Source organism: Brevibacillus sp. AG162 (assembly GCF_006715575.1).
In the GTDB taxonomy this organism is placed as follows: Bacteria; Bacillota; Bacilli; order Brevibacillales; family Brevibacillaceae; genus Brevibacillus; species Brevibacillus brevis.
In genome coordinates, this window is sequence record NZ_VFNO01000002.1 from 173,015 (window position 1) to 634,387 (window position 461,373).

Sequence of the window (461,373 nt, forward strand, 5' to 3'; positions counted from 1 at the left end):
CGTCCGGATCAGAACCACGAATGGATTTAATAAAAGCAGAGATCGTGTCGTAATGGTTGTCCCCACTCTTATCGTAGCGTACAGCCCTGCGCTGAATGGATTCTACGGCGACGTCCAACGTCACGGTAATTCGTCCATCCGCTCCTGGTTGTGTCGTTGTCACCGCCAGTTCCAATGCGTTCAGCAAACGTCTGGCATCCCCTTCCGCGTATTGAATCAAATGCTCTGCCGCTTCCGGTTCTACAGTGACAAATAGCTCCGCCAATCCGTTTTCTTCATCAGTAAGTGCCCGATCCATGACCTGCTTCAATTCCTCATGAGAAAGCGATTGAAGGGAAAATACTTGTGAACGCGACAAAAGCGCCGGGTTCACCTCGAAAAAAGGATTCTCCGTCGTAGCGCCGATCAAAATGATCGTGCCTTCCTCCACATAAGGAAGAAGGGCGTCCTGTTGGGATTTATTGAAGCGGTGAATCTCGTCTACGAACAATGTTGTCCGCTGACTGTCCATGACGAGCCGCTCCTTTGCCGCATCTACCACTTTGCGGATGTCAGCGACACCAGCCGTAACGGCATTTAACTCGGAGAAATGCGTGCGTGTGGTTCGGGCAATGACTTTTGCCAGCGTTGTTTTCCCTGTACCTGGAGGTCCGTAAAAAATGACAGAGGACACTTGATCTGCTTCAATCGCGCGTCGGAGCAGCTTTCCAGGAGCCAAAATATGCGATTGTCCGATCACATCTTGAATCGATTGCGGCCGCATCCGCGCAGCCAATGGCTTCTGTTTGCCCCCACTCTGCTGGTCGTAGGCAAACGTGAATAAATCATCCATGTTCCACTATCCTTTTACAGGCTGCCACTCCAAAATATCTCTTGCCACTACACTGGCCAAAATTAAACCAGCTACAGAAGGCACGAAAGCATTGCTTGCTGGAGGCATCCGCACTTTGCTAATCGGTGAATTCGGGTTAGAAACGATTTGTTCGCGTACATCTACACGTACGGTTACGGGAATCTCACGGGAATAGACAACTTTTACCCCTTTGTAGATACCGCTTTTCCGCAGCTCACGTCGAATGACCTTTGCAATCGGATCATAACTCGTTTGGGAAATATCGGCAACCTCAAAACGGGTTGGGTCCATTTTGTTGGCCGCACCCATGCTAGAAATAATAGGGATATTGCGACGCTTCGCTTCCTTAATCACATGGAGCTTCGCGGACATGGTATCCATGGCATCTACGATGTAATCCAATTCATGCTCAAACAGCGCATTCGCTGTTTCTTCATTGTAGAACATATGAAGTGTTACGACCTCGCACTCTGGATTGATCGTCGCGATACGCTCCTTCATGAGCTCAGCCTTTTTTTGACCCACTGTGTTCAGCGTCGCATGGATTTGGCGGTTGATGTTCGTAATGTCTACTACATCCTTATCCACCAAAACGAGCTTGCCTACACCTGTACGCGCCAGTGCTTCTACTGTAAAGGAACCGACTCCGCCAATTCCTAAAACAGCAACGCGGCTATTTTTCATTTTTTCCAAACCTTCGGGACCGAAGGCCAATTCACAACGAGAAAATTGATGAAGCATATTTCGTGTCACCTTTCATTCGCAAGCGAGATTATTGTGGTTGTTCAACACGGACTTATAGTCAATCGGAAAAGTAGGATTGAAGTAGAAAAAAGGAGCCCCATTATGCCGTGTTGCTCCTTAGTTTTGAACCTGCACATCGCAGGTGGGTGTCTTGCCGAACTGTTACAGACGTCCACTCTAAGGAGGCATGCCTTTACAATCACGGACGAAAAACTCCCTAAACAAACTTTGTGGCTCAAAACTATCGGATGTCACGAGCATCGCAGGGCTTTCATCATAGTATTACCAATGTATCAAAGAGCAATGCAGTTACGCAAGTCGATTACGCTTCTCCCTTTTCTTCTTCTGTGACAACTGTTGCAATGGACAGCTCTTTCAATTGCTTTCCGTCTACTACATCTGGAGCGTTTACCATCAGGTCGCTCGCACTTGCTGTTTTCGGGAATGCGATGACTTCACGCAGGTTGGTGCGGCCAGCCAAGAGCATAATCAGGCGGTCCAAGCCGAGAGCGATTCCACCGTGTGGAGGTGTACCGTACTCGAATGCATCCATGAGGAAGCCGAATTGTTTCCGCGCCTCTTCTTGTGTAAAGCCAAGCGTGGTAAACATTTTTTCTTGCACCTCGCGCTTGAAGATCCGCATGGAACCTCCGCCGAGCTCATATCCGTTGAGAACCATGTCGTACGCTTGTGCGCGCATTTGACCTGGATCGGTGTCGAACAGGTGCAGATCTTCGTCTTTTGGACGTGTGAACGGATGGTGCAGGGCAACGTAGCGTTTTGCATCCTCATCCCACTCAACCAGCGGGAAGTCTACTACCCAGAGGAATGCGAACTGGCTTTGGTCAATCAGACCAAGTTCAGCACCCAGCTTGGAACGAAGAGCACCCAGTGCATCTGCTACTACTTTTGGTTTGTCTGCAACGAACAGGAGCAAGTCGCCTTCTTCTACCGCCAAGCGTGCTTTCATCTCGTTCAGTTCTTCTTCTTTAAAGAACTTCGCAATTGGCCCTTTGACTTCGCCGTCTTTGAAGCCGATCCAAGCCAAGCCTTTCGCGCCATAACGGGAAGCGAATTTGCCCAGGTCGTCTGCTTCTTTACGGGAGTAGTGTCCGCAACCTTTTGCGTTGATCGCTTTTACTTGTCCGCCGCCAGCTACTGCTGCTGCAAACACTTTGAAGTCACTTGTCGCAACCAGATCAGATACGTCTGTCAGCTCCATGCCGAAGCGTACGTCTGGTTTGTCAGAACCGTAACGCGCCATTGCATCCGCATACGTGAGACGAGGGAATGGAGTCGGTACGTCTACGCCAACTGTTTGCTTGAATACGTGAGCGACCATCTTTTCCATCATTGGCAGGATTTCTTCCATAGACAGGAACGAGGTTTCAATGTCCACTTGGGTAAATTCAGGCTGACGGTCAGCACGCAGGTCTTCGTCACGGAAGCAACGAGCGATTTGGTAATAGCGCTCCAAACCGGATACCATCAAAAGCTGTTTGAACAGCTGTGGCGATTGCGGCAGTGCGTAGAACTCGCCTGGATGCACACGGGAAGGCACGAGATAGTCACGTGCGCCCTCAGGAGTGCTCTTCTGGAGAATTGGAGTTTCTACTTCCACGAAGTTGTTCTCATCCAGGTAGTCACGGAATGCTTTCGCTGCTTTGCTGCGCAAAATCAGGGAGCGCTGCATTTCTGGACGGCGCAAGTCCAGGTAGCGGTATTTCAGACGAACTTGTTCATCTACATCGATCTCGTCTTCAATCAGGAACGGAGGCGTTTTTGCATCGTTCAGGATTTCGATTTCAGAGATGTGCACTTCTACTTCGCCGGTTTTGAGCTTCGGATTGACTGCTTCTGGTGCACGGTTCACAACTTTCCCTTTTACAACCAGAACGTATTCGCTGCGTACCTTGTCAGCCGCTTCCCAAGCTTCTTTGTTGTACTCTGGGTTGAATACGATTTGGACGATACCCGTGCGGTCACGGAAGTCGATGAAGATAACGCCTCCGAGGTCGCGACGCTTTTGTACCCATCCGTTCAGTACGACTTCCTGCCCAACGTGTGCTGTTGTTACTTCTCCACCATGTACGGTGCGATATTGCCAAGACATGATCATTTCCCCTAACGATTTGTTTTATTGATTTGCTTTTGCAGCGAGTACCGAGACGAGTTCCTCGCGTTTCACTTCTTGTTGCTCGCCTGTTGCCATTTCTTTTAGAACAACCGTGCCATTCGCTAATTCAGACTCACCGATGATCGCCGTGAAGCGAGCCTGTAGACGATCTGCTTGCTTTAGCTGTGCTTTCATTTTTCGATCCAGATAATCCAGCTCAGCTGCAACCCCTGCTTGGCGCAATTGGTCAACGAGTACGAACGCTGTTGTTTTTGCTTCTGGTGTCTGAACTACTACGAAGCAGTCAATGCCACCCGAGATCGGCAATTGAACACCTTGCTTTTCCAGAGCCAACAGTAGACGCTCGATACTGAGTGCGAAGCCGATGCCTGGCATATCGTCGCCGCCCAGCTCTGCAACCAGTCCGTTGTAGCGCCCACCGCCGCAAAGCGTTTCTACCGCACCGATCTCCGCCATTTTGATTTCAAATGCGGTCAGTGTGTAGTAGTCCAAGCCGCGAACCAGACGCGGATTTACATGAAACGGAATATCCAGTGCGGTCAAGTAGTCTTGCACTGCTTTAAAGTGAGCTGCGGACTCTTCACTCAAGTAGTCCAAAATGGACGGAGCATCCATTGTCAGCGATTTGCACTTTTCATTTTTGCAATCGAGCACACGCAACGGGTTGCGGTCAATACGAGATTGACAATCCTCACACAGCTCGGTGCGAACGCCGTTCAAATGTGCGAGCAAATGCTCACGGTGACGCGCCCGGTCTTCTCCTGTACCTACGCTGTTCAATTCCACAGAAAGTCCTGTCAATCCGAGCTCCTGATACAGACGAATCGCAAGGCCAATGACTTCTGCATCGATCGCTGGATCGCTTGAACCGATCGCTTCTGCACCGAATTGGACGAATTGGCGATAGCGGCCTGCTTGCGGACGCTCGTGACGGAACATCGGTCCCAGGTAGTACAGCTTGGTAGGCTGATTAGGCACACCGTACAGTTTGTTTTCCACGTAGGAGCGAACAACGCCCGCGGTCCCTTCTGGACGCAACGTGAGAGCATCCGTACTGCGCGGATTGGCTACACTGTACATTTCTTTTTCCACGATGTCAGTCGTCTCGCCTACACCCCGTTGGAACAACTCTGTGCTCTCAAACAGCGGCGTGCGAATTTCCGCGTAATTGGAGCGGCGACACAGATCGCGGGCCTTGGCCTCCACGTAGTGCCACAGCTCTACAGTACCAGGCATGATATCCTGCGTACCGCGTGGGATCTGGATTCTTGTCATTCCTCTCGAACCTCCATGTCTTTTCAAAAACTCGGGCTAAAGCCAAACCTCCAGGATCAAGGAACTTATTTATCGTCAAATAAAAAAGCCCCTCGCCTCCTGACATTTAGCAATTCGCCGCATGTCAGGGACGAGAGACTGGTTATACTCCCGTGGTGCCACCCTGTTTGAATAGCCCTACATCACAAAAGGCTATCCCACTTATTAGCCGTTAACGCCGGCACACGCCTGCCAGTTACTGGGGAAAGAGATTTCTTTCAGCCGTTCACTGCGGTCTTCAGGGATGTCATTCACCAAGCCGTTATACGAAAGCACTCTCAGCCACGGCGCTTTCTCTCTGGGCATCCGGTTCCTGGATACTTGTTCCCGTCATCAGATCATTGTCTATTCAATAAAAAAGCTTAATGTGAATCATAGCAAACCCGCCAACAGCCGTCAACAGGCGCTTGAATAAAACTTTTTTTATTAACTACAAGTATATCCATCACTTACTTGTCAGATACCTGTCCAGCTATTCTCGCACCCGAATAAATCTCATTCAAATCACGGAGCTTGTTTTCGACTAGAACCTTGTACGTGTCATTGTACGTTTTCGGGTCCTTTGGATTCGGAAAGCGCGTCAGCTTGCCGCTTCCTGGAGCCATCAGCTTGGATACCGCACCACAGCCGAGACCGAGGATGGTTTGTACCTCTTCCATGATCATGATGTTGTAGATGCTCTCCTGCCCTGGCTTGGCATACCCGACATTCTCCAGATTTCCCAAAATGTTTTTCTGACGATACAAATAATACGGGGCATAGCCGTTCGCCGTTGTCCACTCGGAGGCCATCTCCATCATCTTGCTGATCTCGTCGCGACTGGCTACCTTGTAGCGGTCTTTGTTCTGCGTCATCTCAGATGCTCTCTTGAAAGACAGTGTATGAACCGTCAGAGAGGCAGGCATCAGCTTTTCTACCTCTTGGAGGCTGTGCGCCAGCTCGGCTACGCCTTCGTTTGGCAGCCCGATGATCAGGTCCATATTAATATTAGTCAAGCCCATCTCCATAGCCAGATGGTATTTCTCAATCGTCTCTTCGACAGTGTGATGACGTCCGATTGCCTGGAGCGTCTCCTGCGTGAACGACTGTGGATTAATGCTGATCCGATCCACTTCCCACTGCTTCATGACATCGAGCTTTTCGCGTGTGATCGTGTCGGGTCTTCCCGCCTCAACGGTCAACTCACGCACATCTCCCATGTGTGGGAAGGAACGATGTATCGTCTCAAACAGCTGGTTCATGTCATCTGCGGTAATACTTGTAGGGGTTCCGCCGCCGAAATAAATGGACGTGATCCGTTGGTCATTCGCGTGAAGCCACTCCCCCATCCGCTCTATCTCGTAATGGAGACCTTCGAGAAACGGATTAACCGAAGCCGTATGACTGCGAATCGCGTAAGCAGGAAACGTACAGTACGCACACTTCGTCGGACAAAATGGGATGCCGATATATACCGATAGCTCGCGGTCAATCTGATACAAATCAGGCACGACGTAGAGCTGCTTGTCTACGATTTCTTGCAAAAGCTTTAGCTTGTATGGACGCAAAATCACATCCTGCTGCAATCTCTTGTGCGCTTCCTGTCTGTCTACACCAGCGGCGTTCAACTGATGCAGCAGTTTTGTCGGGCGTATCCCGGTCAAAATGCCCCAGCCTTGCTCCATACCCGTGTATTCTTCCAGCATCAATAACAGCGCATAGCAAAGAGCCTGCTTGGCCGTCTTTTTCATCGCTTTTTCATCACGTGCTACGTAGTCTCGCTCCACCTGATGAGAGATGCTTCGTTTGCCATCGTATAACTCACCCGAAGCTACGACTCCATTTTCATGCACGGTCAATGCCAGCTTGATTTTTAAATCAGCCTCACCTGTCCACACGGGCACAAAAGCGAGCGCTGGATCTTCATAAAATAATGCGAGAATTAAGGAGAGTTCCCGCTCGAATGCGTGTCCCTCACATATGATCTGTATCATGGAGTTCACCTGCTTTTTCAAAAATGCCACTCCTCATCATAGCCGACGAGAATTACTCGGGTCAACTAGACAAGTTGTGGCATCGTGTGCAAGGTTACTTTCGTTTTTGCCGAGGATGTTGGATATCCCGCAAGCCTGGATGAAAATCTTGGGCCATTTCCACATTTTGCAGTGACGTTTCTTTCTCCAAATCGTCTTGAAAATCAACAGACAAAAACTGCCGATTCAATCCTTGCGCGAATGTTTCCTTCTTTGACTGTCTCACGATGAATTCCTCCTGATAAGCTGCGTGCGCTAGCGTCTAGTAAAATCTAGTATTGCCTAGCCTGCCAAAAAGCAATCAGGCAACCCATGCAGAACTTTGTCGTTTTTTGCAGGAAAAAGCAGGAGAAATAGCGAAGTGATTATTTTGGCAAAAACATGAAAATCGCAAGGAATTCAAAATGCTACGTATTTCGGAAAGGATGTCTATCGTGTTTGTTCGTCAAAAAATCCTGAGGAGTCTCCTGACTGTCGTCTGTGCCATTTCCCTCCCCGTTTCTGCAGCTTGGGCCGCCGGTTCTGTTCAGGTCACCGTGGACAAGCTCAATGTCCGTTCAGGTCCTAGCCTCCAAGACGCTATCGTCACTACACTGCCGAACAAAACTGTGCTGCCCGTCATCTCCTCCAAAAATGACTGGATTCAGGTAAAACTTCCGAACGGCCAAAGCGGTTGGGTAGCGAACTGGCTCGTCAGCACACAGCAGCAACAACAGCCACAACAACAGAAACCAGCAACTGCATCTGCCAAGCAAGTGGAGAGCACCACAACGAATCTCAATGTTCGTTCTGGACCCGGTCAGACGTACGCAGTCGTACAAACAATCAATCCAGGTACTCGCTACCACATCGTGCAAAAAAGCGGCGAATGGATCGAAATTCAACTCAACGCAGGAACAAAAGGCTGGGTCGCAAACTGGCTTGTAAAAGAAGTAGGTGCGGGACAAGCTGTTTCTCCTCCCTCTACAGGCATTACACCTCCAACGACCAATCCTGCGGGCTCAGGCTCACAACCGAAGCCTCCTGCCGTACAAGGAGCCAGCCTAACCTTGGATTTCGCTCCGTACGTATACGCCACGCCAGATGCCAGCACACCTGCTATCGGTCAACTACATGCGGGCGAGAAAATCACGGTCTTGAACAGACAAAATGGCTGGATTCAATTCCCTTACGATGGAGTCAATGCTTGGCTCTCCACCGATCAAACCAACCCGAACACAGGTCAACCGACTCTGCCCGAAAATGGAAATGGAAGCACGCAACCTCAGACTGGGCAACCATCTTCTTCAAGTCAAAGCGCCACAGTAAAAACGGACGGATTGAATCTGCGCAGTGAACCAAACACAACCAGTGCCATTCAAGCTACACTTCCAGTCGGAAGCAAGCTTACTGTTTTGGAAAAACAAGGAGACTGGTACCGCGTCAACACGGCGGCCGGAAAAGCTGGCTGGGTGGCAGGCTGGCACATTACGGTGAATCAACCAAGCATGCCTACTCCGAGTGGACCATATGTGACGATCATGAATCCAGATACCAATGTTCGTTCTGGTCCGAGTACCGATCACGATATTATCAAACAGGTACAGCCTGGTGAGAAATACGGGATTGCCAATAAATCAGGCGAGTGGTTCCAAGTAAACTTCCCTGACGGCTCCACAGGCTACATTGCAGGTTGGCTCGTTTCTGCTAATGGAGCGCCAGCCGTGGTACGCAGTAATGATCTTGCCGGCAAAGTCATCGTCGTCGATGCTGGTCATGGTGGTACAGATGGTGGTTCGACTGGCTCCAGCTTCTCTACTTTAGAGAAAACGGTCAATCTGCAAGTATCTCTGCTCCTGCGCAACAAGTTGGAATCGGCAGGTGCCAAAGTCATCATGACACGGGCTGATGATCGCAAGCTGACCCTGCAGCAGCGCGTCGACATCGCGATTCAAAATCAGGCTGATATTTTTGTCAGCGTCCATCATAATACGCATCCAAACTCAGCAACGAATGGCTCGATTATTTTCTACTACAGCCAAGGTAACTCTAGCAAGCTCGCCTCCCTGGTTCAAACGGAACTGGTGAAAGCGACGAACTACAAGGACATGAATTACCGGTACGGAAACTATTTCGTTCTACGCGAAAACCCGGTGCCATCCATTTTGGCAGAGATCTCCTTCTTATCCAACTACAACGACGAGATTCGCGCACGTTCCGAGAAACAGCAGGATCTTGCAGCGGAAGGTCTGTTCAAAGGGATCGTCCAGTACTTTAATACACAAAGCAATCAGGGAGGCTGATCCCTCGCTTACCAAAACCCCCATGCGAAAGAAGGCTGGCTCAAGCCCTCTCGTATGGGGGTTCTTTTATAGCGCACCCGATCACATCAAGGCAAGGCAGGCAGGATTTCCCAAAGGATTTGCGAATATCATAAGGCATCGAAAGGAGTGATGACGGATGAAAAATAATCACAACATCAGCAATCGCACGGTAGGGACGCAGGTGATCACAAGTTAACCTTTGAAAATGGAGTGATTTCTATTAAAACGATGTTTGAGTACAATTGGATGGTTCGTGAAGAATGGCTGAAATGGTGCGAGGATGTCCCGATGGAAGAATTGCTTCGTCCGCGCATCGGGGGTGTCGGTGGAATTTTGCACACACTCTTTCATGTCATTGATGTAGAGTGGAGCTGGATTCAAGTCATGCTGGGAAGGCCGGATTTCCAAGAAAGCTTCGACCTGCACAACCGGTTGGAAAAAGTCCGTGAGCTGGAGGCGACTTTTCGCCCGGATGTGCTTCAATTTTTGAACAATTGGGATGAAAATATGGAAACAAAAGCGTTTCAGGATGCGAAACCTGACGGCAGCATCGCTACGTACACATGGGGTGAAATTTTGCGGCACATGATCGCTCATGAAATCCACCATGTCGGACAGCTATCAATATGGGCTCGAGAAATCGGGAAAAAGCCGATATCCGCAAACCTGATCGGCAAAAATCTGATCCTCCCTTCAACCACTTTCATTCACTAACCCAATCAGTACTGAAACGACAAAAACGATTGCATACGGCAATCGTTTTTGTTTTTGACTTTTCCCTCCGTATTAATACGCCGGGCGTTTTTCCCACGGCTCAACTTGACCGACGATCGTTTGCCGTTCAGTTGTTTGCAGAGCGTCAATCACCCCAGCTGCAATTTCATCATTCGTCAGCCAGCGTGAATGCTCACCTGCACATGTAAACCCGAGGATGACCCGTCGATATTTACAAACTTCTGATGCAAGTTCTGTCGGTGGATTTTTCCAAGCACCGCTCCCACACACATGCAGCAGTTGCCAGCGTTTCTCAGGACGCGATAGTTCTTCCACGATCACAGGCAGTGCATGCGGTGCAGTCGAATGAATCCACGCGACAACCACATCCATCGGCCCTCTCTTCTCTATGAGATCGGCCATAGCTTGACGTAAGCCGTCTGTCTGGTGATAGTCTTGAGGCAACACATGAATCGACTCTGGATGAGTTGAACCGTCTCTGACACTTCTTAATTTGACTGGATCACGGCCAAGCACGGTTACTTGATAACCTTGGCGAGCCAGCCATCGGGAGACCTCTGTAAGCATGCCACTCGCACCGATCACCAATGCTTCTTGGGTCATGGTTTCATTCCCCCCAGATGGTTGTGTTTATGATTCCACAATCAGTGTGACAGGACCATCATTTAACAGACGTACATCCATCATGGCGCCAAAGCGTCCTGTTTCCACCTGGAGCCCTTTTTCACGCAGCTTGGCGTTAAACAGCTCGTACAACGGTTCAGCCTGCTCTGGACGTGCGGCAGCCATGAAGTTCGGTCTTCTGCCCTTTCTGCAATCGCCATACAACGTAAATTGTGATACGGACAAAATTTGACCACCCTTGTCTAAAACAGAGAAGTTCATTTTGCCTTCCTCGTCTTCAAAAATTCGCAAGTTCGCAATTTTGTCTGCGACAAATTCTACTTCTTTTTCTGTGTCTTCATGCGTAATTCCTACCAGCAGCATTAACCCGTGATCAATTTGTCCGACGACTTCACCTGCTACGGTAACACTCGCTTCTCTCGTTCTTTGTACGACAACCCTCACACTGACTCATCCTTCCTGTTAGCTAAACAAGAACACCCAATCCACGAGGGATCAGGTGCTCAGTATCCGGCGAACCGAATAAATATCTTTGATGCGCTTAATGCGCTCTACTACTTTCAACAGATGATCCACATTGCTAATCGAGATGGTCATATGAATTGTTGCCACTCGATTTTTATCGGACTTGCCACTGACAGCCGCGATGTTCGTTTTTGTCTCTGCCACAACCTGCAATACATCGTTTAACAGTCCGCTCCGATCATTGCCCGTGATCTCGATCTCTACATGGAAATTATGTTTGAAATCGGTATCCCATTCGACATCAATCAGACGCTCTGTACATTCGTCTGTCAGTACGTTCGGACAGTCCAGTCGATGCACGGATACCCCACGACCTCTCGTAATGAAACCGATAATCTGGTCGCCTGGGACAGGTGTACAACAACGAGAAATACGGACGAGCAAATTATCCAAGCCACGGACTTTGACGCCAGACTCACTCTTGGCAGAACGATTTGCTGGGTTCGGTTTGACCTCAGGAATGGTCGGGTTTTGTTCTTCGCGCTCCCGACGGAGTTTGTCTAGGAGACGAGTCGCAATTTGCGAAGCCGTAATGCCGCCATAGCCGACTGCGGCAAACATGTCTTCTGCCCCTTGGAAATTAAACCGGGCTGCCGCTTCCTTCAGGTTCGCTTCCGTCATCGCTTCTTTTACATCGAAGCTGCGCGACTTGATCTCCGCTTCCACCATCTGCTGACCTTTGGCGACGTTCTCTTCCCGCTTCTCTTTTTTAAACCACTGCTTAATCTTATTGCGGGCGTGTGCGGATTTGGCCATCTTTAGCCAGTCCTGACTAGGACCGTAGGAATGCTTAGAGGTCAGTATCTCGACGATATCGCCTGTTTTCATCGCATAATCAAGCGGTACGATCTTGCCGTTCACTTTGGCGCCAATCGTTCTGTTCCCTACCGCAGAGTGAATCCGGTAGGAGAAGTCCAGCGGTACAGAGCCTTTTGGCAGCTCGACTACATCACCTTTTGGCGTGAAAACGAAAACCGTATCGGAGAAAAGATCCTGCTTGAGACTCTCCATGAACTCTTGCGCGTTCGGAGCTTCCTCCGATCCACCTTCGATAATCTCCCGCAGACTGCCCAGCTTCTCTGCAAACGAGCCTTGCACGATGCTTTTTCCTTCCTTGTACGCCCAGTGAGCCGCGATCCCGATCTCTGCTGTCTGGTGCATATCCCACGTGCGGATTTGCACTTCCAATGGCTCACCTTTTGGCCCAATCACTGTAGTATGAAGAGATTGGTACATGTTCGTCTTCGGCATGGCAATGTAATCTTTGAATCTGCCTGGCATCGGCTTCCACAGGGTGTGTACGATACCAAGAACCGCATAACAGTCGCGGATGTCATTCACGATGATCCGCAACGCAAGCAGGTCATAAATCTCGTTGAACTGCTTGTTTTGTCTCGTCATCTTTTTAAAGATGCTGTAGATATGCTTCGGACGTCCCGAAATTTCTGCCTCGATGTTTAACTCGCCCAGCTTTTCCCGGATTGTATCCGATGCTTCATTCAGGTAGGCTTCGCGCTCCACCCGTTTCTTTTGCATCAAATTCACAATCCGATAGTACTGTTGCGGATTCAAATACCGAAGTGCCGTATCTTCCAGCTCCCATTTGACGGAAGCGATCCCCAGGCGATGGGCAAGTGGTGCAAAGATTTCCAGCGTTTCATCGGAAATCTCGCGTTGCTTCTCCTCGGACATGTGCCGAAGCGTCCTCATGTTGTGCAGACGGTCAGCCAGCTTGATCATGATGACGCGAATGTCCTGTGCCATGGCAACCAGCATCTTGCGGTGGTTTTCGGCGAGCTGCTCTTCTTTGGACTTGTATTTAATTTTTTCCAGCTTGGTCACTCCATCTACCAGAAGAGCTACATCCGGTCCGAACTGCTCACGGAGATGATCAAGCGTAATCTCGGTATCTTCCACGACATCATGCAAAAATCCAGCCGCAATCGTAACGGCATCCATGTGCAGGTTTGCGAGAATACCCGCCACAGCGATTGGGTGCATAATGTAAGGGACGCCTGATTTGCGTATTTGCCCTTCATGCGCTTTTTCGGCAAGCTGATAGGCACGTGTAATCAGGTCCAAATCCGATTGTGATAAATAGGTGCTTGCTTTTTTTACTACCTCATCAATGCCGGTAATCATAGTTCCCTTCCCTTATCCTCTCAGTAAAATAACCTCAATCGAGGCCTTCTCACGGAGGAGCGACCGCATTATAGCGGAAAGTTTCACCGAAGTATTGCCGGAAGCAGACGCTGAGGCACTTCGTGATGCGCTCCGGAAAGTTTAAGCCTGGACGCATTTCGCACCGTGAAGCACTTGAACTTTCCTATACGTCTAGAAAACTTGGGCGTTGCCAAGCCTTTTGGCGCAGGCGAAGGCTTACTTGCACGTATCATGTCTGTCTATTTCATACTATTATCTTGTATGTCGTTCGTCTTGTAAAGCTGAATTCCCCTGTAAAGTATGTACAGCCGTAGAAAAAAGAAAAAAACGGGCATTTTACCCGTTTTTCCTTGTTGTATCAATTAATATTGAACGAGCGATTTGATAGGAATTTCACCGATTTTGCTACGTCCATCCAAGTAGGACAGTTCGATGAAGAAGGCAGCTCCTACTACTTTGCCTCCGAGTTGCTCAATCAAATTGATTGTTGTCTCAATCGTTCCACCTGTCGCCAGCAAATCGTCTGCAATCAGTACGCGCTGACCTGGTTGGATAGCATCTACGTGTACAGCAAGTGCATCTTTTCCATACTCAAGGTCGTAATTCGCCTTGATGGATTCATATGGCAGCTTGCCAGACTTGCGGATCGGCACAAAGCCAATTCCCATTTCATACGACAAGGGAGCACCTACTACGAATCCACGTGCTTCTGGACCCGCAATCACGTCTGCTTGTACTTCACGAGCGAAGACAGCCAAGTCTTGAATCGCAGCTTTGTAAGCAGGGCCATCCTTCAACAGAGTAGTGATGTCCTTGAAACGAATACCTGGCTGTGGAAAATCCGGGATAACTCGAATGTATTGTTTAAAATCCATGAAAAATTCCTCCTAAACGGTGGCTGGTTCCACCAATTGATGAAGCGCTTGAATCATTGCATCAGAAGAAGAAAGCAATAAATCTGTAGCAAGCTGTGCCTCTTCCTTCCAATTCGCGTAAAGCACAGAGCTCTCGAGCGGCTTTTTCGTAGTGTTGGCCTGCAACGTGTACTGCTCAGCCTCTTCTACTAAAAACTCCAGCTCCATAAAGATGGCGATCATGCCGTCCAATAGATTTCTTTTCCATTGCAGCTTTCTGGCCAATGCATCCATGTGGATTTTTTTAACAGTTGGCACCTGTACGAAAAACTGGTACAACTGTTTAAAATGATCCCGGCCCGGACAGGAAAGCCGCTCCATTCCCAAATCCGGATCACCAAACAAACAGTATATGCGCTCCGCTTGTTTGAGCAAGTTACGAACCACTTCCAATTCGGATCGACGCGTCGGCAAATCATACAAAATCACGTTGGAAGAGGCAGTAATGCTCGTACCCTCTCGACCAACCACGAACAAGGAATTCACCTGATCGCTTGTTGCTTTCGCTGCCAACGGCTCATAGCTTTCCGCGCGAAATAGAATGGTCACCGAGTTTGACTCGGCCATCACTTGCTGCCATTTCTCTATCTTGTCTCGACTGCCTCGCCAGTCAAATACTTGCTGGTGTCCAACAGACAAATCACGGATCGTCAGCTGAGGCTTTCGATTACCGTTCCATTCGTTTACAGACAATTCTCCCAATACGTGAAAACGTGCCTTGGGCGTTACTCTCTTTGTTACATGTGCCCAGTTGAAACCAATTGCATCCAAAGAGGTTCCCGCTTTGTTCAAAGTACACTTCAAATGATTGTCATCTCGCCCAATCGTGCGCATACCTTGTGTTTCTACTTCTTCTAACAAAACGAGCGGTGTTGGATTCCCCATTCCATATGGGGCAAGCTGTTCGAGTTGCTCCGCTGCGGTCAAGCTGATCTCTTCCATACTCATCGCAACGTCCACTTTGGTCATCGGCGTGAAGTCTTCAGCGGACAACCACTCTCCAGCGAGCTCATTTAATTTTTGACGTAATAAGTCGAGATTTTCTACAGGCAAGGTCATCCCCGCTGCCATTGTATGACCGCCATAGTGCGGCAGCCATTCCTTGCAAGCAGTCAGACCTTCATACATATCAAAACCTGCAATGCTTCTCGCAGAGCCTTTTGCCGTTCCTTTTTCGGGATCGATGCCAAGTACAATCGTTGGACGGTAAAAAAGCTCAACCAATCGGGAAGCTACGATCCCTACCACGCCTACGTTCCAGCCTTCTTTAGCCAAAACAAGCACATTGTTCTGGTCTGGCGGATACAGCTCATTCACCATCTGTACAGCTTCCTCAGTCATCGCTGCGACGATTTCCTGACGTTCGCGGTTTAAGTCGTCCAGCGCCTGGGCACATTTCTCTGCTTCGTCCATATCCGAAGTCGTCAGCAATTTCACAGCGGATTCTGCCGTCTCCAGCCTTCCGCTCGCATTCAGACGCGGTCCTAGCGCAAAGCCTACATGTCCCGCAGACAGCTCGGTATCGGCCAGTCCACAAACTCGGATTAAGGCCTGTAGACCAAGGTTCCGTGTATGATTTAAGCGCTTTAATCCTGCTCGAGCAAGAATACGATTTTCATCTACCAACGGCACCAAATCCGCTATCGTCCCCAATGCAGCCAAATCAGCCAAATGCAAAGGCGGCTCCTTCAGCAAGGCATGCCCCACTTTAAAGGCGACCCCCACTCCCGCCAACATATCAAACGGGTACGAACAGCCGGGCTTCTTGGGGTTAATCACAGCAAATGCCTCCGGGATGATTGCCGGAGGTTCGTGGTGGTCGGTTACAATGACGTCAAGACCCAACTGATTCGCGTACGCTACCTGTTCGACTGCACTGATCCCTGTATCGACAGTGATGATCAGTTTATAGCCGCTATGATGCAGATGCGCCAAGGCGTCTTTATGTAACCCATACCCTTCTGTAAAACGGTTGGGAATGTAGTAGTCAAAAACAGCGCCGAGTTGGCGCAGTAGATGTACCATTAGCGATGTGGAGCTAACCCCATCGGCGTCGTAATCGCCGTATATACAAATCGGTTCTTGCCTTTGAATGGCTTGTTGAATGCGATGCACGCTTTGTTCCATTCCATCCAGCAAGAAAGGGTCATGAAACAATTCTGGACCGGCTTGCAAAAAATCACGAGCCTTTTGTGATGTGTCAATGCCACGTATCACCAGTAGCTTGGATACGAGCGGAGTAAGCTGGCAATCTGCGGCAATACTAGCAGCAAGCTGCTCATCATAGGTGGCCAGTTTCCAGCGTGTTTTCGCTTTCAGCATGGGCTTTCCTCCAATCCTCATTCATTATAGAGGATGGAGCACAAGCCTGACAATAGTAAGGCTTTCTCCGGTAAAAAAAGGAGAAAGCCGCGGGAATATCCCCGCGGCTTTCGGATTAGCTTTCGTTTGGAGCAGTGGAAAAGCGCTTCCTGTTCATTTCTCTCTTTTTCAAAGAGACCCAGATTTGCGCAGCGATAAAGATCGAAGAGTAGGAACCGCTGAGCAATCCGAAAATCAGTACCAGAGAGAAGTTGCGAATCCCTTCGCTTCCCAGGAACACAATCGCAACGGCTGTCGCCAAAACGGTTACTACGGTAAAGACAGAGCGGCGCATCGTCTGCCACAAGCTCACATTTACCAGGTGTTCCAGGTCTTCAATTGTCTTGGTCTTCATCACGCGTTGATTTTCACGGATACGGTCAAAAATAACAATCGTATCGTTCAACGAATAACCAACGATCGTCAAAATAGCAGCGATAAAGGTCAAGTCAACCTCGAGTCGAAACACGGAAAACAACGCGATCGGGATAAATACGTCATGCAGCAAGGCAATCGCACACGCGACCCCGATCAAGAACTGGAAGCGGAACGCTACATAGATGGCAATTCCAAGTGCAGCAAACAAAATTGCCAGACCCGCATTGCGCACCAATTCTTGCGCAATAATCGGATCAACTGTAGCCTCTTGCTTGGTTACCTGCTCACCGTACTTGGCTTTCAATCCCTGTTCAATCTCTGTCAGCTTTTCCGGTGGAATGGTTTCTTCAAAGCGTGTATAGGCCTGTTTTTCCCCATATGCGGTCACATCCGTAAAATGTGTCTCCGGCAGCTTTTCCCGGATAATCGCATCTACATCAGTAGTCGAGAAATCTTTCCCGATATACATATCCAGACGTGTACCTGCTTTAAAATCAACTCCGAGATTCAACCCAAGAGTGAACATGGACAGCAGGCCCAACACAAGAATAATCAATGAAATCACAAAAAACTTTTTACGGTTTTTTACAATGTTGTACTTATCAGCGTACTCAAGTGCTCTATAACTCACCAATTTCACTCTCCTTTACCCCGAACCAAGACGGCTTCTTAAATAGGTTCGTACGGATCAACAAGCCGAGGAGGAAACGAGAGGCAAAAACGTTTGTAAAAATACTTACGATCGTTGTCAGCATCGAGATAATCGCAAAGCCTTGGATAGAGCTAGTCCCGAAGAAGTACAATACCACAGCTGCGATCATAGCCGTAACCTGTGCATCCAAAATGGTGACCAAGGAACGTCGTTCACCTGCACGGAATGCAGATAGAATCGTCTTACCGGAACGAATCTCTTCCTGAATACGTTCGTAGGTAATAATATTCGCGTCCACGGCCATCCCGATTCCCAAAATAAAACCAGCGATCCCTGGCAGTGTAAGCGTCGCATCCATCCAATCCAAGAAGAGCAGGGAGAGATAGATGAAAGCTGCCAATGTAATGTTAGCGACCAGACCTGGCAAACGATAAACCACCAGCATGAACAGGAAGATAAAGGCTCCACCGATATATCCTGCATACAAGGTTTTTTCCAAGGACATCGCACCAAGTGTAGCCCCTACAGATGTTACCTGTTTCTCAATCAGCTTGGCCGGCATTGCACCGGAGTTAAGTAAATCAGCCAACTCTTGCGCCGATTCTTGCGTATAGTCACCGGTAATTTGTGCACTACCACCGGAAATGACAGACTGAATCGTCGGATTGGTCTGCATTGTATCATCTAAGAAGATTCCCATTGGCTTACCAAGATTTGCACGAGTCACGTCTTCAAGAAGTTTCGGTTCTTTAAATTTGACGGTAACCAACGGTCTTTTCAGGTCGTCGTAACCGACTGCTGCTCCCCCCGGAGCCAAATCGCTACCTCTCATCAACGTCTTGCCTTGTACGTCACGGAACGTAAGGACGGCTGGCTTGCCGATCAACTCGCGAAGCTTTTCCTGATCAGCATCGTGGGAGGCAATCCTCACGCGGATTCGGTCCGGCAGCTCGACGTTTACCTCTGGTTCGGTAACGCCACCGATATTCACCCGTTTTTCGACCATTTGCGCTGTTGCAGCCAATAATGTTGTATCGACCTTTTGTCCTTCATTCAGGGGCTCTACCTGATACAAAATCTCAAAGCCGCCCTTTAGATCCAATCCTAGTGTAATATTGCTTGCTACTTGTCCAGTCGTGGTAAACAGACCGCCCAACAAGCCCACCACAACCAGGAACAAAACAAGTCTGCTCCATTTAATCATGTAATACCCCTCTTTCCTAGCCGTGCCTCGTCGTCGACACGAAAACCAATATGCCCATTATAGCGAAGTAAGAAAAAACGTGTCAATTGATGCTGGAAAAGCGAACCATGGTAACCAACCCCTTATCTGCATCGCGCATTTTTACCTATACGATTTAGATAAGAAGAAGTTTCACTACGAATTTTTGTACATTTGAATCATGAGGTAATTCATATACTTGTTTGGCTTCAAGGACAAAATGTCGTTGACAAGCTGGTGGATCGGTGGCATTTCTTTATAGCCGTTCGTGACGCATTCCCAAACGTCTTCCGGTGCCACGTTGTCGTACCCCAAGAGAGCAAATTCCTCTGCTTTGCTTACACAAAGACTTGAGACTTGTCCATACCATTCCTGTTTTTGCGCTTGGTCCATCCCAATTTCCCCCTCAAAGTAGTCATGCCGACAGCGGCACGTCCATATTCTTTACTGAGTGAATTTATCCTTGCAAAGGAGCCTTCCATGAAACAATCCTTCTTTTACGGAACGGTCATCCTCATTATTGCTGGTGGCATTACCAAAGTGTTTGGCTTTGCTCACAGGATCGTGTTGTCGCGCATTATCGGAGCGGAAGGAATGGGGCTTTATCAGATGGTTGTGCCCCTTTTATACTTTCTGATTACTGTGACGACATTCGGACTTCCGGTTGCCATTGCAAAGCAAGTGGCAGAGACGGAAGCAGCTAATAATCCGCGGCTGACTCGCCGATTTTTGTTCCTAGCCTTGTCGGTCGCCGGCGGGATTAGCCTCTTCATTTGCGTCCTGCTCCTCTTGTTCTCTCAATGGATTTCCGGAATGCTATTCGCAGACCCTCGTGCACACATTGTCCTGCTTGCAGCCATTCCGGTCATCCCGATTTCCGGCATTTCTCTTGTCTTGCGAGGGTACTTCCAAGGCAAGCAAAACATGATCCCTACGGCCGTCTCTCAGCTTGTGGAGCAAGTCGTCCGAATGGCATTGGTCGTTGTCATGACGATGTCGTTTCTTTCTGCAGGCATTGAGTACGCCACAGCAGGGGCTGTCGCCAGCATTATTTTTGGAGAAGCCGCCGGACTCTTGTACATTCTCTGGCAGTATCGCAAAGGCAGCAAAAAAGCAGCAGCCGAGCTCCTGGATAAGCCCCTTCTCATGACGGTTTCTGCAAGTAAAACGAGTTTGTCGCAACTCATCCACGTCGCACTCCCTGTCACGCTAAGCCGCGTCATCGGCTCCATCGCTTACGTGCTAGAGCCGATGCTCGTACCGTACGCGCTCGTCATTGCAGGCTTTACCACCTCGACTGCTACTGGTTTGTACGGACAGTTTGCCGGGATGGCTGTTCCTTTGTTGCTTTTTCCCACTTTTTTAACGTATTCCTTGTCCGTTTCCCTCGTTCCTGCCGTGGCTGAAGCGGCCTATCAAAAAAATGCTCCACTCGTGCATCGCCGCATTTATCAAGCCATGCGGATAACACTCGTCATCGGAGCACCTTGTACCGTCTTGCTCACTATTTTTGCAGAACCTTTATGTGTCCTGCTCTACGGCAATGAGTATCGGGAGGTTGGCGTACTGCTAAAAGAGCTGGCACCGTTCTCCGTCTTCCTATTTTTCCAAGCACCGCTTGCAGCCGCCTTGCAAGGCCTCGATTACGCTCAGGTCGTCTTTCGAAATACGCTGATCAGTGCCATCGTCAAAACTGTCGCCATGTTTTTTTTCACGGCACATCCAGCATTCGGTATTCACGGCGCTGTCATCGCTCTTAATATCGGCATTACGCTTGGGACGTTATTGCATTTTGCCAGCCTGATCAAAAAAATCGGGTTTACGATCGACCTTCGGGAATTCGGCAAAATCGCGGTCGCCATGCTACTCATGGGTTATTCTGGTTCCTACATTGCCAAGCACTGGTTTATGGACATTTCGATTGGACAGCTATTGACTGCAAGCACCTTCATTAGCACCTTGCTGTACATTGTCCTGCTCGTCGCCATGCGCGTCTTGGGCAAGCAAGATGTGCGTCGCATTCCGTGGATCGGCGAACAACTCGCCGTGTTCTTCCCTCGCCGCTAGCGCTTATTGCAGCGGCTTGTCTTTTTTGTCCAAATACATGATGCCACGTTCGTCAACGCTGCAAAAAGAAACCTCTCGAATGTCTTTGATTCCGTATTTCCGGATTTCTCGTTTCAGCCAAAGCTCGTTTTGTCCGATCTTGCTCAATGCCTCCGTCCTCACCTTGCCATCGAGAATCAGTGGGATGGGCAGACCTTTGTACGAGATAGAACCGACTTGAGGCTTTCTCATCAACGATAAATCTTCCCTCGTAATCTTGTCTTTTTGCTCCTTTAAAAACACACTCATCTGTCCGGTTGGCTCTAACACCGCAAATTCAACATCACCAATGTTTTTTACGTCTTTTTGCCGCAGATGCACCATCAAATCATCCATGTTCAAGCGATTGCGACGCATCGCATGCTCCCTGATTTGCCCATTTTCTATAATCAAATCGGCAGAGCCGTCCACTGTATCGCGGAATTTCTTGCTCTTTAATGACACATAAGCGAAGGCGACTTCCAATAAGGCAATCAACAGCATCGGCAAATAAAACCGAAGAGCAGGTTTATCGACATCCTCAATCGCCAGTGCAGCCATTTCTGCCAGCATGATCGAGATGACCACATCAAAAACGGACAGCTTTCCCAATTCCCGCTTTCCCATCAACCGCACCAAGATCAGGAGGAAAAAATACGAGAAAAGGGTGCGAAGTAACACCATTGTAAGATTATCCACTTACGCTGCCCCCCAAAGAACATTTGATACTAGTGTTCAACAGGGGGCAGGGAAAGTATTAGCACCAATTACAGCCACTTTCTCTTGCGGAAAATGTGAAGCATGGCAAACGTCATGGCAAGCATAATCACGAGTGCCACGATCAGCATATACGGTTCGGCTTCTTCACCCAGCCATGCGAAAGTATTCATCCCGAATAGTCCGGTGATAAATGTCAACGGAAGGATAATCGTGGAGATGATGGTAAGAACTCGCATCGTCTCCGTTGTTTTGGCGCTAATGATGGTGTAGTACGTATCCAACGCACCGTTAACCAGATCACGGAAGGTTTCCGTTGAATCCGAAATCCGCTCCAAGTGGTCTGTTAGGTCGGTGTAGAACGGAACGTTTTCCTCGGAAATGTCGAAGGAGTAACGGCCGTTGACGTTCGCGAAAATTCTTTTTTGTGGCATGATCACACGCCTGATTAAAATAATCGTTCGCTTCAACGCCAGGAACTCTTCGGTAATTTCCTCCATCTGATGTTCATAAATCTCGTCCTCCAGCTCGTCAATCCGCACACTAATCCGATCAATAATGGGAAAATATTCATCGGTAATCCCGTCTACAATGGCATACAGCAAATAGTCAGGACCTCTGTTCAAGTAAGAAATGTTGCGGTGACACATGGCAGCGATCCGACCGATGGTATTCATCGGGGACTTGTGGATCGTCACGATGTAGTTAGGGCCGAGAAAAACGTTCAGTTCTACCGTTGTGATCTCGTCATCGCTTTCTTCATTGTAACGCAGGGCGTGAAAAACGAAGAAATAGTAGTCATCGTACTTGTCTACCTTGGCACGTGGACTGACGTGCAGGCAGTCCTCAATTGCCAGCGGGTGAAAGTCGAAAATCTTGGCAATATAGGGCAGTTCATTGTTTCCCACATCATACAGATCGATCCAGAGCAAATCCTCTGGTGATTTCAGCCATTGATCCTTCGTTGCCAGATCAACGTCGTGAAACATCTTCTGTTCAGAGTGGTTATAAAAGTACGTTTTGATCAATCTTCCTCACCCCCGTCTTGTTCCCCATCCATCATACGAAAATTCCTATCAATGTTCAACGCGAAGATGAATACGTGAGCCAAGCCTCTCATATAGATGTACAAACACTTCCAATAAGGGGGTACATACCGTGCGAAGTGCATCCACCTCTGTACTGACAGGTCTATTGTATACGACATGTCTTGTTTTAATTGGAGCGTTGCTCGCGACCTTGCTCCTTAGCTTCACCTCGATACGTGAAGGCACGCTGCCCTATTTTACGTATGTGATCAATGCCATCGCTCTCTTAGTCGGGGGATTCGTTACTGGACGTCGTTGCGGCGGCAAGGGCTGGTACTACGGCGGACTTACCGGACTCACTTACTTCCTTTTCATCCTCTTGATCGGCTTCCTCGGCTTTGACGCCCCGATGCAATGGGGGACCTTCCTGTTCTTGTTCGGCGCTTTTGGCGTGGCTGCGTTAGGTGGGATTCTCGGCGTGAATTCAGCCAATTCCAATAACAAGCATAAAGGCGGTAAACCTAAAGTTATCAAGCCTCGCCGCTAAAACAAGACAGAAAAAAGCAGGTGGATCACCCACCTGCTTTTCGCATGTATTATTTGGATTCTTCTTTTGTTTCTTCGCTCTTCGCTGGTTCACTCTTAGCAGGTTCGTTGCTAGCAGAAACTACGTTGTTGATCGCGCCACGATCGAAAGTAACGTTTACGTTGTGAGCAATACGCAACGTAACAGTATCATCAGACAGGTCTTGGATCGTTCCATGCACTCCACCGATTGTTACGATCTTGTCGCCTTTTTTCAGAGCACCAAGCATAGCGTTGCGTTGTTTTGCCTTCTTTTGTTGCGGACGAATCAGCAAGAAGTAAAAAATCGCAAACATGATGATAATCGGTAAAAACTGAGTCAAGTCACCCATGAAAAAAATCCCCCTCGATTAAAAAGATCTATCTTCACCCAATCCATATTGAGCGAAAAACTGGTCGCGGAAATCTTGCAAGCGGTCTTCGGCAATCGCCTGACGCACCTGTTCCATTAACTTCACCAAGAAGTGCAGGTTGTGGTAGGTTGTTAACCGGATGCCAAAGGTTTCCTCCGACTTGACCAGGTGTCGGATGTAAGCACGTGTGTAATTTTTGCAGGTGTAGCAATTGCAATTTGGATCAAGCGGGGTAAAATCACGCGCGTATTTTGCATTGCGGATGACCAGTCTTCCCTGGCTTGTCATGCATGTCCCATTGCGGGCAATTCTTGTCGGCAACACACAATCAAACATGTCGATGCCGCGGATCGCTCCCTCAATAAGAGCATCTGGTGAACCAACCCCCATCAAATAGCGGGCTTTGCTTGTCGGAAGCAGTGGAACGGTATGCTCCAGCACTTCGTACATCAAAGGAAACGGTTCTCCCACGCTCAAACCGCCGATCGCGTATCCTGGGAAATCCATGGAAACGAGATCTCGTGCACTTTGTGCGCGCAAATCGTTGAACATGCCACCCTGAACGATTCCAAACAACGCTTGTTCGTTTGGACGAGTATGCGCCTTCAGGCAACGCTCTGCCCAGCGGGTTGTTCGCTCCATTGATTTTTTTACGTAATCGTACTCCGCAGGATAAGGAGCACACTCATCGAACGCCATGAAGATATCGGCACCCAACGCGTTTTGAATCTGTGTAGCCTCTTCAGGACCAATAAACAGCTTTTCTCCGTTTAGGTGGGAACGGAAGGATACTCCTTCCTCCGTGATCTTGCGGAGGTTACTAAGGCTAAATACTTGAAAACCGCCGGAATCAGTCAGAATGGCACGGTCCCAATTCATAAAGCCGTGCAGTCCGCCTGCCTCGCGAACAATTTCATGCCCTGGACGAAGAAACAAATGGTACGTATTACTGAGGATGATGCCCGCGCCAATCGCTTTTAACTCCTCGGGGCTCATCGTCTTTACTGTCGCTTGTGTACCGACAGGCATAAAGACAGGGGTGTCAATCGTCCCATGAGGGGTATGTAGCTTACCGAGACGTGCACCAGTTTGCTTGCATGTTTTGATTAACTCGTAGCGTACAGCCAAATCTTTTGCACTCCTCAAGCTATGTATGTAAGTCTTACCTATTATAGAAAAACTTCTGGGTGAAGTAAACCCACCTGACTAATAAGTATACACTTATACAGGTGGGTTGATCACATTTTTATAAAATTAACATCGCATCGCCAAAACTGAAGAAGCGATACTCCTCTTCCACAGCCGTTTTGTAGGCACGCATCACATTCTCTTTTCCAGCCAAAGCACTCACTAGCATGACGAGCGTAGACTTCGGCAAGTGGAAGTTCGTCAGGAGCCCGTCCAGGATGGAAAACGTATAGCCCGGATAAATGAAAATATCCGTCCACCCAGAGGTTGCCACCAGCTTTCCTCCATTCGCGCGCCCTACTGTCTCCAATGTGCGGCAGGATGTCGTCCCGACAGCGATTACTCTTCTTCCTTCTTCTTTTGCCAGGTTCACCAGCTCTACTGTTTCCTCAGGAATTTCATAGTACTCCGCGTGCATGACATGCTCTTCCACGGAATCCGCTGATACAGGGCGAAAAGTCCCAAGTCCCACATGCAGTGTCACGTAAGCCAGCTGTACGCCTTTTGCAGCGATTTGTTCCAAGTACTGCTTCGTGAAATGGAGGCCGGCAGTCGGAGCTGCTGCCGAGCCGCGCTCTTTCGCATAGACTGTCTGGTAACGCTCACTGTCCTCCAGTTGTGCGTGAATATACGGCGGCAAAGGCATCGAGCCTAATTGGTCGAGAATCTCATAAAAAATTCCCTCGTACAAAAAGCGCACGATTCGTCCACCTGTCTCTGTTACGTCTTCACAAACACAACGCAAAAGACCGTTACCAAAAACCACTTCTGTCCCCGGCTTCATCCGCTTCCCGGGCTTCACCAGCGTCTCCCAGCGATCGTCACCAAGTGATTTCAACAAAAGGATTTCTATTTTTGCACCAGTCTCAGCCTTTTCTCCAATCAATCTGGCAGGTAAAACGCGGCTGTCATTCATGACGAGTACATCCCCTGCCTGGAGGTGATCGATTAAATTGGTAAATTGCTGATGAACGATATTGCCTGTTTGTTTCTCTAACACGAGCAATCTCGATGAAGTTCGGTCTTCTAGCGGGTGCTGAGCGATCAAATGCTCCGGCAAATCAAAGTCAAATTGTTGCACGTCCACGAAATCGTTACTCCTTTTTGCGGTAGATCTTGTGGCAAACGACTTACTTTTCGATTGTCACATCCTGGTAGTAGTGTTGCAAGATATCTTTGTAGTCATACCCTTCCTCTGCCATCGCACGAGCTCCGTATTGCGAAACGCCAAGTCCGTGCCCAAAGCCAGTACCACGGAAGATGAATTGCGAACCATTGATCATTTCTACTTCAAACTTTGTGCTGCGCAGAGGGGAGCCACCTTGTTGAAACACAGAACGGAAAGCATCCGGTGAAGAAACGACGATTGGCGTCCCGTTCGCTTCCATCGCAATCACACGTCCCGATGGCCCTCTCTCCGTCACTTTCAAGCTCGTTACGTTTCCTGAAATGCGTGGAGCTTTGTTCTTGTCATGCGCGGCATTGATCATGACTGCAAGCTCTGTTGAGGTAAACGGGCCACGTGTCCACGAATATGCATTTTCTTCTTTTACTTCTGAGAGGATCGTTACTTCTGCGCCAGTAGGGAGTACAGACAACACACGATGAGTCGTTGTACTTGGACCGGAGCGCAAATTGGTATTCTCGGTCGAAATGACCGCCATTCTTTGTCCCGCTGAATTGCTCTGGCCTGTTTCGGTTACCAGATCATTTCTTACATAGCCGAGCGTTCCATCTGCTAAAGCCACGCGATACCATATGCTCGCCTTGTCCATTGGAGATGTGTCTTTACTCTCGACAGATCGCAAATAAGGAACCGGATTGCCCCATACTTCTGTACCGTCTGCCGTCATACCGCCAGCATTGGAGTAGAATAGCGACTCAGCTGGTTTGCCTTGGTAGTAAATGATTTCGCCTTCTGTCTTGTCAACGGCTTCACGTACATCCTCAGACTCTTTTGTATAACCATAATACGCCTGTTCGAAAACCGTATCGGACACATTGGCAACACCATACTTATTGCCTTGCCACACAGCACGAGTTCTCGACAGGACTGCCTGTGTTTTCAATGCTTCCATCGGCCAGCCTGGAGCCATTTCAGAGCCAACGACTCCATACAGATACTCTTCCATAGGAAGCTCATTTACTAGCGTCAAGTGACCATTGTATTCCGATAGCTCCATCTCACCGCGATATGTACGCTGCTCTCGCTCCACAACGCCAATCACCGATTCATCGCCTGCTTTATTCGCTTCAACAGTCAGCTTTACTTGAGGGGAGAATACGTACTTCCAAATCACTTCATCCGGTGATCCGTATACATCCTGCTTCAATATAACATAAGATTGGCTGTCAGGCTCCTGATAGGAGAAAGAAGGGAATGCGGCACTTGCTCTTCGTTTCAATTCTTTCACGGCATCAGGACTAGCCTCGTCCCCGATCCAAACCGCATATTTGACTTTATCCCCATCTGATACCATCACGGGATAAGCTGGAATACCTGCTGCTTCAAATGACGCTTGCCATTCTTGTGCTTCCTGTAAACTTTTGAATTTACCCGCTTCAAGTCGCAGTGGACCTTTTACCAGCGGATTCTGTCCGATCGCTTGGGCAACCGTTTTTGCCTGATTGGCTGCCGCCTGATACGTATCATACGTTCCGCTTACGACCTGATAGACGGTCTGACCGTTGCGCTTTGCCACCTGGATCGAGCCCTCGTATTTTCGTTGGCTCATTTGCTGTGCAATCTGTTGTGCGCGATTCCAGTCACCTGTTTCGGCAACGATCAGATGATATTCATCAACCCGGTAACGAGCTGCATCTCCCTTTAATTCAGGTAAATCTGTCTTGCCTTCGGGTCCATTGAGTACGACTTCCATTCCATTTTCAGCCGTTAACGTAACGGAAGGAACTACTCCCCGATAGCCTTGTCCTGTATCCACAAATAGCGCAACTCTGATATTGTCACCGGCTGCCTGCGCTGGTACTTGTCCTCCTACGAGAACTACTGATAGCAGGCCCACCGAAAGGACTTTCCCCATCCATTTCTTTCTCATGTCGTCCATTGTCCTTTCTCCACCTGATTTCGTCTAAGATTGATTTCGTCAAAAAATGGCATGTCTTCCCATGTTTTTCGACAATCGCAGGCTGATCTCCTGCCATTTTCGTAAAATGGGACCAAACGCCCGCACGCAAAAAAACCACCGGAACGATGCGCTCCGATGGCCTTTACACTTTCCTATTTAAACAGCCGGAATAAATACATGCCAAGAGACAGGACGATGCTAATCACAATACAAGTCACAATGGGAAAGTAGAACTTGACGTTTTCCTTTTCTACCACGATATCTCCCGGCAAACGCCCCAGCGGCAAAAATCTGCCTCCTACCTGCCACAAAAGACCGATTACAATTAAAGCAGCACCACCAATAATGAGTAGCTTGGCTACAGGATTCACGATTTCATCTCCCGACCAAAGTGTTGGTACGCACTCGGGGTAAGAACCCGCCCCCGCGGCGTCCGCTGCATAAAGCCTATCTGCATGAGGTATGGCTCGCAAACATCTTCCACCGTTTGTGACTCTTCTCCGATTGTTGCTGCGATCGTATCCAGTCCGACCGGTCCACCGTCAAAGCGATCAATAATCGCTAGCAACAGTTTATGGTCGATATGATCGAGACCGCAGGCATCCACTTGCAATCTTTCCAGCGCTTCTTTGGCAATCTCTGTCGTAATGACGCCTTCGCCTTTTACTTGGGCAAAATCGCGAACTCGCTTCAGCAAGCGGTTTGCCACCCGGGGTGTTCCCCGTGAACGTCTGGCAATCTCCTCTGCTCCGCCTTCTCGAATGACGACCTGCAGGATGTCGGCTGCCCGCGATACGATAAAGGTCAGTTCCGGGACTGTATAAAACTCCAGGCGATTTACAACCCCAAAGCGATCCCGAAGCGGCGCGGACAGCATGCCAGCTCGCGTCGTGGCCCCGACCAGTGTAAATGGCGGCAAGTCCAAACGGACACTGCGAGCGCTTGGCCCTTTACCAATTATGATGTCCAGGGCAAAATCCTCCATAGCCGGATACAGAACTTCCTCGACGCTTCGGTTGAGCCTGTGAATCTCGTCAATAAACAGGACGTCGCCCTCTTGCAAGTTCGTCAAAATCGCCGCCAAATCACCCGGACGCTCAATTGCCGGACCAGACGTCGTGCGGATATTTACACCCAGCTCATTGGCGATAATTTGAGACAGGGTTGTCTTCCCCAGACCAGGCGGACCGTACAGAAGTACGTGATCCAACGACTCTTTCCGCATTTTGGCTGCTTCAATAAAAATTTTCAGGTTTTCCTTCACGTGCTGTTGACCGATGTATTCGTTTAAATAACGAGGACGGAGGCTCAGCTCCGCCGCATCTTCTTCCCAATTCATATGCGTCGTGATGATCCGAGAATCCAAAATCCTACCCCCTCATGAGCAACGCAAGCCCTTGTTTGATGAGCTTTTCTACACCATCGCCCTCTTTTGATTTCTCAGACAGCGTGTTTCTGATTTTTTGAAGTTCACCATCAGAGTAACCCAGTGCAGTCAATGCATCGAGTGCTTCGTTCAGTGCAGAAACAGCTTGCTCGCCTGCTGTCAAATCACCCGCTGCAACAGTCAAAATCGCAGATGGTGTGTACCCTACCAATTTATCCTTCAAATCGAGGATAATGCGCTGGGCTGTCTTTTTCCCAATCCCCGGAAATTTCGTCAAATAGGTAACATTCTCCTGTTGAACCGCCATCACCAGCTGTTCAGGCGTCGCCGCAGCGAGAATCGCCAAGCCGCCCTTTGGTCCGATTCCGCTAACATCAAGCAGCTTGCGAAACAAATCGCGTTCGTCACGGGTAGCAAAGCCGTACAGCAGAATGGCATCTTCCCGCACGTGGTGATGGGTAAACAATTTGGCTTTGCTGCCTTCATACCGAACGAATTGGTACGGGTTTGGGCAAAACAGTCGATAACCAATTCCGCCCGTTTCGATGACTATGTATTCCGAATCGAGATAACTAAGTGTACCTTCTACAAAATCAATCATTTCTTGACCCCTTCCGAAATGGAAATGAACGCGCGAAACTGTGCGTGCGTAATGGCAATGCCCAATGCGTCCGCCACATCGTCGGGCTTTGGTACTTCTTTTAACCGCAATAGGAGCTTCGTCATTTCCTGTATTTGCTTCTTCTCTGCTCCCCCGTATCCAGTCACGGCTTGCTTTACCTGCATCGGGGTATATTCATAGACCGGCACACCAGCCAGCTCTGCCGCAAGCAAAATAACCCCTCGCGCTTGACCAACTGTAAAGGCCGTCGTCACGTTTTTATTGAAGAAAAGCTTTTCGACGGACATCTCATCGGGACGATATGTTTCCAGAAGGCTCTGCATTGCCTCAAAAATCTGTTTCAATCTAAGTGGCACTGGCAATCCTGCTTCTGTCTGAATGCTTCCATATTGGACGGGACGCAATTGACTGCCCTCTTTATCCACAACCCCGAAGCCAACAATCGCAATGCCAGGGTCAATTCCTAAAATGCGCATAGTCCACTCTCCGTGAGCAAAGATTCTACACTCTACTGTAACACAAAGCTCCTAAAAAGCGAACGTGCATTTCCATTTTATATCCGAGTTCAAAAAGTCGACTTTTTGAACAACCTTATAAAAAACCCGCTCCCTATAAAAGGAACGGGTTATACGGCGTCTGTTAGTGTTTGTTCATTCCGAGTGAATCCGACACATCATGCTGCATGTGGGCATAGTCGTCTACGCCACTCTGCATGTGCTCTTTGATCTTGTTGATCTGTTGGTAATTGAGCTTGTTGTGCCCCTGGTTCAACTGAACGTACAAACGCTGATGGAACTGGTCTTTGTAGCTACCTCTAGGCATGGTAGACATCGTCTAAAGACTCCTCCTTCGATCACCGTATGAAATCAGTATGGCGCAAGCGCAATGGCGCTATGATACCAAGATTTACGCCACATGAGCCAGACATCTAATTGAAACGATAAGCAGTGGAGGTGTTGGTTGTTGCGAAGCAAAGTCCTCATTTTATGTATATGCTTTTTCGTAATCGCACTGTCAATGCCGCACTCTGCGCATGCCAAGGTCAAGAATGACATCACGGTCACCGTTTCGGTGTCACCCGAGTCCTCCTTCCAAACGACCATGTCCTTCCGTGATCAAAAGTATTTTACGAAGCGGCTATTGGGCTCTACTACCCAAGTCGCCTCCTATAACCCGCACTGGATACGTGCTACATTGACCGTAAAAAAACGAACGTATGTATATGATCACGATGGCCAGCTTTATGAAAAAAAAATGCCTCGTCGTTATGTATTGGCTAACGATGTCCGCCAACGGATCGAAGAAATGGTCAAGTCCGTAGAGGCTGTCCATTTTGCACAGGCTATCCCCTGGGAACAGGTGAAAAAAACGTTGAAACGGATGGAGTTTGGTACCGTGATTGATTTAGAGACAGGCCAACGTTTTGATGTCCAGCGCAGAGCAGGCAATCGCCATGCCGATGTTCAACCGTTGACGCGCAAGGATACACAGATCATGAAGAACATTTATCAGGGGAAATGGTCGTGGAAACGCAGAGCCATTCTGGTAGAGGTAGACGGTACTTATTTTGCAGCATCCATGCACGGAATGCCTCATGGCGCTGGTGCGATTAAAGGAAATGAATTCCCTGGGCATTTTTGCATCCACTTTTTCGGCAGCTCCACCCATCGGCACAGAGAGCCCGATCCTAGTCACAGCATGATGATTCTCAAAGCCTCCGGAGCACTTGCAACTACAATAAAAGGGGCGTCTCCTGAAGAACTCGTCGGCTATTTCCTCACCGCTCTGCATGAGCACGACACCCATGCGATGCGAATGACAACAGATGGCTTTACGCTTCCAGAAGGGCTGTCTTCGATCGAGTCTGTGCGATCGTCAGAAATCATCATCCCGTCAGACGAACGCGGTCCCCTGTTGATAGAGGTTCCTGTTCGGCTCTCATATATTGCCCGGGAAGGCGGTAATTTTCGAGGGACATGGAAGTTTCTTTTGCGCCGCGAAGTTCCGGGGGAACGCTGGCGAATCATTGCGGTTGAACTGAATGAATAGCAATGGAAGCAAAAATCCCTTTCCAGTCCAATACGTGCTTGTTACACGAAAGGCTCGAAAGGGATTTCTTTTGGTCTAACCATTTTCATTGTCCACTCCATTGGTATTCGCCATAGGTGGACAACACACTGTTATACTCTGCCAGATTCCGAATGCGAATCCCCCGTTTCAGATTCTCCCATTCCTCTTTTGGCAGACTCGCTTCCATTTTTGCAGTATCGATTCGATAAAAGGTTTGCACGACCTCTTGTTCAGCAGGCAGACCATGAAAGAGAGTAAGCATGCCGTCCGCAGCTATTCCGATATGCCCATTCTCCTTGCATGCTGGTGCTATATCCTGCTCGCGTTTCATTAAGATCATCTTGACAGGTTCTGCTTGTACAATTTCCCATCCATTATAGTTGCCCATGACGTCTGCCAGTTGATTGGCATGAACTGACACATGCTCTTCGTCTCGCACTCCACACAAATAATGGCGAGCTAAAACCAGTTCATACGACGTCCCCGCGACTACATCTGCTTTGCCTGAATGGTTCAGTAAACGAGCAAGACCCGAATCGTTTCCGTCCTTTCCTACTAATAGGATACCGACTACGATGCCTGTGGCTAATGCTGCACCCCACGTCGCGTAAACCATCCACTTTTTCTTCTCAGTCACATAGAACCCCTTCTTTTATATAGGCTTTTCTTCCTATGATTTCCAAAAGGAAAGAGGGACATACGGGACCAATGAGGGATTGACGTTATATTTTTTTATTTTTGTCAATACAAAAAATTAATATACTATTTCATCTGGCTATCTATCCAGCTTCCGAATCTAATGATAAACTATTTTTGCTTGGCATTATTGTAAACTTATGGAGGTCATTTCAAACATGAAAAAAACGAACAAAAAAATGCTGACCGCTTTCCTCCTCAGCACTTCTTTGGTTGTTGGCGCTCTCTCATTTCCTCTTACTCCTGTAAGCGCGCAAACTGGTTCTGTCCTTAAGCTCCGCCTGTTGGAAACGACTGATATCCACACCAACATCGTTAACTATGACTACTATCAAGACAAAAACACAGACGAGTTTGGCCTCGCAAAAACAGCGACATTGGTCAAAAAAGCAAGAGAAGAAGTGAAAAACAGCATCCTGATCGACAACGGTGACTTGTTGCAAGGAAACCCATTGGGCGACTACGTGGCAAAAATCGACCCGTTGAAAGCTGGAGATACTCACCCTGCTTACAAGGCAATGAACCTGATGGACTATGATGTTGCCAATATCGGTAACCACGAGTTCAACTTTGGTTTGGAGTTCTTGGACACCAGCTTGAAGGGTGCAAAATTCCCTTACATAAACTCCAACGTCTATGTAGACGACAAGGACAAAAACCCGGACAATGACAAAAACATGTACACTCCTTACGAAATCCTGGAGCGCACATTTAAAGATGAGAATGGTAAAGATGTAAAGCTCAAAGTGGGCGTTATCGGTTTTGTACCACCACAAATTATGCAGTGGGACAAGGCTCACCTGGAAGGAAAAGTAATTGCGAAGGACATCGTGGAAACTGCCAACAAATTCGTACCTGAAATGAAGAAAAAAGGTGCGGACATCATCATCGCAGTTCCTCACTCCGGAATTGGCCCTATCGAGGGTGGTCCTCAATTGGAAAACGCTAGCTACCAGCTGAGCAAAGTAGAGGGAATCGACGCGATCCTGTTCGGACACTCCCACTCCGTATTCCCAGGTCCTGGATTCGATAAAATTCCAGGCATTGATGCAGAAAAAGGAACGATCAACGGCAAACCAGCTGTGATGCCTGGCTTCTGGGGCAACCACCTCGGCGTGATCGACCTGACGCTGAAACAAGAAAACGGAAAATGGAAAGTGGCTGAGTCCGCTACCAAAGTAGTTCCGATTTATGACAAAGCGAACAAAGCATCCTTGGCTGATGCAGACAAAGCTATCGTGGATGCAGTAAAAGAAGATCACGATAAAACAGTTGAATGGGTTCGTTCTGCTGTAGGGAAAACATCTTCCCCGATCTTCAGCTACTTTGCACTTGTGCAAGATGACCCATCTATCCAAATCGTAACCAATGCACAAAAATGGTTCGTTGAGAAAAACGTGAAGGGTACAGAATACGAAGGCATTCCAGTTCTGTCTGCTGGTGCACCATTTAAAGCAGGCGGCCGTAACGGAGTAAGCTACTACTCCAATATCCCAGCTGGTACAATCGCCATCAAAAACGTATCTGACCTGTACATCTACCCGAACACATTGAAGGCGGTTCTGGTCGATGGAGCTACCGTGAAAGAATGGTTGGAGCGCTCCGCTGGACAGTTCAACCAAATCGATGTGAAGAAAGCAGATGAGCAACCACTCATCAACGAGACTTTCCCAACGTACAACTTTGATGTAATCGACGGTGTTACTTATCAAATCGATGTGACACAGCCATCCAAATACGCTGTAGATGGAAAAGTAGCAAACAAAGATGCAAACCGCATCAAAAACCTGTCTTTTAACGGCAAACCAGTAAAACCTGAAGACAAATTCATCGTCGTAACCAACAACTACCGTGCAAGCGGCGGCGGTGCGTTCCCAGGTTTGGATGGCAAAAACATCGTCATCGATTCCCCAGATGAAAACCGTCAAATCGTAATCGACTACATCCTGAACCAAAAAAATATCGACCCAGCAGCAGACAACAACTGGTCTTTTGCTCCAGTAGATGCGAAGCTGAACGTTACATTCACTTCTTCTCCTGACGCGAAACCATTCGCTGAAAAATTGTCCAATATCAAGTTCATCAACGTATTGGAATCTGGGTTTGCGAAATTCTCCATTGATCTGTCCAAGCCTGCTTCCAAGTAAGCTTGTCAACAACACAAACATCCCTCTTATGAGAGGGATGTTTTGTTTTATCCGACTATCCAACAAAATGGTAATGCCCCCACGGAGATCGTTGGAAAATTCGTTCTCCGTCGTTTAAAAAGCGTTGGCGATTCGCCATCACTTTGCCTTCCATTTGGATCAACTGCATGACACCCCGCATGTGGTAGCCCGGGCGCTGACTATACAAGCCCGTTACCTCCCGCAAGAAATTATCCGGATAGCGAAGCAATTGATGCACAGCCCAAATCTGAGTATCCGATAAATAGTTGACGTTACTGTAAGCTTCCATCGCTTCCACGAATGAATCCATGCGGTATTCCTGCATCAGTAGCATCCGCGACATCAATTGTACGAGGTCAACCAGCTGAAGATCATGACCGACAGTATCAAGGTCAATCAAATAGCAACTGCCTCGCTCCGTAAGCAAAAAGTTATGGCTCGCCACGTCTCTGTGTGCGAGTGTCCCCCGCTCCATGGCTACATACATTTCTGGCGTCAAAGGCAGCTTGTAAGCAGATTGAAGCAGCTCCTTGCCATCTCGAAGGACGTGATCTGCCTGTTGGGAAATGAGTTGCTCCAGTTTGCTCTGGGGGCCTTTCTGTTCAATCGACCACATCAGCCGCTCAAAGTATTCCAAGCGGCTCTCCCATTTATCTAAAAGAGCCGGTTTTCCTTCATACGCATACGAAAGGTCAATAGGAAAGCCCTGAGCTGCAACATGAAAACGTGCCAATGTTTCTGCTGTTTTTTTGACATCGAAAAGAGAAGCGTTATCTGCTTCATGACCATCAATCATTTTCATGATGGTGTAATGGCGCCCTTCAAACGCAAAAATTTTGGACCCTTCCTGATTCGCCACATACTGCACGGTATGATGAAAGCCCTTCTCATGTAGTGCATCTGCTAACTCTGTCACCCACACAGCTTTTTCGACCTGCTTATATCCTTTGAGTATCCAGTGGCCCCGGTCTGTTTTTAACAGGTTGACGTTTCGCTTCGGCTTCACCCCGTAGATTTGACAGCGAAAAGCCTTTTCAATGGTGGATAGGATTCCTTTGTTCATCCCATACCCTCTCAGTACGAAGAGGATTCTTCATGCCCATCTCCCCAGTTCGGCCAAACCCCTTGTTCAGGCATAGATGCCATACACGGGGAAGGCGGGAACATCACGTTATTGTGAATCTCCTGTGGGGAACGATTGTACTTGCCTTTGCGGCCTCTGTCCTCCGGGACTTCAGAAGAACACTCACATGATGATGACTCCACTGGTTCCGGGCACACAGGCTTCTTCGCTCGTGGCCGCTTTAATGGCATGGGTGGAAATGGTGGTGGGCATGGATAAGGAAACGGCATCGGTCTGATCGGTGGTGGGACGATTGGAAATGGATTGATTGGTCGAATTTGTTCTGGACTCACTATCGGCCGTCGATTTGGATGAAACGGGCCAATCCACGGGTTCCCCCACGGTGGGCAAGGCGGAAATGGCGGGCATGGTGGCGGGAACGGAGGTGGGAATGGCTGGAATGGCCGCACCTGTGGCGATGGCCTGCGGTCTTGCTCTGGGCTTACCCTCGTTGATGGCTTCAGCTTCTGTTGCGGACTCACTTTTGAAGGCGGCTTGAGCTGCTGTTCTGGGCTCACCTTCGAAGGCGGCTTCTGCGGCCGCAACGGACTCACACGTGGAGGTGGATAGTTTGGCTGCATCGGTTGCAACGGACTTACCCGCGGTGGCGGATAGTTTGGCTGCATCGGTTGCAACGGACTTACCCGTGGTGGCGGATAGTTTGGCTGCATCGGTTGCAACGGGCTTACCCGTGGCGGTGGGTAGTTTGGCTGCATCGGTTGCAACGGACTTACCCCTGGCGGCGGATAGTTTGGCTGCATCGGTTGCAACGGACTTACCCGTGGTGGCGGGTAGTTTGGCTGCATCGGTTGCAACGGACTTACCCGTGGTGGTGGATAATTCGGCTGTGGGCAAGGTGGGCATACATATGCTGGTGGTCGTGTAGGCTGTAATGGCAAGACCTGAGTCGGCGGTCTATATGGGATGTTGGGCACATTTTGATTCGGTGGAATCGCTGGTGGATATATATACGGACTCACTCTGGTTGGAGGTGGAGTCGGTATGAGTGGACGTATAGGAACAGGCGGAACCGGTGGCAGCACATTTGGCTTGCCTGAAATGTTCGGTGGTTTATACGGTGGCTTCTCAATCGGTTCTGCAGGTTTTTCAATTAGTTCTTCAATTGGTTTTTCAATCGGCTCTGTTGGTTTTGGGATTGGCCGTGTCGGTGGAGGTGGCGGTAATGTTGGTGGTGCAGTTGGCCTGACTACCTCGGGTGAAACAGTAGGGACTGGCGGCTTTGGCATCTCCTTGGGTGGTCTGGTGGGAATGGGAGCCGGCGGTAGGGTAGGTCTGGTCTCCTCCCTTGATTCGATTTCCACCTCTCCTGATTCTTCCGGCTCAATTGGCCGCCTCTCGATTTCTTGCGGTACCTCCATCTCTTCCTCTTCCGTAATCGGTCTTTCTTTCACATAAGGGGCCGCCTCACTCATTGGATGGGGGGGCGTTGTTCTTTGCGGTGGTCGGACAGGAACTTGTTTCGCCGGAATCTTGATTCTCGCTCCAGGATAAATTGTATCGGGAGTTTTTAATTGACTATTAAGGCGTAACAGTTCTTTGTAATCGACGCCATATCTTTTGGCGATCTTCCACATCGTATCGCCTTTTTGGACGATGTGTATTCTCAATGTTTTTCTCCTCCCTTGCACCAAACTCCCTAACATCGTATGCAGTCATGGGCGTTTTGCTCCTTGACGCCACTCCTTTGTTGGGAGGGAGCAGAAAAAGAAAAAACCAATCCCTCTAGGAATTGGTCTGATGCATATAAAATGGATACGTCCCGAGCTGGCGAACTTGACAACCAATAGCTTCAATCTCCGCAAACGCTCCTGGCAACAAGACGTCGTCCATCTTCTGCTCAATGTCGATGACAAAATAATAGCTTCCGAGTGCTTTCTTCGTTGGACGTGATTCGATGCGAGACAAGTTGACTTTTCTCCAAGCAAAAGCAGCCAGCACTTGATACAAGGCTCCCGGGAAATCTTCCGGCAGCGTGACCAGTATGGTCGTCTTTTCCTTGCGGGAAACCGGCAGCTCAAGACTTTCCTGACCGACAAGAACAAAGCGCGTGTAGTTATTCGAATAATCTTGAATTTGTTCACGTGCAAACTCCAATGGATAAATCTCTACATTCAATCGAGTTCCAACAGCAGCCCACGGCTCTTCTGGATGCTCACTCACCATTTTTGCAGCCAATGCCGTACTGTTTACCGTTTCAATCGCTGCTTCCGGCAAATTCTCACGCAAAAAGTTGTGGCTTTGTGCAATCGCTTGAGGATGTGACATTACTCTCTTAATTGCGGACAAAGGCAATGGGTGCTCTCTTTTTGCCACCAACAAGTTTTGCGTAATCGGCAGTGCGAGCTCCGCCAAAATGGGCAGATCTACTTCGTGAATGAGCCAATCGAGTGTAGAGTTGACCGTTCCTTCAATGGAGTTTTCCATCGGTACAACACCGTATGCCACTTCATTTTTGGAAACAGCGTCTAGTACTTCAATAATACTTGGGTACGGAACGAAAGATAGCTTTTGTCCGAGCGACAATATCCTCGCTGCTTCTTCGGTAAACGTTCCACGCGGTCCTAGAAAAGCAAGTTTCTTCTCCATGGCTACTCCTATCCACTATGGTCTATCTCTGATGGATTTCTACCTGTACGCCATTTTCGTCCGGTTGCAAGATCATCACGCGGTACGAGATGTCGTGCCCTTTCATCACTCTGTCCACAAAAGCACGCAGCTTCTCTAATTCTTCATCTGAAGAGAAAAAGCAGAGGATCGTCGGTCCAGCGCCGCTCAAAGCAGCCCCCAGTGCCCCGTGTTCAGTCGCTTTGTCCAGGATTTCGTTCAAGCCAGGTACAAGCTTTGCTCGATACGGCTGATGCAGCCGATCCGACATTGCCCGCCCCATCAGGTCTAGTCTGCCTTGTGCCAGTGCAGCAACTAGCAAACTACTATGACCCACATTATATACAACATCCTCTCTGCTGTACACCTGTGGCAAGACGTTCCGCGCTTTTTCTGTCGAGAGCATGAATTCTGGGATCACCACAAGAGTCTGCAATCCCGCAGGAGCAGAAAACCGCACATAAGGAATGGGTTCCCCTGGTACCTCAGGCATCGTCGCAACAATGATACCGCCAAACATCGAAGCTCCTGCATTATCCGGATGCCCTTCCAGGCGTGTTGCCTTTTCAAACAACTGCTCACGCGTAAATGGTTCGCCAGCGAGATGGTTAGCCGCTACGAGTGCACCTACAATCGCAGCGGCACTGCTACCCAATCCCCTCGTCAGGGGAGCGTCACTGGAAGCACGGATCGCGAGCTCAGGAATAGCGAGACCTGCTTCCTGAAACAAACCCGCCGCAACCTTGTACAGAAGATTATTTTTGTCCGTCGGTGTTCCTTGCAGCTCCTTGCCCATCATCTCTACCGTCGTATGATCGCTGATTTCCATTTCTACAACAGAATACAACTGGAAAGCCATTCCCAGCGCATCGAATCCTGGTCCCAGATTCGCTGTCGTTGCCGGTATGGTTACTTTTACACGTCGTCCATTCATGATACAATTTCTCTCCCACTTTGACGAACCAGCTCCATCACAGCTTCATGTGTCGCCGGAACAGAACGCGGCTCTTCACCTACCAGCTTCAAAGCGATGTTTGGATCTTTTAGTCCGTTTCCAGTCAATACGCACACGATCTGGCTGCCAGGTTGAAGCCTTCCAGCCTCATGCAGCTTGATAATGCCAGCCAGCGATGCTGCCGAGGCAGGCTCACAAAACACACCTTCACTCTTCGCCAGCAAATGATAGGCATGTAAAATTTCTTCGTCCGTTACACTATCGACGAGACCGCTTGATTTCGAAATAGCATTCAAAGCGCCATCCTTGCTCGCTGGGTTGCCAATGCGAATAGCTGTCGCAATCGTTTCAGGGTTGGCTACTGGTTCGCCGTGAACCAACGGAGCTGCTCCCGCTGCCTGGAATCCGTACATCTTAGGCAAGCGACTCGATTTTTTAGCTGCGAAATATTCCTCGAAACCCTTCCAGTATGCTGTAATGTTACCTGCGTTACCAACTGGAATGGCCAAAATGTCAGGTGCGTCCGCCAGCGCATCGCACACTTCAAATGCCGCGGTCTTTTGTCCTTCGATCCGGTAAGGGTTCACGGAATTCACCAGTGTAATCGGCTCTTTCGCTGTGATTTCGCGAACGATATCCAGTGCTTCATCAAAATTACCGTCAATCGCGATGACTTCTGCGCCATAGGCGATTGCCTGTGCCAGCTTGCCCAGTGCGATATTGCCGTTCGGGATCAGGACGATGCAACGCAACCCTGAGCGTGCCGCATACGCCGCTGCTGCTGCTGACGTATTCCCCGTCGACGCGCACATGATTGTGTTGCTTCCCTCTTCTACCGCTTTGGCTACAGCCATGACCATGCCTCTATCTTTAAAAGAGCCGGTCGGATTGAGCCCCTCGTACTTAACGTACAGCTCCACCCCCAATTGTTTGGATAGGTTCGGGGCATGGATCAAGGGAGTGTTTCCTTCATGCAAGCTGACCAGCGGAGTTTTATCTGTGATCGGGAGAAATTCCCGGTAACGTGCCAGGATGCCAGACTGTCGATCAGAACCCATTATTTGTCTCCTCCTTCTACACGGTAGCAGCTCTGTACAGTTGATACGATATCCATCTGCTCCATGTAAGCCAGTACCGCATCCATGTCACTTTTTGAGGACATGTGTGTAATCATGATAATCTCCGCTTCACGTCCGTTGTTAAACGGTTGCTGGATGACTTGCTCAAGGGAAATATTTTTGTCTGCCAACAGTTGTGTAATTTGAGCAAGAACACCGCGTTTATCTGCAACTACGATGCGCAGGAAGTATTTCGAGAATTTTTCGCTGTCTTCTTTCAATACTTTTTCTTTGTATGGAGCAACCATTCCGCGTCCGTTCACTCCTAGCTTTCTGTTTTTGACGACAGTGACCAGGTCAGACACAACGGCGGTAGCAGTCGGCAATTCACCTGCGCCCGGCCCGTAAAACATGGTTTCTCCTACCGCTTCCCCATGTACGTACACGGCATTAAAGACACCATTTACGGAAGCGAGTGGATGAGATTTCGGAACCAGAGTCGGCTGCACACTTACCTCAATCGCCTCTTCGTCACGACGAGCCAGTCCGAGCAGCTTGATTTCATAGCCCAGTTGCTTGCCATAGGCGATATCTTCCTTGCTCACGGAACTGATCCCTTTTACGTCCACATCTTCGAGCTTCATCGGTACACGGAAGCCCAGCGTTGCCAGAATCGCCATTTTGCGGGCGGCATCAAAGCCCTCCACATCAGAGGTTGGGTCCTGCTCCGCATAGCCCAGTGCTTGTGCTTCTTTCAATACCTCGCTATAGTCTGCGCCCTCTTGACTCATTTTGGTCATGATGTAATTGGTCGTTCCGTTGACGATCCCCATCATTTTCGCGATACGGTCTGAGGAGAACCCTTCAACTAACGCGCGCAAGATCGGTATTCCGCCTGCCACGCTTGCCTCGTAGAAAACGTCACAGCCCTTTTCTTGCGCTTTCTCTAAAATTTCGGCTCCGTACAACGCCATCAGATCTTTGTTGGCTGTTACTACGTGCTTGCCACGTTCGAGTGCACCCAAAATGTATTCCTTGGCAGGGTGAATGCCGCCAATCACTTCTACGATGACTTCGATTTCCGGATCATCCAAAAGACTAGCAGGGTCAGTGGTCAGCGTGCTTTCCATGGATGAAATATTGCGAGATTTTTCCGCATCCTGAACAAGAATACGGGATATCTCAATACTGAGGCCGGTTTGCTTTTGCAAATCCTCCTGATGCGCTTGAATAATGCGTACGACACCAGTCCCGACTGTTCCAAAACCCATCAATCCCAATTTAATGCTCTGCTTCTCCATGTCTCTCTCCCCTACCTTTTCTTTGATTGTTTTTTTGTTTAGCCTCTACCGACGATCATCGCTTTGCGGACGCCTGGGATCAGCTGCAAGCTATCCAAAAACTCCGTGCTAGATACGCGAAGATTAGCCATATCGACTGACATGGATATGGTAGCAATCCCTTGAAGTGGTATCGTCTGATTGATGGTCAATACGTTTCCACCTTGATCTGCTACATAGGTGAGCACTTTGGACAAGTAACCTGACATGTGATCCAAAGAGAAAGTAAACGTCATAATTTTTTCGCTCATCATCGCATTGAACGGAAAAATGCCATCTTTGTACTTATAAAAAGCACTGCGACTCAATCCTACCCGTTCAACCGCTTCATTCACGGTATCCACTTCGCCGGATTCCAGCATCTTCTTGGCATCAATCGTTTTGGCAATCGATTCTGGCAGGATGTCAGATCGAATCAAGTAGAATTTTTCTTCCTTTTTCATGCGTTGTGTCCTCCCGAGAAAAACAGTTGTTTCTTCATAGAGGACATTATAACGGAAAGCATGTAATGTGACAATCCTTATCCGTCACTTTTTTTCATCGGATCATATTTGGTTTACTTTGATTACATGAGGGAGAGCTTCTTCGCGCACAATAATGCGTATCGTATGGAGGAGGTGAAAGGCAAATGGCCGGACGTGGAAAGTCAGATAAATCGGAGCGCCGCAACAATCACCCAGCTGGTAAGCCAAGCAGTCTCGATCAGTTTGGCAATGACATGCGAGGTAAAAAAATGGCACAGTCCCCAAACGTGATTGAAGACCCCAGCGGAAACGGATAAACAAGCACAAAAAAACCCGGGACATCATGATCCCGGGTTTTCCTGATTCAATTAGTATGCCAAAGAGGACAAACCATTAATATGAGTCAAGTAGCGAACGTTACTCGCTTCTTTCATCAAGGTTGCAGGCAGGCCTTTCAGCTTCAGTTGGCTTGCACCGATTGTTCCGATCGCGTCTTTACGGCCCAGGCTACCCAGTGTACCGGAGAATACCGGTTTGAAAGTATCCATTTTGGTGCCGTTGAAGTGCGCGAAGAGATTGTGACCAACTACTTCTCCCATTTGCCATGCCAGCTGCGCAGTCGGAGGGAATGGACGACCTTCTGGCCCCATTACGACCGCACTGTCACCTGCGAGGAATACATCAGGGTGAGAAGTGGATTGCAGGAATTCTGTAACAGTTGCACGCCCGCGGTTTACTTCCACGCCGCACTCAGCTACTACGCGATTTCCTTGTACGCCACCTGTCCATACCATTGTTTTGGTTTCGATGGTACCGCCATCTTTCAGGCAAACCGTGGTTTCTTTCATTTCCGTTACAGGTACGCCTGTCAGGAATTGAACGCCGCGTTTTTCCAAGCTCGTTTTCGCACGCTCAACCAGGTCAGGAGCAAAACCAGCCAAAATGGATGGACCTGCTTCTACACAGTAGATGGATACGTCTGCAAAGTCTACGCCGTGTTTATGGCACAGATTTGGCAGCATATCAGCGAATTCCCCAACCAGCTCGATACCTGTCAGGCCGCCACCACCTACAACGAAGGTAGCATCTGCTTTATTTTTGCTCGTCTTGTATTCAATCACGCGCTCTTCGAGGTGTGCACGCAGACGATTTGCTTCTTCTACAGACTTCAGTGTAAAGCTGTACTCTTGCAGACCTGGGATTCCGAAGAATGCGGTTTCACTACCCAGCGCAATAACCAAAGCATCGTATTTAATGGACTCGCCGCTCGCCAGTGTTACACGTTGGGAATCGAGACCAATGTTTTCTACCGTGTCCACTACGAGGTTAATCTCTTTGCCACGCAGCAATCTTTCCAGAGGGAGCGCCACGTTTTGTTCAGACAGGTTTCCTACTGCCAAGCGGTGCAGTTCCGTAATGATTTGGTGAGTAGGAAAACGGTTTACCACCGTGATCGACGCTTCTTCAGCCGTCATGTATTTACGTGCAGTCAATGCGCTGAGCAAACCGCCATAACCGCCGCCTAGAATCAGAATATGCTTCGCCATGCCCAATCCTCCGTCCTTGTCTTCCATTCCATAATAAAAATATTAGCGTTTTTGTTGTTGACGTTCTGCGGTTACTTCCAGGAATGCTTGTGCGAAACGCAATGTTTTTTGTACTTGCGGATCTTTGAGCATTTTGAGAATACCGAACAAACCGATCGTAGACTCTTCTACATGAACACGGTCATTGGCCTCAATGGCTGCTTGCGCAATACCTTTCGCTTTATCAGAGATCGGTTTTACGAACTCTTCCATTCCGCCTTTGATGTCGTCGATCAATACGTGATCATTTGCTACTGTTTGTACCAGATCATATGTTTTGGTCAAAAGAGTTGTCAGTTCCGCCAATTTAGGCAGGTTCGCCACCAATACGTTCAGTGACTCTTGGATTTCTGGTTTCATCAACTGATCGAGTACATCTTGTTGCTGCGCTGGTGCCAGAGTAGCAGTGCTTGCTACTTCAGCAGCAGCTTGAGCTTGTTGCGTAGTTGTTTGAGACATAAAAAAAACGTCCTCCTTTGCTTTGGAATAGAGGCCTTTCATTCTCGATGCCTGTTCATACGAGTAACGGCCGCTATTCTCCCTGAAAATCCGGTTTAAAATTGCTTGTAACATTTTTCACAAAGCGAAACAGACAACGGATTCGAATAATCAAAAGTGAATGATTTCACAAGAATTTATTCAGGAAAGCGTACACAACAAATCATGAAGTGAACAGGCTCGATTTAGAACTCTATGTACTCTACTATATACCTTCTTCACGGGAACATCAAAGGAAAAAAACCGCTTCCTTAGGAAGAAGCGGTAGTTGAGAGCTTTTTATAGTAATCTTTGATGAGTTCATGATGCTTTTCATTGATATCCGTAAAGATTAATTCAATGATCGATTGTTTGTCTTGGAACGTTTTTTCCACGATTTTCGCCATCATGACGATCTCCTGCGCTTGCTTCGGTATCTTGAAAGACAAGTGGAGAAAATCGCCCTTCGACACATAACCGTCCGTTCCCAAAACAAGACGGGTTGGAGAGAATTTCAGCAACACTGCCTCGCCTTTTTCTTCGATCGGTCTAGCTCCCATCACCTTGTAAGGGACAGAAATACCGAGATCGGGGGAGATGGGATCCTGCTTGCGCTTTTGTGTAATTTCTACCCCTACACTAATCGGAATCATCCCTAAAAGCTTGATCGGCCAAAGCGTTTGCTCGGAAACTACCTCCAAATCAATGGTGTTCACTGCCGCATCCGTTTCCCAACGAATGCGTACAGTTGATCCGAGAAGCTCTGCTTTGGTTTCAGGCTTCATCTCACAGGAAACTACGAGATAACTGCCCTTTGCATGTTCAACCATAACTTGGACAGGTGTCTTCACCTGCTTGGAGATGATTAGCGGTAGCGTCGCACCGCGTTGGAGTCGTTTATCCCCCAAAAATGGGTTCAGTGATGGGATATCAATCATGGTTTTTGTCACTCCACAAAGTCAAACTCTAATTTGCCGATCCGAACGGTATCCCCGTCTTTTGCTCCCAGCTTGCGCAGAGCATCATCTACACCCATGCTGCGCATTTGTCTTGCAAAACGCTGGGCTGCATCATAGCTGTTCAGATTCGTCATGCGTACGAGCTTCTCGATCTTTTCACCGCTGACGACAAATACTTCGTTATCACGCGTAATTTCGAATGCCTCTGGTTCTTTTTCTGCTCGGAACACCACGCGCTCTTCCACTTCCGCAACTTCCTCGACAGCAGGCTTGTCCGGAATCGTCGCCAAGGTATCCCCGATCGCATACATCAATTCTTGTACGCCTTGACGGGTTGCAGCAGAGATCTCGTACACCTTCACATCTGGAGCCTTTTCCTTGAAAATACGCAGGTTTTCCTCTGCTTCTGGCAATTCCATTTTGTTCGCGACTACAATTTGCGGACGATCTTCGAGCTTCAGGTTATACATTGTCAGCTCTCGGTTGATCTGCAAATAATCCTCGTATGGATCGCGTCCATCTACCGCTGCCATGTCAATCACATGGACGATCAAGCGCGTACGCTCTACGTGACGCAGGAATTGGTGACCAAGACCCACACCTTCATGTGCGCCTTCAATCAATCCTGGCAAGTCAGCCATTACGAAGCTCTGCTCGCCCAAGTCCACAACACCCAGATTCGGTGTCAGCGTCGTAAAGTGGTACGCTGCAATTTTTGGCTTCGCCGCTGTTACACTGGACAGCAGCGTGGATTTTCCTACACTTGGATAGCCAACCAAGCCCACATCTGCAATCAGCTTGAGCTCCATGACAATGTAACGCTCTTGACCTGGCTCTCCGTTCTCCGAGATGTGTGGGGCTGGATTCGAAGAGTTGGCAAAACGAATATTGCCTCGTCCACCGCGTCCGCCTTTTGCGATCACAGCACGTTGCCCCTGCTCCACGAGATCGGCAATCACTTCTTTGGTATCATCATCAATGACAGTTGTTCCCGGTGGCACGCGCACGATCATATCTTCCGCGCCTGCTCCGTGCTGAGATTTGTTGCGGCCGTGCTCTCCGCGTGGTGCTTTGAAATGTCGTTGATAGCGGAAATCTACCAGTGTACGCAGACCTTCATCCACGACAAACACGACATCTCCACCTTGACCGCCATCTCCACCTGCTGGACCACCCAGCGGTACGTACTTCTCCCGGCGAAAGGAGACGGCTCCGTTACCACCGTCCCCGCCTTTTACATATACTTTTACCTGATCGACAAACATGGTGTCACCTCTTTCATTCCGCGAATGGAACCACCAAATTCAGGACCCATTCTTCTTCCGTATGTATCCACTCGGTGACCTCCACCGTACTCTGTTCGCTTTTACGTATCAGCTTTTCCAATTCTTCCATTCCGGATGCATGAAGTATACCGGCCAGGTCAAAACGAAAATGAACGCCACACTCATCCATCTGCAAGCTTACCTGCATGCTGGCTGGTTCGTACCCGCTCTGGTCTACATGATCGTTCACTGTGCATAATATCTCTGACACCAACTGAAACAAGTCTTGCTCGCTCAAAACTACTCGCGTGAGATCCACATGATTGCACACGTCCACTTCTAAAAGCAATTCATTGTTCAGTGCGTTAAATGTCAAGAAGAAGACGGACAACAAGGAGCTATTCAATCGGGCTACCATCGATTCCTGCATCGCCATCTGTGCGATGCGCTTCAAATGGGCCTCTCCTTGTTCAGTACGGTTCAAATGCAAATAGCCGAGCAGAACCTGAACGTGGTTCAACCAGTCATGCCGCTGCCTGTTCAGAACGGTCAGCAGTTGGTCTGTCTGATGCGTAAACAGCCTCCGCTCGTCCCCCATCACATTCACCCAAGTCGATAAGAATATCTTTCCCATCTATTGTACCATAAAAAAACCTCTTTCGAGGCAAAATCATAGAAGAGCGACCGCGTTTTACTGGAAGTTTTTATGCGCTCCAGAATTTTCAAATTCCTCCTCGTTAAAAAAGACCCGGACAAAAAGAAAACCCAGCTATATCGCTGGGTTTTTCTTAACAAATATTTACGCTTCGGAAGCAACTGGCTCGATCACAACTTGTTTGCGATCACGGCCCAGACGCTTGAAACGAACAACACCATCTGCAGTTGCAAACAGAGTGTCGTCTCCGCCTTTCATTACGTTCGCACCTGGGTAAATCTTTGTTCCGCGTTGACGAACGAGAATGTTACCAGCAGTAACGAATTGCCCGTCGCCACGTTTCACGCCCAGACGTTTGGAAATGGAATCGCGACCGTTCTTTGTGGAACCTACCCCTTTTTTCGATGCGAAAAACTGAAGGTCCAAGTTAAACAGCATGTTCATATCAGACACCTCCCTGCCATTTACGATCATTTACTTTTACGTATTTACCGTAATTCGCCTCAACCGACAAAAGAGCAATTACCATGCTCTCTGCCAAAAGCTGTTGTTTCTCGCGTGCAGTCTCATCATCCGAAGAAGAAAGACTCCACTTCAAGAACCCACCGCCTTCTTGTGCGACAGCGACATCAGGAGTGATGCCGGTCAAAGGTTGGATGGCGTTTAATATACCAAAGCTGATGCCTGATACAGCAGAACAAACGATGTCTGCCCCATAGGCACCCGCATTGGCATGTCCGGAAATACTAATTTCATGGATACCGTGCTGCGCACGGCTCACGATCACTTCAATCATAACAAGTCACCAATTAAGCGTTGATCTTCTCGATCACAACTTTGGTGAATGGTTGACGGTGACCTTGCTTGCGACGGTAGTTTTTCTTGGCTTTGTATTTGTACACGATAATTTTTGCAGCTTTACCGTGTTTTTCTACTTTACCAGTTACCGTTGCACCAGCTACTGTAGGAGCTCCTGCAGTAACTTTGCCGTCTTTGCTTACGAAGAGAACTTTGTCAAAAGTAACAACGTCTCCTTCGTTGCCAGCCAATTTCTCGATGAAGAGAACTGCTCCCTCTTCAACTTTGTATTGCTTTCCACCGGTTTCGATAATTGCGTACACTGTGTGCACCTCCTATACTCAGACTCGCCTTTACAGGTGCGTCGACGAGCGACGGCTTATGTACCTGATTCGTGCGGTTACAGTATGCACGAGGCATATCTGCATGACAACCATTAGGTTATCATAGATACAATAGCCCAGTCAAGTTATTTCGATTGTAAACGCTGTGCCTCTGCCCGATTTCCGACGTATCCAATTCGAAACTCGTCTGGGCTCATAGAAGGGACAAGCTGCTTATAGACATGGACAGGCCATGTTATTGCCTCTGCTTTTTCCCACGCCTCTATCATATCCAACAATCTTGGCGGCATGTCCACGAGAACAGCCTCCACATCTTGGCTCTTTGCCAGTGCCGTGACTTCAACGTACAAGCGCCGGAACAGCTCGTCTACTCGCCAAACTCTCCCTCGGCCCTTGCATGCCTCACACGGCTCTGTCAACCGCTCCATCAGGCTCGCACGAACTCTTTTTCGCGTCATCTCGACTAATCCGAGCGCCGTCATCCCGAGAACAGTCGAAGGCACAGGGTCCTTCGCCAGTTCTTGTTTCAATCGCGAGATCACTCGCTCCTTATTGCTCTGCTCTTTCATGTCGATGAAATCAATGATCACGATGCCACCGATGTCTCGCAAGCGCAGCTGCCGGGCAATTTCAGTTGCTGCCTCCAGATTGGTCGCCGTCACTGCCTGCTCCCGCTGTTGCCCTCCCCCACCTGTGAACGAACCGGTATTTACATCGATGACCGTCATCGCTTCTGTCCTGTCGATGACCAAGGACCCTCCACTCTTAAGCGGCACATGTCGATCACGAGCACGAATCAGCTCCGCCTCGACACCCAAGAAGTCAAAGAGCGGCTGTTTGCCCTGATACCAGCGAAGCTTCTCTTGTACTTCCGGAGCAAAAGCTGCCAACGCCGCTTTTACCTGCTGATGAGTCGCCGCACCTTCTACCAACAGCTCATCCATTCCGTTTGCCAAGCCATCTCGGAGCGCCACCTCGATCAACTCTGCATCCTGAAAAATCCGCCCGGTCGAGCGCAGTCCCTCCGCTGTTCGCAGCATATCCTGCCAGCGATTGCGCAAATAGGTCAGTTCACGAATGAGTGTCTGCTCTTCTGCTTCCGCCGCTTCCGTGCGCAGAATACAGCCTTCTCCTTGCGCTACTGTCGAAGAGATCACCTGTTGCAGTCGTTTTCGTTTGGTATCATCGGTTATTTTACGCGAAAGCGATATGCTTTCTTCAGTCGGAAGGTACACCAGGTAACGCCCCTGCAAGCTGATCCGCATCGAGATTTTTGGCGCCTTCATTTCCATCGCCTCTTTAGTCACTTGAACCAATACCTTTTGTCCTACGTGAACGCGTTCCGCAATACTTGGTTTCGCTGCTCCACCCGACTCTACACCGACCGTGTCATCTACATACAAATAAGCATTTTGGCCTGTACCAATATCAACAAAGGCGGATTGGATGCCAGGCTTCACATCTGCGATCCGTCCTTGATAAATGTCACCAACACTTGCGTGTGCCCCTACATCCTGTGTACGCCATTCCTGCAATTTCCCGTTTTCTATAAATGCGATGCGGATGCTGCCACCTTGTGCACTGATCGCTACTTGTTTCACTGCCTTCACTCCTTATTCCCCGTGCAAACGTTGCCCAAAAGAAGGATAACCGGGCTCATAGGAAGTAATCTAACATAGCTACCAAGTCAAGGTAAAGGAGATAAACCATGATTCATGCTGGTGATCTAAAAATAAGAGCCTTATCCCCCAAGGATACCGCTCACTTAGTCAAATGGCTTTCTGACGAGCGCGTCTTGGCCTATTATGAAGGTCGTGATCGGCCGCATGACGAGAAGCTCGTGCAGCAAAGCTTTTTCCCGGAAGAAGATGGTGAAACTCGCTGCCTGATCTTGTACGCGGACAAACCGATTGGCTATGCGCAATTTTATCCGCTCGATGCCCCGGAAAAACAACTGTATGGGTATGCAAAAGACGACGTCGTTTACGGCATGGACCAGTTCATCGGAGAACCTGCTTACTGGAATCGCGGTATCGGTACTCAGCTTGTTAAAGCCATCCTCCACTATCTTCACACGGAAAAACGAGCACAAAAAGTAGCGATTGACCCGCAAGCCTGGAATGAACGAGCCCTCCGTTGCTACGAAAAATGTGGCTTTCGAAAAGTAAAAGAGCTTCCTCTGCACGAATGGCACGAAGGAAGCATGCGTGATTGCTGGCTGATGGAATGGATCGCTCCTGCTGACTAAGGTCTAAAGGAGCCTGCCCACTGCGGCGTTGTGCTTTTGCTCAAAAAGAAGGGCATACAAAAGCTGTTCCTCTGCCAAGAGACCCGCCCCTTGCACGTAGAAAAGATGGGAGCATCCCCGCCGCAGCTTGTGCGAGACAGCCAGTACCGTTTCCTCGGGATGCACGCGTATCGCTTGAACGGCAGCTTCTTCTTGCTGCCTGTCGTATTTTTCCACAAGAAAGCGAAAAAATTGATAAGGAAACCGTAAAAATGCCTGAATGTTCAACACCAATAAATAAATCCCGATAACTGCTACGTTGTACTTCAACTCCAAGCTGGACATCCCCACCATGATCCCTGCAAACAGCGTACTCCCTGTCATCGATATCATCGTCGCCTGCCTATATGACATAAACCAGCATAGAACGGCCAACAAGATTCTCCCGCCATCCAACGGCCAAATCGGCAACAGGTTAAACAGTGCAATCGTCAAATTGCTTACCAAGAAAAAGCGGGCCCACTCTTCTGTCCATATCCCCATAAACCAAAACAAGTACGAAGCAGCCATCATCACCATATTTAAGAAGGGCCCAGCGAGTGCCACGACAATCTCATCCATTGGGTCTGTGGCGTACGAGTCTTCCATCGTCGCTACTCCACCAAAAGGCAGAAGCTGCACTTCCTTTACGGTCCATCCGAGCTCACGCGCCATCGCTACATGCCCCAATTCATGGATCAGCACAATGACAAACAACGTAATGACCTCCAAAAAATGGCCTGTCACCACGGACAAGCCGATCACCGCCCAAAAAAGCAGGTGAATGCGAAATCGAATGTCGAGCCAGCCTCCCCTATTCAAACGGAATCACTTCCAAGGGATTGACAAATTGCTCATTCACTTTTGCCCCTACATACAGATGACGTGATGTCTGATCCATTACCCGAGCGGTTCCGATGACTTGACCAGGCGTTAGTACCTCGTCCTTCGTCACCCCTATACTATCGAGATTGCCCAGCCATATCTCCCGTCCTTTGGTTAGACGAACAATCACTGTCGTCCCATAATCAGGCTTTTCACCGACAAAAGCGACCCAGCCAGCTTCACCGATCGTGATTTGATCGTTCATTCCCGTATGCAGGATCACATTTGCGCTCTCTGGATCATAGGATTTTACGACTTTCCAGCTGCTGGGAAGCTTCCACACAGCAGCTGCGTCCTTCGTCGTGCTCGTGGCTGGCACCGCAGAGGGAGTGGCAGGTATCGAAGGAAGCATCGTCGGGATCGGACCAAATCTTGCTTCATACCAGTCCGCTACTCCTGAAAAATTAAAGTCCCGTGTCATGACTTCCCTCGCGGAGCTTTTCCAAGAGGCAGGGATCAGCGTCGTTTGAAACAAAACATAAGCAGCTCCAATCAACAAGACAGATGCTAAAATTTGCACGCCCCACTTTTCATGGGACGGTGGCTGGTCCATCATTTCGTTCTCGCGCGGCGAGTAACTGAATGGGTTTGGCGTTTCTTCGATGGGATCTTTCCAATCATCGACGTAGGGAGTATAGCTGTCTCGTGACTGTGTTCGGATTCGTTCCAAACGCTCCCTCCGTCTTTCTTTTACGCGATCTACTCTTTCAAACATGTCCATCCCTCCGCAGGCCAAGCCTTTAGTATCATCCTATGACTTGTCTACCTGCTTTATGACGACCGTTGACCCTCTCCACTGCTCCAAGCGTATCGGGTGTAAATACGCAAAAAAGACAGTCTCCCTATTGAGAGACTGCCTTTGAATCTGTCAAATTTACAGTTTAGTTACGCTAGCAGCTTGTGGTCCACGGCTACCTTGAACGATTTCGAACTCAACCTTTTGACCTTCGTCAAGAGATTTGAAACCTTCTGACTGGATTGCGCTGTAGTGTACGAATACGTCGTCGCCACCCTCTACTTGGATGAAGCCGTATCCTTTTTCTGCGTTAAACCATTTTACGATACCTTGTTGCATGAAACAAAACCTCCCTGAACATTACGCCCCACGAGGCGAAAGAGTGTAGCGTTAACCTCTTTTTTACAGATAAGCCTTTTGCGTCAAGGAAAAAAAGTCATACGAATTGCGATTGACAATTGGTGACGTCACTCACAATACGTACGACTCCATACCAATCAATCAAACACTATAACTTGTAAAAATGGTTAACTTAGGATGATTTTAGCATAAGTATTTGCATTTGTCACGCATTTCGTGAGTGTTCAAAAAGTCATCTATTCAGCACCGAGAAAGCGGCGAGAACCAGATGACTTTTGGAACTACTCCTTTAATCAAAACGCAACTTGTCCTTGCGCATCCCAATATTGAGCACCACACCAATGATCAGAAAGTTGGTTACAAGCGAGCTCCCTCCATAGCTAATGAACGGAAGCGGAATACCCGTAATCGGCATCAACTGAATCGTCATCCCGATGTTCTCAAAGATCTGGAACGTAAGCATCCCTACGACACCCGCGACAACATAGGAGCCGAACGGATCTTTTGCCTCCATCGCAATGCGAATCATTCGGTAAATTAAAACGAAAAACAGAATCATCAGCAAGCCCGCTCCGACAAAGCCCAGCTTTTCTGCAATGACGGTAAAGATAAAATCACTTTCTCCTACCGGCACCCATCCAAAGCTCGCTTGCGTCGGCGTATCAATCCCTTTTCCGAACAGTTGCCCTGAGCCGATAGCAATCAATGCTTGCTTGAGCTGGAACCCTCGTCCCATCGGTTCAAGATCCGGGTTCATCCAAAAGACAATCCGATCCCATTGATACGGCTTGATTATCTTGAAAAAGATATCCTGCTTGTATTGATACAACAGTGTCATGGCGGCAAAAAAGCTGCCGACCAGCCCTACCATATACAATACATGCTTCATCCGTATACCACCAACGATTAGCATAGTGGCCAACATCCCCGTATAGACCATGGCCGTACCCAAATCGGGCTGAACCAAAATCAAAAGCAATGGTACACCAACCAAGGCCATTACCGGAATCAGCTTATAAAAATAGTAAAACCGATCCGGATCGTTTGCCCTCCTGGACAAGAAGCGGGCCACCGTAATGATTGTGAACAGCTTCATCGGTTCAGAAGGCTGAAACAACACAGGACCAAGGTCATACCAGCTTGTCGTATTGTTAATGGGCTTCGTTTGAAATACCCCGATCAAAAGAATCAGACCGAGTGCATATAAGACATAGGCCATGTTGTGGAATAGACGATAGTCAAATAGCAATGTCACACCTAGCACAATAAAGCCGATGACATACCAAAGGACCTGCTGATGCGCCTTATCTACACCTGCCGCAGAACCGGAAATCCCCAGATAGCTGAAGATACCCAGCCCTGCCAAAATCAAAATGATGGTCCAGTCAATGGTTTTTAAATGACGTTTTTCCAGGTCCATCCGTTTCCTCCTAGAAAACGTGACTCCCCTCTATAAAAGAAGGGAGCCATGTATTACCTATTTTAATCCAAAGAATTTACGCATTTTATGGAACACGCCCGCTTTTTCTTCCAATGGTTGCAATGGAACAGCTTCACCCAAAAGGCGACGAGCAACGTTCCGATACGCGATGGAAGCACGTGATTCGTGGTTCATCACAGCCGGCTCACCTTGGTTCGCGGATTTAATGATATGATCATCATCCGGCACTACACCAATTAAGTCAATGGCTAACAAATCCAAAATGTCTTCTACATCCAGCATGTCGCCATTTTTCACCATATGGGAGCGAACGCGATTGATTACCAGCTTAGGCATTCCGATTTTTTCTCGCTCTAATAGTCCAATAATCCTATCAGCATCACGCACCGCAGCTTTTTCAGGTGTAGTCACGACGATTGCTTGATCAGCCCCTGCCACTGCATTGCGGAAGCCTTGCTCAATACCCGCAGGGCAATCGATGATGACATAATCATATTCCCGCTTCAGTTGCGTAATGATTTCCTCCATCTGCTCAGGAGTTACTGCTGATTTGTCTTTGGTCTGAGCAGCCGGGAGCAATGCCAGATTGTCAAACCGCTTGTCTTTGATCAGAGCTTGCGGCAGTCGGCATGCGCCTTCTGCAACATCTACCAGATCATAAATAATTCGGTTCTCAAGTCCCATGACTACATCCAGATTGCGCAAGCCAATATCGGTATCTACCATGCACACTTTTTGTCCCAACAATGCGAGCGCCGTTCCCAAATTGGCGGAAGTGGTCGTCTTACCCACGCCGCCTTTACCGGAAGTTACGACAATTCCAATCCCCACGTCCGTTCCTCCTCTTTCCCTCAACCCTCACGCTTTTTCTCACCCAAATCAGGGCGGATTCGCGACAAGTAGTTCATTTTCGCTACCAGCATGATCTCATTTTCCAGATAGGCAAATTCTGTGCCTCCGGAATTATTCGTCCATTCCTCACCCGGCTTGCTGATCACATCTGCAATCCGCAACTGGGTAGGACTCATGACTGCAGCCGCAATAATTACCTGTGAGTCACCGGAAATACCTGCGTGCGCGTACCCTCTGAGATGCCCCAGCACGTAGATGCTTCCTGTACTGCGAACCGTCCCCCCGGGATTGACATCTCCCAATAAGAGCAAATCACCGTCAAACTCCAGTACTTGCCCAGAGCGTACCGTATTTACCTGTATGGAAAAATGGGTTTTCAGGCGTTCAGCCATAGCTTCTTCCCGCGTGATCAAATCAGATTCGATTGTATGGATCACCAGGTTGCCCTTCGTTCGAATAATTTGAGTCAACTGCTCTTGTTGCTCGGGTGAGCAGTATCGTTTTCCCAATTTTATAGATACCCGAATGAGTGGCCCCGACAAAATCTGTTGGTGGCTATGCTCTATTTTTTCACGCATATCGGCCAGTAGTTCGTCGAAGGAACAGGTATCATCCATAAAGAAGACGAGACCGTCTTTAGTCCCTTTGATCGTGACCTTGCTTTTCACAGTCGTCACCGGTTTCACCTCGACCGATACCATTCGCCATACAGAAAGATTTTTCCTGCTCTGCGTGAAAAAATTGCCGAATCGGGTCAGATGCTGGCATTTTACAAGAGCTTGACTCCATTATTCTCTTGGGCTTGATTACCCTGGACAACCATTTCGGTTACTTCGAGGACGGTGGATTCGGCTTCGGAACCCCACCAGTAAGGACACCTGGATTCAGTTCATTGTAAGCTTCGAGCAATCGACGGGAGATTGGACCAGTAGCATCAGAACTGGATGTACCGTCTCTCAAACTGTTCGGCGCAATGACGACGAAAACAAGTTGAGGATTTTCATAAGGCGCAAATCCGACAACCAGTGCATTTTCCGCTGGCTGCGACGTTTGTGCCGTACCAGACTTGGCTGCAACCGTAAAAGGCAGCCCATTGAATCGTTGAACGGTACCACCTGGCTGAGTAACCATCCGCATTCCTTCCTTTACCACCTGTATATGCTTCGGATCGATATCAACCCGGTTGAGCACTTGTGGTTCAATAACCGAGAGCGTTTGTCCTGGTTTTTTCGGGTCGGTGGTTCCTTTGCGAATTTCTTTTACAAGATGTGGGCGTACCCGATATCCTCCATTGGCAATGGTTGATACGTATTGGCCCAGCTGCATCGGCGTGAACAGATCGTATTGACCAATCATCACGTCCGCCAAGTTCCCGTAGTAAAGGTTCTGGTTTTCCCAACCGGTATGTTCATTCGGCAAATCCACACCTGTTTTCACACCAAGACCAAACTGGGCATTGTAGTAATCGTAGACAGAAAACTGCTTCTCCCAGCCTTCTTTCCCTTTTCTTGCTAAGCGAATCGCCATTTCGTACATATACGTATTGTTCGATACCTGCAAGGCACGACGAGCGTTAACAGGTCCATGACCACTTGCCTTCCAGTTGCGTTTATACGTGTTACCGACATTCAAACCGCCTCGGTCATAAATGATCTCGTTTGGTGTAGTCAGCCCCTCCTGAAGCGCAATCATGACAGACAGCGGCTTGTAGGTAGAAGCAGGTGGGTATGGCGTATAAATGAAGCGGTTTGATTCGTTCGGCAAAATAAGCGAGGCGTAATTCTCGTTGAATTTCTTGCGGTCGTAATACAGATTCAAATTGTAATCCGGATAACTCGCCATCGCCAATATTTCACCTGTATTCGGATTCATCACCAATACGTGTGCGTCCTTAAATTCTTTTGGCGTAGTCGGGCGCTTCTTGAATGCTTCTACCTCTTCTTTCAAGATGGCCTCTACCTTGCTTTGATAGCGCCAGTCCATGGCCAAAACAAGATCATTTCCTGGCTTAGGTTCCTGGTGCATCTTCTTCTCTACCGTCTCCGAATTTTTGTTCACGTGCACTTCCATAATCCCGTTTTTGCCGCGCAAATAACGTTCATAGGAGCTCTCCAGACCGGTTACACCGACACGGTCGATAGCGTTGTAGCCTTGTGCCTGGTATTCTTTCAAGCTCTCCGGACGAATCGCATTGATGTACCCGAGAAAGTGAGTACCAAATGCCGAACCATCCGGATCTTCGAAAATTTGGCGAACAGGCTCCAGCTCCACACTAATTCCCGGCAGTTCGGTGCGTCGTTCTTCGATTTGGAACATTTCCTGCTCCGTGATGTTGACCTTGACTCGTCTAGGAATGTAGCTGGCCATCTGCGGTGAACGCATCTCCTGCAGCAACGAGAGCTTGTGCCACTGAAATTGGCGTTGCTGCTCTGTCAATGGCAGTTTGATATCCATGTCGAACAACGAGGCATAGCGCAGCAAATCCATGTCAGACTTTTCTGCCAAGCCTTCGGGAGTAGGCAAAACTCCGATCTGATCCTTCACTTTTTTGGCGAGGTCATTGCGATCTTCCTTGTCCAGTTTCAGAGTGAGGGTCATATTGGCGTTTATCGCCATTTTTAACAGCTCGAAATCCGAAGTGTTCGCTTCCGTAATAGCGGGTGTACCCTTCTTGGCAGCATTCAGTTTCTTTATAAGGTCTGCTCTCTCCTTGTCATCAAAGGGAGAACGAACGCGCATCCCAAGATAAATGGCGGTTTTTACCAGCTCAAAGTCCGACATCTGATCGACGGTCTCTAGTTTCGGAACGGCTTTTAACTTCGTCGCAACCTTTGCCTTGAGATCGTTTGTTTCCTGCGCATTGAAAGCAACGGGCAAAGTTGATCTCAGATCAATCGTCTTCTTTAACAGTTCCTTATCCGTACCAATTTTGCCGCCATCGGGAATCAGGATTTTTGCAAGACGATCTGCAACTTTCTCTTCATCAATGTCCTGCCCTTGTTCTTCAACGTATTGAACGGTGTACACAGGCTTATTCGAAACGAGCACCTCGCCATTTTTATCCAAGATACGGCCACGAGGAGCGGAAATCGGCAGTTCGCGAATACTGAACTTTTCCAATTCATGCGTATACTGTTCGCCTTCCACCAGCTGCACAAAGGCTAGCCGTAAAATAATGGCGGCGAAGAACAAAAATACAATCACAAACAATATATTGAGCCGAACAGGTATGTCTGATTTCGGTTCTTTGACTTCTTCCACGAACTCTCCTCTCCTTTGCCCTTACTGCATGTGCATTTCCTTTTTCGCCAGAATCTTGTTGCATACATTCTTGATCGGAAAGTATACCAGTAAGCCAAAAGCGAGATTAAACAGCACACTAGGCAAAATTTGATGTGTCAAAATCCATTGAACATCGAAGGGGGCAGCGGAAAACAAGCGGAACAAGGAATACAAAAGCCACTCATGTCCGAACAAAATCAGGAAGCTGGTAATAAAAACCATTCCGAATCCTCTCTGGAACAAAAGAACGATCATCCCTGCAAAGTAGCTGGCCACCATCATGGACATGGTATAGATTCCAATTAGTTGCCCAAACAGGACATCTTGTAAAAATCCGAAGGCGATCCCATAATACAAGCCTTCGCGCCTGCCGAGGTACATCGATATAAAGATACAGCAGACAAGCGCAAACCGGGGTACTGTCATCCAAGACAGACCCCATGTACCAGGTGAAAATACTTGCATCACAGTACCTTCCAAAACAAACATAACCACGACGCCCAACGTCAATAAAAACCGGGCCATTACTGACCACCCCCGCTAGCAGGTGAAGCCGGAGGCACAGGCGTTTGCTTCTGTGTTTGTGTCTGTCCGGTTGGCTGTTGCGGGATCAATTCGCCATTGGGAGCGATCGTAAAGTCTCGTTCTACTACCATGACTTCATTCAATTGTGAAAAATCAGCGCTCGGCTGGATGTAGGCGGTTTGAGTCAAGCCATAATCATCTGGTTCAACGCGAACAATATAGCCAATCGGCAAATTGCGAGGAACAACGCCTCCCAAACCTGATGAAATAACTTGCTGATCTTTTTTAATTGCCTGTCCCCAAGGGATTTTGCGCATGACGAGCAATCTTTCTTGCGGATCGTATTCTTCGATGACACCACTAATTGGACGGTACACAGGCTTGCCGTCGACTGTCTGCTCCGTCAAAATATCTGCTGAGATATGGTCACGTCGCTCATAGCTCGTCAACAATTCAACCGTAGCTGAAAAGTTGGCAACACTCTGTACACGCCCGATCATTCCTTTGGCTGTAATGACAGCCATATCCTTTTTGATGCCACTTTTTAATCCTTGATCGATGGTAACGACATTGTTCCATGTATCAGGGTTTCTCGCCACGACTTCCGCAAAGTGAAGATTGTAAGATTTAAGTGAATCTTTTGCCCCCACCATTTCTCGAAGGCGCTGATTATCTGCTTTGAGTGTGTACAATTCGGCACTTAGACGGGCGTATTGATCCAAGCTTGCCTTAAGCGCCTTGTTTTCTTCATAAACACCGTACGCATCTTCAATTTCCTGAAAAAAGCCAGAAACAGCCTGGGCAGGGCGATAAAAAAAGCCCTGCACCACGCTGAAGGTATCCTTGAAGAACATTTCTGGCCAGGTCAGGCTAACCCGTTCACGAGAAGTGAAGCCCACGACGGAGATAAGCAGGACCAAGCCTACAAGTACAATGATAAGCCGCTTATTCCCGAAAAACGACATGCCCTACCCTCCGTTTATTTACCCCGTTTTAGTCGGGAAGAGGTGATGCCTTGCTTGGATTTGAACAGGTGAATGTTCTCCAATGCACGACCTGTTCCAATCGCTACGCAATCCAGTGCGTTTTCCGCGACATGCACGGGCATACCCGTTTCCTTACTTAACAGGCGATCCATGTTACGCAAGAGCGCACCGCCGCCTGTGAGTACAATTCCACGATCCATGATGTCCGCCGCGAGTTCAGGCGGGCTTTTTTCGAGTGTCACCTTCACTGACTCTACGATAGCAGAAATGGTTTCCGCCAATGCTTCCGCAATCTCTGTGCTGCTTACCGAGAGCGTTTTTGGCAATCCGGTTACAAGGTCACGACCGCGAATGTCTACGTTCTCGACTTCATCAGGAGCAATCGCAGAGCCGATCTCCAGCTTCAATGTTTCTGCTGTCCGTTCCCCGATCATCAAGTTGTAACGGCGCTTGATATACTGAATGATCGCCTCGTCCATCTCATCTCCTGCTACACGAATGGAGCGGGAAGTAACAATCCCCCCGAGTGAAATGATTGCGACTTCTGTTGTACCGCCGCCAATGTCAACGACCATACTTCCCGTCGGTTCCCACACTGGCAGGTCTGCACCGATCGCTGCTGCAAACGGCTCTTCAATCGTATAGGCTTCCTTCGCCCCAGCCTGCTTCGTAGCGTCTTCGACTGCGCGCTTTTCCACCGCAGTAATTCCCGAAGGTACACAAACCATTACGTTGGGACGACGCGTAAACAGCCCTTGATTTTTTTGTGCTTGATTGATGAAATAGCGCATCATCGTCGCAGTAGTATCAAAGTCAGCAATAACCCCGTCTTTCATTGGACGAACCGCTACGATATTACCTGGCGTACGACCAATCATACTTTTCGCTGCATTCCCTACTGCTTCAATGGAATTGTTATTGGTACGAATCGCTACAACAGAAGGCTCACGCACCACAATTCCTTTACCCTTCACAAAAACAAGTGTATTGGCAGTGCCGAGGTCAATCCCCAAGTCACGTGTAAATCCACCAAACATAAAAAAACTCCTTCCAAATATTAATCCAAATGACAAGCATAAGAGAACCTCTATCGAGGCCTCTCCAAGGTAGAGCGACCGCGTTTTTGTGGAAGGTTTTCATGCGCACAAGAATTCATAAACGTATCGATGATTTATCTTGCACGGAAAAACTTGTTACAAGTACCCTTGCTCTTTGAGACTAACGTACTTGCCTTCCCCGATAATAACATGATCCAACAATGAAATCCCCACCAGTTCACCAGCGTCACGCAATGTGTGCGTAATCGCGATGTCTTCCCTGCTAGGTGTCGGATCACCGCTCGGATGGTTATGTAGGCATATCACCGATGCGCTGCTACGACGGATCGCTTCTTTAAAGACTTCTCTCGGGTGTACGATGGAAGCGTCCAGACTGCCTACGAAAATCGTCTGCTTGCCAATCACGTGGTTCTTGGTATTCAGAAAGAGACAGACAAAATGTTCCTGTGTCAAATGAGCAAGCTCTGGCGACATCAAATCAGCTACGTCCCGTGGTAAACGGATAGAAGCCCTATACTCTCGAGGCACTCCCATCAATCTACGCCCAAGCTCAAACGCAGCATGCAATTCAATCGCTTTGACTGGACCAATTCCTTTTAGCTCTGTTAACTCAGCATGAGAAGCTTGGGCTAAACCACGCAGGTCTCCAAACCTGGCTAACAAGCGCTGAGCCAGCTGATGAGCCGTCTCTTGTTCCCTGCCTGTCCGCAGTAAAATGGCAAGAAGTTCAGTATCAGACAGATGGACCGCTCCTTCGCGAAGCAGTCGTTCACGTGGACGGTCATAGTAAGGGACGTTTTTCAACAGCGTTTTGTTACAGGTATTTGTTGCCATTTTATATCCGCCTCCAGCCATATTCACATTATCGAAAACGGCTGACATGGAGATGTTCATGAGGCGTATGGCCGTCGCCGCTTGTTCCAAGCATGACAACTTTACAATATTGGCATCCCAAAACGTGTCAAAAGAGCAGACGTCAGGCCTAACGGAAGACCAACAACAGTGAAGTAGTCTCCGGTTATTCCTTCCACGATCGTGGCTCCAATACCCTGAATGGCGTATGAGCCCGCTTTATCCATCGGCTCACCTGTCGCAATGTACGACTTGATTTCTTGCTCTGTTAAAGCTCGAATTCTTACGTCTGTCAGACTATGTGAGACTTCCGCACGGCCTGTCTCCACATCTATCAAGGCGACTCCACTATAAACGGTATGCTCTTGCCCCTGGAGCATGGACAACATACGATATGCGTCCATTTCATCAACAGGCTTGCCCAATATTTGGCCATCAAGAACGACTACCGTATCAGATCCTAAAACGACGCCTTCCGTCAAGCGAGAAGCCACTTCCTTGGCCTTGCGCAAAGACAATTCTTCTACTACTTCGCTCGCAGATAAATGGCCTGCTGTCGTCTCATCTACATCACTGGTGATGACGGTAAATGATAAGCCTAAAGTTTGCAGAAGCTCCCTTCGACGCGGCGAAGATGAAGCCAGAATGAGAGGAACATTTTTTTTCGTCATTTTTCAACCTACTTTATTCGTCGATGTATCCAAAATGCGAGGGCTAAGCCTCCGATACTGGCTAGATTTAGTTTTACCTGAAAGTTCAGTTCGTACTTCAAAATTTCTAAATCTGCCGCAGGCGACCAAGTAATCTCTTTGCTCTTGGTCAAAAAAGGTAGCCAGGGACTTAAAATCTCCCCGATAATGCTGCCAAACAAAAGTCCACTCACCAACAGAAACACGAGAGTAAGCGTTTCTTTCCCCATTTTCCCAACTCCCTTTTTATAAGGGATTCTCTTTTTGCCAAACATAAGTTTAGCAAATGGGGAGAAGCGAAACAATCCCTGATTGCTCCTGGTAGTTACTGTATAGAAAGAAAAGGCCTCCTGCAAGAAAACCTTGCGAAGACCATATAAACATGCATTTATGTGGATGACCGTGCATTTTGAATCCAGCTCGCGTAGCTCTCGAAAAAGGCAAGAACCCCCGCCTGTACTTGCCACGCATAGGATTCGGCGCTTTCCACCTTTTTGCCGGCGCTTGCTTCTGCCATTTTGTCCCTTGCTGCCAGCGCTTGATTCACCCCATTTACCATCCCATCTAGCAATGGCTTCCAGGCTTCCTTTGCTTCCATACGGCGGCTTTCCTCCAAAAATTGGCGGTGAATTTCTTTTAATTCTGCTGTTTCTTTTGCCGTTGGCGAAAGTTGACCCGTCGTAATAATCAGCCCTGATTGTGCCGAAAGTGTTTGGACGAGCTTGAGTCCGTGGGTGAAAAAGGCACGGATATTAGGATCAGCGGATGCGTTGGCAGCTTTTCCGACAGGGACAGCCCCCTCAAAAGCAGGAAAGGAAAATTCTTTGACGTATACATCCATGCCTTTGTTTTTCAGACTGGAGGCAAAACCTAGCACAGCATCTCTTGTTGGAGCAGCCGCGGCGAACATGTACTGCTTGCTTGCGTCTTTATAAAGCAGATGAGGGATTCCGGCTTTCTCCAGTGGTTCTACTGCTGTTTGAGGAGATGCATCCGGCTGAAATACACCTGCTTGTGCAACGTACATACTTACAGCTGGCAGTTGTAGAGCTACCTCTGTTTGACTCACTGCGTTACCATTCGTCGATGCACCTTGCGCTTGCTGACTGTCATCTGGCAAAGTGGGACCTGCTACGCGATTTTTCACAACTGCTTGTTCATTGCCAACTTCCGGCGAAGTTAATGTCTGCACTGTATCACTCAGAACATTTCCGTAAGACTCGGAAAATTCCTTTTGGGAAAAGACCGTCAACACAAGAAATCCAAACAAGAGGCCAATTGCTACAGCCCCACCTGTTGTTAAAGTCGTGCGCCAAAAGGGCCCCTTTGGCCATAACGCTGCAAGCCGACTACCCAGGCTACTCCTGTAACCCTTCTCTTCTGTATCGTCGAAGGAATAATCGGATTCATAGGTGTCATTTGACTTCTGATCGAATTCAATGTTCGGCTTCGTTTCTTTCTCGGTAGCTCCACGTAGCTGCATCATGCGTTCCCATGCTTCGTTGCCCTTTTCCTTCAACGGGTCAGTAAACGGTAAGGGAGGAGCTTGAAAGCGAACGCGTGGCGTATCATCCTTTGGGGTGCGCTTTTTACTTGCTTCCTTTGAGATGTCGTCCCGCTTTTCATCCCAGAACCTTCCGTTCATTTTGACCGTCACACGATTTTTATTTTGTCCGCTCATACGCTTGCCCTCCTAGTCACAGGCTCTTTGTACTAGCATACGTTTTGCTCGGACGGGTTATGACTCCTATCTAGTGATTCTATTAAATTTGGTTCTACTACTATTCCCCTTGCCATTTCAAGAGGTTTCGCTCATATACAATATGACAGCTAATCCAATCGTCACAAAAGGCGCGAACGGCACCTCGCATTTCATACTTACTTTTCGTATCAGCAACAAAACGAGAGAAACGAGCAAAGCTGCCAAGCTCGCAATCGTAAGAACAATTACAAAATCGCGGACCCCAAGTCCATAACAGACTAGAGCGAACAGCTTCACATCCCCCATCCCAAGCGCAAGCGGCCTGTGCCAGCTGATCCAGCCAAACACCAGTAAACAGAGAATCGCAAAGAGTCCAGCCATCAGCCATTCCATCGGCGAAGAGAGAACATATTTCATAAAAGAAATCAGTACAAACCCTGCACCTAATGCGCGATTGGGTATTCGTCTATAATGAAAATCTACCCACGAGAGGTAAAGGCAGAGCCCGAATAATATCACAGCGTTTGCCATTTCTTCTTCCCCCAGTCGAAAACTGTCTTTAAGAATACCTTTCCGTCCTGGGACAAAAAAACTGCCCAGAATGGTCTGGACAGCCTCTTAATTTATGAACATGTTTTACGGATTCCAAGGGAACAAAAGGCCAGCGTGGACGAGACCGCCGCCAAACCCATACAGCAGGATCGTATCCCCTGCCTTTACTTTGCCTTCTTTGATCCCCAAGGCGAGCGACAAAGGAATTGTAGCCGCTGATGTGTTGCCGTAGTGTGTCAGACTGTACAATGTCTTTTCGAGAGGGAACTCACTCTTCTCGCAAATGGATTCGATCATGCGCAAATTGGCACTGTGTGGGATAAACCAGTCGACATCTTCGAGCGTTTTGCCCGCCCGGCTCACTACCTCCTGCATCCCCTTTGGAACCGTTGTTACTGCCCACTTGTACACTTCTCTTCCGTTTTGGACCATGCATCCATTCCCACTCAATTCTCGTCCGTCCATATGCGTTGACAAGCCCGATCGGTATACATGAATCCCACCATCCCCCTTTGAACCTAAATAGGCGGACAAAAAACCTGGAGCTGTAGAGTCCTGCTCAACCAGCACCGCACCCGCTCCGTCACCAAACAGGATGCACGTCGTACGATCCGTATAGTCGGTTACTTTTGTTAACGTTTCTGCACCTACGACCAACACTTTGCGATGCAACCCTGAGCTGATGAGCGCATTTGCTGTATGGAGCGCATACGTAAATCCTGCACAGGTGGCGGAGAGATCCATCGCACCCGCCTGCTCGACTTGAAAATGCGCCTGGATTTTACTTGCGACGCTTGGAAATGGATAGTCTGGCGTACTGGTCGCCACTAAAATCATATCGACATCGCGGACATCCTTCCCATAATTTGCGATCATATCGTGGATAGCAGCGATAGCCAGATCGCTGGTAAATTCATCTTCCCTTGCCATACGTCGCTCATGAATTCCCGTTCGTTGTAAAATCCACTCATTCGATGTCTCCACTAGCTTTTCCATATCTGCATTGGTAAGAACGCGACTCGGCACATACGTACCGATGGCGGTAATCCGTGACTTGAAGGGGCTTGCATTTGTCATCATCCGATCATCACCTTTCGTCTTTATGATCTGATTATAACACTAGATATTAGTATCTGGTACTAATTTTTTAGAATAAAAATCTTATGAAAGGCATTTTGGTTTGAGTCAACATAGTGGAGGAGAAGAAAAAGCACAGTTCTCTTCGACTCTGACACGCCAGCAGGGGGATTCATTGGCTGCCTCCACTACAAAAAGGGGACCGTCGAGCCAAAGCCACCCTACGGGCGGACGTTTCTCAAAGGAGAAGTGTTCGACAAGCGTGGTCCCCTTCTTGTAGTTCCGACTGGGTAGGCGTTGTCAAGGTCTACGAGCCCCGTGCTTTTTCTTCTCACCAGCATTGTTGGTTCATCGATACCTTTTAAAACATTAGTAGATCATCCTTAGCAGTATTACCCAAAACTTTCCCGTAGAAAATAAAAAGACTTGAAACCCGTAGGTTCCAAGTCTTCATACGTCTCTATCCGTTATTTTTCTAGCTTTTCAGCCAGCCAATATGCGGATTTCCAAATATCTCCTGCACCCATTGTCAACACGAGATCGCCCTCTTGCAATCCTTTGAAGACATGCTCCTGCATTTGTTCCTTCGTCGGAATGTACTGTGCACGTGGGTGGCTGTTGGTGCGGATTTTTTGCACCAGCACTTCGGAGGTGACTCCTTCGATCTTTTCTTCTCCCGCTGGGGAGTAGATATCCGTGATGATCACTTCGTCTGCTTCTGCAAAGGCACGGCTGAATTCATCCATGAGGAAAAACGTGCGTGTATAGCGTTGTGGCTGAAACACAGCGATCACACGTCGGCCCGATGCCCTTGCCCCACTTAGTGTGGCGATAATTTCCGTCGGATGATGCGCGTAGTCGTCTACGACCAGGATGCCTTGTGCATCTCCGATAATTTGAAATCTGCGCTTGGCACCGCTAAAAGTAGACAGTGCCTGTGCAATTTTATCAAAGGAAAGGCCAATATCTAGGCAAACAATGATCGCAGCCAGTGCATTTGCAATATTATGCTTGCCTGGGACTACGAGACACAATTCACCCAACCGCTCATCCTTGTGATAAATCTGACACGTGCTGCAACGATCCCCACATTCAATCGAAGTGGCAGAAAACTGTGCTTGTGCCACGAAGTTCGGATCGACTGCATACGTCACGACCGTTTTTTCGACGGATGGCATGACTTCACGCACATGTGGATCATCTATGCACAAGATCGCTTTTCCATCCGGTTTTAGATGGCTCAAGAATTGGACGTACGCCTGTTTCAAATTGTTGAAGTCGCCATCGAAATGCTCCAGATGATCTGGTTCGATGCTCGTCACAATTTCATACATCGGTCTGTATTCCAAGAAGGAACCGTCACTCTCGTCTGCCTCGGCAACGACATAGTCACTGGTACCTGCCTTTGCGTTGGTACCAGCACTCATCAATTCACCGCCGATGATGAAAGTCGGGTCTACACCACACTCTTCCAGCACGTGAGAGATCATCGATGTCGTGGTCGTCTTGCCGTGTGCTCCGGCTACTGCTACTCCTGTGCGTTCATTCAATATGCGAGCAAGCATTTGGGAACGGTGCATGACCGGAATTCCTAATGCTTGGCCTGCGATCACCTCAGGATTGTCTTTGGAAATACTGGTGGAGTATACGATGCTGTCTGCTCCCTCCACGTGGGCAGCATTATGGCCAATATGAATGACCGCCCCTCTTGCTTCCAGCTTTTTCGCCAAATCGTTCATGGCGACATCGGAGCCGGTTACCTTGTATCCAAGGTCGATCAAGACGCGGGCAATGGCACTCATGCCATAACCGCCGATGCCCACAAAGTGGACGTGTTGGGCCTGATCCACCCTATTCACCTGCCTCTTCTACTATAGTGGGAAAGAATGCGCGTACTTGGGCGATGAAGTAGAGCGAACCGCAGACGACCAACCAGTCATCCGCCTTCGCTGATTGCTTCTCCCGCATCCAAGAATGGAGAAACGCCCGCCAGTCTGGGACTGCATCGAGAAACTCCTGCTCCCAGCCACCGGCTATAAACGACTCTTGTAAGCTATTGGCTTCGGCTGCACGCGGGAAGTCAAAGGTTGTCACATGCAGCTTTTTGATTTTTGACTTTACTGGTGCGAGCGACTCTGCCATTTTGGCAAGCGGCTTATCTGCCAATCCAGAAAAGAGCAAATGCAACTGTACTCCGTCCGGCAACAACCGATCCAGACTGCTTACAAGCGCCTCCATTCCTTCCTGATTATGTGCCCCATCCAAGATAACCATTGGTCTTGGAGAGATGACTTCTAGACGACCAGGCCAACGTGTTTGTTGCAAACCGCGAGATATTTCTTCTTCCTCCAGCAAGAAAGAGAAGTAATTTCGCAGGATATCGATGGTCATTAAAGCAACGGCTGCATTGGTTGTTTGGTGAATGCCATTCATGGTAAGGCGGTAGGATGCTTCTGCACGACGGTGAATGCTTTTGTAACGAAACTGTTGTTCACCCAGTTGCTCCTCTACCTGCTCTGCCTGGAAATGTTCACCTATATGGTATAGCGTACTCTTCGTTTGTCTGGCGCGCTCCTCAAAAACCGCGAGAAGTTCAGGCCTGACCTCACCTGTGACGACAGGAACACCCGGTTTGATAATCCCCGCTTTTTCCCGGGCAATCTCTTCCAAGCTTTCTCCCAACACTTGTGTATGGTCCATGCCGATATTCGTGATGACCGAAATAAGCGGAAGGACGACGTTCGTCGAATCCAATCGCCCGCCTAGTCCTGTTTCCCATACGACTACCGCTGGTCTCGCCACTCTTGAAAAATAAAGAATGGCGATCAGCGTAATCACTTCAAATTCGGTAGGAGAACCGAACTCTGTTTCTTGTTCGCATCGTTGCACCCATACCTTGACTTCATTCACCAGCTGCAATAGATCTTCTTCCGCGATCATGCTGCCGTTGTAACGGATGCGTTCACGGAAATCAACCAAATAAGGGGAGGTAAATGTACCTACACTATATCCGGCTTCCATCAGCATTTGCGTTAGGAATGCGCAGGTTGAACCTTTTCCATTGGTGCCAGCCACATGAATAAATGGGATTCTCCGCTCAGGATGTCCTACTTGCTCTAAAACCCACTGCATTCTCTCAAGCCCCGGCCGTTGACCGAACCTGAGCAGTCCATGCAGCCAGTCGAGCGCTTGCGTGTATTCTACAAACCCTTCTTCTGCATGCATACCACAATGCTCCATTCTCAAAAATATGCGATGGTATGGCGGATCATTCGCCCTTCAATTCGGCAAGTCTTGCAATCACTTTATCCCGCTTATCCATGTAGTCTGCCATCTTCGCTTTTTCCTCTTCGACTACTTTTTCAGGTGCTTTCGCCATAAATCCGGCATTGTTGAGCTTTTTCTCAATGCGCTCCACTTCGCCGTTGAGTGTTGCCACTTCTTTTTCCAGACGCTTCAGCTCTTGCTCGATATCGATCAAGCCTGCCAGTGGAAGGAACAATTCTGCTCCCGTGATCACAGCAGACATCGCTTTATCAGGCGTAGCCAGATCCAGACTGATTTCCAGACGCTCTGGGTTGCAGAAGCGAGTGAGGTAGTGTTCACCGCGTGTCAGGCGCTCAGCGGACAATGCATCGCTAGGCTTGATCAAGAGCTCAATTTTCTTGGACATCGGTACGTTTACTTCTGCACGGATGTTGCGTACGCTGCGGATGATATCCATCAACTGGTTCATTTCGCTTTCTGCTTCAGCAAAAATCCATTGCTCGTTAACGGTTGGCCAAGGTGCTACTGTGATGCTCTCGCCTTGGTGCGGCAATGCCTGCCAAATTTCCTCCGTGATGAACGGCATGAACGGATGCAACAGCTTGAGTGTTTGATCCAGAACCGTCACCAGAACGGATTGGGTTGTTTTCTTCGCCGCTTCATCTGTACCGTACAGCGGCAGCTTCGCCATCTCGATATACCAGTCACACAGGTCATCCCAAATGAAGTTGTAAAGCACACGTCCTGCTTCACCGAATTCAAATGCATCGGACAGACGGGTTACATCTGTGATTGTCGCTTGCAGGCGGGAGAGAATCCATTTGTCTGGTGTAGACAGCTCACCGCTCAAATCGATTTCCTCGTATTTGAAGTCAGCCAGGTTCATCAAGGCAAAACGGGACGCATTCCAAATCTTGTTCGCGAAGTTGCGGTTTGCCTCCACCTTTTCCCAATAGAAGCGTTGGTCATTCCCTGGGGAGTTCCCTGTCGCCAGTGTGTAGCGCAGCGCATCCGCTCCGTACTTCTCAATCACTTCCATCGGATCGACACCGTTGCCAAGTGATTTGGACATTTTGCGGCCCTCGGAGTCACGAATAATACCGTGGATCAAGACGGATTCAAACGGACTTTTCCCGGTAAATTCAAGACCGGAGAACATCATGCGAGCAACCCAGAAGAAGATAATATCGTACCCTGTTACCAGGACATTGGTTGGATAGAAGTACTTCATGTCCTCGGATTCTTCTGGCCAGCCCAATGTCGAGAACGGCCATAGACCAGAGGAGAACCATGTATCGAGAACGTCGTTATCCTGCTCCAGCTTGTGGCTGTGGCAGCTTGGGCACTCCGTCACGTCCGTACGAGATACAATCGTTTCGTTACAATCTCCGCAATACCATGCAGGAATTCGGTGACCCCACCAAAGCTGACGGGAGATGCACCAGTCGCGGATGTTTTCAATCCAACGCAGGTAATTCGTCTTGAAGCGCTCTGGGACGAATTTCACGCTCTCAGGGCTGTTTGCATTAGCCAGTGCTTCGTCAGCCAAAGGCTGCATTTTTACGAACCATTGGGTAGAAAGGTATGGTTCTACGACAGCATCGCTGCGCTCACTATGTCCAACCTGATGAATATGCTCTTCAACCTTGAACATAACACCTTGCTCAGTCAAGTCTTTGATGATTTGCTTGCGGCATGCAAAGCGATCCAACCCTTTGTAGATACCTGCCAGCTCGTTCATCGTGCCCGTTTCATCCATGACAACGATTTGTGGCAACTGATGACGAAGACCCAATTCAAAGTCATTCGGATCGTGTGCTGGCGTAATTTTTACAGCGCCAGAACCAAACTCAGGATCAACGTAGTCATCGGCTACGATTGGAATTTCGCGTCCTACGATTGGCAAAATCACGGTTTTGCCGATCATGTCCTTGTAACGCTCATCTTCCGGGTGTACCGCTACAGCCGTATCACCGAGCATCGTTTCAGGACGAGTTGTAGCTACTTCGATATAACCGGTGCCATCTGCCAATGGATAACGCATGTGATGCAGCGCACCTTTTACTTCCTTGTAGATTACTTCAATATCAGACAGAGCTGTACGGGCAGCCGGGTCCCAGTTAATGATCCGGTTCCCACGATAGATCAAACCTTTTTCGTACAGGCGAACAAATACTTCGCGTACAGCTTGGGACAAGCCTTCATCCATCGTAAAACGCTCGCGGGAGTAATCCAGGGCAAGACCGAGCTTTTCCCACTGCTCACGAATATGCGAAGCGTAAATGTGCTTCCACTCCCATACCTTTTCCACGAATTTTTCGCGGCCCAGATCATGGCGAGAGATGCCTTCTTCACGCAAGGTAGCTTCTACGCGCGCTTGGGTTGCAATACCAGCGTGGTCCATACCTGGCAAGAACAGGGCGCTGTAGCCTTGCATACGCTTTGTACGTGTAATGATATCTTGCAAAGTCGTATCCAGCGCGTGGCCCAAATGCAATTTACCAGTTACGTTCGGCGGTGGAATGACAATCGTAAACGGACGTTTATTCGGGTCACGTTCTGCCTTGAAAAATTGTTTTTCGATCCAATACGGATACCATTTGTTCTCTGCTGCTTTTGGATCATAGTTTTTCGGCAGCAATTGGTCGATGTCGGTTGTTGGCTGTGTAGACATGTACGACTCCTCCTATTCGCATAACTTGCTTTGCAAAAAATAAAAAAACCCTTCATCGCAAAGGACGAAAGGATTATTTTCGCGGTACCACCTTTGTTAACACACGATAAACCTCATGCTTATGGTGTGTTCACTCTGACAAGATAACGGTTGCGAACCGGTCTCGGCTAGGCACGTGCTTTCACCGAAAAAACTCCTGGGCGACCTTCAGCCATTCATGACCTTAGAGAATCTCGCAGCTACTGATTCTCCTCTCTGCCAAGGCGTCCTGACTTACTCTTCCCACTCATCGTTCATATCGTATGTAGTTGTCTTATTGTTAGCTTTCACTATTATATACAATCACGCTGTTTGGCGTCAAACCCGGGTTTCGCCCACTTTTCCAACTGCAATGCCCAGTGCTTCGGTAAAACCGAGCACGCCCAAAATATCGAGAATTTCTTCTCGGACATTGACGATTTCTACCTGTTTGCCCATGGCCAACAGTTCTTTCGTGGTAAAAAACAGGCTTCCAATACCGGAAGAATCTACAAAGGAGACACCTTGAAAATCGACGGTAACGGATTGATTTCGCCCTCCATACTGCTGGAGCAATTCACCTACTCGATCTCCTACAGCCATGTCCAACTCTCCGACGAAAAACAATGTAGCCTGTCCGTTCGCCTCTGTTGCGCGGTAGTCCATGCTCAAACTCCTCTCAATAGGTATCGGTACACCCAATCTGCTCGTCCTTTTACTATATTACCCATTTTCATTCACTTGCAAACATTTGGCTTTTTGGAAATCGTTGCTTAACGCGAAAGGTTACATTCTAAAATAAGCTTTGTACCTGCCAGCGAGCTGCTCAAATAAACACGATCACAGTATTGCAGGATCACGTGAAAACCGGCCCCAAGTGAGTGGCGCGTAGAAAATCCTTGCTGTAGGGTAGCTCGTGGAATATCCTCGAGCAAAATTCCTTGTCCCTCATCATGAATCACAGCCCGACACATCTGTCTGTCATTTGATAGGTACAACGTAACCACACCGCCATTTCCGTGCTTCAACGTATTGGAAGCAGCTTCGTTGACCGCAACGAGAAACTGCAGCAATCGTTTATCAGAAATGCCTTGTGGTTCCAAAGCTTGCTTGAACAATTTACGCAGTTCTGCAAGCTGCTCCGGTAAACGGATATCGATTGCCAAGAGCTTATGCCCTTCTCGAAGCAAGAAAAATAATTCTTCATCACTAAGCAACAACAGCTTACCTTCTGTGACCACACCCAGAATATCTCTGTAGATCTCCCATTCCCGTCTTTTGCGTTTTCGTTCTTCTGCAATAACGGCAGTGACATCAATCAAGGCGATTCCACAGGTCCGATCTGGCAATACAGATGTGTATAATTCAAATACCTTTTTGCCATCAGTGGTGACAATTTGCTCTCTCACAGGTCCGCCCGTTCCAGCCGCCTCTTCGACCAGTCGTTGCATTTCTCGCTCTACTTCCACATTCGCGCGAACGTCACCCAGCGGACGCACTTTCCCTTCATCGTAAAGATAGAGGAAAATGGTCTCGATCTGACGCAGTATCGATAGCTTCTGAATCTCTTGTTTTATTAATCGCCCCCGCTCGTCGTCTCGATCCTTCCAATGTAACAAGACGTCTGCCGGGTCCAATTCGCCACTCATGTGCCACGTATGAAATTCTTCCAGGAGCAATCGCTCCAGAACATCTTCCCGTCGCAAAACTTTTTCGATATCGATAATGTAGTAAGGATCACCTGCTATACCGCGCAATCCGCTACCGATAATTCGGAAATCATAGGCGAGCTCTATTTCTATTCGTCCGTGCAAATCATGATCAGAACTGCTTAACCCAATGGTCGTCCGGCTCACTGCTACCAGCTTTGCCTGGAACGATTCCATCGTTGCTAGGTTCGTCACCTTTACAGTGCGGGCCGGAACTACTTTGTTTGCTGCACCGCCAGAACGTAGCGCGACAAGGCAATTATCACAAGTGGGATTGTCCGGACAACGCTCACACAAAATCACAGTTCATCCTCCTATTCACGCGCAACTACACGAGGGCTACACTCTCTTCAGGCTCAAATTGAAGAATCAACACAGAAATATCATCCGTTTGGTTTCGCTGCTGTGTTATCTCCATTAAGTAGGCCTCAACTCGATTCATCGATTCCTGCTTACTATCACCAGGCATTTTTAATAAGGAGGATAGTTCTTCTAGCCAATGCCTGCTGTCTCGAAACACTTCTTTTCTCCCTGAATCCAGCAAACCATCTGTGTAGAGCAATAGCATGCCCTCTTCTTCTAAGGGTACCTCCTCCATTTGATACGTGCTATCGGGCAAAAGCCCTAGGCCGACCCCACCCTTGCTAGCTAAAACGGTTTGATTCGACTTGGACAAATAAAAAGGCTGAGGATGTCCTGCCCTGCCAAATCGAATTTTGTGTTCCACCTCGTCATAGACTGCAACCAGCATCGTAATGTAAGAACGGGTTTTCACTAAATCTGCATAAAGCAACTGATTAAGTCTTTCCAAAATCTCATCCGGCGAATAGCTGGACTGCAAAACCTGCCGTACAGCAATCCTAATCCCCGTAGCCCAAATACTGGCCAAAAAACCGTGCCCGGACACATCCGCAATGATAAAACAGGTATAGCGATCATTGATTTTTCTATAGTCGATGTAATCTCCACCTACATAATCGACTGGTACGTAAACCGTTCTTGTTCGCAAACTGGTCAACTGCAATTCTTCTGTGGGAATGAGCATCGACTGCATGCGTCTAGCCAGCTTCATCTCCATCTCGATTTCTCGCTGTCCTGATGACTGGTCCTGTTGACATCTGAGGATTAGCGCCCGAATGTTCACGAGGAGCAGCCCATAAAAAGATTTCTCCAGTTCCTTTAGATCACGGTCATTGACGTTACTCTGGGCGAACAAGCGGACGTAGCGCGGTGTTTGAGGGGTGTCATACTGTTCCGAGACAACAATGCGCTCCTCTACTTCGCGCTGCACGATTGCGCTCTCTTTGTTGCCACGCTCGATCCGAAAATAGACAGCACCTAGAGCCGATTCAAACGTGATCGACAGGAAGCAAGGCTTGTCCATTTTCACGAACCATGTATCGACTAACTCTTCTATAAATGGCATGAGACTCTCGTAATTGACTTGGCGCTTGCTTTGCTCATTGCTGGTCATCACCAGATACTCGTAATTCTGTTTCAATTCCATTAGTTTGACCAATTGATGATTCATCCCCGAGCCACTCCCATACACACTTTAGCATAATTCTTTCTTTCGGGAATTGGGAAAAGGGTTATGGCAATTTTCAAAAACATTGTGATCACCTTTATTCGTTTCGTCCTAGCCTTCCTGCCCTACACCTTCCCTTTTCGGGCACCGTTCAAACCACTATCTACTTTCCATGAAAATGTTTTAGGCGTTTGCTCAAGGTTTGTAGACACTGTCCAAAGTCGCCCCGCATATGCTGAAATGAGGTGATTGTGATGAATTTTCGTTGGAAGTATAACCCCACGTATTTACGGATCAAATACGGTTGCAAACAGGTGCTCTTTCCACTGTTAGTTTTTCAGTTTATCCGAACAGTTGTGTTTCCTACCTCTTTTGATGTCATCCTTCTCGGTTTGCTAGCCATGCTCTATGTTGCCATCTCCCTCGAATGGTTATAAAAAAGAAAAACAACGCCCCACGCGGTGAGACGTTGCTCATTAAAAGGCTTGCTGGACCCAACGATGCAGGCGCATCAGACGGTCCATATCTTTTTCAAAACGTTGGACAGCGTAAAACTCGCTCCACTCGCGGGGATGATGATAATAAATATCCAAGTCCCTCATGATCCTCTCCGGGTAGGAGAGAAACGAAGCCATCAGTTCAATTTCTTCCGGCCGCAGCGGAAATATCTCGGCGTAGCGATGGAAAAGTTGAGATGCCCCAACCTCATCCCCCGCCATTTGAAAATAGGTACGATAAAATAGCGTCAAATCGCGCACTGGTGTATCAAAGCTGGCACGATCAAAATTAAGCAGCCGTCCTTTTCCCGATCGATCTGGCACAACATGCTCTGGATTCGGGTTACCATGGATCAACGATAAGCGAAAATGCGCGTGCGTCTCATGCCGCTCTCGCCAATCGGTCAATAAGTCTGTCGCTGTTTGAGCCATTTCCTCAAGAAACTCCTTGTTTGCCAAAAACACCAGATCGAAAGGGGAAGGATATTTGCGTTCCTGCGCCAGAGTTGCCGCCTTATTCATTTGGTCTTGCCAATATTGCCAACGGTTAAGCAAGGAGTCGACAAGTGGCTCTACCTGTCTCGGATCATCGTAGCGATAGTTTTGTGTCAAATGATGAAGCTCCGCCAAACGTTCCAAGGCAGGGAACGCCCAAGACAAGGGCTGCTCGGCCCACTCCTCACTTCCTGGCTGCCAGGGGGTTACGTAAAAGGCAGTGCTACCCTGTTGAACAAAAGGATCATCGTATTTCGTGTACGTAAAAGGAACGGCCCCATCCCATCCGCGGTGCTGCAATTGACGCAGCATATCGCTGACGAAAACAAGACGTTGAGCGGGTATTTGCGTTCGTTTGCATACGAAGGAGCCGTAGGGAGTCGTCGCCTTAAATACATTTGGCTCCTTTAAAACGTCAATGCTCTGGGCATACATGTCATATTCTTTGAATAAAGGAGCAATGTCATCATACCGACTCATAGACTCCCTCCCTCCTCGAACGCTCGGCCCGCTCTGCAATATGCCGAAGCAGCAAGTCAACAGATTGTTGGCTCTGCAAGGCGTGCTCAATACCAGCGATCGACGCTTCTTGATCCAGCGATACGCGCTTCACGTAGGATTCGATACTCCTGTAGACTTCACGAGGACGAGCCATAAAGGCGAGAATCAACGAATAGTTTCCATAGGTGAGTGGCTTGATTTCTTCATAGCCGTCAAAAAAAGCGTCAATCTGCTTAAGATCCTTATGGGTTAAAAAATGATCGCGCAAAAAGGTGGCAACATCGCGTTGCTGGACAGAAATCACCGGCCTGAAAAAGCCTCTCAAGTACAGCTTCCCGTTTATCATTCCCCAGTTGTCACGCAAAAGGTCCCGATGGGATACAGCGACCGCCTCCGGAGTAATTCGCTCATGGGCAAGCATCGCAGCGGAACGGTCCATTCTTTGCAGCATAGGGGTCATGAGTTCCGATACCCAACGATTTTCCTTAGAATCCCGCCCAGATTTGGCTCGAAATTTTTCGACCAGCTCTTTGGCACGTCTTCCTTTTTCCTCTACTTGCTGCTTTTCCTGCTTGAGCAAATCACTTCCGGACAGTAAAGGACTTTCCTGCTGAGACTGATGCATCATCGCGATCACGCGTCCGCATTGCCTCGCAATGTCCTCGCCATGCTGATAGTCTTCGAATTGTCGGTGATGGTCGGTCATGGTAACGCCGCGTTTACCCAAAATCAAAAATGGCTTGGTGTCTCTCGTCCGAATAAACCGCTCCACTTCTCGAAACCCCTGACGAGCCAGTCGTTCGCGCCAGGCAAACGACCAGCGCATCACATCTACACGTGGCCAAACGTGGAGTTCTTTGGGGCCCCGGTTTGTCTCCAGTAAATAGCAATCATCAAGGGGCGTAATTCGGATTACGCGCGCCCGATATTGCTGGCAAACCTCGGAGAGATCAATTTTATCCACGGTCCCCCACTCCTCTATTGTGGGATGTACAGAATTTGTCCTGCTACAAGCTGTTCGGAAGCTAATCGGTTTACTTCCACGATTTTGGAAACAGGCAAGGAGTATCGCTGTGAAATATGCTCCAACGTCTCATCTCGCTGAATAATGCACATTTTCAGTTGACTGGAGCGCTCTTCTTTTTTCCGGACAAACGACGTGAGATTTTGCATAGCCTCCATCGTAGAAGCGTTGACATTCGCCGCAGATCCATGTCGCGAAGAGCTAGATGAAGATTCCGCCTCCAACGCCATCGCTTCCTGTTTGGCACGAGTCGCTTGTGAGAAGATGGAAGTAATGTTCACGCGACTTCTTTCTTCCTGAGAGGGTTTCCCTGAAATCGCCACTCGCACTTCTGCATCTTCCGCGGCAGCGTCTGGTTGTGCAACCACTGGCTCTGCTTCTTGCTCAGGTTCTGGCTCGGATACAACACTGGCTTCCACTGCTTCTTGCACTGCTTCCTGCGACTCTGCTTCGACTGATGACCCAGTAGATTCATTGGAAATTTGCTGGTATGCGATTGCCTGTTGATCGTGAATAGCCAGTTTAGGCTCTTCATGTCCTTGATCTTTTTCGGCGATTTCTCTCATCTGCTCTTGCTCATCTGCCAATACCGTCTGCTCAGAATAGGAGTCAGAAGAATCGTACGAAGCAGATTGTTGCGAATCGAAGTCATACGAAATTGGAGCGGTCTCCCAGGACTCTGGAGGATTGGACTGCGCCACTTCCAGCACATCGCCGTATTGCTCGTAGTATTCATCCTCATCGGATTGAGCAATAGCCGGAGTATCGAACATAGAGGGGGATTCGGTTGATTCATAGGATGCCGGCAATGTCTGCCGCTCCAATTCCTCCTCCAGCGCACTAAGTTTTTGATCAAGGTCATCGAGGGACGTCGGTTCCGTATATTCTTGCCCATCATCCCCAGCAGCGAAGGTGTATTCCCATGCTCCTTCGCCTGGACTTGCAGCCTGCGTTTCAATCTGCTCTGCTTGTTCAGCTCTATCCCCCAAGACTATTCCCAAAATCTTCAGATCGGCATCGATTAGCATTTGATGTGGTGATTCAAGTTTGTAGTCAAAGCTGTCCACAATGGCGTAGATGTCTCCGATCTCGGTAATCCGATCCAATGGAATGGTAATGTTTAACGGAATGCGATGACCGATCTGTTCCTCCCAGCCATAAAAGGCTTGATCCGATGCTTCCTGGCGAAAGGGAGTAAAAGTCATGGCCTCAACCAGCGATTCTCCTTCGCCGCCTGTCGCTTCTGCGGCTTCCCTGATTGGCTCGTACTTCCCTACTAATTGCAAGCAACCTGTAATCGAGATGTAGGAATCGTTTTCCAACACTTCCACATCTGGAACCAATTCCAGCTCTTGCAATTCACCTATTCCAGCTCTATCGGATGAGAGGAAAATGGTCTCCTTGATGGCAAAAGAGAGTTGCCCATCCTGTAATGCCATTCGTGCTCCTCCTTTCAAGTGCAGGACATTTCCCTATACTATATGGACAGGACGAGCCGTTTAGCACCGAAAAAAAAGGAAAAACCGGGGTTATCTATCTCCCCGGTTTTACAGACGCAATCCATTCTGCTATTGCTTTTTTCCCCTGATCAATACAATCTGGTACACCTACGCCACTGTACGACGCACCTGCCACGATAACACCAGGGAGTTTTTCTTTCAATTGACTGTTCACATCCTGCACCCAAGCCTGATGTCCGACAACATATGGTATGGCATTTTGCAAGCGTGATACGTTATAAAAATCCGGCTCTGCTCGAATCGTCATGATCTTGCGCAGATCGCGGAGGACAACCTCCAAAATTTCCTCGTCCGTCTGCTCCATGAAGGATTGCTCTCCTGCTCTCCCTATAAAGCTACGCAGCAAGGCTTTGTTTTTCGGCGTCGTATGCGGCCATTTGCGGTGTGCCCACGTACACGCGGTAATTTTTGCTCCAGAATGCCGCGGTACAATAAATCCTGTCCCTTCCATTCCTAATTCAATGGCTGACTCTGGAAAAGCCATGGCGATGGTTGCGACCATATGCGGCTTCGCTTGTGGAAGGGTAGGAACTTGTACATAAGGACGGAACAGTGGTTCAGCGACAGCATGTGGCACGGTAAACAGGACTGTATCCGTCTCAATCGTTTCCCCATTTTTCAATACCAAGGTGTACTTCCCGTCTGGACGTTTCACCAGTTCTTTGACAGCGGTATTTTTCGAAATAACTTCTTCAGGCAGGCTCTTTTCGATTGCCTCTACTAAGGACTGCAAGCCGTTCTTCAACGTCAGGAAGATGCCTTTTGGCTTTTCTTGCGTATTTACTTGCGGTCGAGAATGCTTCATCGCTACGATCAAGCTGCGATGCTGCTCCTCCATTTTGGCGAATTGAGGAAAACTCGCAAGCAAGCTGAGTTTGTCGAGATCCCCGGAGTAGACACCGGACAATAAAGGCGCTATAAGATTATCAATAACTTCATTACCTAGCCTACGCCGAAAAAAGTCACCCACGGAGATATCGCCGTCTCCTTTTGAGGCAGGAAGAACGAGATCCAAAGCTGCCCGAAGCTTGCCCGGCCAAGAAATGAGATCGGTCGTGACAAAAGGCATGAGCTTCGTCGGTACACCCATGACCGCTCCTTCTGGTATTGCCTTCAGGCGATCCTGATGCCAAATATAAGCTTGGCCTGTGCTGTTGCGAACGAGATCATCCGCAAGTCCCAAATCCTTTGCCAGCTCAGCCGCACTTGTTTTCCTCTCGAGAAACGAATCGGGACCTTGCTCAATCACAAACCCTTCGTGACGCCATGTCTTGATTTTCCCACCAAGTCGTCCCTGCTCTTCAAGCAGTTGAAAACGGATTGGCAAGCCTTTTGCTTCGATTTCCTTTTGTAAGTAAAAAGCTGCGGTTAACCCTGTGATGCCGCCGCCTACAATCGTAATATGATAGGTATTATCGCTCATATGATCGATCCCCTAATTCGCCAGCTTCTTTCCGACAGCATCAGCCAGACAGGAAATGAACGCAGGTCTGGCGTTAGGCATCGGTGGACGATAGTAATGTACCCCTAGCTCATCTGTAACCGCTTTGCATTCCACATCATTATCAAACAGAACTTCCAAATGCTCCGCAATAAATCCGACAGGACAGTAAACAAATGCTTGGTAGCCTTTCGCTTCGTACAGCTCTCTGGTCAAATCCTGTACATCTGGTCCCAACCACGGATCAGGTGTATTTCCGGCGCTTTGCCATCCGATCGCATAAGAAGTGATCCCAGCTTGCTCGGCAATGAGCTTTGCAGTCTCTTCCAGTTGCATTGGGTACGGATCACCTGACTTCAAGATTTTTTCCGGCAGGCTGTGAGCGGAGAAGATCACGACTGCTTGTCCACGCTCTTCATCCGTCATCGCGGCAAACGTCGCTTGAATGGCATCTGCCCAATATCCGATGAAGCCTGGTTCCAGATACCAGCTCTCAATGCTGTGGATGACAGGTCCCCCAATTGCCGCGGAATGCTCCTGTGCTCGTCCATTGTATTCTTTGACGCTGTAGCTGGAATAGTGAGGCGCCAGAACAAGACTGATCGCTTCCGTAATTCCATCGCGTTTCATTTGCTCTACTGCGTCTTCGACAAACGGAGCGATATGCTTCAATCCAAGGTACCCTACAAATTCACGGTCTGGGTAGCGTTTGTTCATTTCCTGCTCGAGAGCGCGCACCTGCTCATCCGTAATGTCTGCAAATCGATTCAATCCATCTACAGCCTCATAACGCGCCATCAAATCATCGAGCAGTTCTTGTGGTGGCTTACGACCACGGCGAATGTGCGTATAGTACGGTTCAATCTGTTCAGGACTGCGTGGCGTTCCATACGCCATTAACAAGAGTCCGATCTTCTGCTTTGACATGTAAGCGCCCCTCCTGATTAGACGTCCCTTTTGTAACTATGGATGAACTTCGTCAGTTGTTGCAGTGTTTCTACTTTGGCATCAGGGAATACGCCGTGTCCCAAATTGAAAATGAAGCCTGGCTGTTTTGTGCCTTCATCCAAAATTTCCTTCGCCTTCGTTTCGAGCTTCTCCCAAGGAGCTAAAAGCAGCGTTGGGTCCAAATTGCCTTGCAGTGTCTTTGTCACACCCATTTCACGAGCAGTCGTAATCGAAGTACGCCAGTCCAGACCAACCACATCAACAGGCAAGCGGTTCCAATCCATCAAAAGATGACCAGCGCCGATACCAAAATAGATCGTTGGCACGCCAGTATCTTTCAGTGCGTTGAAAATACGCGTCATGACTGGTGTAATGTACTCGCGGTAATCCTCGTCATTCAATGCGCCGACCCACGAATCAAATACTTGTATAGCTTGTGCACCTGCTTTAATTTGCGCTTTGAGGTAGGTGATAGTCATATCGCCCAGTTTTTCCATAAGCGCCTGCCAAGCAACTGGCTCGGTGTACATGAATGCTTTTGTCTTATGATAGTGCTTGGAAGGGCCGCCCTCGATCATATAGCTAGCCAGTGTAAATGGTGCACCCGCGAAACCGATCAATGGAACAGATAATTGCTGACGCAAAATTTTAATGGACTCAAGAATGTACGGCACATGTGTTTCCGGATCGAGCTCAAGCAGACGCTCTACATCCTGTAAGGATTCGATTGGGTTTGCGATTACAGGACCAATGCCCGATTCGATATTCACATCCACGCCAATCGGTTTTAGTGGCGTCATGATGTCTGCAAATAAAATTGCAGCGTCAACGCCCAGTTGCTCAACAGGCAAACGTGTTACTTCCGCGCAAACTTCCGGTATGTAGTTCATTTCAAAAAAGCTATGCTTCGCGCGGATGGCGCGGTATTCTGGCTGATAACGCCCTGCCTGGCGCATGTACCAAACCGGGACATGCTCTGTCGCTTCACCGCGACATGCTTTCAAAAACGTATCGTTAAAAGTTTTTGCGGTCATGAATAAACCTCGCTTTGCACAATTATGTTTCCTTCAATATGATACCATTCGTCATTCGACAAGTAATGTCTCTTTTGTGTCAAAATCTTTTCGTTTCTTCCGTTTCCAATCCTAACCATCAGTGTTTCCAAACTTATCCTATTGAATGCGAACGTCCCCACTAGAACTTCGCACAGTCATTTTGGGTCCACCTGATCCAATCGATGCCTTCACTTTGTATTCCTCGTTCTTTTCATAAGAAAGGTTCGACCAGGTGGTTTCGATGGCTCCTGTATCTGTCGTTACTTCTAGCTGTGCTGCAGCAGGCTCCTTGGCTACCGTCACTCGAATATCTCCCGTGTCCGTTCGAATAGAAACGTCATGGGTCAGCTCTGGCATTGTCAGTTTATCAATCTCGCCTGTAGAGCTTTCAATGACAACGGCCGCGCGAACATTCGCCAGATTGATATCTCCTGTAGCTGTCTGGACGTCAAGCACTTCTCCCTCATAGCCCGACACGTCCACATCTCCATTGCCGCTGGATATTTTCGTGTTCTTTGCACGCAGCATCCCGCTCTTGATATCCCCTGTCATCGTTTCAAGCTGGACTTGCTCATACACTTTTTCTGGCAGGAAGAGCTCCAGCTTTACCTTCCCATTGCGAGGATAAAACATATTGACGTGAGGGCGTTCACGCAGTTCTACGAGCAGCGTACCATCTGGTGAGACTACACTCCGAAACTCCAGTCGCTCCTGCTGTTGTTCGGATACTTCCCCGACCATCCGTACACTCGCTTTTGGTTGCTTGCTTGCCATGATTTCCACATCAACCGCTTCCGTCAGCACCTCAATCGCTTTTACCTCTTGTTCGATCATGCGCTCTTCATTGACTTGTTTTAACGAAAAGGAGAAATTTTCTTGCTTCGTAAAGAGCCAGATGATTCCGCATATACCGATGATGAACAAAAGAAGACTTATGCCAAAGAGTCTTTTCCCTAAATTTCGCATCTCATTTCCCCCTGATCATCTTTACGTTGAACTGGAGATAACGCAAGAACTGGCGATACAGCCATTTCGTCAATTTCAGCAAGCCGATGGCAAACATTCCGCCTAATCCTACGGAAACCATGCTGGAGAACAACAAGAAAAGCCGCTCTTGAGAAGGGGCAGGAATCCCGTAATCCAAGAATATTCCGACTGGCGCGACCAAAAGCGCCGCAGTCATCGCATACAACCCCATTAGTATGCCGATCAGGCCTAGAAATGGCCCCAAAACGAAGACGAGATTGAAAAATCCCAAGCTGATCGTCGCAACAATCGCCCTCGTCATATTCCCTACCGATGCATTGGACTGTGCCTGATCAATTCGGTAGCCAGCCAAAAGCTCACGTGCCACTACTTTTGGACTTCCCAATCCTTCTGCAATTTCATGCTCGGTCTTTCCTTGTTTCAATCCCATGAGAAAATGCTCTGTGTAATCGGCAAGGATGTCTAAGCGTTCTTTATCTGGCAAAGCGCTAAGCAAAGCATTTAACTCATCCATAAACTCACGCCTTGTCATATCCGAGTCCCTCCTCTATGATCTCATTTACTCCGCGGTTAAATATTCGCCACTCCAAGACGAGGTCATTCATGTATTGACGTCCGCGACTTGTCAGCTGGTAATATTTCCGTGGAGGTCCCTCTTGTGATTCCGCCAAATAGGTCGTAAAAACTCCTTCCTGGGTCAATCGGCGAAGCAAGGGGTAAACCGTTCCTTCAGAGATATGGAATTTTTCTGAGATGCTCGCAACCAGTTCGTAGCCGTATCTGTCCTGCTTAGCTGTCAAGACGAGAACACACAGCTCCAGAACCCCTTTTTTAAACTGTACGTTCATCAACATCACCCATGTCAAAGCTTATCAAATAGCTACTATATATTGCAAGGTACTTCATAATAACAAAACTACTTTTCACAGGATGCGAAGGAGGTGCGACCGCGTTTTAAAGGTAGGATATTCAGTCAGATCCCGTAAAAAATGGACAGGGAGGTTTTTCTCCATCCCTGTCCGGTCAACCCTTATTTTACTTCAACAATGCGGCCTTCTACTTTTGGATTGACAGTTTTACGCTTGATCAAGCCTTCCTCCACAATACTGTACATGGACAAGCCTGTGTTGAAGAATGGCTTTTTCAACGATTCGTAACCATCTCCACCTGCTGCCAGGAAGTCGATCGTTGCCATTTTATAGGTTTTGGTCAGGTCAAGCGGCTTGTCGCCAACTTTTACCTCTACTACACGCTCGCCTGCTGGCTTGGATGGGTTGTACGTGAAGCTCATGCCGCTCACTTGCGGGAAGCGTCCTGCTCCCTCTTCTACCTTGCTCACGCCGTTTTCGAGGGCTTTCTTCAGCTCTTCGCCTGTTACTTCTACGACTGCCAGTGTGTTGTTCTCGAATGGCAGAAGCGTGTACAGACCTTTTTTCGTGATATCGCCTGCTGGCAGCTGTGTACGGATGCCACCGCCGTTCGCCAGTGCTACATCTGCCTCATAGCCTTTGATGGACTGCGTGCGCTCCAGCATGATATCTGTGATCAGGTTACCTACGTTTGTTTCTTTCGTACGAACCAGTGCACGGTCACCATCGAGCGGCACTTCGGATTTCGCAATGACAACATTCATTACCGTATCGATCTTGCCTACGATTTCTTTTACCATTTTATCTACGTCTGGATCAGCCACAACTGCTTCATCGTACTCTTTCAAACCGCCGCTGAATGCTACCAGTTCTTTGCCGAGGTAGTAGAGGTCAGCGCGTCCGAGAGACTTGCCGTACTCCCAGTCTTGTACGATGTACGTGCCGTTTACGAGTTCAGGTGCTTTCAGCGGAGTATGGGAGTGACCACCAACAATCAGGTCAATGCCAGGAACGTTTTTCGCGATTTCACGGTCTACGTTCACTCCGATGTGGGAAACAACAATCACGTGATCTACTTCTTTTTTCAGCTCAGGTACAAGCACTTTCGCAACTTCTACCGGGTTTTTGAATGTCAGCCCTTTTACGTTGTCAGGGTGAGTCAATACAGGTGTGTCTTCCGCTACGAAACCAACAAAGGCGAATTTCTTACCGCCAATCTCCGCCTTGAAAACAGGTGGCAGCAATTCTTTTCCATCTGACTTGAACACGTTAGCAGAGATGACTGGATGCTCGAGCATGTCACGCAGCTTCAGCAATTGCTCATAACCGAAGTCAAACTCGTGGTTACCTGCAGCCATTACGTTGTAGTCGAGGCTGTTGAGGATCGGAACAACAGATTCGCCTTTGAATTGGTTCACGAAAACGGTACCTTGGAAGGTATCACCAGCATCCAAGAGCAAGAAGTTTTCGTTCTCTGCACGCCATTCCTTGAGCAAGGTTGCGATTTTGGCAAAGCCGAATTCTTTTTGGTTCTTGTCTTCTTGAATATGACCGTGTGTATCGTTGGTGTGGGCAATCGTTACATGTGTGGTAGCCGCATCACCCAATGCTTGGAAAAATTCACCACGCGTTACAGTTGCTTTGTTATCAAGCTTTATTTTGTAGCCCAGTTTGTCAGCCATTTGTGCCAGTTTAGCAGACGTTACGGCTTGCGCAGGGTTTTTATAGTCGTCTTGTGTGAGAGCACCATGGCTCTTTGCCCAGTCGAAGTAAGGAGTAGACCAATGAGCACCTTTAGCGGCAGCTCCCACTTTTGCCTCTTTCAATTTGGAGAAAACAACAGTCGCTTCCGCGAGAGTCACGGCACGATCCAAAGCAAGATCGCCATTTTGACCAGCGGATACAATTGCCTTTTTCACCATCCAGTCAACGTGCTGTACGGGATGCAATGGTGCTGCAAATGCTGAGGAAGACATCAGCGATGCAAATACGATAGATGCAAACGCCGTCATCGTAATCCGACGTGCCTTTTTCATGATAATTTCCCCTCTCGTCTATGTATAAATAAATAGGATAACGTTTTCATTATAGCAAAATTTGCTAGGACTATGGTGTGATATTTGTTTACTTTTTGTTTAGAAAGCTCTTGAAGGCTTCTGCCATTTTCTCTGGTGCCTCTACCATGCCCATATGTCCTACATCAGGCAGCAACACTTGCTCGACGTTGTTTTTATTTACTGTGAAAGTTTTTTCAGCAGGAATGATCTGGTCCTCTGTTCCTGCGACTAATAGCACAGGCAATGTCGTTTCTTGCAGCACATGATTGCGATCCACTCGATCACGCATGGCGATTAATGTTTGGATGGCTCCGACCGGGCTCGTCGCAAACCCAATCTCTTTTGCCCGCTGGACTTCTTCTCTCAACGTGTCGATATGAGAAGGTGCGAACAGCTTCGGTACGAGGGCTTTGATAAACGGCTCCATGCCATTTTGCCGAATGTTGTCTGCGCCTTTAGCGCGGTTTGCCTTGGCAGTTTCGTCATCCGGATAAGGGGTCGAATGGATCAGCCCAAAGCTCGCCAGCTTGTCCGCATATTGATTTGCAAACGTCAAGGTCACATAGCCACCGAGCGAATGTCCAAACAGATGAATCTTCGCTAAACCCAGTTCTTCCACAAACAAACCCAGATCATCAGCAAAACGCTCCATCGAATACGGTTCATCAGGGGCCGAGCTGTCTCCATGTCCACGCAAATCGATCGCAATGACGCGATGCGTTTCGGACATGAGTGGCACTAGCTTATGCCAGTAAGATGAGCTTCCGCAAAAGCCGTGGATCAAAACAAGCGGCTCCCCCGTCCCTTCTTCTACATAGGCTATTTTGATGCCGTTACTGAGTTGGACTTCCTTTTTCATCGAATCATGCTCCTTTATCGTTTGTTTACTTCTTGTCAACAAGTGCTTCCGACCCTTACCATTGGAAAATAACCCCTGTTCCGAAAAACATGAAAGAGGTGCATATGTAGATGGTATACCCAAAAACAGGTTCCCTGATCGTCAGGGATGGGAGAGAAATGACGTACACGCACATTCAGGCAAATCAGACGCCATCTCGCTCCGTCTGTTTTTTCTTTCCCGGAGCAAGCTATTCTTTCGACAGGCCTTATCTGTATTATTCTACCATGCTTTTTTTGAGTAAACAGATTGATCTCGTCCATGTAAACGCTGCGTATGGAAAAGACATCCCGGATTTCGAAACCAGTTCATTCGCAAAACGCAGCGCTTGGATCAGCGAGGATGTGAAAACGGTTGTCTTCCAGGTACTAGATCAGCAGGAGTATGAACATGTCTTCTTTCTCGGGAAATCACTCGGAACAGTTCCGATTGCATGTTCCTTGCTCAAGGAACCTCGTTTTTCCCGTTCGTCTGCAATCCTGTTGACTCCGTTGCTGAGGGAGGAGTTGGTCGTGGCAGACTTGCTTGCGCTGGAGCAAAATGTCTTTCTTGTCTCAGGTACTGCCGATCCCCACTACCATCAGCCTACACTCGAAAGAATCATTACATCCAAGCCAAATATTCATCGGTATCTGCCACAAAACGCAAAGCACTCCTTAGACATTGGTCTGCAGGTTGACCTTTCCCTGCAAGTCTTGCAGTCTATTATGGATGAACTTGGTTGTTTCTTGGACAAGTCGCTGGACATTTAAGCAAAACGCTTCGATACCCGTTTCAACATTTTTTTCATTTGCTTGCGTCTGCATTGCAACACTTTTTGGATGAATTTTTTTTCGGACTTTTTCAAACATCCTTTCGGTACCCTTTTGATCGCTCTTTTGATTTCCGATGTAGGCAAAGATTGGATTTTTTTCACCATCTTGTCAAGCTGCTTTCGATTTTCCCGCGTAAACCGCTTCAATCCGTAGGGAATTCGTTGCTTCTTTTTATCTCCGGTATGCAAGCAAAATTTGTATGCTTTTTTACAGGAGAACTTATTCTTTGCTCTGCGAAGATTCCATTTAGAAGGATTGCCAAACAATGATAGGCCGTGATCGATGCCATACCATTTGTATTTCTTCCATGATTTTCTTCGGTAGAGAATCAAGTTGTGATTCGAACGGTCCGGGTTGAGAATCCATGCATCGAAAGCCACCAAACGCGCTAATTTTTTTGCATTCTTGATATATTTGTGGGGTTTTTTCTTTACGTATGACTTCGCCTTTTTCCAAGGAATAACCTTCCTGGCATTGGCTTTAACAGAGACAAGACCGCGCTTAATGTACCCTCGTGGTCCTCTTACATGAGCCTGTAATACTTTTGCAACGGGTAACCCGAGTTTTTTGGCTAAGTAGGCAGCAATGTATTCGTTCGCGACAAGAATGCGATAACTCTTGCGATGATGTGCCCGGACATTCGTTTTAAAGTATCCTTTCCGGTTTTTCCGTTTGCGAACACTCCAAATCAACCGACCGTAACGCTTGCGCAAGTGCTTTCGATAACGCCATTTCAATTTCACCACACTTGTCACCCCTGTCCTGTTTTTTACAGTATACGAGTCTGGATTCCAATTGGTGAAACCAAACGGCCAACACCTCCCGTTTTTGGGTATAGCAGGTGTTGGCCGTTTAGAGGTGTTGCTTCTTTCGTTCTTTTACCGAAGCGGGATAAAAATTTCGTACGTGTTCTCGACCCGAGCAGACTCATGCACAGAAGGAACGTACCGTTGATCATAGCGCTCCATGCGATGAGCTTGCTCGTCCACCTGATGGCCATTTTCGTTGAGCCAGCCAAACAGGCCGTGGTATGTGTTTTGGACCTGTTCCATCGGTCCTGTGTGGGTAAAACGGGCGTATGTCTTCGCTGGAATCGTGAACCCGACCATGCCCTCAGGGATATGCTCGAAACGCTCTACTTCCACCACAATGTACTCCGTATACATTTGGTACGTCTGATTCTCGTCGCTGATGTCATAACGAACATCTGGTGAAATGACGAGAGGAATCTCATCCTGACGCTTCAAAAACGTCTCCCACAGCTTTGGCATGTATTCTACAAGCATGGGAAACGAACCAGAGAAGCTAAGCCCAACCAGATGCTTTTGCGGTACGTGAATGATCGTCCCTTCCATGTCTCCACCTCATTCATCTGCATTTTCCTTCGTATTTTGACAAGGGGTGGAAAAATCCTGCAAGAAGGCAAAAAAAGCACCTCCTGCATCAGCAAGGAAGTGCTTTCTTCTTTTCATTGCTTTATTCAAACGCTTTTTTCATCGCTTTGTAGCTAGCTTCAATCGTCCGTTCGATATCTTCATCAGTATGAGCCAAGGAAACGAACATGCCCTCAAACTGGGACGGCGGGATCATGACGCCTTCCTCCAGCAGATAGCTAAAGTACGCAGAGAAACGCTCCAGATCGGAAGTTTTCGCTGTTTCGTAGTTGATAACCGGCGTTTCTGTGAAGAACAGACAAACCATCGAACCAACGCGATTGAGCGTGTGCGGAATCCCCAGCTTCTTGGCATTGTCAGCCAAGCCTTCAGCCAAACGAGCAGACATCTTCTCCAAACGCTCGTAAGCGCCTGGTTTGCTGAGCTCTTGCAAGGTAGTCAAGCCAGCAGCCATCGCCAAAGGATTACCCGACAGCGTCCCTGCCTGATAGATTGGTCCTGCTGGAGCCACTTGCTGCATGATCTCCCGTTTGCCGCCGTACGCACCGACTGGCAAGCCACCGCCGATGACTTTTCCCATCGTTGTCAAATCTGGGGTAATGCCGTACAGCTCTTGTGCACCGCCCAATGCTACACGGAAGCCAGTCATGACTTCATCGAAAATCAGCAGAGTCCCATGCTTCTCCGTAATTTCACGCAGTCCTTCGAGGAAGCCTGGCTGCGGAGGAACAACCCCCATGTTGCCGCCGATTGGCTCTACAATAACTGCTGCCAGATCATCGCCAAACGCTTCAAATGCCAGTTTGACGCTTTCCAGATCATTGTAAGGAACCGTAATCGTGTTGTGTGCCGTTCCTTCAGGTACGCCTGGGCTGTCTGGAAGTCCTAGTGTAGCCACACCGGAACCCGCTTTGATCAACAGGCTGTCGGCATGACCATGGTAGCAGCCTTCGAACTTCATGATTTTGTTGCGTCTGGTATAGCCACGCGCGAGGCGCAGAGCGCTCATCGTCGCCTCTGTACCGGAGTTTACCATGCGCACGACTTCTACAGATGGCACAATCTCACAAACGAGCTTTGCCATTTCCGTTTCCCGCTCAGTCGGTGCACCAAAGCTTGTTCCAAGCGCAGCTACTTCCGTAATCGCTGCAAGGACACGCGGATGCGCATGACCCAAGATCAATGGACCCCACGAGCCGATGTAGTCAATATAGCTGTTTCCATCCACATCAAAAATGCGGGAGCCTTCTCCCTTTGTGATGTAAACAGGATTGCCTCCAACACTCTTAAAGGCACGAACCGGACTGTTTACTCCGCCTGGTATGTAATGCTGTGCTTCTGCAAATAACTGAGTAGATTTTTCTCTATTCATCTCGTGCTCACCTCGCCAGCCATTTTGCAACATCTTTTGCATGGTACGTAATGATCAAATCTGCACCTGCGCGCTTGAAGCCAACCAATGTTTCCATAACGATACGCTCTTCATCGATCCAGCCATTCAGAGCTGCCGCTTTTACCATGGAATACTCGGCACTCACATTGTAAGCCACAATTGGCAGGTTGAAGTTCTCACGCAGACGAAGAACCATGTCCATGAAGGCAAGACCTGGCTTCACGATTAAGAAGTCCGCACCTTCTTTTACATCGGAAGCTGCCTCGCGCAGACCTTCACGTGCATTGGCCGCGTCCATTTGGTAGCTTTTGCGATCGCCGAATTGTGGAGTCGAGCCTGCCGCATCGCGGAACGGCCCGTAGAAGGCAGAAGCGTATTTCACCGCATAGGACATGATCGGAATGTGTTCAAAACCAGCCTCGTCCAAAGCTTCACGGATTGCCATCACGAAACCGTCCATCATGTTGGAAGGTGCAATAATATCTGCTCCAGCTTTTGCTTGGGAAACAGCGGTCTGACCCAAAAGCTTCAATGTTTCGTCATTCACGACTTCGCCTTCGTGAATGACACCACAGTGACCATGATCGGTGTATTCACACAGGCATGTATCAGCAATCACGATCATTTCCGGATAGGCTTCCTTGATCAGACGCATCGCCTGTTGGGTGATCGCATCATCATTGTATGCCTCTGTTCCGCATGCGTCTTTATGCGTTGGTACCCCAAACATCAAAACAGCTTGAATTCCCAGAGCTACGATTTCCTTCATCTCTTCGGCTAGTGTGTCCAAGGAGAGCTGATACACGCCTGGCATGGAAGGAATCTCATTCTTAATACCGGTTCCTTCCACTACGAACAACGGATAAATCAAGTCTTCCACCCGTACGTGGTTCTCCCGCACCAGATTGCGCATAGCCGCGCTTTTACGAAGACGGCGATGTCGGTCAAATGTTTGTGTCATGTCGATTCCCTCCCAGGTTCTCTATAATAGCTGCTAGTAATCCTTCCACGGTGTACTCACTCGCTACGACATGAACAGAAAGCCCGTTTTGTTTTGCTGTATCTGCCGTTATTGGTCCGATACAGGCTATCTGAACGTGCTTGAGCCAGTCAAACGATGCATAGGGCTCCATCGCTGCCATAAAATGCGTCACCGTTGAAGAGCTGGTAAACAAGATGATATCGATGAGACCTTGCTGGAGCTTTTCCGCTGCGTCTGGAGCCTGCTCTGCATCAATGACAGTGTGATACACGTCTACCTCTGTCACAGCAAGCCCCAAGCGGGCCAACTCCTTTGGCAGTGCCTTGCGGGCAATATCTGCACGAGGCAGCAGAACGCGCTGACCAGGAAGCAGCTGATCATACAAGCTCGACAGCAAGCCTTCCGCCACGTAATCAGACGGAATGACAGCTACTTCGAGCCCGTGATGCTCAAGCGCCTTGGCCGTCTTCGGACCGACCGCAGCAATTTTGCCAGTGAACGCATCGAGTTCTACCCCGACCTCACGCATGCGCTCCAAGAAGAAGCGCACGCCATTCACACTCGTGAACACCACCCAGTCGTATGTTGGCAGCTGGGTGATGGCTTCGTCGAGCTTGGCAGTGTCCGTCGGCGGCATCATTTTTAACAGGGGAAATGCGTACGCTGCTCCCCCTAACCGCTCGATATGTTCAACGAGCTCGCGAACTTGACTTCTTGCCCGCGTGACCATGATGCACTTGCCAGTCAGCGGCTTGTGCGATCCATGGACAATCATTGCTCATTCTCCCGCAATACTTGCGCAAGTACATCTCCCGCTCCCTGCGCCAGAAGGGCTTCCGCCACTTGAATGCCCAGTGCTAACGGATCTTGGCCAGTCGCCGTGTTTTTGAATATTTGCTTCCCATCTGGGGAGCCAACCATTCCTGTTAAAGTAATTTCATTGTTCTCTCCAACTGTCGCATATGCGCCAATCGGCACCTGACAGCCGCCTTGGAGTTTGTGCAGGAAGCTGCGCTCTGCTGTTACCGCCAAACGCGTCGGTGCGTCATCAAACTGCTTCAAGAGAGCGAGTGTCTCCTCATCGTCTGCACGGCATTCGATGGCAAGCGCTCCTTGACCGACTGCCGGCAAGCTGATTTCAACAGGCAGGAATTGCGAGATGTTGCCTTCAAATTTCACGCGCTCAAGTCCAGCCGCAGCGAGAATGATCGCATCAAAATTGCCTTCCTCCATTTTGCGTATGCGCGTATCAATATTTCCACGCAGAGATTCGATCTGAATGTCAGGGCGATGTGCAAGAATTTGTGCAGAACGGCGCAAGCTACTGGTCCCTACCAAAGCTCCTTGCGGCAATTCATCCAACGTCTTGCCGTCCTTGGAAAGCAGGACATCCCGAGGATCAACACGCTTCGGAATCGCACCGATTACCAAGCCCTCTGGCAATTCTGCCGGCATATCCTTCAAGCTGTGTACCGCAAAATCGGTTTCCTTATCGAACAAGGATTGCTCGATTTCTTTGACAAACAACCCTTTTCCGCCTACTTTGGACAAGGTTACATCGAGGATTCGATCGCCTTTTGTCACGATTTCATGCAATTCAAAATCAGCTTCAGGTGCGAACCCCTTTAGTTTATCTACGACCCAATTCGTTTGGGTGAGCGCCAATTTGCTGCGACGCGTTCCCACTTTCCATTTTCCCATGACAGCCTCCTTGATGAACAGCCCCTACCACCAGTCGTGAAATGTAGAAGTAGTGAAGCCTAAAAAATTGATAAGCAGTAACAAAAACGCCAGGACGTTCCACTGCGCGAGTCTGCGCATCTGCACCGTATCCCGATAGCGTTGGTACAGCCACAGCGAATAAATCGCAAGAACCAGCACGGAGAGCAATACTTTTGAATCTAGCAGAAATTTCTCCGGCAAAACCATTTTACCCCAAATGATCCCTAATACAATCGAAAGCAAGAGCATCGGTACACCCAGCATGTTCATACGGTACGCATAGCCTTCTAATTGATCGAGGCTGGGCAAACGCCTGAGCAGCGGCGACCAGCGTCTTCCCTTGAGCATTTTGTGCTGAAGCAAGTACATGGCCGAGAAGATCATGGAGAGCGAGAACGCCCCGTAGCTGAACATGGCCAGTGTCACATGCGTCAACAATAGCTCAGAGGTCAAAATGCTCGATACAGCCTCAATCGGCGTTTCCGGCAAAAACATCGACATGACGAGCACGACGAACCCGATAATATTAGTAAAAAAAACCAGCAAATCAATCCGAAAAAAATAGTGAATGGCAAGCGACAAGCCTACCAGCACCCATGAATAAAAAAAGAGCGTCTCAAACAGCGTAATGACTGGAAAATACCCCTTCATGACTGCTTGCGAGACAAAAAATGCGGTTTGCAAGGCCCAAACGACAACAAGCAACCCGAAAGCCAGACGATTGACTTTCCGGTTGCTTTGCAAGAAGTCGTTAAAATAGAAGAGAACACTTGCAGCGTAGAGAAAGATCGTCAAGTCGTAGATCCATCTCACCTCGGCCATGCACTCTCTCCCCCACTTTCCCAATCGGTTTCTAACAGTAGCAGATAGATTGTCAGGTCAGCTTAGTCAGGGAACCGGGAAGCCAATACCTGCTCCCGAGAAGAAGATGTCTGTTTATTTTTATCGTTAGCCCAGATTGCTTCCTGTTCTTTTCGCTCCAGGATTTCCTCCAACGCAAACATTTTCTCGAAAATATCCAGTACTTCTTCCCCATCTTTGGTAGCTGCCATTTCTTTTAAACGCACGACCGGATCGTGCAACAGTTGATTGACAATGCCCTTGGTTGTCTTGCGGATGATATGCATCTCCCGCTCAGACAGGTTCGGCAGCTTGTTTTCGATTTTTCGCATCGCTTCGCTTTGAATCGTGTTTGCCTTGTCACGCAGTGCTGCGATGAGTGGCGCCACGCCAAGCGTCTGGTACCAGGTCGTGAATGCCACGATCTCTTCTTGAATCATGACATCCAGACGTTCCGCTTCACGAGAACGTTCCGCTACGTTACTCGCAACGATTCCTTCCAGATCGTCAATATCATATAAAAATACGTTATCAAGATCATGCAAGTCAGGATTCAAGTCGCGAGGAACCGCGATATCCACCATGAACAACGGACGATGCTTCCGTTGTTTCATGATCGGAGCCAGTTCTTTTTTGCCGAGGACATAACCTGTCGCTCCAGTCGAGCTGATGACGATGTCTGCTGTGAGCAGTGCCTCTGGCAGCTGCTCCATCGTACAGGAGTCACCCTTGAACTTTTCTGCCAAAAGCTGCGCTCGCTCCAATGTACGATTCGCTACCATGACGCGTTCCGATCCATTGGCGTGCAGGTGTTTGGCGGTCAGCTCGCTCATTTTGCCCGCTCCGACGATCAGGACAGACTTCCCTGCGAAGGAACCGAAGATCTTTTTCCCCAGCTCGACAGCAGCGTAGCTGACAGAAACCGCATTTTGTCCAATCGCTGTCTCTGTATGGGCACGCTTGGCGAACGTAATCGCCTGCTTGAACAAGGTGTTGAAGACGGTCCCTGTCGTTTGACGCTCCTGCGCCAACAGGAACGCATCCCGGACTTGTCCGAGGATTTGTGTTTCTCCCATTACCATCGAATCAAGACCGGAAGAGACTCGGAACAAGTGCTCGATGGCCTGTTCGTTCTCTTTTATATAGAGATGATCCTTAAATTGTTCTTTCTCCACACCGAACCATTCAGCCAAAAAACGGCGAGTATAGTCTCGGCCAATATTTGCCTGGTCGCAAACGACGTAAATTTCCGTCCGGTTGCACGTCCCCAGGATGATACATTCTGCGATACTCTTCGTCTGGGAGAGAAGATGAAGAGCGCGTGCTGTCCCATCGTCGTTGAATGTAAACTTTTCGCGAATTTCGACAGGAGCTGTTTTATAGTTTAGGCCCAGCAAAAGAATATCCATAATGTCCTCCCAGAATGCAAACCTGTTAGCGGCATATGTAAAATGCACTATTATTATATCATTATGTCCCGAATCGGATAGGAGTAATTGTGAAAAGTTTATTAACGGAGTGCACTTTGGGTATATCCTGTATAATCCGCTTGCGTTCCTTCCGGGAATACCTTATGATTTCGGCTATACATGAAAACAGAAGAAAAATTGCGAAAATGCCAGAAAGGAGAGGAAAGAAGCTTTGAGAAAACCTTGGATGGCAGACATAACGCTGCTCCTCGTCGCTTTTATTTGGGGAACCACGTTTTTGATCGTACAGCAGGCAATTGCATCGCTGCCTCCCAATACGTTTAACGCCGTTCGTTTTACCATTGCCGCGTTATTTTTATTGATCATCTATTTCATCCGCAATCGTCATCGTGGGCAGACCTCTGAATGGAGAGGTCCACTGCTTCGTGCAGGCGTCATCCTCGGTTTTTGGCTCTGTCTGGGATACGCCTTGCAAACCGTAGGACTTTTGTATACAACGCCGTCCAAAGCTGGCTTTATCACTGGTTTATCCGTCGTATTGGTGCCGCTCTTCTCGTTTTTGCTCTTGCGTGAGCGCGTCAAGCCTTTCGCTATCGTCGGCGTGATTCTAGCTGCATTCGGCTTGTATTTGCTGACACAGAACCAGTCGTTCTCCTTTAATCTCGGTGATGCCCTGGTCTTCGGCTGTGCGATCTGCTTCGCCATGCAAATCGTCTTTACCGGCAAATACGCACCTCGATTTGCAGCACTGCCCCTTGCCATTACGCAATTAGGCACGGTAGGTGTTATCAGCTGGCTGTACGCCTTTTTCTTTGAAGATTGGAGTCGTGCCTTTGATCCGGCGATCTTGTTCAAGCCTGAGGTGGCCTTTGGTTTGATCGTCACTTCCATTTTCGCCACGGCACTTGCCTTTCTCGCTCAGACTGCCTTGCAAAAACAAACCAGCTCGACGCGGGTCGCTCTCATTTTCGCTTTGGAGCCTGTATTTGCTGCACTCACCTCGTACGTCTTTATTCATGAAGTATTGAGTGGAAGACAGTTAACCGGATGTCTCCTGATTTTCACCGGAATGATTCTCGCTGAGCTTCCCATTCAAGAATGGTTGCGGAATTTCCGTCAGAGAAAACCAAATGACGGTCGTGAATCTACCTGATGCGAAAAGCAAAAAAGTTCCTTTCTCCCCTGTGGGAAAGGAACTTTTTTTATGAGCTTTTTTTCGAGGTCTTCTTAACCTCTTGCATTACGGCATCCACAAATAGCTGCATAACAGGTCCGCACACTTCTTGCGGGTAACGCTCCGTTCGTTTGAGCCACTGTTTGAGCCGGAGCAAGTGATAGGCTGCTTGTGGCAGTCGCCCTCTTGTCCCATGATCAATGAGAGCGACTGCCGACAGACCAACCTTGGTCCACAGATGGAACTTCTCCACCCACGGCCTCGTTTCTTCCGCAAGCTTCTGATTCGTCATCCCTGCCAACAGCTTGTCAGCCGCCTCTTCCATCTTCTGAAAAAGAGTAGTCAAGTCAGTAACGGCTTTTTGCCGATCCCCTTCCAAGAAATGAAAGCGAAAGGTCAGGATAGCTTCTAGCAATCGCGGCGATTCCACCTCGCATAAAAACGAGCTTTGCACGTTATCCGCAAAGGTGAAGAAAGCATCTGCATCTTTTTGTCCCGCTACTTCCTCTACCGCTTGTTTCCATACCGTATCAGGATCGTAGCCGATCGGATCTCGCAAATAAGCTGCCGTCGTAATCAAAGGAATCTTCGAGCATTCTGGTCTAGACATCGCATTCGCCACATAGCCTGCTGCGTATTGCCACAGATCAGGGTCACGGTGACGCAATGGACCGATATGTAGTTCATTCGCCATGGCCAAATCATTCACCGGGTAGTTGTCCCAATAAAACGGCTGATGACCCGTGTACTCTTGAAAGCGAATCGCATCGCCGTCCGTCAGGTAGGGCGAGCAGACGAATCGTCCCGTCCAGAACAAATCGATTTCTGGCGGCAAATGCTGGCCAAGGTACATGATGTACGCTTCTTTTCCAATCCCGTTGTACTGTGTAGGACAGACAACCAGCTTGACTGGATCGCCCCAGCTGCGTATCAAATCCCACACGTAAAGCGTCGTACGGGTATGCGCCTCCGCCAAATGGGCAAACTCGGCTACATCCTTCTCATGCAACAGGTGCATGGGGATATCATCGAACAATAGCGCAAAGTAACGCACACCACGATCATACAAATCCCGATATTTCCTGCCCAACAGCTCCAAATGCTGACGATTCGTATATTCCATGCTGAGTCCCGGACCCAGGCAATAAATAAACTGCATGTTGCGAGTCTTTGCCCGCTGGATCAGCTCGTCTAACTGTTGATTGGCTATTGCAGGAAGCGGCTCCATCCAGCGTTCCCGCAGATACTCATCATCTTTTGGAGCGTAGAAATACGCATTGTAATCATGCCGGTGCAAAAAGTCGATCATATCCAGCCGCTCTTCATGTGTCCAAGGTGTTCCATAGAAGCCTTCGATCACACCACGTACAGCAAAGCAAGCACTCCCGCTCACTCAGATGCTCCCTTCCCCACGACGAATTGGGTCTAAGAATTACTCATTGGCTGGAGCAGTTTCCTCAGCCTTGGCAGCCGTCTCCCTGGCCATTTCCTCTCCCGCACGGATACGACGCATGATTTCTGCCCACAGTTCATCCTTGCCTTGACCTGTCTCCGAGGAAAATACAATGATCGTATCATCCCCGCGCAAATTCAGGCTTTGACGGATGACCTTCGTATGCTGCAGCCAACGCCCGCGAGCGATTTTATCACCTTTTGTCGCTACGACTACGGTAGGAATCCCGATTTGCTTGCACCAATCGTACATCGCAACATCGTCTTTACTCGGAGCATGGCGAATATCGACCAGTTGAATAATGAAGCGAAGCTCGTTCCGGTTTTTCAAATAGCCCTCGATCATTTTTCCCCATTGTTCCTTGATCGTCTTCGCTACCTTTGCATACCCATAACCCGGGAAGTCAACGAAGTAGAGCATCTGATTGACACGGAAATAGTTCAATGTTTGGGTTTTCCCCGGACGAGAACTGATCCGGGCCAGCCCTTTGCGGTTCATCATTTTGTTGAGCAGGGATGATTTCCCTACGTTTGAGCGTCCTACCAGCGCGATCTCATGAAGACCATCCGTCGGATACTGCTTCGGTCCAACCGCGCTGATAATAAACTCTGCTGATGTTACTTTCATGCTTTGTCACCTACTGGCTGTTTAGTTAGCGCGTGACGCAGCACTTCATCTAAATGATCAACTGGATAGAATGTCAGTTCACCGCGTACGCTCTCTGGGATATCCTCGATATCCTTCTCGTTGTCTTTTGGCAAAATGATCGTAGTTAAACCCGCACGGTGAGCAGACATGCATTTTTCTTTCAGCCCACCAATTGGCAGAACCCGACCTCTGAGCGTAATCTCCCCAGTCATCCCCACTTCTTTTTTCACAGGGATTTTCGTGAGGGCGGATACGAGTGCGGTTGCCATGGTAATCCCAGCAGACGGACCGTCTTTTGGAATCGCCCCTTCTGGAAAGTGGATGTGGATATCGTTCTTCTCGTGGAAGGACGGATCAATTCCCCACTGATCTGCACGGGAACGAATATAGCTGAATGCAGCCTGCGCAGATTCCTTCATGACGTCACCCAGTTTCCCTGTCAGGGTGAGCTTTCCTTTTCCAGGCAAAATGCTGACTTCTACATTCAGCGTATCTCCGCCTGCTTGTGTCCAAGCCAGTCCTGTAACGGAGCCCACTTGATCTTTTTTCTCCGCCAGTCCATAGCGGTAGCGCGGTTTGCCGAGCAGTGTCTCCAACGTCTTGGCTGTAACTACGACACGCTTCTTCTCACCGCTCACAATCAGCTTGGCAGCTTTGCGGCATACGTTGGCTGCTTCGCGATTGAGGTTGCGAACACCTGCTTCTCTGGTGTACAGACGAACGAGCTTCAGCATCGCATCGTCGTTCATTTTCAGCTTCTCTTTGCCTAGACCGTGATCCTGCATTTGCTTCGGCAAGAGGTAATCGCGCAAAATGTTCAGCTTTTCCAGTTCTGTGTAGCTGGAAATCGAGATGACCTCCATGCGGTCCAAGAGCGGACGCGGAATCGTATCGAGACTGTTTGCGGTCGTAATAAACATCACGTTCGTCAAATCATAGGTCTCTTCGATATAGTGGTCACTGAATTTATCATTTTGGTTAGGATCGAGCACTTCGAGCAGTGCAGACGCAGGGTCTCCGCGGAAATCGGACGCAAGCTTGTCGATTTCATCCAGCAAAAAGACAGGATTAATCGTGCCAGCTTGCTTCATTCCTTGCATGATTCGCCCTGGGAGAGCACCTACATACGTACGGCGGTGTCCGCGAATTTCTGCTTCATCGCGTACTCCCCCCAAGGAAATGCGAACGAAATTGCGCCCGATTGCACGCGCTACGGAACGAGCCAGAGATGTTTTCCCGACACCTGGAGGACCTACCAGACAAAGGATCGGTCCACGCATGGAGTTTACCAGCTTTTGTACTGCCAAATACTCCAAGACGCGCTCTTTTGGTTTATCCAGGCCGTAATGATCTTCATCGAGAACTTGCTGTGCATGAAGAATATCCAGATTGTCTTCTGTCGTTTTCGTCCACGGCAGCGCAAACAAGGTATCGATATACGTACGGATGACCGAGCCTTCCGCAGAAGTCGCCGGCATCTTTTCCAAACGCTCGAGCTCCTTCTCGATCTTCGTTTTGATCCGCTCAGGAGCGTCCGACTTTTCGAGCTGGGCACGCAACTCATCTACTTCGCCTTGGCGTCCGTCCTTGTCGCCCAGCTCTTTTTGGATAGCTTTCATTTGCTCACGCAGGTAATATTCCTTTTGCGTACGCTCCATCTGTTTCTTCACGCGGTTGCCGATCTTGCGCTCCAGCTCAAGTACCTCGCGCTCGTTGTTCAAAATGGTCAAAAGAATTTCGAGACGTTCCTTGATGTTGGTCGTCTCCAAAATTTCTTGTTTGTCCTTCATCTTGAGCGGCAAATGCGAAGCAATCACATCCGCCAAACGTCCTGGTTCCTCAATGTCCTGCACAGAGGTTAATGTCTCTGGAGAAACCTTTTTGGACAGCTTGATGTACTGCTCAAAGTGGGCCAGCAAGGAACGCATTAAAGCTTCCACTTCGTTTTGCTCTGTTTTTTCATCTTGCAAATATGTAATCGACACGACGAAATAATCTTCCTGTTGAAGATACTCCTCGATCTTTGCGCGTTGCAAGCCTTCTACCAATACACGGATTGTCCCATTCGGCAGCTTCAGCATTTGTTTCACACGCGCAACAGTACCAATACTGTAAATTTGCTCAGCATCTGGCTCTTCTATATGGACCTCTTCCTGTGTCGCAAGCAAAATCTTGTTATCGTCTACCATGGCTTGCTCCAATGCGCGGATGGACTTTTCCCGTCCAACGTCCAAATGGAGTACCATGGTCGGATAAACAAGCAATCCTCGCAACGGGAGAAGCGGTAATTCTCGTTTACCGGAACGTTCGCCCAAGCGGATGCACCTCTCCTTGTTGATCTACCCTCTTACATAGAGCCTAATAACAGACAAAAACGGCCCTCAAAGCCGTTTTTTAAACGCCCGCCCGACCCCAAAAAACGAGACAAAAAAGATCATACGCTATCATTTTTTGTGGAACTCGTTTCAGGCCGGGCAAGGCCTCAGGCTCTTTGCAAGCAGAAGCTTTTTTCCATTGTAGCGCAAACACAATCCGATGTCTAATCCGCGAGCATACCCGACTGTTACAGGGATAGCGGAGAGGAAGCAAGATCCTCTGCTGGGATTTGCAAAGTAAATCCCGTCGCCTCTTCTTCTTGCATGGCAGCTTGCGGCACAGCTAGCTCGATTACTTCAGAGACTGTGGACACTGGAATGACTTCAATCCCTTTCATGTCTGCAAAAATACTTTGCCAGTTTTCTTGTGGAATGAGGACTCTGGTCGCTCCCGCTTGTTTGGCGGCCTCTACCTTCGCGACTACACCCCCAACTGGCTTTACCTTCCCATGAATACTCACTTCACCAGTCATGGCCAGTAAATTATCGACAGGCTGATTCAAAATCGCAGAGTAGATCGCAGTGGCAATGGTAATTCCCGCAGAAGGCCCATCAACAGGGATGCCTCCCGGAAAATTGATATGCAAATCATAATCATACGGGCGGACGCCCATTCTGTTCAGTACAGTCAAAACGTTTTCGATCGATCCTTTTGCCATCGACTTCCGGCGAATTGTCCGGCTGCGGCTGCCCATTTCCTCTTCCTCAGCCATTCCTGTCATCGCCAATCGACCTTGACCAGAAGCAGCTGTGGGTGAAGCAGTCACTTCAAGCTCCATTACACTGCCCATGTTCGGACCGTACACAGCAAGTCCGTTGACCAATCCGACCTGAGGCGTATCATGCACCTGCTTTTCAGGGCGAGGCGATTTTTGACTGCTGTGCATCACCCATTCCACATCGGCAGCCTGGATGTCTTTGCGTTCTTCCGTCAAGGCAATTCCCGCTGCGATTTGCAGTGTATTGATCGCTTCACGTCCATTGGTTGCATAGCGCTCAATCACGGAAACAGCGCCGTCTTCAATATTCATATTCATTTTAGGCACGGCCGTACGCACGATACTCCCAATTTCTCCAGCCTTTAACGGGCGGAAAAAGATTTCCAGGCAACGGGACCGAAGCGCAGCAGGCAGTTCTTCTGGCAACCTCGTCGTCGCTCCAACCAGACGGAAGTCGGCGGGCAAACCGTATTTGAATACGTCATGAATATGCGAAGGAATTTGGCTATTTTCCTCGCTGTAGTAAGCACTCTCCAGCATGACTTTGCGGTCTTCGAGAACTTTTAGTAACTTATTCATCTGAATAGGATGAAGTTCCCCTATTTCATCCAGAAAAAGCATGCCACCGTGCGCTTTCGTCACAGCTCCCGGCTTTGGCTGCGGAATCCCCGCCTGCCCAAGCGAGCCTGCCCCTTGATAAATAGGATCATGTACGGAGCCGATTAACGGGTCAGCAATCCCGCGCTCATCAAAACGAGCAATCGTCGCATCAATTTCAATAAACTTGGCATCAGAAGAAAACGGTGATAGCTGATTTTTCTTCGCTTCTTCCAGCACGACCCTAGCCGCTGCGGTTTTGCCTACACCAGGTGGTCCATAAATAATGACATGCTGCGGGTTGGGACCACACAAAGCGGCACGCAACGCACGAAGCCCATCTTCTTGCCCTACAATTTCTTCCAAAGTCGCTGGTCTTGTTCTCTCCGACAGAGGTTCTGTCAACGCAACCATTCTCATTTTACGAATGGAATCAAGATCCTTTCGCGATTCCTTTTCGGTTGAGGTTTTCGTGTTTCTCTGCGCTCGCAGCAAGTTCCAAAAGTAGGTGCCGATCACGATACCAACAACCACTTCAATGACAGCAATGACCAATGTCGTATAGTCCATATGCAGTCCCTCCCATGCATCTTCGCTTGCGGTCAACTTTTGTTCCCCAAAGAGCAGGGAAAACGTTCACGACCGTTTTGTGCATATGTAAAAGCTTCTCTTGAACGATATCAAGTAGTATTGCCCCGCAAGCGTAGACGTAAACCAACAACAAAAAAACCACCTCGCTTATAACGAGATGGTTTGTGTAGACAATGCTTATGCTGTTTCTTCGTGCAATTCCTGGCCTTCTTTGGTCAACAGTTGCGGCTTCACTTTGTCGCGTACCGTTTCTTCGGTAATCACGCACTTGTTGACATCTTCTCTGGAAGGCAGCTCATACATCATATCGAGCATGATTTGTTCGATAATCGCACGCAGTCCACGCGCACCAGTGTTACGCTTAATCGCTTCTTTTGCGATTTGCATGAGAGCACCATTATCGAACTCCAGCTCAACACCGTCGAGACTCAGCAGTTTTTGGTACTGTTTCACCAAAGAGTTTTTCGGCTCAGTCAGGATACGAACGAGCGTCTCCTCATCCAGTGGCTCCAAGGTAGCCAGCACTGGCAAACGACCGACGAACTCCGGAATCAGACCAAATTTCAGCAGATCTTCCGGCAAAATGTATTTCAGGTATTCTCCGGCTTTCAAATCGCCTTTTACGCCATCGCCGAAGTCTGCACCGAAACCGATGACTTTTTTACCCAGACGACGCTTGATAATCTGCTCGACGCCATCAAATGCACCGCCGCAGATGAACAAAATGTTCGACGTGTCGATTTGGATGAACTCTTGGTGAGGATGCTTGCGTCCGCCTTGTGGTGGAACACTCGCAACGGTACCCTCCAAAATTTTCAAAAGCGCTTGCTGAACGCCTTCGCCAGATACATCACGCGTGATGGATGGGTTTTCCGATTTGCGGGCTACCTTATCAATCTCATCGATGTAAATGATTCCTTTTTCAGCCTTCTCGACATCATAGTCAGCAGCCTGAATGAGCTTGAGCAAGATGTTTTCAACGTCTTCGCCCACATAGCCTGCTTCTGTCAGAGAAGTTGCGTCCGCAATCGCGAAAGGTACATTCAGAATGCGCGCCAATGTTTGCGCGAGCAACGTTTTCCCGCTACCAGTAGGACCGATCAGCATGATGTTGGATTTTTGCAACTCCACATCCTCGATCTTCGCCCCGGAATTAATCCGTTTGTAGTGGTTGTACACCGCTACAGACAAGGACTTTTTCGCCATATCTTGACCGATGACATAGTCGTCCAAGATTTTGCGAATTTCCACTGGCTTTGGAATTTCTTTCATATCGATTTCTTCTTCAGTGCCCAGCTCTTCCTGTACAATTTCATTGCACAGTTCGATACATTCGTCACAAATGTAAACACCAGGACCAGCTACCAGCTTGCGCACCTGTTCCTGGGACTTGCCGCAGAAGGAACACTTCAGTTGGCCTTTGTCGTCGTTAAACTTAAACATGCGCTTCACCTCACAACGGGTCAGTTTTTGCGTTCGATAATAGAGTCAATCAATCCGTAGGCCTTTGCTTCTTCTGCGCTCATGAAATTGTCGCGGTCTGTATCTTGCTCTACGCGTTCATAAGGCTGACCTGTCCGCTCAGACAAAATCTCATTCAGCTGGCGCTTCGTTTTCATAATCCATTCCGCATGAATGCGGATGTCTTCTGCTTGCCCACGCACACCACCGAGCGGTTGGTGAATCATCACTTCGGCATTTGGCAGAGCGAAGCGCTTGCCTTTTGCACCAGCAGCCAACAGAAATGCACCCATGCTGGCAGCCATGCCCACACAAATCGTGGACACATCCGGTTTGATGTACTGCATGGTGTCATAGATGGCCATTCCTGCTGTAACAGAACCACCTGGAGAGTTTATGTATAGCGATATGTCTTTGTCCGGATCTTCTGCCTGCAAGAAAAGCAACTGAGCCACAACCAGATTGGCGATTTCATCATCAATCTCGGTGCCCAAGAGAATAATCCGGTCTTTCAGGAGGCGCGAGTAAATATCGTAGGAGCGCTCGCCCCTGCTTGTTTGCTCGATGACCATAGGGATTAGCATTATGTATTTTCCTCCTTTGCCGAAAAAAGTCAATGGTGGAAAAACAAGGCACGATACACTCGTGCCTTGTGGTCTTGACAGCCAGTGCTCAGGGTTAGCCTGCCCACTGACCAATCATGCGTTCTTCTAAGCTTATGCTGTTACTTTGCTTTCTGCAACCAGCAAATCTACTGTTTTGCGAGTTTGCACATCGCGGTACAGAGCAGCCATGCCATCTTGTGCAGAGAAGATTTTGCGCAGTTCATCTGCTGGGCGGCCGTATACGCCAGCCAGTTTATCCAGTTCTGCGTTTACGTCTTCTTCTGTTGCTTCGATGTTTTCTGCTTTGCCGATTGCTTCCAAAGTCAAGGAAGTGCGAACGCGGGATGTTGCGTCTGCACGCAATTGATCACGCAGTTGGCTCTCATCCATGCCGGAGAACTGGTAGTACAGCTCCAGAGTCATGCCTTGGTATTGCAGACGTTGACCAAATTCATTTACCATTTGATCCAATTCATGCTCAACCATTACTGCTGGCAAGTCGATCTCAGCGTTTTCAGCTGCTTTCAGAACGAGCTGCTCACGAACATATTGATCTTTTTCTTGCGCTGTTTTTTCTTCGAGTTTTTTCTTGGTGTCTGCTTTCAGCTCTTCCAGCGTGTCGAACTCGCTCACGTCTTTGGCAAACTCATCGTCCAAAGCAGGCAGGTTTTTGCGCTTCAGGCTGTTCAGCTTCACTTTGAATACCGCTTCTTTACCAGCGAGGTTAGGAGAGTGGTACTCTTCAGGGAAAGTTACGGTAATTTCTTTTTCTTCGCCGATGTTCAAGCCAGCCAGTTGCTCTTCGAACCCTGCGATGAAAGTACCGGAACCCAGTTCCAGAGAGTAATCTTCCGCTTTACCGCCTTCAAAAGCTACTCCGTCTTGGAAGCCTTCGAAATCGATTACAGCGATATCGCCTGTTTGTGCGGCACCCTCTTCTACTGCTACGAGCTCAGCATGACGCTCTTGCATGCGCTTCAGTTCAGCGTCAACGCTCTCTTCTGTTACAGAGAAGTCTTTTTCTTCGATGGACAGACCTTTGTAGTCGCCCAGCTTCACTTCAGGCTTCACAGTTACAGTCGCTTTGAAGATCAGGTTTTTCCCTTGTTCCATTTGCGTTACGTCTACCTCTGGACGATCTACTGGCTCGATACCAGCTTCACGAACAGCTTGTCCGTATGCAGTTGGAAGCAGAATGTCAAGAGCGTCTTGGTACAGAGATTCTACACCAAAACGGGATTCGAACATTTTGCGTGGTACTTTTCCTTTACGGAATCCTGGAACTTGAACTTTTTGAACCACTTTTTTAAACGCTTGATCCAATGCTGCGTCTACTTGCGTAGCATCTACTTCAACCGTCAGGACTCCCTGGTTATTCTCTACCTTTTCCCAATTTGCTGCCACGTAAACTTCCCCTCCTAAATCAAATCAACAGAACATCGCCAGCCGCGCCATGGTATCTTCGCAGGCTCGGATGATAATATTCTAGCCATTATAACCATTCTAGTATAGCACAAATCTTTTAATTTTCAAGAAGACCTCACCCAGCGACGAACAGAATAGTTCCCTCCCAATTGTGGAACCGGGTTGCCTAAATGATCATAAAACGCCACGGATATGTAAACTTCTGTCGGGCTCGTTCCTGTCTCTTCTAAAAGAGCATATGTCGGTACATGAAAACCGCGCGGCATTTGGAGGCTGCCCGGATTCAGAAACAAGATGTCTCTCTCTACGCCACACGCAGGTACGTGGGAGTGACCGAATACGACTACATTTGCCCCGACCTCTTCTGCACGGTAATGAAGGCGCAGAAGAGAGCCTTTCACTCCAAAAAGATGCCCGTGCGTTTGCAGGATGTGAAGGTCGCGCCATTTGGTCTCTTGCTCAGTCGGCACCTCTTGTGTCGAATCGCAATTGCCTCGGACAAGCGTCATGTTGGAAAACGGCTCGCGCTTATGGTCGACACAAAAATCGCCACAATGCAAAATTTTTTCGACATGATGTCGGTTGACGACCTGGCTTACTTCCCGAACCAAGCCGTGGCTATCGCTCATGATGAGAATTCCCATCACGCCTCACTCTCCTGTTTTCTCTCTTGTCTACTTGATGATTTCAAGCAGTTGCTGCATGGCACGAGCGCGGTGGCTGATCTGGTTCTTTTCTTCTGGCATGAGTTCGGCCATCATTTTGTCCATCGATGGGATGTAGAATACCGGATCGTACCCGAAGCCGTTAGTACCTTTTGGCTCGCGCGCGATCACACCCTCGCAAGCGCCAGTGGCAATGATTGGTTCTTCGCCCGGAATCACTAATGCCAACGTACAACGGAAGCGCGCAGTGCGTTCCTGTGTCGACACCTCTTCCAGTTCTTTCAACAATTTACGCCAATTCTGCTCGTCTGTTGCATCTTCCCCAGCAAAACGTGCGGAGTAAACACCAGGGCGTCCCTCCAGCGCATCTACTTCCAGACCAGAATCGTCACCGAGGGCTGGCATGTTCAAGTATGTAGAGATTTCGATTGCTTTTTTCAGCGCGTTTCCTTCGAAGGTGTCCTTGTCTTCTACTACCTCAGGCACACCGTCAAATTCAGCGAGGCTAATTCCTTCCCAGCCCGCTTCTGCGAACAACCTGTTGAATTCTTTCACTTTTCCCTGGTTACGTGTTGCGAGAACGACTTTTTTTCGATTAGGCATGACTTTCCTCCGCTACGGATTGTGCAAAAGAGAGCGTAACATCGGCGAGCGCCTCTTTTTGACTGTTAATCAAGTTGTCAATGCCGACTTTTGCAAGGGCAATCATTTCTTGTAGCTGTTCAGGAGAAAACGGAGCATCCTCCCCTGTTCCTTGCAGCTCGACAAACTTTCCTTTTCCCGTCATGACGACATTCATGTCGACAATCGCTGTAGAATCTTCTTTGTAGTTGAGATCGAGCACTGCTTCCTCGCCGACTACCCCTACTGAGGTCGCTGCCAGGAAGTCGTTGAGCGGCAGCTGTTTCCAGGTGCCACTGTCCACCAGCTTTTGCATCGCGTCTACTAATGCCACGTAGGCTCCGGTAATCGAAGCTGTCCGTGTACCCCCGTCCGCCTGGATGACATCGCAGTCCAGCCAAATGGTGCGTTCCCCCATTGCTTCAAGGTTTACAACGGAGCGCAGAGCACGTCCGATCAGACGCTGAATCTCCATCGTTCGTCCACCGACTTTTCCTTTGGACGACTCACGCGCGTTGCGGGTCGCTGTTGCTCGGGGAAGCATGGAATACTCGGCTGTGATCCAGCCCTTCCCGCCACCACGCATAAAAGGCGGTACCCTTTCCTCCAAAGTCGCCGTACAAATCACCTTTGTGTCTCCGACTTCAATCAGGCACGATCCTTCTGCGTGTTTAATGTAATTGCGCGTAATCGTTACAGGGCGCAATTGATCATGGGCACGGCCATCCACTCTCATTCCAAGTTCCTCCTAAATCGCTTTGTTACACTCCGCTCATTATACCAGAGGCGGGAAACGATCTGCCACTGCACAAACGCCTCTTCCCTATTTACGTTTATTGCAAATATTCTTGTCACTTCCTCTTTTATAAAAAAATCTTGCGGTCATTGTCTGATTCGAATATTATCTAATTAGATATTTGGTTAATTTGATGGTAGGTGAATTTATTTATGAGCTTCCTATTTCTTTTAAAAAAGCCGAATTTGCAGCGTCTTTTAACCGCCAATTTCTTAAGCGGAATCGGCGATTGGTTTAACAGTGTTGCTGTGCTCGCTCTACTGCTCGAAATAACGGGAACAGCTATCGCTGTAGGCATTACCCTCGCACTACGTACGCTGCCTCACTTGATTTTTGGTCCGCTGGGGGGGCTGATGGCTGACCGTTTTGATCGAAAAAAAGTGATGGTCGCCTGTGATCTCGTTCGCGGCTTCGTTGCTCTCTCGTTTTTGTTCGTATCAGAAAAATCAGATTTGTGGATCGTCTATGCAGGAACGTTTTTGTTGGTTGCCTTTTCGTCGCTTTACAATCCGGCACGAATGTCCCTGCTCCCCCAAATCGTTGCCCCTGAGGAATTGGCGACTGCGAACGCACTTGATCAAAGTATCTTTGGAATCGTAATGGCCATCGGTTCGTTGATCGGCGGTATTTTTATTGCACTGTGGGGAAGTAATCTCGCTTTTCTTTTCAATGCCCTCTCCTTTTTCGCCTCCGCTCTATTTTTGACTAGACTGAAGGTCCACGCCTCGGCAGACGATTCTGTCAATAACGTGCAGCTGCGGCAGGCTGCCAAAGCCTCTTCGTATGGAGAGGTGATTCGCGCCATCACATCCACACCGATTGTGTACGCCATCCTGTTGCTGAAAGCCGTGTGGCCAATCGGCGGGGGAATTATCAATGTCCTGATCAGTGTCTATGCCTATCAAGTGTTTACTGCTGGTGAATGGGGAATTGGTCTGTTGTACGGTGCGATCGGACTTGGTTTCATTATCGGGGGAATGCTCGCTCAGCGCTTTCAACGATACTTTAACGAAGTGGCTGCCAGCAGCTTCGCTTTGGAAGGCTTTGCACTTCTTTTAACCAGCTTTTCACCCACGATTTATGTAGCGGCACTGTTCTTTTCGCTATCCACCGTGGCGGGAGGAATGGGGAACGCGAGCGTGAATACGTTGATCATGCGGCATGTCAACCCCAGCTACCATGGCAGAGTATTTGCCTTGGATGCGACGATCTCAAACATCCTGATCGGTCTGTCCATGCTCCTTGGCGGCTGGATTCTGACGATGGCCGACCCACGCATAGTCGGCTTTGTGGCAGGTCTTTTTGTCACGGTCCCTTCGCTTGTGCTCGGGCTTGTTATTTGGAGAACCGTACAGGCTAGTGACAACGAACAATTGCCGAACAAAAACCACGCTCGTTAATACGGGCGTGGCTCTCTCCTTACATCTGTATGGGATTGAGTTGAACTGGACGGCTCACTGGCTTGGTGAACTCGCCACTGGCTAGCGGTTTTCCTTCTACCAGCAGCTGCACTTGCTTGGCTCCTGTCGTCTCTGTCAATGACAAGACGAGCGATTGCAGGGCTTCTGGGCTCGCTTCCTTGCCATCGTCATACTTGAGGATGTCACTGCTCAAATTGACTGTCACCAAATCTTTTTCCTGCTTCACATTCAGAACACGTGTCGTACGCAGCAAGGAACTAAAGAGCTGTGATCCTTGTTTCGGTCCTTTGATCAACTCTTCGACAGTTGCCTTGGCGATGTCAGCCGTTTCAGGAACCAGACGAGTGACTGGGACATAATACGTACGTGTATCATCCAGCTGTCCTTGGAAATAAACCGTTACGCTGGAGGTATCCCCTGGTACCGCCCCATCGCCCAGTTCGAGATTGACTCCTTGATTCCGATCTAATAGCGTGATCGGTGTTTTGGCTGCTGGCATTTCCGTCAACGGCGTTCCGTTTACCCAAATTTGCACAGTCTTGACACTGCTAAATTCCGTCAGCGCCCGAGTGACAGCATCGACAATTTTCTTCTCGTCTTTCTCCTCATACGTTTTGAAGTCTTTGGAAAAATCGACAGTAGCAACGCCGTTTTTGATGACAAGTCCTTTTACTTCTGTCCCTTTCGGCAAGACAGCGGAGAAGCCACCTTGGAGCATGCTCTCTACCGGACCACCTTTTACCATGTAGCTCAATACTTGTTTGGCAGGACCTTCTGATTTTGGAAGAGTCATCGAGACAGGAACGATATATCCGTTAGCATCCTGCAAGTACACCATTCTCTCTCCAGTCTCCTGAACAACTGGTTGTGCGCCTTCTTTTGCAGCATCCGGGGATGGCGTGCCATTTGGTAAATCAACAGATACCTCTGACTGTGGCGGTGCATCAATACTAATCGTTTCCTTTTCCGGGCCAAAGAGACCGCAGCCCGACAAAAGCACTGCGCTAACCCCCAGCACGGCCGTCATTTTCCCGATGTGCCTTATCTTCATTTCCCCAGCCTCCTCCACACACTTTGTACTACCATGTATACGAGCTAGGCTTGGGTTTATGCGTTGAAAGTTTGTCTCGCCAGACAAGGTCTTCCATCAGGGCTGGACGGATTTTTCCAATGAGTTGTGCTGGACGTTTACTTTGCAATCCAGCCACTCTTCTGCAATGGTCCGGAATGTGTGGGCGTCCCCACTCGTCACAAACAGATGTTCCGGGCGCTCTATTTGCTTGCTTTCGGCGTCCGTTGCAATTTGCAAGGACAATTCTCGCGCTGTCTCCTCTGCGGAGTTGATCAAGCGAACTCGATCTCCCATCACTTCCGAAATGACTGGTGCTAGCAATGGATAGTGTGTACAACCCAAAATTAACGTGTCCAAATCTTCGTGCAAGAACGGGGCGAGCGTTTCTTTTACGACTCTTCTTGCTTCCTCCGAGTTCGCCATGTGGCTCTCCACCAGTGGCACAAATGCGGGACAAGCCATGCCTGCGACGTACAGATCGGGTTGAATCCGCAAAAGTGCGCGTTCATACGCTTTGGTGCGAATGGTCGTTTCCGTCCCGATGACACCGATCCTTCCGTTCTTCGTCACTTGAACAGCTGCACGCGCCCCTGGTTCGATCACCCCGATGACGGGCAGTGGCAAATCCTCCATCGCTTCCTCCAGCACGACGGCAGTCGCAGTATTACATGCGATCACCAATGCTTTTAACGGTGTACGCATTACATAATCGATCATTTGAAAGCTGTAGGCACGAATCTCTTCCGGCGATTTGGAGCCATACGGACAACGGGCATTATCGCCTACATAAACAATCCGTTCTTCGGGTAGCTGACGCATGACTTCCTTCGCAACAGTTAATCCTCCCACTCCTGAATCAATAACGGCAATCGCTCGTTCTCTACTCATGCTAATGTGTCTCCCCTGTTGAAATGAATATAGTACAGCATACCACTCAAACATTTGTGCTACTACCATATGCGGAGATGAAATTTCTTGTACTCCGCAAATGTCGCACCTTCTCTAGGCGCCTTTCATAATGTGAGGAGAGATGATGTGCCCACGAGGAGGAGAATCTTTTGGTAGAAGAAGCCAAGAATTTGCTGGACTGGAGCCAATGGGGCCGACAATGGATCGAGCATTTGCGAAGACATAAGACCCTCAACCGAGAACTCGAACGACATCTGCACAAATTCGAGGAAACGTTTACGCTGATCGGAAGGCAAGCATCGAAGCTCGATTCCACACAGGCAGGCGATGAGCTCCCTACTCTCATTACTCGCGCAGAACAGGTGCAGGAGCAATTCCATCACTTTTTACGACTGGCTCAGTTGAGTGAAGATGAGCATATGGAACAAGAAATGAGGGAATCTGCTCAGGAATCAATGAATGTACAGCCAGCCGTGGCGGAAGAAGTGCAAGTACCTGTTGTAGTACCAGCACCCATTTCCTATTCCGGTGCACGTGAGCCAGTCCGTGCGGCACGCCCTGTGCCTGCCGGCCGACATACACTCCCCCCACTCCCTTATGCCTACAACGCTTTGGAGCCGTACATCGATGAAGCTACCATGCAAATCCATCACAACAAACTCCACCAAAAGTATGTAGACGATCTCAATACAGCAGAGCGGAAACTAGCAGAAGCTCGAGAAAGTGGCAATTTCGATCTCATACGCCATTGGGAACGCGAGCTAGCCTTTAATGGGGCCGGTCATTACTTGCATACTATCTTTTGGCCAGCCATGAGTCCAACTGGGGGTGGCACGCCCTCTGGTGATCTCGCAGCGGCAATCAATCGGTATTTCGGTTCGTATGACGCTTTTAGGAGACAATTTAGCCAGGCGGCAGAAAAGGTAGAAGGTCCTGGGTGGGCGATCCTCGTTTGGTCTCCGCGAGCACATCATCTGGAGATTCTTACAGCCGAAAAGCACCAGAACCTGTCACAATGGGATGTGATTCCGCTACTGGCTCTAGACGTATGGGAGCATGCCTATTTCCTGGGGTATCAAACCCAGCGAGACAAGTATGTAGAGAACTGGTGGAATATCGTCAACTGGCCCTATGTGGAAGAGCGATACGAGAAAGCACGAAAACTTCGCTGGGAGCCGTATTGACTTGTACCCTCCCTTCAGTGACAAACCCCCTCGTCATCCCAAATGGCAGGAATGAGAGGGGTGTTTTTGCTGGCAAAACTTATTCGTTATACGGGACAAATTCGATCTTTTGCACCTTGATCGGATTTTGGATGGGCTTCGCATTCTCATCTGTTTTCTGGGCAGCGATCTTGTCTACGACTTCCATCCCGGCAAAAACATGACCAAAAACAGTGTGGCGATTGTCGAGGTAAGCTCGTCCGCCAATTTCTTTATACTTCGCTTCTGCGTTCAACGGCAGCGCTGACAAATCGAGGTACTCCTGATCTACCTTGGGGCTTTGTACAATGTAGAAATGGGTGCTGTTCGTATTTGGTCCAGCGTTCCCCATACTGAGCGCTCCTCTGAAGTTGAACAGATCCCGGCTAAACTCGTCCTCAAACGACTCGCCGTAAATACTCGGCAGCTCCTTGCCATCCGGCCCTTTCAAATCTCCCGCTTGAATCATGAAATCGTTGATCACACGGTGAAAAATCATATTGTTGTACTGCCCTTTTTTCGCGAGTGTTTTAAAGTTTTCCACTGCTTTTGGAGCTTTGCTTGGGAACAGTCTCAGCTTGATCACACCGGCATCAGTCGTGATCACGCATATTTCTTCCCCTTTGCGCGGCTTCTCCAGCTGAATCAGCTTTACATCTGACACATCGATGCCAGAGTCCTGCCAAAGGACGCCCCACGCCTTCCAGTTCACCGGATCCGTCCCGAGTCTGGCCAAGCCAAGATAATCCGTTTTTTCAATGGCTTTGTTATCTGCGGTATACCCCACGTATTTGAATTTCACAATCGCGCGGTAGTTATTGTAAGCGTCCTCCTTCGTGACGGTGTACAGCTTGTCTACTTTTGCTTCGATCACCTTAATGTTTTTGTATTGCGCCAATCCTTCCACGTAGGTTTTCATCGCAAAATTCGTCAAGGAGTCATCTGCTACCAACTTTGCTACCTCAGCAGGATTGGACCGCTGCTTCACCAAGGACGCGATGAAATCATTCACTTCCTGCTTATCTCCCCCATGTGGACGGAACTGGTTGACCTGAACTTCGTTACGATAATCATGAATAGCGTTTGCAGCAGCATGTTGGACAAAAGTCGGACTCAGTAACGGGATCGCAATACTTGCAACGACTGCCAGAGAAACGAGTTTTTTCATTCTTTCCGCCCCCACTAATTAGAAGATTGTTCCATAAAAACAGTATATCTTAATCTTTGAATCGATGCCTAAAATATTTTAAAAATTCCGCCAAATCAAGCGAGTTAATCTCATTTCTTCCCATAAAATCTCTTGCGTCTTTTTGCGTCCCTCCCCCGTCTAACCCATGTAAACTTCATGAAGATACAACAAAAAACAATCAATCATTACGGCCATATGCCATATAAGGGAGAGACACACCATGAATAAAAAAACGTTTACTGTATTTGCTGCTTCTATTTTGACTTGCTCTGTTTTTGCCGGAGCTCTCAGCACTACTTGGGCTAACCAAACTCCTCCCCCAGTAACCACGCAGCAAGAAACAAAAGCAAACGAAGCAGCCAAGCAGAATATGTTCCGTAATATCAAACGAGCGGAGCCTGCTCTCCTGTACACCTTAAAAGGAGAAGCAAGTGTTTTTGAAGGAACGTACCAATACGCCGTCAAGCAAGGAAAGCATGTTGTGGCAAAAGGATACGGCACAGCTTCAAAAGGTGGCCCGGAATGGGGAACTTTTGCGCAAACGATTACGATTCCAGCAAGCGAGCTGATCGAAAACGAGCCATTGATACTCGAGATCTTTGAAATTAACCAAGAGAACGGCGAAGTCATCAACAAGCTTTCTATTCCATTAGATAGCTCCGAACAAGTAACAAACAACAAAGTATTTCGTAACCTGAAGCTTGCGGCACCGTCTGTCGTGTATACCGTATCCGGCGAAGCTAACGTTTTCGAAGGTACCTATCAATATGCTGTGAAGCAAAACGGTAAAATTGTAGCAGAAGGCTTTGGTACAGCATCGAAGGGCGGTCCAGAATGGGGAGCCTTCACGCAAAAAATCTCCATCCCAACTAGCAAACTAGCTAGCAACCAACCTTTGACGCTGGAGCTGTTTGAAATCGATCAAGAAAGCGGCGAAATGAAGAATAAAATGGTGCTTCCATTGAAGTAAGGATAGAAGGATCTACGCTCCCGCAGTGTCTCTAGCGCTGCGGGATTATTTTCGAAAAGAAAGGAAGAACCTAACATATTCGGTAAGGAGGGTGTGCAGCATCGTGAATCAAACTGAACTGGCGCAAAGAGCCATTTCCGGTGATGAAGACAGCTTTACTCTTCTGATCCAAGAGAGTAGAGAAAAAATATATCGCATGGCTTTTACTTATGTACGAAACAAGGAAGACGCGTTGGAAATTGTGCAGGAGACCGTATACCGTGCCTTTATCTCCGTACACAAATTGAAGCAGCCGCAATATTTTCAAACATGGCTGACCAAAATCGCCGTCAACTGCTCCTTGGATCACATACGCAAAGCAAAAAAAGTCGTTTATATGGATAAAGAACATGAAGTCAGCTACGAGCAGAAATCGCGGGAAGATGCCATCGACTTGCATGATGCCTTGGACCAACTCGATGAAAAATCCAGAACGGTTATTATGCTGAGATATTTCGAAGACATGCCCATCAAGGACATTGCCGATGTGCTAGACATACCCCTCAGTTCCGTAAAGTCGATCATTTACCGTGGACTGGAGAAATTGAAAGTGAACATTGGGGAGCGTGAATCTCTTGGATAAAAAGCTGGACGATTACAGACAAGCCTATCACGATATTGAAATTCCCGAAGAGTTGGCGACAGTCACCGAGCAAGCCATCGAACGTGGGAAGCTTCATCGCAAACGTGCGAAAGCAAGAATTCGTTGGTTAAAGCACGCTGGCGTAAGCGCAGCCGCTGTCTTTGTTCTTTTTACGGTCAGCGTAAACACGATGCCCGCCTTTGCAAGTACTTTGGAAAACGTTCCTGGTCTGGGCAAGCTGGTGAAAATTTTGCAATTCAATAAAGGCAGTGCAGGCGGCGGTACTCCTCAGGATGCCGTAGATGTTAGCTTCATTACGATACAGAAGCAAGGAGACCGTGAAAACATCATCTTGAACTTTACCCAGGATAATGAGGTACAGCAGAACGCCAGCTCCTTCCACGTGAGTTTTACGGAATATCCGGATACGATGTCGTTTGCTGTTGGTGGTGCGAGAAGATTTTCGGCTGTCAAAGATTTCGAGACATTGAAGCAAAGCCGGTATATCAAAGATGCATATGAGATCATTTCGTTGGACGATTCTCTCGTGCGATTTCATGTGGCTTTTAAGGAAGCGATTGCTTATGAGGTGAAGGAGTATAAGGAACCGGCGCAGGTTGTGATTACGATTTCTCCAAAAGAAGTGTCGCCAGAAAAGCAGCGGCCTGTGTACTCGGTGCGCACTGCTTCTGTGCCGTACGGAGAGACGCTCGGGGCTATGGAGGAATCTCTCTTGGTCGCGGACACTATGCGGGTTTTGAAGGACAAGCAAGGTGGATACTTTGTCGAGGCCGGGTATTATCGGACGGAAGCGGAGGCTCAGGAGAAAATGAAGCAGTTGAAGGATGAGTTTGGGCTGGTAGAGCCGTTGTTTGTGGAGAAGAGAGAGTATTTGGAGGTACCTGAGGAGATTGTGGCGAGGTAGGGTTCCCCTCCCCCTTCCCCTCGCGATCAATCGTCAGATTATTCTGGGAGTATAGAAAAGCTGTGAACATGATAGGAAAGTTCCTACAGACTCTATATAATAAGCTCTCAAGAGCGCTCTTTTCTGTTTTTTAGTTTGAATCGGGCTTTATTGGCTTGATGGAACGAAAATCGAAATGCTGTTCGTTGCTCCTGAATACCACGGAAAAGGGATTGGCAGCAGATTACTTAAACATGCGGAACGCAAGTATGGCCCTAATCTGAAAGTAGATGTCAACGCGCTTTCTACAAACGATATGGATTTGTGCAAACAGGACGATCTGAACTGGATGGTTCGGGAAGGCCATTTCCTTTGCTTCATTTAGAATTACAACGTTAATTTTTCATTTTTCAAAAAACAAGACTGTCTCCTGTAGTAGAATTCTCTACTTGCGAGACAGTCTTGCTCTACTTATTTGCCTGAAAAACTACCAAGGGCATTCACACAAAGGGCCATTTCTTACGCATCCTTTTTGGCATCCTGCAAACGCACTTGCTCCGAGTTTTTGGAGTAATTTTTTGAACATGTCTATCACCTCAATCTTTCCATAAAATGTATTTACAGGAATATAATACAATACTTATATAGAAATTGAAAGTGTTTTCTGAAATTTCAAGAAGTAATATTTTTGTCGCTTCTTCTACTATTCTCTTCTGCTGCTTCCATTTTGTTAATGAACGTCCCGAGTACCTTTAATACTTGAAACAAGACGACCAAAATCGCGATGACCGTCACCCATAATACTCCGAACCCAATCATCCAACCTGTAGACATGTTCATCCCTGCCTTTTTCGCAAAATATGTTTGAACGTACTGATTTCTCCACTAATAGCCATGAGCAGTGAGATGCACACACTCGAAAAGAAGATAGCGATTACCCAATTGGCGATTTCGAAACTGCCAGACTCTAGATAATGGTCAACACTCGCCCAGCCCCCGCTCCATTGCCCCACATAAACGGCAAGACTGATGAATACGAGGTTACGCAAAACAAGCTTCCATGATAAAAAATGGTTTCCCGCCATTCCGCCGCATCCGCATGAAATCTTCTTTCTGCCTCTTGCTAGATTGATACTGATTGCAAGTGTGTAAGCCCCTAGCAACAAAATCGCCAGAGACAGTCCCAGCGTTGTAAAAAAACCAAGTAGCAAGAAAATCGCTACGGTGGCTTGCAACCCCAGATCCAAATACGTAAAGCTTTTTGACCACGAATAAGGTATGATCTGGTAGGCTCGCACAATGGACAAATGCGTGCTAGTATCGCTTATTTTTGAGACAAACGTGCTGAGAAATAAAAAGGCGAGAACCAGCCGAAACAGCAAACCAAGCTCTTCCATGACACCCCTCCTTCATTACGCAAACCATTTCGCCTGCATGCGGTACATGCGCGAATATTCTCCGTTGGCATCCATTAGCTCATCATGATGCCCCACTTCGATCAGCTGACCTTGCTTCATGACAAAAATCCGATCCGCCATTCGTGCCGCAGCCATCCGATGGGAAATAAAAATCGCCGTTTTGTTCTGTGTGAGAGCATCAAACTGCTGAAATACTTCCAGCTCTGCCTGCGGATCAAGTGCCGCCGTAGGCTCGTCCAGAATAAAAATCTCTCCTCTTCTGTACAAAGCCCGAGCCAACGCGATCTTTTGCCACTGTCCGCCTGAAAGGTCTTCGCCATCCTGCAGCGTCCGACCCAAAATCGTATCGTATCCGCTGGGGAGTTTGCGAATAAAGGTATCTGCACCGGTTTCAACCGCTACTTGCCTCATCTGTGCGGGATTGATCTCCTGAGTTACTCTTCCAATGGTGATGTTCTCTCCAGCAGTGAAATTGTACCGAATGAAGTCTTGGAAAATGACCGTGATATTTCGTTGCAGGTCGGAAATATCGAGCTCATGAATCGACTGATTGTCGAACAAAATATTCCCGGAATGGATCGGATAAAGCCCCATTAAGCATTTGACGAGCGTCGTTTTTCCAGAGCCATTATCGCCAACAATCGCAATACGCTCCCCCGGCTTGATTGTAAAGGAAACTTCATTGATCACATTGCGCTCCATTTTGGGATAGCAAAACGAAACCCGATCAAACGTAATACCAGACTGCAGCTTATTGGGAAACTCCGCTTTGCCAGTGAGCTGCGGAATCGTCTTATCCTCGTATTCCAGAAAGTCAAACAGATCAGCGATGTACAAGCATCTGTTGACGATATGTGCGAGGTTAAAGGTCATTAATGAAAGGAGCTGCTGTGTATTCTGTACCGCTTGGGCAATGGCTACAAAATCCCCTACCTTCAGGGCGCTCGCACGAAGCAGCGATACGACCAAGCCTAAGCAGCCAATATACATCGAGGAGGTAAATATCCCTGAGAGAATCAATGCTTTTTCCCTGCGGTGGAGTAGACGAAGTACTTCTTTCATATTTTTCAAATACAGGCGAGACCATCTGCCTAGCAAAAAGTCCTTGAGCTGAAACAGTCGGACCTCTTTGGAGCTGTCGCGCTCATTCAGGATCGAGCTGATGTAGGAGGCTTCGCGAATCTCTGGCGTCTGCAGCCTTGCGAGAAAGTATTCCGACATACCAAATTTGATTTGGACAATTAACAGCGGGATCACGGCCAGCAAGCTCATCACAGCTAATCCCCAGTGAATGCTAAGCAAAAACACCGCGTAGGAAATCAGAGTAATCAGATTTTTCCCCAGATCCAATACCCTTTCCACAGGGTCCAGAAAGCGTTCCCCCATTGCCTCTGCCCGGATGCGGTGGTGATGATTGTAAAATTCCGGATCATCGAAATAGGAGAGCGGAACAGATGCTGCTTTCTTTGCTACCATATGCTCCAAATGATATTCCAGTCGTTGCTCCGTATGGGCATCGAGAATACGCAAGACCGTTTCCAAAGCGTTGGTGACCAGCGTCACGGAAAACAATCCTGCGAGCAGCCAAAGCAATGGCTGATAATCATCCGTCTGATCCAGTGCAATGGCCGTAACCTCGTTCACCATTTCTTTCATAATCCAGATCGTAGCCAACGGGGAAAATGCCAGGATAATTCTGAGGGCAATGGAACAAATGAGCCATAACTTGCCATGTGCCCAAATCAATCGGACTGTTTTTGTAAAATAGGAACGCGTCATACTGCCTCACCTGCTAGTGCCAACAGCTTCTTTTTGGTTTCCACGGCGGTTATTGGCTTGGCACGAATGACGTCCTGCTCATCGATCACAAAAACGCTGGGGAAATGATTGATCTTGTATGCTTCCAGCATGGGTTCGTTGCCGATCAAGACAGGGATACCGGATATGTTGTTTTCTTGCAGCCATTGGGAAGTCGATATCTGTTCGGATTCTGTCGAGATGATAACGGATGCATCTGTGAGTACCCTTCCCTCGGACAATAGTTCGTGCACATGATTGGCACAGTGCCCGCAGCCTGTATGGGTGAAGTTTACGATGAGTGGGCGAGGGAGATTATTTAGTTGTTGCTCTTGACCGTTTAACGTAAGGAAAGGCAGTGATTGCAGTTTGGTGCCGATTGCTGGTCCTGTTTCCGGGATGAAGGGGTGGAAGTGATTGACCTGTCTCTGGGTTTGTTTTAAAAGGGTGATAAGTTTTGTGAATACGTAGGCAAAGATAAGCAGAAAGATCATGTTTATGGCTATGAGCAAATCTATCGATCTCCTTCCGTGCGACTCGAGATAATACGAGAGGCGTAACATATTTTTACAGAGAAAATACCATAATATTCTATTTTTGTCATTGTTTTATGTTTCAAATAAGTCTGCTGGTAGAAAAATTTTGGTAAAGAAAAAGAAACCCCAAACAAGTATTTTACTACTCGCTTGAGGTATAACTCTTTTTTGCATACATAATCGCTATTCCTGTTTGTACGTATATTTTTCTGGGTTCTTTGCATAGTCGACAGATCATACACAATCATTTGTTTCAAAAGACACTCTCACTTTTCCAGTTGCGTTAATACCTAGTTGACAATAGCCACTTGGCCAGTCTAATGCTCCACCTAGATGATATCGATATTCTTCATAATCCAAAGACTCTCCCCAGCTTTTCGTTAATCTTACATTCATTCCATCATTGGTTTTAATAAAGTCATTTTCGTTAGGCTTGTAAACAGAAACTTCTAATAGACAAGAGGTCACACCCTCAAAGCTGATAGTCGAAAAACCAGCTACATAGTCATACTCATTTTTTTGTGTTCCGCTTAATGAAAGCCCCCACACTTCTGTAAGGAACGTTTTCTTTTCTATCTATCGTGATTTATCCCCTCATCTGCCCGGCAATCGTCAAATGCGCCTCACCTGCTACGCGAATAACAGGCTCTTCACCAGAGCGATCGACCGTTACATACAGCTTTCCTGGCCGATCAATCGCATGCCCTTGCCCTACGACGAGTTGAGTCACTTTTCCAGCAGGCAGCAACTCTTCCAACGCCAGATAGCCTGCCAATGCCCCGTTTGCAGCACCTGTTACGGGATCTTCCGCAATTCCGATCGCAGGCGCAAAATCCCTCGTATACAAGTCATAGCCTTCCGGAGCATCCCACGTAAACAAATGGGTTGTGGTGATGCCATGCTCCCTGTTCATTTCTGCGAGCGTTGAGAGCAATGGCTGCGCTGCATCGATCGCCTGTCGGGTGCGGACTGGAACGAGTAGATGCCTATTGCCAGTGGAAGCAAGCTTCATCGGATAGCGATCGTCCAAATCAGCCGGTGTTATGCCAACCAGCCTCGCTACCTCTTCTCTGTCTAAATCAATCTCGTTCACAGAAGGCTTGATTTGGGTCATTTCCACTCGCTGTAACTGCCCTTCCTCCATTATCAATTGAACAGGAATCAAACCGACGTTTGTCTCAAACACGATACGGCTACCCTTTTCCAACCATCCGCGTTCTGTTGCCAATAGCCAAGCAGAACCCACTGTCGCATGGCCGCAGAAATCAATCTCAACCGAAGGAGAAAAGTAGCGAATACGAAAATCTGCTTCGGGATGGTCGGACGGCATCAAAAAGGCAGACTCAGGAAGATTCAACTCATTGGCAATTTTCTGCATTTGTTGTAAAGTCAAAGTACCTGCTTCCGGGATGACTCCTGCGGGATTGCCTGCAAATGGCTCTCTCGTAAAGGCATCCACATGGTATACACTCACATGATTCATCGTTACTTCTCTCCTTTTGTGAAACGAATGCTTCTCTTGCTTTTCATCTTAAATTGCTGCAACCGCGCTGTAAAATGAAGCTTTCGCATACCAACCATGATAAAAACTTCATGAAAGGAGGAGCTCCATGACTTTGTTTCAAATGGAAGTCCTTGTGGCTGTCACGAACGCTGGTAACTTCACACGAGCTGGAGAACAAATCGGATTGAGCCAATCGGGAGTGAGTCATACGATCGGCGCACTGGAGAAAGAGCTCGGCATTTCCTTGTTCACCCGCAATCGCAGCGGAGTTAAGCTGACCACAGCAGGCGAAAAAATCGTCGCCTCTGCTCGGACCATATTGGAAAACATCTGGCTGATTAAACAGGTGGCTGCCGAATCAGGCGGGCTATCGGAGGCGACGCTCCGGATCGCTTCTTTTCCCAGCGTAACCGCTCAGCTCCTGCCAAAATTGCTGAAGTCGATTCAGAGTCACTATCCGCATATGCAAACAAAACTATATGAAGGAAGCTATCAAGAAATAAAAGAATGGGTTCGCTCAGGGGTTGTCGATGTCGGTTTTCATGTGTGGCCCGATGACGAGCTAGAAGGAATCCTGCTGACGACAGACGCCCTGCTTGCTGTCGTGCCAGCCAATCATCCTCTGGCAAAGGAGCGCTCTCTCACCTTGGAGCAATTAGCCCGCGAATCATTTCTCATGCCCATGGCGGGTTGTCACTTGTTGATTGGCGCGGAGTTTGCCAAGGCTGGGCTTACACCAAATGTTTCCTATGAAATCGCCGATAATACAACGATACTGGCCATGGTAGAAAGCGGTGTTGGGGTGACCGTCGTTCCTTCGCTGACTCTACCATCGCAACTACCTGATGTCGCTGTCATCGAAATCACGCCGCCTCTCTCTCGGCAAATCGGCTTGGCTGTACGCTCGCTTCGAGAAGCCCCACCTGCCGTACAAGCATTTTTGCGGGAAGCAGAGCGCATTGCACCCACACTATAAAAAGGACGTGCTTCTTCGTTGAAAAAATGGCTCATTCTCCTACTTGCTCTCTGTGTGATCAGCAGTGTGATTTTAGGAATTACCATTCAAGCCGGTACGTTGGTGCCATTGATTAACCAGAGCTTTTTAATCGGTCTTTTCCTGTTGATCATTGGGAGTATTGCCGTCGTGACACGCTCTGGATTTTTCACTATTTTTCTGCGTGGATTCAAGCAGCTGAAAGGGATGTTCTTTCGCAAGCCACGTATGATGGACAGTGACATTGTTCAAGCAAACGACCCTGCTTTCGAGGAAAAGAAGGAGTCGTTCTTGCGGATCGGAACCTCGCTTTTTCTCACGTCAGGCACGGGACTGATTGTCTTCTCGATTGTTCTTACCTGGTTCTACTATTTATAATCTCACAAAGAAGGGCTGTCCCACCGATTGGGAACAGCCCTTCTTCCTCTCTTACGACTCTATCAAATGACAAGCCACCCAATGTCCGAGTTGTGCTTCCTGCCACTTCGGCACTTCTTCCGCACAACGAGGTTGTACGAGTGGGCAGCGTGTGCGAAAACCGCAGCCACTGGGCTTGTTGGCTGGACTCGGCAAATCTCCCTGCAAAACGATACGCTCTCGCTTCACCGTCGGGTCAGGCACTGGCACAGAAGAGAGCAAAGCCTGCGTATAGGGGTGCAACGGATGAGCGTACAGTTCATGGCTCGATGCAAGCTCGACCATCTTACCCAAATACATGACGCCAATCCGATTGGAAATATGTTTGACCATGGACAGATCATGCGCGATGAACAAATAGGTCAATCCGCGATCATGCTGCAAATCCTCCAATAAATTGACGACCTGGGCTTGAATCGAGACGTCGAGTGCGGAGATCGGCTCATCGGCAATGATAAATTCCGGCTCCACTGCCAACGCCCGCGCGATTCCGATCCGTTGGCGCTGTCCCCCACTGAATTCATGCGGAAAACGCTGCGCATGATCCTTATGCAAGCCCACTAGATGGAGCAGCTCCGCCACACGCTCTCGTCTCATTCCGCGACTCAAATGGTGAATGTCCAAGCCCTCTGCAATGATATCCTCCACGGTCATACGCGGGTTCAGACTTGCTTGCGGGTCCTGGAAAATCATCTGGGCATCCCGATTGAACTGCCCCGCATCTTTTCCCCGAAGCTGATGAACATTCTTCCCTTTGAACAACACTTCGCCATCTGTATGGTCATACAGCCGAATAATCGTCCGGCCTAGCGTAGACTTCCCGCAGCCACTTTCTCCGACCAGCCCGAACGTCTCCCCTTTGTTGATCGTAAACGAAACACCATCGACTGCTTTCAAATCAAATTCCGTTCCAAGCGAAAAATACTTCTTCAAATCGCGAACATCAAGCAAAGCTTCTGTCATACTCCCTGCCTCCCTGCTGCCACCAGCTCCTCTATTCGCGGTGCCCGTGGATCGTGGAGCCAGCAAGCAGCCTGATGTCCACGACCGAATTCACTCGTCACGGGCATCTGCTGTTCGCATATCTCCATCGCAAAATCACAGCGGGCAGCAAACGGACAGCCGACTGGCGGATTGAACAAATCTGGCGGGCTGCCTTCGATGGGTATCAGCCGTTGCTTTTCGCCTTCATCCAGACGAGGGAGGGAGCGCATCAGTCCCCATGTATACGGATGACGCGGATTTGCAAAAACGTCCTCCACCGTCCCAGTCTCTACCACCATCCCCGCATACATGACAACCATGCGATGAGCAATCTCGGCCACTACACCCAAATCATGCGTAATAATCACGACCGACAACTCCTGTTCCTCTTGCAGTCGCTTAAGCAAATCCAAAATCTGCGCCTGAATCGTCACATCCAATGCTGTCGTCGGCTCATCAGCAATCACCAGCTTGGGTTGGCAAGCAAGAGCAATCGCAATGACCACACGCTGACGCATCCCTCCGCTGAATTGGTGCGGATACTGATCGATTCGCTTTTCCGGATCGGGAATTCCTACGAGTGAAAGCATCTCGATCGCTCTCTTTCGCGCTTCCTCTCTCGATACTTGGTGACTGCGAACGAACCCCTCTACGATTTGAGTCCCTACCTTCATCGTTGGATTGAGCGCTGTCATCGGGTCTTGAAACACCATGCCGATCTGCGTTCCGCGAATACCCAGCAGCTCTTTTTTGGGCAGGTGACTGATTTGGGCTCCTTCAAAAACAACCTTTCCCCCGACGATTTTTCCAGGTGGATTAGGGATTAATCCCATGATCGCTTGAGCCGTAACGCTCTTGCCACATCCACTCTCGCCTACGATGGCAACCGTCTCCCCTTTGTCCACGTAAAAGGACACTCCCCGTACGGCTTGAACCTCGCCACCATACGTTTTGAAATTCACTCGCAAGTTATCGATTGCCAGCAAATGCTGATTCATCCTCATTCCCCCTGTCGTCTCTAATCGCGTAGACGCGGATCAAGCGCATCCTGCAAACCGTCGCCGAATACGTTGAAGGCGAACATCGTTAGCGAGATCATCAATGCTGGGAAAAACAGTCGCCACCAATCGCCCGTCAAAATAACGCCCAAGCCATCGTTTGTCATCGTCCCCCAGCTGGCGACTGGAGCTTGTACACCGAGTCCAAGAAAGCTGAGAAAAGATTCCGCAAAAATTGCCGATGGAATCGTAAAGGTCAAATTGACGATAATGACGCCAAATGTGTTGGGAATCAGATGCTTGAGCAAAATTCGTGAAAACTTCGCTCCCAATACTTGGGCAGCCAGAATGAACTCTTGATTTTTCAATTGCAGGATTTGTCCGCGTACCAGCCGCGCCATGCCGACCCACCCCGTAGCAGACAGGGCAATAATAATCGTCAACATTCCCGGCTCCATCACAACCATGAGCAAAATGACAACCAGCAAATACGGCAGCCCATACAAAATCTCGATAATACGCATGATGATCGTATCGATGCGATCCCCTCGTTTGCCTCGTCCCGCCATATAGCCTGCAATTCCCCCGACTGTCACTCCGATGACCAGGTCGATGAATGCCGCGACAATACCAATCGTCAACGAAATCCTCGCCCCATACCACGTACGGGCAAACATGTCACGTCCCAGCTCATCCGTACCGAACCAATGCTCTGCGGAGATTTCCTGGTTTTTGGTCAGCAAACTCTGGTCGGAATAACTATACGGCACAAGATTCGGTCCAATGATCGCCATTCCAATCAGGGCGAGAATAATGAAAAGGCCGAGCATTGCCAGCTTGTTTTTCAGCAGCTTCCGAATGACCTGCTGCCCATTGCTGAGACTCGGTCGTGCAATGACATTCGCCTGCGTATTTTTCGCCAACGGGCGAAATAACGGGTCCACTTTGTGCTCCATCGCCACAGTTTATCTCTCCTTGTTGGTCAGCTTGATCCTCGGGTCAATCAGGGTGTATGCGATATCAATCAGGAAAATGGTAAAAATCAGAATCGCACTGTAAAAAATCGTCGTACCCAAAATGACCGGATAGTCACGGTTGAAAATGCCGTCTACGAAATACTTGCCAATGCCGGGAATCGCAAAGATTTTCTCCACGACAAAGGTTCCCGTTATCAAACTGGCAATCAAAGGTCCGAGAAAGGTGACCACAGGCAGAATCGCATTGCGAATTCCATGTCTGACGACGATGATAAACATAGGAATCCCCTTTGCCTCTGCTGTTCGAATGTAGTTCTGGTTCATGACTTCAATCATGCTGGCACGCATGTAGCGGGTAATGACCGCAACCGGACCAAAGGCGAGCGCCAGTGAAGGCAGTATCGTATGCAGCCATGTACCCCATGTCGCAACGGGAAAGAGCGGCAGCTTGATCGCAAAAAAATTGATCAGAAGCGGTGCCATAATGAAGCTCGGGATCGCTACACCCAATACGGCAAGCGCCATGGCAATGTAGTCCAGCCATTTGTTGCGATTGAGCGCTGCGATGATGCCCAATGAAATTCCGAAAAGGAGTGCGATCCCGATCGCTTGCGCACCCAACCAGGCAGATGCAGCAAAGCCATCGGAAATCATGTCATTGACTCCACGAGAGTCTGATTTGATGGATGGGCCCAAGTCGAGCATTAACAGATTTTTCAGATATAAAACGTATTGAACAGGCAACGGCTCGTCCAGGTTGTATTTGGCACGCAAATTATTGAGAATTTGCTCTGGCAGCTGATCCGACTCGGAGGCAAACGGGTTCCCCGGAATGGCATGCATCAAGGCAAACGTCAGCGTCACGATAATCCACAGAGTGACGAACATCATCAAAATACGTTTTACCAGATAGTTTGACATGGAAGTCCTCCTCGTTTACTTAGCCAGCTCGTAAATGGCATGCGCATATATCGCCATGGCACGCAGCAGGTCGTCAATCTCGGCATATTCATCTGCCAGATGGGCCATGGATTCCTTGCCTGGAAAGAGCGGGCCGAAAGCAACACCATACGGCATGATTTTGGCGTAGGTAGCTCCTCCTGAAGAAAGAAGGGTCGCTGGCTCTCCCGTGTGCTCCTCATACACCCGCGACAAAGTTTGGATCACAGGGTGATCTTTGGGTACATAATGCGACTTGGATGTCCGCAAAGCGGAAATCGTCCAGCCCAGCTCTACTGTCCTTTTCTTCAATTTCTCAACGTATTCTTCACAAAAAACGGTAGCCGGATAGCGTATATTAAGCCGAACTGTCCCCCCCTCGCTGGAATCGTAACGCAAAATCCCCGCGTTGACCGTCAGCTTGCCTGACACTTCATCCTCGCAAGCCATGTGTAGATGGTGACCAAAATAGTCTTCATGCAGGACATCAGACAACATCGCAAGGAAGGATGAGCAGGAGCCACCAAACGGGTAAGGGCGCAAAAAAGTGGCCAACAAGGTTCCCGCATTCACACCTTGGAATGGCGCCATCCCATGAGCTGGCTTTCCTGCGAGCGTGAATTGCAATTGCCCCAGCCCTACCAGTTCCATACGACCAGTTGTGTGATTTTCATTCAGAAACATTTCCCACTCTTCTGCCAATCGAGAAAGGACGACCTCCTGCCGTGCCTGAGAGTCCAGTCTTACAAGAGCGACTGCTTTTTCGGGAACACTGTTGCCTTGATCACCGGAAACAAAAGACGCCAGTTGCCATGCTCCGTTTTGCTCGGGCGGCTCCATGGCTGGAATCGTCAATGTCGGGTTGATCTGTCCCTTCTCGGCATATGTCATTGGAAAGGAGGAATCCGGTGAAAACCCAATCGGCGGGATGCAATCATGCCGGGCAAAATGCTTCATGCACAGCCAGCCGCTCTCTTCATCCGTTCCGATGATCATTCGCACACGTTTTTTCAGTGGCAAGCCTGAATCCTTGACCAGTTTCAGCGCATAGTACGCAGCCATGGCAGGTCCTTTGTCGTCAATGGCTCCCCGCGCATAGATGCGACCGTCGCGAATGCTCGGTTCAAAAGGCGGAGTCGTCCAACCTTCTCCCACAGTGACGACATCGATATGAACGAGGACACCGACCTCTTCCTCCCCGTCGCCAAGCTCGATTGTCCCTGCGTAGCCATCCAGGTTTTTGGTCTGGAAGCCATCCAGCTCACCGCGTGCGAGCATGGCTTCAAGCGCCGCGGCAACACCTTCGCCAAATGGCTTTCCTTCTTTTGCCGTCGTCATGTCTTCGATGCTGTTAATGGAAAGAAAGGATTTCAAATCATCCAGGTACTGCTCTCTTTGCAGAAGCGCTTGCTGCCTCCAGTAATCGCTCATATGCGTTCCCCTGCTTTCATCCGTTGTAGATAGGCAAGAAACGATTCACCTTTCGAGGAAATCTGACTTCCTTGTCTTCCTTTTCCCACTTGAATCAGCTCATCCTGCTGCAAAAGCTTCAGGCGATAGCGCAGCTGTTGCAAGGTAATCGAGTGGCCTCTGTCTTGCAACTGCGCAAGTAGCGTATAGCGTCCACCGCCACCTTGGCCAAGCTCCTGCAAAATAGCCGTGATTTCATCCAGAAATCCTCGTTTTTTATATTCGGTAATGATGATTTCACATTCGTTGTTCAGGCTATCTACGGGCAACGGCGCTTCCGGTATTTCCCGCAGAAACGGCAAATGATATGGATACGCTTCATCCTCCACGACGTGTGCTAAATACTCGATCACATTTTCGAGCTCGCGAATATTTCCAGGCCAGTCGTACTCATGGAGCGCCCGCATCGCTTCATTGGTCAACGTAAACGGCGGGCGGCGCAAATCATAGGAATATTTCTTTATAAATTGATGAGTCAACCACGGGATGTCCTCCCGTCTGTTTCGCAGCGGCGGCAAATGAATCGGCAGGATATTCAGGCGATAATACAAATCAGCACGGAAGGCCCCTTCCGCAATCATCCGCTGCAAGTCTTGATTCGTTGCTGCGATGACGCGAATATCTGTCGGGATGATCTTGCTGCCGCCTACGCGCATAATCTGGCGTTCTTGCAATACACGCAGCAGTCGGTTTTGAATAGCCGTGCTGGCATCTCCGATCTCATCAAGAAAAATGGTCCCTTTGTGGGCCAATTCGAACCAGCCGATATGGCCACCTTTACGAGCTCCGGTAAAAGCCCCTTCTTCATAGCCGAACAGCTCGCTTTCCAAAAGTGATTCCGATATGGCAGCGAAGTTGACCCCGACAAACGGCTCTCTTCTGCGTGGCGAAGCATTGTGGATAGCCTGGGCGAGCAATTCCTTCCCTGTCCCTGTTTCTCCCAACAACAGCACAGTGGAGTTGCTTCTTGCGATTTTGCGGGCAATCTGAATCACTTTTTGTACAGGCGCACTCTCCCCATAGAAATCATCAAATTGGTATTTGGCTACCAATCCTTTGCTGTAAAGGCGCATGCGATAATCATGCTCCAGCTTTTCAATTTCTGCCGCCTGGCGAAACAAGAGCAGACTCCCGAGAAAGCTCCCTTCCATGACGATGTGCATTTTGCGGAAAAAGTAGGTTTTGTTCGCCCAATCTACCAAAACATCCTTGTTCTCTTCACACTGCCGGATCAACTGATAAAAATTCGACGGCAAGCAATTGGACGCCCGCTCACCGACGACTTCATTCCCTTCCATCTGCAACGTATCGATTGCTTTCTGATTGACAAAACGGATGTTTTCTTTTTCATCCATGGCAATCACCGCGTCCTCGATCCGATTGACGATGGCCTCCAAATATTTGCTCAACAGATGCGCATGCTGAATCTCGTTGTTCAGCTCTTTGGTGATATCGACCAACGATTGCATGGCGCGTGCGGTCACCTTTTGGAAATTGCCGTTTTTAAAATGAGAATAGATGGCAAGCCACGTAGATAAATCGATGATCCGATACCCGATATCGACAACTTTGCGAATATGCGGGGGGACATGCTCTGCCTCTCCTGGCGTTACAGCAATCTCGATGTCAGGCGGATAGTCCGCACCTGGATAGTAGGGATACAGTTCAAAATCCATCCCAGAGGCACGCAGCAATTCCACATTTTCTTCAGCAGTCTCCTTGGTGTCACTGACGAGAAGCACTTTCACGCCTTTCGGGATTTCCAGCATGCCGCGCAAATTATGATACGGCAGCATTCGCTTGGCAATGATGATACTGGATTCTTTTGGCACATACGGTTGTACAAGTGGGACGATGCTTTTGGTGGATACAATGACGAGAGCACCGGGCGTGATCGGGCGTAGCGGAAGCTGGTCGACTCGCATCGCCTCGACATGGATATCATCGCCGATTCCCAATTCATGATATTGACTAACGACAGACTGTAGAAACTCATCCATTCTCGCAATAAATATGATCGATTTTTTGTCCATATCAGCCGCTCCAAGATGTAGGGTGAAGACAAGAACGTTACGAATATTCGCTCTTGTCTTCGCTTATTTTACTTATTACTTATTGCCGATTTCTACCCATTTGTAGTCAATCGTGCCGACTGGATGGCGAATGATGCCTTTTATGTTTGGCTGCTCCATAAATACTTTTGTCCCGAAATAGATAGGTACGAGCGGCATATCATCCATGAAAATTTTCTCGGCGTCATGCATGAGCTTGAAGCGCTCTGGCTCGTCGGCAGTGTTGCGAATCTTCTCGACCAGTGCGTCATACTCTTTGTTGCTGTAGTTGACACGGTTTCCAGGATGGTCAGTCACGAACAGCTCAAGGTAATTGACCGGGTCTCCATAGTCGGCAGGGATCGTCGAGCGGGAGAATTGAAGAGTGCGGGCACGCTGTTCTGCGAGGAATACTTTCCACTCTTTGTTTTCCAGCTTCACGTCTACCCCGAGATTTTTCTTGTACATTTCCTGCAAAACTTGCGCGATGGCCTTGTGCGCATCACTGGTGTTATACGTCATGGTGACAGGCGGGAGGGTTGTCCAGCCTTCTTCTTCCATCCCTTTTTTCAGCAGTGCTTTTGCTTGCTCTACATCGTTATCCTGGAAGAAATCCCCGCCCTTTGTGCGGAAATCCGCTCCATCTGGCTCCGGGAAGCCCAACGGCACGTGAGCCATGGCAGGCGTCTGTTTCCCTTGCACCACATTGTCGATCAAAGTCTTGCGATCGATAGCCAGCGCAAATGCTTTCCGAATGTTGGCGTTGGTGAATGGAGGCATTGTGGTGTTCATCCGGTAGTAGTAGATGGAAGCTTCCGTTTCTACCTTTGCTTCTCCAGAATCGATCAACTGTTTCTTCATATCGTTTGGAACGGTCTGGATCATGTCGAGCTGACCTGTTTTGTACATTTGGAATTGCGTATTTTCATCGTTGACCATGACAAATTCGATTCCCGCATATTTGATCGAGTCACGGTCCCAGTAGCCTTCGTTTTTCACCAGTTTTACTGATTGGTCATGAACCCAATCCTCCATTTTGAACGGTCCATTCGTCACGATGCTTGCCGCGCCTTCCGCCCATTTCGGATTGCTCTCCACGACTTTTTTATTCACCGGGAAGAAGGTCGGCTGCGTCAGGATGTGGAGGAAGTAACCTGTTGGCGCCTTCAGCTTTACCTCAAACGTCTTCTCGTCTACGGCTTTTACCTTCACGCCGTCTGCATTTCCTGTTCCTTTGTTGAACGCTTCAGCTCCATCGATGTAATAAGCGAGGAAAGCAGACGGGAATGCATTGTTCGGATCGACAATGCGCTTAAACGCAAACTCGAAATCCTGGGCTGTCACTGGTTCGCCATTCGACCATTTGCTTTCGCGCAGTGTAAAGGTATACGTTTTCCCATCTTCACTCACTGCCCATTTCTCGGCCATGGCTGCTTGCGGCTTGTGATCCTTGTCCAGTCGAACCAAGCCTTCCATTGTGGCATTCAACACTTCGTTGGAAGTACTGTCAAAGCCCTTTGGCGGATCGAGCGAAGGTGGTTCTGTCTTCAGGTTGAGCTTGAGTTTTGCAGCAACATTTGCTTGTCCACCTGTATCTGTGGACGCTTGACCTGCTGTACCTCCTCCTGCTGGCTGTGTCGGCGTTGCCGACTGACTACAACCTGTAATGGCAAGGACAGTGACAAGTGCAGCGGTACTAAGCAGCTTCCATCCTTTTCGCATGTTCATTGCATGTGACCCCCTTTTCTTTTTAAACAACGTTTAGTCTTTGTTGCTTTATGAATAAACGGCACTGCTGGGAATGCCATTTATACACGTAAAGAAAAATCTGTCTTGGCGAGACGAAAGGAAGTCTCGATCCGTCCAACAACGTTGCCACTCATGTTTGTAATGGGCGGGTTAGTATATTCGGCGAGTCTTTCCAAAGGTCCGTCCAAGCCGATTCCCAGTTGACGAAGCACTTCATTGACGACCGGATTGATCGCCCGCGGTCCTCCATCCTCGATTTTGATGGCAATGCCCAATCCTGTTTCTCGATCGCCCAGGCAATACACCGACTCGGCGCCTGCCTTCCCTACAATACGACCGCCAAAGGCTGACATGAGGTCTGTGCAATATCGATTCTCGCCTCCGACCATTTCGGGATGAGCGGTCATCGCATCCGTAATTCGCTGAACGGCTTTTTGTCGCTCTGGATTCTCGATCACCTCAGGTCTCGCCAGCTTGGCGAATGCCCACGCATAATGTGCGAGTGGCAATTGATGGACGGGAACACCACATCCATCTGTCCCGAGCTTGATTTTGTCTTTGGGGTAGCCTGTTATGTCCTCGACTACTTCGAGAATTCGCTGTTGAACCGGATGCTCTGGCAAATGATAGGTAGTTACTTCCTCGCCCATATGTGTCGCGGTGGCGATCATCCCGGAGTGCTTACCGGAGCAATTCGAGAAGACAGGCGTAAGCGGCTTTCCCTCCCGAATCAGCTGTTTGTAGCTCTCCTCGTGACGCGGCACATGTGTCCCGCATTGCAATGCCGCTTCTGGCTGACCTGCTCGCGCAAGCATAGAGAGGGCCCGTGTGCGATGTCGTGGCTCTCCACTATGAGAAGCGCAACAGAGCGAGAGATCAGCCGGCTCAAAACCATACCGATCTGCCGTCCCCGTCTCGATTACCGGAATCGTCTGCAACGGCTTCATACTGGAGCGTGCATAGGTAAGGCGATGGGGATCACCGTACGAATAGAGCAATGTCCCCTGCGAATCAACGACTGCGATATGTCCAAGATGAGAGCTCTCTACCTGTTCTCCCCGATATACGTTAGCAACGACGTTCATAGCAAGTCTCCTTTGAGTGTGAATAGTAGAATGTTTGTACTTTTCTACAGCAAGCAATTAGCGTGCCAACGCAAATGAATGACAGTTAATATTGAATTTTCCGCTATTTTACCCATGAGTAACGAGACAAAAATAGCGAACAACACGATAAATAAGTTAGCCTATAAATAACAATAGGTTGTCCTTTTAGATAATCAGGCTACCTTTATGATCAATAAAAAGAAAAACACCCCTTTTTATGCCGCAATCGGAAATAGGGTGTCCTGAATATACTTTCTCTTATTGTTTGGCAACGCGCTGCATATCCGCGTCGACCATCATGTGAATGAGATCTTCCAGCTTCGTTTTCGGTGTCCAGCCGAGTTCTCTTTTTGCTTTTTCCGGATTGCCCAATAAAATGTCCACTTCTGCTGGCCGATACAATTCCGGGTCGATTACGACGTAATCTTGGTAGTTCAACCCGACATAATCAAAGGCGATTTTGCACATCTCTTCCACCGTCGAAGTTTTTCCTGTCGCAATGACATAGTCATCCGGCTTATCCTGCTGGAGCATCAGCCACATCGCTTCCACGAAATCGCCGGCAAAGCCCCAATCCCGCTTCGCCTGAATATTCCCCAGCCGCAGTTCTTTTTGCTTGTTCGCGGCTATTCTTGCGACTGCATGCGTTACTTTCCTTGTAACGAATTCCAGCCCACGCAAAGGTGATTCATGATTGAATAAAATGCCGTTGGTGCTAAACATCTGAAAGCTTTCCCGATAGTTTTTGGTCATCCAGTAGCCAAACAGCTTGGAGACTGCATATGGGCTTCTTGGATAAAAAGGCGTTTGCTCCGATTGCTGTGGCTCCTGGATTAATCCGTACAGCTCACTTGATGAAGCCTGATACATTTTGATGGCAGGGTCCGTTTCCCGAATCGCCTCCAGAACATGCAGGACACCCATTCCGGTTACTTGCGCGGTCAAAATAGGTTGCTCCCAAGACGAACCGACAAAACTTTGCGCACCTAAATGATACACTTCCTCTGGTTTACATGTCTTCAGCGCACGCGTCAACGACGACACATCCAATAGATCACCGTCCTTGTACTCGACGTGATCGGCGATGTTCAAATACTCTAGCCGCCACCTGTCTACCGTACTACGACGTGGTACCAGTCCTACAACATGGTACCCCTTCTCAAGCAAAAATTTTGCCAGGTAGGCGCCGTCCTGACCTGTGATTCCTGTGAGGAAAGCTGTTTTCATCCGCTTCTACTCCCCTTCTTCAGGCTGTGCCGTAATGTTCATTCCGGTAAGTCCCCAAGTTCTCTTGAGCATCTCTTAAGCTTATGCCGGACCATGTTCATACGTTCAGTTATGAGGGTGAGGGTCAAGAATAGAAGTCCGTAATAAACTAATGAAAGCAAACGGTTGTCATTGCTCAAAGAGGAGGTAGCAGGTGCCAGATGTTTTAAAATGACAAAAAGAGGTGTTTCGACCGTCATGCCGCTCATTACTGTCGTGATTCCAACCTATAATCGGGAGAAGTATCTCCCCACAGCCATCGATAGTGTGTTGAACCAAACGCACAAGGAATGGAAGCTGCTCATTGTAGATGATGCCTCTACTGATCACACACGTGCCATCGTAGAAAAGTACCTCGATGATCCCCGCATTCACTACGTGCTTCTGCCTGAAAATTCAGGGATCGGCAAAACAATGGCTGCTGCTCTGGAACGAATTGACACGCCCTACTTTGTCTCACTTGATTCGGATGACTGGTTCGACGAAAAGACCTTGGAAATTTTGTTGGATGAAATGGAACGCCAGCCCGAAACCACAAACGTCGTGTTCTCCAACACTGTTTTTTGGAAGGAAGTGGGTGACACGCGAGAATTGTCCGAAATCATGCGGCCTCCGCTCTATGAAGATAAGTATTATTACTTGGAAGCTCCGATGGTTTGGCCTCGTTTTTATCGGACACAAGCGGTTCGTGATGTCGGTGGATTTGAATGTGACGATCCGATGCAGGGAAGGTTTTCTCATGACAAGTACATGTTATTAAAATTGATCGGAACAGGTGATATTCACTGGGTCGATGCGAACCTCTATCATTATTTGATTCACGAGAGCAACAATTCCCACACAAAAAACTGGCCGCAATGGACAAAAGCAAGAAAGTACATCCTTACGAAAATCTTGAAACTGTGGGGCGACGAATACGAGCCTGTTTTTGTGTACACACCCGAGGGATGGATCTATGTGAACAAGCTCATTCCGAAAGAAAAGCCTTCCTAACTATTCTGCGACAATCTGCTTAAACAAGGTCAATGCCCGCGCCACAGCTTGATCCATGTTGTAGTATTGATAGTCCGCGAGTCTGCCCGCAAAAAGCACCTGATCGCGTATTTGCTCCGCCTCTTGTTTGTAGAGGCTGTACCGTTGGCTGTTTTCCTTGCGAGGAATGGGATAATAGGGCTCGTTTTCGCCTGGTGAATACGTCTGTGGATATACGAAGGATATGGTTGTGTGAGGAACGACTTGACCTGTGAGGTGCTTTTGTTCGAGAATTCTGGTGAAGTCGTAGTCATTCGGGTAGTTCACCGTTCCCACTTCTTGGTACCATGCCTTTTGATGCGTTTCAAAATGAAAGCGCAGGCTTCGATAAGGCAACTGTCCATGCTTATAGCCAAAAAAGGAATCGATCGGGCCTGTGTAAATCATTCGTTTATACTTGATTTCATCCGCGATTTCTTGATAGTCCGTATTGAGGAGCACCTTTATATTCGGATGGTCGAGCATGCGATGAAACATTGCCGTAAAGCCATGAAACGGAATTCCTTGATACGTGTCCTGAAAATACCGATTGTCCCTGCTGACATACACAGGAACCCTTGCGGAAACAGACGGCTCCAGCTCCTCCGGCTTCAAATCCCAGTGCTTGATCGTGTACCGATAAAATACTTTTTGATAAATGAATTCAGCCAAAAAACCAAGCTCTTCATTAGCACTTTCCCGAAGCTTCAGAATCGGAATCTTCGCCCCGAATCCATATTGACGGATCAGTAAGCTCTCCAGTTTTTGGGCATATTGCGGGGAAAACAAAGCGGACAATGCATTTAGATTGAAAGGCAACGGTATTTTTATGCCATCGACATAGGCCCGTACCTCATGGAAGTACGGCCGCCACTGGGTAAAACGCGACAAATAGTCCCAAACCAGCTTGGAATTCGTATGAAAGGTGTGCGATCCGTATTTGTGAATCAATATCCCCTGCTCATCATAGCAATCATAGGCATTTCCTCCGATATGATTACGCCTCTCTACCACCAACACTTTCTGATCAAGCCCATTGGCAATCCTCTCTGCCAGTGTAGCACCCGTAAATCCAGCTCCGACAATCAGCCAATCCACCTTCATGTTAGACTCACATCCTCCAGTCTTAATGACATCCACTCACTCCCTCATCATTTCATTAATACCCTAGTAAATGATGTCGTACTCTACACGCGGGAGTGAACTCTACATGAATGCAAACTGGTATGAACACTACACACGCTGGAACGAGTGCAAATCCCTCGATCCAGCGCTTCGTCAGCAGTTAACCGCCATGCACGCTGATGAAAAGCAGCTTGCGGATTGCTTCTCTGCTCCGATTGCATTTGGAACCGGAGGCATGCGCGGGGTCATGGAGCCGGGAATAAACCGTATCAATCTCTACACGATTCGCAAAGCAAGCGCAGGGCTGGCTCTTTATTTGCTCGAAACATACCCGGATCTGGCCGTCAAAAAAGTCGTCATCGCCTATGATTCACGGAAACACTCGCAGTTGTTTGCCAAGGAAGCCGCCAAAGTCCTCGGTCAGTACGGGATTACTACATGTATATTCAATCAGCTGACTCCTACCCCTCTGCTTTCCTTTGCCGTACGCCATTTTTGCGCGTGTGCTGGCATTGTCATTACAGCAAGCCACAATCCTCCCGAATATAACGGCTACAAAGTTTATGGCGCAGACGGGGGGCAAATTACGCTCGCGACAGCCGAACGACTGATGGAACATATCGTTGCAGCCGGAAATGAACTCGAAATTACCCCAGCCGATGAGCAAGAGCTGTGCAAGAATGGACTTCTCCACTACATTGACGATTCTCTCTTGCATGCGTATTTGGAAAAAGTAAAGCAATTGCGCGTCCATCCAGACTTCTCTCCTGCGATCCGGGAGCAAGTGAAGATCGTCTTTACTCCCCTGCACGGTACGACGCATGACTCTATCACACGCGGATTGAAATGGTTCGGGTATACACAAGTGAGTGTCGTTGAAGAGCAAGCTGTGCCCGATCCTAACTTTTCGACTGTAGCCTCGCCTAATCCCGAAGAGCCTGAAGCCTTTCGATTAGCGATTTCATACGCCAAAAAGGTGGATGCCGACTTGATCATGGGGACGGACCCTGATGGAGATCGACTAGGTGTGCTCGTCAAAAATCAGGCAGGAGACTACATCGTCTTAACAGGGAATCAACTGGGAGCCTTGCTTCTTCACTACCTGCTGAATACCAAACAAAAAAAGGGGGAACTCCCCTCTAACGGCATTGTATTGAAAACAATCGTCACGTCCGAAATGGGCAGAGCCATCGCGGCAGACTTCGGTGTATCGACTGAAGACACTTTGACAGGCTTCAAATATATTGGCGAAAAAATCGAAGCCTACGAAAAGAGTGGAGCGTACGTCTTCCAATTTGGTTATGAAGAAAGCTACGGATACTTAATCGGCGATTTTGTCCGGGATAAGGATGCCGTACAAACTGCTTTGTTGCTTGCTGACATGTGCGCGTATTACAAAGCAGAGCACAAAAGCCTGGATGACACATTGAATGACTTATTCAACCGTTACGGTCATTATGCGGAAGAACTGATTTCTTTCACGTGCAAAGGAGCAGATGGCATGCAAAAAATATCGGCAACGATGTCTTCCTTGCGCAATCAGCCACCTTCCCATATCGCCTCCCACCCCATCATAGCCATCGAAGATTATGCCAGCAGAATCCGAACAGATTGTCAAACACGTACATCCACACCGCTCACCTTGCCTGCCTCGGATACGATCAAATACTTTTTCCACGACCAGTCTTGGTTTTGTGTCAGACCGTCAGGCACAGAGCCCAAAATCAAAATCTATTTCGGAGTGAATGGAACGAGTAAGCAGGATAGCCAAGAAAAACTTTTCACCTTGAAACAAGCTGTCTTGCAGCTACTCGGACTCTAGTATGGACTAGATTTCCAAATAGGGTCCGGATTGACGGGGATGCCCCCCCTCGACTGCTCCGTAACGAGGAGGATGATACGCTTCTTCTGGTGTTCGTTCAGGAAAACCGGATTGGAGAAGCAAGTCACGTCTTACAAAAAAAGCATTAACACCCTTTGAATCTGTCCCCACCAAGGCATATCCCAAGCTGTTCCCCAAAATGGTCAAGGAACTCAAGCTGGCACCAAAGTAGGTCGTGCCACCCCATTTAAAATCCGGCTGATACACGATCACCATTTTTTGTGGAGGGGGAAAAGACGCATTGTACTCAATGACGACAAGGCGCGGGGTGTAAGCAGAAAGAGCTTGCCATACCCAGTAATCATTGCCGTCGATGTCGATGGAGAGCAGATCAAACTCCTTTGGGACACCATTTTCTTCGAGTAACCGAGCAATATTTTCTTTCGTGGTCAACTCATGCTTGATTTTGAGCTGGGGATAGGCAGCATAGTCGGCAGACATTTTGTGGCAACAGTTCAGGTCGCCTTCCATAGCCAATCCGCTCCATCCATGCTGCGTAACGAGATTTTTTATCATGCATTCCGATCCATCCCCAACTCCGAATTCTACACAATAGCGATTCGTGGTTCCGATTCTCGAAAATATTTCTTCAATGATACCGTCTTCCCCATTTTGGGAATACACTCGCCTTTCATATCGGTTTAACACATCCATTCTTTCCATGCCTCCATTCACAATGACCGTTTTTATGTATCTTATTTTTCATTTTGTGGATATGATTGGTCATTCAATGAACAGGCAGCAAAAAACAGGCTATTCGCATGCATCTCATACAAAATGTTCCCCGTAAGAGGCGCCTGCCGTTTCAAGGCCCTCCTCGGGACATATATTAGGATAAAGTTTACCACTAGGAGCCTATCAGGCATTTTGAAAGACAGAGGAGATGTGTATTGTGAGTTTGCCGATCGTGTTTATTCACAGAGATGATGAGGAGCATGTCAGAATTTGTATGCAACAGGCCAAAACAAGTAACCCGTCTTCTCGTGTCATTTTGATTGGGAGTCCTGACAACAAGCATCTTTGTGGCAATAACATAGAGCATCACCTATTGAGTAAGTACAATCAAAGTGCCAAAACCTTCTCTATTCATTACAAGCACTCCTCGAATGTGGACACCTACGCTTACAATCTGTTCTGCTTTTTGCGCTGGTTCGTTCTGCGTGATTTTATGAGGAGTCAAGGTATCGAGCGCTGTTGGTATTTCGACTCGGACGTGATGCTCTACACGAATATTAGCCAGCTGGACGCCGTAGACCTCACCAATTTTGAGATTGAGTACACGTGGACAACGCCCTGCGAATTGAGCATGCTCGATCAATTATGCGACTACATGACCAAATTTTTCCGCGAGCATCTTCACTACCAAACCCTGCTTGCCTATGCGAAAGAAAACGGAGATGTACCCGTGTCAGATATGGTGCTGTTTGTCTTTTTTCACAATTACGCCCTTCGTCGCAGTGCTACGTATGGCATGATCGCAGCTGGTTTTTTTGACCATAATCTGAACTGTCCATTTCCTCCCTTCACCGCGCAAATCCACAGCCTGGATAATAAAAAGCAAATTTATCAAAAGAATGGTGTTCTTTATGGCAAATTCATAGATAAGGAGGACTACCTCAAGGTTCATACTCTGCATTTTCAAGGACATGCGAAAGGATATATCCCCTACTTTCGCTCACAGAACATCCCGAACACAGATGATTATATGTATTTCGACTATCCGACCTGCAAATGGGTGCGCGCCGAGCCCTGATCCCAATAAAATTCCCTTTGGAAACGAGCTGTGCGCCGTGCCATTTTTTCACGTTTTTCCATATTCATAATATGTTAAGCTGTTCATCCTTCGCTACGAGCATCATGGACAGGGGGGATTCGACTCATGAAGGCATTGATTACCGGAGTAACGGGATTTGCCGGCGGTCACTTGGCTGAATATCTACTGTCGCGGGGAGATGTGGATGTTTACGGCACATTCCGATCCCTTGCCAAAAAGGAGCAGCTAGGGCACCTGATGGACCGCGTGCATATGGAAAACTGTGAATTAAAAGACCCCCAATCTGTAAATGAACTCATCCAGAAGATAAAGCCTGATCTCATTTTTCACCTGGCTGCACAAAGCTTCGTCCCCACCTCGGTGCTCTCGCCTGCAGATACGATGGTGAACAATATTGTGCCACAGTTAAATTTGTTCGAGGCGGTACGCAACCATGCTGTTCCGTGCAAGATTCAAATCGCTTGCTCCAGTGAGGAATACGGTTTGGTTTATCCGGAGGAAATCCCCATTAAGGAGACCAATCCCCTCCGCCCTCTCAATCCATACGCTGTCAGTAAAATTGCCCAGGATTATCTCGGTTATCAGTATCATCACAGTTACGGTCTGGCGATCATCCGTACCCGTACATTTCACCATACGGGTCCGAGAAGAGGCGAAAGCTATGTGACCTCCAATTTTGCCAAACAAATTGCCCAAATTGAGCTCGGTCTGCAAGAGCCAAAAGTACACGTTGGAAATCTCGAAGCGATTCGAGACTTCACGGATGTTCGGGATATTGTGAAAGCGTATTGGTTGGCCATTACGCGAGGCGAACCAGGTGATGTATACAATATATCCGCAGGTACCCGTTATACCATCGAGGACATGTTAAAGACGCTGCTGGCCTTGACTGATGTGCAGGTAGAAATACACGTAGACACCAATCGGTTGCGCCCCTCTGATGTAGACATCGTATTGGGTGACTCTTCGCTGTTTCGAGAAAAAACGGGATGGGAGCCCGAGATCTCTTTCCAGCAAACGATGGAAGATTTATTGAATTACTGGCGCTCTGTACTACGCCAACCTAACAGCTCTTGAAAACGTCGAGTGGATGAGTAGAAAAAATCAGGAGGGAACTTTTTATGTCCATGCAATCCCTTCCTCTCGTAAGTGTCATCACCCCTTCGTACAATCAGGCAACCTTCATCAAACGAACGATCGATAGTGTGCTGACACAAGACTATCCCCATATTGAGCATATTGTGGTCGATGGCGCCTCAACTGACGGTACACAGAATATTTTGCAGCAATACAGCCATTTGGGAGACCGCTTCCGCTTCGTTTCCGAACCTGATCGCGGCCAATCCCATGCGATCAATAAAGGATTGCAAATGGCGCGCGGTGAGATTATCGGTTGGCTCAATTCAGATGATACGTATTTTCCCGGTGCCATTCGAAAAGCTGTGGCAGCCTTGCAGCAGCATCCCGATTGGGGCGTGGTCTACGGAAAAGGGCTGCACATTGATGAGAATGACAAAGTAAAGTATCCGTACATTTGGATGGAGTTTGACAGAAAAAAATTGTTTCATCTCAACCTCATTTGCCAACCCGCTGCTTTCCTGCGCAAGCATGCCTTTGAAGCAGTTGGCGGTGTAAATGAGGAGCACGACTGGTGCATGGATTACGACCTGTGGAACCGTATCTCTTTGCATTATCCCATCGGAACGATACCAGAGTTTTTGGCCAACTCGCGCTTGTACGACGCGTGCAAAACGTTTGTCTATGAATTGGAGCCAGGGTTTTCCGAAATTGTGAAAACGAGTGTCAGGAATCATGGCACAATTTCCAATGACTGGCTCCAATACTACACACAAAAGTATTACCATCTAGGAGCCGTGTGGTTTCTTCGCAAGCTGAAAATGTATCAAGCATTCGGACCTTCTCCCCAAATCGCCGCATCCAACCGCTACTCGGATTCATGGGCTCCCCAAAACTTGCGACTTACCATTCAAGCCTCTCAAGGACCTATGCACGCATTACTGCTCAAGGGAAGCAACAAAAATATTGCTCCTCTTCTTCATTTTCACGTTTTGCGAAATGGAAAACCCGTATACAAATTTCAGGTTACCCATACCAGTTTTCAAATCGTGATCCCGATTACATCCGAAGGCCAGCAATGCGAAGTAAGTATTTTTTGCAGCCAGCAGGTCCTTCAAGACCATCCTGGTAGTCCGGGGGCCAAGAGATCCGTCAGTTACCATCTGGAGGATATCCTCCCTCTTTCGTATGAAGAACACCAATTTTACCAGGCGTTTTCCAAAGGAAAGGCCCATTTAGAAGGTTGGGTAAATCGCAGAGTCCCATCCCCTCGAATTTGATGCGGACGAGAAAGGCAGGTTGACACGAATTGAATCTGGCGAAAAAACGGATTGTGGTTACGGGTGGAGCAGGATTTCTAGGAAGCCACGTCGTTCATCAATTGCGCAAAATGGACTGTACGGACATCTTCATCCCTAGAAGCCATGAATACGATCTTCGCAAAGAACATGATGTGAACAAGATGTTGCAAGATTTCCGGCCCGATATCCTTCTTCACTTGGCTGCCGTCGTCGGCGGGATTGGCGCGAATCAAAAAAATCCGGGTAAATACTTTTACGATAATTTGATGATGGGCACTCAGCTCATGGAGCAATCCCGCTTGTTTGGCGTCGAAAAATTTGTCGCCATCGGAACTATTTGCTCCTATCCCAAGCATGCACCCGTACCATTTCGTGAAGAAGATATATGGAATGGCTACCCTGAAGAAACGAATGCTCCGTATGGCTTAGCCAAAAAAATGATGTTAGTCCAATCCCAAGCTTATCGTGAGCAATACGGGTTCAATTCCATTTATTTGCTTCCGGTGAATTTGTATGGTCCCGGTGACAACTTCGATTTGGAAACATCACACGTCATCCCTGCTATCATTCGAAAATGTGTGGACGCTATTCGCAATGGCGAGAAGAAGATCGTGCTCTGGGGAACAGGCAGCGTCACACGCGAGTTCATTTATGTCGAGGATGCCGCACAGGCAATTATTGCTGCAACCATGAACTATGATCAATCTGAACCAGTCAATATCGGTTCTGGTCACGAAATTTCCATCAAAAATTTAGCCGAACTCATCAGGCAACTAAGCGGCTTTCATGGTGAATTTGAATGGGACGAAACGAAGCCTGACGGGCAACCTCGCCGCCTATTAGATGTGACCAAGGCAAAAGAGCTGTTTGGCTTCGAGGCGCAAACATCCTTACTGGCTGGCTTGGAGAAAACGGTCGCTTGGTATATGGCACATCCTCACGCGCAAGGGAGGATCCCTACATGAGAGTTGGAATAAACCTGATGTCAGTGATTCCTGGCAAAATCGGCGGGATGGAACAGTATGTCAGAAACTTGCTGGCTTACTCGATGAATGCTGGGGACGGCCATCAGTGGTTTCTTTTTTTATCGTCACACAATTTCCATACCTTTGAGGCGCAAAAAAATGTCCGTAAATTCATGGTCCCCGACCGCGGTAATGCACACGCAATGCTTCATTACTGGATCAGTTCCCTGCAGTTGAATTTGTGGTTTTGTCCGCTGCTTGTATTGAATCCTCCCGATGTCACAATCCCTTCTGTTATCAACATTCCTGATATCCAGCACGAATATTACCCGGAGTTTTTCGATGCTCACTCCTTGCGATGGCGGCTGGACAACTACAAATCGTCTGCACAGCGTTGCAGCGCCGTACTGACTCTCTCGGAGTTTTCCAAACAAACGATCCTCCAAAAATTCGGGCTTCCCCCGCATAAAGTCCACGCGATACACCTGGATGCTTCGCGGGAATTTTCCTTGCCGCATAACGAGGCACTCAACCAACAGGTTCTGCAAAAGTATAAGCTGCCCAGTGAATACGGCTTTTTCCCCGCGAATACATGGCATCATAAAAATCACCTGAATGTATTCAAAGCACTCGTGACTTTGCGGGATAAACACAATATACGAATTCCCATGGTTTTCACAGGTTTTGCTCAAGAGGCACATCAAAACGTCATGAATTACATCACGAATAACCAGCTGTGGAACCAAATCAAATGGCTCCATTACGTACCACAGGAAGAAATGCCTTACTTGTATCGGAATGCTCAGTTCCTTTGCTTCCCTTCCCTTTTCGAAGGCTTTGGCATTCCGCTGGTAGAGGCAATGAAGTCCAACATTCCGATTGTTTGCTCTAATGCAGGGAGCATTCCTGAGGTGGTGGGTGACGCTGCTCTCACCTTCGACCCGAATATTTCCGATGATATCGCGGTGAAGCTCGCCCATCTTTATTTGACACCTGAGGCAAGAGCAGAACTGGTTGCCAAAGGCATCCAACAAGCAAAGCATTTTTCGTGGGAGAAATGCGCGCGCGAAACATTGGCTGTCTTTTCTTCCGTCGCACGCTAATGTCTTCTGAAAGGAGGTCATCTTTGTATGTCACGCATGCAGCAAATTCGGGAGACGTGGAGGAAGGAGCGCCGAATCCCGTTTCCCTTAACAGAACAAGAGACTTGGGATTTTTGGCTGTTGGAAGCCCCGACAAACGATTTGAAAAAGTCAAAGATCAAGCATATAGCAAAAACGATGGGCATACGCACCTTGATCGAGACGGGTACGTTTAAGGGCGACATGTTGCAAGCAATGAAAAACCATTTCGACTTGCTCGTTTCCATCGAGCTGGATGAAGCTTTGTTTATAGCGGCAAAACAGAAATTTTCAAGTGACAGCCATATCCATATCCTCCACGGTGACAGTGGAACCATACTGGCCAATCTGATGCACTCTGTCACAACTCCTTGCCTGTTTTGGCTGGACGGTCATTACATTCCCCGCTCAACTGAGGCAGCCAAAGGAAATCTGGACACCCCAATCCTGCAGGAGCTTACCGCTATCCTGCAGCATTCTGTGAAAAATCACGTCATTTTGATTGATGATGCTCGTTGCTTTATTGGTCCCAACCCATTGTTGAAGGATTATCCTACTATCCAGGAGCTACGAGAGTTCGTTCATTCTCTTCGTCCTGACCTCTTATTCGTCGTAGGGAATGACATCATCATGATCTACAATCCACTTGAAGGAGCAACGAATTCTATGAAGAAAGTTGACTTTCACCTGCCGTTTGACAATCAAACCTTTACCGTCTATGGGGATGACTCCGATCAAAGCGTCCTGTTCTTTATTAACTACTTCAAAGGATACTACGAAGACTATGTCATTCTTCCGCTGAAAAAAATCGTACAACCTGACCATATTTGCCTAGACATCGGTGCGAACATCGGTGCGATATCCCTCGCCCTGAGCTATCTCGTGCCACAAGGCAAGGTTTATGCTTTCGAGCCCTCGGATGCCAATTATCCTTATCTTCTGCGGAACCTGTCTGAGAATCACATCACCAATGTCGAACCACTTCAGCTCGGAATAGCGGACCGGAATGGGAACATCCATTTTAATGACGACCCGCGTGGAGGCGGATGGTCTTACATCCCGCATGAACCAGAAGCCGTGGAGAAATCCACTCAATTTATATCATGTGTCAGGCTGGATGACTGGGTAGAACAAAATATGATCTCGCGCATCGACCTCATTAAAATCGACGTGGAAGGTTCAGAAGTCGTGGTCCTGGAAAGCGCCCTGCGAACGCTGAGGCAATGGGACCCGGATGTGATCATTGAATTCAACCCAGAAAGCATTAAGGAAAATTTCGGCAGACATCCACTCGTGCTCTATACACTGCTGGAGAAATTGTTTACCCATCTGTATATTTTCAAGCGGGACAATACAGTGGTAAAAGTGAAGAACTACAATCATTTACTAGATGAAATGAAACCTTACCACGCTGATCTGTTCTGCACGAACAAGACTTTCCTCGATTAAGCGAACACGAAAAAACATGGCTGCAGGCTCGCCATGTTTTTTGTTAGTTACGTTGCTATTTAAAAACGCTCATAACCTTTCTCAACCCATCCTCCAGCTTCACCTGAGGATTCCACCCCAGTGCTTGCAGCGGCCGAATATCTGCTTGTGAATGCATGATTTCCAGGTCATGATAGGCAATCGATCCGAACTTCAGGGCCGTGCTTGACTGGGTCATCTGATGAACCAGTTCTACAAACTCTCGGATCGAGGTAGCTTTGCTTGTCCCTACCTGGTATTCCGCATATCCTGCGGGTAGACGAGCAGCATTCTCCAACAGTACACGGAAGGCGGAAACAACATCATCTACATAAATAAAATCCCTTGCTTGCTTTCCTTCAGTAAGCCTTAGTTCAGGCTGATTTTCGAGACAGCTTTTGATGACAGAAGAGACAAATTTATTCGTATTGTCATAGGGACCATACATATGCTCAAGCCGGACGTTGATGAATTGCAGCGCAAACGTTTCTGCTATGCTTTTTCCCCATTCTCTAAATTGACGCTTCGTCAAATTGTAAGGTTGTAGATGTCTGGATAATCGGATGGGCGCACTGGAAAACGTATCCGTATTCAGGAAAACAGGGGTGCCAAAGCGTATGGCCACATCCAGCAGTTTTAACGGAAAGGTCACATTGGCATCTACCAGCATGGCATTGCTCTCGTTGTTGCGTCCATAGCAGGTTGCCGTATGGATGATTACATCCATTCTCCCCTGCTCGAAAAAAGGAGCTTCCCATTCCCCGCGGTCCGTATCATACGTAATCAAATCAGGTAAAACGTCTTGGATACGCGAGCAATCGGAGGTGCTCCTTTTCAAAATGATGACGGTATGTCCGTCCCATCGCAGCGCTTTTACGAGCTGGCTTCCGAGAAAACCTGTCGCGCCGGTCACAAGTATCTTCATTTGGGATCGCTCCCCTTCACTTGCTTGGCTCTCTTCTTATATCCAGTTCAAGTCGATGTTGTGAATTTGTTTTTCTTGCATGACCCCCCGAAAGTGATCGGCCTTCGCTTTCAAGCCTTCGATGAGCCATTCATGATTTTCTACGACGATTTTTTCTATTTGCAGGTGTAAATTTTGTTCTACGATCTTTTCCAGCAGTTCAAATTCTGCCCCCTCGATATCTATTTTAATTAATTTGATGGGACGATTGAGCATTTGGATGAACTGTGTCAAATCAATGACCTCTACCTCTACATACTTATTGGGATTCGTAACAGGATGATTATTCAAAAGGGAAGAGGCATAAGCAGACCCTGCCGGATCCGTATGGTAAAGATCATGCAAATGCAAGCGCAGCTTGTCGTTTTTATGCCAAACCGCTTTGTTTATACATATGACATTGGGATAAGGTCCTACCCTTTTTTTCAATTCCTCAAATACAAATGGATTCGGTTCAAACGCAAAGACGAGGGCACCTTTTTCCGCCATTTTTTGAGAAATGACCCCGTAATTTGCCCCACAATCGATCGTGATGTCACCGTATCCAATCGGAGAAAAAACTTCTTCACTGTTCTCGTTTAATCCGCCCACTCCTGCTTCCTCCTTATGTTCGGCTGGTTGCCCATGCTGCTTTTCCCGATTTCCACAGTTCTTCCAAGTAGTTTTTATCTCTAAGCGTATCCATTGGATGCCAAAAACCGGTATGCTTGAAGGCCATCAGTTGATTCGCCTTGGCCAAGCTCTCCAGCGGCTCTTTTTCCAATACCGTCTCGTCACCCGCAATATAGTCAAAGACTCCTGGCTCCATGACAAAAAAACCAGCATTGATCCACCCGCCGTCCCCCTTTGGCTTCTCTTGGAATCCTGTTACGGTGTTCCCATTGGCAAGATCCAATGCTCCGAATCGGCCTGGCGGTTGAGTAGTGGTGATCGTTGCGAGCTTTTTATGCGCGCGATGAAATTTTACCAGCTGTTCAATATCAATGTCGGATAAGCCATCTCCATACGTCAGCATGAATGTTTCTTCTCCCACATATTTCTGTATCCGTCTCACCCTTCCACCTGTCCCTGTGTCTTTCCCCGTGTCAATCAATGTGACTCGCCATGGAGCAGCATTGTGGTTGTGAAAAGTGACCTGATTGTCATTGCGAAAATCAAACGTCACATCAGAATGGTGAAGGAAGTAGTGCGCGAAGTACTCCTTGATCATATAGCCTTTGTACCCGAGACAAATAATGAAATCGTGGAAGCCGTACTTGGAATAACTGGACATGATATGACAAATGATGGGCCAATCACCGATCTCAATGAGCGGCTTCGGACGAAGATGCGTCTCTTCTCCAATGCGTGTGCCATACCCTCCTGCTAGGATGACGACTTTCATTGGCTGCCCTCCTTCCTCTGTTGTTCATTGGGGCCCATCTGTATACGCTCTGATTTGGGCCAGACAGATTTTTCTCACGTCTTGCTTTTGCTGATAAGCCTTATGCCAAGAAATGATACGGTCCAAGGTCTGTTCGATTGACCACTTGGGCTTCCAGCCTACTAGGCTTTTGGCTTTGGAACAGTCCAGCTTTAAATATTGGGCTTCGTGCCATTGTGAATCTGTTCGCTCGGCTTCAAAGCTGGCCCCATCTCCCCATCGCTCACACAATTGCCGGACGATCCACTCTACCGATTTTGCATCTTCATCATTCGGACCAAAATTCCAGCTCTGCGCGTAATCCTTGCCATTTCTCCACATTTTTTCAGCGAGCATCAAATAACCCTTCAATGGCTCAAGGACGTGCTGCCACGGTCGAATTGCTTTTGGACTTCGGATGATGATTTTCTCACCCTTCATCAAGGCACTCAGGCAATCTGGTATTAACCGATCAAGAGCCCAATCACCTCCGCCGATCACATTGCCTGCTCGCGCTGAAGCAATGGCTACGCCATGCTGGTGATACTGGTCGGGGTGAAAGAAAGCATTGCGATAGGAGGCAGTCACTTGCTCCGAACATGCTTTGCTGTTGGAGTACGGGTCATAGCCGCCCAATACATCCTGCTCACGGTATCCCCACACCCACTCCCGATTTTCGTAAACCTTATCCGTCGTAACATTGATAATCGCTCTGATTTTCATACCGTTTTGCACAGCCACTCTCGCCGCTTCGAGTACATTCACCGTACCCATGACATTGATTTCGTAGGTTTCCGCCGGATATTGATACGATAAACGCACCAGCGGCTGAGCGGCCATGTGAATGATAATATCCGGGTTTGCTTGGTTGATCGCTTTTTGAACACTTTCCTTCGATCTGACATCATCAATAATCGAATCAACCAATGAGCTGATCTGGGCACACTCAAAAATACTCGGATTTGTCGGCGGCGACAGCGCATACCCCGTTACCTTCGCCCCTAAGTGATGCAGCCATAAGCATAGCCATGCCCCTTTGAACCCCGTATGCCCTGTGATCAACACTTTTTTGTCTCGCCAGAACACTGGATCAACCATCGTGATCACCGTGCTTCCCAATCCGCTCCAGAATCGCTGACCACGTCATTCCGAGTCGAACGATATCTTCTTCCACCAGCTGACTTCCCATCTGTACCTCGATGAATTCCAGCTCATTCGTAGCTTTGATTGCATGTTTGGCTCCTACCGGGATTTGCAAGACGTCACCTGGTCCGACCTGGCACAGCTGATCATCCAAGATGAACTCGCCACAGCCCTCTACAATGATCCATACTTCGCTACGGTGGTGATGGTACTGATAGCTCAAATTTTTCCCGGCGTATATATGGATTCTTTTCGTTAATACTTCCACGTCGTCTTCATTCTTCTGAAAATGCATAACCTGATACCATCCCCAGCGCCGCTCTTCATACATTGGGCGCTTTGTCCAATCCAAAGCCAAATTTTTGACCATATGACTTTGCTCCTTGGACGAAACGAGGATCCCATCAGGACTGGCCGCCACGATCATGTCCGATAGACCGATGGACACGATAGGTATGTCCAATTCGTTGATAACATGCGTATTCGCGCAGCTCTCATCAAGCAAGACCTTACCGATTGCACTGCCGCTCATTTCTTCCGTGAGCGTATTCCACGTCCCTAAGTCCTTCCAGTATCCGTCATACGGGAGAACGACTACTTTCTCTGCCTTTTCTACAATCTCATAGTCAAAGCTGATGGCAGGCATTTGGCTATATTGCTCAAGCATGCGGTTGTATTCAGTAGGCAATCCTTTTTGCTCCAATTCACGAATCAGATAACCCAATCGAAAAGCAAAAATTCCACAATTCCACAGGGCCTTCTTTTCTACTAAATCCTGCGCTTGCTCAAGTGACGGCTTTTCTTTGAAGCTTTTTACTTTTTGATAGGCATGAGGCCTTTTCCCCTGATCCGATTCCGATTCGAGCTGTGGGACAATGTAGCCGTATTTCGTAGAAGGATACGTCGGTTTCACTCCGATTAATGCGAGATTCGCGTCTGAGCTGAGAATGACGTTCTCCAGCTCCTTGATCCTGTCCATGAAGCGATCCTCAACGAATGGATCAACAGGCATGATGGCTATGACCTCATCGGGGTCCATTGTCAAAGCAGAATACAAATAGGTAACCGCTAAAGCAATGGCAGGGAAGGTATCCCTTTTTTCCGGCTCCACGATCAAGGGAACGCCCTCACCGAGTTGGCTTTGAAGCAAATCAACATGCGAGCGGCCTGTTGAAATATAAACAGGCTCCGACCAATTGCGCGAGGTCAGCTGCCTCCACACTCGTTGAACCATTGCCTCTGGTTGGGCATGTTCATTGCCTATCAACTTCAAGAACTGTTTGGATCTGACATCATTGGAGAGCGGCCACAGCCTTTTCCCTGAACCACCCGATAGCAATATCAGTTTCACCCAGGCCACCTCTATCCGTTTATCGTGTTGTATGCACCATCTTATGCGTTTGTCGCAGTGGATGCTCTATGATCCAATGAAAATGGTCAAATAACACGAGGAATGATAGAAGCCTATGAAAACTGAATCCAACGATTGGAAATATAATCGAAAATGTATGAACCTGCTTGGGGAAGATAAGGAGCCGTGAAAAATCTCATAAAGTGCTTCATGTATCCTTGAAAATGCAGAGAAAACATCGGCATATATCGGCCCGTTGCATTATCCTTGCAGCACAAGATACCGTTTATCGAGTAAATTTTCTTATAGCCGTACAAATTCTCCACCGATGTAGCCTGCTGAATATTCCCATCCATTATGCCATCATGAAACAAGCCATTCGTGATTCGGTAATCCTTGAATTGCTCAAGAAATAGCAAGGCCAGCACCATATCCGTAATTAAAGGCTGATTGAACCTTACATGCTCCTTTCTCTGCATCGTGTATTGGACGACTTTCGCGAATGCAATTGGAGTGGCAAAATGAGACCTCATGAACTCGCAATAATGTTCGAGCTTTTGCCTGTCTACGAAATTGGTCCATACGAATTCCATCGTGAAGTTGTCAAAGCGTGGATGGTTCACGTCGGTATACAGCATGACATCCGTATCGATATAGCAGCATTTCGGAAATTGATGCTTTTTCATAAACGCCAACAAAATAAACCATCTTTGAAAACAAAACAGGTTGTACTCAAAGGGCATAAAATGAATATGTTTATAGACTCTCGTCATTTCGATAGCGGCATGCATGTACTCGTCTATCATCTCGTGAATGATGCCGTTCGTAGCATACCTCCTGTTTCCTCCATTCCCTATCAGATAGACGGGCGTATTTGGGTTGCTTATTTTCGCTTGCTGCAAGCTGTATGTGAGATAATCATCGTCCCCGCGATGGATGATCACAATAGGCAAGGGCATACTCTTTCCGCCTCCTTTTACTCCCCATACTTTATGTAAGAGAAAGACAACGAGAAACGGGCATATGCCTTTTTTCCGAAAACCTGCTTGTTGCCAAGCAACTTTACACCTGGTTGGGACAAAATTAATGCATTTATATCATTCCCCCCAGCACTGTCCGAACATATCGTATAGGGCAAGCACTATGCAATGAAGGGGGATATGTCGATGGGAAGATTTTGGACAGATCAGGAAATCCTCGATGAGATCAATAAACGGCGATGGTACCATAAAATCGCACTGCGACCCGGTATCGTCACTCCCGGGATTTCGCTTCTGGAAAATGTATGGAATATGACCCGACAATCCAGAGAATATATCCAATATTCGGGGAAACGCGTCCTTGATCTTGCTAGCTTTGACGGTATGTGGGCGTTTGAAGCGGAGCAAAGAGGGGCAAGTCTTGTCGTGGCTACGGACTGTATGCAGCCACTCTATTTGAATTTTGAGTTTTGCAAGAACATCCTGCAAAGCAAAGTTTTGCCGCTGTACAATACCAGCCCTTATAAACTATGGGAAGGACTGCAAGTGTTGCTGATGGACGATTTTACAGAACCACTGCCGTTCCCTCATCAAATTCGGCACAATCAATTTGATGTCGTCCAGCATCTTGGTCTGCTCTATCATCTGCGCGATCCGATGTGGACATTGTCGCAATGCCGGAGTGTGATTAAGCCAGGTGGGCACCTCTTGTTGGAAACTGCCTGTATCCTGGATACGAACCAATCAATCATGGTCTACAACGGAGCTCCTGGACAAATGAACCGGATTTATAAGGACGATACCACTTGGTGGCTGCCTTCCGTACTTTGCATTCAGGAGATGCTGAAGAGTACGCTGTTTGAAGTCATTCCTGAATCGATTCGGACCATCCCCTCCGGCAGTATTAACAATTACAATGCAGGACGTATCAGCCTCGTGGCAAGAGCCATTTCTGGCAGCGAGATCGACAATAACTGTCACGCGGAATTGCTACGTATATTCCGCAATCCAGGGATCGTTCCAGACTACCTGTAATATCCGGGTAAAATGAAATCGGGTGCACAAGATCAACGATGCTTGTGTACCCGATTTTCCATTCTTTCATAGTCTGATGGTAGTGCATGCATTTTATATGATGGAAAGATGGGAGTGAATCTCGTGTCCCACTCACAGCAACCTTTAGTGAGTATCATTACCCCCTCTTACAACCAAGGCCGGTTTATTCGTGACACCATAAATAGCATATTGACCCAGGACTATGCAAACCTTGAGCATATCGTGGTAGATGGAGGCTCGACTGACGATACGCTCTCCATCTTGCAAGAATATGCACAAAAAGATCCGCGCTTCCGTTATATTTCCGAACCGGATCGCGGACAGTCTCATGCGATTAACAAAGGCCTTGCAATGGCAAGAGGGGAAATCATTGGCTGGCTCAATTCAGACGACATGTATGTACCTGGCGCCATCCAAGCAACTGTTCATGCTTTTGCGTCCAATCCGAGCTGGGGAATGCTACACGGCAATTGCCATGTTACGAATGAGTATGGGCAAGTATCCTCCAGCTACCCATCAGAACCAGCTGACGCCAAGAAATTGTATCAAAGCTGCTGTATATGCCAGCCCTCCGCTTTCATCAGAGCCAACGTCTTCAGGCATATGGGGGGCGTCGATGAAACCCTGCAATTTTGCATGGACTACGACCTCTGGATGCGAATCGCCAAATTTTATCCGATTGGCTACATCGCCCAGTATTTGGGAAGCGCACGAATCCACGGTGCCTGCAAATCAGCTACACAATGGCATTCTATCGGTGTACCTGAAGTATTAAGATCGCTGGCGAAAAATTATGCTTCCATACCAAGCCACTGGATTTCGTACGTTCCACAATACAAAGGCATGGGTGTACTAAACCTTTTAAAACTGTATAAAACATTCCCTTCCAATACGTCCCGCATCTCAAGCATGAATCGGAGTATTGACTTATGGGCGCCTCCCGTCTTGCGCGTTATCGTTGAATCAGTGCCTTCTGCACCTGCCCAAATGCTTTTGGTAAAAGGAAGAGTTCCCGGCTCTACTGCCAGGTTGGCGAAGCCGATTGTGCTCACTGCCCTCGTAAATGGGGCAGGCGTAAAAAGCTATACCGTCGAAAAACCCACCTTCGCCCTTGAAATCCCGCTCGACCCCAGAGCGACGATGCATCGAGTGGACATATCTTCGTCCAGTGTCACCGCTCCGACCACACCTCAAGTCCATCACAGAATGGTGGGAGGTTACATGGCAGAAGAGATCATTCCGCTATCCCATGATGAAGTGCTCGTGTACAAAGCATTTGCAAGGAGCTAATCAGTCAACTCGAGTATAACTTCGTCTCAATGACAGCCGCCGCTCCGGATATGGCAAGCAGGAGCAACAAAGGATAGGCGGCTGGCACATACATATACAACCCTACGATCAAAGCGCCCACCCAAATTCCCACGCACCAGTGGCAGCTCAACAATCTCCCCATCCATTGGCGCACCCTCCCGCCTTTAAAATGAAAGTCCCGAACCATTTGCCCCGACTCATCGGGTACATATACTACCTGGTAAAATGGGTTTCGCAGAAAAGACGTAATCTCATCAAAAACAATCAAATGCGTGAGACGAAAGCTTGCCAGCACGAGGATGATCAGGTCGATCCAAGAGAGGTCAAACATTCCACCTCCACCTCTTTCCAATATTTTGTGCTTTTCTCATTTGTTCCACATTTAGTACCATTGTGGTGCGACAAACCAGAGAAAGGCGTGATGAGATGAATCGCAACATGAAGAAGATTGCAACTATCCTTTCCCTGTCCGTCCTCGTTACCATGATCGGACAACCTGCATTTGCGAAAACAACCTTTACCCCTTTGAAAAAAGGGATGAAAAACACGCGCGTGCTTGAAGTGGAAAAGATGCTCGATGCACTCCATTACGACTACAAGCTGGTAGTGGACAAGATCTACAACAGCAACACTTCTTATAACGTCAAAGCGTTCCAGAAAAAATACAAGCTCAAGCAAACAGGAATTGTGAACAAAGCTACTTACGATAAACTGAAGAGGGTGTACAAAGCCCACACGCAGAAGCCGACTACACCACCAGTTACACCATCCAAGCCTTCTGAGTCAAATGAGTCCAATGATTACACTACGCTGAAATTAGGTGCTAGCGGTGAACGTGTAAAGGAATTGCAGACGATGCTCGCTGGCCTCGGATACAAAGTAACTGCCTCGGGTCATTACGATGAATCTACTCGCTTTGCCGTTATGCTATTCCAGTCGCGCAATAAACAAACCTTGACGGGTGAAGCTGACGCCAAAACGTATACTGCCATAAAAACGCAATACAAGAATAATCCAGTGCAGCCTAAACCAGACACGAAGCCAACTGTCCCAACAAATCCAACGACTCCCGTAACACCAAGCAAGCCTGAGCAACCGCAAAACCCTGGTGCTGGCACGCAAGTTCCTCTTCCTGCTGAATTGACGGCTGAGGAAAAAGAAATGGTTCAACTCGTGAATCAAGAGCGCACCAGCCGCGGACTCGCACCTTATCAAGTGGACATGCAGTTGGTGAAGGTTGCACGTGTAAAAGCCCAAGAGATGGTAAGCAAAGGTTACTTTAGCCACACGTCTCCCACTTACGGCTCACCGTTTCAAATGATGGATTCTTTTGGTATTCGCTATTTAGCTGCTGCTGAAAATATTGCTCAAAACTACTCTGTAAGCAGCGCCCATCAAATGTTCATGAATTCCTCTGGGCACAAAGCCAATATCATGAGTCCAACATATGACTACGTAGCTATTGCTGTCGTAAATGGCGGTCCGCACGGAAAAACGTTCGTGCAAATGTTCTTGAAAAAATAGAGGCGCGGAACGGAAAAGCCATCATTTCTCCTTGAAATGGTGGCTTTTTTCCTTTTCAAAAAGACACAGCGATCCGGTTATTGGCTGAAAAGTGTACCGTCTGATCGTTGCAAAGCACGACACCCTCGACGACTATTCCCTTCCCTGCTTCTTGTTTCATAAAAGAAATCTGGAAGTTTTGGAACGCCTCCGTCGATTGCGGCGGAATGGATACAGGCTGGATCGGCGCCATCCAGTATTCCCCTCTCTCCATCGCTTGGGCGAACCAGTCGTCTTCCAAGTATCTCCATCCTTTTAATCCCGATGTACCTTGCACGGCCATCGTCTCCACGAGCTTCGGCGGCAATACCTGCCCTCCCATTTTGATCGAATCGACAGGCGAGACGCGCAAGCAAACGATTGGATTGTTCAGTTCAACGTTCCCCGTATTTTTCACCTGGAGTGTACCAATTAACAGATACGGCTTCTCAACCGATTCGGAGTGAATCAGCGTGTAATCAAAATACACTTCTGCCGCTGCACGCAATTCAACGTGTTCAGGCACTTCTTCGACCGGATGTATGGTCACTACCTGTTCCAGCAGTTCTTCTTCTGCCAGGATCAACAGCTCTTCCTGTTCACTATCTGATACACTGTTTGTTTCACTGTTTGAGTTACTGGCCTCATTAGTCGGCTGGTCACTTTCCTGAATTGTGCTTTGTTCCTCTGCCAATGGCTTTTCGTCTGCACCCTGCTGACTTTCCTTGTCAGAGGTAAAGAGCATAGTGGAATAAAACAGCTTTAAAATATTGGGTGGTAAAAACGCCATTGGTTGAATGTGTAATCCATTTTGGAAATACTCCAAAACCCCTGACGCCAAGTGTAGCGCAATTTTTTCCGCATAGATCTTACGCTTGCTCACTTCGGTATAATGCGGCATCTGCAACTGGATGTGAACGATCGATGGTTGCTTTTGGTTTTTGATTACTTTATAGTGACACGGGATTCCTGTCTGCTGCATTTCTGTACGCAAACACTTGACCAGATCTTGCCGCTTTTCATCCTCCGACTGAAAGAAAATCAGTCTCGGTTTTTCCAGCACTCTCATTTCCTTCAAGCTGAAACGTATGGCGACATCCGTATTTTTAGCCAGAGAGGAATTGTTTTGGCTTAAGACAACCTCCATTCCGCTATCAGAGAGAAATTTTTGAACATTCCCCAATACCTCCCATTCGTAGGCGGTTGCTCCTGAAGAGATGCCAGTAAAAAGAGCGCAAACTTTCCCTTTCAACCCCAAATCCAGATCCACTCTTTTATTCGTCAAATCCCACTTCAATTGAAAGCCATTTTGCTTGCAAAACAAACGAAACGCTGGAAGAGCCGCGTACGGCATGGTCCCGCCACGTTGACCACTGTAATATACCTCAACATCCATTCCCATCTCTCCTTACGACACTTTCCTTCAGTCCGCGATATTGTATGAATGCCCAGTGTCCAAAGTGAACATTTTTGGCGATCACTGTTCCGCAGAAGCGCTTTGCGCATACGATGGCTACAGAAAGGAGTGGTTATATGCCTACCTCACAAATGCCCCTGATCTCCATTATCATTCCTGTAAAAAATGAGGGGGACAATGTGCGTTCTACCATCACTTCCCTTTTGAATACAAGAACGACGTATCCGTATGAAGTGATCGTAGTCGATGATGCCTCAACTGATAATGGTTGTCACTTTTTACAAGGCCAGGGGCAAAATGCAAAAATAAAATTAATCACAACAGAAGGCATTGGTGCTGCAGCAGCACGAAACTTGGGCGTGGATCATGCACGCGGCAACTACTTCATTTTTTGCGATGCCCATCTGTCTTTTGAAAACTTTTGGATCGATCGCATGATGGAGCTCATTCTTACCAAAAAAGCAGATGGCGTTGCTCCGGGAATCGCTTCCATGACGGAGCCCCATAAAATTGGATATGGGCAAAATCTGAATCAAAAGCTCGAGATCACCTGGTATCCAAAGCCAACAGGCCCGGCGCCGGTTGCGATATTGCCTGGGGGATGCTTCCTCGTCACCAGAGAAGCTTTTATGAAGGTTGGGGGTTTTGATCGCGGTTTTCGCATATGGGGATTTGAAGATATCGAGTTTTCCATCAAAATGTGGCTGTTTGGCTATACGTGTATGGTCCAGCCATCCGTAAAAATCTTACATTTGTTTAGGCAAGTCCACCCTTATACAGTTGCGCATGAGCACATTTATTACAATATGCTTCGAATGGCGTACAGCCATTTTAACGAACAGCGGATTGAGGGAGCGAAAAAACTTGTACTCTACGCAAATGCGAGCGAAATCACGGATGATGTGCTGACTTGCGGGGCTGCCGCTCAGCGTGTTCGATACGCTGCCCAAAGAAAATTCGACGATAATTGGTTCTTTCAAAAATTTAAAATTCCCTTCTGACAAGATAGTGACCTAAAAAATAGGCGCATGCTCAACATGCCAAACTCCCGTTGCCCACATAGTATGTAACTGCAAAGCAAACTCCCTAGGAAAGGAAGGATTCTTACGGTGAAACATCACGTGAAGCCCATTATGGGTCGCCAGCTCCCTACACCGACGCCTACAGCAACTCCTCCTATATCGAACAACCTGCAGGAAGAGTGCATTCGCGTCAACAAGGTGTACGACTGGGTAGTATTAGCGAACAGCTACCGAAACAAGATTGCCCTTCCCGACGATTGTCAAGCTCTGGTAGACGCTGCAATTCGTGCAGGGCAAGATATCACGCTCTCCTGCGTTGAGCCAGTTTCTCCTGGTCCTACTTGCAGAGTCGTCAGTATTCGCCGCGAGAACATTACAGTCGGTGGGACCACCGTTCGGGTCGGGGTCGTTCGCTTCGTGTTCGGAGCCACTGTACTCGTTCGCGTCTTCGCAGATGGAACGCCTCTCTGCGAATTCACAACAACAGTGCAATTCGATCAGGAAGTCGTTCTCTGCCTGCCTGAACCGCTTGATGAGGACAATATCCTGTGCCGTATCAGCGCTTTCGAATGCTCTCCGACCGGTACCGTTCTCCTCGGCGGCATGGTTCAACTCGACGTCATTGTCTGCGTAGAGATCCAGGTAGAAGCAGAAGTCAAGCTGGAAGTATTAGCGAAATTCTGCGCACCTCGTCCAAACAACATTCCAATTCCATCTCCAACGCCATCTTTCCGTTGCCCGCCGATCACATTCCCACCACAATGCCCACCAATTTTCCCCGTACGCAACTGCGATTGCCAGGCGTCCGTCAACGCATTGGTACCGAACATTTCCGTATCGCTCGGTATCCCGCTCGTACTCGCCGCCGGTACGATTCAGCTCATCGCAGATATCTGCCCAAGTTGCGATCCGTCCAGCAGCTCGTTTACCTTTAACTTCTTTGATAATATCTTGCCTGATGTACTCCCAGGCGATCAAAGCTTCAGCTTCTCGCCTACGACGATCAGCTCTCCGACCTGCATTACCGTCTTGCCAATTCTCCCAATCGTGACAGGTCTTGTCGTAACAGGTACCGGCGTACAGACATTTACGGCAACAGGGGCTCAGGAGACTGTAACCTACTCCCTCACCTTGGCGGAAACAGGTCTCGGCCTGCCTGATGTCATCCTCCTGACACTCACCAACTCTGCTGGTGTCCTTGTCTTCAGTGCAACTGTCACTGTCGTACCAGACGAACAATTGCTGGTTGCCGATTGCATCACTTTCGGAGATATCGTCATCACTTCTCCGTAAGCAAAACAAAAAAGATGATTACCAATCAAGCGGGAGAAGACCAGCACTTCTCCCGTTTTTCTATGGATAAACAGTCACTACAATACAGGCACCAATTCCCACCCCGTACATATGTCTATATGGGAACGGCAGACGGAAAAAGGAGGACAACACTGTGTACAAAAGGAAAATCTCCAATGCGAATAAGCCGAAAGAAAATGAGAAGCTCCTCCTGCTAAAAAAACAAGCACACTATTACGAAGACAAAGCAAACCAACTCATGCAAGAAGTGTGGCACCTACAGAAGCAGATAGAGGATACATCCGAAAAAAACGAAGCATACAGAGAGCAGCTTGAACAATTGAACCAAACTCTTGAAGATTTGGACAGAAAAGGGACAGAATGGAAACAGCGTTTGAACGATTCACAAGACATGCTTCAAGAAATGAAAGGCAAGCTCGACTACTACGAGCATCTCCTGAAACAGCGCGAAAATGCCATAAACGATCACCAGGAAACAGAGGCAAGGCTAAAGAATTCGATCGACAGCTTGCAAAACGAGATCAGAGAGCAACGAAAAGGTCCACGGCTTGAAGAAATCATGTCCAAACATCAAGCTCAGGAAGCACACTTACGAGAGCACATTGAATTGCTCCAACGGCGAGTACAGATCTACGAACAAAAAGAGGCACAATGGCAGACAACGTTACACGAACAAGAACAGCAGCAGCTGAGTAAAATCGAGGAGATCCTGCATGAACGCCAGCAGCATTTAGACATGATCGCACATCTAGAGCAGCAACAGCTTACGTGGAAACAAGCTTTGGATAATGTAAATAAAGAGTTTAAGAGTGCGCAGATAAGTCAGCAGGAGCAACTATCCAAAATTGAATATTTGAATCAGCTGTTGGATGACGCACGGGCCCGGGAAGAGCAGACACTCTCTGACCTACAGCAGCTTACAGAAGCAAGCGCAAAATGGGAGCAACGGGAGCAAGAACTACAGGTGCGGGAACAAAACCTCCACGCATTTGAGCATAGTCTCCAGGGCCAGGAGCAGGAACTTCACGATCTTGAGCAAGAGTTGCAGAGGCAAGGGCTGGAACTGCAATCTGTTGCGCGTAATCTGCAGACGAAAGAGCAGGATCTACTCTCTCTCGAACAAGAGCTCCAGTCGAAGGGGTTAGAGTTGCAGGCTCAGACGCAACACCTTCAAACACGGGAGCTGGAACTTCAAGGTATTGAGCAAGAACTTCAGGGGCAAGGACAGGAACTGCATTCTCAAGCGCGTAACCTGCAGACCAAAGAACAGGATCTACTCTCTCTCGAACAAGAAATCCAGTTGAAGGGGCTAGAGCTGCAGACTCAGACGCAACACCTACAAAAACGGGAGCAGGATCTTCTCGGTCTTGAACAAGAGCTTCAGACGCAATGGTTAGAACTGCATTCTCAAGCGGATAACCAGCAGACGAAAGAACAAGAGCTGCTCACTCTCAAGCAAGAGCTGCAGACCAAAGAACAAGAACTGCTTGTTACCGATGAAAATCTCCAAACGAAGAAGCTGGAACTGCATTCTCAGACACAAGCTCTTCAAGCACGGGAGCAGGATCTTCTCGGTCTTGAGCAAGAGCTACAGGCTAAGGAACTGGAGCTACATTCTCAGACACAAGTCCTTCAAGCACAGGAGCAGGAACTTCTCGGTCTCGAACAAGAGCTTCAAAAGCAAGGACATGACCTTCAATCCCTAGCTCATAACCTGCAAACGAAAGAACAACAACTCACTTCCAAAGAGTTAGAGCTGCAATCTGTGACGCAAGAACTTCAAGCACGAGAGCAGGAACTTCTCGGTCTCGAGCAAAAGCTTCAGACGCAAGAGCAAGAACTTCAATACCTAACTCAAAACCTGCAAACAAAAGAACAACAGCTCCAGTCCAAAGAGCTAGAGCTGCATTCTCAGACTCAAGACCTCCACTCACGGGAGCAGGAACTTCTCGATCTCGAGCAAAAGCTTCAGACGCAAGAGCAAGAACTTCAATCCCTAACTCAAAACCTGCAAACAAAAGAACAACAGCTCCAGGCCAAAGAGCTAGACCTGCATTCTCTTTCGCAAGAACTCCAGGCACGGGAGCAGGACCTTCACGTTCTCGAGCAAGAAATTCAGACGCAAGGGCAAGAACTTCAATCCCTAACTCAAAATCTGCAAACGAAAGAACAACAGCTCCAGTCCAAAGAGCTAGACCTACATTCTCTGACGCAAGACTTCCAAGCACGGGAACAGGACCTTCTCAATTTTGAGCAAGACCTCCAAATACAAGGAAAAGAACTGCAAACGCAAGCAGATAACTTGCAAACAAAAGAACAAGAGCTAACAATTCTTGAACAAGGACTAAAATCTCAAGGGCAAGACCTTCTCACACAGACACAGTACCTTCAAGCACGGGAGCAGGACCTTCTCACACAGACGCAATACCTCCAAGCGCGAGAGCAGGACCTTTACATTCTCGAGCAAGAGCTGCAAGCGCGCGGGCAAGAACTTGTCTCTCAAAATCATAATCTCCAAACAAAAGAACAAGAGCTGCTCGCTTTCGAGCAAGGGCTTCAGGTGCGAGATCAAGAACTTCTCGAGCAGACGCGAGACCTTCAAGCAAGGGAAGAAGAACTAAACGGTTTTGAACAAGAGCTGCAGGTGCAAGAAAAAGAGCTGCAAGCGCAAGAAAAAGAGCTGCAAGCTCATGCACAAACATTGCAGGTTCAAGAACAAGAGCTCAAGACCCATGAACAGGAGCTTCGGGATTGGGAGCAAGCCAACCTCTCTCAGGAGCAAGCACTTCTGGCTCAGAGCCAGGAGCTGCAGGTTCAAGAACAAGGACTTCAATCCCGCGAGCAAGCGCTGCAGCTTCGTGGGCAGGAGCTTCTCTCTCATGAGCAGGAAATCCACTCCCATGAGCAAGAGTTACTCACAATGAAGCAAGAGCTGAACGCGCGAGATCAAGAGCTACACAATCAAGAGCAGGAGCTGCAGGCTCTAGAGCATATCCTACACACTCGTGAACAGGAGTTGCTTTCTCGCGAGCAAGAACTAAACACCCTGGAACAGACGCTACTCTCTCAGGAGCAAGAAATTCAAGTCCAATGGCAAGACTTGCAAGCCCGGGAGCAGGAGCTACAAGTCCAGAATCAAGAGATATACACCCGAGAGCAAGAACTCGAAGCGAAAAAACTAGATTTTCGCACAAAAGAGCAGGAGCTCGAGGCCACCCGCCATGAGATGTTCCAAAAAGCAATGGATCTCGAACAAAGTTGGACAGCAAAGCACGAAGAGATTTCTCAACAATTAACAGAAGCTCTGCTTGAGCTGGAAGCAGCTCGGGTAACGAAAAATCAACTCATCGCTGACTATAAAAAGCTGGCCGAATCACATTCCCAGCATGAGCAAGAATTGCAGCAAAGCCTACAAAAACGCGACGAAGAAATACAACAAACACAAAACACCCTTAAGAGTCTTCAGTCGGAGTTAAAAGAAACACAACAGCAATTAGCGAAGGAACAGGATCGTAATAAAGCTTTTCAGCAACAAGTTAAAGAAACCGACGAGAAGCTCGCAAGCATCTCTCTTCAAAAAAATAAATGGAACGAAGTACTGGAGAAAACAACCCAAAAATATGACACCCTGTTAACCGAAAAAGAAAAAGCCATTGAGGAGTTTACATCTCAGGAGCAATTGATGAAGAAGACGATAGCCGGACTCAAAAACATGCTGAAAGAACTCCAGAACAACGAAGAAAAATACAAACAAATCATCAAAGAATTCACGCAAAAAGAAGCTCGATCCAATAAAGCCTTCGGCCATTTCCAGCAAAGCACTTCATTCCAACAAACCACTCCATTCATGCCAAGCTCCGATCCCTCTACACAGCAATCGTCTCCCACACCAGTAAAAATGCCGATGCCCTATCCCCCAAATGCCAATGCCTTCAACCCGTTTCGCTGAAAAAGTGAAAATGTGCAAGAGCCGTTACCATGTGCAGCCATACTGAATACAACATAGTACAGTCCAGAAAGGGAGGAAAAACCATGACACCTGAACAAATGCGTGCACTGTACCAACAGCGTCAACAACACCCAGTCCAACCTGCCCAGCGTCGAATGCCGCCATCACCTTTGCCAAAATCCGGTCCGGTTCACAGAGTCCAACCGTCTGTCCAGACTAAAACGAGTGGAGGTTGCTGCGGCAGGCGTTGGCAGGGCTAATCTTATCGAGACCCCCTTTTCCATGACCCGTGCAGTCTGGGATGAGATCATCCGAGATTCCCTGGAGAAGAAGCCAAATGAAACGTGCGGATTGCTTTCCGGTAGAAATGGGAGTGCACAGACGGTTTGGCGTATGGAGAATACATTAAAAAGCCCAGTCGCCTTTGCCATGGACCCCAAGCAGATTCAACAGGTTTTCCACAAAATGGCGTTGCGTGGGGAGCAATTGGTCGGGATCTATCATTCCCATCCTACTGCACCTCCCATTCCGTCACCCGAAGATATTGCTTTCTGTCATTACCCGGAGGCCGCGTATCTCATCGTATCGCTCGCTTCTTCCCAACCCGTTCTCGGCTGTTTTCGAATCGAGGGGTCTTTTGCTCGTGAGTATCCTTATATAGTCCGTAACTAATGGTCAAATTCACTCAAAACAAAAGAACAGTGGGAATTTACTCCCGCTGTTCTTTCAGTTTTTGAAGATCGCCATTTTCCAATGGACTGGTTAGCAGCCATTCCTTTTTCTCCCAGCTGACAAAATCATCTTCCCACTTTATCTGGAAGCGGTCCTCCTCAATATGAATGACGACTCCCTTTGCGCCATCCTTTACGTATACGACCAGATCGCCTACTTGTATCACCGTTCATCGCCGCCCATTACCCGAGTCTGAAAATGATTCCGTGTCCACCCTTCGGATACACCCATTTGATATTTTCGTACGGGCAACCAATGCGGCAGCTCCCACACTCGTGGCACCCTTCGTAACCGACGTGCATCCGCACTTCTTCCCATTTGTATACTTCCGCAGGACAGAAGATGGTACAGAGCTTATCAGGGCATTGCGTCGCACAAACATCTGCGGAGAGCACATGCAGATGTGACTCCGTATCCGCTTTGAAGCGCACGAGATACTGTTTCTCTTCGATTGACTGGCCCTTCGGTAGATCCTGCATCACTTCATCACCCTCCACGCATTCATCAAATCACGCGCCATTTTCCATTTATCCTTCGCAGAGCCGAGGTCGCTCCAAATTTTCTTTTGCTTGCTCCATTTCGAGCTGCCATCAACCGTGAACATCTGACTCGCCGCTTTGTTCATCATCGGAATATACTGTTCGAAATACTGCGGGAATTTTTCAAAGTGATGCGTTGCGTCCTTGTACTTTTTCAAATCTTGACCGACAAAGCTGTTCAATAGATTGATTCGGTATCCGTCGAGCATTTTTTCGGAATAGTCTTCTGCCTCTTTTGCCGCCAGGATCGTTTCCGCCGCCATGACACCCGATGCCATTGCCATATTCGATCCCTCACGATGGATCGCATTGACGAGCTGGGCAGCATCTCCTACGACAAGTACACCATTGCCGACAATTTTGGGAATGGAACGATATCCACCCTCGGGAATCAGGTGCGCCAAGTATTCCTGCTGCTCACAGCCTTGGATATACGGCCGAATCATCGGATGATTCTTTACATAGTCCAACAACTCATACGGCTTGATCTTGTTTTTGATCAAACCCGACAGCATCGTCCCTACCCCAATGTTCAAGCTGTCCTTATTCGTATACAGCCAAGCCGTCCCCAATATCCCTTTGGTCGAATCCCCGAAAATTTCAATCGTACAACCGTGATCGCCCTCCAAGTTAAAGCGATCCTCGATTATTTTGCGATCCAGCTTCAGTACTTCCATGACAGCGAGCGCTACTTCATCTGGGCGAAACTCTTTGTGGAACCCTAACGATTTTGCCAGCAAGGAGTTCACTCCGTCTGCCAGAACGACCACATCTGCGTATAGATCCCCATCCGGTCGATCTGTTTTGACACCGACTACTTTGCCATTTTCAACAATGCACTCCAAAGCGACGGTCTCATTGAGTAGAAGTGCTCCCTGCTGCACGGCTTTATCTGCAAACCATTGGTCAAATTTCGCCCGCAGCACCGTGAAATTGTTATAGGGTTCCTGGGCCCACTCCATGCCCTTATAGCTGAAATTGATGGCTGATTCCTTATCGAGCATCATGAACCGCTGCTCGACAATCGGCCGTTCAACAGGCGCCTCCTTGTAAAATTCGGGGATGATGTCTTCCATCGTTTTGCGATACAAAACACCTCCCATGACGTTTTTGGAACCCGGATATTCCCCGCGCTCCATCAACAGAACATTTACACCCGCTTTGGCAAGCGTATAAGCACAAGCTGTTCCAGCCGGACCTGCTCCGACAATAATTACATCAAAATTCTCAGCCATACGTTACCTCCTTGTCCGGCTCCTTTTGGAATGCTTCAATGAGCAATGGCACAATTTCAAAAGCATCACCGACAATACCGTAGTGACAAGACTGAAAGATGAGTGCATTCGGATCTTTATTGATGGCAATAATCAATCCCGAGTTGCGCATGCCGACCAAATGCTGAATAGCTCCCGATATACCGATGGCAAAGTAAATTTTGGGCGTCACAGTCACTCCCGTCTGCCCTACCTGATGTTCATGGCCGATCCAGCCTGCTTCCACCGCATCTCTGCTGGCCCCGACGGTTGCCCCGATTCGTTCTGCGAAACGATGAATAAGTGCAAAGCCTTCCTTGCTTCCGAGTCCCTTGCCACCAGCGACGATCACATCAGCTTCATCCAGCCGCACCTTTTCCTTCGTCTCCCGGACGATTTTTAGTACTTTTGTGCGAATGTCTTCTTCACGCAGCTCCAGGCTTTCTTCCATGATCTCTCCTGTACGTGACTCGTCTGGCTCAAGCGCTTTCATGACTTTTGGGCGAACGGTCGCCATTTGCGGTCGATGTTTTTTGCACAAAATGGTTGCCATGATGTTACCGCCAAACGCCGGACGGCTTGCCTCCAATAAACCTGTCTCCGCATTCACATCGAGCATGGTGGTATCAGCAGTCAGCCCTGTCTCCAAGTCCGTCGCGACAGCGCTCGCCAAATCTTTTCCCGTTGAAGTCGCCCCGTACAAGATGATTTCCGGCTTGTGCTTTTGGACACATTCGATGACTGCCCGCATATAGGACTCTGTTCGGTAATCATGAAATATCTTTTGATCGTATACATACACTTGGTCCGCTCCGTATGGAAACGCCGTGTGGGCCAACTCCCTGATTCCATCTCCGATTAACAAGCCAGCAAGCGGCACGTCTCGCTTGTCAGCCATTTGTCTTCCCGCCCCCAGCAGTTCGAGTGATACAGGCGCGATACGGCCGTCACTCACCTCTAAAAACACCCAGATGCCACGAAAATCATCCAGATTCATATCTGCTCCTCCTTTACCCGAAACAGTCGCTGTTTATCGTGCAAAATTTCCATCAAGCGTGCGATTTGCTCGCTGGCGCTTCCTTCGAGGATTTCGCCGCCTTTTGGCTTCTCTGGTGGCCAAACTTTCGCAACGATGGTAGGAGAGCCCTTCAGACCTAACTGCGTCCGATCGATATCCCCCAAGTCATCGACGGACCAGACAACAGGATGATATCTAGCAGCTCGAAGCATGTTGGGCAGCGGAGAATAGGGCACTTCGTTAATCTCCTTCTCCACGGAAAACAAACAAGGCAAGGTCGACTGAATGACTTCATAACCATCCTCCAGCTTTCGATGCACAATGGCGTAACCTTGCTCTTTGTTTATCTCCACTACTTTTTTCACACACGTAAGCGGCGGAATATCCAACCGTCTGGCGACACCCGGTCCGACTTGTCCCGTATCACCGTCGATGGTCATCTTCCCGCAAATGACGAGGTCGACTGGCTGGCTTTCTGCAATCTTTTCAATGGCTTTGGTAATCGCATAGCTGGTCGCCAATGTGTCTGCTCCGGCAAATGCACGATCCGTTACCAGATAGCCAGCGTCTGCTCCGATCTCGATACATTTCCGAATGGCCTTCACCGCTGGCGGAGGTCCCATGGTGACGACGGAGACCACACCCCCATATCGATTTTTCAACCGAACGGCCTCCTCCACCGCGTGTGCATCATACGGGTTGAGAATGGCTGGCGCACTGGCGCGATCCATCGTATTCGTCTTCGGATTCATCTTGATGATTTTGGTGTCCGGCACCTGCTTAATGCAAGCAACAATGTGCAGCATGATTGATCCCCCCTTGCTGCCGGGCGCGATTCCTATGCCTGTACAAAAGGTTGCCTTTCTTACACGCAATCAGATCAGGCAGCTTGTCGTTCATTGTTATAGCCTATTTCGATCAAGCCGAGCTTAGACCAGTAATCATAGAAACGAAAAAGACGCCAAACATCAGCTTGGCGCTGTGTGGCGTCTTTAGGCTTATGGATTAATCTTTATCAATGGAGAGTTCAATCGTAGCATCCGTGAACTTCTTGGAAACTCTTTTCAGTTTGATTTCCAAACCGATTTGCGGCAGGATTTTACCGACTTCCGGTACTTCCGGCATCGAGTAATCATCACTGTCTTTAAACTCAGTAACGCCATCCAACGGCTCGTATTGCATCGTTCCCAAAATGTAATCCAGATCCATTCCAGATGTATCGTTCGGGCTAAACGCAGCGTCGTTCACTTGGTAACGGGAATCTGCAATTGCCTTTTTGTTACCTTCATCATTGTTCCAATAACGTACTTCCTGATGGGCATCTACTACACCGAGCATACCGTAGCCTGGATGCAGGCTTGTATTGTTGTCACGGGATCTTTCGTAACGCCCATCAAAGTACCAGATGACCATACCTGGGTCATACGTGAAGAAGGAATCGTTGCGACGGAAATGCTTCAATCCAGCGTCAATTCCTTCATGAGAGCGCAGCTCAATCAGGTAGTACGCATCGAACATTTTTCCTTTTCCATCGAAGTGAGTGAAGCCATCCAATTTGAACTTCTTCTCACCCTCTGCATCATCTGTGAAGATGACTTGTCCATCTGCCTCTACTTCGAAGTTATCCAAATAGAAGCCATCCATCACGAATGCGACATCCGTCACATAGTTAAACTCGACTTGTACCTTTTTACCGACGAACTCGTTCAGGCTGATTTCTTCTTTGTCCCAGCCTTTTGTTACGTCATCGTATTTTTGAACTTCTTTTTTCTCGCCTGTATCTGCATCGATTACATTGACGTACACGTAGTCATAGCCTTCCTCAATGCTTCTCCACGAATCGAATTTCATCGTTGCGGAGCCGACCCCTGTTAAATCAATCACATCGGACGTCATTTTTGTATTCAGCTTGTTGCCTTCATCCGAGAAGTATGCATATCCGCCATCTTTTGGCTCAACCGGCGGTTTCTTTTCGACCTTAGGCATGTTCAGCTTGATGACCTTACCGTCCTTTTCAAGGCTGCTCGCATCAATGAGTCGAAGGGTTCTCTTGCGCTTCTCTACATTCTTGTAGTCCAGCACATGCGGATTAATCCAGTTTCCGCCGAACATTTGCTGCAGAACCATTTTGGACCAAGGATCAAGGCCAGTAGGTTCCGTTTGGAAAACCTTACCTGTGTGGCTACCAGACGACATGAGGGACCAAGCACCTACTGGCGAATCTTTTCCGCCTCTTGTCGTGTCATACAAGTCTGGCAAACCGAGATTGTGTCCGTATTCGTGAGTGAATACACCTGGTGCGCCATCCTCTGGTTGGATCATGTAATCAAACGCTTTGAGGCTTGTGCCTGGAATATCTACTGGTTTTTTCAAAGTCCAACGGTGAGACCAGATCGCATCTGGGTCTTCCCCTGTCTCTTCTCCGATCCCTGCATGAACAAGCATGAGGTTGTCCAGATTGCCATCCGGCTCCATTAGGTCTCCATCACCATCGATATCATACGGATCGCGCTGATCGTACAATTCCTCTTTCCCAGCAATGGATTCCCCAACTGCCTCAAGCGTCTCGATTACCAGATCGCGCGGATTGGAATCGTCACCGGTTTTCGAGTTTTCTCCATAATATTTGTAGCTATTCTCTGCCATTTGCCATGGCGTTACCACACCATCAACCGTCCACGTTTTTCCCGATTGCAGATAGAAGTATTTCGCCATCGTTGTCATGCTGATTCCTTCAGGAGTTTCGTACCCCTTCTGATCAAACAGCATCTCTTTATAATGCTTTTCGTTAAAGTCTTTCGTCCAAAGCGAGTCACTCACTTTTGGTAGCTCGTTATGCTCCCGGTCAGGGAACTCGACAAGAGCGACAACGATGTTATCGGTATGTAGTCGTTTGGAAGAGCGCAATTCATCGCCGTCCTCCATCTCAGCCACTTTCTGCACAGCCTCAGCCAATGCTGCCTGCTGTCCTCTGCTCGCTTCCTTACCGTAAGAGGACGATTCATCAATGCCGTGCGGTACTTTCTTGTCTTCCAAATACTCGAGCAACGCCTCGTCAATCTCTTCCTGATCGGCGTCTTCATCAATGATTCCTTGCTCCATTAACCCTTTAATCAGTCGCTCCAGGTTAACAGTGGACAAATCTACATGCAGATCATGCTTGTCCTCTTTTGGTTTGGCCAAACCTGCTGTAGGTGCAGCCACGAAAGTACTGAGCACGAGTGAGGAGGAAAATAAAACGGATAAGAGCTTTTTGCTTTTCTTCACTACGGTTCACCCTCTTTTTCTATCTATTTGTGATGCATCGGAAAAATCAAACCCCCAATTCCGATTATTCATAATTATTACGCCATACGTAATCTTTGCCAAATTTTTTCCTTCGACAAAAAAACCTTCCCGTTCAAAAGAAGTTGCTCAATAAGGCTATCGAACTAGTTACAGCAAGTGCCGAATTTTCGGCTAATCATTTATACATAGGGTCTCTATTTGATATATGCTTGGTGTGTCTACTGCCTAAAGACCTACAATAAATATAGCGAATATTGTCGAAAAAACTCGATTCTTTTCGATAAAATATCCCTTTCCCCTCCTCCTCTTTCTTGCAAAACAACTCGATTATCGGTACGATCGAATAAAAATGCTCGTGTTTTCCATGGAGGATTTTGATGCTGCAAACATTTGGTTTTTCTCTGTATGAGAGTAAAGTTTATGAAGCGTTGGCGTCTAGCGGAGAGCCTCTCGATGCAGCAATGGTCGTGAAGCATTCGGGGGTGCCAAAGGCAAAAATTTATGAGGTGTTAAATCGTCTGGTAGAAAAGGGGATGGTCCTTGACACCGTATCGGAAAAGAAAAAGCGGTATACAGCCCTTCCTCTGGACAGCCTGGTAGAAAAGCTGACCCGCCAATTTCAAACCGACGTCAAAAAATTGACCAGTTCCCTTTCTCACAAAACTGTGCGCGATGACCGAGTCTGGAGCCTAAAGGTTGACGAATCGATCCGTGCGGAATGCAAACAATTGATCCAGCGGGCAACACGGTCTATTCGTATCTCTGCCTGGTCCGATGATTTTTTGGAGTATGAACCCTTACTGGAGATGAAAGAAAAGGAAGGCGTTGAGATCGAAGCCTTGGTGATCGGGCAGATTAGCACCAAATTATCCTGTGTTCATTCCTTTATCCCTGTACAAGAGCATCAAGGCTTGGAGCGCTATCAGCTAATCGTAGCGGACCAAGATGAAATGATTTTTGCAGGCGAGGAGGACACGGGCTGGCATGCGATCAAGACACGCGGTCAACCGTTCGTCAAATTTTTTGCCGATTCTTTTTACCATGATGTCGCACTGACAAAAATCACCCAAAAATATGTGGATCAACTGTTTGACGATGAAGAAATCCGCAAGATGATCATCCGCCTCCGATACTGACAATGCCTAGGACTTTCAGCCATTTTAATTACGAGTCTGTAAAGCTTGATAGGAATCTCGCCAACAAAGTGCGGATTTTGTACGCTAAGCACTGGTTGACAGAAAAATTGCCGGTGTCCTGTATGCCAAGGATCACCGGCTTCGATTTTTCTTTGCATGTTCAGCAATCGGGCCATTTAGTTGAAGATCGTTTTCACATAAAAAATCTTAAAATATTATGCCTAAATGTAGCACCCCTACAAGTGCACCTTTTTATACTATTAAAAAGGAGTTCGATGACAAAATGGAGATCATCTCCATTTATTTAATTATCGGGGTATTGATTAGTACATCAATTTATTTGGTGGCAGATTTTCGACCTTGGCATTTTTTTTCTGCTTTGTGCATTGCTTGGTTACCTCTACTATTCATCGGAATGATTATAACTTTATTTATGGATTTAGGAAAAATCTCCAATAAATTAAACAGATAAAAGCACAAAACCACGAAATAAGTCCAAAAATCGCTACAATTGTAGTTTCGGACCACCCATATTTTAAGCGAAAGTGAAAGTGAATCGGTGTCATTCTGAAAATACGCTTATGAGTAAGTTTAAAGGAGGAAACTTGTAAAATAACCGAAAGTTGTTCAGCAAAATATATAAAGAATAAAATGGGAATTAAAATTTCAACTTTCTCAAGAACAGCAAGAAATGAAAGCGATCCTCCTATCGCTAATGATCCCGTATCCCCCATAAAAGCTTTGGCAGGATATATATTGTAAATGAGAAAGCCGAGTAAACATCCAATCATAATTAAACAAAAAATTTGTACCTCTGATCTGTCTGAGACCATAAAAAAGAAAAAGTATGTAGGGATTGCAACAACTCCTAAAAGACCGTCTAATCCATCCGTGAAATTTATAGCATTTGCAGAACCTACGACAAATAAGGTAATGACAATGACGTATAACACCATTGGAAGATCCAATGAAATATGTTTAAAAATATCAATGCTGGTGTCTACGCCTAGCTCGTTGATCACGTAAAAAAGCAAAGTACCCGTAAACGTAAATTGAAAAATAAGTTTGGTCTTACCCGATATCCCTCCTGGATCTTGCCGAGAAGCCTTCCAAAAATCGTCCAAAAACCCGACAAAACTAAAAAGAATGTAGGTAATAGACAAAAAATACATGATTGGAGTAGGTGAAAAAAGAATTGATACGATAATTCCAACAAACAGAATAATTCCAAACATTAACGGGGTTCCATTTTTTAACTGATGATCTGAAGGAAGCTCTTTTCTTATCGGTTGAATGAGCCTAAGCTTTCTCAAAACGGCTATTAATAGTGGAGATAAAATTGAAACGACTATAAAAGCAATTAACGCTGGGATTATTTGATTACTCACTTTTCATTTACTCCTTTTCTTTTTACTAACTATATTAATTTTCTGAAAAATTCATTCACTTCCTCTATTTCATACAATATTTATGTAAATGTTTATTCAAGAAAAGCGCGAGGGCATACGTAATCCGTAACACAAGTCCCCCTAATACCTTATTAAAAACTGAGAGTTGGCCGGAGTCTTTTCTACTTGTATGGAGAAATTTCTAGTTGCACAAGACCAAAAAGGTTACTATTATGGTAGTAACCTTTTTAGTTGAGAGGAGCTATTGTTTTGAATCCACGTGTCTTCATCTTAGCGATTGCTACCTTTGTCGTTGGTACGGTGGAATTGATTATCGGTGGTACGCTCGATCTGATTGCTCGTGATCTTCAGGTATCGATTAGCGCTGCCGGACAATTAATCACCATATTTTCGCTTGCCTTTGCTGTTGCCGCTCCTCTGCTCCTGCATGTTACGAGGCGTGTCGAGCGCAAAAAGCTATACTTGTATGCATTAGCTGCCTTTTTCCTGAGTAATGTGCTCGCAGCACTTAGTCCGAGCTACACTGTATTAATGACGGCACGCATTTTGAGCGCAGCAAGCAGTTCCATCCTGATTGTGCTGTCGATTACTATTGCGACGAGTCTTGTGGAACCTGCCTATCGAGGCCGTGCCATTGGCGTTATTTTCATGGGGATTAGCGGTTCGCTCGTGCTCGGCGTCCCTGTAGGACTGGCTCTGGGGAATGCCTTCGGATGGCGTGCCCCGTTCTGGCTGATTGCGGCTCTAAGTGTCGTTGCAATGATCTTTATCCTCTTGTTTTTGCCAAAAGTTCAAACGGCACCGCCGATTCCGTTACGTGATCAAATGACTACCCTCCGTAGCGGCAAGTTATTCAGCGCCTTGTTTATCGTCTTGTTAATGCTGACAGGTCACTTGACGCTGTATGCATACTTTACCCCTTATCTGCAAACGACGATGAATGTGGACGGAACGACACTGAGCTGGATTTATCTCTTGTTCGGGATTGCTGCCGTTGCAGGCGGTGGGATTGGCGGTTGGATTGCAGACAAATGGGGAGCAACCAAGAGCATTCTGTTCATCATTCCCGTGTTTGGCTTGATCATGTGTGTCTTGCCGTTTTTTACAGGCTCGCTTTATTTGTTCTTGCCGATCATGGCAATCTGGAGTGCGCTTAGCTGGGCTATTTCGCCAGCACAGCAAAACTATTTGATCTCCTGCTCACCTGCTACCGCAGACATTCAATTAAGCTTGAATACCTCTGCCCAGCATTTAGGTATCGCCCTTGGCTCTCTGGCTGGCGGTCTCGTCGTCGAGCGATCATCCGTCATCTACACGCCTTGGGTTGGAGCCGTGTTCGTCCTGCTTTCGTTCGGGTTTGCCTTCTACTCGATTTCACGTCCATTTCAAGCACAGGAAAGCCAAGTAGTGCAGCCTTCGCCAGGACAAAATGCATAGCAACTCGCAAAAGCAAAAAGCCGTCAACGAATTGACGGCTTTTTCTTATCATCCTAGAATCGTTTTCGTTACGAGCCTACTTCACTGGCAACCGGACGGTAAACCTCGTGATTCCCCGCTCGGACCAAACCTCAATTTTCCCCTTGTGCTTGTGAACAACTGAATCTACGATCGTCAGACCCGTTCCGCGCCCACCGCATTTTTTCTCTGTTTTCGTTGTATAGCCATTCTCGAAAATACGTGCACGTTGTTCTGGCGTTATTTCCGGTCCTGTATTTTCCACTCGGAAAATAACGTGGTCTTCATCACAGCAAAAATAAATGCTGACTCGCTTTTCCCCATCCGCTAACTCAGCCGCTTCAATCGCATTATCAATAAGATTCGATAAAATTTTGATCAGATCAATGGAAGGAATGCTATCGATTGGATCAGAACATTCTTCAAATTGCATCACGATTTGTTTGGATTTAGCCTGCTCCCATTTGGTGTGAAGCAATACCATTAAGGCAGGATTTGCAAACCTCACGGTGAGGTCCAAAAGCTTGGTTTCTTTCAGCAACGACTGCACGTAATCTCGTGCTTTTGGATAATATCCGCATTCGATCAAACCGTAGAGCACTTGCATGTGATTGACGAAATCATGGCGTATGGAGCGCATCGAACAAATGACTGAGCGCAATTCATCCTGGTAAGTTTCTTCCGTCTCGCCAACTGCTGCCTTGATGGCGCGTTGGTACCAGCGTTCCATGCAAAGAACCAGGAAGATCAGTACGACGACAAACAAACCTTGAATCGCAAAAACAGGAATGCTGCTACGAACGACATCATTTCCAATGTCCTCGACGATGGCTACGTCCGTATCTACTCCGACTATTCCGATGATTCTTCCTTCTCTATCTCTAAGCGGCGCACCCGCAGACATGTAGACCCCGTAATCTGGATCTCTGATAATATCTGAGTAGTACGTTGATGATCCTTCGTAAATCATTTGAATGTGCTCAGGATATAGAACAATAGGAATACCGATATCAAAATTTTGCTGCGCATTTGGAGGCCTTGAGACGATCATCGCGCGACCACTTTGCCTGTCTTCATTGATTTGAATCGTGTATAAATACAGCAGACCGAACTGCTCTCGTGCTTGATTCAATTGCTGTTCGATTCGTTTATAGGCGGGGGTCTCTTTTACCGGATTTCGTAAAAACTCCTGATACGCGTCAACATCTAGACTGTCTGCTACTGTAGAAGCGGCTTTCATGCTTTGATTCGCAATGGAGAGTCGGACGGATTGAATCGTATTAAAATAGGAAATCGCGATGCTTACACAAGTCAAGATCAAAACAAGGATGCCAGAAACGAGCATAATGATTAGAACTCTGGGATTTTTTGGTTGTGTTGGACTCGTCATAATCTCCTCAATCCATCTGTTCAAAAAGTCGTCTTTTGATTACGCAGTTGTACTAAAAACACGACTTTTTGAACATGTCTCTTTCATATTCTAGAGATTTCTACTGGAAATGTCTACATAATATGAATTCAGCTTCATTATACTTCTCGAAATCATACATTGAATTATGATTCGGAATATTTTTATAATAAGACGAATACCAAATACCAATCTCTTTCCCTAGGAAAAAGGAGTGGGTTCGATGGAAGAAAAACTGTTTGCCCGGCTGCAGGAGATTTATCCAGAGCTTGTTTCATTCAGACGTGATTTGCATATGTATCCCGAGCTTTCCTTTCAGGAGGAAAACACAGCGAAGAAAGTAGCAGACAAGCTGGCTTCTTTTGGTATAGAAGTGCAAACAGGTGTAGGCGGTATGGGTGTTGTCGGTCTCCTGAAGGGAGGAAAGCCAGGAAAAACAGTTGCGTTGCGCGCTGACTTCGATGCCTTGCCCATTCAAGATGAAAAAGAAGTACCGTATAAGTCCCGCATTCCAGGCGTTATGCACGCGTGCGGTCACGATATACATACCTCCGGACTTTTGGGAGTCGCGCAAGTATTAAGCGAGTTCCGCGATGAACTCCCAGGAAATGTGGTATTCCTGCATCAGTTCGCGGAAGAGCTGCCACCTGGTGGCGCCAAAGCCATGGTGGAGGCGGGTTGTCTCGAAGGAGTCGATGTCGTTTATGGCGCGCACGTTGCCTCCGAGCTTCCCGTAGGCACTGTCGGGATCGGTCATGGCTACATTACGGCAGCAGCAGACAGCTTCGAGATCGTCTTGTACGGAAAAGGCGGTCACGGCGCTTATCCTCATACCTCCGTTGATCCAATCGTATTGGGCAGTCAGGTTGTCATGAATTTGCAGCAGATTGCCAGCCGTCAGGTAGATCCGCTGAAACAAGTTGTTCTGTCTGTTTGCTCCTTCGTCGGCGGGGGTGAAGCGTTCAACGTCATTCCTGATCAAGTGAGGCTCAAGGGGACCGTCCGCACGTATGACGAGGAAGTGAGAGTCGCGGTCGAGCAATCTCTGAAACGTATTGTGGAAGCCAGTTGCCAGGCAGTCGGCGCTACTTGCGAAATCATGTATCAACGCGGCTACCCAGCTACTTGGAACGATGAGACAGAGACTCCCTTATTTGTAGCGGAAGCCAAACGTATTTTTGGTGAGGAGCGCGTATTGAAAATCCCTCCAGGCATGGGCGGAGAGGATTTTGCTTACTTTGCCCAAGAGCGCCCCGCTACCTTCTTCATGGTCGGTGGACGCAACCCGGAGATTCAGGCAACGTATCCGCATCATCATCCCAAATTCGATGTCGATGAGCGCTCCATGCTTCAAACCGGTCAGTTATTCATTGCAGCGTTACTTGCCTATCAGGCACGTCATCAATAAACGGACAATGTTGAAAGGCAAGGGCCTCATGCTCCTTGCCTTTTTACTACCGCCGCATTCACACCTCGTGTCCGACAATCCAATCCAGTCTTCTGCTCTGGATACGGGCAGGGATCGTTTTTAGCAGGAAATGACGAGCCACGACGGCCAGCGGATTTTCCCATTGGGTGACTGCCCCCATCAAGCGGGAACCTTTCACAATCGCATTCGCCCGCTTCTTTCGTTTCTCTTCATACATGCGCAAAGCGTGAGCCGAGTCCGTGTCTGCTTCTGCCAAGCATCTGGCCAGCACGAGTGCGTCTTCCATGCTTTGGCCTGCTCCTTGCCCCAGATTCGGCAGCATCGGATGTGCCGCATCGCCTACTAATGTCACCCGGCCCTCACTCCATCTCCTGAGTGGTACACGGTCGTAAATATCATGCCGCAAGATGGCTGCATCCTCTGTCGCCTCAATCACTGCACGTACTGGCTCATACCAGCCTTCCAATCGGCGCAACGTCTCTCGCTTCCGGCCCAGCGGCCCATCTTTTTCTCCCTCAGGTGCATTGATGGCGGCAAACCAATGAATTCGATTGTTGCCGATATGGGAAAATCCAAAACGAATCCCCCTGCCCCATGCTTCAAAGCCTCCTCCTGATTCCAGTGGATAACGAGGGTCTTGGTAAGTTGCAATCCCGCGAATCGCCGTGTACCCCGAGTATCTCATCGACTCTTCACCGAACAGTCTCTTCCGTACACGAGAGTGAATCCCGTCCGCTCCGATCAGAATCGTCCCATGTGTACCTGATCCATCTGCAAAAGCGGCTTGAACTCTTTCCTCTTCTTGAGAAAAAGAAACGAACTGCTTGCCGAGAACCAATTCATGCGTCGAGATTTTTGCCAAAAGTGCCTGCTGTAGATCAGCCCGATGAATCAAGTAGCTGTCAGCCCCGTACCGTTCTGCTTGTTCCGCAACAGGCAGCTCGACTAACAAATTTCCCTTCCAGTCGCGAATCCGCGCTGAACGGACAGCTGCCCCAAGCTCGCGCACTTCCTGTCCAACTCCCAGCCTATCCAGTGCTTTCATGGCATTGGCAGCCAAAACGATTCCAGCACCGATGCCTTTATGCTCCTTTGCCTGCTCAAAAAGCGTCACTTGCCAGCCCAATTGCTTCAAGGCAAGCGCTGATGCGAGCCCGCTCAAGCCTGCCCCGATGATCAGTGCGTGTTTTTCGTTGCTCATCGTCTTTTCTCCTATTTAGAAAAGATTCATACTCAAATACCGCTCCCCCGTGTCAGGCGCAATGCAAACAACCCGCTTACCCACCCCCAGCCTTTTGGCAATCGTAATGGCAGCAAAGACCGAGGCACCCGATGAAGGGCCAACGAGAATCCCTTCCAACGCTGCAAGCTGCCTCATGCTTTGTAGGGCGTCTTCGTCTGCGATTTGAATGATTTCATTATAAATGCTGGTATTGAGGATTTGTGGAACAAAACCAGGGCTTGTGCCTACCAGTTTATGTGGACCAGGCTTTCCGCCAGACAAAACCGGTGAGCCTTTTGGTTCGACGACAGCAATATACAGCTCCGGGAGCTTTTCCCGCAACGCTTCGCCTGTTCCGGTAATCGTTCCGCCCGTCCCAGCTGTGGCAACAAACGCATCCAGTCGACCATTCGTTTGCGCAAAAATTTCCTCAGCCGTCGTCGTTCGATGGATGTCGGGGTTTGCCTGATTCTCGAATTGCTGAGGAATAAAGCTGCGCGGGATCTCTTTTTGCAGCTCCTGCGCTTTGGCAATCGCCCCCGGCATCCTCAGCTCACTCGGTGTCAATACAACCTCTGCCCCATACGCTTTCAAAATATTGATCCGTTCCTTTGACATATTGTCAGGCATGACCAAAATCGCGCGATAGCCTTTTGCTGCGGCATTCATCGCTAAGCCGATTCCCGTATTGCCGCTAGTCGGCTCTATGATCGTATCACCCGGTTGGATCAGTCCCGCTTGCTCAGCCGTCAAGATCAGATTGTAGGCAGCACGGTCCTTCACACTCCCGGACGGATTGAATTTCTCCAGCTTCACAAAAACTTCTGCTGCTCCTTCAGGAACCATGCGCCTCAGTCGAACAATCGGCGTATTTCCAATCAATTCGGTAATGTTCTGGTAGACGCTCATTGTACTCCTCCTGAAAAATATGCCTTAATGATTATCCCTTAGTAATACTATAAGAATAATATAATTTTTCCGACCTGAAAACGATAAGGGTGCTCAAATGGGAAAAAGCTCTCGAATGAGAGCCTTTACCTGTCTAAAAACCATACTTTGCTTTTGTCTGATTCAATACATTCACCGCTTGTTGATACAGACTGTTCGCAGTTTCTTTCACTTTTGCTTGTCCGCTTTTGTCTACCGAGCCTTGGCGCTTCTTCGCCTGGCCGATTGAATCAGTCGCTGTCTTGACAGCCGCATGGATTGCTTTTTCCCGTTTCTCGGCATCCGGCACGCTCGCTTTGATTTCCGACCAAATCGCTTGAATGTCCTTCATGTCGGTCTCCATGATGGTGATCATTTCCTGCATGTTTTTGTTTTTATCCTGGATCGAACCATCCATAGTGTTCATCCCATCGACCAACACCTTCATACTGCCCAGTGTTCCTTGCATGACCTCGAATTCCATCTTGCTCAAGCCTGGCTGCGTCGAATAGGTACGAATCTCTTCCAACAGTCTTTGCAGCTCCGCTATTTGATCGTTTGAAAACTGCGCTTCATCCGTAAATTGCAGCTCGTCCAAATACTTTGCCGTTTCAATCAGATCAGCCTCTAGCTTTTCTGTCTGCTTTACTTTTTTGGCGAAATCGACTCGCGCTTTTTCTTTGGCTTGTTGTTCAGCTACTTCTTTCTTTTTTATTTCTGCTTCTTCGTTGATACGCTTGGTTAGTGTCGCCAATTTGCTTTCGTACGCACTTTTGTTTGTGGCAACAAGACTCGTCTGTCCCTTATTCTCTTCCATAAGCAGCCCGTCAAATTGGAGCTCGTCACCCTTCACTGTACCGATAATATCCTGACCAGTTGCCGGATTTTTGAGGGTCAGCTGTTTACCATCCAGCGTTCCCTCCAGCAAGATCGACTCCGTTTTCAGAACAGGGATGCTGTCTTCCGTTTCGACAATGGAATCTGTCATTTCTACGTTTACTTTCTCGTTATTCACCGTGACATTCGTGTATAGCATGCGTGTATCGTCTTCGTACAAATACCCTTCCGCCAGTATCACAGGACCAAAGAAACGATAGCCTGCGTATCCCAGCAATACGACGATGACCAGAGCCATGGCGATCATGATGCTTTTGTTTTTTCCCTTCATGCTGCGACCCCTTTACCCACAAATTCTAATACGTTTGACCTGTTTTTCCTGCCAAAACGTGCCATAGTAATATGATACATGAATCGCTGGGGAAAACCCTATGAGTCTAAAGGCCAAATCCAAGATCAATAGAACGTATAACCAAAATCGTGACTGAAATCGAGTGTTTGATTTTCTTCGATTGTAAAATCTTCATCTACCGGCTGGCGAATATCACGGTGAGTTTTTCCCGAGACAACGATGATGTAGTATTCTCCAACAGGTATATTCCCAATCTCGTAATTCCCATATCCATTTGCTTTTGCAGTATACAATCCCGATCCTTTAGGAGCAGCTCCGGGCTTCTTCGCTGCTTTTGCTGTTTTGGCATCTGCCATGGTACCCCTCCGTCAGTCTCTCTATCATGTTATGTGAAGATTTTTCCAAGTAATATTTTACCAATAGATAGAATCTAGGTCTAGGCTCCTATGACTAGCACTGCACAGGATAGATATAGAAAAAAGCCGATGTCTCCAAACCATCGGCTTCTCGCACTTTCACTCTGTTATACCTCAACCATTTCACGCTCGGACGGATAATACATGCCTGCTGCACCGAGCACACCTGCTTCCGCTCCAATCGTAGTCAACTGGATGCTCGCTTGGTTTGCCATACGGGAGATGGAACGCTCGCGAATGACATTCTTTGCTTCCGCTAGTAGCAGATGTCCATTCTTCATCACTCCACCACCAATGACAATCACCTGCGGATTGAACAGATGGATCAGATTGGTCAGTCCGACCCCGAGATAATAACCCGCTTCCTTCATTAAGGTCATGCTCAGGATATCTCCGCGATCCGCCGCCTCTCCAACCTCTCTAGCGGTTATCCTGCTTAGATCATTCCCATTGTCAACGAGCAACGAGCTTGTAACGCCATGTAGGAGCTGCTCTCTTGCTCTGCTTGCCAAAGCCAGTCCAGACGTGTAATTTTCCAGGCATCCTCTATTCCCGCATACGCATAGCGGACCTTCCGGATCAAGCGAAATATGCCCGAACTCCCCGGCACTATCACCAACACCTGTAATCAGTCGTCCTCCACTTATAATGCCAGCACCAACACCCGTACTGACCGTTACATAGATCAAGTCTTTCGTGCCACGTGCACTTCCAAACGCCCATTCTGCTACCGCTGCTGCATTGGCATCATTGATCAATTGCACGGCTACGCCGAATCGTTCTTGGAGTATCCCGCCGATCGGAACATCGCTCCAATTCAAATTGCTTGCAAAAATGACCATTTGACGCTGGGTATCAATAATGCCTGCGGTTGCTATCCCGATTCCGCGAATACGAGAGATATTGATTCCACTATCGTCCAAAACATTTTGCACCAAATCACCGATGCGTCCGATGACTGCTGCCGCTGCCTCTTCTGTCTGTGTCGCTGCGTTCGCCTGCCTGAGGATGTTGCCATGCTGGTCGACGATCGCGGCTATGATCTTTGTACCTCCCAGATCAATCCCGATGGCATATGATTTGTCTTGATTCATCTTCCGCTTCACATCCTTGCTGTCCATTCACGATTGAAAAATGGCGTCCAACGCTTGGGACGTATGCGCGATCAATTGCTCAGGCAACTGGCTATAAGGCGAGATTTCCGGGATGATGTAGCCTTCGTACCCGATCTCACGCAGCGCTTCCACTACGCGATTCCATGGAATATCGCCAGCGAGCAGCGGCACGAAACCTGTAATGTTGCCTGTCGATGTCTTAAAATCTTTGACGTGAATAGCTTGAATTCTCTTGCCCAAAATGCGAATCCATTGCTCAGGAAAACCGAATTGCAGCACGTTGCCTACATCAAAATAAGCGCCTACCCAAGGACTGTCTACTTCATCGATCAAGCGGGCCATCTCCAGCGGACTGAGCAAAAACTTGTTCCATACATTTTCGACCCCGATGTATACCTGATGCTGCTCGGCCTTTTTCGCCAAGCGCTGCAATGCTTCACGCGCCCGCTCGTAGGCCGTATCATACGACACCTCAGCCGTCACGAGTCCAGGAACGACGAGGACGGTCCGTGAGCCAAAAATGCTTGCCGCCTCTATCATTTTCTCGACAACACGGATGCCTTGCTCGCGGATCGCTTCCTCATTGTGAGTCAACGGATATTTCCATAAAAGGGCAGTAGAGACGCTTGGCAGCTCCAGATTGAGCTCACGAGCCCCGTCTGCCAGCTGCTTCATTTCTTGCTTTGTCATCTCTAAATGAAAGGGAGCATCTCCCTCGTCCAAATTCAGTTCTACCCCTTGATAGCCATTCGCTTTCGCCTGGCGAAACATTTCTTGTACGCTCGTTTCCTTTGGGAAGCACCAAGCATTGATTCCCTTTTGAAAAGCCATGCGCCTCACTCCCCTTTTCTCAAAATAGTGACAGGCTTTCCTTCCTGTGCCGATTGATTTGCTGCCAGCGTTACTTCTAGCGTCTTTCTCGCTGATTCATACGGCGACAAAATCAAGCTGCGATCCCCAGTCACAATCGCTGTGATAAACGCCCGATCTTGCTCCACGTACATATCCACCGTGCTCGCTGAAGCACGTGTTCCCTGCTCATCCATGATCGACAATTGCTTTCCGTCAATCATGACGCGGAAATCTTTGCCCAAGATTTCTACATTCGTACGGTGATCCGGCTGGATGAAGCACGTATCCAGATGTCCTAGCGCCCCTGACTGAAACACCATACTGATAGAAGTCACGTCCGGAATATCGATGTTTGGAATGTCACGCGAGACGAGCAAAGCCATCTGTGCATAGACCTTTTCGATATCTCCGGCCAAATACCGCATCATGTCCAGCGTATGTGTCGCCTGCTCCACAAGCTGTCCACCTGACTTGCCCATTTCCCTCCACCATGGTGTCGTGACGAACTTGGTCAAATAATGGCCGCGGACGAGTGCAATCGACTTGCCCTCCAAGTACGCTTTCGCTTCCTGCACGATATCGAGATAGCGCAGGCAATAGCCAGTCGCGGTGATAATCCCTGCCTTTTCAATCGCTGCTTGCTTTTCGCTTACTTTCTGTATGTCCAGCCCAATTGGCTTTTCCACAAACAGATGAATGCCTTTCGCCGCCCCTGTTTCCTCAATCTCTTCATGCGCAAAAGGAGGGACGCACACAAACAAAGCATCCAGCTTTTCTGCCTCTACTAGCTCACGCCAAGAGGTGTAGCCATGCGCCCCAATGCGCTCAGCAGTCTCTGCAGCCGCCTCTTGGTTCACGTCGCATACTGCAACGACCTTTACCCTTTCGTCCGTCAACAAGCCTTTTAGATGATGCTGCCCGATTCCACCTACGCCGATCATGCCTACACGTACACTCATGCGTCCTTCACCGTCCTAGCGTAATACGACTGGTTGCTTCTGTTCAGCGGATTGATAAGCGGCGAGTGCGACTTCCACAGCTCGCAAGCCGTCTTCACCCGTAATCGACGGCGCTTTCTTTTCACGCACGCTGGTGACGAAATCTTTGACCAATTGACTGTCCATGTCATCACCCCAGTTGACCCACTTCAAGCCTTTTTCATTGGAATAGACATCCAGCTTTTGAGAAAACGCGTCGAGCGAGATCGTGCCTTCTGTCCCGATAATTTCCATCGTCACGTCACCCCATGTTGGGAAGGCCTTGTTGCGAGACCAGCTGCAATCGAGTGTGGCGAATACACCGTTCTCAAATTCCATCGTCAAAATGCCGCAATCATCAATCGGCGTATCGGAAAACTTGCTGTCTACCTCCGCATAGACCTCACGCACTTCAGAGTCCATAAACCAGCGCATCAAGTCAACAACGTGAACCGTGTGATCGATCACAGCACCTCCGCCGGATTTCTCGGGATCGACAAACCAACCACCAGGATTTTGTCCACGGTTTGTACCCCGGATTGCCATGATACGTCCGACCTTGCCTTGCTCCACCAGTTGCTTTGCTCGAACGACAGCCGGATGGAATCGCACAGGGAATGCCGTCTGCAAAATGACGCCCTGCTCGCGGCAAAAGTCGATCATCTCTTGCGCAGCCTCTGCTGTTGTCGCCAGCGGTTTTTCGCACAAGATGTGCTTGCCAGCCTTCGCTGCCGCTAACGTATGCTCTTGGTGCTTGGCGTTTTCCGAGGTGACGATGACCGCATCGATATCCGTTGCGAGCAGCTCATGATAATCAGCGAAGAACGGAATCCCGAACTTTTCAGCCGCCGCCTTTCCACGTACTTCATCCTCATCTGCTACCCCGACCAATTGAACCCCATCTAACTTCGCAATCGCATTTGCGTAGCTGTATGCATGCATATGTGCAACACTGATGATACCGAGTTTCATGTCCAGTCCCCTCCTACACCAAAGTTACGGGTTTGCCCGTTTCGATTGACACAAGCGCAGCACGAGCGATTTCTACCGCTTTCACGGCATCTTCTGCCGTCACGAGTGGCTCCAGATCTCGGTCGATGCATTCGATGAAATGCTTCAGTTCTCTGAAATACGGGTTTTCACGCAACGGACTCTCCGGAACTGCGACCCCGCTCATGCCTGCTTGCTTCGAGCGACTAACCGCCAAAAGCGGTTTTTCCTTTGAGCTGTCATAGGAAATGATGCCTTCCTTGCCTGCCAGCTCCATTTTCATCGCAAATCCTTCATGTGCCCACGAGCCTTCCACATGTGCAATCATGCCGTTCTTGAAGCGAAGTGTAACCAGTGCGTAATCCATCCGAGCAAAACCTCGACCAAGCAAGCCTTTCGCGTACACACGTTCCACATCCCCGAAGCACCAACGCAAAAAGTCAAAATCGTGAATGATCATATCTAAAACAAGGCTGCCACTGTTTTTGTAGTCCGCGTACCAGTCATTCCATGCTGTCGGGAAGATCCCACCGCGGAACGTACGTGCCACACCGACATTGCCAATCGCGCCGTCATTAACCAGCTGACGGGACTTTTCATATTCCGGGAAGAAGCGCAGGACGTGTCCGACGAACAGCTTGACGTTTTTCTCCCGGCAATAATCAACGATAAAACGAGCCTCTTCCTTATCTCGAGCCAACGGCTTTTCGCAAATGACATGCTTGCCTGCATCCGCAGCTTTTTTCACATAGGTTTTATGCAGGTACGTAGGCAAACACACGTCTACGATGTCGACCTGCGCCAGTTTTTCCATGGCCTCTTCATAGCTCTCGAACCATTCCGTTTTTGTTTCGGCAGCCAGCTCTTTTCCTCTCTCGCTGCGGATATCGACGATTCCAACCAGCTTGACACCTTCCATGGCAGCATACGATTTCGCATGAACAGTCCCCATGGTTCCTGCTCCGATTACCAGAACATGATGCATAATGGTTTCACTCCTTTTTTCGAAAAAGTCTATTTGGACCCAGTTAGGGTAATTCCCTCGACAAAATGCTTCTGTAAGAAAATAAAGACGATGATCATCGGCCAAATGGCAAGAACGGAACCCGCCATCAAAATCGGGTAGTTCGTCAAATTGGTGTGCTCGCCCGTCAAGTACGCCAAACCAGCTGAGAGCGGCATTTTATCAGGCGTGCTGTTGACGATCAGCGGCCACATCAGGTCGTTCCAAGACCACAACGCTACGAAAATGGCGAGTGCGATCAAGCCGGGCTTCGCCAGCGGCAGCATAATTCTCCAGTAAATCTGAAAATGGTTGCAGCCATCGAGCTTCGCTGCTTCTTCCAATTCTTTTGGCAGCGACATGAAAAACTGACGCAGAAGAAACGTGCCGAATGCACTGAACAAGCCCGGTACAATCAATGCTGTCAACGTATTCAGCCAGCCGAGCTCTTTCATGATCATAAATTGCGGGAGCAGAAACACCTGACCTGGCACCATCAAAACGGTCAAGAACAGGATGAACAAGGCGTTTCGCCCTGGAAATTCAATTCGCGCGAATGCGTACGCCGCAAGCGAGCAAAGAAATACTTGTCCGATTACCTTCGCCACGGTTGTGATCAAGGTATTCCAATAAAAGTCCAAGAAGGGCAGCATCTCAAAAATATGGGTGTAATTCTCCCACTGATACTTGGTCGGCAAAATGACCGGAGGCACCTGTGTCGATTCGCCCAGTGACTTGAGCGAAGTAAGAACCATCCAGACAAATGGCGCAATCATCACGAGAGCACCTGCAATCAACAACAGATGAATTAACAATTTCTTGGTCGTTTTATTCCGACTCGTATAAACACTCATTCCATATCCCTCCCATCTGTTCAGCTTTGATTAATCATAGTGAACCCATTTTTTCTGCAACTTCATTTGAATAGCAGTGACGATCAGGATCATCACCAGAAGCACGACGGCAACTGCGGCCGCATAGCCACCGTTCCCTGATTCAAATCCATTCGTAAAGAACAAGTACGCCATCGTCTGCGTCTGCTCTGTTGCCGGATTGCCCATTTTGCTTCCGAGCATCAGATAAATCAGGTCAAATACTTGAAAAGCCCCAATCAAGGAAGTGATACTGACGAAAAAGATCGAAGGAGTCAACAACGGCAACGTAATCTTGAAAAACATGCGAACCGGTCCCGCTCCATCAATTTCTGCGGCTTCGTAATAGCTTCTCGGGATGCCTTGCAGTCCGGCCAGAAAAATCACCATGTTGTATCCGATGGAGCTCCAAACGGCAACGATAATCACCGCATACAAAGCAATGGCGGGATCAGATATCCAGCGTGGGCCCTCAATGCCTATCAAGCCCAGCAAATAATTGATCAGACCGTAATCGGCGTTGTACAACCATCTCCACACCATCGCCACCGCTGCAGCCATCGTCACAACAGGCAGGAAGTACAGGGTGCGATAAATCGTAATCCCCTTAATTTTCTGATTAAGAAGCACAGCGATAAAAATGGAGATAGCGATACCTACCGGAACTGCGATTACTGTATAAATCAGCGTGTTTTTCAGTGCGATCCACAAGTAAGGGTCCTGGAACAACAACTCATAATTATGTAAGCCTGCCCACTTGTACTTGCCGAATCCTCCCCACTTGGTAAAGCTCAAATAAATGGTTTGTACGATCGGCCATAAGTAGAAGACACCCAACCCGATCAGTGTGGGAGCAATCATGAGATACGCCCAGAACCAATCACTTCTCTTCATGCGATTCAACGATTTTTTCGTTTTTGGCTGGACGGCGGCGTGCATTTCAGGCTGCAACTGGCTGCTCATCGCATTCATTCCCTCCTTACATTAGCTTTTCAAGAGAGGATGGCCTCGTCCATGATGCGAAGCCATCCATCATGGACCTTTTATTCTTGGCTAAGCATTTCGTTCATTTTTTGCGCGAGCTCTTTGGAAGCATCCTCTACGCTCATTTGACCAGCCCAAGCCTTGGTCATGAGCTCTGTTTCGAGCTTGGCCCATTTTGCCGTGTCTTTCGAGATCGGATACGGTTTCGCAACAGCTGCCTGATCAATAAAAATTTTCAGATGAAAGTTTGGCATGGATTGTACCCATGTATCCTGTGTTCCGTTAAATGCCGGAATCGCAGCACCCGATTTTGCCAGGATTTCTGCTCCTTCTTTCGAGCCCAAAAATTTCACGAATTCCCACGCTTCCTTTGGATGTTTGGTATTGGCCGAAATCACGTTGCCCAGGCCGTGAATGACGCTCGTGTTCTCTTTCCCTTTTGGAAGATACGTCACGTCCACTTTGTCCTTTGTATACTCATTCTTATTAAAAGCGGATGCCATCCATGATCCGTTGTACATCATCGCGATCTTGCCTGATTCAAACAACTGTGTTGCCTCTGTTTCGGACAATTGGGCTGCTGTTGGCGATGCTTTTTCGTTGATCAGGTCTGTCCAAAACTTGAGACCTTCGATCGTTTCCGGTTTGTCATAGCCGGACGTTTTCTTGTCTTCCGAAATGATATAGCCACCGTTTTGATAGATCGTGTTATAGAAGCCGTCCTGTCCATAAGGAGGTGCTGCAATACCCCAAACGCCTTTTTTCTCATCCGTCAGTTGCTTTGCTACTTCCTTCAGCTTGTTCCAATCCCAGGTTTCGTCTGGATACGGCACTTTTGCGTCGTCAAACAGCTTCTTGTTGTACCAAAGGCCAATGGTGTCGAAATCTTTCGGTAGCGCGTAGTTTTGTCCATCGTAGGTGTAGAGATCAACGAGAGCTTTCGGATAATTGTTCAGATCGATGCCATCTGCCTTGATTTGATCTGTAATTGGCAAGAGCATGTCATTATCTGCGTATTTAATGATACGCGGACCATTAATCCAAAAAATGTCCGGCAAGGTGCCACCCGTTGCGGCTGCCTCCATCTTTGTCCAGTATTGCTTGTTAGGCGTTAGCTCGATCTTGATGTCCACGTTCGGGTTCTTTTCGTTAAACTTTTTCGCCATTTCCTCTATCGCAGGCATTTGGTTTTTGTCCCACAGCGCATATGTGAGCGTTACCTTTTCGCCTGAAGCAGCACTGTCAGTCGTTCCAGCTGGTGCGGAGCTCTGCCCGCCGCCCGAACATCCTGCCACTGCTACCAAGAGAGCAGCCATTGCAATCGAAACCAACTTCTTCATCAGAAATCCCTCCTCGATTTACGTTCTCCTCTTTTACCCCCAAAATATGGCCAAACACGACACGCTTTCCTTTTCGACTCGCCCCCTTTCAATGATTTTTGATGGGTTGAACTTTCTTTTTCCAGTGACCAAATAAAGTATTCAAAAAGATGTTACAAGCTGAAGTGAAAAACATCTTGTAACAAAACAGCAGCCGCAGCCTTGACCTCGAAATCAGCACCCAATACAGTTGGACGGAATTCCAGCCCTTCGACCATCGTCCCCATCGCTTGAGCCATCACTTGTTTTTGGATGCGCGCAAACAACACTTGGTTGTCCCGGATCATTTCTCCACCCAAAATGATCAGGCTCGGGTTGAACAAATTCACCAAATTCACAATACCAATCGACAAGTACGAAGCGATTTCGTCGACGATGTCTTGGCATACTTGATCCCCTTGATGCAGTGCTTCGCGAAAGACATCAAATGTGATTCTTGTCATATCTCCGTCAGCCAAATCCATGACGAGCGTTTCTTTTCCGCGTGTAACAGCCGACAGTATGCCTGAGTAAATGGCCGGCCACGCCACGTAGTTTTCCAAACAGCCCACGTTGCCGCAGTCACAGCGCATCCCACTTCGATCGACTGTCGTATGCCCGAATTCTCCCGCTCCACCACGGCTTCCGCGGAAGATGGAACCGTTTACAACGAGACCTGAACCAACCCCTTCTCCCACGGTAACAAACAGGAGATTGTCAGCATTCAGTCCACCACCGAAATTTTTTTCTGCCAGGGCGATTGCATTGGCATCATTGTCGAGCCATGTTTTTAGCCCAAAACGCTCTTCTGCCATGTCTTTTAACGGAACATCATGCAAGCGCAGCTTGGAATTGAAGCGGATGACCCCACTCGCTGCATCGACAATCCCTGGTGCGATGATGGAAATGCCCAGACAACGGCTGACATCATCCATCGACTGGAGAAAGTCCTCGATCGAATCCAGCACATACTGGATGATCAGGTCACTCACTAGCCCAGCTTTTACCGGGTAGATTTTCTTTTGCTTTGTAGCCGCTTCCAAATTCATTTCGGCAATCGTAATCGCTGTATTCGTAATAGAGACGCCAATCAAAAACTTCCCGTCTGGACAGAAGCGAACCATAATCGGCTTACGGCCACCTTTTGACTCACCTGTTCCATCTTCTGCAACCATACCGTCACGGATCAGCTCATTGACTGCCGAGGTGACGGTAGTTGGACTGATGCCCTGCTTTTTGGCGATATCACTTCGCGAGATGGGCCCAAACTGGCGAATGGTGTCGAGTATAATAAAGCGATTGAGCTCTTGGATTAGTTTCAGATCTCCAGTTCTGCGCATCGTATTCGTTCATCCTTTATTTTTCCAATGACTTTATAAAGTGATCATACTGAAATTTGTATTTTGTGTCAATTTCGTTTTTTCTTAGATTTCAATCAACTTTTTCTGATTGAAAAAGAACCTCCCTTAAACTGCTGAAAGGGAAGTTCTCTCGCTTGTACTCTTATTCTGTGGACTCGTAGGTATAAAATTCACCCGTTATCGCATCTATTTTTGCATCGAACATGTGCGGGAACGTATAGACAAGAGAAGCTTTGCCTTCCTCTTGCAAGGTATACTGTAGCTGCAATGGGTATTTCTTGAGTAAAACGGCTGCCGCTTCTTCTGGGGAGATTGCCTTCTTCGGATCAGGCATTACTCCATCGACCTTTTCATTGAGATCGATCCCCATGACTTTCCCGTTGCTGCCGTTGATCGCGATTTGCGTCAGCCAATCCTCTACAGGAATCCCCTGCTCTTGCAGCACAAAATGGAAGGAGTATTCATTTGTACTTTCATTATATTCTCCCGGCTGAAGCAGCAGCAGCTCGCCAGTACCAGCAGGAGCGATCTCAGCTACTTCATTCATGGCAAACTGAAAGGCCTGCTCTTGCGTCAATTTTTTGGCAGGTGACTTTGACACACTTGTATCTACGACACTATAGTTCACAATTGCGCCTGTTTTCGGTTCGATCAGCATGCTCCCAATCCATCCGTCTTCTGTCCTCCACGAATAATTCGTACGCCCCTCCCACTTCCTTGATTTCCAGAAATAATCGATAATCACGGGTTTTTCACCAGTCAAATCTTCAAAAAAGACGTTCCCTTTTGAAAAATCATAACCAGTACGCTGAGCAAGATACGCTTGTGCTTCTTCACGTGATTTCGCTACGGGCTGGCTGGTACCCTTTGGTTTCACATTCACTTTACTGTGGTAAGGCATATTTACGCTGTCTTTGCCGGACACGGCATCCAACTTACCGGAAAAAGCCGGGATGTAGAGGAGCTTGTAGGTTTTTCCGTCTTTATCGAGGGAATACCGCAATTTCATAAAGGTGGACAGCTGTTTCTCGGCTTTTTCTTTGGGTAGGGCCTGATCCAAGTTCGCGAAGGAGATTTTTTCGATATGCATGCCAAGGGATTTTCCTGTGATCTGCCCATCGTGATCAACTTGTATCTGAACGATGTCGTCTGTGAAAGGAACTCCGTTGACCATACGTACAAACTGAATTGTATTTGTCTTTCCATCGAAAACCTTCGCAACCCCGTCCCCATCCAGCTGGTATCCTGCCATGTCTTCTCCGTACCATTTTTTCATAAAGGAAACGGCTGCTTCTTTTGATTTGTCGATCGGGTAAAGCGTTTGACTCTTTTGGTTATATAGCTCGTGTTTGCCAAACTCAAGCAGGTCACCCGTATTTTTGTCGAGCACCAAGGCAACGAATTCGGCATTGTTTTCTTTAGACTTGTAGTTGTTCACGAGCAGATAAGAAGTGTCTTTCAATACGACTTCTCTAACAGGGTAATCTTTCAAATAAGGGATGAGACTAGCTGCTTTCTTCACCCCTTTTTCCACCACCTTGTTTATTTCGGGTGTCATTTGCTCTACTTTTATTTTTTCCATCGTGTTCTCCCTTGCCAGTGCACCACTAGGAGATGACATCACAATACTTGCAGCCATCAGGAGGAACACAGCGTGCGTAACTTTTTTCATCATTTCTCTTCCTCTCGTCTGTTCATATTTGCTTTCTCGCATTCATTATTCGTACCTCGATCTGTTTTGTTTCAATTTTCCCGAAAAATTTACATAAAAAAACATTCCCCTTTGCTTTTTATTTAAGTCCCTAGCTGAGCCTTATGGCTTGGCTTTTTTCTTGTGTATGTTAAAATTTACAAAAAAGGGAAATGGGGCGTTAGTATGAGCGAGCAGCCCTTTTGGTTTAAAGCGACAGTAACTATTGTTGTTGTCATTGGAATTCTAGCACTACTGACAAGTGTCGCTTTCTTTCAGCTATTAGCAATAGTAGGCCTAGTCGTTATCTCTGCCTCGAAAGGTGTATTGGAATGGAAAAAGAACAGAGACTGGGCTGTCATTATTTTTGCACTGGTTGCATTACAAATCGTTATTCTTATCAAGGCATTATATGACTTTTTCACATAACCAACTTTGTCAATTCGACATAAGTGGAAAATATTTCTTGATTACTATTATGAACATTAATACAATGATAGTGAATTTGGAATTTTAAGGAGGGGCTTCTATGAATACCGCAATTGCGATTCTTACTTTTATTGGAGATCTCATTCCATTAATCGTCCAGCTTTTAAAAGCCTTTGCTTAATTTCCAAATCAACAAATAGGGGCTGCTCCTCCATCACTTTCATGACTGGAGGGACAGCCCCTTCCCCACTTATTGGGTATCTGCATTTCCTTCTGTTTTTGGAGTTTCTTCTGCTCCTTCTGTTTCCTCCAAAATCTCCTCATCTACATAACCATCGACTGCTTCTACTGCCCCTTGCTGTTGAACTTGCCAGAGAGCTGCTACGTTTGTTGGCTCCCAGCCTACGAGGGAGGTGTGTGGTTGCAGACATTTGTATACCCTGCCTTGATAGCTGACCAAATCACCTGCTACGTAGTTTACATTTGGCGCCCATGCAGGAGTTCCCGGATTTTCAGCATCTGTCACGCCTACGACCTCGATGCTCTTCTGTGAAGAATTACCTGCTGCATCCTTCGCTACCACAGAGAATGTATACGATGTGTTAGGCGTGAGTCCTGTAACAGTTGCAGTCGTAGTCGCCACATCCGCAGCTAAAGCTGCCCCGTTGTAAACCTGGTAATTTGTCACCGCGATATTATCCGTAGAAGCATCCCAACTCAGACTGATACTCGTACCTGTTTTCCCTGTTATGACTAGATTGGCAGGTGTGCTTGGAGGTTGGTTGTCTGGCTGAATTGTATCCGTCGTAACTGTTACCTCATTGCTTGCTGCTGAGGAATTACCTGCTGCATCTTTCGCCTTTACAGTAAATTGGTACGCAGTTCCAGCTGTAAGTCCGCTAATCGTCGTATTTGTACCGGTTACCGTTTTTGCAAGCTGAGTGCCATTGTATACCTCATAGCCAGTAACCCCTACATTGTCGGTAGCAGCTCCCCAACTCAGACTAACACTTGTCGCTGTTTTTGCAGTCGATTGGAGATTAGCTGGTGCTGTCGGCGGTACGTTGTCGACTGGTGCTGTCCCGCCTAGAAGATCGCCATTCACTTTGTCTAGCAGAACCTTGTTACGGTCTCCGCTAAATTCCCAGAACATTGCGCCTGCCAATCCTTTGGATGCAATATAAGAAGTTTTGTGACCGATTGAAGTCACATCGTCATAGCTAATATATGTTTTCGAAGCCGGGTTGAAGAGGTAAGGCACCTTTGCCGCATCATTCCAGTGGCGTGTGAAGCCATTTTTGTTCAAATAATTATTTTGGATATCCGTGAAGTCAAGCATACCAGGTTCCCAAGTTCCTGTTGAAGGCCCTGTGCAATTTTGATATTCCCCATTGTTAGCCGTTCCGCAACCCGACCAGCCCCTTCCATAAAACGGAAGTCCGAGAACGAGCTTGCTGGCAGGAACACCGTCACGAAGATGCCCCTCTACAGCTGTTTGGACATTATAGGTTTGAGCATTTGGCAAACCTGCTGCTCCTGCTGCCGGATCATAGGCCAACGGCGCGTTATGTCCAGTCTGCTTTTGGAAGGCTCCATAGAAGTCGTAGGTCATAATATTGATCCAATCCACAACCCGGGCAATATTTCCAAGCTCTGTATTTGCTGCATAACTAGGGCTGGCACCAGAGGCAATCGTCAAATAGTACTGTTTGCCATCTGTTACCTCAGCCGCATCGAGTTTGTCTCTGACAGCCTGTAGCAACAACGTATAATTTTGCTTATCTTCTGGACGTTTGCTATTTCCAGGCAAGCCTCCTTCGACTGGGTACTCCCAATCGAGATCGACCCCATCCATCTGATATTTCCGAATAAAATCTACCGAGGACTGTGCAAATACTTCCCGTGCAGCCGGATCTGCCGCTACATCAGAGAAGCGATTGGACCACGTCCATCCCCCGATCGATATCAATGTCTTCAATTGAGGGTTTTTTTGCTTTAATTTTGCCAATTGATTCAGATTTCCGCGAATCGGCTGATCCCACGTATCTCCTGGAAAGGATTTTTGCACATCAATCCATGGATCTCCGAGGACAACTGTACCATTCGGGGCGTTAATATTGCCTACTTCATCCTGGCAAGCCCAAGTTTGTGGATTGGGCCCCGTTGGATCTGGGTTGCCATGTCTTCCATTCCAGCAAATGTCCGCAAATGCGTAGTTGATATGCGTTACTTTATTGGGATCGATATCCGTTACATTGTAGTTTCGTCCATAAGCTCCCCATGAGGGATAGTAGCCAATAATTTTGTAATTGGATACCGCTGTCGCCTCCGCTTGATTTTCCTCTGCTTGCGCCGTCTGTGCCGCCATGGGCAAAACAGAGGTGACAAGCAGGGCACCTACCATAAGCACATTCCTAACACATTTCTTGAATTTCATAGTATCCCTCTCGATCTTCATGGATTTTGTTACAAATCCATCTTATTGCGACTTATATCACGATATGCTAATACATTTACATAAATGGTAATAAAAGGGTGTTCAGGCGCAAAAGAATATAAAAAACCTCCCTTGCGACCAAGGGAAGAAAAGGGAGGCTGGGTGGACTGGGTTCAAATCTCTCGTTTACCAAGTCGAACGAGTTCGACTACTGCCTGAGATCGATCTTTGACACCTAATTTTTGCATGATATTCCTCCCAAAAATGTCTTACATCCCCATATCTATGGTAAACTTTTCTAGTACTACTACACAATAACAACTAAGTAAAAGTCCCAAGACGCTTAACTATTATTACATGAAGCGAGGTGCGAAAATGAACCGCATAATTTTGTTTTTACTACTTTTTTTGACTGGATGTTCTCAAATAACTGTTGAAGAGGACTTTAAAAATTACGCTCAAACCGTAACCGGATATCAACAAGAAATAGCAAACAAGATGAACGAACTTCAAAAGGAGAAAATTACTGATTTCCAACAGTTTTCGAAAGAACAATTCTTGCCGATTGTTAAGGAGTTTGTTGATAAAACCTCAACTTTGCAACCGCAGACAAAAGAAGTAGCTGAAATTCACGAAAAGTATATTGAAGCAGTTGGATTGAACTACGATGTTCTTTCCTCCATTAGTAATTTAGATGGACAAACTACCGATACATCCAAACAAGAAGAATTGTTGAAAAAACTTGAGAAATCACAACAACTGGCTAGCGAATGGAAAAATTCTATGGACAATCTTTCTAAACAATATAATGTTGTGCTTCCCGACATTAACCTTGATATAGGTAATGCAATTTTTCGCCTTCCGTAACACTTTTCACATTGTGTAAAAGCCATTATTTTCATATTTCATTGAGTCATCTCTAGAATCGGGAGTGAGCTAATGTCTACTGAAAAATACACCTGCCCTTGTTGTGGCTACAAAACTTTAGATGAAGAATCCCCAGGTACATATATCATCTGCAAGATATGTTTTTGGGAGGATGATCCTGTCCAATTTGATGACCCTGATTATGGTGGGGGGGCTAATATTCCCTCATTACGACAAGCGCAACAAAACTATGTGGAGTTTGGCTCTTGTGAAGAACGCTGTATACCATATGTTCGAAAGCCTACAGCTGCAGACTTGCGCGATCCTAATTGGAGCCCACTGAGCTTAACAAAATGATCGTTGTGTTAATCTTTATTTCGATTCGAGCAGCGACTTACGAATTTCTTTCGCCACTTTGTGGTCTTTCTCGTCCAGCGTAGCTGGGTTGGTTGAGCCCATATGTTGATACCATTCATGATCCGCATCTTCTCCATATTTGAGAGATTCATGTTTTTCTTCACGTATGGTAAAATACCCCAAATGGTAGACTGACTGATTATGAGGGGGAAAAATCTATTAAGCTGTTTACGTAATCGACCAAACACATAGCCGCGAATGCATTAGATTTTCTATCTATCCAGCAAGAACCAAAACACCAATGTACTACTAATGAACGAAATAGTGAAATAATCCTGGAGGCCTTGCATGAATAAAATCCAACAAATAGCCCTAGTAATTGGTTTAATAATGTATCTTCTTACCCCGGTATTTTCCTATATGAAAGATGTTTCATCTATGACCGCCTATGAAAGAATCAAACCCCAAGAATCTCAATCTAACGCTCAAGAGTTTCTTACCCACATTCTAGAGAACATCCATGAAGGAAATTTAGGCGGTGATATCACTTTTCATCTAACAAAAGAAGAACTGCAATCAAAATTTGGTATAAAAGACGAAGACTATGTTTCAGTAAGATTGCATACCAGCTATTTCGACCGAAACGGGTATAGATATATACTTAATAAATATAAAGGAAAGGAACGTCTAACTGTCATACAAGCAAAATTTGAATCATTAACAAAAGAACAGATTTTTAATATTTTCGGTGAAAATACGTACGGGAATCATAAATATAGATATGAGATTTGGTATAAAGTTGGGGATTTTATGGTAATGTTTTCGAATACTGACCCAGATAATCGGAATGACTACAATAGCATCATGGTTTCACCACGTACTACTTTTAAAAATTGATTGTACTAAAATCAGCTTGAAGCATTTATCTCATGAGAAAATTTGTACTCTGCATTACTTCGTTCAAACCTCTTTTCTTCACTGCACATCATGTTAAGTTCCGAACTCGAATATGCTCATCTGGGCCGTTTCTCGCTTGATTCGCTCACCTGCTATCTGGATGTATGTCGAACCGATTTTAATCAAGATGTATTTCCGGCCAAGCTTCTTCGCCACCACACCTGTCGTTCCTGAGCCCCGAAAGGATCGAGTACGTTTCCTCCCTGCGAGCTACCAGCAAGGATACACGGCCAGATGAGCTTTTCGGGGAAGGTTGCAAAGTGAGCTTCTGGGAATGGCTGTGTAGCCACCGTCCATACACTCCGCTTGTTCCGCATGCCGTGAACTCGATTGGTTCCCGATCTGGACGGTGCTACTGCACTTCACCCGGCTTCGGAGATTCGTTCACAGCGCGAGCAAATGAATTTGCCCTCGAACGTCCTGTTCTGTGAATCGTACCGTGAGATCCCGGCTCTGTATCCCACCCTGCAGGAATCTTGAAGTTGCCACGTGTTTTCCTCTTGCCTCCTGCCTGGTTGTCAAACGTACTGCCTTCTGTGTAGGCACCGCCCCGAAATCCGTTTGCCCACTCGTCGTTGATCCTTAACACGTCCCAAGAGCAATTCCCAGCCACACTTACAAAAAGGTTATCCTGCTGTTGAGATAAGGAAATTTCAATTTCGCTGCCAGCCTCATCGTCAAACAAAAATCTGAATCCGTTTTCTGTTTCTGTAAGCTCTCTTTCCTTGATCAGATACTCAACATTCAGATGCCCCTTGATACTTTTAACAAACGACTCCTTGTCCTCAGCATTTACAGCCCATATGACCAACTTGTTTTCCATGTCTCTTTCCTCCCGTTTAACAAATCGTGTGTGTTTTGTAAAAAAACAACGAATGAAATTGCAACAATTTACCATCACTTTCGTCCTTATAGAGGAAACAGTATCAATATTTGAAGGGAAGGGAGGTATTTCATTTTGAACAAAAAACTTTTTAAATCTGGAAACTTAATAGTTGTTCTGCCTCTCTTATTTGCACTTTTAATTCCTGCAAGTTTCTTACTTGACCCATCACCAGCCCAAGGAAATGAATTTGGATGGAACTTACAAGCCGGTTCTGCCAATGGAATTGTAGCCAAAACTCCAATTGATGTAGCGAGCAATTTGTTTTACAATGGTAGGCCGTTACGGAATGCACTTGTAAAAGTAACTTACTTTGACAATAACCAAAATGTGAGCATTGTAATGCAACCTTATGAGGATGGATATGAAGGGACAGTTTTCTTCCAAGAATCAGGAAAATATACCCTTCGATTTTCTGTAGAGAAAGGAAATATTATAGGCTCAGAAGATTGGGAAATTGATGTAAAAGAGTAATAATCAATTTCATCTCTTACCTTTCTCGATGAGAGGTGTTTTTTTCGTGAAATCACCCTGCCTGTCTCATTTATTATAATTACCGTTTTGTTAAGCGACCGTCTCTAACGCTGCCCTGCAAATCGCTTCTTGTGCTGTCTTTACGTAGACTTGAATATTTCGGTCATATGGATGAGTTTCAAATACTGCAAAGAACCTCATATCCTCTGGTGATCCTGGTGACTGCGGAAGTACGCCAATGAAAAGTTTCTCAGCAAGCAACCACGCACCGGCTATGTTTTGAAGTGGGTTCCATGTGTAAGGTGCTTCTTTTGACCAACTATCAGTTTGCTGATGATACTTGACCCAGTAAGGATTCACTCAAGATTTTTCCCTCCTCATCAGGGAGCATCGCCAAGATTTCATCATGCAGCCTTACAACATCCCACGAGCAGTTGCCCGATACATATACAGTGAGGAAATCCTGTTCCTGTGAAAAAGAGATTTCGATTTCCTGTTTATTTACCGATGCCCTGCCCATATGACCAATTTGTTTTCCATCGTACTTTCCTCCCTAACTATTTTGATAAATCATCGACACCTATCTCTTTCGTTTCAACTCTGGTCGACGAGCTGCCTACTGACCTTTTCCCCCTGATACTCCCTGTGTGTTATAATGAATTACAACTAAAAACTATGGGGTGTATTATTGAAGCGACAATTTTTGATGGTTGTAAGCGACGTAACCAAGCCACAAATTGATAGAGTAACGGCAGTAGTAAAAGAATTTAACGGATTCATTGACTTGATTTCAATTGAGTCTAAGTCTGATTGTGGTTATAGCCTGTACATCGATATCCAAAAAGGCGATGTTGCTTTGACAGTCAAAGATACACGTTCATTCTTGAAAAAATGGTTTAAGCCATTAAAAATTAAATGCGATTCGAATCCAAGAGACTTTTAATAAAAGTCTTTTTTTATTACACATCATGTTAAGTACCAAACTCGAAAATGTTCAGTCACGTAGACCCCAATATGGAGGACTGGTCACGCAGCAATGGAAGAACCTTTCCGATCAGATCCAGTTGCACCTGACAGCCTCCTTTCTTATCTCCCTGAGCAATTTGTAAATAAATAAATAAATAAATTTCGTGATACATTTTTTGTAAATTACTATACATAGGTGAGTATTATGAAAAATACAACTTTGCAAAAAACAGGTTCAATTATAATTTGCTTGATTGGCCTATATTTATTGTTAACGAGTGTGGAAAATGGGTTGTTTGGTTTCCTCTATTTAGTTATTGGAATTTGGTGTGCTTTTACGTACTTTGGCAAAAATGAGGAGTGATTTAACATAATTGAGCTTGTGATAAATCAATTTTCCGTTGGGACTGAAGGATTCAGAATGTCATTTATATACTGCTGTCATTCTTCATCTGTATGGAAAATTTCAGTGTAGTCTGGATCATTTGATTTAAATTCCACTGGTTCAATGTAGAAAGTACATTCAAAACGTCTTTTAGTACCAATATTATTTGTATCTTGATTTCGTATATCGTCTCTTGTGCTGCACTGTACGTATCATCATTTTTATTTCTACACCCTCGGCAATTAGGGCATGTAACTTTGAATGGTTCAGGTAATGTAGTGGCCGTAATCTCCACTCTGCCATTACCTATACATACCGACAGCCCTCGACAGCCGAGGAGATTCAAGCTCCGTTCGATCCTATAACCTTCCACCATCGCCTTCTCTGCTTCTTTCTTTTATCCGAACCACCCTCTTGTTTTCTATTCACACAAAACATAAAAAAACTCTCCCTTCCGACCAAGTTGGACCAAGAGTTCAAACACTTCTCTTTCGCGATTCGTTAACAACCGCTTGGTTTGGTCGCTACCCTTCAATAGTAAAATCACGAAAAAACCGCTAACCACCGTCAGGAACCGCCCTCAACCACAAACCCTTGATATTGCAGGTTTTCCAGACTGGAGATTGCTCGTTTTTCACCTCTCCCAACTTTCGCAACCGAGAGTCTTCAACACGTTAATAGTTTTGCTGTTCAATCCAACATTCACGTAATAGCACGCTTCTCCATCGGCTTCCCACCTTTACAAATCGATTGTTTTGTTAAGTGTGCTAGCTCAACTCTTTCACAATTGCAAAAAACAGTCCTTAGCTGATTTCAACGCTGTCAACGCCGCCATAACAACCAAGCTCCAAATATTACTTTCGTTTCAACCGCCCCATAAAAGTTACTAAGACTTATGGCGATCCTCTTAGCACACCTCCATTTAAAGCGCGTTGCTCCTCTTCGCAATTGATAGGTTTTTACAATAATAATCATAGTTTTTTTGGTATAGTAAACAGATTTTCAATTTAGTAAAATAAGGTCGAAACAGCCAATATTTCAAAATAATGGGAGGTTCAAAATGTTTACAAAAAACCCATCATCAACTCTTCGAATGAGCAAACGTAATTTTCTTTTAGCCGCTGCACTTTCTCTTCCTCTCCTTGCAGGTATTCCAACTGCTAGTTATGCTCAAGAAGCAACACCGAAAAAAGAAATTGGTAAATCTATTACGATTAATGGGTATCAACTGGAAGTTGAGTCAAACAATAGGAGCTCCTCGGCGGACGAATTAAATAGTGGTAGATTAGGTAAATTATCTACTAGTGATGTAGTCGATTGGTATAAGTTCACACCAAACTCATCGGGATTGGTAACTGTCGAATTATCTGGGGTTCCGAATAGTATCCCCTATAGAGTTGGTGTGACTAAGGATCCGAGTCGTAGTGGCTTTCTAGATATTTCACCAACCACTGGCGCAAGTAGAACAGTTACTTTTCATGCTGAGGCTGGGACAACTTATTATTTTCATGTAGACTCCTACGATAATTACGATACTTCGGGCAATTACTACCTAATCAAGCCATTGTAAACAAGCAGTTAGAGAAAATCGCCATCGCAGGCGATTTTTTCTTTTTCATTAGGAAATCTCCCTGAAATGGACTTCTTCCATCACACTTCCAACCCCCTATATTCCAAGCAATTGTCGCAATCCGCGCATCGGTTACACTTCACTAGTTGTGCCTAAACCTCCATTCCACTCAATTACCGATGTGTTACGTGCATTCAATCAAACCATCTGTTAAAATCGTTACAAAAAGGAAATTATTGGTGACCAAAATGAAAAATAGACCTTGTTGGTTCAATATCTTTTCAATAGTTGCCCTTTCAATTGCAATAGTGAACATTTTTACACATGTGCCTTTCTTAAAAATATTGACGATGCTTTGCCTTGCCGTTTTCATGGCTTCATTAGGAATATTTGAGTTGAAGAAAAACCGTAAGATGGCCTTTATTCTGTTTGGTGTGGCCGCTTTTCAAGTTTTCGCGTTGGCAGATATGATTTTTGTCCTCGCAACAAAATAACTATTTTGGTGAATCTATTAAAAGAATTCATGCCCTCTTTTGAATGTGTACTTTCACTCCAGTAACATAACCGTTGGGGTGAGCTTTGATGGCAAAAGAAACAGCAGCATTTCAACTAATAAAAAGTAAAGCCAAGTTACTAAAGCGCGAGGCGTTTGTACTTTATTTTGCATACAAAGATCACCGCGTTACTTGGTATGCAAAGGTATTTGCAATTTGCGTGGTGGCATACGCCTTTAGTCCAATCGATTTAATACCTGACTACATCCCGATATTGGGTTATTTGGACGACATCATTTTAGTTCCCCTGGGTATTTGGCTTGCATTAAAGCTAATTACTGAAGAAGTGATCAGTGATTGTCGGGCCAAAGCACAGGAGCTGATCGCCAAAGGTAAACCAAAGAACTGAGTTGCGGGTATCCCTTTTAATTGTCATATGGATACTCTTTGGCATATGGCAAAGTTGGTATCTATACAAATTGCTCCTTATTTAATGAGGGCTTTTTTGCTTTTCTCCCTACACATTGTGATAAATCATTTATTTCTCCGGAAACATAGATTGCTTGAAAATTACGACCTGTGCATCACGCACACACAACTAGAATGAAAAAGGAAGGGCAAGCATACGATCTGAAGTGAAACTTTTCCAATCCTCCTTGCGTTAAATAAATGTGCAAACAAAAGTCAATTCTCGTAAGGAGACAAACAACAATGAACAAATCACAGAAACTGTTTATAGGAGTGGTATCAGGGGTACTCCTGTTCACTGCGGGAATGATGTCAAGCGGCTCCGCATTCGCTAAAAAAGCAACTGAAGCGATCACCGTGAACTTTTCTAATATCAAACTGATCGTAAATGGCAGTCCCATCGATACCAAGGCAGAGCCTTTCGTTTATAAAGGAAACGTGTATGCACCGGTCGCCACAATCGCGAATATGCTTGGCGTCGGTCAATCCTGGATGAACAGCGATCCCCTAACAAAAACCCCATCTGTTCGATTTGAAAGTTTGGACAGAGTTGAACAAAATGTTCAGTTTGAGGGAATGGCGGGTCACGCCAACTACGCGCTGGACTATGTGTACTATGCCGTGGCCGGTTCCAATAAGGTCGTCAATTCAGTCAACAAAAAAGAAATCCCGCTTCCTCAAAGTGCAGGAGGTACTCTATATCCAGTGACAAGAATGGTTCATACCAATCAGTTCCTCGCGGTCGAGTATGGAGAAAAAGAAGGCAAAACTCAGGTTTATGTTAACCTGTACCAGCTAGACAAAGGGAAAAACACAGTGAAAATGATCTTCTCCCAACAACTGGACGAAGGGACTAAAGGTACCACCTACCACTTCTCTTACAATGAGGCCGAAAAGAGCTTGACTGAAAAGATTTACACGAATCAAAAACTTGTTGGGGTGAAGTTTTACCAGATTTCCGGAAATCAATTTGTCAAACAGGAAGAACTGTAACCGAGAAATTGGTAACAAGAGAACCTTCTACAAGGACTCTGATTGAAGCCCTCTTTCGGATCATATGCCGGTAGAGGGCTTCATCTTGCCTAACACAACTCGCCGCACGGTCTCATGCCAGTCATTACCGCTTAAATAGATAGCACTCCAATACATGAACATAAAAAAACCCTCCCTTCCGACCAAGGGAAGAAAAGGGAGGCTGGGTGGACTGGGTTCAAATCTCTAGTTCACCAAGTCGAACGAGTTCGACTACTGCCTGAGATCGACCTTTGACACCTAATTTTTGCATGACATTGCTAATGTGATTGCGCACAGTCTTTTCGCTGATGAAGAGTTGTCCGGCAATCTCTTTGGTTGTCTTATCTTGGACCAAGAGTTCAAACACTTCTCTTTCGCGATTCGTTAACAACGGCTTGGTTTGGTCGCTACCCTTCAATCGTGCCACCCCTCCTTGTGGGCTCTACAGGAACAAGGTTGAGGGATTACAGAGTCACCTTATCCTATGATGGGGGGTGGGTGATGGTGCCGGAATTTCAAGGATTTTAGGCTTTTGCCTTACATCCTATTCAGAAAATGGGCAATGGGTTCCGAACACCGCTGAGAAACCTCTTCGACATCCGCCGTGAATTTTTCCGTTCGAGACGACGATGGCCGCCAGTTGTCCCCCATTCAGATCGCGACGAGTTCGCCTCGCCTGATGAGATTGCCATCGGAACCCAAGGCCAACACCGCCCCCGACACTCCAGTCTATTCACCCGACACATATACTGCTCCCTATCCATTCCATTATTTTTAACCGGATCAACCAAAAATGCCCTTGATTCGTAAAAAATCAAGGACACCACAACTTAAATAAAAGGGGTACGACTATACGTTTGCTCGAACTTATCACGCAATCCCTTGGCCAACAAGCTAAACGATCCAATGGCGATCATGAATGCCCCCAGCGGTACGAGAAAAATCCACGTATAGTTACTGTAAATAAAGCCTCGATAGGACCCGAGCAGCCCTGCCCATTCGTGTGTAATGGAATGATACAGAACCGGGTCAAAAGTCATTTTCGTACCACCTACAAACAGGTCAAATATGCCGAGAAGCCCCATCAAGGTCATGACAGCGATCATTTCTGTCACCAAGATGATAATGAGCTGTTCCTTCAAATGTGGAAAGATGTGGCGAAAAACGATTTGATTCCGGCCAGCCCCCAGAGCAATGGCAGCCAAAACGTATTGGGATTCTTTAATTTGCTCGGTCATTTGACGCACAGAAGAGGCTACAGAAGGTGTTCCAAGGACAGAGACAAGCCCAATGAAAAGCAGAACGAGCGTGAACGTCGGCAGCTCGGAATTCACATTGATTCCTCGCAAAAGAAAATACACGGGGATAAACACAGGCATATAGCTCCATGCATTCTCAATAGCCATCCACCAACGCTGCTCTTTATCTTGAATGCCGATATTGAGTCCAATCCATGTACCAAGTAACACGCGAAGGAATGCGATCGCAAGCGTAATAAAAACAGTGTATGGCGCTCCATGAAGCAAGAGAGTCAGTAAATCATACCCCCATTTGTCCGTGCCGAGCAAATGTTCCTCTGACGGCGGTAAGGGTGGAGAGACCATGACTTGTTTACCGTTCACAACCTCCTGACGCATCTTCGCTTGATATTCCAGATCATAGGGAGCCAAGTAAGGCCCCGCCACAGCAATCATGATTAGAAGGAACACGAAAATACTGCCTAGCCATAAAGAAAAATGGAATCGTTTTTTCATCCAAAAACCTCACTTATCCCTCATGCTGAAAAGTAACCAGCTGCTTAAATAAATGGGGTACGACTATAGGTCTGTTCGAATTTATCACGCAATCCTTTGGCCAATAGGCTAAAGGAACCGATTGCAAGCATATAAGCAGCAAGCGGGATCAGGAAAATCCAGGTGTAATTCGTGTAGACAAAGCTTCGGTAAGTCCCGAGCAGTCCTGCCCATTCATGTGTAATCGAGTGATACTCAACAGGGTCATAGTACATAGTCGTGCCGCCTACAAACAGACCAAAAATCCCGAGAAGCCCCATCAATGTCATGGTAGCGATCATCTCTGTCACCAGGACAATGACCAGATGCTCCTTCAAATGCGGCAGGATGTGGCGAAAGATAATCTGATCCCGCCCTGCCCCCAGCGAAGTCGCAGCTAAAACGTACTGGGATTCCTTGATTTGCTCCGTTTTTTGACGGATGGACGCAGCTACTGAAGGCGTCCCTAGCACAGCCACAACCACTACGAAAAACAACACGAGCGTAAACGTTGGCAATTCGGGATTGATATTGATTCCTTTCAATAAAAAATAGACAGGAATAAATATGGGCATGTACCCCCAGGCGTTCTCAATCGCAATCCACCAACGCTGCTGCTTGTCCAATATTCCGATATACAGTCCGATCCATGCTCCAATCAATAACCGCAATAACGCAATCATGAGCGTAATAAAAATGGTGTACGGTGCCCCATGGAGCAGTTTGGTAAGCAAATCATAGCCCCATTTATCCGTACCCAACAGATGCTCGCCTGACGGTGCCAAAGGAGGCGAAATGATCACTTGCTTCCCGTTCACCATCTCATTGCGCACTTTCACCTGGTAATCGATGTCATAGGGGGCCAAATAAGGTCCAGCTACACCGATCATCATTAGAAGTAATACCAAGATACAGCCTAGCCATAATGCCCAATTAAACCGTTTCCTCATACCATAACCTCACTCATTCCAAAAGAAGTCTGGGTTATTTATACACAACCGCACGTTCAATCACATACAGAATGAGACGAATCAATAAATAAACCAAAATGGATAGCAAAATAATCCCTAACAGTCCCATGACAGCAGCATTGAATTCGTAACCGCCATCTTTGCTGAAAATAAAGCGGGTCAATCCTACGACGTTTAACAAGTACTCGACAATAAACAAGTTGGCTACCGTAATGGCAATCGTCTTCTTTAAATCGGCAATGAGAAACGGCTTTATATTTTTATAGACGTGATGAATGAGAACATGCCAAATCCCCATCCCTTTGGCAAGTGCTGTTTTAATGTAGTCTTCGCCCCCGATTTGTGCATACTTCAGGCTGACTACCTTCATGAGGAAAATCGTTGGTCCAATTGACAGTAGCGTGATCGGAAACCAGGTACTCTCTGCGTCACTTACGGGTGACAGGGTGATAATTCGAATGTTCGTCAGCTTGTAAAACCCGACCGCACCCACAATCGAAACAACAATCAGAATAAAATCAGGAATCGTGGCAAGCAGATTCAAAACCTTTTGAAATTGACGTACAATCCGAAAGCGCTGCAATAGCAATCCAAAAATAATACTGGCAAGGACTGCGACACCAACACTTGCGAACAGTAGTTCAAAGGAGCTAATTGCAAATGGGAGGATATCCTCTGCGATGCTCCTTTCTGTTTGCCCTGAATAATAGGTTCCGAGGGAGCCTTCTGCAATCTGCTGAATCAGATATACCGTATGGACTACGATATTTCCCGGTTCGAACACGATTTCTTCCTTTTGCGTATAGAGCATGAACGGCCCACCGCAAACGACGATAACTAGGAAAAACATCCCAATTAATTGTTTTACATAGGACAATCTCTCATACCCCCTTACTATTTCCAACAATACACTATCTATTAAAAATCATCCAGACAATATAAAATATTTTATTTTTTTAATCTATTCAAACAGAATGGAAATAAATAAAAAAGCGGCTGAGCAGGATAGCCTGTCAACCACTTCTCCATTCATGGGAACAGTTGATTGGAAAGATGATAGCTTATCGACTACTTCGCAGTAGAAGTAGCTACACGCAGCTGCTCATTTTTCATGAGAAGATTTTGAATCGAAGCAGTGAAAGGTTTTCTTACTCCGTCTTTCAAACGTGGGACCATTGGAATCATCCGATAGACCTCCTTTCTGACAATATCTTCTTAAGAATAGCATTTTTCCTTATTTAACGTCAATTACTGGCAACTCCCAGATAGGAAGCGAGTTGATTGATTTCGGCCATATAGATGTTTTCTTCTCCGTAATAGCCCTCCTGCTCCCCTGCAACCTGGGCAAATTTCGAATAGAGCCGGTTCAAATAAGCATGATCAGCATCAGCGCAAAAGGTCACCTGTTTCACTTGTGCATTTTCTTCTTGAACCTGTCTGATAAGGTGGCGAAAGCCTTTCAGAAATACCCTGCTCCTTCGATATTTTTCTTCAACGATGACTGAATGGATATAGCAGATTTCGCCCTCAGGGTCTGGTTGCTTTTCTGCTGTCAAGTATTGATAATGGCCCCATCCGACCAGTTTACCTTGCTCGTCTTCTATCAGGATCAAATGAGAATCCGGGAGAAACGTCAAAATATGAACAAGCGTGTCACTAAGGGAAAACATACGGCTAAATTCCAATCGATTGCGCATAAAAAATAGCGTGAATTGGGCAAAATCACTGTCACTGATACAGCTTCTAAATTGGACATGCATCCTTTGCACACTGCCTTTCTTTTTCTGATCGTTAACGTATCGGCTGTTGGACGTTGCAAGTCGAATCTGCTCCTCAGATTCAGCAGATGTTTGGGATACTTCTACCTTTCCGCGTGCGAGGAGGTGAAACTTCTCTGCTGCTTCTCCCATAGCCTTCTGTAATAGCCCCGCTTTTGCAACAATTGAAAGTGTGTCCCTTGCTCCACCAGTTCCCCCTGCTCCAACACAAATATTTGATCCATGTCCGTTATCGTCGACAAACGATGCGTCACCGTAATGACAGTCCGATCGCTGGAAAGCTTCGCAAAAGTCTTGTGAATAGAAGCCTCTGAAATGGGATCGAGAGCAGAAGTTGCTTCATCCAGAATGAGTAGAGAAGGATTGCGTAGAATCGCCCGAGCAATGGCAAGTCGCTGCCTTTGTCCCCCAGAGAGGTTGCTTCCCCCATCCAAAACAAGTGTTTCGTACTTGTCTGGTAGAGTCATGATAAAGTCATGGATCTCCGCTTGCTGTGCAGCCATCCTCAGCTCATCGTTGGTCGCATTGAGTTTGCCGAGCCGGATGTTTTCCGCTATTGTTCCGTGAAAAAGAAAGTGATCCTGAAAGACGACCCCTAGGTGGTTGCGGAAGGCTCCCCGATTACAATCATCGAGTTTTGTCCCGTTTATCTCGATATGACCAGAACTAGGTTGATAAAAGCCTAATAACAGCTGAACGATCGTGCTTTTTCCAGACCCACTGGAACCAACAATCGCAACTTTTGTCCGCGCGGGAATCTGCATGCTGACCTGCTTGATAGACAACTGATTTTCTTGATAGCCAAACGTAACATTATTTACGGACACTTCAGTCGTAAGCAAATCGAGTAGTTCCTCTGCGGAATGGTCGACTTTTTCACTAGGTTCATTCAGCACCTTCTGAATTCGCTCCATACTGACTTGCGCATCTGTAATCAGCGGGAGCGTAAAGGTCAGATTAAACACTGCATTCCCCATCGACGTATACATGGTGAAAAAGGCGACAAGCGAACCGACAGAGATTCGCCCTGTGAGTGCCAGATAGGAACCGAAGCCAATGATCGTAAAGTTGATGAGGAGTAAGCATAGGGCAGGAATTCGTTCCAGATTCGCTGCCATCAAATTTTTGCGATAGTGGCTGACCAACAGCAATTGGAGTCTTTCATTGAATTTATTGATCATGACATCTTGCAGGTTGAAGCCCTTGATAACCATTTGCGCTTTCGTATTTTCTTGGACATCATTCGTCATAGCTGCGAGCTGTTCTTTGTATGCGGCATTGATTGTGTGGGCACGTCGACCAAGTAAATAAGGACCCGTAAAGATCAAGATTGCTCCCACCAAAATACATAGCGCCATCACCCATTCCAAGTAAAACAGCACCATCGTACTGATCGTTACGACTGCCAATGACTGAATACCCGTCGTGAAGAGAATGGCCATCGATCTGTCAATGACAGGCAAATCTACTGAAAAGTGAGAAACCAGTTCGCCCGAACGTGTTTTGTGGAAATAGCTGACCGGCAAGTGCTGCATATACGCAAACAATTTTTGCCGCAAATCATTTTGCACACGTGCGTTTAGTTTTGCCAGCACATAATCACTGATAATTCCCGCACTGATACAGATAAACCCGCTAATCACCAAAACCATCATGATGACCGTGAAATCGTTCATATCTTTGGGAATAATCGCTTTGTCGATGATCATCTGGAAACTAAGAGGTGCCAAGGATAAAAAAAGCAGATCGAGTGCAAGCGTGAGGAAAAAAAGAAAACTCAGGAGCTTATAGGGGCGTATGTAGCCAAACAGATTTTTGATGACGAACAGCATCGTGACGTCTCCTTCTTGGATTAGAAAAATGGTTCATGTTGAAACCTGGCTGCATAGGATTGCCAAGCCAAAAATGATGCGCGATATTCATCCAATGGACCGTTTGCCGTTTCCACAGAAGCTACTCGTTCTGCAATCTTGGTAAACAATTTGCGTAAAGAGTCGTCCGAGGAAGTCCAGAATCGAAACTCCTTCACGTCCTCCTCCATATAGGCAATATACTCGGTTACATACTGAAGGGCATGCAAAAAAAGGCGACTGCTGCGATACTGTTCTAAAAAATAGACTACCTGAATTTGAACGATATGCTTGTCTTCGTACTGATTTTCACCTGTCCCGTAAATGTATGAAAAGGCACCGATCACTTCATCGTCATCGTTGAAGCAAAGAAATGCTTTTCCCTCCATGAAAACGGGACTCGCCAGAAAACTGAGCGCCACAGGAAAGGAATATGGCATCCGAAGCTGGTCGTAGTTTTCCAATAAAAAGGTCATGTATTTCTCATAATACATCTCAGCTGAACAGATCGAGAAGTAATGATCCATCTCTTTCCATCCCTCCTTTGAATGATGATGCGTGGCTAATGATCCTTCACAAAAAAGACGGCCAGCAGCCGCCTCTATCTTATCACAATAATTTGAATATCCAGTCTGCCCATGTCATGAAGATCGAGCGGTGCAGTCAATGCTGTCCCTGCCATGTCCTTCAAGTCATGCTGGTGTAAAAATAAGGGCGGGGTTATGTCTACAATAACTCCTCGATTGGACAAAAGCGTACTCGCATTCCCTGAAATCATGTTCCCCAACTCGGAAATGGCACTTTTTCCGAGTTCATCCATCTCTTGCACGGGATAGCCGCCCATCATGGCCGAGACAATGCGCAAAGCCAATTCCTCTTGCAGACCGAAAAAGACCTCACCTTGTAATTGACCTGTCATTCCGATTCGAATCCATGTATGGCCTTCTACATGGCTCCATTCTCTTTCAGCTAACTCTCCACGCGAAATGTCGACATTGCATACTTGTTGAATCACGGACGAAGCTGATTCAAGAAATGGATCAAGGTACTGGACTATCATCTGCGTTCTCTTCCTTTCCCGGGCAATTCACTCTTAGAGGTTGTACTCGTATAGGACTATCATAATGTCGGTATTTGGCAGATGCAATAGGATTACGAAAACTTCATAGGCATAAGGTCACGAAAACAAGGTATGCCAGGAAAATAATCCTCTACTTTTGTCTCATGACGAATGGTATAGATAGCCGTGCACGTTCGCAAGTCCAATATTTCTACACCTATCTCATGCTTACTCAATTGCCACATCGGAAGCTGGACGCGATCAAAGGCAAAAACAGTATCTCCAAACGCCAAGCATTCCTGGATACAGCGTACAGCATCGTAATGCTCATCGGCTTCAAGCAAATGAACTGGCTCTAAACCGAATTGTTCGATCAGATGAATGCGATCCCTCAATTGCTCTGCCCCACGCTTCCTCCTGGCGGTCCTTCTCGGTGATAGCACAGGGTACTCTCTCGTAACATATTCCCACTTGATCCCGTGGTAAAACATCGAATGGCATCCTCCCACAAAAATTTTGGCCCGGCAATAGCCTTTTCGCTGCTACTGACGGGCCCACTCCCCTACTTTTTCTTTCCGACGACGTTCATCTCCGCTCGGGCTTCCCTCCCCAGCGCATCAGTGGCAACAACCGTCAGTTTTTGCTTGCCTTCCTCTACCTCATGAAGCACCAGGCGAAATAGCCCACGATCATTCGCGTTGGTCTGAAAGCTTTTTGATCCATAGTTGATTTGGAGGTTAACAGCACCAGCACCTGTCACTTTCCCTTCGATGGGCAGCGCTTCACCTTCCTGCCCTTCTAGCTGTTTGTTCGACAGCTGTATCGTCGGAGCTGGTACTGTTCGTGCCTTGTAGGAAGTACGCTGCTCTCCATTACTTATGACGACCGCCCCTGCATTAGCATCCACATACGCATACACCAGCAACATGCTTTGATTGCCTGCACCGTCTTTCCCTTCAAGCAAAATGCGATTTTCCCCCTGCTTCATACTCAAAATTTGCGTTGCGTATTTTTGCGCAGGGATTTCCAATTGCTCTTCTTCAAAGTAGGACACAATCTCCCCATTGATACTAACCTGACCTTTATATGTTTGATCCCTGTACATGAAGCGGACCGGAACCAACATGTTCTTGGTTGCTGGATCGAACTGCACGTCTTCACTGCCATCGTTTAGCAATTGCAGTGTCGGAGGACTCGTATCGACGATGACCCGCTGCGTGAACTGGCGCTTGTTTCCATACATATCCATTGCACTGTACATCACATAATTGAGACCTTCCGTTAATCGCATGATGGTTTCAAATGATCCATCCGTCGCCAGCTTTACAGGCGTTTTGTTAATCGACAAGCGGACTCTGTCCATCATATCCTCGCCTGTTACTTTACCCCTGAAGGCTACATCCGGCTGCTTGGATATTTTCAGATAAGGAAACAAATCATCTGGGAACTCCACAAATGGCGGTGTGCTGTCGCTTTTCCCGTTAATATGCGCCACACTGATATTTCCTGCATAATCATACGCTACCACACTCATTTTTTTATCCGGCTGATTAATGAGTGTGCTGGACACTTTTGGAGAATAGGGGCCTCCTACCCTTTTGCCGTTTACATAAAGGAAATAGGCCTGGATATCTTTATCACGGCTACTCCACTGAACCTTGTTTCCCGACACAGAAGCTGTAATCACAGGAGCTTTTGTATCCACGCGGATCGGGAGTGTCATCGATTGCCAATTTGCATTGCGTCCGTCTATTTTGGCCTTAATGGAGAATTGGTACTGTCCATCGGGTGCCTGTATATAGGCGCCTTTTTGCGGTGAAAAGATCTTTCCGTCCCAGCTCCATGCTTCTTTTTCCGTGTAATAGTAGGGCGTCCCCAATTTGGATTGGTCGTACTTGCTCACCTTTTCATCACGTACAAGAGTGCGAATCGGCTTGCCTGTCTGGTCTGTTACTTCGACGATAATATGACGGGCATTGCGCAAAAATGTAATGGAAGGAGCAGCGACATCGTAATGCCCATCCCCGTTTGGCGAAAAGGCAATATGATTGGGATCGATTTTTGCACCGCCATCGGCTTTGACACCTGTAACACCTAGATAATCCCGATAGCGCCATTTGTCATTGCGTTTATCGTGATACCAGCTCGTCTTGACACCTGTTCGTTTTTCCTGACTTTCTGCCTCCCATACGGGCTGATCCATAATCCTTGGTTCATCCCAGTCGCCGTAGAAGCCATAAAACGGCGTGCGCAACGTAGGCAATCCCTTATCATCTGGTTGAAAGGAAATAAATCCTTCTGCAAATTGATTGCGTGCTGCGCCTGTTGGAATCGTGAGCGTTACCTTCACTTCCTCTAACTTCCCCGGCGCAACGGTAACCTTAGGAGCGGAAAATTTCAGTTCTGCCCCCTCGAAAAGGGTATTTGTCAGCATGTTGATCCCATTCTTGCGCAAGTCAGTCATGACACCAAACTCATTTTGCAGCTGATACGTAATTGGTTTCTTGCCAAACTTGTTGTTAATAAACAGAGAAAAGGTCGTTGAATTCCCAATTTCCCCCAACGAGACACCTGCTTTTCCTTTTGCAGTCACAACAATGGCTGGCGTCTTGATCGCTTTTGCGATTTGCATCATTCCTGCCCCTTGAACCCGTGGGCTGTAAGGTACTTTTTTTGCTTTCTCCTTATCCTCTGCCGGGATGCTAATTTGCGGATCGATAATCGGTTCTGCAGTATTCATCGCCGCAGCTTTTAACGTATCGACAAGCGATTTGCCTTGCAGGTTCCGCCCTTGCTTGAGATAGCCTTGCTTCAGTAAAGCCATCCCCCCTGCCACATGTGGCGTTGCCATTGACGTACCACTTTTCACGGCATACTCAGACTCACGCGTGAGTGACAAGATGCCCCCACCTGGAGCTGCAATCTCCGGTTTAAACTGCAAATCGGGTGTTGGTCCCCATGATGAAAAAGCCGAGATCGTTCCTCCGTCTGGATACGGCATTGAATTTTGTCCATATTCACCGTTAAATGAGACGGTCACTTTCTTGCCTTTTTTTATCGCTTGCGCCATTTGCTCGCCCATGTGCTTCAAGACAGAAACAGCCGGGATTTGTTTGGCATGCTCCGCACTGATAATGAGTGGCCCCATTTCATTGTTGTAGATGACAGCACCAACTGCTCCTGCTTCTTTGGCGAGGCGCAGCTTTTCGTCGAATGAAATGTCACCTCGCTCGAGCAATACCACTTTATCTTTTACGGAAACATTGTAGTCTTCTTTCTTCCCTTTCCCCATATAGACGAGCGGATACGGCTTCATCAGCGTCATGACTGGGTTTATCGCACCCCCGCCTTCCACATATCCCGATAAATACACGACTTTCTCCATACCGGGTACCCCTTGAACCGTAAAGCTATGGCCAGCTAGTGCTGTAGCATTGACAGAGGCAACAGAAAACGCATCAGGGCTCAAGCCTGGAGAACCGATCATGGCGATATCCGGATTCTGTGCTCGTACCTTATCACTGCCGAAATACGCATCATTGCCGGCCGCTGCCACTACTATGATCCCATTGTCGACTGCTTTCTTCACAGCCATTTGCTCCACATTTGTTTCATCCACATAGCCCGCAGAAGAGCCGAGACTTAAGTTAATGACATCTGCTTTTTTCGTAATGGAATCATTGATCGCGAATAAGATCGATTCACCCAGCCCAGGAATCTCGCTTTGATAATTGGAAAATACTTTTTGGCTGATGAGCTGGGATTCAGGAGCGACCCCTTTAACTTTGCCGTTCGCGCCAATAATTCCCGCTACATGGATACCGTGCTGAGATTCCGATACATCTTCCGTTGTTTGATTACGGTCAGCCCAGTTAAAGCCAGGGATCACCTTCTGGGAAGAACCTGACTTTTGCATGGCTGAACGCTTATCATGCGGGGCAGGCAAATCAGGGTGACGCGGATTGACTCCCGTATCGATCACGGAAATGAGCATTCCTTCCCCTTTTACCCCCGCTTCCTCCCAAGCCTGAGTCGCCTCAATCATTTCCAGCGAATCGACAGGCGCAGATTTTAATTGCTCACCTTGCAATAGCAATTCTTGTCGTTGCCATTCATCTGCCTTCGTTTTATATTCCTTGTCCGCCTTGCCTGTATGTAATGGCTGGTGCATTTCCGCGAGATCCTGCAAAATCTGTGTACGAATGGTCGCCGTTCCTTCAAACGCTGTTGTACTGACAGTCGTTGCGGGAAGCAAAGCCAATATCAATCCAATGCTGCATACCTTTTTCTTCATCGTTTGCCCCCTTGCTGGAAGTCATTCCATTATGTTTTCAGTTTTCACTAGGAAGCGCTTGGGTATTCCCTTCATTTCGCGAAGGTTGACAAACGAAGGATTTTCAGCCTATATTTAAGTGCATTAAATATTACATATCAAATATTCCCGATAACGAAGAAATAGATCAAAGAAGGAGAAGATACGAGCATGCCCTCCCCCTCAACAGATACGCTTGAGCGCCTGCAGGAGGCGTTTCGTACCATTATGCGCACAATGGGAACGCAATTAGCCGAACCTGTCTCTGGTTTAACTGGCCCGCAATTCTACATTCTTCATCAGTTGGAACAGAAGGAAAAATGCACCGTTGGAGAATTGGCTGAATCAATGGGGGTCAAACCTAGCGCAATCACAGCAATGGTCGACCGTTTGGATAAACACGGCTTCGTCGCCCGTGATCGTGATGAGGAAGATCGCCGAGTGGTTTACATCAGCTTGCGTGATTCTGGTCAAAAAATTCTCCAAGTAGCCAAGCAGAATCGGAGAGAACAACTAAATAAAATGTTTTCTCATCTCAGCGAGGATGAACTCCAGCAGTTCGTCAGCATCTTTGAAAAACTGGCGGTGGCGGCGGTCATCGAGGCGAATTGAATAAACTCCTTGTACATTGTTGATGTGGTGGGGAGAAAACAGGAGAAAACGCTCAGCTTCTAGGGCCACCCCCTGAAAGATTGACTGCACGACTCCATGCAAAAAGCGAAACCGCGTCCAAAGTAGTTCTTTCAGGATGTGTCTCAGAGGTGAACGCTTAAAGGCGTGTTTCGCTTTTTGCATTCCGTCTCGGTCGGTGTCCCTAAGATCTTCGCTTATTTCTCCTGTTTCCTCTACGAGCTTTTCGTGTTAAACGGGTTTTAAAAGCCTTAAAAGAATGAAGAATGTAGTCAGTTACGCTAGAGAAGAATATTTCCAGACGTAGCGACTTGTGGAGTCCTACCTAGCGGAGAAGGGATTTGCGGGCAACAGAAACGCAACGTGCCCGGGCGACGAAGCGGCTACCACTTTTGCGTTTCCCCGCAAATCCCTTCGGAGCGGACAGTCTCAGCCTCCAGAGGGACGGAGCCTGGAGCCTAGACTGGAAATATTCTTCTCTCCACTACAGCGACATGTGTCCCCAATGCAGTAAACACTTAAACAAACTTTCTTAGAACTGAAAAAAGGCGTGCACCGGTGATCCGGAATGCACGCCTTTTCTATTGCAAACAATTAGGAGAAGAAGAACTTCTTCACTGCATGTTTGGTTGTTTCTTTGTTCATGTGAGCGATCGAGGTTGTGAGCGGAATGCCTTTTGGACATGCTTGTACGCAGTTTTGCGAGTTACCGCAATCACCGATACCGCCATCTTCCATCAGGGCTTCCAGACGCTCATGCTTGTTCATCATACCCGTTGGATGCTGGTTGAACAGACGAACCTGCGAAATAGCGAATGGACCGATGAAGTCAGACTTCGCATTCACGTTCGGGCAAGCTTCCAAGCAAACACCGCACGTCATGCACTTCGAAAGCTCGTACGCCCATTGACGCTCAACTTCCGGCATGCGAGGACCTGGTCCCAGATCATGCGTACCATCGATTGGAACCCACGCTTTTACGCGTTTCAGCGCATCGAACATGCGGCTGCGGTCAATCGACAAGTCACGTTGTACAGGGAAGGTGCTCATTGGCTCAAGACGAATCGGCTGTTCCAGTTTATCAACCAGTGCCGAGCACGCTTGGCGCGGTCTTCCGTTAATAACCATCGAGCACGCACCGCATACTTCTTCCAAGCAGTTCGATTCCCAGTTTACTGGAGACGTTTTTTGACCTTGTGCGTTGAGTGGATTACGTTGAATCTCCATCAAAGCACTGATCACGTTCATACCAGGACGGTAAGGGATTTTGAACTCTTCCTTGTACGGAGTGCTGTCAGGGCTATCTTGACGAGTGATAATCAAATGAATCAATTTTTCTGCCATGATCAGTTTCCTCCTCTCTTATTTCTTGTCAGACGTATAGTCACGTTTACGTGGTGCGATCAGGGATACGTCGATGTCTTCGTAGTAGATTTCAGGCGCAGTCGTTTCTGCATTGTACTTCGCCATTGTCGTCTTCATGAAGTTTTCGTCATCACGCTCAGGGAAATCAGGCTTGTAGTGAGCACCGCGGCTCTCATCGCGCTTGAGCGCACCAATCGTGATCGCGCGGGACAGTACGAGCATGTTCCACAGATGACGGGTAAATGCCGCACCAGAGTTGCTCCATTTATTCGTATCGTTGATGTTGATTTTCTTGTAGCGTTCCATCAGTTCAACGATCTTATCATCCGTTTTTTGCAGACGGTCGTTGTAACGTACTACCGTTACGTTGTCAGTCATCCACTCACCCAGTTCCTTGTGGATCAGGTAAGCATTTTCTGTTCCGTCCATTTTCAGGATGCTGTCGTATTTCGCTTGCTCTTGGCTAGTAAAGCCATCGAAGAGCGTGGAAGACAGATCATCAGAGGATTTGTTCAAGCCTTTGATGTACTCGATCGCTTTTGGACCTGCTACCATACCGCCATAGATCGCGGACAGGAGGGAGTTCGCACCCAAACGGTTTGCACCGTGCTGAGAGTAATCGCACTCACCTGCTGCAAACAGACCAGGGATATTGGTCATTTGGTTGTAGTCTACCCACATACCGCCCATGGAGTAGTGAACCGCAGGGAAAATCTTCATTGGAACTTTACGTGGGTCATCCCCAACGAATTTTTCGTAAATCTCGATAATACCGCCCAATTTTACATCCAGTTCTTTTGGATCTTTGTGGGACAGGTCGAGGTATACCATGTTTTCGCCGTTGATACCAAGTTTCATATCTACGCAAACGGAGAAGATTTCGCGAGTCGCGATGTCACGCGGCACCAAGTTTCCGTATGCAGGGTATTTATCTTCCAGGAAGTACCAAGGCTTACCGTCTCTGTACGTCCATACACGGCCACCCTCACCACGAGCAGACTCGGACATCAGACGCAGCTTGTCGTCGCCAGGGATTGCAGTTGGGTGAATTTGGATCATCTCACCATTGGAGTAGATAACCCCTTGCTGATACGCCGCAGACGCTGCTGTACCTGTATTGATAATCGAGTTCGTCGATTTACCGAAGATGATACCAGGTCCGCCTGTTGCCAAAATAACGGCATCCGCACGGAAGGATTGAATTTCACCGGAACGCATGTTTTGTGCAGTAATCCCGCGACAGGTTCCTGTATCGTCCAAAACGGCTCCGAGGAAATCCCAATATTCGTACTTGGTTACCAGACCTTCAGCTTCATAACGGCGTACTTGTTCGTCCAATGCGTACAAGAGCTGTTGTCCAGTTGTCGCACCCGCAAAAGCGGTACGGTGATGCTTGGTTCCCCCGAAACGACGGAAGTCCAACAGACCTTCTGGTGTACGGTTAAACATAACGCCCATACGGTCCAACATATAGATGATGCCAGGTGCTGCATCGCACATTGCTTTAACAGGCGGTTGGTTTGCCAAAAAGTCTCCGCCATATACTGTATCGTCGAAGTGCTCCCATGTGGAGTCGCCTTCCCCTTTGGTATTTACCGCACCGTTAATACCGCCCTGCGCACAGACAGAGTGGGAACGTTTTACCGGAACCAGGGAGAACAGCTGAACAGGAACGCCTTTTTCTGCTGCTTTGATGGTAGCCATCAAGCCGGCCAAACCTCCACCGACAATGATCAGTTTACCTTTTGCCATGAGTTTTGTCCCCCTATCCCTACAAAATGAAAGCCGACATCGCACGCAAGCCGATGAAGGTTACAACTACGAATACGCCCAAAGTCAGGAATGTTGCAATGCGTTGGGAACGCGGCCCAACTGTAATTCCCCAGTGAACCAGGAACGACCACAGTCCGTTGGAGAAGTGGAAAGTCGTGCTAATAATCCCGATTGTGTAGAATACGATCATTGCAGGACTGCTCAAAATGTTTGCCATCATGTCATAATCCACGTGTGCACCCAGTGCTTTTTGGATACGAGTTTCCCAAACGTGCCAAACAATAAAAATGAGGGTAATGACTCCTGTAACGCGTTGCCACAAGAACATTTGGTTTCGGAAGTAACCGAAGTTCCCTACGTTATGCTTCGCTTGGAACGCAATGTAGAGACCGTAAACAGCGTGAAACAGGATCGGGAGGTAGATCAAGGCAAATTCAAGTACTAACAGAAATGGAAGGCTTTCAATGAAGCCTACTGCCTGGTTGAAAGCTTCAGGCCCACGAGTCGCTTGATAGTTGGCGGTCAAGTGGAACACGAGGAAGAGCCCGATCGGAAACAAACCAAGAAGTGAGTGTAGCTTGTGACTGAGAAAGCTATGGCCTTTCGCCATACAATGGTCCCCCTTTCAATGTATGTAACTCTCAATTCTGTGAAAAACGTCAAGCATCACCGCAAGCGGTCCAAAACGGTTTTCGGCCGTTTTGATAGACCTTTCCCCAATATCCTAACCCATTGCCTTACCCATTAGACATAGCAAAACCGCCACGATCATTTTATGAAAAGCATCTTGACGCTGTTCACAAAAAGACTGCGTTCACTAGATCAACTGAATTTGTCGGAATGTGTCAAAATACGAGAAAAAGTTGGGCAAAACTTTGACCAAATCCAATTGTACTCTTGTCGACACAGAGCGTCAAGACAATCAATGTACTAAATACATTGATAGAATAACTTTGTTTAGTCCAGCTATTTTTTCTATTACGATGTCATGAATGCGGGCCCCTCCTCATAATCTAGTACAGACAGGAGGGAAGCACATATGAAAGAGAAGGATCAGCTTGCAGCACTGTTGCCGCCGGAAATCATTCCCTATGCGGAAAGAATGAATATGCCCTATCTTGGCTATCATCTTCTACGCGAAACGCTGACCAGTACCCTGCTAGGCGATAGTGAAAACCATATTCTCTATTGGATAGGAAAAAATATGGGCCGCCAAATCCCCATTCAATCTGCAACAGGCCCGATTATGCCTTTTATTCGGCTCGGATTAGGCCAGCTAGACGTCGTGGAGGAAACCGGGCAAACTATCGTTTATTCACTCATCCATTCTATTTTTAGCTATCAGTCTATAGAAAGACTAGGATGCAGTCTTTCTTTTGAGGCCGGGATCATCGCAGGTATGATTGAGCAGTGGAAAGAAAGAGAAGCGTTCAGCAAAATCGAAATGGAAAGCCCCTCAAACATACGTATAACTGTACAAGTGGCGTCATGAAGAAAATGCCCCCTCTACCTATAACAAAGGGAGAGGGAGCATCCATATTTTATACTCCGTGCACGATCGCGGTTTCCTCGACATCCAGACCATATGCCGAATGAAGGCTGCGAACAGCCAGCTCTGTCAAGGCTGCTGGAATGACGCAAGAAACCTTAATATCAGACGTAGATACCATTTTAATAGAAATTTCTTTTTCTGCCAGGACGCGGAACATTTCGGCAGCTACCCCTGGATTGTTGATCATGCCTGAGCCAACAATTGATACCTTGGTCAAGCCTTCCTCGAAATCGATTTTTTCAAAGCCAAGCTCGTTTTTGTTTCTGTCCAACGTATCCAGTGCTTTTTTCAGGTCATCCGCTGCAACGGTAAAAGAAATGTTCGTAACAGACGCATCATAGGAGCTTTGGATAATGATATCCACGTTCACCTGATTGTCTGCCAGCGTATTGAACAGACGGGAGAGCGTCCCGACCTTTGCAGGCATGCCGACAACCGTGATTTTGGCAACATCTTCATCGTGTGCAACTCCACTTACTACTCTTCCTGTTTCCATGTTGGCAACCTCCTCAACGTACGTACCATCTTCGGCAGTAAAGCTCGAGCGGACGACCAGCCTTACCTTGTATTTTTTCGCAGCCTCTACTGACCTTGGATGAAGAACCCCTGCACCGAGGTTCGCCAGCTCCAGCATCTCATCGTACGAGATCGTATCCAGCTTGCTCGCAGCTGGAACGACTCGCGGATCAGCTGTATACACCCCGGACACGTCCGTAAAGATTTCGCATTTCTCAGCGTTCAAGCTCGCTGCGAGTGTAACCGCAGATGTATCCGATCCACCGCGGCCGAGCGTCGTTATTTCACCTTCGTCACTGATCCCTTGGAATCCTGCCACGATCACCACACGACCACGGCCGAGCTCCGATTGAATCCGCTCTGGATCAATTTGCTTGATCCGTGCTCTTCCGTGAATCGCCTCCGTGGTAATCCCAGCTTGCCAGCCCGTTAGAGAAATAGCGTCGTAGCCTTTGCTATGCAAGGCCATCGACAAAAGCGCGATCGATACCTGCTCCCCCGTGGTCAGCAGCATATCCATTTCACGCTCGGATGGGTATGCGCTAATCTGCTTGGCCATGTCTACCAACACGTCAGTAGATTTCCCCATTGCAGAAACAACGACTACCACATCATGCCCTTCCTCTTTGTAGCTGATTATTCGATCCGCAACTCGTAAAATTCGCTCAATGGTACCTACAGAGGTGCCTCCATATTTCTGCACGATCAACCCCATGCGGCTTCTCTCCCTTTTTCTCATATCCAATGTTGGTATTTATCTCGTATCGTATGGTTTTTCACTATTCTCTCTATAAGGAAAAGTCTTGCATTTTTATTTTACAAAAAAGGCACCGACAAGGAATAAGACCTGCCGCTGCCTACTGTTTCGACATACCGGTTCCTCCCTCCCAATACACGCGGACAACGAAGATTGACAGTCATCACCATCAAAACTCACATTGACACACCGTGAGATAGCTCTCCATCTGACAATTGGTCATTGTGCAGATGACAGTCCTGCATTTGTTCAACGCAGACCCAGCATGGAGAAAAGCGGGTTTCCCTCCACACTTCGGCGAATTCCCCTTTCCCGTTCCCTTCACAGATACCCGATCTCAGGGTGGTACTCTTGGTTTTCGCGCCTCTACCTCACTCCATAATGGAAGTGAGGCTAACTATTCTGTTTGAATCGGATTATAACATGAGTCTAAAAATGGATCAATTCCTTTTTAGAGGTCGTTCAAAAAGTTGCATTTGCTATGTGTCAAGCTTGCGCAAATGAGTGATGATTTCTTTCGCCAGCTTGTCGCCGATCCCTAATTGGCGGAAGTCTTCGACGGTCGCCTCCCGCATTTTTTTCAACGAGCCAAAATGAGAGAACAACAGCTTGCGTCGCTTCTCACCGATACCCGGGATCTCATCCAACTGCGAGGAGAGCATCGTTTTCGTCCGGGATTGTCTGTGGAATGTAATAACAAAACGGTGGACTTCATCTTGGATGCGCTGCAACAAATAAAACTCATAGCTATCCCGTCTAAGATTCACAGGCTCTGGCGGATCTCCGTACATGAGCTGAGCGGTGCGGTGCTTCTCGTCCTTCGCGAGTCCACAGACGGGAATATAGAGGCCCAGCTCGTTTTCCAGCACGTCCATAGCCGCACTGATTTGGCCCTTCCCACCATCGATCACAATCAGGTCAGGCATTGGCTGGTTTTCTTTCAGCAGGCGAGAGTAACGACGACGAACTACTTCGCGCATGGAGCCGTAATCATCTGGCCCCTCGACGGTTTTGATCTTGAATTTGCGGTATTCCTTTTTGTCAGGGCGGCCGTCTGTAAACACAATCATCGCAGACACAGGCTCGGTTCCTTGAATGTTGGAGTTGTCAAACGCTTCAATTCGATGAGGAACCGGAATCCCTAAAATGTGACCAAGATTGTGTACCGCTTGGACTGTACGAGCATCGTCCTTGGACATCAGCGCGAACTTCTCCTGCAAAGCAATACGGGCGTTCTCGGAAGCCATCTTCACGAGCTCATGCTTTTTGCCTCTTTTCGGAGCATGGACTTTGATGCCCAGCCATTCACTCAACAATTCCGGTTCACTTTCTTGCGGGAGCAAAATTTCTTTTGGCAGCGCATTTTGCTTGTCGTAGTAGAACTGGCTCACATATGACATAAAGTCTTCGGTTTCGCTGCCATAGTATGGAAAGGAAGTCGTCTGACGCTCGATCATCTTCCCTTTTCGCATATAGAACACCTGAATGCACATCCAGCCTTTTTCCACAGCGAACCCGATAATGTCGCGGTCTACCGTATCGGTGAACGTGATCTTCTGCTTCTCCATCACCGCTTCGATACTCTTGATCTGATCGCGATATTCCTTTGCACGCTCGAACTCCATGTTTTCTGCGGCTTGCAGCATTTTTTCCGTAAGGGTTTGCTTCATTTCCTCATGGCCACCATCGAGGAACCGGCTGATTTCGTCCACCAAACGCTGATTTTCCTCTGCCGATACCTCGTACACACAGGGCGCAAGACATTGTCCCAAATGGTAGTAAAGACAAACCTGCTTGGGCATATTGCGGCATTTGCGCAACGGATAGAGGCGATCCAGCAGCTTCTTCACCTCGGAGGCATCTCCGGCATTGGGATACGGACCGAAATACTTGGCTTTATCTTTCAATACCTTACGGGTAATCTCCAGGCGTGGCTGCGCCTCATTCGTAATTTTGATGTACGGATACGTCTTGTCGTCGCGGAGCATGACATTGTAACGCGGGTCGTGCTCTTTGATCAGGTTGCACTCGAGGATGAGCGCCTCAATCGCTGAGGATACCACAATGTACTCAAAGTCCACGATCTCGCTGACCAACAGCTGCGTCTTCCCGTTATGACTGCCTGTAAAATAAGAGCGGACGCGGTTTTTCAGCACCTTGGCTTTGCCTACGTAAATGATTTCCCCGCTCGCATTTTTCATCAGGTAGCAGCCTGGCTTATCTGGCAGGACGGCCAGTTTATCTTTTAAGGAGCTGTTCATGGCTGCTCCCTCCCCTTTCTATATCTGTCTTGCATCTATTTGTTCTTGTGGAATGGCTTTTCCAATACATATAGTTCATCTTCCAAGGAACTCATCCGTTCCACCAGCAGCTTCCGGCTGTCTTGCACCCCTTGATTGTAATAGAAGGGACCAAGCTCTTTTGAAAAAAAGGCAATCAACTCTTCCGTTTCCAAATTGCCAAGTGTCTCCGACCGTTCTTCTTTAAAATAGCGTTGTACTTGATGAACTAGATAGTCAATTTGCTCTCTCTTCAATTTGGCTGGCATCGTATCCGGCTTCCTTCCCTTTTTCGACTCAGAAGAGAATATACGTTCTATCCTTCATAGTACCATGGAATGAATACGAAAAAAACTGCCGCCTCATTCCATAGCGACAGTTTTTATAGGCGGACCTAGTGCTTGCGACCGCCCAAATACGCTTCTTTTACACGCTCGTCGTTTAACAATGATTCTCCTGTGCCGTCCAATACGATTTGCCCTGCCTCCAGTACATACCCGTAATCAGCGATTTTGAGGGCCTGTTTGACATTTTGCTCCACGATGAGGACGGTTGTACCTTCCGCATTGATTTCTTTGATCACCTTGAAAATGTCCGCCACCACGATGGGAGCCAAGCCCATCGAAGGCTCGTCCAATAGCAACAGCTTCGGTCGAGACATCAATGCGCGAGCAATGGCTAGCATTTGCTGCTGACCGCCAGACATCGTCCCTCCCAATTGAGAAAGCCGTTCCTTGAGGATGGGGAACCAGGTCATCATCTTCTCCATGTCTTCCTTGATGCCTTGTGCATCGTTGCGCTGGAATGCGCCCATCTCCAGGTTTTCCAGCACGGTCATCTTCCCGAGGATCGCACGCCCTTCTGGTACCAAAGCCAGTCCGGCTTTTACAATCTGATGCGGTCTCGAACCCTCTATGCGTTGACCACAAAACGTAATCGTCCCTGCTTCCGGCTTCAGTTGACCTGCGATCGTGCGCATGGTTGTGGTTTTGCCCGCTCCGTTCGCCCCGATCAGCGAGACGATTTTGCCCTCAGGCACTTCCAGCGTTATGCCACGAATTGCCTTGATTTGACCGTAGGAGGTCGTCAAATTTTGTATATTCAGCATCTTATTCGTCCTCCTTGCCGAGGTAGGCTTCAATCACATCTGGATTGTTTTGTACTTCTGCCGGGGTGCCGTCAGCAATTTTGACTCCAAAGTTGATACATACGACCTTTTCACACAGGTTCATGACCAATCCCATATCATGTTCGACCAACAGAACAGTCGTCCCGTCATCGCGAATTTTTTTGACCAGCTCCATGAGCGCTTTCGTCTCAGTCTCGATCATTCCGGCAGCAGGCTCGTCCAAAAGCAAGAGTTTTGGCTCAGTAGCCAGTGCCCGTGCAATCTCCAGACGCCGTTGTTGACCGTAGGCCAGTGTATCCGAGCGGACGTCAGCAATGTCAGACAAGCCTACAAATTCGAGGAGCTCCTCCGCTTTTTTGGTAACAGCCTTTTCTTCCGCACGTTGTCCCGGCGTTTTCAAAAGGGAAGCCCAGAAGCCTGCCTTCATGCGCGAATGACATCCGACCTTCACGTTGTCCAATGCACTCATGTGACCGAAGAGGCGAATATTTTGGAACGTCCTCGCAATCCCCATTTCGGTAATCTTGTTAGGCGCCATTCCATTTAGCTTTTGTCCGGCAAAAGAAAAGGTACCCGTCGTTGGTTCGAATATGCCCGTTGCCATGTTAAAAATGGTCGTTTTTCCCGCACCATTCGGACCAATCAAGCCGACAATTTCGCCCTCGCCGACAGTAAAAGAAACGTCACGAAGAGCGGTGATGCCGCCAAAGCTTTTTCCTACGTTCGCAAGTTCCAGCAACATCCTACACTCCCTCCTTCGCTTCCTTGTCCGATGACTTGCCCCGACGACGCTTGAACAGCTTTTGGAACGTATCGGCACCGATCAAGCCATGCGGGCGGAACGCCATTACACCGACCATGATCAAACCGTACATGAGCATTTTGTACTCAGCCAAACCACGCAGCACCTCCGGCAGTGCTGTCAAAACCAAGGCCCCGAACAGCGGACCCCAAACCACTTCACTGCCGCCGATCACGGCATAAGACAGAATCTCTACGACTTTATGATAGTTAAAATCATCTGGCGTAATAGTCGTCGTAATGTGGGCGAACAATCCTCCGCACACCCCTGCCAAAATCGAACCGATGACAAAAGCAAGCATCTTATAATAGTTGACTTGCAGTCCCATTGCCCGCGCTGCCGTTTCATCTGCTTTGATCGCTTCAAAAGCACGTCCCAGACGCGAACGGTTCAGACGCAGCGTCAGGAAAAGAACAAAGGCAAACAGGAGCAGCATGAACACAAAGGTCGATAATGACTTCATTTGCATGACCGAAATGCCAAAGGTTTGCGCTTTTAACCCCATAGCTTTTTCAAAATCGTACAAGTAATTGCCAATCGATTGAAGTCCGGTCAGCCCCAGTGCACCGTTCGTAATCTCCATATTGAGAAAAATAACGCGAATCACTTCACCAAAGCCCAGTGTAGCAATTGCCAGGTACAAGCCGTGGAGCTTCAATGTCGGAGCACCGATCAAGAGAGCAATCAGCCCTGCCGCCAATCCTCCGATTATGATAGCGATAAATAACGGCATGTCCGCTTGCTTCGTCAAAATACTCGCTGTAAAAGCACCAATGCTCATAAAGCCCGCATGTCCCAAAGAAAGCTGACCCGTCGAGAGCGTAATGTAAATACTAATCGCCAAAATACTGTTTAACAGAATAAAAGTAAGTACCTGTAAGTTATATGGATTGAGAATGTCCAATGTCTGCACCTCCCTTACGCTTTGCGTCCAAATAGTCCTTCCGGCTTCAAGAGCAAAATGAGAATGATCAAGCCAAAAGCAACCGCATCCCGATACGACGAGTCTCCGTACGCGACGGTAAACACCTCGATAATCCCGAGCAATACGCCACACACCATGGCTCCCGGAATGCTGCCTACTCCGCCTAAAATCAAAACGGCCAAACCTTTGAAGCCAAGCGTCATTCCCATCGTCGGAATGAGAGCGGAGTACGCCATCCCGATCAATATGCCGGCGACGCCTCCCAGTGCCGAAGCAAGCATGACAGTAACGACAATGACCATATTCGTGTTAATCCCCAAAATATTTGCCGTATCCGTATTTTCAGCCGTCGCGCGAATGGCTTTTCCCATTTTCGTTTTTTGAATCCAAAAATGCAGGACGAACATCAGCAACACAGAAATCCCCAAAATAACGAGATCGACGCTGCGAATTTGAATGAGCCCCAAGTCAAAAGTGGTATCCCCAAAGGATTGCGGGAACGCACGGGAGTCAGCACCGAAAAACTTGTGCATGGCTTCCTCCATCAAAATGGCAAATCCGATGGTACTAATTAAAGATGCCAGATGGGGTACATTTTTTTTGCGAAGTGGACGAAGCGCTGTGTACTCCAGCACAAGACCCAAAATGGCCGATATCACGACCGCTACGATCAGCGCTACCCCTAAAGGCATATTCAGGCTGGTCATCAATACCAAGCCAACCAGTGATCCAAAAATAAAAATTTGGCCGTGTGCCATATTAATGATTCCCAAGACACCAAAAATGAGCGTATAGCCCAATGCAATCAATGAATAAGTGCTACCAACTGTCAAACCGTTGACTAATTGCTGCCAAAACAAATGCCTCACCTCACTGTTAACTGGTTAACATCCAACGATGATTGCGTTATTCTCGCTGGATCAGCAAGCGAAGAACATGATCGGGTACTTTCTGATCCAGCGAGATAACGATAGAAAAAGAAGCCCGGAGCGACCCCGGGCACGATCCTATTCAAACGGGACGAATTTGCCTTCTTTTGCGACTACGACAACCGCATCACCAATCGGATTGCGTTTCTCGTCAAAAGACAGTTTGCCGGATACACCTGTGAAGTCTTTCAGTTGAGCCAATTGGCCGCGCAACTCTTCGCGTTCTGCTTTTCCTGCGGCAAGCAGTGACTGCGACATGATATACAGCGAGTCGTATGCTTGGGCAGCAAACTGGTCAGGCTTTTTGTTGTATTTGGCTTCGAATGCTTTTACGAAGGCTTGTACTTTTTCATCTTTCTTTTCAGGGCTGAATGGAGTTGCAACGATCAAGCCCTCAGCAGCTGGACCAGCAATTTCAAAAACTTTCGGATTATTGAAACCATTGCCACCAAGAATGGTCCCTGTAAAGCCCAACTCACGTGCTTTTTTCACAACCATGGAGCCTTCTTTGTACAAGGCGGACACTAGCAAAGCGTCTGGGTTTGTTTGCTTCAGCTTGGTCAATTGTGCCGAGAAATCCACATCGCCATTTGCGAAAGTCGCTTCACCGGTAATCTCCAAGCCCAGCTTTTCAGCGGTTGCTTTCATGACCTTGTAACCATTTACGGAGAAGTCATCGTTAGAAGCATGGATAAGTGCTACTTTTTTCAAGGCATTTTTCTCCACGGCTGCTTTCATAGCTGTCGGAATCGCAATGGATTCAGGCAAAGAATTGCGGAACACGTACTCCCCGATATCATTGATCCCTTCTGACGTGTTGGAGATACCAAAAATCGGAGTTTCCGCCTCGTTTGCAACTGGTCCTGCAGCAAACATTTCTCCGGAAAGTGTCGGTCCGATGATCGCCACGACATTATCCTGATTAATCAGTTTATTTACCGCATTAATCGCGCCTTCTTTTTCTCCGGCGGAGTCTTCAAACTTCAGTTCGATCTTGAGCTTGCCTTTGTTTGCTTCATTCAGCTCGCCCAACGCCAGCTCCAATCCTGCTTTTTGTGCTTCTCCATAGGCTGCGCCAGATCCTGAGAGGAAACCAACCACACCGATTTTCGCTTGAATCTCTTGGCCGTCGGTGCTAGCTGCTGGCCCAGAGCCACCCTCGCCTGCGGCAGGAGCACTTGTATTTCCGCTCGAACATCCGACCATCAATACCGCCCCTAGCGAGATGGCCGCCAGCGAGCGCATCAAATGAAATCCCTTCATTAAAAAAGCCCCCTCTATTTTCGAAATAAATTGAATATATGAAGTTTAATCAAAGTATTCTAAAAACGCAATTATTTTCGCTCAAGTAAACTTAATTTTTTGACAAACGATCGCTCAGAATTCTGTATCAAACATAGAAAAAAGCGGCATATTGCTATGCCGCTTCACTCGTTGCTATGCGATTACAGATGTTTGCCTACAGTTGCCATGAGTGCTTCTTTTGGTTGGAAGCCAATTACTTTGTCAACTGGTTGACCGTCTTTGAATACGATCAGCGTTGGAATGGACATTACGCCAAAACGACCAGCAGAATCTGGGTTGTCATCCACGTTTACTTTGACGATTTTGAGCTGGGAGCCCACTTCACCGTCGATTTGCTCCAGTACAGGAGCGATCATTTTGCAAGGGCCGCACCATGGAGCCCAGAAGTCAACCAGGACTGTACCGCCTTGCTCTACTTCCTGGGAAAAGTTTTGATCGGTAGCATTTACAATTGCCATGAGAAGTTACCTCCTTGAATTTCAATTGCTAAATAAAGGTTCCTAACGGTTATCAGTATATCATTCAAACACCAAATTGACTACGCCGCTCCACACTTTGCCCTGCACTTCTCGCTTTAGTCTGTCCAGTCTGGCCGTACCTTATTGCCCCACTTGTTTTAGCCGGTTGATCTCCCGTTCGTGGTCACTAACTTTCCGATGCAGCAGATCAAGGTCTGCATCGATATGTTTATTTTGGCGTTCCAATCTGTCTAATCGGCGGGTAGCGTCATCGCGGAATTCGTACATTTCATCCCGAAACGCGTACATCTCATCCCGAAACGCGTACATCTCATCCCGAAAATCATACATTTCTTTCTTAAACTCGCGTAGCTCCTCCTGCGTTTCTTTAACCAATCGGTTATTCTCCGCTACCATGTGTATCAGTTGTTGCAAAAGCTGTTCGCTCATCCCGATCACCTCTCCTTACTGCCTATTATACCAAGCAAGGAAAGCATAAAGTAAGCCTTGCGGACAAAAAAAGCGCCCCAAAAGGAGCGCCTTGTTACCGTTTTTCTGTTATACCAACACTTTTTTAAACTCAGCCGTCAGCAATGGCAGCACTTCGAACAGGTCACCTACAATACCGTAATCAGCCACTTGGAAGATTGGCGCTTCCGGATCTTTATTGATGGCAACAATGACTTTCGAGCTGGACATACCAGCCAAGTGCTGAATCGCTCCCGAAATTCCGCATGCGATATATAGATCAGGTGTAACAACCTTACCTGTCTGTCCGATCTGCATGGAGTAATCGCAATAGTCTGCGTCGCAAGCGCCACGAGATGCACCAACAGCTGCACCGAGTACTTCCGCCAGATCGTACAACGGCTGGAAGCCTTCTGCACTCTTCACGCCACGTCCACCTGATATCACGACTTTTGCTTCGGAAAGGTCTACTTTGCCGCTTGTTTTTCTTACAACATCTTTTACGATCGTGCGCAAATCCTTGATATCCAATTCAACTGGTACCACCACTGCCGTTTTCGAAGGGTCAGCAGCACCGATGGCAATGTTGTTTGGACGAATCGTAATAAAGGTTGTTCCATCAACAAATTTGCGTGTTTGCGTCGCTTTTCCTGCATAGATCGGGCGAACAAATACTGGGCCCGCTTCTACACTTGTTACGTCCGAAACCAGACCGTAACCTAGTCTCGCTGCTACGCGAGGTGCGATGTCACGACCGATCGCGGTGTGACCCAAAACAACTGCATCTGGAGAAGCCAGCTCAATCAATTGCGTGAGTGCCTGCACATATGCATCTGGCGTGTACTGTGCCAAAGCTGTATGATCAGCCGTATACACCGTGCTCGCACCATGCTGACCCAATGTCACTGCATGCGTTGCTGCGTCTGCTCCGAATACACCTGCTACAATTTCGCCGCCCTCAGCCAATGCTTGTGCTGCAGTCAATGCTTCCAGCGACACGTTGCGAAGTTGTCCGTCACGTACTTCTGCCAATACAAGTACTTTTTTCATGGATATCCTCTCCCTCTCGCTTAGATCACTTTCGCTTCATTGCGCAACAGTTGCACCAATTCCGACGTTTGAGCTGCCAATTCGCCAGAGAGAATGCGACCCGCCTGCTTTTTCGGAGGCAATGTCTGATCAACGATTTCTGTCTTTGCTTTTACCTCATCCGCAGTAATTCCCAAATCCTCTGCGCCGAGTCTATCCAATGGTTTTTTCTTCGCTTTCATGATACCTGGGAGAGAAGGATAGCGCGGCTCGTTTAGTCCTTGCTGAGCCGTAATCAAAACAGGAAGGCTCGTCTCCACGACTTCCAGGTCACCTTCTACATCGCGCTCTACGCGTACATTTGTCCCGTCCACCTCTAGCTTCACAGCAGTCGAAACATGGTTAATTCCCAGTTCTTCTGCGAGACGAGGACCGCCTTGGCCAGCCCCAGAGTCTACAGCCATTTGTCCACCAATGATGATATCGAAGCCAACCTTTTTCGCTACTGCAGCCAATACTTTGGCGATCGTGAATTCGTCTCCGAACAGAGACTCGTCATCCACCAGAACAGCCTTGTCTGCGCCCATTGCCAAAGCAGTGCGCAGTGCACTTTCAGCACGGTCCGGGCCGACGCTGATCACGGTTACTTCGCCGCCGTGATCTTCCTTGAGCTTGATTGCCTCTTCTACAGCGTACTCATCGTAGGGATTAATGATGAATTCAACGCCATCTTCGGAAATTTGTCCGTTTTGGATGACGATTTTTTCTTCTGTGTCAAACGTCTGTTTCAACACAACCACGATATTCATCAGGATGTCCTCCTCCTTAGTGGTACCTCATACTTGTGAAGCTATATGCTCAACTACCGATCTGCGAATTGCGGCTTGCGCTTTTCGAGAAAAGCAGTCACGCCTTCTTTTACGTCCTCTGTCGCGAATGCATCGCCAAAGAGCTTTGCTTCTTGCTCCAAGCCCTGTGACAACGAAAGCTCCGTTGTGTTGTGGATGGACGCTAGGGCAAACTTCAGGGTAATCGCGCTCTTACTTGCGAAAACAGCTGCCATCTTTTGCGCTTCTCCAAGCAACTGCTCTACGGGATAAACCGCTTCCACAAGACCGATACGCAAAGCTTCCTCGCCACCGATCATCTCAGATGTGAGAATCATTTGTGTCGCTTTGCCACGGCCAACCACACGTGGTAGACGTTGCGTACCACCGTAGCCAGGAATGAGTCCGAGATTCAACTCAGGCAAACCGAGCTTGGCTTCAGGTGCTGCCAAGCGGATATGGCATGCCAACGCAAGCTCCAATCCTCCGCCAAGGCAAGCGCCGTTAATTGCTGCAATGATTGGCTTCGGGAACGTTTCCAAGCGATTAAACAATGCTTGACCCTTCTTCGCCAGTTCTTCCGCATTATCCCGATTCAGTTGGGTAAATTCTTTGATGTCTGCTCCTGCAATGAAAAACCGACCTTCGCCAGTCAAAACGATTGCTTTGATCTCATCGTTATTTTCCCACTGGTCCAAAAGTTCACTCAATTGACCGAGCACTGCTTGACTGAGTGCGTTAGCAGGCGGGTTGCTAATCGTAACCGTAGCAACGCGATCAACGATTTCTACATTCCAATGCGACGCCATTCCTCTCCCCCCAAACTCTCCCCATATATAAAAACAGTTACTTTTTCATTCCGAGCGATCGCTCAGTCTTACTGTTTCCATTGTAACAAACGTTTTCATGCAAAAAAAGCTTTTCTTTTCATTCTTTTCCCTTCATACCAAGCAGGAAGAGGTTATGAATGGAATCAACATAAGAGACAAGGTCGTACTTGCACTGTTTCATCACCCAAGATGTCGTCACTTCGTCCAGCGTTCCAAAAATCATTTTGCGCGTAATCCGCACCTCCAGATCGGATCGGAATACGCCCTGTTCCATACCCTCTACGATCACTTCGTCAATGAGGTTGAAATACTGCTTCATCACGTTGCCGATTCCTTCACTAATGATCGGACTGGATTGGCGTAGCTCGATTTGCGTCACTTTTGCCAGATCATGATCCTTGGATAGCTGGCTCAAGTGTGCATGAATGAGTACATACAGCTTTTGCTCAATGGTCGTCGCTTCCGAAATGCGTTTGCGGTTTGTCTCCACAAACTGGCCCATCTTTTCGTTAAACAGTGAAATCAAAATATCATCCTTGTTTTCAAAATAGAGGTATATGGTGCCGTCTGCTACCTTCGCCTCTTTCGCAATTTTCGATACCTGGGCACTGTAATAGCCCTGTCTGGCGATTACTCGAACAGCAGCATCAATAATGGCTTGATACTTTTCCCCCGTTTTCTTTGCCATAACTACCTCCACGTTTACTAACATTGATGACGAAATGAATGATCACTCATTCATAATTAGTGTAATACAGGGCCACTCCTCTGTCAATCGCAAGAGGTCAGCAAAAAAGGCCGCTTTCCGCCTGGGATCGCAAGCCTCAAAACACCTGCTACTAGCTCGTTTTGATTTCCTCCTGGGCTTCCCTTTTCTTCTTGTCTTCATCTTGTAATTGGCGACGCAATACTTTTCCGACCATGGTTTTGGGCAAATCTGTACGAATCTCGTATTGTCTCGGAATCTTATAGGCGGCAAGTCTCTGTCTGCAATGCGCTTCCAGATCCTCTTCGCTCGCGAGCTGTCCATCCTTGAAAACGACGAATGCTTTGACTGTTTCGCCCCGGTATGGATCAGGAACACCGATGACTGCTGCCTCCTGGATGGCGGGATGCTCAAACAGCACTTCTTCTACTTCGCGCGGATAAATATTGAAGCCACCAGCTATAATCATGTCTTTTTTGCGATCTACGATATAGAAATAGCCATTCTCGTCCATATAGCCCATATCTCCCGTCAAAAACCAGCCATCCTTTAATACAGCTGCGGTATCCTCTGGGCGATTCCAATAGCCGAGCATGACTTGGGGTCCTTTTACGGCCAACTCCCCGACCTCGCCTTGGGGCATCTCTTCTCCTGTTGCCGTATCCACAATTCGGCAATCCGTATCTGGCCACGGCATTCCGATGCTTCCTGTAATGCCTTTTTCCCAAATGGGATTGGAATGTGTTACAGGAGAAGCCTCCGTCATCCCATAGCCCTCGACCAGCTTGCCGCCCGTCAACTCCTCAAATTTGAGCTTGACTTCGATCGGCAACGGAGCTGATCCACTGACACATGCGTCGATGGAAGAAAGATCATGCTTCTTCAAGTCCGGGTGGTTGATGAGACCGATATACATAGTTGGTGCCCCTGGGAAAAGAGTAGGCTTGCGCTTGTCAATCATTTCAAATATTTGCTTCACGTCGAATTTGGGAACGAGAATAATTTCTGCTGCGATACAAATGCCTTTGTTCATCACGGTAGTCATCCCGTACACGTGGAAAAGCGGGAGCACACACAAAATCCGTTCCTGTCCCTTTTTCAGCTTGTAAAGGACTGCTTGGCATTGGACTGCATTCGCAATGAGATTGGCGTGCGTCAGCATGACGCCTTTGGCAACACCTGTTGTCCCCCCTGTATACTGGAGGAGCGCGATGTCCTGGGTCGGATCGACTGGTACTTCCACAGGCTTGGTAGCGCTTTCTTTTAATACGGAAAGAAAAGGCTCAATATCTGCGCTGTATGTAACCTGCGGATTTTGTCCTTGTTTCTTCTGCACGAACGGATAGAGCCATTTTTTCAATAAGGGAAGGAAATCGCCAATGCTTGTGATGATGATTCGTTGAAGTGAGGTAGATGCACGGACTTGGGTAACACGTTTGTACAACAAATCCAGTGTGATGATGGTCTCGGCGCCTGAATCGTTCATTTGGTGAATCAATTCTCGCTCGGTATACAGCGGGTTGGTCATAACCACGATGGCACCTGCAAAAAGCGCTCCGTAGTAGCTGATGACTGCTTGTGGAGTATTTGGCAGCATAATCGCCACGCGGTCTCCTTTCTTTACACCGCGCTTGATCAATGCATTGGCAAATTGGTATGACAACTGCAAAAGCTCTCGATACGTAATGCTTTTTCCCATGAAATAGATCGCGTTACTGTCTGGATACATAGCTGCAGACTGCTCCAGAAAATGCGTCAAAGGAACACGGGGGTAATCCAATGACGGCGCAGTTTCGGGCGGGTAATTGGCAATCCAAGGCTTGGCATTTGACATGGTCATTCCCTCCATCCCTTAAATGGCCTTGCCTCTCCCTATGATCTACATTCATAATCTCTTCCTAATGACTATTGTATTCGAAACATATTCAATTTTCCAACTAAAATCATGTACTTTCCATCTGGGACAAGCCATTCGACGAAAAAGGACATAGCCCATGATGAAAGCCATGTCCTTTGCCCTTATAATCTTTGTGTATTACGGTGTTACTTCCTTGATAATTTGCTGGCGTGCTCTTTCCCGTTCAGATGTGGGGACGAGATGATACCAGCCAACGATTCCATTATGCCAAATGCGCTCATCCTGCCCGACCAATGTATCAGCTTGAATGGAGTTCGGAGTGCCATCGCCATAGGACAATAGCAGAGAGGCGATTTCCTGCTCAGTGAGGTCCGTTTTCACATGCTGACCCAGAATTTCCATGAGTGAGAATGCCTTGGTATACACTTGGAGCGAGGTGCCTTTTGAAGCCAATGCTTGGAGAATCTCCTGCTGTCGGCCAATCCGCATATAATCACTGTCTTCCTTGCCCAGATCACTTTTGCGATAACGTGCGTAATCCAATGCCTGCTCACCTGATAAAGTCTGCAGCCCTGGTTGAATGTCGATATACGTGTCGTCGCTCGGATCGCTGTATTTCATGCGTTTCTTCACATCGACAGTGACACCTCCGAGCTCGTCCACAATTTGACGAAAGCCATCGAAATCTACGGAGATATACCGATCAATTTTTATATGTAAAAATTTCTCCAGCGACTCTTTCACCATCTTTGGACCACCAAAAGCCATCGCATGGTTCACTTTGTCGTATCCTTTTCCCGGGAGCTCCATGTAGCTATCACGTGGAATCGCCAAAAGGTAGACCGATTGCTTCCCAGGATGAATCGCCGCAAGCATCATTGTATCTGAACGTGCACTCTCCCCGTCTCGACTATCCACCCCAAGAAGCAGAGCAACGAAAGGCTTCAATGGTTCTGTTCCTGTCAAAAGATTACGTGGAGGAAGGGAAACAGCTGCCTGTTTTGCGTTCCCTTTTGCTCCATCAATCGGAGCATACCACTGATTTGTCATTTGCTTGTAGTGATAGGCACTGTAGGCAACCAGCAGCAACGCCCCGATCGCCAAACAGGAAAAGGTATGAAACGCAATCTGTTTTCCATGTCGCTTGAAAAATGACCATATAAACATGACAAAGCCTCCCCCTTTGCTTCCATTTTTAACAGGGGAGACTTCGTTTAAACCTACGTGCGTTCGACAACCATCGCCATACCCATCCCGCCGCCAACACATAGGGCAGCCAAGCCTCGTTTCAGCTGTCGCCGCTTCATTTCATGCAGCAAGGTGACGACAATTCGGCAGCCAGTAGAACCAACAGGGTGGCCCAGCGCGATGCCGCTTCCGTTCACATTCGTTATTTCCCGCGGCAGCTCCAGCAGTTTTTCCACCGCGAGGTATTGCGCGGCAAAGGCTTCGTTTACTTCGATCAGTTCGATATCCGCGAGCGTCAGACCGGCTTTTGCCAATGCTCGCTTCACTGCTGGAACGGGTCCATATCCCATCAAATCGGGTTCTACCCCCGCTACCGCCCACGAGACAATTCTGCCGAGTGGTTCGATCCCAAGCTCTCTCGCTTTTCCTTCTTTCATCAAAACGGCTGCGGACGCACCATCGTTGAGCCCGGAGGCATTGCCTGGCGTCACTGTACCATTGTCTCGGAAACTGGGTCTTAGCTTCGCGAGACTTTCCAGTGTCACTCCCCTGCGAGGGAATTCGTCTTCCGTTACGATGATTTCTTCGGTGCGTTTTTGAATAGGAACCCCGATGATTTCCTCGGCAAACAAACCACTGTCTATTGCTCGGATCGCATTCTGCTGACTGCGCAAGGCAATCTCATCCGACTCCTCACGCGTGATCCCATAAATATCGACCAAACGTTCTGCCGTTTCGCCCATCAGGATTTGATGGTGAGGGTCTGTTAACAACTCCCACATCGCATCGGTCATTTCCCCATGTGTCAATCGTTTGCCCCAGCGCGCATTTTTCAGGACATACGGGGCGTTGCTCATGCTCTCAACGCCGCCTGCCAATACGATTTCACTGTCGCCTAAAAGGATTTGGGAAGCGCCGCTCACAATCGCTTGCATGCCGGAAGCACATTGACGTTGAATCGTGAAGCCCGTCACTTCTTTCCCCAACCCTGCGTCCAATGCTGCCACTCGCGCTATGTTTGGCTCGTCTGTACGCTGAATGCAATTCCCTAAAATGACTTCATTGATCTGAGAAGCTTCCAGGCCAGACCGAGCCATGACGCCACGAATGACGGTTTCTGCCAGCTTGCGAGCGCTTACATCTTTCAGGACGCCACCAAACGTACCGATTGGCGTACGTCCAGCAGCAGCAATGACAACCTGCTCCATTGATTTTCCCCTCCATTGAGTACCCTATTTTATTTATTGTCTCACACGGAAGTTACAGGGCGGTTCCCAGCGATGTTTTTCAATACAACGGTGATCCATTCGTCTTGTTGACTTTCTTTCTCTACTTGGAAGCCTGCCTGTTCAAATGTAGCGATGACAGCTTCCCGATTCCATTCGACAATACCCGAGAGAATCAAAATTCCTTCAGGTGCCATTCGCTCCGTAATCATCGGAAGCATCGCGACATTTTCATCGCCTCCGATGTTGACCAGAATGACATCCGCTCGGCCAGGCAATTGGGACTTAACTGTGTCCTCGCTCGCATCCCCGATCACAACTTGTACAGCGTGGTCAGGAAGGTGGTTATTGGTCGCATTGACGAGAACCTGATACTCGCTTTGTGGATTAATATCCACTGCCCATACAGGATGCTTGGCTCCATTCAAAGCGCAGTACAAAGAGAGAATTCCTGAGCCAGCTCCTACATCAATGACTTGCTTGCCCTCCAGATCCATTTCTTGCAAAAACAAAAGAATGTCCTGTGTTGTTCCATGATAGCCGGTTCCGAAGGCTGCCCCTGGATCGATCCATAGGATATGCCGAGCCGACTCCAGCGCTGCGGGGTCCGTCCACGTTGGTGCCACCCACCAGTCGCCTATCTTGACTTCCCGGAACTCCTCTTTCCACGATTCATTTTCTTCAGCTACGAGCTCTACTTCTTTTATGGTGACTTGTTCATTCCAGCGTTGAATGTAGGTCTTCAGGCGGTCCACATGCTCCTCTTCACGATCGTGCTGGGGTTCAAACAAATAGCCAACAAGCGGACCTTCCGTATTTTCTGCGTAATCATATCCGTTTTCCGTTGTCAGTACTTCGATTTGCGGTTCAATCCAGCCAAGCGTGTAGGAGCTGGTCAAAACCTCTGCCACAAACAAATCCTCAATCTCTGGTTCCACTAGTAATGTGTATTTGAGCCACATGCTTTCCATGATGAAAATGCTCCTTCCCTTTTGCTGTCATTCGCCCCTATTCTTGCGGACATCTATTCACTTATATGTGGATGGCAAGGATGATAGAGAACATGGTATGATAGTAGAATGGACTATCACAACCGCAGGGAGGCTTACCATGTTTGACGAATTTTTTTACCGCCGCCGCAAAAACAAGGGACTTTTCATCGTCATGATTGCCCTCATCGTTCTTGGCATCGGCATGTTCGGTATGGGTTTCCTCTATATGTTCTCGTAATTCGGAACAACATCATTATACCCTACGAACTGCGCTACACCCACTGTATCTGTCCAAACAATTGGGGCGTGAAGTTTTCTACTGTGGTTGCTTTACTTCCCCTTGTTTACTCGATTATACTTGAGAATGTATTTTTCCTGTACGTTTGATATAGAAAGAAGGTTCACTCCATGTCGCGAATTCTCATCTCCGGGTACTACGGCTTTAATAATGCCGGAGACGATGTGGTCCTGTACGGCATCATCAGCTCTCTTAAGCGGGAACAACCAAATATCTCTCTCGCCGTCTTGTCTAATCAGCCTGATCGGACTGCGGAATTGTTCGGGATTGAAGCCTATAACCGCTGGAGCTTTGGAACCATCGTCCGCGAGCTTTCGCGAAGTGACATGCTGGTGATGGGCGGCGGTACACTGATGCAGGATGTAACCAGTCCGCGCAGTGTCCTCTACTATTTGGGCATCGTCACCATTGCCAAGCTTTTAGGTAAACCCGTGGTCTTTTACGCACAAGGGTTTGGACCCATCCTCAAATCGCTCAGTCGCACGATGATTAAACGCGTAGTGAATCACGTCAACATCATCACGGTTCGCGACTATGAATCTGGGGAGGACTTCAAAGCCTGCGGCGTAAAAAAAGCCCCTGTCTATATAACAGCTGACCCTGCTCTAACGATATCCCCAGACGATATTGCAGATCAACGGGGAAAAGAGCTGCTACACGGTATGTTTGATGATCCTTCCAAGCCTTTGGTCGCCATCTCTGTCCGGGACTGGAAGCAGGAACAGCAATTCAAACAGAAGATAGCCCGTGCAGCAGATTGGTTTATCATGCGCGGATGGAATGTTCTCTTCCTGCCGATGCATGTCCCTAGTGATTTGGCACCGTCCAAGGAAATCATGGACCAGATGAGCCAACCAGGAGCACGTCTTCTCGATGCGCCTGTGACTTTTCATGATATTATGTCGGTATTGAAGCAATGCAACTATGTCGTTGGTATGCGGCTTCACTCGCTCATTCTTGCGTGCATGCTGCGAATCCCTTTTATCGGCATCTCCTACGATCCGAAAATCGATCGATTCGTCGAACGCGCTGGAATGCCTAATGCTGGTCATATTACTGAACTCGATGAAACTACACTTTTGACCTTGCTCGCTGAAAAACTGGACAACCTCGATCACGAAATTGATGTGGTGACGAAACATTCCCATCTGTTAGCGATTGAAGCTTCCAAAAGCAGTGAACTTGTTCTGCAGGCGCTGCGTAAATAAGGCTGACCTGGAAAGGAGGACATCATGTCCTTTTCTTCACAAGTGTTACTTGGTTTAAATCGATTATTTCCTCTCCCCGTCCACCCTTTCAACCTGGCAAACAACGGGGAAATGAGCTATACCGAATGGCAATTTCAAAAAGGGGATCAAACCATTCAGTTTTTCCTCCCCTTCCATTCACAGGAGCAAATGTTCCGTGACAAAACGGTTTTGGACATCGGCTGTGGCGGCGGGGGAAAAACCTGCTATTATGCCACCTATGGCCCCCAAAAAATGATCGGCATCGACATCGTCGCCTACTACGCGGAGGAAGGAAATGAATTCGCGAAGAAAAAAGGACTGGATCATCTCGTATCCTTCATGACTGGTGATGCCGCGAGAATGGACTTCCCAGACAACACGTTCGATACGATCATCATGAATGACGCGATGGAGCACGTTGGCGAACCGGAAAAGACGCTGGAGGAATGCTTTCGGGTATTGAAGCCTGGCGGGCATCTCTACATCAATTTTCCGCCGTATTATCATCCATACGGTGCCCATTTGTCTGATGCGATCGGCATTCCTTGGGTGCATGCTCTCTTCTCGGAGCAAACCTTGATTGATGCCTATAAAAAGCTAGTCCGCGACTTGCCAGACGGTTCTGACCGAATTGCTTTTCGCTTCGACAAGCTTCCTGATGGCAGAGATACGATCTCGTACATCAATCGCATGACAATCAAACGGTTTCGAAAAATTCAACAAGGTGTGGTGCAGCCTGCTGTTTACCAGAGAGAGATTCCGTTGCGCAATCAGTTGCAGTCCTTGGCGAAATTGCCTGCTACCCGTGAATTTTTCGTAAAAATGGTCGTATGTGTTTATCAAAAAGCAAAATAGAATAGATCACATAAAACCCCTTCCTCCGTTTGTGGAGAAAGGGGTTTTTCGATTTTATCAATCGTTATTCGTTTTCGACTTTAACGAGGAAGCCTGCTTCTTCCGAATGAATTGGATAAAGGCGCGCAGCTTGTTTCCGCCTGGCAGCCAGTCCAGCTCCTTATCCTCAATGAGTGGAATGAGGATCAGCAGTCCCAAGTAAACAACGAGTCCTACACCAACTCCAGCGACGGTCTCTATCGCTCCCAAAATGCGCACTGGTTCTCTTCCCCTGAACAGGAAATCAACTGCCTCTGTCGCTCCCCAAGCCAGAATCAGCATGAGGTTAGCCACTAGTAATGGATAAATGGTATCAAAGCGCCAATTAATCGGAATCGTTACGTAACGGTTGATGACGCGCATATTCAGCACGCAGACAAATGCAGTAGCAACCAGCCATGACAGGGACAAGCCGTCCATACCGAACATCGAGGTAAACACGAGTGTCGCCAGCACTTTTACAATGACACCATACAGCAGATGACGCGCAGGGATTTTTTCTTTGCCGATCCCTTGCAAAATACCGTTTGTCGCAAGCAACAAGGAAAGCGGAATCGCTGTGATGCCTAAAATCGCCATTGCACGCGTACCTTCCATATCACCATACAACGCCAGATTCGCCCCTTCAGCTACAGCTGTCAGTCCCAGACCGGCAGGTAGACCGATTAGCCAAGCAAAGCGCAGTGAGAGCTTGGTCAAGGTCGTAATCCGTTCCTGATCCTTTTGTCTGATTGCTTCCGCGATGGCAGGAACGATCGAGAGGGCAATCGACGATCCGAACAAGCTCGCCATTTGCAGAAGGGGTCCTCCCCTGCTGTAAATGCCAAACCACGTATCCGCCGTCAAGCCGTCCACATTCCATATGTAGCGGAAGATGTTAATCGCCAGGAAGGAATCCGTCAGGCTGAAAATCGGAATAACCAAGGCGCTTACACAAATCGGCCAGGCAATTCGCCACATCGAGACGAAGAAGGCACGATCATACCACCAAGTAAGGCGCCCCCACTCTGCTCCGGTAAATACGGAATTTTTCCGGTTGTGGAGCCACATGAGCAACGCTAGAAACCCGAGGCTTAAAAACGTACTAATCATCGTACCGAAGTTGACTCCGGTAATTACGGTATCCGTATCTTCGCCAAGTGACACGAGATACAGGGAAGCTACCAAAATAAATACGACACGCAACGTCTGCTCCACAATTTGCGAGAGCCCGACAAACAGCATTTTTTGATGGCCGTAGAAAAAGCCGCGAATAACCGCAATCAAGGGAACGAACAGCAGCGACATGGAAATCGCCCGAATCGGCTCAATCAAATGCGGATTCCCCATGAGCTTTGCGATGAGTGGAGAGCTGGCGTACAGGAGCGCAAACAAGACAAGTCCGATGGCGCCCATCATGACCATGCTACGGGCCAAAATTTGTCCAATTGTGCCTTGTTTCCCTTCAGCCAATGCCTCTGCAATCACCCTCGACAACGCTACTGGCACACCGGCTGTCGCCAATATGAGAAAGGTCAGGTAGAGAGGATATACTTCCTGATAGAGTCCGAGACCTCTGTCGCCCACTATCTCCTGAAGCGGAATCCGATAGAACATCCCGATAACTTTTGACAAAATCCCCGCTATGGCTAAGATCAACGCTCCCGCGAGAAAATGACTTTTTTTCAACATGGGTAACTCCTTTATTGGTCTCTTTGACTGGATACCCGTGGGGCACCCAATCGACATGAACCCACTCTCTATCCTACTATCATTTCCCTCTTCCAGCAAACAGGTATATCGATGGAATTTCGCAGGAATACTGGTGAAAAACAGATTCCATTGATTTTTGTGAATAACGTCTCGACGTTTTTCATTAGACAGAATGTGACCGCTTGCGGTCTGCAAATGAACGGTTATGGGCGTTCATTTGCATCGTCTGCCTGTGTGATCTGTGAGTAGGAGGGGATATTATGCCCACAACCGGATTTTTGATCCGCCATGTACAGTGGCCGTTAATGGAGGCTTTGAAAGGAAATCGCATCCGTCCTTACATGAAAGAATTGCAAGAAGCCGAGCATCTCTCTGCTGAGGCGCTTAACGTGCAGCAGCGAGAAAAGCTGGTGAAGCTACTCGATCATGCGACACAAAACGTACCAGCCTATACTGCCTTCGCGCCAGACTGGAGCAAAATGCGCGAGAAGCCTGAACGTTTTTTGCAGCGTATTCCTGTTTTGACCAAAGCACACTTTCAGCAAAACGCTGATCAATATATGAGCAAAGGCCTACAAACAAGCAGACTCATTGGAAATCGTACGGGAGGATCCACAGGTGAACCTACCCATTTTTATCTCGATCGTCCAACTGTCGAGCGATATGAAGCTGCACGTTGGTTGGGGCTATCCTGGTACGGCATTCGCATAGGTGACCCATGTGTGATGATCTGGGGCTCTCCCCTCGAATTAAACGCCCAACAAGCTCGCCGCTACCGCTGGAAGGAACGCTGGTTGAAAAACCGCATGATGATTTCTGCCTATGAACTGGACGAAAGACATTTGGAAGCAAACGTGCGCCTCATCCGGGAATTCCGTCCAGCCTATTTATACGGGTACGCCTCCGCGCTTTATACGCTTGCCACGATGATGCGACGACGCGGCATGACACTCGGAATCCCGCTTAAAGCCGTGGTATCTACAGCGGAAAGCCTGCACGAACACCAGCGGCAAATGATTGCCCAGGCTTTTGATGCGCCTGTGGTGAATGAATACGGCGCCCGTGACGGCGGAATCATCGCCTATCAATGCAAGGCTGGGAGCATGCATGCCTTTTCCGGGAACTGTTATTTGGAGGTAGTCGATCCAATCACGCATATTCCCGTCCACAAAGGGCACCCGGGAGCACTGCTTGTCACAGACCTGCACAATACCGTCATGCCTCGCCTGCGCTACCAATTAGGAGATGTCGTCGCGCTTTCTGATTCAGCCTGCTCATGCAATCTCCCTTTTCCACTTCTTGCTTCGATCGACGGCAGAGAAGACGACATGTTCCTTTCATTAAACGGACAGTACGTGCACGGACATTATTTTAATCACATCGTGCGCAATATGGACAGCTTCCGGACATTCCAGCTCGTCCAGCATGAGCCGGAGCGACTGAGCCTTCGACTGGTGAAGGAGCCCGAACGTTTTTTGCCTGCCGATGAAGCCAAGCTTTTGGCAGGAATTCGCGCGGCATTAGGACAAGTGAGCATCCACGTTTCTTACGTGGAGACCATTCCCCCCGCAAGCTCGGGTAAGACTCGCTATGCAATCCGGGAATTCCCGCTTACGAACGCCCTCCCGCTGGAGTAGACCGCTTGCGTACTTTTTGCATCAACTCTGACACAAGTGGCTCGCGAACCAAAATGAGCACCACGAGATATAAAAGAGCTGCACCGATAATTCCTAGCGGCAAGTACAACCAGACAGGCAATACGGATAACCATGGATCGACGAGCAAAATAGCACCGGCCATGACTGCGCAGCCTAGAATGGTTTTCCCGGCAGTCATGAGGAAATTCGCTCGTACAGGACTACCTACCGCCCTCCATAGCAGAACAAACAGCAGGAGCGCTTGACTGATAGCCGAAACTGCATTAGCCAGGGCAATTCCGCCATGACCAAGCACGGGAATGAGCAACCAGTTGGCAAGAGCATACACACCGATCCCGATCGCCCCGATAATAACGGGTGTCTTCGTGTTTTCCAGTGCATAAAAGGCGCGAGTCAGCAAGTCTCTCGAAGCTAAAAAGAAAAGTCCCACGCCATAAAACGGCAGCGCCCACGCTGTCAAAGCCACAGAACGCTCATCGAACGCGCCGCGCTCAAAAGCTAGTCGGATGATAGGCTCTGCGTATAGCGCGAGTCCAACCGTCACAGGCAACAGCAAAATGAGGAGATAGGCAAGTCCCTTTTGCAGGATTTGCTTCATCTCCGTCATTTCCCCCCGCTTGACGTGACTAGCCAACAGTGGGAATAACGGCAATGTAAACGCCCCGACAAAAATCGCCAGAGGCAATTGCATGATCTGGTTCGCATTGGCGAGAGCGGAAACGACACCCGTTCCGAGTCCTTCCGCGAAGCCTCGCTCCAAAAAGGTAGTCGCCTGGGCAACGACTGCACCAATCAAAATCGGAATGACACGCTCGCCCATGCCTTTGAGAGAAGCGTCCTCACGCCAGGCGAAGGAGAAGCGATGCTGATAGCCGAATCCGCGCAAAGTCGGAAGAATCGGCAACAGTGCAGCCAAATAACCGATTGTCGTAGCCATCGCAAGTCCAATGGGACCATACATTGGAACGAGCACATACATGCTGACAATCACCAAAGCTCCATTGACTACCGTGCCAAGCGTCGGTGTAAAGAAATGCTGGTGAGCATTGCAAATACTCGACCACAGCCCTGTTAACCCGATGAATACAGCTGATGGCCACATCCATTGCAGCATGCTAGCCGTGAGTTCCAGCTTCTCACCTGTCAGGCCAAACATCGCAGCAAGCTCGTAAGAAAAAACAACCCCTAAGGCAGAGAGAGCAACGAATATACCCAAAATGATCGCGAGCATCTTCTGATACAAGTCAGTCGTCCGCTCTCCTTTTTCCATCATGCCGCGCATCGTCGGAATCAGCACAGCATTGACCGCTCCCGGTATGACCAAGAACAGCGTCAGCGGAATCGTCGCCGCGATATTAAACGCATCAGCCTCCATGCCAGTACCGTACAAGCTGGATACATACACACTGCGAAAAAAGCCTAGAAGCCTTCCAACGAGAGTCAGTACGACAATCATGGAAGCGATTTTTAACAAACTCATGTCCACTTTTCTCCTATCCCTATTTGAAACCCTACGTTCCAGGCTTGGTTCTAAACCCTCAAACTACCTAGTTATCATATCTTATTTCTATCGTTCCTACCAACCTCTTTCCCCCCGGCTTGCTACCGGGTTGTCAGATTCATTATAATAGATAGGTTAATCCCTACCTGTAGGAGGACTACAATAAAAATGAGAGAAACCGTGTTGAAGTGGGGAAGCCAATCAACTACGTGGTTGTATTTGCTGTTGGCCTATCCAGTAATCGATTACGTCTTGCGACAGATTCTACCGATTCCAGTCATATCTTCGTTGTGGGATGAAGGACTGCTCATCGTTCTGATGTTGTTTACGTTTGGAGCCTTCTTGCAATCAAACAGAACGATGCCTGGAATCAAACATTGGCTGGGAGCCTTTTTCGTCCTGGGTGTTGCCATCATGGTGACAGACATGGCGACCTGGAAAGCGAGCGTAGAAGGATTCCGTTCCGTCTACCAGTACATCCTCGCCTTTTTCATGGGCTTCTATTTACTGAAGTCGATGGAAGACCTGGACAAGTTCATGAAGGGACTTGTGCTGGTTGGTTTTGTAGCGGCACTCTATGGTGTCTTGCAAGTCATCGTTGGCGTCAAAACACCCGAATCATGGGTGCAGGAAGGGGAAGCAGTGACAACGCGTGCATTCTCCTTTGTAACGAGCCCGAACGTATTGGGCAGCTATATGGCGTTGGTTACACCGATTGCTGCTGGTCTATTCATGACAGCGAAGGATCGCAAGCAAAAATGGATTTGGGCCATCGTTGCGCTGACGACTTTGCTCGCCATGCTGTTAACAAGCTCCCGCGGTTCTTGGTTTGCCCTTGCCTTTGCTGCATTCGTTTGCTTCTACATATGGAACAAACGAGTCGCAGGATACTTGGTGATCGCAGGGATTATCGGGGTTGTAGCCTTGTTCTTCGTTCCTGATTCTGTTCCGCTTGTCGGAAAAGTAAAAGATCGCATTTTCACGCTGTTTACACCTGAATACTTCGAATCTAGTAGCCAAGGCGGACGTATTGGTCGTTGGGGCGAAGCCTATGACAAGATGCGCATCGAGCCATTGTTCGGCGTTGGGCTCGGCCATCACGGCGGAGCAGTTGCCGCTCGCCATTTCGGTACCATTTATTCAGACAGCTACTTCTTTAAAAGTTTGGCGGAATACGGTCTGATCGGGATCATCCTGTTAATTGGAACTGTAATCACCATGTTCAAGTATGGCGCCGGACTTATCCGCAACCTCCAAGGCTCGCCGCACTTTTTTGCGATACTCGGCCTATTGGGCGGATTAATCGCGGTAGCAACGCATAACCTCGTGGAAAACATTTTCGAGGTGCCGTTCATGGCCCTCTATTTCTGGCTGTTTGGCGGCTTCCTCTGCGCATTATTCGTCGACCAGACACAAAACAAAAGGTGGTGAGGGCATGCGCCGGAATCCTATTCTCGAAACGATAAACTGGGCGCTGTACGCCATTGCCCTGTTTCTGATTTACCATTTGCTCGTAAAACCTGCGTTCCTTGATTTAACGTGGATTGCTTTACTCATTTTCCTGCCACTGTTAGCCTTTTGCTATTTCGTGGTGCATCCGTCTGAACGTCGTCAAGTGCTTGTGTTTACCATCGGCTTCTTGCTCTTGGATCGGGCATTGACACGCGTAGACGTAAAAACGACTGCTGCTCTCTTGATCGGTGGGGCAATCGCCGTCATCGTGATTGCCCTGCTCGTGAAATGGTACGGGCGTCTCAACTGGCGTGCAGTCGGCTCATTGGTTCTGATCGCCCTCTTGGCGAATGTGACGTTCAACAGAGATACACTGACTGCACTGAGCAACTTTACCGTGAAATACGAATCGGAGCGTTTATACAACGGAGATTGGGTGGATTACTTCCCGATCACGCTGCATGATGTCGATGGCGATGGCAGCATGGAGATCATCACCCTTGGAAATGCGGAGGAGCTCCCACTGCCAGAAGAAATTGAAAAGCCAGAGACAGAGGAAGAGAAAAAAGCAATGGCGGAGAAGCTGCGCCATTTGCAGGCGGAACCTGTTTCTCTCTACGTCCTGACCTGGAAAAACGGCGAAATGGTGCGGATGCCGAATGATCAAATTCCGGCAGATACCATGGAGATCATCAAGGAAAAGTTGCCGACCGATTACCCGGGCTTCCCGTATTACACGATGAAAGACGGTCAATTGGTACCGAATGTACAACGCCAACCATATGCGGAAGGTATGCTGCAAATCGGTACGGCACCATATCGTGCGTTTACGCTTGATATGGAAAACATCGCAAACCTGCTGGCGGAAAATGAAGGCAGTATGGACCTGCGTCAAACTCTCGGCTCGAAGTACACGGATCTGCATATCAAGGATGGTATGCTCACAGGAAACTACGATGGCAAGCCTTTTGGCGGCACGACAAAAGCAACCAAGCTGATGACCACCATGATGCTGCCAGATGGCCGCGAGGGACTCGTTGTCATGGGCGAGCACCTGAGTGTACTGTCTGTCGAGCCAGATGGCACACTGACAGAATCGTACACACTGACACGCAAACAGGCTGAATTGGCAACAGGCGAGTTCATTCCTGCCGATATCGACAACGACAAGGTCGATGAATTGCTCGTGGCTGGCAAGCCTTCGTACATCTTGAAGCCGAAGCCAGACGGCACGTGGGAGATTTTGTGGGCTAGCGGAGATCGCGACAAGAGCTTCCGCTTCTCTAACTTCGCTACCATCGGCAACAACGAAAAGCCAGAGATCATAGCCAAAGCGAAAAGCTGGGTGAGCACCACAGAGACTCGCTATTTGGCTGGTTATGACTACACGCCAGAGGGATTGGAACAAAACTGGCGCATTTACTTGCCGCTGATCAATGTCCAAATCGGAGATATCGACGGTGACAAGAAAAACGAAATCGTTGCGAACATGTTCAATACACATCGCATTCTCGTGTTCAAGCAGCACAACATTCCTGTATTCGGACTCACAATCGCACTATTCGTGGGACTCTTGGGATACGGAGTCGTAAGGAGGTTCCGCCATGCGTAAAGCTACGAAAGCATGGGCACTGCTCGCTGCCATCTGCACAGCCTCCCTGCTTGGTGGCTGCACCTATGAATCAGGGACGAAGGCTTTTGCCACCACCAATTTTGACCAGAAGCCAGATCAATCGACCACCGTCCAAACCGAGTCAGGTGCGGAGTGGCTGAAAACGGCTCTGGAAAAAGGCAAGACGGATAAAGAGGCACAGACCTACTGGTACAAGGGCCATGTAAAAAATACGATCCTCTCGCGCTCCACGACAAGCATGTTCAATGGAGCTGTCATCAACGGAAAAGGCTACAATGTGGATGCCCGCATCGCTGCCCAGCCGTATTCGTACTATCGTATTCATGACAAGCGCTACATCAAGGCTAACGAGCAGTTTGTGACCGCTCCAGATGAGCCGCTTGCCTTCGACGTATTGAAAGGCTTCGAGGACTGGCTGCCTTTCATGGACCAGGCCGTCCAATTGCCTGAGGAAAAAGTAATTGGCGTCGTCAGCGTTCCGTTCCAATTGAAAATGACAGGAGCAGAATGGCTGAAAAATAGCCAAAGCCCACTGTTTGAACCATTGAAAAAGCAATTGGGTGAACGCCCTGATCTGGATTACATCTTGAAGGAATCCACGATCAAGACAACGTTTTGGTTCGGCAAGGAAGACCGTCTGATCCACCAGTACGAGACGTGGATCATTCTGCCGCTTCCTGAGGCCGGAACGATGGACCAGCAAGTGATGTTCAACCTGTTTAAATACGGTGATACGGGTGGCATTCACATCAAGGAACCGGAAGAAGTAGAAAAATATTTGCTGTACTAAAAAAGCCTGCTACCATTGCTTGGCAGCAGACTGATCGGTACGAATCAGGACCTGGCGATTATCGTCAGGTCCTTTTATTTTGAAGCAGAACAAGTATGTCTGTCACGAAGAAAACCCCGCAGCCTTCATTGGCTCCGGGGCTATGCTGTCCTATTTTTTTACCAGTTCATCCATCAATCGCGCCAATTGCTTCGCCTGCTCACGACGCTCATACGGTTTCACACGCTCTGCAAAATCCGCTCCGCGTTCCTCGCTACTCATTTGCCCTTGCGCTTTCCACTCTTGATACAGCTTCAGGTATGCTTGCTTGATCTCGTCTTTTTGCTCTGGATCGGCTACTTGTCCGAGACGGAAATCTTCAATAATCTCTGTCGCTTCACCTCTTTTGTTCAGAGCAAGAATCGGGTTGCCGATCCCCATGTATTCGTAGAGCTTGCCCGGTATATACGCTCCTGCGTCAGCGGACACATCCCCGATCAGCAAGAGGGCATTCGCGCCTTTCATCAATCCGAGTGCTTCTTTATGCGGCAGGTTTCCCAGTACGCGAACGATGTCACCCAGCCCCAATGCTTCTACACAGTCGCGATTTTCGGAATACCCCGGATAATCGAACACCCCGGCAAAGCTGAGCAAGAGATCATTTCGGTCTACTGCTTTTTCATCGATAAGTTCCCGGATGCCTTGCAGAAGTAGGCGTGGGTTGCGCTTTTGATACAAAATACCTGCGTACACCGCATGAAATTTGTCCGGAGCAGCATGGCTAGGGGCCAATCCTTGAAAATCAGCCTGATCAAACCCATTGTAGATCAGCTCCATCCGCTTGATGCGGTCCTGGTGCTTCTCGCGAAAATTATAAGCGAAGGTCGCAGTAACGGTCGTGATCGCATCCGCTTGGGTCATCACGGCCTCCTCCATTCGCTCTTCCATGCGCTCCCGCCATTCGATGCCAGAGGTGTGCATATTTTGCGTCCACGGATCACGGAAATCCGCTACCCATTTGCAGCCAAACTCACGGGAAAGCTTTTTTGCAATTAAATGGTTCGTTACCGGTCCCGATGTGGAAAAAATCACGTCGATCTTTTCACGGCGCATAATTTCCCGCCCCAGCTTGAGCGCATTCGGCATCCACAGGATTTGGTCGTCTGGAATCAACAAGTAAGGCTTCACTTTTTTCAGCACATTCACGACCTGTTTTTTCACCTTCGCCTTGAACGAAGGCTGTGATGATGTGGACGTTGTATTGGCACTCGCTGATGCGGCTTGTCCCCCTCGATTCGGCAGCAGCTGCCACTCCTTCGCACGGTGAATGGTGACATCACTCGGCAGCTGTGCCAAAAGGGATGGATCGAGCGTCGCATGATATGCAGGATCTACTGTCAGCACATGGACATTCCAGCCAAACTCCCCCAAATATTTGGCCATTTTCAAAGGTCTTGGCACGCCGCCTCCACCAATTGGAGGAAATATGTAGCATATGATCAACACGTTGTGCGTATTCATTTACGTAACCGTCCTTCTCCATTTCAATTTTCCATCATCAACGATACCATAAGTGCTGTCTTATTGCGAATCTAGCAGGCATCTGCTATAGTGAAAATGGCTTTGTTTATAAATGATCGTTCATTTTTCGGCACACCCCCTATTCGGTCGTGCCTCCATGTACATACCTCGGTAGAGGTTGTTTTTTAATTACGATTCGGGTGAATTCAGATGAGCAAATTACGAGTCCTCCACGTGATTGGCGGGGGGGAATTTGGCGGTGCTGAACAACATATTCTCAATTTGGTCACTACTTTTCCAGCCGACGAAGTAGAAGTCGCAGTCGTATGCTTCTATGATTCTCTCTTCGCGAGTAAATTGCGGGAATCAGGCATCCAAGTCATTACGCTGAATCAGTTCGGACGTTTTGACTTACGATTGCTGCTGGCTCTGCGGAATGCCTTTTCCACATTCCAACCAGCGATTATCCATACGCATGGGATTAAAGCCAACTTCTTTTCCCGACTGGCAGCTCGCGGTATGAAGGTGCCTTTGCTGACCACCGTTCACAGCTCACTCCGTTATGATTATACAAGCTCCTTGGCCTATGCCATTGTCAGCATGATGGAAATGAGCACGAGACATTGGAACCGTCATTATATCGCGATCAGTGGTGCGATTGCCGATATTTTGCGGGGGCAGGGTGTTCGCTCGTCTGACATTAGCGTGATTTATAACGGAATGGACATGAAGCCTTATCGGCAAAACCATTTACGAGAGAATGACCGCAATCGACTGCGTGCGGAATGGAACATACCAGAGGACGCCTTTTTGTTCGGGACGGCAGCTCGCTTTGTTCCCGTAAAAGGTCTCCCGATTCTGCTCGATGCCTTTCATGCGCTTGTGACGGACAAGAAAGAGTCCCCTTATCTCGTGTTGATCGGAGATGGCTCTGAACGTGCTGCGCTCGAGGCCAAGGCTAAAGAATTGGGGCTGGAATCGCGTGTTCGCTTTGCTGGATTTCGGCAAGATATTCCTGCGTGCTTGCATGCCTTAGATGGTTTTGTCCACTCTTCTCTGTACGAAGGGCTTGGCTATACAATCATCGAGGCAATGGCTTCGGAGGTTCCTGTCGTAGCAAGCAATGTCGGCGGTGTGAAAGAGTTTGTTTTCGATGGTGAGACGGGGCTGATCGTTGAACCGGGGAATCCAGCTTTGTTGGCGCAAGCAATGGAACGGTTATGGACTTCACCACAGTTGCGTGAAACCATGGTGCAAAACGCTCTGAACAAAGTAGAATCCACTTTTACCATCCAAACCATGACCGAACAAATTGTTGCTCTTTATCGTACGTTACTGAAATGACGAAAAGCACGGTGAAACGCGAACAGCGGGCATCGTGCTTTTTTCATATCATTTGTTTGAAGAATCTGTTTTTATGGTTGCCTACTCATGATCAATCTGGTTACATATGAATTGGAACTATTTTGTATAGCAAGCTGCACCAGACAGAAAGGGTGAAATTGAGATGAAACTATTTCTTTCGGTAGACATGGAAGGTATTTCAGGCATTGTGGATACGAGTTATATTAACCCGGATTCAGGCGTTAACTATCAGCGTGGTCGCCAGTTTATGACGGACGATGCCAATGCAGTCATTGAAGCTGCACTTGAGTCTGGCGTAACTGAAATTGTGGTAGCAGACAGCCACAACACGATGAACAACATTCTCTGGGAAAAGCTCCATCCAAAAGCGAGACTGTTGGCAGGTTCTCCACGCGATTCATCTATGATGGAAGGACTCGATGAGAGCTTTGATGCAGCGATGTTTATCGGCTATCATACCCGCCAAGGGATTCCTGGCGTGCTCAGTCATACGATGTCTGGTGTGGTTCACAATATGTATATCAACGGACAAGTCGTGGGTGAATTCGGCTTTAACGCCGCGATTGCGGGCATGCACAACGTTCCTGTTGTCATGGTGTCTGGTGATAATCTCATCGCCGTCGAAGCACAGGAACTGATCCCAGGCATTCAAACAGCGATCGTGAAGGAAGCTGTATCCCGCACGGCTGCTATCTGTCTCTCGCGTGAAGAAGCGACCGCTGAACTAAAGCGCAAGACGGCCAACGCTTTGCGTAACCGGAACAACATCCAGCCATTCCGTACAGCTGTACCTGTAGAGCTGGCGATGGAATTCTCCCATGCAGGACAAGCCGAGATGGCTGCAATTGTCCCGGGCACTCGCTATGAAACAGCAACAAACACGGTTTATTACAATGCAGCAAATCCGCAAGATATGTACAAAACGATGCGCGCTATGCTGAACCTGGCGTCGGGTGCTGAGTTTTTCTAAAATGGTAATGAGGGAACGGAAGACTGAAAACAGTTCTTCCGTTCTTCTGTTATCTATTTCTGTTTGTTTCCAGTCCTAGCGCCTGTGGAGCCCAACTTAGCGGAGGAATGAATGGCGGGGGTTTTCAGCTTCAACCTCTGCAAATACCTCTTCAAACCTTCTACTTTTGAAGCGCTCCCGCCATTCATTTCGGAGCGGACAGTCCCCTCCATCATCAGGGCGTAGGCCGAAGCGTAGACTGGAAATTCACTTCTTTCCCCCACTGCAGCTACTCCTTAACCAATAAAAAAAGCAGACCCATCACCTGAGTCTGCTTGTCGTTTCAGCTTTTATAGTTTCCGAACGTTCGTCGCTTGAGGACCGCGTTGTCCGTTTTCTACGTCAAACTCAACCTCTTGCCCTTCGTCCAAGGATTTGTACCCTTCGCCCTGAATAGCGGAGAAGTGAACGAATACGTCATCTCCACCATCACGCTCGATAAAACCGAAACCTTTTTCACTGTTGAACCACTTTACTCTTCCACGTTCCATTTTTGCCTCCTAGCATGTAACCCTTACATGACATTTGAAATATTGTCTTACCTCGGTTACTATTGCCATTTACGAGGCTTATTATACGTGACCGAACTTTTTTCTCCTACTTCGCAGCCTCTGTTGCTTCTTTGGCTTTGCTCTGGTCCACAATAAATTGTCCCTTCCAGCTGCCCTTTGTTTTGCCGATCCGGTTCACATCGACATTCAAAGTGAGTGGCTGTGGTAGCTTGAATCTATGCGTGGTGAAGGCAAGAACGCCCTCTGGCTTGTCATGATCGGCTATTCCCACCTCTACTTCCTTACCGGACTCGTCTGTTAAGTAGAAAGGCAAATAATCCTCTTTGCTGGTCCCGATAAAGTTTAGGACACTCGTTGTACCTTCCGAGCCTTTATCCTGGTACACAGGATTGCCATTTGCTTCGCCTACCACATCTAAACCTGTCGTATCGAATTCGAAAGGCACCAGTTCTCCATTTTGTTGTTCAATGCGATAGTGTAGCAGAACTTTGCTTTCTTCCGCATACACTTCCGTAAAATGAATCGTAATCCCCTGATCGGTAATTTTTTGATCGATCGGAATGGACAACCCTTCTGCCGCTGCTCGCTTAACCTCTTCACCCACCAAACTGTTCAAGTCTTTTGGATTGTCTGCAAAATAAGAGGTTCCATTTAAAGCCGCATATACTCCAGTCGGCAGTATAATAGCAGCAATTAATCCCATCATAACTAATTTTTTCTTCATCGATGCAGTCTCCTTTTTTTCGTGATAGCGATGAAAGGACTGCCTGACGCGCTGGTCGAGTTCATCAGGGATCGTGGTTTCGTCAATTTGTTTGGTGAGAGACTGTTTTATGATTTTTTCGATAGACATGTTTGGAGTTCCTCCTCATTCCATTCGACGTCAATCCACTCGCGGATTCGCTTTAATGCCAGATGATTTCTCGATTTTGCTGTCCCCACGGGTATTTCCAGCAGTTCGGCAATCTGATCGTACGTATAATCGTAGTAATACCGATAAATCACGACGATCCGCAGCTTGAACGGCAGCTTTTGGATTGCTTGCTGCATCTCTGTGGCAGACTCCATCGCAAGCATTGGCTCATCCGGCGTTTCGACATGTTGCTCTTCTTCCAAGCTCTGTTTTCGTTCTAACAGACGGAATCTTCTCCAAATCTGTCTACGCCAGTTTTTCACCTGTCTAATGACAATCCCATTTACCCAGAAAAGAAACGGACGCTTGCGATCATATGCAGGCAGTGATCGCCATAGCTGATAGTAGATTTCGCTTACAATATCATGAACATCTTCTTTATTCGTGACCATGGCTGCTACGGTACCGTAAATTTTTGTCCGCGTCATGCTGTAGACCACCTCAAAAGCTTCTTGATCTCCATCAAGCAAACGGTCCAGCCACAGTTCTAACATTTGATCATTCATCGGAGGGCCCCCTGAAATTGTATACACCTTGTATTGGCTCTCTCGTTCAATATGGTTCACTACTTTATAAAAAAAACCTCTCCAAACGCTTTTACGTGCGTTTAGAGAGGTTTTGGCATTCAAATCAGTGGAACTTGTTCAAGAATTAAATGCGCACCACAGTCGCCTTGCAGACAAGGTCACGCGGGATGCGGTTCTTCGTATCGAAGAGGATCGGTGCTTCCGCCATTTTTTCAGCAACATTCGCCCAATCTGCCTCAGCAAATTCCTTTTGCACAGCAGTCAGGAACAACGCATCTGCTCCATTCACTGCTTTGTCCAGACTGTCAACCTTGTGATCATAGATAGTCGGAACAGCCGGATCGTAGGAACGAACGTCTACTCCTTTTGCCATGAGCAGCTTGATCAGGTCGTGGACAGGGCTTACGCGGTCGTCATTGGAAAAGTCTTTCATCGCCATCCCCAATACAGCTACGCGGCTTCCTGCCAATGTCTTGCCATTTTTCTTCAAGGCTTGCTCGAGCATGCCGATCAACACTTCTGGCACCGCATCGTTCGTGTTGCGAGCCAACTGCAAAATCGGCAGGTTCACTTCCAATTCACGTGCCTTAGGCTGCAAGTAGTACAGCGCATTCGGCAAACAGAAGCCGCCTACACCCGGTCCTGGCGATAACAGGTTTACACGTGTGTGTGTATTGGCAACCTTGATCAGCTCGAACGTGTCAATGCCGAATGCCTCGGAGAAACGAGCGAATTCCTGTACCATTGCAATGTTTACATCACGCTGGATGTTTTCGATGACTTTTGCTGTCTCGACTACGCGGATATCCGTGATCGTGATGTCCGTCTCGCTGATGAAGGACAACAACTCTTTTCCTTTTTCAGCACTTTGTTCATTAATGCCACCCAGAACGAGCGGCATGTGGATGAACTCTTCAAAAGCACGCCCCTCTGCAATTCGCTCTGAGCAGTATGTCAGGTAGAAATCGACACCAGCCACAAGACCGCTTGTTTCCTCCAAAATCGGCAGAATCACATCTTCTGTCGTTCCTGGTACGACGGTGCTGCGGATCATGATGGTATCGCCTTTTTTCAGTACGCGACCGAGCGATTGCGCACAGCTTTTCAGCGGTCCGAGATCAGGATCGCCGTTATGGACAGGCAATCCGACTGTTACAATATAGTTATGGACTTCCGCAGCAGCTTCCTCGTAGGAGGTCGTTGCACGGAAACGGTTTGCTTCAATCTGCTCTTTGAGGATCTCTGGCAACGTTTTTCCCTGATAGGACTCCAGGTGATGGGAATGTGCCGCATTGATCTCATCGACGACATGCGGTACGACGTCAATACCGATGACGTTTGCTCCTTTCATGGCATAGGTAAGCGCCAACGGCAAGCCTACAAACCCCAATCCCACAACAGCTACGCTTACAGGTTGAGTCATTGCGTATCTCCTCTTTCACATTCTCTAAGTAAGGTCCGTATGACTTTGGTAGTCATGCGGCCAACTTGCGCATATTTTTAGGACATGTAGTAAACACCTGCAGCGATAAAAAGCACACACAATCCGATGAGGACCTTGTACAACGTTTCCAAGGCTTTTCCTCCCCCATACAATCTTGGCTTGTCCTCTTTATTGTAAAAAGGACTTTGATTGGGCAGAATAGTTTGGTACTCTTTCGCCAAATCAAATTATACTCCCGTTTGAAATATCGTTCAACCCGTCTAACGAGGCAAGGATGCCCCTATGATATACGAAAAACCGATGGACAGGACCATCGCAATAAAACCAATGGCCCTGTTATCTTTTGCAATTTCCTGATCGACATTAAACGTAGGGGTCATGAATTCAAAAATGAAGTAAGCAGACAGCAACAGGAAAAATCCGAATGTCGCCCAAATCAACGCTTCACCCAAAGACAAATGCGCCTGAATGGAATAGCGGAAAATGTTCGCGATCCCAAAAATTTTCCCGCCTGTTGCCATGGCTACTGCCATGTTCCCACGCTTCAATTCTTCCCAAACACGATAACGCGTCACCAGTTCAAAAATGGCTAAGAATAAAACCATCGCCAGTCCAGACACAGTAAAATAAGCTGCAGTTGCAAAATATGGATTGTGCAGAAGGCTTTCCATATGTCCCTCCCGACCTCTTATTTCAATTCGGCAATGGTAGCACCTACGCCGCCTTCTCCTTGACCACCCAAGCGGAAGGATTTTACATTGCGATGATTTCTCAAATACTCGTGTACGCCTTTGCGCAGTACCCCAGTCCCGTGTCCGTGAATAATGGAGACCGAGTGCAAGCCTGCCAACAGCGCATCATCTAAAAACTGATCGATTTCCCGAATGCTGTCCTCGACGTTGTAGCCGCGCAAGTCGAGATCCATTTTGATATTGTCACTGCGACGCTTCACAGAGGTGTACGGAGCCGCTTGCGGTTTTTGCTGGATGGAGTTTTGTACATGCATATCATCGCGCTTCACTTTCATTTTCATGATCCCGATCTGCACGAGGAATTCTTCATTGTTAACCTTTTCCAGCACAGTTCCTTTTTGTCCGAAGCTCGTCACCATTACCTCGTCGCCCACCTTGATCTGTGTGGCACGAACTGCTTTTGCCGGCTTCTTCACCTTTTCCTTCTCCAGCTCAAGGACGGCATTGCCCAAGCGCTTTTTCGCATCGATGAGACGATGCTCCTTGATTTCCATGCCTTCTGCCATCATCTCGCGCAGATCGCGAATGATTGTTTCCGCTTCTTCTTTTGCGAGTTGGACGGCAATTCTCGCTTCGTCCTCTGCCCGCTCCATTCGCTTGTTTTTCTCTTCAGCAAATTGGGCACGTTCTTCTTCCAGCTGTCTACGCAGCTCTTCCGCTTCCTGGCGTGCCGCTTTTGCCGCCAGCCTGTCTGCTTCTGCCGACTTGCGATTGCGTTCCAACGAAGCGATCATGCTCTCGACCTGATTGTCTTCCTCACTGATCGAGCCGCGCGCTACATCAATGATGTGTTCCGGCAATCCCAGACGTCTTGCGATGGCAAACGCATTAGATCGACCAGGCACCCCAATGAGCAAGCGGTAAGTAGGACGCAGCGTCTGTACGTCAAATTCTACGCTGGCGTTGATAACCTCAGGTCTATCGTAGGCATACGCCTTCAATTCGCTGTAGTGAGTCGTTGCAACCAATCTCGCACCAGAATCAATCACATGGTCGATAATGGACATGGCCAGAGCAGCACCCTCTGTCGGGTCTGTTCCTGCGCCCAGCTCGTCAAACAGAACCAAGCTCTTGTCGTCCATTTTCGCCAAGATTTGAATAATATTGGTCATATGGCTTGAGAATGTAGACAGGCTCTGCTCGATGGATTGCTCATCCCCGATATCGGCAAAAACGGAGGAAAATACGGTCATCTCGCTCTCTTCCTCTGCCGGAATATGCAAGCCTGCCATAGTCATCAAGGACAGCAGTCCGATTGTTTTGAGGGAAACGGTTTTCCCCCCTGTATTCGGACCTGTCACAACAATCGCCTGATATTCTCCACCTAGCTCCACATCTACAGGAACGACAACTTCTCGTGGAATGAGCGGATGACGCGCTTTTCGCATGTTTACGTATCCGCGATCATTGATGCGTGGACAGATCGCCTTCATGCTCCAAGCTAGCTGAGCCTTGGCAAACATGAAGTCGAGTTCTGTCAGCGCTTCTGTATTCTCGACCAAAGCCTCTACCGCAAAGGATACCTGCTCCGTCAACACATACAGAATGCGCTCCACTTCACGCTCCTCGCGCAGGCGAAGCTCGCGAAGCTTGTTGTTCATCTCGACGATCACTTCCGGCTCAATAAAGAGCGTCGCCCCAGATGCCGACTGATCGTGAACGATTCCGCCAAATACAGAACGATACTCCTGCTTAACCGGAATAACGAAACGATCACCACGAATCGTAACGATGTTTTCCATCAGCATTTTTTGATAAGTAGACGAGCGTGTCATTTGATCGAGCTTTTCGCGAATGCGTGACTCGAGCTGTCTAATCTCCTGGCGTACCTGTCGCAATTCAAGACTCGCGCTGTCCAAAATATCGCCGTTTTCATCAATACAACGGCGAATTTCGGTTTCCAACTCGCGCAGGCCCTCAATACGCTCTGCCTGCTGTTGCAATAATGGCAGCTCGTGATCCTCACACATGTCGAGCAAAAATGTTTTGAGCCTGCGTCCGGCCATAACGGTGCTGGCAATATCCAGCAATTCCATCGGGGCGAGCATGGCGTTCAATCTGGCACGCTGTACGGGACCGCGGATATCGCGAATGCCACCGAGTGGCACGCTGCCTTTTAGGCGTAACACGGTTGCTGCTTGTTCTGTCCCTTGCTGAGCGGTTATGACTTCATCCAAACGTAAAAAAGGAATCAGCTCTGCCGCTTTTTCTTTTCCATATGTGCAAGATGCCTTGTCAATCAACAGGGCGACTATTTTATCGTATTCTAACGTCTTTAAAACCCGTTGTTCCACTGTGCTCCTCCTTCTTTATCCAGCGGCGACCGTTGTACCGTGCGGGCGGGAGCGACGGTCTATACCGGCAATCATTACGATCTCCCCATTATAGCATGGCAGCGGAGCTTAGAAAACTTGGGCAACGGATAGCAACGGACAGGCACCGCCAGCGAAGGATAATTTTACACGTTTTCGTTTGGGATAGTTCTACTCTTTGCGTGAGAGAATGAAAAGTGAAACAACCCTAAAGGAGGAGTACACTTGACGATTATGCGCCATATCGTCCGCTTTATCGTCGCTGCCGTAGTCCTGATGTTTGTCGGCTTTCTGGTCCCCGGCTTTTCGGTTAGCAGTTTTTGGACAGCACTGCTCGCGGCCGTTGTCATCGCACTGATTGGCTGGGCCGTGGAAGCCATTTTCGGAGATCGAATTTCGCCGTACAATCGTGGTATTATCGGCTTCTTGGTCAGTGCCGTCGTGATTTATCTCACTCAGTTCATCGTCGCTGGCTTCCGCGTAACGATTCTTGGAGCGCTTCTGGCTTCCTTGGTGATCGGGATCATCGACCTGTTTATCCCGATCAAAACACATATGGATTTGCGCAATGGAGATGCCGGAGACAAGCAGGAGACATAGGCAAAATACGACAAAGAGCCATCCCATCAAACGGGGTGGCTCTTCTCATTTTCACACAACGTGAAAAGAGAGGCATTTAAGCCCCTCTTTTCCTTAATCTATCGGTTTAGCCTTTGCCTCTTCCTGAATGATTTTCAGCAGTTCTTCGTACTCCTGACGCAAGCGGAAGTATTCATCCGCGATATTGACTGCAGAAAGTACGGCAATTTTGGCAGTATCCAGTCGATGGTTGCCGTTTGCGATTTCGTTCATCTTGTCATCAACGAAACCGGCCACCATGCGTATGTGATTGACACTTGCCTTGCCACTGAGCCGGTATTGTTGGCCAAAGATGTCCACCGTCAAACGATTTTTCCCATCACCTTGCACGAGAGATACCTCCCTACTGCGACCTTTGCTCTACTTTATCCTTATTTAGGTTACTGAAAATGTCAGATTTCGTCAAGCAATCTTACATGCGCAGTTCAGCACCTGTGTTGTTTTTCAAGGCTTCAATAACAGCAGTGGTCACTTGTTGAATCTCTTCGTCCTGCAAGGTACGCTCTGCGTGACGGAATACAAGGGCAAATGCCATGCTCTTCTTATCTTGGGCAATACGCTCACCCATGTATACATCGAACAGGGTTACGGACTCAAGCAGCTCACCTGCCGCTTCACGAATCGTTGCTTCCAATGCACCAGCAGCTACACTGCGATCGACAACGAGAGCCAAGTCACGCGTTACTGCTGGGGACTTCGGCAACTGATTGTAATGTCCTACCTCGGCAGCTACATCAATCAAAGCAGCTACATCCAATTGGAATACGTACGTTTCGGACAGATCATATGCTTTTTCCGTACCCGGATGAACTTGCCCCAGATAGCCCAGACGTTTTTCCCCTACCCATACTTCTGCGGTACGTCCCGGGTGCATACCTTCGATGTCCTGTGCCGCTTTGTACTCGGCAGCTTGGATGCCCAAACGAGCAAAGAGTGATTCCACAATCCCTTTGGTTTGGAAGAAATCAACAGGCTGCTTGGCGCCCATCCAGTTTTGTGTCAGCAATTGTCCAGTCAATGCACCCGCTACATACAGACGCTCTTCCGGAAGCTGCGTGAGCGTTTCTTCCTTCGTCAAGAACACACGGCCCAATTCAAAAATCGCGACATCGTGGTTTTGACGGTTTTTATTGTAAGCGACTGTTTCCAAGAGGCTAGGAATCAAGCTCGTGCGCAGAACGCTATGGTCTTCACTCATTGGCATCATGAGCGCAACAGGGTTTACTTTTTCCTGATGCAGACCCGCTACTGCCTCGACACGATCTGGATGAACCAGTGCATAGGAAATCGCTTCATTCATACCAGTACCAATCAAATGATGGCGGATAGTACGGCGCAATTGCTGTTCTTTTGTCAACTGTCCTTGCGTGGTCGAACCAGAAGGCAAGCTGGTCGGAATGTTGTCGTAGCCGTACAGACGTGCAACCTCTTCCACCAAATCCTCTGGCAGCGTAATGTCGCCACGTCTCGTTGGAACGGTTACCGTCCATTTGTCATTCGCTACTTCATACGGGAATTGCAGACGATCGAAAATCGGCGATACATCAGAAGCCGACATGTCAGTTCCGAGATGCTGATTGATTTTTGCAAGCGTAACAGAAACAACAGCAGGCGCAGCTTCGCTTACAACAGCAGAGCTGATTCCTTTGGATACCGTTGCCCCAGACAACTGCTGAATCAGCGCAGCGGCGCGCTCTCCCGCTTCCTGTACACGTGCTTGGTCAACGCCTTTTTCCCAACGTACGCAGCCTTCTGTACGCATGCCAAGCATACGAGCAGTGCGGCGTACTGTTTTTGGCGTGAACCATGCTGCTTCGAGGATGATTTCGCTCGTCTCGCCAGTGATTTCGGAGTTAGCTCCGCCCATTACCCCTGCGATCGCCAAGCCTTTGGTCTGGTCGGCAATCAGCAAGGTTTGCTCATCCAGCGTGCGCTCTTGATCGTCCAATGTCACGAGCTTTTCGCCCTCGCTTGCCAGTCGAACGACAATAGAGCGATCGGCTACCTGTGCCGCATCGAAAGCATGCAGCGGCTGACCGTATTCGAGCAGGACGTAGTTGGTTACGTCTACCACGTTGTTGATCGGACGAATTCCCGCTGCCATCAGGCGATTTTTCATCCATTGCGGAGATGTCTCGATTTTGGCGTTGGTGAAGTGACGACCGTGGTATTGATAGCTTTCATTCGTCGCTTCGATCTTGACTTGGATCGGGTTGTCGCCACCATTTTCGGTCAGCTCGATTTGTGGGAATACCACTTCTTTGCCCAAAATAGCGGCTACCTCGTAAGCAACCCCCAGCATGCTCAAGCAATCGGAACGGTTTGGTGTCAGTCCCAGTTCCAGCACGTAGTCATCCAAGCCGAGGTACGAAATGGCATCCATTCCGATTTCCGCATCCGCTGGCAGGACCATAATGCCTTCTTGCTGATCTTTTGCCAGAAGCTTGTCGTTTAAGCCCAATTCTTTTGCCGAGCAGATCATCCCTTGGGATTCTACACCGCGCAGCTTGGAACGCTTGATGTTCAGACCACCTGGGAGCTTCGCACCGATCAGGGCAACGAGAACTTTTTGTCCCTTGTCTACGTTTGCTGCTCCACATACGATTTGCAGGTCTTCTCCTTGTCCAGCATCAACGACGCATACGTTGAGACGGTCTGCATCCGGGTGCTTGCTGCGTTCTTTTACATAACCGATCACAACACCGGATACACCTGCGTTGCGCGATTCAACTGCGTCTACTTCAATCCCGCTGCGAGTCAGCTTTTCAGCCAGCTCCTGGGGCGTCGTTCCACTCAGATCGACGTATTCAGATAACCATTGGTACGATACCTTCATCTTTGCCTCTCCTCTCTAGCCTCGATTGAACTGACGCAGGAAACGAACGTCGTTGGTATAAAAATGGCGGATGTCCTCCACCGCATATTTGAGCATCGCAATTCGTTCTACACCCATGCCGAATGCAAAGCCGCTTACTTCCTCAGGGTTGTAGCCGGCCATTTCCAGTACGCGCGGGTGTACCATACCAGCACCCAAAATTTCGATCCAGCCTGTTTGCTTACATACACGGCAGCCGTGACCACCGCAGTTGAAGCATTGCAGGTCTACTTCTACGGAAGGCTCCGTGAACGGGAAGAAGCTTGGGCGCAGACGAATTTGTTGGTTTTCCCCGAACATTTGACGTGCAAATGTCAAGAGGGTACCTTTTAAGTCACTCATCCCGATTTTTTTATCAATCACGAGACCTTCGATCTGCGTGAATTGATGGGAGTGAGTCGCATCGTCATCATCGCGGCGATACACTTTACCCGGACAGATCATTTTGAGTGGCGTCTTTCCTTCTTTTTTCAACATCGTACGTGCTTGCACAGGAGATGTCTGCGTACGGAGCAGTAGCTCTTCTGTGACGTAGAATGTATCTTGCATATCGCGCGCCGGGTGATCTTTCGGCAGGTTCAGCATCTCGAAGTTGAAGTGGTCCATTTCTACCTCAGGACCTTCTGCCACCTCAAAGCCCAGGCCGATGAAGATGTCTTCGATCTCTTCAATGATCCGAGAAAGCGGGTGCATGGTGCCTGCTGGTACTGGACGTCCTGGCAGTGTCACATCGATCGTTTGAGAAGAAAGCTTGGCATTCAGAGCCGCTTCTTCAAAAGCTTGTTGTTTGCCGGAGAACGCTGCCTCCAGCGCTTCCCTTACTTCGTTCACCAGCTGACCGACAACTGGACGCTCTTCTGGGGACAGGCCGCCCATTCCACGCAGCAGTTCTGTCAACTCGCCCTTTTTCCCCAGGTATTTGACACGCAAATCCTGAAGTTGTGCGGCTTCTGTCACTTGGCTGATTTGGCCCAGTGCGGACTCTTTCATTTCTTGCAACCGAGTTTGCACTTCGAATCGCTCCTTTTTCCATTTGATAAAAAAAAAAGAAAAACCCGCCCCAGAAAAGGGACGAGTTACTTTTTTCTCGCGGTACCACCCTTGTTAGACAATTCACTTCCAGCCTGTGACAAATCCATGACAATATCACTAGTGGAAAGAGACATTTGTCTCACTTCAGATCATTGGTAACGGGTATGACCCGGCTGCTCCTACTGCGCGAAAAGCGGTTCAGAGTGCGGCTTTGGAGTGAATTCGGCAGCTATCATGTTAAAGATGCTCGCAGTCTGTGACATCTTCTCCCTGAAAAACAGATAGGCCCTGCGTACTAGTCTCCGTCATCGCTTTACGTTATAATTGTGACGTAAGGAAAATTATAGCGCAACAAGAGAGAACTTTCAATTCTACAAATGTTACATATCAAGAGAGTGTTTTCATGTGTATGACCACTTCGAAAGGGGATTTTGACATGATTGATAATGTTTCCGCCCTTTACGATAAGACAAGCAACTGCCGCCATTGCCAAGCGACCTTTTCGACCAAAAGGATCAGAAGCGGTACGTTGACGATGCTTCATCGCGACAGCGATTTTTATACCACCTTTAAAGAGCAATCCTTAAATCCCATTTTATATACCGTCAATGTTTGCCCTGAATGCGGCTTTGCTTTTACGGATCAATTCCGGGACAAGCTTGCCCCCTGGCAAAAGCAGATTGTGGATGAACAAATCTCCTCGAAATGGACGCCGAAAGATTTTGGCAAGGTTCGTCATGTACCAGAAGCCATTGTCAGCTACAAGCTGGCCATTTACGCAGCTGAAATAACGGATCAGCCCCATTCCGTAAAAGCGGGTCTGTATTTGCGCCTTGCATGGCTTTATCGATTCCAGAAAAATATCGCGGAAGAAATGCGCTTTATCGATATGGCAGTGGAAGAATATGAACAATCGTATATTCATTCCGACTATACACGCGGCGACAAGGAAATGACCGAAGTCCGCTTGCTGTACTTGATTGGTGAGCTCTACCGCAGACTCGAAAAGTTTGACTTAGCCATCAAGTATTTCGGCAAAGCACTCGCCTTTCGCAATCATACCATTGAGAGCGGCATTATTCGGATGGCGCAAGATCAATGGCAGCTCGCGCGTGAAGAGTACAAAGAGAAGAAAAGTGAGCAAAAGATCGGCTAAGCATGCCGATCTTTTCTTTTACGCTGTGCCTCGTATACAAAAATTCCTGCCGCGACCGCCGCATTCAGCGACTCTGCGCCGCCATAAAGCGGGATGTGAACGAATTGATCAGCCCTGGCAAACATCTCTTTGGAAACGCCTCGTCCTTCATTGCCGATGACCATTGCCGTCAGACCAGCATAGTCAGCCTCGTCATAGGAAACACTGTTTTGCTCCAAGGAGGAGATCAAAACTCGCCCTCCCTTTGCCTTCCATTCATCTGCCGTCTCGACTAATGATTGCGTAAAGACAGGGATGCGGAACAGCGCCCCCATTGTGGCTCGTAGCACTTTTCCGTTGTAAATATCAACGCTGCCACTTCCAAGCACGACACCATCGACTGCTGCCGCCTCTGCTGTGCGCAAAATCGTTCCGAGGTTGCCCGGGTCTTGTATTTCGTCCAAAAAGAGGAGCAGCAAGCTTCCTTGTTTCTCCCTCTTCTTATCTACCCATTTTGCCCAATCTGCTGCTGTTTTCTTCACTTCGGCCACAATTCCTTGCGGCGACTTTGTTTCGGAAAGTTTCGCCAGCACTGCTTCTGATGCCGCAATGACCTGGACAGCTTCCGGATGATTAGCCAGAGCACGCTGACAGGCAGGGTCCATATCACGCTGCTGATCGTAAATAACCGTGACTACCTCCGCCCCGCTTTTTAACGCCTCCTCTACCAAATGCGCCCCTTCCACGAGAAAACGCTGCTGTTCTTCCCGTCCTTTTCGTGACAGCAACTGGTGCAATCGCTTTACCAGAGGGTTTTGTACCGAAGTAATCATTTCATTTGTCATAAACCTATGCCCGCTCCTCAAATTCACGTAAGTCTTTGTTGTTCCCGATCACCACAAGCACGTCGCCGTATTGGATGACTTCATCCGGGCTAGGAGCGATGTTGAATTTATCTCCGCTTTTGATGGCAATAACGTTGACCTCGTATTTTTTCCGAATATCCAGCTGCCGCAAGTTTTGACCGACCAGCTTGGAAGACACGACTACCTCCGCCACGCTGTAGTCCTCTGCCAGCTCAATAAAGTCAAGAACGTTAGAGGAGATCAGATTGTGGGCGACCCGAACTCCCATGTCACGCTCAGGAAATACGACACGGTCAGCTCCCACCTTGTACAATACTTGTCCATGACGCTCATTCTGTGCTTTTGCCACGATCTTTTTGACACCCAAGTCTTTCAGCGTCAACACCGTCAGGATGCTCGCCTGAATATCGACCCCAATGGCCACGACGACTACGTCAAAATTGCGAATGCCGATTTCCTTCAAGGCGCGTTCATCCGTAGAATCAGCTGCTACCGCGTGCGTTACGTATTGAATATTTTCGTTAATACGCTCCTCGTTCTCATCTATTCCCATGACTTCATAATCCATCTCGTACAGCGTTCTCGCCACGCTAGAACCAAAACGTCCCATCCCGATAATGGCAAATTGCTTGGACATGTTAATCTTCTCCTTTACGGAACTTACCAATAACAAGCATTATAGCACAACCAAAACATCCGCAACAAAGCGGCCATGTCCGTTTTTTGCTCATGCATGGTATGCACGATTCCGGGTTTACAAATACTATGGCTTGAATTCATTCTCACAAGAGAGGTGCAACCACGGTCATGAACATTGCCTCACTCAATTTACGTCAAGCGATCATGTACAAAATGCAAGGCTCAGATCCAAACGCAGTGGAAGAAACCATCAGTGACGCGATCTCAAGCGGTCAGGAGAAGACTCTCCCCGGTTTAGGCGTTTTGTTTGAAGTGCTGTGGCAAAACAGCGATGCCGCCTCTCGTCAGACGATGATCAATACCATTGCGGAGCACTTGCCTGAGCAAGCCGAAAAACCGATCTAAACACATCGTTAAAAACAAAGCGTGAGGAAAACACCATTCACTAAGGGAGAGGCTCTATGTCTCTCCCTTGTTCGTTGTTCCCATTTTGCCCTTTGATGATTTTATTGCGCACGAAATGGGTGATGGCAAGCAAGATGGGAACGAAGATAGTAACCATATATCCCATGACGACCAGGTGATTTGTATATGAAAATAACTCCACGATATTTTGCGGTACTAATGTAAAGTAAAAAAGTGGCACCATCATCACCACCGCGCTGATTTGCTGAAAGCGAATGCCTTTGCGAAACCAACGCCGCAGTGAAAAAATCGTCGCATAAAACATATTCCCGATCGTCGTAAACACAGAAGCAACCCAGATCGCGAGAAACGCCGACTCAAATCGCTCCAAAAACCAGCCTGCCCTCTGTGTCACCTTGACCAGTTCAAGCGTAGGCCAAACCAGCCTCTGCAACTCTTCATAGCCAAATACAGTGATGCCTGCAATGACAGAAAGCACATAAACGACAAGCGTAAAGCCCATGCCTGTCATACTTGCCAGTCCAAGCCTTGCACCTGGAATGGAGAAGGCAAAATAAACCATTAACAGCTCATATCCGGTATAAAGTGTATAGGTATCCATACCTGTTTTGACGACATCTGTCCACGACTCTACGTGGAATGGCAGTAAATTGTACCAATCTGCGTTCATAAGAGCGACAAGTGGAATCAAAAGAGACGGTAACAGGAGAAAAGGAATCAGCAGCTCATTTACCCTTGCCACAACTTCAATCTCATGACAACAAAGAAATACAACCAGCAATAGCAGTGTGACGATAATGGCCTCTAGCGGGGTATTCGGCAATACTGAGGTTACGACAACTTCCCCGAACAATCTGGCTGTTATTCCCGCATTGAAAAACTGATAGAGTATGAAAAAAAACACACAGATGGCACCTAAAACAGTACCAAATATCCGCGGCATAAATTCCACAAAGGTAAGACCTGGAAACTGCTTACCTAAATACACAATAGCCGCCACTGCCACGGATGCTATCAAACAGCCTGTAATAGGACCGATCCACCCCATTTGATGCAGAAGAACAGTAGACGTTCTCGGGATAGTGAGTAAGCCCACCCCAATCATCGAACTGATCATAATGCTCGTAAGTTGCCAGGTACCAAAATTTCGTTGTTGATTCTCCACAGTGATCGCTCTCCTATTGCATTTCCATACCAAGGCGCCGCAGCTTAATTGTGTATGTAACGCGAACCGGAAAATCCCTGAAATCTTCCTTCCAGTTGTGCTTCTTCCAGTATTCATGGTAATGCTTTGCACGAAGGGTAAGACCCAGCTTCAAAATGTCGCTATTATACTGCTTTTGCAATTGGAGCAAGAGCTTTTTTGCGCGTTCTTCCATTTCTTTTTTGATAAGCGCCTGCATTTGAACGATGAATTGCTCTGGCGGGATTTTCAGGTCTTCTGTTAATTCGACGATATCCCCTTGAAGCTCGCAATGATAAGTAGCTGAAAAGGGCTCCGATCCTTTTGATTTTGTATTTCCCTGTTCTTGAATCATCAGCTTTTTTTTTACAAAATGCGGACGGAAGCTCACATAACCGTTCTTGGTATTCGGCAACGGAATGATAATGTCTCCACCTGGTTTTTCATTGCGCAGTTGGATCAATGCCCATGACTGTACGCGATTCAGTATCCCCACCATCTTGTGCCCACGAAACACAGCAACCCCCTTCCAGCTCACCTCTTTTTTGGTGGCCTCTACATAATTAAGAAACGGCTCCATGGTTACATTGGAGGTCTGATTGAAATAGTCACCTAACGTTTGGTCGGGGATTCTCCCTAATTTCATTCCATTCTCGATCAACCCCATCAAGAAGACGACCGGAATTTGCTCCAGCCCCGGCTTGATTTCCAGCAGAGTGGAGGCCTTGCCTTTTACGACGATCGGCCACAAAAGACGCCGTATTTGAGGTTCGCGGCGGAAGCTGTCCATAATGTCTTGAATCCCCTCCTTGGCGATCTCCTCACTCAAAGCGAGAACTCGCGTATGTCCAAGAAACAATCGTTGGTTCAATCGCATTTGCAGGTTGTTGGAAGCATCTGTTACCGTTCGTCCCGTGACGCTCATGATTTTCACTGCATCCGCATTGCTTCCTCCCCCCTGCCCGCTGCTACCCGCGATTTTGATTGGAATCGGAATTTGGACGGTTATTTTATACAGATTTTTATCCTCTTCTGCCCGATCGATCGCAATCGCCAATACCGATGCCCGCTCTTCCAATTCACGCCTGTCCCAACACCCTGTCAACAGGCACATACAGATGAAAAACAGAGTAAAGCTCCTCAGAGACTTACCCATCGACATTCTCTCCCTCCCGTTTGGACATCATGTCACGGATGAGTATGGCTATCCAGTAAACGACGGGGATGAGCAAATTGATGAATAAGCTAGACAACCCCAACAACGAAGCTACTTGAAATACCTCTGGGATGTTTTGCGGTATAAGGGAAAAGTAGAACAAAGGGACGAGCAGGACTGCAGCCATGCCTCTTTGAAACCAAATTCCTTTGCGAAACAACTGTCTCAGTGAGTAAACGACAACGTAAAACGCATTTGCTACCGTAGTGAAAACAGCCGAAACCCACACCGCCAAAAAGGCTGACTCCAACCGTTCCAAGATAAATCCAGGCACCTGCGTCGTCTTGACCAATTCAAGCGTCGGCCACGTCACCCTTTGAAGTTCTTCGTATCCGAATACTGAGATACCAGCGACAACAATTAACATGTAGAGCAATGCGGCAATTAAAAGACTGTAAAATCCTGCTAACTCCTTGTTCGTGTTTTTCTGTGCATAAGCGAAAAAGACGAACATAATTTCAAACCCGGAATAAGAATAGATCCCTTCGTATACCCCCTCCGCCATCGAACGAATCGACACATGAGTAATTGGCAGTAGATTCCCAAATTCCGCTTTTTGGAACGACGCAAGCGCAATGAATAACAGCGGCAAGATAATAAAGGGAAACAATAGCTCGTTCACGCGGGCGACCACTTCTACCTCATGCATGCACAAAAAGAAAACGAGCAAAAACATCGTCAGTAGCATTACTTCCAGCGGAGTCTGCAAAAGAACGGACGTCACAACCACTTCGCCAAAAACACGCGAAACGACTGCCGTGGAAAAATACAGGTATACCAGATAGATACTAATCCAAGGAAGGCTGAATACTTTACCCACCCAAGGACGACTGGCCGAGCCCCATACCTTGTGACTATATTCAATGAATGTTTCCCCCGGGTATCGCTTGCTCAATTTGACGATTAACCACAAGGAAACAAATGCACCTGCTGAGCCAATCAGAGGTGCGATCCAGCCTGCCTCGAATAATTTGGAGCTGGTGGTACGAGGAAGGGTCAAAACGCCGACACCGATCAAGGTACTTGTCATGAGACAAATTTGCTGCCACATCGATAGAGTTTGGTGCCAGCTGTGCCCCTCGTTCCGGCTCATTTCCGGTTATCCTCCTCTCTCATTCGCGTTTTATCTTGAACATGAAACATCATCGGTCTTGTTTTCATAAGATGATGAGGAGCCCGTATGAACAAGTCCTTCATTCCCGTTAGGTTGATCGGACTAAGTGGAGACATATAGGGTACTCCAAATGATTTCAGGGAAGACAAGTGAATGAGGATGACGATCAAAAACAGCATAATACCGTAAAGACCAAACATCCCCGCCAAGAACATAACCGGAAAGCGGAGCATGCGAATGGCGATTGCTGCACTGTAGCTAGGTGAAGCGAACGAACCTATTGTTGTGACAGCCACGATGATCACCATAACAGGACTGACAAGCCCAGCTGTTACCGCTGCTTCCCCTACGACGAGCGCCCCAACAATCCCGATCGTAGGACCTATTGGCCCCGGCAGCCTGACGCTTGCTTCCCGCAAAATCTCGATGGCTAACTCCATAAACAAGGCTTCGATTAAAGAAGGGAAGGGTACGGTAGATCGTCCTGCCGCCATCGCAATGACCAGCCGAGAAGGGATCATCTCTGGATGGAACGAGCTAAAAGCGATATAGAGAGACGGGAGCAGCAAGGCGATGCTGATACTGATAATCCGAATAAAACGGATCAAGGTCGCGATGTAAAATCGCTCGTAATAATCCTCTGGACTCTGATAAAACTGCGAAAATACAGCCGGAGCAATCAAACCGAACGGTGTACCGTCTACCAGAATGCCTACTTTTCCTTCCAATAGATTGGCCACCACTTTGTCGGGACGTTCTGTATTTTGAATCTGCGGGAATGGGGACCATCTGCGATCCTGGATCATTTGTTCGATATACCCGCTTTCCAGTACAGAATCCACATGAACACTCTCTATTCGCGCAATCACTTCCTCCACCATCGGGGGATACGCAATGCCGTCGATGTACATGACGTATATGTCAGTCTGCGTTCGTTCACCGACAACCATATGACGCACTCTGAGATTGGGGTCCTTCAAGCGGAAGCGGATCAGCGCTGCATTCACGCACAACGTCTCACAAAAACCATCTCGTGGCCCTCGTACGACTGATTCCGTCTGAGGCTCTTCCACTGAACGCCTGTCCCAACCTCTCGTGTTATTCAAGTAGGCGTTTTGACACCCATCGATGATCAGTACCGCACATCCAGACAAAATATTTCGGACGATCTGCCTCAATTTGTCTGTCAAATCCAGCTCATTTGTCGCCGGATCATGATAGGTGATATCGGGAGTCGTCATATAGCGGATAATAAAATCACTGATGACATTGCGATCCACCATGCCATCTATAAAAACGATAGCGGCTTGAGCCTTCGACTTTGTTTGAAAACGACGCACGACGAGATCGTCACACTTTCCAAACTGCGCTTCAATCAATTGAATGTTTTCTTCCACATTGGTCGTGAGCGTGACATCCGAGACGCTTTCCATGCTCTTGTTGGTGTATTGCTCCAACGCTTTTGACTGAAGGGCTTCTTTTCTTTTTTGCCATGCTTGAAAAAACTGGCTCATCCTGCTCACCCTTCCATGGAATGTAGCCTGCCTACAGGTACGGATAGTGTGCCCAATAATGGAAAGGAAATCCGCAAAAGAAAAACAGGTCCAACCAAAGTCGGACCTGTTAAGCAACTACCTCGCGCTTGTTTTCAAATTTCTCGTAGCTCTTCTCTTGCATAATCGTCTTTAAGATCTGGACACTTTCCCAAACCTCTGTATAAGTTGTATAGAAAGCAACCGGAGCTAACCGGATGATGTTTGGTGCACGGAAGTCAGGAATAATGCCCGCTTCCTTCAAGGCCTTGCATATCCGTATGGCCTCGTCGTGCTCAAGGCTGACATGCCCACCTCGGCGTTCATCCTGCTGTGGGTTCGCAATGGTAAAGCCCATGTCTGCCAGCTCCACCTCGATCAAATCCATCATGAACCGCGTTAAGCCAAGCGACTTGGTACGAAGCTTTTCCACAGACACTTCCTGGAACATTTCCAAGGAACCAAGCAGTGGGGCGAGACTCAGCATATGTGGGGTACCAATCTGGTAGGCGCCCGCATTTTCGCATGCATCCAGCGTATGTTCCATGTCAAATTGCTTATCCTTTTTCGAACTGAACCATCCCGCCAAGCCCGGAGCCCTGCCAAAATGCTTGCGGTTGACATAGAGGCTGCCTACACTTCCGGGCCCTGCATTTACGTATTTGTAGTTGCACCAGTATGCAAAATCCACTCCCCATTTGCTGAAGGAATGCGGGATCGCTCCTACAGAGTGACACCCGTCAAAACCAATCAGAATGCCTCTCTCATGTGCAGCTGCTGTCAACCGTTCGATATCGAGCAGCTGGCCACTGCGATACAGGACCGTCGGAAGGACTACCAGTGCTACTTCATCCGTCATCGCATCGATTATATCCTCTTCTTCAATCAGGCGGCCATCTCTTGACGCTACCCGAACCAAATGCTCTTCCGGGTCCAGTCCATGGAGCTTCATTTGACTCTGGAGTGCGTATATATCGGTAGGGAAATCCAGCTCGGTCGCAATCACCTTCGTCCTCTTTCCAACCGGATGATAGAAGGTAGCTGCCAGCTGATGGAGGTTGATCGTCGTAGACCCCGTTACGATCACTTCCTCGGGGCTTGCCCCTACAAGTGCTGCGCTCATCTCTCCCAATTTCTCCGAGAAGAAAAACCACGGATGGTTACCCGTTGTCCAGCCTTCCACACCCAGCTCCTTCCAAGACTGCATCATGTCCAGTACGCTCTTTTCCGCTCTTTTTGACATGAGCCCAAGCGAGTTGCCATCCAAATACAGGCTCGGAAGCAGATAAAACTCTTCGCGATAGCTCGCGAGTTCGTCCTGTGCATCCAATTGCTGTGCGTACGCTTTCGTTAGGGGGCTTGATTGAGACATAGCTACCTCCTCAGCTTGTTCTATCGTTTCCTCCTATTATAGGCTGAATTTTCAAACAAGAGAATCATATTTACAAAAAGAAAATCTCGTGCCATCTACGACACGAGATTTTTATCCAAGTATAGCTGCGTTAACCAAATGACTAGCAAGATTTGCGCGATGCAAAAGAGCGGGAGCAGGATGAGAAAAGACATATGCTTGGTCTTATGCCGTTGAATGAGCATACCCTCAAGCGCACCGATCCCTCCTCCTAAAAATGCGACCAACAAAAGACTCAGTTCCGGAACCCGAAAACCTTTTTCTTTCGCCAGACGCTTGTCTGTCTGCATCAGGTAATAAGCATAGCCATTCAGCAGCAAAGCTCCTGCCGCCAGCACCCAGATATTCGAATTGAAGTATCCTGCCAAGAGGAGGACCCAGCTTATGACGAGCACCAGCACGAAATTGCGGCGGTGGGCAGCTAATTGTTGATGGTACATTTCTTATTCTCCTTTTGCCCGATATGCCCGATTTGCCATAAACTGCTTGCGTACGAAGAATACCACAGCCAATACAACCACGATCACCAGCAAAGCGTAGAAACCGTATTTGCGGATGACTTCGATAATGGCTTCCACATTATTACCGAATACATGGCCGAGAAAGTAAAAGCCGATGGTCCAAACCAATCCGATCGGATAAGACAGCATCGCATAACGACGAAACGTCATACCGCCAAGCCCGACCAAATAAGGTACGACATGACGGACAACCGGAAATAAGTAGCTGATGCAAAGAGCAGCAGTACCATACTTCTCCAGCAAGCCCGTTGATCGATTCACGGCATTCCTCGTTTTCTCGGTTTTGCACAGCCATTGCAATATCGGTTTCCCAAAGTACTTTCCAAGTAAAAAGCCAATCGTCAATCCGGAGGCAACCCCTAAATATCCCGCTAAAAAAGAATACCAAGGGTTTAAAACGCCGATGGAGGCAAGAAATCCTCCTGTAGCGACAACCAGCTCATCGGGAATCGGCAAACCGACAATCCCTAGCCAAAGCAGGAAAAAAATCGCTACGTAGCCGTATTGCTCTATGATTGACATCAGCAGGTCGACTTCCATGAGGCAAAATCCCCTATCCTTGCCACAGTGCGGTCATTTCTTGACATACTAGCAGCTATGGCATCGCACGATATCTGACTCTATGTATTACGTATGAATCTCAAAAAAGGTACTTGTTTATTTTGCAATAGATGCACGTATTTTATCAAGCACAGATACACCAGGACTCTATCATGATAGATGTTTGAGCGCTTCACGTCTGGACAGGCTCGCGATTGGAGTCGCTTCTACAAATTCACGCACGGCGTTGGGATTTGTTTTCGCATACTCTCTCAACGCCCAGCCGATTGCCTTCTGAATAAAAAACTCTTTGGAATCCGCGCATCTTTCCACCAAGGAAAAAAGCAGTCGCTGATCTGTCTTGTCCTTGTACGACAACTGAAATAAAATCGCCGTTCGTTGCAGCCACATGTTTGCTCCATCCATCCAGGCTGTCGTATTCGGCTCGATCAGTTCGGGATGCAAGGCAAACAATTTGCCTGTTGCATGGGAAGCCAAATAATCCACGGTATCCCACCACGATTTTGTCGTGATAAGTTCAACAACGAACGGGAGATGGTCAGGGGTGAGACGCTTTTTGGACTTCTCGAGTACGTCAAGCGCTACATACTGGTACTCTCGCGCTGGCAAAGCCCACAAGGAACGAACGACCTGCTCCCAATTTTCGGGAGCGCCATAATCACGAAAGATTTGTTTGGTCAGTTCTTTGCGCTGCGGCGATTTTATTCCCAGAAAAGGAAAATGATTTTTCATGTACTGCGCCATGGGGCCAGCCACAATTGAATCGCCATGTGTACGCAACAGTCCCTCGACAGCCCCCGTATACTCGCTTGCGTTCATCTGCGTCTACTCCCCCAACTCCTCTGATATCTGGTGGTTTAGCCTGCTGCTTGGACGTCCTGCTTGACGACAGCAAAAGCATTTTGCTCTTCATCTTTGTACGGATAATACACGACGAGTATAAAGTCACCCTCGACAATCTCACCAGTCTCCAACCATTTTTCAATGTCAAAGGTCACCTTGGCAGTCAGCGTGTGCTTGAAGTAATCTTTTTCCAATGCAGCATGTGCCGCAAAATCATCGCGGAGTCGCTCACGCTGCTCGGTTAGGACAGCGAACGTCTGCTGCATCTCTTCCTTGTCCATGACATCCTCCCACCACAGCTTGCGCGGGCGATGCTTCTGGTTGCGCAGGAAATCGAATTTCATCATGCTGAGCACATGACCCATACCGTCTACTTGCTGGAAATGCAAAAACTTCTGCAAGCGCACGAACAAATCCTCTAATTGATGGCCGATTCGGCTCCAGCCTTGATTTTCCCAATAGTCGCCAAATGCCTGGAAGAAGTCAAAAGCCGTCTCGAATTGATTCGCCAACAGCCACTCCACTGTATAGTCCATCCGGTGCGCATTCCAGTACTTTTCCAGAATGTCTTCTACACGCTTGATTTTTTGCATGTCATCAAAGGAAAGGACGTTGTTCCCCAAAATTTCGTAAGGTGCCTCATCCATAAAAACATAGCCGTGATTAGCCGCACGCGCACGAACACCTGTCCCGCGCAGCATTTTCAAAAAGCCGAGCTGAAGCTCTTCCGGGCGTAGACCAAACACGTCATTGAAGGTTTTGCGGAAGGATGCATAGTCTTCCTCAGGCAAACCAGCGATCAAGTCCAGATGCTGATCGATTTTTTTCGAATCCTTGATCTGTGTCACTGTACGCGCAAGGCGATCGAAGCGCTGAATCCGCTGAACAAGGCGGTTGGTCTCATCATTCGTGGACTGAACCCCAATCTCGAAGCGGAAAATGCCTGGCGGTGCGTTCTCGGTCAAGAAGTCGAGTACGTCTGCACGCAAAATGTCTGCCGTGATCTCGAATTGAAAGATTGTCCCATTGTGGTTGTCGATCAAAAACTGAAAGATTTCCAACGCATATTTTTTATTGATGTTAAATGTGCGATCCACGAACTTGATCGTTTTGACGCCGTGATTGATCAAACGCATGAGATCTTCTTTCACTCGTTCCAGACTGAAATAGCGTACGCCGTCTTCAATCGACGACAGACAGTATTGGCATTTGAACGGACAGCCACGGGAAGCCTCAAAATAGACGACGCGGTTGTTCAGCTCGTCCAGATGGTCCGCGTATGGCGAAGGAATGCTGTCCATCTCTTCCACTTGCGCACGCGGCATGGAAAAACGAACGTACTCCTCTTCGCGATAAGCGATTCCGGCTACATCACGCAGGCGTGGAGTCTGCTTGGTTTGCAATGATTCCTGATACACCTGCAAAAGCTCCAAAAAGGTCTGCTCCCCTTCACCAATGCAGATGACATCGATTTCAGGATGCTTCTTCATCCATTCGTCCGCATCATAGGTTACCTCTGGTCCCCCGAGGATAATTGGAACATCCGGGCAAATCTTTTTCAACGTGCGAATGACACTAAGCGTCTCGCGAATGTTCCAGATATAACAGGAAAATGCAACGACATCGGGCTTGCGCTTGTGTATATCTGCTACTATATTTAACGTCACATCGTTGATGGTATACTCCACCAGCTCAATCGAAGGAAATGCTTCCTGGGCATAGCTCCGCAAATAGCGCAAAGCGAGAGAGGAGTGAATAAACTTGGCGTTTAAGGTCGATAGTAAAATCTTCATGGATGGGTCTACTCTCCTTGCAAAATTCGGCACCAAAAAACCATCTGCAATCGATGGTTCATGGTCTGACCGATCTTTTTCCTTTCGTAACAGTACCATACGAGACTAGTAACGGCAAATCGTTACCGGTTTAATTCGCGCACCACATGCCCCAGCTCCGGCACGATCAACCGATTCATCGCCAGTCGCACCGCACCTGTCGAGCCTGGCGTGGAAAAAATCATTTTCCCTTTCCGCGTCCCTGCAATCGCACGACTGAGCATCGCTGCCGAACCGATGTCTTCTGTGAAGCTCAACATCCGAAACAGCTCGCCAAATCCCGGCATTTCCTTATCAAGCAAGCCAGAAACAGCCTCAAAGGTATTGTCTCGAGGCGAAATGCCGGTACCGCCATTGAGAAGAATGACTTGAACGTCGTCATGTGCGATTCCTGCTTCGATTGCCGCAATGACCTGTACAGGCTCGTCCTTAACAATTTGATAAAGTACAACGCTGTGACCAGCTTCAGTCAGAAGCTCTTTCATTAACTGTCCGCTTTTATCTGTATCCTCTGTCCGAGTATCGGAAACGGTAATGACCATGCATGTGACTTGCTTGGGCGATAGCGCCTTGTGTTCCTGCGTACTCATCCGTAATTTCCTCATTTCTTCAATATATATCTTTTCTCATGATACCATGTTCGCGATTCCAATACCCTCGTCGTTCCGACAACAATTTCTTCACTCCCTATACCCGAGATGCTTCGCTTTCCTATATAATGCTGATGACTGCTATTTTTTCGACAGACAAGGAGGCGTGCGCGAATGCCAGAGCGACCTTATTTTTCTTTTCATTTCCACAAACAATCGCACACACCGATCTATGTACAACTCGCTGAACAATTAAAAACAGCGATTCTGCGTGGTGCCTTTCTTGTAGATGGACAACAATTGATATCGCTGCGAGATATGAAAACAATTAGCGGCTGCTCGTTGGAGACAGTCAAAAAAGCATACGATCATCTTGCTTTGGAAGGCTGGCTGGAAGCTGTGCACGGTAAAGGCTATTACTTGACGCAGCTTGCCAAAGAAGCTCGTTTGGAAAATCGCCTCCCGCTCACAGATATTCCGATTGCTTCCCTAGCTGATTCCTCCCCTCGTCCAAGCGAAGAGTTGGTGAAGCGATTACGTGGTGCTTTTTATGAGAGCCTGACCGTGTTGGATGAACCGTCCGCGAAGAAGAAAATCATGCGAACGCAGGCTGCCAAGGTTTTCGCTGATCACCTCAGCCGAAGGGGACTGCCCCACTCTCCAGAGCGCCTTCTGCTTTTTAACAGAAGCACGAGCGGCTTCGCCTTCCTAGCACAGCGCGTCATGAATGCGCGTGATGTCGTCTACGTGGAGGAGTATAGCTATCCCGTGTTCCTGCGCCTGCTGAGCCAGTGCGGTATTACGGTTCGCCCGATTCGCATGGATGAAGAAGGAGTTTGTATTCAAGCCCTCAATGAAGAGCAGGAGCATTATCCTGCCAATTGGCTGTTGATAAACCCGCATTACCAATTCCCTACAGGCATCAGCTATTCATTGAAACGAAAGGAAGAGCTTCTCGAATGGGCACAGAATCATAACGTACGTCTTATTGAAAACGATCATTATGGCGACCTTTGGTTTGAAGAGCCGAGTGTTCCGCTGTACCAGATGGCTGCGCAGGCAAAAAGCACAATCGAGGTCTACTATTTGCATTCTTTGTCCAAAACACTGGCTCGCGATCTGCAATTGGGCGTGTTAATGCTTCCTTCTGAATTATCGAATGATGAATTAGAGCGCTACAGCCAGCTTGTTTCCATGACCGGAGCGGAACCTTCCCTGCTCGTCGTAGAGGCAGCCGTTCAACTCCTCGATGATCCATGGTTTTATGAAGAGTTTCTGGCAGATCGACGCGCCCTGTTCCAGGCCCGCTTCCTGCGACTCTGGCAGGAAAGACGGCACGCACTCCCCGATCACGCACGGATGTTCCCAATCACAGGCGGGTTAAATACGTGGATCAAATGGGGCACGCCAACCGCAAGAGCAACCGAACAAGAAGAGAGAGTCGTCGCTATATTGCGAGAGGAAGGTCTCGAACTGACTGGCGGCCATGCTTTTCGCGTAGCGGATGAGCCTGCCGATATTCTGCGCTGCCCGGCTGTCCGTTTCCCGCTTGCTCCACTGGAAGAACGAGAGTTGAAACATTGGCTTCACCGATTGGGTGCTGCTCTTCTTCGGTAAGTTTTCCAAGGGAAATGCCATACTAACAAATGGATTTCCCTATTTCCCTTTCACAAGACTCGAAAAAAGCCGAGGTATAACCTGCTATGATTAAAAAAATCGTAGAAAAACTTCACCTTGATCCACCAAAAACGCTTGTACTTGGGTTTGCCTTGATTATCTTCCTGGGAGCGCTGCTTTTGACACTCCCGGTCGCTACTGTGGATGGACTTGGTCTGCACTGGCTTGATGCTCTGTTTACGGCCACCTCTGCTACGTGTGTAACAGGCTTGGTTGTCGTCGATACTGGAACGACTTTCACGACCTTTGGTCAACTCGTCATTTTATCGCTCATTCAAATTGGCGGTCTCGGATTCATGACGTTCGCTACATTTTTCGCATTGATCATGCGCAAAAAGATCTCCTTGCGCGAGCGACTCATCCTGCAAGAATCCCTGAATCAGATGTCGATAGAAGGCATCGTACGTTTGGCCAAAATGATTTTGATTTTTACTGCCCTTACTGAGTTTATAGGCGGGGTGCTTCTCTCTATTCGTTTTGCCTTTGATTTTCCTCTGCAAAAAGCGATCTACTTCGGCTTTTTCCATGCGATTTCTAACTTTAACAACGCTGGTTTTGACCTTATGGGCGAGTTCGCCAGCTTGACAGCCTATGTGGAGGATCCGCTCGTTAATCTCGTCGTCTGTCTGATGATCATTCTTGGCGGTATTGGTTTCATCGTGGTCAGTGAGTTATACGATTATCGTCATAACCGCCGCTTGTCATTACATACGAAAGTCGTACTGACAACAACCGGTCTCTTGATTACAGCAGGAACAGTGCTTATTTTTATTTTGGAGTACAACAATCCAAAAACGTTGCAGCCCCTATCCATGATGGGCAAAGTGCTCGGCTCCTTCTATCAATCGGTTACACCCCGTACGGCAGGTTCCAACACATTGAATATCGGTGACATGTATCAGTCGTCGCTTTTCCTCATTATTATCCTGATGTTCATCGGTGCTTCCCCTGGCTCGACTGGTGGGGGTATCAAGACGACGACATTTGCCACACTGATTGGTGCAGTTATCGCCCAAGTAAAAGGGAAAGAAGATGTCATCTTCTTCCGGCAACGCATCCTGTCGCACATGGTCTACAAATCGCTGACATTGACTATGATTGCCCTGTTCATTGTGCTTGTCATGACGATGGTCCTCTCTATTACCGAAACAGGGGCGCGCTTTGAGATGGTCCTGTTCGAAGTCACCTCTGCTTTTGCTACAACTGGACTATCCATGGGACTAACTCCTAACCTAACACCCCTCGGCAAAGCGTTGATCATTTTGACGATGTTTGCTGGTCGGGTGGGACCTCTCACGATTGCCTTTGCCCTTGCGCAGCGCAAGCAGAAGGAATACTTCCGTTATCCAAAAGGGAAGATCACCATCGGATAAACCATATAAAAAGGATAAAACCCTGCCAAAGCACCCGAAGGACTTTGGCAGGGTTTCATATTGTGTAGATTTATTGTTTTTGCCACTGTTTGGACAGCTCGTCGCGAACCAGTTGACCCATCTCTACTGTGCCAATCGCTTTGCTTCGGTCTGCCGCGATATCGCCAGTGCGATGTCCTGCTTCCAGTACGGACCAAACTGCGTTTTCCACGGCTGCTGCCGCTTCATCCATACCGAGCGAGAGACGAAGCATCATCGCTACGGACAGAATGGTTGCCAACGGATTGGCAATGCCTTTTCCAGCAATGTCAGGGGCAGAGCCATGAACCGGTTCATACAGGCCAAAGCTGCCTGCTGCCAGACTCGCCGAGGACAGCATCCCAATAGAACCAGTCAGCATCGCCGCCTGATCGCTCAAGATGTCGCCAAACATGTTTTCCGTCACGATGACGTCAAACTGCTTTGGTTCTCGTACGAGCTGCATCGCGCAAGAGTCTACCAACTGATGAGACAGCTCTACATCTGGATAGTCGGCCGCTACTCGCTCGGCTACCTTGCGCCAGAGGCGGGAGCTTTCGAGGACGTTTGCCTTATCAACAGATACGAGACGCTTTTGGCGTTTGCGCGCAATGTCGAAGCCGACTCGAATGATTCGCTCGACTTCCGCTTCATGATAGATGCACTGGTCTTCTGCGACTTCACCGTTTGGACCGTCATAGCGTTTTTTCTCACCGAAGTAAATCCCCCCGGTCAGTTCACGTACAACGATCAAGTCAACGCCAGAAACGACTTCTGGCTTGAGGGAGGACGCATCCACCAGAGAGCTGTGCATGGTAGCTGGGCGAATGTTCGCAAACAGACCAAGCGCTTTACGAATGCCAAGCAGCCCTGTTTCTGGACGAAGATGCCCAGGATTCTGATCCCACTTCGGTCCGCCAACGGCTCCCAAGAGCACAGCATCCGCTTGCTTTGCCAGCGTTACCGTTTCTTCTGGCAACGGTGTTCCATCCGTATCGATTGCGATACCACCGATCCGGCCTTCTTCACATGTAAAAGTAACACCTTCAAGTTCCCCTACGAGTGTAAGGACTTTGACCGCTTCCTGCATGATTTCTGGTCCAATACCGTCTCCAGGAAGAACGGCGATGCGATAGTTTTTCTTCATCGTTTATCCCGCTTTTCTATACGTAATGGTTTCCGAACGCTGCTGGTTCCTATGATCCTATCCACATTTGACCCTATCTTTATATCGTTGCACTGACGGGCGCAGGCTCGCCACGCCGCTCCATGATCTTGTTGACTGCCCGTACATAGGCAATGGCGCTTGCTTCCAGCACATCTGTACTCACACCGCGTCCCGTTACAATCAGATCGCCCTGTTGAAGGCGTACAAACACTTCACCCAACGCATCTTGCCCGTGAGTAACAGAAAGGATTTTGTAATCGACGAGGGAGACTTCTTCTCCGGTAGCGCGGTCAATCGCTTTGTAGATAGAATCAACCGATCCATTTCCACATGCGGCTTCTTCGCATACCGATCCGTCGGCACGAACCAGTCGTACACTCGCTGTCGGAACAGAAATGTTGCCATAAGCGAGCTGTACGGATTCCAGCTGGAACGCTTCAGGTCCGCGAACCATCTTGGAGTCGACCAATGCGAGGATGTCGTCATCGGTGATTTCTTTCTTTTTGTCGCACAATACTTTGAACGCTGCAAACGCTGCGTTTACCTCTTCTTGCTCCAGGTGATAGCCCAGATCAACCAGCTTTTCTTTGAATGCATGGCGCCCAGAGTGCTTGCCGAGAACCAGTTTGTTTGACTTGAAGCCGACCGATTCCGGACGGATGATTTCGTACGTAGTGACTTCTTTTAACACACCATCCTGGTGAATACCGGATTCGTGCGCAAAAGCATTTGCACCCACGACCGCTTTATTTCCTGGCACGATCATCCCAGTCAAACGGCTCACCAGCTGGCTGGTCCGTGCGATTTCTTTCAAATTCAGCTTGGTCGTCGCCTGGTAGTAATCCTTGCGGGTCTCCAATGCAAGAGCCACTTCTTCCAGAGCTGCATTTCCAGCACGCTCTCCGATTCCATTGATGGTGCCCTCCACTTGCGTAGCTCCACCCTCGACAGCAGCGAGACTGTTGGCGACTGCCATCCCGAGGTCATCGTGGCAATGGCAGCTCAGACGAATCAGATCAGTAGAAGGCACGCGTTTTTTCAGTTCACGGAAAATGTTTCCGTATTGATACGGCGTCATGTAGCCAACCGTATCTGGAATATTTACCGTGGTAGCCCCTGCCTTGATTACCGCCTCTACAACCTCTGCCAAAAAGTCGATCTCGGTACGCGCTGCATCCTCTGCGGAAAACTGAACTTCCGTAAAGTACTTTTTCGCATAGGTAACCGCCTCCACCGCCCGAGCAAGGACTTCTTCCTTGCTCATGTTCAGCTTGAACTGACGGTGAATCGGAGATGTTGCGAGAAAGACGTGGAGGGAAGCGTTTTGTGCGTTGCGAAGCGCTTCGTATGCCTTATCCATGTCGTCTTTTACGGCGCGAGCCAGACTGACGACGGTTGCATTCTTCACCCGTTTTGCAACTTCGGCCACAGACTTTTGGTCACCAGGGGAGGCAGCAGCGAAGCCCGCCTCAATTTTGTTTACGCCCAGCTTCTCGAGTTGAAGGGCGATCTCCACCTTTTCGTTCGTGCTAATATTGACGCCCGGAGACTGCTCCCCATCGCGCAGTGTCGTATCAAAAATCTCAATGGTCCGCATGAACTTTTCACCTCCACATTTTTCCCTACATTATATATAGATTTTTTACACGGCAATTATTGGCCGATTTTCGCTTCTTCTTTTTTCGTATCTTTGTTGATCCAAGACATCATGCCGCGCAGCTGCTCCCCTACTACCTCGATACCATGCTCGGATTCCAGGCGGCGACGGGAAGTGAAGCCAGGACGGTTTGCTTGGTTTTCCAAGATCCAATTGCGAGCGAATGTACCGTCTTGGATTTCTGCCAGTACTTTTTTCATTTCTTTGCGTGTTTCATCTGTGATGATGCGACGACCTGTGCTGTAGTCACCGTACTCAGCTGTGTCACTGATGGAGTAGCGCATACGAGCCAAGCCACCCTCGTACATCAGGTCAACGATCAGCTTCAGTTCATGCAAGCACTCGAAGTACGCGATCTCAGGAGCATAACCTGCTTCCACCAATGTATCGAAGCCTGCTTTTACCAGCTCGCTTGCGCCACCGCACAATACTGCTTGCTCACCGAACAGGTCTGTTTCTGTCTCTTCACGGAAAGATGTTTCGATTACGCCAGCTTTTGTGCAACCGATACCGCTGGAGTATGCGAGTGCGAGATCTTTCGCGTTGCCAGTTGCATCTTGGTAGATCGCGATCAAACCAGGTACGCCGAAGCCTTCTTGGTATACGCGACGAACCAGGTGGCCTGGGCTTTTTGGCGCTGCCATGATTACGTCTACATCAGCTGGTGGCACGATTTGCGCATAGTGGATGTTGAATCCGTGAGAGAAGCACAGTGCAGCGCCGGATTTCAGGTTTGGCGCGATCTCGTCGCGGTATACTTGTGCTTGACGTTCATCTGGCATCAGGATTTGAACCACGTCAGCGCGTTTGGTTGCTTCTGCTACAGTCAAAACTTCAAAACCGTCTTTCGCTGCAACATCCCAAGATTTCCCTGGGCGCAGACCCACAACTACTTTATAGCCGCTGTCGCGCAGGTTTTGTGCTTGTGCATGACCTTGGCTACCGTAGCCGATGATTGCGATTGTTTTCCCACGCAGTACCTCTTGTTTTACGTCCGCTTCATAGTACATTTTTACCATTTGTATAGCCTCCCTAAAAATGTTTAGTTTGAATTTTTATTCTGAAATTTTGCAATTTAAACCGTTGCAGCGGCTGTTGCTGGAACAATACTGCGCGCCATCGCTACTGAACCTGTTCTTGTCAGTTCAATAACGCCGTAGCTTTGTAATAGAACGAGCAGCGCATCAATCTTTTCGGTGTCACCCGTTACTTGCACGATCAGTGAGCTAGGGCCCACATCGACGATCGCGGCACGGAACGGCTCGACAATTCCATTTAACTCTGCCAGCTGGCTGGGCGATGCCGTCACTTTAATCAGTGCCAGTTCCCGTGAAACAAAAGGGTTCTCGCTGAGATTCGTGACGGAGATGACATCGATCAGCTTGTGCAATTGCTTCATGAGCTGATTGATTTGGCGGTCATCTCCCCCGGTTGAAATGATCATCCGGGACAGGCCCTGTTCTTCCGTGCCTCCCACCGTAATGCTGTCGATGTTGAAGCCGCGTTGGCCGAACAGTGTGGCCACTCTGGTCAAAACGCCTGGCTGGTCGTTGACGAGTACGGAAATGGTATGTTGCTGCATCCTAATCGTCCCCCAATTCCATCTGATCTAATGTGTCGCCTGATGCAACCATCGGATATACGTTTTCTTCCTGTGCTACTCGGAAGTCCACCACGACTGGTCCATCATGCGCAAGCGCCTCTGCCCAAACTGCTTCGGCTTCCTCCGGCGTGCTTGCTCGCAAGCCTTTTACGCCATATGCTTCCGCCAGCTTGACAAAATCTGGGCTGCACGTCAGATCGATTTGGCTATAGCGATTATCGTAGAAGAGCTCCTGCCATTGACGAACCATTCCCAAGCACTGGTTGTTCACAATCGCTACTTTAACCGGAATGTTGTATTGGGAGACGATTGCCAGCTCTTGGTTGGTCATCTGGAATCCGCCATCCCCAACGACAGAGATTACCGTGCGATCCGGGTGAGCGATCTGTGCGCCAATTGCTGCCGGGAAGCCGAAGCCCATCGTGCCGAGACCACCGGAAGAGATAAAGGAACGCGGGTGCTTGAACTTATAGTATTGAGCTGTCCACATCTGGTGTTGTCCAACATCTGTTGTGACAATCGCTTCCCCATCTGTGGAGTTGTACAAGAGTTCAATGACGGCTTGTGGCTTCAATACGTCGCCATCTTTTTTGTACTTGTACGGATATTGTTTTTGCCACTCTTTCAACTGGCTGATCCACGCTTCCGAATCACAAGCTTTTGCGAGCGGAATCGCTTTTGCCAGCGTGCTCTTTACGTCGCCCGCTACTGTTACGGCTGTGTCTACGTTTTTCCCCAGCTCTGCCGGATCGATGTCGACATGTACGATGCGGGCTTTTGGTGCGAACTCCTTGGTGCGTCCCATCGTGATCCGGTCATCAAAGCGTGCTCCCAGACCAATCACACAATCCGCATTTAAGAGCGCTTGGTTCGCTGTGTAATTTCCGTGCATCCCTGGCATTGCCAGCGACAACTCGTGTGTTCCAGGGAAACCGCCCAATCCCATGAAGGTGTTGATCACCGGAATGCGTGTTTTTTCTGCAAAGTCGCGCAATTCTTTCTCTGCTTGAGCTGCAATGATTCCCCCGCCCGCCAATATGACTGGACGCTTCGCTTCGCCAACTGCTTTTACAAACTCTTGTACTTCTTCGTCGCTTGGTACGAGTGAAGCGCGGTAGCCGCGAATCTCCACTTTATCCGGGTAGGTAAATGGTGCCTTTGCATTGGCGACGTCTTTGGGAATGTCGATCAATACTGGGCCCGGACGACCGGTCGTCGCGATGTGGAAAGCTTCCTTCACAATCCGCGGGAGATCGCGAATATCGCGGACAAAGTAGCTGTGCTTCGTAATCGGGATGGTAATTCCCGTAATGTTTGCCTCTTGGAACGCGTCGGTACCAATCAGCGACTGTGCCACGTTACCCGTGATGCAGACCAGCGGAACCGAGTCCATCTGAGCGGTTGCAATCCCCGTTACGAGGTTCGTTGCTCCCGGACCGGAAGTAGCGATACATACACCCGGTTTGCCTGTTGCTCGGGCATATCCGTCAGCAGCATGGATAGCGCCTTGCTCGTGGCGAGTCAAAATGTGCTTGAAGTAGCTCCCGTACAGGGAGTCATAAATAGGGAGCACCGCACCGCCTGGATAGCCGAAAATGTATTCGACCTGCTCCAGGATCAAACAGCGCAGCAGCGTTTCTGCTCCTGTCACTTCTTCCCCGAACTGAATCGGTGGAATGCCGTTCTTTTTCTGCAATTCGGCCATTTCAACACTCATTAACCTCTCCTCCTCCCAATTCTCAACAGGTATTGAAAATAACTATAGACACATAGAAAAACCCTTTCGCCCCGACACGGTTTTATTTCCATGTCTTTTGGGGCGAAAGGGTTCGCGGTACCACCCAACTTTATCGGCGCCTCACGGTCAGCCGATCTCAGCCAGTCACAGCAAATGTGGACTGTAACACGTTAACGGGTGTTAAGCGGTTTGGCCTACTACCTGCAAAGCAAGTTTCAGCTAAACGGCTCGGAGGTGAGCAATGCGGCGTACCCTATACCCGTTTCTCAGCATCAGGGCTCTCTGTAAAAGGGGTAACGCGCACCATCCTCGTCATGGCCTACTATTTAAACAATATTTTCAATATTGTTGTTGTCAGAATAAAGTGTTACGTCTGATTATAGCTAGGCACCTAGGGGGTGTCAACGAAAACAAAAAGATTTTACTGGACTTTCGTCCGAACGAATGCTCAGTAAGAAATGGCTATACGGCGCGGTTTTTGCTTGAAAGCGGATACAACAAAACGGTCAAAACCGTTTTGTTGACCGCAAGCGGTCGCTATACTTTTATGAAAAACGTCGAGACGTTTTTCACTGAAAACTTGAAAACCTGTCCAGTTTTTGCAACGGAAAAAGAACGGCATTGCCGTCCCTCTCCTCCTTTTCGGTTCCGTTTTATTGCGGGGATTTCAATCCCTCTATCAAAATCGTTGCGACTTCCGGACGAGTAAATTCCGGAGGTGGCGTGATCCCGTTTCTCAACATTTCCCTCACTTTTGTTCCCGATAAGGTCAGATGAGAGTCTTTGTCATGCGGGCACGTCTTGGTCGTTGCCATACCTTGGCATGCCGTGCAGTAAAAGCTGTGCTCAAAAAAGAGCAGCTGGATACCGAGCTCGCCTGGCGCAAACTCGGAAAAGATGTGCTGAGCATCATACGTCCCGTAGTAATCGCCTACCCCTGCGTGATCGCGGCCGACGATAAAGTGTGTACAACCGTAATTTTTTCGTACCAATGCGTGGAAGACCGCCTCTCGCGGACCTGCATATCGCATGGCAGCCGGAAAAGCGCCGAGCAGTACACGGTTGTGCGGATAGTAATTTTCCAAAAGGGCGAGATAGCTTTTCATTCGTACTTGTGCAGGAACATCGTCTGACTTCGTTTCCCCCATCAGTGGGTTGAGAAAAAGGCCATCAACAATCTCCAATGCCGCCTTTTGAATATATTCATGCGCCCGGTGAACGGGATTGCGCGTTTGAAAACCAACCACCGTTTTCCAGCCATTTTTTCGAAATCGTTCTCTCGTTTCAGCCGGCGTCAAATAAAAATCAGAGAAGCGCTCAGGCCGTGGCTTTTGCAGTACTTCTATGGGACCACCCACGTATAGGTTTGGCTTTTCAAACAGTTTTTTCACACCAGGGTGAGCGAGATCCACCGTACGAAAAACGAGCTCTGCCTCACGCATTTTATCTGGCACATAGCAGCTATTCACCCGCAAAATCGCATAATCCACTCCATCTTCCCCACGTAGCAGAATACTGTCGCCAGGCACAAGATCATCGTGCTCATCTGCATCGACAGCCAATGTCACTGGCAACGGCCACACCGTTCCATTGGCTAGACGCATCGTTTCCACGACAGTGTGGTAATCCGCCTCTTCCATAAATCCAGCCAACGGCGAAAATGCCCCGATAGCAAGACATTCGATGTCCGACAGGGTCCATTTGTCCACGATAATGGCTTTTTTGATCCCGTGCGGCAAGATCGTTTGTTTCACGTCTTTCCCTCCTGCGCTGTTCATTTGTGCAGACCGCATTCTGTCTTTTCGAAGCCAGCCCACCGTCCCGACCGAGAATCTTGGCCAGGCATGACAGCGCGCGTGCATACTCGACAGCCAATGCTTGGATAGTTCCGGTCGTGTAATGGATTGTAAGGGACATCATGCGCATGGATATATTCCCACACCTGGGCCTCCGTCCAATCTGCTAGCGGATTGAATTTAACCAGGTTGAATTTTTCGTCCCACTCCACTTTTTTGGTATTCGCTCGGGTAGGTGATTGCTCGCGGCGAATACCTGTAATCCACGCCTGATAGTTGGACAGGACGCGCTTTAACGGCTCTACCTTCCGAATCTCGCAGCAAAGATTCGGTTCTCTCTCCCACAGTTTTTCTCCGTGTTTTTCTGCCTGCTCGGTTAGCGTCAACTGTGGCTGCACTTGAATAAATGTTGTGCTGTATCTGGCTTGCAGCTTGTCACGCGTATCATACGTTTCAGCAAAATGAATGTTGGTATCGAGGTAAAATACAGGAATCGTGGGAGCCAATTTGTGCAGCATGTCAATTAAAACGACATCTTCAGCGCCAAAGCTGGCAGCTAGGATCAGACTAGCTGCATAGTTTTCCACGGCGTTCACAAGCACGTCCTGCGGCGCGTGAGCTTCCAGTCGGCTTGCCCATTCCTGTATTTCCTCATCCGCCATTTTCTGGCGATTGCTCATCAGCGAAACTCCTCTCTTGCTAGGATTCACCCACCATCATATGCCTAGTGACTGGAAGTGGCGCATCGTCCACCCATATCCAACTCGCCCAATCCAAACCGTCATGACCGTTTGGTTGACCGCAAGCGGTCGTATCCACTTTTTTGAATAACGTCGAGATGTTTCGATCCCCCGATGTGAGGGGACGTTTTTCACAGAAAAAAAGCCGCCAGACATGGTCTGACAGCTTTCTGCTGCGTTATTTTTCATCTTTTTCGTTTACAGCCGGGGCGAAAATAAACGAAGGACCGATTTGTTGTGTCTTTTTGGTATCGGTTACTTTAACGGTTTGAACGGTTGGTATCGCATATGAACCAGGGCTTACGAAGGAAGGCGGCACCGAGTAAGAATCATCCTTGTCTTTCGCAAACGCTCCTGGCACAAACAACGCTGAACAAACTACTGCTGTTACACCCATTATCATCCATTTTTTTCTCATCTATGTCTCTCTCCCTATCCAATGTTTTCCTGTAACGCTTTTTATTGTATGGCATTGGGGAGTCTGCTTGACACGGACGAAAGATTGTTTTTTTCTCAGACTTGAGGTTTACATCCACTTCGTACCAAAGAAAAAGCATCCTGTACGGATGCTTGAAGCCCATTAGTTTTCTTCTTTTTCGTTTACAATTGGAGTAAAAGTAAATGCACTTCCTGCTGTTTGCGTGCCTGCTACCGCATCTGTTTTCTGTACTACTGGAGCCGAGTGCGGACCAGGGGCGAAGATAGAAGGCGTCACGGAATATGAGTCATCTTTGTCTTTGGCAAACGCCCCTGGCACGAACATCGCTGAACAAACAACTGCTGTAATTCCCATCATCATCCACTTTTGTTTTCTCATTTTGATCTCTCTCCCTATCCAATGTTTTCCTCTTATGGCTTTATTTTAAGGGATCAGCCATGTTGTCTAACACGGACGGGAGGTTGTTTTCTCCTCAGACCTGGGGCGGATTCTGCTTTAGGACCAGAGCCTAGTTCTACAGCGAATTAGCAGTTCTATTTTCCTCTTTTTCAAAATGACAGAAAGCATTTATACAAAATATGGTATGATTTTGAATTGTGCTGATTTTCATTTGACAGGAGGTAACCGCATGTCCAAGCTCAGAGGGGTATTGCTTTCTGGATTGTTGCTCATTCCGATTCTATCGGGCTGTAGCCAGGAAGCCAAGCCCGTTGAAGCCGAGTCCGGGCAAACCCAGAACCAGCCGTCAACACAGACTACCACTGCTCCTGAACCGACGGCAGAAACGAAAGCAAAGGAAGAAACAAAACCAGAGGGTGAAGCTGTAAACTTCGAAGTCGTTGGCCAGCCATCTAGCGACGCTCCAGCAGACCAAGGAGATCCAAAAGCCACTCTTGGAGGGGAACTCACCATCAACTCCAAGACATTGACGATCAAAGGATCATCCAACTTGCTCCCCGGTGCAAAAGTAAAAGCAAATGTAACCGCAAAAGGCTATAACATGTGGGGTTATAACGATGAGACGGAGGTTAACTCCGATGGAAGCTTTGAACTGGAGGTAAAAAAGCCAGACGTGAAGGCACAGATGGAAGTCGAATTGTCCTTCACCTCCGATCAGCAAAGCGATCGAATCCAAGAAGCCTATGGTAAAACCGGCGAAAAGCTAACCGGTGATTACGTGTACCAATACCTCGATTCTGACAAGTTGAAATACAAAGTGGCGACCTTTGCCTATGTCGACCCGAAAGCTCAGACAAATACGAAGGTGCCATTCGAAACACCTGTATGGGATAAACCATCTGATTATGGTCAACCTGCTATTTGGATCAAGCCGAGCATAACCAAAAACGGGAAATCCCTAACCGTAGCGGCAAAAAGCAATTTCCTGGAAGGGACTAAGATAAGTGGTGGTCTCGATATCCCTAACCATGTCCATTATGGCTATACAGATCAGACGGAAGTAAAACCGGATGGATCTTTTTCCCTGCAAATCCCCCAGCCTGACAAAGTTAAGCAATATTACGTCCTCATTCAATTCATACCAGACGAAAATATGTGGCCAACTGTAAAAGATGCCTATGGGGAAAAAGGTGAAAAATTAAAAGGCGAGTTCATCAAAATCAAAGACTCAGACAAAAAAACAGTCAACATGGTTGAAATGAAAATCAAAGTGGATCTATAGGCATGAAAAAAAGCACCCGTTGTGGATGCTTTCGCGGTCGAATTCGTTCGATCGCCTTTTTTTCTTACACATCGATCGTTGTTCTTGTATGCTTATACAGCTCTTCAATCGTCTGCCCTTTTGCTCGGGCAAGTACCTCCATGCGCACACTTAGTTGCTTTTTCGCAAACTGCTGCAAATCAGCGACCTTCACTCCGAATGCACTCACTCCTTGTGGGTCATCCATCCAGTCGTAAAGATGACTAGCCATTGGAGCCAGCTCATCCATCTTTTTGGCAATGACATCGTAAATATGGGGATGCTCACAGATCAATCGCTGCAACAGGAATGTTCCGTAGCTGATATGCCGCGATTCGTCTGTCTTTAAATACCCGATTCCTTGCATTAAACCGGGCATGAGCCCTGTTTTGCTGAGTGCTTCGTAAAACGCATAGTAGCCTGTCTCTGCGAGCACGCCTTCCACAAACATGTTGTAGACAGTAGAAGCTTCTGCGATGGCTTCAGGGGATTTATCCGTCAGCAGACGATTGAGTGCATTTGGCAAGATCTCATGGAAAATTCGTTTGTACACATCATCGTGAAAATGATGCAAGTCTCCTGACTCGCCGATATTATCGAGAACCAACCGAAAAAACTCCGTATGCTTGGCCTCTTCAAAGAGGAAGGTCGTCAAATACATTTCTTCCTCCAATCGCCCTTCCTCTGCTATGACCATGATCAAAGGCAAAAGATCGAGGGTGACAGCTTCTTCCCCACCAAGAAAACCAGCAATCCGCCCCAAAGTTTCTTCCTTCTGCTCCGGATTCATCTTCGCGTAATCTTCACGGTCTTGCGTAAAATCAATGTCCTGCGGGTTCCAAATGCCGTATCTCTTCGCTTTTTGATACAATTGGTACGGCAGCAGCTCCTGATTCAATCCTTTTTGGCTGGTCGAAACAAAACCATTCCTCATCCCCATCCAACCTTTCTTTTTTCTCATACGCCTTCTATTCCGAACGAATGAAAGAAGTCACGAAATTGTTAATTTATCCCATTTCCATTCTTTACGCTCCGATCAGCGGTTTGATAAAATGAAGGCGCTGTAGGTTGATTATAGGTCAGGCTGAACGATCGTTCATATCCCCAAAAATCAGGGGGTGTTCATCACGCAAATGGAGGTGGCAATCACTCCATGGTCAGTCCAGAGCTGAACATGTACATTGATCGAATCGAAGAAACGACATTTTACGAGGAGAAACTGGTGCTTGCTGTACGCGGCTTCGTGGATCTCTTTCCTTTTATGGGAGCCATTCTGTGCAATTACTCGACGCTCAGTCAAATGGGTGAGGGACTATGGTCGATCCTTGACCAAGAGTTATGCTCTATCCGCGATATACGGGTGGACATGCGCAATATGCCCCTCATCCAGCATGCGATCCGTGAACAGAGAGCCGTCCTGCTAGATTCTGAGGCGATTCGTCAGTTCCCGCCCGATTTAGTGTACGGCGCCCCTTATGCGCTCATTCTCCCCATCAGCTATGGGCCTAACGTACTCGGCTACGCTGGTATTTCCTGGCATCAGGATGGCTGTTCCGGCATCAACCATCAATTGGTACAATCCTTAAGCGCATACTGTTCGATGCTGGGCAAAGTATTGGCAACTGACTCCCTTCGCCCTAAAACTGTCAAGCTCTCACGCCGAGAAGTCGAAGTCATGCAGCGGATGTCATGGGGCGAAAGCGTTAAGGAGATGGCGGACTGGATGGGAATCAGTGAGTTTACCGTGCAGGATTACATCAAGTCCGCCCTAAAAAAGCTCGGTGTGCAAAATCGCGCACAAGGTGTGGCGGACGCCATAAGACAGCGAATCATTTGTTGAGTAGAAAAGGAAAAAAACAACCGAATGTGATTTCGGTTGTTTTTCTTTGGCTCGTAATCGAAAACTCGACAGTACGTCATTGAATTCAAGAGCATGGCACTGCTGACTGCTACCCCACGTCTGACGAAAATGGATTGGTAATCACAACAAAAAAGCCGACCTCACCCTCAATCGGGAAGATCGGCTCTTCTATTCAAAAATTACGCGTTCAGTTTGCCTTTAGCAACTGTTGCCAGTTCGTTGAACGCAGCTTTGTCGTTAACAGCCAAGTCAGCCAGCATTTTGCGGTTAACTTCGATGCCAGCAACTTTCAGGCCGTGCATCAAACGGCTGTAGGACAGACCGTTCATGCGAGCTTGCGCGTTGATACGAGTGATCCACAGTTTGCGGAAATCACGTTTCTTTTGACGACGGTCACGGTATGCATACAGCAGGGATTTCATTACCTGCGCATTAGCGGATTTAAACAGGCGATGTTTGGAACCGAAGTATCCTTTCGCCAGCTTCAGGATTTTCTTATGACGACGGCGTGTAACAATGCCACCTTTTACTCTTGGCATACTAAACTCCTCCTGGTCTTTCCAGCATGGCGGCCTACTGCTAGGCGCTTAGGGAGCTCATGCTGCGTAATGGTGTGTAATAAAGAAAAACTTACAGGTAAGTGAGCATTTGCTCAATACGTTTTTGATCGCCTTTGGAAACGAGTGCAGCTTTGCGCAGGTGGCGCTTAGCTTTCGTCGATTTGTTAGCGAACAAGTGGCTACCAAACGCACGGTCGCGCTTCAATTGGCCGCTTCCAGTCTTTTTGAAACGTTTCGCAGCAGCCTTGTTGGTTTTCATTTTAGGCATCTGAAAAATCCTCCTGTCTAAACTACTATCTTACTTTTCCGCTTTCGGAGCCAGAATCATGATCATGCTGCGGCCCTCGATCTTCGGCTTGCGCTCAGGCGTAGCGAGATCTTCACACTGGGCAGCTACACGTTCCATAACGCCTAGTCCAATTTCGGAGTGGGTGATTTCACGTCCACGGAAACGGATCGTACACTTCACCTTGTGTTGATCCTCCAAGAACTTGCGGACGTTGCGAAGCTTTGTTTGAAAATCGTGTTCCTCGATGTTAGAAGAAAAACGCACTTCTTTCAGCTCGATGATCTTCTGGTTTTTACGCGCTTCTTTTTCCTTTTTCGCCTGCTCGTATTTGAACTTTCCATAGTCCATGATACGGCATACAGGCGGCTTGGCTGTAGGAGCAACGTTTACCAGATCCAATTCAGCTTCCTGGGCAATGCGCAACGCTTCCCTAAAAGGTACGACTCCCAATTGGCTCCCGTCTGCACCGATTAATCGGACTTCACGGGCACGGATCGCTTCGTTAATTAACATTTGATCCTTGCTAATACTTGCCACCCCCGTCAATTTCGAGAAGGAACAAAAATGTGCGAACGCAATCTGCGCCCGCACATATCTCACCTAAGCAATTTCATCAGATCCGAGGATCTTTGCGTAAGAGTTACCTGTCAACAGTCGTATACGACGTCGACCCAGGTGAGAAGCTGGGCGCCTCTGCTTGTTCTCGAAGTATGAAGTGTTTATACACGCAATTTATATTACTAGGTAGCTTGGGTTTTGTCAAGGCTAATACCTAATTATCCCCCGATATGGGACATTTCGACCTTTTCACGCTTGGCGAGACCAGGTGTTTCACTTAGGCGTTCCTCCGAGTAGCGCACGTCACGCCGCTCCCAAATCGCACGTATCAGCTCGCGAATCTCTTCATCCGTGCGTCCATCGCGGACTGGTTCGCGCAAATCATCTCCGGATGAAGCAAAGAGACAGTTGTACAATTTTCCTTCTGCCGACAGACGAGCTCGCGTACAAGTGGAGCAAAAAGCTTGGGTCACCGATGAGATCAACCCGATCTCCTGGTTCGATCCCTCATAGCGATAACGAGAAGCCACCTCTCCATAGTAGTTCGCTTCAGTCGCTACCAACGGCATCTCTTCATGGATCATGCGCACAATTTCACGGGAAGGTACGACTTGATCCAGTCGCCAGCCGTTACTGTTTCCCACGTCCATGAATTCAATAAATCGAAGGGTGTGCCCTTGCTCACGGAAGTACCGTGCCATCGGTAAAATATCTTGATCATTGACTCCTCGCTGTACCACCATGTTGATCTTGATCGATAGCCCGGCATCTGCTGCAACACGAATCCCTTCCAGCACGGCATCGACCTGATAGCCTCTTCCATTCAACATCCCAAAGCGCTCATTATCCAAGCTGTCCAGGCTGACCGTGACCCGATCCAGACCCGCTTCTTTTAGTGCTTGCGCATGGCGGGTCAAGAGAGAACCGTTGGTCGTCATCGCAATATCTTGAACACCTTCCACTCCACGTATCATTCGAATCAATTCAGGCAAATTTCTGCGCATTAATGGCTCTCCGCCGGTAATGCGGATTTTCCCGACCCCAAGCGAAGTAAAGATCTGGGTCAAACGGGTAATCTCCTCAAAGGTCAGCAACTTGCTTTGCGGCAAAAACTCAAAATCCGGTCCAAAAATTTCGGCAGGCATGCAATAACGACAACGAAAATTACATTTATCAGTGACAGATATTCGTAAATCTCGGAGAGGACGGTTCCGTAAATCAAGCACTTTTTCTGGCATAGATGTTCACTCTCCTTTTATCTATAGGACGACTTTTTTCCCTTATCTTTATAATATCGCATTTCGACTTAGTACCAGTCTATTATCATAAATCGAAATAGCCAAATTTTCAAACGCAAACAGCACATTGTTCATAAATGGGACCACTTTACAAAAAAAAGAGTACGAATTCCTCCCTACATTCGTACTCTTTCCGTTATGCATTCTTATATCTTAAATGTACTGATCATTCTTTCCAGTTCGCGAGCCATCTGATTCAAAGATTCGAATGAAACAGCAAACTCTTCCATAGTAGCCAATTGTCCTTTGGAGGAAGCAGCCAGATTTTCAGCATTGTGCGCTGAAATCCTTGCAATTTGGGCAGTCTCGTCCACTGATGCTGCTACTTGTTCCGATCCAGCGGACATCTGTTCAGAGACAGCAGATACCTCCTGAATTTGATCGGTTATCTGTCGAATTTCTTGTAAGATGCGTTGGAAGGCCTCTCCTGACTCCAGTACAGTAGACAATCCATCCTGAACATCTTGATTGACTGAATCCATCGAGTTGACCGCTATGGTCGTATCTGTTTGGATCTCCTGAATGAGGTTGGCGATTTGCCGTGCAGACTCATCAGATTGTTCAGCGAGTTTTCTCACTTCATCTGCTACGACAGCAAAACCTCGTCCATGCTCTCCCGCACGGGCAGCTTCGATGGCTGCATTGAGAGCAAGCAGATTCGTTTGGGAAGCAATTCCCGTAATCACGTCAATAATTTGCACAATTTCTTTGGATCGCTCACCCAATTGCTTGACTACGGATACGGAATGTTCCACAGAGACACGGATGGAGTCCATTTGCTGGATCGCTTTTTGGATGGACTGGTTACCTAGCTGCGCTTCATCCGTCGTACATGTAGATGCTTCCGAGATGATGGAGGTTGTCTCCGCCACGCGTTGGATGCCAATCGACATTTCTTCCATTGCTCTTGCGGATTCTTCCGTACCTCTGAGCTGATTTTGCGCCCCGCTCGCTACTTCCTGTATGGTAGTAGATATTTTGTTCGCAGTATCTACATTGTCCGTCAAGCGAACCGATATGTTATCTGACGAAGTAGAGAGGGTGTTAACCGCTTTTTGGACTTCGCGAATGAGTCCTTGGATGGATACTTGCATCACCTGAATGCTCTGACCAAGCATGCCGATTTCGTCTTTTCTTTCCAAAAGGTTTTTGGGCAATTCCCCGGTAAAGTCACCACGTCCGATCTGCGCAATCTGATCAACGATGGCAAGCAATGGCTTGGTGAATTTGTGCGAGAAAAGGACGGAAGCGACAGCCGCCAGTAAGGCAAAGAAAATGCTTAATGCCCCGATGATGAAACCGATTTGATTGGCTTCAGCAGAGAGCTCCGCTTTTTCAATAAACGAAATATATTTCCACCCAGTTTTGTCTGAAGTAAAGACGTTGGCCAAATACTCGGTATCGTTCATTGTGACCGCAAAGCTGCTGGAGGTATTCTCTGCGATAGCGGCCAATTCAGGAATTTGCGTATCTTTCAGTTTTTTCGAATTGAGCTCGGGGTTTTTGGGATTAGCCAAAATCGTCCCGTCTTTGCCAACCAGCATGAGATAACCCGTTTTCCCGATCTTAATTTCTTTCAGAATATCGGTCAGCCCTTTTAAATTCACATCCAGTCCAACAACGCCCAGTGGTTCACCCTTGTCATCCTTTAGCATCGTCACGTTACTGATCACGATACTGTTGTCGCCTAAATAAAGATAAGGATCTGTCGTGATCACTTTGCCGGGATTCTCAATTGGTGTTTTGTACCAATCCCTCGTACGCGGATCGTAATTCGGAATGACATCATCTGTCGGCCACTGTATGTATCCTCCGTATTTCGTCGCCAAATAAATAAATGCAGTATTCGGATGAGAATCGACAAATCGCAGGAAATCTTGAAAAATAGCAGCTTCTACCCCACCATTTTGCAGTGGCGTATGCTTGGATTTGGTTGGCTTGTCCATATACGTCGTAATGGTGTTATCTGCACTTTTTAGTAAGGGACTGCCTGCTATCAGGTTTACGTTTTCACGAATCGAGTCGAAGTACAAGTTAATCGCATTGTCTACTTGAGCCACTTCTTTTGTCGTGGATTCAATAAAATAGGTCTGGATTCGCTCTTCCATTTTGACATAAACAAATGAGCTAATCACTCCAATCGGGATTAAAATAATGGCAAGAAATGCTGCTATCAGTCTTTGCTTGATGCTTACCCGCATACGTATCCCCCGCAGTTCTTCTTGATGTCCATATGTACAATTACCCTACATCCTTTTCCCGTTCTTTTTTCCAAGTAAACGTATCGAGTAAACGTATAATGAAAAAAGCCGCCCAAAACTTCAGAGCGGCTTTACTTCTATGCATTATTACTTCATTTCATTGATTTCAGCGCGGATTTTCTCTACAAACGCATCCACTGTCATCGCGCCTTCATCGCCTACTCCGCGTTTGCGGACGGACAGTGTACCGTCAGCCACCTCTTTTTCACCGATGACCAGCATGTACGGGATTTTTTCAACTTGTGCTTCACGGATTTTGTAGCCGATTTTCTCATTGCGGCCATCCAGCTCTACGCGAATGCCAGCTTGTTGCAGCTTTTCTCTTACTTGTTCTGCATATGGCATGTGCACTTCGCTGATGTTCATGATGCGTGCCTGGATTGGAGTCAGCCAAATCGGGAATGCACCTGCGTAGTGCTCGATCAGGATACCAATGAAGCGCTCCATGGAGCCGTACATCGCACGGTGCAAGACAACTGGACGATGCTTCTCGTTGTCTTGACCCACGTAAGTCAGGTCGAATTTCTCTGGCATTTGGAAGTCCAGCTGGATCGTTCCGCATTGGTGACGGCGTTTCAGCGCGTCGGTAATTTGGAAGTCAATCTTCGGTCCGTAGAACGCACCGTCGCCTTCCTTGATTTCGTATGCCATACCGAGCTCTTCCAACACTGTTTTCAGAGAGCCTTCCGCTGCTTCCCACAGCTCATCAGAGCCCATGGAATCTTCCGGACGAGTGGACAGAGCTACACTGTATTCGAAGCCAAACACCTTGTAGATGCTGTCAATCAAAGTGATCATGCCTTTGATTTCACTCGCGATCTGATCAGGACGGACAAATACGTGCGCGTCATCCTGGCAGAAGGTGCGCACCCGCAGCATTCCATTCAATGCCCCGGAGTACTCATGGCGGTGAACTTGCCCGAACTCGGAGTAACGGATCGGCAGGTCGCGGTAGGAATGCATCTCGTTTTTATAGATCAGCATGTGACCTGGGCAGTTCATTGGCTTCAAAGCGTAAGTCGCGTTGTCTACTTCAGAGAAGTACATGTTCTCTTTGTAGTGATCCCAGTGACCGGATTCTTTCCAGAGACGCTCGTTCATGAGGAACGGAGAGCGTACTTCTGTGTATTGTGCCAATTGTTGCAGACGGCGGGAGAATTGCTCCAGCTCGTTGCGAACAGTGAAGCCTTTTGGCAGGTAGAACGGCATACCTGGTGCTTCCTCGGAGAACATGAACAGTCCCAGCTCTTTACCCAATTTGCGGTGATCGCGCTTTTTCGCTTCTTCGATGAAGTGCAGATATTCATCCATGTCTGCTTTTTTCGGCCAAGCTGTACCGTATACACGTTGCAGAACTTGGTTTTCTGCTTTTCCGCGCCAGTATGCACCTGCCACGCTCATCAGCTTGAATGCTTTGATGTAGCCAGTGGACGGCAAGTGCGGACCACGACAGAGGTCGAAAAATTCGCCTTGCTCATACAGTGTGATAGTCGCATCCTCTGGCAGGTCGCGAATCAGCTCCAGCTTCAGGTGATCGTTCAGTTCTTGGAAAATCGCAGTTGCTTCTTCGCGGCTTACGACTTTGCGGCGAATTGGCAGGTCTTCCTTCACGATTTTTTCCATTTCTGCTTCGATTTTGCCCAAATCCTCTGGGGAAAGGGAAACCGGAATATCCATGTCGTAATAGAAGCCATCTTCGATCACAGGACCGATACCGAACTTCACTTCCGCGCCATAAATGCGTTTTACCGCTTGAGCGAGCAAGTGAGCTGTACTGTGGCGGTATACTTCCAACCCGTCGGCAGAATCGAGGGTAACGATTTCAATCGCTGCGTCATCTGTGAGTTCTGTGTACAGATCGACAACCTTGCCGTCTTTTTTACCAGCTACTGCCTTTTTCTTCAGGCTAGAGCTAATGGAGCCTGCGATGTCTTCGATCGTAATCCCAGCGTCGTATTGACGAACGGCTCCATCTGGGAAAGTAACATGAATTTGTGCCACTGCGGATTCTTCCTTCCTGTATCTTGTTTGGTTGAGAAAATAAAAAAACACTCATCCCCAAAAAGGGACGAGTGTGTTCTCGCGGTACCACCCTACTTCAAGTCTGTTCACAAAAACAGACTCCTCATTCCATGTAACGGTATTTAACCGGCATACCGATAGTAAAAGCCTACGCTTCGTTCCCGGCAGCTACTCGAAGGTGGTAGATCAATAACAGTTCGCAGCGAGCTTCCAGCCTGTGGCCCGCCTCTCTAGAGCGTCCATACTATTGTCCGTGTCCTTCTCATCGTATTTATAAGCGATGTAAAGTTGTTGTTGCTATTATAGTTTAGAGGGATTATTCCCGTCAAGTACACGTCGCTCGGATAGGCAAAGCGAACAAGAGTGGCAAGTGACCAGCCGACTGTCAAAAATACTGCGGATCGTCTGTGCAAGCCCAGGCTTTTCCGAAGCCATATGGAGCACGATACTCTCAGGAGCCAGTGTAACCAAAGCACTGACCAAATAATCCTCGTCCCTGCATTTTTGTTCGTCCATGTTCAGAACGGTATCCAACTGTTCAAGCCAAAGACGATCCCCTTTTTTATCATAAAGATGGAAAGGTTTGTCCACACTAGGAACGACATGAACGACTTCCTGCTTGGTTTCCTGTACAGCAATGAAATAGCGCAACAGCTCGACAAACTCTTGGTATTGCTTGTCTTCCAGATATTCATCAATGCCAGTTTCCACGAGTTCGAACAGCTCGTTCCAATGGTCCTGCAGTCGAAACCGGACGAAGCCCAAGACGTTAATCGTTCTCTCCCATTCCAGATAGGTGAAAACGTTGCGATATACGTTTGCCTTGCGTGTCGTAGCCGTTAACAGTTCCCTGCCATCAAGCTCGACTTCTTGGCACATGCGTTGAATATAAGGAAAAATCTCTGCCCACTCGGTCTCCATTTGTTCGGCAGCGAGCAAGTCAGCTGCCATTTCTTCCATAATTTTCGGTTCCTTCACCTGAATGACCCATTCGGCTAATGTAAGAGCAACGAAGGCTCTCGCCCACTCGATGGTCTGCGCGTCATACTCACTCTCACACCAGCTTTGAAAGTAGAACAAGAGGTATCCATTCTCTTCTTGCTCCCTGTATGTAATGCGCACCGGTGCAGTGTTGACCCGCTCCGTCATCTCATTTACGATAGCCCGATACGTGTCACAATGCTCAGGGACATTCTCCAGCAATACGCGAAACGTCTGCATAACCATCCCCCCAACCGCCATTGTAGTTACAGTATATGTCCCGTCAGGAGCGATATACTTTTAAACGGTTGGAAACTCAGGGAAGGTTGCAGGTAAAAAATTCCTGATTAAAAAACCAAAAAACGCTTCCTGCCGGTTTCCCTTTGTTAGAGGGGGCAGAGAAGCGTTTGGAGGTTATTTAGTTTTGCATCACAAAATCACGTTCTGCCATCTCGCCGTCTTTGAAAACGCGCAAAATGTCATATTGTGTGTTGCGCTGTGCAGGGATTTTGCCTGCGCCGCGGATGAGCTCCAAAATTTGGTTTGTATTGACCTTGTACGTACATGCCGCTGCGGAAACAACGTTTTCTTCCATCATCGTTTGGCCAAAATCGTTCGCTCCATAAGAGAGAGAAAGCTGACCGTAATGCGGGCCCATCGTCACCCACGAAGATTGGAAGTTTTCGATATTATCCAGCATAAGGCGGCTAATTGCCAGTGTTTTCAAGTATTCCTCTGGCGTGTTGTTGACTGCCTTCATATTGGTGTTGTCCGGTTGGAATGTCCAGACGATGAACGCTTTGAATCCGCCTGTCTCATCTTGCGCATCACGAATGCGCAGAAGGGACAGTACGCGCTCCTCCATCTCTTCTCCAAAACCAATTACCATGGTAGCAGTGCCAGGCAAGCCTGCACGGTGTGCTGCTTTTTGAGTGTCAATCCATTCTGTCCAAGAACCCTTCAAACGGGAAATCTTCCGACGTGTACGATCATCGAGGATTTCGCCACCCGCTCCCGGCAAGGAATCAAGACCCGCTGCCTTCAGCTCTTTCAGCACTTCCTCGACAGACATGTTGGAAACTTCCGCGATTTTCATCACTTCCGCTACAGACAGTGAGTGCATCGTAATTTGCGGGAAGCGTTCTTTGATCGCGCGCAAGAGGTCGGTGTAATAATCCAGTTTCAGATCTGGGTTGGTACCGCCTTGCATCAAGATTTCTGTACCGCCAACGTCCACGGTCTCCTGAATTTTTTGGAAAATCGTTTCTCTGGGGAGAACGTATCCTTCGGAAGAACCTGGAGCTCGGTAAAAGGCACAAAAGCGGCAATACGTGTCACATACGTTCGTGTAATTGACGTTGCGACTAATGACAAAAGTCGCAATCGGTTCTGGATGATGCTTTTGCATGACCAGATTGGCATAATGTCCGATCTTTTCGATTTCATTGCTCGCAAACAAAGCCAGACCGTCTTCGAGACCCAGTCGTTCACCTGCGAGAGCACGTTCCAATATAGAATCGATCATAAGGATCACTCCTTGTACCATACGTAAATTCCATCCCACATCATAACACAATACCGGGACATCGGCTATAGCCCGAGGTGCTGACAGATTCGCTGCCATACGCGAAAAAACCCTGCAAGAGACAGGGTTTGGAATCGCAATGATTCTTATTGTTCTTCATATCCGATCTGTTCGTATACTTCTGGCTCCCAGTAAATCACGGTTTGCGCGAGTGGCAAATTCGTTTCGCGCGCTCCGTTTGGTTTGCCATTAAAATAGATGATTTCTGTTATGGATACCCGATCACCACGTACGTCAATTTCCCCTGACAATTGCAAGTTAGTCCCGTTTGGCGCATAGAAAACGGCTTTTCCCGAACCCAATGTTTTCATTGGTTCCTCCCATGATGTTTGTCCTGTTTCCCTTCATTTTAGTGGATAATCTTTCCTAGCGTCAATGAAAAACAAGGACTTCACTACCAATATTCGCCCTGAGATAATGCTCATTGGACCACTTATTTTGAAACCGTCTGCGCAACTTGATTCTGACTTCGATTAAAATATACCTTCGATTGTTTGTTGTGGGTCACAACCAAAAGAAGGGCTACATACACCATTGCGATCAAGAAAGTCCCATTGCTTATATCGAGTAAGATCGCCAAACTTATGATGACAATCGACGACTTGAAAAACCTCATCTGTATGAAGATAAACAATAAAGTCGTGATGATCAGTGGAAGCATGAATCTTCCTTGCATTCTTCCTAACGCATAGCTTTGATCTAACATATCTTCTGGCATAGTTACCGCGCTGAACACCATTTTACTGGCCCAGTGACTCAAATTCATCGGGTCCGCCTGTGCAACCACAAAATAGAGCCCTCCCAATACGATGACTTGCAACAGCATAAACCCTTGAATGACTTTGATACATAATGGCATTTTCATAAAAAATATCCCTTTCGTAATGACATGATGGTCCCTCTTATATTTCCACACCATCTTATATTCGGGATATTTTGGAAATCAATTGATGGGCCAATCGTCCTATTTTCCTTATTTTCCCTCTCGACATCAAACTTTCGTTGTGGTCTTTCTTTGGACAAACTGGCATAGGATAGCTACAATAGAAAAAACCTCGTAAGGAGATGCTCATGCTCGAACATATCACACAGCTATTCATGCAATATGGGATGTGGGGACTCGTTGCCATGGCATTTTTGGACTCATTTATTAGTCCGATTCCTCCGTTTTTTATGCAAATTGCGATGAGTCTGCTCGATCCAGGCTCAGCGATTCAGTTTGCGACAGTAGCCTTTACTGCTTCCGTCCTCGGCGCTCCCATCGGATTTTTGTTGGGGAGATGGCTGGGAAAACCACTTTTGCACAAGATTCTCCCTGAAAAATGGGTTATCGTAGCGACGGAAAAATTCGCAAAAAACGGGGATGCTGCCGTACTGATCGGAGCTTTTACCCCCATTCCTTTCAAGGTTTTCACTGTGCTCTCTGGCGTATTCAATTACTCGCTGACCAAGCTCATGTTTTATGCGGTCATTGGGCGGGGATTGAAGTTTTATTTGATTGGCACCTTGTTTTATTTATACGGAAAACACGCAAAGGTTCTAATCGATGAATACTTTGAGATCACTCTGCTGGCGGTCGCAACAGTAGTTGCTGCGATCTGGTTTATTTGGAACATCCGCCGCAAGCGATACGCGTAAAAATCAAAAGCGCCCTAGCCACCTCAACAAGTGGTCGAAAGGCGCTTTTTGATTATCGGGTCGGAACAATAGCGGACTGTTGCGCCCACTCTTCTGCGCTGACAGACTGATACTCCACCAGTTGGGTAAAGAACTGTACATCCAGCAAAGAATCAGCTTGAATCCCCCGCTTTTCTTGTGAATGGAAATGCTTTACGGCATACAGCTTTGCCAAAATGTATTTGCGCGCATTTCCCTCACGTGTCACCTGATCCTCTGCTTCGCTGACGATGCACGATAAGGTGTACAAATCTACCATATGGTCCGCGAGCGCTTTTAATTTGTACGTCAAATAATCTTGGGTCTGTTTCATGAGATAGGCGATATTTTCCTCCAGGATGGCCAGCTCTTTCCGAACCAACTCGGCGTACGGCTGTGAAAAGGCATGCTTCCAGCCAGCTATCCGTTCCCGAAGCAATCTGTTAAACACTTCGTGGCTGTTTTCTTTTTGCATCACACGCAAAATATCGAGTGCAAGTATATTCGAGGTGCCTTCCCATACGGTCAAAACTTGCGCATCTCGCAACAGACGCGGCGTCACGTATTCCTCGATATAGCCGTTACCGCCATGAATTTCAATCGCGGTATGGGTCGATTCGACAGCCTCTTCCCCTGTACGGTATTTCAGCAAAGGAATCAGCAGGCGAGCAAGCGCGTTATCCTCTTTGCTAGCGGAATCAGACTGCAAGCGATCATAGACAGCAATCATATCAAACACCGCACCCGTGCTGACCTCCGTATCCAATAAGAGGCTGACCAGCATTTCTATAACCATCGGGTACTGATCGATTGGTTTCCCGAATGCACGACGTTGCTCGGCATAATACTTCGCTTCGTAAAAAGCTCGACGCATAATCCCAATCGAAGCAATCGCGTTGCAAATGCGAGAGAGGTTCAGGGCTTCTGCCATGTACTTGAAGCCGTTCTGAGGCTCCCCGATCAAATAGCCCTCTGCCCCGTTCAATAGTATCTCCGCAGATGGTACAGCGTTGACTCCCAGCTTATCTTTCAAGCGGCGGACCTGGATATGATTGCGTTCGTTGTCAGGCTTTATCCATGGCACCAAAAACAGTCCGAGCCCTTTTGTCCCCGGTTTCTCCTCATCGATTCTCGCCAAAACAGTCGCAACAAATGCTCCAGCATTGCTCGCAAAAAACTTTTCTCCTGTCAATCGGTACACACCGGGCCGACCTGCTACTGGCTCTGCTACAGTCAAATTCGCACCGACATCCGAGCCGCCCTGTCTCTCCGTCAGCCAAGTAGCTCCCTCATAGAAGTGATTGCGATCGCGAGAGGTCAGTCCTGTTAGATACTGCTCCTTTTGTTCTTCGCTGCCATAGCGATCAATTAAATAAGCGGCTGACATGGACAAGGTGACAGGGCAATAGAAGCCCGGCTCAGACTGACTCACGAGATAGCCCATGAAAAAGGAATAGCTATACGGCGCTTTTTTCCCCAGCTCAGGAATTTCTTGATACAAATAGCTGACGATGCCCGCTCCGTAAACCTCCGCTACTGTTTCCTTGTAGCCTTCATTGGTAATGATCTCGGAAATATCCTCACCCAACCGATTGTACTTGCGCAATCTTGGCTTGCCTTCTCTGTCTGTATAGGCGGCACGCTCATCGATGGGTCCTGCCACTTGCGCACCTAGCCAGCTCAACTGCTGTCTTGCCCATTCATGCATGGAAGCAGGGAGATAACGTTCCAGCAAGTAATGGAGGTTGGGATCTTCTTTGAAAAAGTTTTGCTCCTGTGGCGTACGCGGATGCGGGATGTTGTCGCTGTATGTTCGCTGATCAATGCTCGTTTGCAAATCACTCATCGCAGTTCCACTTCCTTTTGGGAACTGACATCACGCAATACATGCTTCAGGACTTTTCCGCTCGTGTTCCGCGGCAGCGCAGGAACGATTTTCACCTGTCGCGGGAGCTTGTAATCGGCGAGATGACCACGCAAAAAGCCTGGGATTTCCTCTAGCCACTCTCGATTGGTATCGACTCCTGGTTTCAGCACCACATAGGCCGTAACCGTCTCACCCCACTCAGGATGCGGCAAACCTACAACAGCTACCTCGCCAATCGAAGGATGACGCTCTAACAACTGCTCGATTTCCTTTGGGTAGACGTTTACCCCGCCCGTAATCATCACGTCTTTTTTGCGATCAATCATCCACAGAAATCCATCCTCATCCACGCGTGCAATATCGCCTGTGTACACCCAACCATCGCGTATAGTTTCTGCTGTGGCCTCTGGATTGTTGTAGTATCCTTCCATTGTCCCTTCTCCGCGCAAGCGAATTTCGCCCGCTTCGCCATTGGCGCATCGCTCTCCTCGCTCGTCTACAACCTCCATTTCGGCGAACAATACACCACGATTGCCGATACTGCCGATTTTGTCCGGGTGCTCTCGGTGCAAGAGACACATTCCGGTTGGCCCCACCTCCGTCAAGCCGTAGACGCACGCCAGTTTATCGCGACCATAAGCTTCTTCCATGAGCGAAGCCATCTCTTTGGACAACGGAGCCCCGCCATACATCCAATATTCGATGGAAGACAAATCGTACGTCGCAAACTCGGGATGTTTCATCGTCAGCAAATACGCCACTGGCGCTCCGAAGAAATGCGTAATCCGATGCTGCTGCACCAAATCCAAAAGAAGCTGCGGCGAAAAGGTAAGAGCCATTACCTGGGTGGCGCCAAGCATAAGCCCTGCAATGAAAAACAGATGGAGGGGAGCCGAATGACTCAGCGGCATCAAATGCAAAATTCGTGAGCGATGTGTCATCGTCAGTTCAATTGACATCATTTTCGCGACAGTCAATAAGCTTCTATGTGTATACAGCACCCCTTTAGGCCGTCCAGTTGTGCCAGATGTAAACAGGATGCTGACCTCGCTATCTTCGTTCATGTTCGCCAAATACGGCTGTGAAGTAAGCGTATTCATTTTATCAAAAGACACGCCACTGGCATCCCAGTCAGCGATTCCATACCAATTCCCTTGCCTCGCACCTGTTTTGATTGCTACAAGCTGTGGCGCTTGAAGGACCCACTCATTCACGATAGGCACGAGGGCATCATGAACAAGAAGTGCCTTTGCTCCGGCATGTTCACATATTTGTCGTACTTCTTCTTGTGTTGAACGTGCATGAATCGGTACGACGAGGGCTCCACTGCGAATGACGGCGACGTAAAAAATGGCAAACTCCGGGCAATTGGGCATCAGCATGACAACCCGATCCCCTTGGTCGATGCCAAGCTCTCGCAAATGGCAAGCCCACTGAGTAGAGCGTGTATCCCACTGGGAAAAGCTGACCTCTACATCTCCGGCAACCAGAGCGGACTTGTCAGGGTATTTCCTTCCGTTTGCTGCGAGCAGAGCTGATACGTTCATCGTTTCTCCTCCTCATTTTCTTCAAGCAATTTTTGTTCAAAGTTTTGCTTGTAGACGAGAATGTCTTCTCTCAGTTGTCGGAGTTCCATGATTTTCTCGTCGATCTCAGCCAGCTTTTGGTTGCCGTACTCAATCGTTCGCAAAAGCTGGGCACGACCTGTACGGTCCTCACCGAACAGCTCAATCATCTCGCGAATCTGATCCAACGAAAATCCGAATCGCTTCCCTCGCAGAATGAGTCGCAGCCTGGCACGATCCTTGCGGCTGTAGTGCCTGCTTCCCTTTTCTGTCCGACTGGGGGAAATCAAGCCGAGCTCCTCGTAGTACCGAATCGTTCTGGTGCTGACATCCAATTGTTGAGCAAGATCAGAGATGGTCCACGATTCTTCCTTCTGTATTCCTTCTCTGCTCATATCAAGCGCCCCTTACTTATGTTTATAAAATTATGAATTTACCGAATAAAACGATTGTAACTTCCGTTTACGTAAACGTCAACTTGATGAAAAATTTATCGGGCCAATCACCAATCTATTATTCGCCCATATATTGTTATTGTGATTTTTGTGGAAGGAGGTGAAGCAATGGCCGTCATCAAAGCGAACTCCAATGATGTAGATATGCTTGCCAGGCTGATCCGCGCAGAGGCTGAGGGCGAAGGTGAGTTGGGCATGTTGATGGTTGGCAACGTTGGGGTAAATCGGATTTTAGGTAACTGCCTTGACTTCAAAAACATTCGCAGCATGCGTGACATGGTCTATCAATCTCCGGGAGGATTCGAAGCGATCCAGAAGCCGTATTTCTATCAACGGGCCAGGGAAAAAGACAGACGACTGGCACGGCGTGCAATCAATGGAGAGAAAACCCGCCCTGCGAGCAACGCATTGTGGTTCTACCGTCCTGCCGGAAACTGTCCAGCTACCTGGTGGAATCAACAAAACTCCGGTCGCTTTAAGGCACACTGCTTCTTCGTTCCAACACCAGCAGATTGTCCACGGGTCTATTAAAAAGGAATAGATAGATAAAGGAGCGAGTTCATCATGAGTCAACAAATGCCTTACACTGGTTTCCCTCAACAACAATACGGCTACGACATGTACCCATCCGCCCAGTATCCATACGGCATGCCTCAGCAACAGCAGCAGATGATTCAGCAGCAGCAACCTCAACTGGTTCCGATGCAGCCAAGCGGAGCCTGGATTCCGGGAACGCCCATCACTCCTGGGCAAGTGATGGAAGAATCGTACATCGAAAACATCCTTCGCCTGAATCGAGGCAAAGTCATTACGGTGTACCAAACATTTGAAAACAACAGCCAATGGAACGCTAAAATTTTCCGCGGTGTCCTCGAAACGGCTGGCCGCGACCACATCATTCTCAGCGATCCGCAAACCGGCAAACGCTATTTGCTCCTCATGGTCAACACGGATTACATCACGGCGGACGAAGAGTTGAATTACATCGCGCCTCAGCTTCCAACAGGAATTCGGTAAAAAACCAAGCACAAAAAGACAGTTTTCGTCGGCTATCCCCGGGGAGAACTGTCTTTTTGACGTCGATACAATTCCATGCTATTAATGTTAGAAACACGACCGCTTTGCAAAGGATGAGGAAGAGTGGCATTTGGGATTACACGAGATGAACTAAACCGCTGGAAGCAAGCCGTTAGTCGAGGCGAATTGGCATTTCTCACCCACTATTGGCTGGACCCCCGGTTTCCTGGAATCAAAACCGTTACCAAAGTAGGCTGTGCCAATTACTCGTTACTGACAGACTGGTGCATTGCCAACGGACTCGATCCTGTCTACATTCATAACCGTGCACCCTTCCCACATTTTGATTTACTTGGCGAAAAACAAATCCAGGTCTTGCAAAAGGAAGGCTTGTGGGATCACTTGGAGCGCTTCCGCATGCTGGATGATGGACGAGACTAGGACGGATCTTTTTGCACGTGGTAGCCCTGCTCACCATAAGGCGCCAGCTTTTTCATCCATTTATCTTCGAGTTTTTCCAGTGCATCCTTCAAGTCAAAGTACGGATGGTCTTTCTTCTCCACCTTCTCTAGTACTTCGATTTCAAAAGCGTCCGGACCGTATTTATCCCAGTCTTTTTGCAGCTCACGATTCGGATGCGAGCCATGCTGAAGCATAAACTTTCTACCGTTGATCGTTTTTAGGTTATTCGTGCTGGCGATGAAAACTTTGTCATTCTGCTTGTTTTTGATTTGATAAACACCTGCATCGACTTCTACTTCTTTATACATCTGCTTGAGCTCTTGTTTGCGATTCATCTGTTGCGCCCCCCGTTCCTCTCCTTCATTTTCCACAGCGATCCTCCAATATTGACTGCCGTCAGCCTGTCTGTCCATCAACCCAACATCGACTAAATATCTCCGCAAGGTCACATAATCGTCGTAGAGACCTTCCAAAATCTCATTCACTTCCCGCTCGGAGTAGAAACGATCGAGCTCAAACTTTTTGGAAATCTCTTCGAGTAAGATGAGTTTATGCTTTTGCTTGCGCGGGAATCGCTCTAATCGACCTGAGAGTCCATTCGGCAGGAATTTCTTTACGATCGCAGCATACTCTGTGACATCGCCATCTTTCGTGGAATTCTTTTGCTTACTTGATTTGGCATCATTAGACGATTGATTTTTATCCGCTTCATGCAATAATTCCATCATGACCAGGAATACCTTGGCCTGACGTTCTTTTTCCTTGAGTGCAAAGCGGTGATTACGGATCGTCGATGCACTGCCAATCCCCATTTCATGTTGAACCTCGGCGTCTGTCTTGCCTTGGTAAAAAAGGCGAAGCAAATTAACCTGATGATCAGACAAGCCCGTCAATCGTTTATCCAACTGGCTCAGGTGAGTAAAGACCGAACCGTGCGCAGCCTCGATATGATGGCGCATAAAGCGGGACGCTTCGTACAGGACACCCTCTACTGGATAAATGATTCCTTTCTCCACCTGTTCCCCACAGAGCAAACACATAAAATGTTCGTCTTGTTCGATGTAACCTTGCTTCCATTCTTGAAGGGAAGCGCTCCAAAATGCTTCATGAAGACTCATCTATAAACACAACCTTTATTCGTTTGATTTATTATAGATAACTTATCATCATGTTTGTTTTATGTCAAACAAAAAAGCTCTCTGTTGTGTAATCGCACAACAGAAAGCCTTTTTGTCTATGCTTCACTGGCTCGCATCGCAAGACTTGCTTGCGCCAACTCTTTTAAAAATGCCAGGCGATCTCCTTTAAAGAAACGTCCTTCTGTTGCTGACCGTTTCTGCCGATAGCGGATCGCCAATCGGTTCACCAAGCGATTAATCTCCAGATGTTGTTCCTCTTCCATCGTAAACCGTACAGCGTATTCGTAATAGTCCGTTTCCCACGGAATCGTGCGGACTACGTGGCCGTACATTTTCAGAGCCTGTCCGCACAATTCCGTCGCAAACTGCAGAACGAGCTGGTCATTTGCCGGCATTTTGAGATGAGAGAGAAAACGAAGTCCACCTGCCCCGATATCCTCGATCAATACCTGCGTGCTCCCAATCTCCATGGTTTTCCCTTTGACCAGCACAATGGTCATGTCTGCACAGAGGGCGTATTCTAGACGTAAGCGAAAAAATTCACGTTGATGCCCCTCTGATCTACCTGGCATTGTTTTCTCCTTCTTTCTCTTCTCATAGTGGGTAACACGCAAAAGAAAGAGCGCCTGTCATCTTGGCGCCTTTCTTTTTATTTTTTGGGCTTTCGGTATCTGATCTCCTGCTCTTTCACCTGAAAGCGATTCCATAATTCTCTCTCATCATGTGTGATGGAATCATGCTTTTCCAGCCGGAAGAGGAGTCTAACGACCACCCAAACAATCAAAAGAAACGCAAAAAAGATAACCAGTGTAAGAAACATCATAAAACCTGCCTCCTCCCATTTACTAACAACATATGGGAGGAAGCAAAATAAGATAACCAAATGTGTCAAAAACGTGACGAATCCTTTTTTCTAGAAGGTAGTCACACTTCGCGGCTTCTCGGGAACAGCAAACAGCCTATCCAAAATGGGAAGCTTTTCTGGGGCATCCAGCTCCAATTGCCCGTATTGATACAGCTTGCGGGCAGTTACTACACCCATCACGAGCGAAGAAAAATCCGAAATATCTAGCTGCACTGAAATGTCAGGCTCCACTGCCTCCCCTAGTTCCGGACGTCCATCGACAAACTTGATGAGCCATGTTCCTGCGTTCTCAGGCAGAAACGAATCGCGGATCGTCAGCTTCATATTTACCGTTTCCGAACCAAAATGGTGGTGGGACAGCTGACGGAAAAATCCCGGTACATCAATGATCCGATACATCAGACCGACTCCAGATACATGGCTCTCATGATAAATGCTCCACAACAGCGAATCCGTCCCATTGCCCGGATCAGATAGCAACAAGTGGAAATCTTCGTCCGGCGTCGTGAACTCAATCCTTTGAATCTGATCGGCCTGGCTACGCAGGAAAGAAAGCAGTTGCGCAAGTGCTTCGCGGCTCTCATACAGAAATTCTCTCACTTCAATGTTGTTGAAGATTCTGTTTTTTTCATGGGCGCTCTGGAACTGGAAAGCGAGATAGCCACCTAGCCTCCCTTCCTTTTTGTAGCCGACGGTAATCAATTCAGGACTATCGAGAAGTCTGTCCCATTCTCGATCTGTTCGCTTGATCATGCCATGCGTTTGACGGGCGATTCGATGATAGCAAGCTGACAGTTCTTCCTTGTCCTCTTTTCCTATATAGACGATTTTGTCCTTGCCTACAAACGGCAGGCTGGACGGCTTGAACTTGTATTGGTGAACCTTGGTCCCTATTCCAAAACCCATTTGCTTGTAAAAATCAACACGAAACGGATAGAGAGAGACCAGCGAGATTCCCCGCTCCCGATAGCTGGAAAGAAAACCTTGCAGCATTGACATGGCCACTTTTTCCTTTTTATGCAAAAGGTCTACGGCGACCAGCCCAATCCCCCCAGTCAAAAGCGGTGTACCGTGAACATTCATAGGAAAATCATACCATTTCATTATACCCAATAGTCGTCCATCATGGTAGCATCCGTGGTAGCTGACATGTGGGTCGTTTTCGATCGTCTCCCTTACGCGTTCGGCAAATCGCTGTCTGCTCTCAGCACCCAGGAGATTGCTTCCAGGGTAGCTCATTGCTGCAATCCTAACGACCTCATCGATATCGTCAATGGAAACCGGTCGAATCTCCTCCATCGTCTCATGCACTCCTGTCCACAAGAATTTGGGCATCTAGGAAAATAGTAACGATGAAAGTAACAACTGGCAATATGAAGTTTGTATTTTTTGGAAAACTGTAACCAATTATTGAAAAACGCCCGCACTCGGCGGACGTCTTCGGTTTAATGTGTCTGCTTGACTCGGTTTCCTTTTGCTATCAAAAGCGTCAGAACAAAGCTGCCTGTCGCAAGCACTAAGGTGCCCGTGAAGACCACATGAACACCACTAGCCAATAAGTCTCGGATCTGTGCCAGCTGTGCCACAGGGATCGATCCCTGTTCAAACGAGGCCCCTAAATTCGTATGACCACTTGCTACAGTCACCATGTTGAACAACATTCCGAATACAGCCGCCCCGAAGGTTTGGCTAAATGTACCCGTGAATGTATTGAGGGCAACGGCAGTCCCCCTCTTGTCGACTGCAACGGATGATTGGATTTTTACCATGATGATCGGGGAAATGAGTCCCATTCCCAAACCAATCAAGCCTACAGCCACATAAATGAGGTATCCCGCTGACTGAGAGGACAGGAGGCTCAACAATGTTGTCGCTACCGTCAGAACGGCTGTCCCTGTGATAAACAATTGTTCAGCTCTCAGCTTGCCTAGCAAGTTCCCGGCAAGGATAGAGCCGATCGTCCAGCAAACCGGCATCGGTGTCAGGACAAAGCCAGCCATTGTCGCACTTTCTCCCAAAACTCCCTGGCTCCAGATCGGCAAGTAAACCACCATGCTGATGACAATTCCATTGGTCAAGAGCGTCAGCAGATTGATCATGGTCACGTTTCGATTGGTAAAAAGCGAAAGCGGAATCAGCGGCTCAGGCGATTTCTTCTCCACCGATACAAACACCAGATAGGTCACCAAAGCAAATACGATCAAGGAAATCGTCACCGGACTGGTCCAGGATTGATCTTGGCTGCCTGTCAGCAAGGCATACAACAAGGCGATGGTCCCGACCGAAAAAATAAGCGCGCCCGGATAATCGATATGGCGCTTTTCTTTGACGGCAAGCTTCTCCTTGTACAAAAAGACGAGCATGAAAAACGATACAAGTCCAAAAGGCAAGTTAAGAAAAAAGATATAACGCCACGTCAGTGTATCGACCAAAAATCCTCCGACCAACGGACCTGCCACACCGGAAAGTCCCCATACAGCGCTAATCCAGCCCTGCGCTTTTGCTCTGGCAGTCTGCTCGGTGTACAAATCACCGATGATGGTCATCGTAATCGGCATGACTGAACCTGCACCCAAGCCTTGGATGGCACGGAAAACAATGAGCTGCCACATGGACGTCGCCACTCCACAGAGCGTAGAACCTAACAAAAAGATGCCGATCCCGATTAACAAAACGTTTTTTCGGCCAAATAAATCAGCCAGCTTGCCGTAAATGGGAGCAGATACGGCAGTGGCAAGCATGTAGATGGCATATACCCAGCTCACCTGTTCAAAGCCTGCCAAATCACTCGTAATACGTGGTACGGCTGTACTCACAATCGTTCCTTCCATCGCAGCAAGGAATGTCGAGAGCATTAGGGCAATCATAATCTGAAGTCTCATCTCGATCTCCTCTCTCTATCTACGCATGATCGCGAGCAGTGAAAAAGCATTGTCTAGTATATCACATTAGAGAACATGTTTTCGCAATCTTTCTCTACCAACGAAAAACCTCGTCTTGTCGATGACAAGCGAGGCATTTTTGTTCTGATCAGGGTTATCGATTGGCTGCGCGTAGTTTCACTGCTGCAAACACCTGCTGGTAATAATGCACTTCATGTGGTACAAAGTCAGCTTTGACCGCGATCATCGCTGTATCTTTTTGTTCACCATTTTCCGTTAGCAAAAATCCATTCACCGTCATCTGCCCGATCTCGCCTGCAAACAACCGCTCTAACTCTTGCAGCCCGACCCAAAACAGCCCCGTGACTTCTTCTTCCTGTACACGGTACTCGCGTAAGGGCTGATCGCATTCATACAAAAAGGTATGGCACATTTCCTTATCAATGATGGAGGGGGCAACCATTACATCACGAATCACGGCAAGCTCGTCCAATTCCTCAAAACCCACGGACAAGCCCAGCTCCTCCTCCAATTCCCGCACGCCGTCACATGGCTGTTCCGAAGCGAGAAGATGACCAGCAGAGGTAATGTCGAGCAAGTTCGGACAAGTATCCTTTTGTGGATGCCTTTTTTGAAACAACAATTCGATCTGGTCATCTACTACGCGATAAATCCAGCAGTGAAAGGTTCGATGCCACAGCCCCAAGCGGTGTACTTCGCTACGCGATTCTACCCCGATGTGCTGTCCTGCTTCGTCAAATATGTCTAGCTGCTCTTCCTGCATGTTTTCCACCCCATGACTTGTCTCTTGAGCATTTCTTTTCCCCAAGTTACATTCCCGGTCCAGAGCGTGAATTCCTCTCTATTGACGAAAGAAGGGACAGCGACAAACGCCATCCCTTCTAACAACGTTAGTTGATCGATACTTCATCCAGCATCAAGTATCCAACTGGGCTCAGCCAGAAGCCATTTACATTCTTGGATGTAACCGCCACATGATCAATCGTGCGGATTGGCAGGATCGGTACTTCTTTCAGCTCGATTTCTTGCAGCTTTGCGTAAATTTCATTGCGTTTTTGCGCATCTTTTTCGCGACGTCCTTCTTCAATCAGCTTGTCTACCTCTGGATTGTTGTAGAACGCCATGTTACCTGCGCTGCCTTTCGAAGTGCTGTGGAAGACGTTGTACTGGTTGTAGTCGCCATCCCCTGTTGCATTGCCCCAGCCCCCGATGAACATCGCATGCTCACCATTGTCTGTGTGCTCCAGATACGCACCGTATTCCATTACTTTGATCTCCAAATCAATGCCGATGCCTTTCAACTGGGACTGGATGACCTCTGCTACGTTCATGCGTTCTTTACGGTCATCTGTCACGATGGACGTCTTGAAGCCGTTCGGGTAACCTGCTTCTGCGAGCAGTGCTTTTGCTGCATTGACGTCATACGAGTAATCCTGGAGATTCGGGTTGTAGCCGATTACTTTTGGCGACATCGAGGAAACAGCCTGTGTTCCCACATTGTTGTATACCCCTTGTACAATGGCTTGTTTTTCAATAGCATGCGCAACTGCTTGACGTACGCGTACATCATCAAATGGCTTCTTCTGCACGTTAAATCCGATGTAATCCACACCCAAGCCTTCTGCACGCACCATGTTCATGCCAGGAGATGCCTGTGCACGCTCTACTTCCGTCACTGGAAGCTGATCGCCGATGTGTGCCTCGCCTGCTTCGATCATCGCTACACGAGTTGTATCTTCTGGAACAACCTTGTACAATACTTCATCTACTTTTGGCTTTTCACCCCAATAGGTATCATTTTTTGCGAGCTTCATATCTTGCCCCGGTGCCCACGATGTGAATTTGAAAGGTCCAGTTCCCACAGGCTGCTTCGCCAATGTATCGGAATGCTCGGCGATTGCTTTCGGGCTGATGATACTACCTTCTGAGCTAGCCAAGATGGAAAGGAGCGGTGCAAAAGGATACTCCAGCACGAAATGGACAGTCTTGTCATCCACGATCTTGATTTCTTTGATCATGGAGAAGTTGGATGCACGTGGTGATGCAACCTTTGGATCGAGTACACGTTCGAACGTCTTTTTCACAGCGTCTGCTGTCAAGGGTGTACCATCGTGGAACGTAACGCCCTCACGGAGCTTAAACTCCCATGTCAGATCGTCGAGCTGTTTCCATTCAGTAGCGAGTGTAGGCTTGTACTCGCCATTTTTATCGCGAGAAACCAAGCTCTCATACACTTTTCCATACACATAGTTTGCCGAAGGAATATTGGAGATGAAATGCGGGTCCAGATTGTTGGCGTCTGCCTTGCGGGCTACAATCAGGGTTCCCCCTTCTTTTGGAGCTTCTGCAGCAGTTGTATTCGTCGAACCGGATTGCTCCGAGCTCGCACCACTACATCCAGTCAGCGCTACACTAACTGTCAATGTCAGAGCCAACAAGGAACCGACCATGCGCGTTTTCTTCATTTGTGTCTACCCCCTGTAGAATACTGTCGAAAATTCTGAATGTATTTCTTATTTGCATTATACGGTAGATTTTCAACCGAACCTTTCAGCATCTTTACATCAATTTATAATATTTTTACTTTTATTTAATTTCGTGCAGATGGAAAGATACGTGAATTCGTAGCCTCGGTGTAGAAGCGTGTTTCCAGTCTTCGCTTCGGCCTACGCCCCGCAAGGGGTAAAGACTGTCCGTTCCGGAATGACTGACGGGAGCCGCTTCAAAAGTGGTAGCCTCGATGAAGTATTCGCACGTTGAAGCTAAAAACGCTCCCGTCAGTCATCCCTCCACTCGGTCGGGCTCCAGAGGCGCTATGACTGGAAACACGCTTCTTTGGCGTTACTTTTGTCTATTTTTTGATCTGTTTGAAAGGCAATAATGGAAAATTTGTAGAGGTGTTCCATTGTTGTACTTCACGGATGTGTTCCAATGAATAGATTTGAAATGAAAGTCAGTATGGTCACGAAGCAATCTTTTCTCATCTTGAGACGGCTTTCAAAATACTTACAAAAGCTACGCCGGAAGAAGTGCATTTCCAGTCCAAGCGCCTCTGGAGCCCATCGCAGCGTAGGAATAAATGGCGGGGAATTTCAGCTTCATTTATGAGATACTACTTCGAAACTGTCTACGTTTGAAGCGCTCCCGCCATTTATTCCGCAGCGGACAGTCTTCACCCCCAGCGGGGCGGAGGCCGAAGCGTAGACTGGAAATGCACTTCTTCCCCACTACAGCCACTTTTATAACCCAATAAAAAATCCGATCTCCCAAAATGCCATGGAAGATCGGAACAATCTTGCAATCCTTCGATTATTATTTCTGCCAAACCATCTTGCCCGAGAAAACCACCGCTTCCTTCGGAGATATTCTAGCCACAGCCTCGGCGGAGCATTTGGCACGGACGAAAACCGCATTTGCTTCGTCTCCGACTTTCGGCCAAACCTGATTCCCGGCTTGGTCCAGTGGGGTCACGCCACCTGTAACGAATCCCAGTGCACGCGATAGAGATCGCTCATCGATCCAACGGAACCGTTCAGCCAGACGGTTTGCTTTTTGCAGCATATCTCCGGTTCCAAATGGGTCCCAGTGATCGGTAATGTTGTCATTGCCCAATCCAACATGGACGCCCTTGGAATTAAGCAATGGAATCGGGATGGTCGGCATATCAATGGGAACCGCTGACATGACAGCGATTTGCTGCTCGGCAAAAAGCTCTGCGACCTCTTCTACGACAGCAGTCGGTACCTCTCCCAGCCCGTAAGCATGGCTGACAGTGACTCGGCCTTGCCACCCCGCATCCTTCGTCATAGCAGCCAGTTTTTTCATAATATAAACACCCAAATGTCCAGGCTCGTGCAAGTGCAGGTCAACATCCGCATTCGCTTCCACCGCTATGTCCATCATCGCATCAAGAGATTTCTCGATTTCATCGTCAAACGTGGCAGGATCGACACCACCGACGAGGCCAGCTCCATGCTTCATCGCCTCACGAACGAGGGAAACAGAATCACTGCGCAGCAAGCCATGTTGGGGAAACGCGACAATTTCCCAGGAAAGTTTTTCACGATAAGTTGCCAATGCCTCCAATGTGGCTTCCAGGTTTTTCAGCCCAATGACCGGGTCAATGTTGCAATGGGTCCGCACATGAGTAGCACCGTGTGATTGCACTAACTCCAGCAGCTTTTCTGCACGATCTCGAGCGACGGGAAGTTGGCGGGGCAGCAGTTCCTGCTCTTGTTCGATTCGAAAAAAACGATTCGGAGCAGGAAGAACAGCTTGCCACGGACCTCCATAAAATGTTTTGTCCAAATGAATGTGCATTTCCCGGAAAGAAGGAAGCATCAGTAGGCCTTGTGCATCCCACACAGATACCCCCTTAGGTATATCCGACGAAGCAGGTACGATTTTCTCCACGCGACCGTCCATGAGCAAGACGTGAAAACGCTCCGTCTTTGTTCCCGTCACGATGCCATTCGCCTCTGTATAACCACATTCCAGACTCGCATTTTTGATCCACAAACTTTCTTCCATGCTCCGTCTCCATCCTTTTCTCTCTAACATGTTTGCGTTATTCAATCGTAATGCCGTTGATCATCATGTACCCAGAAGGGCTGATCCAGAAGCCTTTGATGTTTTTGCTAATTGCAGCGACATGCTCAAGATTGCGGATTGGGACGATTGGTGCTTCTTGCTTTTCAATCTCCAGCGCCTTTGCATAGATTTGCTTGCGTTTTTCCGTATCCTGCTCGCGGCGCCCCTCTTCGATCAGCTTGTCCACTTCTTTATTCACGTAGAACGTTGTGTTTCCGCCTTTACCCAAAGAGCTGGAGTGGAACAGATTGTACTGGTTGTAGTCAGCGTCGCCAGTGGCATTGCCCCAGCCGCTGATGAACAGCTCTGTTTCACCGTTGTCTTCTGCATCTAGATAAGCTCCATACTCAAGCACTTTTACCTCTACTTCAATGCCGATCCCCTTTAACTGGGACTGGATCACTTCCGCAGCATTAATCCGTTCCTTGCGATCGCCTGTCCACAAGGTTGTCTTGAAGCCGTCCGGATAGCCTGCTTCTTTCAACAGGGCCTTCGCCTTGTTCGGATCAAATTCGTATCCTTTCAACGCCTCATTATATCCAAGAACCTTCGGACTCATTGCGGAGTTCGCTTTCGTTCCGACATCGTTGTATACACCTTTGATGATCGCATCGGTCTCAATCGCATAGTTGATCGCCTGGCGAACACGGATGTCGTCAAACGGTTTTTTCTTGGTATTGAACCCGATAAAATCTGTCCCCAAGCCCTCTGTCCGGTACAAGCCCATATGAGGGGAATTACTGACGCGGTCAATTTCTGTCACCGGCAATGGTTCAGCGATATGCGCCTCTCCCGTCTCTACCATAGCTACGCGTGTCGTGTCCTCTGGTACGACTTTGAAGACAGCCTTCTTGAATTTCACCTTTTCTCCCCAGTAATTGTCATTTTTCACGAGTACGATCTCTTGGCCAGGTGTCCACGACTCGAATACGAACGGCCCTGTACCGACGGGATGTTTGCTCAGGTCCTTGCCGTATTGCTCAATTGCTTTTGGACTAATGATGCTGCCTTCGTGGTTGGCGAGGATCGACAGCAATGGGGAATACGGGTAGGCTAGCTTGAAATGTACGGTGTAATCATCCACTACCTTGACTTCCGAAAGCATCTTGAACTGAGACGCACGTGGAGAGGCGACCTTTTCATCGAGGACGCGTGCGAATGTTGCTTTCACCGCTTCGGCGTTAAACGGCGTATCATCGTGGAAGTTTACTCCCTGACGCAGCTTGAACTCCCAGGTGACATCGTCCAACTGCTTCCATTCCGTGGCTAGCATCGGTTTGAACGCCATGTTATCATCTCGCTGGACGAGACCTTCGTACACTTTGTGATGGACCACACTCGCTGCATTGATCGCTGAAATAAAGTGCGGGTCGAGATTGTTTGCATCAGACTGCCGGGCAATCACCAGCGTCTGATCTGTTGCCGGGGCTTCCTTCGCAGTCGGAGTCCCTGACGCACCTTGCTCTGTACCCGATGAACAGCCTGTAAGCACGAAGGCAACGCTCAGGATACCTGCCAGCATTGACCCTAGCATTTTCTGTTTTTTCATAGACTCGCCCCCATTTTATTCTTCTTTGTATAATCAATCAGCATAGCCCGTTCCCAATGGGCGAAGCTATGCTGATCATGAAGCACTTTTTTGCTGAAAATTACGGCAATGTTACATCGTCGATCTCGATGTGTCCTGCTGGGCTGATCCAAACTCCTTCTACACCTTTTTGAATCGCTGCGAGGTTTTCTGAGAAGCGGTATGGCACCATTGCCGCTTCGTCCATTTCGATTTGCTGTGCTTTTTCGTAGATTTGTTTCCGTTTTTCTTCGTCTTTCTCTTTGCGGCCCTCTTCGATCAGCTTGTCCACTTCCGGATTGCTGTAGAAAGCGTGGTTGCCAGCTGCCCCTTGCGACTTCGTGTGGAACAGATTGTATTGGTTGTAGTCTGCATCGCCTGTCGCGTTGCCCCAACCGCTGAGGAACAATTCTGTTTCGCCTTTGTTGGCTGCTTCAATATAAGCACCGAACTCCAGCACTTTCACTTCCAGATCGATGTTGATTTGTTTCAGCTGTTGCTGCAGCACCTCTGCCAAACTAATCCGTGCCTTGTTATCATTTAAGTAAATAGTTGCTTTGAAGCCGTTCGCGTATCCAGCTTCCGCCAACAGCTTTTTGGATTTTTCCAGATCGTAGGGCAAGTCTTTTACATTCGGACTGTAACCAACCATGGACGGGGTAATGGAAGAATGAGCAACCGTCCCCACATCGTTGTAGACCCCTTGAATGATGGTTTTCTTATCGATCGCATGTGCAATCGCTTGACGTACGCGCACATCATCGAATGGCTTCTTCGAGTTGTTAATCCCGATATGATCGCTTGCGAATGCAGGGTAACGGCCAAGTGTCATACTCGAAGAATTTTTCACCCGCTCAACTTCTGTCACCGGCACTTGCTCAGCTATATGAGCTTCTCCTGTCTCGACCATCGCGAGTCTGGTCGTATCTTCTGGAACGGTCTTGAAGACGACTTTGTCCAGATTCGGTTTGTCGCCCCAATAGCTATCGTTTTTCACCAGGACGACTTCTTGACCAGGAGTCCATGATTCGAATTTGTAAGGGCCTGTTCCCGTTGGTTGCTTGGTCAAGTCTTTCCCATACTGTTCAATCGCTTTTGGTGACAAAATTCCACCCTCTGCACTGGCGAGCACGGACAGGAGTGGTGCGTATGGATAGTGGAGGATGAATTGTACCGTTGTATCATCCACAACCTTTACTTCTTTGATGGCTTCAAATAAATTGGCGCGGTTAGAGCCTACTGCCGGGTCTTGGACACGAGCAATCGTCTTTTTTACAGCTTCCGCATTGAATGGCGTGCCATCGTGGAACGTCACACCGGAGCGAAGCTTGAATTCCCATGTCACATCATCGAGCTGCTTCCATTCAGAAGCGAGTGAGCCTACATATTTGCTTTCTTTGTCCATCCGAACGAGACCCTCGTATACCTTGTGATGAATGATGGCAGCGGAATTGATTTGTGTTAAAAAATGTGGGTCAAGGTTGTTCGCATCAGACAAGCGGGCGATGACGAGTGTCCCGCCTTCTTTGCCAGCTGGTGATGAAGCATTGGTTTGCCCTGAAGAATTGGTACTCCCTCCTGCTTCAGGTGCTTGCGAGCAGCCTGCCAACGCTGTAGAAACCGCAACGGTCATGGCAAGCAGCGTCTGGAAAAAGCGCGTCTTTTTCATGTAGTGATCCCCCTGTTTTGTGAAAAACGTCTCAACGTTTTTCATAAATGTTGATGTGACCGCTTGCGGTCAAAAAAACGGTCGTGACCGTTTTTTGCGCCAGATGCACTTGAATATTTTGACCATTCGCGCATATTTCATTTTACCCACTATTCTGTCATTGTTTTTTCACTCTCTTTACTTGTATTTTCACTTTCTTTACTCTTTTTTTCACTTTTTCTACTTTTGTGCGAATCATGCAATAAAAATAGACTTGGAGTATATGTTGCTGTAGTGATGTGGAGGAAACAGGAGAAAACGCTCAGCTTCTTGTCCCACCCGCTGGGGGATTCACTTCTTTCTCCTGTTTTCTCTACGAGCCTTTAGTGTTACCCGATCTTTTAATGACTTAAATGCTTGAAAAATGTAAGAAGTTACGTCAGAGAAGAATATTTCCTGACGTAGCGACTTGTGGAGTCCTACCAAGCGGAGAAGGGATTTGCGGGCAAAAGAAACGCAACGTGCTCGCGCTACGAAGCGGCTACCACTTTTGCGTTTCCCCGCGAATCCCTTCGGAGCGGACAGTCTTAGCCCCCAGCAGGACGGAGCCTGGAGCCTAGACTGGAAATATTCTTCTCCCCACCGCAGCCACAATACTGGCCTTCGCCAAGATTTTTGATGAAGCCTTCGTACCCAAAGGGCAAAAGTCTTCCATGTCGATATGAATTTTATAAATTCTTATCTACTAAAAAAAGACCCTCTCCATTTGTTGGAGAAGGTCTCTAGCTCCTGCTATTGAATCGTCACTTGGCTCACGTCAATGTACCCGGATGGACTGATGTACACACCCTGTACATTTTTTGCAATGGCTGCGAGGTTTTCACTACTGCGGAATGGCAGCAACGGCACCTCCTCCATCTCGATTTGCTGCGCTTCTGCGTAGATTTCCTTGCGCTTCTCTGGATCTTTCTCCTTACGCCCCGCTTCGATCAACGCATCGACTTTCGGATTATTATAAAAGGAATGGTTGCCTGGCACACCTGCTGACGTGCTGTGGAAGAGGTTGTACTGGTTGTAATCTGCATCCCCGGTCGCATTACCCCAGCCACTAATGAACATTTGCGCTTCACCTTTTGCCGCCAATTCTAGATATGCACCGAACTCCATCACTTGAATCTGCAAGTCGATGCCGATTCCCTTCAGCTGGGATTGCAGCACTTCTGCCACATTGATTCGTGCTTTGTTGTCATTGAGATAGATGGTTGCCTTGAATCCGTTGGCGTAGCCTGCTTCGGTGAGCAATTGCTTCGCTTTGTTCAGATCATATTCCGGCGTTTTAATATTCGGGCTGTAGCCGATGACTTTTGGCCCTAATGACGAGATGGCTACTTTTCCGACATTGTTATATACCCCTTTAATAATCGCTTCCTTATCGATCGCATGGGCGATGGCCTGACGGACGCGAACATCGTCAAAAGGCTTCTGCTTGACGTTCATCCCGATGTGGTCAACCGCGAATGATTCGAACCGACCTAAAGACATGCTCTGTGAATTCTGTACCCTTTCCAGTTCAGTGACGGGAAGCTGTTCTGCGACATGAGCTTCACCTGTCTCCACCATGGCTACACGCGTCGCATCCTCGGGAATGGTTTTGAAAACGACTTTTTCCAGCTTCGGTTGATTGCCCCAATACTTCTCGTTTTTCACCATGACGATTTCTTGTCCAGGCGTCCATGATTCAAAGATGAACGGCCCCGTCCCTACTGGTTTCTTGGACAACTCTTTGCCAAATTCCTTAATTGCCTTCGGACTGATGATGCCACCCTCGGCACTCGCCAGTACGGACAGCAGCCCTGCGAACGGATAATGTAAAATAATATCTACCTTCAGCGGGTCAATGACCTTCACTTCTTTAATCATGCCAAACATGTTTGCCTTGGGAGTCGGATTGTCTTTGTCCAAAATACGGTCGATTGTCTTCTTCACGGCTTCCGCATTGAATGGCTCCCCATCGTGGAAGGTAACGCCTTCACGCAGAGTGAACTCCCAGGTGACATCGTCTTTTTGCTTCCATTCCTTTGCCAAAAGAGGTTTGTACTCACTATTCCGATCCATCATGACCAGACCTTCATAGAGCTTGTGCTGCGTCACTGCCATGGAATTAATCTGGGTACTGAAATGCGGGTCCAGATTATTCGCATCGGACAAGCGCGCAATAATCAAGGTACCGCCTCCACCCGCTGCGGCCGATGAAGAAGCGGGGCTAGTCGAAGCTTGATTGGAGTTGGACGCGGAATTCGTCCCACTGGATGTCTGACTGCCACCACAGCCTGCCAAGACTGTGGAAACCAAGACAGACAGGGCGAGAATAGATCCTAGCATGTGCTTCTTCTTCACTGTGAATGCCCCCTTATTCTGGATGATAGAATGAAAAGAATATGACATGACTAAATATTACTAATTTTCTTACTTTTAATCTTTTCATTATCTTTACCTTTCTTTTCATTTTCTTTACTATGTCGTTTTTGAATGTTCAAAATAACTCTATTGAAGGTGCCTACATAGTGGAGAAGAAGAAAAAGCACAGTTCTCTTCGTCTCTGACACGCCCGCAAGGGGGATTGACTGTCCGTCTCCACTTAAAAAAGGGGACCGTCGAGCCAAAGCCACCCTACGGGCGGAAGTTTCTCAAGGGAGAAGTGTTCGACAAGCGTGGTCCCCTTTTTTAAGTTCCGACTGGGCAGGCGTTGTCAAGGTCTGCGAGCCCTGTGCTTTTTCTTCTCACCAGCTTTGCTGGTTCATCGGCCTTTTAAAACGTAAAGAAGATAAAAAGCCATCCCTCAAAAAGGGGATGGCCGTGCGAAGATGTCGAAATATGCTCATTTATACGAGTACAAGTGACGGGCGTCGAAAGACCATTACAGTTCAACATCTTTGTCCCGTCTTTCCAGATCCCTCACCGTCGAACTTTTCTCGACATCCTGTTCATTCTTGTAAGTTCCCAACATGACGTCAAAAACAGGGCTGGTAACACCGTACCAATAATGTTCATTTTTGAAGTGATGCCATAGATGAAGCTTTTTCATCCAGCGCCCCCATGGAGATATGGGTTGAACTGGACGATGGGCGATATAATGCTTCCATTCATAAAATAGCAGAAATCCTATCACGCCTGTAACAAAGGCATTGGTCACAATCACGTCGGAAGTAAGCAGATAGCAAATGCCTCCGGTTCCTGCAATGAGCGGCAAGCTGTACCACACGGGCAAGAACAACAGGTGCAAGTTGTTCGGATCGGCGTGATGATCGTAATGTAAGCGTTTTAACAAATGGAGAAAAAATGGATTTCGAGGCGGTTTGAGGTGAAAGAGAAATCGATGAATCAAGTATTCGCTTGCCGCATATCCAATCATCCCCGCCACGAGTGCCAACCAGGTTTCCAACACGTACCATTTAGACATAGTGAAAGACAAGCTAATCAGGAATAGAATGCTCATGATGAGGATATCCGGAAACGTAAAAAATTCCTTCAGAAACTTTGCCTTCAACAGAACGCCCTCCTCTTGTGTTCCTTCACTTGTCTTGTTCCTACACGGTTCGGTTTCTCCACAGCTCCAAACTTTTTTCCATTGCCTTTCTGGCTACACGCTCTGCTTCGATGAAATCTCCCTGCAAAGCGACGTTCAACAGTTCATGGTAATAGTGCCAAGATACCTCGCGGTGTTCCGGGATGGAAAAATACCTTCGCGCCATTTTTAGGTAAAAGGAATCAAAACTGTTTACAATCAGTAAATAGATAGGATTTGGGGAAAGCCTCGTCAGATTTTTCTGCAGCTCCCAATCAAACACTGCGTAAGAATCAGCATCAGGTTTCAGTTGATCGAGATTGGCAAGCAATGCGACTACCTTCGGCTGTTGAGCAGCAACTGCGTTACGAATGTAAGCAGGCGCCAACGATATCCGCAATTCCAGCAAATAAGAAATAAACTCATCCGTAACATCGTCGTGGTTTTGAATGATATGGACAAGAGTCATTATATTGCCTTGATGCCAATAATCATTGACAATTGCCGGATGCCCTTTCCGCACAGTGATCCAGCCATCTCTTTCCAAGCGTTGCAGTGCTTCTCTAACGGTTGGCCGACCTACCCCGTAGTACTCTGCCAGCTCCCGTTCCGGCCGCAGCGTACTTCCTGCAGGATACTCTCGGGTCAAAATTGCCTTGATTAATTTCATCTCAATTTGATCCGACGACCGTTCTTTCTTTCCCCCTTTTTTCTCCAATGTCATGATCGCCTCCCTGCGCTGCTGGTCCTACAACATTTTTTTGTGGTATTACCACAAAAGGTAATATTTTACACAACTCCTGTCAAGAGGTGAAATACTGCAACGTAATGCTTTCGTGCGTGAAGGGATTGGACTTTCCTACATGATCACAAAAGGCATAGCCCTCTTTCGAAAAAGAGAAGGCTATGCCTCTTGTGTTACTGGCGTGATTATTCTGTTACTTCTACCGACCAGCCAAACTTGTCTTCACGCTCACCGTACTGGATTCCTGTCATCTCGTCATACAGTTTCGTTGTCAATTCCCCTGTTTTTTCACCGTTAATGATCATCTGATGTCCGTTCCAGTTCAGATCACCGACTGGGGAAATAACCGCCGCTGTTCCGGTACCGAATGCTTCTTCCAGCTCACCGTTGACGTAAGCGGTATGCAGATCTTCCATGGAAATCCGCTTCTCTACGACTGGAATTCCCCAGTGTTTGAGTAATTGGATCGTCGAATCTCTCGTGATACCCTCCAGGATGCTGCCGTTCAATGATGGGGTCCACACTTCCCCTTTTACCTTAAAAAACACGTTCATACTGCCTACTTCTTCAATATATTTGTTCTCTACGCCGTCGAGCCACAGCACTTGCTCATAGCCTTTTTCCTTCGCTTCCACTTGTGCTTTCAGACCGCCTGCGTAGTTACCTGCCACTTTTGCGTTTCCTGTTCCGCCTCTTACCGCACGAACGTAGTTGTTTTCTACGTAGATTTTCACGGGCTTCATGCCACCCGCATAGTACGCTCCAACCGGCGACAACACGATCACCAATTTGTACGTATGCGAAGCGCGCACACCAAAGCATGGCTCCGTTGCGATTACGAAGGGACGAATGTAGAGAGACTGTCCGTTTTCTGTTGGAATCCATTCTTTATCTACCGCTACCAGCTGCTTCAATGCCTCGACCATGAATTCCTCGTCGATCAACGGCATACTCATGCGCTCCAGTGAACGGTTCATACGCTTGAAATTTTGATCAGGACGGAACAAGCTAACCTTGCCCTCTTGATTGCGATAAGCTTTCAAGCCTTCAAAAACTGCTTGCCCGTAGTGGAACACCATTGCTGCCGGGTCTAATGTCAGCGGTGAGTAAGGGACGATTTGTGGATCATGCCATCCTTTACCTTCTGTATAATCCATGGTGAACATATGATCGGTAAAATGAACACCGAACCCCAGCTTGTCAGAAGCTGGTTTCTCTTTTTTCTGTTCTGTCCGGGTAATTGTTAACTGACACTCCATCTTCTACATCTCCCTTAGTATTAAATCCACTATTTCTTGAAAACTTCCTATATATACAAAATAGCAACAATTTTGCATGATTTCCAGCTTAAGTTTCTCGTAGGGGCGCAAATACCTGTCATTTAGCGAAAACTTCGTTAAATTTTCGCGATGTATGATTTTTTGATCATGCAGGATGAAAGCGATCGTCGTGCCGAAAAGGTATAGTAGACGAAAATGAGGAGGGACAATGATGACGACAAGCCTTCGTCTGCACGGAAAAATTGCCATTGTAACAGGTGCCAGCCGCCTTCAAGGGATTGGCGCTGCTATCTGTAAAGTGCTTGCCTCACACGGGGCCGATATTTTCCATACGTATTGGACCGCCTATGACCACTCCATGGCACATGGGATTCAAAAGGATGAACCCGCAATTTTGCAGGAGGAGATCAGACGCTACGGAGTCAGGTGTGCGGGAATCGAGATCGACCTGTCACAGCCGGATGCCTACAAGGAGGTGCTCGACGCAGCTACAGCACAATTGGGCGCACCGAGCATCCTCGTCAACAATGCTTGCTACTCGACTAATGACGGCTACGAGGCACTGGATATAGCCAGTTTGGACGCCCATTATGCCATCAATGTACGGGCAACCACCATGCTCAGCGTGGAATTTGCTCGTCGCTTCTCTCAACAACGCGGAGGCCGAATCATCAACATGACATCTGGTCAATCCAAAGGCCCGATGGTCGGTGAGATCGCGTATGCGGCAACAAAAGGAGCCGTGGATGCCCTGACAGCCACACTGGCTGCTGAAGTAGCTACGCGAGGGATTACGGTCAACGCTGTAAATCCAGGTCCTACCGATTCAGGGTGGATGAACGACGGAATCAAGCAATACCTTTTGCAGCAATTTCCATTCGGACGGATCGGACAGCCTGAGGATGCAGCGCGTCTGGTCGCATTTCTGGCGAGTGACGAAGCGGAGTGGATTACGGGACAGATTATGCATTCCGAAGGCGGGTTCATCCGGTAAGTGAAAAAGCACAATCCGCCGTTTCTAGCAGATTGTGCTTCTTCTTTTTTGTTCAGGCTATGGTTTGCTCACGATTGGGAAAGAAGGCTTAAACAGCTCTTTTTCGCCCAACTGCTGATAGTCGCGCTCGACGTAGCCCAGACGCATTTTGTCAAAGTAACGCTGTCCCTTCGCTTTGATCTCTTCCAGATCAACTCCTGGCATGAGGCGGTCTTTCATAACGGTGCGTCCAGCAATGATGGAGAGCTTCACATCACGGCCTGAGCCACACGTGATAATCGTGCGGATTGGATCATCAACCGCCCCCATGTGGAAACCGTCCAGATCGATGGCAATGATATCTGCTTTTGCCCCCGGCGCCAATCGTCCCAGATCATCTCTGCCAAGGAAACGTGCTCCGCCCAATGTTGCTGCGCGGTAAATATCAGCATAACTGGAATCCGCAACATCGCCTTCCACCAAGCGGGACAGCATGCTGGCTGTGCGAATGTTTTGGATGAAGTCAGGCGGGAACGTATCGGTTCCAATCGCGATGTTGACGCCACGACGCTTGTAACGGGCAAACGATTCGAGTGCCTCGCCGTGGCGGCCGACTACGAGCGGGCAGTGAATCACGGTTGTGCCTGTCTCTTGGAGGATCGCTAAATCGTCTCCCTCTCCGAATTTCGCTTTACTAAAGCCTGGAATGAAATGGGCGTGCGGAATTGCCGTTTTCTTTCCGAGGAAGCCGATCTCATTCAGGAACTGAATCGGTGATTTGTTGTGACGACGATGAATTTCTGTATATTCATAAAGACCTTGTGCAGCATGCAGACGGATCGGACATCCGAGCTCCTCGCTGTAGCGCTTTGTATTGATCAGATTCTCTACAGACTGTGTCTCGATTCGCTCTGGCGCGAGCATTCCACGAATAAGTCCGTTGTGCGCCCCATCGAAATCTTTGACAAATTGTACAGCCCGCTCCAGACCTGCTTGTCCTTCCGCTTCGTTCCACAGTACTTCGATCTCTCCATTTGCCTTCACGACGCGCATGCCGGATTGATAGCTCGGCCCCATGTACATGCGCAATCCCAAGCGTCCTGCGTGATCGGCTGCGGCTGCCAGCTCCTCATACGTTTCCGCCCAGCGCTTGTAGAAGACGGATGTAATCGGCATCGCTGTCGTTACCCCGTTCAGAATCAGTTGACTGTAGGCGTAAAGGGATTTGAACGCCTCTTCCTCCGGGGTCATTACCTCATGGTAGCCTTTGCGGTAGTAATCTTCTGACCAGAGCATATTTTTGTTTCTCGCAGAAGCTTGCTCCAGATGTACGATGTCGTGATCAATGTCTCCCAACGCATTCAGGTCAATGAAGCCCGGGCTGACTACTGCATTGCCAGTATCGATCACTTCATCTACCTCGCCATCAAAATGATGCCCCACATACACAATGGTGTCGTTCTCGTAAATGACTTCTCCATCTTTGATAATCACATGATCTTCGCCGTCAAAACCGATGACATATTTTGCGGTTATTTTCTTTTTCATGATGATCCTCCCTACTCGTTCTCGTTCCGGCCTCTCCACTTCAGTGTATCCTTCGTCATTATAGGAAATATTCTGTAAAATTTGTTTCAAAACCTTTACGTGTATTTGCACAATCTTTACTCCTTTTCGAAAACAGGCAAGATTCCACACAATACGTAAAGATCATGCAAAAAGTAGTAAAAAAGATGAACAACTTTGTTCGAAATATTCACTACAATTAACATAGACAGCTAGATTGGACTCTCATCCACTACTTGCAAGATAGAGAAAGGGCTGATTTCTAGTGATGCAGGCTTTTTGGTTAACCAACGTTCGTCTCGATAAAGGATTTGAAACAGGAGACGACGGTGTCTTTCACACAATCTCAGAAATCTGTCATTTGAAGATCGAAGACGGCAAAATCGCAGACATCGTATCGGCGGACGAACCACTCAACACCACTTTACCGCAAGAAGATGCCAAAGGTTTATTGGCCCTCCCCTCTTTTGTTGAAAAGCATAATCATCTGGATAAAACGTATGCGGGCGCAACCTGGAAATCTTGCCTCCCTCCGAAAAAACTGATCGATCGCTTGGAGTTCGAAGCAAAAGAAATGCCGCTGATGACCGGGACGACCAAAGAGCGCGCACAAGCGATGCTCCAGCTCCATATCAAAGGCGGCGCCACACATGTGCGCACACACGTCAACATCGATCCATACATCGGGCTGAAAAACCTGGAGGGTGTGCGTGCAGCACTGGAAGAATACAGTGATCGTCTGACGTATGAAATCGTCGCTTTCCCGCAGCAGGGGCTCCTGCGGACACAAGCAAGCTCCTTGATGAGACAAGCCATGAAGGAAGGCGCTACGTTGGTTGGGGGCTTGGACCCAGCTGGGATTGATAATGAATTGGAAGGCTCCTTGCGTGAAATGATGGACATTGCGGTGGAAGCAGATGCAGATGTCGATATTCACCTGCATGATCCGGGGACACTCGGCTTTTATACGATCAAAAGACTGCTCGATCTTACCGAGGAAGCTGGTTGGCAGAACCGTATGGCGATCAGTCATGCCTTTGCGCTCGGAGATGTGTCGATGGAGGAAAGCTCGGACATGGCAGATCGATTGTCCCAGCTGGGAACGATGATCATGACGACCGTTCCAATTAATCGGGCGATGCCACCTGTTCCGATGCTTCATGCCAAAGGCGTACATGTCGCGCTTGGTTACGATGGATTCTACGATTCGTGGTCGCCATATGGTACGGGCGATATGCTGGATAAGCTAAACCGTCTGGTCGAGCGCTACCGTTGGGTCGATGAGAAATCTCTGGTGCAATCCTTGTACTTCATCACCGGAGGAAAAACAACGCTCGATAAAGATGGCAACCGTGCATGGCCAAAGATTGGCGACGAGGCAAGCATCGTGTTTGCAGAAAGCTCCTGCTCTGCGGAAGCGATTGCGAGAAAATCTCGTCGGGCTGCTGTTATGTTTAAAGGGAAGATTGTGCATGGTGCTTTGGAGAGAATGGAAGAAACAAAATAGTCAGTTAGACACGAAGGCTCGCTGATTTTTCAGGGAAGCCTTTTTTTCTTTAGGTTTAAATCGAGCCTTCGGTGGTGGGGAGAAAAAAGAAGAAAACGCTCAAGTTCTTGGGCTACCTCCTAAGGGGTCATCCCTGCCCAGCTCCATGGAAAAAAAGAAACCCGCGTCCAAAGTCGCGCCTCAGCGAAGTATTTCAGAGGTGGACGCTAAAGGCAGGTTTCTTTTTTCCATTGCGCTTCGGCTGGTATCGTGATAAACGTGTGATGTATTTTATAACCAAGCCTTTTTTAAGAGCTTCACACCACGTTGGATTTCATCACTTGATAAATTACTGAAACCAAGTTTAATGATTGGTTCATCGGTTTTGTTTTTAATGAAGTAGAGTGAAGTAGGATACACTTTCACTCCCTGAAGGGAAGCTTGTTGAATGAGCCATTCTTCTGAACGCTCCACGTGTACTTTTACTAATACGTACAAACCAGACTGCTCGCCAATGATAGAAATATGTTGCTTGAAATGATTCCTTAATTCACAAACGAAGTGCTGCATTTTTCGTTTATAAACCAGACGCATGCGTTTAATATGGCGATTCCATTCCCCTTCCTCCATAAATTTCGCCATGGCAAATTGGCTAAGGAGTGAAGTGGTGCTCTCGAAATGGGCGAATTGACTTTTATAACAGCTGATAAGTGGCTGTGGCAACACCATATAACTTAAACGAATTCCTGGAAGAAAGCACTTCGAGAAATTTCCGAGATAAATAACCCTTGTTGAATCGATGGAAGCAAGTGCAGGAAATGGTTGTTGGGTATAGCGATATTCACTATCATAATCGTCTTCGATAATATATCCTTGCCTATTTTTTGCCCAATGGATGAGTGCATGCCTTTGTTGAATGGGCATGCTTACCCCATATGGACTGTGATGGGACGGCGCCACATAAATCAATCGTGATTTCATATGTTCCAAGTGTGAAAAATCAGCACCTGTTTCATAAACGGGTAATGTTTCCAGTGTAAAACGATTTAATTGAAAAGCTTTCCTAGCGCCATCGTAACCAGGATCCTCCACAATCACGCTAGGAAAATCATGTTTCAGGACAAGACCGAGATACACAAGCATTTGTTGGGTACTACTTCCGATAATGATGGCATCTGGTTCTGTTCTCACCCCACGAGACTGAAGTAAATATGCTGCGATTTGCTCACGCAGGCTCGATTCACCAAAAGGCTCCCCGTACCGGAAGCTATCCTTAGCCGTTAATACTTGATTCGAAATCCTTCTCCACGTTTTTAAAGGGAAATGCGATTGATCGACGACGTCTGCGCGGAAATCAATACGAACAGGTGGTACCGGCTCTGTTTGCTTGTAAGCAGAAGAGCTGCGAGCCTCTTGAAATAAAACGGGCTCTAACTCATTTACAAAATAACCTTTTCGGCCTTCTCCACGAATATACCCTTCAGCAACAAGTTGCTCATACGCCATTAATGTTGTATTCCGGCTTACCTGTAAGGAATCTGCAAGTTGGCGAATGGAGGGCAATGGCTCGTCCGCCTTTATGTCGCCTTGCTCAATAAATGATTTAAATTTCTCATAGATTTGTTTGTATTTAGGAGAATGATCTTTGAATGTAAAAATGGTATTTTTCATTTCCACCCCTCCTGACATGTATATTTATTTGATATTGTATCTTTTTTTATGTCAGTTTGTATCATACGCTTGGTTCAAGTTCAAGTTGAAAGGGTGGTTACTGTGTACATTCCTAAGCAATATCGTATGGATCATGATGAGGCAGTTCAAATGATGAAGTCGAACCCGTTTGCCCTATTGATTACGGTTGATGAACACCGCCCGTTGGCTACGCATATTCCTTTGGAAATTCGTGAAGAGGAAGGGAAAATCTATGCGACTGGGCATATTGCATACGGAAACATGCAGAAGAAAACGTTGGATAACAATCGGGATGTATTGCTAATTTTTCAAGGACCGCACGCTTACATTTCGTCAAGCTGGTATGAGAGTGAACAGGTTCCCACATGGGACTATCTCGCTGTACATGCGTATGGGACAGCACGAATCCTTACGAAGGATGAACTGAAATCGGCTTTGGATTCGATGCTTACACACTATGAATCTCACCGAGAAAATGGTCGGCTCTGGGAGACATTTGATCCTGAATTGCTTGAGAGAGAAATGAAAGGAATCGTTGGTTTTGAGATTGAAATCACCTCGATTCAAGGTGCAGCCAAAATGAGCCAAAATCGCAACAACACCGATTATAAATCGATTGTGGCAAAACTTGAAAAATCAAATGATCAAGAGGAAATTCAGGTTGCGCAGTGGATGCGTGAGCAACGGAAAGAGCTATTTAAATGATCAGCCTATAGATACAACAAGGAGTTGCTTCTTATGGAGTTTTCAACTATTTGGCTATTTGTCATTGCCGCTTCTACATTGTTAATCATACCTGGACCAGCTGTGTTCTACATTATGGCAAGAAGCATCGATCAAGGGAAGAAAGCCGGTCTGGTATCCGTTCTAGGTGTGTCTCTTGGCGGCTCTGTTCACGTGATAGCTGGAGCAATTGGCGTTTCTGCGATCCTTATGACATCGGCAACAGCGTTTCATATCGTGAAATACTTGGGTGCTGCTTATCTTATCTATCTGGGGTGTAAAACTTTATTTTCTAAAGCTGATACAACGGCTTCCGAAATTCCAAAAGCCCCTCGCAAAAAATTACGAAAGATTTTTTACGAGTCAGCGCTTGTAGAGGTAATGAATCCCAAGACCGCACTCTTCTTTTTAGCCTTCTTTCCGCAATTCATATCGCCTACTGCTGGGTCAGTCACCGTTCAATTTTTGCTTTTAGGAACGATATTTATTATCCTAGCTTTTGTTAGCGATGGTCTGTATGCCGTTCTCGCAGCAAGTATGAGAAAGCGGATTGTGAGTAGTACGGCGAGTTCAAAGGTAGTGAATCGGATAACTGGTTATTTCTATATTGCGCTAGGGATATTCTCCGCCTTTGCGAGCCCCTCCAAAACATAAGTATGCATGATGAAATTGACAATAAGCTAAATGAAACGGAGAGATAGGTTATGCCTAAATTTATCATTGAAGATGATTTTTGGTCGTTATTCCCTCATGCAAAAATAGGCATCGTGATTTGCCAGGGAATTGATAATTCAATTAGGGACGTTGAAAAATACGAGAAGCTGCTGCAGGAGGCTGAGAAAGAAGCGCATACATTTATCAGTCTGGAGGAATTCAGTAGCAATCCTGTCATTTCCGTTTGGCGAGAAGCTTTTCAGAAATTCAAGACAAAGAAAGGCGCAAGATGTTCCATTGAAGCTTTATTAAAAAGAGTGAAAAATGGCAATCCGATCGGAACAATAAATCCGCTTGTCGACATCTATAATTCCATTTCATTGCGTTATGGGCTTCCTTGTGGTGGAGAAGATATCGACACTTTTGTAGGCGATATTCGCCTGACGCAGGCAAATGGCAACGAACCGTTTATCCCATTGGGACAGGATGAAAATGCTTCGCCCTATGAAGGGGAGATTGTTTATAAAGATGATGACGGTGCAATATGCAGATGCTGGAATTGGCGTGAAGCGCAGAGGACAATGCTAACAGAAAATACGAAAAATGCATTCCTCTGTATCGAATTAATCGATGAAACAAGAAGCGATGAATTCCATATGGCGCTTAAAGAATTGTCTGATTCCGTGCCACATCATCTTGGGGGTATGGTGAAGATGGAAGTGTTAGATATCAATCATAAGGAAATGACAATCTTTGATTAAGGTCCTGTGCGTTGATATGGAAAATCGGCAGCCAAACACTGGCTGCCGTTCTTTGTGTTTATGAAACTTCTTTCCATATCTTCTAGTAACGAATGCGATTATTGTTCCAACACCTTTTCAAGCTCGCCGCACCAATTACTCCAGCCATACTTAGCTCCACCCAGTGCTTGCGCATTTGAGATTCCGGTTTGTTCGAGATGCAGGTTAACTTTTCCGTTCCCTAAATCCTGCAGCGTCCAAGTAACCGTGTGGTTCTCTCCTCCACTGGACCAAGTATAGGACAACCGGTGTGGTTCGTCCACGATAAGCACTTCTCCGTCAACAATTCCGTCCCAATATTCGGTCGGCTGAGTGCGAAACTGAAAACGGTGTCCTACGACGGGCTTAAAATCATTTTCCATCGCCTGACCATTATGGATGTTGACCATCCACTTGGCAAGCTTGCTTGAATCTGTTAAGGCGGACCAAAGCTTCTCAATCGATGTCTTGTACTCAAAATCCAAGGATAATGTTAAACTCATTCTTCTTCCTCCTCTAATAGTTGGTTCAAGCGCAACATATTCGTACTCCAGAACTTACTGTAGAAAGTCACCCAATCCTGAATTTCTCTGAGTGGAGAGGCGTTTAGCCTAAATCGCGTTTCTCTGCCGACTTTTCGGTCAAGTACCAGTCCGGCCTCTTTAAGGATTGTCAAATGCTTGGATACCGCTGTCCGGCCCATTTGAAACTGTGCCGTTAATTCATGAAGCGGCATCTCCTCTGTCTCTGCTAACAGGCGAATCAATTGGCGCCTAGTTGGGTCTGCAATTGCATCAAACACATCCCGTAACTGGTTGTTCTCGCTCACAACACTCCCTCCAAAATGTTATTTTCTGTGGTAGAAATCTATTGGTGGTACGAAGAGGACAGTCGTTATTTTCACCACCTCCCTAAAGTTTGCGGCTATTCGGACGAAGCGCCCACGATGCGATATTTAGTGCAGCATATGAAAGCGGAAGAATAATAGCAAACCCGTAATCACCATAATCGTCAGCAAACGCATGAGAGAAAGCCGCACCAGTCATTAAAAAGAAGATACCAGCGTGAGCCCATTCTTTAAGCCGAGGGAAACCTGGGACGACGAGGGCGATGGCTCCAAGCACTTTCCAAATTCCGAGAATGGTCAAGACGTATAATGGATAACCAAGATTCGTCACTAACTCGAGGTTTCCCCCATATTGCATCAGTTGCCCGATACCACTTAACATAACCGCTGATGCGAGTAGTAATGTGACTGACCAATAAGCAATCATCTTTCCTCGGGGCTTGGTCTCTGCTTTCGCGTTTGTTTCCGCCCCAATCATCTTACTCATTTTGTTTCCCCCTCATAATGGTTTCAAGTGAAACTTATTCAGGTTCCAATCTTTAAAAATGACCAACATCTAATTGGACACTAAATAGTGTCGTTTTGATAATACGACACTATTTGGTGTCCTGTCAACAACATCTCTTCGCACCACATGAAAACCAAAGTCAGTCTATTCATCCCCTGACTACATGCCAAAAAGCTTCGGCGCGTGAATGCCGAAGCTTTACCATTGTGACTCGGTTTTCTTGGGTACTTTAGAACATTCCATTCTCATTGGGGGAATCATCCGGTATGGGCTGACCTACATCCCAGAATTCGACGATTTGGTCGTTCTGAAAACGGAAGATATGGACCACAACTCCCCCAAGGTCCTCTTGGTTTTGCTTCACATGGGAATGAACCGCTACGATATCCCCCTCTTCGATCGCACGTTTCACTTCGAGAATCTTATTGGGATTCTTTGCGGCGTTCTCTTCCATTGCGAGCATAAGAGAGTGAGCATCGCCGCGGAAAAAGGGATTATGGTGGCGAAAATTTGGTCCTGTGTATTTTTGGTATGCTTCTCGCACATTACCCGACGCTACCAATTGCAAAAACGACACCGCATTCTCTTTGAGTGAAGTTTTCATAGCAGGTCATCCTTTCTTTAATAAGATATCCGTTCGTACAACACGTCTATCTATGCCCAACTTTTTGCATGTTTTAACGTTATCGCAATAAACTCCGTCATCGCTTGCGAAATCCACTTGTTTTTGTGATAAACAACTTGCGCGAAAATAGCAGGAAAGCTACTGTCACAGGGAATGATCTTTACTTTTTCTTGATCGATTTCATCTTTTACAGTCATCAACGGTAAACAAGTGATACCTAGACCACTCCTCACACATCGTTTGATTGCCTCGATGCTCCACAATTCCATCATTTGAGAAAAGGCAAGCCCTCGCTCTTCCAGGTATTTTCCTAACAAGGCACGATAAATACAGTCTTTCCCGTTAGAAATGAAGATTTCCGATATTCACTAAGTATTGGTTCTAGGCGATAGACCGTTAAAGACTCAGGAGCGGCTATTTTTAACTCTCCTCGTACCTCCTTCTCGTCACTCGCTATGCTTTCAATCCTGCCATACGTATTTAATATTTCTTCTGTATAGCCAATCAACCTTTTTCCAACATCGGTAAGCGTTACTTTTCGACCCATTCGATCAAACAAGGGCGCTCCTATATGTTCTATTTGCCAAATACGATAAAGGAATCAATGCGGTAATGTGTTTGTTACTCATCTATTCTGTCTTTACCATTTTCTAGAGGAAACCGCTCATCTTGCCTGCTGCGTTGAGGTATAATAGTGCAAAGCAAAGGGGGCGGGAAACTGTGGAGTGGTTAATAGGACTAGCCTGCAGCGCCGGGATTGCGGGGGCGGCTTATGTAAAACGGTCGCTGTCTGGTTCCGGCTTTTTGGCGGCGGTGATACTGGGTACCATGATGTACGCACTCGGAAGCCCTATCTGGTTCGGCTCCCTCATCGCTTTTTTTGTCTCGTCCACCTTATTATCCAAGTGGAAAAAGCATAAAAAGGAAGAGGCCGAGAGCGGCTATGAGAAAACGGGGAGACGCGATGCTGGCCAGGTGCTCGCAAACGGCGGACTCGGGCTGCTGTTATGTGTAGCAAATTGGGCGTGGCCCCATCCGCTTTGGTGGTACGCGTTCCTCGGCGTGATGGCAGCGGTCACGGCTGATACGTGGGCGACAGAGATCGGCGGCTTGAGCCGAAAGCCTCCGAGATCGATCAAGACGGGTCAGATTGTTCCGCCCGGCACTTCCGGCGGTGTTTCTAGCCTGGGCATGGGTGCTTCGCTGGCCGGTGGTCTATTTATCGGCGGTGTAGCGTGGTTGCTGCTTGCAGTACCTGGTCAACACGCGCCGGATGCGGTCTCGCCTGCATTTAGACTGGCAGCCTGGCTCGGCATAGCCGGACTGGCGGGCATGGTAGGGTCACTGGTTGATTCGTGGATCGGTGCGACATGGCAGCAGATGTACCGTTGCGGCGCTTGCGGTCGTGAAATCGAGCAGTCTCGTCACTGCGGCAAGCCAGCCGTGCGAATCCGCGGTCGCGCTGGTTGGAACAACGATGCCGTCAATGTAGTTGGCTCGCTTGCAGGTGGTGCTTTCGCCGCCTTATTGGCGCTGGCAATCGGCTTATCGTTTGACATATAAAGAAACGGAAAGACTTCGTATCACGAAAACGATACTGAGTTTTTCCGTTTCTTTATTTTGGGGCACAAGTCTAGGCTATTTTCGTCACTTTCTTTGCGTTCTGTCCCATTTTTGAGACGCACGCCCAAAGTATGAAGCCTACTACGAGAAAGCCAACATTCATGCTGATGACGCCACCCCATCCGTATGCGGCCCAAAACAATCCTCCGAGTGTTCCTCCTACACTTGAGCCCGTATAGTAGAAAAACAAGTACAAGGAAGAGGCCTGTGCTTTGTTCTGTAAAGCAAGCTGTCCCACCCAGCTGCTTGCAACGGCATGCGCTCCAAAAAATCCAAAAGTAAAAAATCCAAGTCCTACTATCTTCATAATGAGATTCGCTTCCCACGTCAAGCAGACGCCGATTAATGCAAGGAATAAGCTAATGAATAACAGCCTTTGCTTACCGTGACGATCTACTAATTTTCCTGTCCAGACAGAGCTGAACATTCCGATGATCATAATTAAAAATGTCCAACTTATCAATGTTTGGCTGAGTGAATAGGGCTTTTCGAGTAATACATAAGCGATGTAATTGAACAACGCTACATTACTTCCCAAAAGTAAAAAGCCGATGACAAATAAACAAATGAGACTTGGAGCCTCTAGATGGGCCATTAAAGACAGACCTAGCTTTCTCAATACGAATGGACGTGCTTTAAAGTTTTGTGATGGTGGTAAGGTGTTCCAAAAAATCACTGTGGCAACCAAACTGATGAGACCAATTCCCCCTATTGCGATCTGCCAGCCAAAGTAGTCACTCATCATTCCTGAGAAAACCCTGCCAAACACAGCACCAATTGAGTTGCCGCATATATAGAGACCCATAGCCGCTCCAAGGCTTTTCGATTCGATTTCTTCTCCAAGATAGGCCATTGCGATGGAGGGTAGACCGGCCAAGGAAATTCCTTCAATCGTTCGCAATACCAGGAGAACATGAAAATTCGAACTGAATGCTGTGAGAATACAAAACACAGACGAAGCAAGCATGGAAAAGATCATGATCGGCTTGCGTCCCCATACTTCAGACAGCGACCCAAAAACGAGCATACTGACGGCAAGAACCATGGTTGTAATGGAGAGGGAAAGACTTGCTGTCGTTGGATTAACCGCAAACTCTTTTGAAAATTCCGGCATCAAAGGCTGTACGCAGTAAAGAATAGCAAACGTATTGAAGCCAGCAGCAAAAAAAGCAAAGCTGGTTTTACGGAAGAGTGGCGTGCCTTGTTGTATCATGCGATCACCATATCATTTCAGGATGATTATGGTTTCATGGTATCACCATTTATCTATGATGTATAATTCATTATAATCATGTTTTTCATGCATTTATGTAATGAAAAATCCGAACGGAAAGTGGTGCTTTCGAATGGAATGGCAACAGTTCGAATATTTTCAAACCCTGGCAAGAATCCAACACGTGACACATGCTGCCGAAGCTCTCTCGATTTCCCAGTCTGCCCTTAGTCGCTCGATAGCCCGATTTGAGGATGAAATAGGCGTGCCCCTGTTTGACCGTCAGGGACGTTCGATTCGGCTCAATAAATATGGTCATCTCTTTTTAAAGCGAGTCGAAAACATGATGAAGGAATTTCATGAAGGAAAACAAGAAATCATGGATTTGCTTGATCCAGATAAAGGAGAAGTGTCTCTTGGATTTCTGCACACGTTAAGTACCAGCCGTATCCCTGATTTACTGGCTTCTTTTCGCTCCCACTACCCAAACGTTCATTTTCGACTCGGACAAGGTCCCTCCCATACGCTTATGAATCAGTTGCAAGGAGGAGAATTTGATCTTTGTCTACTTGCTCCCATGGATATGAAATCTCCTTTTGTATGGAAGCCGCTTTGGGATGAAGAACTTTTTGTGATTGTCCCCAAAGACCACAAATATGCAAATCGTACCTCGATTACTTTGGAAGAGATTGCAGATGAATCCTTTATCCATTTAAAAGAAGGGTACTCCCTTCGTATTACCGTCGAGCAATTGTTTCAAGCAGCGGGAATTACACCTCCGATTACCTTTGAAGGAGAGGAAGCAGATACCGTTGCAGGACTGGTCGCTGCTGGACTGGGAATCTCCCTTTTGCCCAATTTAAAGGGAACGGACCAGAGTAAGATCACACAAATCCCTGTCAAAAGCCCGAAGTGCCAACGAACCATTGGAATTGCCTGGGTAGAAGGGCGATATTTATCACCTGCCACTGAAAAATTTAAACAATTTGTTATGAACCATGCCTGCGATTTTGAATAGGGATGGGTGAACCTACGACTCCCCCCTTTCCCTTGATTCTCTTCGCCAACTCATGAGTACCAAAGACAATGCAATCGTCGTGAGGAGAATGCCAAGCACTTGCAGCCCCTCGGCACTAAACTTATCTCCCATTACAATGCCGATCAACAATGAGGAGAGAATGGTTCCCAGGTATCTGGATGTATGAAATAATCCAGAAGCTACGCCGATGATTTCTTTTGGAGAACTTTTGAACAAGGCTGCTTGCATTCCGACATTGTTTAATCCGTTGCTAATACCAAATGCTGCTAACGCCACACACACACTAATCACATGTGAATCTTGATTGAACGTCACGAGCCACAATGACCCCAATGTCATAAGCAAGGCGGATGCGAACAATGCCGGCCGAGGTCCTGATTGATCAATCCATCGTCCTGCTAGTGGAGACACAATGAGCGAGCATAAACCTAAGCTGAGCAAGAGCATTCCTGTATGGAACTCGCTGACATGGCGAACCATTTGCAAGTAGGACGGAAGCCCGAAAAAAAGCGAATAAAAAAGGACGTTAACGAGCATGAATTCGATATTGACCCACGTCATCGCAGGATACTTGGCGAATGTCCGTAGAGGAATAAACGGAGACGTCGTTTTTAACTCATGTCGTACGAAAGCCCCCAGTGTAACGAGACCGATTCCTCCAACCAGAATATGCCACCATGAGACATGCCCGGATGATTTTGCTGACAGTAATCCAACGAGCAGTGCAACCAGCCCTACTGCGAAGAGCACGATCCCTGTTGCATCAATCAACTCCAACCATTTTCGAAAGGACATGTTATGTGCAACAGATGCTGCCGATTCATCCTTTGGAATCATCCTCCAGGCTAACAGGAAGCTCGCCACCACGAACGGAATATTCATGAGAAAGATAGCAGACCAATCCCAATAATGAATCAATACCCCGCCAATAAAAGGTCCAATCGCTGCTGCCCCGGACAGGAATATGGACAGTACGGAAAGCGCGGTCGCTTGTTTCTCCGTAATATGAATGCGTACAATGGCCATTCCAACCGCAACCATCATGCTTGTTCCGATCGATTGCACTATTCGGAACACAATGAGCCACCCAAAATTGGGTGATAATGGAGCCAATAAGGAAGCAAAGAAGGATACGACAAGCCCGGTAAGAAATATCTTCTTACGACCGAACAAATCACTTGCCTTTCCCATGACAGGTTGAGCGATCGCACTCGCAATGTAGAACGAGAAAATCATCCACGAAACAACCGTGAAGTCAAGACTGTAGACATTTTGTAGCCTTGCAATCGCAACAGAAATCATCGAAGAATTTAATGGGTTCAATAATATCCCTAGTCCAACGGCAATCATCAACCACCTGTTGTGAGCCCCCATTTTCAGCCCTCCTAAAAGCGTTTTGATGATATCGTACTGGAAATCAAACATTTACTCCAACGCATTTCATGTTATCATTTCATTGATTAGAAGGAATGAACGGAGGGTCTGAATGGAACTTCTTCAACTGCAATACTTTCTTACCGTAGCTCGTATGGAGCATGTGACCGAAGCTGCCCGAAGTCTGCATGTGACCCAATCGTCCCTAAGCAAAACGATTCAACGATTGGAGGAGGATCTAGGAGTCCCACTCTTTGATCGAAAAGGGAGAAAGCTACGTCTGAATGAGTTCGGAAGCAAATTCCTCTGCCGGGTGGAAAGAGCTTTGTTTGAATTAGAACAGGGGAAGCTGGAGCTTCGCGATTTGTCCAACCCGGAGCATGGCACGCTTGAATTGGCGGTGACTACTGCAAGCACGCTGCCCAATATCCTTCGAGAGTTTCGAAAAAAGCGGCCCGATATCCAATTTCATGTACAAATGCTGACCACGCAGGAAATGGTCACGCTTCTTCATAGAGGAGAGGTCGATTTTTGCTTGTCCTCCCCTCCTATCCAAGAGGATGACATTGAATGTCAAATCGTGTTCATTGACCCTATCCTCGTAGCTGTTCCAAGGGGACATCGACTGGCAGACCGAAGCATCGTATCTTTGACAGATCTGAAGGATGAATGGTTTGTCGGGGTAAAGAGAGGGTACGGTACACGCGATTTCGTAGACGCTATATGCAAGTCGGTTGGATTTGCACCTAAATATGTGTATGAGGGAGATGAACCTGCAAGGCTAATCCAGCTGGTGGAAGCAGACATTGGCATAGCCTTCATACCGAGCACGGCAAGAGATTCTCGTGAACAAATCAAGTATCTTCGAGTAGACAATCACGAATTGGTACGGGAAATCGCTTTATTATGGCACAAGAGTCGGTACATTTCGCGAGCCGCTCAAGAATTCCGTGAGGTTGTTGTCGATTATTTTGGGAATGTAAGCAAACTTGAGAGGTGATGAATCATGAAACTTCACGATTGTCCTACTTGTAATACCAACAGTCAAGAATGCATGATCGTCATCGAGAATGCGCTGCACCCTACAGCTGAGAGATTAACGTGCAGGCATATCCCAATAGCGGAACAAAAAACAGACACGTCACATTCGCGTGTCTGTTTTTGTGGAGGCTTCAGGTGCCTTTAGGATAATTCGATCTTCTTCCAGCTCGATTCGCAGCATGCCGTTCGCCTGGATCGCCTGGAGGTACTCCATTGGGATCTGCAGTCTCCCCACCTGATCAAGCACCGCCAATTCCTCATGAGTGTCCGCGTTCGCTTCCTCATCCCAAGACTCGGAAGTGTTTTCTTCCGTTCCTTTTCTGCGCAACAATTCGCTAGACGTTTTCCCGTCCCGAATGGCTACGACGCGATCCACTTTGCGCGCCAGCTCCAAGTCATGAGTCACGATGACGACCGTTAGCCCGAACGAACGGTTCAGCTCTTGAAACAAATCGAGAATGATAGCTGCTGTTCGAGTGTCTACACTGCCAGTCGGCTCATCTGCCAAAAGCAGCTTGGGCTCGTTCGCCAAAGCGATCGCGATGGCTACCCGCTGCTGCTCACCGCCGGAAAGTTCGCTCAGCTTGTTCTTTTTTCGGTGGCCCAGCCCCACCAGTTCCAACAACTCGTGGGCGCGCTCCCTTTTTCGCTTGCCCCGCAAAAGCATCGGCATCTCCACATTTTGCAGAGCAGATAGATAAGGGATCAGATTGCGGGCGTTGTTCTGCCAGACAAAGCCTACGGTCTGCAAGCGATATTGAACCAGCTCGGAAGTCGTCAATCGAAACAAGTCAGCTCCCGCCACGGAAAGTTTGCCTGCCGAGGGACGGTCCAGTCCTCCCAGCATGTTCAGAAGCGTTGATTTGCCGCTACCGCTATTCCCGATGATCCCCATCAGCTCTCCGGTCTCTACACGCAAATCCAACCCTTGCAGCGCCACCACTTCCAGATCATTTGCCTTGTAGATTTTCACCAAATTTTCGCATACGATCATCTGTTTAGTCCTCCCCCAGCTTCACGGCTTGATGGATCTGCATCCGTGACAGCAGAATACCAACGATTCCGATTCCGATAACCAGTGTCACAGCAATGAACGTATAAATGATTTGTTCATCTTGAGGCCTCGAAATGACAGTAAAGGGAGGAACTTGCTTATCGGCATGCAAATAGAGACTGAGTGCAGGCAAAAACAGGCTATTTGCCAGCTTGCCCGCTGTCATTCCAATCGCAAAAGCGACGCCAAACGTCAAGAGCTGCTCCCACGCGAGTATGGCAAGAAGCTGTCTGAATGGCATCCCCATCGCGCGGAACACTCCGTATTGCAATTTTCTGGCTCCAAGTGTAAGCACCCAGTACAACACGTAGCCGATAAAGGTGACCAACATGGAAAGCAGGAACCCAAGCGTCAGCGATCCGTTCAGCCCCAAATAAAACGCGCTGTTTTTCACTTGGATGACTTGCTGTTTGGCATTATTCAGCATGGCGAGCTTGACTCCCTCTTGTTCCAGACCCTTGTAAAGCGATTCCGAAGACGCTCCCTCTTTCATTTTGATCCAAACCTCATACGGCTCCTGACGAATCTTGTCTTGCACGAACGGGAGATTGGCGACGGCCAAATACTGCTCTTCCATTCTGCTTCCGTATGTGCTTTTTACAGTCGCAGGATTCCATCCCGGCCAGTAATCCACGATGGCATACACAATCATTTCAACCCTGCGAGAATCCCCCCAACCGAGCAGGATGGTTTGTCCCTCCACCACTTGCAGCTTGTCAGCGAGGCTGCGAGACAGCAAGAGGGCACGCGGTTCTTTTGCTATCAAATTCAAATACTCGTGGAAGTGATGGGGCAGCAAGTCTGGCTTCATCCAAGCGGTCTTTGCAAACTCATTAGGATCAATCCCCATCAAGGTGATATCCTTCACAGGATCACCCCGAAAAGAAGCCTCCGCCAGCCCGTTCACATAGACTTTCGTTGCATGCTCAACCCCGGGCAGGCCGCTGTACAAGGCAAAATCCGGCTCCACATACTGAACAGGAGGAGCTACAGGCTCTTTTTCCACTCCCCCCTCCTCCCCTTCTTCTGCAACATTATTTCCTCGCCGAAAGACCGTTACTTCCGGCTTGTCGCTCTTCCACTCCGCCTTCAAACGAATATCCGCGCCCATTTGGTAACGGATTCTCTCCTCTGCATTTTGATTGATCGTCCGTGCCATGCTTGCGCTGAACATCCCGACGGCGACCGTACTCGTCACGAACAGCATGAGAAAATGATATTGCCGTGGAGCCCTCCCTACCTGCACCAGCGTCGTATGCAGAGAAAGCGGGAAAAAGGAGCGTCCCGCCCAAGACATCAGGCGTAGGACCCACGGATACAATCGGAGAAGAAGCAGGCCAAAACCAAGTGAAAACAGAACGGGCACAAAAAAGAGAAGAAAATCGATCGAGATAGCCGAAGCCCCTTCGCTCGTTTTTGCTGCGGTTTCAGCGGCGTTTTGATAGGAATACCATCCATACCACGAGATCGCAAGCAGCAGAACGTCGAGAAACAGCCGATGCCAAATCGCTCGTCCTCCCATCCTCGCCATGCTTTGCTTGTGTGTGACGATATTTTGCCTGGTTGCCAGAAATACAGAAATCAAAACGAGTGTGATACAGGCGAGCACCATCCACGCAGCATACACGAAAACTTCGCTACTAATGGTGACATCCAGACCTTTGCGATCGACGAATTCGAGAAATCCATTCGAGATGCCAAGTATCTTGCTAAGCTGTATCCCTACAACTGGACCGATCAGAAAAGCGCATAACCCCAAAATGGCGATCTCCATGAAATAAATAGAGAAAATCTGCATTCTGCTGGCTCCCCTGCTGCCCAGCACTGCGATTTCCGTTCGCTGCCTCTCCACAATTAATCCCGAAACCATCACAAGATAAAGACCGAGCATGATGAAAATAGGGATATAGAGCGACCAGAGAATGGTTTTGAACTGCTTCTCTTGCTCATTGTACTTGCCCACGAGACTGGCCGCCGGAAACTGAACGTTGATCTCCGCTTTTTTCAATCCGAGCTGTTGCAGTTTGCCTTCGATCCCGGCCACGACTGAATTCAGCTTCTCTGTATCGCTTATTCGAAATGATTGGTAGTGAAAAGCGGCATACATCTGGGTTGAAATGACCAGATTCTTCTCTTCCAAAAATGTTTTCCGAAAAAGGCGTTCATCCAATATGAAGCCATTGGAGTATTCACTGGTCGTAACAAACCAATAAGGATCGTTCCCCTCTTTTTCCTTGAAAACGCCGACTGGTTTGATTCGCACCTTGAGTCCTTTTGCTTCACTCGCTGTCAACTCATAAAGACTGCCCAGCACCATCCGCCGATCCTTTAACGCTTTTTCCGTCACCAACGCTTCGTACACGCCATCGACGGGAGTTGCAGCAGGCAAGCGACCGTCAATCAGCGTCATGTGCTGCTCCAGAGCACTGAGGGAATAAAGCCGTGTACTTTCGGAACTGATCGGATTCTTTGGCTGTATATTTGGCTGTCTGGCGTCAAACGGGATTGTCCGCAAAATGGTTACTTCTTCATACACGGGTACCCCCAGCGAAGCAATCACTTTGCTTTGAAGATGAGCGGCCATTTCGTCCACAAGACCCGTACCATTCTTCCCAAGCTTGTTTTGATTAACGGAGATCAGCAAACCACCGGGGAAGCGCTTCACATTCTTTTGGTATTCCTCCAGATCCTTTGTCAACATACGCTGGAGTACCCCTGACGTGAATGCGGGTATACTCGATACCAGTCCGACAGCGACGATCAGCCCGATCAGCAGGCTGCCGACCAGCCAGCGGTTATTCATCATTTTCCGCAAGATCATTTGCAGCATCGCCACAAGATTGTCCCCCTATTCCAAAATAACCAGTTGGCCTGCCGAAAGACCTTTGCGAATCTCAATCTCCGTCTGGGTCATGATGCCGGTCTCCACGTCCACTTCCTTCTTGCTATTCCCGTCGAGCACCCGCACGTACTTCCTGCCCAATAGTTCATGAAGTGCTTTTCTCGGTATGATGAGCGTCTGATCCTGCTTGTCCACAATTACTTCGATACTGACTCCTGTCCCGATCTCCAAGCCCTTCGGGGGAATTTTCGGTGAAATCAGCAAACTTCTCTGATACAGCTTCGTCAAATCCTCTGGTAAATTGGATGGGACATGCAGGGGTGTCTGAACAACTGTCCCCTCGCCATTTTCGCCGTCTTTGCCCGAGAGAATGACCTTCATTCCTTCTCGAACGTCTTGCAGAGCCTCTTTCTCAGGAGCGGTATACACCACGAACAGCTTGTTCGGATCGCCTATCGTTACCAACTTTTGATGCGCTTCCACCTCATCTCCTACCTGCTCGTTGCTTGTAAAAAGCACGATGCCGTCAAAGGGCGAGATCAGCTTGGTCTCGTTCCAACGCTGTTGCAGGTTCTTCAAGTCCATCTCTTTTTGCTTTACGTTCAGCCTGGCACGCTCGACCACGTACTGCCGCTTCTTGGGATCCTGCAATTTCACCAAGTCTAGCTGAGCCTTTTCCAATTCGATCTTGGCTAGCTTGGTCTCGTTTACCTTGGCGTTCATCTCTGCCTTCAAAACGTCCAGCTTGGCGGATTCGACTTCGTAGTGATTATCCTGCTGGGCTTCAAGCAGCTCCAGCTTTGCCTTCTCCACTTCATACCGGGCAGACTCAATCGCCCTTTCCATTTCAGCCGCATCCAATTCAGCAAGCACCTGTCCTTTTTTCACCTGATCGCCTCCTTGGACAGAGAACGACTTCAGCCGCAGTCCCTTCGTCTCTGGGAAAGAGAGCTCCGCCGTTTTCACGGTCGTGAAAGAGGCGTTTCCTTTCACACTTTTTACTATCGTCCCTTGCAAAACTTCTGCTACCTCGTATTTGATAGGTGACGGCTCGACTAATGGCGGAGCCAGAACCTCCTCTTCCTTAGGGAATAAGGAGCAACCCGTCAACAAAAGGAAAACGGTTACGTACGCCCATTTTAATTTGCTATTCCTTGATACGACCGTCCTCCAATTCATAGACATCGTCGGCCACCTCCATTACACCGGGATCATGTGTCGTCATGACAATGCTCATAGCACCCTCATCGACCAGCTGGCGAAACAGGCCGCTGATTTGCATACCCGTTTTACTATCCAGCTCAGCTGTCGGCTCATCCGCCAATAGTAATGTCGGCCTGTTCGCAACAGCTCTGGCAATCGCACAGCGTTGCTGTTCTCACCGGACATCTCAAATGGCCGATGGTGCGCCCGTTTGGAAAGTCCAACGATATCAAGCGATTCGCGAACACGCTCCTTCCATTCTGCAGCAGGCACCCCTGACAGCCGGAGTCCAAACTCGACGTTTTCAGCGGCTGACATCAGCGGAAGCAAGCCAAACGACTGGAAGATAAAGGCCATGTTCTTTCGCCTGATCCTCGTTCGCTCATGATCCGATAGCTGGCCAATTTCTCGTCCCTGAAAGTACACGCTTCCTACCGTCGGACGATCGAGGCCACCCAACAGGTTTAATAGAGTCGTTTTTCCTGATCCTGATCTGCCTTTTAAGACAAGCAGTCGCCCTGATTCTACACGCATTTCTACGCCCGCAAGCGCTCTGACGGCAGCTGCCCCTCTACCAAACGTGCGTTCTACGTTTTTTGTCTCTGCAATGAACGGCAAAATGACACCCCCGAAAATATATCTGAAAAATGCAAGTTTTGTTAATAGTAACTCAAACAAAAACTATTGTTTAGTAAAATTGGAACAAACTAATATTAACAAAAATAAACACTATATTTTGGCCACTATTGCCACCTACAAAAGAAAAAAGGCAAAACCCTGTGGTTCTGCCTTTTTCTTATTTCTTTCGATTTTACAAAGCCCCAGAAACGACATTCCCGCGGAACATGACTGCTTGGCGCTTCGCACGACGTGCAACAGCCTCTGCTGCCGAGGATGCATGAACGAATACGATATCCGCCTCATCGCCAACATTCGGCCATAGGCGGTTGCCCTCTTTATCCAGCGGCGTCTTCCCGCCTGTAATGAAGCCCAGTGCTTGAGACAGGGAACGCTCGTCCTGCATACGGAAGCGCTCTGCCAAGCGGCCCGCTTTTTCCAAGCTGTCGCCTTGTCCAAATGGCGACCAGTGATCAGTAATACTGTCGTCACCGAGAGAGACCGAAACGCCTTTCTCATGCAGCAATGGGATCGGAATTGTTCCTCTGTTCACGGGTACAGTGGAAGTAATCGAAATGCCCAAGCCAGCGAGCATTTCCGCTACTTCGCCTGCTTCTTCCAGGCTGATGTCGGCAAGGGAGTTGGCATGGCTGATGGTAACGCGACCTTGCCAGCCTGCTTCTTCGGTCATTTTAGCCAGACGCTTGAATGTAAACACCCCGAGATGATCCGGGTCATGCAAGTGAACATCGATTGGTGCATTCGCTTCGACTGCCAGCTCAAAAATGGTAGCGAGCGATTTCTCGATGTTTTGATCGACGGTTGCCGGGTCTACACCACCAACGTAGGTCGCGCCCATTTTCAAGGCTTGGCGGATGTTCTCCACTTGGTTGCTTCGCAGAAGACCTTGCTGCGGGAAGGCAACGACCTCGCACTGCAATCTGCCGCTGAAGGTTTCCAGAGCTGCCATGGTCGCTTCCAGGTTTTTGAGTCCGATATACGGATCGATATTACAATGGGAGCGAATATGGGTGGAGCCTGCGGACAGCAGCAATTCCAGCATTTTTTCTGCGCGCTCTTGGGCTGTTGGCAACAGCTTTGGCATGAGCTGGCTCTCTTCTTCCAGTCGACCCAAGATGTTTTTTACTGGTGTCACTGCTTTCCAAGGGCCGCCATAGTACGTTTTGTCGATGTGGATGTGCATATCCCGAAATGACGGCAGGGCCAACAGACCGCTGGCATCCTTCGTTGGCAGCTCGGTTTGTGGAGCAGCTCCATTCACGATCTGTGCAATTCGTCCGTCTTCTATTAATAGATGCGCCACTTCAGTATCTGTAGCAACCACCTTGTCATTTTCTTTGCGGTATCCGCTCTCCAAGCGGACGTTGGTTATCCAATAGGCTGTAGACATCTATCCATGACATCCTTTCTATTTAAAAGTAGTACTACCACTCACCCGCTACCCGATTGCCTTGGAAAAGAACGACCTTGCGCTTCGCACGTCTCGCAACTGCTTCTGCTGAACATGTCGCTTCGACTGCCATCAGGCTCGCCTCATCTCCAACCAATGGCCACAGGCGATTCCCGGTTTCATCGAGAGTGATCCGCCCTTCTGTCACGAAGCCAAGTGCTACGCCTAACGATCTTTCATCCGTCAAGCGGAAGCGTTCAGCCAGTCGTCCCGCTTTTTCCAACAAGTCTCCACTGCCAAAGGGTGTCCAGTTGTCTGTCAGGCTATCGTTGCCGAGCATGACGGCAACCCCTTCTTGATGCAGCAACGGAATCGGTATGGTCGGGCGATTGATCGGCACGGTCGATGCAAGGGAGATACCAAGAGAGGCGAGTCGTTGTGCCATCTCTCTGGCTTCTTCCTGCGAAACATCGCCTAATCCCATCGCGTGACTAATCGTGACACGTCCTTGCCAGCCTGCCTCTTCAGTCAGAGCAGCGAGGCGCTTCATCGTAAACATGCCGAGATGCCCCGGATCATGCAAATGCATGTCAATGTCGGCATCCGCTTCGACTGCCAGCTCTAGCATCGTTTGCAGGGAACGCTCGATGTCCCCGTCTACTCCACCCGGATCGACGCCGCCTACATGAGTGGCGCCTTGACGCAGTGCCTCACGTACCATGTCGCGTGCTTGTGTACGCAGCATGCCATAATGCGGGAACGCAACGATTTCGTGGGAGACACGGTCTGCATACGTCTCAAATGCTCTCTTCATTCCCTCCAAAAACCCAAGGCCCACCTGTGGGTCCACATGACAATGCGTTCTTACATGCGTAACCCCTGTTTCCACCAGCAGCGAGAGAATTTTTTCTGCTCCTGTCTGCGCCTGCTTGAGATACATCGGCAACAGCCCTCTGTCCTCAGCGTGGCGTTCGAACAAGTTTTTTACGGGAGTTGTTGCCTTCCATGGGCCGCCGTAATACGTTTTTTCCAGATGAATGTGCTTCTCGGCCATAGACGGCAAGATCAGTAAGCCCTTCGCGTCCTTTTTCGGCAGCCCATCCTCCAAAATTTCACTAGAAGGGACAATGCGCGTAATTTTCCCATGCTCAATGAGCAAATCGCACAGCTCTGTCCGTGTTCCACTGACCACGCCTTCTTCCCACTCATACCCGATTTCCAATCGAGCGTTGACGATCCAATAAGGAGAAGATTTCACCGGCTTTTCACCCCTCTTAAACGTTCACTTCTTCCACTTGACCAGAAGCGAGATTGCCTTTGAAGAATACAGCGTGTCGATCTGCACGGCGCGCGATCGCTTCTGCCGAGCAGGTCGCATCCACGAGGATCAGGCTAGCGTCTTCCCCTTGTGCAGGCCACAGCTGTGTTCCGTTGGCATCCAGCGTCGTTTTGCCACCTGTGATAAAACGCAGAGATTGAGACAGCGACAGCTCGTCCAGCCAACGATTGCGTTCTGCCAGTCGCCAGAGGCGCTCCAGTACATCGCCATTTCCGTATGGCTGCCACGTGTCAAAAATGTTGTCGCAGCCGACCGCAACGTCTACGCCATTTTGGTGCAACAGCTGCACAGGTGGAATGACGCGGCTAAATGGCACGCTGGTGATGATCGTAATGCCTGCTTCCCGCAGGATCGTCGCCATCTCCTCTGCTTCTTGCACAGGGATGTCTCCGAGCGCAAACGCATGGCTGATCGCTACGCGGCCTTGCCAGCCAGCGTCTACGGTCATTGCTGCCAGCCGCTTCATCGTGTAGGTTCCCAAATGTCCCGGGTCATGCAAATGCAAGTCCACACCTGCGTTTGCTTCTACCGCCAGCTCCATCATTTGGTGCAAGGATTCTTCTATATCACCATCCACATTAGCTGGGTCTACGCCCCCGACATGAGTCGCTCCTTGGCGCAATGCTTCACGCAAGAGTGCTTTTGCATCTGTACGCAACAAGCCATGCTGCGGAAATGCCACGATTTCGTGGGTGACTCGATCCGCGTAGGTTGCTAATGCTGCTTTTACTGATTCCAAATTGGAGATTCCTACTTCCGGGTAAATGTCCACATGTGTACGCACGTGTGTCGAGCCATAGGACAAGAGGATCTCCAACAGATTCTCCGCACGCTCTTGTGTGGTTGTCGGCAAACTTGGCAGTGTGCGCTTTTCAATTTCACAGCGTTCAATGATATTGGACACAGGAATGACAGCCCGCCATGGTTCTCCCTGAAGCGTCTTGTCCAAATGAACATGCTTCTCTACTAATGATGGGAGTGCCAATAAGCCTTTTGCATCCTTTTGCAAAATACCGTCTGTAAGCGTCTCTGTCGCTGGTACAATACGCGCGAATTTTCCGTCTTTTACCAAAATGTGATACAAGGATGCCTCTGTCCCCGTGACGACACCATTTTCCCGACGGTAGCCCGTCTCCAAACGAACATTGGTCAACCAATAGGTAACGCCCATCCATTATCCACCCTCTCTTTGTCTCTCTCCATTCCTTTCTCCCCCATTATCTAGGAAGCCGGAAGACTTGATTTGCACAATCTTTACGTCTATTTTCACTATTTTTACGACTTGTTCAAATTGCCTTTACTTCGTACATTTTTCTGATAACTTTGACGTAAGCAAAGGAGGGGTTACACCATGAAGGTTGAGATCGCACCAACCAATCAAGCTCTTCCGCCGAAAGCAGCGGCTGCTCGCCCTAGCAGATGGCGGACTTTTTACAGGAAACTACGAAAAAACAAACTCGCCATGGTAGGCGGCTGTATCGTGATTTTCTACATCGCGATTGCCCTGTTGGCACCATTCATCGCTCCCTACGATCCATATGAAATTGACTTGGTCAACAAGTTGAAGCCACCATCTGCTGAACACTGGATGGGTACCGATGACAAAGGCCGGGATGTACTGAGCCGTCTTTTATACGGAACACAGCTCTCGATGTCCGTCGGATTTGTCGCCGTCTTTATTGGTGCATTTTTCGGAATTATTCTCGGCTTATTATCCGGTTACTACGGAGGCTGGGTAGATACGGTCATCTCCCGTATCATCGACGTTCTGCTCGCCTTCCCGGGAATCCTGCTTTCTCTGGCCATCGTCAGTGCCTTAGGGCCGAGTCTCTTTAACGTTATGATCGCCGTTGGTATCTTCTCGATTCCTGTATTTGCACGGATCGTCCGCGGCTCTACTTTGACCGTGAAAAAACTGGAGTACATCGATGCGATCCGCTCACTCGGTGCCAATGACTTCACGATTATCTTTAAACACATTTTTCCAAACATTTTGTCTCCTATTATCGTACAGGCAACGATGCGCCTAGCTACCGCGATTCTATCCGCTGCTGGCCTTTCGTTCCTCGGACTGGGAGCACAGCCTCCTCTGCCGGAGTGGGGCGCCATGCTCAGCAACGGACGTGACTTCTTGTTTACCGCTCCACATCTGGCCATGTTCCCTGGTTTCGCTATTGCAACTCTTGTTCTCGGCTTCAACATCTTTGGAGACGGCCTTAGGGACGCTCTCGATCCACGAATGAAAACTTAGGAGGGAATGCTACCATGTTTGTTTACATTATCCGTCGCCTGCTGCAGATGATTCCCGTCCTGCTCGGTGTCATTTTGGTCGTCTTTTTGATCATGCAAATGGTTCCTGGCGACCCAGCTGTATTGCTCGCCGGAGAAGGCGCTTCTGAGGAAACCATCGCGAAAATGCGCACACAGCTCGGCTTGGATCAGCCGATCATGGTTCAATACGCGCAATATGTCGCCAACGTGTTCCAAGGCGATCTAGGTACATCACTTCGCTCTAATCTTCCCGTGTGGGATGAAATCATGGCGCGCTTGCCCGCTACCATCGAACTCGCCATTGCCAGTATTTTTGTAACGGTTGTCCTCGGAATGATCGCAGGTATCATCTCTGCTACCAAGCAATACTCTGCTGCTGATATTACGATCATGGTTATTGCCTTGCTCGGTGTATCCTTGCCAAGCTTTTGGCTCGGCTTGAGCTTGATCTACACGTTCTCCGTCAAGCTGCAGCTCTTCCCGGTCGCAGGCTGGGGCACCTGGAAGCACATGATTTTGCCAGCGATCACACTCGGTACCGCTGGGGCTGCCATCGTTGCTCGTATGACTCGCTCCAGTATGCTCGACGTCGTGCGTCAAGACTATATACGCACAGCAAAAGCAAAAGGCTTGCGTGAAACAGTCATCATTTACAAGCATGCTTTGAAAAACGCATTGATCCCGATTATTACCGTCGTCGGCTTGCAGTTCGGTTTCCTTTTGGGTGGTACGGTTCTCGTAGAATCTGTATTTGCCATCAACGGTTTGGGCCGTCTGATCGTCGATGCGATCCGCATGCGTGATTTGCCCGTCGTACAAGGCGGCGTACTGATCGCTTCCATTATCTTCGTGTTCGTGAACCTGCTCGTCGATGTATTGTATCGCTACTTTAATAAACGAATTGATCTGAACTAAGGAGGGATCACCATGCCGGAGCAACAAGATATCATCCTGGACGTTCGCAATCTGCAAACGCATTTTTTCACAGACGATGGCGTCAGTAAAGCAGTGGACGGCGTTGATTTCTCTCTAAATAGAGGAGAGACACTCGGTCTGGTAGGAGAATCGGGCTGTGGAAAAAGTATCACTTCCCTCTCGATCCTGCGTTTGATTGCCAGTCCTCCGGGAAAAATTGTAGGAGGAGAAATCCTTTTCAAAGGGCAAGACCTGACGAAGAAATCCGAGACAGACATGCGCGCGATCCGCGGGAACGAGATTTCGATGATTTTCCAAGAGCCTATGACCTCGCTCAATCCGGTTTATTCCGTTGGGGAGCAAATCGCAGAAGTATTGCGCCTGCACCAAAATATGGGACGGAAGGAAGCGTGGGACAAAGCAGTAGACATGCTGCGTCTGGTCGGTATTCCTTCCCCGGAAAAACGCGCGACGCAAGAGCCGCATGAATTGTCTGGGGGTATGCGCCAACGCGTTATGATCGCGATGGCTCTCGCCTGCCGCCCGGAAATTTTGATCGCGGATGAACCGACGACGGCTTTGGATGTTACCATTCAGGCTCAGATTCTCGAGCTGATGAAAAAGCTGCAAGTCGAAATGGGCATGAGCATTATCATGATTACCCATGATCTTGGCGTCGTTGCTGAAACATGCGATCGCGTTGCGGTCATGTACGCAGGAAAAGTCGTGGAATACACAACTGCACAAAACCTGTTTGCGAATCCACGCCATCCCTATACAGTAGGGCTGATGAACTCCCTCCCCCGTCTGGATGAGGACGTGGAAGAGCTGCAAGCGATTAAAGGGAACGTCCCAAGTCCGTTCAACATGCCAGTTGGATGCCGATTCGCTCCGCGTTGCCCGCATGCAACAGAGCTGTGCAATACGAAGCTTCCTGAGCTCTTGGAGTATGCAGACGGAAGCAAAGTACGCTGCTGGATGTATACGTCTGAGTGGGACGGCGACACCAAGACTGCTACGGAAGTGGGGGTATGACCATGATGACGACACAAGCGAATCCAACGAAAAAACCACTGCTCGAAGTAAAAAATCTCAAGCAGCACTTCCCGATCAAAGGCGGCATTTTAGGCCGTACCGTCAACCATGTAAAAGCCGTAGATGACATCAGCTTCACGATCTATGAAGGAGAAACACTGAGTATTGTGGGCGAATCCGGTTGTGGCAAATCCACTACCGGTCGTGCCATCCTCCGTCTGGATGAACCGACGAGCGGAACGGTATTATTCGAAGGACAAGATCTGCTGGCGATGTCCAAGAAGCAAATGCGCGACATGCGCAAGCATTTGCAGGTCATTTTCCAGGACCCATTCGCTTCGCTCAACCCGCGCCAATCTGTATCCGCTATTCTCGGGGAAGCGTTGGCGATCCAAAATATCGTACCTGCGCATCAACGCCGCGAGCGCATTATCGAGCTGCTCGGCTATGTAGGCTTGCGTCCGGATCAAATTGACCGTTTCCCGCATGAGTTCAGCGGCGGACAACGCCAACGGATCGGGATTGCCCGTGCCCTCGCGATGCAACCGAAGCTGATCATTTGTGACGAAGCCGTATCCGCACTCGACGTATCCATTCAGGCTCAAGTGTTGAATCTCTTGAAATCGTTGCAAAAGCAATTCAAGCTGACGTATTTGTTTATCTCCCATGACCTCGGCGTCGTTCGTCACATCTCGGATCGCGTCATGGTCATGTACCTCGGTAAAGTCGTAGAGATTGCGGATAAAAAGTCCCTGTTTGACAACCCGCAGCATCCTTACACGCAGGCACTCTTGTCTGCAATCCCGGTGCCAGACATAAACAAAAAGCAGGAACGGATCATTCTGCGCGGAGATGTACCTTCTCCCATCAATCCTCCGCAGGGCTGCCGCTTCCATACGCGTTGCCCGTATGCGATTGATCGCTGCAAAACAGAAGTACCTGGCTTGACCAGCCTGCACGATACGCATCAAGTTGCCTGCCACCTTGTCCAAGTCTAATCATAGAGAGATTAAAATTTTCTAAAAACGCAAGAGATCACGAAGCAGCATGATATGATGGTAACTGCAAAATCTATCCATACAGAAGGGATCTCATGATAAGCTTCGAAGGTTTCACATTGCTCATTCTGCTGTTTATTTTGGCTCCTATCATAGGAGCTATTGCTTTATTGTTTCTGTTCATTTTCGAGAAGCGGATTGATCTGTTAGAAAACAAGAATCTGAAGATCGAGCTGGAAAAAGAGCTGCAGCAAGCGCTCTACAATCAGTTGAATCAACAGATCCAGCCTCACTTCTTGTTTAATACGCTAAATGTCATTCTCAGTCTGGCACGACTGAACCGAACGAAGGAACTGGTGAGAGCGCTCGAAGTTCTCTCCCAGTTTCTCAAATTCAAATACAAATCCACAGAGCCGTTGATTTCATTGGCGCGGGAGATTACGTACACGGAGCAATATTTGGAGATTCAAAAGCTGCGTTTCGGCGATCGGCTCCGGATTCAGCTAGATTGTGCAGATGATCTCTTGCAAGCATCCATTCCCCCATTCGTCTTGCAGACGCTCGTGGAAAACGCATTTAAGCATGGATTGGAACGAAAAATGGGCGAAGCTATCTTAGACATCCGCCTAAGCCGAAAAGATGACGATGTCCTGCTTACGGTCATGGACAACGGTTCTTCCGGACTCACAGCATTCCAGAATGAAAGTGAGATCGAAACGGAACAGCCACATGAGAAGAGCGGTCATGGATTGGACAACATCCGCAGGCGGCTCCACCTTTGTTTTGGTGATCATGCACATCTGGAGCTTGCTCCGATATCTGAGGGAGGAACTCTTGTGTCTGTCAGGTGGCCCTGTACTTATGAACAAATCGATCTGAGGTGAGAAGATGAACGTACTACTCGTGGATGACGAACCGTTGGAGCTGGACCAACTCGAGTATTTGATTCAGCCCATGTTCCCCTTGTGGAAATTCTACAAGGCCGCAGATGGCAGCAGGGCCATGGCGATCAGCCAGAAGGTTCCTCTTCATCTCGCCTTTCTGGACATTAATCTTCCGGGGAAATCCGGGCTGGTGCTTGGCGAAGAGCTGAGAGCCCAGCACAAAGACATCGAGCTCATTATTGTAACAGCTTATCAAGATTTTCATTATGCCAAGCAATCGATCCGCCTCGGTGTCGTGGATTACATCACGAAGCCCGTCATTGAGAGCGAGCTGGTCGACATTCTGAAAAAATATCAGAAGAGCCCTGCCCTCTCCGCTTACACCCGAATTATTTCCGATGCGATGAACATCATTCATCAAAAATTCGCGGAGAAGCTGAATTTGGCTGATCTTGCCGCAGAAGTCCATATCAATCCTACCTATTTGAGCCGCCGTTTTCATGAAGAAGTAGGCGTCTCATTCTCTGAGTATTTAATGCAGTACCGCATTCAAATGTCGAAGAAGTTCCTGATCGCTCATCCTGATTGGAGCATATCGACGGTTGCCGAGCGGACTGGCTTCAACAGCCAACACTATTTCAGCACCATTTTTCGCAAGGTAGTGGGGAAAACCCCGAAAGAATACCGGGACAAGGGGAATGCATCTTGACCTACTTATCGTTTCGCGAATACGTGGTAGGTGCAGCAAAGATCGGCATTGGGCTTGGGGTCGTCTCGATCCTCGCCCGCTGGGTAACCGGAAACACGATATTCGGTTCACCGGAAGCACTCGTCAAATACGGGATATTTGGCGGGATCGGCTTCGCTTTGATGGGAGCATTTGCCCTCAGTATGTTTGGCCTGCTTGGCCGTAAAGTCCGCCGTGAGTTATCGGAAGGGATGACCATCGGGGATTACATGCGGGACAAGCTGCATCCGTTTGGTTACTGGCTGATGATCATCTTCCTTTTGATTACCACGATTGAAGCGATGTTCGTTCAGGGAATAGCTGGGGGCGTATTGCTGAACATCTTGTTTGGCTTACCGATCCCTCTTGGCTTGCTCTGTTTTTTTGGATTTTGTGTGCTGTTTGCAGGCATCGGAGGTATCCGCTCGATCCATCGTTTTGCCATCGTGCAAATTGTCATTACGTTTGCGGCCATCATCCTGATTCCCGTCTACTTTTTCGTCGGAAAAGGTGTCGAGCACGTCTATAACGGACTGCGCCTTTACCATCCTTACCTTCTGGTGCTCAACAACAACGAGGGGCTTTTTTTTATCATTACCGGGCTGTTGATCGGGTTTGGTCAAGTGTTTGTCGATCAGGCATCGTGGCAGCGGCTCTATATGATGGAAGAGAAAAAGATCGTCCCTACCTTTCTGGTGTCCGGGCTCATTTTTGCCACCGTACCACTGGCGTTTTCCTCGCTGATCATCATCGTCCTTTTTACGGGCGGCTTTGATGATATTTACTCGCTGTTGTTTGATCTCGTACGCAAGATTGACACGATGATCTTGCTTGTATTATTTGTCCTCTGTGCCTTTGGTGCGATCATGTCCGCTTTTGGTGCAGGTCTTCATTCCATGATTAGTCTAATGGTCAACAACGTCTATCAGCTGTTCCGCCCAGACGCTTCTGAACGGCAAAAAATCCGTTTGGGCTACATTCTTGCCATTGCCATCGGTGCGCTTTCGTATGGTTTGACGATCTACTTCCAGCCGACCTTGCTGGATTTGCTGTTCTTCTTTGGCATTATGTATGCCTCACTGTTTTTGCCTGTCGTCGTTATCGTGTTGACGAAGGGAAAAGCACCTACTTTCATTTTGATCAGCGCAGTAATGGGATTCGTCGCAGGCTATAGCAGCCGGATGTACGTCGATCCCATGATGGCAATCTGGATTGCCTCCTTATGTACAGCTCTGGTCTTAACCGCCTACTTGTGCATGACCTGGCTGTGGAAACGGTACATCCGAACGCCGGATCACACTCGCTGACCCACAGGAAGGAACGAATCCTATGCTACGCTCCTACTTGCTGCTCATTTTTTGCGTAACCGCTTGGGGCAGCAATTTCGTCTTCGGGAAAATGCTCGTCGCCGAGTTTTCTCCGCTCTTTTTGTCGGCTATGCGCCTCTTGTTTATCGTGTTGTTTCTGCTCATCTGGTCCAGAGGGCGTCTGAAAATGCCAAAGCTCTCTCGTACGGACTGGCTTTTGCTCGCGGTACTGGGAGTTGTCGGCGTATTCATCAACCAGTGGTCCTTCTATAAAGGACTCGTTACAGCCGATCCGACCACCTCTGCCCTGATCCTGGCGCTGACGCCGATTACAACCGCTCTCTTGGCTGCCTTGTTCTTGAAAGAATCGCTGACTGGCCGCATGGCAATTGGTTCGGTGATTGGTACATCAGGCGTTTTATTCGTCATTTATACAGGGGCAGAGCTGCATTTTGATGTAGGCATCCTCTGGATTGTATTGACGATGCTGACGTTCGCAACCTCGATCATACTCGTCAGGTTGTTGGGGCATCGACTCCCTCCACTCGTGACGACGCTCGTATCCAATTTGATCGGTTTCGGATCGATGCTGCCTTTTGTCCTGATCAGCATCCCTACGGCCACGGTAAGCACCAGCCTCTCATCCTGGATTCTCTTGTTTGTCACCGCTGTCGTCATGCACGGCATTGTGACCTTAATCTGGAACAGCCAACTACAGAAGGTAGGCGCTGCCAAAGCCGCGATGTTTGCGAATCTGGAACCGTTTATTGCCATGCTTTTTGGCTTGTTATTGCTGGCAAAGCCTGTAACAGCCGTACAGTTTTTCGGTGCGATTCTCATCATCGCAGGCGTGACCTTGACCACAACCTCCAAGGACCCGCGCGAAAAGAAGAAGCTCTCCTCACTTTCATCCTGAGCAAAGCAGTTCGCCGCACTTTTCATACTAAAATAGTCGGAATTGTAGTTGAGAAGTACAATTTCATTGCTTTATACTGGGAGAAAGCGGGCGAGTCTGTACCGTTACATCGTGCTAAGAGGAGGGACAGTCCATGTCTACCGTAAAACTATCCCAGTGGGAAACGATGCTGTTAGAGGCAGCCCGTGCCCATGGATTCGTCGATGAAGAAATCATCCACAAGCTGAGAACAGGTGACCCTGCGCCTTTTTCGGACGTGGAGGGCGGCAAGTACGATTACACCCATCTCTTTGAACTGTCCAAAAACGATCCCTCTACGCTGGAAGCCGCGATTCGCGAAGGCTACCAAATCAAATTCACCACTTTTAACGGGATCAAGTTTTTGCTGAACAAACGCTACAACATCCAAGCGGAGCGTGACTATCAAGTCGAGGAAACAGCGCTGAACCACGTTCGCTTATCAGACGCTGCACTGGCATGGATGCGCAGGACAATCTCCCATAACTGGCGAATTGTTGAACTAGAAAAGCTCGCAGACACCAAAGAAACGCTGGTCAGATTTGAACTGGCAGCATCGTAAATACGAAAGAGCACTTTCCTTAGTGGAGAGTGCTCTTTTTTCGAAAAGCGGAATATGGGAAGGAGAATCATGATGACAACGCAGGCGTATATCCAACACATTCAAGCAACGTATCCGGAATTGACCATCACTTCCGCCTACTTTAACGAAATGGGCCAAAACAATGATGTGCTCATCGTCAATGACGCGTACGTGTTTCGCTTTCCGAAATATACCGCCGGAATCGAGCAACTGAAGATCGAAACGAACATTTTACGTACGGTAAAACCATATCTCTCCCTGCCAATTCCGGCTCCGATCTATTTGTCCTTTGCCGAGGAACTACCTTGGCGGGTGTTTGCCGGATATCCACTACTCGAAGGTGAGCCTTTTACCCGAGAAGCTTTTCAAGCAGCCTCTCGTCAAAATTCGGTACCGACTGTCGCTGCCCAGCTGGCACAATTTCTTCATGAACTGCACCAGCTTCCCGTCTCCTCCTTGCTCCCAGAGCTTATCCCTGGCGATTTTGACATGGCCAAGCAGTTGACTGAGCTGTATGAACAGATCGTTTCGAAATTGTTCCCAGCCATGCGTGAGCAAGCCAAAAAGGATGTGGCAGAGCGCTTTGAAACGTACCTGGCTGACCCTGCCCATTTTGATTTTCAGCCTTGCTTGACTCATGGAGATTTCGGCACCGGCAACATCTTGTACTCCCCAACAAAACAACGCATCACAGGCATCATCGATTTTGGCGGCTCAGGTGTGGGCGATCCTGCTTACGACCTCGCCGGACTTTGCGCGAGCTACGGGGAACCGTTTTTGCAGCACTTCACCCCGGTGTACCCCCAGCTTGAGCAGGTGATGACAAGGATGAGATTTTACCGCAGTACATTCGCCTTGGAAGAAGCGCTGTTTGGTCTGGAAAACGACGATGAAACAGCGTACCAAGCTGGCATGCAGGACTACATCTAGCCTTTTACGGCACCTTGTGTGAGCCCTTCCACCAAGTATTTTTGGCAAAAGGCAAACAACAGCATCGTCGGGATGACTGACAGTACCGTAGCTGCCGACATCGCTCCCCATTCGACATCGTACTTTTTGATGAAGGCGTTCATCGCGACGGGAATCGTTTTGACCGACTCTTCATCAATGAACAGAACTGCCATAATCAGCTCGTTCCAGCATTGGACAAAGGCGAAAATAAACGTGGCCGCAATTCCGGGGAGCATGATCGGCACGATGACACGAAACAGGGCGCTCAATCGGGAACAGCCGTCCATCATCGCTGCTTCCTCCAAGGCATTGGGTATCCGTTGGAAAAAGCCAGACATGATGATCGTGCAAAACGGAATCAGCATGACCGTGTAGATGAGCATCAACGAAAACAGGCTGTTTAATATGTGCATCTTGGACATCATCATGTACAACGGCGCCATGCCAATGAACATCGGGATCATTTGGGTGACGAGAAATCCGAACATCACCTGCCGCTTTCCTTTAAACGAAAAGCGGGCCAACACGTAACCGCCGAGCATCGCGATAAATACGACCATAGCCGAAGCAACCAAGGAAACGAGAAAGCTGTTCCAGATGTACACCTGAAAGTGGGAAATCTGAAAGATCTCCAAGTAGTTGATCAACGTCACCTGTTGTGGCCAATATTGAATCGGGAGCGAAAAGATTTCCTTTTGACCTTTGAGCGACGTAATGATAATCCAATACAGCGGGAAAATCGCGAACGCAAGAAACAGGGTCAGTACAATCGCTCTGCCAGTCCTCCACCCTAGATGATCACGTTGCATCAGAAGTCCCCTCCTTTCTCTACTTTGGTCGCTTTCACGTAAAAGATCGTGAATAACATCAAAATCAATACGATGATGACACCCACTGCCGAGGCTTGCCCGTAGTCTTGTCCAAAGATGACTTTATCGATCATGTAGGTAGCGAATATATGCGTGGAGCCTGCAGGAGCTCCATTCGTCATCGCGTAAATAATGTCCGGGAAGTTGAGAATCCAGATGACCCGCAACAGGATAGTCACCAGCATCGTAGGCATGATATATGGCAGTGTCACGCTCCAAAACTGCTGAATCCGCCCCGCTCCATCCATCGCCGCCGCTTCGTACAGCTCCTCTGGGATCGATTGCAGGGCAGCCAGAATCATGATGGCAAAAAACGCGACGCCATACCAAATATTCGCGATAATGACGGCAGCCATCGCCCAAGTGCCATCCGCCAAAAAGGAGATCGGCGCATCGATCAAACCCGTTTTCAAGAGCAAATCGTTAATGACGCCAAACTGGGCATTGAACATCCACCGCCAAATCAGCCCAATCAGAAAGCCGGACATCGCCCATGGAAAAAAGACAAATGCCTGGTAAATCCCTCTCCCGCGAAATTTTTTACGCATCAAGAGGGCCAGCATGAAGCCAAACAGCAATTGAAAAACGAGCGAGAAAAACACCCAGTAAAAGCTGTTCATGGCAACTCGCGGGAAGTCTGGGCTTGTCAGTACGTTCACAAAGTTGTCCAGCCCAATGAACTGAATATTCATCAAGTCAAAGAGCGTGTAGTTCTGAAAAGACATGATGATCCCACGCACGAGTGGATAATACGTAAAGACCGAAACAAACAAAATGGCAGGCAAGAGGCACAAAAATATAAAGCGACCTTCTTTGGAGATTCGGAACGATTTCTTCCCTTCCGGCACAACCTGCTTCGTCGTCATGACGATGGGTTTTTGCGTGTCCAAGCTACCATCCCCCCACGTCTACTTTCGCTCGGCTTTTTCTTTCGTCCAGTATTGATCCCATTTTTTCAACAGGTCCTCTACGGTGAGCTGATCGAGCAAAAAGCTCTGAATATCTTTATCCGCCGTGCTTTGCCAAGCTCCCCAGCCTTTGTAGTCCACAGGACGTGAAACATCGAGGAACTTCGTCGGCTGTTGGCTCATCTCAATAAACGGCTGGAAGTACCCCGTCTTGTAAAATTCATCTTCTGCCGCGCTCTTCACGACAGGAATCGTGGACGTCTTTTTCGCAAAATGAGTGCTCTGTTCTGGATCAGAGAGGAATTCAATCAGCTTCCACGCCTCTTCCTTGTGCTTCGAGTACGAAGCCATCCCCCAACCCGGTCCACCAACTACTTGTTGCGCGACACCTGAAGGACCAATCGGAATCGGAGCGGTCGCCCATGTCCCTTCCTGCATCTTCTCCTTGGCTCCATCGATGACGTCAGGGTCCTGAATCAGCATGGCAGTCGAACCCGCTACAAAGCCCTGTACCATCTCTTGAAAGCCCCAGCTCACGGAATCTTTTGGAGAGGCTTCTTTGTAAAGCTGTTTGTAATACTGCATCGCTTCTAATGATTGCGGCGTGGAGAAGATCGTGCGTCCATCCTTCATGAAAAAGGCTGAGTCAGGGTCGACCTCTGTCCCGTTATAGGCCCACATGGTGATCAGCGCGTAATCCCACCCGGTCGCACCTCCCCTGAAGCTGTACCCGTAGCGGTTTTTGGCTGGGTCCGTCAGCTTTTTGGCTGCGACCAAGAGCTCATCCCATGTCTTCGGCACCTCGATCCCCGCTTCCTTAAACCAATCCGTCCGATAATACAAAACGCGCTGGTACAGTCCATTCGGAATGTAATAAGGAGTTTTGTCCACCCAAGTGGCTCTACGTTTGGCGACGTCTGTCAGCTGATCGTAATTTTGCCATTTGTCTGTGTAGGGCTTCAAATTTTCAATAAAGCCGTTCATCGAAAACTGCTTGGCATTGAATTCGCGAACCTCTAGTACGTCCAGCTCTTCTTTTGCCATCAGCATCTGTGTGATCTTCTGATCCGCTCCTTCAAATGGAGGGGAAATCAGATCGACTTTGATCCCCGGATTCTTCGCTTCAAACTGGGCTAGCATTTCTTTTAACAGCGCAGTTCGTTGTGGGCTAGTAATGCTCTCGACCATTTTTAGCGTGACGCCATTCGCACCTGAAGGCGATGCTGAGTCAGGAGTGGCGGCCGGCTGACTACAGCCTACAAGCAATGCTGTCGCCAACGTTAATTGGAGCGCCACAGAAATCCAGGAACGAAATCCCATACACGAACCCCCTCATGATCTTTTTTGCGAGACAGTTCGTATTATATTAAATATTCTGAATTGTAAGTTTTAATATCTTTACCAGTTTTTTCGTTTTCTTTACTCTTTTTTCAGTGAGGCTTTCCCGACACTATTTTATTTGACTAACTGAAATAACTAAGTTACCATTTTATATGCTACAGCATGTATACGAAGGAGTTAGGATTTTCTATGGAATTATTCAACCTGACCGGATTTCTTCTTCACCGTACAGATATGAAGATGACGAACTATTTTAAGAAGAGGTTAAAACAATTTGAGATCACGCCGGAGCAATGGGGAATTCTTAGTGTCATGGATGGAGAAAGAGCGATCACACAAAAGGATCTTTCGGATGCTATTGACCGCGACCAAACCACCGTCGTCAGAATGATTTACTCGCTTGAAAAAAAGGGAATCGTCATTCGCACTTTAAATGACGCGGATAGACGCTCTCATAACTTGTTGTTGAGTGACAAAGGGATGGAGCTAAAATCAAAGCTTCTACCCGTCGTTACCGAAGCGCATAACCATGTAACGCAAAACCTTACCGATGTAGAGATTGCGAAATTGCATGCATTGCTCGACAAATTATATCAAGTAGTAAAAGATGAATAAATGGAGAGGCAGATACTTTTTCCGCCAAATACATGCTATAGCATATATTAAATTTGATACGGAAGAACGAAAGTGAGGTAGCCGTTATGACCCTAATCGTTTTGCAAGTCATTGTTGCGATCTTCTTTATGTTTACAGGTACAAAAATTATTTCCGGTAAAATGGCGACTGAATTTGAACGATTTGGACTCCCTCCCATCTTTAACTTCTTAACTGGCTTTATTGAGATCATCAGTTCCATTGGCTTGATTATTGGAATATGGTTTTCGATCGCTGCATTACTATCAGGATTGCTTTTAGGCGTGACCATGTTGGTAGCTGCCTTCATCTTACTTGTGATTGCAAGAGATCCTTTTCCGAAAGCAATACCGGCGCTCGTTCTTTGCTTTCTGTCCTTTTTCATCTCGACGTATCATTTTTAGTCTAGGCAGGGGAATCCCAACCAAACTGAGGATACAGTCATAACAGCGGCGGGTCTAAGACTTTATTTCCATGTCTTAGGTCGCCGCTGTTTCATTTATTAAGAATCAGTCTAGAACTTGTTTTCGCTCCTGCAAAGCATCCTCAGCCCCATGAGAACAGCCCATGCTTGCTGCTGGTCTTTGAAAAAAAAGCGGAGCGGTTGACCGTTTTGTACATCGATCAGCGTATCGTGACTGCTGGCCCGCAGCTCATACTCCATACCAGCTACCTCTGCGACAGGAGCATCACCTCGAAGGAAGAGTCGCAATCTTCCGCCTTCCCTTGACGTGTACGTCCCGACGAGCTTCTCTAGCTCTTCTCTCGTTGGTGTATAGAGCGGGGCTTCGTCTTCTTTGTGTGCAAGTGGCAAACCAAGGGCAGCGTTTACAGCAGCCAGCCAGACGTTGCGAATTGGCACGTTTTCCAGATTGGAAAGAACGGTGACGACTAGCCCATTTTCCGGTACAAACCCGAAGTTCGACGACACCCCAGGCTGACCGCCCCCATGCTCAACTAGCGTAATTCCAGCATAGTTCGGAGTAGTTTTGAGCGCATAGCCATACCAGGTGTCCTTGGTCAGTCGATGAACCGGCTGCCACATGGCTCTAAGCGAAGCTCCATCTGCTACTTGCTTCTCTTGATAGCGCCCGGCATTAATATAGAGCTGTCCGTATTTCAGCAAATCAACGACGCAGGATCGGATGCCTCCCCCCACTTCATAGTTGCCAAGTGTGGGCCACGGCACTTTTTTTAGTTGCTGCTCCTCCCCTTTGACATAAGGGACGGAGACATCGGAAAAACGAACGACTTCTTCCAGGTTAAAGGTCGAACGACTCATTTCGAGCGGCGCTAGCAGGCGTTCTGTTACATAGGTACGGTAGCGCTGTCCAGTAACACGCTCGATAATAGCTCCCAGCAGAAGAAACATGTCGTTACTGTAACTGATATACTCACCCGGTACACCAAGGGCGTCAAATTGGACTTCGTTCAAATAGGCGATATGCTCAGGGAATCTCGTCAGTTCTTCACGGCGCAGCAGCGGTGGAACACCTGATGTATGAGAGAGCAAATGGTGAATCGTGATTTTTTCAGTATGTATGTCCGCCTTTACTTGTAAATCAGGCAAATAGCTGCGAATTGAGTCGTCCACAGACAGCTTGCCTTCTGCCGCGAGCTGCATGATGGCGGTAGCGGTAAAGGATTTGGTAACCGAAGCAATGCCGAAAATGGTCTCAGGTGTTACTGTCTGATTCGTCTCCAGATCAGTGACACCAAAGCCTTTTTGATAGAGGGTCTCACCATTCCGGGAGATGCCAATGGAGAGTCCCAGTACCTTTTCCTTCTCCATGAATTGCTGCACGAATGCTTCCAGAGCTGAAACGCTAGCGTGGTTCATTCCCTTCCCCTGCCTTTGGCTATAAGATTCTAGTTAGCAAAAAGAGTATTCCAAAAGCATTCAACATGCCTTCGGAACACTCCTTTTCTACGTAATCTCATATTTTTTCATTTTATTGTAAAGCGGCATCGCCCTTACATGGCTTTCCCCCATTCGACCTCTTCCCATTCAAAAGAATAGGCCAACACATCGATACATGAGTCATGCCCGCATAATACCCAATGCTTGACTCTAGGGGACGTAAAACCAAATGCTTCTTTTACTGTTGACGCAACGACTTCGTAAAATCCTGGATTTGGGCAAACATCAGTTTTGTCCCATTCGTCACGGAAAGACAGTCTCCTATCATAGTACTGATCGAGCATGCTGAAATCATATCGCTCGTAGCCCTCCATTTTACCGTACATCGTAAAAAGACAAATCGGCTGGAAAGTAAATCACTTCCACGCTTACTTCCTGCTCCTCATAACCAGTAAAACCGACGAAATCATGTGAGGGACTGATCATCCAGGGAACTTCGACGGGTACAACTTTCATTTGGCTCATCGATTTACCCCCGCTTCAAAGAACACCATTACATCAAATGGAATCCCCAGATAGCTGTACTTTATATTCACTCTGTTTATTGCCTCATGATGTATAACACTAAGTCCATAAATTTCATCGTTTTTCGTAGCAGTATCCTCAGATGTGCCAGCTTTCATCGCTATATCCTCTATCTTCTGAAATCCATAGGGTATTGATTCCTTATTATCATAATCGTCAGTTACGATGAATCCTTGTAAAGCATTACTAACCTGTACTTTTGTTTTTGATGGTTTTTCATTGTTATTAACTGAAACATCCATTATTTTCACTTCACCAAAGCCCTTATTGCCAATTCCCACAACAACAGATTTATGATCTTTGCTTGAAGCAAGGGTACCAATATCCAATGGCGGATTCCCTTTCACAAGGAAATAAAAACCTCCCACAAATGTTGCTATAAGCAGTATAGAGATCCACAGTGTTTTCTTCAATTTCCCCATCCTTAATCGTTGATTTTTCATGTGCTATTGAAAACTATATATTGGTAAGTTCTAAAAGAAATAGCCGATATCCTGCACTTTAGGCAGAAATATCGGCTGTCAGTTCCCTTACGAATTATGATTGAATAAACTCCATCAGCTTCTTATTAAAATCATCCGCCTGACAAATCGGCAAGCCGTGTCCACTGTTATCAAACGGAAACAGCTTCGACCCTTTGATTTGCTGCTGGGTGAGCTCGGCACTTTTGAATGGAATCAATCGATCGTGAATCCCGTGAAAGATTCCGGTTGGCACACTGATTTGACTCAAGTCATTGATTACATTCTCTCTCACTGCTGCTTGCATGATTTTGATGAGGGCATAGGTAGCGGAGTCCAGCCCCATTTTGACAAACCACTGGAGTGTAGCAGTCCCTAAATTTCGATTGAAGAACTGCAAAGAAACCGTGTTTAATAACTCAGGCATATTGGCGTACATCTGACTGATCAGCCCATCTGCTTGCTCCTTCGAGACGCCGTATGGAGAACCCGGCATTTTCACAAAGGAAGGAGAAACCGCATCCACTAACGCTAATTTGGAAATATGACGCCCCTCATATCGGGACATATACCGAATCGAAATGGCTCCCCCCACCGAAAAACCTAGCAAGACGGCATCCCTTATCTTTAATGCTTCCAAAACGACATAGATGTCATCTGCCAAGCGATCATACGTATAGCCGCTCCACGGTTTGTCCGATTGGCCGTTCCCGCGAATATCCATGGCAACACAGCGGAACCCGTGCTGGGGAAGTACATTGAATTGGTAGGAAAACATGTTATGGTTGAGCGGCCAGCCATGAACGAAAAAAATCGTTTTGCTATTCGGGCCAGGATTGAGGTCTTCAACGAAAACGGTGACACCCTTTTCGACTTCAATGTACATAACCCTACCTCCTGTATCACACCATGGGACCTCTTTACACTCAAGGTATGTCACCAGTTGTAGGGTTATGTTACTACTCCCCTATGCCCTGACTTGGATACGCATGAACGATGCGTCCTTTTCTTCCCGTTGTCGTGACTGCTTGCGAAAGAGAATGGTAGATCGCTTCCTCTGTCGCTTCTGCCGCAGCAGCAAACAAGTCGTTCATGATCGGATGATCCTCGCGTAGTTGCACGCGCGTTTCCGTAACGGCTGTTGTCTGATGTGGGATCTTTTGCGCTGTGGAAAAAGCAATGACGATGTCGCCGCTCCCGTGCCCAAAATGGCTCCCCGTACGTCCCAAGCCGATTCCTGTACGCTTTGCTACCCGAAGCAGTTGGCGATCACTGAGCGGCGCATCTGTCGCCAGTACGATGATGATCGAACCATCTTCGGACTTCTCTACTGCGTTTTCATTGCTTTTGCAGCTTGTGAACAGATTCGCTCCCAAGAAATCATTCTTGTTGCCAAAGTTACTGAGTACCAAAGTCCCCAATGTATATACTTGCTCCTCAGTCACTACGATACGAGAAGACGAGCCGATACCGCCTTTATAGCCAAAGGCAATCATCCCCGTCCCTGCCCCGACAGCTCCTTCTTCTACGGCCTGGTCCGTTGCGTTCTGAATCGCTTCTCTAGCATCTTCCGGGCGCACGACACAGCGGCGAATGGAATTGAGATAACCATCGTTGCATTCGCCCACGACAATGTTGATCGTCCCGGTCGTGTCCCCGATCTCTTCGTTCGTATCCAGCATGTATTGCAGCGTCCCTTGTGTAACCGCGGGCACGGAAAACGTATTGGTGAGCATGATCGGCGATTCCAATACCCCCAGCTCATTTACTTGCACGAGTCCCGTCGTTTTGCCGAAGCCGTTGATCACATAGCTGGCCGCAGTCACCTTTTCACGAAACAAGCTGCCGCCATGCGGCAAAATGGCTGTCACTCCTGTGCATGCATAGTCGTCGTTGTCCAGCTCATGCTGGATCGTCACATGTCCCACTCGGACTCCGGCTACATCCGTAATGTCATTTTTCTCACCGACCGGCAGCCTCCCGATTGTCGCACCGAGCTGCCGAATTTTTTTCGTCATGCGTTCCATTCCTTTCGTAAGGCTATGCCGATCGCTTACACCGGACGATTGCGCAGAAAGTTCTCATAGGCAAACCCGCGCACTTCTTCTTCCTTATAATGCTTGAGCAGCTCGTTGATCAGGTTTTGGCTCTGACCCGCGTGCTCCAAGCCTACGACCTTTGCGGAAATGCCGTCGAAGTCAGAGCCGAGCCCGATATGACGCACGCCACCGAGTGAACAAAAATGATCGATATGCTTGATCAGATCATCTATCGTGGTTGGTGTCGTTTCATTGATAAACTGGGTGCAGTAGACGACATGTACATTCGCGCCTTTGGCAAATAACGCTTTTGCCTGTTCATCCGTCAGATTGCGTGGATGGTCGCAGATCGCTCGTGCATTCGAATGACTCGCGATCGGGTATGCAGCAAGCTCAATCGTATCCCAGAAACTGCCCTCCCCTAGATGCGAGACGTCCGTCAACATTTTATGCTCATTGTGGAACTGAATGATTTCCTTGCCAAAGGTCGTCAGTCCAGCATTCCTCGGTTCCAGCGCACCATCCGCAGCGAGATTCGCGAAGTTCCAGGTGAGGCCCACAGAGCGAACTCCTAACTGATACAAAATGTGCAGCTTCTTCAAATCGTTGCCGATTGGTTCTACACCTTCCAACGTCAGCAATGCTCCGATCTCACCCTCTTGCAAATGGTCGAGATCGCTCCAATCACGGATTTGTTTCATTTCTGGATGTTTTCCGAGAACCTCTGTATAAAAGTAATGAATTTGATCCAAAGCTTTTTGAAAACGTTGCTCCGTAGACAATTCAGGTGATGTCCAGATCGCATAGCATTGCAGCTTTACCCCGCCATCGTGCAGCCGTTTTCTGTTGACGTCCAGCTCGTCCGCATCCGCAAAGGACAGAGCCCCATTTTTCTCCCAAATTTTCAGAAGTGCATCACAGTGCAAATCGATAATCGGCATCTTGGCCATCTGTATCCATCCCTTGTGCTAATTTCCTTTGAGAACACTACCTATTCTGTTAATTTTAAGGTAATGTATTTTGAAGAGCGAATCCAATAAATTATTGCTATAAGCCACTTAAGAAAACATTATCGAGGCATGTTCGAGGAGGAGCCGCATTTTTGCGGAAAGTGTAAGCATGGTCGCTTTTACACTGTGAAGCACGTAACCTTTCCTGCGCAATTAAAAATTCACATAATGGAGCCACTACTCATGAATATGGAGCAAATTGAAGCATTCATCTTTGTCGCCCTGACCGGGAGCTTCAGCAAAACGGCTGATTTGCTCTATCTGTCGCAGCCCACGGTCAGCATGCGGATCAAGGCACTTGAAACGACTATGGGCTGTAAGCTGTTTCAACGAACGGGTCATACGATTTCTCTTACAAAAGAAGGCGATCTGTTCCTTCCCTATGCGAAAAACATCATGCACATGCTGCAAGAGGGACAGCAAGCGATTCAGCGATCGCAAGGGGATGTAGAGGGAGAATTGACCATCTCCACCGTTTTTGTCTCCGCCTTTTACATTTTGCCTGACCTCGTCCAGCAATTCCAGCAGCTGTACCCCAAAATCAAGCTGACGATCCTCACCGGACATTCCCATCAGGTGCTCGATATGGTTCTGAACCACGAGGTGTCATTCGGAATTGCTCGTGCCGTTACTCATCCACAGATTAATCGGATTCAGCTAATGCCGGATGACATGGTCTTAGCGATTTATCCCGATCATCCGTTTGGATTCCGCCATCAGGTCTCCATTGAAGAAGTCGCACGGGAACGACTAATCTTGTTCAATCGGGGCTCGCTCGACTGGAAGCTGATCAACAATGCGTTCAGCCATTTTCAACTACAAAACAATGTCGTCATGGAGGCTGACAACATCGAGGTCGTGAAGCGGATGGTGAAACAACGGCTGGGCATCGCCTTTTTGCCTCGCTTTGCCATCTCCAAAGATTTGGACGAAGGCGAGCTGCAGGAAGTAGACGTCCTGAATCTGCCGCAAATCAACCGGAACTTCGAGCTGATTTACCTGAAGGATACACCTGTTCACGGGATTATGCGTACGTTTATTGACTTTTTGATGCAGAGCAAAGCCTTGCAGCAGTAGGGAGAAAAAGGAGGATGCCCTTTGAGAACACTGCACAGAAACCATCAAAAATGCTGGTCCTCCTGGAGGTGAATTGGATGAAAAAAAGCCGATATTCATGTCATTAGTAGAGAATATCGGCTTTTTTATATGATCCATGGTATTACCTATAAAAAGAAAACAAACGAGTAGCTTCTATTTAGAAATAGTTCATACTCATTGCCTCACGTATCTCTTGCATTGTTTCTTTTGCTACAAGGCGTGCTTTTTCTGTACCCGACATAAGAATTTCATCGACCTTTTTGGGATCGTTTTGATACATTCTTCTCCGTTCCCTCATTGGTTCAAGTAATTCGTTAATACTCTGAGAAATTTTTCGTTTGCATTCCATACATCCAATTTGCCCCTTTGTACAACTTTCATAAATCTCATCGGAGCTCTCTTTACGAAATGCTTGATGATAAGCATAGACAGGACAAATTTCAGGATGGCCGATATCCGTTTTATGGATTCGCGCAGGATCAGTCGTCGCTTTCTTTATCTTCTCACTAACCTCTTCTTGGGTGGAGTCCAAATCAATGGTATTTCCAAGACTTTTGCTCATTTTATTATTTCCGTCTAATCCGACAAGTCGTGGAACATCACCAACTAGTGGTTTGGGTTCCAATAACACAGGTTTATAAAGTTGGTTAAATCGACGGACAATTTTCCTTGTTTGTTCGATATGAGGAACTTGGTCTTCTCCTACGGGAACCAACGTCGCCTTGCAAAAAGTAATATCAGCCGCCTGACTTACGGGGTATCCAAGGAATCCGTAATACATATCTTGAAACCCACGTTCCGTAGCTTCCGCTTTAATTGTAGGATTGTGACGTAACGAATTGACCGTAACAAACATGGAAAAATATGTGGTTAACTCCGCAATCTCTGGGATCAAGGACTGTATAAATATTGTTGCGCTATCAGGATGAATACCTGCTGATAAATAGTCCAATGCCACATTACGCAAATTTTGTTTAATCAACTCTGGTTTTTCAAAATGAGTAGTTAGGGCTTGGACGTCTGCTAGTATTAAGTAAGTTTCATATTGGGTTTGCAACTCCACTCGATTTTTCAAGCTACCAACGTAATGGCCAAGGTGAAGTTTTCCCGTAATCCGATCGCCTGTTAAAATACGTTCTTTCACTTATGATCCTCCTCATAATTTTGATTCTGTCATGTAATCTTGAAATCCACCAACCATCATCCATGGACATCACCCCTTTCAAGTAATACAAAAAACCCCGCCCAATAAAGGACGAGGTTATCGTGGTACCACCTTTTTTAATCGCAAAAAGCGATTCACTCTAAAGTACGGTAAGATGTCGAACATCATACGATACCCCTCTCTTGATAACGGCGAGAGAATCCCGGCAGCGCCTACTCATTGTTCAGCGGAGCGATTCAGAAGCCCATTCGGCATCAGGTGAGGATCGGTTCACAGCACCACCGACTCTCTGGACCTCATTATCTGATACGTACTTGCTCTTCATCAACATCGTTAATACGTTCATATATTATTCTGGATATTATAATTAAAAACGATTCGTAAATCAAATTTAAGGAAGCGCTGCGTTTCTCTCATACTTTTTTCGGTGCTCGCAGTTTCGTTCGAATGATCATTTCTGCCGTCACGACAAGTCCAATCATAGCTGCATATACACTGATTGTGTAGCTGAGCTCATAAGGCAATCCTACTCCCTTCTCTACGATCAGCTTCACGAGATGAATCAGCATGTTGGTGAACAAGAAGACAAAACTCCGAACCATCCATTCCTTATGCTTCATGACTTGACGCTTTTTAATTTTGACGAGCGCCGTAATGGTGATTGCCGGCCAGATGATGTTCAACAGGTGGAAGGGCCAACTCGCTACTTTTCCGCCCGTTACATAAGGAGCCATATATCCCGATGTGACTACCACAACCAGCACACTAAAAAGATAAACATAGCCTGTTACTTTATGTAGCTTGCGGTTCTCTGCGAGCAGCTTGTCCGAAAAGTTAGCTACCCCACAGACCAGGGCAATCATGGCGAAAAACAAATGGACATACATGACCGTAAGCCAGATCGATGTGTTCATTCGCTCTTTGTTGTAATCAGATTTGTGACTGAGAAAGCCTTTTGCTTCTGGATCGATGATAAAGTTTTGCACGAGTGCATACGTGATCGCCATACAAGCGACGAAAATGACAATCGAATACGGTTTGATACGGTTCATCCTGTCACACAACCCTTTGTTCGATTTTAGAGACCGAACGGTTCGGTCTCTTTTTGATTTTACATGATTGCCTTCTTTCGTACACGAGAGAAATGTTACAATAACTTGGACGAATATAGACCGTGTTGGCCGAATGAAAGGACTATCGCGATGCGAAAAGGCGAAAAAACAAAGCTGCATATTATCCAGAAGTCAGCAGAGTTGTTTAATCAAAATGGTTATACAGGAACCTCCATGCAAGACATCATGGATGCCACGGGACTTACCAAAGGCGCACTCTACCGAGGTTTTGCCAGTAAAGATGAGATTGCAATAGAGGCCTTTAAATATGCAGGTGAAGTGTTACAAGAACATTTTGCAGCTGCACTGGAAAAAAAGGACACAGCCACTGCAAAACTCGTAGCCATGGCAAAGGTATATTCTGATGCGGTAAACAATCCCCCGCTCCAAGGCGGCTGCCCGCTTCTCAACACAGCCGTCGAAAGTGACCATTCGTTCCCGGTGCTCCGCGATTATGCCGTCGCCGCTTACCAAGAGACCATAACGTTCATGCAGGGCTTGCTGGAAGAAGGAATCGCCCAGGGAGAATTTCGTTCCGAAATGGACGCAGAAGCCGTCGCTTCGTTTATCTTCTCTTCCATTGAAGGGGCCATAATGGCAAGCAGACTCACCTTCGACAACAAGCATGTCCAATTTGCCATCAAGCATATTGAGCAGCTTTTACTGACATACAAGCCATAGCAAAAAGAAAAGAGCAGCCGCGCAGGATGTGTTACTCCTGCCTGGCTGCTCTTTTTTCGTGGACTTTTCCTGCTCATTTCTATTTGATATAGTGTACTTTTTCATGTCCGAGCAATGCTTCCAGCACTTGCTGTACTTTCACGCCTGTTTCAAACGTAACCAATCTAGCATCGCGACCGTTCATCGCCATAGACAGCTCATCTAACAGGAGAGAGAGACGATCTTGCTGTGGAACTTCAGCCGGAACGAGCGCTTCACCGTGTCCACCCACAAACAAATTGCTCCAGTTCACGACACTCAGCGTCCCTTTTGACCCGTACACGCGATAATCCAAATGCTCTTGATGTGCGATACCCGCCAAGCCATTAATCGTAACCGGGGTACCATCTGTCAGACGCAGGAAGGCCGATACGCCTGTCTCGCATAGCCCAGGATCTGCTGGATAGTCTACCTCTGAGCGGACTACATGCAGGTCTCCGAAGAGCGCGTAAGTCAGGTGAGCGAAATGAGGGAGCACTTCACGGATGAAACCGCCTTGCTCACGACCAGCCAGCCAAGGTGTTTGCTGCCATGGACGCGGCCATTGGTGAAAATGCGTCAGGATATCGATGCGGCGGATATCCCCGATTTCTTCAAGTCTGCGGGAGAGCTCAGGAAAAATGCCTTGATAGTAGAGCGGGAAGTTCATCGCATGGACAACCCCTGCGTCATTTGCTGCTTCCAGCATTTCTTGCGCTTCTGTCAACGAATTAGCCAACGGCTTTTCACAGAGCAAATGCTTTTTGTGCGACAGTACATCCAAAGCAATCGCGTGATGGAATTTGGGAGGAACCGCCAAATAGATGACGTCCAGCTCTACCTTTTTCAGTAATTCCTTATAATCTGTGTACCAAGGCACATCGCCGGACTTTTGCGCGGCTTCCTGTGCTCTTTCCGCAGATACATCACTCACTGCGGCTACTCGAAATTTTTCGTGGGTACGGATCGCGTTCATCATGCGCTCGCCCATGACGCCAGCGCCAATAACCCCAACGTTCCATTTCACTTGGTCCATCTGCATTTCCTCTCTTCCTGGTGAATGTTCGTCTTCGTGCCTCTACCCCTTTCTCCATTCAACTGAACATTCCTTCTGAAAAGCTCAGATTGTCAGCTGCTTCGTTACACAATGTGCAAGCCAAACGTTTTATCTCCGAACGAGACCGTCTCCATATCTGCTATTTTCGCAAAAGACACATCCGAAACGAGTACACTCTCGCGCAAAACATGGACAAAGCGCTCCAATGCTGCTCGCAGCTCATCGTCCACATCGAGTGTGAGCTGGACACGTTTATCGATGGGCAAATCCATCTTTTTGCGTGCATCCTGAATGACGCGGATGACCTCACGAACCAAGCCTTCTTGCTCAAGCTCTTCTGTAAGTGTCGTATTCAAGGCCACGTGGAGCTGATAGCCGGATGCAGAAGCGAAACCTTGCTTCCCTTGCTTTTCCACGAGCAGATCATCTAGCGTAATCCGCACGCTCTCGCCTGCGACCTCCACATCCAAGTAGCCATTGTCCACTGCTTTCTGTGCATCGGCAGCATTCAGTTCTTTTAAATACCCTTGGATTGGCTCAACGAGCTTGCCGTATTTTTTCCCAGCTACCTTCAGGTTGAGCTTGAAATGATACGTCACGAAGCTGCTGTCACTTTGCTCCACCCGAATGTTTTTGACATTGATCTCGTCTTGGATAATTCCGGCAAATCGCTCGAGGTTAAATGGCTGCTCCATCGATACGATCAGCACGGACAGAGGCTGTCTGGTCTTGAGTCCGGTTTCCTTGCGGACATTTCGCGCCAGCTCCACGATGTGACGAGCCGTTTCCATGTCCCGCTCAAGGGTTTCGTCGATTGCTTCTGTGTTCACCTTCGGATAGTCAGTCAAATGAACACTGCCTTCTCCCCCCAGATTGCCATACATATCTTCTGCGATCAGCGGCGCGTATGGTGCGATCATCTTCGCCAGCGTCAACAACACTTTCCGCAGGGTCTGGTAAGCAGACACTTTGTCGGGTGTCATCCCTCTGCTCCAGAAACGATCCCTTGAGCGACGGATATACCAGTTGCTCAGCTCGTCGACGAACGCTTCGATTTGCCCGGCCGGATTCATGAAATCGTAGGTTTCCAGACCTTTTACCACGTTCTGCAAGGTGGTGTTCAAACGGGAAAGTATCCAACGATCCAATTCGTTCACAGGTGGTTGTGCCGGATGCTCTTCTGGCTTGAATACATCGATCAAGGCGTATAACGAATAAAAAGCATGTGTGTTATGGATCGTATCGATCACTTTGTACTTCGCCTCGGCGACGATCCGCTTGGAGAATCGCTTGCTGCTCCACGGCGCACTGTCAGACAAAAGCGCCCACCGGAATGCATCTGCACCGAACTCCTCGATTACCTCCCACGGATCGATCCCGTTTCCTTTGCTTTTGGACATCTTTTGACCGTGTTCATCCAAAACGTGACCGGTAGAGATGACCGCCTTGTAAGGCGCTTTTCCATTATACAGAGTAGAAACTGCCAACAAGCTGAAGAACCAGCCCCGCGTCTGATCGATTCCTTCCGAAATGATGTCGGCAGGGTACTGCTCTTGGAATACCTTTTCGTCGCCGAATGGATGCTTGTCTTGCTTTTGAATTTGACCGTTGCACTCAAGTCCTTCACGTCTTCATAGCCTTGTGCTACTTCATGGGAGCTGAGCGTCGTCTGGCAATCCGGGCAATACGGACTGACACGATGTCCTTTGTAAAGCAGTTCTTTTTTATGAATTTCGGAAAGGATGTGCCAGACGCTTTCGATGTAGTCGTTGGTCAAGGTGACGTATGGATGCTCCATATCTGTCCAGTAAGCGATCCCTTCCGTCAGCTCGCGCCATTGTTTTTCGTACTCGAATACGCTGTTTTTGCACTCCTCGACGAACTTGGCCACTCCGTAGTTTTCGATCTCCTGCTTGCCGGAAATGCCGAGTCGCTTCTCCACCCCAAGCTCTACCGGGAGACCATGTGTATCCCAGCCTGCTTTGCGGACGACACGGTAACCGGACATCGTTTTGTAGCGTCCGATAAAATCCTTGATGACCCGTCCGAGTACGTGACCGATATGCGGCTGTCCGTTTGCAGTCGGAGGTCCTTCATAAAAGACGAAATTAGGCTTTCCCAGCCGATTGTCCATTGACTTGCGGAATGTGCCATCTTCCTTCCACTGATCCAGAACGCGCAGCTCGCGTGTCCTTGCTTTTTCTTTTACGTCTACTTTCCTCATCATGTACACTCCTTCTTCTGTAGTTTGCGTAGAAGTGTAGGTTCATAGAACGCAAAAAAATCCCGCCCCCTAAGGGACGAGATTTGATCTCGCGATACCACCCTTGTTCCGAAATCTTCATGCAAGCATGTCATTTCGGCACCTCTACTACGTACCATCATACGCGTCCCTTGTAACGGTGGGATTCCGGGTCAGCTTACTCCAAAATGCTTCAGCTTTCCTTCTCGGAGAGGATTTTCGGCTAAGTCTTGAACGTTGGCTTTCAGCACTAGGGCCAACTCTCTGGGGAACAAGGGGTTTAGCTTACTCTTTCTCGTCAATGAATTTGTTGGTGTTCGATTCGTATACTCTTTTTACACTGCTTTCAAGAAAATGTCAAGGAAGCGACTCTTCCTCAAGGTCTTTTATCGTTTGTGTCCCGAACCCCTTGTTGTCCTTCCTGAATAACTTCACGCCACTCCTGATTGCCTTTGTCTACGGATTCCCTCCATAGCCCATTGCCTGTATCTACAGCGTATCGCCATATTTCCTGTTTCCGGTCAATGATGGCACTGTCTGTATTCATGATTCCGCCTTTTCCGTTAAATCTCTTTTTCAAATATTCTCTGGCGTCCAGCAATCTTTGTTTTTCTTCCTCCACCAGCGCTTTTACTTTTTCCTTGGTATCTTCAGCGAATTTTTTCTTCGCTTCTTTTTGACTGAGTGCGTCTTCTTTGGCATTTTCCTTCCACGCATACCAAGCCTGCTTAAGCTTGTCGTATTCGCCCCTGAGGTGCTTTTTCAAAGCTTCTTCATCCTGCACGGTTATGTATGTCCCCGCTCCCGCATCCGCTACTTGCTTGAGCATACGCTGCCCTTCATTATCAACGTCAAAACCGATAATGTTCACCACGGTCTTTATGCTCGACTGGTTCAGTGCTTTCGCTGCTTCTACGGGATTTCCTCCGCACGTTTCGATCCCGTCGCTCACCACGTACACGAATGTTTCGTTAGTCCCGGCTGGAATATCTTCTTTTACGGCTTGCAGCGCTTTTGCAATCGGTGTCCAGCCTGCTGGCTGTACTTTGCCCAATGCTTGTTGAAACGCTTCCTTCTGATAGCCCGTCTCCGAATAAAAGGTCTCTGTACTGGCGCATGATAACGCTTTGTCTTGGTCACTGCCGCTTCCTTTATGACCATACACACGTAAAGAAATCGTCGCGTTTTTGGGAAGGACAGACGCGAATTGGTCAATCGCCTCTCGTGCTGCCTCCATCTTCGTTTTTTTGCCGACTTTTCCTTTCATGCTGCCACTCGCATCAATCAGCAAGGCAAAATGCGTTTTTTGCGTTTCCGGTAAGGTAATCTCCTCTGTCGGACGCTGCAAGTGAACGTCTACACTGGAATCAAAATTAGCGAAAGTGAGAATAAACGGGCGGTAATCCTCTCCGAGTAATTTCAGCAGCTCCTCGAGGTATTGCTCCGATGTGAGTGTAGCTGGGAGCTTATCCAATTCTTTTTTGACCTTCTCTTCATCGTAATTCTCGCCAGCATACATCCCCACCACCTGGTTTGCCAATGCAAGCTCAAATGCCGTCAGCTCTCGCTTGACAGGCGGCAGCGGCTCTCTGGCCTGCGTTTGTGTAGATGTATCTGAAGTTGTCTGATCAGGCGTTTTCGTCTGTTCCTGCAAGTTTGCGGTTTGTTGTGTCGCAGCAGTGTCTTTTGGCGCAGGATCAGAGTCTGTACAGCCTGTCATCACTAGCATAAGAAACACAATAAACGATGCCCATTTCTTCAAAAAGCTTCCCCCTCCTCTTACTCCACCCTACATTATGCTAAATCATTCCAATTTGAACAAATTATAAAAGATGCAGGCCATTTTTCCTATAACGTAAAAAAGAGCAACACAAAGCGTTTCTACACTTTGCGCTACTCTTTTTCTCTTGCAAAAATGGTTAGGCCACTGCCCGTTTCACGCTGCGACGGCTCTCCACCTGCGACAAGAACAAGCTGAGAACCAGGATAATCGCGCCGAACAAATACGGTGCGTTCAAATGAACCCCGTACAGCGTACCTGCCACTGCTGGGCCGAAAATGTTCCCCAAACTCATATAGGCATTGTTCATCCCTGCTACGAAACCTTGTTCATCCCCTGCTCGCTTGGAGATCAGCGTGTTAATTGCCGGACGCATAATCGACGTCAGGGTAAAGAAGATAACCGTCATAATCAGCATATACCAGAAGTTACCGGACAATAGCATCATCACCATCGATACAGCAGACAAGAAGAACGTCCAGTTAATGAGCTTCTTCTCGCCAAAACGAGTAATGAGCTTGCCGATCAGCGCTGCCTGCACAATCGTACCAGCAAGTGCTCCCACTGTGATAATGATGGAAATATCACGTGGAGTATAAGCGAACTTCGCGTCGACGAACAGCGGGAAGATGACTTCGAAGTTCGCCAAGCCAAACGTCATCGTAAAGACCAGCACCAGCATGATGAAGTACGACGATTGAAACGACTTGCCGAGTTGTACGAAGATGTTTTCCTGCTTCTCTTTGGCGTTTCGCGCTGCGAGCTGCTTTTCCTTAGGAAGGGATTCTGACAAGAAGAAGATGGAGCCGAGTGTGGCTACCGCACCAACTGCCGCGGAAATGTAGAACGGCATACGCAAGCCAAGCTCTGCCAAAAATCCGCCAATACCAGGCCCGATCACAAATCCGAGCGACATGGCAGCTCCGAGCATCCCCAGTCCTTTTCCACGTTTATCCTCTGTCGTGATGTCCGCTACATACGCCAGCATGGACGGAATCATCGCAGCTGCCCCGATTCCGCCGATCAGACGAGAAAGGTAGAGCACCCAAGTCTGTTCAGCCAAGGCAAAGACCAGATTGGAGATTGTAAACAGGACGAGTCCCAATACAATCATGATTTTTCGACCGTACTTATCTGACCATTCCCCCGCAATCGGAGAAAAAAGAAATTGGGTCACACCAAATGCCGCCACCAAGTATCCAGCCGTCTCCCCACCCGCTCCGAACTCTTTGAGAAACTCGGGCAAAATCGGAATAATCAAGCCAATTCCCAGCATGGCGATAAACATGTTGATCATCAGGAAGAGAATCGGTCGCTGACTATTCTCTTGTGTATTCATATTCATTTATCCATTCCTATCCCTATAGATTTTTCTCTTTAACCTTGCAGCTTCGCTTTTACGCTTTCAATCACCGTGCGCCAAATGGCAGGGTCTGTAGATATCTTTTGCTTGAAGTTGCGGTACAACTCCTTTTGCTTTTCCTCAAAATCTGGAGCGTCTGCAGCCGGCAATCCTGCACGGGCAGTCGTAATCATTTCCTGCACCTCTGGAGAACGCGGTCCCCAAACTCTTGCCTCGTAGCCATCCTGGTCGAGGAAAATAAAGATCGGGATCGCACGTGCTGTGCCATTGGTCAGGTATTGATCCATCAACTCCAGATTTTCGTCGCGGATGAGAAAGCGCAATTCGATGTTGCTTTCCTCGGCAATTCGCTGAATGACAGGAACGCACAAGGAAGCATCCCCACACCAGTCTGCGGTCAGCACGACTCCTTTCCAATTGCGCTGGGAGAGATCCTTCCAGACAGCCAGATCCTCGTCAGTAAATGTGAGCTGATCGTATACGCGGGACAGCTCTTCTTTGTTGACGTTCATGCTTTCTTTGTACGCAGCAAAGCTCATTCCTTTTTCAAACCAACTGTTCTGATTCACGTTAGACATACTCCGTACTCCTCCTGTATAGTGAAAAATTATTGCTCCCAAATAGCAGAAGTTCCCAAGCGATTGCGAATGGAAGAGCTTCTTGTTTTGCGGGCTTCTTTCCCTGACGACCGCTTCATGTTGCTTGCCTTGGCAGTCAGGTCCATAAACCACTCTCTATCCTTGGTTGCGAGGGCGAGGTCGATCAAATCATGCATATGCTCTTCATCATCAAAAGAACCTACCGGAATTCGTTCCATCCACTGTCTTGGAATTACCACCAGCTTGCCGATCGTCTCTTCGTTGTCGCATTGAACCACATATACTTTCGCGGTACCTCGCAATGAATCATCTGTTTCGACGAAGCCTTGAACTAACTCGCCGAATTTGGTTTTGCCCAATACCCATTCTCCGACTTCCAACAACTCATCTCGATTCATTCTCGTGCACCTCCTAATTGTAACGGAAATTATTACAGTTAACACGTTAAAAATTTGTATGGTTACTGTTGCGAACTCTCCTGACATCCTTGACGAACTTTATCTAATACGGTCTGGATCGTGATTTGTTCCAAATACTTCGTAAAATACATCTCTGCTTCGGTAAAAATCTGATCCATGACTCCGTGCATATTCGCAGAAACCTGACAAGCTTCTTGCGGATCTCCCGAACACCAGTGCGGCTTCAGTGTACCATTCGAGATCGAACGATAAATCTCAGCCAAGGTGACCTCATTCGGGTCGCACGCGAGTATATAACCGCCGCCAATTCCCTCTTTGGTCTTCACAAACCCGTTCTTACGCAGAATGCTCATGATTTTGCGAATTCTGGCAGGATTCGTACATACATTTTTTGCGATGAGCTCACTGCTTGCCATATGCTCTGGGATATGAGCCAACAAAGCCAAGCTGTGAACAGCTATGGTAAATTCACTATTCACGTCACAGACGGCCTCCTTGCGAAGAGTACTGTAATAATAATTCGTACAGTTACGAATGTCAACAATTGTGTGGGGGCAAACTTTTTTAAAAGCCGGAGGCTTTCCTTCTGCGGTGGTCGGGGGAAGCGAAGGCACATGTTTTCCAGTCGCCTTTTTCCTCACTACGTTCGGGCGGTCTCCTTCCAAACATGTACCTTCGCTTTTCGTACAACAGTTGCTTCTGCGTGGCTTTTTTAAAAGAGGTTTTTAATAAAAAGGATTTCATCGCGGATTGGGATGCCGTTGTCTGCGATGAGGGGGATTTCAGGTTTGATTTGGCGGGCCTTGTCCACGGCATTGATGTACAGCTCGTGAAGCCGATAACCTCTTTTTTGGTAAAAGCCCATGGCGTGCAGGTTATCGTTGGTGGTGACGAGCTTCATGCGGTGGCAGCCTTTTTCTTTGGCGGTCTGCTCTACTTGATTAAGGAGTGCGGTCCCGATTCCTTTGTTTTCGATCACGCTGTCCAGGGAAATGATTTCACATTCGCGATCTTCGAGTACATAGGAAATAAATCCGTTGATTGCACCATCATCCCCCTTCACTGCGTAGCCGTCCAGCGCATCGCATTGGAAGACGCCACTGGAGATGACCATTTGCGGACTTCCCCAGTGTTTGATGAAAAATTCAGTGATGACGTTTTTGTCCAGTTCGCTTGTTGAAATCATCTGCATAGCATTCACCTCTCCAAAATGATAAAGAGAAAGCTCCCGCTTGTGAGTAGCAAGGGCTCCACATCTTTACAAGCTCACATCCAGCAGTACTTTTCCCGTACTCGACCTGCTCTCGACCCACGCATGGGCGCTCGCTGCGTCTTCCAAAGCAAAATGCTTGCCGATCTTGATGTCGAGCTGGCCATTCGCCAAATAGTCCAAAACTTGTTTGGCTGTATCCTGCAACAAGTGTGGACGCAGCTTGCGAGTCGTACCAAAGCTGAAGCCTAATACAGAGCGGCAGCTTGCATGCAGATCAATCGTCTTGATCTGACCGATTTCGCCGCTGGCATTGCCGAAATGGACGAGTCGACCGTACCAAGCAAGGCACTCGAGACTACGTTCACTTACCGTTCCGGAAATCGAATCTAAAATGACATCCGCTCCCACACCCTCCGTCAGTTCGCGTACCTTTTCCACAAAATTTTCGCGATCATTGCAAATCACATGGTCGGCACCTGCTGACAAGGCAATGCCTGCCTTTGCTTCACTGCCGACTGTGCCGATGACACGTCCTGCTCCGAGCAGCTTGGCTAATTGAATCGCCGTCGTCCCGATTCCGCCTGCCGCCGCGTGAATCAATACCGTTTCCCCTTTGGCAATGCGGGCAACCTTCGCCAGCAGCTGATACGAAGTAAATGACACGACTGGGCAAGCGGCTGCTGTTTCCGTGCTGATTTGATCTGGCAGTGCAAAGGTCAAGCACTCATCCGCCACGATATACTCGGCGTAAGATCCGTTGGCCGGAAATGCGATGACTCGTTGACCCACCTTCAGGCTCTGCACCTCTGCCCCTACCTGTTCGATCACGCCAGTCGCATCGAGTCCCGGGATAAACGGCAGCTTGGCTGCTCCCTTTTTTCCATATCTGGATTTGATATCGGCAAAATTGACACTGGTCATCTCAACGCGGATCAGCACCTGTGTAGGTGACATGGTCGGCATCTCGACTTCCGCATATTTCATCGTCTCCGGTCCGCCTAATTCCGTTACCAAGATCGCTTTCATGAGAACCCTCCAGACAAGAGTGGAATGGAATGTTAGTTTTGCAGAATCGCCATGATCTTTGCTTTTTTCGCTGCGAACTCCTCGTCGGAAAGCACAGGGGTAAACGCAGTTCGCGGAATGTCCACCAATAGATCATGCCAAGATTTGCAGCCTTGATAAGCAGCGTCAATCGGGATTTCCACCGGCTGCTCTAGTCGATACATCCGCACGAACAAAATGTGCAGCGGCTGTTTTTTCTTCCAATGCAAACGCACATCTGCGAAATTATCCGTCCAGATGTGGAAGGGCGAAAGCGCACGCAGCTTGGCTTCGTCCATCAGCTCAACATCGTCGGTTACTTCGGCAAAATATTCGATCGTCACCGTCTTCTTGTCTATAGTCCAGCCTTCGAGGGTCGCGTCTAACAGGTAATGGTAGTCTGCCTTAACCATGTCGCGCTTCTGGTGCTCATAGGTCGGGTACAAATAAAATTGATTGTTTTCCAAGCGGAATTCTCGTGTTTCCTCGTATAATCCACCCTTGCGGATCGTGATGATCTGCTCACCTTCTCCAAGTGCTTTGACGGCGACTGCCCATTCCTTCAAGCTAAGGGGGGATAGCGGCTGTACGATCGACTGCATGCAGCACGGCTCCCTTCTACTGTCAGAATCGTTTGATGACTTTAGTCTAGCCCAATTCCAGCTTGTTGAGAAGTCATCTTCAACAGTTGATCGACATGCCGCATAGCTCCTTGCAGTCTCTCGGCATAATTTCCTCGCAGTGTCACGTAGGTAATTCCCCGCTCATCCAGCATCTGGCGTAGCTTTTCATGATTGTGCAGGCGCACTTGCTCTTCTCCGTGCACACGCAGTCCATCATCCACCCATGCGACATCTGGCTCCATGAACAGCCATAAATCATACGCTTGCTCTTCGGCAATCTGGTCGAGAACAGGGAAGGTTTGCCCGGTGTACAATTCGGAGTAAAACTGGGTGACAATCGCCTCGGTATCGATGAACAAGAGCTTATTGGCTTTCTGGAGCGCTTCGTACTCTTTCATTTTGTGACCATACGCGATATGCGGGAAATACTCCGGTGTCAAAATCGTATCGCAGCCCCCGACCTCTTCGCAGATTGTTCGTCCATACTCCTCGACAAACACGGTGTTGTAGATTTTCGCAAGATAACGGGTCAAGGTCGATTTCCCGCAGCTCTCTGTTCCTACCACCACTACCTTTTTGACGAAATAGGGCTGAACAACAGCCGGGATGCGCTGCCAATGAGCGTAGACCCCTTCGTTGCGAATTTGGGTAGCGGAGATCGGCACTTGGCTGCGCGATTCATCGAGAATGATGTGCGCTGCCTCCGGGTATAAACGGCGAAATATCGGATCGTAGGCGGACTCGGAGCTGAAGACCAGATCGATTTTTTTCCCGATCATGCGCTTGATGTCCGCTGCTCCGGCCTCCCAATCGTAGCTATCATCGTTATCCGCACAATCCTCGACTGCAAGCACTCGGACATTTTCCATGTCCTTGACCAGTGTGGACAGCCATCTCAAGCGAACTTCATAGGGAATGGGCTTGATTCCTGCCTCCTCACACAGCTTTCGGTCGCGAGTCGGGCTGTGCGAGAGAACGACGTACAGTTCGTCGCAGCGGCAGGCCGCCTGTGTAATCGCGTATACATGTCCCTGATGCAGTGGCAAAAACTTGCCGCCAATGAAGCCTACGCCCCCCATGTCTGCTCCTCCCTTTGCTTGCGGTACTGTCGAATCCAGTTCATCAAGCCGTAAATGGCATTCACCAAATAAGCTGACCACATGACCAGCATGGAGATATCGCTTCCGTCCTTCAAAAACGCTACCAGCCACATGTAGATCGTGAACAAATCAATGATGACCCAGACCACCCACTGCTCGACCAAGCGCTTCACCATGAAGAGCATCGCGATGACGGAGAGCACAGCCGTTAAAGAATCAACAAAAGGCAAAGCCCCGCCCATTTGCTTCAATACAAACCCGTAGGCAATCGTTGCGATGATGCTCAAGATCGTCCACCAGATGCGTGCTCGGTTGGACAAAATGGTAATCTTGACGTCATTTTGTTTCACTTCGGACACGCGGTTTTTGCGCCACAGGTAGAGTCCTATGAATTGCATCGGCAAAAAATAGAGAAGATTCAGCATGACTTCGCCATAGTACTTTTGCCCATACGCAACGAAGGCGTACAAAACCACATTGATGATACCCGGGTAGTAGCTCCACGTCTTTCCTTTGGCGACGAGCACGACACTCAGCATCCCTGTTAAGGAGGCGATCAAGCCGATTAATGTATCATCCAGTGCGACATACAAATAAAGGGTAACGAGTGTAAACGAGATGAGCCAAATTTTTTCAAACCAATTCCAGTCTGCTAAAAAGCCGGTGCTTTTCGCATTCATGCGAATCTCTCCTTGAACGCTCGCAGGTTTTCCTGGCGCGCAGATTTGTCGTAGACGGCAAAAACGATGTGGTCAAAAAGCTGTGCGTACTGTTCCTCGATCAAAACAGTCGCAAAGTAGTCTGCTACGTCCTCCGCTTTGTTGCGGAATACCCCGCAGCCGTACGCCCCCAAAATGATCGTCCGGTGGTTGTGAATAGCTGCTGCCCGCAAAATTTTCCGGATGCGCTCCTTCATGACAGGGCCAACCTTCGCGATATTTTCAGGCTCTCGCTCACGAACAACCCCAGCATTCACCGCAGGCGCCGTAATAAAAGACAAGAGGTATGGCTTATTCAAAAGATGATCGCTTTGGTCGCGAAGCACAGGGACCCGCGGTGAGTAAATCATGTAATCGGAATAAAAGCAGGTTTTTAACTGGCGATGATAGGTGTACATTTCCTGCATTTGCACGATGCAAGGATACAGCCCAGAGGAACGCGCCAAACTCTCTTCCTGCGCCTGGCTTCCCCCGAGGAAGCCTCCACCCGGATTTTTGGCGGAAGCAAAATTCAAGCAAACGGCATCTGCTCGTTTCTCGTGGACAACGAGGCGCTTGGCTGCATCCAGGCTGGATTCCGAGGTAACCTCAACCTTGGCACGCAGCTGTGCATCCGCTGATTGATGCGATGGCAGTGGCACTGTGTCTGCTGCCAAATCATTTGGCCGATACAGAACCGACTGGCTGATGGCAGCAGCTAGCTCCTCTGTAATGCTCTTCTTTTCTCCCGCTTTGTTCACGTAGTAGCCCTGGTCTATGATTTGCAGCGTCTCTTGCGCGATTCGCACACGCCCGCTTCGATTGTGTCCCTGATTCATTGTGTTTTCCTCCCTGGTAACGGGCTATGTCTGATCCATCCACTCCGGGTTAAATCGGAAATACTTGGATGGTCGGTGCCCGGCATGTTTTCGATATTGATTCGTTTCCAGCACTTTGTCGGCTACCTTCCTGCGAAACGCCGCAGCCAACAGCTCACGTCCCAAAATCACTTCGTACACCTGTTGCAGATCGCTGAGCGTGAACAGCTCCGGCATTAAGGCAAAGGCGATATCGGTGTATTCAATTTTGTTACGCAACCGCTCTAGTGCGTATTGAATGATTTTGGCGTGATCAAATGCAATGTTGTTCGTCTCTACAATTTCGCGGGTCTCACGAACGATGCGGCCCGTTACTGTTTTGGTGATCTTAATAGTGGCAGACAGTTCCTCTCTCTCGTGCACAAGTCGCAGTTCCAGCCATTTTTCAGTAATGGAGCCGTCATTAGTCGCCGTCTTCGTTTCTTTCAGCCACCTGTCCTCGATGCGGTACCACTCCGCTTCCTCTGCATCATCCCCGGCCTGCAGCTGTAAAGACGAGCTGTCTACCAAGGCCATGTACGACGTGCTGATAACCCATGTCCGTGGATCTCTGCCCGCATCGCCCCAGGTGTAGAGCTGCTCCAAGTAAATGTCGTCTACGTTTGTTTCCGTACGCAGCTCGCGTCTGGCTGCCTCCTCCAGACTCTCCCCAGGTGTAACAAACCCGCCTGGCAACGCCCATTGGCCGATATACGGATGCTCACCACGCTTCACGAGCAATATTTTCAACGACTTGGGCGAGAGCTTGCGGTAATTCTCCTCCAGCTCATCCATCACGGTGAATACCAGCATATCGACTGTCACAGACGGCCGCTCGAATTGGCTGACATCATAAGCCTCCAAGTACTCCTGTTCGGTTTGACCTCGTTTATTTACATGTGATTTTTCTTTCATCCAATCGCCTCTTTTATCTGCTGAATTGTTGTTGTCTTTTTGTTATTAACAAATTGTTATTATCAGATTGTTTGTATCATATTACTCTTTCCTTTTATTGGTGTCAACAAAAAATCCACATTTTAAAGTAAGGTGTTTTATTTGTAGAAAATAGCCGCGTAGAAGAAGCGCAGTTCCAGTCCAAGCGCCTCTGGAGCCCTTCCCAGCGCAGGAATAAATGGCGGGGGTTTTCAGCTTCACTCATGGAGTACCTCATCGAAACTTCTACGTTTGAAGCGCTCCCGCCATTTATTCCGGAGCGGACAGTTGTCACCCCTTGCTGGGCGAAGGCCGAAGCGTAGACTGGAAATGCGCTTCTTCCCACCACCTTAGCCACTTTTTAAAACAAAGCAAAAAGCCTCCTGCCAGCTCATTCACTGACAGGAGGCTTCTTAAACACTATTTATTAAGCAGCATGCGGATCGGCTTTAACTGCCTGAACATAATCGTCTGCTTTCTTTTTGTCGAACTGACCTTCCCAACGAGAGATCACGATTGCTGCCAACGCATTACCTACTACGTTAACAACTGTACGAGCCATATCCATCAAACGGTCTACACCGGCGATGAAAGCAAGACCTTCTACTGGGAGACCTACAGAGCCGAGCGTAGCCAACAGGACTACGAACGATACTCCCGGTACACCAGCGATCCCTTTGGATGTAACCATCAGTACGAGCATCAGCGTGATCTGTGTGCTGATTGGCATGTGAATACCATACATTTGCGCAATGAACAGAGCAGCCAGTGCCTGGTACAGCGTGGAACCATCCAGGTTAAAGGAGTAGCCTGTCGGAATAACAAAGGACGTGATCGCCTTCGGACAGCCCATCTTCTCCATTTTTTCCATGATTTTAGGCAGTACAGTCTCGGAGCTGGAAGTGGAGTAAGCCAGCAAGAGCTCGTCCTTCAGAACGCGCAGGATTGCTGTAATTTTGACCCCGCTGATACGTGCGATAATTCCCAATACCACAAGGATAAAGAACAGCATGGCAAAGTGAACCAAAATAACCAGTTTCCCCAATGGAATGAGGGAAGACAAACCAAATTTGGAAACGGTAACACCAATCAGTGCGAAAACACCAAACGGAGCAAAACGCATGATCGTGTTAACAACCCAGAACATCGCGTCCGCAACTCCATTGAAGAAGTTGAGAACAGGCCTTCCTTTTTCCCCTGCCGCTGCTACACCCAGACCAAACAAAACGGAGAAGAAAATAATCGCTAACATGTCGCCACGAGCGAGCGCATCAAACACATTGGTTGGCACGATATTGACGAATGTTTCCACCATGCCGTGGCTTTGTGTCGTTTCTGCCGTGTCTACATACTTGTGGATATCCGTCTTGGTAAGAACGGTGCGATCCACACCGGCACCCGGTTGAAAAATATTGGCCGCCAATAGACCAACGATAATAGCAATCGTGGTAACGATTTCAAAATACAGAATCGTCTTACCACCGATCTTGCCCAGCTTTTTCATGTCGCCTACACCTGCTACGCCCACAATAAGCGTGGCAACAACGATCGGAACGACAATCATTTTAATCAATCGGAGAAAAATATCACCGATAGGCTGTAAATAGGTCGCCACTGCCGGGTTGCCGTAAAAAATAGCACCCACCAGGATACCCAGAATGAGACCGACGACAATCTGCATCGCTAAACCAAACCGCTTCATTCTGACACCTCGCTATGAAAGATTAAGATGTGACTCTCAAGTCGATATGCTAATACGCATCAAACTCGAGTGGTATATAGGTGAGCATCATATCATGACTTTTTGTGTTTTCCCCTTTTTTGTATTCTTTCCATTTCTTTATTTTTTCTGATAATCTCTATCGAATTCGCGATATGATTGGGCTGATTGTGTTCGCTTCTGGAAAAATGATAAAATAAGGGAATCAATTTTCAGCGATTTTTCATTCAGAATGGAGCGCAGTCATGACGATTCGGAAAATGATCATCCTGCTACTAGTTCTGGCAGTCGGGTTGTTTCTTTTGCCTTACTCCGTCCCCTTCTTGCTAGCATTGTTAACCGCAATTCTGGTAGAGCCGCTCGTCTTGTTTCTGATCAAAAGGCTACGAATGAATCGGATGAGTGCGGTAATCTCTTCCTTTTTCCTGTTCCTCATTTCTTTTGGGATTGTACTGTACTGGATCGGTACGCAGATCGTGATTCAGGGAATTGATTTGGCTCAGCGATTACCGGCTTTTTCGCAGCATATTTTTGAGTTGGTCGAGTCCTATTTGATAAGCTGGGAAACTTACTATGAATCGTTGCCTGCCGAAACCGTCTCAGAAATCCAGAGTGTCTTCGCTGGGCTTAAAAGCTGGGCACTTACTTCAGCCTCTACGGTTGCCAAAGGTATTCTCGGTGTGGCAGCCATCGTTCCGGGATTTTTGATCTCCACGATCATTTACTTGGTTGCCTTGTTTTTGATCAGTCTCGATTTTCCGAAATTGCGTGCGGGCTTCATGAGAATGTTCACGGTGTCTGCTCGTGAAAAGGTCGAGGTGGTTATCTCTCAATTGAACCGTGCCACCGTTGGATTTTTACGTGCCCAAATCATCTTGAGCCTGATGACGTTCACGCTGTCCTTTTTGGGATTGCTCATTTTGCAGGTCAAGTATGCAGCCGTGATTTCGCTGATGATCGTTTTCGTCGATATCCTCCCCATCTTGGGCGCAGGCTCGTTCCTCGTCCCATGGGCCATTTACAACTTCTTGATGGGCAATTCCTATTTGGCAATCGGCCTGATCGTCATTTTCCTCGTGATTACGGTCGTCCGCCGGATTATTGAGCCCAAGGTACTCGCATCCAATCTGGGAATTAGCGCACTGGCCGCCCTCGTCAGCTTGTTCCTCGGGTTTCAGGTGATGGGATTTTTCGGGCTGATACTCGGTCCAGCGCTCGTCATCATTTACGAGGCGCTGCGGAAAGCTGGATTCTTGAATTTCAAAATAGATTTTTGATGGGCACAAAAGATTGGTAGTGCTGCGGCCGTTTTTTCCGGTGATGGAATCGGAAAGGCGGCCGTTGATATAGAAAGAGTTGGGGGAGAGCTTATGTGTGCATACAAAGAACTGACCACCTCACAACGGACGATCATGACGCCAGGGCCCGTCGAGGCCGAGCCTAGTGTTCTTCGCGTGATGGGTTCACCCATTTTGGGGCAATTCGATCCAGAATTCACGAACATCATGAACGAAACAATGGAAATGCTTCGGAAATTGTTTCAGACATCCAATCATTGGGCATTCCCTATTGACGGAACTTCCCGGGCGGGCATTGAGGCTGTTTTGTGCAGCGTAATCGAACCGGGAGATCGGGTGCTTGTACCCATTTATGGACGATTCGGGCACCTGCTGACGGAGATTGCGGAAAGGTACGGCGCAGATGTGATTACGATGGAAACGCGCTGGGGAAGTGTCTTTGAGCCGCAGGACGTCATTGCCGAAATCGAGCGCGTTCAGCCCAAAATCGTAGCAGTGGTTCACGGCGAAACATCCACCGGCTGTGTTCAGCCTTTGAAAGAAATCGGAGAAGCTTGCCGCCGGATGGATGTCCTATTTGTCGTCGATGCTGTCGCTTCGATCGGCGGGACAGAAGTGGAGGTAGACGACTGGTATATCGACGCATGTATTGGCGGCACGCAAAAATGCTTGTCTGTCCCCTCTGGGATGGCTCCTATCACGTTTAATTCTCGTGTAGAAGCACTCTTGCTCCAACGGAAAAAAATTGAGCGTGGACTCGCTGATCCTTCCGCACCGAAATCTGTTCAAACCCGAACGATCCGCAGCAACTATTTTGACCTGAGCCAGCTCATGGATTACTGGGGACCCGCACGGCTGAACCACCATACGGAGGCGACAACGATGCTGTACGCCTTGCGCGAGGGAGTTCGCATTGCCCTCACGGAAGGTCTGGAGGCGAGATTCGCCAGACATCGCTTGCATGAACAAGCCTTGGTCGCTGGTGTGTTGGCGATGGGATTGCAGCTCTACGGCGATCCGGCTTGCAAGCTTCCCGTCGTGACCTGTATCAAAATTCCTGAAGGGGTGGACGGAGAGTCAGTCCGCGCTATGCTGCTCGAAGATTTTCATATAGAAATTGCCAGTTCCTTCGGGCCGCTAAAAGGGAAAATCTGGCGGATTGGCACAATGGGCTACAGCTGCCGGAAGAAAAATATTTTGCATGCGCTAGGGGCGTTGGAAGCGGTTCTCATCCGGCATGGAGTGCGTGTGCATGCAGGTCGTGCTGTTCAGGCCGCTCTGGATGTTTATCACGTATAATACGAAAAGGCCGCCGGAATATAACCGTGCGGCCCTTTTCTATGTTTTTTCGGTTTGGCATTCAAGACTGATAACGGATAACTGAACCACTTACCGCATTTGTAAGACGTCCATTTGACACTGCGATCTTTCCATTGACCAGGACATGGCGAATACCGACTGGGTGCTGCAAAGGGTTTTCATATGTTGCCCGGTCTACAATCACGTTCGGGTCAAATACTACGATATCGGCCCAGTATCCTTCCCGTAAAAATCCTCGATCTCGCAACCGCAGCAACTGAGCGGGCGCGCCTGTCATTTTCCGCACTGCTTCCCATAACGGAAACGATTGTTTTTCTCTTGCGTAATGACCTAACACACGAGCGAATGAACCGTAGAGTCTGGGATGGGGTTTCCCGCCGAACACACCATCTGAACCCACCATTTGCAGCGAATGTTTCATTACCCGTTCGACATCGTATTCGTTCCCCCAATGGATAATGATCGTTACCTCGCCTTCCTCCTCGATGAGAAGATCGAATGCGGCATATGCCGGATCGATCCCTTTTCGCTGGGCTATTTCCTGCAAACTCATTCCTTCCAGCCCTCGATTATTCACCGAGGCTACTGATGCGATGACCAGATTGTCCCATCCGTTGTTTCTAACGGGATTATCGTATTCCCCGTTGTCCATAATTTCTTCCTTCGCTCGCTCGCGCAATTTGGGGTCGTGCAGCCTCTCCAACATCCTGCGGATACCACCGTCATGCATCCATGGTGGAAGAATGGCGTGCAAAAAAGTCGATGCTGCTGCATACGGATATTGATCAAACGTAATCTCGATCCCCTCCGCGCGTCCCTGCTCCAACTTTTCCAAAGCAATATCCAGCTTATCCCGATTTCTGCCTCCACAAATTTTGAAATGGGATACATGTAGGCGAACTCCCGATCTGCGGGCTGCATCGATCACCTCGTCCAACGCCTCCAACGAGTAATTGCTTTCGTTGCGAATGTGAACGACAAAGCAGCCATCGTATTTAGCAGCACCCTTGCAGATTCCAACCAATTCTTCTTTATTCGCATAGACACAAGGCGGGTATTGGATACCGGACGACACGCCAAATGCGCCCTGCTGCATTCCTAGCTCTACCAGTTCCTGCATCGCCTGGACTTCTTTTTGCGTAGCCTCCCTGCCATCAAATCCCATCACGATGGATCTTATATTTCCATGTGGTACTAGATATGCTGCATTGCCATTCAGCTTCGCCTTTTCAAGAAATGCCAAGTATTCTTCAATGCTATTCCAGGGCCACTCTCCTATATCACCGTTGATTCGTTTCAATTGCTTCATCCAGAGCGGCTTTGTCTCTTCCGTGACGGGGGCAACAGAAACCCCATCCTGCCCTACTAGTTCTGTCGTAATCCCCTGCAACACCCTGATTTGGTGAATGTCGGGTCGGGTACACCACAAATCTGAATGAACATGTGCATCAATAAAACCAGGGGTCACAACCATTCCCGTCGCATCTATTTCCTTGCTTCCTTCTGTGGGAATAGATTTCGCTATATGAGAAATAAGCCCGTTTTCGATTCCAATATCAAGTCCCGTCCACGGATTTCCTGTGCCATCACAAACCATCCCGTTGCGTATGACGATATCAAATTTTTTCGGTATCATATAAACGTCTCCTCGCTATTGGACAGAAACATTCCAGAATGGCGCATCCATGAAGTATTGATAGCCTTTGACATAGTTGCGATGAGCTGCCAATCCATGCAAGTCACCTATTTTCACAATTGGGAGATCCTCCCAGAACAACGCTTGAATCTTCTCAAATTTGGCCTTTTGCTCATCAAAGGAAACGGTATGGCGAAGTTCGTCCAGCAACGCATCCATCTCAGCATTGTTGTACCAGCCTGGCCACTTGTTGCGGGAATCCAGGTACAATGTTTGAACCGGGTTTGTGTAGGTTGGAAAACCGGTAAAGAATATGTTCCATTTGTTTTCGTCCGATCGTTTGCTGACCATCGTAGGCCAGTCGTAAATCTCAAAGTTTACTTTGACCCCGATTTTCTCTAACTGGTCCTTCACCATAATCGAGCTTTTGTAGATATAATCGTAATCTTTCGTTGTAATAATCGTCACGGGCTCACCCTTGTATCCAGCTTCAGCCAGCAGTTTTTTCGCCAATTCGGGGTTCTTTTGATTGTATTTTTCTTTTCCTGCTTCTGAATGCCAAGGCTGCTCTACAAACATCAGGCTGTGATCCAGTCGAAAGAAATCCGGGTTCCCGGTAATCCCCATCATGATCATTTCATGGTCAAGTGCGGCGTTCACTGCCTGTCGTGCCGTTACATTCGCGAACAAACCCTGTTTCTTGTTAAAAATCATGCCAACGTATTTTTGCGGTTTCGACACGACCGTCACCAGATTCGGATCAGTTTTTAACTGTTCATAGTTGTCGAAGGGGAGCTCATCAGCAAAGTCGTACTCCCCTGACTGAAGTCCAGCAACACGAGTAGCCGCATCCGGGACCGTGTGGAAGTAAATCCGGTCTACTTTTGCTTCCTTTTTCCCTCCCAATCCGTTTGCAGGATCGGACAATGCTTGATAATCGGCATATTTTTCAAGATGGATGTACTGATCTTGTTTCCACTCCACAAATTTGTACGGTCCTGTTCCAATGTATTCTTTCACTCCCTCTTCCGTAGCCGCTTCAATGATTTCCTTTGGCATGATCATTGCGCCCTGCTGAGGAAACGCGAGAGAAGTCAACAACGTGCCGGAGGGCTTTTCCAAGGTGATGATAATCTTATCGCTGTCCTTTGACGAAATCTTGGCATTGGCAAGTGCTGTTTTTCCGTTTGGTGACAGCTCCTTCCAACGGTTGAGTGAAGCAATCACATCTTCTACACCCATGGCTTTCCCGTTATGAAAAGTGATTCCTTCCCTGAGTGTTAGTGTAATTTCTTTGCCGTCTTCACTCACTTGATAGGATTTCGCCAGCATCGGAGTTGGTTTGTAGTCTCTATCCAGGGTGACAAGCGGCTCAAAAATATGCCAGCCTACTTGGAGAGCCACTGTCGTGGATGTTTTCACCATGTCAAGAGATGGTGGTGATACTGACAACGCTACACGCAATTCGTTCTTCTCCTTCGGCTTCACTTCACCCTGTACGCTGCCAGAATTCGGATCGCTTGAGGAAGGAGAGGAAGAGCACCCCAAAAATGAAAGTGTGACGATGAAGAGCAGTGTCAACATGTAACCAACCGGCTTTTTGATCATGGAAAAACCCCCTTTTTATTCATTGAAAATTCAGGTTATTCTCAAGCTGATCTCTTCACTTCGAATGACTTTCCCTGCGGTTAAACCGGTGAAGGATGCATTGTCCACCGCCACTTTCCCATTCACCAGCACATATTTGATCCCAATCGGCTCAAGAAGAGGCTGCTCGTAGGTGGCTTGATCTGCAATCGTTTGGGGATCGAAAATGACGATATCCGCCCAATACCCTTCGGTAATGAATCCTCGATCCTTTAGTCGAAGCAGTTGCGCAGGCGCTCCTGTCATATGGCGAATCGCTTCAGACATCGTGAGAACTTCTTTTTCCCTGACAAACCTCCCCAATATTCTCGGGAAGGTTCCGTATAGCCTCGGATGCGGTTTTCCGCCGAATATCCCGTCCGAACCGACGATTTGCATCGGATGTTTAAGCGCGTTCGTGATATCCTCCTCTTCGCCCCATGAAATGACCATCGTGACACCAGCGTTTTCCTCCAGCAACAGCTCAAAGACAGCATCGGCAGGTGTTGTTCCGCGCATCTCGGCAATTTCCAGTAAATTCTTCCCCTCCGCGACGCGATTTTTCTCAGAAGCGACAGACGCAATCACGATTTTTCCCCAACCACAGCTCTCTACCCAGTTTTCAAAATCATGGTTGTTCTCGAAGTCATCTTTAATCCGCCTGCGAACCTCTGGGTCTTGCAGCTTGGCGAGAAGCTCCTCTGTGCCCCCATTGTGCATCCACGGTGGCAACAAGGCATGTAACACGGTTGATCCTGCTGTGTACGGATATTGATCAAAGGTGATCTCGATCCCCTCAGCACGGGCCTGATCCATTTTTTCTAATGCCTGTTGGAAGTTGCCACGATTGTTTCGGCCAATCACCTTGAAATGAGAAATATGCAGACGCACACTTGAACGGCGTGCAACATCGATCATCTCGTCAAGCGCTTCGAGAATGTGATTGCTTTCATTTCGCATATGGACAACGAAGCATCCATCGTATTTCGCTGCTCCTTTGCATAACTCGATGAGCTCCTCTTTGCAGGAAAACAAATTAGGCGGATACACCAGCCCTGACGACAGGCCGACTGCTCCTTGCCGCATTCCTTCTTCTACGAGCTCACGCATTTTTCGCATCTCTTCGGTGGTAGCCCTCCGTCCCTCGAACCCCATCACAAGTGTTCGAACAGCACCATGTGGAACCAAATAAGCGACATTTCCGGCCAGCGTAGAGCGGCTTAAAAATTGGAGGTACTCGTCAATGGAATTCCACGGCCAGTCTCCAATGTCCCCATTCAACCCGCGGAGCTGTTTTTGCCATAATGGTTTCGTCTGTTCATTGACAGGCGCAACAGAAATGCCGTCTTGCCCGAGCAGCTCTGTTGTCACACCTTGCAGCACCTTGATTTTGTGAATGTGCGGCTTTGTGCACAGCAAGTCAGAGTGTACATGCGTGTCAATAAAACCAGGGCAAACAGCCAGACCTTCTGCCTCGATCTCTAGCACGGCTTCTGAGTCGTGAAGCTGTCCGATCTTCACAATCCTTCCGTCCCTAATGCCGATGTCCAACCGGGTCCACGGATTACCAGTTCCGTCGTACACCTGACCATTTCGAATAACGATATCCAGCATTCTTCTTGCTCCTCTCTATCCTTGTAATTTTTATGAAACCAGATGACATGCGACACGATGGCCCGTACCCATTTCCCGCAAAACCGGAACGACTTCCTTACAGGTGGCGATCGCTTGCGGACATCTCGGATGAAACACGCAGCCTTTTGGCAAATCGATGGGGGAGGGAACTTCACTTGAGAGGACGATCCTCTCTTTCCTTTTCTTTGGATTTGGCTCTGGAACAGCCGACAATAGCGCTCGGGTATAAGGATGCAGTGGCTCAGAGAACAATACATCGGTGGGGGCTTCTTCCACCAAATGACCCAGGTACATCACGCCGACTCGATCAGAAATATGTCGGACGACGCTGAGGTCATGCGCGATGAATAAATAGGTGAGTTGAAAATCTTCTTGGAGCTGTTGCAATAGATTGAGAATTTGAGACTGGATGGAGACATCGAGTGCGGAAACAGGCTCATCACATACGATGAATGCAGGATTTACTGCAAGTGCACGCGCCAACACAATCCGCTGTCTTTGCCCACCTGAAAACTCATGCGGATATCGGTCGAAATGTTCTGGCTGCAGTCCCACTTTACGAAGAAGGTCAAGGACAAGCTGCTTGTGCTGCCTTTTCTCTCCCAAATGGAAAATACTCATCGGTTCAGCGATGGCTTTGCCTATTTGTTTGCGGGGATTCAGCGCTGAATACGGGTCTTGAAAAATGATCTGCATTTCTTTTCTGGCGTTTCTTAGTTCTTCATCTGAAAAATGAGTGATGTCCTGTCCTTTGTATTGCACACTCCCAGACGTCGGCGCAAGCAAGCGAAGGATCATGCGACCCGTTGTGCTTTTTCCGCATCCGGATTCCCCAACCAGCCCATAGGTTTCCCCTTTGTATATTTTCAAGGAAAGATTGCTGACCGCTTTTACGTACGCTTTCTCTTGAAAGTAGCCTCGTTTGATCGGAAAATGCTTCACTAAATTGGACACCTGCAAAAGTGGTACCGCTGTTTTCTCCTTAGCTCCCAAACGCAACGCCCCCCACCCCGATTCTTTCGTGATGCCAGCATCGAACCTGATGCAATCTCGCTATTTCAAACAAGTCTGGAGGATGCTGCCTGCACTTTTCATCTGCAAGCGGGCATCTGGGTGCAAATCGACACCCTTTTGGAATCTGATGGAGCGACGGAACGATGCCTTCTATTACATGGAGCTTCTTTCCACGTTTGCCATCAATGGTCGGGATCGATTTCATCAAACCAATCGTATAGGGATGCTTCGGATTCTCAAACAAGGTTTCCACAGAAGCTTCTTCTACGATCTGCCCCAAATACATGACCAGAACGCGATCGCACACTTCCGCAACGACGCCAAGATCGTGAGTAATTAGCAGGATTCCCATCTGTAATTGCTTTTGCAGACCCAGCATCAAATCAAGAATTTGCGCTTGAATGGTAACGTCCAATGCGGTCGTCGGTTCATCCGCAATCAACAGCTTGGGCTGGCAGCACAAGCCCATGGCGATCATGACACGCTGCCTCATTCCGCCTGAGAGCTGATGAGGATAGTCGTTCACCCTCTTATCCGGTGATGGGATGCCGACCAAGGTAAGCATTTCAATCGTTTTTTCCTGCGCAGCTTTTTTGGACAATTTTTGATGCAACATGAGCGATTCGGCAATTTGGTTTCCTACGGTATAAACAGGATTGAGCGAGCTCATCGGGTCCTGGAAGATCATCGATATCCGATTGCCGCGAATCTCTTGCAGCTCCTCCATGGATGATTGCAGCAGCTCTTTTTGCTCAAAAAAGATTTCGCCTGTAAGTCTCGTTCCACTGTGTTTTCGGAACAGCCGTAGGATCGACAAGGAAGTCACACTTTTTCCGCATCCCGATTCCCCAACCAGTCCGACCGTCTCGCCGGAATCCACCTGAAAGGAAACCCCGTCTACAGCTGTCACCTGACCCAGCTCTGTGGAAAAGGTCGTTCTCAAGTTTTTCACTTCCAACAATGGCACATGAATCATCCCCTTCCCACCTTGCAGCGCTTATTTTTTTGCTCGATTCGTATGCGGGTCCATTAAATCGCGGAGGCCATCTCCGAGCAGGTTGAGCCCCAGTACGGTTATCATGATGGACAGACCAGGAAAAACAGTCATCCACCATGCTTGCTTCATGATCGTTCTTCCGTCATTTAAAATGTTTCCCCAGCTAGGCTCAGGCGGCGGCGTTCCCGCTCCCAAGAAGCTCAAGGAGGCTTCCGTAATGACTGCATAAGCAAAAATGAACGTTGCCTGGACAATCAGAGGAGACAGGCAGTTAGGGGCGATATGCAGCCAAATGACCCTCCATGACTTCCCCCCCAGCGCATGAATCGCTTCGATATACGTCTGCTCTCTCACAGTGATCGCTACCGACCTGATCGCTCGGGCTACCGTTGGAATATACACAACACTCAGAGCGATAATCACATTGCTCATTTTCGGGCCAAGTGCTGCCAATATGGCAATGGCGAGCAGGATAGCGGGAAATGCCATTAAGCCGTCATTGATCCGCATGAGAAAGTTGTCCAATCTTCGGTAGTAGGCTGAATACAGCCCAAATAGTAACCCCACGATGGAAGTAATCACGACTACCGAGAATCCAACTCCCATAGAAATTCTGCTTCCGTACACAACACGGGTAAACACATCCCGGCCAAACTCGTCCGTACCAAACCAATGGCTCGTACTTGGCGGTTTGAGTCGATCCTGCACTTTCATTTCGAGTGGATCATAGGAGGTGAGCAAAGGAGCAAGGACACAAATGAGGGTGATAAACAAAACGAGAATACTCCCTGAGACAGCCAATCGGTTTGCGAAAAACCGATTCATGGCTACTCGTACGTGATGCCTGGAAGGCGCAACAGGTTGGCTTGTGGCAATCGTTACCGAAGATGTTTCCATTCATCCATCCCCCTTAGCTCTTGTCGTATCGCACACGTGGATCGATATACGCGTAAAGCAAATCAACAATGAGATTGATGAGAACATACGCTGCCGCAATCATGAGCACGGTTCCTTGGATCACCTCGTAATCCCGTCTTAAAACGGAATTGACAATGAGCTTGCCGATCCCAGGTATGTTAAAGACGGTTTCAGTCACGACTGCTCCCCCGATCAGCGTCGCAAACGACAGTCCGATTACCGTGAGAATGGGGATGAAGGCATTGCGAAGTGCATGCTTATAGGTGACAATCCACAGCTTCAAGCCTTTTGCTTCTGCCGTTCGAATGTAATTTTCGTTCAACACTTCCAGCATGGAGGATCGCGTCATTCGCGCAATTAAAGCCCCTTGCATAATGCCAAGTGATATCGCGGGCATGATCAAGTATTTGAAATGATTCAGGAGTCCATTGGATATCGGTTGATAGCCTGCTGCAGGCAGCCAATTCAGTTGGACGGCGAAAAGCAAGATCAGATTCAATCCGATCCAGAAGCTAGGAAGCGAGATTCCCAGCAAAGCAAATGTCATAAACGATTGATCCATCCAAGTGCCTCGACGATTGGCAGCCATCACACCCAAGGGGATCGCAAACAGAATCGCGATGATCTCAGCCATAATCGTTAAGGATAGGGTAGGCCCTAAATGCTCCCATATCGCTTCTGTCACAGGCTTATCCATAAAAATCGACCAGCCTAAATCCCCTTGCAGCAAGCCCCCTATCCATTCGAAAAAGCGGATATAGATGGGAAGATTTAAACCTAGCTGCTCTCGTAATTTTGCTAATTCTTCTTCCGTAGCTTGTGCCCCCAGAATGACAGAAGCAGGGTCACCAGGGGTAAGATGAATGATAATAAAATCAACAACCGCTACAACCAGAAGGACAGGTAATAAGGACACGACACGCTTAAGCAAATAACCTCCCATTTTCGTCTTTCCCCCTCCATTGTCATCGAGTAAAAACCAATGAACGTGTAGAACTCAGCATTCATATTTGCAGTTTCAGATCGTAGACCTGACGGGGCCTTCCTTTGCAGATCGGCTGCTCTTCACCGACGACGATTGCCAATTGACTCTGCTCTAATTTGCTTAAAATCCGTCTGGCACTGCGTAGTGAAACACCAAATCGACTAGCGAGGTCAGCTGCGGTTATTTGTGAGCTGCCGTAGTTTTGGCAAAAGGAGATCAGTTTGTTGATCGTCCCGACGCTCAAACCTGATTTTCGGGCGGCATTCAAACGCTCTGGATTGTTGCTTCGGAGGGAGTACGCTAACTGAAATTCTTCACCCAGCGGTCCGACAACATTGCCATCGTGCATAGCGATGAAACAGCTTCCTCCTCCGCCGGCTTTTGCTTTGGAGAGAGCTTCCCCGGCTTTGCTTTGCGCCTCGTTCGCGGTTCGGCCCAGCCCAATTCCGATACTGGCCGAAATGTTTAAACGGTTTACAATTCTCTCTAGCAGAGGGAACCGCGTAAACATGCTCGTCGTCCGTTCAATAACTCCTCGAGTCGTTACGAAGATGACTTCATTTCGATCCGGCCAGTTCATCAAGGCTTGAATTTCTTCCCCATAATCAATCAAAATTTCCTGGATCGCGATTTTCTTTCGCTGAAGCTCATATTCGGATGAATGCCATTTTTTCACGATGTTTTCAATATTGATGATGCCAATTGCGATCTGCGTATCATTTAACTGGAGGTTCTTTCCTTCCATTTGCGCTCGATACAAACCGTCTTGAATCGTAGATTTGGTGGGGGTCACACGATAACAGGGGATTTCTAATCTTCGAAGCTCCCAATAAACAGATGCCACGCAAGTGAAAATCGCGTCTATCTTGTTCCTTGTCCATAAGTCGTAATGAAACTGAAGAATGTCGCCAGCGCTCTGCTCTTGCCGATATTCCATCGTGTACATACGATCCACAGGTATAGAAAGCTCATCCAACCTTTGTTCAATCTCTTGTAAAGACAGAACATCGATACTAAACCGCAACCGACTATCTTTCAGTAGAGTCCCGCTATCTCGCAGCAATTGAAAGAACACGCGGTAGAGGCTCGTTCCATTGTAAGGCAGGTAAACCATCGGCTTTGGACCATCAACGTGTTCACGAGCAATTTGGTATGGAATCGGACCGGCAAATAAAAAGACATCCACCTCTTCCTTGCAGGAAAGCACAAGCTGTTTAACCTCCTGAACATCTTTGTAACCGAGGGGGAGCAATATTAAGGCCGGAAATGTTGTTGCCATATGCAAAACCTCATCAAGCAAATCGTAAGGACCTATAACTGCAACTTTTATTTCCATCGTTCCCTACCACTTTCTCTCAGATTTTTTACTGCCAACATACATTTTATTAAATTTTTCAAAAATTCTTTCTATTATCATACATTCGGCCATTCTTATATGCAATTTCCGTTAATAGTCCTTTTATCCCCTTTTTTATTAAAAAAACGTGCAAGGAGCCACTCCGTCTTCCGGAATGCTTCCCTACACGTCTTCTCGTTAAGAGAACCTATTATTTCTGGCTGACACGCGCCAATAAATCGACGATGTGCACGGCCTCCATCTTTCCTTCCAGTCCAGCTCGATGAATGCCTGCTTTCATTTGCAACAGACAGCCCGGATTCGAGGTCACTAGCATGTCTGCTTGGGTAGCCGCTACCTGACCCATTTTTTCATCCAAAAGGCTTCCGGCCATCTCAGGCTGCACCAGATTGTAAATGCCTGCTGATCCGCAGCAGCGATCTCCCTCGCGAAGCTGTACGAATGTGGCTCCCGGAATGGCTTGCAAGAGGCTCACTGGCTCTTTTGTCACCTTCATCCCGTTGCGCAGGTGACAGGAGGATTGATAGGTGATTCGTTGCGGCAATGACTGCCATTCTTTTGGCTCGACGAGGAGGGCAAGCACCTCGCTAATATCCTTCACACGTGAAGCAAACCATTTTGCCTTCTCCTGCCACTCGGCATCTTCCGCCAGCAGATGGTCGTATTCTTGCAGCATCGCCCCGCAACCACCTGCATTGGATACGATGATATCCACGTCAGCCTTGCGAAAAGCAGCCACATTTTTTCGCGCCAGATTGCGAGCCTGTTCACGCTCACCGCTATGTGCATGGAGAGCACCGCAGCACACCTGGTCAAGAGCGACGATGACCTCACAGCCTGCCTCACTCAGAAGCCGCACGGTGTTGCGATTCGTCTCATTGAATAGGACATCCATGATGCAGCCGTGAAACATTCCTGCGCGATACTTGCGCTCGCCTACGGCTGGAATAACCGTGCCACCGAAAAAGTCCACGATACCTTTTCCAGATGCTTCAGGCATGATCGCTTCCATTTCCCGCATTTGCTTTGGCAGGATAGATAGCACTCCCAGCTTGCGAACGGCTTTTTGCACACCTGAGCGCTGATAGAAGCGCAAGAGTCCGCCGAGCTGGTACATGCGCTTCTGATGAGGGAGCAGGTGGAAAAACGCGAGCTTGCGGACGGCTTTGACCCACCACGGATGCTCCTGCACCTCTTCGATTGCTTCTCTCGTCTGCTCAATCAGTTGACCGTACGGCACACCTGCTGGGCATACCGGCTCACATGCCCGGCAGCCTAGACACAGATTCATTTGATCGACGAAATCTTTGTCAGGCTCCATGACACCGTCTGCGACGGCTTTCATCAAGGCGATGCGACCTCGTGGCGAAGCTGCCTCATAGCCTGTTTCCCGAAAGGTCGGACAGGCTGGCTGGCAGAAGCCACAGCGCATGCAATTGGAAAGTTCATCGTAATCGAGTTTATTTACCAAGGCTTCTTTAAGCACGCTGAACCACCACTCTGTTCCGAGACTGTTTGGCAAACATCTTGTCAGGGTTCAGCAGATTGTTTGGATCGAAAGCGTGCTTGATGCCTTTCATGATCTCCATACCTGCGGCCCCTACTTTCCACTCCAAATACGGTGCCTTGACAATCCCTACGCCATGCTCTCCCGTAATCGTTCCGCCCAAATCGATTGCTGCCGCGAAAATTTCCTCGAAGGCATGCTCGACACGCTCGATCTCTTCCGTGTTGCGAGCGTCTGTCATGCAGGTCGGATGCAAATTGCCGTCTCCTGCATGGCCAAAGGTGCATATTTGCAGTCCGTAACGCTCTGTAATCTCTTGGATCGCGGCGACCATTGGCGCAATCGCAGCACGTGGAACTGTTGCGTCCTCCAGAATGGTCGTCGGACGCATCCGTGACAACGCGGCGAGCGCACTGCGTCTGGCAGTCATTACCTCATCAGCTTCCTCGGCTGTCGTCGCTACCTTGATTTGGACGGCATCATTCTTCTCGCAAATAGCAGCGATCTGCTCCATGTCCCGATCGACCGTCTGTGGCTCTCCGTCCTGACCGATCAGGAGAATCGCCGCCACATCTGTCGGAAGCCCGATCTGTTTGAAATCCTCGACAACACGGATCGTGCCCTGATCGAGAAATTCAAGCGTTCCAGGAATGATACGATTGGCAATGATATCGGAAACAGACCTCGCTGCCTGTGCCATATCTGCGAACATCGCGAGCATAACTCGCTGTGTCGGCGGCTTCGGAATCAGCTTGAGAATAGCCTCGGTAATGATGGCCAATGTCCCCTCGCTGCCGACCATGAGCTTGGTCAAATCATAGCCCGCCACATCCTTCATCAGCTTGCCTCCGGTACGAATGACCTCTCCGTTCGGCAACACAGCTTCGAGGCCCAGCACGTAATCCTTGGTCGTTCCGTACTTCAACCCGCGCAGTCCACCCGAATTGAGTGCAATATTCCCTCCAATTGTGGAGATGACCATGCTGCCTGGATCGGGTGGGTAAAACAAACCGAGTGCCTCTACCGCTTGATGGATGTCGACCGTTCGGACCCCCGGCTGCACCGTTATCGTCAAATTTTGTTCGTCAATCTCTACGATTTGATTCATCCGGCTCAACACCAAGACAATTCCGCCACCGACCGGTATCGTTCCCCCGCATAGATTGGAGCCTGCTCCGCGCGTCACAATCGGGATGTGGTACCGTGCTGCAACTCGCATGACCTGTTGGACTTCGGCTGTGCTCTTTGGCATGACGACCACATCCGGCAACGCTTGCTGCATTGGTGTCGCGTCATACGAATAGGCGACTAATGCCTCCTGTTTGTCGAGACAGTTTTTCTCTCCGACGATGGCACGCAGCTCTTCGCGAATGGTTCCTGGCAACATGGAATCTCCCCATCCTTTCCCTAAAACTTAGTCCAACTGCTGAATGGCTTCCCTGATTCTTCCATTAGTAACATTCAACAGGCGAGTAGCCTCTTCCCTGCTTGATCCGGTCAGCTTCATGATAATGGCTGTCTTCGCATCACCGTCAGCCTGATCAGCCAGCTCCTCCGCCTCCTCGTAACTCGCTCCGGTCACTTCCATGATGATCCGCTTTACTCGTTCCTTCAGCTTGAGGTTTGTCGCCTGCACGCTGACCATCAGATTTCCGTACACTTTGCCCAAGCGAATCATCGTCGCTGTCGTCAGCATGTTCAGCACCAGCTTTTGGGCTGTTCCTGCCTTGAGCCTCGTCGATCCGGTCAATACTTCTGGTCCTACGACGACATTAATCGCTACATCTACGCCTTTATTGATATACGAAGGCTTGTTGCAAGAGACAGCAATCGTCTTCGCTTCAATCTTCTGTGCCTCTGCCAAAACACCGAGAACATACGGAGTCCGTCCACTGGCTGCGATTCCTACGACCACATCATTTTTAGTCACGCCGTATTTATGCACATCTGCTTGACCTATTTCAAAAGAATCCTCTGCGCCTTCTACCGCGCGTACCATTGCGGATGGTCCGCCTGCAATCACCCCCTGAACGAGCTCAGGCTGGGTACCAAAGGTCGGCGGGCATTCGGACGCATCCAGTATCCCTAAGCGTCCACTCGTTCCAGCACCAAAGTAAAACAGTCTCCCGCCCTTTTCCAGTGCTTGTATGATGACCTCTACCGCATCGGATACTTGATCGAGGACGCGCTCTACTGCATAAGGAACCTTCTTGTCCTCATCGTTCATCATTTGTACGATGCCTCGGGCACTCAATTGATCCAAATGACTGCTGCTCTCGTTTTTTCCTTCGGTCGTCAATGCTTGCAAGTTCTCCAGATTCATGCTCTATCGAACCTCCTTTTCAACCTCTCCTTGTTCCTCTCATCGGGCAGTTTTGCAGATTGATCATTGTCAAAAGCCCTGTTTGGCAATAATCTAAAAATTCACTACTATTACCACCCTCATTATATGCAGTAAAATTACACCAATCAACAGATTATTAGTAAATTTTGTTTCCTAAAATAATAAACATTCACAAGCCACTCCCAGCTCAAGCAGTCAGACAAACGCAAAAAAGCCGAACCATTTCCAATAGGCTCGGCTTTTTGTCTTCCTTATTAAAGGATAGCATTACGCAAACAGACTGATTAGGTTCCCATCCGGGTCTTTCACGATGGCATACCGCTGGCCCCAGAATGCATCCCACGGCTCACGCTGACTCTCGTAACCATGTGAAACGATTTTCGTATACAACGCATCAAGCGCCGCAGCATCCTCACACAAAAAAGCCAGCTCAATCCGATGCCCAACAGGTGCTTCCCATCCTCCATACACACCCTTGGCAATCTCCACTGTATCAAAGGCCAGACGAACACCGTCCTGCGCAACCTCTACATGCGGCTCTTCATTTGCCCCCTCGGGAATATCGAAACCGAGTACCCGATAGAAATCCAACGCTTTTTTCATGTCCTGTACGACAATCCCTACCATATCAAGCTTGATTCCCACATCACTCACTCCTGTTCGCTCTTGATTTCTTGCTGGACGCGCTTGGGCAGTTTTTGGAGCACCGTTTCGTACGCATGCTCGATCATCCTTTCCCATAAGCCTTCGGGAATGTCAGCGTCCAAGTAGACAGAATTCCAATGGGATTTATTCATGTGATAGCCGGGTACGATCCCTTCGTAGGTCTCGCGCAATTCCTCCGCACGCATCGGGTCGCATTTCAAGGTAAGGATGCGAACACCTTTGGAATCGCCTCCGATCATGGCAAATATTTTGCCTCCGACATGGTAGCGATCGCATTCCCAATCCATTTGATAGTCATGGGTGGCACCGGGCTGCTTCCGGCAGTATGTATCTAATGTTTGTTCATTCACATGAATTCACCATCCTTTCTTTAAGGTAACGCGTCTCGCAAAAAGAAGATTGTAAAAAACGGACAACCTTTCGAGACTATCGATTCGCACGATCTGGCGAGACAATTTTACTTGGAGCTACACCGTAAAAAGTGTGAAAGCTCTTGATCAAGTGCGACTGATCGTAATAGCCACATTGGAGAGCTGCATCTGTAAACGAAGTTCGTGCTCCCTTAGCCAGCATTTGCAGCAGCCCTTGAAATTGAATGATTCGTCCCAGTTCCTTCGGGCTCATTCCCAACTGTTGTTGAAACGTCCTTCGCAAGGTTCTCTCGCTGTAATTCACTTTCTCGGCGAGCGCGGTCATGGAAAGATTTCCTCTGTATTCATATAAGTAGTTCATGCTTGTCAATAGCAACTGGTCTGCTGGATCATCCATCCACAAGCGTTTGATAAGCTCCCGCTCCAGCCAATCGATCCGCTCCGCCGTATCGGAAGCTTCGAGCAAGCCATCTATCACCTCATCCGCCTCTTTGCCCCAGATGTCTTCCAGATTGGGATGCTGTCCGTTGATCAAGGCGACAGGGTAGCGCAAAAAGCGAGCTGCTCCCTCAGCGTAAAAACGAATGCCGATCAAGGATTGTGGTTCAGTAAATGGGATAACCTCGTACGTCCTCATCAGTCCCGTTAGAAATGCCCCCTTCTGATAAGAAGCGGCGCCAAGGTCGAATATGATATCGACACATCCATCGGGTATGACTCGGCTTGTAGGTGCTATCCCCTTGCCGTCGTACTCTGAGGTCCAGTAGCAGGCGATATAATTCACCAAGCTCTTGCTGGGCATATACTCTTGGTAGTGATAGGCATTTTGCGCGCTCGCTCGTTGCAGAGTCGGAGGTTGCACTGGACGGAATTGCCGCATGATTTTCGCCATCCTTCTCCTATGATTAGAACATATATTCCCCCACAATCCCTTAACTCCTGCTCAGCCCTTGGCAATTTTTGAAAAGCCTCCCCTTTCAAAAGAAAAACGGTCGTGAACGCTTCTGCATATGCTGGGACGAATGGATTTTTCGTAAAGTGAGGTGCATGATGTGATCTCCTCCTCCAAGTGGAGCCTTCATCAGTTCTTTTCAAAAAGCCCTTATATTCGCCCTTACCTGCCGCCCACTTCTTTATATCAGCCGGCACTATTGGCCTCGTATTTAGCAAAGTTTTCTACCGTCTATATCAAACCGACGAGAACCCATATGGGAAAAGGCATTATTCGTGTCTGGAAAACGGATGGCGGGGGCTATCAATTTGTGAAGGAGCGCGGAGAGCCTATGCAGGCAGATTCTTTGGCTGACTTGAAGCAGCAGCTTGCCGCGCAGTGCACGGAAAAAAATTACGTAATTCAAAAAGGGCTCGATTTAGCAGAGATCAATGGTCGTCCCTTTGACATTCGCGTCATGATGATGCGCAATGGTTTGGGCAAATGGCAGTATGCAGGCATGCTAGCCAAAGTAGCCGGTTCCGACAGTATTATTACCAATGTCGCTCGCGGCGGCGGATATGCCGTCACAGTCCCGCATGCCTTGAAAAAGTCTGGAGCTGTCACGCCCGACAAAATAAAAAGTGTCGTCTCTCAGTTGATCCAAATCAGTCACCGTGTATGTGCCCACTTTAATAAATATCGGCACAGTGCGCAAATCGGCGTCGATTTTGCCATTGATAAAGCGGGAAACCTCTCCATTATTGAGGTCAATTACGACTTTCCATCCCACGGGCTGTTTGCCAAGCTCAAAGACAAGACCTATTACCATACGATTAAAAGACTTCACTATCAGTATAAAAACCGCGTGAAACGAAAACAGAGGAAGGCATAATCGCCTTCCTCTGTTCCTATTATTCGTGTGCCAATTTTGTCTCCAGCATGGAGGTGCAGTTCGGGCAGCGTGTAGCCTTGATCGGAATAGCCGAGATGCAGTGCGGGCACTCTTTGGTCGTTTCAGGTGCTTTCTCTACTTCTTGCTTGCGTTTGAAACGGTTGAGCTGCTTGATGACGATAAAAATAGAAAAGGCGATAATGACAAAATCAATCACAGAATTGAGGAACAACCCGTAGTTGAGTGTCGCAGCTTTTGCTGCTTTTGCTTCCGTAATCGTATTGTAAGGAACTCCGCTCAAATTGATGAACAAGCCGGAGAAATCCACCTTGCCCAGAAGCATTCCGATCAAGGGAGTAATGATGTCATTAACGAGTGAGGTCACAATTTTCCCGAAAGCCCCACCGATAACGACACCGACAGCGAGATCCATCACATTTCCTTTTAACGCAAACTCTTTAAACTCTTTTAACACAAAAACTACCTCCTTAGTCTCCTAGTACTACTTGTAAAAAATGACGGACAAAGCGCTCGTGGTCAACCTCTAAGCACACGTCCACATTCGGCGGCTGCGCTGGATGTTCCCGTCTGTCCCCAATCGTACGGGCATCACTGGCTCCCCCGGACGTATCTACCGCAACGTGCATCGGGACTGACTTCACAAACGTCGGATCAATGACGACACCTACCGCCAACGGATCATGCAGACCGCAGCCGCGCAAATTGCCCACTGTGGCATAGGCATTCATGTACACCTCGCACATATCCGCGAAAACATGGCTCAAGCGTGTATCCTTCGCTCTCCATTCCTGCAAGTGTTCGCGGGTAAGCAGCGTTTGCATCGTCACATCCAGGCCTACCAGCGTCACTGGAATGCCGGACTGGAAGACATACGCTGCGGCTTCCGGATCGGCGCAAATATTCGCCTCCGCTACAGGCGTGCGATTCCCCGGCACCGTTACAGCGCCTCCCATCACGACCACTCGTTTGACAAGGGATATGATTTCTGGGGCAGCCATAATCGCTTGCGCCAGATTGGTCATGCTCCCGACGGTCACGAGTGTCAATTCGTGCGGATGTTCCTTTATCGCAGAGATCAGATATTGTGTGGCACACTGTGGCTGAGCCGTTGTCGATGGTTCAGGAAGGACGACATTGCCTAGCCCGTTTTCTCCGTGGAACAGCCTTGCTTTTCCTGTGAGGTCGCGAACAATCGGCTTCGATGCCCCCTGATAGACTGGAATCGCAGAGGCATCCAGCAACTCTAGCACCTGTAAGGTATTGCGTGTTGCTTCCTCCACCGAAATATTGCCAAAAGTCGTGGTAATCCCACACACTTCAAGAGCAGGCGAGTGAACGGCATAAGCAATCGCCAGCGCATCATCAATCCCGGTATCTACATCCAAAATGATTTTTTCCATGCGCTTATACCCCTCCCTGATCCAATACGGTTTGCAAAAAGCGCTCTGCCTCTGCCATCTCAACCTCAACACATACGGCCGTATCGGTTCCTACACTCGGTTTCGCCCGTAGGTCGGCTAGAATGGCACCGCGTGACAATTCGCTTTTGCATTCGACGGAGAGCTTCATCTGCTCCGTCCGCATCTTTTCAGGCGAGAGAGCCGCGAGCATCGCTACCCATGCATGGAGCGCACGAGCAGAATCGGCGAACTGCACGTCTGACTTCGTCGTTCTATCGATCAGGCCAACTGCTTGTGCGAGACTTCCCAGCGTATGTACTTGCGCTTCCTTCAAACGAAACGAGCTGGTTGTATCTAATGGAACAAGCACAAGCGGCAAGCGAGCTGCCAAAACGAGCGCAGCTGCTTCCGGATCACCATGCATGTTTGTTTCAGCAATGGCCGTAACATCTCCTGATACGCGTATGGCTCCACCCTGCACCACGATTCTCGTAAATTTACGGGCCAACAGTGGATCACGCGCGACAGCCAAAGCCAGCGTCGTCAAACGATCAAACGTCACGAGCGTCAAGTCACTTTCCTCATCCTGCGTGTTTTCTGAAAGGAGCCGTACACCTTCCGAGGTAGTCGTCTCTATCGTTCCCGAGAAAAGCGGTTGCTTGGCACCTGTAACGATTGGAATTTCATAGCCTGGCTGTGCAAAATCAATCAGCTTGCTAGCCAAGCTTGACTGCGTCTCTCTGCAAATGATTCCTGCCACTTGAACATCAGGCGACCGCAAAGCATACAGCAAGGCCAGCCCTTGTCCAAATCCACCGCAAAACTCGATAATCAACCGGTGTTTTTTTGCCACAATCTCATCTCCCGCTTCTCGCTATTGCCCTTTGTCAAAACCGCTTTTTCTATGCTATCCAAATCAGCAGCAACCGTCAAATATCCAAATGCTCATCTCTACCTTCTCTTCTCTTGCATCGGACTGATAACTATTTTACACTTATTCATAACTTCGACAAAAATCGCCATCACGCAAGACTAATGCGCCAAGCCATGCAAAAGGAGTATAACGGTCATGCTTTCGTTGAACCACCCAACCATGGATGCTATTTCTCTCGCGAAATACCAATTGATCCAAGCGATTGTGCAGCACCGAACGAAGCCTTATCTGCCTGTTTGGGGAGAACTGTTTACAGCTTTGCGGGAAATCCGAAAGGCAGGCCAGCATTCACAGAAAAATCTACACGTCTATTCGATTGAACCGACAGGCGATCTCTGGTATTTGTACCGAGAGAATGTTTTTTCTGTCGATCTGCCTGGGATGGGCATCACGATTTCTCTCACACAGGAGCAATTTATTGATGCCTTGCTAAAAGGAAGCTTTCAACCTACCTTACCAATAACAGAGCCGTCATGAGAAACGGCTTTTTTTCATGCGTTTTGAACAAAAAAAAGCCCAAGATCAAATCTTGGGAGAGAGTAGTACGTTGTATTCACGTGAATAAGCATATTTTATATCCTACTACTCACTCGTTCCAGCTGTATATTCAGGTAATTGTACCTATTATATCCTCTGAGCAAAAATGCTGTCGAAAACGAACATTTGTACAATAGCAAAAAAAAGAGGCGGCCCTTCTGCACAGATTGGGTGCCGCCATCCCGAACTTCCCCAAGTTCGTTCATATTCGAATTGTACTATGAAACAGTCCTATCGAAAAGTGTCAGGTTTTGTTTTCCTGTGAATTATTGCAAATCCCTGACGCCTGCTCGAGCCATCAGGGATCATTCTATTTGCTATCGTTGTTGAGCACATCAGCAGCTCTGGGTCCAAAAATGATATACAAATAGACATATTGGCTGACGCTAACTCGAGGAAAGACGAACGCAACACTGGTCTTGCCCTCTTGTTGTTTAACAAAATAACGCAATTTGCTTGTTTTGATTCTTTTCATGATGCGTGTCGCTTCTCGCCATGGTACGGAAAATTGAACGCTTTTTTCCATTAGCACCAACACCTCTCACGGCTAGTATGCCCGGATTGGTAAAATTACACACTCACTCATACCGCAGTGCATCAATCGGTTTGAGCTGTGCTGCTTTTCTGGCCGGATACACACCAAAAATGACACCAACCAATGTAGATGTCAAAAACGCATACATGATCGGAGACAGACTAATCGAGGTCTCCATCTGACCGAGTTTGCTGACCAAAAACGCCGCACCTACCCCTAAGGCAATACCAATCACCCCGCCAATCAGGCTAAGCGTAACCGCTTCGATCAAAAACTGGCGGAGAATATCTCTCCGCTTGGCTCCAATTGCCTTGCGAATCCCGATCTCCCGTGTCCGCTCTGTGACAGATACAAGCATAATGTTCATCACGCCGATTCCGCCAACAATCAGCGAGATGGCGGCAATGCCAGATAGCAGCGCGGTCATCGAGCTGGATACTGACTGTGCCGTGCTTAAAATGTCTGACTGGGACGTTATGCGGAAATCATCGGCTGCTTGTGGCCGGAGCTTGTGGTTGGCACGAAGGGCTTGCTGAATATCTTGTTGCGCCTTCTCCATCAAGTCCGACGATGCTGCCGAGACGTAGATCGAGCCCACGTTTTTGCCTCCGGTCAGCCTGTTCATCGCAGTAGTAATCGGAATGATGATCCGATCATCGTTGTTTGTCATGCCTGAACTACCCTGGCTCTGCAATACGCCGATGATCGTAAACGGAATCCGGTTGATCTGAACGGTTTGCCCCACTGGATTCGCTCCTTTAAACAGGTTGCTGACCACCTCAGTGCCCACGACAGCCACGTTGTATTGCATCTTCACTTCAAAGTTGCTAAAGAAACGCCCTTGTCCAACTTCTACATTCCTCACCTGAGGGAAATCCGCTGACGTCCCCTCGAGCATACTGGAATAGTTGTTGCTTCCCCAGACAATCTGCCCACGCGCATTGACACTGGGAGCCACGCCCGAAATGGACTCTTTTTGCAGCAGGGTTTCTGCATCTGCCATCGTCAGCGTATTCAGAGAGCCAGCCCCAAGGCTTACCCTGCCTTGTGTCGCCTGACCAGGTGTGACAATGAGCAGGTTGCTTCCTAAACCATTGATCTGCGATGCAACAGACGTGGAAGTCCCTTCTCCGATCGCCACCATCGCGATAACAGCTGCCACACCGATGATAATTCCCATCATCGTGAGAACGGAGCGCAAGCCATTTGCCCTGATGCTGCGAAATGAAATGCGTACACATTCAATAAAGCTCATCTGTTCACTTCCTCCATCGACACCCTCCTGCGATCCTCCACCACTTCATCCGCGATGATTTGCCCATCACGAAACCGGACGATCCTCTTGGCATACTCCGCAATATCAGGTTCATGTGTCACCAAAATAACCGTTTTGCCTGCATCGTTCAGCTTTTGAAAAATACCCATGATCTCTTCACTCGTCTTCGTGTCCAGCGCCCCTGTCGGCTCATCTGCCAGCAGGATGACGGGATCATTGACAAGAGCTCGCGCGATCGACACGCGTTGCTGCTGCCCACCTGACAGCTCATTTGGCTTGTTGTTCAATCGCTCTGCCAGTCCGACACTCGTTAATGCCCGGATGGCTTTTTCTCTTCGTTCCCGTGCAGGCGTGCCTCCATATAAAAGAGGCAGCTCTACATTTTCAACTGCGGTCGTACGTGGCAACAGATTGAAATTTTGAAAAACAAAGCCGATTTTCTGATTGCGGATGACCGCCAATTCATCGTCATGTGCTTGTGATACAGGATAGCCGTCTAAAAAAAATTCTCCCGAGGTGGGCTTATCCAGACAGCCGATCACATTCATCATGGAAGATTTGCCTGAACCGGAGGGCCCCATGATTGCCACGAAATCCCCTTCCTCAATCGACAAGCTGACACCCCTGAGCGCATAAATTTCCTGATCTCCAATGACGTACTGTTTTCTCAGCTCTTCTATTTGAATGACCGGTTTCATCTGTCTACCGTCCCCTTATCTGGACGCCCATTCCGCCCAATCCCGGCATACCGCCGCCCATTCGATTTCCATTTTGACTATTTCCAGATGAGGTCTGTGTATTCACGAGGATGACGACACGCTCTCCTTCGGTAAGCCCCTCCGTCACCTCTACCTGATCGGCAGTGAAATACCCCATTTTGATCGGAACAAAGCGATACGGCATATTCGCTCTGCCCTCTTCGCCTCCACTGCGGTTATTCGCTTGCTTCGCCTCAGGCTGATTCCCTTCCGTTCCTTCACCAGCTTGTTGTGCAGCAGCATCCCTTAGCACATAAACGCCATCCTTGCCATTTTGCGTTTGGAGCGCTTGTGCAGGTACCAGGAGCACATTTTTATGGGTTCCCCGTTCGATCGCGACGTTCATCGTCATCCCAATCTTCAATTTGTTATCCTGGTTTGCCACAGACAAAAGCACATCGTAAGTGGTGACGCCAGCGTCGGTTTTCGCTTCTGGATAGATCAGCTTTACTTTTCCACGGAACGTCTCATCCGCATAAGAACTTGTCGTGAACGTCACAGCCAAGCCTTCCTGCACTTTTCCGATGTCACTCTGGCTAATCTGGGCCAATACCTCTAAATCTCCGCTATTCGAATTATCCATGATAATGAAATTATTGCCGGGTATTTCACCTACATTGCCATTCACCTGAACGATCACTCCGTCCATCGGTGCTTTCAAGGTGACAGCTCTCAATGCCTTTTGTGCTTGTTGCAGCCCCGCTTTTGCCTGTTCCACCGCTGCTTTTGCCGATAATACTGTGGCGGCATCAGGACCTTCATTCGCTTCCTGTAACGCTTCTTGCGCTGTTTGATACGCAGCCAATGCCTGCTCTACCTTCACACTGGACTGCCCTGTGGTCTGTCCAGCTGTCAATACCGCCGAGTTGTAATCGCGTTGGGCCTGCTCCAACGAGGACTGGGCACTGTCGAATTCACTCTTGGCAATCGCACCTGCCGCAAACAAGGCCTGCTGGGAAGTGTACGTCTTCTGGGCACTCTCCAGGTTTGCCTTTGCCTTCTCCACGTCATTCGCCGCTTTTTTTCCATCAATATTTTGCTTTGCCAGCTCCCATTCGTTCTTGGTCTGATTGACGGCGGCTTGCAAAGAAGTGATTTCAGCAGGACTCTTGCGCTTTTGTGCCTCCTCTAGCTTGGCTTGCGCCGATAAAAGATTTGCTTCCGCATTGGTCACCTGGATTCTCGCTACGGAATCGTCCATCGTCGCCAGAACTTGCCCTGCTTTCACGGCATCACCAACGCCGACCTGAATGGTAGAGATCGCATCCTTGGCTTCTTCTGCATCAGAAAACGAGAGAGACGAGCGCTTGGAAGCCTGGACAGTACCTGACGCCTGCACGACTTCTGAGATGTCTCCCCTTTTTACCACCTCCACTTGAAAAGCAGCCTGCGCCAATTGTGGAGTAAAAAACGACTGGTAGCCAAATATTCCACCTGAAACCACCACGGCCCCAACAGCCATTACGCCAACGATCCACCTTTTCTTGTTGCTTCCTACCTTCGAAAACAACGCTCTCTTTTTCTCCGTGTGAGTCACGCTCAGTCCTCCTACCGTCTACTTGATTGAAGACTTGTCTTTTTGGTTGCGACCACTATACGGAACGAATACGTCAGGGAAAAGTCAGATGGAGACACAAAAAAACGACCAGAGAACCAGGTCGTTTTTGGATCATGCATGTATTATTTTCGCAAAATCAACGTGAAGGTGCTGCCTGACGCCGTACTCTCAGTCAGGATCAACATACCTCCTAACGCTTGGGCAATCATTCTGCTAAAAGACAAGCCAAGCCCCAGCCCACGGACGATGTGCTTCTTGTCCTCTCCTCGGTAGAATCGCTCAAAAATCAAAGACTGTTCTTCTATCGGTATCCCACGTCCATTGTCCTTCACGTCAATGCGAATCTCATCTGCTGATGCAGATAGCGACACGACGATCCGCCCCTCCGATTCCATCGCTTGTGCTGCATTGTTTAGGAGATTGTACATGATCTGCTGCACACGCAGCGGGTCGGTAACTATCATGATCGGATCAGACGTATTTTCGATATGCAAGCTGAGCTTCTCTTCTTCCTGCGCAATTTTCCATTGGTGCGCAATTTCTCGGATCAGCTCCTGCATGTTTTGAGGTTGCCTGCGAATGCGAATGTCACCCACAGTAAAAGAGTTAAAATCGAGCAAATCCTCTACCATCTTTTGCAGACGTGTGGTTTCCTTCGTACAAATATCCAAAAACTCCTTGGCCTCCTCACCGCTAACAACCTCTTCCCTCACGGCTTGCACCAGCCCACTGATGGACGTTACAGGTGTTTTGAGTTCATGGGTCACCCCTGCCAATAGCTCCGTACGCATCATTTCTAACTGCTTCAATCGTTCTGCCATTTCTTCAAAGGAATGGATCAGCTCATACACTTCTTGTTCGCGCTTGTTTTTGTCCAACTGAATCTCGTAGTTTCCCAGCACAATTTGCTTGGCAGCGTCTGCCACATCCTTAATCGGCTGAGACAGCTTTTTCGTCAGCAAATAAATGACGAGCCAGCCAAGCAAACCGAGACCGAGAAGCATGATCGCGAGCAATTGGAATTCGGTCATGCTGCGTATCACCTGTTTTTGTGGGGTGAACAGCATGACCCATCCAACCACTCGCTCATCAACCTTAATGCTTTCCTTCACGAAAAGCACTTCGTCGCCCCGCGCAAGCTCAAACTGTGACAGGCTGTCATCCGCTTCCACCAGATCAGGTGCGATGCGCTTCAGTTCCCCAGAAAAAGGACCTGGCACACCAAATACTGGTTGTTTGTGTTCATCTAAAATCATCATAATTGGCTTGTAATTGACTCCGACTGACTCCTGGCGACTGTCTACAATACGAAACAAGAACGGAGCCATTTTTACCTTGCCTTCCATATCAACGACCCGATCCGCAACTTCCGCTGCCATCAGTCTCATAAAATCAAGGCGTTTTTGGGTCTCGCTATAAGAAATCCAGTAGCTGGATGCAATCCCGATCACGAAAAGGCCGATACACAAGATGATCAAGTATCGCGTCGTCCAGTACCGAAACAAAGAGGTGCGTTTTTTCTCACTCATATACACACAGTTTGTAGCCCAAGCCACGATAGGTACGGATTTCCCCTTCGGATGTCGGCCAATTCTCCAAAGATCGACGGATGCGTTTGATCGCGAGGTCTACTGCGCGATCACTTCCTTCGTAATCCATCCCCCACACCTGCTCGATGAGCTGTTCTCTGGTGAAGGTCTGGTTTTTGTACTGTGCCAAAAAAAGAAACAGGCACAAGTCTTTTGGCGTAAATGCTAGTTCGATGCCGTGCAGCATGACAGAATACGCCTTGAAGTCGACTTTCAGACTGCCGAACTGCTTCACATGATTGCCTTCTATCAATTGTTTCGAGCGACGTAATACTGCATGTACGCGAGCGACCACTTCATCGGCAATAAAGGGCTTGGTGATATAGTCATCGGCGCCTTTGTTCAAGCCCGCCAGCTTGTTATCGATTTGTCCCAACGCTGTCAGCATGATGACAGGACACGAGCTTTTCGCCCGAATATATTCGAGAATACTCCATCCGCTTCGTCCAGGCAGCATCACATCCAGCAAGACGAGCGCAGGATTGAGTGAATCAAACTTCCGCTCTGCTTCCTCGCCGTTAAATGCCTGTTCAACCCGAAAGTTGTTTTTTTCCAAATACGCCTTCAATACCCGAGAGATAGGTAGCTCGTCTTCCACTATCAAGATGTTATGCATGCTCGTACTCTCTCCCCTCTGCTCGGACTACTCTCTCCTTTAGCGTAGGACATGAATATGTCAAGCAGATGTCTGGAAGGAAGCATACTTTGTAAGTAAAATAAAGAGACCTGAATGCAAATAGGGAGGTTTTTCTTATGAAACGCTTAACCGCGGAAGAAAAAAACGGTTTGTATAAAGCCATCAGCAATCGTCGCGATATTCGTACCTTTCGCCAAGATCCTGTCGCCCCGGAAAAGCTCGCCATGATCTTGGCTGCAGCCCATCATGCTCCTTCTGTCGGATTCATGCAGCCTTGGAATTTTGTCCTGGTGGAAGACGACGCAACCAAACAAGCGCTCGCAGAATGTGCGGATAAAGAACGACGGGCGCTTGCCATCCACTACGAAGGTACGGGACGAGAGTCGACCTTTTTGGAGTTGAAAATTCAAGGGATCAAGGAAGCGCCTGTCACTATCTGTGTCACTTGTGATCCTACGCGTGGCGGCGACCATGTACTCGGACGCAATTCCATCCCGGAAACAGATATTATGTCTGTCAGCTGTGCGATCCAAAACATGTGGCTGGCTGCCTACGCAGAGGATTTGGCGATGGGCTGGGTCAGCTTTTACAAGAAGGCCGACGTTCGTCGTATCCTGAACATCCCGCCGCATATCGATCCTGTCGCATTGCTGTCGATCGGCTACACAGATCATTATCCGGAACGTCCACTCTTGGAGCTGCACCAATGGAGACAACGCGAGGACCTGCAACAGTTGATTTATCGGGAGCAGTGGGGGAGCAAGGCGTGAGCTTTGATCCTATACGGAAGAAAGGGCGCTGCAACTGCGGCACCTTTTTTTTACAAAAAAAAGACCGCCTGATTAACAGGCAGCCCAGAAAAGTAGAGGGGGTAGTACGTGATTCACGGTATCTTCCTGACGTGCCCTACCACGAAGAAGGTTTCACAATTGACATGACTCACGAACATGGAACTAGCAAAATGGGAAATTTCACCTGATGCCGAGCTCTTCCTCTATACCCGAATATACCTAGCTATCCAAATCGATTTATGTGAGTGGACGCGTCCGATTTGTCGGAATGGCCACTAGCGGATCATCCGGCCAATAATGCTTGGGATAACGGCCCTTCAAATCTTTTTTCACTTCAAAATACGCATGTGCCCAAAAGCTCGCCAAGTCCCGTGTCACTTGTACCGGACGATGAGCTGGCGAAAGCAGGTGCATGGTCAGAGATACCCTGCCTCTGCCTACTCTGGGAGAATCTTGCCAACCAAACAGCTCCTGTAGCCGGACCGAAAGCACCGGTGCCGCTGGATCGCTGTAATCGACAGGAATTTTGGAACCGCTCGGGACGATCACATGAGTCGGAGCGTATTCGTCCAATTGTCTGCGCTGCTCCCAGGACAGCATACTCTCCAGCAACGTCGTCACTGACAGCGACTGTAAGTCTTCCTTTCTTTTGAAACCATACACATGGGGAGCGAGCCATTCCTCCAAGGATGCAAGCAGCGCCTCATCTTCCACATTCGGCCACCCTTCCTCCAGACGGTGCATAAACAGCAATCGCTCCCGATACTGCCTCGCCTGCCGATTCCAAGGCAAAATCTCCAAGCCTTCTTCCCTTATTCCGTCCAAAAACGCTGTTAACACCTCATCTGGCGAAGCCTCCGCAGGCAAATCGGCCACTAGGAGCGCCCCCAACCGTTTTTGCTTGCGGCTGCGAACTGCCCCTGCTGTATGCTCCCACCATACATTCATTCGTTCGGTAATCTGCATCGCACAATCATTCAACAGCTCGCTTTCTCCCACGCTAGCCGCCAGTAATATCCGACTGTCTGCGCCCTGGTCATCGAGTTCTGCTGCCACAATATACGGCGAAGAAGCCAGTGGTTGCTGCACGGAAAAAGCCGCCCCACGCCCATTGCGAAGCAAATAACGTCCATCTGTCCTTCGCTGGGCAATCCGGTCCGGGTACGCAAACGCCAGCAGTCTTCCCGTCGCTTCTGTACGAGTGGACGTGTCACCGAACTGGTTTTTTACCCATACCCGTTTGAAGTGAGCCGCCTCCTTCCAAAGTCTTTTGCATGCCCCTGCATCAATCGGAAGCTCCGCTGCTCCACTCTGTTTGTTTGCTGCCTGACGAAGCAGCTCAACACGCATACGCATATCCGCATCCGCTGACGCTTGACGCCCCCGCACAATATCACGTTCTTCCAAGAGGACAGCCAGCTCGCAAGCCAGTTCACCTTCCCCCAGCTCATTCGCTTTCTGAATCATGTGGCCTAATCTCGGATGCACACCCATTCCAGCCAACACTCGTCCATGTGGTGTGATCTGCTTCCGCTCATCTAATGCGCCCAGCTGAAGCAGCAGCTCTTGAGCCTGCGCCATCGCAGCCTTCGGCGGGAGATTCAGCCAATCCAGCTCTTCCGGTGCCCCGACTCCCCACAAAGCCAGCTCCAAAGCGAGCACAGCCAGATCCGCTTCCATGATTTCAGGTGCCTGCTGTGGAATGAGCATGCGATCTTCTTGCTCTGTCCACATTCGAAAGCAGACCCCGGGCGCAAGTCGTCCAGCCCTTCCTCGGCGTTGGTCAGCAGATGCCCTCGATACCTTTGCAGTCTCCAGTCTCGTCATCCCTGTTCGTGGAGAAAAGCGCGGGACCCGTTTTAATCCACTATCAATCACGATGCGCACACCCTCGACAGTCAAGCTCGTCTCGGCAATAGAGGTCGCGAGGACAATTTTGCGCTCCCCTGTTTTCCCGGGCTGGATCGCCTTATCTTGTTCCTCCTGCGACAAATTTCCGTAAAGAGAAGCAATCCGTATATGCGTGCCCACACCGCTTTGTTCAAGCAATTCTTGTACCCGGTGAATTTCTTTGGCTCCAGGTAAAAAGACGAGCATATCTCCTTCTTCTTGTCCCAACGCATGGAAGATCATCTGGACAACGGCTTCCTCCAGACGCCCCTGCATCGGGGAAGTCAAAAAGTGCGTCTCCACCGGAAACATCCTGCCTTTACTACTGACAACGGGAGCATTCCCAAGCAAGGCTGACACAGGTTCGGCATCGAGTGTAGCGGACATCACGAGAATTCGCAGGTCTTCCCGAAACAAGCCTTGTGCCTGAAGACTAAGGGCCAGCCCTAAATCCGCGTGCAAATTCCGTTCGTGGAACTCGTCGAAAATAACAAGACCGACATCAGATAGCTCCGGATCATCCTGTAGCATTCTCGTTAAAATTCCTTCTGTAATCACTTCAATCTGAGTGTCTGGACCTACTCTTGATTCACGCTTGACCCGGTATCCGACCGTTTGTCCCACTTCTTCCCCCAACAAGGCAGCCATGTAGGCAGCAGCTTGGCGTGCTGCCAGCCGGCGTGGGACCAGCATCACAATTCTACGATTGTATAACCAAGCTTCTTCACGCAAGGCCAGTGGTACTCGCGTCGTCTTCCCCGCACCCGGAGCAGCGACCAACACTGCGTTTGTCTCATTGCGCAGCGTGTTTACCAGCTCTGGCAATACTTCATTTATCGGCAATACATTCATGTTTTCACCTCATACGAGCAATCATCCCTATTCATCATACACGATACAGGGATGCAGGATGAGGTTGGATCACAAACAAAAATGACTGAATACTCATTCAATAGTATAATGATTCCATCACTAGGGGAGGTGTGCGGTATGATTCACATTCATCATTATGAAGACGTGGCGTGTCTCGAAGGGATTGTGCGCGTAGGGGATTGGGAATCAGGGATTACTGTTTATGTGACGGATGGCATGCTGGTTGATACTGGCCCGAAAGTACTCGAGCAAGCTCTCGTTCACAGGTTTCAGGAAGCCTCGTTTGATTCGGTCGTACTGACGCACAGCCATGAAGACCATGTCGGTACCGCCTCGTGGATTGCCCAGCACAAGCAGGTCCCTCTTTTCATTCACGAAAAAGGAGTGGACATTTGCTCCCAAAAAGCACAATACCCTTTCTATCGTAAGCTTACCTGGGGAATTCGTGATCCGTTTGTGGCCCAACCTTTGGGTGACGTCCATCACTCCCGCTCCATCGAATGGAAAGTGCTTGATACCCCCGGCCATGCCCATGACCATGTAGCCTTATTGGACGAAAGGACTGGTCGCTTGTTCTGTGGCGATCTTTTTATGGGTGTGAAAACAAAGGTCATACTACGAGAAGAATCGATCCCCACCTTGATGAATTCCCTCCGTACGGTTCTCGCTTGTGACTTCCAATCGATCTTTTGCGCCCATTCCGGATATCATCCAGACGGGAAAACACGCTTGCAGCAAAAGCTGGAGCATTTGGAGAATCTGTCTGGGGAAATCCTGCATTTGCATAGCCAAGGGCTTTCTCCCCATGAAATTAACAAGCAACTGTTTCCTTCTAAACCGCCGATTATCACAGCTTCGTCTGGCGAGTTTGACTCGCTGCATATCGTTACATCTGTACTTGCAGAACACCTTCCTTTTCCAGCACCGGATAGTATACTAGAAGGATAATCCTTACAAGTTCATAGAAAAAAGAGAGGAGAATATATGAAAGTCATCACGGCATTACTTGCACTCATTCTGGGGTTATCCGGTATTTATCCTGCGGTTACACATGCTGCACCGAAATTTCATGATGTCGATCCGAAGAAATACGGCTGGGCCATGAATTCTATCTCCTTCATGGTAGATAAGGGGGTTGTGAGCGGCTATCCTGACGGTCGCTTCCAGCCTGAAAGATTGGTCGATAAAGCAGAAATGACCGTCATGATCTATCGCCTGTTTGATCGTTACAGACCGTACAATCCGAATCAGAAGACGGACTATAGCAATTACCACATAAAACATTTTTCCGATGTACCGAAAAATCATTGGGCTTACAAGGAAATCAGTTCAATTGTTACACGAGATTGGTGGAATGCCGTAAGCTATACACCTGCTGGCTACAAATTTTACCCGGACGCCAAACTCAATCGAATGGGTACAGCTAACGTCCTACCCGTCTTTATGTTAGACAGGCAAGATATGCCTGCCACGGAAGTTTTTCAAATCCTTTCTTCTATGCAGGATATCCCCCTTATTCTCAGTCCGTACGAGTCGATGGAAGATCCTGTTTTTCAGGAGGATGGGCGATACGCTGAGGATGGGTCAGACCGAACAAATATTCTTTATCCAATCTTGATCAGTCAGGATGGCAATGAATATTTTTTCTCAGATGACTTTAGTGGAATCACTGCCACCAATCTCGCCCTCTTGCAAAAAACAGGGATCATGACTGCATGGAACGGCAAGTTCGAGGGTGGAGAAATGCTGACTCGCGCAGAGGCTGTCACTATTTTGCACAGATTTTATAACTATTTGAAGCAATCAGGAACACTCATCCAATACTCGAGCAAGTAAAACCTGTGGAAAGGAATGAAGTGATATGGCGATCAAAAAACTGGAGCATGTGGGTTTGATGGTAAAAGATTTGGAGGCATCGATTGCCTTTTACACCGAAGTGATTGGGATGGAGCTAAAAGGAAAGCTCGCTCATTCCAACGGAGTCATTACCCTTGCTTTTCTTGGATTTCCGGGAAGCACAGAGACAGAGCTGGAGCTCATTCACGGATACAGCGATTCGTTGCCGGTAGAGGGCAAGGTCCACCACCTTGCGTTTGCTGTGGACAACCTCGAAGCGGAAATCGACCGCTTGAAGCAACTGCATGTATCCTTTATCGATCAGGAAATAACCACATTGCCGAACGGCTCACGTTATATGTTCTTCAAAGGTCCGGATGGGGAATGGCTGGAGCTGTTTGAAAGCACAAGAACGTAGAGGGAAAAGATTCACCTTTTCCTTCTACGCCCCCTCTTCTTCTACTCTACCTTGATCTCTTTTCTGCGTCCCATATACCACTGATAAAACTCTTCCGCCAACTCTATCGGCACATCTGTTACCCCTCTATGACTCACAGGTTTGGCGCGATTGACCGTTTTGATAGAAGCAAGCCCTAGCTGCTTTTGAAGGATGCCTCTTTTGACGTTGACCTCTATGATCTTCTCTCGCTTCGACACAAATAAAGTCGTGGTTAGGCTCCCGGTTTGGAACTGAATGAAGTGATCATTCAAGGTGTATCGCGTGTTGGTAAATTCAATGACCTCGAAGGCCAGGATGAGCAGTGTCAACACAATGGATATGACCCACCACGCTTGCTCCCACCCCCAAATATTCGGCTTGAAATAGGAAAGCGCACCTGTGCCTATGATCCATATCCAGCTCGATCTGACCAAGCGAACCCATAATGATTTTTGAGGGAGACTCGCCATTTCTTCCGTCACTTCATACGCAGGCAATATTTCTGCGATCATCTCATACGCACGTTTTACCGGTAAGAATGGATAGAGTGAGCTGACATCCTGTTTATCTTTATCCGAATCACTATCCCCGCCGACAACCGTCAGCTTGACTTCGGCGAGACCCAACATGCGCTTTAACAAGGATTGTTTGATTTTAATCGCTTGCACTCTCTCTTTTGCGATCGAAAAAGCTGTTTCTTCGATGACTCCTTTGGCAATGTAAATCCGTTCTTGATCCGACGAAATCTCATATTTTCCGTAACGAATATAGGTCGTGACGATGCCAAATACGATGGATAGGACGAGAAGTCCAACGGCTGTGAGCGTGATCCATATCCACGAGCTCGTAATAAGAGAATAAATACCTACTACCTGCTCCTCCACGTCGATATATTCGGTGATCTTGAAATACGCCCATACCAGTAACGTAATCATCCCCAAGAAGCTAAGAGAAGTGAAGGAAGCCTTGATAATCTCTTTTTTCGTTGGCGTAAAGTGAATGATTCGCTCAGGAGTGGGATACGGCGTACCGATTTCCTCCGAAAAGGTCGCGTCTCCTTCTTTCCCTTTAGCTTCAGGCTCTTTCTCTAATCGCCCTGCCTGTTTCGTGTAAGCCTCCAGTTCATCCGCTTCGTTCAAAGAAATCACCGCGAATTCCACGGTAGAATCATCCCCAACCATCCCTGTCTCAAACCGGATAGAAGTCACTTTAAAAATCCGGTGCAGCAGCGTCGTATGTCGATTGACGTTTTGGATTTTGGTAAAGGGGATCGTTTGCTTTGTCTTCGTAAAAATTCCTTCGTAAAGATGGAAAGCCGTATCATCCAGCCTATACTTGTACGAAACCCATTTCAAAAGCAGATAGACCAGCATCCCTGCTACAGAGATGTAAAAAACAATTCTCCCGTACGTAATGAATGCGTTCGTCGAGTCATAATTGAACACAAACAAAATCAACGCAGGAAAAAACAGATGCTTTACTTGGATAATGAGATCAAAAAGGATCTGTAGTGGATGGTATCGTTTTTCTTCCATCACTACTCCACTTCCTTTAATTTGGCGTAGTGTGCAATCTGTTCTCTTAATTGAGAAGCGACATCCCCCGGCAATCCTGGAATTTCATGCGAGGAGCCCATCGTTTTTATCGAGATGGTGTACAGTCCATACTTTCGCAAAATCGGTCCTTGCTTCGTTGAGACTGCTTGGATTTTCGTCATGGGGACAAGGAAATGTTTCTCTGTGATCACCCCGAATTTCATTTGCAGGAAATCTTCGTCGATATCATACCGCCAGCTTTTATATAAAAAATACGGCTCGACAAAAGACCAAATCATCGCGATCACACCGATAACGAGCAATCCGTGCAGACCCCATCCGATCCATTCCTTCCACGCAAAATGATTATCTAGATAATAAAGAACGGCCAAAATAACGAGCCCAATTACAGCCGTAATCCCCTCGGTAATAAGCTGTACCTTGAACGCATCCTTGGACAAGCATTTTTGCGGTGCACTAATTGAAGATGGCATATCATCACTCCTGTATGTAAATTACGCTGTCAATTCGCTCTTTAATTCATACGTAAAACAATCCGCCCGGTTTCTACGGACGAATCTTCAATTTTTCATACAGCAAACGAATACTCTTATGCCGTTCGAATCATACTAAATAATGGAGAAAACGTCTTGTAAAAATTATCACATTATAATCATTATAAAAAACTTGACTTACTGAATCATTTATTAAATAATAATCATTGTAAATTATATTCAAGCATGCCTTGTTACGCATGTCCTGAATATGTACCATACAAAAAAACATATAAAGGAGCTAACACTATGTCACTCATCGGAACTGAAGTATTGCCTTTTAAAGCACAAGCATTCCAAAAAGGTAAATTCCTCGAAGTAACAGAAGCAAACTTCAAAGGTCAATGGAGCGTAGTTTGCTTCTACCCAGCAGACTTTACTTTCGTTTGCCCTACTGAACTCGAAGATCTGCAAAACCAATATGCAACTTTGAAAGAACTCGGTGTTGAAGTATACTCCGTTTCTACAGATACTCACTTCACTCATAAAGCATGGCACTCCAGCTCTGAAGCAATCGGTAAAGTAGAATACATCATGATCGGCGATCCTTCCCATGTTATCTCCCGCAACTTCGATGTATTGATCGAAGCTGAAGGTTTGGCAGATCGCGGTACATTCATCATCGACCCAGACGGTGTCATCCAAGCTGTTGAGATCACTGCAGGTGGCATTGGCCGTGATGCAAGTGCTCTGATCAACAAAATCAAAGCAGCACAATATGTACGCAACAATCCAGGTGAAGTTTGCCCAGCAAAATGGCAAGAAGGTGGCAAAACACTGAAACCAAGCCTTGATCTCGTAGGCAAAATTTAAGGTGTGATATAAAATGGCCCTTGACCAAGAAATCAAAGCGCAACTAGAACAATATCTCGAGCTCTTGGAAGGCGATATTGTACTCAAAGTCAGTGCAGGCACGGATGAGGCATCCTCTGAGATGCTTGCACTGATTGATGAGCTAGCCAGCATGTCTTTGAAAATCAGTGTAGAGAAAGCAGAACTCACTCGCACACCTAGCTTTAGCGTAAACCGTGTCGGCGAAGATACCGGAGTGGTTTTTGCCGGTACTCCGCTGGGTCACGAATTTACTTCCTTGGTATTGGCTCTCTTGCAAGTAAGCGGAAGAGCTCCAAAGGTCGAGCAAAGTGTCATTGATCAAATCAAAGACCTTCGTGGTGAATATAAGTTCGAATCTTACATCAGCTTGAGTTGCCACAATTGTCCAGATGTTGTCCAAGCTCTGAACTTGATGAGTATCTTCAATCCTGGTATTACTCATACAATGATTGACGGTGCCGTATTCAAGGACGAGGTAGAGAGCAAAAACGTGATGGCTGTACCAAGCGTTTTCCTCAATGGTGAATTTTTCGAAAGCGGTCGTATGACCGTGGAAGAAATTCTTGCCAAGCTGGGCTCTGCTCCGGACGCATCTGAGTTTGAGAATAAAGACCCTTATGATGTGCTTGTTGTGGGCGGTGGCCCAGCAGGTGCAAGTGCGGCGATTTATGCAGCACGCAAAGGGATTCGTACTGGCCTCGTTGCTGAACGCCTTGGCGGTCAAGTTAATGACACATTGGGCATCGAGAACTTCATCAGTGTGAAATACATTGAAGGTCCTCAGCTCGCAGCCAATCTGGAAAAGCAAGTGAAAGAGTATGGCATTGATGTCATGAAGCTGCAACGTGCCAAGCGTTTGGAGAAAAAGGATCTGATCGAAATTGAACTGGAAAACGGCGCTGTTCTGAAGAGTAAGACAGTCATCCTGTCGACAGGTGCTCGTTGGCGTAATCTGGGTGTTCCAGGTGAAGCAGAGTTCAAGAACAAGGGTGTAGCGTATTGCCCTCACTGCGACGGTCCTTTGTTTACAGGCAAAGATGTCGCCGTTGTTGGCGGCGGTAATTCAGGTGTGGAAGCAGCGATTGATCTCGCAGGTATTGTGAAGCATGTAACGGTTCTGGAATTCTCGCCAGAGCTGAAAGCTGACGCAGTATTGCAAGATCGTCTCTACAGTCTGCCAAACGTCACTGTACTCAAAAACGTTCAAACAAAAGAAATTACGGGTACGGATAAAGTAAACGGTATTTCTTACATCGAACGTGAGTCAGGTGAAACCAAGCACATTGAATTGCAAGGTGTGTTTGTACAGATCGGTCTGGTACCGAATACGGATTGGTTGGGCGACACGATTGAGCGCACTCGCTTTGGCGAGATCGTGGTAGACAGCCATGGTTCTACAAACATCCCTGGTGTTTTTGCTGCCGGTGATTGCACGAACAGTGCTTATAAACAGATCATCATTTCGATGGGATCTGGTGCTACTGCGGCTTTGGGAGCTTTCGATTATCTCATCCGCAACTAAGAACAAAGCCACTCCTCTTCAAGGGAGTGGCTTTGTTTATTTATTTGGTTATTGGGAACCCACGTTGATAAACGGAGTAGCTCCACCCGTTACGCTCGGCAGCTTTCCATCCCATTTGCGGATCGCTTCGAGTTGCGCCTCAATCTGTCTGAGCTGAATCAGCTCTGGCGTAACCTCTTGCTTTTGCAGGCGCAGTGCTTGTGCCTGTGCTTCTGCTCTCGTGATTTCTTGCTCTTTCTCGATCTTGATCCGCTCCAGATCCAGCTTCGATTTGAGCGCTTGCTGCTCGGCCACCTGCTTGGATTCAATGGCGCGGTTGAATTCATCACTGAAAGTAAACTCGCGAATATTGATTTCGTCGAGGATGATGTTATAGTTGGACAGCTTTTTATGCAGGACTTCTTTTACCTTTTGGCTGACCTCGGAACGCTTGGATACCAGTTCTTCTGCTGTGTATTGAGCGGTCACGGCTTTAAATGATTCGGCAATGGCAGGATCAACAATTCGGCTATTGTACTCCAATCCCACTTGCTGATACAGTTTATTGACGTTTTCTGCATCCAAATGATGGTTAACGGCAATCGTCGTGGATACGGTTTGCAGGTCACGTGAAGCAGATGTCTGGCTCATTTCTGATTTTTGCACCCGCACTTCCATCGGCACCACGGTTTGGATGAACGGAATTTTAAAATGCATACCCTCTTGCAGCACTTTTGGCTGTACCGCTCCCAGTTGCAGCACAACTCCACTATGCCCTGCGGAAATAATCGTAAAGGATTGCGTGCCAAGCAAGACCAACACGACCAGTATCAAAATCGTTGCGATCAGCTTTCCTCCAGCTTGAAAGGGACTCATTTTTACAACATTTTTGTCGCTCATACTCGTCCTCCCTCTATCTATACATGCTCATTCATTTATACGAGAGAGCGGGCTGTAAGTTTCAAGAAATTTATGAAAAATACATGTCATGAGCGCTCGGCTTTCGAAGCTTCTAAAAGAACGTGTGCCATTCGCTCTGCCTCGATTTTGCATAGCTCAAATTCAACTTCACCAGATACATGCGAAATCAACTGGATGACTTCCTCACACCCGTGATTGCAAATTAAAAACTGTCCCCACTGCACTTCCGACCGTGGTACCTTGCGGGCGGAAAAGCCGCTTTGAAAACCACCAAGACTCATGTCATTGCATCCCCTATCCAAAAAACAAATCTACAATATTCATCGTCGACGAAGAATTTCGTCTATACATTTCACTATAACCGCAATTCACGCAACTGATCACATCATACACCTGGTACTGAACATTCAACATGCGCGACAAGCCACCGCCTGTAGCTGACATCTGTGTCACAGTTGTACGCGTGCAGCCGCATTTTATACATCCTCTGCGTCCACTGTTACGATCTGACGAAGCTCCCCCTTGCCTAGTACACCTGCACTGGTTGTTTTGATCCAGTTTTTCGTTGCATATTCCGCATGCTTCAAGCACCTTTACCACCTCAACTCATTCGATTAACCACAGCCCCTCCTCATCATACCCTTTATTTGGAAAAGGAGGCAAAGAAGATTGTTGAAGGAACTCCCCTTTCTCACTACTATAGAGACAAGAAGGGAGATGATTCATATGCTAGACCCTTATGTACGAAGAGCCGAATGCGGCTCTGAGCAAAGAGTTCCCCTTTCTCTTGGTTCAGAGCCTTCCCGATATTGAGTTGAGGATCTCTTTGCTCATCTATATACGCACATCACGCTATATAGACAGGAGCAAAGCACATGAAATACAAAAATGCACAAGACCTATTGCCAGACGATCTGCTGCGACAAATTCAGCATTATGTACAAGGAAGTTACTTGTACATCCCGATCCACCACGAGAACAAAAGACAATGGGGCGCCTCTACAGACACAAAACAATGGCTAAGTGAGCGCAACAAAGCCATTTGGCAGGCATATCGCGAAGGGACTTCTGTCAAAATGCTCGCCCAGAAACATTACTTGACCGAACACAGTATTCGGCGCATTATTCGTGGACATAAATGAGACAGAGAAAAGGTGGACCGTGTGTCTGCTCTACTCTTACGTTACACTCCTTTATAAGATCAGTCAGTCAGGAGGGACAACGTATGAAACAGATTCACTTTCTCGACATTTCGTTTATGTACAATGGATCTGCACAAGTCATTACCCCGGTGCTGCTGCAGGATCAGCATGAACTGATTCTTGTCGACTGTGGGTATCCGGATTTTTTGCCACTGCTTCAGGAGGCCGTACACAAGCAACAGCTTACGCTCGACGACCTTACGAAGGTCATTGTGACGCATCACGATATGGATCACATCGGTTCTTTGGCAGCCTTAAAAAGAACCTATCCGCACCTCGAAATCATCGCCTACGAATCCGAAGCACCGTACATCGCTGGACAAAAGACATCTTTGCGATTGGAGCAGGCACAAGCAACACTGGACCATCTGTCGTCGGGTGAAAAGCAGAACGCTAAGGAATTTATTCGCTTTTTGCAGTCCATCGAGCCCACTGCGATTGATCGACCCGTAACGAATCACGAACGCCTGCCTTGGTGTGGCGGCATCGAGATCATTCATACGCCTGGACATATGCCGGGGCATATTTCGTTGTATGTGATCGCAAGCAAAACGCTGATTGCCGGAGATGCTGTTGTCATCGAAAACGGTAGACTCGAAATCGCCAATCCGTCCTATACGCTGGATATGCAGGAAGCGATTCGCTCCGTCCGCCGCTTGCTTGATTATGACATCGAGCAGTTGATTTGCTATCACGGTGGAGCGTTTCACGGGGACGTCAAACAAGCACTGCGGGAGCTAATCCAGGCCTACGACCCGACCCAGGAGGTTTTGCGCGGATGAAACAGAACAAATACGATGAGCAAGGTTTTTTCACCACATACAGTCAAATGGCTCGTTCGGTTGAGGGACTGAATGCCGCGGGAGAATGGCACGCGTTTCGGGAGCTACTGCCTTCCCTTCACGAGAAAAAAGTGCTCGATCTAGGCTGTGGCTTCGGCTGGCACTGCCGATATGCGCGTGAGCAGCAGGCACGCTCCGTTGTAGGGGTGGACCTTTCCGAAAAAATGCTGGCTCGTGCCAGAGAGACGACAACGGATCCCGCCATCGAGTATCTGCGTCTTCCGATTGAAGACATTGATTTTGCCCCTGAGGAATTCGACGTTGTCATCAGCTCCTTGGCCATCCATTATGTGGAGCGCTTTGACTTGCTGTGCCAACGTGTCTATCACTGTCTTGCTCCGGGAGGTTCCTTCGTTTTCTCCGTAGAGCATCCCGTCTTCACTGCTCTGGCTGAACAGGACTGGCATTACGGACCCGGGGGCGAACGCTTGCACTGGCCAGTGGACAACTATCAGCAGCAAGGCATCCGGCATACCACCTTTCTGGATCATAAAGTCGTCAAATATCACCGAACGTTTTCGAGCTATATGAACGATCTCCTTGCTGCCGGATTTCACTTAACAAAAGTCGCTGAACCTGGTCCTCCTGAAGAAATGCTGGATATACCCGGGATGCGAGACGAAATCCGCCGGCCGATCTTCTTGTTGATCGCCGCCAGCAAACAAGCATCCTAACCGATAAAAAAGGCACCCCGTCCTCCACGTCATTTCGCGTGTTTGGACGGGGTGCTCTGTTATTCCCCAGCAGCCTCCAGATTTTTAAATTGGTTGTAAAACAATTGATAATAGGTACCTTTCTGCTCGATAAGTTCGTCGTGACTGCCTTTTTCCACGATCTCTCCCCGATCCACGACCATAATCGTGTCGGCATTCCGAATCGTACCCAATCTGTGTGCAATCACAAAGCTCGTACGCCCCTCCATAATGGTGAGGAGTGCATCCTGTATATTCAGCTCTGTCCGTGTGTCGATGCTGCTTGTCGCCTCGTCGAGGATGAGCAGCGACGGCTTGGCGAGGATGACGCGGGCTATCGCCAAAAGCTGGCGTTGTCCCTGACTCAGGTTGCCCCCATTTTCCGTCAGCATCGTATCGTAACGCATCGGGAGCCGATTGATGAACACATCTGCATTCGCCATTTTCGCGGCGGCTACAACCTCCGTATCTGTCGCATCTGGCTTGCCGTACATTATATTTTCCTTGATGGTACCGGAAAACAAGTACGTATCCTGCAATACAAAGCCAAAGCTGCGCCGCAAGCTGTCCCGCGAATAGTCTCGAATGTCTTTTCCGTCCAAATATATCGTTCCTGAGGTCACATCGTAAAACCGGGTGAGCAAATTCACGATGGTCGTCTTGCCTGCACCCGTCGGTCCGACTAGCGCGATGGTGCTCCCTGCCTGTGCCTCGAAGCTGATATTTTTCAAAATCAATTGATCTGGACGATAGCCGAAGCTGACCTGATCGAAAACGACGTGACCCTTTGGCTGTACAAGCACAGTGGCATCCTGAGAATCTTCAGGCTCCTCTTGTTCATCTATTACCTCAAAAACCCGCTCCGCCCCAGCAACACCGGATTGAAGCACATTGAAAATGTTCGCGAGGTCGTTCAGCGGACGGACAAACTGTCGGGAATAACTGAGAAAGCTCGCAATAACACCTACTGTAATCAATCCTTTTACAGCGAGAACGCCTCCGACAATCGCTACCATGGCAAAGCCGAGGTTGTTAATCACGTTCATGATCGGCATGAGAAAGCCCGTCCAGACCTGTGCCTTCATCCCGATCTTGCAGAGCCGGTCATTGATCGTCGTAAAGTCCTCAATGGCCTTTTGCTCATAATTGAAGGCCTGCACCACCTGAATGCCTGAAATCGTCTCTTCAATGTGCCCGTTCAGCTTGCCCAGCTCCATCTGCTGATTTTTGAACAGGACACTCGTTCGTTTGGCAATCGTGCGTGTGAGCAGAAACACAAGTGGCACCGTGATCAGACATGCGAGTGTCAGGATCGGGGATAAGACGAGCATCATCACCAGCGAACCGAGGAGCACGATCCCGCCTGACATTAACTGCGTCGTGGATTGGGAAATGGAGTTGCTGACGTTGTCGATATCATTCGTGAGCCTGCTCATTAACTCCCCGTGCGTACGCGCGTCGAAATAAGCAATCGGCAGCTTTTGCAGCTTGTCAAAAAGGGCTTGCCTCAGATTCGTCACGATTCGTTGCGAGATGCCTGCCATCAACCAGCTTTGTAAAAACGTCAGTGCCCCATCCAAGATATACGAGCCGAGCAAGGCAAGAATGATGATAGACAAAAAACTAAGAGCTTCCTCGCCACCTGTCATCGCATCAATCGACTTTCCGATCAAATAAGGCGCAGACAGCATGAGTAGTGCATCGACAAATACAATGACAAATACAATCGGCAGCAGCTTTTTTTCTTTGCCAAAAGCTTGCCAGAGCCTTTTTAACGTACCCGAAAAATTCTTGGGCTTACTCACTGGACCTCTGGCAGCACCATGTCCAAAACCTCGGCCAGGTCTCGGTGAAAAGGCAGGCTGTTGCTTCTGTTGACTCACCTTACTTCACCTCCCGGCCGATTTGTGACTGAAAGATTTCCTGATATACGTGACAGGAGGTCATCAATTCGTCATGCGTACCGATGCCAGCGACTTCTCCATTGTCGAGCACGATGATTTTATCTGCATCCATGACGGACGTAATCCGCTGTGCGATCAAGATGCAGGTAAGGCCAGCCGCATAAGCTCGAAGCGCATCCTTAATCTTCCCTTCTGTCGCCACATCTACCGCGCTTGTACTGTCGTCGAGAATGAGGATTTCCGGCTTTTTCACCAAGGCTCTGGCGATGGAAATACGCTGTTTCTGTCCTCCAGAGAAGTTGACTCCTCCCTGTCCTACGCGTGTCTCATAGCCTTCGGGAGTGGCGGAGATGAACTCGTGAGCCTGCGCCATACGTGCCGCATGCTCGACCTCCTCGTGGGTCGCCTCTGCCTTGCCCCAACGAATGTTTTCCATCACCGTGCCTGTAAACAGCATTGTTTTTTGCGGTACGATCGCCATTTTTTCACGCAATCGCTTCGGTTCGATGTCTCGTACATCCATGCCATCTACCCGAATCGTGCCTTCCGTTACATCATAAAACCTTGGAATCAAGCCAACCAAACTGCTTTTTCCAGAGCCTGTCGACCCGATAATCCCGACAGTCTCCCCAGGCAGACAAGTAAACGAAATCTGCTTGAGTACCGGCTGGCCGCCCCCACCGTCATACGAGAAGCTGACCTGCTCGAAGTCGATGCGTCCCTTTTTGCCCGGAAGCTCGTGAGGTTGTTCCTCTTTCCAGCTCATTTGGTTTTCTTCAGCAAATACTTCTCCGATGCGTCCCCCCGATGCTTTGGCCCGCACAAACATGTTAAATACCATGGAAATCATCATGAGTGAAAACAGAATTTGCGTCATGTAGTTCGTAAACGCGATGATATGTCCGACTTCGATGCTTCCTTTTTCTACGCCAAGCCCCCCAAGCCAGAGGACCGCGACAATTCCGAGGTTCATCGTCAGCATGATCGCTGGACTGAAGATAGACATTACCCGCGTAGCCGATACCGATTTGGATTGCAGCTCCTCGTTTGCCCGTGTAAACTTGCCACGCTCAAAATCAAAGCGATTGAACGCCTTAACGACGCGTACACCAGATAAATACTCGCGCATCGCACCGTTCACTCTGTCGAGCGCCTGCTGCACCTTCAGAAAAAACGGGAAACCGATTTTCATATTCAAGAAAATAAACAGACCCACAATAGGCACGACAATTGCGAGAATCACAGCCAAATCCACGTTCAATTGGGTTGCCATAAACAACCCGCCAATGCACATTAACGGTGCCTTGACGAATATTCGCATCATGCCGTTTATAAACATCTGTACTTGATTGACGTCATTGGTCAGACGTGTCACGAGCGAGGCTCTGTCGAACTTGTTCAAGTTTTCAAAGGATAAGGACTGCACTTTTGAAAACAAATCTGCGCGCAGCTGCGCACCGAAGTTTTGCGAGACGTATGTGGCTAGCACATTACGGATGGATGCCGCAACAGCCCCGAGTGCCGTTACGAGCAGCATCAGCCCGCCTGTCTTGAGCACGTAATCCATATCCCGTTTTGCTACACCCGTATCGATAATGTGTGACAGGATCGTCGGCTGCAAAAGATCACATACCGCCTCCACAGCCAAGAAAAACATGGAAATCCCGGCGACTACGCCGTATTTTTTTATATAGGTTAAGTAGAAGCGCATCCGTTCACCCCATCTGTGTTCCTACGTACAAGATAACGCTTAGCTAGCGAAATGTCACGAGTGATTGTCAAAACGAAAGCGTTGGTCTTACAGGTTTTTCCTATCATCGTCGTCGAAATAGTAGGCGATAGATTTTTGGTCGAATGGGAGATGAAATGATGGCTCAATCACTGTTAAAAGGCATGGAAGGGGTTTTTATACCTGTGAAGGACCCCGGTGCCTCTGCAAAATGGTATGAAGAAAAGCTTGGGTGCAGACCTTTGTTTGTGGAAGAGGAGGCGGTCACGATGCGGATTTCCGATGAATCAAGCACCGTAATCTGTCTCGTCCGCGTAGAGAACCATCAGCCTATGACATTTCCGGAAAATCAATTTGGTGTCGGCAAATACTATAATTTTCTTCCCGCTGACATTGAGGCAGCACATCAGCTGTTAATAGAGCGTGGAGTAAGGGTAACTCCGATTGATAGATTTGGGTCTACGAAGGTGCTGACGTTTTTTGACCCAGATGGGAATCCGCTCGGGATGTGCCAGTATTGAATGGACAAAAAGGGCAAAAAGCTGGAATCATCTTTTCGATCCCATGCTTTTTGCCCTCATTTCGTTTACTCGGTCTTTTATTCCTGTGGAACAGCGCCTTGATCCATATACAAGAACTCCCACAGATGGCCATCCAAGTCTTGAAAGCTCCAGCTGTACATGAAGCCGTGGTCAACCGGGTCATTCGATGGAGTGGCACCCGCAGCTAATGCTTTGTTTACAATCTCATCGACCTGCTCTTTGCTGTCCGCCGACAACGCGACAATCACTTCGGTGCTTCTCGTTGCATCTGTCAGCTCTTTTTTCGTAAACGTTTGGAAAAACTCTTCGACGAGCAGCATGGCAAAAATGTTTTCCCCGATCACCAGGCATGCTGCATTTTGATCCGTAAATTGCGGGTTGAATTCATAGCCGATCGCCGTAAAGAAGTCGATCGATTTGTTGAGGTCCTTCACCGGTAAATTGACGAAAATTTGTTTGGATTGCAATGCCATGTGTACTTCCTCCTCGGGTTTGTTTTTCCTTGATGTCTATATCCTAGCATTTCTGATTGCCCGAGGCTTCTTCTGGATTGCTATTTTGCCATGTAGGTATGTGGCTTCCCTATCGAACTTCTGTGCCGATGGACGCTCAAAACGAGACCAAGGACAGCGAAATGAGCCAAAGCAGTTCCTATGTCACTATAGCTGAGAAAAGGAATCTCAAGATTCACGATTGGCAGCATGCCTGTTGACATCAACAATGGCCAGAAGAAGTACACAGAGAATAAAGGTACGATACTGACAACGAGATGCTTCCCATACGACTCGTCCACATCCTTGACGACACGAGCCAATCTCATCATAAACAGAGCAACGGCTAACAAGATCAAGATACCCCCAAACCAGCCATACCTATGGATGAAATACGTGAACTTGAAATCCGAGTCTAATGAAGGCATGCTCGGTAAAGGAGCATGGAAGCCCTTGCCCCAAAAACTCGCCGAGCGGATCACTTCCATCGATTCTAGATAAATATATCCCCTTCCAAGCGGATCTTTAGTCGGTTGCATCCAGCCTAGCACCCTTTCTAAAGCGTAGCTATCCAACAAACAAGTACCCACTAAAACAACAGCCGACGCAATCATAATGAAAAGTTTTTCTTTCCGGACTGTCTGTGTGTACGTCAAAAGAATCATGAATCCAAATAGGTAAAGCATGAAATTCATATGCGATCCGGCCATAAGAAAGAGGCTAGCAGGCAACAAAACAAATACAATCAGCTTGGAAGCTGTCCCCCGGAATCTCCACGTCCTGGTAAGAAGCATACCCGCAGCGCTTATGAGAAACAAATACATGGACACTGCCACAAAATCGATCGGAGTGGAACGCCAAATTTTCATTACTACTTTCCCATTAAGTGTATGGCCATAAACAATAGTGAGCAAAAACACGATCACCGTCAGCACATACAAATGTAACGAATACGGTAAAAGCTTGCGATAATCTGTGAAGGTAACCGTGAGCATCACCCCGATACCAAATAAGGCATAGAACCAGTATCTGTCCAGCTTAAACTCGATAAAACTGACCTGCATTCCATACATCGTAAACAGACCAACAGCCAGAAAAGCCACCACATACACTAGAATTCTCCACTCCACTCTGGGCTTATAAATCTGATGCAGCTGCTTCCCAACCGCAGCAGAATCCCCCATTTGCAAAATGGCTTGCCTTACCGCTTCTTCCTCTTCCACGCCCTCGTCCATCTGCTCATCCATCAAATCTAGAAGGTGACTTTCCAGCTCATCCCGAATTCTGCGATGCATTTCCGTTGCCCGCACATGGCGACATACTTGATCGAGATAGTCTGCAATCAATGGATGTGTATTCATCTGCTTCATGCTCTTCCCTCTCCCAGCACCCGATCAATCCCATCGCGGAACGTATGCCACTCGAGCTTTTTCTCCTTCAATTGCCCGCGACCTTCTGCCGTAATCCGATAGTATTTACGCTTCCTCCCATCCTTCTCATCCCAATACGCTTCCACATAACGCTCCGCTTCGAGCGCATGCAGGATCGGATACAACGTCCCTTCTTTCAGCGTAAACAGACCATTTGACTCCTTCTCAATGGCTTTCGCGATCTCGTACCCGTACATTTCCTTTCGATCCAGCATCGTCAAGATCAGGATCACGGTACTGCCCTTTAAAAGCTCCTTATTGATTTTCATAGTGCCTCCCGATTTAACCGCAGATACCTAGATAAACAATACATCATAAATCTATGTATGCAATTCTATCATCCAAATCTTGTAAGATCAACACATGTGTAACATTCAGCTTTCGAGAAACGTCTACCTTCTACATACAAAAATGGAAAGAGAAAGTGATTTTACCTATGAAAAAGACCAACTACGTCAACATTCTGTTAGCCCTAAGCCTTACTCTATCAATCGTTCCTTCTGTCGCGCATTCCGAAAATGCCATCCGTTCAGACAGACCGGAAACGACAGTACTCAAGTACGTTCCGACAGAAAAAGAGATTCAGGTACCACCTGGACTAACGGAACCATTTTTCGTCCCATTTGCAGGATCGAGTCCGAATGATCCCTATTACAAAGAGTTCAAGCAGGAATGGTTCCCTCATTTTGCCCTTGTTTCTCCTACCGGGAAAGTAATCGATCAGCAGGAAGCGTTATTATATCCAGGCTACATCAGTCCATTGCAAAACGGGTATGGCTTTTTTCATATCATTACCCACTTTGGTAACAGCTCGTTTATTATTTTCGATAAACAAGGCAACACACAGGAAATAACCACCTATAACGATTCCTTCACGCAAATAGACGGAGAGTGGTTTTTGTATTCTCCCACAAGCTATACCTCTTATCTGTACAATGCTCGTACGAAAATATCCAAGCAGATCACAGATGAGGAGCTATTTCCAATCTCGAGTGAGCATACGGGAGAAAAAACTTTCGACATTCATCACTACCCTTTTGTCAAACGTAACGTAAAGGATGGCATGGTTTTATCCTACAAATTGGGCTTAAAAGATATGACTGGCAAAATACACGCAAAGCCATTCTTTGATGACTACATGGGATACAGCGAAGGATTGCATCGAGTGAAAATTAACGGCATGACCCACTTTATTAATCACGAAGGAAAAGTCGTGCTGAAGCCATCCCGAAATTACAAGGTGGAATCCAACATCCATTCGGGAGTGTTTATCATTTCCGGGAAAAAGGACAACGAAGAATTTTACTTATTGATGAATAAAAAAGGGACATTCGCTTCGAAAAAGTATGCTTTTCTGAAAGAGACGAGTGACGGACAGTTTATTGCGGTGACGAAAACAAAGGACGGGTATTTCTTCCAGAAAATCAATGCGATGGACAAACCGACCACGACTCTGCCTTACAAGCTGGATAAACCAGAGCAGCTCAAGCAATTGAAACAGACAGGCAAGCTTTTTCATACAGACACGCAGATCATTGCAGACGTGGCGAACAAACAGCCATTCCCGTTTCCGCACAAGCTGCTTACGCCTCCTAGAAAGGAAACCGTTTCTATGGAATATACGGTAGATGGCAAGAAATATATCGGTACGTTTACGCATGATGGAACGAAGATATATGCCAGAGAGCTGAAATAGCTGCTGGATTAGCTCGGTTCCCTACTAAACGAGAGGACGTTATTTCGTGAAGCCAACTATTCTCACCCGCGAGGAAACACATGTAATTGGTATCACTTTTACGGCGAATGTGACAGAAGACTTGGGCAAAAAGCTCTCCGCTACTACCTCTGAAGCTTTGCGAGCTAGAAAAAGCGAGATTCACCATCAGGTTGGTGAGGGCGAATACCTGATCCAAATCTATCCTGACAAAGCTGACTTCGATGCGGCGGTAGATCCTTTTACCACCCTTATTGGCGTCGAAGTATCCAGCCTCGCAGATATTCCAGAAGGGATGGTCAGTCACACGATTCCCGCGGGGACATTTGCAAAAGTAATCCACAAGGGACCTGAGACAAACTTGGGCGAGACGTATGGCTTTCTTTACGGGTCCTGGCTCTGCGAATCGGGATATGAGTATGCCGGATTTGATTTTGAGTATTGGGACGAACGCTACAAGCCAGGGCAGGAAAACAACGAGATTGATATTTATGTTCCGCTCTTCAAATAAGAGACATAGCGAAAAACCAGGGAATCCTCTCCCTGGTTTTTCTGTTGTTACGATGATATTAACTACGCACCCACTCCCCTGTTAGCGCATCCACCATATAGAGCGGTGTGTCGTGATAATAAATATGATAGACGAGACGCGGTTCTAATTTTCCTGTCGTTGGGTTCTCCATCAACTTGTAGACCAATCGGAGCGGGCGATGGGTGACGTATACGTTAGTCGCGTCTTCCCGTGACATTGCCTTGCTTTTGTCAGGAAACTGCTTAGACTCCATGGTATACGTAGGATCGACTCCGATCACCTGTTTCCTGTCCACATCAAAATGAACCGTATACCCTCCCATAATCGGTACTCCCTGATGGGACTTGAAGAATTGATAGGTTTCGATGTTGCCTTTTCTATCGGCAGAACCAAGTAACAGTTCTTTAGTGTCTAACGGAAGGTATTTCTGAAATTGCTTTGCTGCTTCTTGTACGTTTTCCAGCTTCGGATGAGGGAGCTTTTCCTTTTTCCCATGGATATTTTCATACCGATAGTTCAGAATTTTTCCTGTATCTGTTACTACGGTCAGTTCTATTTTCTGTTTGGTTCGCGTTTCTATTTTGTACGTATGCACTACGTCTGAGCCTTCTTGAATAACGAAGGAAAACGGAGGCTCGAATCCCCACTCCCGAAAAAGTCTATCTGCTTCTTCGATGTCGGGAGCTACCAGCTTTATGCCTCCCGGTTTCACAGGAATTGGCGGCATATCTACTAGACTGTAATCGGGATGATAGCGTTCTGTGGGGTAAATTTCTCCTGTGATAGCATCAATGTCACCTGAAAAAGGAAACTCATATAGCAATCGCCCTTCCCACTCTGAATAGAGCAGCCGGGCACTTTGCCCAAAAATTTGTTCAGCCTGCTTCACTGGCATTGCCTTTTTGGGATCAGGAAAGACCATGCCTGTCGTATCATTTGTCCGTACTTCTTTTTTATGATTCCTGCCCGCCTGGTCAATTGTAAATGTATATTGGTCTTCGAGAACCGGTATGTTGTTCACCGTCTTGTTCATCACGACAACACCTGTATCGGTATTGGATAACATACCATTCACTGCATATTCACTCGCCTCTCGACCTGCCAATTCTTGCAGCAGCTTCTTCGCCTGCTCGTATACAGGATGGGCGGGAAGCTGCGGACTACTTGTTGCCGTCACCTCAGGGTCCATGAGTTCGTTTTGCCCCATCCCAGCCATGATGTACAGCCCAAAGCCAACAGCGATCACGACTGCTGTCATCCCCGCTGTCAACGGATTCATGAACAGCCGTCCCTTCTTGCCAACCCGACTCGTTTCTTGTTCCAGCACAGTACGTAAACTCTCTACAAACTCCTTACGTGGGGGTGTACTTTTTTGCAGAGTCGCTAACCGTTCCAGCATATCTCGTTCATTTTGCCAATCCACTGTACAACTCCCCCTTCTTCGTATTCGACAGTTTGCTATGTAACAGCTTCAGTGCCCGGTGCATCGTCGTTTTCACGTTTGATTCTGAACAATCCAGTATTTCGGCTGTCTCTTTGACGCTGTACTCTTTAATGCCACGCAGAATGACAACCATGCGGTAATGCGGTGGCAATCCCTTGATCGCAGTGATCAATTCCTGCTCGTCCTCCCGGCTTTCTGCTTCCTGAGCAGGATTCCCTTCCGTGGCTGGCATCACAACAGACAGCCAGTTCCCTGACAACAGCTTTTGCCACTTGCGTTTTCGATAGTAATTCATCGCTGTATGCTTCGCGATCGCAAACAGCCATGTCTTCACGTCAGATCGCTCTTCAAATCGTTCAAGCGATCGAATTACTCGCAAAAAAACCTCCTGCGTCAAATCTTCTGCATCATTCTGACTGCCAGCAAAGTACAGCAAAAATTGATACACATCATGATAATGCCGCTCATAGATGGCCATGACCTGATGTTTCATTTCTTCATACAAAGAAGCTCCTCCATTCTCTTGCTGTCGGCTGATCGACTACTTTCCTATAGCGAAAATTTTCTCGGATACCCATTAGTGTCTTGAGCAGGAAAAAGGTTACAGCAGAATGTTTGAAAATGTTCAGGAATGCAACAGCGACGGATGGATCGGGTAGCCTATAATTTACATGAGTCCTGCTACTTTCCTGATAAACACAAGAAGTAAGAACGGAGTGACCTGTATGTATAAACGGCTACTAGCTATCCCGATTGCCGCTTTGCTCCTCGTCCTGACAGCCTGCGGCACTGGTGGACAAACGGGCGATTCAGCGGCATCGAAACCGACCAGATCGATCCATTACTTGGGCAACACTTATACCATTCCGGCCAGAACCAAAGATATTGTTTTCGTAGGCTTCCCCGCTTCGTATGAAGATTCTTTCTTGCTGGGAATCCCGCCCGTCGCAGCTACGACGGATAAAAACGGAAAGTTTCCTGCGGAATATCAAGCCATGATCAGAAATGCCAAGCCTCTCCCTTATCATATTGCAGATAACCTAGGTGAGCTGGTTGCCCTCGAACCTGACGTCATCATGACAACCGACAAGACCTCCAAGGAAGACTTGGCCAAATTGCAAACCGCAGCCTCTGTCATTCCCGTCTCTACAAACGGAGCTCATTGGCAAGAAAACTTGCGTCTGCTCGCTGATGTTCGTGGAAAAGATGCCAATTTAGATACTTTCGTAGGTAAAGTGAAGCAAAACGCACAGGAACTCCGCGACAAGCTCAACCCACTTCCAGAAAAGAAAGTGCTGACGCTGTGGTTCCAAGAAGGCTCCTTCTACGCCTATCCAAAAGACGAACGGTATAATTACCTGTTATATACGGACTTGGCCCTGCCTGTCCCAGATGTCGTCGCGAATATCGAGGAGCGTAGCCCACTCTCGATGGATGCTTTGGCAAAAGAAGATCCCAACTACTTGTTTGTGATGGTCAACAAAGAAGACCAGCCCGCTTTCCAGCATTTGCAAGAACAGCCTGCATGGAAAAATCTACGCGCAGTCAAAGCGGATCAAATGTACATGAATGCAGTTGAACCAGGATTGGCTGGTGGCACGGCCTACAGCAACCAATCGTTTTTAAATGCGATTCGAAAACAGATGCTAAAGATGAGTGAATAAAATGATGGGCTTGGCTCATACTATACTCATCGAGCTCGGTGGTGTGTTTTCAATCAGGCTTAGTCCTTTACGGAGGCGATGTGCCATGGATGATTTACACGATCACCTAGTGAGTAAGGGAAACCGTACACTGCTTTAAGCTTCTAACTTCATACTGGAGGTAGATGCGTCGCACGTGATGATCGGTAGCACCTCAAAACTAACGAGCTCGATATATGCCGTCTCCTTTTGGAGGCGGTTTTATTTCTTTTAAAATCCGTTTGTCGGGCGGTAGTTGTGGGGAGGAAATAGGAGAAAACGCTCAGATTCTTGTCCCACCCGCTGGGGGATTCACTGCCCGGCTCCATGAAAAAAAGCGAAACCCGCGTCCAAAGTCGCCCATTCAGGATGGGAATCAGAGGTGGACGCTAAAAGCTTGTTTCTCTTTTTTTCATTGCGCCTCGGTCGGTGTTTCCAAAGATCTTCGCTTATTTCTCCTGTTTCCTCTACGAGCTTTCCGTGTTAAACGAGTTTTAAAAGCCTTAAAAGATGGAAGAATCTAATCAGTCACGATAGAGAAGAATAGTTCCAGACGTAGCGACTTGTGGAGTCCTACCGAGCGGAGAAGGGATTAGTGGGCAAAAAAAACGCAACGTGCCCTAGCTACGAAGCGGCTACCACTTTTGCGTTTCCCCGCGAATCCCTTCGGAGCGGACAGTCTTAGCCCTCAGCGGGACGGAGCCTGGAGCCTAGACTGGAAATATTCTTCTCTTCACCGCAACCACATAATAGGAACCTAAAATTGGCACTGTAGTGCTGGGGAGGAAACAAGAGAAAACGCTCAGATTCTAGGGCCACCCCCTGAGGGATGGACTGCACGACTCCATGCCAAAAGCGAAACCGCGTCCAAAGTGGTCCATTCAAGATGTTTTTTCAGAGGTGGACGCTTAAAGGCGTGTTTCGCTTTTTGCATTGCGTCTCGGTCGGTGTCCCTAAGATCTTCGCTTATTTCTCCTGTTTCCTCTACGAGCTTCAAGTGTTAAACGGGTTTTTAAAGTCTTAAAAGATTGAAGAATCGCATCTGTCACGGCAGAGAAGAATATTTCCAGACGTAGCGACTTGTGGAGTCCAACCGAGCGGAGAAGGGATTCGCGGGCAAAAGAAACGCAACCGTGCCCACGCGGCGTAGCGGCTACCACTTTTGCGTTTCCCCGCAAATCCCTTCGGAGCGGGCAGTCTCAGCCCTCAGCAGGACGGAGCCTGGAGCCTAGACTGGAAATATTCTTCTCGCCACTACAGCTACATAGAAATTCATGGTTTCTCAAAATATAGTCTACTTTGTCTCCCATTCGACAATATCTCCTAAAGTAAAGAAAATGGATTTCGCTTAACATAGTATATACTGGCAATTATGTAATTAATTTACTCAACTTTGACATCTACTCGATGATAGTTTCTAAACCATTGTCATGAAAGGTTGATGCAAATGTTTAAGAAAGCCTTGGTCATCCTAGCTTTAAGCTCCGTTGTCGCTGTACCCAATTTAGCTGCAACAGCCCAAGGGGCAGCACTACCTTTACAAGGTAAGACGACTCCCTACGTAACAAGTGATATCCAGAAAGATTGGAAAAAGAAAGATGCCCCTACAAGCAAAAACAAAGCATTTGGCGAGGAAATTTGGGTAATGTTAGGCTCCCCTATTCCGTCTGGATGGGTCGTGGTCAGAAGTTCAGGAAATATGAACTTGATTAAGAATCTTAACAATGCTCCTTCTGGTTACGAAGTTTGGGTAATGCTTGGCTCCCCAATTCCAACCGGATGGGTCATAACCAGAAGTTCGGGAAATATGAACTTCATCAGAAATCTCAATAATGCTCCTTCTGGTCAAGAGGTATGGGTAATGCTTGGCTCCCCAATTCCTGACGGATGGGTCATAACCAGAAGTTCGGGAGATATGAACTTCATCAGAAATCTCAATAATGCTCCTTCTGGTCAAGAGGTATGGGTAATGCTTGGCTCCCCAATTCCTGACGGATGGACAATTATCAGATCAACGGGAACAATGAACCTGATCAGACGCATTGGCTAAACAGAACAATTTGCTAATCGCATTCTTCTAGTAGACAAGCTGACGTCGAAGCCCAATCGACATCAGCTTGTTTATTTTTCTGTTCTCTTTCCAAAACTCCAAAGACTTTCCGTATTATCTGATTTTTAAAAGCACTAAAAGAATGAAGAATCGCATCCGTTCCGCCAGAGAAGAAACTTTTCCGTTTCCCCGTTAATCCCTTTGGAGCGGGCAGTCCAGTCTTCCCCTCGGACGAAGCACTGAACGAAGACTAGGAATGTTTTTTCCCCCGTAGCCACATAAGAGGAACCTTAAATTGGCGCTGTAGTGCTGGGGAGGAAACAGGAGAAAACGCTCAGATTCTAGGGCCACCCCCTGAGGGATGGACTGCACGACTCCATGCCAAAAGCGAAACCGCGTCCAAAGTGGTCCATTCAAGATGTTTTTTCAGAGGTGGACGCTTAAAGGCGTGTTTCGCTTTTTGCATTGCGCCTCGGTCGGTGTCCCTAAGATCTTCGCTTATTTCTCCTGTTTCCTCTACGAGCTTCTAGTGTTAAACGGGTTTTAAAGTCTTAAAAGATTGAAGAATCGCATCTGTTACGGCAGAGAAGAATATTTCCAGACGTAGCGACTTGTGGAGTCCTACCGAGCGGAGAAGGGATTTGCGGGCAAAAGAAACGTAACCGTGCCCACGCGGCGTAGCGGCTACCACTTTTGCATTTCCCCGCTAATTCCTTCGGAGCGGACAGTCTTAGCCCCCAGCAGGACGGAGCCTGGAGCCTAGACTGGAAATATTCTTCTCTTCACCGCAACCACATAAGTAGGAACCTTAAATTGGCACTGTAGTGCTGGGGAGGAAACAGGAGAAAACTCTCAGATTCTAGGGCCACCCCCTGAGGGATGGACTGCACGACTCCATGCAAAAAGCGAAACCGCGTCCAAAGTGGTCCATTCAAGATGTGTTTCAGAGGTGGACGCTTAAGAGCGTCTTTCGCTTTTTGCATTCCGCCTCGGTCGGCGTCCCTAAGATCTTCGCTTATTTCTCCTGTTTCCTCTACGAGCTTCAAGTGTTAAACGGGTTTTTAAAGTCTTAAAAGATTGAAGAATCGCATCTGTCACGGCAGAGAAGAATATTTCCAGACGTAGCGACTTGTGGAGTCCTACCGAGCGGAGAAGGGATTAGCGGGCAAAAGAAACGCAACCGTGCCCACGCGGCGTAGCGGCTACCACTTTTGCGTTTCCCCGCTAATTCCTTCGGAGCGGACAGTCTTAGCCCCCAGCAGGACGGAGCCTGGAGCCTAGACTGGAAATATTCTTCTCTTCACCGCAGTCACATAATAGGAACCTTAAATTAGCGCTGTAGTGCTGGGGAGGAAACAGGAGAAAACGCTCAGATTCTAGGGCCACCCCCTGAGGGATTGACTGCACGACTCCATGCAAAAAGCGAAACCGCGTCCAAAGTGGTCCATTCAAGATGTTTTTTCAGAGGTGGACGCTTAAAGGCGTGTTTCGCTTTTTGCATTGCGTCTCGGTCGGTGTCCCTAAGATCTTCGCTTATTTCTCCTGTTTCCTCTACGAGCTTCAAGTGTTAAACGGGTTTTAAAGTCTTAAAAGATTGAAGAATCGCATCTGTCACGGCAGAGAAGAATATTTCCAGACGTAGCGACTTGTGGAGTCCTACCGAGCGGAGAAGGGATTCGCGGGCAACAGAAACGCAACCGTGCCCACGCGGCGTAGCGGCTACCACTTTTGCGTTTCCCCGCTAATTCCTTCGGAGCGGGCAGTCTCAGCCCTCAGCAGGACGGAGCCTGGAGCCTAGACTGGAAATATTCTTCTCTTCACCGCAGCCACATAGAAAAAGACCCTTGCTTTTAAACAAAGGTCTTCTCCATCGAAAACATTATTCACCTAAATCAACGTTATGGTACACCTGCTGCACATCGTCCAAGTCTTCCAAAGCATCGATCAGCTTTTCGAATTGAGCTTGTACATCTTCTGTCAGCGTTACTTCGTTTTGTGGCAGCATGGTCAGTTCAGCTACGGTAAACTCTGCGACGCCACCGTTTTTGAGTGCTTCTTGTACAGCGTGGAACTGTTCTGCATCTGCGTAAACAATGACAGCACCGTCTTCTTCCAAAATGTCGCGCACATCTACGTCCGCTTCCATCAAGATTTCCAACACTTCATCAGAAGTTTTGCCTTCCAAGCCAAATACCGCTGTTGGGTCAAACATATAAGCAACAGAACCGGATACGCCCATGTTCCCGCCATTTTTGTTGAAAGCAGCACGCACTTCAGGAGCTGTGCGGTTTACGTTGTTGGTCAGTGCATCCACGATGATCATGGAACCGTTTGGCCCGAAGCCTTCATAGCGCAGCTCGCTAAACGTTTCATCAGAGCCGCCCTTTGCTTTATCAATCGCGCGGTCGATAATTGCTTTCGGTACGCTGTACGTTTTGGCACGCTCCAGGACGACCTTCAGAGCACGGTTGGACTCTGGGTCCGGCTCGCCTTGCTTTGCCGCTACATATATTTCCTTCCCGAACTTCGCGTAAATACGACTGGTGCTCGCGTCTTTAGAAGCTTTCTTCTCTTTAATATTGTTCCACTTACGACCCATAATCCCACTCTCTTTCAATATGACAGATTAAATATGAATACTCCGGATTCCTTTTACACACTAGCCTATTATACCTCAATCTTATGAAATATGTTAAGCAGTGGAAGAATTTAAAAGCACAGCCCCTGATTAGGAGAGCTGTGCTTTGCCTTCAGAATGTTATTTCTTGGTCAATCCTTCGTAAATCGTCTTGATATTCCATTCCATCATTTTGATGTACGTATCGCCATCTTCTCCCGGCTTTCCGAGAGAGTCCGTAAATACTTTCCCGACAATCGGTACACCCGTTTCATTCGATACCATCTCCATGCTGCGCGGATCGATACTCGTCTCTACGAACAAAGCCGGGATTTTTTTCGCACGGATCGTATCAACCACCTGCGTGACCTGCTCAGGCGTTCCTTGGTTCTCCGAGTTGATTTCCCAAATGTATGCGGCTTCAAAATCGTAGGCTTCGCTGAAATATTTGAACGCTCCTTCGCTCGTCACGAGCACACGCTGTTCCTTTGGAATCTGGCTATATTGCTTAACCGCTTCCTCGTGCAGAGCAGTCAGCTGTTCGATGTATTTCTTGGCGTTTTGCTCATACGTTTCCTTGTGGGCTGGGTCCACCTTGATCAGGGCATTTTTTGCATTCTCCGCATACTTGATTCCATTGCGTACATCCAACCAAGCGTGCGGATCTTCTTCACTCTCTTTGCCTTTGGTCGTCAAGTGTTTGGCCGCTACACCCTCACTGAGTCGGAACACGGGTGCATCCGGACCTGATTTGCCCGCTGTATTCATGAGATTATTGAACCATGAGTTACCCGCCTCCAGATTCAAGCCGTTGTAGAAAACAGCGTCTGCATCCGTCGTTTTTTGCACGTCAGCAGGCAGTGGATCATATTCATGAGGATTGGAGCCAATCGGAGCGAGACTATGGATCTCTACCCGATCTCCCCCAATGTTTTTCACGATGTCATACAGGATGGAATACGTGGTCACGACCTGCAGCTTGTCACTATCTGATTTCGTGGGCTCGTTCGCACTTTGCGGAGCACCACACGCTGCCATCAATGCGGTTGATATAAGAAAAACGAAAAACAGATTCCACTTCTTCATGACGATAATCTCCTTTACTTTGAGAGCTCGACTCGTTTTTGCCGGGCTCGGATTGATTTCCATACCACCCCGTGTTTTCGGGAGAAGAGAAAGGCCAGGAAGAATAGCACGGTTGCAACCACGACAATCGTGGCACCAGAGGCCAAATTATAGGTAAAGCTAAAATAAAGGCCGATAACCGAAGACAGCATCCCAAAACCGCCAGCCAAAAAGATCATGATCGACAAGCGGTCGGTCAAAAGATAGGCGGTAGCAGCCGGTGTAATCAGCATGGCGACGACTAACACGATTCCGACAGTCTGCAAGGAAGCGACAGTTACCATCGTCAGCAAGGTCATCAGCAAGTAATGAATGAGGTTGTTACGCAAGCCGTAAGCAGCAGCAATGGTTGGATCGAACGAAGTCAGTAACAGTTCTTTGAAAAAAGCGTAGACTGTCACGATGACGACGACCCCGATGCCAACCGTCACCCACATGTCTGACGAACGCACAGCCAATACATTCCCGAACAAAATGTGATACAAATCGGTACTGCTTTTCAGCATCGTAACCATGATGATCCCGATCGCAAAGGCGGATGTGAACAATATCCCAATCGCCGTGTCGTTCTTGATGCGGCTATTTTGGCTCACGTAGCCAATTCCAACAGCAGTGAGCACACCCGTTAAAACAGCACCTACAAAGAAATTGATTCCAAATGCATAGGAGAGGGCCACCCCAGGCAAAACAGCATGTGAGATGGCATCCCCCATCAAGGACATTCCCCGCAAGATGATAAAGCTACCTATAACGCCGCAGATTAATCCAACCACTACAGATGTAAACAATGCTTTTTGCAAAAATTCATACTGTCCAATTGCCATCAAGAAATCCATTATGCAAGCACCTCGGTCTTTTCGAGAAATTGGAGCTGATAGGCGTATGCTTTCGACATGACTTCTCGATTCAGTACTTCATCGACCGTACCGAACTTGATCAATTCTTTGTTCATCAGTAGAAGCTGATCAAAATACGCATTCGCTTTCGACAAGTCATGATGGACGACGACAATCGTTTTGTCCTGAAGCTGCAGCTCTTTCAAGATGCGAATGATTGTGTCCTCGCTCGCCACATCAATCCCCACAAACGGCTCGTCCAGAAGCAGCAGCTCCGGTTTTTGCGCAAGTGCCCTTGCTAGGAAGACACGCTGTTGCTGCCCGCCGGATAGCTCCCCAATCTGCCTGTCGCGGAAATCCTCCAGTCCTACTCTTCTCAGGCATTCCAGCGCCCACGCTTTTTCCTTTTTCTTCGGAAATTTGAACAGTCCGACACTTGGATATGTCCCGATCAGCACTGTATCCATGACGGTGATCGGAAACGTCCAATCAATCATGCTCCGCTGTGGTACATAGGCGATTTTCTTCCGGAATTCATTTGTCTCTTTACCAAAAATCCGCACATTCCCCTTATCTCTCGGAATGAGTTCCAAGAGAGCCTTGATCAGGGTTGACTTCCCTGCCCCGTTTGGACCGATGATTCCAACCATGCTCCCTAGCTCAACGTTAAATGAGACATCCCGAACAACTTCGTTCCCAAAGTAAGAGACATGCAGATCCCTTACTGCAATAGCAGAATCCATGATTTTTCCCTCCAAATAATAGCCCGTTATATGATCCCGCTCAAAAACCAATGATGAAACGGGTAATTCCTATATGCCCACACACAAAAATGTAGTCTTGTACCAATAATATTCGCCCAAGCAAACTAATATGCTTGTGTATAAAAAAGTTGCCCTAATGCAAAATTAAATGATTTCCATTCCCATGTCAATATATTCTTTTTTCTGAGATACAAAAAAGAAGTGTAGTCCTTGTTTAAAAGAACCAACACTTCCAAAATGTTCCTATTTCGTTCATAATTAAAAGCTTTTTTTCTATAAAAATAAATAAACATATGTGAAACAACAATAGTTATGTTAATATGAACATTATGTGTTTGATAAAAATCTAAAAATTAAAAACTAACTAAAAATAGAGAGGTGGATCGTATGCAGGATCAAAAATTGGAGAGAGGTCTAAAAAACAGACACGTACAACTCATCGCGATCGGTGGTGCAATCGGTACAGGATTATTTTTGGGCGCAGGAAAATCGATTCATTTGGCCGGCCCATCCATCTTATTTGCTTACTTGATTACGGGCATCATCTGCTTTTTAATTATGCGCTCACTCGGGGAGCTCCTCTTGAGCAACTTGAACTACCATTCTTTTGTGGATTTCGTCAAAGACTATTTGGGGAATATGGCCGCATTTGTCACGGGCTGGACGTACTGGTTTTGCTGGATTTCGATCGCCATGGCCGACCTGACAGCTGTTGGTCTGTATACGCAATACTGGTTTCCGGAAATACCGCAGTGGATGCCAGGCTTGATCGCCCTCGTGATTTTGTTAATCATGAATCTGGCTACAGTGAAGCTTTTTGGAGAAATGGAATTTTGGTTCGCGCTCGTTAAGGTCATCGCGATTCTCGCCCTGATTTTTGTCGGCATTTTCATGATCATCAAGGGCTTTTCTACGAATGCTGGTGCGTCCAGCTTCACGAATCTCTGGAGTCATGGCGGTATGTTCCCGAACGGCTTTAATGGGTTCCTTCTCTCCTTCCAGATGGTCGTGTTCGCATTTGTTGGGATCGAGCTCGTCGGTCTGACAGCCGGTGAAACAGAAGACCCAAAACGAGTCATTCCAAAAGCGATTAACCAAATCCCGATTCGGATTTTGATATTCTACGTTGGCGCACTCATCGTCATCATGAGCATTTATCCTTGGAACGCGATCAACCCGTTGGAGAGTCCATTCGTGCAGGTCTTCGCAGCGATTGGCATTGCAGCCGCTGCCGGTATCGTCAACTTTGTCGTACTGACATCCGCAGCTTCCGCATGTAATAGCGCCATTTTCAGTACAAGCCGGATGGTTTACTCCCTTGCCAAAGAAAAGAATGCCCCTGTGCCCCTTACCAAACTGACTGCCAACAAGGTCCCAGCAAATGCCCTATTCTTTTCGACGGTTGTCATTCTGATCGCAGTCGTATTGAACTACGTCATGCCAGAAGGTGTATTTACACTGATCACAAGCGTTTCGACCGTTTGTTTTATCTTTATTTGGGGAATCACGGTCATCTGCCATTTAAAATATCGCAAAACGAGACCAGAATTAGCAAAAGCGAATCCATTTAAAATGCCGCTCTATCCTTTTGCCAATTACCTGATCCTGGCATTCCTTGCCTTCATTCTGGTCGTCCTTGCACTCGCGGAAGATACACGAGTCTCCTTGTTCATCACACCTGTGTGGTTTATTTTACTCGTCGCGATTTACAAACTGCGGAAAACGAAGACAAATGAAATAGAGGTAGCAGAACACTAAGCAGCGCCTCCTATTTTCACTCTCAACAACGGTGAAAATGGGAGGTGCTTTATTTTGGGATATCCTCGCAATGCTCCCCTTCAAATACCCCTTCGATCACAAGCCCCTTTTTGCACTTGAGATAATACATAAACGGAAAATAGGAGACGACCCCAAAAAGAGCTGCGCCCAATCCATACAGTAGCGGTACAGAAAGCACGTGTAAGATTCCCGCTGTCCATCCCTCCACCTGCATACTGAAGAGCATAGCTTCCGAGGCCCTCAACTGCCCCATTACGAGTAATAATAGAAAACGGATAGCCCCATCCAAACCCCCGATCGAAACCCCTGCTCCCACGCACAGCTTTAGGTAGGATGATATTTTTATGTATTTGACTTTTACTCTTGTCATACACCGCACCCTCTTTTTCAACATTTTTTTTAAGAAAACTAGCTTCCTTCCGCTTCGATGTGTACGATATGTAAAAAACCAAATCCAGCATGAGGTGATAGTAAACATGACACAGCAGCATTCCTCCTTTGCAAGACCTCCACTCGCAGATTGCATACCTGATCTCGTTGCCTTTTCCAGAGGGGAGAAAAAAGCAACCCTCTTCATCCATAACGGCTCTCTCGTCAATGTTCTCTCCGGTGAAATCTTGCCGAATATGTCCGTCGCTGTCGTTGGCACCCGCATCGCCTATGTCGGTCCTTTTGTGGAAGGGATGACGGATGAATCCACTAAGGTCATCGATGCAAAAGGAAAGTATATGGCACCAGGACTGTTGGACGGGCACTGTCATATCGAAAGCAGCATGCTGTCCGTCACGCAGTTCGCCAATGCGGTACTGCCGCTCGGAACGACAGGCGGCTTTTTCGATGCTCATGAGATCTCGAATGTTCTCGGTCTCCCTGGGTTGCGCATCATGCTGGATGAGGCGAGACAAACACCGATGGCTGCTTACATGCAGGTCGCTTCCTGCGTCCCTTCAACGGATGCTTCTTTTGAAACGGCTGGGGCAGAATTCGGACCAGCGGAGGTCGCGGAAGCATTGAGCTGGGGACCCGATATGATCGCACTCGGGGAAGTCATGAATTTCCCAGGGGTCGTGTACGGAGACCCGAAAATGATTGGAGAGATTCAAGCGACACTGCGGGCAGGAAAAGTAGTGGATGGTCACTATACATGGCCGTCAAGTGATCCGCGTCTGGCTGCTTATGCAGCTGCGGGTGTAACCGGCGACCATGAGTGTGTGACCAGCGAAGATGTCGCACAGCGCGTACGCCTCGGCATGTATGCCAAAATGCGCCGCGGCTCTGCGTGGCACGATGTTGCAGCAACGATCAAAGCACACACCGAACAGGGCATTGACTCCCGCCGGATGATGCTCGTGTCCGATGACCGCATCTGTGACTCGTTGAAAGAAGAAGGACATATGAACTTCATCGTCAGACACGCGATCTCGCAAGGAGTGAAGCCAGTTACTGCCTTCCAGATGGCGACCATCAATACAGCAGAACGATTCGGTGTTGCAAGAGATGTAGGCTCGATCGCACCGGGTATCATCGCCGATATCATTTTGCTCGACGGGAATCTGGCTGATGTGAATGTCGTGATGACGATCGCACGCGGTGAAGTAGTGGCGGAAAACGGTGAAATGACGCTCGAACTTCCTCCGTTCCCTTACCCTGAGTTTGCTGTCAACTCTGTGAAAATCAAGGCTGAGCTCACTCCATCTGACTTCATCATCAAGACCCCTGTTCCGTCTGGGACGATCAAGACACGCGTAGCAGTTGTCCGCGAAAATCACGTAGAGACGGACGAAGTGTTTGTGGATGTGGCTGTCGCAAATGGTGAGCTTCAGATTACACCAGAGAGCACCTTGTGCAAAATGGCTGTTTTCGAACGCCATGGGAAAACAGGCGGCTCTGGCATCGGGATTGTCGGCAATGTCGGTTTTAACCAGCCAGCAGCGATTGCCATGACTGTCGCCCATGACTGCCATAACGTGCTTGTCATTGGAAACGATGATGAACGGATGGCACAAGCAGCCAATGCTGTGATCGGCATGCAAGGCGGTATCGCTGTTGTGACTGGAGACGGCGAAATTGTGGAGCTCCCGCTGCGTTTAGCTGGACTGATGTCGACCGAGCCTTATGAAACAGTTGTGCAGCAATCCATGGAGATTAGCCAAGCATTGGTGAAGGCTGGCTGCACGATGAACTATGCCTTTATGACATTGTCTTTGCTTGCACTGGTCGTCATTCCGACCTTGCACATATCGGATACGGGCTTGATTCGCATTTCAGATGCAGGATTTGAGCGGGTATCACTGTTTGTGGAATAACGATGCCATCCCCTCTTTTGCGAATGTGCAGGAGGGGGTTTTCTCTTTTCGCTACCTTATTCTTCGATCAACTGAACCACTTTGCATAACTGATAGAAATAGAAAACCCCACGCAATTGTTCGAGATTCATCTGATCCAAATAGCGCAGCGTTTCCAAAGCGATGCTTCGCGCCTCTTTCACATCCTCTTCATCCATGTTCGCGATGGCTTCCTTCAGCTCTACAACCGATAAGGAATAGACAGCGGGTCGCAGCGTACGAAGTAGCATGATTTTACGGATTTGCGAGCGATTGAAGAGACGGTAGCCATTTTTCTCATCGCGGGAAGTCGTAATGAGTCCAACCTTTTCCCAGTGGCGGATGGTTGAGCTGGGTAATGAAGTCATGGTTGCGACCTCTCCAATCGTCATCCATTCGCTGTTTCCAGCTTCCTCACCCTTTCCTGCTTGGCTGTCTTCCAGCATTGCTACGTTTCGTTCGGCTAACTGCTTGTCCCGCTGCAAATTAGCCTGTACCTCATTCACACGCCACAGAGCTTCCTGCAACTGTCTATCCTGGATCAATCGCATCACCTGCGCCGTCACTTCCATCCCAAAGCCAAGAGACATGGCTTGAATACAGGTAAAATAAGCGACGTGTTCCTCCGTATACTTCCGGTAGCCGCTCGCTGACCGCTCC

General features: G+C 48.1%; 431 protein-coding genes, 1 other RNA gene, 5 pseudogenes, 1 riboswitch and 5 other annotated features (2 of these 443 only partly in view). Of the genes and pseudogenes, 112 read left to right on the forward strand and 325 right to left on the reverse strand.

Going from position 1 to position 461,373, the window contains the following annotated elements; genetic code table 11:
• The 7 genes from FB479_RS05660 to FB479_RS30405 form a co-directional block, all read right to left on the reverse strand.
• Window positions 1-832 carry the 5' portion of a replication-associated recombination protein A gene (locus tag FB479_RS05660; protein ID WP_142063206.1) on the reverse strand. The gene continues 527 nt to the left of window position 1, outside the view, so the window shows 832 of its 1,359 coding nt (coding positions 1-832); its start codon is at window positions 830-832; its stop codon lies off the left edge, out of view.
• Between the two features lie 6 nt (window positions 833-838).
• Window positions 839-1,594, reverse strand: coding sequence for a tRNA threonylcarbamoyladenosine dehydratase (locus FB479_RS05665; protein ID WP_106656732.1), 756 nt, complete (start codon window positions 1,592-1,594; stop codon window positions 839-841).
• Window positions 1,595-1,687: 93 nt separating this feature from the next.
• Window positions 1,688-1,869, reverse strand: a non-coding RNA gene (ssrS, locus tag FB479_RS05670) — 6S RNA.
• A 50-nt stretch (window positions 1,870-1,919) separates the two neighbouring features.
• Window positions 1,920-3,710 carry an aspartate--tRNA ligase gene (gene aspS, locus FB479_RS05675; RefSeq protein ID WP_106656733.1) on the reverse strand — a complete coding sequence of 597 codons (1,791 nt, stop codon included), beginning with the start codon at window positions 3,708-3,710 and terminating at the stop codon, window positions 1,920-1,922.
• Between the two features lie 24 nt (window positions 3,711-3,734).
• Complete coding sequence (gene hisS, locus FB479_RS05680; protein WP_142063209.1) at window positions 3,735-5,009, reverse strand: histidine--tRNA ligase; 1,275 nt, start codon at window positions 5,007-5,009, stop codon at window positions 3,735-3,737.
• Between the two features lie 488 nt (window positions 5,010-5,497).
• Complete coding sequence (locus tag FB479_RS05685; RefSeq protein WP_142064595.1) at window positions 5,498-7,021, reverse strand: coproporphyrinogen III oxidase; 1,524 nt, start codon at window positions 7,019-7,021, stop codon at window positions 5,498-5,500.
• A 94-nt stretch (window positions 7,022-7,115) separates the two neighbouring features.
• On the reverse strand, window positions 7,116-7,286 hold the full coding sequence (locus tag FB479_RS30405) for a hypothetical protein (protein WP_162837767.1): 171 nt from the start codon (window positions 7,284-7,286) through the stop codon (window positions 7,116-7,118).
• A gap of 199 nt (window positions 7,287-7,485) precedes the next feature.
• Between FB479_RS30405 and FB479_RS05690 the strand changes: the two genes are divergently transcribed.
• Window positions 7,486-9,342: an N-acetylmuramoyl-L-alanine amidase family protein gene (locus FB479_RS05690; protein ID WP_255438329.1), complete on the forward strand. Its 1,857-nt coding sequence runs from the start codon at window positions 7,486-7,488 to the stop codon at window positions 9,340-9,342.
• Window positions 9,343-9,582: 240 nt separating this feature from the next.
• Window positions 9,583-10,077 carry a DinB family protein gene (locus tag FB479_RS05695; RefSeq protein WP_142064598.1) on the forward strand — a complete coding sequence of 165 codons (495 nt, stop codon included), beginning with the start codon at window positions 9,583-9,585 and terminating at the stop codon, window positions 10,075-10,077.
• A 72-nt stretch (window positions 10,078-10,149) separates the two neighbouring features.
• Here FB479_RS05695 and FB479_RS05700 read toward each other — a convergent pair whose 3' ends face one another.
• The 8 genes from FB479_RS05700 to FB479_RS05735 all read right to left on the reverse strand — a co-directional run bounded on the left by FB479_RS05700 (window position 10,150) and on the right by FB479_RS05735 (window position 19,330).
• Window positions 10,150-10,701 carry a short-chain dehydrogenase gene (locus tag FB479_RS05700; protein ID WP_142063215.1) on the reverse strand — a complete coding sequence of 184 codons (552 nt, stop codon included), beginning with the start codon at window positions 10,699-10,701 and terminating at the stop codon, window positions 10,150-10,152.
• Window positions 10,702-10,728: 27 nt separating this feature from the next.
• Window positions 10,729-11,166, reverse strand: a complete 438-nt coding sequence (gene dtd, locus FB479_RS05705; RefSeq protein WP_142063218.1) for a D-aminoacyl-tRNA deacylase — start codon at window positions 11,164-11,166, stop codon at window positions 10,729-10,731.
• Window positions 11,167-11,217: 51 nt separating this feature from the next.
• Window positions 11,218-13,389 carry a RelA/SpoT family protein gene (locus tag FB479_RS05710; RefSeq protein ID WP_106656737.1) on the reverse strand — a complete coding sequence of 724 codons (2,172 nt, stop codon included), beginning with the start codon at window positions 13,387-13,389 and terminating at the stop codon, window positions 11,218-11,220.
• Window positions 13,390-13,772: 383 nt separating this feature from the next.
• A complete protein-coding gene (locus tag FB479_RS05715; protein ID WP_012685596.1) occupies window positions 13,773-14,285 on the reverse strand; it encodes an adenine phosphoribosyltransferase in 513 nt (170 codons plus the stop codon).
• 12 nt (window positions 14,286-14,297) lie between these two features.
• The gene (gene recJ / locus FB479_RS05720) at window positions 14,298-16,646 is read right to left on the reverse strand and encodes a single-stranded-DNA-specific exonuclease RecJ (protein WP_142063221.1); all 2,349 of its coding nucleotides are present in this window, start codon (window positions 16,644-16,646) and stop codon (window positions 14,298-14,300) included.
• A gap of 115 nt (window positions 16,647-16,761) precedes the next feature.
• On the reverse strand, window positions 16,762-17,694 hold the full coding sequence (gene secF, locus FB479_RS05725; protein WP_106656739.1) for a protein translocase subunit SecF: 933 nt from the start codon (window positions 17,692-17,694) through the stop codon (window positions 16,762-16,764).
• A complete protein-coding gene (secD, locus tag FB479_RS05730; protein ID WP_142063224.1) occupies window positions 17,684-18,919 on the reverse strand; it encodes a protein translocase subunit SecD in 1,236 nt (411 codons plus the stop codon). Before secD ends, secF begins: the two co-directional genes overlap by 11 nt.
• Window positions 18,920-19,093: 174 nt before the next feature.
• Window positions 19,094-19,330 (reverse strand): post-transcriptional regulator, encoded by a 237-nt coding sequence (locus tag FB479_RS05735; RefSeq protein ID WP_106656741.1) that lies wholly within the window; start codon window positions 19,328-19,330, stop codon window positions 19,094-19,096.
• An 87-nt stretch (window positions 19,331-19,417) separates the two neighbouring features.
• On the opposite strand from FB479_RS05735, the gene spoVB reads away from it, so the two are divergent.
• Window positions 19,418-21,004 (forward strand): stage V sporulation protein B, encoded by a 1,587-nt coding sequence (gene spoVB, locus FB479_RS05740; RefSeq protein WP_106656742.1) that lies wholly within the window; start codon window positions 19,418-19,420, stop codon window positions 21,002-21,004.
• A gap of 3 nt (window positions 21,005-21,007) precedes the next feature.
• On the opposite strand, the gene FB479_RS05745 is transcribed toward spoVB, so the two are convergent.
• Together FB479_RS05745 and corA are read right to left on the reverse strand one after the other, a co-directional pair.
• Window positions 21,008-21,721, reverse strand: coding sequence for a DUF421 domain-containing protein (locus FB479_RS05745; RefSeq protein ID WP_106656743.1), 714 nt, complete (start codon window positions 21,719-21,721; stop codon window positions 21,008-21,010).
• A gap of 68 nt (window positions 21,722-21,789) precedes the next feature.
• Entirely contained in the window at window positions 21,790-22,767 is a 978-nt protein-coding gene (gene corA / locus FB479_RS05750; protein WP_007717563.1) for a magnesium/cobalt transporter CorA, read from the reverse strand.
• Between the two features lie 130 nt (window positions 22,768-22,897).
• Between corA and FB479_RS05755 the strand changes: the two genes are divergently transcribed.
• Entirely contained in the window at window positions 22,898-23,314 is a 417-nt protein-coding gene (locus tag FB479_RS05755; RefSeq protein ID WP_142063227.1) for a TIGR04086 family membrane protein, read from the forward strand.
• A gap of 49 nt (window positions 23,315-23,363) precedes the next feature.
• On the opposite strand, the gene yajC is transcribed toward FB479_RS05755, so the two are convergent.
• The 9 genes from yajC to FB479_RS05800 all read right to left on the reverse strand — a co-directional run bounded on the left by yajC (window position 23,364) and on the right by FB479_RS05800 (window position 30,819).
• A complete protein-coding gene (yajC, locus tag FB479_RS05760; protein ID WP_106656745.1) occupies window positions 23,364-23,684 on the reverse strand; it encodes a preprotein translocase subunit YajC in 321 nt (106 codons plus the stop codon).
• 18 nt (window positions 23,685-23,702) lie between these two features.
• Complete coding sequence (gene tgt, locus FB479_RS05765) at window positions 23,703-24,833, reverse strand: tRNA guanosine(34) transglycosylase Tgt (protein WP_142063230.1); 1,131 nt, start codon at window positions 24,831-24,833, stop codon at window positions 23,703-23,705.
• A gap of 118 nt (window positions 24,834-24,951) precedes the next feature.
• Window positions 24,952-25,980 (reverse strand): tRNA preQ1(34) S-adenosylmethionine ribosyltransferase-isomerase QueA, encoded by a 1,029-nt coding sequence (queA, locus tag FB479_RS05770; RefSeq protein WP_142063233.1) that lies wholly within the window; start codon window positions 25,978-25,980, stop codon window positions 24,952-24,954.
• Between the two features lie 43 nt (window positions 25,981-26,023).
• On the reverse strand, window positions 26,024-27,958 hold the full coding sequence (locus FB479_RS05775; protein ID WP_106656747.1) for a SpoIID/LytB domain-containing protein: 1,935 nt from the start codon (window positions 27,956-27,958) through the stop codon (window positions 26,024-26,026).
• Window positions 27,959-28,131: 173 nt separating this feature from the next.
• Window positions 28,132-28,350 carry a DUF2905 domain-containing protein gene (locus FB479_RS05780; RefSeq protein WP_012685583.1) on the reverse strand — a complete coding sequence of 73 codons (219 nt, stop codon included), beginning with the start codon at window positions 28,348-28,350 and terminating at the stop codon, window positions 28,132-28,134.
• Entirely contained in the window at window positions 28,347-29,345 is a 999-nt protein-coding gene (gene ruvB, locus FB479_RS05785) for a Holliday junction branch migration DNA helicase RuvB (RefSeq protein ID WP_012685582.1), read from the reverse strand. Before ruvB ends, FB479_RS05780 begins: the two co-directional genes overlap by 4 nt.
• Window positions 29,346-29,349: 4 nt before the next feature.
• Window positions 29,350-29,967, reverse strand: a complete 618-nt coding sequence (ruvA, locus tag FB479_RS05790; RefSeq protein WP_142063236.1) for a Holliday junction branch migration protein RuvA — start codon at window positions 29,965-29,967, stop codon at window positions 29,350-29,352.
• Entirely contained in the window at window positions 29,964-30,464 is a 501-nt protein-coding gene (gene ruvC, locus FB479_RS05795; RefSeq protein WP_106656748.1) for a crossover junction endodeoxyribonuclease RuvC, read from the reverse strand. Before ruvC ends, ruvA begins: the two co-directional genes overlap by 4 nt.
• A 163-nt stretch (window positions 30,465-30,627) precedes the next feature.
• Entirely contained in the window at window positions 30,628-30,819 is a 192-nt protein-coding gene (locus FB479_RS05800) for a hypothetical protein (protein ID WP_047072775.1), read from the reverse strand.
• A gap of 132 nt (window positions 30,820-30,951) precedes the next feature.
• Here FB479_RS05800 and FB479_RS05805 point away from each other — a divergent pair, with 132 nt between their 5' ends.
• Window positions 30,952-32,037 (forward strand): hypothetical protein, encoded by a 1,086-nt coding sequence (locus FB479_RS05805; protein ID WP_255438293.1) that lies wholly within the window; start codon window positions 30,952-30,954, stop codon window positions 32,035-32,037.
• Window positions 32,038-32,122: 85 nt separating this feature from the next.
• On the opposite strand, the gene FB479_RS05810 is transcribed toward FB479_RS05805, so the two are convergent.
• Complete coding sequence (locus FB479_RS05810) at window positions 32,123-32,695, reverse strand: BofC C-terminal domain-containing protein (RefSeq protein ID WP_142063242.1); 573 nt, start codon at window positions 32,693-32,695, stop codon at window positions 32,123-32,125.
• Window positions 32,696-32,912: 217 nt separating this feature from the next.
• Here FB479_RS05810 and FB479_RS05815 point away from each other — a divergent pair, with 217 nt between their 5' ends.
• Window positions 32,913-34,901, forward strand: coding sequence for a bifunctional 2',3'-cyclic-nucleotide 2'-phosphodiesterase/3'-nucleotidase (locus FB479_RS05815; protein ID WP_106656751.1), 1,989 nt, complete (start codon window positions 32,913-32,915; stop codon window positions 34,899-34,901).
• Between the two features lie 55 nt (window positions 34,902-34,956).
• Here FB479_RS05815 and FB479_RS05820 read toward each other — a convergent pair whose 3' ends face one another.
• Both FB479_RS05820 and FB479_RS30860 read right to left on the reverse strand, forming a co-directional pair.
• Entirely contained in the window at window positions 34,957-35,985 is a 1,029-nt protein-coding gene (locus tag FB479_RS05820) for a phosphotransferase (RefSeq protein WP_106656752.1), read from the reverse strand.
• A gap of 11 nt (window positions 35,986-35,996) precedes the next feature.
• Window positions 35,997-36,860: a hypothetical protein gene (locus FB479_RS30860; RefSeq protein ID WP_255438338.1), complete on the reverse strand. Its 864-nt coding sequence runs from the start codon at window positions 36,858-36,860 to the stop codon at window positions 35,997-35,999.
• A gap of 187 nt (window positions 36,861-37,047) precedes the next feature.
• On the opposite strand from FB479_RS30860, the gene FB479_RS30865 reads away from it, so the two are divergent.
• On the forward strand, window positions 37,048-37,461 hold the full coding sequence (locus tag FB479_RS30865) for a hypothetical protein (protein ID WP_255438330.1): 414 nt from the start codon (window positions 37,048-37,050) through the stop codon (window positions 37,459-37,461).
• A 125-nt stretch (window positions 37,462-37,586) separates the two neighbouring features.
• Here the strand turns inward: FB479_RS30865 and FB479_RS31235 are convergent.
• The 6 genes and pseudogenes from FB479_RS31235 to FB479_RS05850 form a co-directional block, all read right to left on the reverse strand.
• A pseudogene (locus FB479_RS31235) lies at window positions 37,587-37,709 on the reverse strand (LysM peptidoglycan-binding domain-containing protein); the annotation flags it as partial.
• 79 nt (window positions 37,710-37,788) lie between these two features.
• On the reverse strand, window positions 37,789-38,652 hold the full coding sequence (gene pheA, locus FB479_RS05830; RefSeq protein WP_106656754.1) for a prephenate dehydratase: 864 nt from the start codon (window positions 38,650-38,652) through the stop codon (window positions 37,789-37,791).
• 22 nt (window positions 38,653-38,674) lie between these two features.
• Entirely contained in the window at window positions 38,675-39,604 is a 930-nt protein-coding gene (gene thrB / locus FB479_RS05835; RefSeq protein ID WP_142063249.1) for a homoserine kinase, read from the reverse strand.
• Window positions 39,601-40,683, reverse strand: coding sequence for a threonine synthase (gene thrC, locus FB479_RS05840; RefSeq protein ID WP_142063252.1), 1,083 nt, complete (start codon window positions 40,681-40,683; stop codon window positions 39,601-39,603). The genes thrB and thrC overlap by 4 nt, the downstream gene beginning before the upstream one ends.
• On the reverse strand, window positions 40,683-41,984 hold the full coding sequence (locus FB479_RS05845; protein ID WP_142063255.1) for a homoserine dehydrogenase: 1,302 nt from the start codon (window positions 41,982-41,984) through the stop codon (window positions 40,683-40,685). Before FB479_RS05845 ends, thrC begins: the two co-directional genes overlap by 1 nt.
• 38 nt (window positions 41,985-42,022) lie before the next feature.
• The gene (locus FB479_RS05850) at window positions 42,023-42,466 is read right to left on the reverse strand and encodes an ACT domain-containing protein (protein ID WP_142063258.1); all 444 of its coding nucleotides are present in this window, start codon (window positions 42,464-42,466) and stop codon (window positions 42,023-42,025) included.
• 185 nt (window positions 42,467-42,651) lie between these two features.
• On the opposite strand from FB479_RS05850, the gene FB479_RS30410 reads away from it, so the two are divergent.
• Window positions 42,652-42,804 (forward strand): hypothetical protein, encoded by a 153-nt coding sequence (locus FB479_RS30410; RefSeq protein WP_164724500.1) that lies wholly within the window; start codon window positions 42,652-42,654, stop codon window positions 42,802-42,804.
• 51 nt (window positions 42,805-42,855) lie between these two features.
• On the opposite strand, the gene FB479_RS05855 is transcribed toward FB479_RS30410, so the two are convergent.
• The 9 genes from FB479_RS05855 to FB479_RS05895 form a co-directional block, all read right to left on the reverse strand.
• Window positions 42,856-44,034, reverse strand: a complete 1,179-nt coding sequence (locus tag FB479_RS05855) for an NAD(P)/FAD-dependent oxidoreductase (protein ID WP_142063261.1) — start codon at window positions 44,032-44,034, stop codon at window positions 42,856-42,858.
• Between the two features lie 42 nt (window positions 44,035-44,076).
• Window positions 44,077-44,532 (reverse strand): helical membrane plugin domain-containing protein, encoded by a 456-nt coding sequence (locus FB479_RS05860; RefSeq protein ID WP_047072800.1) that lies wholly within the window; start codon window positions 44,530-44,532, stop codon window positions 44,077-44,079.
• Between the two features lie 290 nt (window positions 44,533-44,822).
• A complete protein-coding gene (locus FB479_RS05865; RefSeq protein ID WP_142063264.1) occupies window positions 44,823-45,488 on the reverse strand; it encodes a PilZ domain-containing protein in 666 nt (221 codons plus the stop codon).
• An 8-nt stretch (window positions 45,489-45,496) separates the two neighbouring features.
• Window positions 45,497-46,774 (reverse strand): GTPase ObgE, encoded by a 1,278-nt coding sequence (obgE, locus tag FB479_RS05870; RefSeq protein ID WP_106656761.1) that lies wholly within the window; start codon window positions 46,772-46,774, stop codon window positions 45,497-45,499.
• 13 nt (window positions 46,775-46,787) lie between these two features.
• Complete coding sequence (locus FB479_RS05875) at window positions 46,788-47,372, reverse strand: Spo0B C-terminal domain-containing protein (RefSeq protein ID WP_142063267.1); 585 nt, start codon at window positions 47,370-47,372, stop codon at window positions 46,788-46,790.
• Window positions 47,373-47,573: 201 nt separating this feature from the next.
• Window positions 47,574-47,867 carry a 50S ribosomal protein L27 gene (gene rpmA / locus FB479_RS05880; RefSeq protein ID WP_005832382.1) on the reverse strand — a complete coding sequence of 98 codons (294 nt, stop codon included), beginning with the start codon at window positions 47,865-47,867 and terminating at the stop codon, window positions 47,574-47,576.
• A gap of 7 nt (window positions 47,868-47,874) precedes the next feature.
• Complete coding sequence (locus FB479_RS05885; protein WP_012685564.1) at window positions 47,875-48,225, reverse strand: ribosomal-processing cysteine protease Prp; 351 nt, start codon at window positions 48,223-48,225, stop codon at window positions 47,875-47,877.
• 13 nt (window positions 48,226-48,238) lie between these two features.
• Window positions 48,239-48,550: a 50S ribosomal protein L21 gene (gene rplU / locus FB479_RS05890; RefSeq protein ID WP_047072807.1), complete on the reverse strand. Its 312-nt coding sequence runs from the start codon at window positions 48,548-48,550 to the stop codon at window positions 48,239-48,241.
• A 10-nt stretch (window positions 48,551-48,560) separates the two neighbouring features.
• Window positions 48,561-48,639: a sequence feature (ribosomal protein L21 leader region), on the reverse strand.
• Between the two features lie 57 nt (window positions 48,640-48,696).
• Window positions 48,697-50,172, reverse strand: a complete 1,476-nt coding sequence (locus FB479_RS05895) for an Rne/Rng family ribonuclease (protein WP_142063271.1) — start codon at window positions 50,170-50,172, stop codon at window positions 48,697-48,699.
• A 107-nt stretch (window positions 50,173-50,279) separates the two neighbouring features.
• On the opposite strand from FB479_RS05895, the gene aac(6')-35 reads away from it, so the two are divergent.
• On the forward strand, window positions 50,280-50,819 hold the full coding sequence (gene aac(6')-35 / locus FB479_RS05900; RefSeq protein ID WP_142063274.1) for an aminoglycoside 6'-N-acetyltransferase AAC(6')-35: 540 nt from the start codon (window positions 50,280-50,282) through the stop codon (window positions 50,817-50,819).
• 3 nt (window positions 50,820-50,822) lie between these two features.
• Here the strand turns inward: aac(6')-35 and FB479_RS05905 are convergent, their stop codons facing one another.
• The 22 genes from FB479_RS05905 to FB479_RS06015 form a co-directional block, all read right to left on the reverse strand.
• Window positions 50,823-51,659 (reverse strand): M50 family metallopeptidase, encoded by an 837-nt coding sequence (locus tag FB479_RS05905; RefSeq protein ID WP_106656766.1) that lies wholly within the window; start codon window positions 51,657-51,659, stop codon window positions 50,823-50,825.
• Entirely contained in the window at window positions 51,652-52,437 is a 786-nt protein-coding gene (locus FB479_RS05910; RefSeq protein WP_142063277.1) for a M23 family metallopeptidase, read from the reverse strand. Before FB479_RS05910 ends, FB479_RS05905 begins: the two co-directional genes overlap by 8 nt.
• A gap of 159 nt (window positions 52,438-52,596) precedes the next feature.
• Window positions 52,597-52,797: a cold-shock protein gene (locus FB479_RS05915; protein WP_005832370.1), complete on the reverse strand. Its 201-nt coding sequence runs from the start codon at window positions 52,795-52,797 to the stop codon at window positions 52,597-52,599.
• A 310-nt stretch (window positions 52,798-53,107) separates the two neighbouring features.
• Complete coding sequence (gene rodA / locus FB479_RS05920) at window positions 53,108-54,238, reverse strand: rod shape-determining protein RodA (protein WP_142063280.1); 1,131 nt, start codon at window positions 54,236-54,238, stop codon at window positions 53,108-53,110.
• 57 nt (window positions 54,239-54,295) lie between these two features.
• Complete coding sequence (gene minD / locus FB479_RS05925) at window positions 54,296-55,090, reverse strand: septum site-determining protein MinD (protein ID WP_048032107.1); 795 nt, start codon at window positions 55,088-55,090, stop codon at window positions 54,296-54,298.
• A gap of 20 nt (window positions 55,091-55,110) precedes the next feature.
• Window positions 55,111-55,788, reverse strand: a complete 678-nt coding sequence (gene minC / locus FB479_RS05930; protein WP_106656769.1) for a septum site-determining protein MinC — start codon at window positions 55,786-55,788, stop codon at window positions 55,111-55,113.
• Between the two features lie 151 nt (window positions 55,789-55,939).
• Window positions 55,940-58,372, reverse strand: a complete 2,433-nt coding sequence (locus FB479_RS05935) for a peptidoglycan D,D-transpeptidase FtsI family protein (RefSeq protein WP_142063283.1) — start codon at window positions 58,370-58,372, stop codon at window positions 55,940-55,942.
• A 21-nt stretch (window positions 58,373-58,393) separates the two neighbouring features.
• Window positions 58,394-58,918, reverse strand: coding sequence for a rod shape-determining protein MreD (mreD, locus tag FB479_RS05940; RefSeq protein ID WP_106656771.1), 525 nt, complete (start codon window positions 58,916-58,918; stop codon window positions 58,394-58,396).
• Window positions 58,918-59,883 carry a rod shape-determining protein MreC gene (mreC, locus tag FB479_RS05945; RefSeq protein ID WP_106656772.1) on the reverse strand — a complete coding sequence of 322 codons (966 nt, stop codon included), beginning with the start codon at window positions 59,881-59,883 and terminating at the stop codon, window positions 58,918-58,920. The genes mreD and mreC overlap by 1 nt, the downstream gene beginning before the upstream one ends.
• 14 nt (window positions 59,884-59,897) lie before the next feature.
• A complete protein-coding gene (locus FB479_RS05950; protein ID WP_016739188.1) occupies window positions 59,898-60,941 on the reverse strand; it encodes a rod shape-determining protein in 1,044 nt (347 codons plus the stop codon).
• A gap of 156 nt (window positions 60,942-61,097) precedes the next feature.
• Window positions 61,098-61,796 carry a RadC family protein gene (radC, locus tag FB479_RS05955; RefSeq protein ID WP_047072826.1) on the reverse strand — a complete coding sequence of 233 codons (699 nt, stop codon included), beginning with the start codon at window positions 61,794-61,796 and terminating at the stop codon, window positions 61,098-61,100.
• A 101-nt stretch (window positions 61,797-61,897) separates the two neighbouring features.
• Window positions 61,898-62,485, reverse strand: coding sequence for a Maf family protein (locus FB479_RS05960; protein WP_106655860.1), 588 nt, complete (start codon window positions 62,483-62,485; stop codon window positions 61,898-61,900).
• 8 nt (window positions 62,486-62,493) lie between these two features.
• Entirely contained in the window at window positions 62,494-62,733 is a 240-nt protein-coding gene (locus FB479_RS05965) for a DUF4321 domain-containing protein (protein ID WP_007726664.1), read from the reverse strand.
• 158 nt (window positions 62,734-62,891) lie between these two features.
• Window positions 62,892-64,184, reverse strand: coding sequence for a hypothetical protein (locus tag FB479_RS05970; protein ID WP_142063286.1), 1,293 nt, complete (start codon window positions 64,182-64,184; stop codon window positions 62,892-62,894).
• Between the two features lie 117 nt (window positions 64,185-64,301).
• Complete coding sequence (locus FB479_RS05975; protein ID WP_106655866.1) at window positions 64,302-64,736, reverse strand: prepilin peptidase; 435 nt, start codon at window positions 64,734-64,736, stop codon at window positions 64,302-64,304.
• 105 nt (window positions 64,737-64,841) lie between these two features.
• Window positions 64,842-65,837, reverse strand: coding sequence for a ketoacyl-ACP synthase III (locus FB479_RS05980; protein WP_142063289.1), 996 nt, complete (start codon window positions 65,835-65,837; stop codon window positions 64,842-64,844).
• A 464-nt stretch (window positions 65,838-66,301) separates the two neighbouring features.
• Window positions 66,302-67,684: a UDP-N-acetylmuramate--L-alanine ligase gene (gene murC / locus FB479_RS05990; RefSeq protein WP_142063292.1), complete on the reverse strand. Its 1,383-nt coding sequence runs from the start codon at window positions 67,682-67,684 to the stop codon at window positions 66,302-66,304.
• A 1-nt stretch (window position 67,685) separates the two neighbouring features.
• Window positions 67,686-69,059 carry a bifunctional folylpolyglutamate synthase/dihydrofolate synthase gene (locus FB479_RS05995; protein ID WP_106655856.1) on the reverse strand — a complete coding sequence of 458 codons (1,374 nt, stop codon included), beginning with the start codon at window positions 69,057-69,059 and terminating at the stop codon, window positions 67,686-67,688.
• A 43-nt stretch (window positions 69,060-69,102) separates the two neighbouring features.
• Window positions 69,103-71,775, reverse strand: coding sequence for a valine--tRNA ligase (locus FB479_RS06000; protein WP_142063295.1), 2,673 nt, complete (start codon window positions 71,773-71,775; stop codon window positions 69,103-69,105).
• A 57-nt stretch (window positions 71,776-71,832) separates the two neighbouring features.
• Window positions 71,833-72,074: a binding site (T-box leader), on the reverse strand.
• Between the two features lie 58 nt (window positions 72,075-72,132).
• On the reverse strand, window positions 72,133-72,459 hold the full coding sequence (locus tag FB479_RS06005; RefSeq protein ID WP_007726674.1) for an STAS domain-containing protein: 327 nt from the start codon (window positions 72,457-72,459) through the stop codon (window positions 72,133-72,135).
• 107 nt (window positions 72,460-72,566) lie between these two features.
• Window positions 72,567-73,805, reverse strand: a complete 1,239-nt coding sequence (locus FB479_RS06010; RefSeq protein ID WP_106655854.1) for an ATP-binding protein — start codon at window positions 73,803-73,805, stop codon at window positions 72,567-72,569.
• A 25-nt stretch (window positions 73,806-73,830) separates the two neighbouring features.
• The gene (locus FB479_RS06015) at window positions 73,831-75,033 is read right to left on the reverse strand and encodes a PP2C family protein-serine/threonine phosphatase (RefSeq protein WP_106655853.1); all 1,203 of its coding nucleotides are present in this window, start codon (window positions 75,031-75,033) and stop codon (window positions 73,831-73,833) included.
• A 251-nt stretch (window positions 75,034-75,284) separates the two neighbouring features.
• On the opposite strand from FB479_RS06015, the gene FB479_RS06020 reads away from it, so the two are divergent.
• Window positions 75,285-75,467 (forward strand): hypothetical protein, encoded by a 183-nt coding sequence (locus FB479_RS06020; RefSeq protein ID WP_217366939.1) that lies wholly within the window; start codon window positions 75,285-75,287, stop codon window positions 75,465-75,467.
• Window positions 75,468-75,506: 39 nt separating this feature from the next.
• Here FB479_RS06020 and FB479_RS06025 read toward each other — a convergent pair whose 3' ends face one another.
• The 11 genes from FB479_RS06025 to FB479_RS06075 all read right to left on the reverse strand — a co-directional run bounded on the left by FB479_RS06025 (window position 75,507) and on the right by FB479_RS06075 (window position 87,283).
• Window positions 75,507-76,502 carry a protein kinase family protein gene (locus FB479_RS06025; RefSeq protein ID WP_106655851.1) on the reverse strand — a complete coding sequence of 332 codons (996 nt, stop codon included), beginning with the start codon at window positions 76,500-76,502 and terminating at the stop codon, window positions 75,507-75,509.
• On the reverse strand, window positions 76,489-77,487 hold the full coding sequence (locus FB479_RS06030) for a phosphotransferase (protein ID WP_142063298.1): 999 nt from the start codon (window positions 77,485-77,487) through the stop codon (window positions 76,489-76,491). Before FB479_RS06030 ends, FB479_RS06025 begins: the two co-directional genes overlap by 14 nt.
• Window positions 77,488-77,501: 14 nt before the next feature.
• Window positions 77,502-78,986: a LysM peptidoglycan-binding domain-containing protein gene (locus tag FB479_RS06035; protein WP_142063301.1), complete on the reverse strand. Its 1,485-nt coding sequence runs from the start codon at window positions 78,984-78,986 to the stop codon at window positions 77,502-77,504.
• 94 nt (window positions 78,987-79,080) lie between these two features.
• The gene (hemY, locus tag FB479_RS06040) at window positions 79,081-80,490 is read right to left on the reverse strand and encodes a protoporphyrinogen oxidase (RefSeq protein ID WP_142063304.1); all 1,410 of its coding nucleotides are present in this window, start codon (window positions 80,488-80,490) and stop codon (window positions 79,081-79,083) included.
• 12 nt (window positions 80,491-80,502) lie between these two features.
• Window positions 80,503-81,435, reverse strand: coding sequence for a ferrochelatase (hemH, locus tag FB479_RS06045; RefSeq protein ID WP_106655847.1), 933 nt, complete (start codon window positions 81,433-81,435; stop codon window positions 80,503-80,505).
• Between the two features lie 17 nt (window positions 81,436-81,452).
• Window positions 81,453-82,490 carry a uroporphyrinogen decarboxylase gene (gene hemE, locus FB479_RS06050; RefSeq protein WP_142063307.1) on the reverse strand — a complete coding sequence of 346 codons (1,038 nt, stop codon included), beginning with the start codon at window positions 82,488-82,490 and terminating at the stop codon, window positions 81,453-81,455.
• A 138-nt stretch (window positions 82,491-82,628) separates the two neighbouring features.
• Window positions 82,629-83,477, reverse strand: a complete 849-nt coding sequence (locus FB479_RS06055) for a DUF4097 family beta strand repeat-containing protein (RefSeq protein WP_142063310.1) — start codon at window positions 83,475-83,477, stop codon at window positions 82,629-82,631.
• 1 nt (window position 83,478) lies between these two features.
• Window positions 83,479-84,030, reverse strand: a complete 552-nt coding sequence (locus tag FB479_RS06060) for an HAAS signaling domain-containing protein (protein ID WP_106655844.1) — start codon at window positions 84,028-84,030, stop codon at window positions 83,479-83,481.
• Window positions 84,017-84,346 carry a PadR family transcriptional regulator gene (locus FB479_RS06065; protein WP_106655843.1) on the reverse strand — a complete coding sequence of 110 codons (330 nt, stop codon included), beginning with the start codon at window positions 84,344-84,346 and terminating at the stop codon, window positions 84,017-84,019. Before FB479_RS06065 ends, FB479_RS06060 begins: the two co-directional genes overlap by 14 nt.
• A 182-nt stretch (window positions 84,347-84,528) precedes the next feature.
• Complete coding sequence (locus FB479_RS06070; protein ID WP_106655842.1) at window positions 84,529-86,403, reverse strand: bifunctional metallophosphatase/5'-nucleotidase; 1,875 nt, start codon at window positions 86,401-86,403, stop codon at window positions 84,529-84,531.
• A gap of 88 nt (window positions 86,404-86,491) precedes the next feature.
• Window positions 86,492-87,283 (reverse strand): alpha/beta fold hydrolase, encoded by a 792-nt coding sequence (locus FB479_RS06075; RefSeq protein ID WP_142063312.1) that lies wholly within the window; start codon window positions 87,281-87,283, stop codon window positions 86,492-86,494.
• Between the two features lie 110 nt (window positions 87,284-87,393).
• On the opposite strand from FB479_RS06075, the gene FB479_RS06080 reads away from it, so the two are divergent.
• Window positions 87,394-88,074 (forward strand): alpha/beta hydrolase, encoded by a 681-nt coding sequence (locus FB479_RS06080; RefSeq protein WP_142063315.1) that lies wholly within the window; start codon window positions 87,394-87,396, stop codon window positions 88,072-88,074.
• Here the strand turns inward: FB479_RS06080 and FB479_RS06085 are convergent.
• The 8 genes from FB479_RS06085 to hemA form a co-directional block, all read right to left on the reverse strand.
• A complete protein-coding gene (locus FB479_RS06085; RefSeq protein ID WP_232029970.1) occupies window positions 88,071-88,880 on the reverse strand; it encodes a HipA family kinase in 810 nt (269 codons plus the stop codon). The genes FB479_RS06080 and FB479_RS06085 overlap by 4 nt on opposite strands.
• A gap of 135 nt (window positions 88,881-89,015) precedes the next feature.
• Window positions 89,016-89,492: a GyrI-like domain-containing protein gene (locus tag FB479_RS06090; RefSeq protein ID WP_142063318.1), complete on the reverse strand. Its 477-nt coding sequence runs from the start codon at window positions 89,490-89,492 to the stop codon at window positions 89,016-89,018.
• A 121-nt stretch (window positions 89,493-89,613) separates the two neighbouring features.
• On the reverse strand, window positions 89,614-90,903 hold the full coding sequence (hemL, locus tag FB479_RS06095) for a glutamate-1-semialdehyde 2,1-aminomutase (RefSeq protein WP_142063321.1): 1,290 nt from the start codon (window positions 90,901-90,903) through the stop codon (window positions 89,614-89,616).
• A 7-nt stretch (window positions 90,904-90,910) separates the two neighbouring features.
• Window positions 90,911-91,885 carry a porphobilinogen synthase gene (hemB, locus tag FB479_RS06100; protein WP_142063324.1) on the reverse strand — a complete coding sequence of 325 codons (975 nt, stop codon included), beginning with the start codon at window positions 91,883-91,885 and terminating at the stop codon, window positions 90,911-90,913.
• Window positions 91,869-92,681: a uroporphyrinogen-III synthase gene (locus tag FB479_RS06105; protein ID WP_142063326.1), complete on the reverse strand. Its 813-nt coding sequence runs from the start codon at window positions 92,679-92,681 to the stop codon at window positions 91,869-91,871. The genes hemB and FB479_RS06105 overlap by 17 nt, the downstream gene beginning before the upstream one ends.
• Window positions 92,678-93,607: a hydroxymethylbilane synthase gene (gene hemC, locus FB479_RS06110; RefSeq protein WP_142063329.1), complete on the reverse strand. Its 930-nt coding sequence runs from the start codon at window positions 93,605-93,607 to the stop codon at window positions 92,678-92,680. Before hemC ends, FB479_RS06105 begins: the two co-directional genes overlap by 4 nt.
• A 24-nt stretch (window positions 93,608-93,631) precedes the next feature.
• A complete protein-coding gene (locus FB479_RS06115) occupies window positions 93,632-94,450 on the reverse strand; it encodes a cytochrome C assembly family protein (protein WP_106655833.1) in 819 nt (272 codons plus the stop codon).
• 62 nt (window positions 94,451-94,512) lie between these two features.
• The gene (gene hemA, locus FB479_RS06120; protein WP_142063332.1) at window positions 94,513-95,877 is read right to left on the reverse strand and encodes a glutamyl-tRNA reductase; all 1,365 of its coding nucleotides are present in this window, start codon (window positions 95,875-95,877) and stop codon (window positions 94,513-94,515) included.
• Between the two features lie 232 nt (window positions 95,878-96,109).
• Between hemA and FB479_RS06125 the strand changes: the two genes are divergently transcribed.
• Window positions 96,110-97,051: a DMT family transporter gene (locus tag FB479_RS06125; protein WP_307724154.1), complete on the forward strand. Its 942-nt coding sequence runs from the start codon at window positions 96,110-96,112 to the stop codon at window positions 97,049-97,051.
• Between the two features lie 49 nt (window positions 97,052-97,100).
• On the opposite strand, the gene FB479_RS06130 is transcribed toward FB479_RS06125, so the two are convergent.
• The 10 genes from FB479_RS06130 to rph form a co-directional block, all read right to left on the reverse strand.
• The gene (locus FB479_RS06130; protein ID WP_142063335.1) at window positions 97,101-98,465 is read right to left on the reverse strand and encodes a protein O-GlcNAcase; all 1,365 of its coding nucleotides are present in this window, start codon (window positions 98,463-98,465) and stop codon (window positions 97,101-97,103) included.
• 39 nt (window positions 98,466-98,504) lie between these two features.
• Entirely contained in the window at window positions 98,505-99,152 is a 648-nt protein-coding gene (gene yihA, locus FB479_RS06135) for a ribosome biogenesis GTP-binding protein YihA/YsxC (protein WP_106655830.1), read from the reverse strand.
• Window positions 99,149-101,488, reverse strand: a complete 2,340-nt coding sequence (gene lon, locus FB479_RS06140; protein ID WP_142063338.1) for an endopeptidase La — start codon at window positions 101,486-101,488, stop codon at window positions 99,149-99,151. The genes yihA and lon overlap by 4 nt, the downstream gene beginning before the upstream one ends.
• A gap of 248 nt (window positions 101,489-101,736) precedes the next feature.
• Window positions 101,737-103,434, reverse strand: a complete 1,698-nt coding sequence (lonB, locus tag FB479_RS06145) for an ATP-dependent protease LonB (RefSeq protein ID WP_106655828.1) — start codon at window positions 103,432-103,434, stop codon at window positions 101,737-101,739.
• A gap of 198 nt (window positions 103,435-103,632) precedes the next feature.
• Complete coding sequence (clpX, locus tag FB479_RS06150) at window positions 103,633-104,898, reverse strand: ATP-dependent protease ATP-binding subunit ClpX (protein ID WP_007722243.1); 1,266 nt, start codon at window positions 104,896-104,898, stop codon at window positions 103,633-103,635.
• A 20-nt stretch (window positions 104,899-104,918) separates the two neighbouring features.
• On the reverse strand, window positions 104,919-105,500 hold the full coding sequence (gene clpP / locus FB479_RS06155; RefSeq protein ID WP_007722241.1) for an ATP-dependent Clp endopeptidase proteolytic subunit ClpP: 582 nt from the start codon (window positions 105,498-105,500) through the stop codon (window positions 104,919-104,921).
• 132 nt (window positions 105,501-105,632) lie between these two features.
• The gene (gene tig, locus FB479_RS06160; RefSeq protein ID WP_048032071.1) at window positions 105,633-106,925 is read right to left on the reverse strand and encodes a trigger factor; all 1,293 of its coding nucleotides are present in this window, start codon (window positions 106,923-106,925) and stop codon (window positions 105,633-105,635) included.
• Between the two features lie 125 nt (window positions 106,926-107,050).
• Window positions 107,051-107,590: a metallophosphoesterase family protein gene (locus FB479_RS06165; protein ID WP_142064600.1), complete on the reverse strand. Its 540-nt coding sequence runs from the start codon at window positions 107,588-107,590 to the stop codon at window positions 107,051-107,053.
• Between the two features lie 30 nt (window positions 107,591-107,620).
• Entirely contained in the window at window positions 107,621-108,214 is a 594-nt protein-coding gene (locus FB479_RS06170; RefSeq protein ID WP_142063340.1) for an XTP/dITP diphosphatase, read from the reverse strand.
• Window positions 108,207-108,968 (reverse strand): ribonuclease PH, encoded by a 762-nt coding sequence (gene rph, locus FB479_RS06175; RefSeq protein ID WP_106655826.1) that lies wholly within the window; start codon window positions 108,966-108,968, stop codon window positions 108,207-108,209. The genes FB479_RS06170 and rph overlap by 8 nt, the downstream gene beginning before the upstream one ends.
• A gap of 212 nt (window positions 108,969-109,180) precedes the next feature.
• Here rph and FB479_RS06180 point away from each other — a divergent pair, with 212 nt between their 5' ends.
• Window positions 109,181-110,428, forward strand: a complete 1,248-nt coding sequence (locus tag FB479_RS06180) for an MFS transporter (protein WP_142063343.1) — start codon at window positions 109,181-109,183, stop codon at window positions 110,426-110,428.
• A 19-nt stretch (window positions 110,429-110,447) separates the two neighbouring features.
• Here FB479_RS06180 and FB479_RS06185 read toward each other — a convergent pair whose 3' ends face one another.
• Window positions 110,448-111,500 (reverse strand): GerMN domain-containing protein, encoded by a 1,053-nt coding sequence (locus FB479_RS06185; protein ID WP_106655824.1) that lies wholly within the window; start codon window positions 111,498-111,500, stop codon window positions 110,448-110,450.
• A gap of 96 nt (window positions 111,501-111,596) precedes the next feature.
• Window positions 111,597-112,409 carry a glutamate racemase gene (gene racE, locus FB479_RS06190; RefSeq protein WP_106655823.1) on the reverse strand — a complete coding sequence of 271 codons (813 nt, stop codon included), beginning with the start codon at window positions 112,407-112,409 and terminating at the stop codon, window positions 111,597-111,599.
• Window positions 112,410-112,579: 170 nt separating this feature from the next.
• Here racE and FB479_RS06195 point away from each other — a divergent pair, with 170 nt between their 5' ends.
• Window positions 112,580-113,614, forward strand: a complete 1,035-nt coding sequence (locus tag FB479_RS06195) for a superoxide dismutase (RefSeq protein WP_142063346.1) — start codon at window positions 112,580-112,582, stop codon at window positions 113,612-113,614.
• 79 nt (window positions 113,615-113,693) lie between these two features.
• Here the strand turns inward: FB479_RS06195 and FB479_RS06200 are convergent, their stop codons facing one another.
• Window positions 113,694-114,800: a peptidylprolyl isomerase gene (locus FB479_RS06200; protein ID WP_106655821.1), complete on the reverse strand. Its 1,107-nt coding sequence runs from the start codon at window positions 114,798-114,800 to the stop codon at window positions 113,694-113,696.
• A 241-nt stretch (window positions 114,801-115,041) separates the two neighbouring features.
• On the opposite strand from FB479_RS06200, the gene FB479_RS06205 reads away from it, so the two are divergent.
• The 4 genes and pseudogenes from FB479_RS06205 to FB479_RS06220 all read left to right on the forward strand — a co-directional run.
• Entirely contained in the window at window positions 115,042-115,791 is a 750-nt protein-coding gene (locus FB479_RS06205) for a Gmad2 immunoglobulin-like domain-containing protein (RefSeq protein ID WP_142063349.1), read from the forward strand.
• Window positions 115,792-115,894: 103 nt separating this feature from the next.
• Window positions 115,895-116,413 carry a sigma-70 family RNA polymerase sigma factor gene (locus tag FB479_RS06210; protein WP_142063352.1) on the forward strand — a complete coding sequence of 173 codons (519 nt, stop codon included), beginning with the start codon at window positions 115,895-115,897 and terminating at the stop codon, window positions 116,411-116,413.
• Window positions 116,397-117,338, forward strand: a complete 942-nt coding sequence (locus tag FB479_RS06215) for a DUF4179 domain-containing protein (protein ID WP_255438294.1) — start codon at window positions 116,397-116,399, stop codon at window positions 117,336-117,338. The genes FB479_RS06210 and FB479_RS06215 overlap by 17 nt, the downstream gene beginning before the upstream one ends.
• A gap of 139 nt (window positions 117,339-117,477) precedes the next feature.
• Window positions 117,478-117,716, forward strand: a pseudogene (locus FB479_RS06220) (GNAT family N-acetyltransferase); the annotation flags it as partial.
• Window positions 117,717-117,989: 273 nt separating this feature from the next.
• Here the strand turns inward: FB479_RS06220 and FB479_RS30415 are convergent.
• From FB479_RS30415 to FB479_RS06240, 5 genes are all read right to left on the reverse strand, one after another.
• Window positions 117,990-118,151, reverse strand: a complete 162-nt coding sequence (locus tag FB479_RS30415) for a hypothetical protein (RefSeq protein WP_164724411.1) — start codon at window positions 118,149-118,151, stop codon at window positions 117,990-117,992.
• A 2-nt stretch (window positions 118,152-118,153) separates the two neighbouring features.
• Window positions 118,154-118,714: a MauE/DoxX family redox-associated membrane protein gene (locus tag FB479_RS06225; RefSeq protein ID WP_142063358.1), complete on the reverse strand. Its 561-nt coding sequence runs from the start codon at window positions 118,712-118,714 to the stop codon at window positions 118,154-118,156.
• A gap of 15 nt (window positions 118,715-118,729) precedes the next feature.
• Window positions 118,730-120,514, reverse strand: a complete 1,785-nt coding sequence (locus FB479_RS06230; protein ID WP_142063361.1) for an ABC transporter ATP-binding protein — start codon at window positions 120,512-120,514, stop codon at window positions 118,730-118,732.
• Window positions 120,511-121,044, reverse strand: coding sequence for a TlpA family protein disulfide reductase (locus FB479_RS06235; RefSeq protein WP_142063364.1), 534 nt, complete (start codon window positions 121,042-121,044; stop codon window positions 120,511-120,513). Before FB479_RS06235 ends, FB479_RS06230 begins: the two co-directional genes overlap by 4 nt.
• A gap of 610 nt (window positions 121,045-121,654) precedes the next feature.
• Window positions 121,655-122,551, reverse strand: a complete 897-nt coding sequence (locus tag FB479_RS06240; RefSeq protein WP_142063367.1) for a PhzF family phenazine biosynthesis protein — start codon at window positions 122,549-122,551, stop codon at window positions 121,655-121,657.
• A 127-nt stretch (window positions 122,552-122,678) separates the two neighbouring features.
• Here FB479_RS06240 and FB479_RS06245 point away from each other — a divergent pair, with 127 nt between their 5' ends.
• Together FB479_RS06245 and FB479_RS06250 are read left to right on the forward strand one after the other, a co-directional pair.
• Window positions 122,679-123,548 (forward strand): LysR family transcriptional regulator, encoded by an 870-nt coding sequence (locus tag FB479_RS06245; protein WP_142063370.1) that lies wholly within the window; start codon window positions 122,679-122,681, stop codon window positions 123,546-123,548.
• Window positions 123,549-123,566: 18 nt separating this feature from the next.
• Complete coding sequence (locus FB479_RS06250) at window positions 123,567-123,944, forward strand: DUF3899 domain-containing protein (protein WP_142063374.1); 378 nt, start codon at window positions 123,567-123,569, stop codon at window positions 123,942-123,944.
• A gap of 51 nt (window positions 123,945-123,995) precedes the next feature.
• Here FB479_RS06250 and FB479_RS06255 read toward each other — a convergent pair whose 3' ends face one another.
• From FB479_RS06255 to gmd, 9 genes are all read right to left on the reverse strand, one after another.
• Window positions 123,996-124,946 (reverse strand): ABC transporter ATP-binding protein, encoded by a 951-nt coding sequence (locus FB479_RS06255; protein WP_142063377.1) that lies wholly within the window; start codon window positions 124,944-124,946, stop codon window positions 123,996-123,998.
• Complete coding sequence (locus FB479_RS06260; RefSeq protein ID WP_115984406.1) at window positions 124,943-125,965, reverse strand: ABC transporter ATP-binding protein; 1,023 nt, start codon at window positions 125,963-125,965, stop codon at window positions 124,943-124,945. Before FB479_RS06260 ends, FB479_RS06255 begins: the two co-directional genes overlap by 4 nt.
• A 20-nt stretch (window positions 125,966-125,985) precedes the next feature.
• Window positions 125,986-126,921, reverse strand: a complete 936-nt coding sequence (locus FB479_RS06265) for an ABC transporter permease (protein WP_185746348.1) — start codon at window positions 126,919-126,921, stop codon at window positions 125,986-125,988.
• Window positions 126,922-126,930: 9 nt separating this feature from the next.
• A complete protein-coding gene (locus FB479_RS06270) occupies window positions 126,931-127,863 on the reverse strand; it encodes an ABC transporter permease (RefSeq protein ID WP_142063383.1) in 933 nt (310 codons plus the stop codon).
• Window positions 127,864-127,878: 15 nt separating this feature from the next.
• Window positions 127,879-129,312: a dipeptidase PepV gene (pepV, locus tag FB479_RS06275; RefSeq protein ID WP_142063386.1), complete on the reverse strand. Its 1,434-nt coding sequence runs from the start codon at window positions 129,310-129,312 to the stop codon at window positions 127,879-127,881.
• Window positions 129,309-131,384, reverse strand: a complete 2,076-nt coding sequence (locus FB479_RS06280) for a sigma-54 interaction domain-containing protein (protein ID WP_142063389.1) — start codon at window positions 131,382-131,384, stop codon at window positions 129,309-129,311. The genes pepV and FB479_RS06280 overlap by 4 nt, the downstream gene beginning before the upstream one ends.
• 75 nt (window positions 131,385-131,459) lie before the next feature.
• Window positions 131,460-133,130, reverse strand: coding sequence for a peptide ABC transporter substrate-binding protein (locus FB479_RS06285; RefSeq protein WP_106655805.1), 1,671 nt, complete (start codon window positions 133,128-133,130; stop codon window positions 131,460-131,462).
• An 80-nt stretch (window positions 133,131-133,210) separates the two neighbouring features.
• Window positions 133,211-134,236 (reverse strand): asparaginase, encoded by a 1,026-nt coding sequence (locus FB479_RS06290; protein WP_142063392.1) that lies wholly within the window; start codon window positions 134,234-134,236, stop codon window positions 133,211-133,213.
• Between the two features lie 279 nt (window positions 134,237-134,515).
• Window positions 134,516-135,484, reverse strand: coding sequence for a GDP-mannose 4,6-dehydratase (gene gmd, locus FB479_RS06295; protein ID WP_142063395.1), 969 nt, complete (start codon window positions 135,482-135,484; stop codon window positions 134,516-134,518).
• 210 nt (window positions 135,485-135,694) lie between these two features.
• Here gmd and FB479_RS06300 point away from each other — a divergent pair, with 210 nt between their 5' ends.
• Window positions 135,695-136,516: a glycosyltransferase family 2 protein gene (locus tag FB479_RS06300; protein WP_255438295.1), complete on the forward strand. Its 822-nt coding sequence runs from the start codon at window positions 135,695-135,697 to the stop codon at window positions 136,514-136,516.
• Here the strand turns inward: FB479_RS06300 and glf are convergent, their stop codons facing one another.
• The gene (glf, locus tag FB479_RS06305; RefSeq protein WP_142063398.1) at window positions 136,517-137,638 is read right to left on the reverse strand and encodes a UDP-galactopyranose mutase; all 1,122 of its coding nucleotides are present in this window, start codon (window positions 137,636-137,638) and stop codon (window positions 136,517-136,519) included.
• Window positions 137,639-137,744: 106 nt separating this feature from the next.
• On the opposite strand from glf, the gene FB479_RS06310 reads away from it, so the two are divergent.
• Entirely contained in the window at window positions 137,745-139,481 is a 1,737-nt protein-coding gene (locus tag FB479_RS06310; RefSeq protein WP_142063401.1) for a phospho-sugar mutase, read from the forward strand.
• Window positions 139,482-139,487: 6 nt separating this feature from the next.
• On the opposite strand, the gene FB479_RS06315 is transcribed toward FB479_RS06310, so the two are convergent.
• A complete protein-coding gene (locus tag FB479_RS06315; protein ID WP_142063404.1) occupies window positions 139,488-140,195 on the reverse strand; it encodes a hypothetical protein in 708 nt (235 codons plus the stop codon).
• A 229-nt stretch (window positions 140,196-140,424) separates the two neighbouring features.
• Between FB479_RS06315 and FB479_RS06320 the strand changes: the two genes are divergently transcribed.
• The 6 genes from FB479_RS06320 (at window position 140,425) to FB479_RS06345 (ending at window position 147,228) form a co-directional block, all read left to right on the forward strand.
• The gene (locus FB479_RS06320; RefSeq protein ID WP_255438296.1) at window positions 140,425-141,294 is read left to right on the forward strand and encodes a hypothetical protein; all 870 of its coding nucleotides are present in this window, start codon (window positions 140,425-140,427) and stop codon (window positions 141,292-141,294) included.
• A 126-nt stretch (window positions 141,295-141,420) separates the two neighbouring features.
• Entirely contained in the window at window positions 141,421-142,392 is a 972-nt protein-coding gene (locus FB479_RS06325; protein ID WP_142063409.1) for a GDP-mannose 4,6-dehydratase, read from the forward strand.
• A 44-nt stretch (window positions 142,393-142,436) separates the two neighbouring features.
• Window positions 142,437-143,672: a glycosyltransferase family 2 protein gene (locus tag FB479_RS06330; RefSeq protein WP_142063412.1), complete on the forward strand. Its 1,236-nt coding sequence runs from the start codon at window positions 142,437-142,439 to the stop codon at window positions 143,670-143,672.
• 29 nt (window positions 143,673-143,701) lie between these two features.
• Window positions 143,702-144,658 (forward strand): GDP-L-fucose synthase family protein, encoded by a 957-nt coding sequence (locus FB479_RS06335; protein ID WP_142063415.1) that lies wholly within the window; start codon window positions 143,702-143,704, stop codon window positions 144,656-144,658.
• On the forward strand, window positions 144,655-145,761 hold the full coding sequence (locus FB479_RS06340) for a glycosyltransferase family 4 protein (protein ID WP_142063418.1): 1,107 nt from the start codon (window positions 144,655-144,657) through the stop codon (window positions 145,759-145,761). Before FB479_RS06335 ends, FB479_RS06340 begins: the two co-directional genes overlap by 4 nt.
• A 27-nt stretch (window positions 145,762-145,788) precedes the next feature.
• The gene (locus tag FB479_RS06345) at window positions 145,789-147,228 is read left to right on the forward strand and encodes an FkbM family methyltransferase (protein ID WP_106655794.1); all 1,440 of its coding nucleotides are present in this window, start codon (window positions 145,789-145,791) and stop codon (window positions 147,226-147,228) included.
• A 55-nt stretch (window positions 147,229-147,283) separates the two neighbouring features.
• Here the strand turns inward: FB479_RS06345 and FB479_RS06350 are convergent, their stop codons facing one another.
• The 6 genes from FB479_RS06350 to FB479_RS06375 form a co-directional block, all read right to left on the reverse strand.
• Complete coding sequence (locus tag FB479_RS06350; protein WP_142063421.1) at window positions 147,284-148,171, reverse strand: NAD-dependent epimerase/dehydratase family protein; 888 nt, start codon at window positions 148,169-148,171, stop codon at window positions 147,284-147,286.
• Window positions 148,172-148,207: 36 nt separating this feature from the next.
• The gene (locus tag FB479_RS06355) at window positions 148,208-148,801 is read right to left on the reverse strand and encodes an FkbM family methyltransferase (RefSeq protein ID WP_142063425.1); all 594 of its coding nucleotides are present in this window, start codon (window positions 148,799-148,801) and stop codon (window positions 148,208-148,210) included.
• A gap of 13 nt (window positions 148,802-148,814) precedes the next feature.
• Window positions 148,815-149,594 (reverse strand): glucose-1-phosphate cytidylyltransferase, encoded by a 780-nt coding sequence (gene rfbF, locus FB479_RS06360; RefSeq protein ID WP_106655791.1) that lies wholly within the window; start codon window positions 149,592-149,594, stop codon window positions 148,815-148,817.
• Window positions 149,595-149,618: 24 nt separating this feature from the next.
• Window positions 149,619-150,710 carry a CDP-glucose 4,6-dehydratase gene (gene rfbG, locus FB479_RS06365; protein ID WP_142064605.1) on the reverse strand — a complete coding sequence of 364 codons (1,092 nt, stop codon included), beginning with the start codon at window positions 150,708-150,710 and terminating at the stop codon, window positions 149,619-149,621.
• Window positions 150,703-152,106: a sugar phosphate nucleotidyltransferase gene (locus FB479_RS06370; protein WP_142063430.1), complete on the reverse strand. Its 1,404-nt coding sequence runs from the start codon at window positions 152,104-152,106 to the stop codon at window positions 150,703-150,705. The genes rfbG and FB479_RS06370 overlap by 8 nt, the downstream gene beginning before the upstream one ends.
• Before the next feature lie 113 nt (window positions 152,107-152,219).
• A complete protein-coding gene (locus FB479_RS06375; RefSeq protein WP_106655788.1) occupies window positions 152,220-153,065 on the reverse strand; it encodes a hypothetical protein in 846 nt (281 codons plus the stop codon).
• 207 nt (window positions 153,066-153,272) lie between these two features.
• Between FB479_RS06375 and FB479_RS06380 the strand changes: the two genes are divergently transcribed.
• Window positions 153,273-154,121, forward strand: a complete 849-nt coding sequence (locus tag FB479_RS06380; protein WP_106655787.1) for a DUF1698 domain-containing protein — start codon at window positions 153,273-153,275, stop codon at window positions 154,119-154,121.
• A 123-nt stretch (window positions 154,122-154,244) separates the two neighbouring features.
• A complete protein-coding gene (locus FB479_RS06385) occupies window positions 154,245-155,432 on the forward strand; it encodes a glycosyltransferase family 2 protein (RefSeq protein ID WP_142063432.1) in 1,188 nt (395 codons plus the stop codon).
• Window positions 155,433-155,436: 4 nt separating this feature from the next.
• On the opposite strand, the gene FB479_RS06390 is transcribed toward FB479_RS06385, so the two are convergent.
• The gene (locus FB479_RS06390; RefSeq protein WP_142063435.1) at window positions 155,437-155,784 is read right to left on the reverse strand and encodes a DUF1360 domain-containing protein; all 348 of its coding nucleotides are present in this window, start codon (window positions 155,782-155,784) and stop codon (window positions 155,437-155,439) included.
• Between the two features lie 107 nt (window positions 155,785-155,891).
• Here FB479_RS06390 and FB479_RS06395 point away from each other — a divergent pair, with 107 nt between their 5' ends.
• On the forward strand, window positions 155,892-156,977 hold the full coding sequence (locus tag FB479_RS06395) for a peptidoglycan-binding protein (protein WP_255438297.1): 1,086 nt from the start codon (window positions 155,892-155,894) through the stop codon (window positions 156,975-156,977).
• 55 nt (window positions 156,978-157,032) lie between these two features.
• On the opposite strand, the gene FB479_RS06400 is transcribed toward FB479_RS06395, so the two are convergent.
• Window positions 157,033-158,391 carry a hypothetical protein gene (locus FB479_RS06400; RefSeq protein WP_142063441.1) on the reverse strand — a complete coding sequence of 453 codons (1,359 nt, stop codon included), beginning with the start codon at window positions 158,389-158,391 and terminating at the stop codon, window positions 157,033-157,035.
• A gap of 137 nt (window positions 158,392-158,528) precedes the next feature.
• Between FB479_RS06400 and FB479_RS06405 the strand changes: the two genes are divergently transcribed.
• The 5 genes from FB479_RS06405 to FB479_RS06420 all read left to right on the forward strand — a co-directional run bounded on the left by FB479_RS06405 (window position 158,529) and on the right by FB479_RS06420 (window position 165,369).
• Window positions 158,529-159,413, forward strand: coding sequence for a glycosyltransferase family 2 protein (locus FB479_RS06405; RefSeq protein ID WP_142063445.1), 885 nt, complete (start codon window positions 158,529-158,531; stop codon window positions 159,411-159,413).
• Window positions 159,414-159,521: 108 nt separating this feature from the next.
• Window positions 159,522-160,727 (forward strand): BMQ_0737 family morphogenetic spore coat protein, encoded by a 1,206-nt coding sequence (locus FB479_RS06410; protein WP_106655781.1) that lies wholly within the window; start codon window positions 159,522-159,524, stop codon window positions 160,725-160,727.
• 154 nt (window positions 160,728-160,881) lie between these two features.
• A complete protein-coding gene (locus tag FB479_RS06415) occupies window positions 160,882-164,697 on the forward strand; it encodes a coiled-coil domain-containing protein (protein ID WP_142063448.1) in 3,816 nt (1,271 codons plus the stop codon).
• An 83-nt stretch (window positions 164,698-164,780) separates the two neighbouring features.
• Entirely contained in the window at window positions 164,781-164,957 is a 177-nt protein-coding gene (locus tag FB479_RS30875) for a hypothetical protein (RefSeq protein WP_167385099.1), read from the forward strand.
• A 22-nt stretch (window positions 164,958-164,979) separates the two neighbouring features.
• Complete coding sequence (locus tag FB479_RS06420; protein WP_255438298.1) at window positions 164,980-165,369, forward strand: M67 family metallopeptidase; 390 nt, start codon at window positions 164,980-164,982, stop codon at window positions 165,367-165,369.
• A gap of 37 nt (window positions 165,370-165,406) precedes the next feature.
• On the opposite strand, the gene FB479_RS06425 is transcribed toward FB479_RS06420, so the two are convergent.
• The 6 genes from FB479_RS06425 to FB479_RS06450 form a co-directional block, all read right to left on the reverse strand.
• Window positions 165,407-165,595, reverse strand: coding sequence for a hypothetical protein (locus FB479_RS06425; protein WP_106655778.1), 189 nt, complete (start codon window positions 165,593-165,595; stop codon window positions 165,407-165,409).
• 16 nt (window positions 165,596-165,611) lie between these two features.
• On the reverse strand, window positions 165,612-165,908 hold the full coding sequence (locus FB479_RS06430) for a ferredoxin family protein (protein ID WP_007726971.1): 297 nt from the start codon (window positions 165,906-165,908) through the stop codon (window positions 165,612-165,614).
• On the reverse strand, window positions 165,908-167,203 hold the full coding sequence (locus FB479_RS06435; protein ID WP_142063454.1) for an FAD-dependent oxidoreductase: 1,296 nt from the start codon (window positions 167,201-167,203) through the stop codon (window positions 165,908-165,910). The genes FB479_RS06430 and FB479_RS06435 overlap by 1 nt, the downstream gene beginning before the upstream one ends.
• Window positions 167,196-168,218 (reverse strand): electron transfer flavoprotein subunit alpha/FixB family protein, encoded by a 1,023-nt coding sequence (locus FB479_RS06440; protein WP_106655776.1) that lies wholly within the window; start codon window positions 168,216-168,218, stop codon window positions 167,196-167,198. Before FB479_RS06440 ends, FB479_RS06435 begins: the two co-directional genes overlap by 8 nt.
• Window positions 168,215-169,045 carry an electron transfer flavoprotein subunit beta/FixA family protein gene (locus FB479_RS06445; protein WP_106655775.1) on the reverse strand — a complete coding sequence of 277 codons (831 nt, stop codon included), beginning with the start codon at window positions 169,043-169,045 and terminating at the stop codon, window positions 168,215-168,217. The genes FB479_RS06440 and FB479_RS06445 overlap by 4 nt, the downstream gene beginning before the upstream one ends.
• 199 nt (window positions 169,046-169,244) lie before the next feature.
• Window positions 169,245-171,506 carry an immune inhibitor A domain-containing protein gene (locus FB479_RS06450; RefSeq protein ID WP_142063457.1) on the reverse strand — a complete coding sequence of 754 codons (2,262 nt, stop codon included), beginning with the start codon at window positions 171,504-171,506 and terminating at the stop codon, window positions 169,245-169,247.
• A 398-nt stretch (window positions 171,507-171,904) separates the two neighbouring features.
• Between FB479_RS06450 and FB479_RS06455 the strand changes: the two genes are divergently transcribed.
• On the forward strand, window positions 171,905-172,663 hold the full coding sequence (locus FB479_RS06455; RefSeq protein WP_142063460.1) for a TrmB family transcriptional regulator: 759 nt from the start codon (window positions 171,905-171,907) through the stop codon (window positions 172,661-172,663).
• 431 nt (window positions 172,664-173,094) lie between these two features.
• Here FB479_RS06455 and mraY read toward each other — a convergent pair whose 3' ends face one another.
• Window positions 173,095-174,051: a phospho-N-acetylmuramoyl-pentapeptide-transferase gene (gene mraY, locus FB479_RS06460; protein WP_142063463.1), complete on the reverse strand. Its 957-nt coding sequence runs from the start codon at window positions 174,049-174,051 to the stop codon at window positions 173,095-173,097.
• Window positions 174,052-174,321: 270 nt separating this feature from the next.
• Here mraY and FB479_RS06465 point away from each other — a divergent pair, with 270 nt between their 5' ends.
• A complete protein-coding gene (locus tag FB479_RS06465) occupies window positions 174,322-175,509 on the forward strand; it encodes an MFS transporter (RefSeq protein ID WP_142063466.1) in 1,188 nt (395 codons plus the stop codon).
• 76 nt (window positions 175,510-175,585) lie between these two features.
• Here the strand turns inward: FB479_RS06465 and FB479_RS06470 are convergent, their stop codons facing one another.
• A complete protein-coding gene (locus FB479_RS06470; protein WP_174769459.1) occupies window positions 175,586-176,917 on the reverse strand; it encodes an ATP-binding protein in 1,332 nt (443 codons plus the stop codon).
• A gap of 241 nt (window positions 176,918-177,158) precedes the next feature.
• On the opposite strand from FB479_RS06470, the gene FB479_RS06475 reads away from it, so the two are divergent.
• On the forward strand, window positions 177,159-178,343 hold the full coding sequence (locus FB479_RS06475) for an amidohydrolase (RefSeq protein ID WP_106655769.1): 1,185 nt from the start codon (window positions 177,159-177,161) through the stop codon (window positions 178,341-178,343).
• Window positions 178,344-178,401: 58 nt separating this feature from the next.
• Here the strand turns inward: FB479_RS06475 and FB479_RS06480 are convergent, their stop codons facing one another.
• From FB479_RS06480 to FB479_RS06545, 14 genes are all read right to left on the reverse strand, one after another.
• Complete coding sequence (locus FB479_RS06480) at window positions 178,402-179,565, reverse strand: FAD-dependent monooxygenase (protein WP_142063469.1); 1,164 nt, start codon at window positions 179,563-179,565, stop codon at window positions 178,402-178,404.
• A 15-nt stretch (window positions 179,566-179,580) separates the two neighbouring features.
• Window positions 179,581-180,495, reverse strand: a complete 915-nt coding sequence (gene cysK, locus FB479_RS06485) for a cysteine synthase A (protein WP_088906631.1) — start codon at window positions 180,493-180,495, stop codon at window positions 179,581-179,583.
• Window positions 180,496-180,628: 133 nt separating this feature from the next.
• Window positions 180,629-181,681, reverse strand: a complete 1,053-nt coding sequence (locus tag FB479_RS06490) for a hypothetical protein (RefSeq protein ID WP_142063472.1) — start codon at window positions 181,679-181,681, stop codon at window positions 180,629-180,631.
• Window positions 181,682-181,806: 125 nt separating this feature from the next.
• Window positions 181,807-182,058, reverse strand: coding sequence for a hypothetical protein (locus FB479_RS06495; protein WP_255438299.1), 252 nt, complete (start codon window positions 182,056-182,058; stop codon window positions 181,807-181,809).
• Between the two features lie 167 nt (window positions 182,059-182,225).
• Window positions 182,226-183,212: an ROK family protein gene (locus FB479_RS06500; protein ID WP_142063475.1), complete on the reverse strand. Its 987-nt coding sequence runs from the start codon at window positions 183,210-183,212 to the stop codon at window positions 182,226-182,228.
• Between the two features lie 27 nt (window positions 183,213-183,239).
• The gene (locus tag FB479_RS06505) at window positions 183,240-184,064 is read right to left on the reverse strand and encodes a sugar phosphate isomerase/epimerase family protein (RefSeq protein WP_106655764.1); all 825 of its coding nucleotides are present in this window, start codon (window positions 184,062-184,064) and stop codon (window positions 183,240-183,242) included.
• Between the two features lie 5 nt (window positions 184,065-184,069).
• A complete protein-coding gene (locus tag FB479_RS06510) occupies window positions 184,070-185,044 on the reverse strand; it encodes a Gfo/Idh/MocA family protein (RefSeq protein ID WP_142063478.1) in 975 nt (324 codons plus the stop codon).
• A gap of 15 nt (window positions 185,045-185,059) precedes the next feature.
• Window positions 185,060-186,034 carry a Gfo/Idh/MocA family protein gene (locus FB479_RS06515; RefSeq protein ID WP_142063480.1) on the reverse strand — a complete coding sequence of 325 codons (975 nt, stop codon included), beginning with the start codon at window positions 186,032-186,034 and terminating at the stop codon, window positions 185,060-185,062.
• A gap of 13 nt (window positions 186,035-186,047) precedes the next feature.
• Window positions 186,048-187,037 carry a Gfo/Idh/MocA family protein gene (locus FB479_RS06520; RefSeq protein ID WP_142063483.1) on the reverse strand — a complete coding sequence of 330 codons (990 nt, stop codon included), beginning with the start codon at window positions 187,035-187,037 and terminating at the stop codon, window positions 186,048-186,050.
• Window positions 187,038-187,066: 29 nt separating this feature from the next.
• Window positions 187,067-187,909, reverse strand: coding sequence for a carbohydrate ABC transporter permease (locus FB479_RS06525; RefSeq protein WP_142063486.1), 843 nt, complete (start codon window positions 187,907-187,909; stop codon window positions 187,067-187,069).
• Window positions 187,910-187,939: 30 nt separating this feature from the next.
• The gene (locus FB479_RS06530) at window positions 187,940-188,899 is read right to left on the reverse strand and encodes a carbohydrate ABC transporter permease (RefSeq protein WP_106655759.1); all 960 of its coding nucleotides are present in this window, start codon (window positions 188,897-188,899) and stop codon (window positions 187,940-187,942) included.
• Window positions 188,900-188,970: 71 nt separating this feature from the next.
• Window positions 188,971-190,251 carry an ABC transporter substrate-binding protein gene (locus FB479_RS06535; RefSeq protein ID WP_106655758.1) on the reverse strand — a complete coding sequence of 427 codons (1,281 nt, stop codon included), beginning with the start codon at window positions 190,249-190,251 and terminating at the stop codon, window positions 188,971-188,973.
• Between the two features lie 152 nt (window positions 190,252-190,403).
• Window positions 190,404-191,609 carry an ROK family transcriptional regulator gene (locus tag FB479_RS06540; RefSeq protein ID WP_142063489.1) on the reverse strand — a complete coding sequence of 402 codons (1,206 nt, stop codon included), beginning with the start codon at window positions 191,607-191,609 and terminating at the stop codon, window positions 190,404-190,406.
• A gap of 163 nt (window positions 191,610-191,772) precedes the next feature.
• The gene (locus FB479_RS06545) at window positions 191,773-193,305 is read right to left on the reverse strand and encodes a YcdB/YcdC domain-containing protein (RefSeq protein ID WP_142063492.1); all 1,533 of its coding nucleotides are present in this window, start codon (window positions 193,303-193,305) and stop codon (window positions 191,773-191,775) included.
• A 201-nt stretch (window positions 193,306-193,506) separates the two neighbouring features.
• Between FB479_RS06545 and FB479_RS06550 the strand changes: the two genes are divergently transcribed.
• A complete protein-coding gene (locus tag FB479_RS06550) occupies window positions 193,507-193,749 on the forward strand; it encodes a hypothetical protein (RefSeq protein ID WP_142063495.1) in 243 nt (80 codons plus the stop codon).
• Between the two features lie 250 nt (window positions 193,750-193,999).
• On the opposite strand, the gene FB479_RS06555 is transcribed toward FB479_RS06550, so the two are convergent.
• A complete protein-coding gene (locus tag FB479_RS06555) occupies window positions 194,000-196,207 on the reverse strand; it encodes a glycosyl hydrolase family 18 protein (RefSeq protein WP_142063498.1) in 2,208 nt (735 codons plus the stop codon).
• Window positions 196,208-196,359: 152 nt separating this feature from the next.
• Window positions 196,360-196,440, reverse strand: a pseudogene (locus FB479_RS30880) (helix-turn-helix transcriptional regulator); the annotation flags it as partial.
• A 121-nt stretch (window positions 196,441-196,561) separates the two neighbouring features.
• Between FB479_RS30880 and FB479_RS06565 the strand changes: the two are divergent.
• The 3 genes from FB479_RS06565 (at window position 196,562) to FB479_RS06575 (ending at window position 198,307) form a co-directional block, all read left to right on the forward strand.
• Entirely contained in the window at window positions 196,562-197,053 is a 492-nt protein-coding gene (locus FB479_RS06565) for a hypothetical protein (RefSeq protein ID WP_142063501.1), read from the forward strand.
• Between the two features lie 72 nt (window positions 197,054-197,125).
• Complete coding sequence (locus FB479_RS06570; RefSeq protein WP_142063504.1) at window positions 197,126-197,410, forward strand: CPCC family cysteine-rich protein; 285 nt, start codon at window positions 197,126-197,128, stop codon at window positions 197,408-197,410.
• Window positions 197,411-197,758: 348 nt separating this feature from the next.
• Window positions 197,759-198,307 (forward strand): hypothetical protein, encoded by a 549-nt coding sequence (locus FB479_RS06575; protein WP_106655751.1) that lies wholly within the window; start codon window positions 197,759-197,761, stop codon window positions 198,305-198,307.
• A 93-nt stretch (window positions 198,308-198,400) separates the two neighbouring features.
• Here the strand turns inward: FB479_RS06575 and FB479_RS06580 are convergent.
• Window positions 198,401-198,684 (reverse strand): annotated as a pseudogene (locus FB479_RS06580) (DNA methyltransferase).
• A 35-nt stretch (window positions 198,685-198,719) separates the two neighbouring features.
• Window positions 198,720-199,190 carry a hypothetical protein gene (locus FB479_RS06585; protein ID WP_142063507.1) on the reverse strand — a complete coding sequence of 157 codons (471 nt, stop codon included), beginning with the start codon at window positions 199,188-199,190 and terminating at the stop codon, window positions 198,720-198,722.
• Window positions 199,191-199,325: 135 nt separating this feature from the next.
• Here FB479_RS06585 and FB479_RS06590 point away from each other — a divergent pair, with 135 nt between their 5' ends.
• On the forward strand, window positions 199,326-199,724 hold the full coding sequence (locus FB479_RS06590) for a hypothetical protein (RefSeq protein ID WP_106655749.1): 399 nt from the start codon (window positions 199,326-199,328) through the stop codon (window positions 199,722-199,724).
• 90 nt (window positions 199,725-199,814) lie between these two features.
• On the opposite strand, the gene FB479_RS06595 is transcribed toward FB479_RS06590, so the two are convergent.
• Entirely contained in the window at window positions 199,815-200,084 is a 270-nt protein-coding gene (locus FB479_RS06595) for a BC1872 family protein (protein ID WP_185746337.1), read from the reverse strand.
• A 328-nt stretch (window positions 200,085-200,412) separates the two neighbouring features.
• Between FB479_RS06595 and FB479_RS06600 the strand changes: the two genes are divergently transcribed.
• From FB479_RS06600 to FB479_RS06625, 5 genes are all read left to right on the forward strand, one after another.
• Window positions 200,413-200,667, forward strand: a complete 255-nt coding sequence (locus FB479_RS06600) for a hypothetical protein (protein ID WP_106655748.1) — start codon at window positions 200,413-200,415, stop codon at window positions 200,665-200,667.
• A 1,468-nt stretch (window positions 200,668-202,135) separates the two neighbouring features.
• Complete coding sequence (locus FB479_RS06610; RefSeq protein ID WP_142063510.1) at window positions 202,136-202,645, forward strand: hypothetical protein; 510 nt, start codon at window positions 202,136-202,138, stop codon at window positions 202,643-202,645.
• A gap of 248 nt (window positions 202,646-202,893) precedes the next feature.
• A complete protein-coding gene (locus FB479_RS06615; protein ID WP_142064608.1) occupies window positions 202,894-203,139 on the forward strand; it encodes a hypothetical protein in 246 nt (81 codons plus the stop codon).
• A gap of 88 nt (window positions 203,140-203,227) precedes the next feature.
• On the forward strand, window positions 203,228-203,548 hold the full coding sequence (locus tag FB479_RS06620; protein ID WP_185746338.1) for a YkvA family protein: 321 nt from the start codon (window positions 203,228-203,230) through the stop codon (window positions 203,546-203,548).
• 302 nt (window positions 203,549-203,850) lie between these two features.
• Window positions 203,851-204,600, forward strand: a complete 750-nt coding sequence (locus tag FB479_RS06625) for a stalk domain-containing protein (protein WP_106655745.1) — start codon at window positions 203,851-203,853, stop codon at window positions 204,598-204,600.
• Between the two features lie 217 nt (window positions 204,601-204,817).
• On the opposite strand, the gene FB479_RS06630 is transcribed toward FB479_RS06625, so the two are convergent.
• The 10 genes from FB479_RS06630 to FB479_RS31160 all read right to left on the reverse strand — a co-directional run bounded on the left by FB479_RS06630 (window position 204,818) and on the right by FB479_RS31160 (window position 216,346).
• Window positions 204,818-205,039 carry a helix-turn-helix domain-containing protein gene (locus FB479_RS06630; protein ID WP_003387736.1) on the reverse strand — a complete coding sequence of 74 codons (222 nt, stop codon included), beginning with the start codon at window positions 205,037-205,039 and terminating at the stop codon, window positions 204,818-204,820.
• 412 nt (window positions 205,040-205,451) lie between these two features.
• The gene (locus FB479_RS06635) at window positions 205,452-206,375 is read right to left on the reverse strand and encodes an ABC transporter permease (protein WP_142063513.1); all 924 of its coding nucleotides are present in this window, start codon (window positions 206,373-206,375) and stop codon (window positions 205,452-205,454) included.
• Window positions 206,376-206,419: 44 nt separating this feature from the next.
• The gene (locus tag FB479_RS06640) at window positions 206,420-207,343 is read right to left on the reverse strand and encodes an ABC transporter permease (RefSeq protein ID WP_142063516.1); all 924 of its coding nucleotides are present in this window, start codon (window positions 207,341-207,343) and stop codon (window positions 206,420-206,422) included.
• A gap of 34 nt (window positions 207,344-207,377) precedes the next feature.
• Complete coding sequence (locus tag FB479_RS06645) at window positions 207,378-208,241, reverse strand: ABC transporter permease subunit (protein ID WP_106655742.1); 864 nt, start codon at window positions 208,239-208,241, stop codon at window positions 207,378-207,380.
• A 367-nt stretch (window positions 208,242-208,608) separates the two neighbouring features.
• A complete protein-coding gene (locus FB479_RS06650) occupies window positions 208,609-209,274 on the reverse strand; it encodes a GNAT family N-acetyltransferase (RefSeq protein WP_232029986.1) in 666 nt (221 codons plus the stop codon).
• Entirely contained in the window at window positions 209,226-210,974 is a 1,749-nt protein-coding gene (locus FB479_RS06655) for an ABC transporter ATP-binding protein (protein WP_142063519.1), read from the reverse strand. The genes FB479_RS06650 and FB479_RS06655 overlap by 49 nt, the downstream gene beginning before the upstream one ends.
• Before the next feature lie 20 nt (window positions 210,975-210,994).
• Window positions 210,995-211,519: a hypothetical protein gene (locus FB479_RS06660; RefSeq protein WP_106655740.1), complete on the reverse strand. Its 525-nt coding sequence runs from the start codon at window positions 211,517-211,519 to the stop codon at window positions 210,995-210,997.
• A 74-nt stretch (window positions 211,520-211,593) separates the two neighbouring features.
• The gene (locus FB479_RS06665) at window positions 211,594-212,052 is read right to left on the reverse strand and encodes a chemotaxis protein CheX (RefSeq protein ID WP_056497752.1); all 459 of its coding nucleotides are present in this window, start codon (window positions 212,050-212,052) and stop codon (window positions 211,594-211,596) included.
• A gap of 92 nt (window positions 212,053-212,144) precedes the next feature.
• On the reverse strand, window positions 212,145-212,543 hold the full coding sequence (locus FB479_RS06670; RefSeq protein WP_142063522.1) for a hypothetical protein: 399 nt from the start codon (window positions 212,541-212,543) through the stop codon (window positions 212,145-212,147).
• A gap of 71 nt (window positions 212,544-212,614) precedes the next feature.
• Entirely contained in the window at window positions 212,615-216,346 is a 3,732-nt protein-coding gene (locus FB479_RS31160) for a S8 family serine peptidase (protein WP_142063525.1), read from the reverse strand.
• 189 nt (window positions 216,347-216,535) lie between these two features.
• On the opposite strand from FB479_RS31160, the gene FB479_RS06680 reads away from it, so the two are divergent.
• Complete coding sequence (locus tag FB479_RS06680) at window positions 216,536-216,976, forward strand: MarR family winged helix-turn-helix transcriptional regulator (RefSeq protein ID WP_142063528.1); 441 nt, start codon at window positions 216,536-216,538, stop codon at window positions 216,974-216,976.
• Window positions 216,977-217,588: 612 nt separating this feature from the next.
• Here the strand turns inward: FB479_RS06680 and sdhB are convergent.
• From sdhB to FB479_RS06700, 3 genes are read right to left on the reverse strand one after another with little or no spacing between them, the layout of a single operon-like run.
• Window positions 217,589-218,338, reverse strand: coding sequence for a succinate dehydrogenase iron-sulfur subunit (sdhB, locus tag FB479_RS06690; RefSeq protein WP_012685406.1), 750 nt, complete (start codon window positions 218,336-218,338; stop codon window positions 217,589-217,591).
• Between the two features lie 18 nt (window positions 218,339-218,356).
• Window positions 218,357-220,111, reverse strand: a complete 1,755-nt coding sequence (gene sdhA, locus FB479_RS06695) for a succinate dehydrogenase flavoprotein subunit (protein WP_106657576.1) — start codon at window positions 220,109-220,111, stop codon at window positions 218,357-218,359.
• A 19-nt stretch (window positions 220,112-220,130) separates the two neighbouring features.
• A complete protein-coding gene (locus FB479_RS06700) occupies window positions 220,131-220,742 on the reverse strand; it encodes a succinate dehydrogenase cytochrome b558 subunit (protein WP_106657575.1) in 612 nt (203 codons plus the stop codon).
• A gap of 429 nt (window positions 220,743-221,171) precedes the next feature.
• On the opposite strand from FB479_RS06700, the gene FB479_RS06705 reads away from it, so the two are divergent.
• Window positions 221,172-221,624, forward strand: coding sequence for a YslB family protein (locus FB479_RS06705; protein ID WP_106657574.1), 453 nt, complete (start codon window positions 221,172-221,174; stop codon window positions 221,622-221,624).
• Window positions 221,625-221,673: 49 nt separating this feature from the next.
• Here FB479_RS06705 and FB479_RS06710 read toward each other — a convergent pair whose 3' ends face one another.
• The 18 genes from FB479_RS06710 to FB479_RS06795 form a co-directional block, all read right to left on the reverse strand.
• Window positions 221,674-222,915, reverse strand: a complete 1,242-nt coding sequence (locus tag FB479_RS06710; protein WP_142063531.1) for an aspartate kinase — start codon at window positions 222,913-222,915, stop codon at window positions 221,674-221,676.
• 231 nt (window positions 222,916-223,146) lie between these two features.
• A riboswitch (Lysine riboswitch) is annotated at window positions 223,147-223,334 on the reverse strand.
• 102 nt (window positions 223,335-223,436) lie between these two features.
• Window positions 223,437-225,218, reverse strand: a complete 1,782-nt coding sequence (uvrC, locus tag FB479_RS06715) for an excinuclease ABC subunit UvrC (RefSeq protein ID WP_088906598.1) — start codon at window positions 225,216-225,218, stop codon at window positions 223,437-223,439.
• A 35-nt stretch (window positions 225,219-225,253) separates the two neighbouring features.
• Complete coding sequence (locus tag FB479_RS06720; protein ID WP_142063534.1) at window positions 225,254-225,505, reverse strand: DUF2164 domain-containing protein; 252 nt, start codon at window positions 225,503-225,505, stop codon at window positions 225,254-225,256.
• 125 nt (window positions 225,506-225,630) lie between these two features.
• Window positions 225,631-226,344 (reverse strand): ABC transporter ATP-binding protein, encoded by a 714-nt coding sequence (locus FB479_RS06725; RefSeq protein ID WP_106657570.1) that lies wholly within the window; start codon window positions 226,342-226,344, stop codon window positions 225,631-225,633.
• Window position 226,345: 1 nt separating this feature from the next.
• A complete protein-coding gene (locus FB479_RS06730; RefSeq protein WP_106657569.1) occupies window positions 226,346-227,107 on the reverse strand; it encodes an ABC transporter ATP-binding protein in 762 nt (253 codons plus the stop codon).
• 1 nt (window position 227,108) lies between these two features.
• A complete protein-coding gene (locus FB479_RS06735; RefSeq protein ID WP_142063538.1) occupies window positions 227,109-228,080 on the reverse strand; it encodes a branched-chain amino acid ABC transporter permease in 972 nt (323 codons plus the stop codon).
• A 5-nt stretch (window positions 228,081-228,085) separates the two neighbouring features.
• Complete coding sequence (locus FB479_RS06740) at window positions 228,086-228,952, reverse strand: branched-chain amino acid ABC transporter permease (RefSeq protein ID WP_048031973.1); 867 nt, start codon at window positions 228,950-228,952, stop codon at window positions 228,086-228,088.
• 147 nt (window positions 228,953-229,099) lie between these two features.
• Window positions 229,100-230,284 carry an ABC transporter substrate-binding protein gene (locus tag FB479_RS06745; protein WP_142063541.1) on the reverse strand — a complete coding sequence of 395 codons (1,185 nt, stop codon included), beginning with the start codon at window positions 230,282-230,284 and terminating at the stop codon, window positions 229,100-229,102.
• A gap of 182 nt (window positions 230,285-230,466) precedes the next feature.
• Complete coding sequence (gene trxA / locus FB479_RS06750) at window positions 230,467-230,784, reverse strand: thioredoxin (protein ID WP_007722428.1); 318 nt, start codon at window positions 230,782-230,784, stop codon at window positions 230,467-230,469.
• 141 nt (window positions 230,785-230,925) lie between these two features.
• Window positions 230,926-231,234: a hypothetical protein gene (locus tag FB479_RS06755; protein WP_142063544.1), complete on the reverse strand. Its 309-nt coding sequence runs from the start codon at window positions 231,232-231,234 to the stop codon at window positions 230,926-230,928.
• Between the two features lie 108 nt (window positions 231,235-231,342).
• On the reverse strand, window positions 231,343-232,302 hold the full coding sequence (locus tag FB479_RS06760; protein ID WP_106657565.1) for an electron transfer flavoprotein subunit alpha/FixB family protein: 960 nt from the start codon (window positions 232,300-232,302) through the stop codon (window positions 231,343-231,345).
• A 20-nt stretch (window positions 232,303-232,322) separates the two neighbouring features.
• Complete coding sequence (locus tag FB479_RS06765) at window positions 232,323-233,090, reverse strand: electron transfer flavoprotein subunit beta/FixA family protein (protein ID WP_106657564.1); 768 nt, start codon at window positions 233,088-233,090, stop codon at window positions 232,323-232,325.
• A gap of 53 nt (window positions 233,091-233,143) precedes the next feature.
• A complete protein-coding gene (locus tag FB479_RS06770; RefSeq protein ID WP_142063547.1) occupies window positions 233,144-233,917 on the reverse strand; it encodes an enoyl-CoA hydratase in 774 nt (257 codons plus the stop codon).
• A 118-nt stretch (window positions 233,918-234,035) separates the two neighbouring features.
• Window positions 234,036-234,626: a fatty acid metabolism transcriptional regulator FadR gene (locus FB479_RS06775; protein WP_088906587.1), complete on the reverse strand. Its 591-nt coding sequence runs from the start codon at window positions 234,624-234,626 to the stop codon at window positions 234,036-234,038.
• Between the two features lie 151 nt (window positions 234,627-234,777).
• Window positions 234,778-236,478 (reverse strand): AMP-binding protein, encoded by a 1,701-nt coding sequence (locus FB479_RS06780; protein ID WP_185746339.1) that lies wholly within the window; start codon window positions 236,476-236,478, stop codon window positions 234,778-234,780.
• 201 nt (window positions 236,479-236,679) lie between these two features.
• Complete coding sequence (locus FB479_RS06785) at window positions 236,680-237,669, reverse strand: LCP family protein (RefSeq protein WP_106657561.1); 990 nt, start codon at window positions 237,667-237,669, stop codon at window positions 236,680-236,682.
• Window positions 237,670-237,722: 53 nt separating this feature from the next.
• On the reverse strand, window positions 237,723-238,898 hold the full coding sequence (locus FB479_RS06790; RefSeq protein ID WP_106657560.1) for an acetyl-CoA C-acetyltransferase: 1,176 nt from the start codon (window positions 238,896-238,898) through the stop codon (window positions 237,723-237,725).
• A 41-nt stretch (window positions 238,899-238,939) separates the two neighbouring features.
• On the reverse strand, window positions 238,940-239,887 hold the full coding sequence (locus FB479_RS06795) for a 50S ribosomal protein L11 methyltransferase (protein ID WP_142063554.1): 948 nt from the start codon (window positions 239,885-239,887) through the stop codon (window positions 238,940-238,942).
• 429 nt (window positions 239,888-240,316) lie between these two features.
• On the opposite strand from FB479_RS06795, the gene csaB reads away from it, so the two are divergent.
• Together csaB and FB479_RS06805 are read left to right on the forward strand one after the other, a co-directional pair.
• Window positions 240,317-241,414: a polysaccharide pyruvyl transferase CsaB gene (gene csaB / locus FB479_RS06800; RefSeq protein WP_106657558.1), complete on the forward strand. Its 1,098-nt coding sequence runs from the start codon at window positions 240,317-240,319 to the stop codon at window positions 241,412-241,414.
• 24 nt (window positions 241,415-241,438) lie between these two features.
• Complete coding sequence (locus FB479_RS06805) at window positions 241,439-242,290, forward strand: class I SAM-dependent methyltransferase (RefSeq protein WP_142063558.1); 852 nt, start codon at window positions 241,439-241,441, stop codon at window positions 242,288-242,290.
• Window positions 242,291-242,347: 57 nt separating this feature from the next.
• On the opposite strand, the gene FB479_RS06810 is transcribed toward FB479_RS06805, so the two are convergent.
• Complete coding sequence (locus FB479_RS06810) at window positions 242,348-244,000, reverse strand: putative polysaccharide biosynthesis protein (RefSeq protein ID WP_142063561.1); 1,653 nt, start codon at window positions 243,998-244,000, stop codon at window positions 242,348-242,350.
• 281 nt (window positions 244,001-244,281) lie between these two features.
• Here FB479_RS06810 and FB479_RS06815 point away from each other — a divergent pair, with 281 nt between their 5' ends.
• Window positions 244,282-245,658, forward strand: a complete 1,377-nt coding sequence (locus FB479_RS06815) for a phenylacetate--CoA ligase family protein (RefSeq protein WP_142063563.1) — start codon at window positions 244,282-244,284, stop codon at window positions 245,656-245,658.
• Here FB479_RS06815 and murJ read toward each other — a convergent pair.
• The gene (gene murJ, locus FB479_RS06820; RefSeq protein ID WP_142063566.1) at window positions 245,633-247,159 is read right to left on the reverse strand and encodes a murein biosynthesis integral membrane protein MurJ; all 1,527 of its coding nucleotides are present in this window, start codon (window positions 247,157-247,159) and stop codon (window positions 245,633-245,635) included. The genes FB479_RS06815 and murJ overlap by 26 nt on opposite strands.
• A gap of 189 nt (window positions 247,160-247,348) precedes the next feature.
• On the opposite strand from murJ, the gene FB479_RS06825 reads away from it, so the two are divergent.
• The 3 genes from FB479_RS06825 to FB479_RS06835 are packed head-to-tail and all read left to right on the forward strand — an operon-like array spanning window position 247,349 to window position 251,055.
• Window positions 247,349-248,611: an O-antigen ligase family protein gene (locus FB479_RS06825; RefSeq protein WP_142063568.1), complete on the forward strand. Its 1,263-nt coding sequence runs from the start codon at window positions 247,349-247,351 to the stop codon at window positions 248,609-248,611.
• A 4-nt stretch (window positions 248,612-248,615) separates the two neighbouring features.
• Window positions 248,616-250,244 carry a hypothetical protein gene (locus tag FB479_RS06830; protein WP_106657552.1) on the forward strand — a complete coding sequence of 543 codons (1,629 nt, stop codon included), beginning with the start codon at window positions 248,616-248,618 and terminating at the stop codon, window positions 250,242-250,244.
• A complete protein-coding gene (locus FB479_RS06835; RefSeq protein WP_106657551.1) occupies window positions 250,237-251,055 on the forward strand; it encodes a hypothetical protein in 819 nt (272 codons plus the stop codon). Before FB479_RS06830 ends, FB479_RS06835 begins: the two co-directional genes overlap by 8 nt.
• 150 nt (window positions 251,056-251,205) lie before the next feature.
• Here FB479_RS06835 and FB479_RS06840 read toward each other — a convergent pair whose 3' ends face one another.
• Complete coding sequence (locus FB479_RS06840) at window positions 251,206-252,555, reverse strand: glycosyltransferase family 4 protein (RefSeq protein WP_142063572.1); 1,350 nt, start codon at window positions 252,553-252,555, stop codon at window positions 251,206-251,208.
• Window positions 252,556-252,765: 210 nt separating this feature from the next.
• On the opposite strand from FB479_RS06840, the gene FB479_RS06845 reads away from it, so the two are divergent.
• Together FB479_RS06845 and FB479_RS06850 are read left to right on the forward strand one after the other, a co-directional pair.
• Complete coding sequence (locus FB479_RS06845; protein ID WP_142063574.1) at window positions 252,766-253,899, forward strand: glycosyltransferase; 1,134 nt, start codon at window positions 252,766-252,768, stop codon at window positions 253,897-253,899.
• Between the two features lie 163 nt (window positions 253,900-254,062).
• Window positions 254,063-254,890: a M55 family metallopeptidase gene (locus FB479_RS06850; RefSeq protein ID WP_142063577.1), complete on the forward strand. Its 828-nt coding sequence runs from the start codon at window positions 254,063-254,065 to the stop codon at window positions 254,888-254,890.
• Between the two features lie 329 nt (window positions 254,891-255,219).
• On the opposite strand, the gene FB479_RS06855 is transcribed toward FB479_RS06850, so the two are convergent.
• The 6 genes from FB479_RS06855 to FB479_RS06880 all read right to left on the reverse strand — a co-directional run bounded on the left by FB479_RS06855 (window position 255,220) and on the right by FB479_RS06880 (window position 261,371).
• Window positions 255,220-255,420, reverse strand: a complete 201-nt coding sequence (locus FB479_RS06855) for a cold-shock protein (RefSeq protein ID WP_012685372.1) — start codon at window positions 255,418-255,420, stop codon at window positions 255,220-255,222.
• 106 nt (window positions 255,421-255,526) lie between these two features.
• Window positions 255,527-256,294, reverse strand: a complete 768-nt coding sequence (locus FB479_RS06860; RefSeq protein ID WP_142063580.1) for a DUF4179 domain-containing protein — start codon at window positions 256,292-256,294, stop codon at window positions 255,527-255,529.
• Window positions 256,273-256,860: a sigma-70 family RNA polymerase sigma factor gene (locus FB479_RS06865; RefSeq protein ID WP_106657546.1), complete on the reverse strand. Its 588-nt coding sequence runs from the start codon at window positions 256,858-256,860 to the stop codon at window positions 256,273-256,275. The genes FB479_RS06860 and FB479_RS06865 overlap by 22 nt, the downstream gene beginning before the upstream one ends.
• Window positions 256,861-257,005: 145 nt before the next feature.
• A complete protein-coding gene (locus tag FB479_RS06870) occupies window positions 257,006-258,304 on the reverse strand; it encodes a nucleotide sugar dehydrogenase (protein ID WP_142063583.1) in 1,299 nt (432 codons plus the stop codon).
• Between the two features lie 281 nt (window positions 258,305-258,585).
• Complete coding sequence (locus FB479_RS06875) at window positions 258,586-258,996, reverse strand: DUF350 domain-containing protein (RefSeq protein ID WP_007728502.1); 411 nt, start codon at window positions 258,994-258,996, stop codon at window positions 258,586-258,588.
• A gap of 17 nt (window positions 258,997-259,013) precedes the next feature.
• Complete coding sequence (locus FB479_RS06880) at window positions 259,014-261,371, reverse strand: endonuclease MutS2 (RefSeq protein WP_142063588.1); 2,358 nt, start codon at window positions 261,369-261,371, stop codon at window positions 259,014-259,016.
• A gap of 243 nt (window positions 261,372-261,614) precedes the next feature.
• On the opposite strand from FB479_RS06880, the gene FB479_RS06885 reads away from it, so the two are divergent.
• Window positions 261,615-261,989, forward strand: coding sequence for a phage holin family protein (locus FB479_RS06885; RefSeq protein WP_106657543.1), 375 nt, complete (start codon window positions 261,615-261,617; stop codon window positions 261,987-261,989).
• Between the two features lie 93 nt (window positions 261,990-262,082).
• Here the strand turns inward: FB479_RS06885 and zapA are convergent, their stop codons facing one another.
• From zapA to pheS, 3 genes are all read right to left on the reverse strand, one after another.
• Entirely contained in the window at window positions 262,083-262,358 is a 276-nt protein-coding gene (zapA, locus tag FB479_RS06890) for a cell division protein ZapA (protein WP_007728510.1), read from the reverse strand.
• An 82-nt stretch (window positions 262,359-262,440) separates the two neighbouring features.
• Complete coding sequence (gene pheT, locus FB479_RS06895; RefSeq protein ID WP_142063591.1) at window positions 262,441-264,864, reverse strand: phenylalanine--tRNA ligase subunit beta; 2,424 nt, start codon at window positions 264,862-264,864, stop codon at window positions 262,441-262,443.
• A 15-nt stretch (window positions 264,865-264,879) separates the two neighbouring features.
• Entirely contained in the window at window positions 264,880-265,914 is a 1,035-nt protein-coding gene (gene pheS / locus FB479_RS06900; protein ID WP_088906565.1) for a phenylalanine--tRNA ligase subunit alpha, read from the reverse strand.
• Between the two features lie 457 nt (window positions 265,915-266,371).
• Between pheS and FB479_RS06905 the strand changes: the two genes are divergently transcribed.
• Window positions 266,372-267,091: a DUF2225 domain-containing protein gene (locus FB479_RS06905; RefSeq protein WP_106657580.1), complete on the forward strand. Its 720-nt coding sequence runs from the start codon at window positions 266,372-266,374 to the stop codon at window positions 267,089-267,091.
• Here FB479_RS06905 and FB479_RS06910 read toward each other — a convergent pair.
• Window positions 267,088-267,915, reverse strand: a complete 828-nt coding sequence (locus tag FB479_RS06910) for a TrmH family RNA methyltransferase (protein ID WP_142063594.1) — start codon at window positions 267,913-267,915, stop codon at window positions 267,088-267,090. The genes FB479_RS06905 and FB479_RS06910 overlap by 4 nt on opposite strands.
• 4 nt (window positions 267,916-267,919) lie before the next feature.
• Complete coding sequence (locus tag FB479_RS06915) at window positions 267,920-268,573, reverse strand: potassium channel family protein (RefSeq protein WP_007728524.1); 654 nt, start codon at window positions 268,571-268,573, stop codon at window positions 267,920-267,922.
• 170 nt (window positions 268,574-268,743) lie between these two features.
• Here FB479_RS06915 and sspI point away from each other — a divergent pair, with 170 nt between their 5' ends.
• On the forward strand, window positions 268,744-268,980 hold the full coding sequence (gene sspI, locus FB479_RS06920; protein WP_106657540.1) for a small acid-soluble spore protein SspI: 237 nt from the start codon (window positions 268,744-268,746) through the stop codon (window positions 268,978-268,980).
• Between the two features lie 40 nt (window positions 268,981-269,020).
• Here sspI and FB479_RS06925 read toward each other — a convergent pair whose 3' ends face one another.
• The 10 genes from FB479_RS06925 to FB479_RS06970 form a co-directional block, all read right to left on the reverse strand.
• A complete protein-coding gene (locus tag FB479_RS06925; RefSeq protein ID WP_142063597.1) occupies window positions 269,021-270,166 on the reverse strand; it encodes a GerAB/ArcD/ProY family transporter in 1,146 nt (381 codons plus the stop codon).
• A 13-nt stretch (window positions 270,167-270,179) separates the two neighbouring features.
• Window positions 270,180-271,340, reverse strand: coding sequence for a Ger(x)C family spore germination protein (locus FB479_RS06930; protein WP_142063600.1), 1,161 nt, complete (start codon window positions 271,338-271,340; stop codon window positions 270,180-270,182).
• The gene (locus tag FB479_RS06935; protein WP_106657538.1) at window positions 271,333-272,493 is read right to left on the reverse strand and encodes a GerAB/ArcD/ProY family transporter; all 1,161 of its coding nucleotides are present in this window, start codon (window positions 272,491-272,493) and stop codon (window positions 271,333-271,335) included. The genes FB479_RS06930 and FB479_RS06935 overlap by 8 nt, the downstream gene beginning before the upstream one ends.
• Window positions 272,490-274,028 carry a spore germination protein gene (locus FB479_RS06940; RefSeq protein ID WP_106657537.1) on the reverse strand — a complete coding sequence of 513 codons (1,539 nt, stop codon included), beginning with the start codon at window positions 274,026-274,028 and terminating at the stop codon, window positions 272,490-272,492. Before FB479_RS06940 ends, FB479_RS06935 begins: the two co-directional genes overlap by 4 nt.
• A gap of 109 nt (window positions 274,029-274,137) precedes the next feature.
• Window positions 274,138-275,418, reverse strand: coding sequence for a kynureninase (gene kynU, locus FB479_RS06945; protein ID WP_106657536.1), 1,281 nt, complete (start codon window positions 275,416-275,418; stop codon window positions 274,138-274,140).
• Between the two features lie 95 nt (window positions 275,419-275,513).
• Window positions 275,514-275,897: a DUF1294 domain-containing protein gene (locus tag FB479_RS06950; protein WP_106657535.1), complete on the reverse strand. Its 384-nt coding sequence runs from the start codon at window positions 275,895-275,897 to the stop codon at window positions 275,514-275,516.
• A gap of 3 nt (window positions 275,898-275,900) precedes the next feature.
• The gene (locus FB479_RS06955) at window positions 275,901-276,518 is read right to left on the reverse strand and encodes a DedA family protein (protein ID WP_142063602.1); all 618 of its coding nucleotides are present in this window, start codon (window positions 276,516-276,518) and stop codon (window positions 275,901-275,903) included.
• A gap of 171 nt (window positions 276,519-276,689) precedes the next feature.
• Entirely contained in the window at window positions 276,690-277,358 is a 669-nt protein-coding gene (locus FB479_RS06960; RefSeq protein WP_106657533.1) for a DNA alkylation repair protein, read from the reverse strand.
• Between the two features lie 38 nt (window positions 277,359-277,396).
• The gene (locus FB479_RS06965) at window positions 277,397-279,175 is read right to left on the reverse strand and encodes a B12-binding domain-containing radical SAM protein (RefSeq protein ID WP_106657532.1); all 1,779 of its coding nucleotides are present in this window, start codon (window positions 279,173-279,175) and stop codon (window positions 277,397-277,399) included.
• A 122-nt stretch (window positions 279,176-279,297) separates the two neighbouring features.
• Window positions 279,298-279,804 carry a MogA/MoaB family molybdenum cofactor biosynthesis protein gene (locus FB479_RS06970; protein WP_106657531.1) on the reverse strand — a complete coding sequence of 169 codons (507 nt, stop codon included), beginning with the start codon at window positions 279,802-279,804 and terminating at the stop codon, window positions 279,298-279,300.
• 174 nt (window positions 279,805-279,978) lie between these two features.
• On the opposite strand from FB479_RS06970, the gene FB479_RS06975 reads away from it, so the two are divergent.
• Complete coding sequence (locus FB479_RS06975; protein WP_106657530.1) at window positions 279,979-281,421, forward strand: aminotransferase-like domain-containing protein; 1,443 nt, start codon at window positions 279,979-279,981, stop codon at window positions 281,419-281,421.
• A gap of 86 nt (window positions 281,422-281,507) precedes the next feature.
• Window positions 281,508-282,854, forward strand: coding sequence for a TrkH family potassium uptake protein (locus tag FB479_RS06980; protein WP_142063605.1), 1,347 nt, complete (start codon window positions 281,508-281,510; stop codon window positions 282,852-282,854).
• A 70-nt stretch (window positions 282,855-282,924) separates the two neighbouring features.
• Here FB479_RS06980 and leuB read toward each other — a convergent pair whose 3' ends face one another.
• The 9 genes from leuB to FB479_RS07025 form a co-directional block, all read right to left on the reverse strand.
• A complete protein-coding gene (gene leuB, locus FB479_RS06985) occupies window positions 282,925-284,019 on the reverse strand; it encodes a 3-isopropylmalate dehydrogenase (protein WP_106657528.1) in 1,095 nt (364 codons plus the stop codon).
• Between the two features lie 79 nt (window positions 284,020-284,098).
• The gene (locus FB479_RS06990) at window positions 284,099-285,637 is read right to left on the reverse strand and encodes a 2-isopropylmalate synthase (protein ID WP_142063608.1); all 1,539 of its coding nucleotides are present in this window, start codon (window positions 285,635-285,637) and stop codon (window positions 284,099-284,101) included.
• 56 nt (window positions 285,638-285,693) lie between these two features.
• The gene (gene ilvC, locus FB479_RS06995; protein ID WP_007728552.1) at window positions 285,694-286,716 is read right to left on the reverse strand and encodes a ketol-acid reductoisomerase; all 1,023 of its coding nucleotides are present in this window, start codon (window positions 286,714-286,716) and stop codon (window positions 285,694-285,696) included.
• 56 nt (window positions 286,717-286,772) lie between these two features.
• The gene (gene ilvN / locus FB479_RS07000; protein ID WP_016739051.1) at window positions 286,773-287,279 is read right to left on the reverse strand and encodes an acetolactate synthase small subunit; all 507 of its coding nucleotides are present in this window, start codon (window positions 287,277-287,279) and stop codon (window positions 286,773-286,775) included.
• A gap of 1 nt (window position 287,280) precedes the next feature.
• Window positions 287,281-289,017, reverse strand: a complete 1,737-nt coding sequence (gene ilvB / locus FB479_RS07005; RefSeq protein WP_142063611.1) for a biosynthetic-type acetolactate synthase large subunit — start codon at window positions 289,015-289,017, stop codon at window positions 287,281-287,283.
• Between the two features lie 674 nt (window positions 289,018-289,691).
• Window positions 289,692-290,831, reverse strand: a complete 1,140-nt coding sequence (gene sat / locus FB479_RS07010; protein WP_142063614.1) for a sulfate adenylyltransferase — start codon at window positions 290,829-290,831, stop codon at window positions 289,692-289,694.
• Window positions 290,813-291,514 (reverse strand): phosphoadenylyl-sulfate reductase, encoded by a 702-nt coding sequence (locus FB479_RS07015; RefSeq protein ID WP_142063617.1) that lies wholly within the window; start codon window positions 291,512-291,514, stop codon window positions 290,813-290,815. Before FB479_RS07015 ends, sat begins: the two co-directional genes overlap by 19 nt.
• Before the next feature lie 238 nt (window positions 291,515-291,752).
• Window positions 291,753-291,992 carry a hypothetical protein gene (locus FB479_RS07020; protein ID WP_106657523.1) on the reverse strand — a complete coding sequence of 80 codons (240 nt, stop codon included), beginning with the start codon at window positions 291,990-291,992 and terminating at the stop codon, window positions 291,753-291,755.
• A 162-nt stretch (window positions 291,993-292,154) separates the two neighbouring features.
• Window positions 292,155-292,391, reverse strand: a complete 237-nt coding sequence (locus tag FB479_RS07025) for a hypothetical protein (RefSeq protein ID WP_106657522.1) — start codon at window positions 292,389-292,391, stop codon at window positions 292,155-292,157.
• A 250-nt stretch (window positions 292,392-292,641) separates the two neighbouring features.
• Between FB479_RS07025 and FB479_RS07030 the strand changes: the two genes are divergently transcribed.
• A complete protein-coding gene (locus FB479_RS07030; RefSeq protein ID WP_142063620.1) occupies window positions 292,642-293,694 on the forward strand; it encodes a hypothetical protein in 1,053 nt (350 codons plus the stop codon).
• Between the two features lie 64 nt (window positions 293,695-293,758).
• On the opposite strand, the gene FB479_RS07035 is transcribed toward FB479_RS07030, so the two are convergent.
• Window positions 293,759-294,673 (reverse strand): R2-like ligand-binding oxidase, encoded by a 915-nt coding sequence (locus FB479_RS07035; RefSeq protein ID WP_255438307.1) that lies wholly within the window; start codon window positions 294,671-294,673, stop codon window positions 293,759-293,761.
• Window positions 294,674-294,865: 192 nt separating this feature from the next.
• Between FB479_RS07035 and FB479_RS07040 the strand changes: the two genes are divergently transcribed.
• Entirely contained in the window at window positions 294,866-295,552 is a 687-nt protein-coding gene (locus FB479_RS07040) for a helix-turn-helix transcriptional regulator (RefSeq protein ID WP_106657520.1), read from the forward strand.
• Window positions 295,553-295,752: 200 nt separating this feature from the next.
• Here the strand turns inward: FB479_RS07040 and rplT are convergent, their stop codons facing one another.
• From rplT to FB479_RS07090, 10 genes are all read right to left on the reverse strand, one after another.
• Window positions 295,753-296,112, reverse strand: a complete 360-nt coding sequence (gene rplT / locus FB479_RS07045; RefSeq protein ID WP_047070959.1) for a 50S ribosomal protein L20 — start codon at window positions 296,110-296,112, stop codon at window positions 295,753-295,755.
• A 91-nt stretch (window positions 296,113-296,203) separates the two neighbouring features.
• The gene (gene rpmI / locus FB479_RS07050) at window positions 296,204-296,401 is read right to left on the reverse strand and encodes a 50S ribosomal protein L35 (RefSeq protein ID WP_012685334.1); all 198 of its coding nucleotides are present in this window, start codon (window positions 296,399-296,401) and stop codon (window positions 296,204-296,206) included.
• 30 nt (window positions 296,402-296,431) lie between these two features.
• Complete coding sequence (gene infC, locus FB479_RS07055; RefSeq protein ID WP_035291699.1) at window positions 296,432-296,935, reverse strand: translation initiation factor IF-3; 504 nt, start codon at window positions 296,933-296,935, stop codon at window positions 296,432-296,434.
• Window positions 296,936-297,198: 263 nt separating this feature from the next.
• Window positions 297,199-298,218, reverse strand: coding sequence for a GTP 3',8-cyclase MoaA (gene moaA, locus FB479_RS07060; RefSeq protein WP_106657519.1), 1,020 nt, complete (start codon window positions 298,216-298,218; stop codon window positions 297,199-297,201).
• Between the two features lie 206 nt (window positions 298,219-298,424).
• Window positions 298,425-300,479, reverse strand: a complete 2,055-nt coding sequence (locus FB479_RS07065; protein WP_142063623.1) for a methyl-accepting chemotaxis protein — start codon at window positions 300,477-300,479, stop codon at window positions 298,425-298,427.
• 147 nt (window positions 300,480-300,626) lie between these two features.
• A complete protein-coding gene (gene thrS / locus FB479_RS07070; RefSeq protein WP_142063626.1) occupies window positions 300,627-302,540 on the reverse strand; it encodes a threonine--tRNA ligase in 1,914 nt (637 codons plus the stop codon).
• A 60-nt stretch (window positions 302,541-302,600) separates the two neighbouring features.
• Window positions 302,601-302,836, reverse strand: a binding site (T-box leader).
• A gap of 25 nt (window positions 302,837-302,861) precedes the next feature.
• Window positions 302,862-303,782 (reverse strand): putative sporulation protein YtxC, encoded by a 921-nt coding sequence (gene ytxC / locus FB479_RS07075; RefSeq protein WP_142063629.1) that lies wholly within the window; start codon window positions 303,780-303,782, stop codon window positions 302,862-302,864.
• A 178-nt stretch (window positions 303,783-303,960) separates the two neighbouring features.
• Complete coding sequence (mqnC, locus tag FB479_RS07080) at window positions 303,961-305,067, reverse strand: cyclic dehypoxanthinyl futalosine synthase (RefSeq protein ID WP_106657515.1); 1,107 nt, start codon at window positions 305,065-305,067, stop codon at window positions 303,961-303,963.
• A gap of 146 nt (window positions 305,068-305,213) precedes the next feature.
• Window positions 305,214-305,438 carry a hypothetical protein gene (locus FB479_RS07085; RefSeq protein ID WP_106657514.1) on the reverse strand — a complete coding sequence of 75 codons (225 nt, stop codon included), beginning with the start codon at window positions 305,436-305,438 and terminating at the stop codon, window positions 305,214-305,216.
• Window positions 305,439-305,560: 122 nt separating this feature from the next.
• On the reverse strand, window positions 305,561-305,992 hold the full coding sequence (locus FB479_RS07090) for a hypothetical protein (protein WP_142063632.1): 432 nt from the start codon (window positions 305,990-305,992) through the stop codon (window positions 305,561-305,563).
• A 206-nt stretch (window positions 305,993-306,198) separates the two neighbouring features.
• Between FB479_RS07090 and FB479_RS07095 the strand changes: the two genes are divergently transcribed.
• Complete coding sequence (locus FB479_RS07095; protein WP_106657512.1) at window positions 306,199-306,765, forward strand: YqaA family protein; 567 nt, start codon at window positions 306,199-306,201, stop codon at window positions 306,763-306,765.
• A 52-nt stretch (window positions 306,766-306,817) separates the two neighbouring features.
• Here FB479_RS07095 and FB479_RS07100 read toward each other — a convergent pair whose 3' ends face one another.
• From FB479_RS07100 to FB479_RS07110, 3 genes are read right to left on the reverse strand one after another with little or no spacing between them, the layout of a single operon-like run.
• Entirely contained in the window at window positions 306,818-308,629 is a 1,812-nt protein-coding gene (locus FB479_RS07100; protein WP_142063635.1) for an acyl-CoA dehydrogenase family protein, read from the reverse strand.
• Window positions 308,626-310,197, reverse strand: coding sequence for a class I adenylate-forming enzyme family protein (locus tag FB479_RS07105; protein ID WP_142063638.1), 1,572 nt, complete (start codon window positions 310,195-310,197; stop codon window positions 308,626-308,628). Before FB479_RS07105 ends, FB479_RS07100 begins: the two co-directional genes overlap by 4 nt.
• A complete protein-coding gene (locus tag FB479_RS07110; RefSeq protein WP_106657509.1) occupies window positions 310,194-310,610 on the reverse strand; it encodes a MerR family transcriptional regulator in 417 nt (138 codons plus the stop codon). The genes FB479_RS07105 and FB479_RS07110 overlap by 4 nt, the downstream gene beginning before the upstream one ends.
• Window positions 310,611-310,778: 168 nt before the next feature.
• Here FB479_RS07110 and FB479_RS07115 point away from each other — a divergent pair, with 168 nt between their 5' ends.
• The 3 genes from FB479_RS07115 (at window position 310,779) to FB479_RS07125 (ending at window position 312,128) form a co-directional block, all read left to right on the forward strand.
• Entirely contained in the window at window positions 310,779-311,201 is a 423-nt protein-coding gene (locus FB479_RS07115) for a cell wall hydrolase (RefSeq protein WP_106657508.1), read from the forward strand.
• Window positions 311,202-311,234: 33 nt separating this feature from the next.
• The gene (gene gerQ / locus FB479_RS07120) at window positions 311,235-311,687 is read left to right on the forward strand and encodes a spore coat protein GerQ (RefSeq protein ID WP_106657507.1); all 453 of its coding nucleotides are present in this window, start codon (window positions 311,235-311,237) and stop codon (window positions 311,685-311,687) included.
• A 123-nt stretch (window positions 311,688-311,810) separates the two neighbouring features.
• A complete protein-coding gene (locus tag FB479_RS07125; protein WP_142063641.1) occupies window positions 311,811-312,128 on the forward strand; it encodes a hypothetical protein in 318 nt (105 codons plus the stop codon).
• On the opposite strand, the gene FB479_RS07130 is transcribed toward FB479_RS07125, so the two are convergent.
• The 14 genes from FB479_RS07130 to FB479_RS07205 form a co-directional block, all read right to left on the reverse strand.
• Window positions 312,125-313,267 (reverse strand): DUF2087 domain-containing protein, encoded by a 1,143-nt coding sequence (locus tag FB479_RS07130; protein WP_142063644.1) that lies wholly within the window; start codon window positions 313,265-313,267, stop codon window positions 312,125-312,127. The two genes, FB479_RS07125 and FB479_RS07130, sit on opposite strands and share 4 nt — an antisense overlap.
• A gap of 116 nt (window positions 313,268-313,383) precedes the next feature.
• Window positions 313,384-313,860: a PilZ domain-containing protein gene (locus FB479_RS07135; RefSeq protein ID WP_142063647.1), complete on the reverse strand. Its 477-nt coding sequence runs from the start codon at window positions 313,858-313,860 to the stop codon at window positions 313,384-313,386.
• A gap of 77 nt (window positions 313,861-313,937) precedes the next feature.
• Window positions 313,938-314,111, reverse strand: coding sequence for a hypothetical protein (locus FB479_RS30420; RefSeq protein WP_164724504.1), 174 nt, complete (start codon window positions 314,109-314,111; stop codon window positions 313,938-313,940).
• 90 nt (window positions 314,112-314,201) lie between these two features.
• On the reverse strand, window positions 314,202-315,452 hold the full coding sequence (locus FB479_RS07140; protein ID WP_142063650.1) for a GNAT family N-acetyltransferase: 1,251 nt from the start codon (window positions 315,450-315,452) through the stop codon (window positions 314,202-314,204).
• Window positions 315,453-315,598: 146 nt separating this feature from the next.
• Window positions 315,599-317,035 carry an MDR family MFS transporter gene (locus FB479_RS07145; protein WP_142063653.1) on the reverse strand — a complete coding sequence of 479 codons (1,437 nt, stop codon included), beginning with the start codon at window positions 317,033-317,035 and terminating at the stop codon, window positions 315,599-315,601.
• A 154-nt stretch (window positions 317,036-317,189) separates the two neighbouring features.
• Window positions 317,190-317,819: an NUDIX hydrolase gene (locus tag FB479_RS07150; protein ID WP_106657577.1), complete on the reverse strand. Its 630-nt coding sequence runs from the start codon at window positions 317,817-317,819 to the stop codon at window positions 317,190-317,192.
• Between the two features lie 127 nt (window positions 317,820-317,946).
• Complete coding sequence (locus FB479_RS07155; protein ID WP_142063656.1) at window positions 317,947-319,521, reverse strand: glutathione ABC transporter substrate-binding protein; 1,575 nt, start codon at window positions 319,519-319,521, stop codon at window positions 317,947-317,949.
• Window positions 319,522-320,368: 847 nt separating this feature from the next.
• Window positions 320,369-321,586: an amidohydrolase family protein gene (locus tag FB479_RS07165; RefSeq protein ID WP_142063659.1), complete on the reverse strand. Its 1,218-nt coding sequence runs from the start codon at window positions 321,584-321,586 to the stop codon at window positions 320,369-320,371.
• A gap of 37 nt (window positions 321,587-321,623) precedes the next feature.
• Window positions 321,624-323,195, reverse strand: coding sequence for a glutathione ABC transporter substrate-binding protein (locus FB479_RS07170; protein WP_142063662.1), 1,572 nt, complete (start codon window positions 323,193-323,195; stop codon window positions 321,624-321,626).
• 100 nt (window positions 323,196-323,295) lie between these two features.
• Window positions 323,296-324,882, reverse strand: a complete 1,587-nt coding sequence (locus tag FB479_RS07175) for a glutathione ABC transporter substrate-binding protein (protein ID WP_142063666.1) — start codon at window positions 324,880-324,882, stop codon at window positions 323,296-323,298.
• Between the two features lie 771 nt (window positions 324,883-325,653).
• Window positions 325,654-327,258 (reverse strand): glutathione ABC transporter substrate-binding protein, encoded by a 1,605-nt coding sequence (locus FB479_RS07185; RefSeq protein WP_142063670.1) that lies wholly within the window; start codon window positions 327,256-327,258, stop codon window positions 325,654-325,656.
• 520 nt (window positions 327,259-327,778) lie between these two features.
• Entirely contained in the window at window positions 327,779-328,408 is a 630-nt protein-coding gene (locus FB479_RS07195) for a sterol desaturase family protein (protein ID WP_142063672.1), read from the reverse strand.
• 40 nt (window positions 328,409-328,448) lie between these two features.
• Window positions 328,449-329,150, reverse strand: a complete 702-nt coding sequence (locus FB479_RS07200; RefSeq protein WP_142063674.1) for a GntR family transcriptional regulator — start codon at window positions 329,148-329,150, stop codon at window positions 328,449-328,451.
• A gap of 206 nt (window positions 329,151-329,356) precedes the next feature.
• The gene (locus tag FB479_RS07205; RefSeq protein WP_142063677.1) at window positions 329,357-330,430 is read right to left on the reverse strand and encodes a branched-chain amino acid aminotransferase; all 1,074 of its coding nucleotides are present in this window, start codon (window positions 330,428-330,430) and stop codon (window positions 329,357-329,359) included.
• 232 nt (window positions 330,431-330,662) lie between these two features.
• Between FB479_RS07205 and FB479_RS07210 the strand changes: the two genes are divergently transcribed.
• Window positions 330,663-331,445: an SDR family oxidoreductase gene (locus FB479_RS07210; RefSeq protein ID WP_142064611.1), complete on the forward strand. Its 783-nt coding sequence runs from the start codon at window positions 330,663-330,665 to the stop codon at window positions 331,443-331,445.
• A gap of 57 nt (window positions 331,446-331,502) precedes the next feature.
• Here FB479_RS07210 and FB479_RS07215 read toward each other — a convergent pair whose 3' ends face one another.
• Entirely contained in the window at window positions 331,503-332,972 is a 1,470-nt protein-coding gene (locus FB479_RS07215; protein ID WP_142063680.1) for an amidohydrolase family protein, read from the reverse strand.
• Window positions 332,973-333,255: 283 nt separating this feature from the next.
• Here FB479_RS07215 and FB479_RS07220 point away from each other — a divergent pair, with 283 nt between their 5' ends.
• The gene (locus FB479_RS07220) at window positions 333,256-334,497 is read left to right on the forward strand and encodes an amidohydrolase family protein (protein ID WP_142063682.1); all 1,242 of its coding nucleotides are present in this window, start codon (window positions 333,256-333,258) and stop codon (window positions 334,495-334,497) included.
• 270 nt (window positions 334,498-334,767) lie between these two features.
• Here FB479_RS07220 and pdxR read toward each other — a convergent pair whose 3' ends face one another.
• Window positions 334,768-336,147 carry a MocR-like pyridoxine biosynthesis transcription factor PdxR gene (gene pdxR, locus FB479_RS07225; protein ID WP_142063685.1) on the reverse strand — a complete coding sequence of 460 codons (1,380 nt, stop codon included), beginning with the start codon at window positions 336,145-336,147 and terminating at the stop codon, window positions 334,768-334,770.
• Between the two features lie 102 nt (window positions 336,148-336,249).
• Between pdxR and FB479_RS07230 the strand changes: the two genes are divergently transcribed.
• The 3 genes from FB479_RS07230 to FB479_RS07240 are packed head-to-tail and all read left to right on the forward strand — an operon-like array spanning window position 336,250 to window position 338,306.
• The gene (locus FB479_RS07230; RefSeq protein WP_142063688.1) at window positions 336,250-336,873 is read left to right on the forward strand and encodes an FMN-binding negative transcriptional regulator; all 624 of its coding nucleotides are present in this window, start codon (window positions 336,250-336,252) and stop codon (window positions 336,871-336,873) included.
• Window positions 336,874-336,906: 33 nt separating this feature from the next.
• Window positions 336,907-337,545 (forward strand): LysE family translocator, encoded by a 639-nt coding sequence (locus tag FB479_RS07235; RefSeq protein WP_142063691.1) that lies wholly within the window; start codon window positions 336,907-336,909, stop codon window positions 337,543-337,545.
• 50 nt (window positions 337,546-337,595) lie between these two features.
• Window positions 337,596-338,306, forward strand: coding sequence for a B3/B4 domain-containing protein (locus tag FB479_RS07240; protein ID WP_142063694.1), 711 nt, complete (start codon window positions 337,596-337,598; stop codon window positions 338,304-338,306).
• Window positions 338,307-338,404: 98 nt separating this feature from the next.
• On the opposite strand, the gene FB479_RS07245 is transcribed toward FB479_RS07240, so the two are convergent.
• The 5 genes from FB479_RS07245 to FB479_RS31240 form a co-directional block, all read right to left on the reverse strand.
• Window positions 338,405-338,827, reverse strand: a complete 423-nt coding sequence (locus FB479_RS07245; protein WP_142063696.1) for an SRPBCC family protein — start codon at window positions 338,825-338,827, stop codon at window positions 338,405-338,407.
• Window positions 338,824-339,153, reverse strand: a complete 330-nt coding sequence (locus FB479_RS07250) for an ArsR/SmtB family transcription factor (protein WP_106654384.1) — start codon at window positions 339,151-339,153, stop codon at window positions 338,824-338,826. Before FB479_RS07250 ends, FB479_RS07245 begins: the two co-directional genes overlap by 4 nt.
• 82 nt (window positions 339,154-339,235) lie before the next feature.
• The gene (locus FB479_RS07255) at window positions 339,236-339,658 is read right to left on the reverse strand and encodes a DoxX family protein (protein ID WP_142063698.1); all 423 of its coding nucleotides are present in this window, start codon (window positions 339,656-339,658) and stop codon (window positions 339,236-339,238) included.
• 250 nt (window positions 339,659-339,908) lie between these two features.
• On the reverse strand, window positions 339,909-340,283 hold the full coding sequence (locus FB479_RS07260; protein WP_142063700.1) for a nuclear transport factor 2 family protein: 375 nt from the start codon (window positions 340,281-340,283) through the stop codon (window positions 339,909-339,911).
• A gap of 50 nt (window positions 340,284-340,333) precedes the next feature.
• The gene (locus FB479_RS31240; protein ID WP_185746341.1) at window positions 340,334-340,621 is read right to left on the reverse strand and encodes a LysR substrate-binding domain-containing protein; all 288 of its coding nucleotides are present in this window, start codon (window positions 340,619-340,621) and stop codon (window positions 340,334-340,336) included.
• A gap of 403 nt (window positions 340,622-341,024) precedes the next feature.
• Here FB479_RS31240 and FB479_RS07270 point away from each other — a divergent pair, with 403 nt between their 5' ends.
• Window positions 341,025-341,867 (forward strand): DUF92 domain-containing protein, encoded by an 843-nt coding sequence (locus FB479_RS07270; RefSeq protein ID WP_142063702.1) that lies wholly within the window; start codon window positions 341,025-341,027, stop codon window positions 341,865-341,867.
• A 70-nt stretch (window positions 341,868-341,937) separates the two neighbouring features.
• Here the strand turns inward: FB479_RS07270 and FB479_RS07275 are convergent, their stop codons facing one another.
• Window positions 341,938-343,140 carry an MFS transporter gene (locus FB479_RS07275; protein ID WP_142063704.1) on the reverse strand — a complete coding sequence of 401 codons (1,203 nt, stop codon included), beginning with the start codon at window positions 343,138-343,140 and terminating at the stop codon, window positions 341,938-341,940.
• A gap of 133 nt (window positions 343,141-343,273) precedes the next feature.
• Here FB479_RS07275 and FB479_RS07280 point away from each other — a divergent pair, with 133 nt between their 5' ends.
• Window positions 343,274-344,158 carry a LysR family transcriptional regulator gene (locus FB479_RS07280; protein WP_106654378.1) on the forward strand — a complete coding sequence of 295 codons (885 nt, stop codon included), beginning with the start codon at window positions 343,274-343,276 and terminating at the stop codon, window positions 344,156-344,158.
• A gap of 12 nt (window positions 344,159-344,170) precedes the next feature.
• Here the strand turns inward: FB479_RS07280 and FB479_RS07285 are convergent, their stop codons facing one another.
• A complete protein-coding gene (locus tag FB479_RS07285; protein ID WP_142063706.1) occupies window positions 344,171-345,553 on the reverse strand; it encodes an MFS transporter in 1,383 nt (460 codons plus the stop codon).
• 112 nt (window positions 345,554-345,665) lie between these two features.
• On the opposite strand from FB479_RS07285, the gene FB479_RS07290 reads away from it, so the two are divergent.
• Window positions 345,666-346,553 (forward strand): LysR family transcriptional regulator, encoded by an 888-nt coding sequence (locus FB479_RS07290; RefSeq protein WP_142063708.1) that lies wholly within the window; start codon window positions 345,666-345,668, stop codon window positions 346,551-346,553.
• Between the two features lie 141 nt (window positions 346,554-346,694).
• On the opposite strand, the gene FB479_RS07295 is transcribed toward FB479_RS07290, so the two are convergent.
• From FB479_RS07295 to FB479_RS07325, 7 genes are all read right to left on the reverse strand, one after another.
• On the reverse strand, window positions 346,695-347,588 hold the full coding sequence (locus FB479_RS07295) for an ABC transporter ATP-binding protein (protein ID WP_142063711.1): 894 nt from the start codon (window positions 347,586-347,588) through the stop codon (window positions 346,695-346,697).
• Window positions 347,589-347,592: 4 nt separating this feature from the next.
• On the reverse strand, window positions 347,593-350,478 hold the full coding sequence (locus FB479_RS07300; protein WP_255438333.1) for an ABC transporter permease: 2,886 nt from the start codon (window positions 350,476-350,478) through the stop codon (window positions 347,593-347,595).
• An 18-nt stretch (window positions 350,479-350,496) separates the two neighbouring features.
• Window positions 350,497-351,675 carry an efflux RND transporter periplasmic adaptor subunit gene (locus tag FB479_RS07305; protein ID WP_142063717.1) on the reverse strand — a complete coding sequence of 393 codons (1,179 nt, stop codon included), beginning with the start codon at window positions 351,673-351,675 and terminating at the stop codon, window positions 350,497-350,499.
• Window positions 351,676-351,723: 48 nt separating this feature from the next.
• The gene (locus FB479_RS07310; RefSeq protein ID WP_370511677.1) at window positions 351,724-352,311 is read right to left on the reverse strand and encodes an ATP-binding cassette domain-containing protein; all 588 of its coding nucleotides are present in this window, start codon (window positions 352,309-352,311) and stop codon (window positions 351,724-351,726) included.
• A gap of 193 nt (window positions 352,312-352,504) precedes the next feature.
• Window positions 352,505-353,722, reverse strand: a complete 1,218-nt coding sequence (locus tag FB479_RS07315; protein ID WP_142063720.1) for an amidohydrolase family protein — start codon at window positions 353,720-353,722, stop codon at window positions 352,505-352,507.
• A 34-nt stretch (window positions 353,723-353,756) separates the two neighbouring features.
• On the reverse strand, window positions 353,757-354,980 hold the full coding sequence (locus FB479_RS07320) for an amidohydrolase (RefSeq protein WP_142063723.1): 1,224 nt from the start codon (window positions 354,978-354,980) through the stop codon (window positions 353,757-353,759).
• Between the two features lie 16 nt (window positions 354,981-354,996).
• Window positions 354,997-356,232 (reverse strand): amidohydrolase, encoded by a 1,236-nt coding sequence (locus FB479_RS07325; protein ID WP_142063726.1) that lies wholly within the window; start codon window positions 356,230-356,232, stop codon window positions 354,997-354,999.
• A 180-nt stretch (window positions 356,233-356,412) separates the two neighbouring features.
• Here FB479_RS07325 and nikC point away from each other — a divergent pair, with 180 nt between their 5' ends.
• From nikC to FB479_RS07375, 10 genes are all read left to right on the forward strand, one after another.
• Window positions 356,413-357,312 carry a nickel transporter permease gene (gene nikC / locus FB479_RS07330; RefSeq protein WP_142063729.1) on the forward strand — a complete coding sequence of 300 codons (900 nt, stop codon included), beginning with the start codon at window positions 356,413-356,415 and terminating at the stop codon, window positions 357,310-357,312.
• Between the two features lie 14 nt (window positions 357,313-357,326).
• Window positions 357,327-358,247 carry a nickel ABC transporter permease gene (gene nikB, locus FB479_RS07335; RefSeq protein ID WP_106654367.1) on the forward strand — a complete coding sequence of 307 codons (921 nt, stop codon included), beginning with the start codon at window positions 357,327-357,329 and terminating at the stop codon, window positions 358,245-358,247.
• Between the two features lie 12 nt (window positions 358,248-358,259).
• Entirely contained in the window at window positions 358,260-359,282 is a 1,023-nt protein-coding gene (locus tag FB479_RS07340) for an ABC transporter ATP-binding protein (protein WP_106654366.1), read from the forward strand.
• A 2-nt stretch (window positions 359,283-359,284) separates the two neighbouring features.
• Window positions 359,285-360,280 carry an ABC transporter ATP-binding protein gene (locus tag FB479_RS07345; RefSeq protein ID WP_106654365.1) on the forward strand — a complete coding sequence of 332 codons (996 nt, stop codon included), beginning with the start codon at window positions 359,285-359,287 and terminating at the stop codon, window positions 360,278-360,280.
• 95 nt (window positions 360,281-360,375) lie between these two features.
• Window positions 360,376-361,164: a sensor histidine kinase gene (locus FB479_RS07350; protein WP_106654364.1), complete on the forward strand. Its 789-nt coding sequence runs from the start codon at window positions 360,376-360,378 to the stop codon at window positions 361,162-361,164.
• A 4-nt stretch (window positions 361,165-361,168) separates the two neighbouring features.
• On the forward strand, window positions 361,169-361,873 hold the full coding sequence (locus tag FB479_RS07355) for a response regulator transcription factor (RefSeq protein ID WP_012685281.1): 705 nt from the start codon (window positions 361,169-361,171) through the stop codon (window positions 361,871-361,873).
• A complete protein-coding gene (locus FB479_RS07360; protein WP_142063732.1) occupies window positions 361,870-363,198 on the forward strand; it encodes a sodium:solute symporter family transporter in 1,329 nt (442 codons plus the stop codon). Before FB479_RS07355 ends, FB479_RS07360 begins: the two co-directional genes overlap by 4 nt.
• Window positions 363,199-363,220: 22 nt before the next feature.
• Window positions 363,221-364,114, forward strand: a complete 894-nt coding sequence (locus tag FB479_RS07365; protein ID WP_106654361.1) for a DMT family transporter — start codon at window positions 363,221-363,223, stop codon at window positions 364,112-364,114.
• 133 nt (window positions 364,115-364,247) lie between these two features.
• On the forward strand, window positions 364,248-364,694 hold the full coding sequence (locus FB479_RS07370; protein WP_142063735.1) for a hypothetical protein: 447 nt from the start codon (window positions 364,248-364,250) through the stop codon (window positions 364,692-364,694).
• A gap of 72 nt (window positions 364,695-364,766) precedes the next feature.
• Window positions 364,767-365,645, forward strand: a complete 879-nt coding sequence (locus tag FB479_RS07375) for a phosphotransferase family protein (RefSeq protein ID WP_142064617.1) — start codon at window positions 364,767-364,769, stop codon at window positions 365,643-365,645.
• On the opposite strand, the gene FB479_RS07380 is transcribed toward FB479_RS07375, so the two are convergent.
• Genes FB479_RS07380 through FB479_RS07390 form a run of 3 tightly spaced genes read right to left on the reverse strand, consistent with a single transcriptional unit; the run spans window position 365,642 to window position 368,763 of the window.
• Complete coding sequence (locus FB479_RS07380) at window positions 365,642-366,475, reverse strand: carbohydrate ABC transporter permease (protein ID WP_142063738.1); 834 nt, start codon at window positions 366,473-366,475, stop codon at window positions 365,642-365,644. The two genes, FB479_RS07375 and FB479_RS07380, sit on opposite strands and share 4 nt — an antisense overlap.
• Complete coding sequence (locus FB479_RS07385; protein ID WP_142063741.1) at window positions 366,475-367,425, reverse strand: carbohydrate ABC transporter permease; 951 nt, start codon at window positions 367,423-367,425, stop codon at window positions 366,475-366,477. Before FB479_RS07385 ends, FB479_RS07380 begins: the two co-directional genes overlap by 1 nt.
• 18 nt (window positions 367,426-367,443) lie before the next feature.
• The gene (locus FB479_RS07390) at window positions 367,444-368,763 is read right to left on the reverse strand and encodes an ABC transporter substrate-binding protein (protein ID WP_142063744.1); all 1,320 of its coding nucleotides are present in this window, start codon (window positions 368,761-368,763) and stop codon (window positions 367,444-367,446) included.
• A 210-nt stretch (window positions 368,764-368,973) separates the two neighbouring features.
• Here FB479_RS07390 and FB479_RS07395 point away from each other — a divergent pair, with 210 nt between their 5' ends.
• Entirely contained in the window at window positions 368,974-369,399 is a 426-nt protein-coding gene (locus FB479_RS07395) for a MarR family winged helix-turn-helix transcriptional regulator (protein ID WP_142063748.1), read from the forward strand.
• An 86-nt stretch (window positions 369,400-369,485) separates the two neighbouring features.
• The gene (locus FB479_RS07400; RefSeq protein ID WP_142063751.1) at window positions 369,486-369,821 is read left to right on the forward strand and encodes a DoxX family protein; all 336 of its coding nucleotides are present in this window, start codon (window positions 369,486-369,488) and stop codon (window positions 369,819-369,821) included.
• A gap of 110 nt (window positions 369,822-369,931) precedes the next feature.
• Here FB479_RS07400 and FB479_RS07405 read toward each other — a convergent pair whose 3' ends face one another.
• From FB479_RS07405 to FB479_RS07430, 6 genes are all read right to left on the reverse strand, one after another.
• Complete coding sequence (locus tag FB479_RS07405; RefSeq protein ID WP_142063754.1) at window positions 369,932-371,257, reverse strand: serine hydrolase domain-containing protein; 1,326 nt, start codon at window positions 371,255-371,257, stop codon at window positions 369,932-369,934.
• Between the two features lie 396 nt (window positions 371,258-371,653).
• Window positions 371,654-371,803, reverse strand: coding sequence for a hypothetical protein (locus FB479_RS30895; protein WP_255438309.1), 150 nt, complete (start codon window positions 371,801-371,803; stop codon window positions 371,654-371,656).
• A complete protein-coding gene (locus FB479_RS07415; RefSeq protein ID WP_142064620.1) occupies window positions 371,800-372,285 on the reverse strand; it encodes a hypothetical protein in 486 nt (161 codons plus the stop codon). Before FB479_RS07415 ends, FB479_RS30895 begins: the two co-directional genes overlap by 4 nt.
• A gap of 115 nt (window positions 372,286-372,400) precedes the next feature.
• On the reverse strand, window positions 372,401-373,210 hold the full coding sequence (locus FB479_RS07420; protein WP_142063757.1) for an alpha/beta fold hydrolase: 810 nt from the start codon (window positions 373,208-373,210) through the stop codon (window positions 372,401-372,403).
• Window positions 373,211-373,283: 73 nt separating this feature from the next.
• A complete protein-coding gene (locus FB479_RS07425) occupies window positions 373,284-374,342 on the reverse strand; it encodes a DmpA family aminopeptidase (protein WP_142063760.1) in 1,059 nt (352 codons plus the stop codon).
• A gap of 35 nt (window positions 374,343-374,377) precedes the next feature.
• Complete coding sequence (locus FB479_RS07430) at window positions 374,378-375,313, reverse strand: dipeptidase (RefSeq protein ID WP_142063763.1); 936 nt, start codon at window positions 375,311-375,313, stop codon at window positions 374,378-374,380.
• A 243-nt stretch (window positions 375,314-375,556) separates the two neighbouring features.
• Between FB479_RS07430 and FB479_RS07435 the strand changes: the two genes are divergently transcribed.
• Complete coding sequence (locus FB479_RS07435; protein ID WP_106654350.1) at window positions 375,557-376,450, forward strand: LysR family transcriptional regulator; 894 nt, start codon at window positions 375,557-375,559, stop codon at window positions 376,448-376,450.
• Window positions 376,451-376,628: 178 nt separating this feature from the next.
• Here FB479_RS07435 and trpS read toward each other — a convergent pair whose 3' ends face one another.
• Entirely contained in the window at window positions 376,629-377,615 is a 987-nt protein-coding gene (gene trpS / locus FB479_RS07440) for a tryptophan--tRNA ligase (RefSeq protein ID WP_142063766.1), read from the reverse strand.
• Window positions 377,616-377,719: 104 nt separating this feature from the next.
• Window positions 377,720-377,973: a binding site (T-box leader), on the reverse strand.
• A 76-nt stretch (window positions 377,974-378,049) separates the two neighbouring features.
• A complete protein-coding gene (locus tag FB479_RS07445) occupies window positions 378,050-378,688 on the reverse strand; it encodes a DUF2306 domain-containing protein (RefSeq protein WP_142063769.1) in 639 nt (212 codons plus the stop codon).
• A gap of 150 nt (window positions 378,689-378,838) precedes the next feature.
• Between FB479_RS07445 and FB479_RS07450 the strand changes: the two genes are divergently transcribed.
• Window positions 378,839-379,429, forward strand: a complete 591-nt coding sequence (locus FB479_RS07450; RefSeq protein ID WP_142063772.1) for a TetR/AcrR family transcriptional regulator — start codon at window positions 378,839-378,841, stop codon at window positions 379,427-379,429.
• Window positions 379,430-379,508: 79 nt separating this feature from the next.
• Here the strand turns inward: FB479_RS07450 and FB479_RS07455 are convergent, their stop codons facing one another.
• The 15 genes and pseudogenes from FB479_RS07455 to FB479_RS07530 all read right to left on the reverse strand — a co-directional run bounded on the left by FB479_RS07455 (window position 379,509) and on the right by FB479_RS07530 (window position 395,077).
• Entirely contained in the window at window positions 379,509-380,483 is a 975-nt protein-coding gene (locus FB479_RS07455) for a Gfo/Idh/MocA family protein (RefSeq protein WP_142063774.1), read from the reverse strand.
• A gap of 104 nt (window positions 380,484-380,587) precedes the next feature.
• Window positions 380,588-382,728: pseudogene (locus tag FB479_RS07460) on the reverse strand (class I tRNA ligase family protein).
• 69 nt (window positions 382,729-382,797) lie between these two features.
• Window positions 382,798-383,057, reverse strand: a binding site (T-box leader).
• 65 nt (window positions 383,058-383,122) lie between these two features.
• Entirely contained in the window at window positions 383,123-384,508 is a 1,386-nt protein-coding gene (locus FB479_RS07465) for a VWA domain-containing protein (protein ID WP_142063777.1), read from the reverse strand.
• 157 nt (window positions 384,509-384,665) lie between these two features.
• Window positions 384,666-385,871, reverse strand: a complete 1,206-nt coding sequence (locus FB479_RS07470) for an MFS transporter (RefSeq protein WP_106654346.1) — start codon at window positions 385,869-385,871, stop codon at window positions 384,666-384,668.
• Window positions 385,872-385,903: 32 nt separating this feature from the next.
• The gene (locus FB479_RS07475) at window positions 385,904-386,467 is read right to left on the reverse strand and encodes a thioredoxin family protein (RefSeq protein WP_142063781.1); all 564 of its coding nucleotides are present in this window, start codon (window positions 386,465-386,467) and stop codon (window positions 385,904-385,906) included.
• A gap of 29 nt (window positions 386,468-386,496) precedes the next feature.
• On the reverse strand, window positions 386,497-386,886 hold the full coding sequence (locus FB479_RS07480; protein WP_106654344.1) for an IDEAL domain-containing protein: 390 nt from the start codon (window positions 386,884-386,886) through the stop codon (window positions 386,497-386,499).
• A 62-nt stretch (window positions 386,887-386,948) separates the two neighbouring features.
• Complete coding sequence (locus FB479_RS07485; RefSeq protein ID WP_106654343.1) at window positions 386,949-387,386, reverse strand: RrF2 family transcriptional regulator; 438 nt, start codon at window positions 387,384-387,386, stop codon at window positions 386,949-386,951.
• A 233-nt stretch (window positions 387,387-387,619) separates the two neighbouring features.
• Window positions 387,620-388,099, reverse strand: a complete 480-nt coding sequence (locus tag FB479_RS07490; protein ID WP_142063784.1) for a GNAT family N-acetyltransferase — start codon at window positions 388,097-388,099, stop codon at window positions 387,620-387,622.
• Between the two features lie 66 nt (window positions 388,100-388,165).
• The gene (locus FB479_RS07495; protein ID WP_142063786.1) at window positions 388,166-389,146 is read right to left on the reverse strand and encodes a quinone oxidoreductase family protein; all 981 of its coding nucleotides are present in this window, start codon (window positions 389,144-389,146) and stop codon (window positions 388,166-388,168) included.
• Window positions 389,147-389,178: 32 nt separating this feature from the next.
• Window positions 389,179-389,766: a DUF1802 family protein gene (locus FB479_RS07500; RefSeq protein ID WP_142063789.1), complete on the reverse strand. Its 588-nt coding sequence runs from the start codon at window positions 389,764-389,766 to the stop codon at window positions 389,179-389,181.
• Between the two features lie 41 nt (window positions 389,767-389,807).
• On the reverse strand, window positions 389,808-390,866 hold the full coding sequence (nadR, locus tag FB479_RS07505) for a multifunctional transcriptional regulator/nicotinamide-nucleotide adenylyltransferase/ribosylnicotinamide kinase NadR (RefSeq protein WP_142063792.1): 1,059 nt from the start codon (window positions 390,864-390,866) through the stop codon (window positions 389,808-389,810).
• Window positions 390,854-391,567 carry a nicotinamide riboside transporter PnuC gene (gene pnuC, locus FB479_RS07510; protein ID WP_142063795.1) on the reverse strand — a complete coding sequence of 238 codons (714 nt, stop codon included), beginning with the start codon at window positions 391,565-391,567 and terminating at the stop codon, window positions 390,854-390,856. Before pnuC ends, nadR begins: the two co-directional genes overlap by 13 nt.
• Window positions 391,564-392,424 (reverse strand): TIGR02452 family protein, encoded by an 861-nt coding sequence (locus FB479_RS07515; protein ID WP_142063797.1) that lies wholly within the window; start codon window positions 392,422-392,424, stop codon window positions 391,564-391,566. The genes pnuC and FB479_RS07515 overlap by 4 nt, the downstream gene beginning before the upstream one ends.
• Before the next feature lie 24 nt (window positions 392,425-392,448).
• On the reverse strand, window positions 392,449-393,357 hold the full coding sequence (locus tag FB479_RS07520; RefSeq protein ID WP_142063800.1) for an NUDIX hydrolase: 909 nt from the start codon (window positions 393,355-393,357) through the stop codon (window positions 392,449-392,451).
• 445 nt (window positions 393,358-393,802) lie between these two features.
• The gene (locus FB479_RS07530) at window positions 393,803-395,077 is read right to left on the reverse strand and encodes a cation:dicarboxylate symporter family transporter (RefSeq protein WP_106654334.1); all 1,275 of its coding nucleotides are present in this window, start codon (window positions 395,075-395,077) and stop codon (window positions 393,803-393,805) included.
• 263 nt (window positions 395,078-395,340) lie between these two features.
• Between FB479_RS07530 and ytvI the strand changes: the two genes are divergently transcribed.
• Together ytvI and FB479_RS07540 are read left to right on the forward strand one after the other, a co-directional pair.
• Entirely contained in the window at window positions 395,341-396,372 is a 1,032-nt protein-coding gene (ytvI, locus tag FB479_RS07535; protein WP_142063803.1) for a sporulation integral membrane protein YtvI, read from the forward strand.
• 93 nt (window positions 396,373-396,465) lie between these two features.
• Window positions 396,466-397,692 carry a pyridoxal-phosphate-dependent aminotransferase family protein gene (locus FB479_RS07540; RefSeq protein ID WP_142063806.1) on the forward strand — a complete coding sequence of 409 codons (1,227 nt, stop codon included), beginning with the start codon at window positions 396,466-396,468 and terminating at the stop codon, window positions 397,690-397,692.
• 61 nt (window positions 397,693-397,753) lie between these two features.
• Here FB479_RS07540 and FB479_RS07545 read toward each other — a convergent pair whose 3' ends face one another.
• The 14 genes from FB479_RS07545 to FB479_RS07610 all read right to left on the reverse strand — a co-directional run bounded on the left by FB479_RS07545 (window position 397,754) and on the right by FB479_RS07610 (window position 413,661).
• On the reverse strand, window positions 397,754-399,349 hold the full coding sequence (locus tag FB479_RS07545) for an N-acyl-D-amino-acid deacylase family protein (protein WP_142063809.1): 1,596 nt from the start codon (window positions 399,347-399,349) through the stop codon (window positions 397,754-397,756).
• 15 nt (window positions 399,350-399,364) lie between these two features.
• A complete protein-coding gene (locus FB479_RS07550) occupies window positions 399,365-400,957 on the reverse strand; it encodes an ABC transporter substrate-binding protein (protein WP_106654330.1) in 1,593 nt (530 codons plus the stop codon).
• 30 nt (window positions 400,958-400,987) lie between these two features.
• Window positions 400,988-402,589 (reverse strand): N-acyl-D-amino-acid deacylase family protein, encoded by a 1,602-nt coding sequence (locus FB479_RS07555; protein ID WP_142063812.1) that lies wholly within the window; start codon window positions 402,587-402,589, stop codon window positions 400,988-400,990.
• A 30-nt stretch (window positions 402,590-402,619) separates the two neighbouring features.
• A complete protein-coding gene (locus FB479_RS07560; RefSeq protein ID WP_106654328.1) occupies window positions 402,620-403,603 on the reverse strand; it encodes an ABC transporter ATP-binding protein in 984 nt (327 codons plus the stop codon).
• Window positions 403,593-404,600, reverse strand: coding sequence for an ABC transporter ATP-binding protein (locus FB479_RS07565; RefSeq protein WP_142063815.1), 1,008 nt, complete (start codon window positions 404,598-404,600; stop codon window positions 403,593-403,595). The genes FB479_RS07560 and FB479_RS07565 overlap by 11 nt, the downstream gene beginning before the upstream one ends.
• Window positions 404,601-404,621: 21 nt before the next feature.
• A complete protein-coding gene (locus FB479_RS07570) occupies window positions 404,622-405,518 on the reverse strand; it encodes an ABC transporter permease (RefSeq protein WP_142063818.1) in 897 nt (298 codons plus the stop codon).
• Between the two features lie 13 nt (window positions 405,519-405,531).
• On the reverse strand, window positions 405,532-406,482 hold the full coding sequence (locus FB479_RS07575; protein ID WP_142063821.1) for an ABC transporter permease: 951 nt from the start codon (window positions 406,480-406,482) through the stop codon (window positions 405,532-405,534).
• A gap of 61 nt (window positions 406,483-406,543) precedes the next feature.
• Window positions 406,544-407,803 (reverse strand): helix-turn-helix domain-containing protein, encoded by a 1,260-nt coding sequence (locus FB479_RS07580; RefSeq protein WP_255438311.1) that lies wholly within the window; start codon window positions 407,801-407,803, stop codon window positions 406,544-406,546.
• Between the two features lie 268 nt (window positions 407,804-408,071).
• Complete coding sequence (locus tag FB479_RS07585) at window positions 408,072-409,367, reverse strand: (Fe-S)-binding protein (RefSeq protein WP_142063827.1); 1,296 nt, start codon at window positions 409,365-409,367, stop codon at window positions 408,072-408,074.
• Window positions 409,360-410,775, reverse strand: coding sequence for an FAD-binding oxidoreductase (locus FB479_RS07590; RefSeq protein ID WP_106654322.1), 1,416 nt, complete (start codon window positions 410,773-410,775; stop codon window positions 409,360-409,362). Before FB479_RS07590 ends, FB479_RS07585 begins: the two co-directional genes overlap by 8 nt.
• Before the next feature lie 27 nt (window positions 410,776-410,802).
• A complete protein-coding gene (gene murQ / locus FB479_RS07595; RefSeq protein WP_142063830.1) occupies window positions 410,803-411,711 on the reverse strand; it encodes an N-acetylmuramic acid 6-phosphate etherase in 909 nt (302 codons plus the stop codon).
• Between the two features lie 288 nt (window positions 411,712-411,999).
• Entirely contained in the window at window positions 412,000-412,377 is a 378-nt protein-coding gene (locus FB479_RS07600) for a VOC family protein (RefSeq protein WP_142063833.1), read from the reverse strand.
• 5 nt (window positions 412,378-412,382) lie between these two features.
• Window positions 412,383-412,748 carry an MmcQ/YjbR family DNA-binding protein gene (locus FB479_RS07605; protein WP_047070817.1) on the reverse strand — a complete coding sequence of 122 codons (366 nt, stop codon included), beginning with the start codon at window positions 412,746-412,748 and terminating at the stop codon, window positions 412,383-412,385.
• 76 nt (window positions 412,749-412,824) lie between these two features.
• Window positions 412,825-413,661, reverse strand: coding sequence for an AraC family transcriptional regulator (locus FB479_RS07610; protein ID WP_142063836.1), 837 nt, complete (start codon window positions 413,659-413,661; stop codon window positions 412,825-412,827).
• Window positions 413,662-413,821: 160 nt separating this feature from the next.
• Between FB479_RS07610 and FB479_RS07615 the strand changes: the two genes are divergently transcribed.
• Entirely contained in the window at window positions 413,822-414,595 is a 774-nt protein-coding gene (locus FB479_RS07615) for a YheC/YheD family protein (RefSeq protein ID WP_142063839.1), read from the forward strand.
• A 19-nt stretch (window positions 414,596-414,614) separates the two neighbouring features.
• Here the strand turns inward: FB479_RS07615 and mscL are convergent, their stop codons facing one another.
• The 3 genes from mscL to FB479_RS07630 are packed head-to-tail and all read right to left on the reverse strand — an operon-like array spanning window position 414,615 to window position 416,869.
• A complete protein-coding gene (gene mscL, locus FB479_RS07620; RefSeq protein WP_142063842.1) occupies window positions 414,615-415,070 on the reverse strand; it encodes a large conductance mechanosensitive channel protein MscL in 456 nt (151 codons plus the stop codon).
• 13 nt (window positions 415,071-415,083) lie between these two features.
• Window positions 415,084-416,016: a nucleoside hydrolase gene (locus tag FB479_RS07625; RefSeq protein WP_142063845.1), complete on the reverse strand. Its 933-nt coding sequence runs from the start codon at window positions 416,014-416,016 to the stop codon at window positions 415,084-415,086.
• 4 nt (window positions 416,017-416,020) lie between these two features.
• Entirely contained in the window at window positions 416,021-416,869 is an 849-nt protein-coding gene (locus FB479_RS07630) for a nucleoside hydrolase (RefSeq protein WP_142063848.1), read from the reverse strand.
• A gap of 216 nt (window positions 416,870-417,085) precedes the next feature.
• On the opposite strand from FB479_RS07630, the gene FB479_RS07635 reads away from it, so the two are divergent.
• Window positions 417,086-417,427: a hypothetical protein gene (locus tag FB479_RS07635; protein WP_106654314.1), complete on the forward strand. Its 342-nt coding sequence runs from the start codon at window positions 417,086-417,088 to the stop codon at window positions 417,425-417,427.
• 370 nt (window positions 417,428-417,797) lie between these two features.
• Here FB479_RS07635 and FB479_RS07640 read toward each other — a convergent pair whose 3' ends face one another.
• From FB479_RS07640 to FB479_RS07665, 6 genes are all read right to left on the reverse strand, one after another.
• Window positions 417,798-418,013 carry a hypothetical protein gene (locus tag FB479_RS07640; RefSeq protein WP_106654313.1) on the reverse strand — a complete coding sequence of 72 codons (216 nt, stop codon included), beginning with the start codon at window positions 418,011-418,013 and terminating at the stop codon, window positions 417,798-417,800.
• Between the two features lie 52 nt (window positions 418,014-418,065).
• A complete protein-coding gene (locus FB479_RS07645) occupies window positions 418,066-419,277 on the reverse strand; it encodes an ABC transporter permease (RefSeq protein WP_142063852.1) in 1,212 nt (403 codons plus the stop codon).
• Entirely contained in the window at window positions 419,274-419,996 is a 723-nt protein-coding gene (locus FB479_RS07650; protein ID WP_142063855.1) for an ABC transporter ATP-binding protein, read from the reverse strand. Before FB479_RS07650 ends, FB479_RS07645 begins: the two co-directional genes overlap by 4 nt.
• Window positions 419,997-420,000: 4 nt before the next feature.
• On the reverse strand, window positions 420,001-421,593 hold the full coding sequence (locus FB479_RS07655; protein ID WP_142063858.1) for an efflux RND transporter periplasmic adaptor subunit: 1,593 nt from the start codon (window positions 421,591-421,593) through the stop codon (window positions 420,001-420,003).
• A 143-nt stretch (window positions 421,594-421,736) separates the two neighbouring features.
• On the reverse strand, window positions 421,737-423,170 hold the full coding sequence (locus FB479_RS07660) for a HAMP domain-containing sensor histidine kinase (RefSeq protein WP_142063861.1): 1,434 nt from the start codon (window positions 423,168-423,170) through the stop codon (window positions 421,737-421,739).
• Complete coding sequence (locus tag FB479_RS07665) at window positions 423,136-423,819, reverse strand: response regulator transcription factor (RefSeq protein ID WP_106654308.1); 684 nt, start codon at window positions 423,817-423,819, stop codon at window positions 423,136-423,138. The genes FB479_RS07660 and FB479_RS07665 overlap by 35 nt, the downstream gene beginning before the upstream one ends.
• Window positions 423,820-423,956: 137 nt before the next feature.
• Here FB479_RS07665 and bluB point away from each other — a divergent pair, with 137 nt between their 5' ends.
• The gene (gene bluB, locus FB479_RS07670) at window positions 423,957-424,610 is read left to right on the forward strand and encodes a 5,6-dimethylbenzimidazole synthase (RefSeq protein ID WP_106654307.1); all 654 of its coding nucleotides are present in this window, start codon (window positions 423,957-423,959) and stop codon (window positions 424,608-424,610) included.
• Window positions 424,611-424,868: 258 nt separating this feature from the next.
• On the opposite strand, the gene hrpB is transcribed toward bluB, so the two are convergent.
• The gene (hrpB, locus tag FB479_RS07675; RefSeq protein ID WP_142063864.1) at window positions 424,869-427,373 is read right to left on the reverse strand and encodes an ATP-dependent helicase HrpB; all 2,505 of its coding nucleotides are present in this window, start codon (window positions 427,371-427,373) and stop codon (window positions 424,869-424,871) included.
• 138 nt (window positions 427,374-427,511) lie between these two features.
• Between hrpB and FB479_RS07680 the strand changes: the two genes are divergently transcribed.
• Genes FB479_RS07680 through FB479_RS07690 form a run of 3 tightly spaced genes read left to right on the forward strand, consistent with a single transcriptional unit; the run spans window position 427,512 to window position 429,648 of the window.
• A complete protein-coding gene (locus FB479_RS07680) occupies window positions 427,512-428,342 on the forward strand; it encodes an MBL fold metallo-hydrolase (RefSeq protein ID WP_142063867.1) in 831 nt (276 codons plus the stop codon).
• A gap of 36 nt (window positions 428,343-428,378) precedes the next feature.
• On the forward strand, window positions 428,379-429,230 hold the full coding sequence (locus FB479_RS07685; protein WP_142063869.1) for an S-layer homology domain-containing protein: 852 nt from the start codon (window positions 428,379-428,381) through the stop codon (window positions 429,228-429,230).
• Window positions 429,231-429,255: 25 nt separating this feature from the next.
• Window positions 429,256-429,648 carry a VOC family protein gene (locus FB479_RS07690; RefSeq protein ID WP_106654302.1) on the forward strand — a complete coding sequence of 131 codons (393 nt, stop codon included), beginning with the start codon at window positions 429,256-429,258 and terminating at the stop codon, window positions 429,646-429,648.
• A gap of 41 nt (window positions 429,649-429,689) precedes the next feature.
• On the opposite strand, the gene FB479_RS07695 is transcribed toward FB479_RS07690, so the two are convergent.
• Together FB479_RS07695 and FB479_RS07700 are read right to left on the reverse strand one after the other, a co-directional pair.
• The gene (locus FB479_RS07695) at window positions 429,690-431,204 is read right to left on the reverse strand and encodes a PH domain-containing protein (protein ID WP_255438313.1); all 1,515 of its coding nucleotides are present in this window, start codon (window positions 431,202-431,204) and stop codon (window positions 429,690-429,692) included.
• Between the two features lie 2 nt (window positions 431,205-431,206).
• The gene (locus FB479_RS07700) at window positions 431,207-431,698 is read right to left on the reverse strand and encodes a PH domain-containing protein (RefSeq protein WP_106654300.1); all 492 of its coding nucleotides are present in this window, start codon (window positions 431,696-431,698) and stop codon (window positions 431,207-431,209) included.
• 309 nt (window positions 431,699-432,007) lie between these two features.
• Here FB479_RS07700 and ahpC point away from each other — a divergent pair, with 309 nt between their 5' ends.
• Complete coding sequence (gene ahpC / locus FB479_RS07705; protein WP_056496515.1) at window positions 432,008-432,571, forward strand: alkyl hydroperoxide reductase subunit C; 564 nt, start codon at window positions 432,008-432,010, stop codon at window positions 432,569-432,571.
• Between the two features lie 13 nt (window positions 432,572-432,584).
• Window positions 432,585-434,114: an alkyl hydroperoxide reductase subunit F gene (gene ahpF / locus FB479_RS07710; protein ID WP_142063875.1), complete on the forward strand. Its 1,530-nt coding sequence runs from the start codon at window positions 432,585-432,587 to the stop codon at window positions 434,112-434,114.
• A gap of 48 nt (window positions 434,115-434,162) precedes the next feature.
• Here the strand turns inward: ahpF and FB479_RS07715 are convergent, their stop codons facing one another.
• The 3 genes from FB479_RS07715 to FB479_RS30900 form a co-directional block, all read right to left on the reverse strand.
• The gene (locus tag FB479_RS07715; RefSeq protein ID WP_106654298.1) at window positions 434,163-434,993 is read right to left on the reverse strand and encodes a prohibitin family protein; all 831 of its coding nucleotides are present in this window, start codon (window positions 434,991-434,993) and stop codon (window positions 434,163-434,165) included.
• A gap of 86 nt (window positions 434,994-435,079) precedes the next feature.
• A complete protein-coding gene (locus FB479_RS07720; RefSeq protein WP_142063879.1) occupies window positions 435,080-435,295 on the reverse strand; it encodes a hypothetical protein in 216 nt (71 codons plus the stop codon).
• A 13-nt stretch (window positions 435,296-435,308) separates the two neighbouring features.
• Complete coding sequence (locus FB479_RS30900) at window positions 435,309-435,458, reverse strand: zinc ribbon domain-containing protein (protein WP_255438334.1); 150 nt, start codon at window positions 435,456-435,458, stop codon at window positions 435,309-435,311.
• 431 nt (window positions 435,459-435,889) lie between these two features.
• Between FB479_RS30900 and FB479_RS07730 the strand changes: the two genes are divergently transcribed.
• The 3 genes from FB479_RS07730 (at window position 435,890) to FB479_RS07740 (ending at window position 437,732) form a co-directional block, all read left to right on the forward strand.
• Window positions 435,890-436,156, forward strand: a complete 267-nt coding sequence (locus FB479_RS07730) for a CD3324 family protein (protein WP_106654297.1) — start codon at window positions 435,890-435,892, stop codon at window positions 436,154-436,156.
• Between the two features lie 83 nt (window positions 436,157-436,239).
• Window positions 436,240-436,998, forward strand: coding sequence for an MBL fold metallo-hydrolase (locus FB479_RS07735; protein WP_142063886.1), 759 nt, complete (start codon window positions 436,240-436,242; stop codon window positions 436,996-436,998).
• Entirely contained in the window at window positions 436,995-437,732 is a 738-nt protein-coding gene (locus tag FB479_RS07740) for a class I SAM-dependent methyltransferase (RefSeq protein WP_142063889.1), read from the forward strand. Before FB479_RS07735 ends, FB479_RS07740 begins: the two co-directional genes overlap by 4 nt.
• Before the next feature lie 59 nt (window positions 437,733-437,791).
• Here FB479_RS07740 and FB479_RS07745 read toward each other — a convergent pair whose 3' ends face one another.
• Both FB479_RS07745 and FB479_RS07750 read right to left on the reverse strand, forming a co-directional pair.
• Window positions 437,792-439,633, reverse strand: coding sequence for an ABC transporter ATP-binding protein (locus FB479_RS07745; RefSeq protein ID WP_142063892.1), 1,842 nt, complete (start codon window positions 439,631-439,633; stop codon window positions 437,792-437,794).
• Between the two features lies 1 nt (window position 439,634).
• Window positions 439,635-441,365 (reverse strand): ABC transporter ATP-binding protein, encoded by a 1,731-nt coding sequence (locus FB479_RS07750; RefSeq protein WP_142063895.1) that lies wholly within the window; start codon window positions 441,363-441,365, stop codon window positions 439,635-439,637.
• A gap of 158 nt (window positions 441,366-441,523) precedes the next feature.
• On the opposite strand from FB479_RS07750, the gene FB479_RS07755 reads away from it, so the two are divergent.
• Complete coding sequence (locus tag FB479_RS07755) at window positions 441,524-441,904, forward strand: VOC family protein (RefSeq protein ID WP_142064623.1); 381 nt, start codon at window positions 441,524-441,526, stop codon at window positions 441,902-441,904.
• A 77-nt stretch (window positions 441,905-441,981) separates the two neighbouring features.
• On the opposite strand, the gene FB479_RS07760 is transcribed toward FB479_RS07755, so the two are convergent.
• The 3 genes from FB479_RS07760 to FB479_RS07770 all read right to left on the reverse strand — a co-directional run bounded on the left by FB479_RS07760 (window position 441,982) and on the right by FB479_RS07770 (window position 444,115).
• Window positions 441,982-442,398, reverse strand: a complete 417-nt coding sequence (locus FB479_RS07760; protein ID WP_047070766.1) for a VOC family protein — start codon at window positions 442,396-442,398, stop codon at window positions 441,982-441,984.
• Window positions 442,399-442,478: 80 nt separating this feature from the next.
• Window positions 442,479-443,786, reverse strand: coding sequence for an FtsW/RodA/SpoVE family cell cycle protein (locus FB479_RS07765; protein ID WP_142063898.1), 1,308 nt, complete (start codon window positions 443,784-443,786; stop codon window positions 442,479-442,481).
• Window positions 443,783-444,115, reverse strand: coding sequence for a PadR family transcriptional regulator (locus FB479_RS07770; RefSeq protein WP_048031793.1), 333 nt, complete (start codon window positions 444,113-444,115; stop codon window positions 443,783-443,785). The genes FB479_RS07765 and FB479_RS07770 overlap by 4 nt, the downstream gene beginning before the upstream one ends.
• Window positions 444,116-444,282: 167 nt before the next feature.
• Between FB479_RS07770 and FB479_RS07775 the strand changes: the two genes are divergently transcribed.
• Both FB479_RS07775 and FB479_RS07780 read left to right on the forward strand, forming a co-directional pair.
• On the forward strand, window positions 444,283-445,542 hold the full coding sequence (locus FB479_RS07775) for a hypothetical protein (RefSeq protein WP_142063901.1): 1,260 nt from the start codon (window positions 444,283-444,285) through the stop codon (window positions 445,540-445,542).
• A gap of 46 nt (window positions 445,543-445,588) precedes the next feature.
• The gene (locus FB479_RS07780) at window positions 445,589-446,071 is read left to right on the forward strand and encodes a GyrI-like domain-containing protein (protein WP_142063904.1); all 483 of its coding nucleotides are present in this window, start codon (window positions 445,589-445,591) and stop codon (window positions 446,069-446,071) included.
• Between the two features lie 58 nt (window positions 446,072-446,129).
• Here FB479_RS07780 and FB479_RS07785 read toward each other — a convergent pair whose 3' ends face one another.
• The gene (locus tag FB479_RS07785; RefSeq protein WP_142063907.1) at window positions 446,130-447,515 is read right to left on the reverse strand and encodes a hypothetical protein; all 1,386 of its coding nucleotides are present in this window, start codon (window positions 447,513-447,515) and stop codon (window positions 446,130-446,132) included.
• Window positions 447,499-448,041, reverse strand: a complete 543-nt coding sequence (locus tag FB479_RS07790) for an RNA polymerase sigma factor (RefSeq protein ID WP_106654286.1) — start codon at window positions 448,039-448,041, stop codon at window positions 447,499-447,501. Before FB479_RS07790 ends, FB479_RS07785 begins: the two co-directional genes overlap by 17 nt.
• A 220-nt stretch (window positions 448,042-448,261) precedes the next feature.
• Between FB479_RS07790 and FB479_RS07795 the strand changes: the two genes are divergently transcribed.
• Together FB479_RS07795 and FB479_RS07805 are read left to right on the forward strand one after the other, a co-directional pair.
• Window positions 448,262-449,200, forward strand: a complete 939-nt coding sequence (locus FB479_RS07795) for an ABC transporter substrate-binding protein (RefSeq protein WP_142063910.1) — start codon at window positions 448,262-448,264, stop codon at window positions 449,198-449,200.
• Between the two features lie 1,465 nt (window positions 449,201-450,665).
• Entirely contained in the window at window positions 450,666-451,268 is a 603-nt protein-coding gene (locus FB479_RS07805) for a hypothetical protein (RefSeq protein WP_142063913.1), read from the forward strand.
• 1,879 nt (window positions 451,269-453,147) lie between these two features.
• On the opposite strand, the gene FB479_RS07820 is transcribed toward FB479_RS07805, so the two are convergent.
• From FB479_RS07820 to FB479_RS07835, 4 genes are all read right to left on the reverse strand, one after another.
• Complete coding sequence (locus FB479_RS07820; RefSeq protein ID WP_106654701.1) at window positions 453,148-453,867, reverse strand: YebC/PmpR family DNA-binding transcriptional regulator; 720 nt, start codon at window positions 453,865-453,867, stop codon at window positions 453,148-453,150.
• A gap of 159 nt (window positions 453,868-454,026) precedes the next feature.
• Entirely contained in the window at window positions 454,027-454,971 is a 945-nt protein-coding gene (locus FB479_RS07825; RefSeq protein ID WP_142063919.1) for a metal ABC transporter substrate-binding protein, read from the reverse strand.
• Between the two features lie 14 nt (window positions 454,972-454,985).
• Entirely contained in the window at window positions 454,986-455,846 is an 861-nt protein-coding gene (locus FB479_RS07830; protein ID WP_106654699.1) for a metal ABC transporter permease, read from the reverse strand.
• Window positions 455,846-456,589: a metal ABC transporter ATP-binding protein gene (locus tag FB479_RS07835; protein ID WP_106654698.1), complete on the reverse strand. Its 744-nt coding sequence runs from the start codon at window positions 456,587-456,589 to the stop codon at window positions 455,846-455,848. Before FB479_RS07835 ends, FB479_RS07830 begins: the two co-directional genes overlap by 1 nt.
• Window positions 456,590-456,997: 408 nt before the next feature.
• Between FB479_RS07835 and FB479_RS07840 the strand changes: the two genes are divergently transcribed.
• Complete coding sequence (locus FB479_RS07840) at window positions 456,998-458,368, forward strand: amino acid permease (RefSeq protein WP_106654697.1); 1,371 nt, start codon at window positions 456,998-457,000, stop codon at window positions 458,366-458,368.
• A gap of 49 nt (window positions 458,369-458,417) precedes the next feature.
• Here the strand turns inward: FB479_RS07840 and FB479_RS07845 are convergent, their stop codons facing one another.
• On the reverse strand, window positions 458,418-458,759 hold the full coding sequence (locus FB479_RS07845) for a hypothetical protein (RefSeq protein WP_106654705.1): 342 nt from the start codon (window positions 458,757-458,759) through the stop codon (window positions 458,418-458,420).
• Between the two features lie 106 nt (window positions 458,760-458,865).
• Here FB479_RS07845 and FB479_RS07850 point away from each other — a divergent pair, with 106 nt between their 5' ends.
• Window positions 458,866-460,695 carry an adenine deaminase gene (locus tag FB479_RS07850; protein WP_106654696.1) on the forward strand — a complete coding sequence of 610 codons (1,830 nt, stop codon included), beginning with the start codon at window positions 458,866-458,868 and terminating at the stop codon, window positions 460,693-460,695.
• Between the two features lie 56 nt (window positions 460,696-460,751).
• On the opposite strand, the gene FB479_RS07855 is transcribed toward FB479_RS07850, so the two are convergent.
• On the reverse strand, window positions 460,752-461,373 hold the 3' portion of the coding sequence (locus FB479_RS07855; RefSeq protein WP_142063922.1) for a MerR family DNA-binding transcriptional regulator. It continues 86 nt past the right edge of the window; the window shows 622 of its 708 coding nt (coding positions 87-708); its start codon lies beyond the right edge, outside the window; the stop codon is at window positions 460,752-460,754.

Excerpts from the sequence above, each read along its gene's own strand:
- glf (WP_142063398.1), bottom strand. The coding sequence starts at position 137,638 with ATGAAGGTGGATTGGCTGATTGTCGGAGCTGGATTTACGGGTGCTACA.
- FB479_RS06035 (WP_142063301.1), bottom strand. The coding sequence starts at position 78,986 with ATGGCATTACAGGATGGGCAACTCTCTTTTGCCATCAAGGAGACCATT.
- pnuC (WP_142063795.1), bottom strand. The coding sequence starts at position 391,567 with ATGAATGCGAAAAGCACCGGCTTTTTAGCAGACTGGAATTGGTTTGAA.
- FB479_RS05700 (WP_142063215.1), bottom strand. The coding sequence starts at position 10,701 with ATGACCCAAGAAGCATTGGTGATCGGTGCGAGTGGCATGCTTACAGAG.
- FB479_RS06680 (WP_142063528.1), top strand. The coding sequence starts at position 216,536 with ATGCCCTCCCCCTCAACAGATACGCTTGAGCGCCTGCAGGAGGCGTTT.
- radC (WP_047072826.1), bottom strand. The coding sequence starts at position 61,796 with ATGGCAACAAATACCTGTAACAAAACGCTGTTGAAAAACGTCCCTTAC.
- FB479_RS07475 (WP_142063781.1), bottom strand. The coding sequence starts at position 386,467 with ATGTCTAACGTGAATCAGAACAGTTGGTTTGAAAAAGGAATGAGCTTT.
- FB479_RS06835 (WP_106657551.1), top strand. The coding sequence starts at position 250,237 with ATGCGTAAAGCTACGAAAGCATGGGCACTGCTCGCTGCCATCTGCACA.
- FB479_RS07500 (WP_142063789.1), bottom strand. The coding sequence starts at position 389,766 with ATGCAGTCGATCGTACAGCCGCTATCCCCCCTTAGCTTGAAGGAATGG.
- FB479_RS06905 (WP_106657580.1), top strand. The coding sequence starts at position 266,372 with ATGATTGATAATGTTTCCGCCCTTTACGATAAGACAAGCAACTGCCGC.
- FB479_RS07145 (WP_142063653.1), bottom strand. The coding sequence starts at position 317,035 with ATGAGACTTCAGATTATGATTGCCCTAATGCTCTCGACATTCCTTGCT.
- FB479_RS07625 (WP_142063845.1), bottom strand. The coding sequence starts at position 416,016 with ATGGAAAAAATCATTTTGGATGTAGATACCGGGATTGATGATGCGCTG.
- lonB (WP_106655828.1), bottom strand. The coding sequence starts at position 103,434 with ATGGACTATACGACATTGGTCATTGCTGTCATTGAAGTGGTTGTTGGT.
- FB479_RS06490 (WP_142063472.1), bottom strand. The coding sequence starts at position 181,681 with ATGAAGGGAAAAAACAAAAGCATCATGATCGCCATGGCTCTGGTCATC.
- FB479_RS06315 (WP_142063404.1), bottom strand. The coding sequence starts at position 140,195 with ATGGATGTGTTAAACCGATATGAAAGGCGAGTGTATTCCCAAAATGGG.
- FB479_RS06375 (WP_106655788.1), bottom strand. The coding sequence starts at position 153,065 with ATGCCCTTGCCTATTGTGATCATCCATCGCGGGGACGATGATTATCTC.
- FB479_RS06185 (WP_106655824.1), bottom strand. The coding sequence starts at position 111,500 with ATGAAGATAAGGCACATCGGGAAAATGACGGCCGTGCTGGGGGTTAGC.
- FB479_RS07760 (WP_047070766.1), bottom strand. The coding sequence starts at position 442,398 with ATGGCATTGCAATCCAAACAAATTTTCGTCAATTTACCGGTGAAGGAC.
- FB479_RS07315 (WP_142063720.1), bottom strand. The coding sequence starts at position 353,722 with ATGTCTACAGCCTATTGGATAACCAACGTCCGCTTGGAGAGCGGATAC.
- FB479_RS07700 (WP_106654300.1), bottom strand. The coding sequence starts at position 431,698 with ATGCCATCTTCAATTAGTGCACCGCAAAAATGCTTGTCCAAGGATGCG.
- FB479_RS06755 (WP_142063544.1), bottom strand. The coding sequence starts at position 231,234 with ATGAGCGAACAGCTTTTGCAACAACTGATACACATGGTAGCGGAGAAT.
- FB479_RS06290 (WP_142063392.1), bottom strand. The coding sequence starts at position 134,236 with ATGAACGTCGTTGCTAACGTATATCGGGGAGAACAGGTAGAGAGCTCT.
- FB479_RS05665 (WP_106656732.1), bottom strand. The coding sequence starts at position 1,594 with ATGCTTCATCAATTTTCTCGTTGTGAATTGGCCTTCGGTCCCGAAGGT.
- ytxC (WP_142063629.1), bottom strand. The coding sequence starts at position 303,782 with ATGCAGACGTTTCGCGTATTGCTGGAGAATGTCCCTGAGCATTGTGAC.
- FB479_RS06970 (WP_106657531.1), bottom strand. The coding sequence starts at position 279,804 with ATGAGTACGCAGGAACACAAGGCGCTATCGCCCAAGCAAGTCACATGC.
- FB479_RS06325 (WP_142063409.1), top strand. The coding sequence starts at position 141,421 with ATGAAGGCATTGATTACCGGAGTAACGGGATTTGCCGGCGGTCACTTG.
- hemC (WP_142063329.1), bottom strand. The coding sequence starts at position 93,607 with ATGGGAAAATGGAAAGTGGGAACGCGTCGCAGCAAATTGGCGCTCACC.
- FB479_RS06430 (WP_007726971.1), bottom strand. The coding sequence starts at position 165,908 with ATGCAGGATCTACCGAAGGGCCAGTCAATCGAAGAGAAACAGTATCTC.
- FB479_RS06940 (WP_106657537.1), bottom strand. The coding sequence starts at position 274,028 with ATGAGCCAGTTTTTTCAAGCATGGCAAAAAAGAAAAGAAGCCCTTCAG.
- hemH (WP_106655847.1), bottom strand. The coding sequence starts at position 81,435 with ATGTCAAAGCAGAAGATCGGACTCTTGTTAATGGCGTATGGAACGCCA.
- FB479_RS05800 (WP_047072775.1), bottom strand. The coding sequence starts at position 30,819 with ATGTCTACCATGCCTAGAGGTAGCTACAAAGACCAGTTCCATCAGCGT.
- FB479_RS06850 (WP_142063577.1), top strand. The coding sequence starts at position 254,063 with ATGAAACTATTTCTTTCGGTAGACATGGAAGGTATTTCAGGCATTGTG.
- FB479_RS07140 (WP_142063650.1), bottom strand. The coding sequence starts at position 315,452 with ATGGAGGAGATTCGACCGGTTTCCATTGACGATATCGATGAGGTCGTT.
- FB479_RS06855 (WP_012685372.1), bottom strand. The coding sequence starts at position 255,420 with ATGGAACGTGGAAGAGTAAAGTGGTTCAACAGTGAAAAAGGTTTCGGT.
- FB479_RS06635 (WP_142063513.1), bottom strand. The coding sequence starts at position 206,375 with ATGAAAAAACGATTCCATTTTTCTTTATGGCTAGGCAGTATTTTCGTG.
- FB479_RS06650 (WP_232029986.1), bottom strand. The coding sequence starts at position 209,274 with ATGGGAGAAGCAGCAGAGAAGTTTCACCTCCTCGCACGCGGAAAGGTA.
- FB479_RS07135 (WP_142063647.1), bottom strand. The coding sequence starts at position 313,860 with ATGCCAGGTAGATCAGAGGGGCATCAACGTGAATTTTTTCGCTTACGT.
- rpmI (WP_012685334.1), bottom strand. The coding sequence starts at position 296,401 with ATGCCTAAAATGAAAACCAACAAGGCTGCTGCGAAACGTTTCAAAAAG.
- FB479_RS07750 (WP_142063895.1), bottom strand. The coding sequence starts at position 441,365 with ATGCGCTTCTACTTAACCTATATAAAAAAATACGGCGTAGTCGCCGGG.
- FB479_RS06055 (WP_142063310.1), bottom strand. The coding sequence starts at position 83,477 with ATGCGAAATTTAGGGAAAAGACTCTTTGGCATAAGTCTTCTTTTGTTC.
- FB479_RS05685 (WP_142064595.1), bottom strand. The coding sequence starts at position 7,021 with ATGATACAGATCATATGTGAGGGACACGCATTCGAGCGGGAACTCTCC.
- FB479_RS06815 (WP_142063563.1), top strand. The coding sequence starts at position 244,282 with ATGCCCACAACCGGATTTTTGATCCGCCATGTACAGTGGCCGTTAATG.
- FB479_RS07170 (WP_142063662.1), bottom strand. The coding sequence starts at position 323,195 with ATGAAAAAACAGAAAATGCTAGGGTCAATGCTGGCAGGTATCCTGAGC.
- rpmA (WP_005832382.1), bottom strand. The coding sequence starts at position 47,867 with ATGCTGTTTAACTTGGACCTTCAGTTTTTCGCATCGAAAAAAGGGGTA.
- rplT (WP_047070959.1), bottom strand. The coding sequence starts at position 296,112 with ATGCCAAGAGTAAAAGGTGGCATTGTTACACGCCGTCGTCATAAGAAA.
- FB479_RS07770 (WP_048031793.1), bottom strand. The coding sequence starts at position 444,115 with ATGAAAATCAATAAGGAGCTTTTAAAGGGCAGTACCGTGATCCTGATC.
- FB479_RS06700 (WP_106657575.1), bottom strand. The coding sequence starts at position 220,742 with ATGGCGAAAGGCCATAGCTTTCTCAGTCACAAGCTACACTCACTTCTT.
- FB479_RS07835 (WP_106654698.1), bottom strand. The coding sequence starts at position 456,589 with ATGGATTCTGCTATTGCAGTAAGGGATCTGCATGTCTCTTACTTTGGG.
- rodA (WP_142063280.1), bottom strand. The coding sequence starts at position 54,238 with ATGGACCTGGAAAAACGTCATTTAAAAACCATTGACTGGACCATCATT.
- sspI (WP_106657540.1), top strand. The coding sequence starts at position 268,744 with ATGAACATTGCCTCACTCAATTTACGTCAAGCGATCATGTACAAAATG.
- FB479_RS06660 (WP_106655740.1), bottom strand. The coding sequence starts at position 211,519 with ATGGATCATTACTTCTCGATCTGTTCAGCTGAGATGTATTATGAGAAA.
- FB479_RS06455 (WP_142063460.1), top strand. The coding sequence starts at position 171,905 with ATGCTGCAAACATTTGGTTTTTCTCTGTATGAGAGTAAAGTTTATGAA.
- FB479_RS07280 (WP_106654378.1), top strand. The coding sequence starts at position 343,274 with ATGGAATGGCAACAGTTCGAATATTTTCAAACCCTGGCAAGAATCCAA.
- FB479_RS06615 (WP_142064608.1), top strand. The coding sequence starts at position 202,894 with ATGAAAAATAGACCTTGTTGGTTCAATATCTTTTCAATAGTTGCCCTT.
- gerQ (WP_106657507.1), top strand. The coding sequence starts at position 311,235 with ATGAGTCAACAAATGCCTTACACTGGTTTCCCTCAACAACAATACGGC.
- FB479_RS06520 (WP_142063483.1), bottom strand. The coding sequence starts at position 187,037 with ATGCATCATGTTCTGGTAATCGGAGCAGGAACCATGGGGACTGTTCAT.
- FB479_RS07530 (WP_106654334.1), bottom strand. The coding sequence starts at position 395,077 with ATGAAGCGGTTTGGTTTAGCGATGCAGATTGTCGTCGGTCTCATTCTG.
- FB479_RS06500 (WP_142063475.1), bottom strand. The coding sequence starts at position 183,212 with ATGAATCAAGACAAATCATATGCCATCGGGATTGATCTGGGAGGTACA.
- FB479_RS06550 (WP_142063495.1), top strand. The coding sequence starts at position 193,507 with ATGAGCGAGCAGCCCTTTTGGTTTAAAGCGACAGTAACTATTGTTGTT.
- FB479_RS30875 (WP_167385099.1), top strand. The coding sequence starts at position 164,781 with ATGACACCTGAACAAATGCGTGCACTGTACCAACAGCGTCAACAACAC.
- yajC (WP_106656745.1), bottom strand. The coding sequence starts at position 23,684 with ATGGGTGACTTGACTCAGTTTTTACCGATTATCATCATGTTTGCGATT.
- FB479_RS05710 (WP_106656737.1), bottom strand. The coding sequence starts at position 13,389 with ATGATTACCGGCATTGATGAGGTAGTAAAAAAAGCAAGCACCTATTTA.
- FB479_RS06350 (WP_142063421.1), bottom strand. The coding sequence starts at position 148,171 with ATGAAGATACTTGTGACCGGCGCGACAGGTTTTCTCGGAAGCCAGCTC.
- clpX (WP_007722243.1), bottom strand. The coding sequence starts at position 104,898 with ATGTTTAAGTTTAACGACGACAAAGGCCAACTGAAGTGTTCCTTCTGC.
- FB479_RS07340 (WP_106654366.1), top strand. The coding sequence starts at position 358,260 with ATGCCGGAGCAACAAGATATCATCCTGGACGTTCGCAATCTGCAAACG.
- FB479_RS05980 (WP_142063289.1), bottom strand. The coding sequence starts at position 65,837 with ATGATGACAAATGCAAGCCCCTTCAAGTCACGGATTACCGCCATCGGT.
- FB479_RS06610 (WP_142063510.1), top strand. The coding sequence starts at position 202,136 with ATGTTTACAAAAAACCCATCATCAACTCTTCGAATGAGCAAACGTAAT.
- FB479_RS07455 (WP_142063774.1), bottom strand. The coding sequence starts at position 380,483 with ATGGACCAAGTGAAATGGAACGTTGGGGTTATTGGCGCTGGCGTCATG.
- FB479_RS06505 (WP_106655764.1), bottom strand. The coding sequence starts at position 184,064 with ATGGCTTTTCAAAAGGGAATCAATGCTTGGTGCTTCCCAAAGGAAACG.
- FB479_RS07735 (WP_142063886.1), top strand. The coding sequence starts at position 436,240 with ATGAAACAGATTCACTTTCTCGACATTTCGTTTATGTACAATGGATCT.
- cysK (WP_088906631.1), bottom strand. The coding sequence starts at position 180,495 with ATGAGCGTCTACCAGAACATTACCGAATTGATTGGAAATACGCCGATT.
- FB479_RS06270 (WP_142063383.1), bottom strand. The coding sequence starts at position 127,863 with ATGTCAAACTATCTGGTAAAACGTATTTTGATGATGTTCGTCACTCTG.
- FB479_RS06445 (WP_106655775.1), bottom strand. The coding sequence starts at position 169,045 with ATGCTGCACATTGTTGCTTGCATTAAGCAGGTGCCGGACACCAAAATC.
- FB479_RS05855 (WP_142063261.1), bottom strand. The coding sequence starts at position 44,034 with ATGGCGAAGCATATTCTGATTCTAGGCGGCGGTTATGGCGGTTTGCTC.
- FB479_RS07155 (WP_142063656.1), bottom strand. The coding sequence starts at position 319,521 with ATGAAGAAAACGCGCATGGTCGGTTCCTTGTTGGCTCTGACATTGACA.
- FB479_RS07100 (WP_142063635.1), bottom strand. The coding sequence starts at position 308,629 with ATGAGTGATTTGCAAACGAGCATTGATCAGCGAACATACAGCGACAAC.
- FB479_RS06825 (WP_142063568.1), top strand. The coding sequence starts at position 247,349 with ATGAGAGAAACCGTGTTGAAGTGGGGAAGCCAATCAACTACGTGGTTG.
- FB479_RS06225 (WP_142063358.1), bottom strand. The coding sequence starts at position 118,714 with ATGGAAGAGCTTGGTTTGCTGTTTCGGCTGGTTCTCGCCTTTTTATTT.
- csaB (WP_106657558.1), top strand. The coding sequence starts at position 240,317 with ATGTCGCGAATTCTCATCTCCGGGTACTACGGCTTTAATAATGCCGGA.
- hisS (WP_142063209.1), bottom strand. The coding sequence starts at position 5,009 with ATGACAAGAATCCAGATCCCACGCGGTACGCAGGATATCATGCCTGGT.
- FB479_RS06200 (WP_106655821.1), bottom strand. The coding sequence starts at position 114,800 with ATGAAAAAACTCGTTTCTCTGGCAGTCGTTGCAAGTATTGCGATCCCG.
- FB479_RS30410 (WP_164724500.1), top strand. The coding sequence starts at position 42,652 with ATGGCCGGACGTGGAAAGTCAGATAAATCGGAGCGCCGCAACAATCAC.
- FB479_RS07375 (WP_142064617.1), top strand. The coding sequence starts at position 364,767 with ATGACAACGCAGGCGTATATCCAACACATTCAAGCAACGTATCCGGAA.
- FB479_RS06935 (WP_106657538.1), bottom strand. The coding sequence starts at position 272,493 with ATGAGCCGGAACGAGGGGCACAGCTGGCACCAAACTCTATCGATGTGG.
- FB479_RS31160 (WP_142063525.1), bottom strand. The coding sequence starts at position 216,346 with ATGAAGAAAAAGGTATGCAGCATTGGATTGATATTGGCTTTGCTTCCC.
- FB479_RS06380 (WP_106655787.1), top strand. The coding sequence starts at position 153,273 with ATGGGAAGATTTTGGACAGATCAGGAAATCCTCGATGAGATCAATAAA.
- FB479_RS07490 (WP_142063784.1), bottom strand. The coding sequence starts at position 388,099 with ATGCAGATGATTTCAACAAGCGAACTGGACAAAAACGTCATCACTGAA.
- FB479_RS07015 (WP_142063617.1), bottom strand. The coding sequence starts at position 291,514 with ATGAGCAATCGCCAGAAAATGGCGGATGAGGAAATACAGGAATGGGCA.
- FB479_RS06440 (WP_106655776.1), bottom strand. The coding sequence starts at position 168,218 with ATGAATCTGGATGATTTTCGTGGCATCTGGGTGTTTTTAGAGGTGAGT.
- murQ (WP_142063830.1), bottom strand. The coding sequence starts at position 411,711 with ATGAATCTGGAGAACTTGCAAGCATTGACGACCGAAGGAAAAAACGAG.
- trxA (WP_007722428.1), bottom strand. The coding sequence starts at position 230,784 with ATGGCAATTGTAAATGCTACCGATCAAAACTTTTCCCAGGAAGTAGAG.
- FB479_RS07430 (WP_142063763.1), bottom strand. The coding sequence starts at position 375,313 with ATGGCCAAGATGCCGATTATCGATTTGCACTGTGATGCACTTCTGAAA.
- FB479_RS06535 (WP_106655758.1), bottom strand. The coding sequence starts at position 190,251 with ATGAAGAAGTTGGTTTCGATTGCAATGGCTGCTCTCTTGGTAGCAGTG.
- FB479_RS06525 (WP_142063486.1), bottom strand. The coding sequence starts at position 187,909 with ATGAGTGTTTATACGAGTCGGAATAAAACGACCAAGAAATTGTTAATT.
- FB479_RS07215 (WP_142063680.1), bottom strand. The coding sequence starts at position 332,972 with ATGAAAAAGAAAATAACCGCAAAATATGTCATCGGTTTTGACGGCGAA.
- FB479_RS07765 (WP_142063898.1), bottom strand. The coding sequence starts at position 443,786 with ATGAAGCAGATGAATACACATCCATTGATTGCAGACTATCTCGATCAA.
- FB479_RS06960 (WP_106657533.1), bottom strand. The coding sequence starts at position 277,358 with ATGAACGCAAGCGAGTATACGGGGGCTGTCGAGGGACTGTTGCGTACA.
- FB479_RS07575 (WP_142063821.1), bottom strand. The coding sequence starts at position 406,482 with ATGGGAGGTTATTTGCTTAAGCGTGTCGTGTCCTTATTACCTGTCCTT.
- FB479_RS07290 (WP_142063708.1), top strand. The coding sequence starts at position 345,666 with ATGGAACTTCTTCAACTGCAATACTTTCTTACCGTAGCTCGTATGGAG.
- FB479_RS06745 (WP_142063541.1), bottom strand. The coding sequence starts at position 230,284 with ATGAAGGGATTTCATTTGATGCGCTCGCTGGCGGCCATCTCGCTAGGG.
- ytvI (WP_142063803.1), top strand. The coding sequence starts at position 395,341 with ATGACGATTCGGAAAATGATCATCCTGCTACTAGTTCTGGCAGTCGGG.
- FB479_RS07515 (WP_142063797.1), bottom strand. The coding sequence starts at position 392,424 with ATGAATCAGGGACACAATCGAAGCGGGCGTGTGCGAATCGCGCAAGAG.
- FB479_RS06300 (WP_255438295.1), top strand. The coding sequence starts at position 135,695 with ATGACAAAAAGAGGTGTTTCGACCGTCATGCCGCTCATTACTGTCGTG.
- FB479_RS07715 (WP_106654298.1), bottom strand. The coding sequence starts at position 434,993 with ATGAGCGACAAAAATGTTGTAAAAATGAGTCCCTTTCAAGCTGGAGGA.
- FB479_RS07680 (WP_142063867.1), top strand. The coding sequence starts at position 427,512 with ATGATTCACATTCATCATTATGAAGACGTGGCGTGTCTCGAAGGGATT.
- FB479_RS30895 (WP_255438309.1), bottom strand. The coding sequence starts at position 371,803 with ATGAGCCAAATGAAAGTTGTACCCGTCGAAGTTCCCTGGATGATCAGT.
- FB479_RS05850 (WP_142063258.1), bottom strand. The coding sequence starts at position 42,466 with ATGAAAAAGGAAGAAAAATTCTACTTGATTCGATCTGACATCCTGCCA.
- FB479_RS06770 (WP_142063547.1), bottom strand. The coding sequence starts at position 233,917 with ATGGCGTCGCATTGGAATGTAGAAATCGTTGATCGCGTTGCTACGGTT.
- clpP (WP_007722241.1), bottom strand. The coding sequence starts at position 105,500 with ATGCTAATCCCTATGGTCATCGAGCAAACAAGCAGGGGCGAGCGCTCC.
- FB479_RS07685 (WP_142063869.1), top strand. The coding sequence starts at position 428,379 with ATGAAAGTCATCACGGCATTACTTGCACTCATTCTGGGGTTATCCGGT.
- FB479_RS06435 (WP_142063454.1), bottom strand. The coding sequence starts at position 167,203 with ATGGCTGAGAATTTTGATGTAATTATTGTCGGAGCAGGTCCGGCTGGA.
- FB479_RS07740 (WP_142063889.1), top strand. The coding sequence starts at position 436,995 with ATGAAACAGAACAAATACGATGAGCAAGGTTTTTTCACCACATACAGT.
- pepV (WP_142063386.1), bottom strand. The coding sequence starts at position 129,312 with ATGAGCGATTACTGGAGGCAGCAAGCGCTTCTGCAAAGAGAGCAGTAC.
- FB479_RS07445 (WP_142063769.1), bottom strand. The coding sequence starts at position 378,688 with ATGAACCGTATCAAACCGTATTCGATTGTCATTTTCGTCGCTTGTATG.
- FB479_RS07200 (WP_142063674.1), bottom strand. The coding sequence starts at position 329,150 with ATGACATTGGAGAAAAAAGGGGGAAAGAAAGAACGGTCGTCGGATCAA.
- FB479_RS06320 (WP_255438296.1), top strand. The coding sequence starts at position 140,425 with ATGTGTATTGTGAGTTTGCCGATCGTGTTTATTCACAGAGATGATGAG.
- FB479_RS06980 (WP_142063605.1), top strand. The coding sequence starts at position 281,508 with ATGATTAAAAAAATCGTAGAAAAACTTCACCTTGATCCACCAAAAACG.
- FB479_RS06725 (WP_106657570.1), bottom strand. The coding sequence starts at position 226,344 with ATGCTGAATATACAAAATTTGACGACCTCCTACGGTCAAATCAAGGCA.
- FB479_RS07840 (WP_106654697.1), top strand. The coding sequence starts at position 456,998 with ATGCAGGATCAAAAATTGGAGAGAGGTCTAAAAAACAGACACGTACAA.
- FB479_RS07205 (WP_142063677.1), bottom strand. The coding sequence starts at position 330,430 with ATGGAGTGTCAGTTAACAATTACCCGGACAGAACAGAAAAAAGAGAAA.
- FB479_RS07345 (WP_106654365.1), top strand. The coding sequence starts at position 359,285 with ATGATGACGACACAAGCGAATCCAACGAAAAAACCACTGCTCGAAGTA.
- hemY (WP_142063304.1), bottom strand. The coding sequence starts at position 80,490 with ATGAGCGATAATACCTATCATATTACGATTGTAGGCGGCGGCATCACA.
- FB479_RS06060 (WP_106655844.1), bottom strand. The coding sequence starts at position 84,030 with ATGACAAGGCGTGAGTTTATGGATGAGTTAAATGCTTTGCTTAGCGCT.
- FB479_RS07720 (WP_142063879.1), bottom strand. The coding sequence starts at position 435,295 with ATGAGTCTTGGTGGTTTTCAAAGCGGCTTTTCCGCCCGCAAGGTACCA.
- FB479_RS06975 (WP_106657530.1), top strand. The coding sequence starts at position 279,979 with ATGCCAGAGCGACCTTATTTTTCTTTTCATTTCCACAAACAATCGCAC.
- FB479_RS06105 (WP_142063326.1), bottom strand. The coding sequence starts at position 92,681 with ATGATTGTCCATGGATCGCACAAGCCGCTGACTGGCAAGTGCATCATG.
- FB479_RS07130 (WP_142063644.1), bottom strand. The coding sequence starts at position 313,267 with ATGAGTCTTCATGAAGCATTTTGGAGCGCTTCCCTTCAAGAATGGAAG.
- FB479_RS05860 (WP_047072800.1), bottom strand. The coding sequence starts at position 44,532 with ATGTCTCAAACAACTACGCAACAAGCTCAAGCTGCTGCTGAAGTAGCA.
- FB479_RS07115 (WP_106657508.1), top strand. The coding sequence starts at position 310,779 with ATGGCCGTCATCAAAGCGAACTCCAATGATGTAGATATGCTTGCCAGG.
- ahpF (WP_142063875.1), top strand. The coding sequence starts at position 432,585 with ATGGCCCTTGACCAAGAAATCAAAGCGCAACTAGAACAATATCTCGAG.
- FB479_RS07425 (WP_142063760.1), bottom strand. The coding sequence starts at position 374,342 with ATGACGAAAAAAATTCGGCAGCTCGGTGCGACAATCGGGAGGCTGCCG.
- FB479_RS06395 (WP_255438297.1), top strand. The coding sequence starts at position 155,892 with ATGAAGAAGATTGCAACTATCCTTTCCCTGTCCGTCCTCGTTACCATG.
- FB479_RS06950 (WP_106657535.1), bottom strand. The coding sequence starts at position 275,897 with ATGTACCATCAACAATTAGCTGCCCACCGCCGCAATTTCGTGCTGGTG.
- FB479_RS07850 (WP_106654696.1), top strand. The coding sequence starts at position 458,866 with ATGACACAGCAGCATTCCTCCTTTGCAAGACCTCCACTCGCAGATTGC.
- FB479_RS06390 (WP_142063435.1), bottom strand. The coding sequence starts at position 155,784 with ATGTTTGACCTCTCTTGGATCGACCTGATCATCCTCGTGCTGGCAAGC.
- FB479_RS07580 (WP_255438311.1), bottom strand. The coding sequence starts at position 407,803 with ATGGCAACAACATTTCCGGCCTTAATATTGCTCCCCCTCGGTTACAAA.
- mreD (WP_106656771.1), bottom strand. The coding sequence starts at position 58,918 with ATGGCCCGGTTTTTATTGACGTTGGGCGTCGTGGTTATGTTTGTTTTG.
- FB479_RS07695 (WP_255438313.1), bottom strand. The coding sequence starts at position 431,204 with ATGGAAGAAAAACGATACCATCCACTACAGATCCTTTTTGATCTCATT.
- FB479_RS07495 (WP_142063786.1), bottom strand. The coding sequence starts at position 389,146 with ATGAAAGCGATCTTGGTAACGGAATTAGGCGGACCGGAGACGATGAAA.
- FB479_RS07400 (WP_142063751.1), top strand. The coding sequence starts at position 369,486 with ATGACCCTAATCGTTTTGCAAGTCATTGTTGCGATCTTCTTTATGTTT.
- FB479_RS06780 (WP_185746339.1), bottom strand. The coding sequence starts at position 236,478 with ATGTCAAATGCCAAGCCTTGGATTGCCAATTACCCGCCCGAAACTGCG.
- racE (WP_106655823.1), bottom strand. The coding sequence starts at position 112,409 with ATGAGTAGAGAACGAGCGATTGCCGTTATTGATTCAGGAGTGGGAGGA.
- FB479_RS07090 (WP_142063632.1), bottom strand. The coding sequence starts at position 305,992 with ATGAAAATGCCATTATGTATCAAAGTCATTCAAGGGTTTATGCTGTTG.
- FB479_RS06090 (WP_142063318.1), bottom strand. The coding sequence starts at position 89,492 with ATGGAAGGGACGATCATTCACGTACCGCAAAAGCATCTGGTTGGGCTT.
- FB479_RS06990 (WP_142063608.1), bottom strand. The coding sequence starts at position 285,637 with ATGCGGACCATTGAGATTTTTGATACGACACTGCGCGATGGGGAGCAG.
- FB479_RS05970 (WP_142063286.1), bottom strand. The coding sequence starts at position 64,184 with ATGAGCGGACAAAATAAAAATCGTGTGACGGTCAAAATGAACGGAAGG.
- murJ (WP_142063566.1), bottom strand. The coding sequence starts at position 247,159 with ATGAGTTTGTTAAAAATCGCTTCCATGATTGTCGTACTGACTCTCGTT.
- FB479_RS06585 (WP_142063507.1), bottom strand. The coding sequence starts at position 199,190 with ATGGAAAACAAGTTGGTCATATGGGCTGTAAATGCTGAGGACAAGGAG.
- FB479_RS30420 (WP_164724504.1), bottom strand. The coding sequence starts at position 314,111 with ATGATGTTTCTTACACTGGTTATCTTTTTTGCGTTTCTTTTGATTGTT.
- pheA (WP_106656754.1), bottom strand. The coding sequence starts at position 38,652 with ATGGAGAAGAAACTTGCTTTTCTAGGACCGCGTGGAACGTTTACCGAA.
- uvrC (WP_088906598.1), bottom strand. The coding sequence starts at position 225,218 with ATGAACAGCTCCTTAAAAGATAAACTGGCCGTCCTGCCAGATAAGCCA.
- FB479_RS07105 (WP_142063638.1), bottom strand. The coding sequence starts at position 310,197 with ATGAACGTATCAGCTCTGCTCGCAGCAAACGGAAGGAAATACCCTGAC.
- FB479_RS06720 (WP_142063534.1), bottom strand. The coding sequence starts at position 225,505 with ATGCCAGCCAAATTGAAGAGAGAGCAAATTGACTATCTAGTTCATCAA.
- FB479_RS07555 (WP_142063812.1), bottom strand. The coding sequence starts at position 402,589 with ATGCTGGATATCGTTATTCGAAATGGTCAGGTGTACGACGGAACTGGT.
- nadR (WP_142063792.1), bottom strand. The coding sequence starts at position 390,866 with ATGGGGGGCGTAGGCTTCATTGGCGGCAAGTTTTTGCCACTGCATCAG.
- FB479_RS07420 (WP_142063757.1), bottom strand. The coding sequence starts at position 373,210 with ATGTACATTGAAGTCGAAAAGGGTGTCACCGTTTTCGTTGAAGACCTC.
- FB479_RS05735 (WP_106656741.1), bottom strand. The coding sequence starts at position 19,330 with ATGGACCAAGCGCAAAAACAGGAATGGTATGGACAAGTCTCAAGTCTT.
- FB479_RS05975 (WP_106655866.1), bottom strand. The coding sequence starts at position 64,736 with ATGGCAAACGCTGTGATATTATTCGGGCTCTGCCTTTACCTCTCGTGG.
- secD (WP_142063224.1), bottom strand. The coding sequence starts at position 18,919 with ATGATTAAATGGAGCAGACTTGTTTTGTTCCTGGTTGTGGTGGGCTTG.
- FB479_RS30415 (WP_164724411.1), bottom strand. The coding sequence starts at position 118,151 with ATGTCTACAGGTTGGATGATTGGGTTCGGAGTATTATGGGTGACGGTC.
- FB479_RS07085 (WP_106657514.1), bottom strand. The coding sequence starts at position 305,438 with ATGAAAACATTGGGTTCGGGAAAAGCCGTTTTCTATGCGCCAAACGGG.
- obgE (WP_106656761.1), bottom strand. The coding sequence starts at position 46,774 with ATGTTTGTCGATCAGGTAAAAGTATATGTAAAAGGCGGGGACGGTGGT.
- FB479_RS06875 (WP_007728502.1), bottom strand. The coding sequence starts at position 258,996 with ATGGAAAGCCTTCTGCACAATCCATATTTTGCAACTGCAGCTTATTTT.
- FB479_RS06340 (WP_142063418.1), top strand. The coding sequence starts at position 144,655 with ATGAGAGTTGGAATAAACCTGATGTCAGTGATTCCTGGCAAAATCGGC.
- FB479_RS06830 (WP_106657552.1), top strand. The coding sequence starts at position 248,616 with ATGCGCCGGAATCCTATTCTCGAAACGATAAACTGGGCGCTGTACGCC.
- FB479_RS06910 (WP_142063594.1), bottom strand. The coding sequence starts at position 267,915 with ATGACAAATGAAATGATTACTTCGGTACAAAACCCTCTGGTAAAGCGA.
- FB479_RS07350 (WP_106654364.1), top strand. The coding sequence starts at position 360,376 with ATGATAAGCTTCGAAGGTTTCACATTGCTCATTCTGCTGTTTATTTTG.
- FB479_RS06870 (WP_142063583.1), bottom strand. The coding sequence starts at position 258,304 with ATGACTCAACCTGTAAGCGTAGCTGTTGTGGGATTGGGGTTTGTAGGC.
- FB479_RS05960 (WP_106655860.1), bottom strand. The coding sequence starts at position 62,485 with ATGACGAAAAAAAATGTTCCTCTCATTCTGGCTTCATCTTCGCCGCGT.
- thrC (WP_142063252.1), bottom strand. The coding sequence starts at position 40,683 with ATGGGTTCTGATCGACAGTCTGGCATCCTGGCACGTTACCGGGAATTT.
- FB479_RS06570 (WP_142063504.1), top strand. The coding sequence starts at position 197,126 with ATGTCTACTGAAAAATACACCTGCCCTTGTTGTGGCTACAAAACTTTA.
- FB479_RS06400 (WP_142063441.1), bottom strand. The coding sequence starts at position 158,391 with ATGGATGTTGAGGTATATTACAGTGGTCAACGTGGCGGGACCATGCCG.
- FB479_RS06955 (WP_142063602.1), bottom strand. The coding sequence starts at position 276,518 with ATGGAAGTCGACCTGCTGATGTCAATCATAGAGCAATACGGCTACGTA.
- FB479_RS30900 (WP_255438334.1), bottom strand. The coding sequence starts at position 435,458 with ATGTCAGCTACAGGCGGTGGCTTGTCGCGCATGTTGAATGTTCAGTAC.
- FB479_RS06795 (WP_142063554.1), bottom strand. The coding sequence starts at position 239,887 with ATGGAAAGCATGTGGCTCAAATACACATTACTAGTGGAACCAGAGATT.
- FB479_RS07565 (WP_142063815.1), bottom strand. The coding sequence starts at position 404,600 with ATGATTCATGTGCCATTGTTGGAAGTGAAAAACTTGAGAACGACCTTT.
- mreC (WP_106656772.1), bottom strand. The coding sequence starts at position 59,883 with ATGTCGTTTTTCGGGAATAAGCGGCTTATCATTGTACTTGTAGGCTTG.
- FB479_RS06245 (WP_142063370.1), top strand. The coding sequence starts at position 122,679 with ATGACTTTGTTTCAAATGGAAGTCCTTGTGGCTGTCACGAACGCTGGT.
- infC (WP_035291699.1), bottom strand. The coding sequence starts at position 296,935 with ATGTTAATTAACGAAGCGATCCGTGCCCGTGAAGTCCGATTAATCGGT.
- ilvC (WP_007728552.1), bottom strand. The coding sequence starts at position 286,716 with ATGGTAAAAATGTACTATGAAGCGGACGTAAAACAAGAGGTACTGCGT.
- spoVB (WP_106656742.1), top strand. The coding sequence starts at position 19,418 with ATGAAACAATCCTTCTTTTACGGAACGGTCATCCTCATTATTGCTGGT.
- FB479_RS07065 (WP_142063623.1), bottom strand. The coding sequence starts at position 300,479 with ATGCGGGTAAGCATCAAGCAAAGACTGATAGCAGCATTTCTTGCCATT.
- FB479_RS07650 (WP_142063855.1), bottom strand. The coding sequence starts at position 419,996 with ATGAAACCGGTCATTCAAATAGAAGAGCTGAGAAAACAGTACGTCATT.
- FB479_RS07355 (WP_012685281.1), top strand. The coding sequence starts at position 361,169 with ATGAACGTACTACTCGTGGATGACGAACCGTTGGAGCTGGACCAACTC.
- FB479_RS07545 (WP_142063809.1), bottom strand. The coding sequence starts at position 399,349 with ATGATACCGAAAAAATTTGATATCGTCATACGCAACGGGATGGTTTGT.
- FB479_RS07435 (WP_106654350.1), top strand. The coding sequence starts at position 375,557 with ATGAATATGGAGCAAATTGAAGCATTCATCTTTGTCGCCCTGACCGGG.
- FB479_RS07390 (WP_142063744.1), bottom strand. The coding sequence starts at position 368,763 with ATGGGATTTCGTTCCTGGATTTCTGTGGCGCTCCAATTAACGTTGGCG.
- FB479_RS06000 (WP_142063295.1), bottom strand. The coding sequence starts at position 71,775 with ATGTCTACACAGCCAACAACCGACATCGACCAATTGCTGCCGAAAAAC.
- FB479_RS06790 (WP_106657560.1), bottom strand. The coding sequence starts at position 238,898 with ATGGAGCAGGTTGTCATTGCTGCTGCTGGACGTACGCCAATCGGTACG.
- FB479_RS07325 (WP_142063726.1), bottom strand. The coding sequence starts at position 356,232 with ATGGGCGTTACCTATTGGTTGACCAATGTTCGTTTGGAGACGGGCTAC.
- FB479_RS07845 (WP_106654705.1), bottom strand. The coding sequence starts at position 458,759 with ATGACAAGAGTAAAAGTCAAATACATAAAAATATCATCCTACCTAAAG.
- FB479_RS06345 (WP_106655794.1), top strand. The coding sequence starts at position 145,789 with ATGTCACGCATGCAGCAAATTCGGGAGACGTGGAGGAAGGAGCGCCGA.
- FB479_RS07025 (WP_106657522.1), bottom strand. The coding sequence starts at position 292,391 with ATGAGAAAACAAAAGTGGATGATGATGGGAATTACAGCAGTTGTTTGT.
- FB479_RS06020 (WP_217366939.1), top strand. The coding sequence starts at position 75,285 with ATGAATTTTCGTTGGAAGTATAACCCCACGTATTTACGGATCAAATAC.
- FB479_RS06420 (WP_255438298.1), top strand. The coding sequence starts at position 164,980 with ATGACCCGTGCAGTCTGGGATGAGATCATCCGAGATTCCCTGGAGAAG.
- FB479_RS07245 (WP_142063696.1), bottom strand. The coding sequence starts at position 338,827 with ATGAGTTTAACATTATCCTTGGATTTTGAGTACAAGACATCGATTGAG.
- FB479_RS07825 (WP_142063919.1), bottom strand. The coding sequence starts at position 454,971 with ATGAAGAAGTGGAATCTGTTTTTCGTTTTTCTTATATCAACCGCATTG.
- FB479_RS05845 (WP_142063255.1), bottom strand. The coding sequence starts at position 41,984 with ATGGAGAAGCAGAGCATTAAATTGGGATTGATGGGTTTTGGAACAGTC.
- FB479_RS05815 (WP_106656751.1), top strand. The coding sequence starts at position 32,913 with ATGAAAAAAACGAACAAAAAAATGCTGACCGCTTTCCTCCTCAGCACT.
- FB479_RS05865 (WP_142063264.1), bottom strand. The coding sequence starts at position 45,488 with ATGATTGATATCCCATCACTGAACCCATTTTTGGGGGATAAACGACTC.
- FB479_RS06330 (WP_142063412.1), top strand. The coding sequence starts at position 142,437 with ATGTCCATGCAATCCCTTCCTCTCGTAAGTGTCATCACCCCTTCGTAC.
- FB479_RS06775 (WP_088906587.1), bottom strand. The coding sequence starts at position 234,626 with ATGGCAAAGAAAACGGGGGAAAAGTATCAAGCCATTATTGATGCTGCT.
- FB479_RS07520 (WP_142063800.1), bottom strand. The coding sequence starts at position 393,357 with ATGAAAGAAAAATCACATGTAAATAAACGAGGTCAAACCGAACAGGAG.
- FB479_RS06760 (WP_106657565.1), bottom strand. The coding sequence starts at position 232,302 with ATGAAAAAAGTACTTGTATTGGCAGAAGTACGTGACGGACAACTTCGC.
- FB479_RS06205 (WP_142063349.1), top strand. The coding sequence starts at position 115,042 with ATGAATAAAAAAACGTTTACTGTATTTGCTGCTTCTATTTTGACTTGC.
- FB479_RS06515 (WP_142063480.1), bottom strand. The coding sequence starts at position 186,034 with ATGAAACTCGGTATCATCAGTGTTGCACATATGCATGCATACAGCTAC.
- FB479_RS05875 (WP_142063267.1), bottom strand. The coding sequence starts at position 47,372 with ATGGGGGACGAGCGGAGGCTGTTTACGCATCAGACAGACCAACTGCTG.
- FB479_RS07040 (WP_106657520.1), top strand. The coding sequence starts at position 294,866 with ATGGTCAGTCCAGAGCTGAACATGTACATTGATCGAATCGAAGAAACG.
- FB479_RS07255 (WP_142063698.1), bottom strand. The coding sequence starts at position 339,658 with ATGAGTAAGATGATTGGGGCGGAAACAAACGCGAAAGCAGAGACCAAG.
- FB479_RS06840 (WP_142063572.1), bottom strand. The coding sequence starts at position 252,555 with ATGAATACGCACAACGTGTTGATCATATGCTACATATTTCCTCCAATT.
- FB479_RS06230 (WP_142063361.1), bottom strand. The coding sequence starts at position 120,514 with ATGACGCGTTCCTATTTTACAAAAACAGTCCGATTGATTTGGGCACAT.
- FB479_RS07275 (WP_142063704.1), bottom strand. The coding sequence starts at position 343,140 with ATGATACAACAAGGCACGCCACTCTTCCGTAAAACCAGCTTTGCTTTT.
- FB479_RS06260 (WP_115984406.1), bottom strand. The coding sequence starts at position 125,965 with ATGAATCAGCATTTGCTGGCAATCGATAACTTGCGAGTGAATTTCAAA.
- FB479_RS06405 (WP_142063445.1), top strand. The coding sequence starts at position 158,529 with ATGCCTACCTCACAAATGCCCCTGATCTCCATTATCATTCCTGTAAAA.
- FB479_RS06180 (WP_142063343.1), top strand. The coding sequence starts at position 109,181 with ATGAGCTTCCTATTTCTTTTAAAAAAGCCGAATTTGCAGCGTCTTTTA.
- FB479_RS06265 (WP_185746348.1), bottom strand. The coding sequence starts at position 126,921 with ATGGAGCACAAAGTGGACCCGTTATTTCGCCCGTTGGCGAAAAATACG.
- FB479_RS06965 (WP_106657532.1), bottom strand. The coding sequence starts at position 279,175 with ATGAAGATTTTACTATCGACCTTAAACGCCAAGTTTATTCACTCCTCT.
- FB479_RS06865 (WP_106657546.1), bottom strand. The coding sequence starts at position 256,860 with ATGAATGATCAAATGTTAGAACTGTGGCTGGACCGTTTGCTTGATGGA.
- FB479_RS06575 (WP_106655751.1), top strand. The coding sequence starts at position 197,759 with ATGAATAAAATCCAACAAATAGCCCTAGTAATTGGTTTAATAATGTAT.
- FB479_RS07020 (WP_106657523.1), bottom strand. The coding sequence starts at position 291,992 with ATGAGAAAAAAATGGATGATAATGGGTGTAACAGCAGTAGTTTGTTCA.
- FB479_RS07640 (WP_106654313.1), bottom strand. The coding sequence starts at position 418,013 with ATGGAAAAAAGCGTTCAATTTTCCGTACCATGGCGAGAAGCGACACGC.
- FB479_RS07775 (WP_142063901.1), top strand. The coding sequence starts at position 444,283 with ATGAAAAAGACCAACTACGTCAACATTCTGTTAGCCCTAAGCCTTACT.
- FB479_RS07365 (WP_106654361.1), top strand. The coding sequence starts at position 363,221 with ATGCTACGCTCCTACTTGCTGCTCATTTTTTGCGTAACCGCTTGGGGC.
- FB479_RS05950 (WP_016739188.1), bottom strand. The coding sequence starts at position 60,941 with ATGTTTGGTGGATTTACACGTGACTTGGGGATTGACCTCGGCACTGCC.
- FB479_RS07635 (WP_106654314.1), top strand. The coding sequence starts at position 417,086 with ATGCTTTCGTTGAACCACCCAACCATGGATGCTATTTCTCTCGCGAAA.
- hrpB (WP_142063864.1), bottom strand. The coding sequence starts at position 427,373 with ATGAATGTATTGCCGATAAATGAAGTATTGCCAGAGCTGGTAAACACG.
- FB479_RS06915 (WP_007728524.1), bottom strand. The coding sequence starts at position 268,573 with ATGTCCAAGCAATTTGCCATTATCGGGATGGGACGTTTTGGTTCTAGC.
- ruvC (WP_106656748.1), bottom strand. The coding sequence starts at position 30,464 with ATGCGCATTTTAGGAATTGACCCTGGCATTGCGATTGTTGGCTTCGGG.
- FB479_RS07165 (WP_142063659.1), bottom strand. The coding sequence starts at position 321,586 with ATGGAAGAAAGTTTGTGGATCAAAAATGCGAGTCTGGAATGTGGTTAT.
- FB479_RS06640 (WP_142063516.1), bottom strand. The coding sequence starts at position 207,343 with ATGAGGAAACGGTTTAATTGGGCATTATGGCTAGGCTGTATCTTGGTA.
- rph (WP_106655826.1), bottom strand. The coding sequence starts at position 108,968 with ATGAGAGTGGATGGCCGTGCCCATGATCAATTGCGCCCTGTAACGATT.
- FB479_RS05885 (WP_012685564.1), bottom strand. The coding sequence starts at position 48,225 with ATGATTGAAGTGATCGTGAGCCGTGCGCAGCACGGTATCCATGAAATT.
- FB479_RS06070 (WP_106655842.1), bottom strand. The coding sequence starts at position 86,403 with ATGAAAAAGGCACGTCGGATTACGATGACGGCGTTTGCATCTATCGTA.
- FB479_RS07730 (WP_106654297.1), top strand. The coding sequence starts at position 435,890 with ATGAAATACAAAAATGCACAAGACCTATTGCCAGACGATCTGCTGCGA.
- ilvB (WP_142063611.1), bottom strand. The coding sequence starts at position 289,017 with ATGAGTGTTGAAATGGCCGAATTGCAGAAAAAGAACGGCATTCCACCG.
- FB479_RS06620 (WP_185746338.1), top strand. The coding sequence starts at position 203,228 with ATGGCAAAAGAAACAGCAGCATTTCAACTAATAAAAAGTAAAGCCAAG.
- FB479_RS07295 (WP_142063711.1), bottom strand. The coding sequence starts at position 347,588 with ATGATCGTATGCGAAAATTTGGTGAAAATCTACAAGGCAAATGATCTG.
- kynU (WP_106657536.1), bottom strand. The coding sequence starts at position 275,418 with ATGTCTCAATCAAGCCCCCTAACGAAAGCGTACGCACAGCAATTGGAT.
- FB479_RS07470 (WP_106654346.1), bottom strand. The coding sequence starts at position 385,871 with ATGAATATGAATACACAAGAGAATAGTCAGCGACCGATTCTCTTCCTG.
- FB479_RS06280 (WP_142063389.1), bottom strand. The coding sequence starts at position 131,384 with ATGGACAAAAAATCGATCATATTTATTGCGAGAATGGATGAGTTTCTA.
- FB479_RS05690 (WP_255438329.1), top strand. The coding sequence starts at position 7,486 with ATGTCTATCGTGTTTGTTCGTCAAAAAATCCTGAGGAGTCTCCTGACT.
- FB479_RS06495 (WP_255438299.1), bottom strand. The coding sequence starts at position 182,058 with ATGGCAGATGCCAAAACAGCAAAAGCAGCGAAGAAGCCCGGAGCTGCT.
- FB479_RS07415 (WP_142064620.1), bottom strand. The coding sequence starts at position 372,285 with ATGGGGAAATTGAAGAAAACACTGTGGATCTCTATACTGCTTATAGCA.
- FB479_RS06255 (WP_142063377.1), bottom strand. The coding sequence starts at position 124,946 with ATGACAGAAGCTTTGCTTGATGTTCGCGATTTGAAGAAGTATTTTTCG.
- FB479_RS06730 (WP_106657569.1), bottom strand. The coding sequence starts at position 227,107 with ATGTTGCTGGAACTTGCGAACGTAGGAAAAAGCTTTGGCGGCATCACC.
- FB479_RS07450 (WP_142063772.1), top strand. The coding sequence starts at position 378,839 with ATGCGAAAAGGCGAAAAAACAAAGCTGCATATTATCCAGAAGTCAGCA.
- FB479_RS07645 (WP_142063852.1), bottom strand. The coding sequence starts at position 419,277 with ATGAGCTTTATTGAATGTGTACGCATTTCATTTCGCAGCATCAGGGCA.
- FB479_RS07480 (WP_106654344.1), bottom strand. The coding sequence starts at position 386,886 with ATGAATCGAGATGAGTTGTTGGAAGTCGGAGAATGGGTATTGGGCAAA.
- FB479_RS06810 (WP_142063561.1), bottom strand. The coding sequence starts at position 244,000 with ATGTTGAAAAAAAGTCATTTTCTCGCGGGAGCGTTGATCTTAGCCATA.
- FB479_RS06860 (WP_142063580.1), bottom strand. The coding sequence starts at position 256,294 with ATGTCTATCGAAAAAATCATAAAACAGTCTCTCACCAAACAAATTGAC.
- FB479_RS07755 (WP_142064623.1), top strand. The coding sequence starts at position 441,524 with ATGGCTCAATCACTGTTAAAAGGCATGGAAGGGGTTTTTATACCTGTG.
- FB479_RS07380 (WP_142063738.1), bottom strand. The coding sequence starts at position 366,475 with ATGCAACGTGATCATCTAGGGTGGAGGACTGGCAGAGCGATTGTACTG.
- aspS (WP_106656733.1), bottom strand. The coding sequence starts at position 3,710 with ATGTCTTGGCAATATCGCACCGTACATGGTGGAGAAGTAACAACAGCA.
- FB479_RS06625 (WP_106655745.1), top strand. The coding sequence starts at position 203,851 with ATGAACAAATCACAGAAACTGTTTATAGGAGTGGTATCAGGGGTACTC.
- FB479_RS06545 (WP_142063492.1), bottom strand. The coding sequence starts at position 193,305 with ATGATGAAAAAAGTTACGCACGCTGTGTTCCTCCTGATGGCTGCAAGT.
- FB479_RS05820 (WP_106656752.1), bottom strand. The coding sequence starts at position 35,985 with ATGAACAAAGGAATCCTATCCACCATTGAAAAGGCTTTTCGCTGTCAA.
- mqnC (WP_106657515.1), bottom strand. The coding sequence starts at position 305,067 with ATGATCGATTCTATATTGGAACGTGCTCTCGCAGGTGAACGACTGGGT.
- FB479_RS06115 (WP_106655833.1), bottom strand. The coding sequence starts at position 94,450 with ATGGCCGAGGTGAGATGGATCTACGACTTGACGATCTTTCTCTACGCT.
- FB479_RS05965 (WP_007726664.1), bottom strand. The coding sequence starts at position 62,733 with ATGGGGAAAGAAACGCTTACTCTCGTGTTTCTGTTGGTGAGTGGACTT.
- hemB (WP_142063324.1), bottom strand. The coding sequence starts at position 91,885 with ATGACACAAACATTTGACCGACATCGCCGTCTTCGTAAAAGCGCGGCT.
- FB479_RS07095 (WP_106657512.1), top strand. The coding sequence starts at position 306,199 with ATGCTCGAACATATCACACAGCTATTCATGCAATATGGGATGTGGGGA.
- pheT (WP_142063591.1), bottom strand. The coding sequence starts at position 264,864 with ATGAAGGTATCGTACCAATGGTTATCTGAATACGTCGATCTGAGTGGA.
- hemL (WP_142063321.1), bottom strand. The coding sequence starts at position 90,903 with ATGAATAGAGAAAAATCTACTCAGTTATTTGCAGAAGCACAGCATTAC.
- FB479_RS06005 (WP_007726674.1), bottom strand. The coding sequence starts at position 72,459 with ATGGACTACCGCGCAACAGAGGCGAACGGACAGGCTACATTGTTTTTC.
- FB479_RS07665 (WP_106654308.1), bottom strand. The coding sequence starts at position 423,819 with ATGCATAACATCTTGATAGTGGAAGACGAGCTACCTATCTCTCGGGTA.
- FB479_RS05775 (WP_106656747.1), bottom strand. The coding sequence starts at position 27,958 with ATGGACGACATGAGAAAGAAATGGATGGGGAAAGTCCTTTCGGTGGGC.
- FB479_RS06765 (WP_106657564.1), bottom strand. The coding sequence starts at position 233,090 with ATGAATATCGTGGTTGTGTTGAAACAGACGTTTGACACAGAAGAAAAA.
- gmd (WP_142063395.1), bottom strand. The coding sequence starts at position 135,484 with ATGAAAACAGCTTTCCTCACAGGAATCACAGGTCAGGACGGCGCCTAC.
- FB479_RS06510 (WP_142063478.1), bottom strand. The coding sequence starts at position 185,044 with ATGAGTGTACGTGTAGGCATGATCGGCGTAGGTGGAATCGGGCAGCAT.
- FB479_RS07570 (WP_142063818.1), bottom strand. The coding sequence starts at position 405,518 with ATGGAAACATCTTCGGTAACGATTGCCACAAGCCAACCTGTTGCGCCT.
- sdhA (WP_106657576.1), bottom strand. The coding sequence starts at position 220,111 with ATGGCAAAAGGTAAACTGATCATTGTCGGTGGAGGTTTGGCCGGCTTG.
- nikC (WP_142063729.1), top strand. The coding sequence starts at position 356,413 with ATGAAGGTTGAGATCGCACCAACCAATCAAGCTCTTCCGCCGAAAGCA.
- nikB (WP_106654367.1), top strand. The coding sequence starts at position 357,327 with ATGTTTGTTTACATTATCCGTCGCCTGCTGCAGATGATTCCCGTCCTG.
- FB479_RS06080 (WP_142063315.1), top strand. The coding sequence starts at position 87,394 with ATGGTATACCCAAAAACAGGTTCCCTGATCGTCAGGGATGGGAGAGAA.
- FB479_RS07240 (WP_142063694.1), top strand. The coding sequence starts at position 337,596 with ATGCCTAAATTTATCATTGAAGATGATTTTTGGTCGTTATTCCCTCAT.
- FB479_RS07285 (WP_142063706.1), bottom strand. The coding sequence starts at position 345,553 with ATGGGGGCTCACAACAGGTGGTTGATGATTGCCGTTGGACTAGGGATA.
- FB479_RS06930 (WP_142063600.1), bottom strand. The coding sequence starts at position 271,340 with ATGGGTAAGTCTCTGAGGAGCTTTACTCTGTTTTTCATCTGTATGTGC.
- FB479_RS07820 (WP_106654701.1), bottom strand. The coding sequence starts at position 453,867 with ATGGGTCGTAAGTGGAACAATATTAAAGAGAAGAAAGCTTCTAAAGAC.
- ahpC (WP_056496515.1), top strand. The coding sequence starts at position 432,008 with ATGTCACTCATCGGAACTGAAGTATTGCCTTTTAAAGCACAAGCATTC.
- FB479_RS06015 (WP_106655853.1), bottom strand. The coding sequence starts at position 75,033 with ATGAATCATCAATTGGTCAAACTAATGGAATTGAAACAGAATTACGAG.
- FB479_RS06665 (WP_056497752.1), bottom strand. The coding sequence starts at position 212,052 with ATGATAGTCCAGTACCTTGATCCATTTCTTGAATCAGCTTCGTCCGTG.
- FB479_RS06240 (WP_142063367.1), bottom strand. The coding sequence starts at position 122,551 with ATGAATCATGTGAGTGTATACCATGTGGATGCCTTTACGAGAGAGCCA.
- FB479_RS06065 (WP_106655843.1), bottom strand. The coding sequence starts at position 84,346 with ATGAACGTACAGTTTAAAAAAGGGGTTCTGGAGCTGTGTGTTCTCGTC.
- sat (WP_142063614.1), bottom strand. The coding sequence starts at position 290,831 with ATGCGGTCTGCACAAATGAACAGCGCAGGAGGGAAAGACGTGAAACAA.
- rfbG (WP_142064605.1), bottom strand. The coding sequence starts at position 150,710 with ATGGTTGATCCAGTGTTCTGGCGAGACAAAAAAGTGTTGATCACAGGG.
- FB479_RS06670 (WP_142063522.1), bottom strand. The coding sequence starts at position 212,543 with ATGTTTTACCACGGGATCAAGTGGGAATATGTTACGAGAGAGTACCCT.
- FB479_RS07805 (WP_142063913.1), top strand. The coding sequence starts at position 450,666 with ATGTTTAAGAAAGCCTTGGTCATCCTAGCTTTAAGCTCCGTTGTCGCT.
- FB479_RS06710 (WP_142063531.1), bottom strand. The coding sequence starts at position 222,915 with ATGGGGTTGATCGTGCAGAAATATGGAGGCACCTCTGTAGGTACCATT.
- FB479_RS07395 (WP_142063748.1), top strand. The coding sequence starts at position 368,974 with ATGGAATTATTCAACCTGACCGGATTTCTTCTTCACCGTACAGATATG.
- FB479_RS05910 (WP_142063277.1), bottom strand. The coding sequence starts at position 52,437 with ATGTTTGAAAGAGTAGATCGCGTAAAAGAAAGACGGAGGGAGCGTTTG.
- rfbF (WP_106655791.1), bottom strand. The coding sequence starts at position 149,594 with ATGAAAGTCGTCATCCTAGCAGGAGGGTATGGCACACGCATTGGAGAA.
- pdxR (WP_142063685.1), bottom strand. The coding sequence starts at position 336,147 with ATGAAAAATACCATTTTTACATTCAAAGATCATTCTCCTAAATACAAA.
- FB479_RS30865 (WP_255438330.1), top strand. The coding sequence starts at position 37,048 with ATGAGTGGACGTATAGGAACAGGCGGAACCGGTGGCAGCACATTTGGC.
- FB479_RS07610 (WP_142063836.1), bottom strand. The coding sequence starts at position 413,661 with ATGGCGAAAATCATGCGGCAATTCCGTCCAGTGCAACCTCCGACTCTG.
- FB479_RS07235 (WP_142063691.1), top strand. The coding sequence starts at position 336,907 with ATGGAGTTTTCAACTATTTGGCTATTTGTCATTGCCGCTTCTACATTG.
- FB479_RS06785 (WP_106657561.1), bottom strand. The coding sequence starts at position 237,669 with ATGTTTATATGGTCATTTTTCAAGCGACATGGAAAACAGATTGCGTTT.
- FB479_RS07370 (WP_142063735.1), top strand. The coding sequence starts at position 364,248 with ATGTCTACCGTAAAACTATCCCAGTGGGAAACGATGCTGTTAGAGGCA.
- FB479_RS06025 (WP_106655851.1), bottom strand. The coding sequence starts at position 76,502 with ATGAGTCGGTATGATGACATTGCTCCTTTATTCAAAGAATATGACATG.
- FB479_RS05715 (WP_012685596.1), bottom strand. The coding sequence starts at position 14,285 with ATGGATTTTAAACAATACATTCGAGTTATCCCGGATTTTCCACAGCCA.
- recJ (WP_142063221.1), bottom strand. The coding sequence starts at position 16,646 with ATGCTGAAAGCGAAAACACGCTGGAAACTGGCCACCTATGATGAGCAG.
- FB479_RS07405 (WP_142063754.1), bottom strand. The coding sequence starts at position 371,257 with ATGAACCACGCTAGCGTTTCAGCTCTGGAAGCATTCGTGCAGCAATTC.
- FB479_RS06475 (WP_106655769.1), top strand. The coding sequence starts at position 177,159 with ATGGAAGAAAAACTGTTTGCCCGGCTGCAGGAGATTTATCCAGAGCTT.
- FB479_RS06540 (WP_142063489.1), bottom strand. The coding sequence starts at position 191,609 with ATGCGCAGAACTGGAGATCTGAAACTAATCCAAGAGCTCAATCGCTTT.
- FB479_RS07110 (WP_106657509.1), bottom strand. The coding sequence starts at position 310,610 with ATGAGCAGAGAAGGAATACAGAAGGAAGAATCGTGGACCATCTCTGAT.
- FB479_RS07550 (WP_106654330.1), bottom strand. The coding sequence starts at position 400,957 with ATGATCAAAAAGCCGGTTGGTTACATGTTGACACTGCTCTTCATCGTC.
- FB479_RS05995 (WP_106655856.1), bottom strand. The coding sequence starts at position 69,059 with ATGCATGCAGAAGAAGGGTTTGTAGAATACACGCAAGCGCTCGACTGG.
- FB479_RS07795 (WP_142063910.1), top strand. The coding sequence starts at position 448,262 with ATGTATAAACGGCTACTAGCTATCCCGATTGCCGCTTTGCTCCTCGTC.
- FB479_RS06565 (WP_142063501.1), top strand. The coding sequence starts at position 196,562 with ATGAACCGCATAATTTTGTTTTTACTACTTTTTTTGACTGGATGTTCT.
- FB479_RS06170 (WP_142063340.1), bottom strand. The coding sequence starts at position 108,214 with ATGCCTAATCGAAAAAAAGTCGTTCTCGCAACACGTAACCAGGGAAAA.
- FB479_RS06285 (WP_106655805.1), bottom strand. The coding sequence starts at position 133,130 with ATGAACATGCGAAAAGGATGGAAGCTGCTTAGTACCGCTGCACTTGTC.
- yihA (WP_106655830.1), bottom strand. The coding sequence starts at position 99,152 with ATGAAAGTAACATCAGCAGAGTTTATTATCAGCGCGGTTGGACCGAAG.
- FB479_RS06310 (WP_142063401.1), top strand. The coding sequence starts at position 137,745 with ATGAATGCAAACTGGTATGAACACTACACACGCTGGAACGAGTGCAAA.
- FB479_RS06555 (WP_142063498.1), bottom strand. The coding sequence starts at position 196,207 with ATGAAGATCGAGAGGGATACTATGAAATTCAAGAAATGTGTTAGGAAT.
- FB479_RS07830 (WP_106654699.1), bottom strand. The coding sequence starts at position 455,846 with ATGGATTTCTTGATGGCAATTGGACAGTATGAATTTTTGCAAAAAGCA.
- FB479_RS07035 (WP_255438307.1), bottom strand. The coding sequence starts at position 294,673 with ATGAGAAAAAAGAAAGGTTGGATGGGGATGAGGAATGGTTTTGTTTCG.
- FB479_RS06655 (WP_142063519.1), bottom strand. The coding sequence starts at position 210,974 with ATGCTGTTCGTCATCAAAAATCTGTTTGGCTACATACGCCCCTATAAG.
- FB479_RS06165 (WP_142064600.1), bottom strand. The coding sequence starts at position 107,590 with ATGGGAATTCTCATCATGAGCGATAGCCACGGCTTGGTTCGGGAAGTA.
- FB479_RS07210 (WP_142064611.1), top strand. The coding sequence starts at position 330,663 with ATGACGACAAGCCTTCGTCTGCACGGAAAAATTGCCATTGTAACAGGT.
- ilvN (WP_016739051.1), bottom strand. The coding sequence starts at position 287,279 with ATGCAGCAACATACCATTTCCGTACTCGTCAACGACCAGCCAGGCGTT.
- FB479_RS07690 (WP_106654302.1), top strand. The coding sequence starts at position 429,256 with ATGGCGATCAAAAAACTGGAGCATGTGGGTTTGATGGTAAAAGATTTG.
- ruvA (WP_142063236.1), bottom strand. The coding sequence starts at position 29,967 with ATGATTGATTTTGTAGAAGGTACACTTAGTTATCTCGATTCGGAATAC.
- FB479_RS07175 (WP_142063666.1), bottom strand. The coding sequence starts at position 324,882 with ATGAAAAAGACGCGCTTTTTCCAGACGCTGCTTGCCATGACCGTTGCG.
- sdhB (WP_012685406.1), bottom strand. The coding sequence starts at position 218,338 with ATGGCAGAAAAATTGATTCATTTGATTATCACTCGTCAAGATAGCCCT.
- FB479_RS06530 (WP_106655759.1), bottom strand. The coding sequence starts at position 188,899 with ATGAATGCGATGAGCAGCCAGTTGCAGCCTGAAATGCACGCCGCCGTC.
- FB479_RS05915 (WP_005832370.1), bottom strand. The coding sequence starts at position 52,797 with ATGCAACAAGGTATCGTAAAATGGTTTAACGCAGAAAAAGGATACGGC.
- leuB (WP_106657528.1), bottom strand. The coding sequence starts at position 284,019 with ATGAAGAAAAACTATCGCATCGCCGTTCTTCCTGGAGACGGTATTGGA.
- FB479_RS07540 (WP_142063806.1), top strand. The coding sequence starts at position 396,466 with ATGTGTGCATACAAAGAACTGACCACCTCACAACGGACGATCATGACG.
- FB479_RS07590 (WP_106654322.1), bottom strand. The coding sequence starts at position 410,775 with ATGTTGCCAGGAACCATTCGCGAAGAGCTGCGTGCCATCGTCGGAGAG.
- FB479_RS07030 (WP_142063620.1), top strand. The coding sequence starts at position 292,642 with ATGTCCAAGCTCAGAGGGGTATTGCTTTCTGGATTGTTGCTCATTCCG.
- hemA (WP_142063332.1), bottom strand. The coding sequence starts at position 95,877 with ATGGATATTCTTTTGCTGGGCCTAAACTATAAAACAGCTCCTGTCGAA.
- FB479_RS06845 (WP_142063574.1), top strand. The coding sequence starts at position 252,766 with ATGAGCAAATTACGAGTCCTCCACGTGATTGGCGGGGGGGAATTTGGC.
- FB479_RS06075 (WP_142063312.1), bottom strand. The coding sequence starts at position 87,283 with ATGAAAAAGGAAGTCCAACTCAGTAACGGCATCAAAATAGCCTATGTA.
- bluB (WP_106654307.1), top strand. The coding sequence starts at position 423,957 with ATGAAACGCTTAACCGCGGAAGAAAAAAACGGTTTGTATAAAGCCATC.
- FB479_RS07260 (WP_142063700.1), bottom strand. The coding sequence starts at position 340,283 with ATGAAAACTTCACTCAAAGAGAATGCGGTGTCGTTTTTGCAATTGGTA.
- FB479_RS06470 (WP_174769459.1), bottom strand. The coding sequence starts at position 176,917 with ATGACGAGTCCAACACAACCAAAAAATCCCAGAGTTCTAATCATTATG.
- FB479_RS06705 (WP_106657574.1), top strand. The coding sequence starts at position 221,172 with ATGAAAGAGAAGGATCAGCTTGCAGCACTGTTGCCGCCGGAAATCATT.
- FB479_RS07150 (WP_106657577.1), bottom strand. The coding sequence starts at position 317,819 with ATGCAGGAAGAGCAGCTAGACATATTTGACGAAGCAGGACAGCACATC.
- thrB (WP_142063249.1), bottom strand. The coding sequence starts at position 39,604 with ATGAATGGACGACGTGTAAAAGTAACCATACCGGCAACGACAGCGAAT.
- hemE (WP_142063307.1), bottom strand. The coding sequence starts at position 82,490 with ATGACCGCAAAAACTTTTAACGATACGTTTTTGAAAGCATGTCGCGGT.
- moaA (WP_106657519.1), bottom strand. The coding sequence starts at position 298,218 with ATGCCAGAAAAAGTGCTTGATTTACGGAACCGTCCTCTCCGAGATTTA.
- FB479_RS07300 (WP_255438333.1), bottom strand. The coding sequence starts at position 350,478 with ATGCTGCAAATGATCTTGCGGAAAATGATGAATAACCGCTGGCTGGTC.
- FB479_RS06480 (WP_142063469.1), bottom strand. The coding sequence starts at position 179,565 with ATGAGCAACGAAAAACACGCACTGATCATCGGGGCAGGCTTGAGCGGG.
- FB479_RS06805 (WP_142063558.1), top strand. The coding sequence starts at position 241,439 with ATGTCCTTTTCTTCACAAGTGTTACTTGGTTTAAATCGATTATTTCCT.
- FB479_RS07305 (WP_142063717.1), bottom strand. The coding sequence starts at position 351,675 with ATGTCTATGAATTGGAGGACGGTCGTATCAAGGAATAGCAAATTAAAA.